Annotated in this window: 418 protein-coding genes, 7 tRNA genes, 2 rRNA genes and 3 pseudogenes (1 of these 430 cut by a window edge); 213 read left to right on the plus strand and 217 right to left on the minus strand. The window is 54.2% G+C overall.

The annotated features are described in order from the left end of the window. Positions 1–254 precede the first annotated feature (254 nt). The 5 genes from JMJ04_RS06090 (at position 255) to JMJ04_RS06110 (ending at position 4,954) form a co-directional block, all read left to right on the plus strand. Positions 255–1,412 (plus strand): hypothetical protein, encoded by a 1,158-nt coding sequence (locus tag JMJ04_RS06090; protein ID WP_201369645.1) that lies wholly within the window; start codon positions 255–257, stop codon positions 1,410–1,412. A gap of 134 nt (positions 1,413–1,546) precedes the next feature. Continuing rightward, a complete protein-coding gene (locus JMJ04_RS06095) occupies positions 1,547–1,771 on the plus strand; it encodes a hypothetical protein (protein WP_201369646.1) in 225 nt (74 codons plus the stop codon). Between the two features lie 275 nt (positions 1,772–2,046). Further along, positions 2,047–3,681 (plus strand): zinc ribbon domain-containing protein, encoded by a 1,635-nt coding sequence (locus tag JMJ04_RS06100; RefSeq protein ID WP_201369647.1) that lies wholly within the window; start codon positions 2,047–2,049, stop codon positions 3,679–3,681. Between the two features lie 199 nt (positions 3,682–3,880). Next, positions 3,881–4,363, plus strand: a complete 483-nt coding sequence (locus JMJ04_RS06105; protein WP_201369648.1) for a hypothetical protein — start codon at positions 3,881–3,883, stop codon at positions 4,361–4,363. Between the two features lie 186 nt (positions 4,364–4,549). Then, positions 4,550–4,954 carry a hypothetical protein gene (locus tag JMJ04_RS06110; RefSeq protein WP_201369649.1) on the plus strand — a complete coding sequence of 135 codons (405 nt, stop codon included), beginning with the start codon at positions 4,550–4,552 and terminating at the stop codon, positions 4,952–4,954. Between the two features lie 18 nt (positions 4,955–4,972). Here the strand turns inward: JMJ04_RS06110 and JMJ04_RS06115 are convergent, their stop codons facing one another. From JMJ04_RS06115 to secG, 4 genes are all read right to left on the minus strand, one after another. Further along, on the minus strand, positions 4,973–5,332 hold the full coding sequence (locus tag JMJ04_RS06115; protein WP_201369650.1) for a hypothetical protein: 360 nt from the start codon (positions 5,330–5,332) through the stop codon (positions 4,973–4,975). A gap of 498 nt (positions 5,333–5,830) precedes the next feature. Further along, positions 5,831–9,100: an ABC transporter permease gene (locus JMJ04_RS06120; RefSeq protein ID WP_201369651.1), complete on the minus strand. Its 3,270-nt coding sequence runs from the start codon at positions 9,098–9,100 to the stop codon at positions 5,831–5,833. Continuing rightward, positions 9,097–9,852: an SGNH/GDSL hydrolase family protein gene (locus JMJ04_RS06125; protein WP_201369652.1), complete on the minus strand. Its 756-nt coding sequence runs from the start codon at positions 9,850–9,852 to the stop codon at positions 9,097–9,099. The genes JMJ04_RS06120 and JMJ04_RS06125 overlap by 4 nt, the downstream gene beginning before the upstream one ends. A gap of 88 nt (positions 9,853–9,940) precedes the next feature. Continuing rightward, the gene (gene secG, locus JMJ04_RS06130) at positions 9,941–10,180 is read right to left on the minus strand and encodes a preprotein translocase subunit SecG (protein ID WP_007911954.1); all 240 of its coding nucleotides are present in this window, start codon (positions 10,178–10,180) and stop codon (positions 9,941–9,943) included. Positions 10,181–10,550: 370 nt separating this feature from the next. On the opposite strand from secG, the gene JMJ04_RS06135 reads away from it, so the two are divergent. The 7 genes from JMJ04_RS06135 (at position 10,551) to JMJ04_RS06165 (ending at position 19,237) form a co-directional block, all read left to right on the plus strand. Further along, positions 10,551–11,537 (plus strand): glycosyltransferase family 2 protein, encoded by a 987-nt coding sequence (locus JMJ04_RS06135; protein WP_201369653.1) that lies wholly within the window; start codon positions 10,551–10,553, stop codon positions 11,535–11,537. 262 nt (positions 11,538–11,799) lie between these two features. Continuing rightward, complete coding sequence (locus JMJ04_RS06140) at positions 11,800–12,435, plus strand: MBL fold metallo-hydrolase (protein WP_201369654.1); 636 nt, start codon at positions 11,800–11,802, stop codon at positions 12,433–12,435. Positions 12,436–12,562: 127 nt separating this feature from the next. Beyond that, on the plus strand, positions 12,563–14,227 hold the full coding sequence (locus JMJ04_RS06145) for a CTP synthase (RefSeq protein WP_201369655.1): 1,665 nt from the start codon (positions 12,563–12,565) through the stop codon (positions 14,225–14,227). Between the two features lie 66 nt (positions 14,228–14,293). Continuing rightward, on the plus strand, positions 14,294–15,601 hold the full coding sequence (locus JMJ04_RS06150) for a magnesium transporter (RefSeq protein WP_201369656.1): 1,308 nt from the start codon (positions 14,294–14,296) through the stop codon (positions 15,599–15,601). Positions 15,602–15,758: 157 nt separating this feature from the next. Then, the gene (locus JMJ04_RS06155; protein ID WP_201369657.1) at positions 15,759–16,592 is read left to right on the plus strand and encodes a helix-turn-helix domain-containing protein; all 834 of its coding nucleotides are present in this window, start codon (positions 15,759–15,761) and stop codon (positions 16,590–16,592) included. Between the two features lie 51 nt (positions 16,593–16,643). Further along, positions 16,644–17,990 (plus strand): MFS transporter, encoded by a 1,347-nt coding sequence (locus JMJ04_RS06160; RefSeq protein ID WP_201369658.1) that lies wholly within the window; start codon positions 16,644–16,646, stop codon positions 17,988–17,990. 44 nt (positions 17,991–18,034) lie between these two features. Beyond that, positions 18,035–19,237, plus strand: a complete 1,203-nt coding sequence (locus JMJ04_RS06165) for an aminopeptidase (protein ID WP_476630013.1) — start codon at positions 18,035–18,037, stop codon at positions 19,235–19,237. Here JMJ04_RS06165 and greA read toward each other — a convergent pair. Together greA and JMJ04_RS06175 are read right to left on the minus strand one after the other, a co-directional pair. Continuing rightward, positions 19,218–19,736 (minus strand): transcription elongation factor GreA, encoded by a 519-nt coding sequence (gene greA, locus JMJ04_RS06170; RefSeq protein ID WP_201369659.1) that lies wholly within the window; start codon positions 19,734–19,736, stop codon positions 19,218–19,220. The two genes, JMJ04_RS06165 and greA, sit on opposite strands and share 20 nt — an antisense overlap. Positions 19,737–20,306: 570 nt before the next feature. After that, positions 20,307–21,080 (minus strand): DUF5679 domain-containing protein, encoded by a 774-nt coding sequence (locus JMJ04_RS06175; RefSeq protein ID WP_201372396.1) that lies wholly within the window; start codon positions 21,078–21,080, stop codon positions 20,307–20,309. A gap of 231 nt (positions 21,081–21,311) precedes the next feature. On the opposite strand from JMJ04_RS06175, the gene JMJ04_RS06180 reads away from it, so the two are divergent. Together JMJ04_RS06180 and plsY are read left to right on the plus strand one after the other, a co-directional pair. Continuing rightward, complete coding sequence (locus JMJ04_RS06180) at positions 21,312–22,184, plus strand: pantoate--beta-alanine ligase (RefSeq protein ID WP_201369660.1); 873 nt, start codon at positions 21,312–21,314, stop codon at positions 22,182–22,184. Between the two features lie 149 nt (positions 22,185–22,333). Next, positions 22,334–23,011 carry a glycerol-3-phosphate 1-O-acyltransferase PlsY gene (gene plsY, locus JMJ04_RS06185; RefSeq protein WP_201369661.1) on the plus strand — a complete coding sequence of 226 codons (678 nt, stop codon included), beginning with the start codon at positions 22,334–22,336 and terminating at the stop codon, positions 23,009–23,011. A 175-nt stretch (positions 23,012–23,186) separates the two neighbouring features. Here the strand turns inward: plsY and pgsA are convergent, their stop codons facing one another. The 3 genes from pgsA to JMJ04_RS06200 all read right to left on the minus strand — a co-directional run bounded on the left by pgsA (position 23,187) and on the right by JMJ04_RS06200 (position 25,958). Continuing rightward, positions 23,187–23,819: a CDP-diacylglycerol--glycerol-3-phosphate 3-phosphatidyltransferase gene (gene pgsA, locus JMJ04_RS06190; protein WP_201369662.1), complete on the minus strand. Its 633-nt coding sequence runs from the start codon at positions 23,817–23,819 to the stop codon at positions 23,187–23,189. A gap of 474 nt (positions 23,820–24,293) precedes the next feature. Continuing rightward, positions 24,294–25,286, minus strand: coding sequence for a TRM11 family methyltransferase (locus tag JMJ04_RS06195; RefSeq protein ID WP_201369663.1), 993 nt, complete (start codon positions 25,284–25,286; stop codon positions 24,294–24,296). A 327-nt stretch (positions 25,287–25,613) separates the two neighbouring features. Then, on the minus strand, positions 25,614–25,958 hold the full coding sequence (locus JMJ04_RS06200) for a hypothetical protein (protein ID WP_201369664.1): 345 nt from the start codon (positions 25,956–25,958) through the stop codon (positions 25,614–25,616). 886 nt (positions 25,959–26,844) lie between these two features. On the opposite strand from JMJ04_RS06200, the gene JMJ04_RS06205 reads away from it, so the two are divergent. Further along, complete coding sequence (locus tag JMJ04_RS06205; protein ID WP_201369665.1) at positions 26,845–28,452, plus strand: NAD(P)H-hydrate dehydratase; 1,608 nt, start codon at positions 26,845–26,847, stop codon at positions 28,450–28,452. A gap of 92 nt (positions 28,453–28,544) precedes the next feature. On the opposite strand, the gene rplI is transcribed toward JMJ04_RS06205, so the two are convergent. Beyond that, positions 28,545–29,000 (minus strand): 50S ribosomal protein L9, encoded by a 456-nt coding sequence (gene rplI, locus JMJ04_RS06210; protein ID WP_201369666.1) that lies wholly within the window; start codon positions 28,998–29,000, stop codon positions 28,545–28,547. Positions 29,001–29,480: 480 nt separating this feature from the next. Between rplI and JMJ04_RS06215 the strand changes: the two genes are divergently transcribed. After that, on the plus strand, positions 29,481–30,206 hold the full coding sequence (locus JMJ04_RS06215) for an SRPBCC family protein (RefSeq protein ID WP_201369667.1): 726 nt from the start codon (positions 29,481–29,483) through the stop codon (positions 30,204–30,206). A 75-nt stretch (positions 30,207–30,281) separates the two neighbouring features. Here JMJ04_RS06215 and JMJ04_RS06220 read toward each other — a convergent pair whose 3' ends face one another. Together JMJ04_RS06220 and JMJ04_RS06225 are read right to left on the minus strand one after the other, a co-directional pair. Continuing rightward, a complete protein-coding gene (locus JMJ04_RS06220; RefSeq protein ID WP_201369668.1) occupies positions 30,282–31,472 on the minus strand; it encodes a HEAT repeat domain-containing protein in 1,191 nt (396 codons plus the stop codon). 142 nt (positions 31,473–31,614) lie between these two features. Beyond that, positions 31,615–32,043 (minus strand): response regulator, encoded by a 429-nt coding sequence (locus JMJ04_RS06225; RefSeq protein WP_201369669.1) that lies wholly within the window; start codon positions 32,041–32,043, stop codon positions 31,615–31,617. A gap of 374 nt (positions 32,044–32,417) precedes the next feature. On the opposite strand from JMJ04_RS06225, the gene JMJ04_RS06230 reads away from it, so the two are divergent. Together JMJ04_RS06230 and JMJ04_RS06235 are read left to right on the plus strand one after the other, a co-directional pair. Beyond that, a complete protein-coding gene (locus JMJ04_RS06230; RefSeq protein ID WP_201369670.1) occupies positions 32,418–32,987 on the plus strand; it encodes a beta-class carbonic anhydrase in 570 nt (189 codons plus the stop codon). A gap of 170 nt (positions 32,988–33,157) precedes the next feature. Next, on the plus strand, positions 33,158–33,895 hold the full coding sequence (locus tag JMJ04_RS06235; protein ID WP_201369671.1) for an SGNH/GDSL hydrolase family protein: 738 nt from the start codon (positions 33,158–33,160) through the stop codon (positions 33,893–33,895). Between the two features lie 78 nt (positions 33,896–33,973). On the opposite strand, the gene JMJ04_RS06240 is transcribed toward JMJ04_RS06235, so the two are convergent. After that, positions 33,974–34,765, minus strand: coding sequence for a phosphate signaling complex PhoU family protein (locus JMJ04_RS06240; RefSeq protein ID WP_201369672.1), 792 nt, complete (start codon positions 34,763–34,765; stop codon positions 33,974–33,976). 367 nt (positions 34,766–35,132) lie between these two features. On the opposite strand from JMJ04_RS06240, the gene JMJ04_RS06245 reads away from it, so the two are divergent. Continuing rightward, positions 35,133–35,981 carry a PIG-L family deacetylase gene (locus tag JMJ04_RS06245; protein WP_201369673.1) on the plus strand — a complete coding sequence of 283 codons (849 nt, stop codon included), beginning with the start codon at positions 35,133–35,135 and terminating at the stop codon, positions 35,979–35,981. 86 nt (positions 35,982–36,067) lie between these two features. Here the strand turns inward: JMJ04_RS06245 and JMJ04_RS06250 are convergent, their stop codons facing one another. From JMJ04_RS06250 to JMJ04_RS06265, 4 genes are read right to left on the minus strand one after another with little or no spacing between them, the layout of a single operon-like run. Then, positions 36,068–36,583 carry an adenylyltransferase/cytidyltransferase family protein gene (locus JMJ04_RS06250; RefSeq protein ID WP_201369674.1) on the minus strand — a complete coding sequence of 172 codons (516 nt, stop codon included), beginning with the start codon at positions 36,581–36,583 and terminating at the stop codon, positions 36,068–36,070. Further along, entirely contained in the window at positions 36,580–37,593 is a 1,014-nt protein-coding gene (locus JMJ04_RS06255) for a bifunctional heptose 7-phosphate kinase/heptose 1-phosphate adenyltransferase (RefSeq protein ID WP_201369675.1), read from the minus strand. The genes JMJ04_RS06250 and JMJ04_RS06255 overlap by 4 nt, the downstream gene beginning before the upstream one ends. After that, on the minus strand, positions 37,590–38,381 hold the full coding sequence (locus tag JMJ04_RS06260; protein WP_201369676.1) for a WecB/TagA/CpsF family glycosyltransferase: 792 nt from the start codon (positions 38,379–38,381) through the stop codon (positions 37,590–37,592). The genes JMJ04_RS06255 and JMJ04_RS06260 overlap by 4 nt, the downstream gene beginning before the upstream one ends. A gap of 7 nt (positions 38,382–38,388) precedes the next feature. Further along, the gene (locus tag JMJ04_RS06265; RefSeq protein ID WP_307811645.1) at positions 38,389–38,697 is read right to left on the minus strand and encodes a DUF503 domain-containing protein; all 309 of its coding nucleotides are present in this window, start codon (positions 38,695–38,697) and stop codon (positions 38,389–38,391) included. Positions 38,698–39,045: 348 nt separating this feature from the next. Between JMJ04_RS06265 and upp the strand changes: the two genes are divergently transcribed. The 3 genes from upp to JMJ04_RS06280 all read left to right on the plus strand — a co-directional run bounded on the left by upp (position 39,046) and on the right by JMJ04_RS06280 (position 41,162). Further along, entirely contained in the window at positions 39,046–39,714 is a 669-nt protein-coding gene (gene upp, locus JMJ04_RS06270) for a uracil phosphoribosyltransferase (protein WP_201372332.1), read from the plus strand. A gap of 110 nt (positions 39,715–39,824) precedes the next feature. Beyond that, complete coding sequence (locus JMJ04_RS06275; protein WP_201369677.1) at positions 39,825–40,238, plus strand: hypothetical protein; 414 nt, start codon at positions 39,825–39,827, stop codon at positions 40,236–40,238. A gap of 108 nt (positions 40,239–40,346) precedes the next feature. Next, entirely contained in the window at positions 40,347–41,162 is an 816-nt protein-coding gene (locus JMJ04_RS06280) for a M55 family metallopeptidase (RefSeq protein ID WP_201369678.1), read from the plus strand. A gap of 74 nt (positions 41,163–41,236) precedes the next feature. Here JMJ04_RS06280 and JMJ04_RS06285 read toward each other — a convergent pair whose 3' ends face one another. The 5 genes from JMJ04_RS06285 to JMJ04_RS06305 form a co-directional block, all read right to left on the minus strand. Continuing rightward, positions 41,237–44,386: an FHA domain-containing protein gene (locus tag JMJ04_RS06285; protein WP_201369679.1), complete on the minus strand. Its 3,150-nt coding sequence runs from the start codon at positions 44,384–44,386 to the stop codon at positions 41,237–41,239. A gap of 456 nt (positions 44,387–44,842) precedes the next feature. Further along, positions 44,843–46,615, minus strand: coding sequence for a methyl-accepting chemotaxis protein (locus tag JMJ04_RS06290; protein WP_201369680.1), 1,773 nt, complete (start codon positions 46,613–46,615; stop codon positions 44,843–44,845). Positions 46,616–46,953: 338 nt separating this feature from the next. Next, the gene (hflX, locus tag JMJ04_RS06295; RefSeq protein ID WP_236037934.1) at positions 46,954–48,279 is read right to left on the minus strand and encodes a GTPase HflX; all 1,326 of its coding nucleotides are present in this window, start codon (positions 48,277–48,279) and stop codon (positions 46,954–46,956) included. A gap of 189 nt (positions 48,280–48,468) precedes the next feature. After that, positions 48,469–49,023, minus strand: a complete 555-nt coding sequence (locus JMJ04_RS06300; protein WP_201369681.1) for a CvpA family protein — start codon at positions 49,021–49,023, stop codon at positions 48,469–48,471. Between the two features lie 188 nt (positions 49,024–49,211). Further along, positions 49,212–50,768, minus strand: coding sequence for an MFS transporter (locus JMJ04_RS06305; protein ID WP_201369682.1), 1,557 nt, complete (start codon positions 50,766–50,768; stop codon positions 49,212–49,214). Between the two features lie 304 nt (positions 50,769–51,072). Here JMJ04_RS06305 and JMJ04_RS06310 point away from each other — a divergent pair, with 304 nt between their 5' ends. The 3 genes from JMJ04_RS06310 (at position 51,073) to rlmN (ending at position 53,059) form a co-directional block, all read left to right on the plus strand. Beyond that, complete coding sequence (locus JMJ04_RS06310; RefSeq protein ID WP_201369683.1) at positions 51,073–51,402, plus strand: hypothetical protein; 330 nt, start codon at positions 51,073–51,075, stop codon at positions 51,400–51,402. Positions 51,403–51,618: 216 nt separating this feature from the next. Continuing rightward, positions 51,619–51,828, plus strand: coding sequence for a type II toxin-antitoxin system HicB family antitoxin (locus JMJ04_RS06315; protein WP_201369684.1), 210 nt, complete (start codon positions 51,619–51,621; stop codon positions 51,826–51,828). A 64-nt stretch (positions 51,829–51,892) separates the two neighbouring features. Then, entirely contained in the window at positions 51,893–53,059 is a 1,167-nt protein-coding gene (gene rlmN, locus JMJ04_RS06320) for a dual-specificity RNA methyltransferase RlmN (protein WP_201369685.1), read from the plus strand. Positions 53,060–53,211: 152 nt separating this feature from the next. Here the strand turns inward: rlmN and rpmB are convergent, their stop codons facing one another. Continuing rightward, entirely contained in the window at positions 53,212–53,409 is a 198-nt protein-coding gene (gene rpmB / locus JMJ04_RS06325) for a 50S ribosomal protein L28 (RefSeq protein ID WP_201369686.1), read from the minus strand. Positions 53,410–53,762: 353 nt separating this feature from the next. On the opposite strand from rpmB, the gene JMJ04_RS06330 reads away from it, so the two are divergent. The 4 genes from JMJ04_RS06330 (at position 53,763) to JMJ04_RS06345 (ending at position 57,693) form a co-directional block, all read left to right on the plus strand. Next, a complete protein-coding gene (locus JMJ04_RS06330; RefSeq protein ID WP_201369687.1) occupies positions 53,763–54,158 on the plus strand; it encodes an Asp23/Gls24 family envelope stress response protein in 396 nt (131 codons plus the stop codon). Positions 54,159–54,177: 19 nt separating this feature from the next. Next, positions 54,178–55,881, plus strand: a complete 1,704-nt coding sequence (locus JMJ04_RS06335; protein ID WP_201369688.1) for a DAK2 domain-containing protein — start codon at positions 54,178–54,180, stop codon at positions 55,879–55,881. Between the two features lie 195 nt (positions 55,882–56,076). Continuing rightward, on the plus strand, positions 56,077–56,922 hold the full coding sequence (locus JMJ04_RS06340) for a DegV family protein (protein WP_201369689.1): 846 nt from the start codon (positions 56,077–56,079) through the stop codon (positions 56,920–56,922). 15 nt (positions 56,923–56,937) lie between these two features. Then, the gene (locus JMJ04_RS06345) at positions 56,938–57,693 is read left to right on the plus strand and encodes a zinc ribbon domain-containing protein (RefSeq protein WP_201369690.1); all 756 of its coding nucleotides are present in this window, start codon (positions 56,938–56,940) and stop codon (positions 57,691–57,693) included. Positions 57,694–57,702: 9 nt separating this feature from the next. Here JMJ04_RS06345 and JMJ04_RS06350 read toward each other — a convergent pair whose 3' ends face one another. The 3 genes and pseudogenes from JMJ04_RS06350 to JMJ04_RS06355 form a co-directional block, all read right to left on the minus strand. Then, positions 57,703–57,912 (minus strand): transposase, encoded by a 210-nt coding sequence (locus tag JMJ04_RS06350; RefSeq protein WP_201369691.1) that lies wholly within the window; start codon positions 57,910–57,912, stop codon positions 57,703–57,705. A gap of 143 nt (positions 57,913–58,055) precedes the next feature. Continuing rightward, positions 58,056–58,139, minus strand: a pseudogene (locus JMJ04_RS48610) (hypothetical protein); the annotation flags it as partial. Beyond that, positions 58,105–58,581 carry an IS5 family transposase gene (locus JMJ04_RS06355; RefSeq protein ID WP_201369692.1) on the minus strand — a complete coding sequence of 159 codons (477 nt, stop codon included), beginning with the start codon at positions 58,579–58,581 and terminating at the stop codon, positions 58,105–58,107. The pseudogene JMJ04_RS48610 and the gene JMJ04_RS06355, both read right to left, overlap by 35 nt. A 724-nt stretch (positions 58,582–59,305) precedes the next feature. Here JMJ04_RS06355 and JMJ04_RS06360 point away from each other — a divergent pair. Both JMJ04_RS06360 and JMJ04_RS06365 read left to right on the plus strand, forming a co-directional pair. After that, the gene (locus JMJ04_RS06360) at positions 59,306–59,545 is read left to right on the plus strand and encodes a hypothetical protein (protein WP_236038132.1); all 240 of its coding nucleotides are present in this window, start codon (positions 59,306–59,308) and stop codon (positions 59,543–59,545) included. 2 nt (positions 59,546–59,547) lie between these two features. Next, positions 59,548–59,952, plus strand: a complete 405-nt coding sequence (locus tag JMJ04_RS06365; RefSeq protein WP_201369694.1) for a hypothetical protein — start codon at positions 59,548–59,550, stop codon at positions 59,950–59,952. 56 nt (positions 59,953–60,008) lie between these two features. Here the strand turns inward: JMJ04_RS06365 and JMJ04_RS06370 are convergent, their stop codons facing one another. Both JMJ04_RS06370 and JMJ04_RS06375 read right to left on the minus strand, forming a co-directional pair. After that, positions 60,009–60,602, minus strand: coding sequence for a DUF3090 family protein (locus JMJ04_RS06370; protein WP_201369695.1), 594 nt, complete (start codon positions 60,600–60,602; stop codon positions 60,009–60,011). Between the two features lie 107 nt (positions 60,603–60,709). Continuing rightward, positions 60,710–61,690 carry a D-2-hydroxyacid dehydrogenase gene (locus tag JMJ04_RS06375; RefSeq protein WP_201369696.1) on the minus strand — a complete coding sequence of 327 codons (981 nt, stop codon included), beginning with the start codon at positions 61,688–61,690 and terminating at the stop codon, positions 60,710–60,712. 273 nt (positions 61,691–61,963) lie between these two features. On the opposite strand from JMJ04_RS06375, the gene JMJ04_RS06380 reads away from it, so the two are divergent. The 13 genes from JMJ04_RS06380 to JMJ04_RS06440 all read left to right on the plus strand — a co-directional run bounded on the left by JMJ04_RS06380 (position 61,964) and on the right by JMJ04_RS06440 (position 75,352). Continuing rightward, positions 61,964–63,226, plus strand: a complete 1,263-nt coding sequence (locus JMJ04_RS06380) for a glycosyltransferase (RefSeq protein ID WP_201369697.1) — start codon at positions 61,964–61,966, stop codon at positions 63,224–63,226. A gap of 36 nt (positions 63,227–63,262) precedes the next feature. Continuing rightward, on the plus strand, positions 63,263–65,125 hold the full coding sequence (locus JMJ04_RS06385; RefSeq protein WP_201369698.1) for an ArnT family glycosyltransferase: 1,863 nt from the start codon (positions 63,263–63,265) through the stop codon (positions 65,123–65,125). Between the two features lie 292 nt (positions 65,126–65,417). Next, positions 65,418–66,584 (plus strand): DUF362 domain-containing protein, encoded by a 1,167-nt coding sequence (locus tag JMJ04_RS06390; protein WP_201369699.1) that lies wholly within the window; start codon positions 65,418–65,420, stop codon positions 66,582–66,584. After that, entirely contained in the window at positions 66,581–67,564 is a 984-nt protein-coding gene (locus JMJ04_RS06395) for an NAD-dependent epimerase/dehydratase family protein (RefSeq protein WP_201369700.1), read from the plus strand. Before JMJ04_RS06390 ends, JMJ04_RS06395 begins: the two co-directional genes overlap by 4 nt. A 100-nt stretch (positions 67,565–67,664) precedes the next feature. Further along, on the plus strand, positions 67,665–67,886 hold the full coding sequence (locus JMJ04_RS48615) for an AtpZ/AtpI family protein (RefSeq protein ID WP_201369701.1): 222 nt from the start codon (positions 67,665–67,667) through the stop codon (positions 67,884–67,886). Positions 67,887–68,037: 151 nt separating this feature from the next. Then, complete coding sequence (gene atpB / locus JMJ04_RS06405; protein ID WP_201369702.1) at positions 68,038–68,901, plus strand: F0F1 ATP synthase subunit A; 864 nt, start codon at positions 68,038–68,040, stop codon at positions 68,899–68,901. Between the two features lie 245 nt (positions 68,902–69,146). After that, positions 69,147–69,359, plus strand: a complete 213-nt coding sequence (gene atpE, locus JMJ04_RS06410; protein ID WP_201369703.1) for an ATP synthase F0 subunit C — start codon at positions 69,147–69,149, stop codon at positions 69,357–69,359. 148 nt (positions 69,360–69,507) lie between these two features. Continuing rightward, positions 69,508–70,044, plus strand: coding sequence for a F0F1 ATP synthase subunit B (gene atpF, locus JMJ04_RS06415; protein WP_201369704.1), 537 nt, complete (start codon positions 69,508–69,510; stop codon positions 70,042–70,044). After that, entirely contained in the window at positions 70,044–70,631 is a 588-nt protein-coding gene (atpH, locus tag JMJ04_RS06420; RefSeq protein ID WP_007912092.1) for an ATP synthase F1 subunit delta, read from the plus strand. The genes atpF and atpH overlap by 1 nt, the downstream gene beginning before the upstream one ends. Positions 70,632–70,945: 314 nt before the next feature. Beyond that, positions 70,946–72,478, plus strand: a complete 1,533-nt coding sequence (gene atpA / locus JMJ04_RS06425) for a F0F1 ATP synthase subunit alpha (RefSeq protein WP_201369705.1) — start codon at positions 70,946–70,948, stop codon at positions 72,476–72,478. A gap of 11 nt (positions 72,479–72,489) precedes the next feature. Continuing rightward, positions 72,490–73,383, plus strand: a complete 894-nt coding sequence (gene atpG, locus JMJ04_RS06430) for an ATP synthase F1 subunit gamma (protein WP_201369706.1) — start codon at positions 72,490–72,492, stop codon at positions 73,381–73,383. 79 nt (positions 73,384–73,462) lie between these two features. Further along, complete coding sequence (atpD, locus tag JMJ04_RS06435) at positions 73,463–74,884, plus strand: F0F1 ATP synthase subunit beta (protein WP_201369707.1); 1,422 nt, start codon at positions 73,463–73,465, stop codon at positions 74,882–74,884. 3 nt (positions 74,885–74,887) lie between these two features. Then, positions 74,888–75,352, plus strand: a complete 465-nt coding sequence (locus tag JMJ04_RS06440; protein WP_201369708.1) for a F0F1 ATP synthase subunit epsilon — start codon at positions 74,888–74,890, stop codon at positions 75,350–75,352. 77 nt (positions 75,353–75,429) lie between these two features. On the opposite strand, the gene JMJ04_RS06445 is transcribed toward JMJ04_RS06440, so the two are convergent. Together JMJ04_RS06445 and JMJ04_RS06450 are read right to left on the minus strand one after the other, a co-directional pair. Then, positions 75,430–76,410: a hypothetical protein gene (locus JMJ04_RS06445; RefSeq protein WP_201369709.1), complete on the minus strand. Its 981-nt coding sequence runs from the start codon at positions 76,408–76,410 to the stop codon at positions 75,430–75,432. Between the two features lie 362 nt (positions 76,411–76,772). Beyond that, a complete protein-coding gene (locus tag JMJ04_RS06450; RefSeq protein WP_201369710.1) occupies positions 76,773–77,051 on the minus strand; it encodes a hypothetical protein in 279 nt (92 codons plus the stop codon). Positions 77,052–77,260: 209 nt separating this feature from the next. On the opposite strand from JMJ04_RS06450, the gene gpmI reads away from it, so the two are divergent. Next, positions 77,261–78,844, plus strand: a complete 1,584-nt coding sequence (gene gpmI, locus JMJ04_RS06455; RefSeq protein WP_201369711.1) for a 2,3-bisphosphoglycerate-independent phosphoglycerate mutase — start codon at positions 77,261–77,263, stop codon at positions 78,842–78,844. Between the two features lie 257 nt (positions 78,845–79,101). After that, positions 79,102–79,803 carry a TPR end-of-group domain-containing protein gene (locus tag JMJ04_RS06460; protein WP_201369712.1) on the plus strand — a complete coding sequence of 234 codons (702 nt, stop codon included), beginning with the start codon at positions 79,102–79,104 and terminating at the stop codon, positions 79,801–79,803. Between the two features lie 174 nt (positions 79,804–79,977). On the opposite strand, the gene JMJ04_RS06465 is transcribed toward JMJ04_RS06460, so the two are convergent. From JMJ04_RS06465 to JMJ04_RS06475, 3 genes are all read right to left on the minus strand, one after another. Further along, positions 79,978–80,940: a hypothetical protein gene (locus JMJ04_RS06465; protein WP_201369713.1), complete on the minus strand. Its 963-nt coding sequence runs from the start codon at positions 80,938–80,940 to the stop codon at positions 79,978–79,980. A 72-nt stretch (positions 80,941–81,012) separates the two neighbouring features. Continuing rightward, positions 81,013–82,890 (minus strand): glutamate mutase L, encoded by a 1,878-nt coding sequence (locus JMJ04_RS06470; RefSeq protein WP_201369714.1) that lies wholly within the window; start codon positions 82,888–82,890, stop codon positions 81,013–81,015. 25 nt (positions 82,891–82,915) lie between these two features. Beyond that, a complete protein-coding gene (locus tag JMJ04_RS06475; protein ID WP_201369715.1) occupies positions 82,916–84,451 on the minus strand; it encodes a hypothetical protein in 1,536 nt (511 codons plus the stop codon). Positions 84,452–84,968: 517 nt separating this feature from the next. Between JMJ04_RS06475 and JMJ04_RS06480 the strand changes: the two genes are divergently transcribed. The 3 genes from JMJ04_RS06480 (at position 84,969) to JMJ04_RS06490 (ending at position 86,999) form a co-directional block, all read left to right on the plus strand. Continuing rightward, a complete protein-coding gene (locus tag JMJ04_RS06480) occupies positions 84,969–85,421 on the plus strand; it encodes a RusA family crossover junction endodeoxyribonuclease (RefSeq protein ID WP_201369716.1) in 453 nt (150 codons plus the stop codon). Positions 85,422–85,643: 222 nt separating this feature from the next. Beyond that, positions 85,644–86,483, plus strand: a complete 840-nt coding sequence (locus JMJ04_RS06485) for a DUF92 domain-containing protein (RefSeq protein ID WP_201369717.1) — start codon at positions 85,644–85,646, stop codon at positions 86,481–86,483. A 15-nt stretch (positions 86,484–86,498) separates the two neighbouring features. Next, on the plus strand, positions 86,499–86,999 hold the full coding sequence (locus JMJ04_RS06490) for a DUF6789 family protein (RefSeq protein WP_201369718.1): 501 nt from the start codon (positions 86,499–86,501) through the stop codon (positions 86,997–86,999). 68 nt (positions 87,000–87,067) lie between these two features. Here JMJ04_RS06490 and JMJ04_RS06495 read toward each other — a convergent pair whose 3' ends face one another. Next, positions 87,068–87,436, minus strand: coding sequence for a DUF4870 domain-containing protein (locus tag JMJ04_RS06495; RefSeq protein WP_201369719.1), 369 nt, complete (start codon positions 87,434–87,436; stop codon positions 87,068–87,070). Between the two features lie 491 nt (positions 87,437–87,927). Here JMJ04_RS06495 and JMJ04_RS06500 point away from each other — a divergent pair, with 491 nt between their 5' ends. The 4 genes from JMJ04_RS06500 (at position 87,928) to JMJ04_RS06515 (ending at position 92,406) form a co-directional block, all read left to right on the plus strand. After that, positions 87,928–89,697 carry a bifunctional lysylphosphatidylglycerol flippase/synthetase MprF gene (locus JMJ04_RS06500; protein WP_201369720.1) on the plus strand — a complete coding sequence of 590 codons (1,770 nt, stop codon included), beginning with the start codon at positions 87,928–87,930 and terminating at the stop codon, positions 89,695–89,697. Positions 89,698–89,874: 177 nt separating this feature from the next. After that, positions 89,875–90,222 carry a PTS sucrose transporter subunit IIBC gene (locus JMJ04_RS06505; protein WP_201369721.1) on the plus strand — a complete coding sequence of 116 codons (348 nt, stop codon included), beginning with the start codon at positions 89,875–89,877 and terminating at the stop codon, positions 90,220–90,222. Beyond that, positions 90,167–91,285: a DNA polymerase III subunit delta gene (gene holA, locus JMJ04_RS06510; protein ID WP_201369722.1), complete on the plus strand. Its 1,119-nt coding sequence runs from the start codon at positions 90,167–90,169 to the stop codon at positions 91,283–91,285. The genes JMJ04_RS06505 and holA overlap by 56 nt, the downstream gene beginning before the upstream one ends. Positions 91,286–91,290: 5 nt before the next feature. Further along, positions 91,291–92,406 carry a class I SAM-dependent methyltransferase gene (locus JMJ04_RS06515; RefSeq protein ID WP_201369723.1) on the plus strand — a complete coding sequence of 372 codons (1,116 nt, stop codon included), beginning with the start codon at positions 91,291–91,293 and terminating at the stop codon, positions 92,404–92,406. Positions 92,407–92,475: 69 nt separating this feature from the next. On the opposite strand, the gene JMJ04_RS06520 is transcribed toward JMJ04_RS06515, so the two are convergent. Continuing rightward, complete coding sequence (locus JMJ04_RS06520) at positions 92,476–93,096, minus strand: hypothetical protein (protein ID WP_201369724.1); 621 nt, start codon at positions 93,094–93,096, stop codon at positions 92,476–92,478. Between the two features lie 294 nt (positions 93,097–93,390). Between JMJ04_RS06520 and JMJ04_RS06525 the strand changes: the two genes are divergently transcribed. Further along, a complete protein-coding gene (locus JMJ04_RS06525; protein WP_201369725.1) occupies positions 93,391–93,846 on the plus strand; it encodes a nuclear transport factor 2 family protein in 456 nt (151 codons plus the stop codon). 86 nt (positions 93,847–93,932) lie between these two features. Here the strand turns inward: JMJ04_RS06525 and JMJ04_RS06530 are convergent, their stop codons facing one another. Continuing rightward, positions 93,933–94,670 (minus strand): ThuA domain-containing protein, encoded by a 738-nt coding sequence (locus JMJ04_RS06530; RefSeq protein ID WP_201369726.1) that lies wholly within the window; start codon positions 94,668–94,670, stop codon positions 93,933–93,935. A gap of 269 nt (positions 94,671–94,939) precedes the next feature. Here JMJ04_RS06530 and JMJ04_RS06535 point away from each other — a divergent pair, with 269 nt between their 5' ends. From JMJ04_RS06535 to JMJ04_RS06555, 5 genes are all read left to right on the plus strand, one after another. Continuing rightward, positions 94,940–95,827, plus strand: coding sequence for a proline iminopeptidase-family hydrolase (locus JMJ04_RS06535; protein ID WP_201369727.1), 888 nt, complete (start codon positions 94,940–94,942; stop codon positions 95,825–95,827). Positions 95,828–96,147: 320 nt separating this feature from the next. Then, entirely contained in the window at positions 96,148–98,319 is a 2,172-nt protein-coding gene (locus tag JMJ04_RS06540) for a copper resistance CopC/CopD family protein (protein WP_201369728.1), read from the plus strand. A 47-nt stretch (positions 98,320–98,366) separates the two neighbouring features. Further along, positions 98,367–98,510 carry a hypothetical protein gene (locus JMJ04_RS06545; RefSeq protein ID WP_201369729.1) on the plus strand — a complete coding sequence of 48 codons (144 nt, stop codon included), beginning with the start codon at positions 98,367–98,369 and terminating at the stop codon, positions 98,508–98,510. Between the two features lie 3 nt (positions 98,511–98,513). Continuing rightward, positions 98,514–99,722 carry a DUF2851 family protein gene (locus JMJ04_RS06550; protein WP_201369730.1) on the plus strand — a complete coding sequence of 403 codons (1,209 nt, stop codon included), beginning with the start codon at positions 98,514–98,516 and terminating at the stop codon, positions 99,720–99,722. Further along, positions 99,719–100,528, plus strand: coding sequence for a pseudouridine synthase (locus tag JMJ04_RS06555; RefSeq protein ID WP_307811646.1), 810 nt, complete (start codon positions 99,719–99,721; stop codon positions 100,526–100,528). The genes JMJ04_RS06550 and JMJ04_RS06555 overlap by 4 nt, the downstream gene beginning before the upstream one ends. Positions 100,529–100,609: 81 nt before the next feature. On the opposite strand, the gene JMJ04_RS06560 is transcribed toward JMJ04_RS06555, so the two are convergent. Next, positions 100,610–100,882: a hypothetical protein gene (locus tag JMJ04_RS06560; RefSeq protein ID WP_201369731.1), complete on the minus strand. Its 273-nt coding sequence runs from the start codon at positions 100,880–100,882 to the stop codon at positions 100,610–100,612. Positions 100,883–101,127: 245 nt separating this feature from the next. Between JMJ04_RS06560 and cmk the strand changes: the two genes are divergently transcribed. Beyond that, a complete protein-coding gene (gene cmk / locus JMJ04_RS06565) occupies positions 101,128–101,814 on the plus strand; it encodes a (d)CMP kinase (RefSeq protein ID WP_201369732.1) in 687 nt (228 codons plus the stop codon). Continuing rightward, complete coding sequence (locus JMJ04_RS06570; RefSeq protein WP_201369733.1) at positions 101,795–102,634, plus strand: lysophospholipid acyltransferase family protein; 840 nt, start codon at positions 101,795–101,797, stop codon at positions 102,632–102,634. The genes cmk and JMJ04_RS06570 overlap by 20 nt, the downstream gene beginning before the upstream one ends. Positions 102,635–102,688: 54 nt before the next feature. On the opposite strand, the gene JMJ04_RS06575 is transcribed toward JMJ04_RS06570, so the two are convergent. Beyond that, positions 102,689–102,931, minus strand: a complete 243-nt coding sequence (locus JMJ04_RS06575; RefSeq protein WP_201369734.1) for a DUF2630 family protein — start codon at positions 102,929–102,931, stop codon at positions 102,689–102,691. Positions 102,932–103,095: 164 nt separating this feature from the next. After that, positions 103,096–106,794 carry a UvrD-helicase domain-containing protein gene (locus JMJ04_RS06580; protein WP_201369735.1) on the minus strand — a complete coding sequence of 1,233 codons (3,699 nt, stop codon included), beginning with the start codon at positions 106,792–106,794 and terminating at the stop codon, positions 103,096–103,098. Positions 106,795–107,024: 230 nt separating this feature from the next. On the opposite strand from JMJ04_RS06580, the gene JMJ04_RS06585 reads away from it, so the two are divergent. Next, positions 107,025–107,738 carry a hypothetical protein gene (locus JMJ04_RS06585; protein ID WP_201369736.1) on the plus strand — a complete coding sequence of 238 codons (714 nt, stop codon included), beginning with the start codon at positions 107,025–107,027 and terminating at the stop codon, positions 107,736–107,738. A gap of 93 nt (positions 107,739–107,831) precedes the next feature. After that, on the plus strand, positions 107,832–108,617 hold the full coding sequence (locus tag JMJ04_RS06590; protein WP_007912172.1) for a type III pantothenate kinase: 786 nt from the start codon (positions 107,832–107,834) through the stop codon (positions 108,615–108,617). A 115-nt stretch (positions 108,618–108,732) separates the two neighbouring features. Here JMJ04_RS06590 and JMJ04_RS06595 read toward each other — a convergent pair. The 6 genes from JMJ04_RS06595 to JMJ04_RS06620 all read right to left on the minus strand — a co-directional run bounded on the left by JMJ04_RS06595 (position 108,733) and on the right by JMJ04_RS06620 (position 111,527). After that, positions 108,733–108,806: transfer RNA gene (locus JMJ04_RS06595), tRNA-Ile, on the minus strand. A 38-nt stretch (positions 108,807–108,844) separates the two neighbouring features. Further along, positions 108,845–108,961, minus strand: a 5S ribosomal RNA gene (gene rrf, locus JMJ04_RS06600). Positions 108,962–108,984: 23 nt separating this feature from the next. Continuing rightward, positions 108,985–109,060, minus strand: a tRNA-Ala gene (locus JMJ04_RS06605). 18 nt (positions 109,061–109,078) lie between these two features. After that, positions 109,079–109,152: transfer RNA gene (locus JMJ04_RS06610), tRNA-Ile, on the minus strand. Positions 109,153–109,313: 161 nt separating this feature from the next. Further along, a 16S ribosomal RNA gene (locus JMJ04_RS06615) occupies positions 109,314–110,792 on the minus strand. A gap of 288 nt (positions 110,793–111,080) precedes the next feature. Further along, on the minus strand, positions 111,081–111,527 hold the full coding sequence (locus tag JMJ04_RS06620; RefSeq protein WP_201369737.1) for a DUF6249 domain-containing protein: 447 nt from the start codon (positions 111,525–111,527) through the stop codon (positions 111,081–111,083). A gap of 150 nt (positions 111,528–111,677) precedes the next feature. Between JMJ04_RS06620 and JMJ04_RS06625 the strand changes: the two genes are divergently transcribed. From JMJ04_RS06625 to JMJ04_RS06640, 4 genes are all read left to right on the plus strand, one after another. Then, entirely contained in the window at positions 111,678–112,316 is a 639-nt protein-coding gene (locus JMJ04_RS06625) for an RNA polymerase sigma factor (protein ID WP_201369738.1), read from the plus strand. A 2-nt stretch (positions 112,317–112,318) separates the two neighbouring features. Continuing rightward, complete coding sequence (locus tag JMJ04_RS06630) at positions 112,319–112,903, plus strand: anti-sigma factor family protein (RefSeq protein ID WP_201369739.1); 585 nt, start codon at positions 112,319–112,321, stop codon at positions 112,901–112,903. 202 nt (positions 112,904–113,105) lie between these two features. Further along, positions 113,106–113,984, plus strand: coding sequence for a UbiA family prenyltransferase (locus JMJ04_RS06635; protein WP_201369740.1), 879 nt, complete (start codon positions 113,106–113,108; stop codon positions 113,982–113,984). 81 nt (positions 113,985–114,065) lie between these two features. After that, positions 114,066–115,130 carry a class I SAM-dependent methyltransferase gene (locus JMJ04_RS06640; RefSeq protein ID WP_201369741.1) on the plus strand — a complete coding sequence of 355 codons (1,065 nt, stop codon included), beginning with the start codon at positions 114,066–114,068 and terminating at the stop codon, positions 115,128–115,130. 146 nt (positions 115,131–115,276) lie between these two features. Here the strand turns inward: JMJ04_RS06640 and JMJ04_RS47960 are convergent, their stop codons facing one another. From JMJ04_RS47960 to JMJ04_RS06650, 3 genes are all read right to left on the minus strand, one after another. Beyond that, entirely contained in the window at positions 115,277–115,405 is a 129-nt protein-coding gene (locus tag JMJ04_RS47960) for a hypothetical protein (RefSeq protein ID WP_255552896.1), read from the minus strand. A gap of 13 nt (positions 115,406–115,418) precedes the next feature. After that, the gene (locus JMJ04_RS06645) at positions 115,419–115,817 is read right to left on the minus strand and encodes a type II toxin-antitoxin system death-on-curing family toxin (protein ID WP_201369742.1); all 399 of its coding nucleotides are present in this window, start codon (positions 115,815–115,817) and stop codon (positions 115,419–115,421) included. A gap of 370 nt (positions 115,818–116,187) precedes the next feature. Further along, complete coding sequence (locus JMJ04_RS06650; RefSeq protein WP_201369743.1) at positions 116,188–116,850, minus strand: HNH endonuclease; 663 nt, start codon at positions 116,848–116,850, stop codon at positions 116,188–116,190. Between the two features lie 328 nt (positions 116,851–117,178). Here JMJ04_RS06650 and JMJ04_RS06655 point away from each other — a divergent pair, with 328 nt between their 5' ends. Continuing rightward, positions 117,179–117,646, plus strand: a complete 468-nt coding sequence (locus tag JMJ04_RS06655) for a hypothetical protein (RefSeq protein WP_201369744.1) — start codon at positions 117,179–117,181, stop codon at positions 117,644–117,646. Positions 117,647–118,043: 397 nt separating this feature from the next. Here the strand turns inward: JMJ04_RS06655 and JMJ04_RS06660 are convergent, their stop codons facing one another. After that, positions 118,044–118,874 (minus strand): HNH endonuclease, encoded by an 831-nt coding sequence (locus tag JMJ04_RS06660; protein ID WP_201369745.1) that lies wholly within the window; start codon positions 118,872–118,874, stop codon positions 118,044–118,046. 390 nt (positions 118,875–119,264) lie between these two features. Then, positions 119,265–120,686, minus strand: coding sequence for a hypothetical protein (locus JMJ04_RS06665; RefSeq protein WP_201369746.1), 1,422 nt, complete (start codon positions 120,684–120,686; stop codon positions 119,265–119,267). 252 nt (positions 120,687–120,938) lie between these two features. On the opposite strand from JMJ04_RS06665, the gene JMJ04_RS06670 reads away from it, so the two are divergent. After that, a complete protein-coding gene (locus tag JMJ04_RS06670; protein ID WP_201369747.1) occupies positions 120,939–121,673 on the plus strand; it encodes a GntR family transcriptional regulator in 735 nt (244 codons plus the stop codon). A gap of 49 nt (positions 121,674–121,722) precedes the next feature. Here JMJ04_RS06670 and JMJ04_RS06675 read toward each other — a convergent pair whose 3' ends face one another. Continuing rightward, positions 121,723–122,502, minus strand: a complete 780-nt coding sequence (locus JMJ04_RS06675) for a MerR family transcriptional regulator (protein WP_201369748.1) — start codon at positions 122,500–122,502, stop codon at positions 121,723–121,725. A gap of 349 nt (positions 122,503–122,851) precedes the next feature. Here JMJ04_RS06675 and JMJ04_RS06680 point away from each other — a divergent pair, with 349 nt between their 5' ends. The 16 genes from JMJ04_RS06680 (at position 122,852) to JMJ04_RS06750 (ending at position 129,810) form a co-directional block, all read left to right on the plus strand. After that, positions 122,852–123,091: a hypothetical protein gene (locus JMJ04_RS06680; RefSeq protein ID WP_201369749.1), complete on the plus strand. Its 240-nt coding sequence runs from the start codon at positions 122,852–122,854 to the stop codon at positions 123,089–123,091. A 57-nt stretch (positions 123,092–123,148) separates the two neighbouring features. Next, on the plus strand, positions 123,149–123,307 hold the full coding sequence (locus JMJ04_RS06685) for a hypothetical protein (protein WP_201369750.1): 159 nt from the start codon (positions 123,149–123,151) through the stop codon (positions 123,305–123,307). A gap of 35 nt (positions 123,308–123,342) precedes the next feature. Next, positions 123,343–123,507 (plus strand): hypothetical protein, encoded by a 165-nt coding sequence (locus JMJ04_RS06690; RefSeq protein WP_201369751.1) that lies wholly within the window; start codon positions 123,343–123,345, stop codon positions 123,505–123,507. 249 nt (positions 123,508–123,756) lie between these two features. After that, positions 123,757–124,107 (plus strand): hypothetical protein, encoded by a 351-nt coding sequence (locus JMJ04_RS06695; RefSeq protein ID WP_201369752.1) that lies wholly within the window; start codon positions 123,757–123,759, stop codon positions 124,105–124,107. A gap of 185 nt (positions 124,108–124,292) precedes the next feature. Further along, a complete protein-coding gene (locus JMJ04_RS06700; RefSeq protein WP_201369753.1) occupies positions 124,293–124,940 on the plus strand; it encodes a hypothetical protein in 648 nt (215 codons plus the stop codon). Between the two features lie 44 nt (positions 124,941–124,984). Further along, complete coding sequence (locus JMJ04_RS47965; RefSeq protein WP_268887327.1) at positions 124,985–125,113, plus strand: hypothetical protein; 129 nt, start codon at positions 124,985–124,987, stop codon at positions 125,111–125,113. Between the two features lie 101 nt (positions 125,114–125,214). Continuing rightward, positions 125,215–126,537, plus strand: a complete 1,323-nt coding sequence (locus tag JMJ04_RS06705; RefSeq protein WP_201369754.1) for a hypothetical protein — start codon at positions 125,215–125,217, stop codon at positions 126,535–126,537. 124 nt (positions 126,538–126,661) lie between these two features. Next, positions 126,662–126,829, plus strand: a complete 168-nt coding sequence (locus tag JMJ04_RS06710; RefSeq protein WP_201369755.1) for a hypothetical protein — start codon at positions 126,662–126,664, stop codon at positions 126,827–126,829. A gap of 70 nt (positions 126,830–126,899) precedes the next feature. After that, a complete protein-coding gene (locus JMJ04_RS06715; protein ID WP_201369756.1) occupies positions 126,900–127,490 on the plus strand; it encodes a glucosaminidase domain-containing protein in 591 nt (196 codons plus the stop codon). After that, positions 127,483–127,836 carry a hypothetical protein gene (locus JMJ04_RS06720; RefSeq protein WP_201369757.1) on the plus strand — a complete coding sequence of 118 codons (354 nt, stop codon included), beginning with the start codon at positions 127,483–127,485 and terminating at the stop codon, positions 127,834–127,836. The genes JMJ04_RS06715 and JMJ04_RS06720 overlap by 8 nt, the downstream gene beginning before the upstream one ends. Before the next feature lie 23 nt (positions 127,837–127,859). Beyond that, complete coding sequence (locus JMJ04_RS06725) at positions 127,860–128,096, plus strand: hypothetical protein (protein WP_201369758.1); 237 nt, start codon at positions 127,860–127,862, stop codon at positions 128,094–128,096. A 12-nt stretch (positions 128,097–128,108) separates the two neighbouring features. Then, positions 128,109–128,429, plus strand: a complete 321-nt coding sequence (locus JMJ04_RS06730) for a hypothetical protein (protein ID WP_201369759.1) — start codon at positions 128,109–128,111, stop codon at positions 128,427–128,429. Further along, positions 128,426–128,746 (plus strand): hypothetical protein, encoded by a 321-nt coding sequence (locus tag JMJ04_RS06735; protein WP_201369760.1) that lies wholly within the window; start codon positions 128,426–128,428, stop codon positions 128,744–128,746. The genes JMJ04_RS06730 and JMJ04_RS06735 overlap by 4 nt, the downstream gene beginning before the upstream one ends. A gap of 168 nt (positions 128,747–128,914) precedes the next feature. Next, entirely contained in the window at positions 128,915–129,085 is a 171-nt protein-coding gene (locus JMJ04_RS06740) for a hypothetical protein (RefSeq protein ID WP_201369761.1), read from the plus strand. Positions 129,086–129,102: 17 nt separating this feature from the next. Continuing rightward, positions 129,103–129,330 carry a hypothetical protein gene (locus JMJ04_RS06745; protein ID WP_201369762.1) on the plus strand — a complete coding sequence of 76 codons (228 nt, stop codon included), beginning with the start codon at positions 129,103–129,105 and terminating at the stop codon, positions 129,328–129,330. 219 nt (positions 129,331–129,549) lie between these two features. Continuing rightward, entirely contained in the window at positions 129,550–129,810 is a 261-nt protein-coding gene (locus tag JMJ04_RS06750; RefSeq protein ID WP_201369763.1) for a hypothetical protein, read from the plus strand. Between the two features lie 15 nt (positions 129,811–129,825). Here JMJ04_RS06750 and JMJ04_RS06755 read toward each other — a convergent pair whose 3' ends face one another. Next, positions 129,826–130,257: a hypothetical protein gene (locus JMJ04_RS06755; RefSeq protein ID WP_201369764.1), complete on the minus strand. Its 432-nt coding sequence runs from the start codon at positions 130,255–130,257 to the stop codon at positions 129,826–129,828. Positions 130,258–130,376: 119 nt separating this feature from the next. Here JMJ04_RS06755 and JMJ04_RS06760 point away from each other — a divergent pair, with 119 nt between their 5' ends. The 5 genes from JMJ04_RS06760 to JMJ04_RS06780 all read left to right on the plus strand — a co-directional run bounded on the left by JMJ04_RS06760 (position 130,377) and on the right by JMJ04_RS06780 (position 135,262). Continuing rightward, positions 130,377–131,636, plus strand: a complete 1,260-nt coding sequence (locus JMJ04_RS06760; RefSeq protein WP_201369765.1) for a hypothetical protein — start codon at positions 130,377–130,379, stop codon at positions 131,634–131,636. Positions 131,637–131,653: 17 nt separating this feature from the next. Beyond that, positions 131,654–131,860, plus strand: a complete 207-nt coding sequence (locus JMJ04_RS48620) for a helix-turn-helix domain-containing protein (protein ID WP_201369766.1) — start codon at positions 131,654–131,656, stop codon at positions 131,858–131,860. A gap of 12 nt (positions 131,861–131,872) precedes the next feature. Then, a complete protein-coding gene (locus tag JMJ04_RS06770; protein ID WP_201369767.1) occupies positions 131,873–133,027 on the plus strand; it encodes a tyrosine-type recombinase/integrase in 1,155 nt (384 codons plus the stop codon). Between the two features lie 350 nt (positions 133,028–133,377). Beyond that, positions 133,378–134,205, plus strand: coding sequence for a hypothetical protein (locus JMJ04_RS06775; protein ID WP_201369768.1), 828 nt, complete (start codon positions 133,378–133,380; stop codon positions 134,203–134,205). Beyond that, entirely contained in the window at positions 134,189–135,262 is a 1,074-nt protein-coding gene (locus JMJ04_RS06780) for a helix-turn-helix domain-containing protein (protein WP_201369769.1), read from the plus strand. Before JMJ04_RS06775 ends, JMJ04_RS06780 begins: the two co-directional genes overlap by 17 nt. Positions 135,263–135,523: 261 nt before the next feature. Here JMJ04_RS06780 and JMJ04_RS06785 read toward each other — a convergent pair. From JMJ04_RS06785 to JMJ04_RS06795, 3 genes are all read right to left on the minus strand, one after another. After that, a tRNA-Pro gene (locus JMJ04_RS06785) sits at positions 135,524–135,597 on the minus strand. Between the two features lie 222 nt (positions 135,598–135,819). After that, positions 135,820–136,950 carry an ABC transporter permease gene (locus JMJ04_RS06790; RefSeq protein WP_201369770.1) on the minus strand — a complete coding sequence of 377 codons (1,131 nt, stop codon included), beginning with the start codon at positions 136,948–136,950 and terminating at the stop codon, positions 135,820–135,822. A gap of 18 nt (positions 136,951–136,968) precedes the next feature. Then, the gene (locus tag JMJ04_RS06795; RefSeq protein ID WP_201369771.1) at positions 136,969–137,847 is read right to left on the minus strand and encodes an ABC transporter ATP-binding protein; all 879 of its coding nucleotides are present in this window, start codon (positions 137,845–137,847) and stop codon (positions 136,969–136,971) included. A 287-nt stretch (positions 137,848–138,134) separates the two neighbouring features. Here JMJ04_RS06795 and JMJ04_RS06800 point away from each other — a divergent pair, with 287 nt between their 5' ends. The 7 genes from JMJ04_RS06800 (at position 138,135) to JMJ04_RS06830 (ending at position 150,168) form a co-directional block, all read left to right on the plus strand. Then, a complete protein-coding gene (locus tag JMJ04_RS06800; protein ID WP_201369772.1) occupies positions 138,135–139,172 on the plus strand; it encodes an ATP-binding cassette domain-containing protein in 1,038 nt (345 codons plus the stop codon). Positions 139,173–139,607: 435 nt separating this feature from the next. After that, a complete protein-coding gene (gene pheS / locus JMJ04_RS06805) occupies positions 139,608–140,654 on the plus strand; it encodes a phenylalanine--tRNA ligase subunit alpha (protein ID WP_201369773.1) in 1,047 nt (348 codons plus the stop codon). A gap of 126 nt (positions 140,655–140,780) precedes the next feature. Further along, positions 140,781–143,327, plus strand: coding sequence for a phenylalanine--tRNA ligase subunit beta (pheT, locus tag JMJ04_RS06810; protein ID WP_201369774.1), 2,547 nt, complete (start codon positions 140,781–140,783; stop codon positions 143,325–143,327). A 370-nt stretch (positions 143,328–143,697) separates the two neighbouring features. Then, complete coding sequence (locus JMJ04_RS06815; protein WP_201369775.1) at positions 143,698–147,183, plus strand: BACON domain-containing protein; 3,486 nt, start codon at positions 143,698–143,700, stop codon at positions 147,181–147,183. Positions 147,184–147,463: 280 nt separating this feature from the next. Continuing rightward, positions 147,464–148,276 (plus strand): zinc ribbon domain-containing protein, encoded by an 813-nt coding sequence (locus JMJ04_RS06820; protein ID WP_201369776.1) that lies wholly within the window; start codon positions 147,464–147,466, stop codon positions 148,274–148,276. A gap of 8 nt (positions 148,277–148,284) precedes the next feature. Next, positions 148,285–149,667, plus strand: coding sequence for a BACON domain-containing protein (locus tag JMJ04_RS06825; protein WP_201369777.1), 1,383 nt, complete (start codon positions 148,285–148,287; stop codon positions 149,665–149,667). A gap of 195 nt (positions 149,668–149,862) precedes the next feature. Beyond that, positions 149,863–150,168, plus strand: a complete 306-nt coding sequence (locus JMJ04_RS06830) for a 2Fe-2S iron-sulfur cluster-binding protein (RefSeq protein WP_007912232.1) — start codon at positions 149,863–149,865, stop codon at positions 150,166–150,168. Positions 150,169–150,252: 84 nt separating this feature from the next. Here JMJ04_RS06830 and JMJ04_RS06835 read toward each other — a convergent pair whose 3' ends face one another. Beyond that, complete coding sequence (locus tag JMJ04_RS06835; protein WP_201369778.1) at positions 150,253–151,362, minus strand: hypothetical protein; 1,110 nt, start codon at positions 151,360–151,362, stop codon at positions 150,253–150,255. Positions 151,363–151,773: 411 nt separating this feature from the next. Between JMJ04_RS06835 and JMJ04_RS06840 the strand changes: the two genes are divergently transcribed. From JMJ04_RS06840 to JMJ04_RS06865, 6 genes are all read left to right on the plus strand, one after another. Continuing rightward, on the plus strand, positions 151,774–152,019 hold the full coding sequence (locus JMJ04_RS06840) for a hypothetical protein (RefSeq protein WP_201369779.1): 246 nt from the start codon (positions 151,774–151,776) through the stop codon (positions 152,017–152,019). Between the two features lie 4 nt (positions 152,020–152,023). Then, entirely contained in the window at positions 152,024–152,944 is a 921-nt protein-coding gene (locus JMJ04_RS06845; protein ID WP_201369780.1) for an SDR family NAD(P)-dependent oxidoreductase, read from the plus strand. Positions 152,945–153,209: 265 nt separating this feature from the next. Beyond that, positions 153,210–154,121 carry a proline dehydrogenase family protein gene (locus tag JMJ04_RS06850; protein WP_201369781.1) on the plus strand — a complete coding sequence of 304 codons (912 nt, stop codon included), beginning with the start codon at positions 153,210–153,212 and terminating at the stop codon, positions 154,119–154,121. Between the two features lie 107 nt (positions 154,122–154,228). Further along, positions 154,229–155,092, plus strand: a complete 864-nt coding sequence (locus JMJ04_RS06855; protein WP_201369782.1) for a C40 family peptidase — start codon at positions 154,229–154,231, stop codon at positions 155,090–155,092. Continuing rightward, complete coding sequence (locus JMJ04_RS06860) at positions 155,085–155,891, plus strand: serine hydrolase (protein ID WP_201369783.1); 807 nt, start codon at positions 155,085–155,087, stop codon at positions 155,889–155,891. The genes JMJ04_RS06855 and JMJ04_RS06860 overlap by 8 nt, the downstream gene beginning before the upstream one ends. A gap of 107 nt (positions 155,892–155,998) precedes the next feature. Further along, positions 155,999–156,526 carry a gamma carbonic anhydrase family protein gene (locus JMJ04_RS06865; RefSeq protein WP_236037935.1) on the plus strand — a complete coding sequence of 176 codons (528 nt, stop codon included), beginning with the start codon at positions 155,999–156,001 and terminating at the stop codon, positions 156,524–156,526. 4 nt (positions 156,527–156,530) lie between these two features. Here the strand turns inward: JMJ04_RS06865 and thiO are convergent, their stop codons facing one another. The 25 genes from thiO to JMJ04_RS06990 all read right to left on the minus strand — a co-directional run bounded on the left by thiO (position 156,531) and on the right by JMJ04_RS06990 (position 178,779). After that, positions 156,531–157,688 carry a glycine oxidase ThiO gene (thiO, locus tag JMJ04_RS06870; RefSeq protein WP_201369784.1) on the minus strand — a complete coding sequence of 386 codons (1,158 nt, stop codon included), beginning with the start codon at positions 157,686–157,688 and terminating at the stop codon, positions 156,531–156,533. A gap of 3 nt (positions 157,689–157,691) precedes the next feature. Further along, positions 157,692–158,597, minus strand: a complete 906-nt coding sequence (locus JMJ04_RS06875) for a DUF4097 family beta strand repeat-containing protein (RefSeq protein WP_201369785.1) — start codon at positions 158,595–158,597, stop codon at positions 157,692–157,694. Between the two features lie 199 nt (positions 158,598–158,796). After that, entirely contained in the window at positions 158,797–159,273 is a 477-nt protein-coding gene (locus tag JMJ04_RS06880) for a DUF3054 domain-containing protein (protein ID WP_201369786.1), read from the minus strand. 2 nt (positions 159,274–159,275) lie between these two features. Continuing rightward, on the minus strand, positions 159,276–159,446 hold the full coding sequence (locus JMJ04_RS06885; protein ID WP_007912279.1) for a hypothetical protein: 171 nt from the start codon (positions 159,444–159,446) through the stop codon (positions 159,276–159,278). 16 nt (positions 159,447–159,462) lie between these two features. Next, on the minus strand, positions 159,463–160,209 hold the full coding sequence (ccsA, locus tag JMJ04_RS06890) for a cytochrome c biogenesis protein CcsA (protein WP_201369787.1): 747 nt from the start codon (positions 160,207–160,209) through the stop codon (positions 159,463–159,465). A 4-nt stretch (positions 160,210–160,213) separates the two neighbouring features. Next, positions 160,214–160,903, minus strand: coding sequence for a heme exporter protein CcmB (locus JMJ04_RS06895; RefSeq protein ID WP_201369788.1), 690 nt, complete (start codon positions 160,901–160,903; stop codon positions 160,214–160,216). A gap of 2 nt (positions 160,904–160,905) precedes the next feature. Then, positions 160,906–161,619, minus strand: coding sequence for a heme ABC exporter ATP-binding protein CcmA (gene ccmA, locus JMJ04_RS06900; protein ID WP_201369789.1), 714 nt, complete (start codon positions 161,617–161,619; stop codon positions 160,906–160,908). Further along, positions 161,616–163,025, minus strand: coding sequence for a carboxypeptidase-like regulatory domain-containing protein (locus JMJ04_RS06905; RefSeq protein WP_201369790.1), 1,410 nt, complete (start codon positions 163,023–163,025; stop codon positions 161,616–161,618). Before JMJ04_RS06905 ends, ccmA begins: the two co-directional genes overlap by 4 nt. Further along, positions 163,009–163,398 (minus strand): hypothetical protein, encoded by a 390-nt coding sequence (locus JMJ04_RS06910; RefSeq protein WP_201369791.1) that lies wholly within the window; start codon positions 163,396–163,398, stop codon positions 163,009–163,011. The genes JMJ04_RS06905 and JMJ04_RS06910 overlap by 17 nt, the downstream gene beginning before the upstream one ends. After that, positions 163,398–164,015, minus strand: a complete 618-nt coding sequence (locus JMJ04_RS06915) for a cytochrome c-type biogenesis protein (RefSeq protein WP_201369792.1) — start codon at positions 164,013–164,015, stop codon at positions 163,398–163,400. Before JMJ04_RS06915 ends, JMJ04_RS06910 begins: the two co-directional genes overlap by 1 nt. Next, positions 164,012–166,054, minus strand: coding sequence for a heme lyase CcmF/NrfE family subunit (locus tag JMJ04_RS06920; RefSeq protein ID WP_201369793.1), 2,043 nt, complete (start codon positions 166,052–166,054; stop codon positions 164,012–164,014). The genes JMJ04_RS06915 and JMJ04_RS06920 overlap by 4 nt, the downstream gene beginning before the upstream one ends. Positions 166,055–166,078: 24 nt before the next feature. Then, entirely contained in the window at positions 166,079–166,543 is a 465-nt protein-coding gene (locus tag JMJ04_RS06925; protein WP_007912294.1) for a cytochrome c maturation protein CcmE, read from the minus strand. A gap of 161 nt (positions 166,544–166,704) precedes the next feature. Continuing rightward, positions 166,705–167,160 carry a CopD family protein gene (locus JMJ04_RS06930; protein ID WP_201369794.1) on the minus strand — a complete coding sequence of 152 codons (456 nt, stop codon included), beginning with the start codon at positions 167,158–167,160 and terminating at the stop codon, positions 166,705–166,707. Between the two features lie 31 nt (positions 167,161–167,191). After that, positions 167,192–167,839 carry a TlpA family protein disulfide reductase gene (locus JMJ04_RS06935; protein WP_201369795.1) on the minus strand — a complete coding sequence of 216 codons (648 nt, stop codon included), beginning with the start codon at positions 167,837–167,839 and terminating at the stop codon, positions 167,192–167,194. Between the two features lie 273 nt (positions 167,840–168,112). Further along, positions 168,113–168,688 (minus strand): type 1 glutamine amidotransferase domain-containing protein, encoded by a 576-nt coding sequence (locus tag JMJ04_RS06940; protein WP_201369796.1) that lies wholly within the window; start codon positions 168,686–168,688, stop codon positions 168,113–168,115. A gap of 267 nt (positions 168,689–168,955) precedes the next feature. After that, a complete protein-coding gene (locus JMJ04_RS06945) occupies positions 168,956–169,603 on the minus strand; it encodes a response regulator (protein ID WP_201369797.1) in 648 nt (215 codons plus the stop codon). Positions 169,604–169,828: 225 nt separating this feature from the next. Next, the gene (locus JMJ04_RS06950) at positions 169,829–171,778 is read right to left on the minus strand and encodes an ATP-binding response regulator (RefSeq protein ID WP_201369798.1); all 1,950 of its coding nucleotides are present in this window, start codon (positions 171,776–171,778) and stop codon (positions 169,829–169,831) included. A gap of 322 nt (positions 171,779–172,100) precedes the next feature. Next, complete coding sequence (locus JMJ04_RS06955; RefSeq protein WP_201369799.1) at positions 172,101–172,514, minus strand: hypothetical protein; 414 nt, start codon at positions 172,512–172,514, stop codon at positions 172,101–172,103. Positions 172,515–172,910: 396 nt separating this feature from the next. Beyond that, positions 172,911–173,552, minus strand: coding sequence for a cytochrome c oxidase subunit 3 (locus tag JMJ04_RS06960; protein WP_201369800.1), 642 nt, complete (start codon positions 173,550–173,552; stop codon positions 172,911–172,913). Positions 173,553–173,579: 27 nt separating this feature from the next. Continuing rightward, positions 173,580–173,915, minus strand: a complete 336-nt coding sequence (locus JMJ04_RS06965; RefSeq protein WP_201369801.1) for an aa3-type cytochrome oxidase subunit IV — start codon at positions 173,913–173,915, stop codon at positions 173,580–173,582. 15 nt (positions 173,916–173,930) lie between these two features. After that, the gene (gene ctaD, locus JMJ04_RS06970; protein WP_201369802.1) at positions 173,931–175,622 is read right to left on the minus strand and encodes a cytochrome c oxidase subunit I; all 1,692 of its coding nucleotides are present in this window, start codon (positions 175,620–175,622) and stop codon (positions 173,931–173,933) included. A gap of 56 nt (positions 175,623–175,678) precedes the next feature. Next, complete coding sequence (gene coxB, locus JMJ04_RS06975; RefSeq protein ID WP_201369803.1) at positions 175,679–176,800, minus strand: cytochrome c oxidase subunit II; 1,122 nt, start codon at positions 176,798–176,800, stop codon at positions 175,679–175,681. 679 nt (positions 176,801–177,479) lie between these two features. Next, a complete protein-coding gene (locus tag JMJ04_RS06980; RefSeq protein ID WP_201369804.1) occupies positions 177,480–177,887 on the minus strand; it encodes a hypothetical protein in 408 nt (135 codons plus the stop codon). A 252-nt stretch (positions 177,888–178,139) separates the two neighbouring features. Next, complete coding sequence (locus JMJ04_RS06985) at positions 178,140–178,406, minus strand: hypothetical protein (RefSeq protein WP_201369805.1); 267 nt, start codon at positions 178,404–178,406, stop codon at positions 178,140–178,142. A 121-nt stretch (positions 178,407–178,527) separates the two neighbouring features. Beyond that, positions 178,528–178,779, minus strand: a complete 252-nt coding sequence (locus tag JMJ04_RS06990; RefSeq protein ID WP_201369806.1) for a hypothetical protein — start codon at positions 178,777–178,779, stop codon at positions 178,528–178,530. A gap of 640 nt (positions 178,780–179,419) precedes the next feature. On the opposite strand from JMJ04_RS06990, the gene JMJ04_RS06995 reads away from it, so the two are divergent. From JMJ04_RS06995 to JMJ04_RS07005, 3 genes are read left to right on the plus strand one after another with little or no spacing between them, the layout of a single operon-like run. After that, entirely contained in the window at positions 179,420–179,656 is a 237-nt protein-coding gene (locus JMJ04_RS06995; RefSeq protein ID WP_201369807.1) for a hypothetical protein, read from the plus strand. A 60-nt stretch (positions 179,657–179,716) separates the two neighbouring features. Beyond that, complete coding sequence (locus JMJ04_RS07000) at positions 179,717–180,082, plus strand: hypothetical protein (RefSeq protein ID WP_201369808.1); 366 nt, start codon at positions 179,717–179,719, stop codon at positions 180,080–180,082. A 23-nt stretch (positions 180,083–180,105) separates the two neighbouring features. Then, entirely contained in the window at positions 180,106–180,729 is a 624-nt protein-coding gene (locus JMJ04_RS07005) for a hypothetical protein (RefSeq protein WP_201369809.1), read from the plus strand. 295 nt (positions 180,730–181,024) lie between these two features. Here JMJ04_RS07005 and JMJ04_RS07010 read toward each other — a convergent pair whose 3' ends face one another. Both JMJ04_RS07010 and JMJ04_RS07015 read right to left on the minus strand, forming a co-directional pair. Continuing rightward, positions 181,025–181,153 carry an SDR family NAD(P)-dependent oxidoreductase gene (locus tag JMJ04_RS07010; RefSeq protein WP_201369810.1) on the minus strand — a complete coding sequence of 43 codons (129 nt, stop codon included), beginning with the start codon at positions 181,151–181,153 and terminating at the stop codon, positions 181,025–181,027. 32 nt (positions 181,154–181,185) lie between these two features. After that, complete coding sequence (locus JMJ04_RS07015) at positions 181,186–181,914, minus strand: SDR family oxidoreductase (protein WP_201369811.1); 729 nt, start codon at positions 181,912–181,914, stop codon at positions 181,186–181,188. Between the two features lie 142 nt (positions 181,915–182,056). Between JMJ04_RS07015 and JMJ04_RS07020 the strand changes: the two genes are divergently transcribed. The 5 genes from JMJ04_RS07020 to JMJ04_RS07040 all read left to right on the plus strand — a co-directional run bounded on the left by JMJ04_RS07020 (position 182,057) and on the right by JMJ04_RS07040 (position 186,859). Continuing rightward, on the plus strand, positions 182,057–182,659 hold the full coding sequence (locus tag JMJ04_RS07020; RefSeq protein WP_201369812.1) for a TetR/AcrR family transcriptional regulator: 603 nt from the start codon (positions 182,057–182,059) through the stop codon (positions 182,657–182,659). 337 nt (positions 182,660–182,996) lie between these two features. After that, positions 182,997–183,905, plus strand: a complete 909-nt coding sequence (locus JMJ04_RS07025; RefSeq protein ID WP_201369813.1) for a heme o synthase — start codon at positions 182,997–182,999, stop codon at positions 183,903–183,905. A gap of 162 nt (positions 183,906–184,067) precedes the next feature. Next, positions 184,068–184,712 carry an SCO family protein gene (locus JMJ04_RS07030; protein ID WP_201369814.1) on the plus strand — a complete coding sequence of 215 codons (645 nt, stop codon included), beginning with the start codon at positions 184,068–184,070 and terminating at the stop codon, positions 184,710–184,712. A gap of 171 nt (positions 184,713–184,883) precedes the next feature. Then, positions 184,884–185,897 carry a GAF domain-containing protein gene (locus JMJ04_RS07035; RefSeq protein WP_201369815.1) on the plus strand — a complete coding sequence of 338 codons (1,014 nt, stop codon included), beginning with the start codon at positions 184,884–184,886 and terminating at the stop codon, positions 185,895–185,897. Between the two features lie 164 nt (positions 185,898–186,061). Continuing rightward, complete coding sequence (locus tag JMJ04_RS07040) at positions 186,062–186,859, plus strand: BON domain-containing protein (RefSeq protein WP_201369816.1); 798 nt, start codon at positions 186,062–186,064, stop codon at positions 186,857–186,859. 86 nt (positions 186,860–186,945) lie between these two features. Here the strand turns inward: JMJ04_RS07040 and ftsZ are convergent, their stop codons facing one another. The 12 genes from ftsZ to mraZ all read right to left on the minus strand — a co-directional run bounded on the left by ftsZ (position 186,946) and on the right by mraZ (position 201,203). Then, positions 186,946–188,418 (minus strand): cell division protein FtsZ, encoded by a 1,473-nt coding sequence (gene ftsZ, locus JMJ04_RS07045; RefSeq protein WP_201369817.1) that lies wholly within the window; start codon positions 188,416–188,418, stop codon positions 186,946–186,948. A gap of 161 nt (positions 188,419–188,579) precedes the next feature. Next, positions 188,580–189,824 carry a cell division protein FtsA gene (gene ftsA / locus JMJ04_RS07050; protein ID WP_201369818.1) on the minus strand — a complete coding sequence of 415 codons (1,245 nt, stop codon included), beginning with the start codon at positions 189,822–189,824 and terminating at the stop codon, positions 188,580–188,582. 167 nt (positions 189,825–189,991) lie between these two features. Beyond that, positions 189,992–191,212 carry a cell division protein FtsQ/DivIB gene (locus JMJ04_RS07055; RefSeq protein ID WP_201369819.1) on the minus strand — a complete coding sequence of 407 codons (1,221 nt, stop codon included), beginning with the start codon at positions 191,210–191,212 and terminating at the stop codon, positions 189,992–189,994. Continuing rightward, entirely contained in the window at positions 191,209–192,231 is a 1,023-nt protein-coding gene (murB, locus tag JMJ04_RS07060) for a UDP-N-acetylmuramate dehydrogenase (RefSeq protein ID WP_201369820.1), read from the minus strand. The genes JMJ04_RS07055 and murB overlap by 4 nt, the downstream gene beginning before the upstream one ends. A 27-nt stretch (positions 192,232–192,258) precedes the next feature. After that, the gene (murC, locus tag JMJ04_RS07065) at positions 192,259–193,761 is read right to left on the minus strand and encodes a UDP-N-acetylmuramate--L-alanine ligase (RefSeq protein WP_201369821.1); all 1,503 of its coding nucleotides are present in this window, start codon (positions 193,759–193,761) and stop codon (positions 192,259–192,261) included. Beyond that, positions 193,758–194,918: an undecaprenyldiphospho-muramoylpentapeptide beta-N-acetylglucosaminyltransferase gene (gene murG, locus JMJ04_RS07070; RefSeq protein ID WP_201369822.1), complete on the minus strand. Its 1,161-nt coding sequence runs from the start codon at positions 194,916–194,918 to the stop codon at positions 193,758–193,760. The genes murC and murG overlap by 4 nt, the downstream gene beginning before the upstream one ends. A 58-nt stretch (positions 194,919–194,976) precedes the next feature. Continuing rightward, positions 194,977–196,638 (minus strand): putative lipid II flippase FtsW, encoded by a 1,662-nt coding sequence (gene ftsW / locus JMJ04_RS07075; RefSeq protein WP_201369823.1) that lies wholly within the window; start codon positions 196,636–196,638, stop codon positions 194,977–194,979. A gap of 193 nt (positions 196,639–196,831) precedes the next feature. Continuing rightward, positions 196,832–197,185, minus strand: coding sequence for a hypothetical protein (locus JMJ04_RS07080; protein ID WP_201369824.1), 354 nt, complete (start codon positions 197,183–197,185; stop codon positions 196,832–196,834). Positions 197,186–197,237: 52 nt separating this feature from the next. Further along, positions 197,238–198,983 carry a peptidoglycan D,D-transpeptidase FtsI family protein gene (locus tag JMJ04_RS07085; RefSeq protein ID WP_201369825.1) on the minus strand — a complete coding sequence of 582 codons (1,746 nt, stop codon included), beginning with the start codon at positions 198,981–198,983 and terminating at the stop codon, positions 197,238–197,240. A 206-nt stretch (positions 198,984–199,189) separates the two neighbouring features. Next, positions 199,190–199,582, minus strand: a complete 393-nt coding sequence (locus tag JMJ04_RS07090; RefSeq protein WP_201369826.1) for a hypothetical protein — start codon at positions 199,580–199,582, stop codon at positions 199,190–199,192. Positions 199,583–199,664: 82 nt separating this feature from the next. After that, positions 199,665–200,627 (minus strand): 16S rRNA (cytosine(1402)-N(4))-methyltransferase RsmH, encoded by a 963-nt coding sequence (gene rsmH, locus JMJ04_RS07095; protein WP_201369827.1) that lies wholly within the window; start codon positions 200,625–200,627, stop codon positions 199,665–199,667. A gap of 168 nt (positions 200,628–200,795) precedes the next feature. Continuing rightward, complete coding sequence (mraZ, locus tag JMJ04_RS07100; RefSeq protein ID WP_201369828.1) at positions 200,796–201,203, minus strand: division/cell wall cluster transcriptional repressor MraZ; 408 nt, start codon at positions 201,201–201,203, stop codon at positions 200,796–200,798. 315 nt (positions 201,204–201,518) lie between these two features. On the opposite strand from mraZ, the gene JMJ04_RS07105 reads away from it, so the two are divergent. From JMJ04_RS07105 to JMJ04_RS07125, 5 genes are all read left to right on the plus strand, one after another. Further along, positions 201,519–202,553 carry an MBL fold metallo-hydrolase gene (locus tag JMJ04_RS07105; protein ID WP_201369829.1) on the plus strand — a complete coding sequence of 345 codons (1,035 nt, stop codon included), beginning with the start codon at positions 201,519–201,521 and terminating at the stop codon, positions 202,551–202,553. Between the two features lie 110 nt (positions 202,554–202,663). Next, entirely contained in the window at positions 202,664–203,173 is a 510-nt protein-coding gene (locus tag JMJ04_RS48515; RefSeq protein WP_338001060.1) for an HU family DNA-binding protein, read from the plus strand. A 341-nt stretch (positions 203,174–203,514) separates the two neighbouring features. Next, entirely contained in the window at positions 203,515–204,057 is a 543-nt protein-coding gene (locus JMJ04_RS07115; protein WP_201369830.1) for an O-acetyl-ADP-ribose deacetylase, read from the plus strand. Between the two features lie 327 nt (positions 204,058–204,384). Continuing rightward, entirely contained in the window at positions 204,385–205,182 is a 798-nt protein-coding gene (gene map, locus JMJ04_RS07120; RefSeq protein WP_201369831.1) for a type I methionyl aminopeptidase, read from the plus strand. A gap of 87 nt (positions 205,183–205,269) precedes the next feature. Then, on the plus strand, positions 205,270–206,571 hold the full coding sequence (locus JMJ04_RS07125; protein ID WP_201369832.1) for an aminopeptidase P N-terminal domain-containing protein: 1,302 nt from the start codon (positions 205,270–205,272) through the stop codon (positions 206,569–206,571). 79 nt (positions 206,572–206,650) lie between these two features. Here the strand turns inward: JMJ04_RS07125 and JMJ04_RS07130 are convergent, their stop codons facing one another. After that, complete coding sequence (locus tag JMJ04_RS07130) at positions 206,651–206,989, minus strand: J domain-containing protein (RefSeq protein ID WP_201369833.1); 339 nt, start codon at positions 206,987–206,989, stop codon at positions 206,651–206,653. Positions 206,990–207,086: 97 nt separating this feature from the next. Next, the gene (dut, locus tag JMJ04_RS07135; protein WP_236037937.1) at positions 207,087–207,539 is read right to left on the minus strand and encodes a dUTP diphosphatase; all 453 of its coding nucleotides are present in this window, start codon (positions 207,537–207,539) and stop codon (positions 207,087–207,089) included. A 436-nt stretch (positions 207,540–207,975) separates the two neighbouring features. Between dut and JMJ04_RS07140 the strand changes: the two genes are divergently transcribed. Together JMJ04_RS07140 and JMJ04_RS49445 are read left to right on the plus strand one after the other, a co-directional pair. Next, positions 207,976–208,782 (plus strand): DedA family protein, encoded by an 807-nt coding sequence (locus JMJ04_RS07140; RefSeq protein WP_201369834.1) that lies wholly within the window; start codon positions 207,976–207,978, stop codon positions 208,780–208,782. Between the two features lie 209 nt (positions 208,783–208,991). Continuing rightward, on the plus strand, positions 208,992–210,257 hold the full coding sequence (locus tag JMJ04_RS49445) for a sigma-70 family RNA polymerase sigma factor (protein WP_201369835.1): 1,266 nt from the start codon (positions 208,992–208,994) through the stop codon (positions 210,255–210,257). A gap of 521 nt (positions 210,258–210,778) precedes the next feature. On the opposite strand, the gene JMJ04_RS07150 is transcribed toward JMJ04_RS49445, so the two are convergent. The 3 genes from JMJ04_RS07150 to JMJ04_RS07160 form a co-directional block, all read right to left on the minus strand. After that, positions 210,779–213,223, minus strand: a complete 2,445-nt coding sequence (locus JMJ04_RS07150) for a RelA/SpoT family protein (protein WP_201369836.1) — start codon at positions 213,221–213,223, stop codon at positions 210,779–210,781. Between the two features lie 576 nt (positions 213,224–213,799). Beyond that, the gene (locus JMJ04_RS07155; RefSeq protein WP_201369837.1) at positions 213,800–216,202 is read right to left on the minus strand and encodes a RelA/SpoT family protein; all 2,403 of its coding nucleotides are present in this window, start codon (positions 216,200–216,202) and stop codon (positions 213,800–213,802) included. Positions 216,203–217,023: 821 nt separating this feature from the next. After that, complete coding sequence (locus JMJ04_RS07160; protein WP_201369838.1) at positions 217,024–217,332, minus strand: zinc-ribbon domain containing protein; 309 nt, start codon at positions 217,330–217,332, stop codon at positions 217,024–217,026. 635 nt (positions 217,333–217,967) lie between these two features. Between JMJ04_RS07160 and tgt the strand changes: the two genes are divergently transcribed. The 8 genes from tgt (at position 217,968) to JMJ04_RS07200 (ending at position 227,292) form a co-directional block, all read left to right on the plus strand. After that, the gene (gene tgt / locus JMJ04_RS07165) at positions 217,968–219,149 is read left to right on the plus strand and encodes a tRNA guanosine(34) transglycosylase Tgt (protein ID WP_201369839.1); all 1,182 of its coding nucleotides are present in this window, start codon (positions 217,968–217,970) and stop codon (positions 219,147–219,149) included. A gap of 32 nt (positions 219,150–219,181) precedes the next feature. Next, positions 219,182–220,012 (plus strand): lipoate--protein ligase family protein, encoded by an 831-nt coding sequence (locus JMJ04_RS07170; protein WP_201369840.1) that lies wholly within the window; start codon positions 219,182–219,184, stop codon positions 220,010–220,012. Between the two features lie 543 nt (positions 220,013–220,555). After that, positions 220,556–221,356 (plus strand): heme-binding protein, encoded by an 801-nt coding sequence (locus JMJ04_RS07175; RefSeq protein WP_201369841.1) that lies wholly within the window; start codon positions 220,556–220,558, stop codon positions 221,354–221,356. After that, positions 221,353–222,129 (plus strand): hypothetical protein, encoded by a 777-nt coding sequence (locus JMJ04_RS07180; RefSeq protein ID WP_201369842.1) that lies wholly within the window; start codon positions 221,353–221,355, stop codon positions 222,127–222,129. Before JMJ04_RS07175 ends, JMJ04_RS07180 begins: the two co-directional genes overlap by 4 nt. Before the next feature lie 476 nt (positions 222,130–222,605). After that, positions 222,606–223,676, plus strand: coding sequence for a 3-deoxy-7-phosphoheptulonate synthase (gene aroF / locus JMJ04_RS07185; protein WP_201369843.1), 1,071 nt, complete (start codon positions 222,606–222,608; stop codon positions 223,674–223,676). A 131-nt stretch (positions 223,677–223,807) separates the two neighbouring features. Beyond that, positions 223,808–224,380 carry an ANTAR domain-containing response regulator gene (locus JMJ04_RS07190; protein WP_201369844.1) on the plus strand — a complete coding sequence of 191 codons (573 nt, stop codon included), beginning with the start codon at positions 223,808–223,810 and terminating at the stop codon, positions 224,378–224,380. A gap of 218 nt (positions 224,381–224,598) precedes the next feature. Further along, the gene (locus JMJ04_RS07195) at positions 224,599–225,633 is read left to right on the plus strand and encodes a PSP1 domain-containing protein (protein WP_201369845.1); all 1,035 of its coding nucleotides are present in this window, start codon (positions 224,599–224,601) and stop codon (positions 225,631–225,633) included. Between the two features lie 81 nt (positions 225,634–225,714). Beyond that, positions 225,715–227,292, plus strand: a complete 1,578-nt coding sequence (locus JMJ04_RS07200; protein WP_201369846.1) for an SPFH domain-containing protein — start codon at positions 225,715–225,717, stop codon at positions 227,290–227,292. 134 nt (positions 227,293–227,426) lie between these two features. On the opposite strand, the gene JMJ04_RS07205 is transcribed toward JMJ04_RS07200, so the two are convergent. Next, positions 227,427–227,945, minus strand: a complete 519-nt coding sequence (locus JMJ04_RS07205; RefSeq protein WP_201369847.1) for a DUF2975 domain-containing protein — start codon at positions 227,943–227,945, stop codon at positions 227,427–227,429. 403 nt (positions 227,946–228,348) lie between these two features. Between JMJ04_RS07205 and yabN the strand changes: the two genes are divergently transcribed. Further along, the gene (gene yabN / locus JMJ04_RS07210; protein ID WP_201369848.1) at positions 228,349–229,878 is read left to right on the plus strand and encodes a bifunctional methyltransferase/pyrophosphohydrolase YabN; all 1,530 of its coding nucleotides are present in this window, start codon (positions 228,349–228,351) and stop codon (positions 229,876–229,878) included. 129 nt (positions 229,879–230,007) lie between these two features. Here yabN and JMJ04_RS07215 read toward each other — a convergent pair whose 3' ends face one another. Beyond that, positions 230,008–230,184, minus strand: coding sequence for a hypothetical protein (locus JMJ04_RS07215; protein ID WP_201369849.1), 177 nt, complete (start codon positions 230,182–230,184; stop codon positions 230,008–230,010). Positions 230,185–230,410: 226 nt separating this feature from the next. On the opposite strand from JMJ04_RS07215, the gene JMJ04_RS07220 reads away from it, so the two are divergent. Continuing rightward, entirely contained in the window at positions 230,411–231,571 is a 1,161-nt protein-coding gene (locus JMJ04_RS07220; protein ID WP_201369850.1) for an acyl-CoA dehydrogenase family protein, read from the plus strand. A 443-nt stretch (positions 231,572–232,014) separates the two neighbouring features. After that, a complete protein-coding gene (gene lysS, locus JMJ04_RS07225) occupies positions 232,015–233,676 on the plus strand; it encodes a lysine--tRNA ligase (RefSeq protein ID WP_201369851.1) in 1,662 nt (553 codons plus the stop codon). A gap of 51 nt (positions 233,677–233,727) precedes the next feature. On the opposite strand, the gene JMJ04_RS07230 is transcribed toward lysS, so the two are convergent. The 4 genes from JMJ04_RS07230 to JMJ04_RS07245 all read right to left on the minus strand — a co-directional run bounded on the left by JMJ04_RS07230 (position 233,728) and on the right by JMJ04_RS07245 (position 239,248). Next, positions 233,728–235,008 (minus strand): WD40 repeat domain-containing protein, encoded by a 1,281-nt coding sequence (locus tag JMJ04_RS07230; RefSeq protein ID WP_201369852.1) that lies wholly within the window; start codon positions 235,006–235,008, stop codon positions 233,728–233,730. A gap of 136 nt (positions 235,009–235,144) precedes the next feature. Then, a complete protein-coding gene (locus JMJ04_RS07235) occupies positions 235,145–235,576 on the minus strand; it encodes a hypothetical protein (protein WP_201369853.1) in 432 nt (143 codons plus the stop codon). 124 nt (positions 235,577–235,700) lie between these two features. Then, complete coding sequence (lysA, locus tag JMJ04_RS07240; RefSeq protein ID WP_201369854.1) at positions 235,701–236,951, minus strand: diaminopimelate decarboxylase; 1,251 nt, start codon at positions 236,949–236,951, stop codon at positions 235,701–235,703. A gap of 134 nt (positions 236,952–237,085) precedes the next feature. Next, positions 237,086–239,248, minus strand: a complete 2,163-nt coding sequence (locus JMJ04_RS07245; RefSeq protein WP_201369855.1) for a WD40 repeat domain-containing serine/threonine protein kinase — start codon at positions 239,246–239,248, stop codon at positions 237,086–237,088. A gap of 341 nt (positions 239,249–239,589) precedes the next feature. Here JMJ04_RS07245 and JMJ04_RS07250 point away from each other — a divergent pair, with 341 nt between their 5' ends. Beyond that, positions 239,590–239,976, plus strand: a complete 387-nt coding sequence (locus JMJ04_RS07250; RefSeq protein WP_201369856.1) for a response regulator transcription factor — start codon at positions 239,590–239,592, stop codon at positions 239,974–239,976. 23 nt (positions 239,977–239,999) lie between these two features. After that, the gene (gene plsX, locus JMJ04_RS07255) at positions 240,000–241,025 is read left to right on the plus strand and encodes a phosphate acyltransferase PlsX (RefSeq protein ID WP_420799476.1); all 1,026 of its coding nucleotides are present in this window, start codon (positions 240,000–240,002) and stop codon (positions 241,023–241,025) included. A gap of 60 nt (positions 241,026–241,085) precedes the next feature. Here plsX and JMJ04_RS07260 read toward each other — a convergent pair whose 3' ends face one another. From JMJ04_RS07260 to JMJ04_RS07270, 3 genes are all read right to left on the minus strand, one after another. Continuing rightward, positions 241,086–241,448: a hypothetical protein gene (locus JMJ04_RS07260; protein ID WP_201369858.1), complete on the minus strand. Its 363-nt coding sequence runs from the start codon at positions 241,446–241,448 to the stop codon at positions 241,086–241,088. 363 nt (positions 241,449–241,811) lie between these two features. Next, positions 241,812–242,351: a flavodoxin family protein gene (locus JMJ04_RS07265; protein WP_201369859.1), complete on the minus strand. Its 540-nt coding sequence runs from the start codon at positions 242,349–242,351 to the stop codon at positions 241,812–241,814. 146 nt (positions 242,352–242,497) lie between these two features. Continuing rightward, the gene (locus JMJ04_RS07270) at positions 242,498–243,385 is read right to left on the minus strand and encodes a LysR family transcriptional regulator (protein ID WP_201369860.1); all 888 of its coding nucleotides are present in this window, start codon (positions 243,383–243,385) and stop codon (positions 242,498–242,500) included. 269 nt (positions 243,386–243,654) lie between these two features. Here JMJ04_RS07270 and JMJ04_RS07275 point away from each other — a divergent pair, with 269 nt between their 5' ends. Continuing rightward, positions 243,655–243,906: a hypothetical protein gene (locus tag JMJ04_RS07275; protein WP_201369861.1), complete on the plus strand. Its 252-nt coding sequence runs from the start codon at positions 243,655–243,657 to the stop codon at positions 243,904–243,906. 35 nt (positions 243,907–243,941) lie between these two features. Here JMJ04_RS07275 and JMJ04_RS07280 read toward each other — a convergent pair whose 3' ends face one another. The 4 genes from JMJ04_RS07280 to JMJ04_RS07295 all read right to left on the minus strand — a co-directional run bounded on the left by JMJ04_RS07280 (position 243,942) and on the right by JMJ04_RS07295 (position 248,775). Further along, positions 243,942–245,264, minus strand: coding sequence for a glycosyltransferase (locus tag JMJ04_RS07280; protein WP_201369862.1), 1,323 nt, complete (start codon positions 245,262–245,264; stop codon positions 243,942–243,944). A 199-nt stretch (positions 245,265–245,463) separates the two neighbouring features. Further along, positions 245,464–246,102: a 50S ribosomal protein L25 gene (locus JMJ04_RS07285; RefSeq protein WP_201369863.1), complete on the minus strand. Its 639-nt coding sequence runs from the start codon at positions 246,100–246,102 to the stop codon at positions 245,464–245,466. Between the two features lie 296 nt (positions 246,103–246,398). Then, entirely contained in the window at positions 246,399–248,168 is a 1,770-nt protein-coding gene (gene polX, locus JMJ04_RS07290; protein ID WP_201369864.1) for a DNA polymerase/3'-5' exonuclease PolX, read from the minus strand. Positions 248,169–248,304: 136 nt separating this feature from the next. Continuing rightward, positions 248,305–248,775, minus strand: a complete 471-nt coding sequence (locus JMJ04_RS07295) for a hypothetical protein (protein WP_201369865.1) — start codon at positions 248,773–248,775, stop codon at positions 248,305–248,307. 275 nt (positions 248,776–249,050) lie between these two features. Here JMJ04_RS07295 and JMJ04_RS07300 point away from each other — a divergent pair, with 275 nt between their 5' ends. Further along, positions 249,051–250,904 (plus strand): serine/threonine protein kinase, encoded by a 1,854-nt coding sequence (locus tag JMJ04_RS07300; RefSeq protein WP_201369866.1) that lies wholly within the window; start codon positions 249,051–249,053, stop codon positions 250,902–250,904. A 71-nt stretch (positions 250,905–250,975) separates the two neighbouring features. Here JMJ04_RS07300 and JMJ04_RS07305 read toward each other — a convergent pair whose 3' ends face one another. Next, positions 250,976–251,962 (minus strand): alpha/beta fold hydrolase, encoded by a 987-nt coding sequence (locus JMJ04_RS07305; RefSeq protein ID WP_201369867.1) that lies wholly within the window; start codon positions 251,960–251,962, stop codon positions 250,976–250,978. 451 nt (positions 251,963–252,413) lie between these two features. Between JMJ04_RS07305 and JMJ04_RS07310 the strand changes: the two genes are divergently transcribed. Further along, the gene (locus JMJ04_RS07310; protein WP_201369868.1) at positions 252,414–253,328 is read left to right on the plus strand and encodes a pseudouridine-5'-phosphate glycosidase; all 915 of its coding nucleotides are present in this window, start codon (positions 252,414–252,416) and stop codon (positions 253,326–253,328) included. Between the two features lie 93 nt (positions 253,329–253,421). On the opposite strand, the gene JMJ04_RS07315 is transcribed toward JMJ04_RS07310, so the two are convergent. The 3 genes from JMJ04_RS07315 to purH form a co-directional block, all read right to left on the minus strand. Beyond that, positions 253,422–253,811 carry a hypothetical protein gene (locus JMJ04_RS07315; protein WP_201369869.1) on the minus strand — a complete coding sequence of 130 codons (390 nt, stop codon included), beginning with the start codon at positions 253,809–253,811 and terminating at the stop codon, positions 253,422–253,424. 297 nt (positions 253,812–254,108) lie between these two features. After that, positions 254,109–255,217, minus strand: a protein-coding gene (locus tag JMJ04_RS07320; RefSeq protein ID WP_201369870.1) for an IS630 family transposase whose coding sequence is annotated in 2 segments (ribosomal slippage) — positions 254,109–254,803 and positions 254,803–255,217 — 1,110 coding nt in all. Because the reading frame shifts where the segments join, the coding sequence is not laid out codon by codon here. Positions 255,218–255,276: 59 nt separating this feature from the next. Next, the gene (purH, locus tag JMJ04_RS07325; protein WP_201369871.1) at positions 255,277–256,860 is read right to left on the minus strand and encodes a bifunctional phosphoribosylaminoimidazolecarboxamide formyltransferase/IMP cyclohydrolase; all 1,584 of its coding nucleotides are present in this window, start codon (positions 256,858–256,860) and stop codon (positions 255,277–255,279) included. A gap of 558 nt (positions 256,861–257,418) precedes the next feature. Here purH and JMJ04_RS07330 point away from each other — a divergent pair. Then, entirely contained in the window at positions 257,419–258,927 is a 1,509-nt protein-coding gene (locus JMJ04_RS07330; RefSeq protein WP_201369872.1) for a hypothetical protein, read from the plus strand. Positions 258,928–258,940: 13 nt separating this feature from the next. Next, positions 258,941–260,497, plus strand: coding sequence for a hypothetical protein (locus JMJ04_RS07335; protein ID WP_201369873.1), 1,557 nt, complete (start codon positions 258,941–258,943; stop codon positions 260,495–260,497). 70 nt (positions 260,498–260,567) lie between these two features. On the opposite strand, the gene rpmA is transcribed toward JMJ04_RS07335, so the two are convergent. Beyond that, positions 260,568–260,888, minus strand: a complete 321-nt coding sequence (gene rpmA / locus JMJ04_RS07340) for a 50S ribosomal protein L27 (RefSeq protein WP_201369874.1) — start codon at positions 260,886–260,888, stop codon at positions 260,568–260,570. A gap of 6 nt (positions 260,889–260,894) precedes the next feature. Beyond that, positions 260,895–261,413 (minus strand): 50S ribosomal protein L21, encoded by a 519-nt coding sequence (gene rplU / locus JMJ04_RS07345; protein WP_201369875.1) that lies wholly within the window; start codon positions 261,411–261,413, stop codon positions 260,895–260,897. A 934-nt stretch (positions 261,414–262,347) separates the two neighbouring features. Here rplU and JMJ04_RS07350 point away from each other — a divergent pair. The 4 genes from JMJ04_RS07350 (at position 262,348) to recF (ending at position 266,994) form a co-directional block, all read left to right on the plus strand. Next, a complete protein-coding gene (locus tag JMJ04_RS07350; RefSeq protein WP_201369876.1) occupies positions 262,348–263,481 on the plus strand; it encodes a MerR family transcriptional regulator in 1,134 nt (377 codons plus the stop codon). Between the two features lie 18 nt (positions 263,482–263,499). Then, the gene (locus JMJ04_RS07355) at positions 263,500–264,339 is read left to right on the plus strand and encodes a hypothetical protein (protein ID WP_201369877.1); all 840 of its coding nucleotides are present in this window, start codon (positions 263,500–263,502) and stop codon (positions 264,337–264,339) included. A gap of 179 nt (positions 264,340–264,518) precedes the next feature. Then, positions 264,519–265,658 (plus strand): DNA polymerase III subunit beta, encoded by a 1,140-nt coding sequence (dnaN, locus tag JMJ04_RS07360; protein WP_201369878.1) that lies wholly within the window; start codon positions 264,519–264,521, stop codon positions 265,656–265,658. A 130-nt stretch (positions 265,659–265,788) separates the two neighbouring features. Continuing rightward, positions 265,789–266,994, plus strand: coding sequence for a DNA replication/repair protein RecF (gene recF, locus JMJ04_RS07365; protein ID WP_201369879.1), 1,206 nt, complete (start codon positions 265,789–265,791; stop codon positions 266,992–266,994). Positions 266,995–267,076: 82 nt separating this feature from the next. Here the strand turns inward: recF and JMJ04_RS07370 are convergent, their stop codons facing one another. From JMJ04_RS07370 to JMJ04_RS07390, 5 genes are all read right to left on the minus strand, one after another. Continuing rightward, positions 267,077–268,441, minus strand: a complete 1,365-nt coding sequence (locus JMJ04_RS07370; RefSeq protein ID WP_201369880.1) for a DUF4129 domain-containing protein — start codon at positions 268,439–268,441, stop codon at positions 267,077–267,079. Next, positions 268,426–268,677, minus strand: coding sequence for a hypothetical protein (locus tag JMJ04_RS07375; RefSeq protein ID WP_201369881.1), 252 nt, complete (start codon positions 268,675–268,677; stop codon positions 268,426–268,428). Before JMJ04_RS07375 ends, JMJ04_RS07370 begins: the two co-directional genes overlap by 16 nt. 263 nt (positions 268,678–268,940) lie before the next feature. Next, entirely contained in the window at positions 268,941–270,158 is a 1,218-nt protein-coding gene (locus JMJ04_RS07380) for a glycosyltransferase family 9 protein (protein WP_201369882.1), read from the minus strand. A 131-nt stretch (positions 270,159–270,289) separates the two neighbouring features. Beyond that, complete coding sequence (locus JMJ04_RS07385; RefSeq protein ID WP_201369883.1) at positions 270,290–270,907, minus strand: superoxide dismutase; 618 nt, start codon at positions 270,905–270,907, stop codon at positions 270,290–270,292. 173 nt (positions 270,908–271,080) lie between these two features. Further along, the gene (locus tag JMJ04_RS07390) at positions 271,081–271,596 is read right to left on the minus strand and encodes a GNAT family N-acetyltransferase (protein WP_201369884.1); all 516 of its coding nucleotides are present in this window, start codon (positions 271,594–271,596) and stop codon (positions 271,081–271,083) included. A 190-nt stretch (positions 271,597–271,786) separates the two neighbouring features. Here JMJ04_RS07390 and JMJ04_RS07395 point away from each other — a divergent pair, with 190 nt between their 5' ends. After that, positions 271,787–272,191 (plus strand): response regulator, encoded by a 405-nt coding sequence (locus tag JMJ04_RS07395; RefSeq protein ID WP_201369885.1) that lies wholly within the window; start codon positions 271,787–271,789, stop codon positions 272,189–272,191. A 51-nt stretch (positions 272,192–272,242) separates the two neighbouring features. On the opposite strand, the gene JMJ04_RS07400 is transcribed toward JMJ04_RS07395, so the two are convergent. Beyond that, on the minus strand, positions 272,243–272,629 hold the full coding sequence (locus JMJ04_RS07400) for an ArsR/SmtB family transcription factor (RefSeq protein ID WP_201369886.1): 387 nt from the start codon (positions 272,627–272,629) through the stop codon (positions 272,243–272,245). A 486-nt stretch (positions 272,630–273,115) separates the two neighbouring features. On the opposite strand from JMJ04_RS07400, the gene JMJ04_RS07405 reads away from it, so the two are divergent. From JMJ04_RS07405 to JMJ04_RS07435, 7 genes are all read left to right on the plus strand, one after another. Next, entirely contained in the window at positions 273,116–273,820 is a 705-nt protein-coding gene (locus tag JMJ04_RS07405) for a DUF8166 family protein (protein WP_201369887.1), read from the plus strand. Between the two features lie 18 nt (positions 273,821–273,838). Continuing rightward, complete coding sequence (locus JMJ04_RS07410; protein WP_201369888.1) at positions 273,839–275,575, plus strand: ATP-binding protein; 1,737 nt, start codon at positions 273,839–273,841, stop codon at positions 275,573–275,575. A gap of 4 nt (positions 275,576–275,579) precedes the next feature. Continuing rightward, complete coding sequence (locus JMJ04_RS07415; RefSeq protein ID WP_201369889.1) at positions 275,580–275,951, plus strand: hypothetical protein; 372 nt, start codon at positions 275,580–275,582, stop codon at positions 275,949–275,951. Positions 275,952–275,966: 15 nt separating this feature from the next. Then, the gene (locus JMJ04_RS07420; RefSeq protein ID WP_201369890.1) at positions 275,967–276,872 is read left to right on the plus strand and encodes a glycosyltransferase family 9 protein; all 906 of its coding nucleotides are present in this window, start codon (positions 275,967–275,969) and stop codon (positions 276,870–276,872) included. 190 nt (positions 276,873–277,062) lie between these two features. Continuing rightward, complete coding sequence (locus tag JMJ04_RS07425) at positions 277,063–277,899, plus strand: hypothetical protein (RefSeq protein ID WP_201369891.1); 837 nt, start codon at positions 277,063–277,065, stop codon at positions 277,897–277,899. Between the two features lie 250 nt (positions 277,900–278,149). Then, positions 278,150–279,109, plus strand: a complete 960-nt coding sequence (locus JMJ04_RS07430; RefSeq protein ID WP_201369892.1) for an AAA family ATPase — start codon at positions 278,150–278,152, stop codon at positions 279,107–279,109. Beyond that, on the plus strand, positions 279,109–280,545 hold the full coding sequence (locus tag JMJ04_RS07435) for a DUF58 domain-containing protein (protein WP_201369893.1): 1,437 nt from the start codon (positions 279,109–279,111) through the stop codon (positions 280,543–280,545). The genes JMJ04_RS07430 and JMJ04_RS07435 overlap by 1 nt, the downstream gene beginning before the upstream one ends. Positions 280,546–280,608: 63 nt before the next feature. Here JMJ04_RS07435 and JMJ04_RS07440 read toward each other — a convergent pair whose 3' ends face one another. After that, on the minus strand, positions 280,609–280,893 hold the full coding sequence (locus JMJ04_RS07440) for a helix-turn-helix domain-containing protein (RefSeq protein ID WP_201369894.1): 285 nt from the start codon (positions 280,891–280,893) through the stop codon (positions 280,609–280,611). A 403-nt stretch (positions 280,894–281,296) separates the two neighbouring features. Between JMJ04_RS07440 and JMJ04_RS07445 the strand changes: the two genes are divergently transcribed. The 5 genes from JMJ04_RS07445 to JMJ04_RS07465 all read left to right on the plus strand — a co-directional run bounded on the left by JMJ04_RS07445 (position 281,297) and on the right by JMJ04_RS07465 (position 286,056). Further along, complete coding sequence (locus JMJ04_RS07445) at positions 281,297–282,463, plus strand: citrate synthase (protein ID WP_201369895.1); 1,167 nt, start codon at positions 281,297–281,299, stop codon at positions 282,461–282,463. 125 nt (positions 282,464–282,588) lie between these two features. Further along, entirely contained in the window at positions 282,589–283,263 is a 675-nt protein-coding gene (locus tag JMJ04_RS07450) for a chromate transporter (RefSeq protein ID WP_201369896.1), read from the plus strand. A 3-nt stretch (positions 283,264–283,266) separates the two neighbouring features. Then, positions 283,267–283,779, plus strand: a complete 513-nt coding sequence (locus JMJ04_RS07455) for a chromate transporter (RefSeq protein WP_201369897.1) — start codon at positions 283,267–283,269, stop codon at positions 283,777–283,779. 295 nt (positions 283,780–284,074) lie between these two features. Continuing rightward, entirely contained in the window at positions 284,075–285,367 is a 1,293-nt protein-coding gene (locus JMJ04_RS07460) for a hypothetical protein (RefSeq protein ID WP_201369898.1), read from the plus strand. After that, entirely contained in the window at positions 285,343–286,056 is a 714-nt protein-coding gene (locus tag JMJ04_RS07465) for a hypothetical protein (protein ID WP_201369899.1), read from the plus strand. The genes JMJ04_RS07460 and JMJ04_RS07465 overlap by 25 nt, the downstream gene beginning before the upstream one ends. Before the next feature lie 91 nt (positions 286,057–286,147). Here the strand turns inward: JMJ04_RS07465 and JMJ04_RS07470 are convergent, their stop codons facing one another. The 6 genes from JMJ04_RS07470 to mutL form a co-directional block, all read right to left on the minus strand. Next, the gene (locus JMJ04_RS07470; protein ID WP_201369900.1) at positions 286,148–286,627 is read right to left on the minus strand and encodes a DinB family protein; all 480 of its coding nucleotides are present in this window, start codon (positions 286,625–286,627) and stop codon (positions 286,148–286,150) included. Positions 286,628–286,632: 5 nt separating this feature from the next. Continuing rightward, complete coding sequence (locus JMJ04_RS07475) at positions 286,633–288,078, minus strand: replication-associated recombination protein A (RefSeq protein ID WP_201369901.1); 1,446 nt, start codon at positions 288,076–288,078, stop codon at positions 286,633–286,635. Between the two features lie 30 nt (positions 288,079–288,108). Further along, positions 288,109–288,687 (minus strand): O-methyltransferase, encoded by a 579-nt coding sequence (locus JMJ04_RS07480; protein ID WP_236037949.1) that lies wholly within the window; start codon positions 288,685–288,687, stop codon positions 288,109–288,111. 125 nt (positions 288,688–288,812) lie between these two features. After that, a complete protein-coding gene (locus JMJ04_RS07485; RefSeq protein WP_201369902.1) occupies positions 288,813–289,700 on the minus strand; it encodes a DMT family transporter in 888 nt (295 codons plus the stop codon). 159 nt (positions 289,701–289,859) lie between these two features. Next, positions 289,860–292,508 carry a primosomal protein N' gene (priA, locus tag JMJ04_RS07490; RefSeq protein WP_201369903.1) on the minus strand — a complete coding sequence of 883 codons (2,649 nt, stop codon included), beginning with the start codon at positions 292,506–292,508 and terminating at the stop codon, positions 289,860–289,862. Positions 292,509–292,685: 177 nt separating this feature from the next. After that, entirely contained in the window at positions 292,686–294,953 is a 2,268-nt protein-coding gene (gene mutL, locus JMJ04_RS07495) for a DNA mismatch repair endonuclease MutL (protein WP_201369904.1), read from the minus strand. Positions 294,954–295,461: 508 nt separating this feature from the next. Between mutL and sdhC the strand changes: the two genes are divergently transcribed. The 4 genes from sdhC to JMJ04_RS07515 are packed head-to-tail and all read left to right on the plus strand — an operon-like array spanning position 295,462 to position 298,850. Next, positions 295,462–295,872, plus strand: a complete 411-nt coding sequence (sdhC, locus tag JMJ04_RS07500) for a succinate dehydrogenase, cytochrome b556 subunit (RefSeq protein WP_201369905.1) — start codon at positions 295,462–295,464, stop codon at positions 295,870–295,872. A 49-nt stretch (positions 295,873–295,921) separates the two neighbouring features. Further along, positions 295,922–296,332 (plus strand): succinate dehydrogenase, hydrophobic membrane anchor protein, encoded by a 411-nt coding sequence (gene sdhD / locus JMJ04_RS07505; protein WP_201369906.1) that lies wholly within the window; start codon positions 295,922–295,924, stop codon positions 296,330–296,332. A 53-nt stretch (positions 296,333–296,385) separates the two neighbouring features. Beyond that, positions 296,386–298,131, plus strand: coding sequence for a succinate dehydrogenase flavoprotein subunit (gene sdhA, locus JMJ04_RS07510; protein WP_201369907.1), 1,746 nt, complete (start codon positions 296,386–296,388; stop codon positions 298,129–298,131). Positions 298,132–298,142: 11 nt separating this feature from the next. Continuing rightward, complete coding sequence (locus JMJ04_RS07515; protein ID WP_201369908.1) at positions 298,143–298,850, plus strand: succinate dehydrogenase iron-sulfur subunit; 708 nt, start codon at positions 298,143–298,145, stop codon at positions 298,848–298,850. 49 nt (positions 298,851–298,899) lie between these two features. On the opposite strand, the gene JMJ04_RS07520 is transcribed toward JMJ04_RS07515, so the two are convergent. Both JMJ04_RS07520 and JMJ04_RS07525 read right to left on the minus strand, forming a co-directional pair. Then, positions 298,900–299,784, minus strand: coding sequence for an alpha/beta fold hydrolase (locus tag JMJ04_RS07520; RefSeq protein ID WP_201369909.1), 885 nt, complete (start codon positions 299,782–299,784; stop codon positions 298,900–298,902). 153 nt (positions 299,785–299,937) lie between these two features. Next, positions 299,938–301,482, minus strand: coding sequence for a cobalamin B12-binding domain-containing protein (locus JMJ04_RS07525; RefSeq protein WP_201369910.1), 1,545 nt, complete (start codon positions 301,480–301,482; stop codon positions 299,938–299,940). A 595-nt stretch (positions 301,483–302,077) separates the two neighbouring features. Here JMJ04_RS07525 and JMJ04_RS07530 point away from each other — a divergent pair. After that, positions 302,078–303,652, plus strand: coding sequence for a pyridoxal phosphate-dependent decarboxylase family protein (locus tag JMJ04_RS07530; protein WP_201369911.1), 1,575 nt, complete (start codon positions 302,078–302,080; stop codon positions 303,650–303,652). Between the two features lie 6 nt (positions 303,653–303,658). Here the strand turns inward: JMJ04_RS07530 and JMJ04_RS07535 are convergent, their stop codons facing one another. Next, positions 303,659–304,819 carry a hypothetical protein gene (locus JMJ04_RS07535; protein WP_201369912.1) on the minus strand — a complete coding sequence of 387 codons (1,161 nt, stop codon included), beginning with the start codon at positions 304,817–304,819 and terminating at the stop codon, positions 303,659–303,661. A 40-nt stretch (positions 304,820–304,859) separates the two neighbouring features. Further along, complete coding sequence (locus JMJ04_RS07540; protein ID WP_201369913.1) at positions 304,860–307,373, minus strand: MFS transporter; 2,514 nt, start codon at positions 307,371–307,373, stop codon at positions 304,860–304,862. A gap of 305 nt (positions 307,374–307,678) precedes the next feature. Here JMJ04_RS07540 and JMJ04_RS07545 point away from each other — a divergent pair, with 305 nt between their 5' ends. Next, positions 307,679–308,854, plus strand: a complete 1,176-nt coding sequence (locus JMJ04_RS07545; RefSeq protein ID WP_201369914.1) for a phosphoribosylaminoimidazolecarboxamide formyltransferase — start codon at positions 307,679–307,681, stop codon at positions 308,852–308,854. Positions 308,855–308,926: 72 nt separating this feature from the next. On the opposite strand, the gene JMJ04_RS07550 is transcribed toward JMJ04_RS07545, so the two are convergent. From JMJ04_RS07550 to JMJ04_RS07570, 5 genes are all read right to left on the minus strand, one after another. Further along, a complete protein-coding gene (locus tag JMJ04_RS07550) occupies positions 308,927–309,343 on the minus strand; it encodes a hypothetical protein (RefSeq protein WP_201369915.1) in 417 nt (138 codons plus the stop codon). A 154-nt stretch (positions 309,344–309,497) separates the two neighbouring features. Beyond that, entirely contained in the window at positions 309,498–310,649 is a 1,152-nt protein-coding gene (locus tag JMJ04_RS07555; RefSeq protein ID WP_201369916.1) for a DUF6585 family protein, read from the minus strand. Between the two features lie 127 nt (positions 310,650–310,776). Further along, positions 310,777–311,964, minus strand: coding sequence for a cysteine--tRNA ligase (cysS, locus tag JMJ04_RS07560; protein WP_201369917.1), 1,188 nt, complete (start codon positions 311,962–311,964; stop codon positions 310,777–310,779). Next, the gene (locus JMJ04_RS07565; RefSeq protein WP_201369918.1) at positions 311,951–312,739 is read right to left on the minus strand and encodes a TatD family hydrolase; all 789 of its coding nucleotides are present in this window, start codon (positions 312,737–312,739) and stop codon (positions 311,951–311,953) included. Before JMJ04_RS07565 ends, cysS begins: the two co-directional genes overlap by 14 nt. Before the next feature lie 471 nt (positions 312,740–313,210). Then, complete coding sequence (locus JMJ04_RS07570; protein WP_201369919.1) at positions 313,211–313,501, minus strand: hypothetical protein; 291 nt, start codon at positions 313,499–313,501, stop codon at positions 313,211–313,213. A gap of 366 nt (positions 313,502–313,867) precedes the next feature. Between JMJ04_RS07570 and JMJ04_RS07575 the strand changes: the two genes are divergently transcribed. Both JMJ04_RS07575 and JMJ04_RS07580 read left to right on the plus strand, forming a co-directional pair. Then, entirely contained in the window at positions 313,868–314,806 is a 939-nt protein-coding gene (locus JMJ04_RS07575) for an SMI1/KNR4 family protein (protein ID WP_201369920.1), read from the plus strand. A 3-nt stretch (positions 314,807–314,809) separates the two neighbouring features. Further along, positions 314,810–315,814, plus strand: a complete 1,005-nt coding sequence (locus JMJ04_RS07580) for a hypothetical protein (RefSeq protein ID WP_201369921.1) — start codon at positions 314,810–314,812, stop codon at positions 315,812–315,814. 31 nt (positions 315,815–315,845) lie between these two features. Here JMJ04_RS07580 and JMJ04_RS07585 read toward each other — a convergent pair whose 3' ends face one another. From JMJ04_RS07585 to JMJ04_RS07615, 7 genes are all read right to left on the minus strand, one after another. Continuing rightward, positions 315,846–317,135 (minus strand): hypothetical protein, encoded by a 1,290-nt coding sequence (locus JMJ04_RS07585; RefSeq protein WP_201369922.1) that lies wholly within the window; start codon positions 317,133–317,135, stop codon positions 315,846–315,848. Positions 317,136–317,406: 271 nt separating this feature from the next. Beyond that, entirely contained in the window at positions 317,407–318,720 is a 1,314-nt protein-coding gene (locus JMJ04_RS07590; RefSeq protein ID WP_201369923.1) for an RNA-guided endonuclease InsQ/TnpB family protein, read from the minus strand. Positions 318,721–318,912: 192 nt separating this feature from the next. Next, positions 318,913–319,359 carry a D-aminoacyl-tRNA deacylase gene (dtd, locus tag JMJ04_RS07595; protein WP_201369924.1) on the minus strand — a complete coding sequence of 149 codons (447 nt, stop codon included), beginning with the start codon at positions 319,357–319,359 and terminating at the stop codon, positions 318,913–318,915. A 191-nt stretch (positions 319,360–319,550) separates the two neighbouring features. Continuing rightward, on the minus strand, positions 319,551–320,465 hold the full coding sequence (locus JMJ04_RS07600; RefSeq protein ID WP_201369925.1) for a phosphotransferase family protein: 915 nt from the start codon (positions 320,463–320,465) through the stop codon (positions 319,551–319,553). 145 nt (positions 320,466–320,610) lie between these two features. Continuing rightward, positions 320,611–321,156, minus strand: coding sequence for a holo-ACP synthase (gene acpS / locus JMJ04_RS07605; RefSeq protein WP_201369926.1), 546 nt, complete (start codon positions 321,154–321,156; stop codon positions 320,611–320,613). Between the two features lie 94 nt (positions 321,157–321,250). Then, positions 321,251–322,660 carry a UDP-glucose dehydrogenase family protein gene (locus JMJ04_RS07610; RefSeq protein WP_201369927.1) on the minus strand — a complete coding sequence of 470 codons (1,410 nt, stop codon included), beginning with the start codon at positions 322,658–322,660 and terminating at the stop codon, positions 321,251–321,253. Positions 322,661–322,664: 4 nt separating this feature from the next. After that, positions 322,665–323,327, minus strand: coding sequence for an MBL fold metallo-hydrolase (locus tag JMJ04_RS07615; protein WP_201369928.1), 663 nt, complete (start codon positions 323,325–323,327; stop codon positions 322,665–322,667). A 665-nt stretch (positions 323,328–323,992) separates the two neighbouring features. Between JMJ04_RS07615 and JMJ04_RS07620 the strand changes: the two genes are divergently transcribed. Next, positions 323,993–325,342 carry a hypothetical protein gene (locus JMJ04_RS07620; protein ID WP_201369929.1) on the plus strand — a complete coding sequence of 450 codons (1,350 nt, stop codon included), beginning with the start codon at positions 323,993–323,995 and terminating at the stop codon, positions 325,340–325,342. A 206-nt stretch (positions 325,343–325,548) separates the two neighbouring features. Further along, positions 325,549–326,250: a MerR family transcriptional regulator gene (locus tag JMJ04_RS07625; RefSeq protein WP_420799459.1), complete on the plus strand. Its 702-nt coding sequence runs from the start codon at positions 325,549–325,551 to the stop codon at positions 326,248–326,250. A gap of 142 nt (positions 326,251–326,392) precedes the next feature. Here JMJ04_RS07625 and lgt read toward each other — a convergent pair whose 3' ends face one another. Beyond that, positions 326,393–327,436 (minus strand): prolipoprotein diacylglyceryl transferase, encoded by a 1,044-nt coding sequence (lgt, locus tag JMJ04_RS07630; RefSeq protein WP_201369930.1) that lies wholly within the window; start codon positions 327,434–327,436, stop codon positions 326,393–326,395. A gap of 447 nt (positions 327,437–327,883) precedes the next feature. On the opposite strand from lgt, the gene JMJ04_RS07635 reads away from it, so the two are divergent. From JMJ04_RS07635 to JMJ04_RS07650, 4 genes are all read left to right on the plus strand, one after another. Continuing rightward, on the plus strand, positions 327,884–328,831 hold the full coding sequence (locus tag JMJ04_RS07635) for a DMT family transporter (protein ID WP_201369931.1): 948 nt from the start codon (positions 327,884–327,886) through the stop codon (positions 328,829–328,831). 180 nt (positions 328,832–329,011) lie between these two features. Then, entirely contained in the window at positions 329,012–329,893 is an 882-nt protein-coding gene (locus JMJ04_RS07640) for a DUF3592 domain-containing protein (protein ID WP_201369932.1), read from the plus strand. A 30-nt stretch (positions 329,894–329,923) separates the two neighbouring features. Continuing rightward, positions 329,924–330,337, plus strand: coding sequence for a cytidine deaminase (locus JMJ04_RS07645; protein WP_201369933.1), 414 nt, complete (start codon positions 329,924–329,926; stop codon positions 330,335–330,337). A 908-nt stretch (positions 330,338–331,245) separates the two neighbouring features. Further along, entirely contained in the window at positions 331,246–332,376 is a 1,131-nt protein-coding gene (locus tag JMJ04_RS07650; RefSeq protein WP_236037950.1) for a carboxylate-amine ligase, read from the plus strand. Here JMJ04_RS07650 and JMJ04_RS07655 read toward each other — a convergent pair. Further along, positions 332,361–332,498, minus strand: a complete 138-nt coding sequence (locus JMJ04_RS07655) for a hypothetical protein (protein WP_201369935.1) — start codon at positions 332,496–332,498, stop codon at positions 332,361–332,363. The two genes, JMJ04_RS07650 and JMJ04_RS07655, sit on opposite strands and share 16 nt — an antisense overlap. Positions 332,499–333,075: 577 nt before the next feature. On the opposite strand from JMJ04_RS07655, the gene JMJ04_RS07660 reads away from it, so the two are divergent. Further along, complete coding sequence (locus tag JMJ04_RS07660; protein WP_268887349.1) at positions 333,076–333,678, plus strand: tryptophan 2,3-dioxygenase family protein; 603 nt, start codon at positions 333,076–333,078, stop codon at positions 333,676–333,678. A 66-nt stretch (positions 333,679–333,744) separates the two neighbouring features. On the opposite strand, the gene JMJ04_RS07665 is transcribed toward JMJ04_RS07660, so the two are convergent. The 3 genes from JMJ04_RS07665 to JMJ04_RS07675 form a co-directional block, all read right to left on the minus strand. Further along, positions 333,745–335,121, minus strand: coding sequence for a M20/M25/M40 family metallo-hydrolase (locus JMJ04_RS07665; RefSeq protein ID WP_201369937.1), 1,377 nt, complete (start codon positions 335,119–335,121; stop codon positions 333,745–333,747). A 217-nt stretch (positions 335,122–335,338) separates the two neighbouring features. Further along, complete coding sequence (locus tag JMJ04_RS07670; RefSeq protein WP_201369938.1) at positions 335,339–336,703, minus strand: dipeptidase; 1,365 nt, start codon at positions 336,701–336,703, stop codon at positions 335,339–335,341. A 370-nt stretch (positions 336,704–337,073) separates the two neighbouring features. Beyond that, a complete protein-coding gene (locus JMJ04_RS07675) occupies positions 337,074–337,418 on the minus strand; it encodes an AAA family ATPase (protein ID WP_236037951.1) in 345 nt (114 codons plus the stop codon). A gap of 264 nt (positions 337,419–337,682) precedes the next feature. Between JMJ04_RS07675 and JMJ04_RS07680 the strand changes: the two genes are divergently transcribed. After that, a complete protein-coding gene (locus tag JMJ04_RS07680) occupies positions 337,683–337,850 on the plus strand; it encodes a hypothetical protein (protein ID WP_201369939.1) in 168 nt (55 codons plus the stop codon). A 24-nt stretch (positions 337,851–337,874) separates the two neighbouring features. Here JMJ04_RS07680 and JMJ04_RS07685 read toward each other — a convergent pair whose 3' ends face one another. Further along, positions 337,875–338,555, minus strand: a complete 681-nt coding sequence (locus tag JMJ04_RS07685) for a dienelactone hydrolase family protein (RefSeq protein ID WP_201369940.1) — start codon at positions 338,553–338,555, stop codon at positions 337,875–337,877. A 167-nt stretch (positions 338,556–338,722) separates the two neighbouring features. On the opposite strand from JMJ04_RS07685, the gene JMJ04_RS47970 reads away from it, so the two are divergent. Then, positions 338,723–338,848 carry a hypothetical protein gene (locus tag JMJ04_RS47970; RefSeq protein ID WP_268887328.1) on the plus strand — a complete coding sequence of 42 codons (126 nt, stop codon included), beginning with the start codon at positions 338,723–338,725 and terminating at the stop codon, positions 338,846–338,848. Positions 338,849–339,019: 171 nt separating this feature from the next. Continuing rightward, positions 339,020–340,039 carry a phosphotransferase enzyme family protein gene (locus tag JMJ04_RS07690; protein WP_201369941.1) on the plus strand — a complete coding sequence of 340 codons (1,020 nt, stop codon included), beginning with the start codon at positions 339,020–339,022 and terminating at the stop codon, positions 340,037–340,039. Positions 340,040–340,591: 552 nt separating this feature from the next. On the opposite strand, the gene JMJ04_RS07695 is transcribed toward JMJ04_RS07690, so the two are convergent. From JMJ04_RS07695 to JMJ04_RS07710, 4 genes are all read right to left on the minus strand, one after another. Beyond that, positions 340,592–341,932, minus strand: coding sequence for a metallophosphoesterase family protein (locus JMJ04_RS07695; RefSeq protein WP_201369942.1), 1,341 nt, complete (start codon positions 341,930–341,932; stop codon positions 340,592–340,594). Between the two features lie 113 nt (positions 341,933–342,045). Then, on the minus strand, positions 342,046–342,444 hold the full coding sequence (locus JMJ04_RS07700) for a COX15/CtaA family protein (protein ID WP_201369943.1): 399 nt from the start codon (positions 342,442–342,444) through the stop codon (positions 342,046–342,048). Between the two features lie 305 nt (positions 342,445–342,749). Then, entirely contained in the window at positions 342,750–343,640 is an 891-nt protein-coding gene (gene galU / locus JMJ04_RS07705) for a UTP--glucose-1-phosphate uridylyltransferase GalU (RefSeq protein WP_201369944.1), read from the minus strand. Between the two features lie 119 nt (positions 343,641–343,759). After that, a complete protein-coding gene (locus tag JMJ04_RS07710) occupies positions 343,760–344,950 on the minus strand; it encodes an AZOBR_p60025 family cell surface glycopolymer formation protein (RefSeq protein WP_201369945.1) in 1,191 nt (396 codons plus the stop codon). 288 nt (positions 344,951–345,238) lie between these two features. On the opposite strand from JMJ04_RS07710, the gene JMJ04_RS07715 reads away from it, so the two are divergent. Beyond that, positions 345,239–345,532 carry a hypothetical protein gene (locus JMJ04_RS07715; RefSeq protein ID WP_201369946.1) on the plus strand — a complete coding sequence of 98 codons (294 nt, stop codon included), beginning with the start codon at positions 345,239–345,241 and terminating at the stop codon, positions 345,530–345,532. Between the two features lie 233 nt (positions 345,533–345,765). Next, positions 345,766–346,530, plus strand: coding sequence for a hypothetical protein (locus JMJ04_RS07720; protein WP_201369947.1), 765 nt, complete (start codon positions 345,766–345,768; stop codon positions 346,528–346,530). Positions 346,531–346,601: 71 nt separating this feature from the next. On the opposite strand, the gene JMJ04_RS07725 is transcribed toward JMJ04_RS07720, so the two are convergent. Further along, the gene (locus JMJ04_RS07725; protein ID WP_201369948.1) at positions 346,602–348,329 is read right to left on the minus strand and encodes an Nramp family divalent metal transporter; all 1,728 of its coding nucleotides are present in this window, start codon (positions 348,327–348,329) and stop codon (positions 346,602–346,604) included. A 282-nt stretch (positions 348,330–348,611) separates the two neighbouring features. Here JMJ04_RS07725 and JMJ04_RS07730 point away from each other — a divergent pair, with 282 nt between their 5' ends. Continuing rightward, entirely contained in the window at positions 348,612–349,178 is a 567-nt protein-coding gene (locus JMJ04_RS07730) for a hypothetical protein (protein ID WP_201369949.1), read from the plus strand. Between the two features lie 134 nt (positions 349,179–349,312). Here JMJ04_RS07730 and JMJ04_RS07735 read toward each other — a convergent pair whose 3' ends face one another. From JMJ04_RS07735 to JMJ04_RS07775, 9 genes are all read right to left on the minus strand, one after another. After that, positions 349,313–350,833 (minus strand): sensor histidine kinase, encoded by a 1,521-nt coding sequence (locus tag JMJ04_RS07735; RefSeq protein WP_201369950.1) that lies wholly within the window; start codon positions 350,831–350,833, stop codon positions 349,313–349,315. A 9-nt stretch (positions 350,834–350,842) separates the two neighbouring features. Further along, the gene (locus JMJ04_RS07740) at positions 350,843–351,547 is read right to left on the minus strand and encodes a response regulator transcription factor (RefSeq protein WP_201369951.1); all 705 of its coding nucleotides are present in this window, start codon (positions 351,545–351,547) and stop codon (positions 350,843–350,845) included. 120 nt (positions 351,548–351,667) lie between these two features. Further along, positions 351,668–352,498, minus strand: a complete 831-nt coding sequence (locus tag JMJ04_RS07745; RefSeq protein ID WP_201369952.1) for a DUF5666 domain-containing protein — start codon at positions 352,496–352,498, stop codon at positions 351,668–351,670. Between the two features lie 136 nt (positions 352,499–352,634). Continuing rightward, complete coding sequence (locus JMJ04_RS07750) at positions 352,635–353,261, minus strand: hypothetical protein (RefSeq protein WP_201369953.1); 627 nt, start codon at positions 353,259–353,261, stop codon at positions 352,635–352,637. Between the two features lie 156 nt (positions 353,262–353,417). Next, positions 353,418–353,792, minus strand: a complete 375-nt coding sequence (locus JMJ04_RS07755) for a hypothetical protein (protein WP_201369954.1) — start codon at positions 353,790–353,792, stop codon at positions 353,418–353,420. Between the two features lie 114 nt (positions 353,793–353,906). Further along, positions 353,907–353,979 (minus strand) — tRNA-Arg (locus JMJ04_RS07760). Between the two features lie 221 nt (positions 353,980–354,200). Beyond that, positions 354,201–355,007 (minus strand): CHAP domain-containing protein, encoded by an 807-nt coding sequence (locus tag JMJ04_RS07765; RefSeq protein ID WP_201369955.1) that lies wholly within the window; start codon positions 355,005–355,007, stop codon positions 354,201–354,203. 185 nt (positions 355,008–355,192) lie between these two features. Then, a complete protein-coding gene (locus tag JMJ04_RS07770) occupies positions 355,193–355,375 on the minus strand; it encodes a hypothetical protein (protein WP_201369956.1) in 183 nt (60 codons plus the stop codon). Positions 355,376–355,406: 31 nt separating this feature from the next. Beyond that, positions 355,407–355,694 (minus strand): hypothetical protein, encoded by a 288-nt coding sequence (locus tag JMJ04_RS07775; protein WP_201369957.1) that lies wholly within the window; start codon positions 355,692–355,694, stop codon positions 355,407–355,409. Positions 355,695–355,966: 272 nt separating this feature from the next. Here JMJ04_RS07775 and JMJ04_RS07780 point away from each other — a divergent pair, with 272 nt between their 5' ends. After that, on the plus strand, positions 355,967–356,944 hold the full coding sequence (locus JMJ04_RS07780; RefSeq protein ID WP_201369958.1) for an NAD-dependent epimerase/dehydratase family protein: 978 nt from the start codon (positions 355,967–355,969) through the stop codon (positions 356,942–356,944). Between the two features lie 38 nt (positions 356,945–356,982). Here the strand turns inward: JMJ04_RS07780 and JMJ04_RS07785 are convergent, their stop codons facing one another. After that, positions 356,983–357,267 (minus strand): hypothetical protein, encoded by a 285-nt coding sequence (locus JMJ04_RS07785; protein ID WP_201369959.1) that lies wholly within the window; start codon positions 357,265–357,267, stop codon positions 356,983–356,985. A 17-nt stretch (positions 357,268–357,284) separates the two neighbouring features. Beyond that, the gene (locus JMJ04_RS07790) at positions 357,285–358,433 is read right to left on the minus strand and encodes a radical SAM protein (RefSeq protein ID WP_201369960.1); all 1,149 of its coding nucleotides are present in this window, start codon (positions 358,431–358,433) and stop codon (positions 357,285–357,287) included. 407 nt (positions 358,434–358,840) lie between these two features. Here JMJ04_RS07790 and JMJ04_RS46435 point away from each other — a divergent pair, with 407 nt between their 5' ends. The 5 genes from JMJ04_RS46435 (at position 358,841) to gcvPB (ending at position 364,606) form a co-directional block, all read left to right on the plus strand. Beyond that, the gene (locus JMJ04_RS46435) at positions 358,841–359,734 is read left to right on the plus strand and encodes a DUF6585 family protein (RefSeq protein ID WP_236037952.1); all 894 of its coding nucleotides are present in this window, start codon (positions 358,841–358,843) and stop codon (positions 359,732–359,734) included. A gap of 122 nt (positions 359,735–359,856) precedes the next feature. After that, complete coding sequence (gene gcvT, locus JMJ04_RS07805; RefSeq protein WP_201369963.1) at positions 359,857–360,981, plus strand: glycine cleavage system aminomethyltransferase GcvT; 1,125 nt, start codon at positions 359,857–359,859, stop codon at positions 360,979–360,981. A 100-nt stretch (positions 360,982–361,081) separates the two neighbouring features. Then, entirely contained in the window at positions 361,082–361,477 is a 396-nt protein-coding gene (gene gcvH / locus JMJ04_RS07810) for a glycine cleavage system protein GcvH (protein WP_157507285.1), read from the plus strand. Positions 361,478–361,766: 289 nt separating this feature from the next. Beyond that, entirely contained in the window at positions 361,767–363,119 is a 1,353-nt protein-coding gene (gcvPA, locus tag JMJ04_RS07815; protein WP_201369964.1) for an aminomethyl-transferring glycine dehydrogenase subunit GcvPA, read from the plus strand. Beyond that, positions 363,116–364,606: an aminomethyl-transferring glycine dehydrogenase subunit GcvPB gene (gene gcvPB, locus JMJ04_RS07820; RefSeq protein ID WP_201369965.1), complete on the plus strand. Its 1,491-nt coding sequence runs from the start codon at positions 363,116–363,118 to the stop codon at positions 364,604–364,606. Before gcvPA ends, gcvPB begins: the two co-directional genes overlap by 4 nt. 42 nt (positions 364,607–364,648) lie before the next feature. Here the strand turns inward: gcvPB and JMJ04_RS07825 are convergent, their stop codons facing one another. Beyond that, positions 364,649–365,521, minus strand: a complete 873-nt coding sequence (locus JMJ04_RS07825; RefSeq protein ID WP_201369966.1) for a putative RNA methyltransferase — start codon at positions 365,519–365,521, stop codon at positions 364,649–364,651. Positions 365,522–365,720: 199 nt separating this feature from the next. On the opposite strand from JMJ04_RS07825, the gene JMJ04_RS07830 reads away from it, so the two are divergent. From JMJ04_RS07830 to JMJ04_RS07845, 4 genes are all read left to right on the plus strand, one after another. Further along, positions 365,721–367,007 carry an NAD(P)/FAD-dependent oxidoreductase gene (locus tag JMJ04_RS07830; RefSeq protein ID WP_201369967.1) on the plus strand — a complete coding sequence of 429 codons (1,287 nt, stop codon included), beginning with the start codon at positions 365,721–365,723 and terminating at the stop codon, positions 367,005–367,007. A 405-nt stretch (positions 367,008–367,412) separates the two neighbouring features. After that, positions 367,413–367,489: transfer RNA gene (locus JMJ04_RS07835), tRNA-Pro, on the plus strand. A gap of 554 nt (positions 367,490–368,043) precedes the next feature. Next, a complete protein-coding gene (locus tag JMJ04_RS07840; protein ID WP_201369968.1) occupies positions 368,044–368,589 on the plus strand; it encodes an HNH endonuclease in 546 nt (181 codons plus the stop codon). A 353-nt stretch (positions 368,590–368,942) separates the two neighbouring features. Further along, a complete protein-coding gene (locus tag JMJ04_RS07845) occupies positions 368,943–370,424 on the plus strand; it encodes a DUF3536 domain-containing protein (protein WP_201369969.1) in 1,482 nt (493 codons plus the stop codon). Between the two features lie 122 nt (positions 370,425–370,546). Here JMJ04_RS07845 and JMJ04_RS07850 read toward each other — a convergent pair whose 3' ends face one another. From JMJ04_RS07850 to ffh, 4 genes are all read right to left on the minus strand, one after another. After that, the gene (locus JMJ04_RS07850) at positions 370,547–371,341 is read right to left on the minus strand and encodes a DUF6585 family protein (protein ID WP_201369970.1); all 795 of its coding nucleotides are present in this window, start codon (positions 371,339–371,341) and stop codon (positions 370,547–370,549) included. A gap of 482 nt (positions 371,342–371,823) precedes the next feature. Next, positions 371,824–372,891: a DUF6585 family protein gene (locus JMJ04_RS07855; RefSeq protein WP_201369971.1), complete on the minus strand. Its 1,068-nt coding sequence runs from the start codon at positions 372,889–372,891 to the stop codon at positions 371,824–371,826. A 251-nt stretch (positions 372,892–373,142) separates the two neighbouring features. Then, positions 373,143–374,870: a L,D-transpeptidase family protein gene (locus JMJ04_RS07860; RefSeq protein ID WP_236037954.1), complete on the minus strand. Its 1,728-nt coding sequence runs from the start codon at positions 374,868–374,870 to the stop codon at positions 373,143–373,145. A gap of 364 nt (positions 374,871–375,234) precedes the next feature. Further along, positions 375,235–376,752 (minus strand): signal recognition particle protein, encoded by a 1,518-nt coding sequence (ffh, locus tag JMJ04_RS07865; RefSeq protein ID WP_420799477.1) that lies wholly within the window; start codon positions 376,750–376,752, stop codon positions 375,235–375,237. A 363-nt stretch (positions 376,753–377,115) separates the two neighbouring features. Here ffh and ubiG point away from each other — a divergent pair, with 363 nt between their 5' ends. Beyond that, a complete protein-coding gene (gene ubiG, locus JMJ04_RS07870) occupies positions 377,116–377,856 on the plus strand; it encodes a bifunctional 2-polyprenyl-6-hydroxyphenol methylase/3-demethylubiquinol 3-O-methyltransferase UbiG (protein ID WP_201369974.1) in 741 nt (246 codons plus the stop codon). A 47-nt stretch (positions 377,857–377,903) separates the two neighbouring features. Here ubiG and JMJ04_RS07875 read toward each other — a convergent pair whose 3' ends face one another. The 15 genes from JMJ04_RS07875 to JMJ04_RS07945 all read right to left on the minus strand — a co-directional run bounded on the left by JMJ04_RS07875 (position 377,904) and on the right by JMJ04_RS07945 (position 394,653). Next, positions 377,904–378,485, minus strand: a complete 582-nt coding sequence (locus JMJ04_RS07875) for a helix-turn-helix domain-containing protein (protein WP_236037956.1) — start codon at positions 378,483–378,485, stop codon at positions 377,904–377,906. Between the two features lie 149 nt (positions 378,486–378,634). Beyond that, a complete protein-coding gene (locus JMJ04_RS07880) occupies positions 378,635–379,381 on the minus strand; it encodes an RNA polymerase sigma factor (protein ID WP_201369976.1) in 747 nt (248 codons plus the stop codon). A 257-nt stretch (positions 379,382–379,638) separates the two neighbouring features. Then, positions 379,639–380,532 carry a PfkB family carbohydrate kinase gene (locus JMJ04_RS07885; protein WP_201369977.1) on the minus strand — a complete coding sequence of 298 codons (894 nt, stop codon included), beginning with the start codon at positions 380,530–380,532 and terminating at the stop codon, positions 379,639–379,641. A gap of 83 nt (positions 380,533–380,615) precedes the next feature. After that, the gene (jag, locus tag JMJ04_RS07890; RefSeq protein ID WP_201369978.1) at positions 380,616–381,569 is read right to left on the minus strand and encodes an RNA-binding cell elongation regulator Jag/EloR; all 954 of its coding nucleotides are present in this window, start codon (positions 381,567–381,569) and stop codon (positions 380,616–380,618) included. A 287-nt stretch (positions 381,570–381,856) separates the two neighbouring features. Continuing rightward, entirely contained in the window at positions 381,857–382,924 is a 1,068-nt protein-coding gene (locus tag JMJ04_RS07895; RefSeq protein WP_201369979.1) for a YidC/Oxa1 family membrane protein insertase, read from the minus strand. Positions 382,925–382,951: 27 nt separating this feature from the next. After that, a complete protein-coding gene (yidD, locus tag JMJ04_RS07900; RefSeq protein ID WP_007912653.1) occupies positions 382,952–383,182 on the minus strand; it encodes a membrane protein insertion efficiency factor YidD in 231 nt (76 codons plus the stop codon). 77 nt (positions 383,183–383,259) lie between these two features. After that, a complete protein-coding gene (gene rnpA, locus JMJ04_RS07905; protein WP_201369980.1) occupies positions 383,260–383,718 on the minus strand; it encodes a ribonuclease P protein component in 459 nt (152 codons plus the stop codon). A 28-nt stretch (positions 383,719–383,746) separates the two neighbouring features. After that, positions 383,747–383,881, minus strand: a complete 135-nt coding sequence (gene rpmH / locus JMJ04_RS07910) for a 50S ribosomal protein L34 (RefSeq protein ID WP_007912655.1) — start codon at positions 383,879–383,881, stop codon at positions 383,747–383,749. 179 nt (positions 383,882–384,060) lie between these two features. Continuing rightward, complete coding sequence (locus JMJ04_RS47975; protein ID WP_201369981.1) at positions 384,061–384,723, minus strand: FHA domain-containing protein; 663 nt, start codon at positions 384,721–384,723, stop codon at positions 384,061–384,063. 67 nt (positions 384,724–384,790) lie between these two features. Continuing rightward, entirely contained in the window at positions 384,791–386,029 is a 1,239-nt protein-coding gene (locus JMJ04_RS07920; protein WP_007912659.1) for a vWA domain-containing protein, read from the minus strand. Between the two features lie 203 nt (positions 386,030–386,232). Then, positions 386,233–388,215, minus strand: coding sequence for a protein phosphatase 2C domain-containing protein (locus tag JMJ04_RS07925; protein ID WP_201369982.1), 1,983 nt, complete (start codon positions 388,213–388,215; stop codon positions 386,233–386,235). A gap of 97 nt (positions 388,216–388,312) precedes the next feature. Next, positions 388,313–390,349 carry a protein kinase domain-containing protein gene (locus JMJ04_RS07930; protein WP_201369983.1) on the minus strand — a complete coding sequence of 679 codons (2,037 nt, stop codon included), beginning with the start codon at positions 390,347–390,349 and terminating at the stop codon, positions 388,313–388,315. Between the two features lie 267 nt (positions 390,350–390,616). Beyond that, positions 390,617–391,480 carry a PP2C family protein-serine/threonine phosphatase gene (locus tag JMJ04_RS07935; RefSeq protein WP_201369984.1) on the minus strand — a complete coding sequence of 288 codons (864 nt, stop codon included), beginning with the start codon at positions 391,478–391,480 and terminating at the stop codon, positions 390,617–390,619. A 365-nt stretch (positions 391,481–391,845) separates the two neighbouring features. Then, the gene (gene der / locus JMJ04_RS07940) at positions 391,846–393,270 is read right to left on the minus strand and encodes a ribosome biogenesis GTPase Der (RefSeq protein ID WP_201369985.1); all 1,425 of its coding nucleotides are present in this window, start codon (positions 393,268–393,270) and stop codon (positions 391,846–391,848) included. A 432-nt stretch (positions 393,271–393,702) separates the two neighbouring features. Continuing rightward, positions 393,703–394,653 carry a ribose-phosphate diphosphokinase gene (locus tag JMJ04_RS07945; RefSeq protein ID WP_201369986.1) on the minus strand — a complete coding sequence of 317 codons (951 nt, stop codon included), beginning with the start codon at positions 394,651–394,653 and terminating at the stop codon, positions 393,703–393,705. Positions 394,654–394,854: 201 nt separating this feature from the next. On the opposite strand from JMJ04_RS07945, the gene JMJ04_RS07950 reads away from it, so the two are divergent. Continuing rightward, positions 394,855–395,400, plus strand: coding sequence for an RNA polymerase sigma factor (locus tag JMJ04_RS07950; protein ID WP_201369987.1), 546 nt, complete (start codon positions 394,855–394,857; stop codon positions 395,398–395,400). Then, a complete protein-coding gene (locus tag JMJ04_RS07955) occupies positions 395,400–396,815 on the plus strand; it encodes a WD40 repeat domain-containing protein (protein WP_201369988.1) in 1,416 nt (471 codons plus the stop codon). Before JMJ04_RS07950 ends, JMJ04_RS07955 begins: the two co-directional genes overlap by 1 nt. 71 nt (positions 396,816–396,886) lie before the next feature. On the opposite strand, the gene JMJ04_RS07960 is transcribed toward JMJ04_RS07955, so the two are convergent. From JMJ04_RS07960 to JMJ04_RS07970, 3 genes are all read right to left on the minus strand, one after another. Next, entirely contained in the window at positions 396,887–397,372 is a 486-nt protein-coding gene (locus tag JMJ04_RS07960; protein WP_201369989.1) for a YggT family protein, read from the minus strand. A 248-nt stretch (positions 397,373–397,620) separates the two neighbouring features. Then, positions 397,621–399,396 (minus strand): DUF2079 domain-containing protein, encoded by a 1,776-nt coding sequence (locus JMJ04_RS07965; RefSeq protein WP_201369990.1) that lies wholly within the window; start codon positions 399,394–399,396, stop codon positions 397,621–397,623. Positions 399,397–399,497: 101 nt separating this feature from the next. Next, positions 399,498–400,097, minus strand: coding sequence for a metal-dependent hydrolase (locus JMJ04_RS07970; RefSeq protein ID WP_201369991.1), 600 nt, complete (start codon positions 400,095–400,097; stop codon positions 399,498–399,500). A 325-nt stretch (positions 400,098–400,422) separates the two neighbouring features. On the opposite strand from JMJ04_RS07970, the gene JMJ04_RS07975 reads away from it, so the two are divergent. Then, entirely contained in the window at positions 400,423–402,318 is a 1,896-nt protein-coding gene (locus JMJ04_RS07975; RefSeq protein ID WP_201369992.1) for a chloride channel protein, read from the plus strand. A gap of 167 nt (positions 402,319–402,485) precedes the next feature. On the opposite strand, the gene JMJ04_RS07980 is transcribed toward JMJ04_RS07975, so the two are convergent. The 8 genes from JMJ04_RS07980 to JMJ04_RS08015 all read right to left on the minus strand — a co-directional run bounded on the left by JMJ04_RS07980 (position 402,486) and on the right by JMJ04_RS08015 (position 409,563). After that, the gene (locus JMJ04_RS07980) at positions 402,486–402,806 is read right to left on the minus strand and encodes a Rieske (2Fe-2S) protein (protein WP_201369993.1); all 321 of its coding nucleotides are present in this window, start codon (positions 402,804–402,806) and stop codon (positions 402,486–402,488) included. A 6-nt stretch (positions 402,807–402,812) separates the two neighbouring features. Then, a complete protein-coding gene (gene sufU / locus JMJ04_RS07985) occupies positions 402,813–403,223 on the minus strand; it encodes a Fe-S cluster assembly sulfur transfer protein SufU (RefSeq protein ID WP_007912676.1) in 411 nt (136 codons plus the stop codon). A gap of 16 nt (positions 403,224–403,239) precedes the next feature. Further along, on the minus strand, positions 403,240–404,508 hold the full coding sequence (locus tag JMJ04_RS07990) for a cysteine desulfurase (RefSeq protein ID WP_201369994.1): 1,269 nt from the start codon (positions 404,506–404,508) through the stop codon (positions 403,240–403,242). A 91-nt stretch (positions 404,509–404,599) separates the two neighbouring features. Continuing rightward, the gene (sufD, locus tag JMJ04_RS07995; protein WP_201369995.1) at positions 404,600–405,979 is read right to left on the minus strand and encodes a Fe-S cluster assembly protein SufD; all 1,380 of its coding nucleotides are present in this window, start codon (positions 405,977–405,979) and stop codon (positions 404,600–404,602) included. Positions 405,980–406,049: 70 nt separating this feature from the next. Next, positions 406,050–406,868 (minus strand): Fe-S cluster assembly ATPase SufC, encoded by an 819-nt coding sequence (gene sufC / locus JMJ04_RS08000; RefSeq protein ID WP_201369996.1) that lies wholly within the window; start codon positions 406,866–406,868, stop codon positions 406,050–406,052. 250 nt (positions 406,869–407,118) lie between these two features. After that, positions 407,119–407,643 carry an RrF2 family transcriptional regulator gene (locus JMJ04_RS08005; RefSeq protein ID WP_201369997.1) on the minus strand — a complete coding sequence of 175 codons (525 nt, stop codon included), beginning with the start codon at positions 407,641–407,643 and terminating at the stop codon, positions 407,119–407,121. Between the two features lie 311 nt (positions 407,644–407,954). Beyond that, complete coding sequence (locus tag JMJ04_RS08010) at positions 407,955–408,671, minus strand: alanyl-tRNA editing protein (protein ID WP_201369998.1); 717 nt, start codon at positions 408,669–408,671, stop codon at positions 407,955–407,957. 85 nt (positions 408,672–408,756) lie between these two features. After that, positions 408,757–409,563: a class I SAM-dependent methyltransferase gene (locus tag JMJ04_RS08015; protein ID WP_201369999.1), complete on the minus strand. Its 807-nt coding sequence runs from the start codon at positions 409,561–409,563 to the stop codon at positions 408,757–408,759. Between the two features lie 502 nt (positions 409,564–410,065). Here JMJ04_RS08015 and JMJ04_RS08020 point away from each other — a divergent pair. The 3 genes from JMJ04_RS08020 to JMJ04_RS08030 all read left to right on the plus strand — a co-directional run bounded on the left by JMJ04_RS08020 (position 410,066) and on the right by JMJ04_RS08030 (position 414,233). Further along, the gene (locus JMJ04_RS08020; protein ID WP_236037957.1) at positions 410,066–411,613 is read left to right on the plus strand and encodes a cellulose-binding protein; all 1,548 of its coding nucleotides are present in this window, start codon (positions 410,066–410,068) and stop codon (positions 411,611–411,613) included. 191 nt (positions 411,614–411,804) lie between these two features. Further along, positions 411,805–413,232 carry an amidase gene (locus JMJ04_RS08025; protein ID WP_201370000.1) on the plus strand — a complete coding sequence of 476 codons (1,428 nt, stop codon included), beginning with the start codon at positions 411,805–411,807 and terminating at the stop codon, positions 413,230–413,232. Positions 413,233–413,375: 143 nt separating this feature from the next. Then, a complete protein-coding gene (locus tag JMJ04_RS08030; RefSeq protein WP_201370001.1) occupies positions 413,376–414,233 on the plus strand; it encodes a DUF2785 domain-containing protein in 858 nt (285 codons plus the stop codon). 94 nt (positions 414,234–414,327) lie between these two features. Here the strand turns inward: JMJ04_RS08030 and JMJ04_RS08035 are convergent, their stop codons facing one another. Next, a complete protein-coding gene (locus JMJ04_RS08035) occupies positions 414,328–414,792 on the minus strand; it encodes a response regulator (RefSeq protein ID WP_201370002.1) in 465 nt (154 codons plus the stop codon). Between the two features lie 199 nt (positions 414,793–414,991). Between JMJ04_RS08035 and JMJ04_RS08040 the strand changes: the two genes are divergently transcribed. Beyond that, positions 414,992–415,066 (plus strand) — tRNA-Thr (locus JMJ04_RS08040). A 429-nt stretch (positions 415,067–415,495) separates the two neighbouring features. Further along, a complete protein-coding gene (locus tag JMJ04_RS08045) occupies positions 415,496–416,026 on the plus strand; it encodes a uridine kinase family protein (protein ID WP_201370003.1) in 531 nt (176 codons plus the stop codon). Between the two features lie 611 nt (positions 416,027–416,637). Here JMJ04_RS08045 and JMJ04_RS49450 read toward each other — a convergent pair. From JMJ04_RS49450 to JMJ04_RS08065, 5 genes and pseudogenes are all read right to left on the minus strand, one after another. After that, positions 416,638–416,993 (minus strand): annotated as a pseudogene (locus JMJ04_RS49450) (mannosyltransferase YkcB-related protein). 31 nt (positions 416,994–417,024) lie between these two features. After that, positions 417,025–418,323 carry an RNA-guided endonuclease InsQ/TnpB family protein gene (locus JMJ04_RS08050; RefSeq protein ID WP_201369097.1) on the minus strand — a complete coding sequence of 433 codons (1,299 nt, stop codon included), beginning with the start codon at positions 418,321–418,323 and terminating at the stop codon, positions 417,025–417,027. Next, positions 418,310–418,897, minus strand: a complete 588-nt coding sequence (locus JMJ04_RS08055) for an IS607 family transposase (RefSeq protein WP_201370004.1) — start codon at positions 418,895–418,897, stop codon at positions 418,310–418,312. Before JMJ04_RS08055 ends, JMJ04_RS08050 begins: the two co-directional genes overlap by 14 nt. 50 nt (positions 418,898–418,947) lie before the next feature. Further along, positions 418,948–419,505, minus strand: a complete 558-nt coding sequence (locus JMJ04_RS08060; RefSeq protein WP_201370005.1) for a hypothetical protein — start codon at positions 419,503–419,505, stop codon at positions 418,948–418,950. Beyond that, positions 419,493–420,410, minus strand: coding sequence for a glycosyltransferase family 39 protein (locus JMJ04_RS08065; RefSeq protein WP_201370006.1), 918 nt, complete (start codon positions 420,408–420,410; stop codon positions 419,493–419,495). Before JMJ04_RS08065 ends, JMJ04_RS08060 begins: the two co-directional genes overlap by 13 nt. 487 nt (positions 420,411–420,897) lie before the next feature. Here JMJ04_RS08065 and JMJ04_RS08070 point away from each other — a divergent pair. The 4 genes and pseudogenes from JMJ04_RS08070 to JMJ04_RS08085 all read left to right on the plus strand — a co-directional run bounded on the left by JMJ04_RS08070 (position 420,898) and on the right by JMJ04_RS08085 (position 427,430). Beyond that, a pseudogene (locus tag JMJ04_RS08070) lies at positions 420,898–421,550 on the plus strand (response regulator transcription factor). Positions 421,551–421,910: 360 nt separating this feature from the next. Continuing rightward, the gene (locus tag JMJ04_RS08075; RefSeq protein WP_201370007.1) at positions 421,911–422,978 is read left to right on the plus strand and encodes a sensor histidine kinase; all 1,068 of its coding nucleotides are present in this window, start codon (positions 421,911–421,913) and stop codon (positions 422,976–422,978) included. A 519-nt stretch (positions 422,979–423,497) separates the two neighbouring features. Beyond that, positions 423,498–424,763: a lactate racemase domain-containing protein gene (locus tag JMJ04_RS08080; RefSeq protein ID WP_201370008.1), complete on the plus strand. Its 1,266-nt coding sequence runs from the start codon at positions 423,498–423,500 to the stop codon at positions 424,761–424,763. A gap of 63 nt (positions 424,764–424,826) precedes the next feature. After that, positions 424,827–427,430 carry a metallophosphoesterase family protein gene (locus JMJ04_RS08085; RefSeq protein ID WP_201370009.1) on the plus strand — a complete coding sequence of 868 codons (2,604 nt, stop codon included), beginning with the start codon at positions 424,827–424,829 and terminating at the stop codon, positions 427,428–427,430. Positions 427,431–427,502: 72 nt separating this feature from the next. On the opposite strand, the gene gyrB is transcribed toward JMJ04_RS08085, so the two are convergent. Together gyrB and JMJ04_RS08095 are read right to left on the minus strand one after the other, a co-directional pair. Next, positions 427,503–429,509, minus strand: coding sequence for a DNA topoisomerase (ATP-hydrolyzing) subunit B (gene gyrB / locus JMJ04_RS08090; protein WP_236037960.1), 2,007 nt, complete (start codon positions 429,507–429,509; stop codon positions 427,503–427,505). A 614-nt stretch (positions 429,510–430,123) separates the two neighbouring features. Then, a complete protein-coding gene (locus JMJ04_RS08095) occupies positions 430,124–430,702 on the minus strand; it encodes a zinc ribbon domain-containing protein (protein ID WP_201370010.1) in 579 nt (192 codons plus the stop codon). 814 nt (positions 430,703–431,516) lie between these two features. Here JMJ04_RS08095 and JMJ04_RS08100 point away from each other — a divergent pair. Continuing rightward, entirely contained in the window at positions 431,517–432,551 is a 1,035-nt protein-coding gene (locus JMJ04_RS08100) for a glucosaminidase domain-containing protein (RefSeq protein WP_201370011.1), read from the plus strand. A gap of 10 nt (positions 432,552–432,561) precedes the next feature. Here the strand turns inward: JMJ04_RS08100 and JMJ04_RS08105 are convergent, their stop codons facing one another. Together JMJ04_RS08105 and clpB are read right to left on the minus strand one after the other, a co-directional pair. Continuing rightward, positions 432,562–433,959 carry a helix-turn-helix transcriptional regulator gene (locus JMJ04_RS08105; RefSeq protein WP_201370012.1) on the minus strand — a complete coding sequence of 466 codons (1,398 nt, stop codon included), beginning with the start codon at positions 433,957–433,959 and terminating at the stop codon, positions 432,562–432,564. 141 nt (positions 433,960–434,100) lie between these two features. Further along, positions 434,101–436,695, minus strand: a complete 2,595-nt coding sequence (gene clpB / locus JMJ04_RS08110; protein WP_201370013.1) for an ATP-dependent chaperone ClpB — start codon at positions 436,693–436,695, stop codon at positions 434,101–434,103. A gap of 492 nt (positions 436,696–437,187) precedes the next feature. On the opposite strand from clpB, the gene JMJ04_RS08115 reads away from it, so the two are divergent. Both JMJ04_RS08115 and JMJ04_RS08120 read left to right on the plus strand, forming a co-directional pair. Then, positions 437,188–439,614, plus strand: a complete 2,427-nt coding sequence (locus tag JMJ04_RS08115; protein WP_201370014.1) for an FtsK/SpoIIIE domain-containing protein — start codon at positions 437,188–437,190, stop codon at positions 439,612–439,614. A 75-nt stretch (positions 439,615–439,689) separates the two neighbouring features. Further along, entirely contained in the window at positions 439,690–440,811 is a 1,122-nt protein-coding gene (locus JMJ04_RS08120; protein ID WP_201370015.1) for an FtsK/SpoIIIE domain-containing protein, read from the plus strand. Between the two features lie 731 nt (positions 440,812–441,542). On the opposite strand, the gene JMJ04_RS08125 is transcribed toward JMJ04_RS08120, so the two are convergent. Next, positions 441,543–441,827, minus strand: a complete 285-nt coding sequence (locus JMJ04_RS08125) for a hypothetical protein (protein WP_201370016.1) — start codon at positions 441,825–441,827, stop codon at positions 441,543–441,545. Positions 441,828–442,169: 342 nt separating this feature from the next. On the opposite strand from JMJ04_RS08125, the gene scpB reads away from it, so the two are divergent. Both scpB and JMJ04_RS08135 read left to right on the plus strand, forming a co-directional pair. Further along, a complete protein-coding gene (gene scpB, locus JMJ04_RS08130) occupies positions 442,170–442,904 on the plus strand; it encodes an SMC-Scp complex subunit ScpB (protein ID WP_201370017.1) in 735 nt (244 codons plus the stop codon). Between the two features lie 51 nt (positions 442,905–442,955). After that, the gene (locus tag JMJ04_RS08135; protein ID WP_201370018.1) at positions 442,956–443,834 is read left to right on the plus strand and encodes a deoxyribonuclease IV; all 879 of its coding nucleotides are present in this window, start codon (positions 442,956–442,958) and stop codon (positions 443,832–443,834) included. Positions 443,835–443,913: 79 nt separating this feature from the next. Here the strand turns inward: JMJ04_RS08135 and JMJ04_RS08140 are convergent, their stop codons facing one another. Next, positions 443,914–446,736, minus strand: coding sequence for a BACON domain-containing protein (locus JMJ04_RS08140; RefSeq protein ID WP_201372343.1), 2,823 nt, complete (start codon positions 446,734–446,736; stop codon positions 443,914–443,916). A gap of 609 nt (positions 446,737–447,345) precedes the next feature. Here JMJ04_RS08140 and JMJ04_RS08145 point away from each other — a divergent pair. The 4 genes from JMJ04_RS08145 (at position 447,346) to JMJ04_RS08160 (ending at position 451,616) form a co-directional block, all read left to right on the plus strand. Continuing rightward, entirely contained in the window at positions 447,346–448,362 is a 1,017-nt protein-coding gene (locus tag JMJ04_RS08145; protein WP_201370019.1) for a Gfo/Idh/MocA family protein, read from the plus strand. A 97-nt stretch (positions 448,363–448,459) separates the two neighbouring features. After that, a complete protein-coding gene (locus JMJ04_RS08150; RefSeq protein ID WP_236037961.1) occupies positions 448,460–449,473 on the plus strand; it encodes an AraC family transcriptional regulator in 1,014 nt (337 codons plus the stop codon). A gap of 143 nt (positions 449,474–449,616) precedes the next feature. Next, positions 449,617–450,612 carry a Gfo/Idh/MocA family protein gene (locus tag JMJ04_RS08155; RefSeq protein ID WP_201370020.1) on the plus strand — a complete coding sequence of 332 codons (996 nt, stop codon included), beginning with the start codon at positions 449,617–449,619 and terminating at the stop codon, positions 450,610–450,612. Between the two features lie 191 nt (positions 450,613–450,803). Continuing rightward, positions 450,804–451,616 carry a site-2 protease family protein gene (locus tag JMJ04_RS08160; protein ID WP_201370021.1) on the plus strand — a complete coding sequence of 271 codons (813 nt, stop codon included), beginning with the start codon at positions 450,804–450,806 and terminating at the stop codon, positions 451,614–451,616. Between the two features lie 39 nt (positions 451,617–451,655). On the opposite strand, the gene JMJ04_RS08165 is transcribed toward JMJ04_RS08160, so the two are convergent. Continuing rightward, complete coding sequence (locus tag JMJ04_RS08165; RefSeq protein WP_201370022.1) at positions 451,656–452,219, minus strand: GNAT family N-acetyltransferase; 564 nt, start codon at positions 452,217–452,219, stop codon at positions 451,656–451,658. 17 nt (positions 452,220–452,236) lie between these two features. Then, positions 452,237–452,515 carry an Lrp/AsnC family transcriptional regulator gene (locus tag JMJ04_RS08170; RefSeq protein WP_201370023.1) on the minus strand — a complete coding sequence of 93 codons (279 nt, stop codon included), beginning with the start codon at positions 452,513–452,515 and terminating at the stop codon, positions 452,237–452,239. 189 nt (positions 452,516–452,704) lie between these two features. On the opposite strand from JMJ04_RS08170, the gene JMJ04_RS08175 reads away from it, so the two are divergent. After that, the gene (locus JMJ04_RS08175) at positions 452,705–453,892 is read left to right on the plus strand and encodes a carboxylate-amine ligase (protein ID WP_201370024.1); all 1,188 of its coding nucleotides are present in this window, start codon (positions 452,705–452,707) and stop codon (positions 453,890–453,892) included. Positions 453,893–454,013: 121 nt separating this feature from the next. Here JMJ04_RS08175 and JMJ04_RS08180 read toward each other — a convergent pair whose 3' ends face one another. Continuing rightward, positions 454,014–454,505: a hypothetical protein gene (locus JMJ04_RS08180; RefSeq protein ID WP_201370025.1), complete on the minus strand. Its 492-nt coding sequence runs from the start codon at positions 454,503–454,505 to the stop codon at positions 454,014–454,016. A 366-nt stretch (positions 454,506–454,871) separates the two neighbouring features. Between JMJ04_RS08180 and JMJ04_RS08185 the strand changes: the two genes are divergently transcribed. The 4 genes from JMJ04_RS08185 to JMJ04_RS08200 all read left to right on the plus strand — a co-directional run bounded on the left by JMJ04_RS08185 (position 454,872) and on the right by JMJ04_RS08200 (position 459,365). Next, on the plus strand, positions 454,872–455,495 hold the full coding sequence (locus JMJ04_RS08185; protein WP_201370026.1) for a hypothetical protein: 624 nt from the start codon (positions 454,872–454,874) through the stop codon (positions 455,493–455,495). A 204-nt stretch (positions 455,496–455,699) separates the two neighbouring features. Next, positions 455,700–456,884, plus strand: a complete 1,185-nt coding sequence (locus JMJ04_RS08190) for a CaiB/BaiF CoA transferase family protein (protein WP_201370027.1) — start codon at positions 455,700–455,702, stop codon at positions 456,882–456,884. Beyond that, positions 456,881–458,050, plus strand: coding sequence for a M20 family metallopeptidase (locus JMJ04_RS08195; protein ID WP_201370028.1), 1,170 nt, complete (start codon positions 456,881–456,883; stop codon positions 458,048–458,050). Before JMJ04_RS08190 ends, JMJ04_RS08195 begins: the two co-directional genes overlap by 4 nt. 109 nt (positions 458,051–458,159) lie before the next feature. Beyond that, entirely contained in the window at positions 458,160–459,365 is a 1,206-nt protein-coding gene (locus JMJ04_RS08200) for a pyridoxal phosphate-dependent aminotransferase (RefSeq protein ID WP_201370029.1), read from the plus strand. Positions 459,366–459,423: 58 nt separating this feature from the next. On the opposite strand, the gene JMJ04_RS08205 is transcribed toward JMJ04_RS08200, so the two are convergent. Continuing rightward, positions 459,424–460,275 (minus strand): class I SAM-dependent methyltransferase, encoded by an 852-nt coding sequence (locus JMJ04_RS08205; protein WP_201370030.1) that lies wholly within the window; start codon positions 460,273–460,275, stop codon positions 459,424–459,426. A 212-nt stretch (positions 460,276–460,487) separates the two neighbouring features. Between JMJ04_RS08205 and JMJ04_RS08210 the strand changes: the two genes are divergently transcribed. Then, positions 460,488–461,051 (plus strand): PadR family transcriptional regulator, encoded by a 564-nt coding sequence (locus JMJ04_RS08210; protein WP_201370031.1) that lies wholly within the window; start codon positions 460,488–460,490, stop codon positions 461,049–461,051. A gap of 62 nt (positions 461,052–461,113) precedes the next feature. Further along, positions 461,114–461,373, plus strand: the 5' end (the start) of a protein-coding gene (locus JMJ04_RS08215) for an isoaspartyl peptidase/L-asparaginase family protein (protein WP_201370032.1). 613 nt of this gene lie beyond the right edge of the window; only the first 260 of its 873 coding nucleotides appear in the window; it begins with the start codon at positions 461,114–461,116; the stop codon falls past the right edge of the window.

Genomic DNA, 461,373 nt, shown 5'->3' on the forward strand with positions numbered 1-461,373 from the left:
TTCTATGCTATACTTCAATATATCTCATCTTTATGAGTGTAAATATTTTTTCTCTTTTGATTCTATATTATTATTTTTTTTCTTCACTCACAGCACCTTGCATCTCCCAGATGGGCGCAGAGAATATGTAATATCTTCTCTCCTTAAATGAGAGAAAGCTTCCTAATATCTCTCCCTGACACCGCTAATGCACCAGTTATGAGTGAAGCAAAACATCCAGTCGTTCTCATCGGCTGGATTGAGGGAAAAACAGTATGCGCTACTGCTATGCCTGCGGCTCTGCCCTCTCCTCAGAGCACGCTCAGTACTGCGACAATTGTGGCAAATCCCAGACACCGCCCGCTTCTATCAGCAGTACTACGACTCCCATAGACACAGATTCGGCTCCGGCCTTTTCCTTTCAGGAGTTCACGCCAGCCAAAGAAGCCGCAACAGCCCTTTCAGGGGAGCATTATCAGGGCAAAGAAGTCTCACATTATGCCATGCCAGCGGTTCATGTGCTTGAAGCCCCAAATGCGCAGTCCGCATCTGAGCAATTTGCATCGGATATGCACAACAGTGCTGTAGAGGCAAACGCCATAACAGCCAATGAGCCAACCGTGGCGGTGCCCTCTTCAGCCGAACACGCGCCGCTAGCACCCGTTTACCAACCACAAAGCGGTGTTTTTCCACCACAGGCACCCGTGCCACAGCCGGGAGCGCCTTACGATCCTGCCGCGACACCTTCTGTCTCGTCGCCACAGAATATATACCCTCCCATACCAGGACAGGCACCTTATTACGGTCCCCAGGGCGTGCCCTCAGCCTTCCCCATACAGGGAAGCACGCCTTATGGCCCTTACTATCCACCAGTTCCCGCGCCAGCTCCGCGCAAACGCTCCTGGTTCAGTAGTACGCCCGCCAAAATTTTAATTGCCGTCATTCTCCTGGTTCTCCTGATCGGTGGCAGCGCAACGAGCTACTATATCTATTTGATTACGCGCCCCAAGCCGGTCATTAGCATCGACAGTGTCTATAATGTCAATGCCTTGCCAACTGGATCAACCAATGTTGGTCTCACCTTCAAAGGCTCCGATTTCACCAAAAGCTCCCCGATCACTATCCTGATGGATGGATACCCTCTTCCAGGGCAACCACAAATCATCAGCGACAAGGATGGCAAAGCTGAGGCTGTACTCACAGTCAAAGAAGAATGGGTCACCGGCAAGCACACATTGACCGCCAAGGATGGTGACGGCTATACGACCGCCAAAGGGGTTGCGATTAACATTGTCAAACAGGGCGAGGCAGGTACGCCAGGACCCGGTGGAGCACCAGCCGACAATGAATCATTCACTATCAGCGGGCAAACAAATAAGGATACTGATCTCAACATTACAGTTACGGGTCAACCCGATCCTCAGGGGGATTAGCTTGCTTTGAAGGTGCAGATGGGCATGTCTTCACTGATACAGGCAAACTCGACGATGGTACACCATACACGACTAAGTACGCGACCACCTGTAGTGGTACCTACAAAAGCGGCAAACTCGAAGTCACTGAAACCATGAAGCAGGAAGAGACGACCTTCGTCACGCAGGGTGTCACCTTTACCTGCAAGACAAAGACACCTTATGAGAGCCTGAAAGTAGAAGGCACCTACGGACCCAATCAACGCTTCAGTGGCACCTATACTTTTCCAGCAACGACCGCGAACTGCACACCATATGACATTAGTCTCACAACGCAAGCAGAGAGCGGCACATGGGACGGTGGCCCCAGTTTTAGTTAGACGAACAGTTGAGTAGGCTATGATAGGTGAGCAACGGCTTTGCCGTTGCCCACCTACACCCCTTCCCCAGGGCGAGAACTGGAATACCCTGTTTGCAGAGAAAAGCAAGGTGCGCAAAGCCGATAAATATGCTATACTCCTACCATATTTGCACATTATCCTTTAGCAATACGAGCGTCCAGGGCCCCAACACCTTCTACTGGACCAACGCGCACTTATTCACCACCTACTGAAAACACACAAAGCACATCCCAGGTATATTGGAGGATGCATTCATGCTACATTGCCAAGCTTGTGGAGCGGAAATCCCCTCAGATGGCGCACGTTTCTGTGGCAACTGCGGGCAACCTATTCCCCCTCCCCAGCCAGTAGAGGCTCCGGCTCCGGCTCATAAAACTCCGTCTTTCAACGAAAACCGCTCCCTTGCTGATGAGAAGACGGTCCGGGGCATGCCCCCAGAGGCCGCGAGCACTTCCGCAGCATCTCAGCCGGGCGATAATGCCAATGATTTCTCGTTTCAGGAGTTTCAGTCTGCCAAGGAACAAGAGGCCCAAAGCCAGTCATCAGCCAGACAAGAGGAGGCAAAAACGGCCTATGGTGGCGGTGAGCATTTTGGGGCGCCCGTGGAAGCAGAAAGGCCTCAAGCGGCGGCTCCATCTACGCCGCCTGCAGGCTATGCGGCTCCCCCTCAAATGCCTCCACGTGCACCAATGGCCCCAGGTGGTTCCTACGCGCCACCCGCTTCTATACCAGATGCAGCATACCCTCCCGCCGCACCCGCGTCTGTGCGACCGGGCATGCCCACGCCACAGGCTACACCCTATCAACCGGGTGGGTATCCTCCTCCCGCCACTCCCTATCAGTCTGGTGCCTTTCAACAGCAGCAGAGTGTGCCTTCACAACCAGGATACCCACCACTCCCACCTGCCGGAACACCTCCAGCCTTCCCAGGCACCTACCCCACGGGCGCCTATCCTCCTCCTCAGCAGAAGAAATCCTGGCTGAGCACAACCGCGGGCAAGGTAACTATCGGGCTCCTGATCGTCGTGCTCCTGCTGGGAGGCATAGGAGTTTATGCGGTCTATCAACTCACTCGTCCCAAGCCAATCATTAACGTGACGAGCAGCTATAAAGTCGGGAGTGTCCCCGCAGGTTCAACAAGTACCAGCTTACATGTGACGGGGCAACAATTCTCCAATAGCTCAGACATTACCTTCCTCCTGGATGGCAATCCTATCGCAGGCCAGTCGCCGGTACTAAGCGATAAAGATGGCAAGATCTCTAGCGATCTCAAAATTGATACCGGTTGGAGCATTGGTCAACACACTCTGACCGCCAAAGACGCCGGCGGATATACCACCAAAGATGGTATTCCTATTGATGTCGTCCCTGAAGGGCAGGCCCATACTCCAGGCCCCAAAGGTTCTCCCTCAGATGATCAGAGCTTCAGGCTGGAGGTCCTGCTCATGGGCCAGGATAGCGAGAGCGGCAAACCCTTTACAAGCAAGGCCACCCTTATCGTGACAGGCCACGCCGATCCCGCAGGCGGCAGCATCTGTACCCAGTACGCCGATGGGCAGCCTCATACCGCAACTGATACCTCTGCTAGTGGGGCCAATACCCGCGAGACGATGACCTCACAGTGCGACGGCAACTATAAAAGCGGTAAGGTCGACTATACAGAGAAACTCTTGCAAGATAGCCTCGAAATTACGGAACAGGGCCAGACATTTAAATGCACCCTTGATAATTCTGGCACAGCTATCCACCTGACTGGGAACTTCGATAGCCCCAGTTCGGCAAAGGGAACCTTCGACAATGGCACCCAGTCATATACCTGCAACATTCCCGGTGCTAGTAAACTAGCAGTGCATGATACAGGCTCCTGGACTGGCCTTAAAGTCGCATAGAGAGAAGGCTCTCATAAAGGAGATCGCGCCCTGGCAGCCTTCAGGCTGCCAGGGCGCGATCTCCTTTATGAGCACTTTAATTCCCTTTGGCTCCTTCATAAGAAATATATCCATACAGTTCACTCTATCAACGCAAACGCTTGCTATGATGAGGGTAAGGTCACACTGTATAGATAGGCATAATGAGAAGGAGCAGGTCATGAGACCAGGATCGAGCGAACAGAGACCACCACAGATAATACGTCAGAAGATCCCTTCCTCCTCCTCTTTACCCCAGGCGCCGCTTGCTCACAAGCCTTCCAGGCGCGAGCGCTGGCTCTGTTATACCAGTATTTTTCTCTGCGGTTGGAGTTTCACGGCCCTGCTAGAGCACCTGCTCTGGTTTTCGCTCACCATTCCTTTCTCCTGGGTTCAGCTTGCAGTCCCCCTCTTGCTCACCTCCACGGCCCACCTGACCCTCTTTCCAGAACTGGCTCCTCCGGTCGGCAGCCTCCTCTGGAGAGAACAGACACGTTGGTTGAGCATCCTCCTACTCCTGGCTTTAATCATTCTCCCCTCCTGCCTGGCCTTCCTTCCATACGAGGGTCTAGGCATGGCCTGGCCCTGGCCCTGGCCCCTGACCATCCTGTTACTACTCGGCACAGGCTACATTCTATGGAAGACGCTGCGCACCGCCACCTGATCATGCTCTTGGGTGATAATGTGTAGGATCCGTGCTGGCATAGATTGCGAGCGTAGTGATCTCCCCGGCGGCGTTTTCCCGGCAATGATGTATGGTACAATAGAGAAGAAAGAATACATGTGTAAGGAGTTTGTAGCAGAGCACCACAGGGTATATAACCCGCCATACTCAGGAAGGCCTGGCAACATGCGATCTACGGCGAAGTACAAACAGCGTAGTTGTCAAACACATTCTTCTAGGCAGACGAACTGGTGGACATGGTGGATCTGGTTCTGGGGGGCCTACTGGATCTTCCACCAGTGGCTTATCGCTCTCGCTATCGCGGGCTTTCTCTTCCTTCTCTACACGGCCTGGAAAAATGATTGGCTTCATCTACGCAAACCAACTACGGTTATCTATGTCAGCAAACCCATGTCAGCCTCACCGCAGGTACATGAACAAGTATTGCGCTACGAACGAGGCTACCAGGGACTGGACACGCCTCCGGTGGATTCAGCAACGCTCTATTCACAGAACAGGCCCTCGCCCTGGGAATACGAGCAGCCATCAACGCAGTATCCAGAGCAAGAGCCACCGGCGGCTATGCAATAGCCTGGCGAGCTATACGCTTTAATTATCGCTTGCCAGGGTCGTGTTATCTAACTCAGCCAGAGCCAGCGATACTTCACGATAGCATGGCTCCCAAATATCTAGAAGCGCTTGAAACTTGGCTTTTACTTCAGGATCGCAGGTCTCCCTGAGCCAGCGCCTCGTCTTCTCAATCTGGCATGCCTGCTCCATTAGCCAGATATGGGTGCGCTCCTTGACCGATGCCAGCGAACCAAAACGCGTCGGCAAGTAGGCAATGACAATATCATTCCCAGAATCCTGAGATACCGTAATTTGCAATAAAGCGGTATGGCGCAGACGCTCTCCCTTGCTCACCAACACCTCATGTAACAGGAAACGCCCATATCTTTGTACAACCATACCGACCTCTTGAGTAAGGTGCATAAGGCTTCCGCTTTCGTAGGAACCCGCCGGGCATAATCACCCTTCGGATACGCAGTATTTCAACGTTTACTGCATCCTGGGTATACCGGTAGCCAAGCGCTTCGCCCGCTACCAGGCACGCTTCCCCCACAAACAATGTACAAAAACACACTCCCATTTTCTGAGAGCTTTCGCTATAGGGTGAAATTTCTTGCCTATCAATCTATAAGACGCATACCGCCGCGAAACGTTGCACGCCTGGCTTATTATGCCCTAGATGTCCCATGCCAAGAGCTTCCAAACATCAGTATGTACCCTTGAACCCGTGAGCAAGCACAAAAAGATGCTGATCGTGACAATTTTGCGCATGAACAATTGCAAACTATCCATTGGTCACTACTATATTATTAATAACAAAAAAGCGCAAATAGATACAGCAGAAAGCTAGAACACTAGTACTTCTGCTAGCCTACTAAGGAGCCTGAAGACAGCGCCTTACTGATAGCGCAGCGCCTCCGCTGGCGCAATTCGGCCAGCCTGCCAGGCCGGGAGCAAGGCCCCCAGGAAGGAGGCCAACAGAGCGATCCCGGCAATGGCGGCCAGGTAGTACCAGGGAATGGTAAAGGTCAACCCGGTCTGATACTGCTCAAAGAAGTTAGCGGCAAAGATATTACGCGATAAGATAATCCCTAAACCAATGCCCAGAACGCTGCCAAAGGCACCCACTAAGAATGACTCCAGCAGAAAGGCCCAGCGCACCATGCTCCTGCTACACCCAAGCGCGCGCAACATACCAATCTGTTGACGACGCTCAATAACGGCACGCGTTCCCGTAATGGCCAGCGCGGCCACCCCCAGTAAGAGCGTCACTCCTACAACACCAATCAAGACATTACTCAACAATATTCGTGGCCCACGTAGCTGCCAGATTACATCTTCGAGTACGGTTGTTTCCAGCCCATAATCGAGGTAGGCTGAACCCAGCGCCAGTGCCAGCTCACGCTTATCCTGGCCGGGCGCGACCTTAAAATAATAGGTCTGCAACTGGGGTTGGGCAGTGGTAAATGAGGCACCCGTCAAGGCCCGAACGCTGGCAGCGGAACGGGGAACATAGAGGCCAAAATGAGAGGCATCGCTGTTATCTACAACCCCGATGACTGTTACCTTCATCGCCTCTTTGGTGCTTGGACCGACCAGCCAGAGTGGAACAGCGGAAAAGCTCCTGTCTCCTTGCACAACACCACTGAGTGAGAAAGCGGTCTGTGGATCAATATTGGGTGGTGTGGCGGGAACAGTGTACTCGCTGGGAGCTGGCACCGATGGATCATAGACTGGAAAAGGTGAACGATATGGCAAGGCGCTACTATCAATCAAGGCATAGTCAGGATGCTGTTGTAGCGCGGTCCAGATGGCTGCGTCATTCTCAAATCCCTTCGCACGCGCGGAGAGATGCAAACCATAGCCCTGCAAGAAGCCGCCATCAACAAGCTGTGCTGGATAGACGCTCCAGCGGGGAGCATTCGCGCTCAACTGCATCACGCCAACCTCCGTCGCACTCCGCATACCGATAGCAGAGAATTGAGAGGTGGCAAAACCATGCGCGGCAAGCGATGTCGAGAGGTCCGGCAACGACTTAAAATAGGCGGTCGCTTGAATATCATACCCGCCCGTCTGCTGATCGATATCGGCGTAACTGTTCTGCACAGAGTTTGTAATCACGGCCATCACGGTCATGGCGAATACAACCAGGCTAAACATGACCACGCTCAGGCCCATACGGAAGCGACGGTGCAGCGGGTAGGCCGCAGCCAGGCGCATCGTGGCATAGAGATGTGGAACAATCGTCCACATGCGCAACAACGGCGCGATAAGCAAACCTGCATTGGCGATCAGTGCCCAGGTCGCCCCCAGCACCATCATAATACCCGCGACAAAGAAGATCTCAATACCTCCCTGAAAGCGGTGAAAGCCTAGGATGGCCAGGATATCAAAGGGCAACGCCCAATATCCCAGGAGCAGCAAGCCCGCCAGCGCGGCAAAGAGACCGCCAGCAATTCGGCGCGACGCCGCGTAGTTCTCGCGCCTCCACGCTCGCCAGTTAAAGATATCTAACAACCATGTCACCAGCCTGCGCATCCCCAGTCCAACACCCACCACAAGCAGCGATATGCCGCAAGAGAAGGACAACACCTGCTGTTGCTGTAGCCCTAAGCGAAATAGCCACCACCCAATCACCAGCGGCACCAGGCCAATCTCCACCAGGAATATCACCAGCCCACTGACGGCCTCGGGTAGAACTTCCATCGCCATGCGCCGCGCCTGCCGCCTCCGTGACGTGGGTTTGCTGCCAACGGGTGCTCCTCCAGAGCGCACCAGCAGGCGCAGCATCTGCCAGGCGCGCTGCAATGACTCACGCAATGACACCTGTTTTCCAGCCTCAGGTAAATCTCGCAAGGCCTCGATAACATTCATGCGGCTCACCAGCCAGGAGGAAAAAACAACCGAGCAGAAGGTAAATATGACTCCCAGGCAATAGGCAATAATAAAGCTACGCGGCTGGATACTAAATTTGAGCGGGAAGTTAAAGCGCGCCATCAATGGGCGTAAGAACCAGATCAGCGCCGCGCCACCACCAACGCCAAAGAGCAGGCCAACAAAGGAGGCCAGCAGATCATAGACCGAGCCCTCGAAAAGAAACATCAAGATCAAGTGACGTCTCTGCACGCCAATGGCGCGCGCCATGCCCATCTCCCTACGCCGTTCTGCCGCGAGCAGCACAAAGATAAGCAGGATCAGCAGCAGGCCAATCGCCAGGGCAAAAAGGGTGAAGAGGGCAAAGATCCGCGAAAAGATATCCTCTGCTTTCTGTGTATTTTCCACCCCCTGCTGTTTGACCTGAATCACATGCACTGAACGCGGCGTCATCTGCTCAAGCTTAACCGAAACCACGTCGGAGAGAGAGGTGCCATCAGACTCCGTCCCACTACGGTTGCGCACGAAAATTTGATTGATCACGGGTTCGTCAAGGTCCTGGAAGCCGCGTATGGTCTGTACATTCGCCAGGAGAAAGGGATTATCCCCTACCAGGCCATCGTTGCTAACGATCCCCGCAACACGCACCTGAAAACGCCTACCAGACCAGTCCTGGGAGTAGAGATAGAGCGTATCGCCGCGACTGGCATTGAGGAACTGGGCTGTAGTGACATTGAGGTAGACCTCGTTCTCCCCCAGTTCGCGGATTGTGCGATGCTGCCTGGTCGCCTGGTCGGTCATGCCGCCAAAACCCAGTTCGCTATCGGGAACGATTCCCAAAGCCGTGACCTTGGAGCGAACCTGGCGCGAGGTTTCATCAGCGATAAGAATATTCTGCATGCGTAATGCCGCGCCCAGGGCCGTAATATCGGGCTCCTGCTGCGCTCTCGTCTGCAAGCGCTGGTAGATACGCTCCGAGTACACGCCCAGAGTACCGGAGCCGCCTTCGACGAGTTCGTCTACGTTGCCCCAATTGAAGACCGCCACCGTCTGCACAGTTGAGGTTAAGACATCACCAGTCGTTAACACGCTGGAGAGGAGGGTAGTTGAAAGCATCAACGCGCCAATGATCAGGAACATCTGTGAACGCCGTCGTGGAATATTGCGCACGCCAATCTTAAAGAAGAGCATGTTGGTCAGCGCCAGAAGCAGCACAACGACAACGATCACCCCTGTGATGATCATCAGAGCCAGCGCAAAGCGATCCATTGGAATACCAAACAGAGCTGTCATATGATCCTGTGTTGTTTCATGCCCTGGTAGAACAGCTGAGCGAGACGCGCGTACCCCGCAGTACTTGGATGAAAACCGTCATCGCTAATAAACTCTGGATGCGAGGCTAGTTCCTGCCAGGCCTGGAAAAGGTCAATCAGCACTACATGGTGACGATCTACAACAGACTGTATAACAGCATTATAGCTAGCAACGGAATGCGCGAGTTGTGTGGTATCGGTCGAACTGAAACGAGGAAGAAGAGTTAAATCGGGGACGTTGGCGATGACAATCCGCACATGCGGGAGCTTAGTCTGTAAATCTTGCAGCAGGCGCTCAAGATCCTGGGCATAGCTAGAGGGAGGCACATTATCGACCAGGTCATTGACTGCCAACCAGACAGTAATCAAGTTGGGATGGGCATCGATGGCGACTGGTAGCTCAACGCCAAGCGCATCATGAGCGTGCATACCTGGAATGCCAAGGTTGATCAGCCGGACAGTATTCTGTCCCAAGCTCTGTTCCTGCATCTTGCCATCTCCATTATGAGCAAGCATGCGTGAGAGAACGGCTGGCCAACTTTCGGTGCGGGGATTTTTGCTGCCAGTGCCATAGGTATCGGAGGCCCCAATCGCGACATAGGTCATACGTGCCTGCGGCGCTGTCTGGATTGTCAGCTTGCCATTATGTTCCTGTCCTGTTAAGGGAGAAGAACAACCGGCCAGGAATAGCATCGCCAGCAGGAATAGCATCGCCAGGCAGAGGATACACAAAGCCCTGACCCATACTGGAGGCAGTATACGTCGAGAGCCAGGGTTCCCAATCCTCTGCTGGCGCATCCTATACATGTGGGTAAAGGCGTTACCGAATAAGGGCAGCACTGAGAATGGAAATTAGCGCGAACAACACCACGAAAATAATCGTGAGATTGAAGATCAGGCGCTCTACTCCACGGCGCGTCTTAAAGACTGAGCCAGCGCTGCTGCCACCAAAGGCGCTGCCCAGGCCAGCACCACGTGCCTGTAAAAGGATGAAGACGATCACGGCAAAGCAGAGGATGATCTGAACAATGCGAATCGCAGGAAGCCACTGCTGTAACAAGAGTATTCCTCTCTTTCGTATGGGCTGGCTCAAAACAGGCGCTTTTTACCAACACAGGTACGATTGAAGATTAAAGCAACCGAGAAGGCAGAAACGTCCCCGGTGGAGGTGATTATACCATACTTCCAACCTTCAGTCGAGATGTAAGAAAGGGCTATGGGCACGGCTGACGGGCAGATGGCCCGTCAGCCGTGCCCATAGCCCTTTGCACATAGAACTATACAATTACATGTTGTTCATAAATAGCGCCAGGGGTACTATAAAAGACTTTGTTAGCATGCAATGTGCAGTATACTGGTCTCAGTAACAGAGGGGGGAAGTCGGAGAGCTATGCTCGCTCTTCCGATAAGTGGAAGGAGGACTATGGGTTATGGTGATACCTATCGCGGAAGCACACCTACACAGATCTGAACACTATCAGACAAGCAGCGTCCGGCAGCCTCAGCGCCTGCGCTGTAGCGTCGGCATCATGGCCTACAATGAAGAGGCGAATATCGCTCGCACACTCCAGGCCGTGCTCGTACAACAGAGCATCACGCTCGATATCTACGAAATCATCATCGTCGCGAGCGGCTGCACAGATCGTACGATTCCCATCGTGCGCAACTTTGCCGCGCACGAGCCACGAGTGAAGCTCTATATCCAGGAACAGCGCGAGGGGAAGGCCTCAGCTATCAACTTATTCCTCGCGCACGTCGAAAGCGAGGTCGTCGTCTTACTGGGAGGCGATACCATTCCTGCTCCCGGAGCACTGGAGCATCTCTGCGCACCGTTGCTAGATACACATATAGGCATGGTTGGGGGCAGACCGATACCGGTCAATAATCCACACACATTTATGGGGCACGTCGTCCATTTGCTCTGGCACCTGCACGACCGCCTGGCGGAGCAGGCACCCAAGTTAGGAGAGGTCGTAGCCTTTCGGAATGTAGTCGCAGGCATCCCCATCAGGAGCGCCGTGGATGAGATCTCGCTCCAGGCCCTGATCTCGCAGCTTGGCTATCAACTCTACTACGAGCCATACTGTGTAGTCTATAACAAAGGTCCACTCACGATTAAAGACTTTCTCCGCCAGCGACGCCGGATCTATGCCGGCCATTTGCAGGTCAAAGAGCAGCAACACTACGAAGCCTCGACTATGCGCGCGCTCCCTATCATACGCCAGTTGTTTGCCACACACAGGTATGCACTTAGCACGCCACGCAAGGCTCTCTGGACATTAGGCGCGGTCGTGCTTGAGAGCTATGCGCGCTTACAAGGCTACCTGGATTATCTCTACCACCGGGAACATCATATCTGGCAGGCCGTACACTCCACCAAAGACCTGGACATAGACCTACCTCCCCCCATATGGTAGGGGAAGCCACTTCGCGTGGTTGCTGAATCGCTTCGCTCGGAGTCCAAGCCAGCTTGGACCCTACAATTTGGTAATTGCTCCATTAAAGAGCGTAGAGCTGTTGTCGATGATGAAAACTAATACATCACGCACATCACTCAGGCCTGTTGGCAAAACAGGCTATGCCCTTGTAGGTGACCTATCCATATGGTACAATACAATCCGGGCGAGGACATTTGGTCCCCGCCCGATCTTATGTAGAAAAGCGAAAAAGCAAAAGCTTATGGAAATAACCTGGCTCGGTCACGCTTGCTTCCAACTTCGTGGCAAGCAAGTTACACTCGTAACAGACCCGTTCACTCCTCAGCAAGGCTCCTCGCTGGGTAAGATCAGTGCCCCCATCGTCACCATCAGTCATGATCATCCCGGACATAACAATAGCGCCGCCATCGGTGGTAATCCTCGTGTTGTGCGCAGTCCTGGTGAATATGAGGTGAGCGATGTGCTGATTACGGGCATCGCCTCCTATCATGATAATAAACGGGGACAGGAGCGCGGGCGCAACACCATCTACGTGATCCACATGGATGACCTGGTAATCTGCCACCTGGGCGACCTGGGACATACCCTGCAAGAGGAGCAACTCGAGGAAGTCGCCGATGCTGATATCTTATTGATTCCCATTGGTGGACAAAGCACTATTCATGCAACGCAGGCCGCGGAAGTCATCAGTCAAGTAGAACCCCGCATCGTCATTCCGATGCACTACAACGCTGCCTTAGAAGAAAGCGCCGGCGCCCTCAATAAATTCTGCCGAGAGATGGGCGTTGAGCCACCGGCACCACAAGCAAAGTTTGTTGTTACACCAGGCACCCTTCCCGTAGAAACGCAGATCGTGCTGCTCACGCCACGATCATAATTTTAACAGAATCTTAGCTTCGCACAATCTTAGTTTGTCTATTATCTTGCGTCAGCAAGTTGCAGGTTGCAACGTAATCGTTTCATTTGCATAAACGGAAAGGCTCCGGCTTAAGGAGGTTTTTTGCATGTCAAAATTTATCTTTGTTACAGGTGGGGTGGCTTCATCGGTAGGTAAGGGCATCAGCGTTGCCTCTCTGGGCCGTCTTCTTAAGAATCGCGGAGTCTCTGTCTCGCTCATGAAGCTGGACCCCTATATCAACGTTGATCCTGGCACGATGTCACCATATCAACATGGCGAGGTCTTCGTCACCGATGATGGTGCCGAGGCAGACCTGGACCTGGGACACTACGAGCGCTTTACCGACGAGCCCGTATACCAGGCCAATAACATCACGACCGGGCAGGTCTATGCCTCTGTTATCGCCAAAGAGCGACGCGGAGAATATCTCGGCGGCACGATTCAGGTTATCCCCCATATCACAAATGAGATCAAAGCCAGGATGCACGCAGTTGCGCGCCATTCTGATGCCGATGTTGTCATTGTTGAGGTCGGCGGTACAGTTGGCGATATCGAGGGCGAGCCCTTCCTGGAGGCCATTCGCCAGATGCGTAAGGATGTCGGTCGTCGCGATGTGCTCTATCTGCACGTGACGCTGCTCCCTTACCTGGGTGCCTCGAAAGAGCTGAAAACCAAGCCCACACAGCATAGCGTAAAAGAGCTGCTGCGTGTTGGCATTCAGCCCGATGTCATCCTCTGCCGCTCCGACCACGAGGTCAGCGACGAGCTACGCGAGAAGATCGCGCTCTTCTGTAACATTGAGGCGCGCGCGGTCATTCCTCTGCTTACCGCGGATACCATCTATGAAGTTCCACTGGTCCTCGAAGAGGCTGGTCTGGGTGAGTACCTGGTGCAGGAACTGGGCCTACCCCAACAAGCCCCAGATACCAAATGGGACGAGTGGAAGAAGCTCGTGGCAAAGATCAAGAGTCCACGCCCGGAGGTCACCATCGGCCTTGTCGGCAAATATGTCGAGTTGCATGACGCCTATATGTCGGTGGCGGAATCGCTGCACCATGCTGGCTGGTTCCATGATGTCGACGTGCGCATCAAGTGGATTAACTCCGAGGCGCTTGAGAAGATGAATGAGGCCGAGGTCCTGGAGGGCCTCTCTGGTATCGTTGTTCCTGGTGGCTTCGGCCATCGCGGCATCGAAGGCAAGATCAAGGCCGCCAGCTTCGCGCGACGCAACAATATCCCCTACCTGGGTCTCTGCCTGGGTATGCAGGTCGCAGTCGTCGAGTTCGCACGCAATGTGCTTGGACTTAAAGAGGCCAATAGCTCCGAGTTCGATCCCCAGACGCCCAACCCTGTCATCGACCTGATGCTTACCCAGCGCCAGGTGGCGGATAAGGGTGGCACGATGCGCCTGGGCAACTGGGTCTGCTGTCTCACCAGGGATACGAAGGCCTACGCCGCCTATAATGAACCTATCGTCTTCGAGCGCCATCGTCATCGCTATGAGTTCAATAGCGAGTATCGCAAACGAATGGAGGCACACGGACTTGTCGTCAGTGGTCGCTCAGCCGATAATAGCCTGGTTGAAATTATTGAGGTTAAGGACCATCCCTGGTTCGTCGCCTCCCAGTTCCATCCAGAGTTTAAGAGCCGACCCACACGGCCACATCCTCTCTTCCGCGATTTCGTAGGTGCCAGTGTTACAATAGCGCAGCAACAACAATCGCAAGAGGGCACACAGGAAGAAAAAGATACGCTGGCAACCAACCGCTAACGGTTGGGCTTGCCCGGCGTGCCAGATGCCCCCTTTGCACCAAAAGGGAGACAAAATACACAGACTATGTTGTACTTAAGCCAGTTACTTGGCACACCGGTCGAGAACGCGCAAGATACGCGGATAGGCCGTATTGTTGATGTGTTACTGCCAGCAAAGCTGGTGGGCAGCGACGAGCCTGCCTATCCCAGCACGCTGCTTATCGATAGCGAAGAGGAACAGCGCTGGCGCGTTCCTCTTCGTGACGTTAGCTGGTTCGAGGGGGCACTGCGCCTGAACACTCCTCTCCAGCAGTTAACGCGTGCCTCGCGTGAGCTCGTTGAAGAGTCAGATGAGATATCCCTTGCCCAGGAAGTGCTCGATAAGCAGGTTATCGACATTAAACGCAAGAAGGCAATTCGTGTCAACGACGTCTGCTTAGATAATAGCTGGCGCATCCTCGGAATCGACAATAGCGCCTTCGGGCTTGTTCGCCGCTTAGCCCCTTCCTGGCTCCTTGGCTCGAAAGGCCGCGACTACCCCTCCGTTCCCCTTCCCTGGCAACAGATCGAACTCATCAGACAACCACGTCCAGGCGCCCAGGACGAGAAGGAAGGCCTGGAAGAAGAAGCGCCGCACGTTCAGCGCATCCTCTCAGGTCACCTGGCCGAAATGCACCCGGCGGATATCGCCGAAATAGTCCACCAGCTTACCCCCGGCCAGGGAGCACGCATCATCGAAGGGCTCGACGATGAAACGGCTGCGGCCACCATGGAGGAGATAGATACCGAGCGGCAAAGCCATATCCTGGAAAATATTGAGCCAGAGCGAGCCGCCGATATCCTGCAAACCATGGGACCAGACGAGGCCGCTGACCTCATCGCACGCCTGCCCGAGGAGCAGGCCCAGGAACTCCTCCACCGTATGACACCCGAAGAATCCGAAGAGGTGCAGGAGCTGCTTGAATATGCCGATGATAGCGCAGGCGGCCTGATGACCACTGATTTTCTCGCGCTCACCCAGACACGTACGGTACAAGAGGCCCTGGAGGCGGTGCGTACCAACGCACGCGAGCATGACTTGCGCACGGCTTACGTCTACTGCGTCGAGAACGAAGAAGACGAGGAGAGCCCCCTGGTAGGCGTCGTTTCACTCTGGGAGCTACTCATTGCCGGACCGGCCCAGCAGTTACACCAGCTCATGGAGGTCGATCTGATCTCCGTGGTCCCGGAGACCGGCGCACACGAGGTAGCCGAGAAGATCGCCAAGTATAACCTGCTTGCCGTCCCGGTTGTCAATGCCCAACGCGCCTTACAAGGCATCGTTACCGTCGATGACGCCCTGGATGTCCTGCTCCCACCCGAGCGCAGGCGCAAGCCCAAACGCATGTATTAGATTGTATCGCCGAAAAAGGGACCGCAGCGTTTCGCTGCGGTCCCTTTTTCGGCGATACACCCCTGCTTAATGGGCTTGACAAAGTCCGAGCGTATAGTTTATTATCCTTACACGATCAAAAATTTTTGATCGATAAAAAGAAGTGGCATGATAAAGAATGCTTGATGTTTACGAGATCACAAGCCTGGAACAGTTGCGTGCCATCAGCGACCTGCTACGCGTGCGCATTCTGGACAATTTAAAAGAGAAGCCTCTAACCGTCACGCAACTGGCTGAGTTGCTGGGTATGGCTCCAGCCAAGGTTCATTACCATGTGCGGGAGCTAGAGAAAGTGCAGTTGCTCAAGCTGGTTGAGACCCGCGAAAAAGGCGGCATCCTGGAAAAGTACTACCAGGCCGTTGCGCGCAATATCAATGTCTCCAAGGGGCTCTTTTCATCTTTGCACCAGGACGAGGCAGTTGAGGGCATCAGACAGCTCTTAAACCAGGCTCGTGATGGCTACCTTACTGCCTTTGAGCTTGAATTACAAGACACGCAAGCACCAGGAGCGGGGCTAGCTTTTTTCCTTAGTCGCTTGTATGTGACAAGAGATGAGATGCAAGAACTCTTGAAGCGCATCGCTCAGCTCTACGAAGCGTATGAAAAACCACGCAGAATCGAAGGCGAGCAGGAGGTTATGCAGATTCTCTTCAGCTATCCCGAACACCAGAAGGAACTAGCAATGCCAGCAGCGCTTATCACAGATACACAGCCTGAGCAACCTGAACAGGAGGCCTCGGTTGGAGTTCGCCATATCAACAGACATGAGCTAGAGCAAGCGTTGCAACAGAATAAACACCTGCATCTGAGCATCGTAGGGCTTTGTATCATCGCCAGTGATGTCCCGTTTGAACTCGTTCAGGCAACCATCGAAAAATTCAGTCTCGTTGGACGCCTACAGGCCGCGCCAGACATTTATGACTACCTGATGAGTATGCGCCACCAACCATGATAAAAAATTATGGCTTCTTCCCCTAGCAGGGAATGCGCAGGAGAAATTCATATGCAAATCGAGAGTTCAGGCCCGGTTGCAACGGACACACTGGCTAAAAGCGCCAGGACTGGTGCGCCAAATCCCAGGCGAAGGCTTGTCCACAATCGCAATTTTGTCTTACTGGCATGCGCTCAGGGCATCTCTAATGTTGGGGATTTCTTTTTTACGACAACCCTCCTGGTCTGGATCTACGAGCTCACCCACCAGGCAGGTGCTGTAGGTAGCATCTGGGTAGCGGAATATGCTCCTATCTTTCTGCTGGGGCCATTTGCGGGCGTCTTTGTAGATCGCTGGAACCGGCGCACGACAATGCTTACAGCAGATATCGCACGCGCCGCGCTGACCCTGATTCCACTCCTGGTTGCGGGCGCCCTGAGGCTCCCCGCCATCTATGTGAGTGTCTTTGTACTGGGAGCCTTCTCACGCTTCTTTATGCCCGCCAAGGCAGCCCTACTCCAGGTCATTGTGCCAGAAGAGCAACGGGGGCAGGCCGCCTCCGTAAGCCAGACCTTGATGGCGATCTCTTTCATTCTAGGTCCCGCCATCGCCACCCCGCTCTATTCCCTATTCGGCCCAACAATAGCTCTAACAATCAACGCCCTTTCCTTTGGTGTCTCAGCCCTCTGCGTCAGCTTGATGCGCGTCCCGCGCGAACAGCTCCACCCCTATGCTTATCAGGCCCAGGAGGCCAATTCGCAGCAGGGGTTACAACTGGTCTTACGCGAGTTTCAGGAGGGTCTCACCTTCGTGCGTAAGACCCGCACACTGCTCATCCTGATTCTTGTATCACTGCTAGCGATGCTCGGGGCGGGCGCACTCAACTCATTGGATATCGTCTTTGTCGCCCAACGTCTACATTCACCAACCTCGCTCTATGGCACCTTAATGGCCGCTGGTGGTGTGGGCGTCCTGGTGGGTGCCGTCGTTTGCGGTCTCTTAGGCAAGAGGATTACGCCGAAGGCGATGGTATCCTGGGGCGTTATGTTCCTTGGTATTGGGCTAATTGTCTATTCGTTCCAGACCATTTTTCTGGGCGCTGTGATCTTGAATTTCCTGATCTGTATTCCCCAAGCCGGACTCAACATTGGCTTTGGGCCTTTGATTATGGGCGTCACACCAGGAAAAATGATGGGCCGCGTTCAATCAGTTCTTGATACTTCCATGTTTGGCTTTAGCCTGCTCTCTGCGACCCTGGCAAGCTTTCTGGGGCAATTAGTACGCGTAGACATACTCTTCGGCCTGTGCGGTGGCCTGATCGTCCTGGCAGGCATACTGAGCCTCTTTCTGCTACCTGCTCATGAAGGTCAGCCAGAGACGGCTATGGTCGCCGAAAACGCAGGTGATTTACATTCATAAATTGGCATATACTATATAAAGGATTTGTTAAAAGGAGAGAACTTATGAGTGATATTCGTTTACAGCGCATGGCAAAGGTGCTCGTTCACCATTCGACAGCCATCAAAGAGGGAGATCGCCTGGCGATCCAATCTTCGCCGCTCGCAGCCCCCCTGGTACGCGAGATTGCACGCGAGGCTGTTCGCTCCGGCGCTTTCGTTGAGACTTTTGTCAGCCTGCCAGGCATCAGAGAAATTCTACTAAAAGAAGGTTCCGACAAACAGCTCGACTATATCGCGCCCAGCATGCGCCATATCATCGAAGAATACGAGACCTGGATCAATATCCTGAGTGATGAGAATACCAGGGGCATGAGTGGAGTTGATCCAGCACGGCTGGCCTACTCTCAGAAGGCCAGCCGTGAGCTGCTTGGGACCTATGCGCAGCGCTCAGCCGAAGGTTCTCTGCGCTGGAACATCTGCATGTTCCCAACCAGCGCCTATGCTCAGGACGCCAATATGTCGCTGAGCGACTTTGAAGAGTTTGTCTACAAGGCCTGCAAGCTCAACGATGAAGATCCAGTCGCAAGCTGGCAAGAGCTCTCGCGCCAGCAGGAGCGCTACGTAGAGTGGCTCAAAGGCAAGCGCACCATTCACATCCAGGGGCAGGATACCGACCTCACGCTCTCTATTGAGGGTCGCAGCTTCATCAACGACGATGGCAAGAAGAACTTCCCCGGTGGCGAGTTCTTCACCAGTCCCGTCGAAACCTCGGCCAATGGCTATATCCGCTATAGCTTCCCAGCGGCGTTCGGTGGTCGCTCGGTCGAGGATGTCCGCCTGCGCTTCGAGAACGGCGTTGTAGTTGAGGCTACTGCCGCTCAGGGCAGGATTACCTGGACCAGATGCTCGGCCTGGACGAGGGGGCGCGCCGCCTGGGCGAGTTCGCCTTCGGCAATAATCGCGACGTGGATCGCTGCATCAAGAATATCCTCTTCGACGAGAAGATGGGTGGTACCGTTCACCTGGCGCTGGGCAACGGCTTCCCCGAAGCCGGAGGCCAGAACACCTCAGCCCTGCACTGGGATATGGTCTGTGACCTGCGCAGCGGCAGCGAGATTCGTGTTGACGGCGAGCTCTTCTCCAAAGACGGTCAGTTCGTCTTCTAAAAATAGACTAGGGTGTGTTGTGCCGGGCTGGCTTCGCCAGCCCGGCACAACACACCCCTGCTCAGTAAGCGCCGCAGGCGCTATTCGTACATCGTGGTAATTGAGAGGATTGTGTAGGCGGTAACACCTCCAGGGGTCGTCACGGTGACCTCGTCACCCTCTTTATGTCCCATCAAGGCCTTGCCAACAGGAGATTGATCTGAGATAAGGCCAGACTTTGGATCCGCTTCGTAGGTCTCTACGATCTTGAACACACGCTTGGCGCCGCTCTCACTCTCAAGCTCAACCTTCATGCCGATGCGTACCGTTCCATCGTGTCGGTCAAGTGACTCAGGCGTAATTACTTCGGCGACTGCAAGCAGGTGCTCAAGCTCGATGATCTCGCCCTCAACCTTGGCTTGCTCATTCTTGGCATCTTCATACGCGCTGCTCTCACTAATATCACCGGCCTCTTTAGCCTCATGAACGTAGTCGGCAGCCTCCCTGCGTTTTACGTTGCGCAAGTAGTCCAGACGTTCTTTATTCTTGGCATAGCCCTGCGGGGTCAGACGAACTACCTTACGCTCTGAATTCGTTTCACTCTGTCCACCAATACTCATTGTAAAATTCCTCCTGGTATCGCGAATTCAACCAACTAGCCGGTTTATTCCAGATACCCGCCTCAAAGATCTGCTGTGAAAAATGTTATTCATATCTCTTTTGCATCATGACCCTCGCACAACCATCACGCGCCATCCATGACCTCTCTACATTATTATCGAGAGGTAGTACCCTTTTCTCCACCCCCGGCTCCCATTTTGTCTTCGCTAGTAAAAGAGGATGAACGTGGAGACAGCCAGGCAGCGTTGCGCTTTTTAGCTTTGCAACGTCCTGTTGCCACTGCCATTTTTCCTTTATTTTTCGAGGCGATGCTTCACTGTGTTTCATGATCGGCAGAAACACAGGTGTCCAAACACATGAGGGAGATTATACGTTGTCATTTTCACTACGTCAAGTAATTTCTGGACAAATTTTCACTATTCTGGCGCGATCTTGTATATTTCACCTTGTGTATACATGGGCCACGTCTAAACGCTTGTACTCATTCCTCATCTAGAGCGTCATGCCTCCCTTATTCTCCGCCTGCTGGGAGAGTAGGCCTCACTTTTATGAATCGTACAAGGTCAAATTTAGCCCGTAATAAAACGGAATAATCTGGTACCACAAACAGGGCAATGTCCCACCAGGGCGCTCCGCCCATTTTTCGTGACTGAACGCTCGGGCGCCTGCATCTCACGCTTGGTCCGACACTTCACACAGTAAGCCACAGCCGTCTCAGCGCTTGCCTGTGGCTCTGATGACGATGCAGGCTCAGAGGAGACCCCAACCTCTTCTTTGCTCCCGATAACCGCTGCTGGTGACTCTTGCTCGCTTTCTGTCACACGCTCTGGCTCCTGTAGGCCCGATATCACCTCATCCTGGCGCTCAGGCGCGGGCACAGGTTGGACGCACTCCTCCGAAGTCGTTTGAGCAATTATATCAGAGGTGTCAGCAGGCAGTGAATCATTTGGAGTTGAGGCCGCAATGGTCTCGGTTTGCCCGGAGACTGCCGGGTCAAGCGTAGCTAGTTCTACATCTTCATCCGTTACCACCTCTGGCGTCTGGATAGAACGCGCCACCGGCGGGACAGGCTCCTCGCTTAAAGTCAGGGGAGAGTCAACAGCAGAATTAGATTGCACAGCGACCTTCTCCAAAGCGGCTTCGCTGCTTGCGGCAGGTACAAACGCGGACGGCGTGGCGAGTGAGATGGGGGGCAGGGTAATCGTTTCATTCTCTTCGCTCGCTGGCGCTGACTTGAACACATTCTTTCGCAAAATATAGACCAGGATAAAAGCAGCACTACTTGCGAGCACCAGGAGCAGCAGGCGCATACTTTTGCGTAACACAACACCTATCTGACTCATAGCAAAACCTCCTTAGGACAACGCGGTACATTGTAGTGGCAACGTTACCTGCCACCCCACGATACGTTTAGCACACTACGGAATATACTTTGATCTTATGCGGAAACCAACGTCACTCTCGTGACTAGCGCTTCCCCCATTGGGGGACTACCTAACCCCCATTCGGGGGCACAGCGGCCGCGCGCTCAGGTTTCCTAATAGGCAGTATCTACTCTTTCGCAGGAAACGGTTATGCGTATTATAGAAGAAATCGACGAGATGATCGAAACCGCTCGCGGCTGGCTCACACGAGGAAGTGTTGGCTTCATCCCCATCACAAATGAACTGAGCATGCATGCTGGGCATCAAGCGCTCCTGGTGACCGCGCGTGAGCACTGCGAAATCACTGTCGTGTGTCTTTTAAGAACTCCACTCTCCTTTGATGCCAGCAGTGACACGACCATGAGCACCCACAGTCTGGAAGAGAGCCTGCGTTTGCTCACAGCAAGCGATGTCGACGTGGTGTTCACCCCCCGCTGGGAAATTCTCTTTCCAGCAGCATATGCGACCTATATTCGCCTTGGCGGCTCTATCCAGGAGGCACTCGTGCCAGCGCATTGTACGGACAATGCTCTCAATGAGTTCGCCACGGCCCTGGGTCAACTCCTGCTTATTGTACGTCCCGATATTGCCTTTCTAGGACAAAAAGATGCAATCCAGGCCGCAATTATACATAAAATTATACATGATCTGCACATTGATGTAAGTTTACGTCTCATTCCAACGGTACGTGAACATAATGGGCTAGCCATGAGCAGTCACACGCTGCTCCTCAGTCCCCAGGAGCGTGAGGCAGCCACGCTCCTCCACAACTGCCTCCTTCTCTGTAAAAATAGCATTGAGCAGGGAGTGGACGATGCCCCTACCCTCACACAGCTCGTGCACACATACATTGCTGGTAATGAGCATATCACGCTCCTCCACCTGCTTATAGGTGATCCAGAGACCTTACAGGCACGCGACAAAGTTATTCCTGGTACACTCCTAGCGCTCAAGGCACGTGTCGGAAAAAATCTTGTAAACGACAATATTCAGTGGATGCGCGATGGTAGCTGGCGTCTGTAGTCGCTCTTCATGGGTGATCTGGTAATTTCGGCGCATTCCAACTATAATGAGTCGGGGGTTCGGGCGGAGGAGGTGATCCACCAGACAGCACTGCGAAAGCACGCGTATTACATATCATAATACCTGCTATTTATTTTGAGGAGGCTCTCATGCCTGGTATTATTATTTCAGTGATCCTGAGCGCACTTATTGCCTACTTATGGGGTTCAATTCCTACCGGTTACTGGATGGGAAAAATCTTACGCGGGAAAGATTTTGACATTCGCGATCATGGCAGCAAGAAAATCGGCGCAACCAACGTTCAACGCACGCTTGGCAACGGGCCAGCGGCCATCGTTTTCCTAGTAGACCTGTCTAAAGGAGTTGGCCCCACCCTGCTTGCTCTCCTGGTTCCGGCCCTCAACGCTGGTGGCTGGGGACCACCCATCGCTGGCATCCTGGCCCTGCTCGGCCATTGTTATCCCGTATTCATTGGTTTTAAGGGCGGACGCGGTGTGCTGACTGGTGGCGGCGCGCTTCTAGTCATCTCTCCCACCATCTTTCTCATATGCCTGATTGTCACCGCGGGGACGATCATTCTCTCACGCTATGTCTCACTTGGTTCAGTTCTCGGTTCAGCCTGCACCATTATTTGCGGCATCACTTTTCTCCTGATCAGTCAGGGCAACCCTCACTTTTTCGCCCACGTGACGATCCAGCAATTGCTCTTCCTGATTTTTTCTCCCGCCCTGGTCATCATCTTCCATGCCGACAATATCAAGCGCCTGCTCTCCGGCACTGAGCGCAAGCTGGGCCAGAAAGTCGATACGACGCCAAACGCAAACTAGGGGACTGCGCTGCAAAAGCACGCGTCTACATATCATGGGACGGGAGCCGCGTTTGTATATCATGGTGGGTAAGAAGTGGTGGCGTGATGTGCGGGCGAATGCCTGCACATCACGCCACCACTTCTTACCTAAAGGTGAGCTTGCGAACTGAGAAGAACTGCCAGGGGGATAAGGGCTAGATGGTGCTGTTCTGCTTCTCTTCTTTAATCTCCTCGCGGAAGATGGGTATCGCGCCAACAGTATATTCAATCCCAGAGAAGATGGTCCAGATGGTGGCAACAATCAGGAGGATATCTCCAATAAAGAGCAGGAGTTCATTGAAGACCAGGGTCTGATTGTTGAAGGCCACCTGCCAGGGAAAGAGCGACAACAGATGCGCCCCCAGTCCCTTCGCGAGCAGGACGACCCCGATAGAGATCAGGGTAATAAAGGTCTTTTGCTTGCCCCATTTGCCTGCGGGAATCACCTTGCCCCGCGCGGCCGCTACCGAACGTAAACCAGATACCATAAACTCGCGCGTCACGATGATAAATACGATCCAGGAAGAGACCAGGTGCACCTCTATCATCGCGATAAGAATGGACACGACAAAGACTTTATCGGCAGTCAAATCCAGAAACACGCCCAGCGGCGAGACCAGATTATAGCGCCGGGCCAGGTAACCATCCAAATAATCAGTCACCGCCGAAAGCGCAAACAGCACGGTCGCGACCAGGTACGCCCACGGCTGATTGACCAGAACCAATATAAACACAATAACCGTTGAGATCAGGCGACTGATACTCAGGATATTCGGGACATTACGCATTAAGCACCTCAATAACTAACTTCTTCAATTTATGCTCGTTTCCCTGGAACAGCTCTGCTATAGGAAACATGAAGCTTCGAAACATGAAGCTTTTATAATGGGAAGATTAAAAAATGTGAGATTCTCCCCTCATTATAAGCTACAATGTCCATGCTGCGCATCTTTGCCAGAACTTCTGGCAGGACTTTCCAGTTCTTGCCTCGGGGTAAGGGGATGTGGGTGGAAAACGGCTTTGCCGTTTTCCACCCACATCCCCTTACCCTTGAGCCATGCTGGTGCGAAGGGAATGACGACTACGCGATTGTTGCTTGAGAACAAGCCCACATCCCCTTACCCTTGAGCCATGCTGGTGCCTTCTCGCCAGCTAGCCACTACACATCTTACCCGTGAACGACGCTGGCGCGAAGGCACTTTCCAGATAGGAAGTAATGGTTAGATCCGGAGAGCGTAGGCGCGTACGTCAGTAGCGCACACCTAGTCTGCGATGGCAACCAGGATATCGCGTCGCTTAATCACACGATCGACGGCATGCACCAGTTGTGTATAGGGCGGTTCGTCCAGGATATGCAGACCCGTCGCACGGCTTACAAGCTCAACCATTTCAGTACGTTCAATACGCGTTGCGTTCCAGGCCAGGGCAAGTGTTCCACCCGGAAGCAGCATCTGCTCCCAGGTGGGGAGCGCCCTCTGCAAGAGATCGGAAAGTTCACCAAAGTGCTGGATGCCATATGGCAGATCGCCTACAATGGCATGCATACGGGGTCCGCCTGGAATCTCACGCATGTGCGCGAGTGCGTCTCCCGCGTCCCCATGCGCGAGCACAAATGCCCGCGTACTATCTGCATTGGCTCTGGTAACCTTCTGCCCCTTGCGACCAATCTCGAACTGATAGCGCCGTCCCGCCTTACGCCCCCGCTCATCCGTCTCCTTAAAGGGAATCCCCTCACCGGTCAGGTACTGGCGTACATATCCCGCAGTGGTCTCGACATCCTGCCGCTGTAGCTCGATGCCAAAGGCGTCATAGCCCGCGGCCAGGGCGAGAAAGAGGGTGGTGGCACCACCCGCCAGGGGATCAAGTATGCGCAGACGCTCAGTGCTCTGCATCGCATACGCGCTAGAGAAGACGGCTACATTGAGCAAAACCTGGGTAAAGAGTTCGTTGGTCTTGCCTTTGTAACGCCGCGCCTCCGCGATTTCATGAGGAACAAAAGGTGTGTAAGGTGAGGCAAGTGGGCGCAGCAATGGCCCCTCCACATCCCCAATACGCTCAAAATATTCATAGATCTCGCTTGTAGCCCCCAGGCGCCCTAATATATCCAGGTGCCAGGGTGTCAGCGTCGTCCCGGCGTTCAGCTCGACCAGAACATACCCCTGTCCGGCTAGCTCTATGCGCTGCGCCGCGACCATCTCAGCCCGTAGGGGGCTGACCAGCAATTCTGGCAGGGCCAGGGTGTCCGCCAGGTGCATGTATTGTGTGCTCCGTTGTGGAGTAATCTTTAAAGCAAGTTTCATATGCGCCAGTATAGCAGCTATCAAATAGGTAATCCAACATACTCTACCCAACAGACCCCACAAGCCTATCGCCTTTGTCATACCAAGCCAATTCTATCCATATATATCCAGCTAAAATCAAAATAATATATCCAACAAGGTGTCAAATTTATCCTGATATAGAAAACCCATCAACCCTCCTGGCAGGCCATTTCAAGAGTCTTTACCCCCCCATGAAAAGGCACAAAAATAACCGACATCGGGCATTACCAGATATCGGTTATGGAAAGCATTTTATCCTGGCTAGCTGGTGGTCACGCTAAATGGGCGCGCCCACGCGAGTCCGCCATGCGTGCAGCCAGCATCCTGGCACCAGAAAACTTCTACAGTTCCTTGAAAAGTGATGTCATAGGTAGAAAAACTATCCGAGAAATATCCATAACCTTCAGCATATTGATTGATATACTTGGACATGGCTTTATCTTTCATTTCGCCATTGACATACCAGCGGGTTTGGACATAGCCAGTGCTTCCTTGTGCCCATTTGTAGGATAGATAGATCGTCTGGCTGCTCTGGAACTTCGATTGCAGCGTGACTGGTCGATACTGACTATCAACCTCATTTGCCAGTTGCGCGGTAGGAATCACCTGCTGCGCAGCCTCGGAGAAGGTAGCCCCGAAGGCGATTCGCTTTCGGTATAGGGTGGATATGGCGTAGGTGTGAGTTGCACTGAGTATGCTGTTGCTGTGGCATCGTCTGCTGTTGCCGTGGCGTCCTGATTCATAGTTGCAGTTTTGTTATTCTGGACAGCAATATAGATTCCACTAATGCCACATGTGAGAACGAGCAGCACAACGAGCACGATAATTGCCGCGATGGCGCATCCTGATTGTTTCCGCGGCTGCGCCATGACTGGTGCCATGATTGGCTGTCCGTATGGAACCTGCGGAGGCGGAGCGTACGGCGGCTGTCCATATGAGTTTGACGGTGATGGTGGTGTGTAGGCATTCTGAGGAGAAGAGCCAGCGTTATAAGGTGTTGGATTGGCACAATAAGGACAGGTTGGCACGCCTGGGGACAATGTAGCCCCACAACGATTACATTGCACTACAAGGAACCTCCCAAAGCAATTAATACTTTCCCTGGTCCTTCAGGCCAGGAGCCAAATTTGTGTAACACCTATTATATCAACATTTGTCGCTGAAGGAAACGAGTAAAAGTGCCAGACCCAGGGCTTGTGAATGATATGTAAGGGAGTGTGAGTGGAAAACAGCTTTGCCGTTTTCCACTCACACTCCCTTACCCCTGAGCGCCGCAAGCGCGAGGCATTACGCAAAAACATGCACATTTAGCGTGCCAAATATGCTTAAATATACAGAGGCGCCACTGCTTAGCGCTAGTGCGCGGCAAAGAAAGCGGGGGCAACAAGACAGGGATGCTCCAGGATTGAAGCAGACCCCTTACAATAAATATTGTATATAGCGGACAGAGCAATCTACACATTCACACATTTCGAAGGCTTGGAGGGCCGTCATGCATATCGTTACCATCGAGGAGATGAGAGAACTGGAAGCTCAGGCAGAACGCCAGCACGGTCTGACATCCCCTATCCTTATGCAGCATGCAGGCAATAGCGCCGCAGACATCTTCATGGCGCAACTCCTTCCGCACCATTCAATCAACGACCTCGAAGTTCTCTTCCTGATCGGACCCGGCAATAATGGTGGTGATGGTATGGTCATGGCTGAACACCTGGTCAAAGCAGGTGCGTTGGTCAGCCATTACGCCTGGAAGCAACACAAATTAACCGTGCGGGGGCAGGATATCGATGAACGTCATACCAGCCAAGAGCTAGAATCTGTGCTCCAGAGCGCGGATTATGTGGTTGATGCGTTGCTGGGCACAGGCACCTCTCGTCCCTTGAGCGATGATATGCGCGCCTTGCTTGAGCGCGTAAAACGTGAAGGCGAGCAACGCCCAGAACTGCGAATTGTCGCCATCGACCTGCCCACTGGAGTCAATGCCGATACCGGCGAGGTCGATCCTGGAACGCTCAAGGCCGATATGACCATCACGCTCGCCTGCCCTAAACAGGGCTTCTTCTTCTTCCCGGCCCGCGAGTATATCGGTGAGCTGCATGTGGGCTCTATTGGGCTCCCTACTGACTTAGAGAGCCATCTCCAGACGGAGATGCTTAATCAGGGTTTCTGCCACTCCTACCTTCCTCACAGGCCCCTTAACAGCAATAAGGGCACCTTTGGCAAGGTCATGCTCTTCTGTGGCTCAGCAGCCTATCCAGGCTCCGCCTACCTGGCTGGTAGTGCCTCCGGGCGTGTGGGCGCTGGTTTGATTACGCTGGCCGTGACTGAGAAAACCCTTCCCATCTATGCCAGTTCTCTCCATGAAGCCACCTTTGCCATCCTGCCCGAGGGTCCCACCAGCGAACTGAATCGCGGCAAGACGCACGAGCGCGCCCAGGCTCTAAGCGACCACCTGCCGGGTTATCGCGCATTGCTTATGGGTCCAGGCCTGGGACAATCGCCTGAGACCCGCGAGACAATTCTGCAAGTCCTGGAATACTTGCGCTCAGAACCGACGGAGAAGCGTCCCCACCTCGTGATCGACGCTGATGGACTCAACAACCTTTCCGCCCTGGAGCACTGGTGGACCTTCCTCCCTGAGGGCACAGTCATCACGCCCCATCCAGGTGAAATGAGCCGCCTCTGCAAAGGGCAAAAGGTCTCAGGTGGCTCGATTGATCGCCTGGCGCTGGCGAGGGAGAAGGCTCAGGAGTGGCAGGTAACGCTTGTGCTGAAAGGGGCCTGCACGATCATCGCCCATCCCGATGGCAGGGTACGCCTGAACTGGAAGGCGAACGCCGCCCTGGCGACCGCTGGCACCGGTGATATCCTGGCGGGAATCGTCACAGGCTTCCTGGCCCAAGAACTCGACCCCTTTGATGCTGCCAGCCTGGCGGTCTACATCCACAGCTACGCGGGTGAGCGTGTCAGCGTGGAACTGGGTAATGCGGGTTTATTAGCCTCTGACCTGCTCCCCCATCTGCCCCGGGTCATGCGCGATATCAAGCATAACGCATATCGTCCAGGAAGTGATATCACAGAGCGCTACGAGGAGAAATAATCGCTCCACGAGTAAGGAGAGAGCCCTGCTAGCTGGTGGCTGGCAGGGCTCTCTCCTTACTCGTGGAGCATGGACTTTGCAGTTCTTGGTAGTTACTTGGCGGCCTCGTCCACGACACTCACCGTCAATTTAGGCTCCAACTGAGGAGCAATTTTGACGGGGACCTGGAAAGTGCCCAGGGCACGAATAGGCTCGGCAAGCTCGATAGTGCGGCGATCTACGGTCAGCTTCTCAGCATCGCGCAACGCGGCGGCAATATCCTGGCTTGTAATCGAGCCATAGAGGCGACCCTGCGTACCAACTCGCGCCTTAAAGGTGAGCGAGACCTGGCCCAGGCGCTCGGCAAGCTGGCGATTCGTCTCTTCCAACTTTTCCTGCTTGCGCTTCTCAGCGGCGATACGCTGTGTACGGTTTGAGAGCAGGCTGGGAGTCGCCGCAGCCGCTACCTGCTGGGGCAAGAGATAGTTGCGAGCATATCCGTTCGCGACCTCTTTCAGGTCGCCGGCCTTTCCCAGACCCTGTACATCTTTTAAAAGAATTACTTTCATTGCTGTTCAAGCTCCTTACAGAGGTGGGGCAAAGACCCGACTACCTCCTCACGCATTTATACCGCAGTAGTATACACCCTGTGCTAGACGAACGCAAGCATTACGAGTAGAGCCTTGGCGCCTACGGCGCTCAGGGGAAGGGGTATGTGTGCGTAAAACAACGGCTTTGCCGTTTTTTACGCACACATACCCCTTATTCCACAAGCTCGCGCAGAGAACTAAGGCAAGCACCATAGGAGAGCGAAAAGCCCTAGTCTCTCCGGCTGTGCGGTTGCGACATCTTCGCATCTCCCCTATAATAGTTAATAATCACAGTCATTATTAACTTTAGTAGTATCTACATGCTAGCTAGCGCACTCATCAAGCGCGAGAAAAGGGCATTATCACACACTCACCCCTTGTAGGACAAGGCATCGGTCATTGCTACTGTTCCTCATTGAACGGAGTGATGGCTAGAACTACGAACAAGGAAAGGAGCGGGTGGCTCCTCCCGTCGCCAGCAGGCAGACGGATTTTTGCCACCCAGGGCTTATGAATATTGAGGGCACGTACACACTGCAAGCATCACCAGAAGAGGTGTGGCAGTGCTTAACAGACAAAGCCGTCCTGCGACACGCCCTTCCCGGATTGACTCAGATTGAGGAGCGAGGGAAGGAGACCTATGCTGTCTCGCTCAGCATCCAGCAGGCGCCACTCGTGGGAATGTATACAGGACAGCTCACAATTACTGACCGGCACGCTCCCTACTACTGCCACTTTACCCTGGAGGGGGCCGAAACGACCAACGCCATCAGCGGTGAAGGGACGCTTCATCTGAATGAGCGCCATGGGAACACCGTTTTGGCCTACAAAGGCAATATTACCTTCGGCCAACTCGTTCCCCCGCTCGTCACACGTGGAGCGGCCAAGTTGCTTACACAACAGTTTTTTATCGCACTCGCCGAACAACTTCGCCAGCACCAGGAGCAGCAGCCAGCCTCAACTCACCCACAGACGGACGATCTCATCATTCTTTCTTCTCATGCATCTTCTTCCAATGGGGAGGTTGCTTATCCCGTCTCGCTAAAAGTTGTGCGCCTGCTACGCCTGGGCGAGGGCAATCCGGAGCAAGAGGTGCTCTGGGCCACGCGCCTTCGACAGGCCAGTATTCTCTCCGGGCTCCTATTTCTTGTCTGGCTTGGCACGCGTCTTCCACGCCGCGCCTAAGTAGGGTAATAGAAAAAGGGGTGTGGTGATGGGCTGGCGCAGCCAATCCACCACCACACCCCTTCTTTATGTGAACTAGGCATCCATCATGGAGCGCAGGCGCGACTTCCAGTCGTTCTCGTCGCCAGCATTCGCGCTCGCCTGCTCGCTTTCACTCGACTCAATAACCCAACTGCGTGCGCCATCCGCTGTGCGCGTCGGCATGTTTCGCTGCTGGTGCGGATCGCGCTCATCCAGATTGCGAATGGCGTTGGCTGCGGCTTTGCGTACATCTTGCACTGGATCTTGCAGCAGAAGGCGTAGTGGCTCTAGTGCGCTCTTGATCCCCAGGCGTCCCAGTGTACGCGCGCTTCCAGCCCGCTCATCAGAGGTCGAGGCCTGCAACAGCGGCAGAATATCAGGCGCCATGCGTGTCAGCATGAGATCAGTGACCAGGCGCAACAGGCGATTGCGCCGAATAGGATGGGTCACATTTGCCAGGGCATAGCGACAATCGGCATAGATCTGAGCCTTGTTGCGAATGATTCCCTCGGCCCTGGCCTCCATTACCGCCATCTCGGGCGAGGTATGCGCGGTCCCACGCAGGAAAGGCTCGATCCAGGATGCCACCCGCTCCGTCTGGCCAGGATATTCATGCAACTGGAGAACGGCATGGAAATGCTGACCCAGCCAGGAATACAGGGCTAATGTCACCTCGGCATCACGCGCCGCGTAGGCCACCATAGCCGGTGGTAAGGGACGCCGCGTCCAATCTGTTCGTTGCAAGCTCTTATCCAGCCGCATATGAAAGGCCCGCCAGAGCATAGCTGCCAGCGAAGACTCATGCTGCCCAAAGACCGAGCGACTGGTTGCTTCCAGGTCATAGTAGTGCGCCACGAACACGCCTCGCTCGGCCATGACCCGCAGATCAGCCCCCGCTCCATGCAGCAAAACTATAACATTAGGATCGCTCACCACTGTATTCAACGGTGAGAGATCTTTCAGGCGGAGAGTATCTACGACAAAGCACTGTTTCTCAATAGCCAGTTGCAATAGCGCCAGGCGCGGAACAGTACTGCTATTACTCTCCGCAGAGAGAGAGCGTACCTGTGTAAACTCCGCGTCTATCGCCACTACAGGTGATTGCTTAAGTAGTTCTACCGCGTGCAAAAGCTGTTCAGAATTTTCAATCCAGAGCCGTTCTCCCTTGGGAGGCAACTGTCCCACTGGGGGTGTAGGACCAAGATAGCCAAGCTTGTCATGCTCCAGTTTGTCTGATTCTACCAATGGTACGTTATCTTTCAATGACGTAATATTCCACCTTCTATGTCAGCGTATAAGTGGCATATATTTGACACTATAGCATACCTGGAGGGTTTCGTACAGATAGACACGAACGTTCGCGCACAGCCTGGAGTCCACAGGGCTATCAGGCCCGCTTCTGTTGTTCTCCCTCCCATTGCCCTGTAAGCTCAAGGAACCTTTCGACCGAAACTAACAGGTCCCTCGAGTCCAGGGGCGTATACAGGGGTGTATAGATATTCAATGAGTCTTGTGGATCTTGTAATTGGTGATCGACAAAACTCGGCTCCTCTTGAGAGGGCGTACCCACCACAAAGAGCAAGGGGATATTTGACGTCGCCCGGTGGGTAGCCAGCGCCCGTGTGAGCAGGATGCCGTTGATCCGCCGCAAGGTCCCACTGGTAATGACGAGTTCAGGCCGCTCATAGAGGCTAAGCCAGAAGGCGTCTTCACCCGTCCGCGCCTCCAGGACGTTATATCCATTTCCGCGCAAAATATGCTTACACACTACACGCAATGAACGAATATCTTCCGCAATCAATACTTTTTTCTTCACCCAACGTTTCCCTTCCAAAATAAACGAAAAATATTTGTATATGAGCATAAGTATACAACAAAAACATGCAAACATTTATTACTTTATCTAATTCTATACAAATATGAAATAGCTGTAATTGCTTTCTGTAAGAGTTAACGTTCTTATTCCAGAGTCTGATCAACGTCTCTCTTCTTGGAGCCTTGCTTTATGTGTTTTTTTGCATCACCTCTCGCGCCTGCGGCGCTCGCCCAGGTTAGGGTGTGGTTGGTGCGTAGTGGCAGCCTGCGGCTGCCACTACGCACCAACCACACCCTAATCCAGAAATAAGTGTGGTCTGTTCACCATACAAACTAATAAGTTGTGCATGAGAAATTATGAAAGGATTGCCATTTATGTTAGAGGAAATTCTGGCTAATAACGAGCGCTTTCTACAGGCCCAGCGGCCTGCGTTGATTGGGCATACACCGCGTAAGCGCACAGCCGTCGTCACCTGCATGGATTGTCGCCTGGTGACAATGTTTGAGCAGGCCCTTGGGCTTCAGCGGGGAGATGCCCTGGAGCTACGTACGGCGGGAGCCACTATCTCGCAGCCAGAGCGGACCGGGGGTGCTAATGATCTTATTCGCTCTCTCGCGGGTGGAGTCTACCTCCTTGGGGTACGCGAAGTGCTCGTCGTCGGCCATACGGAATGCGGCCTCGCACACGTGAATCCCGCTGTGCTCACTGCCTCCATGCAAGCCCTGGGAGTCGATCCGCAACAGTTGATCCAGCGCGAAAATCTGAGCGACCTTAATGGGCTTCTAAGCTGGCTTGGTGCCTTTCATGATGTTCATATGAATGTCCACGAGGTCGTTGAGATCATTCGTCAGAGTCCCTACCTGCCCCGCATCCCCATCCATGGCCTGGTTATCGACATCCAGAGTGGCCAGCTCACTGTAGTAGACCGCGATACCCGTGCATAATTGTAAGGAGGAATGGGATGGGTGTGCGAACGATTCGCCCGCACATCCATCCCACTCCTCCTTTTCTCTGTGGAGGGCATATCGCTGGTAGATGGATGTCTAAATACGCTACAATATGAGAAGTGAGCTATTTAATACTCAAGAATACCTATTGCAATTGGCAAGGACATATGAGACAACGCATTCGATCAGGCAGGGCGTTAGTGGGCGTCTGTCTGCTGGCTCTGCTCCTCTTCTGTAGCGCCTGTAACGGAGACAGCAATCAAAGCGCACAGCCTACCCCAACGCGGCCCGCGAATGGGAAACAGTTGCTAAACGGTAAGGCCCTCACCTATGTGGCCCTTGGGGCCTCGGATGCCGTAGGGGTCGGCAGCACCGATCCAGAGACGCAGGGATATGCACCACGCATCGCACAGCACCTGCCACGGGGTTCACATTTCATCAACCTCGGCGTCAGCGGCAGCACTCTGCATAAAGCGCTCGCGAACGAGCTGCCCCTGGCCCTCTCGACTTCGCCAGAGCTGATTACCATCTGGCTGGTTGCTAATGATTTTGTAGACGGTGTGACCTATGAGAGCTACATGAGTGACTTGCATACGCTTTTGGATCAGCTCCAGACAGGTACCCATGCTCGCATCGTACTGGCCAATTTACCAGACCTGACGCTCCTCCCCAGCTTTGGGGGGCGTACACCCGCGCAGAAGGCTAGCATCCTGCAGGAGATTAAGCGCTGGAACGCTGGCATCACGCATGAGGCTGCGCGCTACCATGATCCCGTCGTGGATCTCTTTGCCGAACAGAGCGAGCTAACGGCTCATCCTGAATTTGTGAGCGGCGATGGCTTTCATCCAAGCTCAGCAGGCTATGCTGTCCTGGCCAACAAGTTCTGGACCGCCATTCAAAAATAACCAAGCGGATGGTGTTAATGGAAGTGTGGCTGGGCAATGCCCAGCCACACTTCCATTAACACCATCCGCTTGGAAGCCCTATACCTGCGGCTTCGTCTCTTTCCCCTGCTGAGGTAGATTCTGTACATAAGAATCACCCTCGACAATAAAGAGCAAACGCTCACAAACGTTGGCGCAGTGATCGCCAACGCGCTCAAGTTTATGGGCCATCCAGAGGAGATACGTGGCGCGCTGGAGAATCAAGGAATCGTTGAGGAGGGCTGGGACTGCGTGCGCGCCTCCCATCATAGCCATCAAGTCATGACGGACCATGTGGTAACGCACATCTACGACATCATCTTCTTCCCAGATGTAGCGTGCAGCCTTCACATCGCGATCCTTGAAGGCTTTAATGGTGCCCTGTAAGACACGCCTCGCCTCTTTCCCCAGGTCGAGAATGCCTTTCATAATTGAGGCTTCCGTGATCGTATTTCCGCTGCCCGCATCCTTGATTCCAGTCGTCTCCATCTTGACATGAGGCATCGTATCCCCACGCAGAGGTGTCATACGCAGGATATTCTGCGCAATACCAGCCGCGCCATCACCAGTGCGCTCAAGATCGCCCGCAATCGAAAGCACCGAGGCCAGGTAGCGCAGGTCACGCCCACCCAGTGGCTGCTGTAGGGTCAACAGGCGAATGGCACGCTCCTCAACCGCGGCTCTCAGACTATCGATCAATGCATCATTTTCGATGACCATACCAGCTTTCGCCAGGTCACCAGCCGCTAAGGCTTCCAAAGCTCTCTCCAGGGCCTCATCCACCATCGTCCCCAGGCGGATAATTTGCGCATCCAGCTCTTGCAATTCTTTATCTAGAATCGAACGTGACATCTTTGCCGCTCACTCCTTAATCAAAGTTGTCTGGCTTCCGCCAAGAAGGGCTTACATAGCTTGCCATCTTAGCACGCTTGGCTTGTTCCTCAGGTGCCTTATTCGCCTCACCACATATAGTGTAGCATATTTAGCATAGGAAACATAGAGTATTACAGCGGTTATTCGCTCTAATCTAAAGGGATGAGTAATAGAGTATAGTAAAGGTTGGTTACGTTGCAGTGTGCGTCGCGGGTGAAGACCGCGACGCACACTGCAACATAACCAACTCTCTTAAGCTGTTTCCTTGCTGTTGACAGGGCTTCCTAGAATACGATACAGTTAAAAGGAGTTTCATCCAGGCAGAAAAACGCAAAGGAAAGAAACCATGTCAACGAAACGACTGCTCGGCGTTTTTGCCCATCCCGACGACGAAGGATTCATTAGTGGTGCCCTGCTTCACTATCGCGCCTCTGGCATTGAGACCGGCCTGGTCTTTGCTACTCGTGGTGAGGTGGGCGAAATCTCTGATCCCCTGCTCAAAACACGAGACGATCTAGATGAGATTCGCGAAGAAGAGATGCGCATGGCCGCCAGCCTTCTTGGTGTGAATAACCTGTGGTTTTTGGGCTACCGCGACTCTGGAGTGCAAGGCGCACCAGATAATCAGCATGCACGCGCCTTTATCCATGCTCGCCCGGCAGAAGTGGTTGGCAAACTGGTACAAATTATCCGCCAATTCCGCCCCCAGGTCATTGTCACCTTCGACGAAACGGGCGCAGACGGGCACCCCGATCACCTGGCTATCTACCGCTACACTACCAGCGCGTTTCATGCCGCCGCTGATAGTGCGCTCTATCCAGACCTGGGACCCGCGCACTCAGCCGCCAAACTCTACTATACAGGTATGACGCGCCAGCAAATTCTCACAATGACAGAGTGGTTACAAGAGCAAGAACCAGGTGGTCCCTTTAAGAATGCTGATCCACAAACACTGGGGCTTACCGATGAACAAATCAATGTCGTCCTGGATGTTGAGCGCTGGCAAGATGACAAAATCCTGGCAGCCTCCCAGCATCGCACCCAGGTCAATCCCAGCAACCCCGTCGCACAAATGCTTCCCGAGTTTCAGCGCAAACTGCGCGCCACGGAATATTATCAACTGGCCACATCACGCGTGGGTGATGACACCATGGGCGAGAACGACCTCTTCACGCATGTAGAGGGTTTAAAATAGTCAGTAAAGATGAAGGGGTGGGCCTAGAGCAACCTGCGGTTGCTCTAGGCCCACCCCTTCATCTTTACTGACGGGATGACTTATGATTACAGCCGCTGAATTTTCTGGATCAATTCCGTGGTTGAGTGACCAGGAAGGTAGGAGATCAGGCTTACCTCGCCACCATAGCCAAAGACGATCCGGGCCTCGGGCAGTTTCTCAGGATCCACGCCATGCACGCTCCCCGCGTAGTCTCCACCCTTGACATAAATCGCCGGTTCCAGGGTCACGATCAACTCGCTGGCCGTAGGCTCACCAAAGATCGTGACATAATCGATGCAGGCCAGGGCGGCGAGCAGTTCGGCACGCTCTAATTCGGACACCAGGGGGCGCGTTGGCCCCTTCAGATGCCGCACGCTCTCGTCGCTATTCAGCCCCAGGATCAAGAAATCACCCAGGCTGCGGGCCTCTTGCAGGTAGCGAATATGCCCCAGGTGTAGCAGGTCAAAACAGCCATTGGTAAAGACGGCCCGCTCGCCCGCTTCCTGGCGGCGCGCGACCTCTAGTGCCAGTTGCGCACGCGATAGTACCTTGCTCCGCGTCTCGATCATCTCTTTGCTCATGCCAAAATTCCCCTCAACTCTTCAGGCGTATTGCTGGCGCAGCCCAGGCGGCGCACAACCAGCGCCGCGGCGGCATTCGCCAGGTAGGCAGCCTCCGCCTTGGATGCCCCCGTGGCCAGTCCCAGGGTAAAGGTTGCCGCAACCGTATCACCTGCTCCATTGGTGTCGACGATCTCGCTGGCATGCGGCAACGGATAGATGGGAATATGCAACGGCTCTTTACCGAACTCGAAGAGGCTCATGCCCTCGCTTCCACGTGTGATCAGGACGCTCTGAGCGTTACATTCTTCAAGAAGACGGGCACCAGCCTGGTTCAAATCCTCCAGCGTCTCAATCATCATCCCCAGGGTGCTCTCCGCCTCTGGCTGGTTCGGTGTCAGCGCTGTTACTCCCTGGAAGCGACTCAACGAGCCATGAGAATCAACGACAATCACTTTGTTCAACTCACGCGCCAGGGGCACGCAGGTCTCGATGATCTCTGGACTGATCATACCCAGGTCATAGTCAGAGAGCACGACGGCGTCCATGCTCGGTAGCGCTTCGCGAATATAGTCACATAACTGGCTCTTGCTGGGTTCACAGATATCAGCCTTGTTCACCCGGTCCACGCGCACAATATGCTGGCGTACCACCTGGGAGCTACCGGCCATGACACGCGTCTTCGTCGAGGTGGGACGTGTGTTATCGGTCACAACCCCCTCCTGGTGCATACCCAACTCCTCAATCGCCTGGCGCAGACGCTTACCCACGATATCATCACCCACGACTCCCGCCAGGAAGACCTCCGCGCCAAGCGCGTTGGCGTTGACCGCGACATTAGCCGCCCCGCCCAGGATAGTTCGCTCCTCATACAGATCAAGGATCAAGACAGGGGCTTCGCGCGCGATACGAGTTGGACGCCCAATAAGATACTCATCAGCAACCATATCGCCTATAATAAGCACCCGTTTCCCCTGAAAAGCCGCAATAACTGCTTTGAGGCGCGCAGAATCGGTGATTTGTATCGTCATGCCTTTTTTCGTCCTTTAAGTAAGACCAGTATCATGAAGCGAGGAATAGCCAGCATACGCCAGATACGCCAGGGCTCGCGGTAGAGCCGATAGAGCCATTCCAGGCCCATCCGCTGCATCGTTTTAGGCGCTCGTAGCTTGCGTCCCGCCAGGAAATCATACGCCCCGCCTACGCCCATGGCGACCGCCACCGGGAGGCGTGAGAGGTTGCGATAGATCCAGAGTTCCTGGGCCGGAGCGCCATAAGCCACACAGACAACGTCAGCCTGCGCCTGGCGAATACGCTCCAGGATAGGCTCCTCTTCGGCGGGATCTGGCGAACCAGCGTAAGTGCCAGCGATCTGTAGACCGGGCGCCAGGGCACACAAGCGCTCAGCGGCGCTCTCCGCAACCCCTGGCGCGGCCCCCAACAGATAGAGACGGTAGCCTCTGGCGGCACATAGTTTTGCGAGCTCAGGTAAGGTGTCAGTGCCGGTCACACGCTCAGGTGCAGGCTTGCCCAGGTAGCGCGTCGCCCAGACGATGCCCATACCATCTGGTACCACCAGTTCAGCCTCATTGATACATGCACGAAAGGCAGTGTTACGCTGCGCCTCAATCACGAATTCCGTATTGACGGTAATCACCTGCTGGCAGCGAACCTCTTCGCTATGCTCACGGCGCAGGGAGATAAGCTGATCAATATAATCGAGGGCCTGGCGCTGTGTGAGGCGATCCACACGAATACCGAGCACAGAGACTGAAATGTCTGAATCTCTCTGCTCGGTTTGTAGCATTGGTGATGACATAATTTATTTACCAATGAAAAACTTCAGTTTCAGCGTGAGTAAGCAAAATATCGGGACGTGTCTCTTCAATATAGCGGCGGGCATGATCCAGTACCTCACGTGCGTGCTGGGCATCATTGCTTACATAGCTGATCCCGATTTTGGTGATCTGCCAGCGGTCAAGCTCTTCCACCTCGGCAATAGCCACAGAGAACTGGTTACGTACCCGCGTCACGACAGATTTGACGATCTGACGCTTCTCTTTTAACGAGTGGCATCCTGGTAGATGCAACGTGATTTGACATGCTCCTATAACCATATGGGCGTAGTATAGCATAGTTCCCCATGCATATAACAGCAAACAGCCATCTATAGCTACTTCCCGCTACTTGCGTACGCGATTACTTCTCGCTACTTGCGTACGCGGCTACTACACCCATTCAGTCCTCCTTTTATTGGGTAAGGGTGTGTGGGGCCGGGCTGGCGGAGTCAGCCCGGCCCCACACACCCTTACCCCACGAGCCACGCAGTGGCGAGAAGTCCTGAGAGCTACTGCACAAAAATAATAGAGGCTCGACGCATCTCACTATCTTTGCTACAATTCCAGAGAATTCACTGCTGCCATGTCGAAGGAGAGATTTTTATGTCAAACATTTCCAGCCAGGAGGAGCGACCTCAACTGCCAATGCAGGGCATTCCTCAGCCTGGTCGCACCGAAGTCTTACAGCTACCACGCGTGCACATTTCCCGGCACCCGGTCATGGCGCACAAAATGACCTTGCTCCGCAATAAGGAGACGCCCGCCGCGCAGTTCTACCGCCTGGTCAAGGAGATTGGGAGTCTGCTTGCCTATGAGGCAACAGCGGGACTGGCCTTACGGGAGAAGACCATTGAGACGCCCCTGGAGCAGATGCAAGGCTACAAACTCGCTGGTGGCATTGGTATTACCCCTATTCTGCGCGCGGGACTAGGCCTGGCCGAAGGCTTCCGCGAGGTCTTACATGATGTGCAGATCTGGCACCTGGGTCTACGACGCGACGAGCGCACACTCCAGGCACTGGAATACTACAATCAGCTGCCGCATAAAGTCGACCTGCAAATCTGCTACGCCGTCGACCCCATGCTGGCCACAGGCGGCTCCGCCATTGACGCAGTTAATATCCTCAAGGCTAAGGGTATTCAGCGCATCTCGTTCGTTTGTATTATCGCGGCCCCTTACGGATTACTCAAGCTGAGCGAGGCCCATCCAGACATAGACATTTATATCGCCGCCCTCGACGAGCGCCTTAATGATCAGGGCTATATCGTACCTGGATTGGGCGACGCAGGTGATCGCCAGTTCGGCACTTTTTAGGTTCATTTGGCATAATAGACACCGTATGCCTTGATGTATCAATCAGCCTGCCAGCGCGGGCCGGATATCTTTTTTTATATTCACGTCCAGAAGCAGGAGGAAGTCGCTTCGTGTCCACAGCACCAGATAACGAGCAACCCCAGACAGAGCCACAGGTAGAAGAAGATTCTGCCTCCCTTGAGGGCGAGAAGAAAGACGCCTCAGAAAGCGAAAAGGCTCCCTCTAACGCACCACGCCCTTTTTTCCCTGAAGATTTCGAACCCAGTGGAGGCCCGCTGGGTTGTTGTCTCGGTTCAGTTATTGGCCTGATGACATTTCTCATGCTGACCGTCGGCCTCTCACTCCTGATCACTAATCAACCTATACAGCATTATTCCTGGCTCGTTCCCCTCTCCGTACTGGGAGCCATTGTCTGTGGCTTTATAGGCTGGCGGATAGGCAAACGCGTCTACCGCGAATACGATCCTCCCGTGATTAAGCAGCGCCCTCAGCGACGCGCCCGCCCTCGCAGCAAACGTGCGTAAATGGGTATAATGAGTAGGTGATGTGGGGAGTCATGACAGGCTTTGTCTGTCATAACTCCCCACATCACCTACTCATTATTTATTTATAGGCATGAAAGCGAGAAGAGTATGCGTGTAGTTATTTTCTGCGATATGGAAGGCGTCTCTTGCATCGAAACGTGGGAGCAGGTCTCCAGCGGCACAGCTATTTATGAAGAATGTCGCAAGCTCTACACCGATGAAATGAACGCGGCGGTCCGTGGAGCGCGTGCGGCTGGGGCACGTGACGTGGTCGTGGTCGACTGTCACGGTGCGGGCGGCGCGCATAATTTTAAGAGCTTTGTTCCTGAACGCCTGGAGTCGGGCGCAGAGTACGTCTTCGGGCACCCCTGGGCCAGGTATATTGAGGCTTTTGAGCAGAGGTGTGACGCTATCCTCTTTGTCGGCGCTCACGCCATGGCGGGTGTTCCCGATGGCGTACTCTGCCACACCGTCTCGTCCGAATCCTGGCATAACGCCTCGATCAATGGAACCCTGGTGGGAGAAAGCGGCATCCTGGCCGCGATTGCAGGCTGCTGGGATGTGCCCGTCGCCTTCGCCTCTGGCGATGCCGCGACCTGCCGCGAGGTCCAGCAATTGCTGGGGACAGAGGTGGTCACAGCACAGGTAAAAAAGGGCCTGGGACGCTTCTCATCCGTCAATATGGCCCCCAAAGATGCCTGCTCGCTCATCGAGATGCGCGTGGCCCAGGCTCTCAGCTTAAAGAACTGGCCCAAACCCCTAAAATTTGAGGGGCCAGTCACCTTTAAAGTCGAGCTTGCCACGCCCGACAACACTCGCGATTTTATCAACCGGCCAGGTGTCAAGATCGAGGATGCGCGCACAGTGACCTCGACCGCCGGCACCTTCTGGCACGCCTGGGACCAGTTTTGGTACCGCCATTAAGTAGTAAACCTGGCAGGTAACGCACACGGGGGAGGCCGGTCGGCCTCCCCCGTGTGCGTTACCTGCCAGGTTTACTACACTTTTACATCCTTGCGTTTGAGGCAGACCCCAACCACAATCGTCAGGATGATTACAAAGGCGCCCAGAGCGGCCCAGGACATCAGAATACGCTGTACCGCATCTGTATGGCTAAAGGTAGAGAAGATGGTTCCATGGAAGGTAAAGTCATCGCCAAACAGTTTGTCGCCATTGATCTTATCGCTGTGCAGGCCCGCCGAGGAACCAAGCGCCGTCATGGCCCAGCGCGTGGGGAACAGGAAGGCGAGCGCCTGCATGGCTTTATCCTTAAAGGGGATAATCGCGCCTGAGAAGATGACCTGCGGGATCAGAATAATTGGGACAAAGCTTACAGCACGGTCATTGTTCGGCGAGAGCGCTGAGATAGCCAGGCCAATCATCAGGCCCGCCAGAGAGGTCAGCACCAGCGTGATATATACCTCTAAGATGGGCGGCATAAAGACACTTGTCACCAGGGGCTCGCCCAGTTCGACAATAAACAGCAGCACCGCGCTCTGGAAGAGACACAGAATCCCTAGCACCACGATTTTTGAGAACATGTAGGGAATGATACCCAGATTGACCGCGCGCTCGCGCCGGTAGATATGGGCCTCCTTGACGATCTCACGCGAGCCATTGATACAGCCGAAGAGAACGGTGGCAAAGGCCATGACGAAGAGCAAGGTCTCCCCATTAAAGCCCAGTCCAGGCACGATAAAATCTTGCAGGGCCGTGTCGACATCATTGCTTTTCTGCTTCACAAATTGCTGGCCCGCCTGATTATCCTGCAAGAAGTTTTTCACTATACCGCAATCCACGCTCTCCTTGGTTTTCGCCTCGGGCAGGGCCAGAGGTCCTTGATTTGTCAGAATCTGCGTGCGACACTGGACGGTATTCTTCTGCTCAAATAGGCCGGTCCCAATTTCAAAGCGCATAATACCGACCAGTAACAGGGCAATGATCGGAGCCTGGAGCAAGAGCAGCGCCAGGTTGCCGGGATCGTTCTTGAGCAGTTCGATGTAACGCATCGACATGATTATAAACTGCTTTAAGGGATTCCCCCCCCTGGCACGCTTGATCTGATTCTGGGACTGCGGAATGCTGGCACGCTTGGCCTGACCCTCGTTCAAAGGAGCCACCACATATTTATAATACAGGGGCGAAGCCTTAAAGCGCTCTTCGGCCTCAGCCGGAATAGTTGGGTGATCCTTCGATGGCTCCAGCGAGCTATAGATTTCCGCGAAGTCGGTCTTATTGAAGAATGTCTTGGCCTCGTTGGGTGGACCAAAGTAGGCCAGGCGTCCCCCTTGACAGAGGAAGCAGACATAATCACAGGCGTTAATATTATTTGTCGCATGCGTCACCAGGATAATCGTACGCCCACGGTCGGCCAGGCGCCGTAAGAGGAACATCATCTTACGATCCAGGCCTGGATCAAGGCCCGAGGTTGGTTCATCCAGAAAGAAGATGCTTGGATTCGCCAGGAGTTCCAGGGCGATAGAGACACGTTTACGCTGCCCGCCCGAAAGCTTGTTGACCAGGAGCTTCCGCCGCTCAGTCATCTCTACATCTTCCAGCACCTCGTTGATACGCTGGTTAATCTGATCTTTTGTAAAGTCACTTGGTAGGCGCATCTTCGCTGCGTAGTAGAGCGCGCGCTCAACTGTTAGCTCACGGTGGACGATATCGTCCTGTGGGACATAGCCAAGTTGCGTACTAAAGGCCGACAAGTTGTGATAGTAGTCCTGTCCATTGTAGAGCACGGTCCCCTGCTGTGCCGGGCGCAAGCCATTCAAGGCATCCATGAGCGTTGATTTGCCCGCGCCTGAACCACCTACCAGGGCCACAAACTTGCGTGGCGGGATGACGAGCGAGATATCGTTGATGAGCACCACATTATTATTGCCGCGCTTGTTCAGATTGAGCGCATCGATACGAATACTACTGCTCTCATCGTACTGCGTCAGTTGCGTGCCTGTATAGGTCAGGCGATAGGGGCCAATACGGATCTCATCGCCCGTCTTAAGCGCCTGCTGCGAGACGCGCTGCCCATTCACATAGGTATGGTTTGTGCTATTGTGATCAATAATGCGGTGCGTATTATTTGGTCCCTGCTCCAGGTGTGCATGATGCGCAGAGATCAGGGGATGATTCAGCACTACCATATTATCTGGCGCGCGCCCCATGGTAATGACCGGAGTATTCAGCGGGATAGGATGAATATCTGGCGGCATCTCCTGGGAGACACCACTGCCATCATCATAGGTTAGCGTGACCAGGGTACCATGTTCGTCGCCAATACGAAAAATGTCGCCATGCACAAGCGGCTTACGAAACTGCTCATCGCCCTGGATAATTCGACCTTGATAGAGCAGGCCATTCAGCGTTCGGCCACGCGAAGGATGAGGATGCACCAGCACCCAATCGCTACCTTCGCGAATAATCTGCGCATGATAGGCTGAAACAACTGGCTCATTGATGACGATATCGCTTGACGGGTTTCGCCCAATATTGATGACGGGCTTCAACAAGGCCTGTTTCTGCGTCCCGTACTGCACATTACTGCTAATCTCAAGCGTAGGCATCCCCTCGATCGCGGTACGATCAGCGGCAGAAGGTTGAGCAGGAACCGGCGAAGGCGGCGGTGTAGTACCAACCGGGCCAAATTGGACCCCATTAGCCGGGGGTGTGGGAGGAGGAGCTCCCATAGAAGCGGGTATTGCGGGTGGAGTTCCACCGGCTATATGTGCTGGGCCTGGAGGCACTGGCGTAGGAGGAACCTGGACTGCCGCGGATTGGGCCGAAAGGACAAGTGGAGGGGCATTCGAGACCAGATGAGGCGGGGGAGCTTGTAACGCTAGCACGACAAAAGAACTATCTCCACCAAGAGTGACAACACTATTAAGCGCCAAAGTCCCCTGCTGAACCTTTCCTTGATTCAACAGAACATTGCTCGTTCTGGAAAGATTTTCGACAAACCAGTTGCCATTATTCCAGAACAAGCGTGCATGACGACGTGATACCTTGGGATCTGGCACGACGATATCGTTGCCTCCATCACGCCCAAAATCTAGAGAGGTCTTCGTTAGCTGAAAGACCTGGCCATTTAAAGGCCCTGCTATAAACCGAATAGAGCCGAAGCTTGGAGGACTACTCGCAGCGTTCATCAAAAAGCTCCCCTAACAAATAACATAGAACAGTTCTACACTTCAGGTCCACACGCCATCTACGCTGAAGGGATGCGTAACCCGCAGGCTGGAAAAACACGCTTGCTCCGCCACAAATTGATAAAGACGCTGGCCCAAACGAGTTCGTACATTGGCTATTACAAACTCTATCGTCGAAACTGGGCTTTCTCTGTAAACGCCGAATCGCATCATTACTTGTTGAGCAGTTTTTCCTACTTAACCTGATGTACAAGTTGTTTCTGCCGCCTACGGCGGCAAGAGGGGGAGGGGGAACTTGGGGACACCCCAAGCCCCGCCAGGGGCGCTGCCCCTGGACCCCGTCCTCCCTCTTGCCCCACTGCATCTCTAAGGGTAAGTCTATGATGGTGGGCTGGCTCTGCCAGCCCACCATCATAGACTTACCCTGCGAGCCACGTAGTAGCTAGAAATCGCTTGCTACATCTGGAGATCATATGAAATACGGAAGACAGACATCCGCGAACGTAGGGCATCAGAGAGGTTTAATAAGTGGTTCAAAGAGCTCTGCATCTCGCGTGTATGCTGCGTGATATCACCTGTCATACGCAAGATCTCTTGTACAGAGCCCGTCACCATTTGCGCACCCTGCATCTGCTGCTCAGACGTATCACAGATACTCTTTACCAGACTCGAAAACTCCTCGGTCACGGCGCCAATTGCTTCCAGAGCTACCCCGGTCTGCATCACTAGCTCGGTCTGCATCACGACACGTTGCGTATTCTGCTCCACGCTCTGCGACATTGCCGTGGTCTCATGTTGAATGCCGCGAATAGAGAAACCAACCTTACGAGCAGACAGGCTACCGTAGCTTGCCAGCGTGCGCATCTCCTGAGCGACCAGGCCAAATCCCTGCCCACGTTCACCCACACGTGTGGCCTCGATTGCGGCATTGAGTGCCACATGATGCATACGCACTGAGAGATCGGAGATGTCCGATACCACTTCGTTCACCTGCTGACAGCTCTCGCTCAAGGCCTTCATAGTGCGCGCTGACTCCAGGGTCGCTTCACGCACCATGCCCATTCCATCCACGGCACGATCAACGGCTCCCTGCGCCTCCTTAGTCACCTCAACTGACTCCATGAGTGTTTGCGAAAGCGTTGCTGCCTTCTGCGAGACCGACTGCATCTGCTCGGCAATCTGCTCAATAACGGTGGAAATTTGATTGACCTGCCGCTCTTGCTGCGCGATGTTACGTGCCAGCGACTCCGAGCTATGACGCACACTACGTGTATGTTCGTCCACCGCCTGCGTCACCATCTGTACTCGGCTCAGCAGAGAACCAATCTCGCCCACTACGGTGTTAATTGACTCCGCAATCGGCTGGAGTTTCTCGTGCTGGGAATGCAGGCGCACGCGTAAATCACCGCTTCGCAGTTGCTCCATCTCCTCACGCAAGTGTGCCACCCCCTCTTCCAGAGCGCGATGCTCCTCCTCGCGCTCCTGAAAGAGGCGTGCGTTATCAATGGCAATTGTTGCTTGCTGAGCGAAAAGTTCAGCCAGTTCAACATTCTCCCGCGATGGTATCAAACCATCTTCCGGGTCTCCAAGAGAGAGAATACCGAGCAACCGTTCTTCGCGTAAACTGTACAGAGGGATGAGCAGTGTATCTTCAGGATGCCATTGCCCTTCTTCATAGCTATCCAGCACGCCAGCCGGGACACTGACAATGTCCGCAAACTTCTCCTGGAGCTGAGTATGTGAAACAAAATAGCTCTGGCTGATCTGGTATTCAGGGCGCATAAGAGCCAGCATCCCCTCAAGCGGCTCTGGATTCTCCCTCAAGCGTTGGATATCTTCCGTTGAGACACCAATGCAGGCCACCACACGTGTCACCTGCTCCTGTTCATAGACCAGGTTAATGGCCAGCGCGCGAAATCCGGTACAGTTTGCGATCGCGGCCACAATCTGCTGGAGCACCTCGTCCAGGCGCAGATCGGCACGCAAGAGATTCCCCAGGCGTAACAGTTCCTTGATATGCAGGCCCCGTCGCTGCGAGACGTCATCAAGGGCATAGGAAAATAATCCCTTGGTCTCGCCATTGGGCACGGACTGGGTGGAGAGTACTTCCGCTATAGCCTGCTCTTCAGCCACCTGAGCACGCTCATGCTGCTCAGCACTGGGCGCAGCACGCAAGCGGACACGCAGAGGTATCGGTCGACTCTTCAACTTAGGATGTAGTTCAGCCATAGCGCTTCCCTGGCACTTTCAGCAAAAGAATAGCAAAAACAGCTAGCAATTAATACTCATACTCTAAAGGCATACATTTGAGAGTACTCACCTCTACCATATCACATTTCGTATTTTTCTGTACAGTTCATAGCCTTTGTAACTATCTGTCTGCTATTTTCTTGTTATGTCTCGTTCTTGAGTGATCCACCATGAGGCAGTATTCAATGATGTGACTTCTCGCCCCTACGTGGCTCGCCCGGTAAATAGGGATGGAGGCGGGCTGGCATTGCCAGCCCGCCTCCATCCCTATTTACCCTATACGAAGCCCCTGGGTGCTGAGGAGAAAATGGCTATGCTTAAGCGGGGGGTTGAATGTAAGGGGAATAATAGCCTGCGAGCGAACGGGGGAGGCGCCCCATCAGTCTCGTCCCCTCGTCTTCATGTTCTTCATAGGCAATCAGGCCGCGACGATGAAACAATTCTACCAGGTCGCCCCGGCTAAAGGGGAGTAAGACCGTTAGCTGCTCCATCGTATCCGCGAGTACGGAAGCCACTTCAGCACACAGTTCTTCCAGGCCTTTGCCCTCAGCCGCTGAGATAGGCACAGCGTGGCTGTAGAGGCTGGGATCAAGGACATCGGGGTCGGTGAGCAGGTCAATTTTATTGAGCGCGGTCACGCGGGGTTTCGCGGCTGCTCCCAGTTCTTCGAGGATATCGTGTACCGTCTCGCTCTGCTCAAAGGCATTCTCATGGCTGATATCGACGACTTCAAGCAACAGATCAGCCTCAATCACCTCTTCAAGCGTAGCGCGAAAGGCGGCGATCAACTGCGTTGGCAGCTTTTGGATAAAGCCAACCGTGTCGGAGAGTAGGGCCTCTTGATTGTTGGGCAGCAAGAGCCGACGCGTCACCGGGTCCAGCGTGGCAAAGAGCTTATCTTCAGCCAGTACGCCAGCCTCCGTCAGGGCATTAAACAGTGTCGACTTGCCCGCGTTTGTATAGCCTACGACCGCAACCATGGGAAGCCCCTGGGCCACACGCTGCTTGCGCTGGAGAGCGCGCTGACTCCGGGCCTCTTCAATCTCCTTGCGTAACGCGGAAATACGGCTGCGAATCCGGCGTCGATCCAGTTCCAACCGAGTTTCGCCTGGGCCGCGCACACCAATCGCGCCACCTACACCACCACCACCAAGGGAACCACCAGCCTGCCGGGTATAAGTCCCACTGCCCGCTAGGCGTGGCAAGCGATATTCGGCCTGGGCCAGTTCTACCTGAAGACGGCCTTCGTGGGAATAAGCACGTTGCGCAAAGACATCGAGAATAAGAGCGGTACGATCTATGACGCGCGCGTTCAGCATCTTATCGAGTGAACGCTGTTGAGTGGGGGTAAGTTCATCATCAAAAATGACAACATCGAGCTGGAGCTGTTGATCGAGTGCCACCAGTTCCTGGGCCTTGCCTTTGCCCAGATAGGTCTGTGCATCGGGCTGGGGCAGGTGTTGAATCATGCGTCCTAGCACCGCCGCGCCCGCAGTTGTTGCCAGGGCCTCTAATTCCTGAAGCGAGTCCTCAGCGCCCCACATCCCCTCTTGCTCATCAGCTTCAACTGCCACCAGATAGGCCCGTTCTGGACCCCGACGTATTCCGGTATCGATCAAACGGTGTGTCGTAACGTCCTCCAATCTTCTACATGCACGCTACATGCTTTGGCCTCTCTGCTCATTGTACGCTAGCTTCAGGGGAAACGCAAAGGGTAAATCCCTTGCTTCTGGACGCTGACGTTGCTAAAGCACGCGTCTACATATCAAGGCGCGATAGCCTCGTCCCATGATATGTAGACGCGTGCTTTAGCAACGTCAGCCCCAACCGCTCTAACGCTGTGGAGGCTGCGGTAGTGGCGGCAACGCGTGAACAAAGAATGCATTCACACGGGCAAAAAGGCTATTATTGACCGCGTCATTGTAAAAGTCATGCCAAGCCCGCAACTGAGCGGCATCAACGTGCATGCCCAGAGGTGCCCCACTTTGTGCACTCGCCAGGAAATTTCCCAGCACAATGAGCAGCAACAGCCAGAGGAGCCAGGACTCCACAAAACCTACCAGGCCACCCAGCAACGCATCCCCCAGGCCAACGCCTGGAATACGTTGCGTCGTGCCACGAATAAGCGTTGCCGCGATATGAAAGATCAGTACAACGCCGAGAAACAGCGCCAGAAAGGCAATCAGGGGGGTAGCCGCGAACCCGTCAGAGGCCATGATCGAGATGAACTCTGGCCCATAGGCGTACGCGACAAACCAGCCTATGGGTATGCTAATAATGTTGATCAGGCTAAATATCGCACCATTGCGAATACCATTGAACACCATCAGGAGAACGGTCAGCACAAACAGAATATCAATCACACTTAGATGGAATAGATCAGGCATATTCTTCCTCCGCCTGGCAAGCACCCAACTATAAGGCAGGCATAACAGCAAAAATGAGTTTCTTCGAAAATGAGTTTCTTATTATCGAAAACGCGACAGCCAGAACAAGCGTCACAAATAGGTTTCCCAGCACCAGGAGGTAGTCTATGAATACGAGTTCTCGCCACTATGTGGCCCTGCAAACACCTTCATGAAGGACGTTGCTGCTCATTGGGAGTAGAATCTGCGTATGTGTGAGGCTCCTGGGGAATCGGTGGAAACATATCCTCTATTGAGTGGAGTGACTCTTGTTGTCTTTCCTTGCTCTCCGTAGGCTTCTGCGCGGCATGAGCATCCTGTTGCGACCTGCGTCCAGGCTGACGTTTGCCAAAGCGCGAGGCCCAGAAGCAGAAGAAGAACATACAAGCCGCCAACACCACTATCAAAAGATTGAAGCCCAGCAACTGCGCAATCGCGCCCGCGAAAAGCAAGACGGGGATGGAACCAGCATTGTACAGCATAAACTGAAAAGCCAGGACACGCGCACGCCCATTTTCAGGCGCCCGTTCCTGCATAATCGTGTTTGTAGGAATATTCACGCACGCCATAGCCACGCCCAGCAATGTCACCAGTAGGATGACCGACCAGAGCAGCCAGGCAGATGATGCACCATGCACCGGGTCAAGGCGCAGCGAGAGCCACTGCATGGCTGGCAAGAGTAAGAAGCCCACCGCAAGCGAGATAAACCCGATCAACGTCAAACGTATACGCCCAATCCGCTCCGTCAACGGGGTCATCAAGACTGAAGCTCCAACCAGGCCAACGCCCGCCGGTGCCAGGATCAAGGCCATATCTTCAGGTGGATGGTGCAGCACTTGCTGGACAAAGGTACCCGCCAACTCACCAATCAGAAGCTGTAGGATACCCACAACCGAAAGTTGCACCACCGAGAAGAAGAGCAGGTTATCGACCTGCACAATGCGCCAGCCCTGACCCAGGTCTGCCCAGAGGCGTGCCAGCGTCTCCTTCACCGTCCTATCTCCACGCCGCTCCCTCTCTTGCTTGAGGTGCGACTCGGCAAAACAACGCGATGGGATAAGCAGGATTAAGCCAGCGCAAACCGCGTAGAGCACGCCGACCAGCAGGAAAAGCATATCGATGGATTGCACATTAAAGGCCAGCTTGCCTATATGGACTGTAAAGGGTGAGAAGAGCGAGGTTACCAGGCGCCCAAGAATAAGAAAGCCCAGGGCCTGCGAAATAGTGATGGAGATATTAAAGAGCGAGAGGGCGGGCATCAGATCGCGTTCGCCGACCAGCAAGGGAATGGATGACCCCTCAGCGGGAATAAAGAACTGTCCAATCAGCGAGGTACAGTAGGTCAGCAGGAAGAGGGGCCAGAGGTTGCTCCGGTTGAAGACAATGCAGATGAACATCAACAATACCGTCACCATGCGTAAGATATTACTCACCCAGAGCACCTGGCGCTTATTCAAGCGATCCACAATCGCGCCCGCGATGGCGCTAAAAGGGATGGCAGGTAGGGTAAACGAAATAATAGCCAGGCCAGCCATAAAGACCGATTGCGTCACATTGTTGACGAGCACGATCACGCCATAGTTTGTGGCATTGAGAATCGTCAAGGAGATAAGTTGTGCCAACCAGAGTAATAAGAAGTTGCGGTTGCGCAACACACGTCGCACGCGACCGGAACTATTCTTATTGGACACTTGAGCGTTTTGCGCTTGATCTGTACTCTGCACCATGGTCTACCAGACTTTCTACCAGTATTTCCCCAATATGTCCAGCTAACCTTACTACGTTTGCACTTGTACCTCTGTTACCACGCCTCATAGCAAAAAGGTTCTCTTGATAATACGTCCCAAAACAGAAAAAGTCAGACGCTACCCCGTAGCAACTGCGTTCTCCCCGCTGCTAAGTAGGAGATTCTTCCAGTCGCAAAAGGGTAGCGCATCCCCTCTTGACAGACTTTCCGCTTTTCCAGCTGGGAGCGGTATAAGAGAAATAAAGCATGTATATTTCCCAGGGTGAAGAGAGGAGACAATTTCGATGGCAAGCAAATATTATGATTTGCAGAACACCTGGATCTACCAGGAGATAAAAGCCCAGGTCCAGGCAGATCTACAGGCCCAACAATGCCAGGATTTGCATCATATCCTGCTCAAAATCATCGAAGCGCGCTTCCCCCGGCTCATTATCCAGGCCCATTCCCTGGGGCAACTTCAACCCGAGCAGCTCCAGCAACTCATCATCCTCATAGGCAGCGCCCAGCGCGAGCGCGAGGCTAAAGTCGCCCTGGAGGAATATCAGAACATAATCAAACACGCACAATCACTACAAAAGGACAGCTCAGATGGAAAGTCGCCTATGGTATTATAGAAAAGGAAGAAACCATGCCACGCAAAGTCAGGCAACTGAAAGCTGATCTTCAAAAAGCAGGCTTTCTTATGCGACCTGGCAAAGGAAGCCATACCAAGTGGATACATTCATAGTACCCTCCTATCTTTGTCAACCTATCAGGCAGCGATGGAGATGACGCGAGACGATACCAAATTAATGAGGTACAAGCTGCCTTAAGGAAGGTGAGAGAACGCGATGAACACTAGCCACTATTCCATCACAATCCAATGGGACCCAAGAGACAGCATTTACATTGCCAGCGTTCCAGGGCTTCCAGGTGTAAAGACGCATGGAGATACTTATCAAGAAGCCATGACAAATATACTTGAAGTGCTCGATATGTGGATTGAAGACGCCCAAAAGCACGGGGAAACACTCTCACCTCCAAAAATTTACGTGGCATAGAACTTAGCATTAAAGCCAACTACCATTGGACGAGAGCGGATCGAGGCAGTATAATGTGTGAACTATGATTCCAACACCGACAACAGATATGAATACGACACAACAGACACAACCTAAAACCGATCTGCTCACGCTGACGCTGCCGCAGTTGCAGGAGTGGCTGGCCGCGCGAGGCGAGGCCGCATTTCGCGCTAAGCAGATCTATAGCTGGATCTACCAGCAGCTTGTCGATAACTTCGCAGCCATGTCGAATCTGCCGCTGAAGCTCCGTCAGCGCTTGGAAGAGGAGGCCTGTATCGGCCCACTCGTCGTGCGCAGCGAGATGAGTTCGAAAGACGACCGCACACGTAAGATTCTGCTAGAACTCGCCGATGGCAAATTGATCGAGTCGGTGTTGATGCTCTATCCTCCCCTGGGCGAGAGTAGCGCACGCGCCACCGTCTGCGTCTCCAGCCAGGCGGGATGCGCCTTTGGCTGCACCTTCTGCGCCACTGGCCAGATGGGCTTTGATCGCCACTTACAATCAGGCGAGATTATCGCCCAGGTACTCCACTTCGCGCGCGAGCTACGCGCCACTCCCTGGAGCGCGGCTGGCCTTCCCGGTAGTACACCTATCGATCACATCACCAATATCGTCTTGATGGGCATGGGCGAGCCACTACACAACTACGACAATGTGCTCCAGGCCCTGCGCATCCTCAATAGTGCCGCAGGCTTCAACCTGGGGGCGCGGCATATGACCGTCTCGACCGTTGGCCTGGTGCCAGCCATCCGCAAATTGAGCCAGGAGCAGCTCCAGGTCAACCTGGCCATCTCCCTCCACGCGCCCACCAATGAGGCGCGCAGCCAGACCATGCCTGTTAACCGCAAGTACCCGCTGGAAGAACTGCTGGCCGCCTGCCAGGACTATATCACGGCGACACGAAGGCAGGTCACATTTGAATATGTCTTGCTGGCAGGCGTCAATGATACGCCGGAGCGCGCTCAGCAGTTAGCAGAACTGCTGGCCCCGCTCAAGCAGTTCGCGCACGTCAACTGTATTCCCGTAAACGCGACCTCGGCTGGCTATCGTCCCCCAGGTCCAGACGCCATTCGCGCCTTCCGCAATATTCTCTTTGAACGTGGCATCAGCAATAGCGTGCGTGCGGAGCGCGGCGATGATATCGCTGCCGCCTGTGGACAGCTACGTACCCGCTTCGAGAACCGACGCAAAGCTATTCCGGTTGTCTAAATCTAAAAAAGGGAACGTGGGGAGTGCAGAGGGGCGTCAGCCCCTCTGCACTCCCCACGTTCCCTTACGCAAAAAGGTACCCGCAAAGACCACCTCCCTGCTGGGAGAGAAGTAACCTTTGTGGGTACCTTCTTGTTTTTCTGTCTGCCTGCTTAGCGCACCTTCGGCATTTTGCTCATGGTGCGCATGCAGCGTGTGCAGATATTGACGTTCTGCACGGTACCATTCACCTCAAGGCGACGGCGCTGTACGTTGAGCACGAAGCGACGGCGCGTACGATGCTGAGAGTGTGGCACATTGTTACCATACATGGGCTTGCGCTCACAGACATCACAACGACCTGCTGCCATGTTACTCTTCCTTCCTACCAGACTGCGACGGAAACATACTTTGTGATAGATACCTGCTTGTAGTATAAGAGGTTCCGACAGCCATAAAGTCCATGCCTGCCGACACACGTTCCGCTGCTGCTTGATTTATGATCGAGGTCTCTGGTATACTGCTTCAGTGGCTATTCCCTTGTGCTACTGCCAGGGAAATTCGGGATAACACCCGTTTGCCATAGCCGCAAAACCAGAATGATGATAAGCTGAAACACCGGCGTTGTCAAGAGTGACAACTCGTGCTTCGCCTGGGAATCCCTGGCACGTTATGCGAGTATAACCCATATAGGCTAATTTGGCAAGAGAGAAGACAATTGCGTATGCCAAAAGCACATGCTCTAAAACCACAATCCAGCTCTCACCCCCGAGGTAAAATTGAAGTCCTTCCTAACGCCATTCATACGATTGTAGTACAGGCTACAACTGGGTGTTATGGGGTGCTAGGACTGGCTTCCCCACGCCTCCACTATGGAGAGCCTATCCTGCTTTCAACACAACATGTGAATCAGGGAGTGCGGGTCAATGTGGTCAATGATCAGCTCATTGTAGATATCTATGTCGTGTTAGAGTACGGATTGCGCATCTCCGAAATAGCACACAATATCATGAGCAGCGTCAAATTCTCACTTGAGAAGATGTTGGGTCTGCCCGTTGCTCAAGTTAACGTGAATGTCCAGGGCCTCCTCCATGGACCTGGCACACAAGAAAAACAGTAAAAAAGGTAGCACAGACGCTATGCAGGAACACTCACCGCGCTCAATTCGACAGCGGGCCAGACGTATCAGCGTTTTTGACGGTCAGGATCTCAAGAAAGCGATCCTGGCAGGCGCGGCGTGGTTGGAAGAAAATCGCGAAACCATCAATGCCCTGAATGTCTTTCCCGTTCCCGACGGGGATACTGGTTCCAACATGTCAGCCACCATGCGCTCAGCCATCCGCAATATCGCAGAAACGACAGAAAGCTCTGCGGGGGCTGTGGCCGCACGCCTCGCCCACGATGCCCTGCTGGGCGCGCGTGGCAACTCAGGAGTTATCCTTTCGCAGACGTTGCGTGGGCTGGCCCAGGGTCTAGAGGGGAAACCAACCTTCGCCGCCACTGATCTGGCTGAAGCCTTTCAACAAGCCCAGCGTCTGGCTTACCGCGCTGTTATCAAACCCGTTGAGGGCACTATCTTAACGGTTGTACGCGAGACTGCTGAGGCAACCAAACAGAGCGCGGAACGCGGTGATGACCTGGTCGGTTTAATGCAGGAAGCGGTTTCGGCCGCACGCCTGGCTGTTGCCAATACCCCCAATCAGTTGCCCACCCTGAAACAGGCAGGCGTCGTTGACGCGGGCGGGCAGGGCTTCTGCACAATTCTGGAGGGTATTCTGCGCTACATTCGTGGTGAGGCCGCTAGCCCGGCTGCAACCGTCACCCAATTGCAACCACTGCTCCAGCAAAAAGAGCGCGCCGCCAAAAAAGGGCGTGTCACGGTTGAGGAAGAGTTCGGCTACGAGGTCGTCTTCCTGCTCAGCGGCAAGAATCTGGACGTCGAAGGCATTCGCCAGGCCATTATTGATATGGGGGGCGTCTCAACAGTGGTGGCGGGCGACGAGACCCTCCTCAAGGTTCATACTCATACACTCACGCCCGGCAAAATCCTTGATTATGGCGTCAGCCTCGGTAGCCTGAACGATATCAATATCGAGAACTTGCAGGAACAGAGCCTGACCTACGCCGCTGAGAGCGCGGCCGAGCACGCCGAAGATGAAGAGCCTGAACCGGATGTAGAAAAAGAGGTACCTATCGCCCTGGTAGCCGTCGCCTCGGGTGAGGGATTTGAAGAGGTCTTCAGAGGCATGGGCGTCCAATCAATCGTCTCGGGTGGCCAGACCATGAACCCCAGCATTGAAGAACTACTCGCCGCCGTAGAAAACGCTCCCTCGCAGCAGGTGATCATCCTCCCCAATAACAGCAACGTGATCTTAAGCGCGCAACAGGTCAATGGCCTGACGCAGAAAAAAGTCTTTGTCATTCCCTGCAAAACAATGCCCCAGGGCATCGCGGCGCTGATGGCCTATAACTACGAGGATGACTTCGAGGACGTCTGCCAGGCAATGAAAGAAGCCTCTCAATCCATCCAGACCGCCGAGATCACTACCGCGGTACGCACCGTCAATATTCATAACATCAGCGTGCGCGAAGGCGATTTCATCGGTGTCATCAATGGAAACCTGGCCGTTGCCGGTCAGCAGATGCAGCCCGTGCTCGAAGATACGCTCCAACGCATGCATATCGATAACTATGAAATAGTTACAATGTATTATGGAGCAGAAGTCACCGCCGAAGAGGCACACGCAACCTGCAAACGGCTCAAGCAGCTCCACTCACATCTTGAGATTGAGGTTGTCAGCGGAGGCCAGCCCTACTACGCCTACATTCTCTCGGCAGAATAAGGGAACCCCAGGCACCTGCCTGCGATGCACCTGGCATGCCAGGACTGCTACAGGCAGGTGCCTGTGCAAGATACCTACCCGTTCAAGCTACACCCACTACACTACAAAGGCAGCAGCAGGCGTTCTAGTGCTATCACCACTCATCAGAGTTGATGCTCGTGAGAGAACGCCGCTTCTTCCTGCCAGGAGGCCAGTATGACCGTTCGTATCGTTACTGACAGCACCTCAGACCTGCCTATCGAGCAGGCGAAGGCACTCGGCATTGAGATCGTGCCACTTACTGTCGCCTTTGGCGATGACGCCTACCTCGACAATATCGAGATGGATAATGCGGCATTCTACCAGAAACTGCAAGGAAGCAAAGAGCTACCTCGCACATCTCAGCCTGCGCCCGCACGCTTTCAAGAGACCTTTACGCGTTTGATTCAAGAAGGCGCAACCGGCATCCTCTCGGTCCATCTCACCTCTCAGTTAAGCGGCACCTATCAGTCAGCCTGTACCGCGCGCGACGCCCTGCCAGAAGATCTGCGAAAAATCCCCATTGAGATCGTTGACTCTAAGACTACTAGTGTGGGTATGGGCTATCCCGTAATTAAGGCCGCAGAAGAGGCACAGGCAGGCCTGGGACTTGAAGAGATAAAAGCGCACCTCGTCGATCGCTTGGAGCGGACACGCATCTTCGCAGTTCTCGACACCTTAGAGTATGTCAGGCGCGGTGGGCGTATTGGTGGCGCAACAGCGATGCTGGGCAATGTGCTCAACATTAAACCCATCATCTCCCTGAAGGAGGGAGTCGTCATTCCTGTTGAGCGCGCCCGCACGCGCGGCAAGGCTTATGCTCGCGTCGCGCAGATTCTTCAGGAGCTAGGCCCAATCGAATATCTGGCCATTGCTGAGTCCAGTGAAGAGGTTGGGCAACAGCTATCGGAGGCCCTTAAGCCCGTCTATTCTGGCGATATTGCCATCTGGAAGCTAGGCGCAGTGCTAGGCACACATACCGGTCCTGGTACGGCCGCGATCTCGGTAGTAACAGCCAAATAATTTTGAGGTGACAGCATGTCGCAGCATTATGTGGTTCCCAACATTTACCAGGACATGAGCAATCAATCTCAGGGCTACTTCGCCTTTCGTTTTACCTGCCAGAGCTGTTACTGGCAGATAGACACCCAGCCTATCCGCTCTTCAGTGAGCACAGCCAGCAACATTATGGATATTGGTGTTGGCCTGCTCAATGGTTTCTGGGGGCGTGCCGCTGAAGCTGGCCAGAAAATCTATGGTAGCCAGTGGCATACGGAACAGGCTGGCGCTCTCCAACGCTCATGGGGTGAGATCCAACATAATTTCCATACCTGCCCACGCTGTCACCAGACAGTTTGTATGCGTTGCTTTAATATTCAGCTTAACCTCTGCACGCACTGTGCCCCCGATTTGAAAGCGGATGGCTCCCAGTTTCAACATGAACTCAATGTCGAGGCTCAGCGTAAGCAGATTGAAGAGCAGTATCACGCACCCCGCTTCAATGTCGCGGCTATTCCCTCAGCCGCGACGCCCGACCTCCTTGCTTCCCCTCAGCAGCAAGCACTCCCTCCTGGAAGTCCGCCCTACCAACTGCCAGCCGCCCTGGCTTTCCAGGGGGCACAGGCTGTAGCCTGCCCCAATTGTCGCCGCCCGGGCGCCGCAGGCAAATTTTGCCAGGACTGCGGCACACGGATTCCCGCCCAGGAGGTAACCTGCCCACAGTGTGCGCAATCCCTGGCACCAGGAACCCGCTTCTGTCCTGAATGCGGCACAAAGCTCCAAAACGCCGTCTAAGATAGTGTTTTAAAACGGTCGCGATGGGAAAGCTGGCACGAGCGTGGTGAGCATACGGTAGCTGGCAGAGAGCTTGATAAAGGCCTCACTGCTCTGTGGGAGCCCCTCGTGATCGCGGCAAAGCCTCCTCCAGCGCACGATCCAGGAGAAACTGCGCTCAATGATCCATCGCTTGGGCTGAGGCCGCAAGCCTGTGGGAAACAATGCGTCCCAGTCCACACCTCCTCCCCTTCGGGCACGAGCAGGCCTCGTTTGGGGAGCGTGACTGCATGGATGGTCTCAATCGTCCAGCCCAGCGTTTCTTTCACCCAGGTCAGAAAGGTTCCGCCGTAATGACTATCGCCCCAAATGAGCTGCAGACGGGGAAGCGCATTCTTGAGTGGCTCGAGCAGGGCAGTGCCGCCCTGGTGATCAGAGGCCTGGGCTCCTGTCACCTTCACAGCCAACAGATTGCCCTGCGTATCGACGAATGCATGACGCTTGCGGCCCCACGTTTTTTTTCCCGACGTCGTAGCCCTTTTCAGGACCCCGAACCGCACTCGTTTTGATGGATTGACTGTCGATGATCGCAGCACTTGGCTCTTCCTCTCGGCCTTGCCTGGTGCGCATCCGCATGCGTAGGGTTTGCAAAATACGATCCCAAACGCCTTCGCGCTCCCAGCGGTGAAAATTGTAATAGACGCTTTGCCACGCGGGAAATTCATGGGGCAGCATGCGCCAGGGACATCCACTGCGCAAAACGTACAAAATTGCATTGACGACCTCGCGTCGCGAGACAAACGGCTTGCGGCCCTGCAGGGATGGTTGAGGGATCAGGGGTTCCAACAGTTCCCACTGCTCATCCGTCAGATCGGAGGGATAGGCTTTCCTCCCCAGTGTCACCTTCATACGCCTTCTGCACTTTCTTTCTGCTTCTTCGACTCGTTACATCAACCCCTTTCTTCTTCCTCTCGGCGAGATGACCACTTTCAAACACTATCTAAAGAGGGTATGGATGTGTGGTATGGGCGATCGCCCATACCACACATCCATACCCTCTTTCCCTGAACATTGCAGGGGAGAAAACAGGTGCAGCAAGCAAGCTTCTAAGATAACAGGCAGGCACAAACGATTGACGAATGAAGGGTATTCGCGTACAATAGTATTACAGTATGTTTCATGCATTGCACTTCATCGCGTACCGTATACTAATGTTGTATGGCGTAGCGCGTCGGTTAATCTCAAGTCTGGGGATCAAACCGAGAGTCGGAACTATGCGTGCCTCTTATACAGCACGCAGGGAAGTGTCTCCACCAACGCCTGCCTGAAGCTTGTCCCGGTCGTCTGTAGGGTGCTCTGGTATACTTGTTATACATGGACAACTAGCAAGGCACGCACACAAGGAGTATAGGCGCTTCCTCCCCATGTAAGATTTCCATGGGCTCCTGCGCCAGGAGGAACAACCAGCAATGCGAGGACGAGCGACGAGCGACGAGCTATATATGTTCATCTGCTCATTGAGATATACCACGCCCTCACCGTTTGCTAACGGACGCCAAGGTTGTTCCACGACATTCGTTGGAAGCTGCCATCCAAAAATGGCGTAGACTACGAAGGAGGAACGACTGTGGGTATGTTACGGGTGATGTCACGGCGTGGTGACGACCGTCTCACCTGGGACGAGCAGAAAGTTCTCGCGGGTGATGCTGAAGCCGTGGCTGCAATTCAAGAAGCCGAGCGCATTTTTGCCCAAGAGCGTGCACGAGGCGCGACCGCTTTCCGCCTCGATCCTGGCAAACCAGCCGAACGCATCGAAGACTTTGATGCCACCGCGGAACAAATCGTTCTAGTGCCAAGAGTGGTTGGTGGATAAACTTGGTACCCCATATCCTGACGGCCCTATATTGGCTCGCAATTGCCCTGGCCATCTCTCCCATACTCTGGCTGATTTTTCAGCCCTATGTGAAGGGATGGTCACGAGCGGAGCGTAGAGCTAGTCACTTGCTGCGCGATCTCCTCACCCACGAGCAATTTCGGCAGCTCTTCTGGTATGGGTACCTGGAAATCCCAAGCCCTACAGCTCCGCATCGCGTGTATCGTGTACCACGCCATAGTGGCTATGTGCAGGTGTTCGAACATGGTCGCGCGATCATGCGTCTCTGCCTACAACCCGTGGAATCGCTGCCCGATAGCGATTTAGTGGTACTGCACAAGCTTATGATCGAGGCAAACGAAGAGACGTATCTCCAAAAAGCGAATAAATACCTTTGTATTGAGTAATGCTCGCTATTCAGGTAGTCGATAAAAGAAGAGTAAGAGCGCACAGTAACGCGCTCTTACTCTTCTTCATCCTCATCGATATCCTGAATCTCCATCTGTACAATCTTATGGTGCCCGTTCTGCTTAACACAGGCATGGGGACCACCATCCAGGGGCATATGGCAGAAGGGGCAGACCGGGCGACCAGCGGCCACTACCAGGCCAATCTCATTTGAGAGTTCCAAGGCCTCCTGGGGTGAGAAACGCAACACAACCGCTTCATCCTCCAGAATGAGCGCCTGCGGCTCCCCGCGCTCCTCAATAATCTCCATTGGGGCCAGGCTCAGCAGAAACATTTCATTATGCTCATCAAAGTTGAGCTTCATCTGCCCCACCTGAAAATCGTATGTTGGCGTAAGCGGAAAATCTCCTGGCATTCCCGTGGGAGATGGCAAGCCCCCCGGACGCGCCTCTAGGCGCAAGACCTCGCCGTCCGCAATCGCACCGAGAATACGTTCCAGGGTCTCGGCAAGGGTGCGCAAATGTTCCTTCTCCATCCACACAACCGCTGATCCACGCCCACTCCTGGCATAGAGTCGGAAACGTCGCTGCCCCGGCATACCCACTGCATCCGCACCGAGTGTCTCGATGCGGCCAAGATCATTGCTCATACAAGCCCTCTTCCTTCTAAATGAACTATCGCGCCCTCTACAGACCTTCTCCCTCGACGCTATAAGCGCCAGAACCAGGAGCAAGCTGATGTCAAGCTGATGTCAAGCTAATATCCACGTGCGGGATCATATCTATTCTGTAGTGGCTGGCCCGCTCGGTAGCGCCGCAAGTTTTCCGCGAAGAGCGTTGCGAGACGCTGGTCATAATGCACGCTCTCGCCCGAGATGTGAGGGGTCAGGATGACATTCGCTAACGTATACAAGGGACTCTCGGCAGGCAAAGGCTCTTCTTCGGTTACATCCAGGCCCGCGCCTCCAATCCATCCCTCGCGCAATGCCCTGACAAGCGCCCGCTCATCCACCACGCGGCCACGCGCCACATTGACTAGGTAGGCATGCTGGCGCATCGCTTGAAACTCGGCCTCACCCAACAGGTGCTCAGTCTCGGCCGTCAATGGAACAGCGACCACGACATAATCACACTCGCTTAGCATAGCATGCAACTGCGTCATAGGATAAAGCTGATCTACATGCTCCTGGTGCGCTCCCGCCTGTACCGTACGTCTGGTTGCCAGGACCCGCATGCCAAAAGCCTGGCCCAGGAAGGCCACGCGCTGACCAATACTCCCCAGACCAATAATCCCTAGCGTCTGTCCCGCCAGTTCGCGTCCCCCCAGTTTATACCAGTTCGCGCTTCGTGGCCATATGCGCTGATCCTGTAAACGCACCATCGTGGGCCAGGAGCGATTATACATAAGCATACTCGCGAACACGTACTCGCCAATGGTGGTGGCATGGATACCCACCGCCGTTGTGACCTGTACGCCACTATCGGCCGTCAGGATACCACTTATGCGCAGACCATCCACACCAGCTCCCGACGCCTGCAACCAGCGTAAGCGCGGCGCCAGTTGGCGCCAATTCGTGGGTACCTTGTAGGCACAAAGCACATCGGCCTCGCCCAGGCTCGCTTCAAACTCGTCGCTATCACTAAGGCATAAGATCTCCTTACCCGCAGCCTCGCTTAACACAGCCTGTGAGGCGGGGGAAAAAGGAAATGTACTGACTACTTGCAGACCTTGCGCCATACTCAACTCCTTAACTACTCTGTAAGGCCCTTTGTGGACACCTTTGCTCCATTATTTCAGTCTATCCGAAATCATCACGGGAACGCAAGACTCTCAACCTACTATATATCAATGGCACATAAAACACACGCGCTAGCAATCTTTCAAGCATTTTAGGTATGACGTTTCTCCCATGCTGTTCCTTTATTTAGAGTAATGCGTTTAAATATTCAGGTGTCGCTATACGCGACGCTCTATTGCGCATATCTCTATACCTAAGCGGAGAAAGAACGTTTGAGTATTCTTATTACTATTCTCGAAGGGGTCTATCTACTTATTGCGTTTATTATGGCCATACAAGCCATTTTCAATATTCGGTTGCGTCTCTTCATCTGGGAAACGCCAGAACATGCCTGGCTCAATAGCGCCCCGACCGTCTACCTCGATCCCTGCCTGACCTTTACTATTCTGCTGCCTGCGCGCCACGAGGAAGAGGTCCTACGCGAAACAATGCAGAAAATCTATGATCTCAACTATCCCAAAGATTTATTACAAATTATCGTCATCTGTCGCGAGGACGATCCCAACACCATTGCCGAAGCCCAGGCCAAGATCGATGAATTAGGTGATCCCAATGTACAACTCCTGGTCTTTAATGACAAACCCATCAATAAACCGCATGGGCTCAACCTCGCACTCCAGGTCGCACGCGGCGATGTCGTGACGATTTTTGATGCCGAGGATGAGCCTCACCCGGATATCCTCAACATTATCAATACCACGATGCTTACTGATGACGTCGACGTGGTCCAGAGTGGGGTTCAATTAATGAACCATAACACGAAGTGGTTCTGCTTTCTTAATGTTCTCGAATACTTCTTCTGGTTTAAATCCTCCCTGCATTTCTTCGCCAACGTAGGCATGACGCCCCTTGGTGGCAATACCGTCTTCGTCCGACGCGAACTGATGGAGACTCTGGGTGGCTGGGACGAGACCTGCCTGACCGAAGATGCCGACCTGGGCATTCGCCTGGCGCTCTCCCACGCACGCATGCGCGTCATTTACGACGATGAGTTTGTGACACGCGAGGAGACCCCCCACACTATTGAGCAGTTTATCAAGCAACGGACTCGCTGGAATCAGGGCTTTATCCAGATTCTCTTCAAAGGCGAGTGGCTAAAACTAGAGCGCCCCTACCAACGCCTGCTCGCTTTCTATGTCCTGGTGCTCCCAGAGGTACAGGCATTCTTTACCCTGCTCATCCCAGTTTCGTTGCTCACCTTTTTCTTTATTAAATTACCTCTCTGGATATCTTTATTGACGTTCTTGCCGCTCTACATCTTTATCATGGGCATCTTTATCGACCAGGCAGGGCTGTATGAGTTTCTTAAAGCGCATGGGCGTTCATGGAGTATACGCGAGGCTGCTATCATGCTTTTCGCCTCGGTTCCCTACCAGTTTCTGCTAGGCCTGGGCGCCCTGCGCGCGGTCTCCCGCTTTCTTCAGGGCGCAACTAATTGGGAGAAAACGGCCCATATTGGTCAGCATAGACAATGAAAGAATAAACACTTCTATCAGATAGGTGGTTGATTTGTGGTAAGAGATGAAACACAACAGCAAGCGAACAGACATATAAATACCCCGACGCAGTCCCTGCCAATAACTCCATGGCCGGGTATAGGTGCAGAGCAGCAAGCTCCTGAGAGGCCACAGATCCATTCCTTGCCTCAGGGGCGACTCATCTTACATAAGCAGGAAAACTTTTATGTCAGTACAGTCAATCGCAGACAACAACGTGTCCACCCCTTGCGCAAGCCAAGCGGGGTAACCAGCGCGCTCCCCAAGGTTCTACCGCAACAACAGACACGCATCGCCGACAGCGAGACACGCCGCATGCCGCGCCTGGACACCCTCAACATGGCGAGGCACTCACGTTTTCCGATTCCCATCTGGCTGGAGACGCTCGGACTCCTGCTGGTTCTTGTTGGAGTTGGTCTCGCCCACGCCTATAATATGTTCAACTTTCCACGCTACGAACTGGACGAGGGCACCTATATGGCCAGCGCCTGGTCCATTCTCCAGGGGCAGCTCATGCCTTATGCTTATGGCTACGCGCATCCACCCGCGGGCTGGATCCAGCTTGCCACCTGGATTCCACTCTTCAATGGCTTCTTTGCCTTTGGCAATGCGCTCAATACGGGGCGCGTCATTGTCTTACTCTATAAATTGGGAAGCGCACTCCTGGTTTACCTGATAACACGCCGCCTCTCGGCACGTCGCAGCCTGGGGCTGCTTGCTATGGGTATCTTCGCGCTGACACCTCTTGGAATCACCTATCAGCGTGAGATCTACCTCGATAACATCGCCATCTTCTGGTTCTTGCTCTCACTCTTCCTGCTCGTCACCGGTAATAGCCGCCTGCGAGCGATCATCTTCTCTGCCCTCACGCTGGGGATAGCCATTCTCTCTAAAGAGGTACTCATCCTCCTTATGCCAGCAATGCTATATGCAGTCTGGCTGTATACGACACATTTCCAGCGCAAGTTCGCGCTGGTGGCATTTGGCTATACCACGCTAGCACTCTGCTCGGCCTGGATTCTCATGGCCCTGATGCGTAACGAGTTCTTCCCCTATGCATGGCATCTCCCCTGGGATAACCACGCGCACCTGAGCCTGTTACAGACCATCCTTGAGCAGACAAAACGGACCCAGAGCGAAGGCAGCCTGGGCACCAGCTTCAGCCAGTGGATGGGGCTGGATAGTCTCCTGGTCGTCATGAGTATTGTAGCGCCCGTGTTTAACCTGGTGTTTGGCTTCCGCCAGCGCAATCAGTTGCTCCTCTCTCTGCTGGCACTCAGCTTCTGGCTGCTCTTCATTCGTGGAGGGGTCGTCTTTCCCTACTATATTATCCCGCTCATTCCTCTCGTAGCCATGAACTGCGCCTTCGCCTGCGCTACGCTGGCGCGCTGGATAAGCCAGGCCATGCACTTACCCCTTTTGCAGGGTATCCTGATCCTGCTCGCTATCGCGGCCATAGTCCCCTATGATATCCTGCACGCCCAGCCCATCTATACTCACGACTATGCACAGGAGCAGCGCCAGGCCATGGATTGGATGCGTGAGCATCTGCCTCGCAATACAGTTGTCATCATTCCACCCCAGTACTTTGTGGATATGAGCGTAAGCGGGGGTGAGGCCGTGGGAGCGCATTCCCCCTTTCCGAAAGCGCAACTCTTCTTTAACGTTGCCACTGATCCATCCATCTATCACGACCAACTCAAGGACAACTGGCAGAATATTGACTACATTCTTGTCGATCCCGATGTCATTCTCCATCTCAATATGATCCGGGAAGTTAGAGGCGGCAGCTCCATCCTTCAGCAGGCCCTCAAGCACTCCATTGAGCGTGCACACTTCTATGACATCAGCATCTACCAGGTTCAACATAAGACTTGATGGATGAGAGGGTATGGGAGCCGCAGGTTGCCATGCCCTCTCATCCATCAAACCAGGCCTTAAATAGACAATTTTACATATAAAACCTCAAATATCCATAAGTACTACATATCTGGATGGATACATCTTTAAGTAGTAAGATAAACTCACGTGCAGGGTATGTATCACATCCTGGTCAGATGTGTAGGTGGAATCATGGTTGCCGCAGGCAACCATGATTCCACCTACACATCTACTCAAGCGAGTGCCGCAGGCGCGAGAAATGGGATTTGTTGGAAGGGAAGAGTGAGATATGGATGCGAACGAGAATGCTGGCAGCCAGCATGTCAGCATTGTACGCACCTTTGAGGGGATTGAAGAGGCAACGCACCGCGCCATCGCGGGCATAGGCGGCATGGAAACGGTGATGCGGGGTGCGAAAGTAGCGGTACTCAAACCAAACTTTGTGGCGGGAAGGCGTGCTGAGACGGGAGCTACCACCAGTTTGGCCGTACTCAAGGCCGTGGCTGAGGAGGTGCGCGCCTGCGGGGCTGAGTCTGTGCTCTGCGAAATGCCAGGGACAGAGTTTGATCGCGAGGCGACCTATACCCTGCTGGGGGTAGAGGAGTTCTGCGCACGCCACAAGATTCGCATCGCCCGCCTGGACCTCGAAGGCGGCACGAACGAGTGGCGCGAGGTACACCCTGCGGGGGCGAAACGCCTGCGCTCCTTCGAGTTCCCACGCCTGCTGGATGATGCTCGTCTAATCAACCTGCCCGTTTTAAAAACCCACGTTGTCTCCGGCATGACACTGAGCATGAAGAACCTTATGGGGCTACTTCCCAGGCCCGCCCGTCGCGCGATGCATACCCTGGGGATAGACCAATGTATTGTGGATATGAACCTGGGTCTACAGGCAGATCTCAACATCGTCGATGGGAGTGTGGGACAGGATGGCGAGGGCCCCCTGTATGGCGAGAAGGCAGACCTCCAGGTCCTGGTGGCTGGTCGCAGTAGTCTTGCAGTTGACCTGGCCTGCTGTAGCCTGGTGAATGTGCCACCACGCGCGATTCCGCACCTGCGCCTGGCACTGAAACACTTTGGTCAGCCCGAGATACACTTTACCCACGAACTGCCCCAACCGCTCAAGACCTTTCGCCTCCCCCGGCAAAATAGCCTCTACCGCCTTCTCTTCTGGCTGATGTACCCCCTCGACTTCCCCTATACCTGGCTCGCCCAGCGCGGCAAACATCTCTGTACCACCCTCTATAGTACAGGTCTAGTAGGTACACGCCCCGTCATCGAGCGTGAACAATGCACTCGGTGCGGCGAGTGTGTACGCGCCTGTCCCCTCCCCGAGGTCATCAATCTCCAGACACTCAAGGTCAATTACGCTACCTGCCAGCGCTGCCTGCTCTGTTACGAGGCCTGCCCTGAGCAAGCGATCGGCGTCAAGGGTTATTCAGGAGCGCGCTCATGAAGGTCCTGGTCACTGGCGCGACTGGCTTTCTGGGCGCGGCCCTGGTCAGACGGCTCCTGGCGGAGGGAGAGAGCGTGCGTGTCCTGGCACGCGATGCTTATAAAGCTCATCGCCTCTTCGGCACACGCGTAGAGATTCTCCAGGGTGACCTGCTGGAAGCCCCCAAAGTAGCAGCCGCGCTCAAGGATATCGAGGTCATCTATCACCTCGCGGGGCGCCTCTACCACCCCAACATTCCAGCGGAGCGCTATCACGAGACGCATGTCGAGGGCACACAGGTGCTCCTGCAGTGCTGTCGCGACCTCCCAAGGCTGAGTCGCCTGGTTCACTGTAGTACCACTGGCGTCTATGGCGTCACTGGCCTGAACGCGGCTGATGAAGCCAGCCTATATGCGCCGACCAATCCCTATGAGCAAAGCAAGCTGGCAGGAGAAGAGCTGGCGCTGCGCGCTCATGCCGAAGCGCAGCTTCCCGTCACGGTGGTACGGCCCGCCCTGGTCTATGGGCCAGGAGACCTCCACCTCCTCGGCTTCTTCCGCCAGGTCGCTCGCGGTCTGCCCGCCACCATCGCTGGTGGCCGTGCCTATATTCACCCTATCTACATTGACGATATGAGCCGATCATTTCTTCTAGCAGCGCGCCTCCCGCAGGCCATTGGACGCTGCTATAACATCGCGGGAGATCTTGCGGTCAGCTTTACGGATCTAGCAGGTACAATTGCTAACGTCCTTAAACGCCACCCCTGTCCGCTGAGTCTCCCTACCTGGATGGCTTATGGTGCGGCAATGATCTTTCGCTGGCTGCCATGCATGGGCGAGGCCAGCGCTCCCCTGACCGCCAGCCGGATCGACTTTCTCACACATAGCCGCATCTATAGCTGCGAACGCGCTCGGCGTGAGCTGCAATTTACGCCTCAGGTTGGACTCAATGACGGCATCCGCTATACCATTGCCTGGTATCGCGAACATGGTTATCTTTAATGTCTGGGGGAGAAAAAAGAACTAACATTGCACAAATTTTGTCGCCTGTGCTATAATCCCATAGGTACAATAAGAAGAGAAGATAGATGGGATTTTTAAGATGAAGCGACAGCCGCCGAACCCAGTCTGGGCGAACTTGGCGTTAGTTGGACAACTTGGCTTCACTATCGCAGTTCCCATTATTCTACTTGCCGTTGTAGGAACGTTTCTCGATGGTTGGTTACATACCAGACCATTATTTATACTGCTCGGGCTGCTGCTTGGCCTGATCTCTGGCATCTACGGTGCCTACCGTTTGTTAAAAAACTCACAGGTTTTATAGGTTTCTTCGCGCCCTGGTGGGCATCATCCAGGGAGAAGCAAGCTTTATTGCTGAGAGCAAAACGGGGTCGCTATCTAATGACAAAGAGATCCATCTGGCAGGGTCCGCCGCAACTGGAGGATGCCGCGTGAATCTCTGGAGACTTCCCCATGTGCAACTCGCACCGGAAATTATCTTCACGATTCCAGGTCTTAACTTTCAGGTCACTAATACCTTGTTTTGCACCTGGATTTCCATTATCGTACTTGTCGCTCTTTTCTTTTTCGCGACGCGCAGAGGTGATATGATTCCCCGTGGCCTGCAAAATGCCATGGAGGTTATCGTTGAATTTCTGCTGAATCTGGCCGAAAATATAACTGGTAAGAAAAACGCGCGTAGGTTCTTTCCCCTGGCTGCTACGTTCTTCTGCTTTATCCTGGTTTCCAACCTGCTTGACGTCATCCCTGGTGTCGACTCGATTGGTTCTATTAATCCAGAAGAACTGCCCAAGGGAGCCCATCCAGGCATTCTCCTGTGGGGTGACGCTTCAAACGCGCTCATTCCCTGGATTCGCCCTGCCACGACCGATCTCAATCTCACGATTGCGATGGCTCTGATCGCAGTAATCACCGCGCAGTGCGTTGGCTTCGCGACGCTTGGCTTTAAAGAACATACCATGAAGTATGTCAATCTGCGGAGCCTGCTCAAGTTCTCAGGGACTGGCTTCATTGAATTCTTCGTGGGTTTGCTTGAGGTTGTCAGTGAGATTAGCCGCATTCTTTCGCTGGCCTTCCGTCTCTTTGGTAACATCTTCGCAGGCAGCATCGTGCTGGCAGTCTTCGCCTTCCTGCTACCTGCTTTCGCAAATGTCATCTTCATTCCGTTTGAGCTGTTTGTTGCCGCAGTCCAGGCCTTTGTTTTCGCCCTGTTGACGCTCATCTATCTGCAACTTGCCGTTACTGGCCATGGCCATGACGAGGAGCATGGTGAGGAGGTTGACCTTGGTCAGACCTCAGCAGCGGGCAGCCACGCCTAGACGAACGCAAGAGTATCGAGCCGTGTGAGACGGCGCTGCAAAAGCACGCGTCTACATATGGCGCACATATGTAGACGCGTGCTTTTGCAGCGCCGATCAACAGCAAGGATCGACCTCTCTGCATCGTCCCATCAACGTATTGTACCTTTTCAACGTGATTGCTACTCGCGGAATCTTTCTGCGATTGCATAAATTAATTATACATTAAAAATACTGGACACACCGTCCAGGGAGGATTATTCAAGATGAAAGAACTCGCTATCGCCCTCGCCATCGGTCTCGGAGCCATCGGTCCTGGTATTGGTATTGGTATTGCCGCCGGTCAGGCCTTCAACGCCATCGGTCGCAATCCTGAAGCCGCTCCTGTTATCCAGACCAACCTGATCCTGGGCCTGGCGTTCGCCGAAGCTATCGCTATCTACGCACTGCTGGTCTCTTTGCTCATCAAATTTGTCTAGCCCTGAATTATTTATTCTGAGGCTTCCCTATATGCGCACGACACAGAGACACAGCCAGTCGTAGACGGTGAGACAGACACGATGAGCTGCGTCTCCGTGTCGCGTATAGGGGACAAGTGATGGCATAGCGCCATCAAGGAGGCAAAAAATGCAAGCACTTATTCTCGCTCAAGCGAGTGAGAGCAGTGGCGGACTTGGTATTAACATGGCCTTCTTTATCTCGCAGTTGATTAGCTTTGGTATCGTCTTCCTGATCCTGTGGCGCTGGGGCTTCCCGGCCCTGCTAAAGATCATGGATAAGCGCCAGGCGATCATCCGTGAAGGTATCGAAAACGCTGAGAAGGCCAAAAGAGATCTCGCCGAGGCCAATAACCGCGCTGAGCAGCTCCTTCTGGAAGCACGCCGCCAGTCAGCTGAGACCATCGAGCGTGCCAGCAAGAACGCACAGCAAGAAGCTAACCGCATCATCGAAGAGGCCCAGGCCCGCGCTGAGCAGGTGGGGCAGCAGCAGATCGCTCGCATCCAGCAAGAGGCCAACCGCGCTCGCAATGAGCTGAGCCGCCAGGTAATCAACCTCTCTATCGAAGCCGCCGGCAAAGTCATCAACAAATCCGTTGATAGCAAAGACAATCGCCGCCTGGTGGAAGACTTTATCGTTGCCACTGACCAGACGAGGAACAACTAATGTTAAAAGGAGCGGTAGCACGCCGCTACGCCGGAGCCATCTTCGAGCTTGCGCGCAAGCAGAATACGCTTGATCGCACGCTTGAGGACGTGAAGGAGATTGCACGCCTCTTTTCGATTCGCAAACTGGCGTACCTCCTGCGCGAGCCAAAGGTTCCGACTAAGCGCAAAGAGACCGCGCTGCGCCAGGCTCTCGAGCCTCGGGTGTTGCCGACATCGCTCAACCTCGCTCTGTTGATCGTTCAGCGTGAACTGGTCGACGCTATGCCAAAAATTGCTGTCGAACTGGAACAACTGGTTCTGGACTATCGCAATCAGGCAATCGCCGAGGTGACAACGGCACAGCCCCTCGATGAAGGGCAGCGCACGGTCTTGCAACAAGCATTAGAAAAGCGAACCGGGAAGAGTGTTATCATGCAGACCCGGGTCGATCCGAGCATTCTGGGTGGTGTCGTGGCTCGTGTGGGAGATCAGGTCATTGATGGAAGCGTGCGTTTCCGTTTGCATGCCTTACAGCAACGCTTGCTCAATGAAGCGGCTTCCAGCAGTCGAGATTTTTTCTCTGAGGAAGAGCCTGCACTACGCTAAGGCGCGCGAGGTCTCTTCCTCACCACTGTGATACTACCCTTTCGCTATCCGCCCATTGGCTCCTTATGCGAAAACCAACGTCGCTCACGCGACTAGCGCTTCGCGCTCAGGTTTCCGTAGAGGAAGGGGCTGGATACGTCTCGTAGAGAAGACCCCCTGTCATGCTTTCGTCCCGCTCTCGTCCTGCCATCCCTTACGGGATGCGGCCTGAAACGGGCTTGAAAGAGGCTTGAAAGACTAAATGCACCGGCAACGCAGACAACAAGAAACCGTAAGCAGACAGACCACTAGGATACGAAACTAGGAGGAATACGATGGCATCTTGGGCTGACGAAATCAGTGCCATCATAGAGAAAAACATCGCAGGCTTCGGCACCGAAACAACGGCGACCGCGAGCGTCGGCACCGTTATCGCGGTGCAGGACGGCATCGCCCGTGTGTATGGCCTGCAAGATGTAAAATATCTTGAGCTGGTAGAATTTCCCCGCACAGGTCTCTATGGCCTGGCGTTTAACCTTGAAGAAGAAACCGTAAGCTGCCCAATCCTGGGCGACTACACCCAGGTCCGCGAGGACGACGAGGTGCGCACGACCGGTCGTATCATTGAGGTACCCGTTGGCGACGCCCTGCTGGGTCGCGTGGTCAATTCCCTGGGCCAGGCTATCGACGACCGTGGTCCTATCACAACCGATAAGACCCGCCCTGTCGAGCGTGTCGCCCCTGGCGTTATTACCCGCCACTCGGTGAACACTCCAGTACAGACTGGTATCAAGGCCATTGACAGCATGATTCCTATCGGCCGTGGCCAGCGCGAGCTGATCATTGGCGACCGCCAGACTGGTAAGACCGCTATCGCCATCGATACGATCATCAACCAGAAGGGCAAGGACCTGTTCTGTATCTACGTCGCAATTGGTCAGAAAAACTCCTCAATCGCCCGCACACGCGCCATCCTGGAGCAGCACGGCGCGATGGAGTACACCGTTATCGTGGCCGCTGGCGCATCCGATCCCGCCCCCTTGAAGTACCTGGCCCCCTACGCGGGTTGTGCCATTGGTGAAGAATTCATGGAGAGCGGACGCGATGCACTGATCATCTATGATGACCTGACCAAGCACGCTGAAGCCTATCGTAACATGTCCCTGATCATTCGCCGCCCTCCAGGCCGCGAAGCCTTCCCTGGCGATGTCTTCTATCTGCACTCTCGCCTGCTGGAGCGCGCCGCCCGCCTGAACGACGATTACGGTGGTGGTTCGCTGACCGCGCTACCCATCATCGAGACCAAGGCGAACGACATCTCGGCCTACATCCCAACCAACGTCATTTCGATTACCGATGGCCAGATCTTCCTGGAGACAGACCTCTTCAACGCTGGTCAGCGCCCGGCCCTTAACGTCGGCCTCTCGGTCTCCCGCGTGGGTAGTAGCGCGCAGACGAAGGGTATGAGCCAGGTAGCCGGTACACTTCGCCTTGATCTGGCGCAGTTCCGCAGCCTCGCCGCCTTCGCTCAGTTCGCCTCCGACCTGGATAAGGCCACCAAGGCACGTATTGATCGCGGCCGCCGCCTGACAGAAATTCTCAAGCAGCCGCAGTACAGCCCGGTTCCTGTAGAGAAACAGGTCATCATCATTTACGCCGCCACCAATGGCTATCTCGATGATATCGAGCTGGACAAGGTCGCTGACTTCGAGAATGGTCTCTACCGCTACCTGGATACCACCTATCCAGCACTCGGCCAGGAGATCGTCGAGAAATCGGTCAAACAGAAAAATAAGATGTCTCCCGAATTGCAGAAGAAGCTGGGTGCCGCTATCGAAGAGTACAAGCAGACCGCCCTGGCGCGCTAGGAGGTAGGCTGATGGCATCGATTCGAGAAATTGGCCAGCGTATTCGGTCGATTAAAAACATTGCTCAGATTACCAAGGCCATGCAGATGGTGGCGAGCAGCAAGATGCGTCGCGCGCAGGACCGGGTCACACAGGCCCGCCCCTATGCCGACCAGCTGCGCGAGCTTGTCTCGCGCCTCGCGGCCGTCGGCACCGAGGAACTGGGTGATGATGTAGCTCTGCTGAAGCAACGACCCGTACGCAAGATTGGCTACATTGTCATTTCACCTGATCGCGGCCTGAGCGGCGCGCTTCCCAGCAACGTCAACCGTAAGCTTGCGGCCAGCGTGCTTGAGGAGCAGCAACGCCTCGCTGAGAACGGCCAGCATCCCGCCGTAGACTATGTCGCGGTTGGTCGCAAAGGTCGTGACTTTGTTGTGCGGACGAAACAGAACATGGTTGCCGAATTCGTCAACCTGGGTGACCGTCCCAGCATGGCTGATGCCAGGGCTATCGCTCAAGTCGCGGTTGAGAGTTTTCTCAATGGCGATGTGGATGTGGTCTACATGGTCTATCCGAAATTCATCAACACGGTGACGCAGCAGCCAACAACGGTCCAGTTGTTGCCTGTGCAGCCACCGGCGTCTGAGGAAGGCACGAAGGCTGAGAAGCAAGACTACATCTATGAGCCGAACCCACAGGAGATCTTCAAGGCTCTCCTGCCACGTTATGTGGATACCCTGGTCTACCAGGCTCTGCTGGAAATGATCGCCAGCCAGTATTCCGCACAGATGATCGCAATGAAAAACGCGACCGATAGTGCGAACGATCTTATTCAAGATCTCTCTCTGACCTATAATAAAGCGCGTCAGACCGCTATTACCACGCAGATTCTTGAGGTCGTGGCCGGTTCTGAAGCCGTCTAGAGATAGACCTAGACAGAAGCAAGCATACTGGTAGAGGCATATGGGGGATACCGCAATGCCTCTATCTCTGGAGAAATATATGACTACAACACCTACTCGCACAAAGGGTAAAGTTGTACAGGTACTGGGAGTTGTCGTCGACATCGAGTTTCCCGCCGACCAGCTGCCAGAAATCTACAACGAGGTGCGCATCCGCATCGCCGGTGCCGAGAAAGACCTCTCGCTTGAGGTTGAGCAGCACCTTGGCAATAACTGGGTTCGCTGCGTAGCCATGGGTCCAACTGATGGCTTACAGCGCGGTCTCGATGCCGTCGACATGGGCGAGCCTATCGCGGTTCCTGTCGGCCCTAAAACCCTGGGACGTATCTTCAACGTACTTGGCCAGCCTGTGGATAACAAGGAAGAGGTCGAGGATGCCCCTCGCTATCCTATCCACCGCCATGCCCCTACCCTTGAAGACCAGGTCTCAAACATTGAGATCTTCGAAACCGGCCTCAAAGTCATTGACCTGATCTGCCCCTTCATGAAGGGTGGTAAGATTGGTACCTTCGGTGGCGCTGGCGTCGGCAAGACCGTCACCATCCAGGAGCTGATCAACAACATCGCCAAGGGTCACGGCGGGTATAGCGTCTTCGCTGGCGTGGGTGAGCGCACCCGCGAGGGCAACGACCTCTACCACGAAATGATCGATGCCGGTGTTATCGACCGCCTGGCCATGGTCTTTGGCCAGATGAATGAGCCTCCCGGCTCCCGCCTCCGCGTCGCGCTGACCGGCCTGACCATGGCCGAGTACTTCCGCGATGATGAGGGTAAGGACGTTCTGCTCTTCATCGACAACATCTTCCGCTTCACCCAGGCCGGTGCTGAGGTATCCGCTCTGCTCGGTCGTATGCCTTCCGCCGTGGGTTATCAGCCCACCCTGGCTGAGGAGATGGGTGAGCTACAGGAGCGCATTACGTCGACGAAGAAGGGTTCGATCACCTCGATGCAGGCCGTCTATGTGCCTGCTGACGACTACACCGATCCCGCACCTGCGACGACCTTCGCTCACCTGGACTCGACCATCGTGCTTGAGCGCTCGATTGCTGAGAAAGCGATCTTCCCTGCCGTCGATCCGCTGTCTTCGACCAGCCGCATCCTCGACCCCCAGGTTGTGGGTGCTGAGCATTACGACGTTGCTCGCGGCGTCCAGAAGGTTCTCCAGCGCTACAAAGAGCTTCAGGATATCATCGCCATCCTGGGTGTCGATGAGCTCTCTGAAGATGACAAGCTGACCGTTACGCGTGCGCGTAAGCTTGAGCAGTATCTCTCGCAGCCCATGACGGTCGCGCAGGCTTTCACTGGCCGCGAGGGTCGCTATGTGAAGCTGAAGGATACTGTGCGCAGCTTCAAGGAGATCCTTGAGGGCAAACATGACCACATTCCTGAGAACTACTTCTACATGAAGGGTGCTATCGATGAGGTCGTGGCCGAGTACGAGGCTGATCAGAAGAAGGGGTAAGACATGGCAACAACGACAATACGCAATACCCTGCATGTCGAGGTTGTCACCGCCGAGCGTGAGCTGTATAACGGGGAAGCTACCCTGGTAAGCGCTCCTGGCGTCGAGGGCCGTCTGGGCATTCTTCCGCATCATGCGGCCCTCCTGACCTTTCTCAAGCCCGGCGAACTGCGTATCGAACTGGGCGATGCCGAAGAGCCTTTCTTTGTCTCCGGTGGCTTCCTGGAGGTCTCGCATGATCGCGTGACCATCCTGGCAGATGCCGCAGAAGAGGGCGAAACGATTGACGAAGCTCGCGCACAGGAGGCCCGCCGCCTAGCGGAGGAGCGCCTCACCGAGTCGCGCAGCCAGAACGATCGTGCTGAGGCTCAGGCAGCCCTGGAGCGTGCACTTAGCCGCATCAGGGTCGCGGAATATGCGCGCCGTCGCAGCCGCCGCCGCATTGACACGGCAGGCATGCAACAGTAAGAAACAAAACAAAAATACTGTCCGGGTTCGTTCCGAACCCGGACAGTATTTTTGTTTCAGCAAGAGTCATATATGGCCTAGAAGCTCCCGCCGCCACCGCTATCGCCACCACCTCCTCCGAAGTCTCCGCCGCCACCTCCAAAGTCTCCACCACCTCCACCGCCCCAGTCTCCGCCGCCTCCGCCAAAATCTCCTCCGCCCTGATTACCACCAAAGTCTCCGCCGCCGAAATCTCCACCACCTTGATTGCCGCCAAAGTCGCCACCCTGACCGTAATCATCTTCGCGCCTCTCGCGCTCACCCTGTTCACGGCCCAGTTCATAGCCTACCAGGCCACCAGCCGCGGCACCCAGGCCACCAGCCGCCCAGGGATTCATCCCGCCACCCTGGTTATAATTGGGTGGATAGGGCTGTCCATACTGATTATAGGGTGGATAGCCTCCCGAAGGTGGTACATTGCGCCGACCAAAGAGGCCACCAAAGCCACTACCGCCACCGAAACCACCACCGCCGCCAAAGCCACCGCCTCCTCGACGCCTGCGCGAGAAGACAAAGACACCCAGACCCAGCAATACCAGCAAGCCCAGGCAGCAACAGAGCGTCGAGCCGCCAAAGGAACTTCCACTTTGTGCGCCCAGGCCCATAAAGCCACCATTAGCATTGTGGAGCGATTGCAGGGCCGCAACCGTTGCGCCAGTGTAATCTCCACCGTGGAAATTATTACTAAAAGCGCTAGCAGCATCATTATACTGGTTAGTTGTAAAGGGCTTTCCCGCAAACCAGACCCAATGATGGGTGGTATCTATCGCCATGACGACGTGATTGGAGCCACTCACCTTATTGGCTGTCGTCTGTTGAAAAGACGACTTGGAGCCGTTGAAGCCCGAAGTCGTATAGATGCTCACATTGGAAGACAGGGAATTCGCCGCGCTCTGTACGCGACTTCGATTCAACACACTGGCGTTGTCATAGATATTGACAGAGTTCGCCAGTACGCTCAAGGTGGACATAAGCACAAGGCACAGCGCGGCAAGCAGCGCCATTGAACTCAGTCCCAAACGCCTCCTCATAGAAGGCCACTTCCGGTCTCTACGCATATGTACAAGTCCTTCCACTTCGCGCTATCGCATCTCATAGAGAATTGCTACCATGTCACAGATTACTAACGCATCACCGCTCGCTCTATCAAATCAACGTATGAGTAACATATTTCTGGATGCCCAACTCTATTTACTATACGCCTCTTTGCCTGTTTTCGACTCTCTGCAAGCAGACTCAGCCTCTTTAAAGCAATCTCCGTATCAAATACGTGCTGCCACGAAAAATGTTGGAAGAGATATGTAGAAAGGTAGGGGACGGCGCTGCTAAAGCACGCGCCTACATATCATGGTAACATCTCTTTATCTATAGCAGGAAGAGATTACTTCCTGGTCTGTTCATCTTTTTTGGGGACCTCCCAGAAGTTGCCCCCAACGTCCTCGCCACGAGGATCAACGCCGGTCTCGCTGGCGGAAGGCACACCCAGGCGCTCAGCCACGTTTTTGTCTTTCAGATCTATATGCGCCTCAGGATGGGGGTTATCAACCTGTTGTGTGCTCTTACTCTTCTTCGTTCTGCGGGCGCCCACAAGCTGCACAGCCAGCACAATGGCAAACACCAGTACGATCAGTCCCAGCCACAAAGGCAAAAAATTTGACATAAACCACACCCTCAACTCTCTATATCAAGGAGAAGATACTCATCTCTACTCGGGACACGAAACAGAGGTAGCACTAGATACAACCAACTTCGCCCATGCGCAAGTGAGCACCGCAGGCGCGAGGGATCACAGCATACTCCACTCTTCCTCAGCATGCTACAATAGAGGGGCAAATGAGCACTACAATACTTCGATGGAGTTCTGTTGAGATGAGTATTACACCAGCTGGACGCAAAAGCCCTTTTGTCCTTATCATTATGGACGGCTGGGGCATTAATCCGCGCACCGAGGGAAATGCCATTGCGCTGGCACGCACCCCCAACCTTGATAAACTTGGGCGCGTGTGGTCCCACACAGCGGTCAAGACCTCCGGTGAGGCTGTGGGTCTTCCCGATGGGCAGATGGGCAACTCCGAGGTTGGACACCAGAACATCGGCGCAGGCAAACGTGTCCTGCAAGATTATACGCGTGTCAGTGAGTCGATTCGCGATGGCAGTTTCTTTCAGAATCCCGCCTTCTTAAAGGCCATTGAGCATGTGAAGAAAAACAACTCCCAGCTACATATCTGTGGTCTGCTCGGCAATGGCGGTGTGCACGCACATGAGAGCCACCTGGAGGCCCTTCTCACCCTGGCTCATATGCATGACCTGGAGCGTGTGTATATCCACTCATTTACCGATGGGCGCGACGCCTCACCCACTGGCGGGGTCGAGTTTATGAAACGCTTACAGGCCCGCGCACAGGAGATAGGTGGCGAACACGCCGCCAGAGTCGCGACAGTCTCCGGGCGTTACTATGCCATGGATCGCGATAACCGCTGGGATCGCACTGGCAAGACCTACCTGGCGATGGCCAGGGGCGAGGGCTTGCAGGTCAGCTCAGCCCTGGAAGCCATCCAACAATCATACGATCAGAAAGTGACCGATGAGTTTATCCTCCCAACCGTCATTATGGAGCATGGCAAGCCTGTAGCTACCGTTCAAGCGGGGGATGCCGTCATCCACTATAACTTCCGCCCGGATCGCGCGCGCCAGCTTACCAAGGCCTTTGTCATGCCTGAGCTGCCTCCACAGGCCGAGGGAAAATTCGCACGCGGCCCCAGACTCGCCGACCTGGCCTTTGTCATGATGACTGAGTACGAAGCAGGCCTGGATGCCGGGGTAGCCTATCGCGCAGACGAGGTTGAGATGCCCCTGGCACGCGTCATTGCTGAGCGTGGCCTGCGCCAGTTCCATACTGCCGAGACCGAGAAGTATGCCCATGTCACTTACTTTATCAATGGGCGCCGCGAAACTCCCTTCAGCGGTGAAGATCGCGACCTCGTGCCCTCGCCTAAAGTTCCCACCTATGATCTACAACCTGAGATGAGCGCGGCTGGCATTACCAGGACCGCCATTGAGCATATTCGCAGTGGCGACTATGATTTCGTGGTCATGAACTACGCCAACGCGGATATGGTGGGGCATACCGGCGTGATCGATGCCGCTGTGAAAGCGGTTGAGGCCGTCGATATGGGGGTTGGGCAGGTTGTTGAGTCCACGCTCGCCACTGGTGGTAGCGTCTTGATTACCGCCGATCACGGCAACGCGGAACAGTTGATCGAGTACGATACCGGCAAACCCTTTACCGCTCACACCACCAACCCGGTCCCCTTCTACCTGATCTCCCCTCAACTGGCTCAGGCGAAACTACGTACCGACGGTATTCTGGCCGATGTCGCCCCCACCCTCCTACAACTGATGAATATTCCCCAACCCAAAGAGATGTCGGGACACTCCCTGCTCCAATTCTAGCCACAAAGAGAAGTAGAGGGGGTGAGGGCAAGCGCTCGACTGACACTGCATAAGCACGCGTCTACATATGAGCTCTATATGTAGACGCGTGCTTATGCTTTTTTAATAAAAACCCTGAGAACAATGCCGCTCAACGTTCTTGGATTAATTATTAAAAGAGCATCAGCAGCAGCGCAAAGCGGGCCAAAATTGTCCGGTTACTGTGAGATACTTCTGGTAAGAGAAATGTATTGTTACGAGACAGGAAGGGTATTTCAATGACCACACAGAATTTTAAAGCTATTGTCCTCGACCTTTTGCGGCAGGGGCGGCTCGATGAAGAAGCGTTTTGGCAGGAGATGAGCGAGACTGAGCGCGATGCGGATGGGACGTGGGAACGCTGGTCCGCTAAAGATCACATCGCTCATAGGACGTTCTGGCGTCAGGACCTCATCCGGAAGTTGACGGCCCTTCTACAGCATCAGGACATACCATCGAGCGATGAGGATGAAGAACACCTTAACGTGACGACGTATGAGAAGCAACAGAAGCGCTCCGCGTCAGAGATTCAGGCGGACTCTGAGCGGACCTACGCCGAACTCTTTGCCTTGACTGAGCAACTGAGCGAAGATGATCTGACCTCCATGCGCTTCCCCGAAATTTCCGGGAAACATCCGCTGTATACAACCTTCCTTGGTGCTCTCTACGAGCACGAACAAGAGCATCTCGCGCAGTACTATTTCGACCATAATGACCTCCCGAAGGCGATTGAGGTCCGTGAGAGGTGTGCTAGCAAAATCCTTCAGGCTGAGGTGCCGCAATGGGTGAAAGGGTGGTTCCTCTATAATCTGGCCAGCTTCTACACCCAGCAGAACCAGTTGGAGAAAGCTAACGCTCTCCTTCAGGAAGCGTTTACATCCGCTCCCGAACTCGAAGAGCGCTCGAAGAGCGATCCCGACCTAGCTGCGTTACGCGGTTAATAGGCCCCCAGGCAAATTGGGGAATGCACATGGTGGCGGGCGCTGGAAGCGTCGGCCTCCCCACGCGCCTCCCATATAGCTCAATATTACTACTTACGCTGTAAACGCTTGACAAGTTATCCACAAAACGCTAGTGAATTTGTGGATAACTGCCTTCATTTGTGGATAACCTCGTCATCCGATACGTTCCAGGTGTACTATAGGAACAATGATATATGCACCACTCTCCAATAGCACACGCGCGGCACGGGCGCGAATGCCGGAGGGAAACTGCTGCTCATGAGAAAAGAGATGGTCCAGGATACCACTTACACCCGCGTACTCCCCCCCCATGACACGCACTGGGATGCCTATCTTTAAGGCGTGTCTGGGCACAACTGGCTGCCAATCAGACCTAGTCTCCTCCACTGGCAACGAGATCACCAGTTCGGGCAACAGGTGATGCGCCAGGGAGGTTAGACCTGATAGGAGCGCGAAGGAGCCTTCATAGCTTTGCAATATGCCCTTCAAACTCTCTGGCATAGGAAACTCGCCTACGCCTTCGGTAAAAAGCAGAGTTAATGGTGGTAAATAAGAGGAGGCCAGTTCAATATCCCGGCTGACGAAGAGTTGCAGCAGGTCGGTATGCAGAAAGCCTTCCAGGTCAGGCAGCGCAATACTGCTGGCAACCAGGCCTATGGCTTTCGCTTGTAGCGCCTGGTGCAGTAACGCGAGATTCGCCGGGCCGGGCACAATGAGCAGTGAACCAGGGAGCTCCTCGCTAATTGCCTTGCCATCCCACATGACCAGTTTCCCTACGACCTGATAGCCCACGCCCATGCAGCCCTGAACAACTGCCGCGCGACTCTCAATAACTACGCCCTTGCGCGGCGTCACAGCCAGAACACACCCACGGAGGCCAGCGAGCACCAGTTCATGTAAGCCAGGTGAAGATGAAATAAGCCGTGGCGCGAGCGATGCTCGCGCCGACGGCTCAAAAAGCGCTTTCGTTGCTTCGATTTGCAGAACAGGTTGGTCAGGCAGGACCTCCTGACCGGGCTGAACCAGGGGTATTGCTTTAATTGTGTGAGCACCAGGCCAACGCTCGCGCTGCACCTGCATGCGTGGAACCACCAACCAACCAAGAGGATTGGCCATGGCTTGACCTCCCGGATGCCTCTGCTTATCGCCAGGGTGCTACTGCACGCCCGCATCCATTTTGAAAGGCATTTAGACGTTCAACGCCTGCATCCATTGTGTGAGACGGGCATGCCGCTCCACATCATTTGCAGGAAGCGCCAGGGGACGCCCACGTGCGTCGATAATCAGGCCAACCAGGCCACCATCGATCTCTTCGGCAGCACGCGCACGCTCGCCAGGACCAAGACCCACATCAACTCCCGGTGCGGGGAAGAGGGTCAACAGGGCTTGCTCGTTTACCTTCAGAGGAATGACCTCGATAGAGCCAGCCATTACATCGACATTAATCTGGCGTCCATTACTATATTCTACACCAACACGCACGGCTAATTGCCCTGGTTTCAAATCGCCATAGGGGATTACACAGGTTCCCAGGCGGTGCGAAACGGCGTCATTCTCATTCACTTGCACCGCAACGATGGGCGCGATACTGGCAACAGCCCCCAGTTGCGAGATCAGCATGGTGCGATCCAGTACGAGTGACGTAATACCACGTGGCTGGAGCGCATCAAGCAGCATCATCGCCACCTGGCTATATTTGGGTGTATGGGCCAGAATACCGCCTGTAGCAAGAATGAGATCAGGGTTGAGTTCATCGCCGCTGGCCTTCTGAGCCTCCTCCATAGTGATCATCATTGCTTCACGCGCAAAAGCCTGGCTAAAGGCTAACTCGCGCGAACTCGTGGGGAGAGAGGCGGGATGCGCCATCTGATTTAGCGCGTACTGGCGCAGTTCCTCTTCCGTCACCACGAAAGGTAACCAGCGACCGACACGTTGCCAACCAACGCGCTGCAACAACGCGCTCAGGCCTGGCCCGACACCAATACCAGCATTTACAGTGGGCACAAATTCGCCCTGTTCACCAGCCAGCATCACTGTTGTTGTCAGCCCACCCACATCAACCGCGGTCACATTCATAGCATAGTGTTGCGCCAGGAAACGCACCAGACTGCTTAGTGAGGTAGCGGTCGCGACAGGCGTGGCCCCACCCGACCACCCCTGTAAGCGCGCATACCCTGGCAAGCTCTGGATTACATTGCGCTCATGCAGGCCGCCAACAGCCAGACTCACCTGGCCCAACTGCTCGGAAGCGGTTAGCGCATCCAGGCGTGTCACAGTGGAGACCCCCTTGAGCATACGTCGCACTGCCTCTACATATTGTGGCGCCCCGGCATACAGGGTTGGCACTTCGCCAGCCTTGCTCCCGAGCTCCTTGCGCTGGCGATCCGCGTTGACTAGCAACTGGCACGCCTCTTGCAGAGGACTGGGGCCTGCGGGACTATCAGTCATGCCTACAATTAAGGCTCCCTGTGGCTGTAGCTCGCGCATCCGCGCCAGCTGGCGCTCCCACTCTTTGGTGACGCGCTCCTGTGTCCAGGAGGAGGTCTCGGTGGGCGCTCTCTCCTCCGCCCCCGCTGCCCCCACTGAAAGAGGGGTCCGCGAGGTTGCCGCCTGAAACGAGGGGGCCGGGATAACGTGCATCTCCGCGTATAGCCCTGAAATCGCCTGAGAAGCGAGACTCTCTAATTTGGCATCGACGGCACCTAAAACGACCAGGCGCAGTGGACCACCCGCGCTGATAGTAGCAATAAAGGCATCCACCCCATCGCCATTTGACTGCTCTGGCGTCAGAACCAAGCCATCTTTCACCAGCTTACGGCCTGTCACGAACTCAATGGTATTGAGCGCTTGCATCACGCCCCGGGTTATATCTTCATGCGGAGGTACGATAGTAGTTGGCGCTTCTCCACGCGCCATCAAGCGATACTGGCCCTCAACAAGCCCAAAAAGTGAGACCTTCGTAAAGACGGTCCCACAGTCAGCGACGAGCAATGAATTGGCCATCGCGGGAGGTTGATTTTGTTGTGCTGGCCCCTGTCCGCCCTCTGGATAGGGTTGTGTGTACATCTCTGGATAACCACTCCTCTAATAATTAGCGGAAGAATAGCTCGCGGATCGCATTGAACAACCCACGTTTCGCGGGTTTCTGCGACTCCAATCGGGACTGCTCCGCCATTGGACCAATACCACTCTGTGAAGGCATCGCGCCGGGCATATTATTAGTGTTATTTGGCATCTGCCCCATACCCCCCATCGGCATCGGACTGTTTCCACCCATGCTGTAGGGATTAGGATTCGCAGCAGGCGCGTTGCCATAGGCGTAGGGATTATTATAAATGCCAGACATGCTCTGACCTGGCTGAGGCTGTGGCGGCTGCCCCATCATACCAGGCATTGCGCCTTGCATACCACCCGGTAATGAACCGCTCCCTGCATATCCACCTGGCTGAGGCATTGGCGAGGAAGTAGGTCCCTGCGGCATACCCACAGAAGCGGGACCCTGTACTCCTGGCGCTCCACCCATAAAAGGTGAACCGTTGCTCATTGGAGCCGAACCTGGCTGTAATTGTTGTGGCTGCTGTGGCTGCATTGGAGGCTGCCCAGGGAATTGTGGCGCAGCCGAGGCCACACCTAGCATTGAAGCGAAGACATTGGCTGCAACTTCACTGCCCTCGGTGGAACTCACCTCACTACGTGGACGACTGGGTACACGCATGCTCGCCTGATTGGCGCTTTGCGGACCTGTGGACACGCCCCCCTGAGTATAACCTTCACCTTCGCGCATCCAACTGGGCAGGGCATTTACATCAACAAAAGACGATGCAGAGATAGCACTCCCAGCGTTCGCTGCCGGGTTCGACTGCGATGGGGCACCTTGCTCATTCTCGCGCATCCAACCTGGAAGCACATTCGCGTCAATCAGCGAGGAAGCGGCAAAGCCTGGCTGAAACGACTGTGCGCTAGCAGGGCTCTGAGCGCCACCCGCCTCATTCTCCTTCATCCAGGAAGGGAGAGCCTGTGGATCAATAAGCGAATTGGCCGAGAAAGCACCAGAATTCACCTCTGCCGCCGCATTCTGTGTGGAATTGAAGGGAGAAGGCGCCTGTGTGAGTGGCTCTGGCACGACTGGCATTGGAGGCATCGACGCTGGCTGCGGCGTCTGCGCGATATTTGGCATGGCTGGCGCAGGCTGCTGAGTAGGCGTCATGGGCGAGGAAGCCTGAGCCTGCGGATGGATCTGACGCATCCACTCGGGCAGCGCCTCGGAATCTACCAGGCTAGAGGCATTAAAGCCCTGAGGCAGAGGAGCACTTTCATTCTTCTTTCCCTCGTGCATCCAGGACGGTAGCGAATTCTCATCAATCAAGGAATTAGCGTCGAAGCCCTGCTTGGGCATGCCCCCCTCGCCAGTGGTCGCGGCCGAAAAGCCCGAGGGGCGTAGCGGCACCTCTCCGGTCTCACCCCGCTCTGAACGCATCCATGTCGGTAGCGATCCCTCTTCAACCAGGTCCCCAGCCGTAAAGCTCGCTGGACTCTTGGGAGGCGCAGCCGACATCTCTCCTGCGCGGAGCGACTCTAGCCACGCGGGAAGTTCCTGCTGACCCTGCCCACTCCGGCCAGGGGCCATATTTCCCCCTGCCAGTTTTCAAGTGGCTGCCCATTTTCGACACTGCTAGCAAGCGGCGCACCACACATCTGGCACTGCCCCGCACTAGCAGGGGAGACATTCCCACAACGGTTACATCTAATCACAATAACTCCTCACTTTCGCCAGTCTCGCTTGTTATACAACGTAGCCATGTATTTTCCTACTAGGGTACTCGCCCAACCACAAGAACAAGACGCTTCTAGCAGTACTATGCTGTGCGCAAGCGAAGCCCTGGCGCATCGACGAGACGCGCTTACAGCGTTCCAAAATTGCTTTTATCCTTCAGAGCTTCCATACACGCGCGTGTCTCCAAGCGGGTGAACGCACACGCTTCTTCATCTTTAAGCAGTGAAATAGCAGCCAACCATTTCCAGGTACCAGGTCACAGACGTATTGTCGGTCAGATACGTGTGATAACTTGCATAATAAGGCATGCTGATATGATACAATACACGCGTTGTCGATTCCAAAAGTACTACCTACCAGGAGACCATCCATGTCAGAACAGCCACCGGGTATATCCAGGCCTGCGCCGGATCTGCTCCGTCTGACCCTCCCGCTCCCACCCAGCATCAACGAGCAATATGCGACGGTCAATGGACACCGCGTCAGCACGGCTGTTGCACGCCAATTTAAGCGCCAGGTGCGCGACGCCATACGCACGCTCGAACGCCAGGGTACACTCCATGATGCACTACGACAGCGATTTCAACAAGGCTATCTGGCACTCTTTCTGGACTTCTTCTTCTCCACCCCGCTCAAACGGGACCTGGATGGAGGACTCAAGATCACTCAAGATGCGCTTTGCCAGGAGCTTAACATCAATGATAACCGGGTTGTCGACATCCATCTTACAAAGCACATTGATCCACTCCAGCCACATCTCTACGTTGAGCTTGAGGTCATTGACGACTGGCAGTTTGATAAAGAGTACATTCTTCTCAGCTAAACAGATTCCCCCTTGCCAGTCAACAAAGCCTGTCTCTATGATAAAACTGATAAGGATTATAATCTGTAACAGAATGCGCAAACAATTCTTTAAGAGGTACTTTTGATGTTTCTCCAAGCATGTAGACGCACCTATAACAGAGTTACTGGTCAGCCTCGCTGGCGAGCGTGCGCCATAAAAGATACGATTCAAGCTCCCAGGCACCAGGCCTCCCTGTCCAGTATGTTAACACACAGGCTCCCTCGTGTCGCTCTTGGCCTGCTCTTAAGCGCGGGTATTAGTACCCTCGCCTATCGCAGGCGCTCCCTTGATCGCAGTGGAGTCGCTGGCGCGGTCATCACCGGCACCTCCACTTTTGGGCTAGGAGGAAACTCCTGGGGACTCTCGCTGATCTTCTTTTTTGTCTCGTCCAGCCTCTTTTCACACTTTCGCGCACAAGAGAAGGCCGCTACCGCCGCTGACAAGTTTAGCAAGGGCACACAACGCGATTTCGCCCAGGTCATGGCCAACGGTGGAGTCGCTTCGCTCCTGGCAGGCGCACACGCCTTTAGCAGCAATACCCAGGCAAGCCAGGCCTTGCACGCCGGCTATATAGGCGCGCTCGCCACGGCCAACGCCGATACCTGGGCCACGGAGCTAGGCGTTCTCAGCCCTCACGCTCCACGCCTGATTACGAATGGCCGTGTCACAACGCCAGGTACCTCAGGTGGGATTACGCCCCTGGGAACCACGGCCTCGGCGGCGGGAGCACTCTCTCTGGGACTTTTTAGCTGGCTCATGCAGTCGAGAGATCGCTTTGCGCGCCGCCTACCTCTTATCGCCCTGCTCAGCGGCCTGACTGGTAGCCTCTTTGATAGCCTGCTGGGCGCAACTGTCCAGGCCATGTACTATTGCCCACAATGTGCCAAAGAGACCGAGCGCCGGGTCCATAATTGTGGGACACCGACCCTCTTTCTGCGCGGATCTCGTCATATCAATAACGATACAGTCAACTTCCTGGCTACATTGTGTGGGTCTATTGTAGCAATCTTTTTAGCAAGAGGCACGTCCCGCACACATTGAAGAGATGGAGATAACGTGAAAAAAGTAGGGAAGATGCTTCCAGGCTTGCTCGCTCGCGATTGGAAACCCGGGCGGGCCGCCTTCGCAGGCCTTATAGCAACCCTCATTTATAGTATCGCCATGGAGAGCGATAAATTTCTTATCGGGAACCGTTTCAGCGATGTACGCTTTCTAGAAGGGATGCTCGCTGGCGAGAAGCGAAGCAAACGCATCACCGCTCTGGCCTGGCTGCTACACCTCCTGAATGGTGTGGCTCTGGCAGAACTTTATGCCGCGGTCGTCAAACGCTTCTTGCCAGGACCAGCCTGGCTACGGGGCACAATTTTTGGCGAGGCCTTCGTCTTCGCCATCTGGTGGATTACCCCCCTGGCTGATAAGTACCATCCCTTAATTCGCAATGGCGAGATGCCCCACCTCTTCCGCTGGCGCTCATTCTGGCAAAATATGCTTCGCCACGCCTCCTATGGCCTGGCTCTAGGGTTTCTCTATCCCAACAGTGATAAAAGAGGTAAATAAGAGTGTGATGGTAGGCTGGCTCTGCCAGCCTACCATCACACTCTTCACGCTGTATAAAAGAGGCTGATCTAGACGATGTGCCGCACCCACTCACCTACAAAGGGCAAGCGATAATCGGGCTTGACCCACGCCATGATCATTAGCCAGATCCAGAGTAGTGCCCAGGCCCACCACAACATATCAATAAACAGGCCCAGGCCAAAATTCGTGATCAAGCGCAGCAGAGGAATCAGGTTCAACATGGCTCGTAACATTCCGACCCCGTAAATCACCAGGGAGAGTGCCCCAAAAGTAATGAGTGATTGTAGGGCGTGCCAACGAACCCGGCGGTTCTTCTCAAGAAAGAAAAAGAATAGGCCTGAAACCCAGAAGAGTGCGTACGCCAGTACACGCTCAACTCGCTCATTCAAGCCTAAAGAGGTTGCTCGATGCATCATTACCCTGCTCCTCATTTTCCTAGCTGTATAGCCTTATGCATACATGCTTCATCAAGTCTTTTGCTTGTCTTATATACGCATTGCTCAATAGATGTGTTGCAAGTACCTGTACCAAACCGGTAATAGAGACGAGACTTTTGGGGTAAGTATACGTCTATTATCAATAGGAGGCGCTGCACCCAGACAATCACCCAAACATATATTTTTGTGGCGCAAAAAATACATTGTTTTGAACATAATTATACTTTGTGTAGTAACTGCTTACATGGGGAGTTTCCAGGACATTCCCCCAAGATCTTATTCCGAAACCCAACGTCACTTTCGTGCCTAGCGCTTCCCCCATTCGGGGACAAGGGCGCTCAGGGTTTTCGGAGAAGCTATTCAAAATGTCCTCTCCGCAGGGAAGGGTGAATTTCAGTCAAAGAAAGGAGCGCGGCCTTCCTTCCTCAACAGGTGACACGGAGTATGGTGCCGCTTTCTGTAATAGCTCTATGCAAAAAGAGAGTGTTTCGCTTCGCATCCCAGCCAACCGACCATTAAAACATATTGTGTGCTATGCCCTGGCAGTAATTACCTGCCTGATTGGGCTTTCAGATATGCTCTCAGCGTTTCTGCCCAGGTTTGATTGGGTCTTACAGTTTGGTCAGTGGCCAGCGATGCTGCCCCATACGCAACTACGCGCGCAGGTACTCACCGTTGTAGTGGGCTTTTTCCTCATTATGCTCTCGTATGGCCTGGCTCGGGGGAAACGTCACGCCTGGCTGATCAGCATTTTTCTGCTCCTCCTCTCTGCATTCTTTCTGCATGTGCTTCGCGGTGGCTCGATCCTGGCTACCGTTAGTGCAATGGTTCTGGCCATCTTGATAGCCTGTTCAGTTCACTTCTTCCAGGCACGCAGCGATCCACCTTCGGTTCTACGTGGTTACGCCGCTCTGGTCCTAAGCCTGGGCATCGTCTTCTTCTACGCCATCGGTGGCTTTCTGGCCCTCTTTGACGATCTAGAACCAATCTCGCGGCGCATCGGCTTTACAGGCCTGATTTTCCGCATTTTTACCCGCGCACACCTGCATGTTCCGATGTCATCGCCAGCCTTTCTCTTCGCGCCCATTCTGCGCACGCTTTGCATCTGTGCCGTGCTCTATGGTATGATCCAGATCTTCCGCCCCGTGGCCGCCGCCTTCCTGCCTGAACATACTGAGCGCCGCAAGGCCCGGGAGCTAGCCCATCTCTATGGCAAAAACTCCATCGCCTACTTCACACTCACCGAAGAGAAGCTCTACTTCTTCTCCTCCTCAGGGAGAGCAGTCATTAGCTATGTCCTGGAGGGCAGTACAGCAGTGGTAGCAGGCGACCCCATTGGACCAGAGACGGAACTCCCCATTATCATGCGTGAGTTTGTAGAGTTCTGCAATAAGCAGGACTGGACCGTGGTCTTCTGGCAGATCCGTGATGAGTTAAAACAACTCTATCAGACCCTAGGCCTGCACCTGATTAAAATTGGTGAAGATGCAGTCATCAACCCCCAGACCTTTACCTTGAAAGGTGGGGCGATGGCCAATGTACGCTCAAGCGCCAAACGCGCTGAGAAAGACAACGTTCATATCGACTTCTACAAAGGTCATGTGACCGACCTGGAACAGCTTGCACAGATGGAGGGCATCTCACAGCGCTGGCTCGATGAAAAAGGTGGCACAGAGATGGGCTTTAGCATGGGACACTTCGATCCCGCGGGTGATGAAGAGCTAATCTATGCCGTTGCCGTCGATGACCATAACAAGGTCCACGCCTTCGTCTCTTTCGTGCCCATCTATGGTCGCAATGGTTGGGGGCTTGACCTGATGCGCCGCGCCGAACAGCCCGCCCCTGGTACCATGGAACTATTGCTTGCACGCTCAATTGAATTCATCAAAAATACGGGTGCGACCATGATGAGCCTGGGCCTGGCGCCGCTCAGTGACGTTAACGCAGATGATGATACCTTCCTGGGGAGCAGCATCGATTTTCTGAGTAATCGCTTTGGCGATCCCACCAAGAACCAGTCACTCTTCAACTTCAAAAAGAAGTTTCATCCCGCCTGGGAGAGCCGCTTCCTGGTCTACTCAGATGCCTTGAGCCTGCCTAAGATTGGCTGGGCACTCTATCGCGCCCACCAGGATGTCTCTATGCTCAGCGTTATACGCCATAGCCTCAAGCAGCGGCGTATGCAACGCCGCCTCAAGCGCCTGGAAATGCTCAAGGCGACCCAAACAAGCGCAGTCTAGGTACTTACAATGATAAGCCTCTCAGAGATAGAGGGGGTGGTAGCAGACTGCGCAGCCAGTCTGCTACCACCCCCTCTATCTCTGAGACAACTTCTGCCTCAGTTGTCGCACTGGCGAAATTGCCGTATAATGAAACATAGTTTATCGACTCTAACCATCCTTCAGGAGGCTGCTATAATGGCTTTGCATATCAACCCACTTGATGGTATTTTCATTGGTGATTTCTTTGGTTTTCTCATCTCGCTGCCAATTGCGCTCTTTCTCGCGTTCTGGTTTAGCGCGATTAAGCATCGTGTCTTCGCGATTCTCGGGGCACTCCTGGGATCTTTCATTGGCTTCGTAGCGATTTATGCCTGGATTGGTACCCTAGTTTCTGATCCCCCTGTGCTCTCCTCGAATCCCGGTGCGGCCTTCTTCGCCTCGGCGCTCTTCTGCTCCATCCTCGGCCTGGCTGGCGGTGTTTTGGTCGATGTTCTGGTGGCAAGCAGAAGCAACCGCGATTATCGTCGTCCCGCTCACGAATAGCCTTTCGACTTTAGGCTGCACAAGTATGTTCTACCTCCTGCATGGCGATGATGAGTTCACCAGTCGCGAACTTCTCAAAAAGCTGCGTCAACAAAGCGATTTCGGCTTCAACCAGGATACCTATGACGGTACGACGGCGGATCTGAAAACGATTATGATGGCCAGTGGAACACAGCCTTTTCTCTCTGAGCAGCGCCTGGTGGTTATTGATGGACTCCCCAAGAAGAAACGCGGAGAGTCCTCAACCACCTCTGCTGCTCCGCAGGAGGAGGCCGCTAAAGGTGCCAGGGGAAAGCGTGGCAAGAAAGGCGCGAAGGGTGGCGCCCTCACACGTGCCGCCTATGAGAAGGCCCTGGCAGAACACGTTGGTCAGATGCCAGAGAGCACTGTGCTCATTCTCATCGTTGAAGAGGCCCTGGACAAGGCAAATCCCCTGGTCAAGGCCGCCGAGCAGCATGGGAAAGCCACGCTGAGCACACAGCCCCAGGGCGCACAGCTCGAACGCTGGATCGTCGCGCGTGCGCGCACCCTGGATGTCAAGATCGCACCCGAGGCTACGGCTTTACTCGCCAACTTTATCGGCAATCAGTTGCGCTTACTGGCCAATGAGCTGCAAAAGCTGGCCACATATGTGGGTCCAGGTGGCACGATTACCGTACAGGAGGTACGTACTCTCTCGGCCCAGGTGCAGGAAGCACGCATCTTCGATCTCACCGATGCCCTGGCCCAGAAGAATCGCAAACAGGCCCTCAATATTCTCCATGACCTTCTGGCCGATGGGGAAGCCCCTCTCAAGCTGATAGGTCTTATCACCTCCCAGGTACGTACCCTGCTCCTGGTCAAGGAACTGGCCCAGAAGGGGATGCGCGGCGGGCAGGTCGCCTCTACCCTGGGTATCGCACCCTTTGTGGCGGAGAAAGCCTTGCGCCAGGTGCATAATTTTAGTACGGCCCAGCTCGAACATACCTATCGCCAGCTCCTGGATACTGACGCGGCACTCAAGCGTAGCCGCCTGGAACCAGAGATGGCGCTCGACCTGCTGGTCGTTAACTTCGGCACTTAGAGCACATGCACACAACCACACCACTTCAAGCACATATTCTCGACACCATACGCCAGCATGGCCCCATTCCCTTCGCTGAGTATATGCGAATGGCCCTCTATGAACCAGGACAGGGCTACTATGTCAGCGGCAAGACACGCGTGGGCTGGGAGGGCGATTTCTTCACCAGTAGTGATGTCTCCGAAATCTTTGCCCACTGTACAGGACGGCAACTGCTCCAGATGTGGGAGATGCTCAAGCAACCTGCGCACTTTCTCGTGTTAGAACAAGGGGCCAATCGGGGCCTCTTAGGAGAGGGCATCCGCGCCTGGGCGAGCCAGGAGCACCCCGCCTTTCACCAGGCTTTGCACTACGTGAGCAGCGACATCGGCGCGGGCGAAGATGCCCTCTCAGCCGCTTCTGAACAGGCGCCTACTGTCCTGCTCTCCAATGAGTTGGTGGATGCCTTTCCCGTCCATCTCGTTGAGAAGCGTGGCAGTGAGCTGTATGAGGTCTATGTAGGCGAACAGAACGGAAGATTGAGCGAGTTGCTCCAGGCACCCAGTAGTGAGGAGGTCGCGAGCTACCTGGATGACTATAAGATTCCCTGGCGCACCTATCCCGATGGCTGGCGCGCCGAAATCAACCTGGATGCTCGCCATTGGATGAGGCGCTCGGCCCAGCTCCTGCTCGGCTCAAATCCCAAACGCAAGCGACGTGGCTTTCTCCTCGCTATTGATTATGGTGACCTGGCACGCCAGCTCTATATCCCTGAGCGCTTTACTGGGACGCTGGCTTGCTACTACCAGCACCAGCTCACTGAACGCCCCTTACTGCGCCCCGGAGAGCAGGATATTACCGCGCACGTCAACTTTAGCACGCTCATTGAAGAGGGAAGGCGCCAGGGACTGCGCCTCCACAAATTCACGACGCAGCGCGCCTGGCTTACAGACATGGGCATCTATGAGGAACTGGAACGTATCCGCCAGCGCGATTTTGCCGCGCTTGATGATATGCAGAATCGGGCCAGCGACCAGGGCCAGGTACAACTGCTCCAATGGTACAATGTGCGCCAACGCGTCTCCGCGCTGACCAGTCCGAGCGGCCTGGGAGGCTTCAAAGTCTTAATCCTCAAACGCTAAATAGTTTGTTTACGAAAGAGCAGGCTGGGGTGTATGTACCCCAGCCTGCTCTTTCGTAAACAAAGGTTACTAGCGCTTACGGGGATAGGTATAGTTGTCGTAGCTATGGCTATTGCCAGGGCCCGCGCCTGTTTGCGGAAAACCCACGAGCAGATTATCCCAGATGGTACCACTACTGGTACTGGTAGTCGGAGTCGCGTTGCTCGTACTCGCGCTCAGAAGGCTCACCTGGCTGCTCTGACTGGTATTGAACTGCGCGAGTTGCTGGCTATTCAACTGTAATTGCCCACAGGCCACGCTCGGTCCAGAGGCGTCTCCCTGGCGCACATCAATCCACAAGCCCTGTTGTAAGTTGGCATTGAGATCATTGTGCCCAACCGTTACCAGGGCGTTTCCTCCCTGGTCTGAAGCCACCGTGCCAATTGTTGCGACTGAGCTGCCTCCACAACGCTCCTTATCCAGAGTGACCGCGTACTTGAAGTTGTTTTTCAAGCCCTGCAATGCCACCTGCAAGTCACTTCCACCTCCGCTCTGTTTGGGGATAAGTTGAGCAGTTCCCGAAGCATTGGAGCCATCCACAGACTTCAACGGCGCATTACCGGCATTTGCTATATACTCTGGATGAAAGAGAAACACGAGGAACACAATCAAAGCCACGACGAGAAATAGCTGTATCCCCCGACTAAGCATGCACGCCTCCTTAACACTACACAACAACACTACACATAATCTACAGCTCTGCTATTTCTACATGTAGTATAGATCATCAAAGCACAAATCAGCAAGTTACGTGTTTTTAGTCCTGCTACAGCACTCGCTTGCTCGCATGGTTTCTAACCCAGTGATACTATTCAGCCTAACTTTGAGGAGCGTCTTTTTAAGTAGGGATGGTAGGCACAAGCAGGGATCTACTTCTCGCCTCCACAAAGCGTGTCTCTCTTAGAAGCGTTATAACATCCCTGGCATAGAGAGGAGCATATCAGGATGAGCGAGAGAGAGATCGAGATTGTGCGTGATTTTATGTCGGCGCTTGACAATAATGAGCAGGACATCTATGAGGGCTACCTATCCGATAACTTTGTTTTCTCGGGCTGGACCCCCAGGCCACTAGACCGACATGGATTTTTAGAGGTTGTACACGCGCTTGAGGAGGGTTTTCCCGGTCTCACCTATAATTTGCACAATGTGTTGGAGGAGGGTGAAAACAGAGTCAGCGCGACCTGGCAGGTTACTGGTTATCAAAGTAATTCATTTATTATTCCAGTGTTGGGGACGCCACCCATCCCACAAACCGCCCAGAGCATCTCCATGCCCTCGGAGAATGTCAACTACATTCTGGGTGATGAGAAGATACAGCGTATCGAGGTCGAGCAGATTTATGGTGGCGGCATCAAAGGCTTGATCGCGCAATTGGGGATCGATATTCCCATCATACAGTGAAAAATGGCAAGAGATAAAAAAGTGATGCGTCCTGGTCGCCTATTGCGACCAGGACGCATCACTTTTTTATCTCTTGTCAAATTGGCTTATTTGGAACCTTCCAGGGCGGGAGTATTGCCAAAGACGCGGGGCAGCCCAGGTGTGGGAGCAGCCCAGTGCACGCCATTCACAATTACGCGCTGCACATCTTTATTATGGTAGGTTGGCAACGTTTCGTGGCCAGGGCGGAAATAGAAGATCTTGCCGCGACCTCGTGTATAGCAGGCGCCACTACGGAAGACCTCTCCACCAGTAAACCAGCTAATAAAGACTAGCGTCTCGGGGGCGGGAATGTCGAAGTGCTCGCCGTACATCTCCTCCTCTTCGATCTCAAAGTAGTCGCCCAGGCCCTCAGTAATGGGGTGTCCTGGCGCGACCACCCAGAGGCGCTCACGATCACCGCTCTCGCGCCACTTGAGGTCGCAGGTTGTGCCCATCAACTTACGGAAGATCTTGGAGAAGTGTCCCGAATGCAGCACGATCAGACCCATACCGTCCAGTACGCGCTTGTACACGCGCTCGACGATATCATCACTGACATCGCCATGTGCCATGTGCCCCCACCAGGTCAGCACATCCGTTGAATCCAGCACTTCCTGAGTCAGGCCATGCTCTGGCTCATCAAGAGTCGCAGTGCGCACCTCCAGGCCTGCCTCGCTGAGGAAACCAGCGATAGTTTTATGAATACCTTCCGGATAGTGCTTCTGAACCTCTTCGCTGTGGCGTTCGTGGCGAAACTCGTTCCACACTGTTACACGTAGTTTCGTGGATGAACTTGCAGTCATCGCACCCTCTTTCTAGCTTCTCTACATGAACTTATTTTCACTACAGCCCTCTCCAACTCCTGTAGGCAAGGGCCAGTTCACCTTCATTGTAACACTTGCGCTCAGCAATCAACCAGATATCTCTCAGTACTTCCAGGGTTTTACTGTTTTCCTCTGTCACCTGCCTCGGCTCGCAAGCTCGCCAGGGGTGAAGGGATGTGATGGCTGACTTGCAATGGTATGACAATAATATAGAAACATACAAATATATTTTGCATGAGGAGATTTGCATGGACATGATAGATCAGCTTATTCATGAAGGCTATGCGCCCTGCCATGAGTATCGGACATGGTACCGGATCTTTGGCGACCCAGCGGCGAAACCTCCTCTGCTAGCCATCCATGGTGGTCCGGGTATCACTAGCGAGAGCCTCTGCCCGCTTGAGCAGTTGTCGCAAGATGGGCGGGCCGTGATCGTGTATGACCAGCTTGGAGCTGGCTACTCAGGCATTCCTGCTACGGAGAGCACCAGCCTGGCCCTCTTCCTTGAGCAGTTAAGGCAGCTTATCGTCCACCTGCGCGAGAGCATTGGTCTCACGCGTTTCCACCTCTTTGGCCACTCCTGGGGCGGAGTTCTGGCGATGGAATACGCTTTGGCACAGCCCGCGGAACTTCTGGGACTTATCCTTGCCAGCACTCCAGCCAGCGCGCCGCTGATGTGGAGCGAGCGCCAACGGCTATATGAGGAGCAGGCGCCCGATATCAAACAAAAACTCTATGATCCAGAGCATGGCTATCAGTACTTTCGCAGCCGCTTTGTGTGCCGCCTTGATCCACTTCCAGAGAGCTATGTGCGCGCCACTCAGCAGACGAATACTGAACTTAATGCCCATATCTGGCAGCAACTGGCCGAATGGGATATCTGCGACCGCCTGGCACAGATTACAGCACATACCCTGATCACGGCCGGATGCCACGATGGTATGACTAATCAGCAATACACCATCTTGCAGCAGGGCATTCCTGATAGCCAGCTCAAGCTTTTTTCAGCAAGCGCCCACTATGCACACCTGGAGGAACCAGAGGCGTATCGCGCTACGCTCAGCGCCTTTCTAGAACGGATTGAGCACGAGCAGCACGAGCAGAGCCGTGGCATTATCCAGGTGAAACTTGTCTAACAGTACCCACGTACATATAGAACCTAATATGTTGCGACATACGGCTGCCTGAGGTACAATCCACATACATACATCTATCCAAACTTCCTGTCCGTGTAAAACTAAGATATATTTGTTCCACAAAATAGGCATGCGTATAGCTGGTAGCTGCATGTACTGGCTGTTTTTTTAAGATCTTATTCCGAAACCCAACGTCACTGGCGTACCTAGCGTTTCCCCCATTCGGGGACCACCTAATCCCCATTCGGGGGCACAGCGGCCACGCGCTCAGGGTTTTCGGATCAGAAGTAGATAGAGAAAAGTAAGGCTTCAAGGTCATCATGCAAAAGCGCAGACTGCTTGTTATTTTACTCTCATGTATCCTGGCTCTGGTGATGCATATGGGCTGGCTACTCTGCACGCCCCCACCAGTGGCGCAGGCGCATGCCTTCGTCATTGGTTCTGACCCGGTCGATGGCTCAACAATCGCCAAAGTCCCCAGCGTCGCACACATCACTTTTAATGCTCCAATCAGTACACTCAGTAGCGCGCATATTTACTCGCTACAGAAGGGAACGCTTGTCGATGTTACCGATGGACAGCCCAGCGTCTCTCATGCCAATCCACGCCAGCTCAACATTCCCCTCCAGTCCCCCGATTCTCTGCCCGAAGGTAGCTATGAAATCAAGTGGGTCGCGGTCGCGGCGAATGATGGACAAACAACCAACGGTATTATTGGCTTTGATGTGGCGGTCTCCAGCCTGGGTATCTCGGGACAGAAGGTGCTTGGCCCGGCAACAAGCAATAATCTCTATGGCACAGGAGGCTCTCGCCAATTCACGACTCTGAGCATCCTGAGCGTAGGCTGGGACTGGCTCGTTCTCATCGCACTCACCTTCTGGATAGGCCTGCTTATCACAGAGAACTGGATTCTTGCCAGGCAATCACGTATTCAATCGTTGCTTGAACGCGCCCGCAAGCGCACCACCTCGCTACAATGGCTCTGCTTATGTGCGCTGCTGATTGGTGAGTGTGTGACCTTTATCCTGCATGTGGCTCAGATGTCGCAGACGCTTGATAGCAGCTTCTCTTTCAACTCTATGCTCGCCATGCTCCTGCAAACCACATACGGTATGCTGCTCATCATCCGTCTGGCGCTGATCCTCGTCGCGATGGGCCTCCTCTATTGGACGCGGCGCATAAACCTGAAGAACTATCCAGCCACTCCCACCCCACGCCTAGTCACACGCACCGGAGCGTTGGGTTCAATCACAGGCTCCCTCAGTCCAGTCACAGGGCAGCTTAGTATTGTCACTAGCGCGACGCGTGCGCTGAACACAACGGGTGCAAGCATTACCAGTTCGCTGAAGCAACCTACCGGCTCAAATCCAGGCAAGAAGGCCTCGAACCCTGGGAAGCGCTCATCCAATCCAGGGACGACGCGTAGCCTGACGCACGATACGCGCGAAGTAGCACGCGATCAGGAGAGCAGGCTGGGCAGGCTCGCCCCTTCACAACATGGCTACGCGCCAATATGGCTCGTCCTGGGCGGCTTGATCCTGCTCACGCGTTCGTTCTCAAGCGAGGCCGCGCAGGTCTTGCAACCACATGCTAGCGCAGTCCTCTTCGATTGGATCAGCCTGGTCAGCCTTGGCATATGGTTGGGTGGGCTCACCTACCTGGGCTTTATCCTGTTTCCGCTCCTCTCAGCAGTCGAGCGAGATCACTACGCCGATGCCCTAGTAGTCATCCAGCGACGCTTCACGCCCTTCCAACTGGGTAGCATCGCGGCGCTCCTGGCAAGCGGTTTCTACCTCTGCGAAGCCAGCATTCCGAATCGAGAGGCGTTCTTGCAAGATCCCTATGGGCGCACGCTACTGATCCTGTTTGTGCTCCTCGTGCTGATGTTGATCTTAAGCTGGGTCGGCATGGCGGTATTACGGCCTAAGTTGATGCGCCAGGCGCTCTTCCTACCGGTCGTCACCTCCGACCTGCCCACGCGCCGCGCTCGCCAGTCCGTCTTGCTTAACACAGGGCGCACGCTAAAACAGGTGGTCAGCGCGCAGTCGATCATAGGTGCTGGGGTGCTGCTCTGCCTGGCGCTCCTGACCTTTTACGCACCCCCTATTGTCTATCCCGAGGTAAACTACAGCGCCAGCACGTCTCAAGCAGCCAGCGCCCCAGCTACGCAGACGCGCCAGGTAGGCGATCTCTCGCTCTCGCTACTGGTGACGCCAGCCAAGCTCAACGAGAGTAATACAGTGGTCCTGACCATCAAAGATGCAGCGGGGCAGCCCGTCACCGATGCCCAGGTAACACTCACCCTCAACATGGTGGCCATGGATATGGGAACGACACAGACAGTCGTCAAAGGCAACGACAGCGCAACCTATGTTGCCGTCTTTGATAAGCAACAGACCTTTAGCATGAGTGGCGTCTGGACGATTGATGTCAAGGTCGCACGGACCGGACATGATCCAGTCCAAACACAGTTTCAGGTAAATATCAATTGATCAGGAATGTAGACGAAATTAGTTTGAAGGTGGGAGGCGGTTCTTCGATGACAACACCTGAGCGTCAATCTACGGGGAAAGCGCGAGCGCTCGCCGCTCGCGCCATCGCTGAAGCAACAGAACAGGCCATTCGCGGCACTATCAAGCAGGTCAAAGCGGTAAGCACCATGAAAAAGCGCAGAGAGCGGTAAGCGATGCTTCTCCTTGCCGAGCAGTCATACAGGCATCTGCCGGATGAGATAGAGGTTGCGCGCCGCTGGTGGCACCTGCCCCTGGATACGCTTCTACCTCTAGATACAGGCGAGACTTATCAACTCCTCTTCTCCGGGCGCCCGGGCGGCTCTAAAGGTCCAGATATACGCGACGCGGTCCTACGCCCCCTAGCATCTTCCTCGCCGCTAGCCCCGGCTGGCCTGCGCCAGGTTCTCCAGGCTCCGCGCCTCTGTGGCAATGTTGAGTTTCATGTGCGCGCCAGCGATTGGTATAATCATCACCATGAGAGCGATAGGCGCTACAACCAGGTTATACTACACATCGTCCTGCGCTACGATATCACTCAGCCTATTCTGCGCCAGGATGGGCTAAGCATTCCCACCTGCACCCTGGCAGACCTGCCCGCCGAGGAGCAGGCCCTACAGCTTCTAGGAGCAGGCCTGCCCCCCTGGCCCTGCCAGGAAATCATACCAGCCCTGACAGAGAGTGAGCGCCAGCAACTCCTCCATCGAGCAGGCTTACTACGCTTTGAGCAAAAGAGCGAGCTATTCAGTACCCAGCTACGTGCGCTCTCTACGCACAAACATGACGACGAGACCCTCTATGATCACTACCTCTTGCCAGCCCTCGGCGAGGGCCTGGCCTATGGGCGCGACCGGGCCTTCTTCCGCGCTACATCCCTACGGCTCATGGGCATTCCTGGCATCCTTCCCGAACCGGAGGGGCGCGCCACACGGCCAGCCCCCCTGGATGCCCAGCGCCTACGTGCGCTCCGTCACCTGATCGAGCAGGCACAGATAACGCCACTCTGGCAGCGTTTACGAACTATACTCACACCAGGAGAGGCGCATGGTAGCCTACCCAGTATCTGGCCGCTCCGGCGTATCTTCACCCGGCTCAATCTCAGTCTTGCACGCACTGATATACTAATTTGCAATGTGGTCTTGCCCTTCGCGGCAGCCGTCGCTCTACGCGAACAAGATATTGTACTATATGAATGCGCACGCCAGCTCTACACCAGCTATCCAGACCTGCCATCCAACCAGGTGACACGTATGATGAGCGCGCAGCTTCAGCTATCTGGTGAGCCAGGAGGAGCCTGCCAGCAACAGGGACTACATTACATTTATCAACAAACCTGCCGCACCAAAGAGTGTACGCAGTGGAGCGCGGGTCGAAAGGCACTATGAAGCAGAGAGAACAAGCGGGTTCCGACATGCCCGAGGAATTATCAGTACAGGAGCAATCTAGCAATCAGGAAGCCCAGGGCGAGCGCCTGGCCCGCTTTCTGGCTCACGCGGGCGTGGCCTCACGTCGTCATGCCGAGGAGTTGATCGCCCAGGGGCGCGTGCGCGTCAATGGCACCATTATTACCGCGCAAGGCACACGCGTACAGCCGGGCCAGGACCGCATCGTGGTTGACGGAAAAGAGATCCAGGCGAAGGCGCCGCATGCCTACCTGCTGCTCCATAAACCCGCGGGCTACGTCAGCACTGTTAGCGACCCAGAGGGGCGTGCCACGGTTCTGGACCTGCTTCCACCTGAGCTACGCAGCCTACGCCTCTACCCGGTGGGGCGCCTGGACCGCGACACCAGCGGACTCTTGCTGCTTACCAATGACGGAGCCTTCGCCCAGCACCTGACCCACCCGCGCTATGAGAAGGAGAAGCACTATGAGGTCCAGGTCAAAGGCATCCCCACGGAACGAACACTCCAGGCCCTACGTGATGGGGTAACCTTCACCGAGGACGATGGCAAGCACTACACCAGCTCGCCCGCGCGCGTGCGCAAACTCTCCAACACAGAGCAGAGTAGCTGGCTGACGCTGACCATTCACGAGGGACGCAAGCGCCAGGTACGCCGCATGCTCCAGGCCGTTGATCACCCCGTTCTGCAACTCAGGCGCGTAGGACTTGGCCCACTGACCCTTCGGGGTGTTGCACCCGGCAAGTGGCGTCATCTGACCCCTGCGGAGATCCAGTCCTTACTCAAGTAACCATTTGTTTACATAACCCATTCAGCCGGGTTGCCCTTCTCGTAATGGGCAATTCTTAGTCCAAATAAACTTTCTTACCCTTTATTTCCCATCATATTTTTGGCGCTGGCGCCCATCTATCTCTAGCTTAGTAAGGCTTTGGCGGATAGTGTATGACTCTAGCTTTTTAGAGCCTTCACCTTCAGACAGAGATGCAGAACGTCTTCTAGAAATATCGAGAAGAATGCAGGTAAGAAGCGCCCAACATAAAAGAATGGCCACTCGATAAAGGAAAAATGAGAAGAAAAACACGCATAAAACGAAAGCGATGAGAAGGGAAATCAAGCTAACAATCATGACCAAGTTTCTACTCATAATAGATCCTCCCTTTATCACTTTACAAGAGACAACAGGCTAAGGAAGATGCGTTCACTATACTTCATAGTAAACGTAAGTAATTCTTGTGAATAAAATCTCTCATTGCGCCTTTAGTCATTAAATACATTATCATTGATATCGCCAACTTCCTTTTGTAAGGAACCAGCCCAGCTAGCCAGAGGCGTCCATCAATAACGTGTGATATAATCCCCTTCAGATATACAACACAAAGTGGAGGACTCATGCGAGAGCCGGGATGTATCGCCATTGATGGACCAGCTGGCGCAGGAAAAAGTACCATAGGAGAACACTTGGCCAGGCGGCTGGGCTATCTATACTGCGATACAGGAGCGATGTATCGCGCCATTGCCTGGCTTGCCTTACAAAAGGGAATAGATCTAAACGATGGCCCTACGCTTGGCAAGTTAGCTGAGCAAAATACCATTCTTATTAGCAAGCCCCAGATCGCCGATGGGCGTCAATATACCGTCATCATTCAGGGTCATGACATTACCTGGGATATTCGCAGCACGCAGGTTGGGCGCGCAGTCTCACCCGTCTCGTCGCATCCACAGGTACGCTCTATTTTGATCGCCCAGCAGCGAGCCATTGGCTTGCAAGGGCATATCGTCATGGTTGGACGCGACATTGGTTCGGTGGTCATGCCCGACGCGGATCTTAAGATCTACCTGACCGCCAGCTTGCGCGAACGCGCCCGTCGCCGCCATACAGAGATGGTCGAGCGCATGGGTGAGCATAATCCCGCGCTCCCCAGCCTGGAAGAAGTCATGAGCGACGTTGAGCGCCGCGATAACACTGATCGCAAAAACATGCAACCAGCGAAGGACGCTATTATCATCGAGACAGATAATCTCGGCATCGAGCAGGTGCTAGATAAAATTTGTCACTATGTGGAGGGAAACAAATGAACCAGGAGCAGCAAGCTCAGCCGGCCCCCAGACGCCTCCGCCCACTGGCACAAATGGCAGTGACGGCCTGGAGGCACCCCAGAAGACCGTCGCCCAGGCCCCCGTGCCCAAGGCGAAACCTGAGAAGAATCTCTATGATCCGTATGTGACCCCAACGGTGCTCTATAACGCCATCCGCACAGTGGCGATCATCCTGCTCTCGCTTGTCTCGCGTATCAAGCTACGCAGTCGCTACAACATTCCTAAAGAGGGTCCCTTTATCATTGCCAGCAATCATCTCTCCTGGACCGATGTTCCCCTGGTCCCCCTCTTCATTCCAGGGAAAGTCGTCTATATGGCGAAAGAAGAGCTTTTCCATAGCAAGGTTGGCTGGCTGGTGCGCTTCCTGGGAGCCTTCCCCGTCAAGCGAGGTGAGGCCGACCGTCGAGCGCTCCGCGCGGCAGATGAACAGCTTAAGAAGGGCAAAATCTTTGTTATCTTCTCTGAAGGCACACGTAGCCGCTCCCATACCCTCGCCAAGGGCAATAATGGTATGAGCTATATCGCGCTGCGCTCTGGCGTCCCCGTGCTTCCTGTCGCCATTCATGGCAGCGAAAACGTCCTGAAGAAGTTTGGCGCGAAGGTGACGATTACCTACGGTAAGCCAATCGTCTTTACGCCGAAGAATGGGAAAAAGGTTACCAACGAGGACATTGAGGAGACCACGAAAACGATCATGTACACCATCGCGTCGATGCTGCCCGCGCAGTATCGCGGCGTCTATAGCGATCTACCTCCTGAGTTCGCGGAGAAAGCCCCCGCGACTAAGCAAGCAGCATAAAACAGTAAGAGAATGTGAATGGGCGCCGCGATTGCGGCGCCCATTCACATTCTCTTACTGTTTGTAATGCTCAACGATGTTGGGGTCGCGCACCTGGGCTGCTTCGGGATCTTGCCCCGCGTTGCGGCGCGCGCGGCGCTGACGCAAGAGGTCCCAGCACTGGTCTAGCTGGACTTCTAGCTGGTGAATACGCTCATGCTGGTTGTCTTGTAACTCCCCATTCTCCTTCTTCTGCATCAGCTCATGCTCTTCGTTGACCAGTTCTTCTATATGTTTGAGAATACCTTGATCATTCATGCAATTCCGCCTTTCTCCTGTGACACACTCTAAAATAGCCTGCACACAAGGTGTGTTTCTCTACATTCTACCCCATTATTCGTGACTGGCGCATCGCTATAAGTAACACCATACGTAGTGTATTTGCGTGACACCTCGCGCCCATCACACACTCCTTACCCTTTTTAAGCTGGGCAGATGAAGAAGAATGGGCAGGTGGGGCAGCGGGAGGGTTCGGCGGGGCGCGCGGGATACTCGTCGTGTTCAATACCCTCGATACATTGCTCCAGTTCGCCGTAGAGGCTCTGCTCCTTCTTCTCGGTCAACTTCATAGGTATGGTCTCGCCAGTGCTCATATTATGGCTGTGGAGTTCGACCGGACGCCCAGGATGGTGCTGGCGCGATGCCAGTGTATAGAAGAGTTCACGAGTGTCTGCCTTCGGTTTCTCCTTGCTCTTGCCATAGCGCGTGCGCACAAAGCGCAATGGCCCCTCCTCCTGTGGCTGTGAAGAGCTCTCAATACGATCCACAGTCACGCGTACGGAGCGACCAGCGAGGTCCACATGCAGGCTCTCGCGCATGGACCATTGGGTCTCGCTCTGCGTTACCAGCTTCTGGCGCATTCCCTCTACGACCTCAATACCATGCGCTTCATACATAGGCGCGAAGGGCATATCTTCCCCTCCCAGTTCGCGCCAGTGTCGCTTGTAAAGCGCTTCCAATTCCTCAAATGTGGGCAAGGCCCCCTGACTATCAGTCATACTCGCTAGTTGTTTATGCAGCACTTCAACCGTTTGCTGGGTTGCCTGAAGGAAGAGGCGGTAGGCATCGGCATCACCATCGAAATGATAGATTGTACTGTAGGCATATTGACGAGGACAGCGGCGATACATCTCTACCAAAGATGAGCTGAGGTCAGTGGGACGCATCCGGTCCAGAAAGCGCTCGCCAGGCTGTATCGAGATCGGCTTGAGGGATTCCTCTACACGCTCCTCAATCTCGCCATGGGCCTCCCAGGCAAGTTGCGTCAAACGTTCCTGGGGCATCGCGGCCTCCAGGGGATCAAGGAAAAGGGAGCGCTTATACGACTTCTTGCCATAACGCTCGCTATAGCTCAGCACCAGGTGATCGCGCGCGCGTGTTGCACCAACATAAAAGAGGCAGGCTTCACCACTATCATGAGCGGCGCGCCCAGTGTTTTCCGCTAGCAGCATTCCATCAGGCGCGTTGACAGCGCTTGAGCGATAGGTCAGGGGAAATCTATTCTGCACCAGGCCCGGCATATACACCACAGGAAACTCCAGTCCCTTGCTAGCGTGGACCGTCATGACCTGAATGATATTCGCTTCTTCTTCATCCTCGCCCTCACCACTCTCACGCGTGGCCCCATCCTGACGCAGCACCACTAGCATACTAAGGTACTCCAAAAAGCCTTTCAGGCGCGCCTCCATAGAGAGCTCTTCCAGAGATACAACTTCCTGGCCCTGAACCCTGCGCTGCGCCTCCAACTGCTGGTCATAGTGCCTAGCTAGTTGGAGCAAGCGATCATAATCCAGCAGCAGGCCTTTCGCGACCTCGTCCTCCGGGTGGCACAGGAGATCACGCACCAGGCTGGTCTCCTGGAGGAGATACTGGCTCATACAGGTCCAGGTATCATTACACTGCTGCAAGGTACGCATACTGCTGACTAGGCGCTGCAACGTGTTTCTTCCCTCTGCGCTGATGTCAAGGGAAAACTCTTCGCTGAGCAGCAGGCCGTGCGGACTGACCTGGCGCTCGTGGGCGGATAGCAAGAGGGCCTCTATATCCGCCTGGGTGAGGCGATAATCGGGCAGGCGCGCCACGCGCAATAACCCCATGCCACTCTCATTACTCAACAACAGCAGCATTCCCAGCGCGTCCTTTACGTGCTCCTGTTCCAACGTGCCAGCGCGTTCATGAGTGGGCAAGTCCGCCTCCAATAGGGCACGCGTGATCTTCTGAGCCTGGCTTCGCGTCCGGCAGAGCACCATCATATCTTTATAGTTATACCCCTGGCGGCGCTTATGCTGAATATCCGCGATGATGCCCGCGACCTCACTGGCCTCATTGCTCGCCTGGGCGAGTGTAACATATGGTCCGGTCTCTGCCACACGTGCCGGCTGATTTTTGCCTGGTTCCTGGCCCTTATCCAGGTAGGTACAACGAAAAGCCTCCGCCAGAGAGACGAGATCCGGGCGCGAGCGATAGTTACGACTGAGCGGTAGGATCACCGCACCGGGGAAGTCCTGGGCAAACTGGCTGATATTCGCGGGTGAGGCGCCCCGAAAGCCATAGATGGCCTGATTCGCATCTCCCACAACCCAGACGCGACCGGCCTCGCCTGCCAGCACACGTAAGAGGACGCCACTGGCTCTATTCATATCCTGAAACTCATCAACCAGGACATACTGATACACCTGCTGCTGTTCCGCCAGCACCTCTGGATGCTCACGAAGCAGGCGTACCGTCAGCAGCAAGAGGCCACCAAAATCGCAGTCGCCACGCCGCCCCAGGGCCTGCTCGTAAAGCGTATAGACCTGGGCAATCTCCAGGGCCTTCTCTGCGCGCTCAAGGGCCTCAGTATCATCCTGTCCCTGCGCCAACTCAAACATAGTTTGCGCCAGGCGCATATACTCCTCGGGTGTTATCAGTTCATCTTTCGCCCTGGAAATGGCTTTGAGCATATCGGGGAAATAAAAGGTAGGTGCACTCAATTTGACATAGTGTTTTAAGCGCATGGAGTGCGACAACTGGCGCAGGAGGAAGTAGCCCTCGGCCTCATCCAACAGAGTAAAGCCCGGGCGCAGACCAACTAACTCGCCATAGCGGCGCAAGAGGTCGGCACAGAAGGCGTGAAAGGTGCTGACTTTCGGTAACTGCCGGGTCAAGACCTGAGCTAAACGTTCCTCCATCTCCTGGGCGGCCTTGCGCGAGAAGGTCAGGGCCAGAATCTGCGCTGGCGGTACCTGGAGCGTGTGCACCATATATTCGATGCGCCCAATTAACGTACTGGTCTTTCCGCTTCCAGGCCCCGCGACAATCAAGGCTGGTGTTGGCGCCTCAATAGCCGCTTGCTGGTAGGTGTCATAGCGCTTTTTGGCGGGACTGGAGGGCTGTGCCGCTGGCTTTGGGGCCTGTCGTGGGAGCGGCTTACTGAGTAGGGCATCTTGCAGAAAGCCAGCCAGGCGATTGAGCATCGCGGACTGTGAGACGCCGAAGCGGGCCGCCAGAGAGGCTGGTGCGACCTGTTCCTCCAGGTAGAGTCTGCGTACGCGCTCGCGTGGCATCAGCAATTCGGCGGCAAAGAGATTCGCGGCCAACTCCCGCTGGCTACGGGGATCATAGGTGAGTCCGAGACCCAGCGTCTCCTGGAGATGATCCTGGTCCAGCAAGTGCAAGTTCATGTCCTGCTCCTGACAGGGATCGGCACGTGTTGGCAGTGATAAAGCGGGTGTAGGAATAGACAGCAGGGTCTGTTGATAGCGCTCGGTCTCTGGCACCTGGCTCTCTTGTAGTGCTTGCTCGACCTCCTGGACCAGTTGCTGAATACGCGTAGTCCCCTGGCAATGCAGGATGGCATGCCCCAGTTCATGAGCCAATGTAAAGCGACGCAGCGTCTCATGCATATCCCGGCACAACCAGATCAGGTTTTCCTCCTCGTCGGGGTCCATAAAACCAAAGGTGCCATCCGGGTAATCTACGGGGTGAAATGTCTCTACATTCAGCTCAAGCCAGCGTACAAGCTCGTCTAGAGGGGTCTCGTCCTCTGTCCAGGAGGGATATTCTCTCCGAAAGGAGTGAAGCGCCAGTTGCGCCGCCCTTTCGGCAAAGGAAAACCAGTAGCTCTCTATCTCGCGATCCATTGCTCTCCATCTCGCCTTCAACCGCAAACATCCACGGGTAGCTTATTCGCACTCCTCATTTTACCATATTTACTATTATTAGTGTCCGGGGTGGGCAGAGAGGCACGGGCATTCCCCCGTGCCTCTCTGCCCACCCCAGGTGCGAATCTTCTTGTGCATGACATCTCACGTTCTGATATAATGTGTCGAATATAAGAACTAGCCTTACAGCGAAACTAAAGGAGTACGCCATGCAAGCAGAAGAAATCCTTGCGCAGGCCAGGTCTGGTGCCTATCCAAGCAACTGGACAGTTTTTCCAATTCTTCGTAAAAAGCTCCAGTGGGGTATTGCGGGTTGGGCCTTTGGCACTATTATAGGGCTGGGGCTATTCGCGCTCGTGCTACCCATCGTCATTCCCGATAACTTACAGCGCGGTCCAATCCTGATTATCTTTACTCTGCTTATGCTCGGAATGTTTCTCTTTATCGGGCTGGGCAGCCTCTGGACACTGGTGGTCGACATCAAGCGTCTTCTTACATCTGACAAACATATCTTTGTCTTCACCCCAGAAAATTTTATCAAGCAAGAGGGTGACAAAGTCGTCCAGGTCCCGATGGAAAACGTTGAGCATATCACAGCGCGTGGCGTGCGCAGTGCCAGTCGTACGATTAGTGAGGATGAGCAGGTAACGGTGCGCACACTACCCACAATGGGTGAAAATATCGCTGGCTTCTTCGTAGGACGCGGCGCCACCAGGAGCGGTCGCCAGTGGCAGAACAAGCGCACGCGCACGCCGGTATCGCTTGCCTTCCTCAACACAGAGAATAACAAGCAGGTCATCGTCGTACGCGATGAGGCGTATGGTAACCCGGAGGAGATTGGTGAGATACTGAAAGAGTACGCCGGGCGCAGACATACCAACGTAGCTCAGCACCAGGCATCCTCGATTTCCCAAAGCGAATAACACGGGTCCTCTCCGAAAACCTGAGCGCGCTAGCGCTAGCCGCGTGAGCGGCGTTGGTTTTCGCATAAGGAGGTATAAGAAAGCGGATTCTCCATGTTACTAGCAATTGATATCAGCAATACCAATATCAAATTTGGCCTGTATCTTAATGATACGATGAAGCATCACTGGGTTGTTTCAACATCACGCCAGCGTACTACTGACGAATATGCCATGGTGTTGAACGACCTGCTGCAACATGCCGGGCACCGCTTCAGTGATATTCACGATCTTATTTTCTCAAGCGTAGTCCCTCCCTTGACACCTGTCTTTCAAGAGCTGGCACTGCGCTACTGCCATAAGGAAGCCTTCGTCATCTCGCACCAGTTAGACCTGGGCATTGCCTTCCATATCGACAATCCCTGGGAGATTGGTTCGGATCGTATCATGACAACCCTCGCCGCACATCAGTTGTATGGCGGTCCCGCCCTGGTCATTGCCTTTAGCACCGCAACCACCTTTGATGTTATCTCACAGGAGGGCAACTTCCTGGGAGGATCTATTGCCCCTGGTTTGATGATCTCAGCAGAAGCGCTCAGTAGTGCGGCCTCGCGCCTCTTCCGCGTTGACCTGACGCCACCTCAACGTGCCCTGGGTAAGAACACCATTGAGAACATGCAATCGGGCATTATTTACGGACATGTAGGATTGGTTCAGGGACTGATCAAGCGCCTCTGCGCGGAGATTCCTGGCGTCACCGACCAGGGCGAGGTCAGGGTAATCGCACATGGCGGGCTGGCTCAACTCATGGCCCCTCTTATTCCTGAGATTCAATACATCAATCAATATTTGCCCCTGGAGGGTCTGCGCCTGGCCTATAATCGCCTGCGACGCAGTTAGTGTATGAAGAGAACATGATGAGCGGGCTGGCTCTGCCAGCCCGCTCATCATGTTCTCTTCATATCATGAAATAACAAAAAAGCCCTGGTATGAAACCAGGACCTTAAAAGGGAAATGGGCCTTCCTGGACTCGAACCAGGGACCTCAGTCTTATCAGGACTGCGCTCTAACCACCTGAGCTAAAAGCCCGTAATCGCAACCATGAAACCCACCCATACAGGCGGGTGGAGAGGCGATGTCCTATTTTCCCACGGGGCTGCCCCCGTAGTATCGTCAGGGCTGAAAGGCTTAACTACCGTGTTCGGGATGGGAACGGGTGTTTCCCTTTCGCTATGACCACCACTCCACCTGCATGTACAAATGGGTTTGGTGGAGATGAGGGGACTCGAACCCCTGACCTCTGCCGTGCAAAGGCAGCGCTCTACCAGCTAAGCTACATCCCCATACATCTTGGTGCGAAATGGGCCTTCCTGGACTCGAACCAGGGACCTCAGTCTTATCAGGACTGCGCTCTAACCACCTGAGCTAAAAGCCCGTGGACAAAAGCATCAAGTTGTTCAAACAACTCAAGAGTGGTAAGGCTTGCCAAGCAAGTCAGTAGCCTGGTGAAGATAAGTAGTCGTCAGGTTCCTCCTGATAAATCAGGGGGATCGACCTGGGAATGGATTGCCACAGTGGGCAATCACAGCTCCCTAGAAAGGAGGTGATCCAGCCGCACCTTCCGGTACAGCTACCTTGTTACGACTTCACCCCAATCACCGACCCCACCCTCGACGCCTGCCTCTCACAAGGAGTTAGCCTGGCGGCTTCAGGTGTTGCCGACTTTCGTGGTGTGACGGGCGGTGTGTACAAGACCCGGGAACGTATTCACCGTAGTGTGCTGACCTACGGTTACTAGCAACTCCACCTTCATGCAGGCGAGTTTCAGCCTGCAATCTGAACTGAGACCAGGTTTTTGAGCTTGGCTCCCCCTCGCGGGTTGGCATCCCTTTGTTACTGGCCATTGTAGCGTGTGTGTCGCCCAAGTCGTAAGGGCCGTGCTGACTTGACGTCATCCCCGCCTTCCTCCCGTGAGGGCAGTTCCGCCTAGAAGTTGTAATAGGCAGTAGGGGTTGCGCTCGTTGCGGGACTTAACCCAACATCTCACGACACGAGCTGACGACAGCCATGCAGCACCTGTGCAAATGTCCCGAAGGAACAGCGCATTACCGCTGGTGCATCTGCATGTCAAGACTTGGTAAGGTTCTTCGCGTTGCATCGAATTAAACCACACGCTCCGCTGCTTGTGCGGGTCCCCGTCAATTCCTTTGAGTTTTAATCTTGCGACCGTACTCCCCAGGCGGACCACTTATTGCGTTTGCGACGGCACGGAAGGGGTCGATACCTCCCACACCTAGTGGTCATCGTTTACGGCTAGGACTACCAGGGTATCTAATCCTGTTCGCTCCCCTAGCTTTCGCACCTGAGCGTCAGATGCTTCCCAGGACACTGCCTTCGCCATTGGTGTTCCTCCGGATCTCTACGCATTTCACCACTCCACCCGGAATTCCGTGTCCCTCTGAAGCCCTCAAGTCTCGCCGTTTCCAAAGACCTTTCCCAGTTGAGCCGGGAACTGTCACTCCAGACGTACGAAACCGCCTGCGTGCGCTTTACGCCCAGTAACTCCGGACAACGCTCGCCCCCTACGTATTACCGCGGCTGCTGGCACGTAGTTAGCCGGGGCTTGTTCCTTGGGTACCGTCCTTACTCGTCCCCAAGAAAAGCAGTTTACACTCCGAAAAGCGTCCTCCTGCACGCGGCGTTGCTCGTTCAGGGTTGCCCCCATTGACGAAAATTCCTCACTGCTGCCCCCCGTAGGAGTCTGGGCCGTTCTCAATCCCAGTGTGGCTGACCATCCTCTCAGACCAGCTACCGATCGTGGCCTTGGTGAGCTCTTACCTCACCAACAAGCTAATCGGCCACAGGCCCATCCCAAGGCGCCCTTGCGAGCTTTGCTTCCGAAGAAGCATATGCGGTATTGTCGGCGATTTCTCGCCGGTATTCCTCACCTCGGGGCAGGTACCCATGTGTTACTCACCCGTCCGCCACTCCCTCTCTTGCGAGAGGGCGTTCGACTTGCATGTGTTAGGCACGCCGCCAGCGTTTATCCTGAGCCAGGATCAAACTCGCCATTCAAATTTTTATAAAAATCTCACGCTGGAGATTTTCTATTCTTATTTGGATGACTTGCTTATCCTCATTGACAGGTTACTTGTACTTGTTTGTTTTCCTTACCACTCTTCAGTTGTTCAAAGTACGCTCGATGCTTTCGCATCCGGTGCGCTTTTCGGTATCCCGTCCGGCGCAAGTGGAATAATATCACTGCTCCGCACTCTTGTCAAGAGTTTTTTCTCGGATTTTTATAGATTTGGAAAATTGTTGAAAAATTGCTTCTTCCTGAGCTTCGCCCGGTTCAGAAAACGGCTAGCGTTTCTCCCCTGATTCGCGTTCAAGCTTGGCATTAAGCTGGATGACCTTGTTCTTCTCTTGCGCAGAACGCTCCTCACCTGTACTCACGCTTGCAGGCTCAAGATAGTAACTACCTACCAGTGCCAGACCCACACCGAAGGGAATCAACCCCGGGAGAAGCCAGGGCCCCAGATGCAGAGGCGCGCTATAAAACTGGGGCAGAAAGAAGCCGATTGGGTAGAGGCCCGCGGTTAAGGTTACCCCGATCATAGCGGTGATAAGTCCCGCCCGCAAGATACCTCGGCTACGACGCCTATTCGACATATTATCAGGGGTCAAGCCGTGCGAGATCATGGCCATCCGCTCCTTGTGCTGCAAATAGCGGATGAGCACAATGAAGGCGAAGAAAATGGCCAGGGCTATCAACCAGCCACCTAGTACTAAAATCACGTTTGCCGACATGCCTTTCTCCTTAGTTGAGCCTACGTTAGCTGCTCGTTATGATATGATACCGTAAGAAGGCTAGATGTTTCGCTTGCTATTTTCGTCTATTTTGCTGAAACTTTCTAGGTGCCTTCGTTCTCTAATAATTTTGTTATGGGTGAAATTTTCTTGCAATCGCCACAAAGCATAGGGATACCCCTGCCAAAGCTGGCCTCTTCCTATCCAGAACAGGTTGAGCAGGATGATGCTGCCCTGGTCACAGCCAGCCAGGCAGGGGATCAGGATGCCTTCGCCATCCTAGTACAACGCCACCAACGCCGGGTCTTTAATCTCGTCTATCGTATGCTGCAACAATACGAAGAGGCAAATGAGATTACGCAGGAAACCTTTCTCGCCGCCTGGCAGGGTCTCCCTTCCTTTCGTGGCGAGGCGCGTTTTTCAACATGGCTCTACCGCATCGCGTACAATTGTTGCTTAAAGCAGCTTGAGCAGCGCAAGCGCGATAAGGCGCTCCAGGTGGCCATGGAGGAGGAGCATCTGCTCGACCATGCTGGCGAGGAAGATGCCACCGGTTCCCAACTGGAAGCCGCCGCGCGCCAGAGTCTCGTGCAAGAGCATCTCGCAACCCTACCCGCCAAGTACCGGGTCGTACTTGTACTACGTCACCTGCAGGATATGACCTACGAAGAGATGGCTGACATTTTGCGTATGCCTATCGGCACAATCAAAACACATCTCTTTCGCGCCCGCAACCTGTTGAAAGAACGTATACAGGCCTTTGAACAAGATTGGAGAACGAGAGGTTGAATATGCACTGTGCCAAAGCTGTATTTTATATCCAGCTGTACGTTGATAAACGCCTGCCATTGGCAAAGTTGCGCCCGCTCGAAACACACCTCTCATCTTGTTCCGCGTGTCGTGAACACTTACGCTATCTCGAGATGGTCGAGCAGTCATTCTACTCAATGCAACAGGTCATTGAACCCGCCAATCTGACGCAGAATATTATGTTCCGGGTCGCGCGTTCAGTTCAACAGGTTGAACAGGCGCGCCAGGAAGAGCTTCGGCGCTCTGAATCAAACTTTTTTCCCTTGCGCATATCGCTCTCCGAGCTTCTCACCGTTCTATTTCTGGCTACTGTCGCCACGCTTGGCTTTTTCCTGGGGCAACCATCGCTACGCGCCATGCTTCCCCTTGCTAATGGGCATGACGCACTTTCCTACGCCTTCGTCAACGCCTGGAACCAGTTATTAAGCATTAACAGTAGTACATTGATGCTGATCTTTTGGATTGCCGGTACCGCTCTTGGGGTCTGGATTACACTTATGGCCGCCGGGAATGAGGTACGCACTATCTGGTTTAAGGCTGTTCAGGATCGCTTGCCCGTCTGGTAATGCCTCTGGGAGCCTGGCGCTCTGCTCCCAGAGATCTCGCCTTCTACACACCATGAAGTGATCTTGCTTATCCACATACCATCCTATCAACCAATATCGGTTTTCCCTGGCGTTCTTCCTAATAACACATAGCTAACATGTGCTGCCTACGCTTCGATGCCCGCGATGCACCCTACTTGCATGAAAGGATGTCGATATTTTCATGGAGATCGTAAAAAAGCGCCGCCCCCTGGCCATCGCCTGGGGCCTTGTACAGCTCTGTCATCCTCTGCCGGTTCTCTTTCATGCCATTGCCGTGACCATTTTTCTCCTGCTGGCCGCGTGGCCTCACTTTAACTGGCTGCTCATTCTCTTAGCGATCGCGGCCCATACAGCTATGCAGTGCTCAATTGCTGTCCTCAATGACTATTGTGATCGCCACCTGGATGCCGCGGGCAAGAAAAACAAGCCCCTGGTGCAAGGCCTTGTACGTCCTGGAGAGGCCCTGACCTTTGGCCTAGGACTCATGCTGCTGATGCTCCTGCTCCTGCTACCAATCAACATGCCAGCGCTCCTGATCTCGATTCTCTACCTGGCGTTTGGGCAAGCTTATAACCTGGGCTTAAAGTCTACACCTTTCAGTGGCATCGTCTTCGCGCTAGCCATCCCTCTCATTCCCATCTACGCCTTTGTAGCGATGGGTCACTTTCTACCACTACTCTACTGGCTAGTTCCCATCGCAGCCCTGCTGGGAGTCATCCTCAACCTCGCAAACTCGCTGCCAGACCTGGAAGAGGATGCCGCCAGTCACGCGCGTACTCTGGCGGTCTTCCTGGGGCTACGCGGGACGTTCTGGACCTGCCCGCTGCTACTGGTGCTGGGAGGATGTTTAATGGCCCTCCTCTGGTATACAGGCCTGGTACCCGCCCTTCCCAGTTTACTATTCTCAATCCTGCTGGTGGGAGGCCTACTCGTTCTCGCACTCAGCCTGTATTCAGGACCAGGCAAACCACGTGTAACGCGTAAGGGCTATTTCTACCTGGTCGTACTTACCTGCCTGCTTCTTGGCGGGGGGTGGATCGTAGCCGCTTTGCTGGCTTGAAATAGACCCAAAATAATTTCACATGACTCAAGGCCGAATGTCCGACCTATAAACTTCTATCAGGTGAGGAGATATTGTCTTATGCCGTTGCGTCTGACCCCACTGGAAGCGCTGCTCTCGCGCTTTAACATCCTGCCCACGCCGCTTTTTGATACACCGCTCGCGCCTGGAATCGCCAAGATGCTGGTAACGGCCTGCGAGCTGGGTCTCTTTGATAGCCTGAGCCAGAGACGGCAGAGTGCCGAAGAGTTGGCCGAGAGTCTGCACTGCCACCCCCAGGGAATCAAGCTGCTCCTCAACCTCCTGGTCTCGGCGGGCTACCTGCGTGAGCGCCGAGGTCTCTATGCTAATAGCCGGATGAGCCAGCGCTGGCTCACCAGTGACTCGCCCGTCAGTATCGCCCCCTACGTGGTACATAGCCCCGATATCGTCAATATCTGGGAACATATCGATGAAGTAATCCACACCAATAGCCAGGCCATGCGTATGCCCTACGAGGAAGACGCCAGTTCGCCCGAGATGAAAGCCATGCTAGCGCGCCACTACGCCGGCCTGGCCTCGCTTGCCACGGCCCTTGGCAGCGAGATCATCCGCCATATACGACTTCCCCAGGGCTCGACACGACTCCTGGATGTGGGAGGCTCCCACGCCGCTTATAGTGCGCTCTTCTGCCGAAAATATCCTGACCTTCAAGCTACCATCCTCGATATCAAGCCAGGACTGGAGGCGGGTGAGCGTACCGCCAAGCACATGCATCTGGAGGAGTGCATGCACTTTGTCTGTGGGGATATCGTCAAGGATGACTTCTCAACGCTCTTTGCTGAGCCCTTTGATGTCGCGCTCTACTTCCATATCGCGCACCTGCTCCAGCCCGACCTCAACCAGGCCATTTTGCGCAAGGTAGTTCAGACCCTGCGTCCCGGTGGTATGCTCGTCTTCGTCGACCAGGTCACCGACCAGACCCACGGTTCCCGCCTGGCCTCGCTCATGGTGCAATTTATGGCCCTGACCATGACCACCTGCGGCGGCACCTGCTACCCCTTCGCGACTGTCAAAGCCTGGCTGGAGGAGGCTGGCATGCACCAGGTACGCAGCTACCGCCTGCTCACCCCGGGCGCCTCCCTGATTGTAGCAGTGAAGCAGTAAATATTGAAAAGAAAGACAAAATAGCGCGTTGCTACACTGTTGCTACATTTACAAGATATTTCAGATTTAAGAGACAAGGAGGTGTATCAAATAACACAAAGACGAGGAGCTAGCTTATTAGCTGGCTCCTCGTCTTTACCTTAGTATTAACGATCTTTGAGGTACTCAAGTTCTTTAGCAAACTGCTTCATAGAAATCTCAATGGCTTTTTTGACTGGCATTGCAGGTTTCGGTTTCCTGCTGTTTTTTTTGCTTTTTACGTCCTTCTCCGTCATGACACCCGCCTCCTTAGTCATGATGTGGTTGAATATGTGCCCTCAACCATTGTAAAAAACGCTCTCTATCCTTACTTACCACAAGCCATTCAATTTCCTTTGCGTAGATCAACTCATCTTCTTCATTAGCATAGACGATTTTTAGATTGTTCACAAGGAGGAAAGTTGACCCAGATATAAGAGCTGTGCGTTTGTTACCATCAACAAATGGGTGATTAAGTACGATCCGCTCTATGAGAATGGCAGCTTGCGTTACAATATCGACTCCCTCATAATAAGCAGATTGTTGAGGTGCGTTGATCGCACTCTCAAGTAAATTAATATCTCTAATGAGAGCATTGTATCCTAAAAGCCTGTTTATCTCAAGAAGCAAGTCGCGTTCTAAATAGTATATTTCTCTCTCTTCTGCCATGGACCATCCCTCCCTAGATGGTGGGCCAAACAACTGTTACCATCAATACAACGTGTGAGATCAAGTGATTTAAGGGCGATGAGAAAGAGAGCGAGAAAACCGGCTCATTCGCGTTTTGCTCTCAAGTAGAGCCTGCCGTAACTGGAGCTTTTTAAAGGCGAGCATAACAAAAGACGAGGAGTCCTTTATGAAAAGGCTCCTCGTCTTTACCTTAGTCGGGGTGAGAGGATTTGAACCTCCCATTGCGGCTTTTTGGCCTAGCTTTGAAGCTCTGTTCGTGGTCTTTTTGAGCTTGAGAGTGGGTTATTTTTGTACATTCTTGTCTAACTTTTAAGATATGTGTTGAACGGTTTTGCTCTCAGTTTTGCTCTCAATTATTGCGTTTACGATGAGTTGATACAAGTCCTCTTAGCTCTTCAAGAGATAAGATTGAATCTGGATAGCGGTGGACCATTCTGTGGCAATTAGAACAGAGAACAGTCATGTCTGTTTTGGGATTGATTGTTACTGACCCTCCTAAAGAACTTATGGGCCGTAAATGATGGACTTCAATGTAGCCAGCTCCTCGCGGGCCATAATAAAACTCGAAGTCAAAATCGCATCCTTTGCAAATTGTTCCGTGTATTTTTACTGCTTGCTTTCTTAGAGTTGCATCTCTCTCGTAAATGTTTACATACCTTTGTTTCTTTCCCCCTTCATATCCTTCAATAATGTTACCTTCTTCTACCTTTATGGCGATAAGATCAGTTAAGGTATCTAAATAGCGTTTTCTTATTGCCCAGTGTCCGGCACTTAAACCTTTGGGGGCATAGAAAATGTCATCTTCATCTGAATTCTTGATTGTGTGAAATGATTTTGTGTCGCTGGAATGTTGTTCGATAGTTCTTCTTACTGTAGCTTGCCAATGAGCGTGTTCGAGATTCATGATGCCTCGTTTGGATATTTGTTCATAAATAGCTTTTAGAGTACCTTCACCTCCAAGATCAATGAGCGCATCGATGATCTCGTTTATCCATAATCTAGGCTGAGGCATTGTATTTCTCCTGTATTTGGAATAATTGATGCGTTTATTTTAGCATAATACTTATCTAATGGGTAAGAGCAATTTTGGACATAATAGGGAAGATAAACTCCGCTACTGCTTATTTTTCGTTGGCTTTATATGTGCCTTGAGTGGCTTGTAAAGTGGCTCTGAGAAATTTGTTTGTTGAAGTTTGTCTAATGATTTCTTCTGTTGTTGATCGTCTTTAGTTCCTGAATTGTTGGCAGCGGATTGACAATGGGTTTTCTACGAATTATAATACTGTCAGTGGGTGGTTTGCCCGCCGTTAGAAATAATGTGGCGCTCTAAGGAGGAAGTCATGGATGAATTAACTTCAGACAATGAATTTGTAAGCGTAACGTTGTTGGTCCCTAAACATCTGGTTGGGGCTGTTTATCGTGCTGCGGCTGATATTGTAGATGGAGATTCAACGCCTGGTGTTGTAATAGATGCTCTATTACATGGCGATGTTAGATGGTGGTCTAAAGATAAACTTGCCCAATTACATAGAGAGGTGACTAATCCAACAGTGCTTGCCCTTCTCGGCCTTACTGCAGAAAAAGCTGGAAATTGGGTGACATATGATGAGGTTTGTGAAAGATCAGGTCGTTCAGGTCGCCAAGTGCAGGGAGACCTGGCTGGTCTAACACAGTTGATAAAAAGGCGTTTTGAGCATAACACAGGCTTCTGGCCTGTGGAAATCAGGCCTTCTACTCAATCAGCACCTTATGCCTATCGTATGCCAGTTGATATTGCTAGAAGGTGGAAGGATGTGCTGCAGGGCTAAATTTTTAGCCTCTTGATGTCCTCAACCTCTGTTCTCAAAATGTTAACGAACCTCAAGCTTCTTCTTTGCTGCTTTGAGGTTCGTTACATTTTATCTTAAAAATAAGATAAGGCAAAAGGTTGGGTATTGCATCTTATAAGTTAGGCCATAAGTCGAACACTGAATTCTACTTATGACCTGCCTAATGGCGATATAGAGGCGGAGAGTTGAACTCCTTTTGATGGGTTTTTGACCCGGCTTCCATAGGTCTCTGATGGGCTTCTTGAGCCATTTTATGGAACCATTGTTGTCTAACTTTTTCGATGTCTGTTGAGCGGTTTTGCTCTCACTTGTTGATACTCTGAGCTTTGTAGAAGGAAGATGGTTTATGGCTTGCCATTGTACCTTGCTGGCATGACTATATGGTCGCAAAAGCAAGTTTTGCTTCTTTGTCTTTCACTAACCTTCCTAAATACTGATTATAAGCAAGAGAATCTTTTGCATAATGTGCTCTACGATGACAATTTGGGCAAATGGCAATAACCCATTGTGGATCGTCTGGACCTCCATCGGAAAGGCGACGAATGTGATGAACTTCCAAGTATGGCTGATCTTCTTTGGTGATAAATGGGGCTGTTTGGTTACATCCCTCACAAATGCCCTCTGCGCGTTTGAGTGCGTAATCTTTGATAGCTTGACTACGGTAGTAGTACGCGATCTTACGTTCTGTTGGAGTTCTGCTTGTTACTGAGTTGGATAATGCTTTCGAGCGAAGGTCAGCTAGCGTTAAAGAAGCTGTTGTAGCTTCTCTTTCTAAGTTTTCGTTAAGTGACCCTGCTTCTGAAAAAAAGTCAAGGGGAACAAGCTCAAATAGAATTCTTTCTCGGATTTGCTCAGAGGCGTCTGGTCCTTTGTCATAACGGAAACCAGTACATACCATTTGACCGATGTAGCAAACAAATCCCTTTCGTACGTAGGTAAATAAATGAAGATCTTTCCCTTGCATGACATGATCGCGCAAAGCTGCATTTCCACGAGTAAATTTCATATCCCCCTGTTGCCCTTCGCCAGCGTATAAGAAAATGCCCTCATTCGTCCATCCATCTGAGTAGCCATATTGCCTTCCTGAATTGCTCGTGAATAACAAGATTATATTCTGATGAGCTGGTGTACTTATTCCTCCTTGCCCTTGCCCTCCAAATTGTTCGTGTATGTCAGTCCGTTTGTATTCCTGATTTTTTACAAACATTGATTTCCCCCTTACTTGCTATCTGTATTTAGTGATGATTAATCAATTGAAACTTGGGCATTGTTCCTGATTGGGCATAGAATCCTTCAAGAAGATCGTTTTCAATCTCATCAAAATTGATTCTTACAAGCTGGCGAGAAACCGGAAGCCATCGCTATTTTACCTACTATTGTGGGAGCCGATGAAGGGATTCGATGGTACTAGTTTGTGGGTGCTTGTAGAAATTTTCCTGGTGCTCCAAATCTAGATTTAGCGTTTACTGGCATTGTTTGTTACTTGTGTAAGTTTGTAGGTGTTGTTGTACTAAATATGTAAGCTTGGTTCTTTAGGTATGTATAGTTAGATGTGTTAGTTAAGTGAGTGAACATCATAGGAAAAGGTGGTGCCATCTTAGCGAAGGTTAAGTTGTTGTCCAGAATTGATAATAACTTTCCTTGCAACGAATCTAAGTAGTTCTATATCATAGCCAAGCATGTTAGCTTCTTTTGAAAACGGAAGAAGTAACTCTTCTTGACTATCAGTGTCTTGTAGCTTCGTGTGAACTATTTTGCAACGTATCTCATATATTCTTAGTGCTGTGTTAAGGACTACATTATTTTCTGGTTTGTTACCTTCATTGAAAATATTTTGTAATGCAATGGCTTTCCATTGGGCCTTAGTCTTGAAGAATTGGTTTCTTGACTCTTCTTCTTGAATAAAGCTACTAATTTCTTCTGATGACATACAATGTTCTATAGTAGCTTTAAGTGAATCTCGCTCATTAGCAAACCCCCCTTTCCCTATATAAGGCTTTATCAATGCAACCAGCCGACTAACATTTCTATCTAGGTCATTCATAAATGACGGATCTTTTAGCAATCGTTTGATGATATCATTCGTTTGGATAGCTGCGAACGAAGGAAAGAAATATTCTATTACTTGGTAGTATGCTAAGTATTGTAAAAGAGGCATACCAATTGATGCGCTTGCATACCAATATAATGACATTGGCTTTGTTTCAAATTGGTACTCTGGAAAACTAAGAGATATTGGAGGCTTTGATTGTCGAAATAACATGTTAGCACTGTGATTTTTTTGTTCTTCGTTCTCGAGATAGGCTGATACACCATTAATGTCTAATTGAAGACAAATGTTATTAGCAATTCGTTCTAAAATTCGTCGCGCATGATTATGGTCGTTTATCTGAATATTTTCTATTTTGATTGCTATACTTGTTGGGTAAGGGCTTTTATATGGAGAATATGGTAAATGAGGCCTGAAATATTCTTGTATTACTGAACGTGCTCTATCTAGTCTCCTACGTAATATTTGTCTTTTTTCATGGAGAAGGTCCTCTTGAAAAATATCAATGAGACTTAGTGTCTGCGATGTTAGCCCAATAGATAATTGAATGTTTTGATGCCACTCACTGCTTGAGGTTAAGACTAACCTGAGGTCATCATTTGTCTCTGAATCATCATTTGTCTCTGAAGAGCCATAGAGAGATACAAGCAACCTTTTTAAAATTGCGGATGGTGGACGTGGAAGAGGACTGACAAATTGTAATTTTGCTTCGATTAAGCCTAATTCCTTTGACCAAATAGCTTTGTAATCATTGATGCAAAAAAATTTATCAAAGTTAGTTTCCACTAAGAGCAATGCTTCTGTTTCTCTATCAAGACTTAACTTTAACTGCTTGAATTGGTTATTATCTATAGGGATATTAATTAGCAATCTTCTTGAGACGTATTCTGTTGTGATTTTTGCAATTTTGCACCTCTCTTCGATTTTTTTAAAAACCATTGGAATTTCTTCATTATTTAAATCTGACATAGCATCTCCCATAAAAATAATACTTGCCTTGGCATGTCAATTAATTCAACTATTATACCCTATTTCGTTGGGTTTTGTCTGTTATTGTGGTTTATTCTGTTCTTTATGGCAAGCCATTGCTTAGCCACTTGCTATCCTACTCGTTTTTTCTCAGCTAGATCTTTCCTTTTTCCTTTATTTACATTATAATTAATCTAGATTAAATGTTTTAGTTTAAGTGGTCTAGCATGAATAAGAAAGGGAGTGCTTATTATGACGGAAGCCAAAGTGGATGTTATAGCTGATGTTTTTAGGCAGCGCTTGTTAGAGGGTGAGTATGGGACGAGGGGTAGGCTTCCCTCATTGCGCCTTCTCTCAAAAGAGTTCGATACGACGAACGAGACAATGAATAAAGTTATCCAACTGCTTCAAGCCGAGGGTCTATTAGTGTCTCGTGGTCGCGCAGGTGTATTCGTTAATAGTGTGCGTACTCGTATTCCTGGCATCACATCTCGCTTTGATCTCTACTTACAAGAGCAAGGGCTTACACCAATGGAGGAGAATATAGAAGCTCCTGGTATCGTACCTGCACCTGAATATGTTGCTAAAGCACTAGGTATTGAGCCTGGCTCGGAAGTAGTGAGGCGTATTCGTTTGCAAGGTGGAGATGATATTCCTTTTCGCATTGCTGAAAACTATTATCCTGTTACCCTAGCTGGGGGCACTGTTCTTCAATGGTTGCAAAGTAACAAGTACTTAGATGTGCTTGATGCAATCAAAGGAGCTCACGGCAAATACGTAAAGAGCATTTCTGAGGATGTGATTGGTCGTTTGCCAACTACGGGAGAAGCAGATTTATTGAAGATTGTTCGCGGTGCTCCAGTTTTGGAAGTTCAACGTAAGAGTTATGCACAAGATGATAAGACTGTGATTATGTTCAATAAGATCGTCTTTGTTGCGAGCTACTTTGTCTTGACTTACGACTATACAGCCCAGCATTGGGGATAAGACCGAGGCATGTTTCGAGGGGTGGTAAAAATCGCCACCCCTTATATTTTTAGTCTTTAATGCTGCTTAGGTACTTTTTGATGAGCTTGGCAGGCGTTTTAAGGTTCTGCAAAAGGTACCCTTTCCGCTCTCCTCCATACAGGTTCACAATCTCTGTGAAACCCAGGTTCTCGAAGATTTCTTGCCCCTTGGCAGTAGCCCCTATTCCATACCAATTTTTGATGTCAAACTGACTGTTCTGTTTTGTTGCCCACTTGAGAGTTTGGGTTATAATAAATCGTCCAACATCTGCATCTCTTTTTGCATTCCCTGTGGGTTTTACAGTAAGGCTGCACACGTAAACGGATATACTTGGATCGGTCCATTGTCTAATAGCTTCTAATGGAATATCTCTTTCTCGTATCTTGTCATTTAGCAGTGCTAGCATAATGTCCTCATCGAGAGGCATCAGGCTAGAGTAGGCGATGAGCTGGCCCTGCTCCTTTACACTCATCTGCATTTCATCATTAATGTCACGCCATTCTAAAAGTGTGTCAAATGGTACTATATCATCTTCCCCATACAGATGCGCCCCAATTTGGACCTCTGACCATGTGTCAGCTACATTTGAGGGCGAAAAGACAAGATGAGTGGGACCCTGGCGCTTATTCTTTGTGTACTGTCTTTTTGCAAGAGTGTCAATTGCTTCCTTTGGATAGCGTCTTCCTCGTTGTCTGCCTGGCTCGATTTCAAAAGGAATGAGGCCATTTTCAACTTCCTTAAAGAATGTCGATCTTGGCTTACCAAGCTTTTTCATTGCTTCCTCTGCTGAATAGAACTCGTTGCTCATATCTCCCCCTTAAAGCAGCTTATTTTGCTATTATACGACCTTACTGTGGATTTGTGTACTCTTAGTCTTGGACTTAAAAGCACAGGAAAACTTATAGACTTATAGACTTGACTTCGTAGACTTGTATGTCTTATAATTGATCTAGATCAAATAAACCAGACGAAAACATCTAGTGTGTAGAACGAGCGTCTGGGATCGAAGTAACTTCAGAGCAATTAAATGGCAAGCTGTGAAAGTGGAAGTGAATAGACAAAGCATATAGCTGTGCTGTGGAGAGGCTTGGGAGGCGGTTATGTGGAAGGGTATCTTTCTCTGTTGGTTGTGGTGTTGTTACAGAAAGGAGTCGCCTATGAGCTGGGGTAGAAAACAGTTTCGGTCTGAGGTGAAACAACCTCGTCACGCTCGCGTGAGCCTGAGCGGCATTTCTTGTGCTGATTGTAATGTTGAGCTTCCTGCGACGTTTCCTATTGCTGAGCATGATGGCCGGTGTCGCCACTGCTTCTCCTCTCTATATGGTAGTGCTCCCTTTGTAGGCGGTGAACAACTTGTGCACTTCGAGGTGGTGAATGGCTTGCTGGTCGCCCTCTAGGGGTTGTGCCAGGAGAGCAAGGGATGCACGTTCTCGCGTTTAGAGAGGAGAAGGCCTATGAACATAATAAGCGCTGTATTGGTTATTGGCTTGCTGTTGTGTGGACTGGTGATCTGGCGGGTACGCCAGCGTGTCTGGGCCATTGGCATTGTCTTCCTCTGGGGCGTCGTTCCCCTGGTGATGCTCTCCTTTGTGTGCTGGGTTGGACAGAAGTAGACCGGCTATTCGGTTGTTGGGAGGTGCTTATGAGCATGATAAACATTGTTGCGTTGCTGGTGACTACTGGTGTGCTTCTGGCTTCGGTCCTGTTCGTGAAGCGCACATTGAATGCGCCTATGGACGCAACTGATTGGGGATTGGTGGCCTTTGGGAGCCTGGCGGCGTTCGTGGTGCTTCACCTGTTCCCTTTGCGCTAGACGGGGTGATTGGCTAGCCGATCAGTTAATAGCTTGCGGTGGAGAGATAGAAGGGTGGGAGACGTGGCAGCATCGCCCGGTGGTGGTGGAAAATTGGCGGGTGTTGTGTGGTGAGCGGTGTGTGAGTTGCGGGCGATGCTTGTGTGGTGGTGGGTGTGAACAAGGTGAGCAAGCTGGTGTGGTGGTGCTGGTGGTGGAATAACGGATGTTGTTTGTTGTGCATGATGAGTTGTTGCAAGGAGGTGGCCTATGATTATGAACGCGCTGTTTTTAGGTGGGCAGGTGATTGAGAGTACCTTTTATGACCAGATGACTGGCGCGCCGAAGAAGGGACACTCACTGGTCTTGGATGTGTTAGATGCTGATACCCACGAGAAGTATCAGTGCCAGCTTTCGGAGGGCATTCCCGCGCTTGACAACCTCAAACTGATGGTCCGCCAGGGGGCGCCTGATGACGTGGTTGAGACGGCAGTGGAGGAGGTGAAAGCCTCGCTTCCTCCGCAGATGTCGCCCCTGACACTCGAAATCCGAGCAATTAAAGGCAAGCCGCCGTTTCTCAAGCTGGTCTGTCGGCTCGCACAAGTGGCGGTGGCTCCCTAAGGGGTAGGAGGAGGTGCCTATGAAGCTAGATTTTGAGCGGGCGCTTGGGTTCTTCGGTATATGGTTCGGGGTGTTGGGTCTCGTGTGGCTGTTCCTGCATTATGGGCTGCATGTGATGTAGTTGCGTATGGCTAGTCGTGGGTCGAGCAATCGGCGCATGTCTAGCCAGAGAAAGGGAGGTGGTTATGGCATTAGTTCAACAAAGTCTCAGAGGAATACGGCAACAGAGTGGGTCATGGGTTCGCAATGCTGAGCATCTGGTGATGCGTCTGGTCTCGTTGGCGTTTTCGCTGGCCTCGGCACATGCGATACGCTGGTTCTTCGCGCCAATGGATCATGCAGATGTATTACAGCCCTATATCACCTGGGGTATTGCGATTGGCTTTGGTGTCCTGGGCTTCTTCGTGAGCCGTGGCATCGCTCACCGCATGATGAACAATGAGCCAGTATGGCTCTACATCCCGATCTGCCTGGTTGTGGAAGTGGTCGAAATCTTCTGCAACTTCTCCCTGGCGGCCTCGGTGGTGCAAAATGCAACGTGGTTGGGTACGGTTCCACCTGGAATGCATGACCCGCTCATCTATGCGACGTACCTGGTGCTCTCTATTGTGCCTCTGGTGTCGATCTTGCTGGCGGTTGTGGATATGGATATGGAGCGGCGGCGCGTGAGTGGGTGGAATGGGCATGGGGCTGCACCCAAGGTTGCACCGAAACAGGCCCCGGCATGGGGTGGGACTGCTGCCCAGCCGCAAGCTGGCTATCCGACAATGAGGGCACCCGCGCAAGGAGGTGCGGGGGCAAAAGTCCCTTTGCAGGTCCAAACGGTTCCGTAGTCTTGTCGTGTCTCTCTGTCGATCCGTCAACAGGGGTGGTGCTCGTGCAGTCCAATGGCAAGCGATTAAGCAAGGATGATGCGGCGGTGGTGCGGCAATTGCTCGCTGAGGGCAAACAGGTGGTGTTTACAGATCGGCATCAGTGGAGACACTTTCAGGTCCGTGGTTCTTAGAGTGTGTTGGTGTGAGTGGTTGGAAGCGCGTGTGGGGCTGGTGCTCGTGTGGGTATAGCTCTGGACGCGCTTTTGTTGTCGCATGTGCAAGGAGGTAGCCTATGAGTTATGCATATGATGAGCATGTGGATTATCAGTGGATTAAGCAGACAGCAAAAGCGCAAGGGATATCGGTCAATGACTTGATCGTGCTTGCTCCTCAAAATGACCCTTTCTATACAGGAACGCCCAGCGACCAGGCGTTAGGGCAATGGTTCGCGCAACTGTGGCATCACTTTGGCTATGATCGCGCCCATATTCGCCGTATTCACTATCAAATTATCAGCCAGGACCCGCCCATTGTGCTGCCCAATGGCAAGCCATATGAAAACACGATGGAGTGCTGGGACGTGCTGAACTTGGCTTCTAAGGCTGCGCGCTACCTGCAACTGGTCGACCCTGCGGCCTTCAATGATCGTCGTACGCCTGAAGTGATGCTCTATGCCTCCTCGGAAACAGGCGACCCGCGCGTTGGGGTCTATGGCTCGCTCTATCAATCTGATACTAAGCTTCCCGACTTCCCCGATCTCCCTCGCTATAGCGTGTCTGGTTTCAAAGGTGAGCAAAATTATCACCTGGAGGTCTGGTGTGAGAAGTCGACTATGAATGATGTGCTCGCGCCGCTCTGCCAGAACTACCAGGCGAACCTGCAAACGGGCATGGGTGAGATGAGCATCACAGCGACGCTCGCGCTTGTCCATCGGTTACAGCAAGCCAATAAACCCGCCCGTATCCTCTACGTCTCCGACTTTGACCCCGCTGGTCAATCCATGCCGGTCGCCGTGTCGCGCAAAATTGAATACTTTGTGCGCACACTCGGTCTGGACCTGGATATTCGCCTTTTCCCTGTGGTCCTCACCCTTGAACAAGTCCAGTACTACCAGCTCCCGCGCACTCCGATCAAGGAGACAGAGCGGCGGCGTGTGGGCTTTGAGGCTCGGCATGGAGAAGGGGCGGTAGAGCTTGACGCCCTGGAAGCGCTCTATCCTGGGACCTTGCAGCAGGTGCTCGCCGGGTATATGGAGAGCTACTACGACACCACGCTTGGGGATCGGGTGTGGCAGCAGTATGAGGCGCTGACTGAGCGGTTGCGTGAGCACCAGGACCAAGTGATACAGCCCTATGCCTACTACGTTGCCGACCTGCGAGCTGAATATGAGCAGATACGTGCTGAGTTTGAGCAGCGTATGGAGAGCTATAGCGCTCGTCTGCGCTCCCTCTGGCAGTCTATCCAGGGCGAGATGAGGCAGCTTCCCGCCTGGTTGGGGGAGTATCCCATTCCTCAAGCCTACCAGGGCCAGGAAATTGGGGAGGGCCTTTACAATAGCGAGCGAGCCTACATCGAGCAGGTGGAAGCCTACAAGCTGTTCCAGGGGCGTTTGTAGCATGGGTGCTCGTGGTGAGATGGAATGGTTTGACGTGGCGGTATGGCGGTGGTGGCCTTCGTTGCTTCCGACGTGTACCGCTCAGGTATGGGCCTGGAATGCTTTCTCAGCAATAGAGTGGACCATGCGTCAAAACAATGTCTCTTATGCAGCCTATGTGGCGGCATATGCTGCGGACCATTCCTTGATCTATCGTGCGCGTGAAGTATGGGTGGATTTGTACGAGGAAGCGTGTCTGCCTGCAAGCGATGAGATGGTCTTTGTAGCGTTGTTTAGTACGAAGCATATGTAGGACGGATGGTGAATGGCAAGCTGTAGATCGATGGATTGATCTATGGCTTGCCATGAGAGGAGGTGGGCCTATGCGTAAGGTGTTGATCTGGGTGTCCCTTCTGCTGCTGGCAATCATGGTAGGCTGTTTGTATATTGTGCTCTCGCCCTCTCGTAAGCAAGCTCGTATGGCAGAAACGGTACCGGCAAAAGGGTGTGCGCTTGGGGTGGTGGTGTGTCAACCTTCTCTCTCTGCTGTCGTTCTCAACCGCGTGCTTGCCTTCTATGGTTCGCCTGCTTCTGGCAAAGGACAAGCGCTCTATGATCTGGGTGTCTCCTATGGCATTGACCCAGCGTACGCGTTGGCCTTCTTCATGCATGAAAGTTCCTTCGGGCGGGCTGGGTATGCAACTATAACCAGGTCGCTAGGCAATATCATTTGTACACCTGGCTATTCCCTCTGTGTGGGTCGGTTTAGGGCATATGTCCAGTGGGAGGACGGTTTTCGTGATTGGTATCGCTTGATTCGAGATGAGTATGCAGCGCGTGGCCTGGATACCGTTGCGCGGATCATTCCGGTGTACGCTCCCTCGGCGGATCATAACAATGTATCTGGCTATGTGTATGCAGTCGATCATGCGGTGGAAGTCTGGCGAAGTGGTCACGTAGCGGTCAATGGCTAGCCGTGGGCGGGTGGAAGGGATGAAGTACCGGCGGCTCTATCCAGAAAATTGGGAAGCATTAGCATGGGAGTGTAAAGAGCGGGCGGGGTGGGTGTGTGAGTTCTGCGGGGTTCTTCATGGGACCCAGGTGGTGTCTGAGCGGACGGGGGTGGTCTACACGGTGTACCTGGCAGCGGCACATCTGGATCACGACCCCTGGAATCCTGAACCACGGTTAGCGGCGTTGTGCCCCTCATGCCATATGCGTTATGACTATTCCTGGCGTGAGAGGCAGCGTTGGCTAGAGCTAGAGCAGTTACGGCATCGGTTATGGATCGATGCTTACCTAGCAAATGAGTGTGAGTAGCTGGGCTGGAGGAGGTGAGACGTATGGTGACATATCAGCAGCTCAAGAAACAAGCTGAAGATTGCTATCAACAGGCTGAAGTGTTTTCGGCTGAGGAGAAGGTAGCTGAACGTATCCTGATGTTGCTAGAAGCAGGTCACAATGTTGAGAGTACCTACTCATGTTTGCAGCATGATCTTCAGTACCTCTTGTTAGAAGGGGATGAGGTGCGTGCTGGCGTGACGAGGGCATTTATCGAATTCATTCATGGCGAGCTGTGAGAGGAGGTGGCTATGGCAGAAGCATATGGATTGTGGCCCGGTGTGGTTGCTATTGCTGCGGATGCAAACTTGTTTTGTGTCCCGTGTGCGGAACGCTTGTATGGGGATGAGGCCATACAGGCGGTGGTAGATGCTGAGCCTGGGTGGGGGAAGTACCAGGATCACGAGGGAAACCCGTTTGGGGTCGTGCTGCGATGGTCTGCGGATGCACATACACAGTATTGTGCTGCTCCTGGGTGTGGTGAGCGATTGTGTGAGGACTATTGTGGCTGTTACCAGCATCCTGAGCTCTGGCAGCAGCATGGGATCGTGTGGGTCGAGGGTGGGCCATGAGGAGAAAGCAGCAACGTACTCTTGCACTGCAAACGGTCTGCGAACTGCTGCGGATCATGGATATTGCGCCGGAAACTGTCCACGCAGACCAGGCCTTTACGGCACTGGATGAATTGTATTATACCCAGCCTCAAAGTGTGGCGTATCGGTGGTGGGAGTCGGCAACAGAGCGTGAGATTGATTGCTTCATTGATGAGTGGGAGGAGTGGAGAGAGCAGGAATTAGCGAAGTGTCCTTTCTGTCAGTACCAGGTGGAAAATAGAGATTTTGTGTTTTGCCAGGCGTGTAGTGCTTTACTCGAAGGGGTTAATGGCTAGCCAGTGAGGAGGTGGCCTATGGGATTTCTTGATCAGTTGCGAGAACGCCAGAAAGATATCATGCAGCATCGCCAGGAATTGGCTGCATGTGCTCGTGAGCAGTGGCTTGGGTGCCGTGTGGTGGTATATGCTCCCTAGCTCGCTATGAGGGCAGTAGCCGAGGGAGCTATGGTGTACCTGGGTGACGAGAGCGGCAATTGGGTACATGGTGAGGTGGTTGAAGTCAATGACTATGGGGAGGTGCGTATTGCCTATGCTGTTGGGAGTCGAGGGGAAGCCTACTACACCCAGACGGTTCTTGAGGCTTTGGACAAGACATGTGTTCGTGCTGACGCTTAGTGACAGGAGAAAAGTGTATGTATAGGCATTCTCTTTTCTATTCTGTTGAGGAAGAGGCACAGCAAGCGGAAGAGATACTGCATCTTATTCTTGATACGGATGCCGAGATTGACGGGGTGATTGTAGACCCTGAGTACATCGAATGTAGATTTTACACGTCTGATCGTCTCCGAGATTCCGCCCAAACAGTCGTTATTCATCAAACACAGCCGGATGCGTACGCTCTGAACTGTGAGGATTATTGAGAGCCGTAAAAGTGCGAGAGGGCTATACAGCTCACCGTAACGCTCGGTGGGGTGGCTGCGGTGGGCTGCCGAAGGCACTCAAGCATCCTTGGGAGCCTTGAGGCATACCTCGCCAGCGACCAGGCTGAGGCGTGCCGAGTGGGGAGAGCAAGCGATGCCGCCAGGCCCGACCCTTGACCGGGGTGGGTAGACTCGCAGAGCGAGAGCGGCCGGCCTGCGGTGACGCACTCAATGCAGTACCCGGTCGCTCTCGGCACGAAGTGCTCACCCACCTCGGTCAAGGGCGGCATCGCCTCCCCACTCGGCGGCTGGAACGCTGGCCTGCGAGGGTGGAGTGGTGGTGTGGCGTCCCTGGGGTGGGGCGGTTGTACGCGCCCGAGCGTCAGCGAGGGACGGCGTACAACCGCCTTCGGCGCGAGCCAAGTAAATCGCGCCAGTATAAATACAAAAGAAAAAGAGAGCGTGGCACTGTTCTATTGACACGCGTGAAGAGTTTTAGTCGCTCACCTGTATTGAAGAGGTACTTGATTCCCTTGGCTGGTCTGCAAGTCTGTCTTTTCTTCCATAAGCTACGAGATAGAGGTTGCAACCAACGCAAGCCATAAAAAGCGTGATCGGAAAATGCAATGCTTGCATGAAATTGAGCGCCAAATGAATAGCGAGAAGAATAAAGCCAAGTATCAAAAGCGACATGCCAATAAAAGCGATTTGGATGTTTCGGCGGCGGCTTATGGGGCGAAGCCTCCAAAGCCCGATAGTAAGAACAGGACTACTAATCAGCAGTGAAAATCCCATAGATGCTAAGGGCAGTCGCATGATTGGATCTGACCAGGAAAATATCAGGAAAACGAAGCTCACCAAGATCTCAAAGAGTGTAGAAACAATGCCCATTACTCTAGGAAACTTTGAAAGTTTTTCGGAAGACATACAACCTCAGTGAATCTATGCAAAGGAGGAAATATAGATGTTTCGATCATACAAGCTTGCAATCATAAATGCAAGGATTTTAGCGCATACCTGAATTGGAGAAAGTGGAGGTGATGTCTATGCAACAAGCACACGTGGTCAATTATGGGGTAGATACGCTCGTACTCAACGCGTATCACACCGATATTGCTGGCAAGCCAATAAAGCGCGAATTGGACGCGACCTTACAAGCGCGACTCAATGAGTGGAAGAAGGAAGCTCAGGAAGCACACGAGGGAATACCGACATCTCTGGTCTTCAATGAGGCAACCTTGCATATGCAACCTAATGGAGCTGGTCAAGGTCAGTGGCCCTGGATGCTCAAATCAAAGGATATCACTCTCTACATCTCTGGTGGTCAGTGGAATGGCATTGCATCAGTGCGTCTCAGCTCGGAATACCTCTGGGCGCATCGAATGCTGCTCACTGCGATTGTGAGCGTTCAGGAGTTGCTTGATCGACTGTTCCAAGGAGAGATGTACTTGCAAGTCTCGCTCGTCGATCTGTGTGTTGATGTCGCTGGTTGGGATGATATCGACCAGCTTGATCGCTATGAGAATTTCATCACACGAGCCAGGAAGCGAACGAGCTATACAGAGATTGAAGAGGGCAATTCGACCGTCTTGCAAGATTTCTCCTATGGAAAGCACCATACAGGCTTTGCCTTTGGCAAGGATAAGAAGGGGCGCAGCTCCTTATCCTGTCGTATCTACGACAAAACACGAGAAATACTCCTCTCTGGAAAAGATTGGGTGCGTGATCTCTGGCGTGCTCATGGATGGTTGGAAGCTGATGGCGGGAAGGTCTGGCGTGTAGAAATCTCCTTCAAGCGTGAAGCGCTCCATGAACTATTGCAAGAAGAGATGGAGTTGTGGGGCATCGAAGATGCTTACACGCTCCCTGAATTGCTGCCTCTCATGTGGGCATATGCTGTTGGACAAGTCAATGGCGGCCCTGATGGTCTGCCTGATGGCTGGTTGCGCTGTGCGGTCTCCAATGGAGACAAGAACCGCTCGCGTTGGCCGACACATCCAGTCTGGAAAGTCATCCAGGGAGCTTTTGCGCAATCCTGTGAGGTTCCTGAACAATTTGGCAAGATTATTAGAAAGCGGCATGAGGAGAGGAGCATTGAAAAGGGCATAGAGGCTGTCATGGGGTACTTAACCTCCCTGGCTGCCTGGGCAGGTGGCGACCTGGCGGAAGACGGTGTAGATCTCTCGGTCGTGCTCCACTGGCTAGCCGTTAGCGGTAGTGACTACTTAGAACGGGTAGATAGGGATTTTAGTGCTGAAGTTCAACGGAAGCGGGTGAAGTTGGGGCTACAAGTGGCTAGCCGTTAGGGGATTGGAGGTGGCTTATGGCAGGACGTAAAAAAGTTTCGACGGTACAGCCTTTGCTTTTAAGTGTTGCTGATGTCGCTATACAACTAGGAGTATGTAGGCAGACGGTGTACACCCTCATTTACAAGCATGGTTTGCCGTCCATCTTGGTTGGGAGGAATCGAAAAGTACATCCAGACTCGCTAAGTGGTTGGTTAAAGGAGCGTGAGCGGCAATTAGCATAAGGAGGTGGGCCTATGGCAGGGAATAAGCGACGTGGACATCATGAAGGATCGGTGTACTATGTAGAGAGCCGTGAGCGCTGGGTAGCTGAAGTAACGATAGCGACTGGCAAGCGCAAGAAGTTCTACTTTAAGACAAAGCAAGAGGCTCTGAAGAAGAAAAATGAGGCTCTAAGAGAGCTAGAAATGGGGGTCTTGGCGACAGGAACAAGAAGAAGGCTAGGCGATTACCTTGAGGACTGGTTAGAGAATGTCCACAAAGGTAGACTTCGCGTTGGGACCTATGTTAACTATAAGAAATTGATTAAGTATGTGATTGCTGACCTGGGCGATATATGGCTACAAAAGCTCACACCTCAACACGTCCAAACCTTCTACTCCAAGAAACTCGATGAAGGACTTTCCTCAAAGCTCATAAATAACATACACGGGGTCTTACATGTAGCTTTGGAGAATGCAGTACGCTGGGGTCTAGCTCCAAAAAATGTCTGTGATCTGGTAACACCTCCCCGTATAGTAAGCCGTGAAGTCGTGCCGCTCTCAGTTGAACAGGCACGCTGGTTTGTGGATCGTGTAAAGAAGAATCGTTTAGAAGTGCTACTGGTAACAGCAGTTGTAACGGGTATGCGTCGTGGTGAATTGCTGGCTCTACGTTGGGCCGACATCGATTTTGCACGTAGACGTCTACTAGTGCTTCATTCGGTTGACTTCATCGCTGGCCACGGATACGTTGAGGGCCAACCGAAAACCGTCGCTGGTCGCCGGGTGATAAGTCTTCCGTCCTTCCTGGTCGATATGTTGAAACAGCATCGCGCTCTACAACAGGATGCGCGTAAATCTATCAAGGGTTGGCAGGATCGTGATCTGGTCTTCCCAAATCTGAAAGGCGGCTACCTGCACCCTGCGCACATGGGAGAAAAGTTCAGGAAAATATTAGTAGAGGCTGGATTACCTCCCATTCATTTTCACGATTTGCGGCATAGTGCAGCGTCCATCTTGCTATGTATGGGTGTGAATATCAAGGTCATACAGGAGTTGCTAGGACACAGTGACATCTCTATCACGCTGAGAACATACTCTCACCTGCTTCCGTCGATGCAACAGGAGATTGTGGAAACATGGAATGAAGTGTTTAAGGAGGATAAAAAAGAGAAAGAAGAGCCTAGATAATCTTTGCCATAAAGTTTGTTTCTTTTCTATGAAAGCTTTATGACCGAGAACATAAGAGAGCGAGAAGTTGTTGCGTGGAACGCTTCTCGCTTTTATCTTCGTCAGCCCAGAGTTTAGCACTCTCTCTATTTAAACTCCCAGTACTTTAAGGTCTAAAAATAAAAAATCGAATAAAATACTTGATTTTTGCCGGCCAAGACTGTACAATACAAATATCGAACAGCCATTCTAGAGCAGGTGTGTTGTCGATCATGTGGGTGATTTTTCTGGCGGTGGTATTACGAATTTTCAGTCACATGCAGTCTCTATACTAATGTCACAATTAGCTGACTCATGCTTTAGGAGGAAGTATGCAACCTAGTATTGCTTGGGATGACAATGGAGAGGCTCTTGTGTGGAATTTGCTTAAGCCACATGTTCCAGTTATCAATGATGCTATAAAAGCTTCATGGATAAAGTATCTTGATATAAACATTGAAAAGCGCTTTCCTTTTGACGCGAGAACAAGAGCAAATATAGTAAATAACTATATTTGTCACGAGATAAGGCATAGATTTGCTGATATTCCTGGAGTAACGATAACAGAACACCTGGGCTTTCTCGTTTTAAATTTTTCAGATCTCGTTCTTTCGCGGTTTAAGATACTTGATAGAAATTTAAGAGCTGGCAATGTTTGGACAAAACGACAAAGGGATTATGACGATTTGCTAGAATTGCCTGATCTTCCTCCCAAGGCGATAAGAGTAACAATAGGTTATCAACTGGATAGGTCTGAGACAGAAATAAAGAACATACTAGTAACCCGTCCTGCACATAGGAAAATTGCCTGGCATTTTTCTATTCTCAATGAGAACATATCCACCATACAACCAACTCTTACTCTTCCAAACGAAGTCATGCAACCAGATCAATCTGATAAGAAGAGGAGGGTTAAGCCGAAAGATCCAAAACAGCCAAAGCGTGATGTTAGTACTCCTGCTGAGCAACCACCAGAGTCTAAGGCCAAGCCAACAGACGTACTAAAGAAAGAAGGTGATGAGCCTCCTTCAGAATCTGAGGATAAAACAATTCCCTTTAAGAAGTCAGATAGTGACAATACTACCTCTTCCAAGAAGCCACCAAGAATTAAGCCAAATGGCCTAGAGAATTCGGGTGAAGATAATGGAGCAACCAGTTAACTCTGAGATGTTAATACTTGCTAGAGAGTCACGTGGTTTTACTCAAAGTGAGTTAGCCAAACTTACGCATATCTCTCAAGCTAACATATCAAAATATGAAAGTGGCCTTTTGAATGTCTCAAAAGACCATCTAGTAAGAATTGCCTCGGCTCTTCACTATCCCGAGGCATTCTTTCATTTATCTGAGCAGCGTTTTAGCTTTGGTAGCAGTTGTACTTATCATCGCAAGCGTCAAACGATGCCTGTGCAAGAATTAAAAGTCTTACTTGCTAAATCTAATATTTTTAGGATACATGTGACCCGGCTCCTAAACAATGTTGAGATTGAGGCAGACAATTTGTTTCAAAGATTAGATGTTGATGATTTTGATGGTGATGTAGAAGAGATAGCAAGGCGAGTTCGTAGAGCATGGCAATTGCCCTTTGGTCCGGTTAATAACCTTGTAAAAGTAATTGAAGATGCAGGAGGGATAGTTTATCTTTGTTCTTTTGGTACGAGAAAATTAGATGCAATAAGCCAGTGGATTCCTAGCCAAGATCCAAGTTCACCTCCAATATTTCTTATTAATTCAGATATGCCTGGTGAACGTATTAGGCATACCTTAGCTCATGAGCTAGGGCATGTAATTATGCATCGGATACCGACCGATAACATGGAGGCCGAGGCAGATCGATTTGCTTCAGAATTTCTAATGCCCGCGCACGATGTCGCGCCTGATTTGAGAACACTTACGTTGCCAAATTTAGCTAGGCTAAAATCATATTGGAAAGTTTCAATGGCAGCAATCATAAGGAGAGCAAGAGATTTAGGAAAAATAACAGAAAGGCAATATAGAACACTTTATGAGCAAATGAGCAAGCAAGGATACAAAATAAATGAACCAAACCCCCTGCCCATTGAGCGACCTACTATTTTTAATGAGATTTTGGAGGTATATCAACAAGATTACGGCTATAGTATGGCTGAAATTAGTAATCTGATATTCCTTTTAGAAGACGAGACAAGGGAAAAATATTTCCCAAAAAGCCGTCGTTTACATGTAGTAGGATTGAATTAAGTTTAATATTTTACGTACTTGGAATAATGGCTTGCTATCATTGCAGTCTTATTAATGGAATAGCACAAAAAGCGTTGGGATATATATCTCAGACGCTTTTTTGTATGTTAGGGGCATTATTCAAGAACAAGATCTAATAATTCGCGTTTTGCTCTCAGTTTTGCTCTCAATTAGAGCTTGCCGTAACTAGAGCTTTTTAGCGGTTAGCATAACAAAAGAAGAGAAGCCAACTCGTAAGCTGGCTTCTCTTCTTTACCTTAGTCGGGGTGAGAGGATTTGAACCTCCGACCACTTCAACCCCATTGAAGTGCGCTACCGGGCTGCGCTACACCCCGTTTTCTTGGAACGTCATAATTATAGCAGAAGGATTTGTAGTTCGTCAACCCCTTTTCGCGATTTTTTCCTGGTAGCGTCAAAGTTGATTCCTGGATGGTCTTTTCGCGCCTGCGGCGCTCAAAAGGGATAATGTATCTGATGACAGGCTGCCGGCAACGTTGGCAGCCTGTCATCAGATACATTACCTGAGATGGGTTTGTAGGCCCTCTAGAAGCTCTTGCTTAGATTAAGGCGACGACGCTGGCCTGCCTGCGGAGGAGCCAGGCTGCGAGGGCGAAGAGGACGGCAATACTCCCCAGGAGAATGCCAGCATCCAGGAGGATGGAGGCGTTCCAGCCTTGATTGTTCAGAGCTTTAAAGATGCCATCGCTCAGGTAGTATGTGGGGATAAATTTCATGACCTGGGTTGCGGGCGTATTCTGTAACAGGTTGCCCATAATCCCTCCCGCGAAGATTCCGGGAACAAAAAAGAACATTGAACCGACGCCGTTAAAGACGCCCACGGCATTATTGGTCTGGAAGATACAGCCCGCGAGGAGCCCGAAAGCGAGCGCCAGGCATGAGCCCAGGAGAATAAAGACCAGCAGGAGAGGTACATTGCCAGTCAGCGTTTGCAGCGTCAAGGCGACGACGATGGAGAGCAGGAGTTGGTACCCCAGGCCCACCAGGAGCTTCGCCATAATGACATCCGTAAAGGTGGCTGGCGAGACCATAAGCATACGCAGCGTCTTCTTCTCCTTTTCTTCCACCAGCAGGGAAGAGACAACAGAGATGCCTGTGATAAACGACATGAGCAGGCCAAGCGCGCCGAACATGGATTGTAATATATCCTCCACTGCGACCTCTGATTTAGGTGGGTTGATCATGGCCATTTTCAGATCGAGTGGATGGGGATCTTTGAGCGTGGTCACATAGGCGGTAATGATACTGGCGAGCGCGCCTCGCTGCTGGGTCCCCGCTCCCTGGTCGTTGTTCATGTAGAGCGTCACTTCCGGCTTCTGACCTTGCGCAATCTGCTGCTCAAAGTTGTCAGGAATGATGAGGCCGACAGCATATGGAGAGTCTTTGTGGCTTCCATCTGGACCAAAGGCCGCTGTCACCTCCTGCGAGGAGTTGACATGCGTGACTTTGGCTTTATCGAAGTAGCTGCTAACGGCTCGCTCCACCTGCGAGTTGCCGGGGTTATAAACCAGGATCTCTGTATTATGCTGGCCAAACACCACTAAAAACAGGGCATAGAGCAACGCGATAAAGAGCGGCGTGAGCAAGGCAAAAAGTGTTGTTTTATTGAGGATTATGTCAAGCGCGTCTTTGCGCGCGATAGCCAGTGTTGAACGCAGATTCATATTCATCACGACCTTGCTTGAGTCTTAGGCCGGGCGTACGCCAGCGATCTGAATAAAAACGTCTTCCAGCGAGGCTTCATTGGAGTGGATAGCACGCACGAGTCCCTCGCGCATCCAGGTCTCCAGTTGCGCCTGATCGATTGGATTAGTAAGCGATAGCTCCTGCTCCTGAAGCGATTGCTCTCCCTGGCCTGTTTGAGACAGGGTGACCGTTAGCGTGGGTTCACCGTGCGCCAGTTTCAGGTTACGAGGCGTATCATTGGCCACGATATGTCCATTATTGATAAAAGCCACGCGGTGACAGAGATGGTCAGCCTCCTCCATCAGGTGCGTCGTCAGGAGGATTGTCATCCCCTCCTGGCAGAGTTCGCGTACCGCCTGGCGTACCTCGCGCGCCGCGATGGGGTCCAGCCCACGACTTGGCTCGTCCAGAAAGAGGACGCGTGGGCGATGCAGTAAGGCCCGCGCGATCATCACCCGCTGCTTCATACCGTTAGAAAAGGTGCGTACGGGATCTTTGGCCCGGTCGCGTAGCCGGACCAGGTCCAGCACCTCGTCGACACGCGTTTTGGGCAGGCCATACAGCCAGCAGGAGACCTCCAGGTTGAGGCGCGCCGAAAGGCGTTCGTAGAGATTCTGCTCCTCAAAGACAACGCCGACAACCTGCTTCAGTTCGCGACGCTGGCGCACAACATCATAGCCTGCCACGCGAGCCGAGCCACCGCTCGGCTCGATCTGCCCCGTTAGCATCCGTATCGTCGTGGTTTTGCCCGCGCCATTAGGACCTAGCAGGCCAAAGATCTCGCCCCGGCACGCACTTAAGCTCACACCATCCACCGCCTGCTTCTTGCCAAAGGTACGGCGCAACTCATGTGCCTCTATCATGATATCTCTTGTATCCATAATCTTCTATCTCTCGCTCTTCAAAGCTTGCATGTTCTCGTGTTCGCCTCGCGAACTTGATCTGTCAAAACTGTAACATGTCAAAAATACTTGCGCTATAAATTCTGGTCCAGTGGAGTATATTTGCCGCTAACAGGAGCAATTTCGCCCCTGAATGAGCGACAAAACCGCTGAGTGGAGCAAAGAAATGGTTGGGTGAAGCAAACGGCTGTGCTACAATAGCTGCGGCGACATTCCGCTCCAACCGTTAGAGACCTCATAGCAAGCACCTGGCGAGGAAAGAGACGATGCTCATACGTGTACACCGTCTACACAAGATGGCAGATAACCATCATGCGCTCGATATCGAAGATCTTCAAATTGAGGCAGGAGATATCTATGCCGTTGCAGGTCCCGTTGGCAGTGGGAAAACACTGCTCTTACGCACACTGGCTGGCGTACTTCCCCCCAGCGGTGGCAGCGTGGAACTGGAGGGAGTAGATATCTACCGCAACGCACAGGTGCGCCTACGGATCGCCGCCCTCTTCGAGGAGGATCTGCTCTATGAGCGTCTCTCGGTCTACGATAATTTGAACCTGTACCGCAATCTGCACCATCTCCCCAAAGAGAGTATCGAGCACATATTAACTCAGGTTGAACTGAGCGACCAGGCGCGCAAAAGGGTCGCCAAACTCACGCCCTCAGCCCAGCGTCGCGTGGCTTTAGCGCGTTTGCTTATGGGAAATCCGAGCTTCCTGCTCCTCGACCATCCAACGCGGCGTACCGACCTGGAGGCGCAGAATCTTTTCGCGCGCCTGCTGAAGCAGAAAGCCCAGGAAGGTGCAGCCATCCTGCTAACGTGCGAGGATCTCTCCTGGGCGGGTAAGTTCTGCACGCATATTGTGGAGTTAGGAGGCGGACGCGTTATTGACTGTCGCCGCAACGAGATTCCTTCATCCAGCGCGTCCCCAGAGGTTACCGGGGAAGGCTCAGCTGTTCCAGAGCGTCTTGTCCCCTACAAGGTCCCGGCACGCAAGGAGGACCGTGTTATCTTCTTTGATCCCGGTGAGATTCTCTATGCCACCAGCCGCGATGGCAAGATTTATCTGCGCACAGCTAGCGAGGAGGCCACAACCAATCTGACGCTACAAGAGCTAGAGCAACGCCTCCTGGGGCGCGGCTTCTTCAAGGCTCATCGCGCCTACCTTGTCAACCTGCAACATATCAAGGCTGTCATCCAATTTACGCGCAATAGCTATACCCTCCTATTGAATGACGCACAAGAGACGATGATTCCTCTTAGTAAACAGAGTGAGAAGGAGTTGCAGGCACTGCTGGGCTATTAGGTTATTAGGCTATGCAAAAGTCTAGACTTTCCAGCCTGAATCTGGTACACTTTTATCTGAGTTGAAAAGTGTAAAAAAGGCGATGATGGGGAGAGTACGTGTAGCGAGTATGCACAGGGAGAAGGGGTCACCGACTGGAAGCCCTTTCGCAGAAGACCTGCACCGAAGTTCACCCCAGAGCTGGCTGTTGAAACCCTGCCTTCATAATCCGGCAGGTGTAAGTAGATAGCCCCGGCGGTCCCCGTTACAGGACAAACCGAGTGGATTTATGGTGGCGCACAGTTATCTTCCAGGTGCTGTGCCTGGCGATCATAATTCAAAACGGGTGGTACCGCGGAGCTTGCTATTCTAGCGCGAACGTGCAGAATTTTGCCGACAACTTCGTCCCTGTTGACGAATGTCGGTTTTTTGTTTTTTTGGAGGAACTTTACCGCTATGATTGGACAACTTGAGGACTTACTCACACAACTGGAACAGTTACGTGAGCAGGCCATCGCAGAACTGGCGAGCATTACCACCTCTGCCCAGCTTGATGAGTGGGATACTCGCTACCTGGGTCGCAACCGCGGCGAACTTAAGAATCTCTCTGCCGTGATGCCCAAGCTCTCGAAAGAGGAGCGCCCCGTGGTTGGGCAGAAGATCAATGCCGTCAAGTCGACCCTTGAGCAGGAATTAAAGGCCAAGCGCGAAGAGCTCAAACAGCGCGAGATGCTGCAAACGCTGGAGCAGGAGCGCATCGATGTGACACTCCCTGGGCGCGCACTGCCCGCTGGACATATGCATCCCCTCTCGCGTACCATCCAGGACGTGAGCGCTATCTTCATGAAGATGGGCTTCCAGATCGTACAGGGTCCGGAGATCGAGACCGATTATTATAATTTCCAGGCACTTAACGTCCCTGAGGATCACCCGGCCCGCGATATGCAGGATACCTTCTGGGTCTCGCCCGGCGAGATTCTGCTGCGTACCCAGACCTCGCCGATGCAGATTCGCACGATGAAGCAGCAACAGCCACCCGTGCGCGTCCTCGTACCCGGTAAGGTCTACCGCAACGAGAATATTGATGTCTCGCACGAGGCCATGTTCCATCAGATCGAGGGTCTGCTGATAGATGAGCACTGCACCATGGCCGATCTGAAGGGTGTCCTTGAGCGCTTCGCGCATGAGATGTTCGGCCCTGAGCGGCGTCTGCGCTTCCGTGGCAGCTACTTCCCCTTCACCGAGCCCAGCGCCGAGGTCGACATTAGCTGCGCCTCCTGCAATGGCACGGGCTGTCGCGTCTGTAAATATACCGGCTGGCTGGAGATCCTTGGTTCCGGCATGGTGCATCCAAAGGTGCTGCGTGAGGTTGGCTATGATCCTGCGAAATATCGCGGCTTTGCCTTCGGCATGGGCGTGGAGCGTATCGCTATGCTCCAATACAACGTCAATGATATTCGCCTCTTCTCCGGCAATGACCTGCGCTTCTTGCGCCAGTTCTAGCACTTCTGATCCGAAAACCCTGAGCGCGCTTGTCTCCGAATGGGGGAAGCGCTAGTCACGCAAGTGACGTTGGGTTTCGGAATAAGATCCAGCAGCATTCGAAACCAGACAAGGAGTTCCATCTACATGCGAGTACCTTTAAGTTGGCTCAAGGACTACGTTGACATCACCATGTCTCCCGAGGAACTGGCGCATACACTGACCATGGCCGGACTCGAGGTCGAGACAATTGATTATATTGGCAAGGAGTGGGGCGATAAAATCATTACCGCCCAGATTATCCACCTGGAGAAAGTGGAGACCTCCGACCACCTGAACTATACACGCGTAAACACCGGCACGCAGGAGCTAAACGTCATCTGTGGCGCACCCAATATCAAACTGGGCGATAAAGTTCCCCTGGCGCTGGCGGGCGCACAGGTTGGTGACCTGGAGATCCGCGAGACGAAGAAAATGGGCTATGTCTCTCAGGGCATGCTCTGTTCTCCGCGCGAATTGGGAATGGGCAACGATCACAGCGGCATCTATATCCTCGACGAGGACACTCCACTGGGCCTGAAGCTCTCCGACTTGCTGGGCGAGGTCGTGCTGGAGTTCTCCATTAAGGCCCATCGCGGCGACCTCTCGTCGATTATCGGTATCGCCCGCGAGGTTGCGGCCCTGACCAATCAGCCGTTGCGTATGCCTCAGCCACATTTCGCGGAGCAGGGCACACCTGCTTCGGACCTGGTTCGCATCACGGTGGAAGACGAAAAGCTCTGCCCTCGCTATAGCGCGCGCATCATCAGCAACGTCAAGCTGGGTCCTTCTCCCAGCTGGATGGGACGCCGCCTGCTCGCCGCTGGCATGCGCCCGATCAGTAACGTGGTTGATATTACAAACTATGTCATGCTAGAGTTGGGGCAGCCACTTCATGCCTTCGACTATGACCTGGTTCCAGAGCATCACATCATCGTACGCCGCGCCCAGGAAGGTGAAAAGCTTAAGACCCTCGATGATGTTGAGCGCAAGCTAACATCAGAGATGCTGCTCATCACCGATCCCCAGGGTCCCACAGCCATAGCTGGCGTTATGGGCGGAGCGAAGAGTGAGGTCAATGACGCAACGCAGACGATACTGCTAGAGTCGGCAAATTTCCTGGGATCTAGCGTGCGCCGTACCTCAACTAAACTTGGCCTGCGCACCGATGCCTCTAGCCGCTTTGAGAAGGGCATCGATCCAAGCCTGACCACTCTGGGCGTAAACCGGGCCTGCCAACTGCTCGTGGAGCTGGCGAGCGCGACCATCAATCCCGGCATCGCGGATCAGTATCCAGCCCCGGTCGAGCCGCGCACCCTGCGCTTCTCACTCGCCGATATCGAGTGGCTGACCTCAATGAAGGTCACGCATTCCGAGGTTGAGACGACCTTAAGCGCGCTGGGCTTCGGCGTGCAATTCGACGAACAGGGCGATGGCATGCGCGTGAGCGTTCCCACGCACCGCAATGATATTGAGGAGAGCGCTGACCTGGTTGAAGAGGTTATTCGTCTCATTGGCTACAACAATATTCCCAGCACCATTCCAATTGGCCCCCTGCCCGAGCGCCTGGAGGATACCTGGTTCGCACGCGAGCAGGAGTTGCGCACTCTCCTGGTCAATGCCAATCTCAATGAGACGATCACCTACTCACTTACCAGCCGCGTACGCATGGCCAAACTGCTCTCCAACGCCGACGAGGAGTCAGTACGCTACCTGCTCCAGGCACCACGCGCGACGAATGGCGCAGGTGAGCAGGCGCCCGAAGCACTTTTAAAAGGCAATGGTACGCAGGCCGTGGCGACCTTCGATCCACACTCAATTCCCGCGGTCGTGCTGGCCAACTCGCTCAGCAGCGATATGGAGTGCATGCGCCTGACGCTGATGAGCAGCCTGCTGGAGACGGTTCAGGAGAATAGCAAACGTAATAAAGCCGGCCTGCGCTTCTTCGAGATCGGGCGGCGCTACCTGCCTGGTACCTCAGCCTCGCAGCAACCAGACGAGCGCCGTGCCGTGGGTATCGCGCTCAGTGGACCCGCGGAGATTACCTGGATTCCAGAGCTGGCGCGCCCGGCAGACTTCTATGATCTCAAGGGGACCATTGAAACGCTGCTCGCGGGCTTGAAGATTGGGCGCTATCGCTTCACGCCAACACAGCATCCGACCTTCCATCCTGGACGCTGTGCGCTGCTCGAACTGCCACGCCAGACAGTGAATGGAACAGAGGTCTTCAGCCCAGTAGGTGTCCTTGGCGAGGTGCACCCGCTGGTGCAGCAGCACTATGATCTACCACAGCGTGCCTACCTGTGCGAGATCGACCTGGAGCAACTCTACAACGCGGTTCCAGCGCGTATTACCTACGCGCCCATCTCGCGTCACCAGGAGCTGACGCGCGACCTGGCCCTCATCGTTGATGAGCAGGTACCTGCGCAGCATATGCAAGACGCCATTCAGCGCCTCGGTGGTGAACTCTTGCGCGCCGTGACGCTCTTCGACCTGTACACGGGTGACCCCATCCCAGCAGGCAAGAAGAACCTCACCTATACCCTAGTCTATCAATCTCAGGAGAGAACGCTCAAAGATACCGAGGCAAATGAGGCCCAGGAACGCATCATTCGCGGTCTCCACGAGGAGTTTGGAGCAGACCTGCGCCAGTAAAGCAAAATTCCCAAAATTCCAAGCTACGAGTGTGATATGCCCTGGCTGCCGAAGACAGCCAGGGCATATCACACTCGTAACCCGGAATAATAACACATAGAAGCAGTTTTTATTTTTACTCACGCCTTTTAATTATATATCTGTGCCCAAATGCTCCTATACGCGTTAAGTGGATGTGAAAAATCTGCGCCTGGAACGTTTATTTCAGTGCAGCGTACTATAGCTTGCGTACTTTGTGCCATATTTTCAAAGCTTTTTTAAGGAGCGAAGCACTACTGGGGGCCAGCTCACGCCTCACTCCTCTCTTTTTTTGCTGTTTTTTGCTGTGTTGATATGTGGCAGTGGAGTATTTATAGGTAAAGAGTACATAATGAGTAAATGCAGACATTGCGGCAGGGCTTGCCCAGATCATGCCGTCTACTGTGAAGAATGCCTCTCCGCCTGGTCATCTCCAGAAGAACCTGGCGCGAGTTCTGCCTCGACCCAGGCAGAGAGCGCCTTTATAACCATGCCCGATATCACGGGAGAAATAACTCTTCCCGAGATAGATCCATTTGCTCCTGATCCAGAGTATGCGACTCACTTCAGCGCAGAGGAGACGGTTCCACCAGTTTCTCCAGCGACCGATACCTCCAGCCATATGGTCGATAACTTAAGCGATGCCGCGCGCCTATTACAAGCCACTGAACATAAAGAGCCACGTTTACGTCGCTCCTCGCGCCTCTCTCCGTTCAAAGAGATCTCCGTAGACGTTGAGCGCGAGAGCACACCCCATCCAAGCGTGGGCCAGGCTGCACAAAACGAGGCAACCCGGCCTGCAGGCGTCGGGGCGCTCACCAATACAGCAAGCCCGGAGAAGACTGCCGCGCGGCGGGATATACTGGAGAACAGCCTGCCACTGCCTGACTTCTGGCCCTGGCTGCCCGAACATGAAAACGAGGAGAATGAGGACGATAAATGGGCAGACGCAGGAGATCCACTGCTGGCACGTCAACTTGATCCAGAGGCGGCACAGCGGATTGAGCAGGAAGATGTGCGTAGAGCTATCGCTGAGGGTCATATTCCTTCGTTTCCAATGCCCAAACTGGTCACACCGCTTCTTCAGAATAAACAGCGCTTGCGTCTCTTCTTCATTTGTGCGGCAGCTCTGATCTTGCTCTCACTCGCGTTTGATAGCCTGCTGGTCTCTTTCTCATTTCTGGGTTCTCGCAATAATAACCAGGGATCTGGTGGCATTCCAACCCTGACGCTTTCGACGCCGACCGCCTCGTATGGAGAGAGTATCACGCTCTCCATACGCCACTTCCGGCCTCATGCCATGCTCTACCTGACGCATGACATCGGAGAACCCATCCGTATTAATATCGACCGCACGCTCGTCGCCGTTGGTGATGATGGCAGTGTGGATGTCAAAGTCAATATTGATACAAGCTGGGAACCGGGCTTTCACCTGGTACAGGCCGAGGATATCAATACACGTTATATTGCCAGCACAACGCTCCATGTTACCGAAGGTCCAACACGTCCCTCTCATTTCCTGCTAGATACAAAGCAGTTGGATATGGGAGGAGCCTACCAGGGAGCTAACACGCTCCAACCACTTACCTTGCATAACTCGGGGAGTGGCAATATTAGTTGGACCGTCAGTAGCGATCAATCCTGGCTCCAGGTCACGCCTACGCAAGGTGCATTTAGTAGCCAGCAGACCTTGCTGGTTGGCATCCAGCGCGCCGACCTCAAACCCGGATCCTATACTGGCACTCTGACCTTTGCCTCAAATGTGGGGGCGTCCCAGACAGCCAGAGTGACTATGGAAGTACGCGCACTCCCTCCCTATCCTGGTGCCGTCTTGCAGGTGACACCCGTGGTGCTTACCTATAATACTGTTGATGGCAATGGTGGCTCCTCACCCCAGGCGCTAATGATCACCAATCCTGGAACCAAGCCCCTCTACTGGACCATCTCAGGCAATCAGCCAGTCGACAATGAGCAAAACGCCTACGTACATGAGCTTGACCCCCATTTCAACTGGTTAAAAACAAGCCAGGATACAGGTATTGTTGCCCCACACGACAGCAGCACAGTGCCACTGGATATTGATAGCAGCAAATTGCTTGCCGGAACCTATCTCAATACACTATCGTTCAGCGCCAGCGATGGACATACCGCCATCAATAGTCCGCAAAGCGTGGCGGTTGCCCTGACCATTAAGCCGCAATGTACAGTGACTGCCAGCACACCCGCTATGAGCTTTGTGACCGTCGCAGGACTCAACCATCCAAGCGACCAGACACTATTCTTGAAGTCTGGCACCAATTGTCCAGGCACGATTGGCTGGCACGCCAGCAGCCCGAACAATTGGATCAGCATTACGCCCAATAGTGGCACCGTCAATAATATGACAGGGGCAACCGTAGCCATCGGCGTTAATCCCCATAACTTGAATGCGGGACATTATACGGGCCTCGTCTCGGTTATGGCGGGAAATAGTAGCCTTTCAATGTCGGTTGATCTGAGTGTACAGGCACCTCCAACACCAACGGCGCCAATATTGAGTGCCTCACCACTCAGTCTCAATTTTTCAACCACCCAGGGCAAAGGCATACCCGCGGGACAGGCTGTGACCCTGACAAATACGGGCCATAGTCCATTGAGCTGGCGCACAAATATTAATAATCTGGCCTACTCCTGGCTTGGCACCTCACCGACAGGCAGCGCCATCGCGCCCGGCCAGACAGGGCAGGTCATTATCAATATCGATCCCAGCAATCTCTCGCCCGGAACCTATGTGGGACAGGTGGTGATTAATGGCAGCGATAACGCCAATCATGCCGCGCCCGGTAGCCCACAAACAATCACGGTAACGTTGACTGTTGCACCACCCTGTACGCTGGCACAGCCATCTCAGAGCGCACTCGCGTTTAATGCCATCCAGGGAGGAAGCACCCCAACAGCCCAAACGATTACCCTTTCCGCCAGCGGGAATTGTAACTGGCCCCTGACCTGGAATGCCTCCATCAGCGGAAACGCTTCCTGGTTGGCGCTTTCTGCAAATAAAGGCACCTTCACCGCTAGTAACGCGACCGCGATGCTCAATGTATCTCCCTCTATCGCGGGACTGGATCCTGGCGTGTATAGAGCACAGGTCAATATCGATGCCACGGAGAGCACAAATACTAGTGCCCAGGGCAGCCCGCAGTCCTTTACCGTCACACTGACGGTGCAACCTCCCTGTAGCCTACAGGTGGCATCTGATAATCTCTCCTTCACGGGTTCACAAAATCAGGCCATCGCCAGCCAGAACGTTAGCCTGCAAACAACTGGTACCTGCGTTCGCCCCGTCAACTGGACGGCTAGCATTGACAGCGGGAGTAGTGGCTGGCTCTCGACAGGTGGCAATGGCAGCGACACCGGCAGTGGCAGCACACTGACTGTTACTACCAGCCCCGGCTCCCTACCACCGGGAACCTACAAGGGAACTATCACGCTTTCCGCCAGCGGGAGCGGCGGCGCTAACGTTGTCGGCAGCCCTGTTCAGATCCCTGTAACACTGACAATCACGGGCTATAAGCTAAGTGGAAGTGCTGTTGCCTGCGCGGATAGTCAATGTGCGACGCCTGACCCCCTGCCCAATGCCACAGTCACCTTGTCGACGAGCAGCGGGGTCATTGCGACCACAACCGCCGATAGCTCAGGGAATTTCAGCTTTAGCAATATTCCCATTGGCAGCTATACCCTGGCGGTAAGCGGTACCGACGCGCAAAACGTCCAGCACACCAGCAGCATGGCAGTCACTATCAATGGCGATACTTCGGGCGTCACCGTCCAGGCATCACCACCAGCGATCACACCCTAGCGATTTTATGTGGATGCAAGAGGCGGGCAAATTGCCCGCCTCTTGCATCCACATAGCCTCACTTACGACACATTGTGATACAATACAACACAAAACACCACACAAAGCCCCATCTACTTTTCAAACTCACAAAAGAGTATCTCAATCCTTGAGAATTCCCTGAGCTATACGTTTATTGAATAGCAACAACATTTTATAGAAACTCATCTATCTTTTTAAAACATGATTGGAGGCGGGAGAAGTAGGAATTGCGCTCACTTCTCCTGAAATATATACAGGGATGGATACCATACGCTGCCCACAATGCAAAAAACTACAGCGCGCCGATGCCCAGGTTTGTAGCCGTTGCGGCTACGCTTTTGATCGCCCCTCACGTCGTTCGGGGGCCAGGCAACCACATACCCAGAAGCCATCACTACCACCAGCCTCTCCGCATCGCGCTGGGCACCACGCCGGGCTACATCCAGAAGACCATCCCTACCACTCCAGCATGATGGAGGCGTTACAGCAAACTGTACGCTCGCGCACAGTTGAGGTAGACGAGAGTACATCTGAACTTGAAGTAGAGAATACGCAAAGCGATCAGCAAAGTGGTCCTGGGCTAAACATACCCGTTCCCACGCGACGTGCCAGCCGTTTTGCCTCCAAGCCACAAGTCGCCGTACCAATACCCCCTAAGGTAGAAAGCAATCCCCAGCCACAAGCACCCCTACATGAGGAGGCGCCAACAAGCTATGTAGCCGAGAAGCAGGGCGCGATAGATCCCATCTCAGAGCCACCTTTTCCTCTCTCAAATGTGCGCTCCTCCCGTCCTCGCGCCACCAGCCTTATCCTGCTATGCACCTGTCTCTTCTTCTTGATCATGAGTAGCGTGCTGGCCTTCTTCCTTATTGGCAACAAGCCATCAATTGCCCGGGCTTCAGTGATCGCTACTCCCAATCAGCTACGCATCAACGATACCTTTCTCCTTAAAGGGAGCGGCTTTGGCCCGCGCGATAATTTGCTTCTCACCTATGATGTCGCTCAGCCCATCCCTGGCGACAACGGGAAGCCTCTGCTTGCCAGTACGAATAAGCAGGGGCCTTCTCACTAGAGATCCATGTGACACAAGCGTGGAGCATTGGCAACCACGCCATTCATGTCACTGATGAGCATATGCGGCTCAGCGTCTCGACAACTGTCATGGTACAGGAAACGCCCAGCGGGCCACCTCAACTGCAACTGGCGACGCAACGCATCGACTTTGATGCCGCCCCCAGCGGGACCATCGCGACCCGCGACCTGACTTTGATCAATAATGGTGGCAATTCGCTCACCTGGCAGGCCAGTAGTGATCAGCCCTGGCTCTCGGTCACTCCCGCAAGCGGCTCCTTCGCGGGACGCGCCACCATCCAGGTCAAGGCCAACCGGGGCACGCTTCTACCCCATACCTACGCTGGGCACCTGCTCTTCCGCACAACGAACGCCAGCGAAAGCGCTCCACTTATGTTAACTGTGACGCTAGGCGTAGCCAAAGAGCCAGCCAGCGCAACACTCGTCGTCTCGACAGCATCGCTAGCCTTCTCGACAGGCGCAGGCTACAGCCCAGCGGCCCAATCCGTGGTCATTCAGAATACAGGTGACCAGGCCATCAACTGGACGGGGACGACCCTGACCGGCGATGGTTCGCCCTGGTTAAGCATGTCGCCTGCCGAGGGCAGACTGCCAGGACATAGCAGCGCTATCATTACCATTGCCATTCAGTCTACACAACTGGCGGTAGGCAACTATCAAGGCACCCTCAACTTTAGCAGTGCCAACAGTACTTCCCAGGTTGGTGTCTCACTCAGTGTCATTGCCACAGGCAACCTTGTGGTCTCGCCACCGACCCTGGCCTTCTCGACGATTGTCAATCAGCAGCCAGCCGATAAAACCATTACCCTGCAAAACACGGGAACGCTCGCGTTAAGCTGGCAGGCCAGTGCCAGTACCGCTGACCAGGGCAACTGGCTCAGCGCAACCCCGACCAGTGGGAGCCTGGATGGCAGCCAGCAAACGACGCTAACCGTTCACGTTGATGATAGTCGCCTGGTACCCGGCTCCTATCAAGGCACCCTTACCTTCAACTCAGGTGGGCGGGTAAAGCAGGTCGCGGTCTCGCTCACCGTCTCACCACCGCCTGCGCCCATCATTAGCGTGGTGCCATCAACCCTTACATTTGACACGACCAGGGGCAATAGCTTCGCCTCTCAACTAATTTCAGTGACCAATGTCGGCCAGGCGATACTCAACTGGCGCACCAGCCAGAGCAATGGCTCGGCCAGCCTCTCGCTCACACAGGGCACGCTCAATCCCGGCGAGAGCGATATTCTTATGGTCACCCCCACGGTCGCAACGACCAGTACGGGCACTTTTACGACCACCATTACCTTTAGCCACAACGATCCAGCGCTCAAAGTCCAACCAGCGCAACTCACCATCACTATGGTAGTAACAAACTCTTAAGGGAAAGTAGGCGTGGAGGGGGTACTGGCTGGACGCCCGGTCCCCCCTCCACACCTACTTTCCCTTATAAATTCCACTTTGGTTGACGCTCCCTAGTGTCTGTGCTATATTCTGACAAAGAATTTGTGGGTTTTGATACCTCTTTTTATCTTTCCTTATCTGCCAATCAAACATCTATCACGGAGGATATAAGTCGTGCCAACGATTACATATGTACGCGAAAACGTGCAGGTGCAGGTTGCTGAAGGCGATACAGTGCGTTATCCCGCTCTTGAGCATGATGTGCCCGTATACTGCGGTATCTACAAAGTCGGTAACTGCCATGGCAACGGCCTGTGCGGTACCGATCGCGTCGCGGTTTCTCCTAGCGAGAACACCAACCCCCTGACCTTCATGGAGAAATTCTGGCTCCGCAAGGACTTGAAGAAAAACCCCAATACACGCCTCGCCTGTCAGGTCCAGGTCTTTGGTGATGTCACCGTTGAGACCCGCTGTAAATAATGACTCCCTGATAGGTAGTAGAAAGCCCCTGATAGTCTATGGCTATCAGGGGCTTTCTACTACCTATCAGGGAGTCTACACATACTATTGCTTCACGGCAAAGTAGAGGCGATAGGCCAGTTGATCATTCCAGTAGAGTTCTATTTTGCCAGAGAGCGAGACGGGATATGTCAGGCTGATATAACCATGCTTATTCTGGTTAGCCTCAATAGCGGTCTCTTGCGCCTTATCCTGAATACCATTTGTAAATACCCTGACGGCTATCTTTCCTGCATCCTTCTTCGTTGAGATATTGTAGGTAACATAGAAGAGAGTTCCAGGGGCAAAGACTTTATGCTCATCCAGGGCAATATGGCTATTAGGATCGATGCGCGACGTGGTGGTGGCGGAGGTAATAATGCCCGCGCCTGGACCCGTCTCACGTGCGGCCGGATCGGGAATATTGGTTGTGACCGTTGGCTGGATCGGAGCGGGCGTCTTAATACCTAAGATGTTTGCGACGGTTCCCAGCTTACCAGAAGCTTTGGCATAGTAGCCTGCACCCGTGCAGAGCAGAAGTACCACGACAATCACACTCAAAAAGCCGCTAATGATGCGATATCTGGGGATGACCGCGCGCGGCTTGGTGTACATGGGCGGCACGTAGACGGAACCCTCTTGCTCGGGCAGGTCTGGTAGCAGTTGCTCGATATTCTGCACTGGCATAAGCATCGACGATGTCCCCTGCCCATGCTGCACCTGTAGCTGCACGGTATTTGGCGCCTGGTAAGGTACTGGCAAGAGCGATTGCTCTGGCTGCGCCCCTTGAAACTGATTATTCGCCTCGCCATCTTGATTCCAGGAAAGCTGAGTCCCCGAGCCACCGGCCCCACCATATTGTCCGCTTCCCCACTGACCGCTGCCCAGGGGACCTGAACCTGGCATCGGCATTGAATTCTGCCCGCTTTGCCAATCATTCTGCGGCTGGCCTTGCTGCCAGTTCACCTGGGATGCCCCCGGCCCCTGAGCGGAGCCTTCTGGCTGAGACCACCACTGTGGTTGCGGCACAACCTGGGGGCCACTAAAGGAGAGCTGGGGCACATCATCCCATGCGCCATTTGCGGCTCCGCCTGCTGCCGGGCTTCCCATCCCCCAGGCACTTCCCCCTGGCATACTTCCAGCCTGGAAACCGCCAGCGTTCGTCTGTCCCAGCAACGGCGAAGGCGCACCACATCTGGGACATGGAGCAGTGTTTGCTTCTCTCGCAGCATTACAGTATGCACAAATCATGATCTTCGCCTACCTTAAAAGAAAAACTCAACTCTAATATTCTTGTGTTCACTCCTCGTGTTCACTATCCACACTAACACTGCGACACCTCTGTAATCAAGTATTAGCGCTGAAGATAGTGAAAAATGGCTATCTTATCACCGTGCCATCCTGTATAAACGTGTCTCAAGAAGAAGATTGGGGTCAGGTATATGATGATTGTTGGGCCTGGCTTCGCCAGGCCCAACAATCATCATATACCTGACCCCTTGAAGGCTTCCCTTTCCAGGTGTTACCATGAATATGCACCAGGAGCGAGATAATACGCCCTGATGAAACTTCTCTGCATGGTGATATATGTCTGAAACGCAGGATCAATGGTATACAAGGCAAGCAATCGAGCGATTAGCGCAACACATCCCCTTTGAGCAGGATAAGGCGTCCAAAGCGGAACAGATAGAGATGTTGCGCGGGCTCGTCTTGCGTCATGGTACACACATCAATCCGGAATATTTTGGGTTTGAGGCCCGCAGTGAACTTATGCGTCTTGGCTTGTGGCATCGCATAGGTCAGGGCTTTACACATACGCAAGAGGATGAATAAAAGCATGAGCAGCGATAGAGTCAGTCATCCAGAGGCAGCTACCGACACCAGTGGTACGGCGTTGCAGAAAAATATTGCCAAAAATATTGTGATCACAGGCTGTTCAAGCGGGTTTGGGCGTCTGAGCGCGCTTGAGATGGCACGCCGGGGCTGGCATGTCTTCGCCACTGTACGCAAACCCGCCGACCAGGAAGATCTGCTCGCTGAAGCGACGCGCCAGGGATGCGCCAGCCAATTTACGATTTTGCTCTGTGATATTACTGACGAGCAACAGGTGTCCACCCTGGCCCAGCAGGTCCAGGAGCACCTTGGCACCTATCCTCACCTTCACGCCTTGCTCAACAACGCTGGCACCGCCTATGGCGCACCTCTCGAAATACTTCCCATCCAGGACCTGCGCTCCCAGATCGAGGTCAACGCCATCGCCCACCTCGCAGTCACTCAGGCCTTTTTGCCACTTCTCAAGCCCGCTCATGGCACCATCATTAACATCAGCAGTATCGCTGGCCGCTTCTCCAGTCCCATAACTGGCGCCTATTCGGCGAGCAAATATGCCCTGGAGGCCCTCAGCGATGCTTTACGCTTCGAACTTCGCCCCTTCGGGGTACGCGTGGTGCTGATCGAACCAGCCTCCAGCCCGACAGACATCTGGGAGACGAGTATGGAGCGCTCACGCTGGCTTGATAGCCATAAGGGGGGCTCCTATGGAAAGCTGATCAATACCTTTGAGAAGCTGGCCGTCCGCTCCAGTCACAAAGGTTTCCCGCCTCAGCTTGTCGCAGACACGGTCGCACGCATTCTGGAGGGCGAGAAACCACGCGCGCGTTACGTTATTCCTCGTAGTGCCTCAGCACTGACCCTGGCACGCCGTCTCTTACCTGATAGCGCCTGGGATTTCGTGCTTCATTGTGTGCTGAGATGGTAGAGCTGAGAGCGAGGAGGCTCTCGCTGCTGGCGTAGCAGGGTATCTTGATATCCTTATAGTAGTGCTTCTCAGCCACCTATGTGCTATCATAGGAGCGAAGAGCCGCAGTATGTATGCGGCCCCGAGTAGAAGTTTATGGCTTAAAAGTCTATATCGCTACATCATTACTACGCCTGCAATCATCATCCATATATAGATGCAAATTAAGAAATTACTTCATAGTACCCTTAATCTGCATATCATGTCTGAAAGGGGTTACACACCTATGCTCAAAGATACGCTGTTGTATCTTGCACAAAATCAGCGCATGCGCGATTTCGTTGTCCAGAATCCCGCAACTCGGGGAGTCTCGCGGCGCTTCGTGGCTGGAGAGACGCTTGAAGATGCCGTACAGGCCGTACGCATACTCAATCAGAAGGGCAACCCTGTAGCTCTCGACTTCCTGGGCGAGAACGTCTTCCAGGAGAGCGAGGCACGTGAGGCGACACAGAACTATACTGCCGCGCTCAATCTGATCAAGCAGACCGGCATTGATGCGAATATCTCCATCAAATTGACGGCGCTAGGCCTGGACATCTCGCAGGATCTCTGCGAGGAGAACCTGCGCTCCATCCTTGATCTCGCGCGCGAATATGGTATCTTTGTCTGTATCGACATGGAGGCATCCAACTATACCGAGCAAACAGTAGCAATGGCGCTCAAGGCTCGTGAACAGTATGAGCAAGTGGGAACCGTTATTCAGTCCTATCTCTACCGCAGCAAGGCCGACATTGAGAAGCTGATCGAGCACAACGTCCGTGTTCGTATCGTGAAGGGTGCCTATAAAGAGCCACCTAGCATCGCCTACCAGAACAAGAAAGATGTCGATGAGAGCTATATAGAAATCATGAAGATGCTGCTCTCACGTGGGAACTTTCCCGCCATCGCCAGCCATGACGAGAATATTATCAATGGTGCGCGCACTTATGTGCGCGATCACGGCATCTCTCCTGCCTCCTTCGAGTTCCAGATGCTCTATGGCATCCGACGCGACCTGCAAGAGCGCCTGGTCAGGGAGGGCTATAACGTTCGTGTATACGTCCCATACGGCTCACAGTGGTATCCCTACCTGATGCGCCGTATGGCCGAGCGTCCCGCGAATCTGATATTTGTAGTCAGCAATTCGATGCGCGGCTAAAAAATAATGTTGCCTGGGTGATGGATGTGGTGCTGGTTGACAACCTTCGGTTGTCAACCAGCACCACATCCATCACCCAGGCAAGCTACAGAAGATAGGAGCAAGGCATGTTGACACAGAAATCCCAGACGACATACGCCATCGCGGTTGGCGTCGCCGATGTGCGCCGCGATCCCAATCCCGAATCCGAACTGGTGACGCAGGCGCTCTTAAATATGCCTGCCAGTGCTCAGCAGACCTCAGGCGACTGGACCCATGTCCAGCTATCAGACTATGAGGGCTGGGTACTTACGGAGCATCTCGCCGAGCCGGTTGAGAAGGGCTTTACCCGCGTGGGACCAGACTGCGCCACGCCACTCGACCTGGCCACAGTAATCACGGCAACACGCACACCTCTCTATAGCCAGGCCGAGGGCGACGCCCAAAGCGACCATGCCTATCTCTCTACGCTCCTGCCCCTCCTCGACGACACACATCCCCAGCGCGTACAGGTCGCGCTTCCAGGTGGGGAATCCGCCTGGCTAGATCGTGAGGCAGTGGCAATAAGGCGTGCGTCCGACCCCTATCCCAAGGACGATGTACGCAAAGTGATTGAATATGCCATGCAGTTTCGCAATGTGCCCTATCTGTGGGGTGGCACCTCCTGGGAGGGTATCGATTGCAGCGGCTTTGTCCAGGTAAACTACCGCATGGGTGGCTACATTATTCCCCGCGACGCCGACCAGCAGCATGACTTCTTGCCGCAGAGCGTCTCACGTGAGGAGATGCAAGCCGGGGACCTGATCTTCTTTGGCACCAAGGCCATCACGCATGTGGGCATGGCCATCAGCGCCACCGACTACATCCATGCCGAGGGGCGGCGCTATAACTATGTGGTCGTCAACAGCTTTGAGCGCGAGAGTCCTATTTTTAATGATCGCCTCGCTGACATTGTCTGGGGTATCAAGCGAGTAGTAAGCGACCATGATTAAAGATTTTGCAGAAGAGCTGCTTGCGCTTGGTGGAGAGGTGGCCTGCGTCGTCTGGCCCCTCTCCACTCCTGAGCCACTCTATACACTCCACGCGAGCCAGCGTTTCCCTGCCGCCAGCCTGGCCAAGCTGCCTATTCTGCTGACCGTCGCACGCCAGGTCGCGCAGGGAAAATTGGCCTGGGAGACACGCTACGAGGTTCCAGCAGCCATGCGCGTCACCAGCGATGGTGTCCTGACGGATCTCTCGCCAGAGCTACGTCCTACGCTGAGTGACCTGGCCTATCTGATGATCACGATTAGCGATAACACGGCCTCCAATATTTTACTTGACCTGGCTGGCATGGAGCACATCAATGCCTTTATGCAAGAGCTGGGTTTACATGTCACGCGCCTCGAACGCCGCTTTATGGACTTTACCGCGCGTCAGCAGGGACGCGATAACTGGACGAACGCGGAGGAGATGGCACGCATCCTGGCTTATCTCTGTAGCGAGACCGCGCCAGAGCGGGAGCGCCTGCTCAGTATCCTGCTACGCCAGAACGACTATACGATCTTGCCCTCCTCCTGGAGCGAAGAGGTCCCCTTCGCGCATAAGACTGGCGGCCTGGTGGGGGTAATGCACGACGCAGGCATCCTCTACCCTCCGCTCGCGCCTGAACTCCAGCAGGCCGCAGGCAAGGAGCCAGTACCAGGCAAAGCACCACTCATTCTCGTCGCCCTCACCGCCAACCAGGCAGACACCCCACGCACGCGCTATACCCTGTCTCGCCTGGGCAAGCTCATCTACGAAAACTATTAGAAGAGCTAGAAAGTATGGTGGCGAGCATGCTCGCCACCATACTTTCTAGCTCTTCTAATTCACCTACATGATACAATGAGGGCGAACTTATCTCAGGGAGGGGAAAGATGCCCATCATACCTTTTAATGGCAATAGGCCGCATATCGCGAAGAACGTCTTCATCGCCCCAGGGGCTGTTATCGTTGGGGATGTGACGATCCAGGAGGGGGCCAGCATCTGGTACAACACCGTCATTCGTGGGGATACCGCCCCCATCGTGATTGGGCCACGCACGAATATTCAGGATAATTGTACGCTTCATGTTGACACTGATGCCCCTCTCATCATTGGGGCGGACTGCACCATTGGGCATAACGCGGTCGTGCATGGCGCGACGCTTGAGGACCATGTGCTGGTAGGTATGCACGCCACAGTCCTCTCGCATGCCAGTATTGGCGCGGAGACCATCATTGGCGCCAATGCCCTTGTCAGTGAACATAAAAGCATTCCTGGCGGCTGCCTGGCCCTGGGCGTCCCCGCCAGGGTCATACGTCCCCTCAAGGCTGAGGAACGCGTACAGATTCGTAATAGTGCCGCTGGCTATAGCCAGCGGGCAAGGCAGCATAAACAGGCCGTCGAGGCGGCTAAGCTCTAGCTTATCAAGAGAGAAAACGTTGCGGGAGACATGGCTGGAGCAGGCGGAGCACCTCCTGCTCACGCACACTGTGCACAGGCTCCAGCATAGCTCTAAGTCCCTCCGCCGTGAGCGCACTTAAGAGAAAGCCAACGCTATTATGTCCCGTCGCGAGCAGTAGATTTGTCCAACCAGGCACGGGTCCGATCAAGGGACGCGTATCAGGCGTCATGGGGCGCAGGCCCGACCAGGCACGTATCGCGCTCTGACCCGCCTGGTTGGGCAGAAGCCTGGAGGCCCGGGCTTTCAGCCAGGCTTGCCCCTCATCGGTCACCCCTGGCGTAAAGCCAACCTCTTCGCGTGTGGCTCCAACCAGTACACCTTCCGCGTGCGGTATGGCGTAGGCTGCATAGCCAAAGATAAGGTGACGCAGGGGTCGTATGGCATTTTCCAGGATCAACATCTGTCCACGCACAGGGGTGATCGGGAGAGCAGCAAGGGGCGCCAGAAGAGCCTGAGACCAGGCACCTGTCGCGATAATCAAATGGTCGCAAGCAAGCTTGCGACCATCCGCGAGCCGAACCCCATGCACGCGCTCCATATTACGCTCAGGCTCATGCCTGTCCATAATGATCTCACACACTTCTTGACCATCTTCAATCCTGGCCTCACGCTGTCGCGCCGCCTGGGCAAAGGCCTGGACCGTCGCACGCGCATCGAGCTGAGCCTCATCTGGAATGAAGATACCCGCACATACATCCGGGTGCAGGCATGGCTCTTGCTGGCGCGCCTCCTCACCCGTCAACCAGTACATCTCCCACCCCAGAGGCTGCCAGTTCTCCCAGCGTTTACGCAGCTTGGCGATGCGCTTCTCCTGAAAGACGACACGTAGCGCTCCAGTTCGCGCATAGTGGGTCTGGATGCCGCTTTCGTCCTCGACTTCAGGCAAGAGAGATTCAAGACGCGCCAATCCCTGAAGCAAGAGATCGGCCTGCGCACCTACCCCATTGATCGGCCCAAAGGGAGCTAGCAGACCAGCCGCGGCACCAGAGGCGCCACTCCCCAGCCTGTCTCGCTCCAATAGCAACACCTCGTGGCCTGCCCGGCGCAACATATATGCCACCACGCAGCCCACAATCCCGCCACCAATGATAATGATCTCACTTCCACCAGGAATTATCATCCCTTACACACCCACCTTGCGCAGAAGCAAAGGGCCGTTCTGGGACACGAGCACAATATGCGCATATGGGCCGTGGCCGACACGTGTGGTCCGAAATTCGTTTGAGATACTGGTACTGGTAGTACTCAACTTATCCACAATAAAAGAGGCATCGTCGGGCAAGGCTACGCTCACAGCACCGTTATTTGAGTGGAAGGCATAGATGCCATTAGCGTCCAATTTGCCACTAAAGGCAACGGTACCCACGCTGCTACTCAAGCTTACGTGTCCATGCAGGGCGACATCGCGCACGATAACGGTCCCGGTGCTGGAATGGATAGATGAGCCATCTTCCAGGTTTGAGTCATCGAGCGTGACCGCCCCTACAGAAGCAAACACGTTTACCTGGCTACTCATTCCGGCAATCGCCACTATGCCAGAAGCGACTGAGAGCCTGAGGTTGGTCGTGGGGGGCACACTTACATTGAGGTCCAGGCCCGTCCACCCGAGATGAAGAGGCCCTTCTTGAGCAGTCTGCTTTATGTACAGAGTGTTACCCACCTGAGAGACTTGCACCTGGACATCTTCGACTCTCCCTAGAAAGCCATAGTACCTGGTACCAGAGAGATGGATGGAGGCATCATTGCTGCGTTGGATGTGAATAGAGCCCGCATCCAGGCGTATATCGAGGGATGCAGGTTGCCCTGGCGGAGCGGCATAACTGCGCTCCGCTAGCGGTGCTGTGTGTGTAAAACTACCAGTCGCACCAATACCAATTAACATCCCACCCAGTAGAACACAACATACCAGCACTACCACGACGAGCCAGGCTCGCCTCCCTTTTCTACCGGGTGCGAGAACTGTTGGCGCTTCAGCAAATTCAGGCTCAGACTGCACCTGCGCCTGCTCGCTCTCTTGCTGTTTATTCACCAAACGCATTTGCCTTTCATCATCTAAACTACACTTTTGTAAGTGCCAGATCATTATAGCAAAAACTGCGCCAAAAGGCTTTATCATACCAGAGGTACTCAAAGAAGAGGGGTGCGGCTGTAGATCTCTGTGCAAACGCACAGAGATCTACAGCCGCACCCCTCTTCTTTGAGAGCGAACTTACAAGCCCTACAAAATTCTAGGCTTGCTGCTCCTGCACACGTACCAGTTTGTTCTGGTTATGTTTGGCCATTGGCAAGCGCCAGATGTAGAGAGCTATCAGGTTTGTCAGGAAGGTGACAAGCGCGAAGCTAACCGGAGGTGGCTTCTGGGTCTCGAAGATACTGCGGAGCGCCAGCGCGCCCACACACGCTACCAGCCAGGCCAGGGCGGTACGTGCCGCCATGCGTTTGGGCTGCGTCGCCAGGTCGCGGCGATACGTCCCGAAGAAGGGTGAGATCACATACCATGACAGCGCCACAGGCCAGATCACGCGCAAGAGGTTGGCCGGAGCCAGGGTCTCGCCATGACTATTCAGACCAACTATGCCTATCAGGAAGAAGGCGATCAGGTCTCCCAGGCCCATGTTAATGATATGGCCCAATTTGGAGCGCTCAGGGGGCGTGGGCGGCGTGGCTTCAACGATGTTGCGCTTTGGCTGATCTTTTGTCTTCATCTTTAGTTTCCTGCCTCTTTTTCTTCGCGCTCTTGCTGCTCGCGAACCAGTTCTTCAACAACGGCCAGCTCGGCCTGCACCCCGCGCATACGCAGGGCAATGACCGTCAGATAGATAAACAGAATCACGATGGCGGCAATATAGGCAATCGCGAGATAGGTAAATCCCGACATATCCGCTCCTCTCCCTTTATGAGACGATGGCTCGCAAGCGTTGCGCAATACTCTGCGCTCGCTGTAGGTGATAGACCTGGCGTACCAGGAAGATAAACAAGAGGGTAAACGCGATCAGGGTAACAAACATCGTCGCCAGCGCCTCAGGGGGCAGGCCCGCATCGGTATTCCCAATCTGCTGCGTTGGATGCTGACCACGCCACCAATTGACTGAGAGATAGATGATTGGCACATCCACGGCACCTACGAGCGCCATGACCGCGCCTACACGCATGCTATCGAGCGTGCGCCCCATATAGTTACGCAACATCAAGTAACCCACATACATAAACCAGAGGATGAGCGTCGCTGTCAGCCTGGCATCCCAGACCCACCAGGTCCCCCAGATGGGGCGCCCCCAGACCGAGCCAGTAATCAACGCGATGCTGATAAAAATGGTGCCGACCTCGGCGTTGGCGCGCGCGATCCAGTCCCAGCGCTCGTCCTTCCGCACCAGGCAGACGACACTGGCAATGGCGAGCAGGATAAAGGCCAGCATCCCCAGCCAGGCACAGGCCACATGCAGGTAGAAGATACGCTGCGGGTCCAGTTGGAGCGCGTCTTCAGGCGCATAGAAGAAGATCATCCAGGAGGAGAGAGCTAACCCGATAAGCGATAGGGCGCCTATGATATAGTCGACGCCCGCTAGCCCGCGCTTTCGGCCACGCAACTCCTCAGCCTTCTTCGCACGCGCCGCATCCGCCTCACGCTTTGCAATAGCCATAGATTTATTCCTCGATTACAAACTGGAACGCGAGCATTGACACGCCCAGAAAGATCACATCAAACACAATAATCAAGCCCAGCCAGGGCGGCTCGTTTACCTGTGGCATCAGTAGATTCTCGGTTAAACGAATGGCCCCTATTACCACTGGCACAATCAAGGGAAACACCAGGATCGGTAACAGCATCTCGCGCCCTCGTCCCGAGGAGGCAATGGCGGAGAAGAGCGTCCCCACACTGGCAATGCCAATTGTACCAAGCAAAACTATCTCTATTAGTACTATCGGCCCTCCACCGGGTAAGTATAAGTTAAACAGAGCCAGGTAGATGGGGAGAGCCACAATTTCTACTACACCGATAAATAGCAAATTTCCCAGGAATTTGGCAAGGTAGATCGCCTTCCGATCAACTGGACAGAGTAGCAGTCGATCCAGGGAACCCTGCTCACGCTCCGAACTCATCGTGCGCTCCAGTCCTAGAAGACTGGCGAAAATAAAGGAGACCCAGAGCACACCTGGGGCTACCGCCGCTTTGTTCTCGACCCGCAGGTCAAAAGTAAAGTTAAAGATGACCAGGACCAACAGGGCAAAGAGTCCCATACTGAGCCACGTCTGTTTGCTGCGCAGCTCGCTGCGAATATCTTTCCAGAGAATAGCACTGACTTGTAGCCAGAAGGCTTTGATTTCGCTCAGCATAACTAGCGCACCACTTCCCGATACACCTGCTGCAAGGCTTCTACGCTCAACTCACTGCTGGCACAATTGCGTACAATACGCCCATTGACCAGGAAGGCAAGCTGATCGCTGAGCGCCAGCGCACGTTCAAGCTGGTGCGTGATAAACACGGTGCTGCCACCACGCGCGCTATGCTCAGCCATGAGTTCGTCGATCAAGGCATGCCCCTGCTGATCCAGTCCGGTATCAGGCTCGTCCAGCAGGAGAATATCTGGTTGATGTAGCAGGGCGCGTGCCCAGGCCAGGCGCTGCAACTGGCCGCGTGAGAAGGTTCGTACCCGCTCGCTCGCTCGTTTCGCCAGACCCACCCGTTCCAACAACACCTGCGCCCGTGCCCTCCCCTGGGAGACACTGTACATACGCGCGAAGAACTCCAGGTTCTCCTGAGCGGTCAGGTCTTCATAGAGGTAGGGCTGGTGCGCAACCAGGCCCACCAGGTGCCGTACCTCCTGGGCATCGCTCTCAGCATTCCAGCCACAGAGCCGTACCGTACCCGCACCTGGCTTCGCCAGGCAGGCCAGAACACGCATAAGTGTGGTCTTGCCCGCACCATTGGCGCCCAGCAGCGCCAGGCGTTCCCCTGCCTGGACGCGCAGGTTGATGCCACGCAAAATCGGCTTGAGCCCATAGCTCTTCTTCAACCCCTCAACCTCGACCGCGACTGTGGCGGAGTTCATCGGCGCGTCGCCTCCTGCTCTCGCATGATCGTACGCAGCAGCGCCTTGGTCTTATTGCGCTTCTCCTGGTAGGCGCTCTTACTGATCTTACCAGCCTCGTACTCTTTGTCCAGTTCTAATAGCTCTTTCATTAAGGCTTTGCGTCGCTTTTCCTGGGAACTACTATGCGCCTCGTCGTCTTCATGCTGCACCTTACTGGTAGCTTTCTTTTCAGCCGTAGCATGTTTGCTTCCTCGGCCTCTAGCCTTGTCTCGCTTCCCTTCCTCTGGTTCCAGGCCCATTTTTACGCGCACAATACGCACTATATTCCAAAGCAGAATCACCAGGCCCACCAGGACGATAATCAAAACGATTACCCAGATTGAATTTAAGCCTGAAGATGTCCCCGTGCCGATACCAGTCACGCTCTCTGGTGCCTGGGGAAGCCCCTCGATCTTCATGACGACCTGGCGCTCTGGTGGCAGGTTGGCCGCGGTGTAGAGGTTATAAGGGCGGTCGGCATTATTGACCACGCCCTTGGGTGTTATATCCGGGCTGGAGACATGGTATTGCGTCGGCACCAGCAGGGACACACCGAGCGTGGGATAAATGGCCTTATAGTCGTAGTTAAAGCTCGTACCAGTGTAGGGGACCTCGAAGCCATAGGAGAACTCGCTGTCGCCTGGAGGCACCATGGCGTCCGTCGCGAAGCCATTTCCAGCCTGAATGGCGCGATAGCCAATCAGCCCCTTCTGGAGCGAGATGGCACGTGCACCGGCTGGTAGCGGGAAGAAGAGCGCCTTGGGTCGACCCTGGGTGGCGTCCAGTGAGCCCACAAAGGCTCGCCCATCCAGGTTCTTAAAGGCAAAGATTGCTGAGACGTTCAAGACATGTCTCTGACTATCTACCTGCTTCACCAGCAAGGTCGATTCGATGACGGCCATTTTTGAACTATCCGTGGTCGCGTCATAGACCGTCAGATCTACCCTCTGCTCCGGCTGGTTGACCAGGGAGAGCGAGTCCGACGAGTAGTTCGCATTCTGATAACGGATATACACTGCGTAGGTCAGAGTCTTGTCATTCGAGAGGCTAGAGAAACTATAATTCCCGCCCGCATCGGTAATGGTTGTCTGTGCATCCTTCGAGTTATTACCCTGCGCCACCTGCAAGGTGACAGTCTGCCCTGCCAGGGGGCTATTATTCTTCGAACCATCCAGCAGTCGTCCATAGATATGACCCGTGCCGCCATGCACTATCCCGGCTGTTCGTGTATGCGCCCGAGCAGGAGACCAGGCCAGAATTCCCAGCATGAGCAGCGCCAGCAGGCAGGCCCCGCCCAGCACCTGGCTTATAAACACCAGGCGTTTGCCCAGTCCAGGGTTCTTGCGTGTCTCCTTCTTGCTCAAACATTTATAGCTGCTTCGCATCGTCTTTGTCTTCCTCGTTTTGCTCTCGCATACTGCGCAACTGTTCCTCAATCATCTCATCCAGGGCCTGCTCCTGGTCATAGCGCGCCTTCAAGGCCACAAGGGCGCGCCGCATGTAACGCTCGCGCATGCTGCGATAATCTGGCTCGTCGATATTCCCAAGCTGATAATCGAGTTCAACTTCCTGAAGGGCCGCCTTGGCCGCAGTTTCCTGGCCCTCGGTGGTAGTAGCGCGCTCCTGCACACTCTGTTCCACTTGCTCAGAGACGACGATCTGTGCGGCACTTCTCCTGGTCTCTGAGCGGCGCAAGAGGGGGTAGAGCACAAAAGCCAGGGCCAGTAACCCCAGGATCAATGCGATTACAATAGCCATTAGTGCTCCTCCTTCTTCTGGTGTTTTTCCTGCGCCGCTTGTGCCTCATCTGTTTGCTCTTTCTGCGAGGGGCGAAAGAGGATGTCTTCCTCGGCTAGCTCTTGTTCGAGTAAAGCCTGGTACGTCTCCAGCTCTTGTACATCTACGATCTCTAACGAGTGGGCCTCGCGTTGCGCGAGCGCCACTCCTCGTGTTTGCGCCTGCCTGCGCCAATCGCGTAGGGTCAGGAAGACCAGGACACATCCCCCAAGCAGCAATAACACAGGCACTAGCCAGGCGAGCAGGGAGAAACCCTGGGACTGGGGCGTCAGGAGGATATCATCCCCATAGTGCTCGCGAAAGTAATCAAACACCTCTTGCTCAGATTTGCCCTCTTGCAACTGCTGGCGAATCTTTGCGCGCATCTGACGCGCCATATCCGCAGGGGCATCCGACACCGGCTCGCCCTGGCAGACAGGACACTTGATCTGGCTGGCGACCTCCCGCACACGCTGGTCCAGCGTCTTATTGCGCTCCGCATTAATATACAGGAACGACCAGGCGGCGAGCATAAAGGCGACCAGACCCAGGCAGAGATAGAGCATACTGCGCTTTCTTACAGGTCTCCCAGGTCTCATACGCTGGCTCCCTTGTCTACAGCCACCTTGCTTGCCTCTTCAGGCGTCGTGATCGCGACACGTCCATTTTTTACGCCCTGGCGACCATATACAGCTCGCTTGCGCCCATCCGGCCACCAGCAGAGCAGGCCCCCTAGCAGCATAATGACGCCCCCATACCAGACCAGGGGCACCAAGGGATTGATAAAGATACGAATGGTGGCCTGCGAGGGACCACTCCAATCACCCAGGAAGACATAGAGGTCGGTCACCCCCAGAGTCGTAATCGCAATCTGGCTGGCTGGCTGATTATCGAAGTTCTTATACATTGTACGCCCGGGCTGAATAGAGTCCACCAGCGTCCCATTACGCCAGACCTGCATCAGTGCCGCGACGCTCTGCTGATCATCGCCATAGCTCTGCAAGTTACCCTTGTAGACGAACAGGTAGCCACCAATTGTGGTCTCCTGCCCGCTCTTGAGCGTGACATCTTTCTGCACCTGGAAGAAGTGAGAGCCAATGACACCCGCCGCCAGCAAGACCAGACCCAGGTGGACCACATAGCCACCATAGCGCTGGCGATAGCGCTTAAAGAGCATGTAGACGGCCTGCCAGTAGGGCTCACCATGGGCGTGCCGCACACGAGCGCCACGCCAGAGTTCATACAAGATCGCCATAGCGGTAAAGGCACAGACCGAGAAGCCAATGTTGGCCAGGACATCCGTGATACCCAGGAGCGGCAGTACCAGTGCGCAGGCCGCCGCCAGTATCGTAGGCACACTCAGGTTACGCCAGAGAGCATTAGGAGAGGTACGGCGCCACGCCAGCAGCGGCCCAATTCCCATCGCCAGAATGAGCACGGCGAAGAGCGGACCATTCACGGAATTATAGAAAGGCGCGCCTACTGTCATCGTCTGCTTGCGAATAGTCGCCGAGATCAGGGGGAAGAGGGTCCCCCATAGAGTAGCGAAGGTGATACCCAGCAGCATCAGATTATTCAGCAGGAAGACGCCCTCGCGCGAGACCACCGAGTCGAACTCCTGGTCCGGCTTGAGTTTTGGTAAGCGGAAGAAGAAGAGCGCGGTCGAAAAGATGATAATGACGGCCAGAAAGGCAAAGAAATACACACCGATGTCAGAATAGGCAAACGAGTGCACCGAGCTAATAATGCCGCTTCGTACCTCAAAGGTGCCAAAGATCGAGAGCGCGAACGAGGCGATCACCAGGAACATATTCCAGACTTTGAGCATGCCACGGCGCTCCTGCACCATTGTCGAATGCAAAAAGGCTGTTGAGGTCAACCAGGGCAGAAGCGCGGCATTCTCCACCGGGTCCCAGCCCCAGTAGCCACCCCAGCCCAGCACATGATAGGCCCACCAGCTCCCCAGGAGCAGACCCGCCGTCTGAATGCTCCAGGAGGCCAGCATCCAGCGACGCATGGAGCGCAGCCAATCACTATTTACCTCACCAGAAAGCAGTGCTGCGACCGCGAAGGCGAAGGGCACCGAGAAGCTCATATACCCCATCAGCAACATCGGTGGATGCACCAGCATCCCAGGGTCCATCAGCAGCGGATTCAGACCCGTGCCATCCTGTGGGGGATAAGGCAGGCGCACAAAAGGATTAGAAACGGTGACGAGCACCAGTACAAAGAAGCCCTCAACCACCATCAAGGTCGCCAGCACATAGGGTACCAGCTTAGCGGGGGCGCGACGCGAGGTAAAGGCAAAGATCGCGGAGAAGATGCCCAGCATCAGTGCCCAGTAGAGCAGTGAACCTTCCTGCCCGCCATAGAAGGCGGCTGAGGTAAAATACCAGGGCATGCTGCGGCTTGACTGTTCGGCGACATATTTTACCCCAAAGTCATGCGTCAAAAACGATACTACCAGCATCGCCGAGGCCAGCACGAGAAAGGCGGATACCGCCAGGACAGCCCTCTTGGCACTTATGATTGCCTGTGGCTGCTCTCGCACTGCTCCCACCACCGCTATGACAATAGCGAAAACGGCGAAGCCGAGCGCCAGCATTAGCGCGATAATACCAATATCAGAAAAGTACACTCTGCTCTATTCCTACTTTCTGGCCTACTTTCTGGCTGGAGGGGTCGCGTTCTGGAACTTGGAGGGGCACTTCGCCAGCAGGGTCTGCGCCTCGAAGGGTCCCTGGCCCGTGTAGCGTCCCTCGACCACTACCTGTACACCTGGCTTAAAGATATCAGGCACCACTCCGCTGTAGTTGACGCGCAAGGTTTGCTTGCCGTCTACAATTGAGAACTGGATATGGTTCTGCACATCATCCTTGACGATTGTGCCAGCCTGGACATTGCCCGCGATACGTATGGTCTGTGAGGCACAATTCGTACAGGATTTCAATTCCGAGACTGTCATATAATAGGCGGCGCTGGTCTGTGTATTGGCATAGACCAGGTATACAACCGCTCCCAGAATAGCCAGTCCCACCAGTAAAAAGCTCAGTGGGAAACGCTTTTTGCGGCGCTGCTCTGGAGTAATCTTTGCTTCTTGCTGCTCTATCGTCATTGCAGGCGGCACGTCTCGTTTCTCCTTTGGTGGTAGGATTCACTAACTCTGTAGGGTCCATGCTTGCATGGACTTTCTCGCCTCCAGATCGATAATCTGGGACGAGAAAGTCGCTGCGCTTGCAGTCCATGCAAGCATGGACCCTACATCTAAGAACTAAGTGAATCTACCATTTAGTGAGGGGTGATGGCCGCTTCAAACAGGATGTTGAGCAGCGCCCCCAGAATAAATACCAGTATGCCAAGGGCTAGCATGACTTGAGGCGCGACCTTTGAGAGGCGCGAAGTCCTTTTTGCCAGCCGGCGAATATTGCTTTGTCCCAGGTAAATAGCCACAAACAGCATTGCAAGCACGAGCACGATCTTGGTGATCAGGGTCGCGAGATACGGCCAGCCCAGGGTGGTCTGCGTCAGGCGATCCACTGTCAGGTAGACGCCGCTCAGCACCATGATCCCCATGCAGATATTGACCATCCGCTTGAAGAGGGCCGCGACCTGGCTCGAAATCACTGGAGAGGGTCCACCGGCGCGCAAAGCGGGAATGACCACGAGCAGATACATAATACTGCCACCAACCCAGGCCGCACCCGCGATTGTATGCGCGGCGCGCATGATTAGATGTAAGATCATTTCCGCGTTACCCCAGCTCTCACTAAAGAAATTAGGCGACACCTAATTTCTTCAATTCGAGCTGCAAACCCTTCTGGTCCAGGGGCCCATAGCGCCCTACGATCTTGCCACTCGCGTCGATAAAGAAGGTCTCGGGATAGCCACGAATGCCATAACTGACCCCTGTATCGCCATTCAGCGTATCCTGCACATTGGTATAACCCAGGGTATACTTCTGCAAGAAGTTATGCGCGTCGCTAGATGGCTCATTAGAATCCACGCCAAGCATGACCACATTTTTACTCTGCAACTGCTGCCAGGTCTTGCTCAACTGGGGTGCCTCAGCCTGGCACGGCTCGCACCACGAGGCCCAGAAATTGAGAATCACAGGCTTGCCCTTAAAGTCGGAGAGCTGCACTTCTTTCCCATCGCTAAGCGAGGGAAGCTTGAAGTTAGGGGCATCCTTTCCAATTAAAGGGCTGGGCATCTCGCCAGTCGTTGAGTTGCTGGAGGGCGCGTTCTGTGCCCCAGAGGCAGGCGTCAATAATTGCGTGAGCAGCAGGGCCAATAGGGCCACGCTAATCGTGGTCACCACACTAAAGGTAATAATATGGCGGCGCTTACTGCGCTGCTCGAAGGCCTTCTCGTCGCCCACTTCTGCCATTGTTCTATGTTGTAGATCCAATTCTTCAGCTGCCATGTGCTTTCACTTTTTTAGTGCTCCTATCGAAAACCTGAGTGCGGAGCACTAGCCGCGAGAGCGGCGTTGGTTTTCGTATAAGAAGGTACTTGCCTGGTATCGAAGATATAATAACAGACAGATTATGGTGCTTAAGCCTGATAGCCAACTTGCAAGCCTTTAAGGCTACCTTACAAAGACCTGAACATCTTTTATATAGCAGAAAGAGAGCATCTGGCTGATGCCCTCTTTCTTATGTTCGGCAAAAAAAGCTATTTCTGTAGCGGCTACTTCCTACGCCGTGATCACATTTGCCTTCTGTTGCTTATACTCGCTAAAAAGCGAGACCATGGCGGAGTCAAAGGCAGGAAGATCTTGCGGGCTGCGGCTAGTTACCAGGTTGCGGTCACGCACCATCTCTTTATCTTCCCAGGTGCTGCCCGCGTTACGCAAGTCATCCTGAATGGTAAAGTAGCTGGTCAAGGTGCGGCCCTTCGCGACACCAGCGGATACGAGCAGCCAGGGAGCGTGGCAGATGGCCGCGATAGGTCGTTTGCTCTGATCAAACTTCTGCACAAACTCGCGTGCCTTGGGCTGCATACGAATAAAGTCAGCGTTCAGCGCTCCACCCGGCAGGACCAGACCCTCAAACTCATCGGGATTGGCCTGGTCAAGCGTCATATCGACCGGGAACATATCCGCCTTCGTATCGTGATTCATGCCCTGCACCTGGCCGCCTTTAGGCGCAATCACAGTAACCTTCGCTCCCGCCTGCTCAAGAGCCTTCTTCGGCTCTGTAAACTCTGCTTGCTCAAAACCATCTGAGACCAGAATCGCGACACGCATGCCGCTAATTGTATTGCCTTGCATGCTATGTACCCCTCTTTCTCTTTATAGTAACTAACGCCATATGCACATGATTAGCTTGACTCCTCGCACCTGTGGCATTCGTCCTGGTAGTGTGTGATGAAGCCCTGGCAGCCTATGGCTGCCAGGGCTTCATCACACACTACCTCCCATACTCAGGCGAGCCACGTAGTGGCGAGAAGTCCTGATGTGAGACGTAATATACACGTTCTAACGTCTACGTTCGTTACGCTCTCACTTGTGAGAGTAGAAAGAGGGAAGTAGCACCTGCTAAGCACTAGCAATCTGTGGGCTGGCCTTCTGACCACCCAGCGTCCAGTAGAGCAAGGCAACTATTACTATAAGAAATCCAGCCGCACTCAGGGCAACCTGGAGCAAGAGCAGGCCAATGACAACCAGGAGTAGGCCAGCGGCGGTAAGCATAGGCATCAGACTGGGGGCAGAGTGACGAGTGTAGGCAGCCAGTAAAATTTCTTCCGCCTGAGCCTCCTGGGCCGCTTTCCGCGCCTCTTGCTCATGCAGAATACGCCCTACAGCCTGGTGGAGCACGCGAGCGTCAAAGGGCTTGGTCATATAGATGGGTTGGGGAGTTTCCTGCCCGGCAAAGGGAGCCGCGAGCAGAGCAGAGGGAGTGCTTTCTGCCTGTTCCCAGGATAGCACAATCGTGGGAGTTTGCCACAGATCAGGCAGTTCCTGGACAGTACGCAGCAAGTTCCAGTTACGGTGTACTCCACCATCGACATCGACCACAATCAGATCGGGCTGGCGTTTCTCTGGCAGAGGAAGCGCCCTAGATATCTGCGTCATCTCGCTCACCTGTATGCCCTGGCTCTGTAAACCAATAGCAATCAGGCGGCGTAAGCAAAGATCGCTCTCAATGAGGAGAACGTGGGGTTGCTCTCCCGACGATGCGTACATGTATGCTCCTCCAAATTGCAAGACCTTGCGCGAAGACCCATTGCAAAATAACATTGCTTCTTATAGAGAGCATACCCAATCCACATTACAATACCTTAACTACCTAGGGTATTCACCTTACAGTAACCTGAATACATTAAAACAGGTACAGAGCTGTAATACAAAAGAGAAGAAAGAGGCCAGTCCTGAGCATGCTCAGGACTGGCCTCTTTCTTCTCTTTTGTATTACAGCTTCATGAGTTTGTAGCCAACATCGGGGACCGTCACTATATACTTCGGGCGACGTGAATCGCTCTCGACCTTGCGGCGCAGGCGGCTGATATAGACCCAGATAAAATCGATGTCACGATTATACTCTGGCCCCCACACCTTCTCCAGGAGCAATTCGTGGGTAACAACCATGCCTGCATTCTGGGCCAGCACACTCAGCAACTTGTACTCGGTGCGGCTCAATTGTATAGTCTTACCCTCAACGGTTACCAGGTGTTGCGCGTGATCAATGACCAGCTCGCCTGTGCGGAAGACAGCCTGCTGGGTTGGCTCTTCGCGTACAGCGGAGCGTCGTCGTAGCACAGCCCGCACGCGCGCCATAAGCTCCTTCATACCGAAGGGCTTGAGAACCAGGTCATCTCCCCCCAGGTCAAGCAGTTGGACGCGCTCGTCCTCGTCGCACTCATCGCTCAGCATAATGACGGGTACCTGGGAGAACTCGCGCAGGCGCTGGAGCAGCTCGATACCACTCATATCCGCTAGGCGCGTCGCCAGCAGGACCATATCTGGCTCCTCCAGATCGATCTGGCGCAGGAATTGCACGCCATGGTTAACTGTATGCACGCGATACTGCTGCTCCTCCAGATTCGCGCGCAGGTAACGTGCCATACGCGCATCGCCCTCAGCCAGCAACACAGAAACGCGACGATCCTGGCGCAGGAGCGCTGGGCGCACGGCCCCAAGTGGACCTGTGACTGGCTCCGCAACCTCGCTTATGCGTGTACGTTGGGGTACCGCTGCGGTCTCGATACGTGGCGCCAGGGGCAGAGTAAAGTAGAAACTGGTTCCCTGGCCCTCGCCCATCGAATCAGCCCAGATACGACCGCCATGCGCTTCAACGGTTGAACGTGCCGCGGCCAGGCCCAGCCCACTACCGCTAGCCTGCTCATCGCCTTGCGATCCGCGATAGAAGCGATCAAAAATGCGCTCCAGGTGCTCGGGAGCAATTCCTATGCCTTCATCGATCACGCCAATCCGCATCTCAACCTCATTAGTCTCCAGGCGCACACTCACGACCGAGTTGGGAGCGGAGTAATTCAGCGCGTTATCGAGGAGATGGTTGAGCGTTTGCTCTATGCGCACAGCGTCACACATCACCGGGGGCAGATCGGGAGGAAGACTCAACACAAAGCGATGATAGGGAGCCTGCTTCTGCCAACGTGTCACCAGTTGCGAGAGTAATTCTGGCATCTGCACCTGGGTAAGTCGTAACGGTTGCATACCAGCGTCCAGGCGCCAGACATCAAGCAGGGTGTTAAGTACATCGTAGAGACGATCCGACTGGGTATCGATCATTTGCAGCATCTCGCGCTGCATCGCCGGATCCCAGCGCGCCGAGCTACCCAACAGGGTAGTCGCACAGCCTTTGATTACGGCCAGGGGGGTCTTGAGTTCATGCGCGGCGCGGGCCAGGGTCTCCCCCTGCGCCTCAAGCGCCGAACGCTCCAGGGTCACATCATCGAAGAGCAGACCACGGCCCAGGAGAGAGCCACGCCGATCATGGACAGGGAAGGTACGAATACGCAGCCAGCGCACAGCCGCGTCCGCCAGGGCGACGTCGGCAGCATATTCCTGCTCTGGATGACGCCAGACGCGATCCAGTTCGGTATGTGCCAGCCTGCGATCAGCCGAAATCGACAACAGATGCTCGCGCACATTGAAGTCATCGGGTGAGATCAAATCATGCTTCCTGATTTGTAGCAGGCGGAGTGCGCTCTGATTTGTATAGATGACACGCTGCTGATTAAGCAGCATAAAGCCGCTGCTCATGCTTGAGCACACCTCGGAGAGGATATGATACTCCTTGGTAAAGGCGGCGGGCACAATATCAAGATTTTGCATCGACATTGGGCTATGTGTCACCGTGGCTTTCTCGTCTTCTGTCCACCAACCATCGTGGGTCATAAATGCGCTTCTCCCATCGGGGGATCAGGTCAAAGCTTCCTTTTCCCGTCTGTCTCTACTAGCCATCTCTGAACTTTAGTAATTGCTCATATTGTAGCAAAAAAATTCAATCTTGCCAGGGAAGTAGGACTTTGAAGCATGAGGCATTGTATCTGGTTGAGGCGTAGGAGTTGTTTTTTGCCACTCAACCAGATACGACCTTTCGGAAACCTGAGCGCGCTTGCCGTGCCACCGCTTGCCCCCGAATGGGGGTTGGTTTCCGTCTAAGAAGGCAAGGATGGGGAAACACGCACTTGGGTTAGCATCTATGGGGAGAGGTGCTCTATTTAATGATGCCCGCGATCAAGACCAAAAAGACCAGGTGGACAATCATAAAAATGAAGAAGCCAAAGCCTAGAATGGCAATCCAGCGCCGGTCATTGACATACATATGCAGGCGCGTGGGATAGGCCAGTGGCCAGCGCTCAGCGGCAACCAGGCCAACAGCGACACGCACACGTAGTGGTGAGTGCACCTTGGAGCGCTTTAACTCAGTCACCAGAGCGTTATAACAATGTTTACACAGGGTCCAGGAGCGACGAGGCTCAGGCGCATCCTCCGGTTCAAGCACCGTCAAGGGGTCAAACCAGATACGCTGGGTACAGATTGAACAATGCTTCACCCGCATACTCCGCGTGCGCGAACCCTCTTTCTCCAGCGGCTGTGAAGTATTGGCTCGACGCATAGCCTCTTTCATTCGCCTATTCGTCCTTCCAACTACCAATCATTCTCGCTCTACAATTGCTCGCTCGCTTAATAGCCTCTGCGGGAGGAGGCAGAAGAGGAACCCCTCCTCTTATCCCGTAGAGTAATTTCTCTCTCCACTCTTACAAGCATAACGCGGGCTGTAAGCGACGCAATAACCTACAAAGGTTGTTTCTCTCAGACTCTTTTTTTTACTCTCCACCAATTGTAGCACATTCCACCTGCAACATCAGTGTAGTGATTACTGGTAAATGTACAACTCACCAGGTGCTCTCTGCCCCTGCGGCGCTTCCGCAGGGGCGAGAAGTCCTGTGAAGATACAAACAAGCCTGGCATCCATTGAAGGATGCCAGGCTTGTTTTGCTTCTCTTGGCTTGCTCGATTGAGATTAGCCTTTGATCATCAACAGGGGCAGCAGATAAACTGTGCTAAAGACGATGATCCAGACGATGTCGACGAAGTGCCAGTACATCTCGGCGGCCTCGACCGCGAAGTGCTTCTTGGCGGTAAAGTCGCCGCGAATGGCACGAATCAGACAGATCGTCAGGAAGATGATACCGATGGTGACGTGCAGGCCGTGAAAGCCGGTCAACGTGAAGAAGGCCGAGCCAAAGGCCTTGGTCTGCATCGTAAAGTGATCGGCAGTGTAGAGATTAAAGTACTCATACACCTGACCACCCAGGAAGACAAGCCCGAGGATAATCGCGCCCGCCAGACCTGCAATCAACTGATTCTTATTACCTTTGACAATACCCTTGCGTGCAATAATTGCTGGGAAGCTACTTGCCAACAAGAAGGCAGTGTTAATCAAAGGGAACTTCCAGTCCAGGTGCTCGCCCGAGGGCAAGAGCCAGAGACCGTTTTTGATCTGTAAACCACGCACTTCCAGGTAGAGGTACGCGGCGATCAGGTTCGCGAAGATCAGCGCCTCAGAGGAAATGAAGAGGATCATACCCCACCAGTTCATGCTGCGTCCTACTTCAACATGCTCCTCTAGCGACCTGACCTGCTCGCCGTGAACAACGCTCATATTATGAACTCCCTAACCATGTTCTCGTTATCTACGCTCGTAGATCCATCCTATGATACAACCGATGAGCAGCACCACGCCGAGACCACAGACAATCGGCTGAAAGACGAAACCAACCAGAATGAGAGAGATAGCGACCGTGGTCACAAGCGGCCAGATGCTAGAACGAGGCATCAAATCCTCTTCCTTTGGCACGACCTTCTTGCGCTTCTTGACTGCGCCCTTCGCTGGCTGTTCAGCAGCCTGAGGAGGCGTAACCTCCTCCTGCTCCTGTTCCGCTGGTGCTGCCACAACCTGTGCAGATTGTGTCTCTGGCTGCGCGGACTTCTCGCGCTTCTTGTCCAATTGTTTGGCTTTGGTCATGGTGCTACTGTACCTCTAGTGAATAGCCGACTTCCAGTCAGCAATCTCAGGATTCTTCTTGTCATAGAATGGACGGCGGCTGCGGACCACGGGGATGGTGAGGAAGTTGTACTTCTTCGGAGGAGAGGTTGTATCCCACTCCAGGGTGAAGGCATCCCATGGATCGCTACCAGACTCTTTGCCATCCTTCAAGCTCTTGAAGAAATTGAAGACGAAGACCATGACACCCAGGCCAACCATGAAGGCGCCAATCGTCGCCATAAGGTTCAGCTCATTCCAACCCAGGTTGCCTGGGTAGGTGTAGACGCGGCGGGGCATACCCAGCAGGCCTAACAGGTGCATGGGGAAAAACGCCAGGTTCATGCCTATCAGCAGCAGCCAGAAATGAACCTGCGCCAATTTCTCGCTCATCAGCTTGCCGGTCATCTTGGGGAACCAGTAGTAGATACCCGCGAAGATAGCCATGGCGCTACCGCCGAAGAGCACGTAGTGGATGTGCGAGACAACGAAGTAGGTGTCGGTGATCTGGTAGTCGAAAGGCACGACGGCCAGGGCGGCACCGTTCAAGCCACCAATCAGGAACATACCAATGAAGCCAAGCGAGAAGATCATTGGCGCCTTCAGGCTCAACTTACCTTTGTAGATTGTACCCAGCCAGTTGAAAATCTTTACCGCGGTTGGCAGAGCGATCAGGGCTGTGCTAGAGGCGAAGAATGCCTGCGCGACAGGTGGCAGACCAACGGCAAACATGTGGTGTGCCCACACGGTAAAGCTCAGGAAGCCGATAGCCACACCCGACCAGGCGATGAAGGTATAACCAAAGATCGGCTTGCGCGAGAAGACGGGCAAGATTTCAGAGGTGATACCAAAGGCCGGCAGGATCAGGATGTATACCTCGGGATGGCCAAACGACCAGAACAAGTGCTGCCAGAGTAGCGGGTCACCGCCATATGCATACTGATAGAAATGCGTGCCCAGGTGGCGATCCAGCAGTAAGAAGACGCTGGCGGTCGTCAGGCTAGGCAGAGCAAACAGCAGCAGGAAGGACATAACCAGGATCATCCACGAAAAGAGCGGGATGCGGTTGATGCTCATACCAGGCGCGCGCATCTTCAGGATGGTTACCACGAAGTTCAATGAACCGCTGATCGAGGATACGCCCAGCAGCGTGGTACCCAGAATCCAGAAATCGGCATTCATGCCAGGTGTACAGTTGTACGCGTGAATACCGCAAGCATCCTTGGTCAAGCTCAGGGGAGCGTACATGAACCAACCGCCATTAGGCGCGGCGTTGAACAGGTAGCTCGACTGTAGGAAAATGCCACCAAAGAGCAGAATCCAGAAGCCAAAGGCGTTCATACGCGGGAAGGCCATGTCACGTGCGCCCATCATCAGCGGCACAACATAGTTACCAAAGCCCGCCATCATCGGCATCACGAACAAGAAGATCATCGTGGTACCGTGCATGGTAAAGATCTGGTTATAGGTCTCAGGACTGATGACTTTGCCATTGGGTACTGCCAGCTGTGTACGGATCAAGAGAGCCTCTAGACCGCCCACCAGGAAGAAGAAGAAGGCAGTAACCATGTACATGATGCCGATCTTTTTATGATCGGTCGTCGTGAGCCATTCACCCAGGTAAGATTCACTGAATGATCGCTCACGAACTACTGTTGTAGCCCTATCATTGATAGTGCTAGTAGCCATGAATAATTCCCTCCAACGAGTCTAGCCCCACAAGTGAGGTAGACGGGCAAGTTATGCTACTTGAGGCTTTCCAGATAAGCCACCAGCGCTGGCAGATCCGACTTATCGACGTTAACCGACATATCGTTGCCAGGTTTGACTTTCTGGGGATCAGAGATCCACTTCGCCAGGTTACAGTTGCTGAGATCGCCACCAGGATTACAATCCTGCTGGTTGTAGTCCAGCACACCGCCAGCGATCAGGTGACGGCTACCGAAGTGCGTCAAGTTTGGACCAATCAGACAACCATTATCCTTTGTGGGATCGTCACAGCGCCCAGCAGGGTTGGGGTCCTGCAGGTAAGGTGTGCTCTGACTGACACCAACGATACCATGGCAGGTGGTGCACTGGTTCTTAAAGACCTCCTGGCCTTTCGCCTCCAGGCTACCAGGAGCAGGAACGGCGGCCGCCTGCTGCTGCAACTGTGCCCATGAGAGGAAGTCGTTGTTGTCATGCGTGACTTTAACATCAAAGCGCATGTTCGCGTGCTGCGTTCCGCAGTACTCAGCACAGATACCCACATAGGTCTTATCCGCCGTATCCGCGCTAAACCACTTCTCGTTATCGTGGCCGGGGATGACGTCGGTCTTACCAGTCAGCGCTGGCACCCAGAAGCTGTGGATAACGTTGTTTGAGTACAACTTCACATGCACATTGGTATGGGGCGGAATCACCAATGTATCCGCGGTGGTCATCTTATACTCTGGATAGTAGAATTCCCACCACCACTGGTGTCCATACGCCGTCACCTCAATTGTTTTGTTACTATTGGCTGGTGGCGTGGCGACGTCGAAAATACCCTTGATGGTAACACTCAACACCGCCAGCAAGACAACCGCTGGAATAATAGTCCAGATCAATTCGACGGTAGTATTACCGTGGATCTGTGGCGGGGTGGGTGAATCAGGGCGCTCGCGGAAGCGAATTGTAGAGTAGATCAAGACACCCTCTACACCTACAAATACAACCGCGGCAATTATGAGAATAATCCAGAAAACATTGCTCTCGCTTCTGGCAATCGGACCCGCCGGATCAAGGATCGAGGGCGAGTTTTCACCACAAGCGGTCAACAGTATCGAGGTCAAAGCGAGACCAGCAACAAGGCTCGCCCAACGCTTTGGCCTACGAAATAAAGGCATCCTCACGTCTAAATCTCCTAACACGTAGTTTGACGATGAACGATAATGTCTCTTTTCGTCGACACTCTCTCCATTTTATTGTCCAAGTGTAGCGAGCCACCCTAACAGGTAGCTTGCAGTCCCTAAAAGCCACCTTACAGGAACCTGAATAAAACCACGTGTAACAGAGGCCGCGCTCGCTTGAGAGGCTGTGTAACAATGTGTAGCACCAGGTGGCAGCATAGGTTGGGACATGTCAGAGGACACCATGGATTGATCATTCCAGTGGGACTAGCACAAAGCACATAATCCCAATGGCTTTTTCTTAATATCTGTCATCTATTTTAGATAGAGTAGAGAGATAGTAAAAGCTCGTTTCGCTTCAGTCAATACCCCTCAAGGTGCTCTTCTCCGCTACATACTATAGCACAATTTGTACAGTCTAACAAAAACTTTCAATCCGCTTCCTAAGCCGTTTCAAGCCCTTTTCCACGTTCTTTAAGGTCCATTACTGACAGCTAAATGGATTGCCAATCCTCAAAAAACTCTGAAAATTCACACAGTTGACCTGTCTAGCGGTTGTCCTACTTTTCTATTTGATGAAACCAAAAATTCCCTGTGAGAAAGTACAAGAAGACACGTCGCCATGTGATGAATGACGACGTTCGTCCATTTGCTTAGGAGGTGCAAGTCAAGAAAATTACGAGCACTTCATCTTATGAAGGTTAGAGGTGAGTTGCCTTGCATATTGCTCGCACAGTTCTTGTTTGCGCGCAACATAAATGGCCTTACTGTAAATTCCATTTAAGGTAATAATCCTCACTTCTAGCTGCTCATCTTCAAAGAGCTCAACATAGGTCGTGGCTCCGCGTTCGTGATATGTAACCGGAACCTCTTTGATGTTACTTCGCCGATAGGAATTCGCGCCTGTAATTCGTAGCGAAAGGTGTCCCGTCGTCGCGGGATACACAATACTACAGGCAATTTCGTAGATGTAGGAGTCGAACTCCCTCGCCCGTTCTTGTAGGATGCATTCATACGAGATATGTACGAGAAAATCGCTTGGCTGGCTCTCTTCCAGAGAGGTATATGGAATAGATTTTGACAAGAAGCAACTCGCTTTCTACTACCAGGCACCATGAAAGGCAACCGCATTATCCATGTGAGGAGATCTCGCTAGACTCTGTCACGAAACATAGTGCGCCTCTTCTCGCTTGCTCGTCTCCTTAAGTAACTCTGGACATTTCTGTAACAAAAGAGGCCAAGAGCTAGCAAGCAGAAGAGTAACAAAATTATGGGTAATGACATCAGTATTTCCTCCTCACTATTTTGTCAGCAATAGTGTGCAAGAGTTACCTGCTCAAACAGGCTGCATGTTTTCGCCAATTCTCATGAATAAGCCATCTCGATACATCTGCTTATAGATGCTCCAATCATCTTCTTGCACATTGAGCAGATCCTTCAGTAAAGACACATCTGACACATGCAAGTCTTTTTCTGCTTGGTAACACAGTCGGCCTATTTTTTGCTGAATCATCGTATGCTGCATGCGTGTGGTGTGATGGGTATTAGCGAGCCACTTCAGTTGCAAACAGATTTCGAGAAACAGGGTCCTAAAGGTTTTCATACATACCCCTTTCTAGTGCTCGCAGGTGTTTTTGGAGAGATTACGCATTGGAACAGGTAGTACAACTATTTAAGACAGAGGAAAGAGGATCACGCTCTTCCTTCTTCAAATTTGTGCTCTATTAGGAGTTGTCTTTTGCTTGTTGCGTAATTTTCTCTGCAATATCTTTAACCTGTGCTTCTATGGCAATGAGCGTGGCTTCATCTAGTCGCGGCTCATTGTGCTCTTCACGTTGATCCTGAACCATCTCCATTACACCCGCGATGTGACTCATCAGGTATTCACCACTCGCTTGAAGCGCAAGTGTACGAAGTTGTTGTTTATCCAAAGGTGTCCTCGTTTTTTCGATGTTGTACTCCTTTTCAGGAGCCATACAAGAGGTGATTCTAAAGAGGTGCTCTTAAGTGAGGAAACCACAACACATCTCTTCCGGCTTCGTTTATAGCTGAAGGAGAGAGCAGGTATCACGATGTGTATATCATCTATTTATTATACATCTTTTTATCCCAAAATACAATACCAATAATTGAAGAGGTATAAGTCAAAATAAATAGAACGAAGTAGACTTTATATAGAATACAAAGCAGTGAGGATCGAAAATCTGGACAAAAATAGAAGTTGATTTTCTGCATAAGCAAGGGTAAGAGAAAAGAGCGTCTCCTGAGAAGAGCGCATTGTAAGCGCTCTTATGTATACAGCAGACAGGCCATTAGTACATCTTTTTACGTCTAGTTTGAAAAATTATTTTTCAAATTGTCTAAATTATACAGGCTTTTCATTTGTAATTTTTTTAAAAATACTGTATACTAGTAGGGTCATACATTGATGAGAACTGTTCCGCGTAGAAAACTTTTCCCGCGTGTTATCGTCTGCCTTCCACCTATTCTGGCAATTTTTCATCACCCATTCCGAGAGAATGTAAAACATCGAAGGAGCAGGAATGTTCCATTTGTTTTATCTTTGCTCGTCTTCATGACAACAAACGCGCCTTTACAAAGAAATGAGAGTAGCCAATGGCCATACCCACCCTCGACCAGACCGAAGGTATCTGGATCACTCGGACCAATAATTCGGGATATCACTATGTGCAGGATGTCTTTGCAGGAGAAAACCCGCGAGATCAATTTCACCGGGCAAATTGTCGTCTGTTGATCACCAAAGGGCGCCTGATCCCGGAAAGAGGTGATGCCCTTAATCCATCCGAACGCCACTGGGAGAAGGCCCAACGCTACAGCCAGGTCCTGATATGATGCAGAAACAGACATGACACCACACCACCGCCTGGCTTCCTTCAGAGGAAAGAGAAGCTGATGAGACGAATGCCAACAGGAACGCTTGTTTGGAGCCTCAAGCGCTATACCAGAGATGCCAACTTGTGGGACCGCGTCTGCTTCAGGTGCAAGCAAAAGGTTCCCGTCTTTGAGTATGAGCTTCGTAATGAACAGGAGCAACCACTCTTTCACTTTCTCTGTGAGGAATGCGCGCAGAAGAAACTTGCGGAATGGCTTCAATGTACAGAGAGTCCCGACTATATAGCTCTTGGCTACCAGACAGATTTTGATATCGCGACCGTATTCTTTGAACAAAAAAATGAAGGCGAAACTCTGCTCCTGACACGTTGGAGCAAGGAACAACGGCGGCGCAGACTCCAAATAGAGACTGATGCAGACGCTTAATAATAAATAAAGGAGCCACAGGCATGACTTACACACGCCAAAACAGTGTTGAAGAGCAGCGAGAAGCCTCTCACCAAGCCAGGCGCATTACTACTCTTTGTGAAGAATTCTACATCACACTCGATGCTATTGACTGGCAAGATCTGGGCATGCAGGCTCCGGTAAACGTGGACGGTATTAACATCGCGACCCTTCAAGTCCTTAGCCAACGTGCGAGTGATGACATCCTGCGCCAGATACAAATGAAGCTCTTCGAACATGCTGCTCTAGAAGCTATTCACGCTCCATCAAGTCTGAAGGCGCTCATATGGTCTCCGATCGAGGTCCTACAACCCCAGGCATTTTTACAACTTTGGGTTGTAACGATGGAAACGGGTGAGCGTGTTCCGGTCATTGAATCGCTCAAAGATGGACATCGTGTCTACGAACACTATAAATTTGATGGAAGTCATGAACAGTTTCTCCAACTCTTTGGTCCGCTTGGCAATGGGAAACTTCCTCTTGGAGAGAGGGTTACCATCCAGGTGCGAGAAAATCAATATACAGGAGAAATCATACACATCCTTCCCCCGGCAAAAATCCTACCTATCGCAAAAACGCCTCAAAACACGCTACAGCGTCAGAGCAGATATTCTTCAAGGACCTGATCGAAAGATATATGGTTGACTGTCACAACGGTTTTCCCTACATTGTGAATCAGACACAAATTGTTGCTAATGTACCTGTGAGCTGACTGTTGGAATAAACAAGCTACCCTCCTTGACACCTGAACTTATTCCACTTGGATGGAAAGTCTAAAGTCAATGCATCTAGAGTTACGCTGGGGCGGTTGATCCCAACCAGGGGCTGAAAAGTCAGCCCCTGGTTGGGATCAATTTCTTCTTCCACTTACACTACGTATGGGTTGGACAACCCGGTCAGTTGTTCGCTAAGTTGTTGGAGTCATCGTTGCTGGTCGCGCCCGTGAAGCAGTACGGTCGCTCCCTGCTTTGCCAGGGCCAATGCCGTCTGTTTTCCGAGCCCGTCGCTTGATCCGGTGATCAAAATGGTTTGTTGTGCAATGGGTTTCATGGTCTGCCCTCTTTGAGAGATGCGCTCCTCAATTACCAGGATGACCTGATCCGCGCTCCTCCATCACAATCAATGATCGTACTGGTCATAAACGTGTTACTAATCAGCATAGCAATGACCTGGGCCACATCCTCTGGGCGTCCAATGCGCTTAGCCGGAGTGATAGCTGCGGATTGCGCGAAGAATGCCTCGCGCATTTCCTCCGGGAAATCACCCCAGAAAGGAGTTGCGACCCCTCCGGGTGCAACGGCGTTGACACGCAAGGGCTGCAATTCCAGTGCAAGTGTGGGAATTATGGCTTCCAACGCCCCATTGACGGCCGCGAATCCGGATGCACCAGCGAAAGCGGTGTGAGCCGTGATAGCACTGACGATAGTCAGAGAGCCATCCTTGCGTAAGAAATCGAGACTGGCCTGCGCCGCGATCAATTGCGGCCAGAACTTGGTCTCAAACCCTTGACGAAGCATATCAAAATCAAGCGTGCGGAACTCTCCTGCTCCTACATTGCTCGCTAGAGTCAGGACAAGATGGTCAAAGGTACCAATGCGGTCGAAGAAGTTGCGCGTCTCTTCACGCGAAGTTGCGTTTACGACCTCACCGGTGACAGAGCCTTTAAGAGTGGCGAGCGCCCTTGTCACTTTTTCCAGTGAGCGCCCGGCGATAATGATATTCGCCCCGGCCTCAGCTAGAAGGTGAGCCGTTGCCAGTCCAATCCCGGACGTTCCGCCGAGAATCACAATGCGCTGATTCCTCAAGTCCATTTGATTTCCTCTTTTTCATGCTGGTTTCTCTCTCCAGCATCTGCTACAATAAACGATACGTGACGTGTCATATTGACAATAGCAATTGTATACGATACGTATCGTATAAGTCAAGGGGATAATTTTAGAGGAGGAAAGAGTAATGCTTGAGCAGGGGAGGCCGTTAGAAACAGGCGGGCCTGGCCGCCGCCGCAGTGATCAGGCCCATCAGGCTATTTTGCAAGCGACGATTGAGGTGCTCTCCCAGGAGGGCTATCGTGCTATGACGATTGAAGCGATTGCCGCGAGGGCAGGCGTGGGGAAAAAGACCATTTATCGCTGGTGGTCGTCCAAAGCGTTCGTAACGCTTGAAGCACTGACTGTGTATACCGAGGAGCATACGCCTTTTTCAGATACTGGCTCCCTGGAGGGAGATTTACTGACCTACTTTGAGCTTTCTTTCGCAGGCTTGCAGGGGAAAGCGGGAACCGCATTGAGCGGGATGACGGCTGAGGCACAACTGGACCCAGAATTTGCACGTGAATTTCAGCGCATATTCATCGTGCCACGAAAGCAAGAGCTGGTTGAGCTCTTGCAACGAGGAATACAAAGAGGTGAGCTGGCTGCTGATACCAACCTGGATGTGCTCGCGGACTTGATTTATGGAGCCAAATGGTATCGCTTTCTCTTGTATCCTAAGCCACTGGATGATACGTTCGCCAAAGAAATTGTCACGTTGATTCTCCGCTTGAGACCAGAAGCGTAGCACATAAGGGGAGAAAGATGGGAATTGTATAAGATGGGAATTGTATAAGAGTGATAGATGAACCGATAGAGAGAGGCAAAGAGTTTTTTCAACCAGAGGCGAACTTTGCCCATCATTCTTCAACCTTTCAGGTGTTTGTAAGGTGGCATTCATTGCTTGCAAGGAGCCTATCAGGAGCAAGACCGACAATGAGATATGCAGCACTGGCTCTAAACAATTTTAAAAACCATACTTTACGACAGCAATATACAGCCATTACCGCCTCGCGTGAGCAGCGGTCTTGTTCCATATTTGATTGCGGTTCCTGAAGTGACCGCGCGCTAATGAGGAGAATATTGTGTCACAATCCAATACCACTCTCGCCGCACAGCCAGCCTGGCGCGCGACACTTTCCGCTTATATCAACCTGGTAAAGCCACATGTCACCGTCCTGCTATTGGGCGTGACAGCCGCGACCATGGCTATCGCGGTACGCGGACTCCCTCCCCTGGGCATTACGCTTGCAACCCTGCTAGGCGGCTTTATGTCAGCTGGGAGCGCAAACTGCATCAACTGCTATATTGATCGCGACATCGACCAGGTCATGGGACGGACGCAGCGCCGTTCTCTGCCCGCTGGCCGCGTCCAGCCACAGCAGGCTTTGATCTTCGGCATTATCCTCGGAGTGGGTTCCTTCTTCCTGCTCTGGGGCCTCGTTAACCTGCTTAGCGCTGTTCTGGCGACCTCGGCGATTCTGTTCTATGTCTTCATCTATACGCTGGGCCTCAAGCGTACCACCGCGCAAAATATCGTGATTGGTGGGGCCGCGGGCGCAGTTCCGGTCCTGGTCGGATGGGCAGCTGTCACCAATTCAGTTTCCCTGTCAGCCATCTGGCTCTTTGCGATCATCTTCTATTGGACGCCTCCCCACTTCTGGGCGCTCTCGCTGCTGATTCAGAAAGACTATGAGAAGGCGAAAGTCCCCATGCTCCCGGTTTTGATGGGCGAGACTGAGACACGCAAGCAGATTCTGCTCTACTCGCTGCTCCTGGTCGCGGTGACCACGATTCTCTTCCTTATGGGCGCCATGGGTTACATCTTTCTGTTCAGCTCACTGACCCTGGGTGGCATCCTGGTCTATATGGCAGTCCGCCTGCTCAATGATGACGCATCGAGGAAGTGGGCGCGTACGATCTTCTGGTACTCCAACTGCTACCTCGCGCTTATCTTCGCTGTCGCAGTCATTGACCGGGTCATTCACTTCTAGAGTCGTTAACGCGCGATGTGCAAGTTCGTTTCGGCCGCCTGCGGCGGCGAAGAGGAAAAAGAATGTGGGGACACCCCAAACCCCGCCAGGGGCAGTGCCCCTGGACCCCGTTTGTGCTATCTTGCATATCATGTTAGTCAGTAAGGACAGTCGAGAGAAGCTATGAGTATCCGATGGAACTGGCGTCTAGCCTCACGCCTTTCAGTTTTAAGCCTGGCCGTACTGGTCGTTATCTTTGTCCTGGTCTATCAGCGAGTCTCAGCCGATAAAATGAGTTCGATAGACACCCCCTCTGTCACCACTTCGGGACTTCAGGGGACAGACCTGGGCGGCGCTGCCGCTCCCGGTTTTACCTTGATTGACCAGCATGGAAAGACCGTCTCGCTCGCCGATTTTAAAGGCCAGCCAGTCGTGGTCACCTTCATGTTTACGCGCTGCCCCGATCAGTGTCCTCTGGAAGCTCAGAAGCTGCATTCGACCTTCCAACTCCTGGGAAACGATGCCAGCCATGTGACCATGCTTGCGATCAGCACAGATCCCCAGAACGACACGCCTCAGGCGGCCTCTAACTTTACCCAGGCCCATAGCCTGGATCAGAGCAACTGGCATTTTCTCACTGGCTCAAGCCAGCAGCTCTCTCCTGTCTGGAGCAACTACCACGTCTATGCGAACAGCAATGGGAACACAGCCGATCACAGCCTTGGCATCTATGTCCTCGACAAGCAGGGCCACGAGCGCGTCTTCCAAGACACCAGCTTTACCCCCGATCAGCTAGCCAGCAACCTGAAAAAACTCCTCAGCGAATAAAGTAGAGAATAGAGAAAGCGGCGGCTCCTCGACTGAGGGGCCGCCGCTTTCTCTATTCTCTATCTGCTTATTGACGTGCATCAATCAATACAGTATGCTTTTACATGGTAAATCCTTGGAGAAGAAAGAAGAAGGCGTAAGATACGCAGACGCGTAAGGGATAAGAAAGTTATGGCGCAAGAGACATCTACCTGGCGAGGCCTGCTAGGACAAATCATTAGTGATGCGCAGGAACGCCAGCGCATCGCTGACCTGTTGCGAGTAAATCCGATTACTCTCACGCGCTGGGCTAACGCCAGGTCGAAACCACGCGCAGAAAGCTTGCGCCAACTGATTGATGTGCTCCCCACGCAACGCCAGCGACTCATTGAGCTGATTACCAACGAATACCCTCGCCTCTTCGCCGAGGAGGAGGCATGGCAAGAAGATATTGCGCCCCTCATTCCTTCGAACTTCTATACACGTGTGCTTAACATACATACCACTAGCTCCTTATTCTTACGTTCATCGGCCATCTGTATCGCTGTCCTGCAACAAATTCTGGCCCATCTCGATCCCACACAAAATGGAATGGAGGTCTGTATCGCGCAATGTGTTCCCTCGCAATCACAAGTTACCCCATCTAATGTTCAGCAGCCTCGGATACACAGCCTGCGTACTACCTTTGGACGTGGCACACCTCCCTGGAATAATCATGAGAACCAGATCGTCTTTTTCGGTGCGGAATCGCTTATCGGACAGGCGGCGCTTCGTGGCCATTATATCGCGATCCAGACGCGCGACGAGAGGCAGCGCCTCTTTCCAGCCCACGCTACCGCGCTGGAGGAGAGTATTATTGGCCTGCCTATCGTCCGGGCTGATCGCGTGGTGGGTGTGCTCTCAATCGCCAGTACCCAGCCTCATTTTTTCGTCTCGACCTGCCTGGACCTGGCCATTCACTACGCCGAACTCCTGACCCTGGCCTTTGAATCTCATGAGTTTTACCGGATTCAGGATCTCGACCTGGGCCTACTGCCTCCTATCCAGAGACAGCAAAGCTCTATCGCGAACTTCCAGCTCCAGGTAACACAGACTATGATTCAGGCTCAGCAGCAGGGCGAGCCACTTACACGCCCGGTGGCGGAGCTGCGCACCTGGCAGGAGATAGAGCGTCGCCTACTCCACCAGGCCTGGGAAGAGGCCTGATAGCTCACACCTTACACTCTCCTTACAAAGCGAGCTCCCAGGCCGTGCAATCCCCCATCTGCTTGCGCGAAATCGGCAGATTTGGTATGCTTACTTCTAGGACAATGATGGAAAATTATGTCCTCATGGTTCTTATTACTCTTGGAGGAAAGCGAGAAAAGCCTATGGATACTTCTCTTCAAGGCACCAAGCTTATCATCGATAATGAACAAGACCTTGGGGTGTCGCAAGAGGCAGAAGTGACCGAGGCCGAAAAGCATATCCATCTGCCAAGTCCCAGCCTGTGGCCGCTTGTCCTGAGCGCCGCTATCCTGGTGACCGTCGCGGGATTGCTCGGCCTACCGGATAGCCCCTTGCTTGCAATTATTGGCGCACCGTTCATCATCGTTGGCATTATGGGCTGGGCATTAGAAGACCCCATGGCGGGACATTCCCACCATGAAGCGTCCACAACTCCCATGCAAATCACCAGCGAGGGCGCGCGTGACATTCTGACACGTGCACGTGAAATCGCAGAGCGCTCGGTAACGGTCAGCAGCACCGCCTATAGCACTCACCTGGCGAAGGTGGAGCTAGAGGGCGAGAATAGCGAGGGCGTAACTCTGGCACTCTATGGTAAGGTGGAAATGGAGTCTCAGCGCGATGAGCTCGTCAATGAGCTACGCCAAATTCCTGGTGTGCTGGAAGTGAAAAACTTCATGATCGCTGAAGACTCGATCCTGCGTACAGCCTATCAGCGCCTCGACGCCATGCGCGCCAAGGGCAAGCTTGAGGGTGCGCAAAACATCTCGATTCTGGTTGAGAACTACATCCTGCACCTTTACGGTGATGTACCTCAGAAAGAGATGAAATACGCTCTGGAGCGCGAGATGGTCGGCATTACCGGCGTCAAGGTTGTGGTCAATCACATTGGCCTGAACAAAGAGATTCCCGGTAACCTCGGAAAGACACGCAACGCTTAGTTCTATAGAAGAAATAAAAATGAGATGTCCCTGGCAGCCTGTGGCTGCCAGGGACATCTCATTTTTATTTCTTCTATGTGACTGTCTTATGTGCGGCGCTGACGGAGGAAGGCGGGAATATCGATTACATCCCCGGAAGGGGCATTGCGACTTCCCCGATTTAGCTCCGGGTTGAGTCCGCGCACCTTGCGCTGAATCACCCTGGGCTGCACCGGCTGATCCTCCGGCTGAGGCACAGGCAATCGCCCCTGAGTGGGATTGACTGGCTCTTCATCGTAAGGATAGTCCTCTTCGTCCTCCTCATCCTCGGGCAGCAAGTCTGCTGGCTCACGCGTGGCAGGAACCACAGGTGGCAACGAGTTATACACTGGACTCTCATTGCGCCTCACACTACGCTCGCCAGCCATAGGCCCGGACACCTGATTGGGCAAGTTTACCGAAATGGGCGGCGTTACAGGCGGCATATCGACCTCGGCGAAGCGCGAGGATTTCTCCTCCTTGTTCGCGGCCGGCACACCCGAGTTCGTGTAGTGTGGACGCGACTCGTTGCGCACAGGCGGCTGCGCGACGGGATAGCTAGTTGAAGCCCCCCGCACCACTGTATTGCTATCAAAACCAGTAGCGATGACGGTGATCTTCATTTTGCCATCGAAGTGCTGGTCCTGCACCGCGCCAAAGATAATATTCGCGTCAGGATGCGCGGCCTGGCTAATAATCTCAGCCGCCTCGTGGACCTCGAAGAGCGTCATATCCAGGCCGCCTGTGATGTTAAAGAGCACACCACGCGCACCGCTGATATCGATATCCAGTAAGGGACTGGCAATCGCCATCTGCGCCGCCTCGACCGCGCGCGCGTCTCCCCCAGCCTCACCAATGGCCATGAGTGCCGAGCCAGCGGAAGACATAATCGTCTTGACGTCGGCGAAGTCCAGGTTGATCAAACCTGGAACGGTAATCAGGTCGCTGATACCTTGAATACCTTGACGCAGAACGTCGTCCGCAAGCTTAAATGCCTCGGAGAGCGGGGTGCGCTTATCCGCGATATGTAACAGGCGATCATTGGGCACGGTAATCAGGGTATCGACATGCTGCTTCAGGCTAGCGATGCCCTCCTCAGCCGAGAGTTGACGCTTCTTCCCCTCAAAGGAGAAGGGGCGCGTCACCACACCGACTGTGAGCGCGCCAAGTTCGCGCGCGATCTGTGCCACAACCGGACTGGCGCCCGTTCCGGTTCCACCACCCATTCCAGCCGTGATAAACACCATGTCGGAGCCTTTGAGTACCTCGTAGATCTCTTCCGCATTCTCTTCTGCGGCCTTGCACCCGACACCAGGGTTTCCACCAGCTCCGAGGCCACGCGTCAGTTTTTGACCAATGTGGATCTGCATGGGCGCATCCGTGCGTAGTAGCGCCTGGGCATCAGTATTAATAGCAATAAATTCGATGCCAGTCATATTGGCTTGTATCATGCGATTGACCGCGTTACTGCCGCCTCCACCCACTCCAATAACGCGAATCTGAGCAAAGCCTTCGAGTTGTTCATTGTCCATAGGTAACATACGTTTCGTGGCCCCCTTTCGAGTCTCTACTAGGTAGAACGGACGAGAAACACTTTTCTCTTACACCATTCTCAAAGATCTTATTCCGAAACCCAACATCACTGGCGTGCCTAGCGCTTCGCGCTCAGGGTTTTCGGATAAGAAGTATGTAAAAACTCAGTCTAAGGAAAAAATGCACGCACCAGGCGCCCAAGAAAACTAAAGCGCGACTTAATATCGGCTGATCCATCTCCATACCCATCGTCCTCATCAATCATGAGCGAGGTATGACGCAACCCCCACAATAACAGGCCAACCGCCGTTGAATATGCCGGTCGGCTAATGGAATCAGCCAGTCCGTGCATCCCCAAAGGAGTCCCTATACGCGCTGGAATATCCAGTGTACGTGCCGCAACATCTAGAATACCGGGTAGTTCCGCGCATCCACCCGTAATGACAATGCCAGCCGTCAGCAAGCCATCATAACCCGATTTCTTGATCTCTTCATGCACCATGCCAAATAGCTCTTCAACACGAGCCTGAATGATCTGCGCCAGCAACTTCCGCGGGACCAGGTCGTTGCAATCGGGCATAAACTGTGACAGGTCGATCATGTCGTCTTCATCGATGCTATCAGGATCACAATGCCCATATGTAATCTTCAACTCTTCAGCAACCGCGGGCGGCAAACGCAGCCCAATCGCGATATCACTGGTAATGTGATTCCCGCCAACCCCCAGGACAACCGTCTGCCAGATAGCCCCATCCGCAAAGATAGCAATATCCGTGGTGCCGCCGCCAATATCGACCAGGGCCACACCCAAATCGGTCTCGCCTTCAGCAAGCACAGCCTCACTTGAGGCCAGCGGCTCCAGAACCAGGTCTTCAATATCTACATGCGCGCGATGCACACATTTAATCAAATTATGGATCGAAGAGACGGCGCCCGTGATAATATGAGTCTCGACTTCCAGGCGGAAACCTGACATACCAATCGGGTTCTTAATTCCCTCCTGGCCATCCACGACATAGCCCCTGGGGATCACATGGATTACTTCACGGTTGGCGGGGATCGCTATCGCTTGCGCAATCTCAATAGCCCGGCTGATGTCATCCTGCACAATATCACGATGATTTGGCGAGATGGCGACAAACCCCTTGCTGTTCTGTGAATCAATGTGGCTACCCGCTATACCAACATAGGCGGCGGAGATCTTCTTCCCCGACAGGCGCTCCGCACGGTCTAACGATGCCGCGATAGAGGTAACAGTCTCTTCTATGTTTACCACCACTCCGCGGCGCAAGCCCTGCGAAGGGCAGGTGCCAACGCCAACAATGTTCAGCTTCCCGTCACGATCAAGCTCGCCAACCAGGACACAGACTTTTGTTGTTCCAACGTCAATTCCGACGATCACCCGCTCTTGCACGATTTTACGCTCCTATTGGGCGGTACAACTGTGAGACGCACTACAACGATGATTTTCGCTCTGGCAGTAAACCACCACTTTCACTGCCACATGCCCCACGCTCCGTTGCTTCCTCATAGCCTCGCTCTCAATCCATTTCAATTTACTGCCACGCGACTGGCTGGCATTTACTTAAGAGTATACACTGGACGCAGCCCATAACGAAGGTCAATACTGGCCAGTGACAGTTGTTGCTCCCTGGCCATATCCAAAATGGCCTTCAATGTCAAAAGCCGATTCTCCAACGAGTTGGTGTCATCCGCATCTCCTAGATAAGCCTTCCAACCATCCTGGCTCTCTACTACATACGAGCCTTTACTACGTCCCTGCGTTCCCCGCCCATCAATAGTATTAGCATACATTGTACCATCGTAACGTAATTGAAAAGCATTGATACCAGTTATCTTTGGTAAACGCTCAAACACGTCTTTTGCAAAATGAATCTCATTCGCATCCACTCGCATGCCCACCTGTATTCCCTCACCACCTGTTACCTTGCCAGACTTCGCGTTCCCCTGAGCAATGACTGTCAGTGGCGCCGTGACAGTTGGGAGCGCATCGCTGCCGGGTATATCACTGGCCCGAGCCATCAAGACACCGTCACTGTCGATGCTATAGGTCTCCCGACCCGTCCGCCACAGCAAGAGCGGAGTACGCTCTTGCACTGTGACGGTCAACTGGTTCGGCCATTGCTTATTGACCTGCGCTGAACGTACCAGAGGCAAGTTCTCGACCTGTGCCTCAAAGGCCGGGGTATTCAACAGAAAGATATTCTGCCCCTGTACTCCTTGCCTCTGAATGGCCTGAACCAGTGCGGCATTATGCGTTCCTACGACCTGCACCTGTTCAACACGAAACGCGCTACTCGTGAATGTGAAGCTCAAAGCTATAATAAGGACAAGAAGACCCGCAATAATACTGACTAATCTCCAGAGAAAACCGCGCCGGACACTACGGCGCCCGCTTCGTACGGGCACCGACCTGGATAGAGGGTCCGGGACGCGTCTTTGCATACTCTTCATGCGTCCACCTGTAGCCCAGGACCCTGTCTTAGCAAAGGTTCGGGGTGCAACCCGCTGTTGTACGCTCGACGACTGAGGCTGCTTTGCTCTCGTCCTTCTCAGCCGCTCCTGCCTCCTTGCAAAGGCATTCCATGCCGCCGAAGGATCGGCCTCCGGTATTGTGACAACGCGCTGCAACACGACCGGCCTCTCTACAGGCTGTTCCGCGTTGCGTGCGCTTCTACCATCGCGTTCATTCCTACCATAACTCCCTTCCATCCGTTTGACGGCTGCTCGCTTATAGATGTGTGTAGCCATCTGCTCTGGTAGTTGTCGTTTGTGTGTCATGATGTTGAAACCTTCCACTCACCACGCAGTTCGACCTCCATTTCCAGGTCGATGCCGAACTGCTCTAGCACGCGCTTATGAGCTTCTCGTATGAGCGCCGCTACATCCTCTGCCTTCGCTCCACCAAGATTGACAATAAAGTTGGCGTGGCGCTCTGATAGTTGCGCCTTGCCTATCGTGAAGCCTTTCAAGCCAGCCGCCTCAATCAGACGACCTGAGTGGTCTCCTTCTGGGTTCTTGAAGACCGAGCCCGCGCTCTGCTGAGGGGGCTGCGTCTGCTTGCGGTGCTGCTTGTAGCTGTTGATCGTTTCACGCAGGGCCGCAGGGTCCGCACGGTGCAGACGCACACCCAACTGCATGATGATCTCAGCAGGCTCAATAAAGCGCCGGTCGGCCGCCAGGGGCTGACCCTGCTCGTCGAACTGCACCCGGCGCTGAGCGCGGAAACGACTATGACGATAGCGCAGGTCTAACTCTGCGTGTTGGTAGCGCTCGATAGTGGCAGTAACAGACTGCTCCTCGCAGGGACGTGCGTCCAACACCTCAACCCATTCCAAAACCTCGCCAATATTGCCATGATGCGCACCCGCGTTACTAATGACGCCACCTCCCAGCGTTCCCGGGATACCCGGCCCAAACTCCAGTCCACCCCAGCCCAGGGTCGCCAGTTCATTGAGCAATTTCGGCCAGCTCACGCCAGCCCCCGCGGTCAATAGCGCCGTTCCGTCACCACGCTCTTCAATGCGATAATTATTTAAAGCGATACGCGCTACAATTCCACGCACTCCAGCATCGGCATACAAAACATTGGTGCCATTTCCCTGACAGAGAAGCGGCCAGCGCCTCTGCGCGCACTCGTTTACCAGGTCGACCAGATCTTCTTTTGTCTCCAGTGTGATCCAGATGTCCGCCGGTCCACCCACGCCAAAGGTGCAGTGACGCGATAGTAGTTCGTCGCGTCGCACACTCGCAAATCGCTCTTGCAACACACTGTAAGCTGTCTCTTTATCGAACGCCATAGGTTTGGATTCCCTTTGTGATTACTTTTATTTGTGACCTGGTTGGTTGGTCTGTTTTAACATTTCGCTGACGGTGTAGATGTCGCCTGCGCCCATGATGAGCACAATATCGCCGGGGCGCAGGTTGTCCTGGATGCGCTGCGTCGTCTCTCGTACGCTTCCTCCATAGAGGATTTGTGCCCCTTCCTGGCTAAAACGTGGACGTTTGGCGATCTCTGCGACCAGTTGCCGTGTATGCACCAGGCCAGTATCCACCTCGCGCGCGGGGAATATGTCGCTGATGATAGCGATATCCGCGGCGTCAAAAGCCTGGAGAAACTGCTCAAAGAAGGTCTTTGTGCGGCTATACATATGCGGCTGATAGACAGCGATCAGGCGACGGCCTGGATAGCGCTTGCGTGCAGCCTCAAGCGTCAGGGCGATGGCCGTTGGATGGTGCGCGTAGTCATCCACCAGAATAACGTCGTCGCGTGTGCGCTCGCCCACAACCAGCGCGCCCTGGTGGCGAATTTCAAAACGCCTTCTCGCTCCCGTAAAGCCCTCTAGCGTATGTGCAATTGACTCCAGCGGTGCACCAACTGTGTAGGCTGCCGCCAGGGACGCCAGAGCATTCTGCACATAGTGAATACCGGGCAATTGGAGTCTGTAGAGGACATCTGGCAACTTCACTCCCGCAGGGGCATTGCGCAACCTGACACGGAAACTGGTCTCTCCCTCCAGCTTGACGTCATACGCCTCGAAGGTCAGGCGGTCACCAAGATGCTCAGGAGTATCTCTGCTCAGATCTTGTATACTATAGTTCACGATTGAACCAGCCCAGCCGTTGAGATGGGCGCAGAGATCTCGGCATCCCGGGCTATCGATGTTGACGATAATGGTTGGTGGAAGCGGCCAGTTACTCTCCATATCCATGCCACGCACGAAATGCTCGAATGCGTATAGGAATTCCTCGTAGTTGTGGAAGAACTCGGGATGCTCGAACTCAATCGCGTTCACCACCGCCAGGCGGGGATGATAGTGCCAGAAATTGTGATTGAACTCATCGGCCTCGTTGACAAAATACTCGCTCTGTCCCAGGCGATAATTTGCGCCAAAGCGCGGCACAACCGCACCAATCTCGCAGGTGGGGTCCATACCGGCATCAACCAGCATCAGCGAGAGCATGGAGGTCGTAGAGCTCTTACCATGCACGCCACACACCGAGAGCAGGCACTTTCCCTCAGTGAGTGTCCCCAGCAACTCCTGCCAGGTCTTCACCGGGATGCCCCTGCGCTGTGCATCTAGCAGTTCAGGATTCTGTGGATCGAGTGCGGGCACCGCCGGGCTGATGATCAAGGCATCTGCGTCCTGGAGATGTTCCGCGCTATGGCCAATCTGAATGGGTATCCCTACCTGCGTCAGTGCGCGTGTGTTTGCCGATTCCTGCCGATCACAACCGGTCACGATCTCACCCTGGTTATGCGCGATCTGCGCCACCGATGAGATACCATGACCGCCTATGCCCATGAAATGTAAGTGCGATTTCTTCAAATGTTTACCACCTCGCGCTTTGCTATTTTTCCACCCTTGGCGGTCGCCATCTCTACGATGGTCTCCGCAATGGCTTGCGTAGCCTCTGGGCGACCCAGAGCACTGATATTTTTCGTCATTGTCTCTACATAGGTCGGCGTCGTTAGCGCATGCACCACGCGCTCGCTTAACTGCTCTGGCGTGAGGGCATCGTTGGCGATTACCTCCGCCGCCTGCAAGCGACCAAACATGGCCGCGTTAGCCTCCTGAGGTGAAGCCCCGATAGCCGGTGGCAACGGCACCAGGATGCCTGGCTTCCCTAGCAAGGCCAACTCGCTCAAGGTCGATGCGCCGGAGCGGCAAAGGACCATTTGCGCGGCCTGCATAGCCAGCGGCATCTCTTCCGACATATAGGCGACGAGCTTGTAACGCCGTTTTGTCTCCTCTTCAGCCTGGGCCAGGATACTCTCAGAGAGGTCGCGCGTTTCATCATAGAGTTTCTTGCCGCTAATTTGCAAGATCTGGCAATGCTGGAGCAGCGTCGGTAGGGCCTTGCAGACGACCTGATTGAGATGCCTGGCGCCCTGACTTCCGCCAGTTACCAACAGCAGGGGAAGGTTCGGCTGCATACCAAGTTGCTCGCGTGCCTGCTCTGGGGTCACGGCGCGAATGTCGAGCATCTCCTGGCGCGGCGGATTCCCCAGTTGCAACGTCTTCTCAGCCGGAAAATACTGCACAGAATCGGCGAAGGCCACCGAGATGCGCGAGGCCAGGGGCGCAATCAGCTTATTCGAGAGATTGGGCGGCACATCTTGCTGATGCATCAAGAGCGGAACGCCATTGATTTTCGCCGCCAGGCCCGTGGGCACAGCCACATAGCCACCGCTGGTAAAGGCCGCCTGAGGATGAAACTCACGCACAATAGAGATGGCCTGAACCATCCCCAGAGGGACGCGCGCCACCCCTTTGACCGTCTTCCAGGAAACAAAACGCTGAAGTTTGCCAGCCTTCACCGTAGCAAGCTTGAGGCCAGCCGCCGGAACGACCTCCGTCTCCAAACCGTCATCGCTCCCTAGAAAGAGAATTTCCGCGTCATATCTATCTCGTAAATGCGTCGCCACCGCCAGGGCAGGATAAATATGCCCCCCAGTGCCTCCGCCTGATACTAAAATTCGCATGATGCCCTTTCCTGGAGATGTCTACCTTCCCGGCACGGCCAGGCGTGCAGAACAACTCCTAGACTTTTCGTTTAAAGGTCCTTGTGATTGTTTGCCGCGAGAGCGCGGGATCTTCTGGCTGACGAATGTAGCGTGAAATGTTGAGCAAGATACCCACCGCCGCCAGCGAGATCACCAGCGAGGTACCGCCAAAGCTGATAAACGGCAATGGGACGCCGGTATATGGGATAAAGGCCGAGGTAGCGCCAATATTGACCGCAGCCTGCAAGATCAGCCAGGTTGTAATCCCCGTTGCCAGCAAGGCGCCATACATATCCTGTGTACGACGCGCCAGGCGAAAACCTCTAAAGGCCAGGCAGAGAAACAGGATAATGATCAAGGCCGCTCCCACAAATCCCAGTTCCTCACCGACAATGGCAAAGATAGAGTCGATATGCGGGAAGGGTAGGTACCCCGTCTTCTGGCGACTCTCGCCCAACCCCAGGCCCAGGAAGCCTCCTGACCCAAGAGCCAGCAGCGATTGGTAGAGTTGCAGGTTAATACTGGTCACATTCTGAAACGGGTTGAGAAAGCCCAGCAAGCGATATAAGCGATATCCCTTAAAAGCCTGGGTCATAAAGATCAGAATGCCACCCACCATCGCCAGCAAGAACTGGATAATATTTGCGCCAGCTGTAAAGAACATAACCGTTGCCAGTCCAGCAATGACGATAGCGGTTCCCATATCGTTTTCCAGTAAGACCAGGCCTAGAATTAAGCCTACCAGAATCACAAAGGGGGTCAGGCCATAGAGAAATGAACTGACCTGGTTGCCTTTACGTGCCAACCAATCTGCAATATACAGCGCCAGGGCTAGTTTTGTCAGCTCGCTTGGCTGAAAAGAGAAAGAATTACCAATGCGAAACCAGCGTGAGGCTCCATAGGCATTGGTGCCAAAGAATAATACCAGCACCAGTAGCGGTAGCGCGACCGCCAGGGCAATTAAGGAGAAACGACGCCAGTAGCGATAATCGATGCGCGCCGTGACCAGCATCGCAATGATGCCAAAGAAGCCTGAGATCGCCTGGCGCTGAAAGTAAGCTGAAGGGTCATTATAATCGTGCGTTGAGATAAACGAGCTTGCGCTATAGACCATGATCAGGCCAATACATACCAGTCCGAGTACAACCACCAGCAGCACCGAATCGACCTTACCAGGCGTACGTGAGAGGCTCATCTCAAGCTCGCGCAGCTTTTGCTGTTCTTCCTTGCTCATGACCTGCACTGGCTCAAAGTCAGGCTCTTGCACCCGCCGTCGTCCACGCTGGCGCTCTACCTGTAAGCGCTCGGCAATATTCTCGGCAAAGGACGGCCCATTCTTACGCCAACTCCTGGCACCACCATCGCGGGATACAGGCTCACGAGCAGGCGCCGCCTCGGCTCCTCGCTTGAGCGGAGGCAACTTACGGCGCACAGGGATCTGAGGCGCAACTTTCCCTTCGACGGCATAGCTGATCCTTTCATTACGCTCCCGGCGCTTCTTTGGCTCTGCGAGAAGCTCTTGCCAGAAGCTCCTTTTTACAGGCGGCCCAGGCCGCTTTTTCTGTTGCCGCTCGGCGGATTGCAGCGCAGGCGAGCGTACAGTGAGCGGAGAGTGCTTCCCTTTATGCTCCTGGCCTCTGCCGCTCTTCGCCGACCGTGCCGCTGCATAACGTCCCTGCTTATATGTATCCCGTTCCATAAAGCTGCTCGTCTTTCTCTAGCGAGATCCTAGATAAATGGCTACACTTATCAGATTGCTTTCTTCAGTTCCTCCGCCGCCAGTTTCCTCTTCTCCGTATTTCTACATACCCTTTGAGATCTCATTTGCTATACCTCCACACCAACTCGCCACCAAAACCCTTGACATAGAACGTATTTTCTAGTATCCTATTTCAGGAGGAAGATTCTTCTCCCTCTTCCAAATCGGATACTTGCGCATCCGCAGAAGGGAATGCGCCTTTCTGCGCTTTCTTGCCATCCTCCTGCATCAATTGCAGGGCGCGCTCGAGATCCTGCGCGCTCATATCCAGGTGTATTTGCTGTAAGTCAAGCTCTTCGTTCCCTCTGGTTTGTAACAGTTCACTCCAGGGATCGCTTGAAAGCACAGGAACCTCAAAGGGTTCTTTGCCCAGCTCTCCATCTGTACCATCGCCCCTCTTCCCCAATAATTCCTGCCATGTTGCACTCAGCTCGCCACCTGGCTCCTGTTGCCCCTCATACAGTGGTTCATCCTTGTGCTCCTGCATAGTTCTCCTCTCTCGCTATCACACAATACTGCTGATCGTTTTCCAATGCTTCCTACTTTACTGGTCGGTCAGAGGGCACATGATAGTGCCACATGACTTGTTCCGCAATTTTGTTCCATAATGGGGCCGCGGCGGTTCCACCGTAGATGGTGCTACGGGGATGATCCAACGTTACCAGGATGGCGTAACGTGGATTTGATGCTGGTAAGAAGCCCGCGATAGAGGCTTCCGTCAGGTCATCTGAGACCCCCTGAGTTGTTGCCGTACCACTCTTGGCTGCGACGCTATAGCCCGGCACCACAACCTGCTTATTATAGTCAGCCGCCGAAGTAAGCATCTGGATCAATTGCTGTGCGGCCTTCTGACTAATGACCTGGCGTAGCACCTGGGGCGACGTTTTGGTCACCTTGCCGTTATTATCGACCTGCTGTACCAGGTAGGGGCGCATCATCGTTCCCTGATTGGCAATAGAGGCATAGGCCAGCACGACTTGTAGGGGAGTCGCGGTAATGCTCTGACCAAAGGCCTGGCGCGTCAGGTCGCTAGGCGTCCAGCCCTGCGAGGTAGGAGTACGATACCCACCAGAGGCCTCGATTCCACCTACATTTGTGCGTTGCCCAAAGCCAAAGCGCTCAAGGTAGGGATAATACCGCTTGGCCGTCAGAAAATCGTGCGCGACTTTGGCGGCACCTACATTGGCCGAGTAATCCAGGATTTGCGTCATACTCTCGGTACCATGGGCCTGGTACTCCCAATTGGCGACAGCAACAGCATCCGGAAACGAGATGACCCCCGGATCATCAATGGTCGTATTCGGCGTCACTACCCCCTGGTCAAGAGCTGCCGCCAGGGTGATGCCCTTCATGGTCGAGCCAGGCTCATATGTGCACATAAGCACCGGGTTAAAGTACACACTCAAGGAATTCAGGCAGCCCCGCTTATCATAGTATTTGCTATAGACGTTGGGATCAAAGGATGGAGCACCTGCCATGGCAACGATGGCACCCGTGCGCACATCTATGACTGTCGCGGTACCTCCCAGGGCCTCCGTCTGCTGTACCCGCTCCTCAAGCGCCTGCTGTGCAAGATACTGAATAGTACTGTCAATAGAGAGGGTAACATTCGCGCCATCGATTACTGGTTGTGTAGAGCTGGCACCCACTGTGAGCGGATTACCATTGAGATCGGTCTCCGCGGTAAAGCTTCCGGCTGTCCCTGCCAGCAACTTATCGTAGGAACCCTCGATACCATAGAGTCCACCTTTATCTGGTTGAACATATCCCAGGATCTGGGCAGCCAGGGTACCACTGGGGTACACGCGTATCGTTCGAGGCTCCAGGAAAGTATATGGGATGCGCGATGCACGCAACTGCTGGCTCTGCTCAGGCGAGATCAACGATGCGATACGCACAGTGGCACGGCCTGACGAGAAGAATTTTGTTAACTGCTCCGCTGTCAGGTCAGGCAGGGCTTTATGTAATTTCGTGACGATACTTTGTAGCTCCACCTGCGCCTTTTCGGCATCGGTGTAATCACTGGTGAACTGGATTGGCTCTACATAGACATCGTCGCGCACAACGTTGGTGGCGAGCACAACTCCCAGGCTATCATAGATCACGCCTCGCGGCGCATCGACCACCTGATTCTGGATGTGCTCATCATTGGCCCATTTTGCCAGTTGCGGGCCACGTATAACCTGCCAGTAATAGAGCCGACCTAACAGCGCAAACATCAGGACACAGATCAGCAGGAAGATGATCATCTGCCGGCTGCGCGCACGCTGTAGCTCTGGACTCATGATTTTTATTCCTCCTGGCAGGCTTTGTCCTGCTTCTCTTCTCCTCAAAGATTGAGAAAGGTAAGGGGACACCCCTTATACCCTGGGGCTCGCGCCCAACTGGCAAGATTTTTCTGCTGCTCTACTTTTCTTCATACGCATCTCAGCGGAAAAGGCGGAAACGAGTTCAGGCATTGTGCTATCAGTCATTGGTACAAACCCGTTTCTCAGGGTTGGGCAGGGACCGTTTCCAGGCCACGCACGGTAACAACCTGGATGGTGCCTGGATCAGCAGGTTGCAGACCACGCTTGCGCGCCTCGCTATCAATATAGGCCGGGGAACGCTCGTGAGCTAATTGCTCTAAGAGGTCCTGGTTCTGGCGCGTGAGCTGGCTTTGCGTTGTGCGAATCTCCTGCAACTGGTTGTTTGTCTCTACGGCCTGGCCTAACTGGCTCAGGTAGAGCACCGACATCAAGCTAATCAATAGAACACTGGTAATACACAGCGCGACCGGTCCCATACGAAAGAGAAAGGGGCGCAATTGTCTGCGAAGCCTCACCACGTCCACTTGCGACGCAGCCTCTTCCGCCTTCGCGGTTCTCACTCTCTGGTTCGACATACGCCTTCTCCCTTTCCTGCATCGAGCACAGGCACGGTCTCGCGCCATGAGGGGGCGGCTCGCCACCTCGTGAACTTACGCATCACGCTTTTGGCAGGACTTCAGCGGCCCGCACACGCGCACTTCGCGCGCGTGGGTTGGCTGCTACTTCTTGCTCGCCTGGTACAATTGGCTTATTCGTCAAGATACGCAGGCTTGCCTTGTGGCCACAGATACACATTGGTATGCGCGGAGGACAGAGGCAATCCCTCGCCTCGCGCCGTAAAAATTCTTTGACGATGCGATCTTCCAACGAATGGAAAGCGATAATGACCATTCTTCCCTGTTTGCCACCAGCCTGTAGCAAGGAGAGCATCTGGGGCAATGCCGTCTCCAGGCTCTCTAGCTCCTGGTTGACCGCGATCCGCAAAGCCTGGAACACACGTGTCGCCGGGTGAATCGCCCCGTATTTGTAAGGCACGCCCGCCGCGGCAATCTCGGCCAGCTGGCTCGTACGGGTTATGGCTCGCTTCTGGCGCTCGCGTCCTATGCGACGCGCGATCTGGCGCGAGCGTCGCTCCTCGCCATACCGCCAGAAGATATCGGCCAGTTCTTCCTCGCCTGTGTTATTGACAAGATCCGCCGCCGTCAGCGAGAGATCCTGGCTCAGGCGCATATCCAGCGGTCCATCCGCGCTGAAGGAGAAGCCTCGCTGCGGATCATCCATCTGATCCGAGGAGAATCCCAGGTCCAGCAAGATGCCATCAACGCTGGTAAACTGTGCCTCTTGCGCCAGGCGCTCCATGTCAGAAAAGTTGCCGTGGCTTAAAATCAAACGGCCCTCGGCAACCTCCTTGCTCAACCTTGCTTGCACCCGTGCCTGGGCCTTACTATCTGTATCGATACCAAGCACCTTGCCGTCTGGCGCCGAACGCTCCAGCAGCACGCTTGTATGTCCACCACCTCCCAATGTCCCATCAATATAGTGTCCTCCCGGTTGGGGTCGCAGATACTCCATTACCTCTTCCAACATCACGGACACATGTCGTGTTTGCTCGTTCTCCATGCCATACACATCTAACTTTTGCGTAACTTCTTAAGACTTCTCGCCACTGCGTGGCTCGTCGAGTTAGTGTATGATGTTGAACTGGCAAAGCCAGTTCAACATCATACACTAACTCTTGCGAAGTGTCGCAGACACTGAGAATATCTCCTCAAGAAAAGGATTTTTGCATTAAAAGGGAATACCACTGCCTTCGGCGTCGAGGCGCTCTTGGTAGGCTTGCCAGGTACCACGGTCCCAGATCTCTATATGGTCGCGTACTCCAACGACAGTGACCTCGGCCTCCAGCCTGGCATAGGCGCGCAATTTCGCGGGAAGCACGATACGCCCCTGCCCATCCAGTTCTACTTCGCTCGCACTGGGATAGATACGGCGCTCAAAATCGCGCAATTCCTCGCTTGATTTCCCCGCCGTCAGTTCATTTGACTTCTCTTCCCAGCGAGCCATAGTGTAGATAGAGAGACAGGCACCCATCCCTTTGCCAATAACGGCCCCACGGTCCAACTGCACGCGAAAACGCGCCGGAACCGCCATACGGCCTTTATTGTCAATAGTGTGCTCATACTCGCCCAAAAACATGCTCGCACCGCTTGATAACTTGCCTTGACGACTATTTTGTCAGGCGCTTACCCGGAAATCCATTCCCCACTTGAACACCGCGCTATTCTATTACACGAATCACTTCCCCACTTTGACCCACTTTTCCCCACTACATTGTAGCACTTCGGGGCCTTGTCGGAAAAGAGTCTTCTCGATCAAATTTCGGCGTTAGTAGGAAGAACTTGTGGAAAAACAGATTTGACACATACACAACACGCGGCCTACAATCAAGGATGACTATCTGTACTTTCACACACTGTAATCAGCTTTTCGCTCTTGAGGTTTAGAAAACGTATGCAACAGCAATCGCCAGAGCATTCACGCCAGACCAACCAGCCCGCGCCTGTTAGCCAGGTGGCGCCCGGCATCTGGAAGTTTGTTCTCCCCATCCCTTTTCCACTGCGCACAGTGAATGTCTATGCCCTGGTTGGTCCCGATGGCTGGGTTCTGGTCGATACGGCTCTGGGAACCCCGGACGCACGCTCAGCCTTTCATGCGGCACTCACAGAGGCGAGACTGCATCTCGATCAACTCCAGGCTATTGTCCTTACGCACCACCATCCCGATCATGTAGGTCTCTCGGGCGAGCTTCAAGCTCGTACTGGCGTGCCTGTTTATATGCATTCCATCGATGAAGCCGCCGTGCAAATTATCTGGACCAATACCATGAGGAAGCGCTTTGAGCGCGTCTCAAGCTTCTTTGCCCAGCATGGCTTGCCAGAGACAGACCTCTGGTATAATCAGATGGAGACACCAGATAGACAACGTATTATTGATGTTCCCCCTCACGAAGCCTTTACGCTCGTTGAAGATGGCACCTCTCTGACCCTGGCTGGAGAGAGCTATCGCGTGATCTGGGTGCCTGGCCATTCGGATGGCCAGATCTGCCTCTGGCGTGAACGTGATGGTATTTTCCTCTCCGCCGATCATGTACTTCCTCGCATTACACCCAATATCGGCCTCTATTCCACGCGCGATCGTCCCAATCCCCTGGGAGATTTTCTGGCCTCGCTACAAAAAGTAACATCTCTGCCTGCCAGCCTGGTCCTACCAGGACACGGCGAACCTTTCACAAACCTTGCACAACGCATTGCAGAAATTGTTGAGCATCATGATATGCGCCTGCAAACCATTCTCGCCCTGCTTGCTACGCGCCCGCAGCACGCGGCCGCGCTTACGGCTCAATTGTTTCAGGATCGCTTAAAAAGTGATGAGGCCCGGCGTATGGCGGTGGCTGAGGTTCTCGCCCACCTGGAGTATCTGCGGTACAAAAATCAAGTCATACAACAACTGGCAAACGACGGGACTATTCGATACTCAGTGGTATAGCATACTGTAAAAAATCGTCTCTAAAATGAAGTGCAGGCAATCGGCTTTTCAAGCCAGTTTTTGGGACTTCGCATTGGCCTCATACGGCCTGCGAAGCCCTTTTACTATATATGTTTAATTCTTTATCCATAGTGACACGCTTGTATTTCTTAATTTCGCATGTTATACTGCCTATCGGCAGTGAGGTTGTGATGCCGCTTCAGAAGCTTCACAATCTTGTGCGCGCGATTGCGCCAGAATATAAAGATTGTTTGAAACTCAATTGGCAAGCGGCACGTGTTGATAGTTGCAAGGAGGATTTAGTACCTATGGCCAAAGAAAAAACTGCTACAGCGCAAACAATCGGTCGTCAAGAGCTTTCGCGGCGGATCGCCAAGCAAGCTAAACTTTCTCAGAAACAGGCTTCTGAAGTACTCGAGGCAACACTCGATGCTATCCGCGAGGCGCTTCAGAATGGTGACGAAGTACGCCTGGTTGGCTTCGGCTCTTTCAAGGTACGTACCAGTGCCGAGCGCAAGGGCGTCAACCCACGCGATGGTAAGGAAATTGTTGTTCCTGCCAAAGAGCGTGTACGCTTCTCCCCCGGTAAAGAACTCTCTGAGGCTGTCGAAAAGAAATAGTCAATCGGTCTTGATGTACTCTCACTGCCAATTTCGTAGCTCCTGATCAAGGATTGAGGGCTTCCGAGTAGCTAACAGCCGTGCTCTCCCCTCATTCAAATACTTGTCAGAAGCTACGAAACGCCTACTTTCGCAATCCCAAAAGCACTATGCAAGTCATCAGGCGTCTCGATCCTCTAAAGATCAAAGTTTTTATAGAGATTACTCTATACTATGATCGCAGGTCGGACGCCTTTCTGCATGCTCCAGTTTTGTAGACGCAGTCATACTATTGATTGAGAAGTGATAGGTAACTCAACCAGAGCTATAAACGGTTCAGTGCTACCAAGTGGAAGCAGACGATGATTACTCAGGCCATTCAGAACGTGACCCTTACGCTGATACGGGGCAATATTGTTGATATCTCGGCTGACGTGATAGTCAACGCCGCCAATTCCGCGCTGGCTGGTGGCGGGGGAGTAGATGGTGCCATTCATCGCGCAGCTGGTCCCAGTGTCATGCAGGAGTGCCACAAGTTCGAGCGCTGCCCAACGGGAAGCGCAGTCGTTACGAGTGCAGGCCAGCTCAAAGCACAATATATTTTTCATGCTGTTGGTCCCATCTATGGACACCATGCCGACGCCGCGCAGCTGCTCGCCAGCGCCTATGACACCTGCCTTGACCTCGCTGAGAAGTATCGTGTGCAAAGTATCGCCTTCCCCTCCCTCAGTACTGGCGCCTACGGCTACCCCCTGAACGAGGCTGCTCCCATCGCTCTGCAAACCGTTATCGAGCATCTCACTCAGGAAGCTACCACTCTGCGCCAGGTGGTCTTTGTGCTCTTCGATGAGCGCACATTTCAAGCCTATGCACGCGCCCTTGAGCGCCTCCTGCCCTCCTCATAGAATATACCAATTACTACCAATTACGGCTTCTCTCAAACGCTCTTTTTGTGCGCCTGCGGCGCTTCAGAGGTAAGGTATGCCTGATGGTGGGCTGGCGGAGCCAGCCCACCATCAGGCATACCTTACCCAAGAGCAAACTTACGAGTTGAGGAGAAAATTTGCAACTTCGCTAGTGTTGGTTTATGATACGAGCTATGCGCCCTTGCGACGCGATCCAAGCCACGTTGGGCCAGAAACAAGCCAGTTTCTCCATACTCACCATTCGAAAAGAGCGATCCCTTGTCGAGAGACACCAGATATTGTTGTAATGATTGTAGGGAGCATTTGATGCAATATTCTCTGAAGAGCGATAAAGAGATCGCCGCTATGCGCCAGGCAGGTCTGGTGGTCTGGCAGGCGCATCAAGTCGCCGCGCCACTGATGAAGCCTGGTATTTCTACCGCTGAAATTGATGCCGCTATCGAGCAATGTATCCTTGAGCACCAGGCCACTGCCCTCTTTAAGGGCGTGCCGGGCAAGGTTCCCTTTCCCGCCTCTAGCTGCATCTCTGTCAATGAACAGATTGTGCATGGCATTCCAGGTGCGCGCCGCCTGCAAGAGGGAGATGTCGTCAGCGTCGATATTGGTGCCAAGCTCAATGGCTGGTGCGGAGATGCCGCAACGACTTATGCCATAGGCGCGGTCGATCCACGTGCCCAGCGTCTACTAGAAGTTACCGAGGGCGCCCTGCACCTGGCAATTGAGCAGTTGACGAAGTGCCGTACCTGGAGCCAGGTAGCGCGCAAGATGCAGGAGTATGTAGAGCACGCAGGCTTCACCGTCATCGAGGGCCTGGTCGGCCATGGCATCGGCCAGGAGATGTGGGAACCACCTCAGGTACCAAACTACTATACGCGCCAGTTCCAGATCAAGCACGACTTCGTGCTCCAGCCCGGCCTGGTCATCGCGATTGAACCTATGGTCTCCTATGTCAGCAATACCTTTCGCCAGCTTCCCGATCACTGGACGCTGGTCACCAATGACGGCTCACCTAGCGCCCACTTCGAACATACGATCGCGCTCACAAAAAAGGGGCCTCAGGTCCTCACTGCTGGCCCCAATGGCAAGGCCTGGGGCGTCTCCTAATGACTATTCGCCTCGATACATATATACTTATCGTAGATACAACCCCTTTGAGGGTTGCGCTTATTTCACCAGGATGGAGGTTCTCTCATGTCATACGCTAGCAGGCGCCAGGCATTTATGGACAAAATGCAGGGTGGAGTCGCTATCTTTCATAGCGCGCCCGAATTTCTCCGCAGCGGCGGACACAATATCGAGATCAGCTACCGCCAGGATAGTGATTTCTACTACCTCACGGGCTTTACCGAGCCTGAAACGATCTGTGTGCTCGCGCCAGAGCATCCCGAGCACCATTTCATTCTCTTTGTCCGCCCGCGCGATCCACAGATGGAGGTCTGGACGGGGAAGCGCGCAGGAGTAGAAGGCGCACAGGCAACCTATGGCGCAGATGCGGCCTACACCCTCGATCAGCTCGCCGAGAAATTGCCTGAGTATCTGAAGGGCTGCCAGACGCTCTACTACAACAGCGGCACAGAGCATGCCTTCGATGAGCAGATGATCGCGTTTATCAATCGCTTCCGTCGGGCGATGAGTGGTGGTCCACGCCAGGTCGTCGATCCAGGTTCCATTCTCAATGAGATGCGTGTCGTCAAAGACGCCGAGGAACTAGAAGTTATGCGCAAAGCCGCCCAGATCAGCGGCGCCGCCTATCGCGATGTCCTCAAGACCCTCAAACCCGGTATGTATGAGTATGAGATCCAGGCCGTCCTCGACCATGGCTATCTCAAGCAGGGCGCGGCCCGTCATGGGTACTCCCCTATCGTTGGCTCTGGTCCTAACGCGACCATTCTGCATTACGACCAGAACAACCGTCACATGCAGGATGGGGAGCTGCTCCTGATCGATTCGGCAGCTGAATACCAGTATTACAGTGCCGATATTACGCGTACCTATCCCATCAATGGACGCTTCACGCCTGAGCAGCGCGCCATTTATGAGATCGTGCTGGAGGCCGAGGAGGCCTGTATCGCCGCTACCAAACCGGGAGCGGACCTGGCCGACATTCATAATACGGCGATAGAGATCCTGACCTCCGGGCTGGTCGCGCTTGGCATCCTCAAGGGAGATGTACAGCAGAATATTGAGGAGAAAACCTACCGCCAGTTCTACATGCATGGAACCTGCCACTGGCTGGGCCTGGATGTGCATGATCGCGGTCCCTATCGTGTGACCGAGAAGGGGCGCGGCGCCAAGCTGGCTCCCGGCATGGTCTTTACGATTGAGCCAGGCATTTACATCGCCGAAGACGCGGAAAACGTTGACCCACGCTACCGCGGCATTGGCGTACGCATTGAGGATAATGTCGTCGTCACCCAGGAGGGCTGCGAGGTCACCACGGGGAGCGCGCCCAAGAGCATTGAGGAAATCGAAGCCCTCATGAACGGGCGCTAATCCGATATACACAAAGAGGACCGGATGGTCGAGGGCAAATCCTCGACCATCCGGTCCTCTTTGTGTATATCGGCCTATACTACGAGCGACGCATCTCTTTCTTCAGCTCGCGCATAAAGCCTACGACGCCCTGCGACCAGGTCATCTTTTGCGTGCGCTTCATATAATGCTCATGCACAGCTTCCAGTATGCGCAGGTTCCGTATCTCTTCCAGCAATTGGATGTCATAGAGTGCACGCTGCTGGGGATCACTCAAAATACTATACGCTTCATTGAGCACCTTGATACGTGCATCGGAGATGCCCTTATTGATATCGGGATGATGCTGTCGCACCAATCTGCGATAGACTTTTTTAATCTGTTCCGGTGTGGCATCACGCGGAAGGCCCAGAATGGCGTAATAGTTTTGCAGTGGCATAGCTTACTGTGCCTCGATCCAAACTCAAACTAGAGAGCGCCTGTCAACATATGTGGATATCGTAGCATAGTTGAGTCATAATTACCAGGCATACAGCCTAATGCCCGGTACTCCCGAAGCCGCCGCGCGTCTCTCCCATCTCAGCGACTTCGTTCCAGGCAACCTGGGCCACTGGTACAAAGATGCCCTGGGCAATCCGTTCGCCACGCTCTACTGTGACTGCCTCATCCCGAAAATTATAGACCGAGATCAGCAGTTCATCGCCCTCGCCAGAGTAATCCTGATCGATAATGCCCACACCGTTGGGCATGAGCAATCCCTTACGCTTGGCGGTGCTGCTACGCATCGTGAGCATCAGCATATACCCGGGAGGGGTCTGCACGATAACATTTCCTGGCACGCGTCCCAGTTCACGCGGACCAATGGTCACCGTCTCGCGACAAACCAGGTCAAATCCGACTGACCCCGCCGTGGCATATCCAGGCAGGGGCAACGTAGTATCTACACGCTTGATAGCGACTGCCATCAATTGATTAGTGGTTATATTCATAGGCAATATTCTAGAGAATAGCTCTTTGCTCGTCAAGAGAGTATTCGCGCCTGCGGCGCTCAGGGAAAAGATGTGTCTGGTGGTGGGCTGGCTCTGCCAGCCCACCACCAGACACATCTTACTCGAAAGTGGGTTGGCGAGCCAGGACAAATAACATCTTTTCTATTTACGGGCAATGCTTTACAATTGGCAAGAGGTAGAGATGTGAGACACATGTTGAAAGTGGCGTATTGTTAGATATACACAAACGCACATTGATGTCTATGGAAGAGATTGCCCCGGGCGCCTGCGGTGTCTCGATGTTAGCAATCTCTCCGTTATATATTACATCATCGTCTATACGCTGACTCGCATGTGCCATAGCGGCAAGCACAGCCCAGAGTTGGATACATTATGAGCTGGCTCATCCAGTTTCAAAGCAGAAGGGATACTCACTTTGCAAACGCTCCTTCCCCCGCTTCTACTCTTGCTGCAACAGTTCGGGTATCTCGCTCTGTGGTTTTTTATCTTTCTGGCAGCGGCAGGTCTTCCACTCCCCGTTGGCTTAGTCGTCACGTCGGCTGGCGCCTTCGCGGCCCTGGGACGCTTCAACGTTTTCGCTCTCATCTTCATTGTTATCAGCGCCGCTACCTGTGGTGATGCTGTGAGCTACTGGCTGGGTCGGCGAGGTGGAGTCTACCTCTCAGGCTGGATCAAACGCCATCCACACAATCGCATTCTTCCACAACAGACCTTTGAGCGTTCGCATCGCTATTTCCAGCGCCACGGTGGGTGGGCAATCTTTATTACCCGCTTCCTACTCTCTGGACTGGGTGGCTCGGTCAACCTGCTTGCCGGGCTAGAGCTTTATCCCTACGCACGCTTCTTCTGGCCCGACCTGCTCGGCAATATCATCAGTGCGCTGATAGCCATCCCTCTGGGCTTTTTCTTCGGCTCTAACTGGCAACACGTGGCGGATCTACTCAGCGCCTTCTCCCTGCTCGTTACCGTGCTTCTCTGCGTCACGCTGGGCATCTATATCGCCTTTAAATTACTACGTCGCTATGATCTCCTGCCAGCTTTCTCCCTTGTCCGTCGCGAACAACCGCAAGCCCTTCTCACGCTAGAAGCAGGTGGGCCAGATGGCGGCGGATTGGCACCTTCTGTATGTGTCAAACGTATACATAAAAAAGACAAATTTTATACGAGTTTGTACATTTTTGCCAGCCTTTGGCGAAAAAATGAGTCAGAAGGACTAGAATGAAAGGGGGCCATAGGTTATAATTGGATTAGGAATAATTTCCGACCTGGCTTTGTTGCTATCTAGTAGATAGGGTACACATCATTGAATTCCTCCCACTCGGCGCACGGACTCCTTGGTCCGATGAAGGCTCGCTTTCCTGAGTGTAGGACCAGACCGATGAAATATATCTTGCTGCTTAGGATATACCATTTTTTCATGGAGGGCGCACAATGATAGACGTAAAGCGTGCCATGACGGGAAATACGCTTGGTAATACAACTCGTAAGAAACCTGATTCGGATAAGCAGCCGTACGGCACGATGGTCGAGCAGTTGCTTGCAAAGAATCTCCCATATACAACAGTGGAAGTTGGCAGAGAGGATGCACACGACGAGACAGAGTTAGATGATGATCAGCTTGATCTGGATCACGACCTCTCCGACGCCGCTTCTCTCGAATTAGAAGATGAACCGACCCTCACAGAGGATCTTCACGACACTGAAAGTGACGAAGAAGACCATCATGAGGACGTCGACGATTCGCTTCTCACGCTTCCTCCTATGGCACCAGCAGCTTCTCAGCCCGCTGTACGCCGTGGTGCAACTCCACGCCGTCGGCGCTCTGAGGATCAGGAAGAGAATGCGGCCAATGGAGCAGACGCAGGCGAGTCCGATGCTGTCATGACATATCTGCGTGAAATTGGCCGCGTTCCTATGATTACGCACGAGCGTGAGATTGAGCTGGCTCAGCGTATCGAGAGCGGCGACCGCGATGCCATGAAGCAGTTTATCCTGGCCAACCTGCGCCTCGTGGTGAGTATCGCTAAACGCTATGTTGGTCGTGGCCTCACCCTGCTAGACCTGATTCAGGAAGGCAACATTGGTCTGATTCGTGCAGTACAGCGCTATGATTGGCGCCGTGGGCACCGCTTCTCTACCCATGCGACATGGTGGATTCGCCAGGCCATCAGCCGCGCCGTTGCCGATAAAGGGCGCACGATTCGTCTCCCGGTTTATGTCAATACCGCGCTTAACCGCATTCGCCGCGAACGCCAGCGCCTGCTTCAGGAACTGGGTCGTGAGCCAAGTGAGCAAGAGCTGGCCGAGGCTACTGGGCTGGATCCGGTACGCATGATTGAGCTGCAAGCTGCTCCCGGTGCACCAGTCTCTCTTGAGCTTCCCGTAGGCGAAGATGACGACCAGGAACTAGGTGATGTCCTTCCAGATACAGAATCAGCCTCTCCCGAGGATTTAGCCACCACCCAGACCCTGAAGGACGAGGTGCAGCGCGTGCTCGAATCCGTGCTAACCCCCGCGAACAGCTGGTACTTCAGCTCCGCTTTGGCCTGGGCAATGGGCAGGCACATCCTCTTGAGCAGGTCGGCCGCGAGTTGGGTATTACCCGCGAGCGCGTACGCCAGATTGAGGCGGGAGCACTTGCTAAACTTCGCCAGCCACCTGTCCTGGAGCGCTTACGCGGTTAGTACCGCCGCTTGAGCAAAGTGATACAGATGCAAGAAAATCCCCACAAGAGGGGAGTGTGAGTCTTACCTGACCTCTCCTCCTGTGGGGACTTCCTATGTTTTCTACACATCCATACGCATTTTTACCGCTCTTGTCGAGAACACATGCATTTTCTGCCTCTAATTGCTGAGTTCACACCAAAGGGCAAAAGATAGCCATATCTAACAATGTCTCTAATTTACTGAGTTCGCGCACAAGGCCAAAAGATAGCTATATCTAACAATATACAGATTCGGGTCTTTTGCATATAATACATACAGGTTCCTGGTGTACCCTCCATACATTCCTTCTACCAAAACCAAGCTTCATTGTTCAATCCAGAGGTAACTAACACCAGGGACCTGCTTTTTCTCTTCTCTTAGCTCATCAACACATTGCTTCTGCCGCCGTAGGCAGCAAGGGGGAAAAAGAATTTGGGGACACCCCAAAACCCGCAAGGGCTCTGCCCCTTGACCCCGTTCCCCCATTCTTAGACATAAGGTTAGTTATCATGCCTAGGCCTGGGCGTCCGTGACTCTTCTACGCCCCATATCACGCTCTACCTGGAGAATATCCTTGACCTTTTCCAGACGCTTAAAGAGACGTGGCATGATTTCCAGGTCATTAATCTCCAGGGTTGCTGTAATCACGATACGCTCACGATTGTTGGCGTTTGTGCCAATTGAGAGCAAGTTCAGACCATACTCGGAGATAATCGTCGCTATATCCCGAATAAGTCCGGCACGGTCGCGCGCAAAAATGATAATGGGAACGTGATAGCGCGGCTGGCTCATCCCCTGCCAGGTCACCGTAATAAAGCGCTCACCGCTCCGCTCATGCAAACGCATAGCGTTTGGGCAATCCGAGCGATGCACAATGACGCCCTTGCCCCGACTGATAAATCCAACGATCTCGTCCCCAGGCAGAGGGCAACAGCAGTTAGCAAGTCGCGTCAGCAGGCCATCCACGCCCGCGACTTGTAGGTTCACCGCTGGCTGACGACTGGTGGCCGGCAGCGCCAGTTCGCCTGTTTCACCACGCTCGTCCCGGCTCTCTTTCCCCTCGCGTTGCTGGAAGTACTCATGCGCCTTGACCGCAACCCCATGTGGCCGCATATCGTCAGCACCAATCGCCGAGAGGATATCCTCAAACGTGTCCATATGGAGCTCTTGACAGAGCCAGTTCTCCACTTCTTCAGTAATGGCCTCCATGCCTCTCAGGCCAGCAATGGACTTGAGAACCCGGTCCAGGCGTTCACTGCCAATCTGAATGTTGATGTCGCGTTCGTGAATCTTGAGGTAGCGGCGAATCTTGTTGCGTGCAGCCGCTGTTCGTGCGATGTTCAGCCAGTCGCGTGTGGGGTGCGCGGACCGGTTGGTCACGATATCGACGATCTCGCCACTTTTGAGTTCATAATCAAGCGGAACCATGCGTGTGACCAGGCGATCTCCGTCATGTCCTTCAACGTGAGAGATAACCCTTGCACCCGCGCAGCTATCGCCAATTTTGGTGTGAATTCGGTAGGCAAAGTCCAGCGGGGTCGAGCCAACCGGCAGATCCTTGACCTCACCCCTGGGCGTGAATATAAAAATCTGTTCCTCGAACAGGTCATCTTTGACCGCCTCGACAAATTCGGAATCGGTGGCGTTGGCGGCTTTGATCTCGTGCTGCCACTCCGCCAGCTGGTGAATCCAGGTCAAGAGCTCCTTAGCAGTTGAGGAGGCATTATCGCCAATGTCTTTATAGTGCCAGTGCATGGCAACACCATACTCGGCCATCTCATGCATGGCATGGGTACGGATCTGGATCTCCACCAGTTGATCATCCAGGCAGAAGACGGTGGTATGCAGGGCGCGATAGCCGTTGGGCTTGGGATTGGCGATAAAGTCTTTAATACGCCCCTCTTTGGGCTTCCACAGGCTGTGTACATGGCCCAGAGCGATATAACACTCATTGTCGGTGTCGACCAGGATACGAAAGGCGATCAGGTCATGAATCTGCGTGACATCGGCGGCTGCCTTTAACATTTCAAAGTCGCCCCCGGCCTCGCCTGTGCTACGCTCAAGTTTGCGATAGAAACTGTAGTAGCGCTTCACCCGCCCTGAGACCACCGCGTTGACGCCAATGGACGCCATTTCCTGACGCAGCATCTCGCAGACGCTCTCTACATAGGAGCGCCACTGCTTACGTTCGGACTCAACGATTCCCTTCACCCACTGAAACTTATCAGGCTCCAGAATCTGGAAGGCCAGGTCTTCTAGCTCGCCCTCCACGCGCGACATCCCCAGGCGACCTGCCAGCGGCGCATAAATCTCGCGCGTCTCCTCGGCTGTCGCCAGCATCTCCTGCCGATCCCCTTGATACTCTGGGTGGCACATATGGCGCATCACAAAGAGCCTGTATGCTAGCTTTAGCGAGACGACGCGGGGATCTTCCGCCATGGCAACAAACATTTTACGGACCGTTTCAGCCTGCTGGCGGCGCATGGCTTCGCGGACGCGCGGCTTCTTCCCATCACCTGAGGCACTGCTGCTACCTTCTTCGCGCTCGTCATGACTTTTTTTTGCGGCTGAGGTCTGGAGGTTCTGCGCGCTAAGAGCTGCGCTCACTGCCGTCACGCTCTGTTTCTTACGCTCGAGGATGTTGAAGCGCTCCATGCTGCCAACCACGCGGGCCGTTGTGCTGCCCACCCTGTCCTCAACCTCTTCCAGAGTCACAAGATCTGCATCAATAGCCTCAAAGACCAGGCCAGCGGCTACGCCAGCGGCATCCATATGCATGTTAGCAAGAATGGAGGCCACGCCCAACGCATATTCTAGCGGAGGCACCAGGCGCTCGCCAGCCACTACATCGCTACAAACCTCTAGCACCAGTTGGAGCGCTTTCTCCACCATATCTACCTCATCGGTAGACATGTAGGAGCGTATCTGCTGGCGCAGATCTGCTACTGGTGAGGTCAAGTTCTCTTGAGGTGATACGTGTTTCTCTATGTGAATCATTGCCTTCTATCGTTTTACCAGACTACTACCATTCACCCCTTAGAACACTCGACATGGGCGTTATATTTCGCTACACATATCTTTTTTACAAAGGGGACATCAGAGAGCAGTCTGATGAAAACCATCCCTGGTAATATGTACTCTGCTTACTATACGTTTTGTATACCGGGTTGTTGGACGCTGCCACCTACAATATAGGCCATCCACCCCACAAACATCCTACTTCTGTCAACGCATCAACACTTCCATCTGTTCCTACCATAACACAAAACGAGCTAATCTTGGCTAACATGAGACATAACTATGACTTGTGGGCTGGTACCAGACCCATCTTTATACAGCAGAGGGAGAAAGTGCCAGCAATAAGGAACAGCGTCGTTTGTTCGCAAGGAGCAGCAAGTACGCATCTCTTCCTGGCCCAGGAGAGAGAATTACTTCTTCTCCGAAACCCTGAGCGTTTATCCCCGAATGGGGGCGAAGCGCTAGTCACGCGAGTGGCACGTGCCCCGAATGGGGGTTGGGTTTCGGAATAAGATCTTAGTGGGCGTTAAGCGCACGCTCCACACTGACGACATTCTTTACCTGGCGCAGGCGACGCAAGATGCGCTCAATCTGATCCAACACGCCTTCAGTGGCCATGACTTCTAATGTCGCTGTAATCACTGCTTTGTGGACAGAGGGGTTCGTAGTGGATGTGACCGTGGTCATATTGACGCCCGCGTCGGCGACAACAGCCGCAACGTCACGTAAGAGGCCTGAGCGATCATGCGCTACGATGGTAATAGGCGAGAGATAGGTCTCTGGTTCAATCTGCAACCAGTTGAGCTCAATGACGGCCTTCGCACTTTCTCGATGGCGTCTGACGCGCGTACAATCACTGCGATGGACATACATTCCCTTACTGGGGTTGAGCATCCCAACAATTTCGTCGCCGGGCAGAGGACAACAACATTGGGCGAGTTTGACGACCGCGCTCCCTTCGCTCTCCTTGCTCGTATGCTGGTTCGCGCCCTCGCCATGCGTTAGCTCATTTACCTGGCGCACCAGGGGGAGCAGATGTAACATGACATCTTCCACCTGCAGATCCTCACGCCCAATTGCAATATAGATATCATCGCGATTAGCGTACTTGCGCAGATCGCCCGTTTTATCCTCGTTGCGGGCCTGGTTGAGCAATTCCTCAACGGGGGCATTCAGCCCAACGGCACCGGCGGTCTTTAAGGCCAGGTCGAGCCGCTCTTTGCCGAGTTGGAGATTGATCTCGCGCTCATAGGTCTTCAGGTAGCGGCGAATCTTGTTGCGCGCCGCGGCTGTCCGCGCAAAACTGAGCCAGTCGCGTGTGGGGTGGACAGTGCGGTTGACCATGATGTCCACGATCTCGCCGCCCTTAAGCTCATAGTCCAGGGGTACCAGGCGCGTCACCAGGCGTCCGCTGTCATCTGTATTGGTAATGATGCGCGCGCCCGCACAGTGGTCACCAATATCGGTATGGATACGATACGCCATATCCAAAGGAGTCGAACCACGAGGCAAATCTTTGACCTCACCTTTAGGCGTAAAGACAAAGATCTGCTCCTGAAAGATGTCGCCCTTGACGGCCTCCACGAATTCGTCCGCACTCTGGGGAAGTTCGCGTTGCCATTGCCGCAACTGCTCAATCCAGGCCACCATCTCTTTGTAGGAGAGCTTCCAGCTATGAGGCGAGGGATCCTCCTTCACCATCCGGTCTTTGAGGTACCAGTAATTGGCGATGCCATACTCGGCGGTACGTTGCATATCGTGTGTGCGAATCTGAATCTCCGCCAGGCGGTTATCAAAGCAGAAAACAGTGGTATGCAGCGATTGATAGCCATTAAGCTTGGGCGTGGCGATAAAGTCTTTAATGCGTCCATCCTTGGGTCGCCAGAGGGCATGAATATGCCCGAGCGCCAGGTAACACTCGTTATCGGTATGCACCAGGATGCGGAAGGAGACCAGGTCGTGTAGCTGACTGAGATCCGCGCCAGAGGGCTGTCCAGAGACATATCCGAGCTTGCGGTTGATGCTCGCCAGGTGCTTCTGCCAGGCCTGTATCTCAGCCTGAATGCCCGCGCGCTGCATTTCCTCGCGCAAGATGCGGCCGACCTCGTCGATAAAGGGCATTCGCCGCTGTACCTCTTCCTCCACCTCGTGTTTGAGCCAGGCATAGCGCTCCGGGTCCTGGTAACTTAGAACCAGGTCCTCTAGCTCAGCCTGCACCTGCATCATGCCCAACCGGCGCGCTAGAGGCGCGTAGATCTCGCTGGTCTCGCGCGTCTTACTCTGCTGTTGCACGGTCGACATCGCAGCCAGGGTCCGCATATTATGGATACGGTCGGCAAGTTTGAGCACAACGACACGAGGATCTTCCGCCATGGCTAAGAGCATCTTCCGCACCGTCTCGGTCTTCTCACGACGCTTATCTACAACCGAGAGCGTCTGCTGCACAGGCTCTGCTGGCTCCTGGTCTGGCGCGTTATCGAGCGATTGAGCAGCCTTATTCGGCTTGCCCGCCAGGGCATCAAACTTTGTCACTCCATCAACGATATTCGCCACTTGCTGGCCAAACTGCTCAGTCAGGTCATCCAGTGAGTAGTCGGTATCCTCCACAACATCGTGTAGCAGGGCCGCCATAATGCCTTCAGCATCGATACGCATACCTGCCAGCAGGAGCGCCACCTCAAGAGGGTGCTGAATATAGGGTTCGCCCGACTTCCTTACTACACCCTTGTGTGCATGTTTCGCCAGTTCATAGGCATGACGTATTCGCTCTAGATCCGCATCCGCCAGGTACTGGTGAGCTTCATCTAGCAGATCTTCGATTGTCATCTGTGACGGTGCAAGATTCGTCTGCGGCTCCCCTGTTTTCAGGATGGTCGTCTGTTGCGAATCTTCGATGCTTCTCTCAAAGTTGGTAGCCATGTAATCTTACGTCATACCTTTCAATTGAGCACAGTTGTCAGTCCCTCTACCGCGGACTGTTTCAGGCTAGCTTCGGCATAGATCCCGACTGCCTTTGACTCAATCCGTTGCCGTCCCCATGTCACACTATTCGGGATAGCGTCACCTTTCTCTCCCCTTGCATCCTGGTATTGGAATGTCCTACGCAACGGCATAAAATACTAGTAAAAAGAGGGAGAGAAGGCATCTCCCGAGGTGCTTCGTGGTTTATTGTTCTATTTCACCAGCAAAGCCACATAGCCTGGCTTTGCCTCCACATAAGACACCCCTAAGCGATGCCTCCTCTTCCAGGTAGGACATTTCTGCCTATGAGTTAAACAGGTTATTACTTTATTATAAGGTGCTATATTCCCCTGTCAAGCGAGGACTCCGTTTTCACTTCATAATTAAAAACGCACACATCGATTTTGCCAGGGCACAGGAGAGGAGAGGAAAAGCCTCATTGTATTACATTGTATTACGTTTAAACACGCCTGGACGTCACCATATTCCGCCAATTATACGACTACTTATTTCCATTGTACCAACCTGGTAGTTAGTTTCTTTCATAGAAAAAGCCAGAGGCTAAGCAAAGAACACATCTTTGCTTAGCCTCTGATTACTTGTGAGCGAAAAACGAGAGTTCCGGTCAGATAAGATTTCTATGTCTGGCCTTAGTTCCAGGGCTTGAGCAACCTGGCGGGCGTCGTCGAAACAACGTATACCAGGCCGACAAGCTTCTTTCCTAAGAGCGATAGTGGCTCTTCTCTTGCAAACGCTCGCTTCTTCATTGTGCGCTGCTTTTAGCTGTGGGCTGCACCACGAACTTTGTCAAAGCAGGAGCTACAATAGACGGGGCGATCCTTGGTAGGAAGGAAGGGCACCTGGGTCTCCGCACCACACTCGGCACAAATAACAGGATGCATTTCTCGCGGGGCGCGCTCAGAACGACCGGTTGAACCCACAGAGTTGCGACGCGCCTCACGGCAGGGACGACAGCGACTCGGCTGATTCATCAGGCCTTTTTGCTGGTAAAACTCTTGCTCTCCGGCGGTGAACAGGAAATCATTTCCGCAATCACGGCACTTCAGGGTTTTGTCATCGAAGCTCAACTAGGACCTCCTTAGTGAATAGAAGAATGGTAAACCTCCAGGTCCTTCTCCTAGCGGATGTCACCAGCCATTCTTTCCCCTTACCAGCGAGGGAAGTATGTAACTCTGGACGAGCACCGTACGCGAGACCGAGATGGATACCGGAAAACAGCATACACTATCTTTTGTTGATTTTCAAGAGTTTTACGCCGATTCTGTACATATCTCTTCATATTTTTATGTATATTTTATATCTTGCCATTTTTCATACATTTTTATCTCTCTTTTTTGCTTGCTATGTGGCTTTTTATCAGCTCCTTCACTTCTCGCCACTACGTGGCTCGCGGGGTAATAAGTTGTGTGATCCTGCCGGGGTTGCCTTCGGCAACCCCGGCAGGATCACACAACTTATTTGGCTATAAGTCGTAAACCAGCAGTTCCACAACTTTTTTGGATATAGGTCGTAAGTCAGCAGTTCCATAACTTTTTTGGATGTAATCAGGCAGTACGTGGGGGTTGCTCTTGACCTTTATGAGACAATAGACAGCGAACTTTTAAGCGCTGTGTGCATAGATTCAGGTTTTTCTTTGTGCATTGCATATCATGGTATTCCGCCTTTAATTATATATTAGTATTTCTCTTTGGGTTTAAAGCTGATGTCACAATTTACGTTTACTATTGATACCGAGTGCTCTGAGAGCTGGGCGCGTGCCGGTACGATTCAGACTCCTCATGGCACGATCCAGACGCCGATCTTTATGCCTGTTGGCACACAGGCGACCGTCAAGAGCGTCTCTCCAGAAGAATTACGCGAGGTCGGCGCTCAGATTATTCTCTCCAATACCTATCACCTGATGCTGCGGCCCGGCTCTGAACTCATCGATTCTTTTGGCGGACTGCATGCATTTATGCGCTGGGATGGCCCAATTCTGACGGATAGCGGTGGCTTTCAGGTTTGGAGCCTGGGACACCTGCGTAAGCTGAGCGAGGAGGGAGTCCTTTTCAAGTCGCACCTGGATGGCTCACCGCAGTTTCTCACGCCTGAGAGTGTAATGCGCATCGAGGCGGAGTTGGGGTCCGATATCATTCTCCCTCTGGATATCTGTGCGCCCTTTCCCTGCACACCCAAAGAGGCCCGAGAGGCCATGGAACGTACGCATCGCTGGGAGGAGCGTGCCCTGGTCGCGAAAGAACGCTATCGCCCAGAACAGACGCTCTTTGGTATCGTTCAGGGGGCCTTTGAGCCCGAGCTACGCCAAGAGAGCGCACGTGTAATTGGCTCAATGCCCTTCCCCGGTCTCTCGATTGGCGGCCTCTCAGTTGGCGAACCCAAAACCAAGATGTGGGAGATGTTGCGCGCAACTACGCCCGCGCTTCCACGCGAGAAACCACGTCACCTGCTGGGCGTCGGCTCGCCTGAAGACCTGGTTGAGTGCGTCGGGCTGGGCATGGATATGTTCGACTGCGTTCTGCCCACTCGCGTCGCTCGCCACGGCGGTCTCTTTACCCGCGATGGGCGCGTGAATATCAAGTCCGCCCGCTTTAAGCGAGCAACTGGCCCGATTGAGGAGGGCTGTGACTGCTACACCTGTCGCAACTATAGCGCAGCCTATGTGCATCATCTTATCCGTGCTGAGGAGCAGCTCTACTACCGTCTGGGAACCATCCATAACCTGCGCTTCATGCTGCGCCTGGCCGCTGACCTGCGCGCATCCATTCTCGATGGCAGCTATCCCGTCTTCCGCGAGACCTTCCTGGCACGTTATCAGCCAGCCTCAGAGACGGTACGCGAGCAGCAGCGCGAAAAATGGAAGGCGGCCCGCGAGCGCCAGTCCTGAGCCTGAAAACCCTGGAGGAGATGTCGAGTCTTATGTCAGCAACCACTTATCGCTTTATTCATACAGGTGTGCAGGATGCAGCCTTGAACATGGCCATTGATGAGGCCATCCTCCTACATCACATTGAGGAGAAGGTCCCGCCCACGCTGCGCGTCTTCCAATGGAAGCAGCCAGCCATTAGCCTGGGACGCTTCCAGAATGTTGAGCGCGAAATTGAGCAGGAGGTCTGCGCGCGCGAGAATGTGGCCCTGGTTCGCCGTCCTACAGGCGGGAGAGCCGTCTATCATCGTGATGAGTTTACTTATAGTATCACCATAGGGAAGCGCGAGGGCGTGCCATCTGGAGTCGTGGCGGCCTATGCCTACCTCCTGCAAGGGCTTATTCAAGCGCTACAACATCTCGGCCTCAACGCAATCATCAGCGATGAGCGGGTCAGTAAAACGCCCTCGGCGGCCTGCTTTGCCTCTTCTACGCAGGCCGATTTGACAGTCGATGGCTTTAAACTGATTGGCAGCGCTCAGGTGTGGAAAGAGGCTTCGCTCCTCCAACAGGGCTCACTCCCGCTGGGTGACCGCGCAGCCGAGTTTTTCTCGCTCCTGCGCTTCCCTTCTGAAGAGGCTCGATCCCAGGCCCTGGCCCAGTACAATACGAAAACAGCTCCCCTCCATGCCTTCGCCCCACAGGCAACCTGGGGCGAGGTCGCGCAGGCTTTTCGCCTGGGCTTCAGCTCCTTCCTGGAGCATGAGTTTGTACCTGGCGAGCTCTTATCCTCTGAGTGGGACATGGCCCGGCAGCTCGTGGCCGAGAAATATAATCACCTCACCTGGCGCAAAGAGAAAGTCACGCTCATCGAGCATCTATAAGACCTCTCGTGCCTGCGGCGCTCGCCGCGGTTAGTGATATGTGCATGTGAATTGGCAGCCGCAGGCTGCCAATTCACATGCACATATCACTAACCAGAAATAACTCGCACACGGGTTAAACCAACTCTTTATGACTTCTGACCTATTGCTTCTCAACTTCTCAAGGTAAAGAGCCGAAAAAGAAAGTCAGAGGGTGTCACTGCCTGCCGCCTTGCCTGTTGTACACATTGCATGGATACACGTGGTGCGGTACAATAGTCCAGATACGGACTGACTGGAACTTTTCCGGGTCAAAGCATACACCGGGCCAGAAAAAAAGCGCCAGCCTACATGCTTGCATTGCTTGCATCAACGCCAGCCAGATACAGAGCTACAAGAGTAGCGACATGGTACGAGAGCGCCAACACGAAACCTGGCAAGCCTGGACTTGTATCAGCATATGAAACATTATCAACATTAGATGCCATCCACGCCTGGGGCGCGGCACACCAGCACCAGTCCTGCACATATTTGTTTCATCTAATAGTAAGGAGTTTCTTGGCTGTGAGCATCTCTATCGACATCGCACGGAAAATTTTGGAAGCGAGCAAGCAACGCGCACGCGAGTTACGCAGTCCTGTCAGCATTGCCATTGTGGATGCTGGTGGTCACCTGGTACTCTTTGAGCGTATGATGTCGCCTTATGGCTGGGCTACTGGGAATATCAGTATCGCCAAGGCGAGTACCGCCGTGATGTTCAACCAATCAACCGACTCTGTCGCGCAGTGGGGGTCTTCTATTCCAGGTTTTGCCTCTAGCCTGGCCGAGATGACTCACGGAAATTTCATCATGGCCGCGGGTGGCTGGCCAATCCGCGTAAACGGCGCGACCGTTGGCGGCATCGGTGTAAGCGGTGGCAACGCTCCTGGTCGCGATGATGAGATCGCTCGCGCTGGTCTCGTGGTTGTCGAAGCCCCACGCCAGGCTCCGCCGCAGCCATATGTGCCACCACAGCCACAACAGCAACCTTCGTTCTCAGGCCTGGCTCCACAGTCCCCGGCTTCATCATTCTACGCTCGCGGTGCAGCGCCTCAACAGCCACAGCAGACGCCTTCCTATACGGCGCCTTCCGCAAGCTATCCAGTCCAGCCAGCTCCTGAGTCCGCTCCCCGAGAGCCAAACTACAGCGAAAACGTCAATTATGCTGAACGACCTGCTGTAAGCGAGCAAAAGTCCTTCCCACAGGAACAAGTAGGACAGGAACAATACCGAAACGAAGAGACAGCTAAGGCTGACCCCTTCCCATTTCAAGACACCACGCGTGAGGAACAACCTCAGGCAGAACAACCAGGAGACCAATCATGAGTCAGGATTACCAGGATTACAAAGTGAGCACCAGCCGGCGCAGGAGGAACCGCGTACCACGCAACCGTCCCGTCCTCGTCACCAATGATGAGCAGCTAAACTCTGTGGGAGAAGAAACTCTCGCCGAGGAAGGTAACACGCCAGTTGAGAGTTCCGTGGCCCTTGCGGAGAACGAGGCGTCAGGCAGCGAGGTCAAGCCTCGACGCAGCTTCTTCTCACGCGTTGGCAAACGCGAAGAGGAGGCCACGTCGAAAGAGGATGTGTCTCGTGCACGCCTGGCGCGTGCGACACGTGGCAAGGCTGGCGAGGAGGCTACAGGCGATGAGAAGCCAAAGGCCGTCAAGCCCACGGCGCGTCCACGCTCGACACCACCTGCTGGCGGCTTTAAGACTCGCTGGATTATTGGTATGGCCATCTACCTGCTGGCAGCGAACTTTGTAGGCTTGTTTGAGCAACAGGCCGTACATAGCCTGGGCATTGAGCGCCAGTGGGCGCAGTTTAATCTCTTTGGTCTGCCAATGAATATCACGACGTCAACGGCGCTCTACCTGGCTACCCTGGTCATCCTCCTGGTCGTACTGGCGCGCTACGACTTCATTCCACGTAGCCTGGGCGGTTCCTCGGCTGCGAATAACAAATCTGCCGCCAAAAAGCCTGCCCGGTCCGCGGAACCCAGGGCGCCCCAGCCAACCATTCGCCAGGGCGTCAGTGGCGAGGCTGATGATCTCTACCACGCCTACCGCTCCGGTCAGCGCCGAGCTAAAAAGCGCTAACAGCATTACACCTTCACGTCAAACAAAAAGAAGTGTTCTCCTGCTCACGAGGAGGAGAACACTTCTTTTTGCCACTAAGATCACAGGACCCTTGACTTTTTGTATGCATCCCCCTTATAATGCTTAATAAGCCACTTTGAGAATACTCAGCGGCCCAGAGAAGACAACACAACCACATCTAAACGGTGAGAAGAAAAATGCTCAGTGCAACGTGTAAATGCGCACAACTGAATAACAGCTATTTTTATTACTGGTTTAGCCCTCCAGCATGATGGTGGGCCACTTTGGCTGAGCAAAAAAACCACCAGCATGCTGGACGAGCAGAGGAAAAATCCTCTGCTTTTTTGTTTCCTAAAAAAGCTCATCAAGTCAAGCACAAATAGTTACTTCTTATCCGAAAACCCTGAGCGCGAAGCGCTAGGCACGCCAGTGACGTTGGGTTTCGGAATAAGATCTTACAGAAAGGTTTACGAATCATGATCATCACCATTAGTAACCAGGCTTCAAGTGAAGAACGCGCCCAGCTGATGTCACTTTTATGTCGCATCACAGCAAGTCGCATGCCCCTGGCGACCACCCACATCTCCGGACGTGAAGTGATCGCCCTTGATAACACTGTTCTCGATGCTCAGTCCCAGCAACTCCTCCTCCAACAACCCGCAGTTACCGAACTTCTCCCCATGAAAACCTCCTACCAACTCGTTAGCCGCTCCTTTCAACCAGCCGACACCCGCATCCTCATTGGCACAGGTCATGCCTGCACCCCGATTACAGTTGGTGGCCCATCCGCATCTCCGGTCATCATAGCGGGACCCTGCGCAGTAGAGAGCCGCGAGCAGCTTCTCACCACCGCGCATGCCGTGAAGGCCGCTGGTGCTAATATCCTCCGTGGCGGGGCCTTCAAACCACGCACCTCCCCCTACCAGTTCCAGGGACTGGGTATTGAGGGTTTGCAGCTGCTGGCTGAGGCTCGCGAGCAGACTGGCCTCCCCATCGTCACAGAGGTCATGGAGACCGAGATGGTGGATACCGTGGCTGAATACTCAGATATCCTTCAGATTGGCGCCCGCAACGTGCAAAACTACGCTCTCCTGCGGGCGGCTGGTAAGCATTCGGCTAAGCGTCCAGTTTTGCTCAAACGTGGTCTGGCCTCCACGGTGGAAGAATGGTTGCTGGCCGCCGAGTACATTGTCGCCGCGGGCAATCCTAACGTGATTCTTTGCGAGCGAGGCATTCGTAGCTATGATCCACAGACGCGTAATGTGCTGGACCTGACCTGCGTACCGCTAATACAGGAGTTGACACACCTGCCTATCCTGGTTGATCCCAGTCATGCCACCGGGCGACGCGAGCTGGTACCCGCCATGTCGCGCGCAAGCATTGCCGCGGGCGCCCAGGGATTAATCATCGAGACCCATTGCGATCCCAGCACGGCACTCTGCGATGGTCGCCAGTCGATCACGCCCGAACAACTGGCACGCATCGTCGCTGAGACCCGAGCGCTTTCGCATCTCATGCAGGGGAGCGAACTCGTGCAGGTCGCCTAAAAAGCACTCGTCAACGCCTGCTGATTTGCCTATCGACTCACCAAAACAGGTATGCTATACTTTCCAATGTACGTAGAAAGTGGTTTTTGTACTTCTATGGTGGAAGAGACCAAGGCTTTGAGGTGACACGTATGCCAACACGCATTATTATTGCAGATGATGAAGCTATCCAGCGTATGGACCTGAAAGATGTCCTTACGAAACAGGGTTATCTCGTAATTGGCGAAGCGGGAGACGGATTGAGTGCCGTCAATCTCGCGCGCGAACTACGCCCTGACCTGGTAATTATGGACATTCGCATGCCCGACATGGACGGCATTGCCGCCGCCGAAACACTTACCCAGGAGAAACTCGCACCAGTGTTGCTGCTCACTGCCTTCGGTGACCAACCGCTCGTTGAACGCGCGAAGGAAGCCGGGGTGGTTAATTATATTGTGAAGCCACTCCGCGAAAGCGAAGTTACTCCTGCGATTGAGGTCGCCCTGGCTCGCTATAACGAGTTTCGCGCGATGGAAGAGAAGGCTCGCTCCCTGAGCGAGACGCTCGAAACGCGCAAGATCGTTGAACGCGCCAAAGGCCTCTTGATGGAGAAGCAGGGTCTAAGCGAGCAGGAAGCCTTCCGTAAAATTCAGAAGGCGAGCATGAATAATCGCAAATCCATGCGCGAGGTTGCAGAGGCGATTCTCCTTACCAATGAAATGTAATTTTTCTTTCAAAATCCTCTCACTAGAAACGATCTAGTAACACTCGGTGAATGGTAAGCCGGATGCATCAACGGGGCTGCATCCCTCACACTAGTGTTTCTCCCGTCCGGCATGTTATGGAGGCAGGGCATTCTCGACCACGCATACTCTCTACTCCCTCACCCCTAATAACATACGTTCGATTGGCGTCCACACTAGTCTAGCAAAGATGAGAGCAGATGGATCTAGCAGGCAATACGGCGACAGATATAGCTAAAATCATTGTTGTCGTTGGCGTTCGCTTTCGACCAGCTGGGCGTATTTACTATTTCGACCCCCAGGGTCAAACCTTCTCCAATGGGCAGTATGTGATTGTCGAGACCACCCGAGGCGTAGAGGCCGGGCGTGTCGTCCTGGCATCGAAGAAGCTTGCCGAGGAGGACCTCTCCGAACCTCTGAAACCCGTCTTGCGCCTGGCGACCGAAGACGAGCTGCGCATGCTCCTCTCTTTTAAACAAAAAGAGAAGGATGCCATGGTGCGCTGTGCCGAACGGATCACCCAGCACAGGCTTCCCATGAAGCTGGTTGAGAGCGAGTATACCTTCGACGGCAGTCGACTGACTTTCTATTTTACCGCTGATGAGCGCGTCGATTTTCGCGGCCTTGTGCGCGACCTGGCGGCAACCTTCCGCACACGCATCGAACTGCGCCAGATTGGGGCGCGCGACCAGGCCAAGCTTCAGGGCGGCATCGGTCCCTGCGGTAAAACCCTCTGTTGTAGCTCCTGGATTACCGACTTCGGGATTGTCTCCATCAAAATGGCCAAAGAACAAGGCCTCCCTTTAAATCCCTCAAAAATCTCTGGCGTTTGTGGGCGCCTGATGTGCTGCCTGGCCTATGAGAATGAAAATTATATCCAGGCCAAGCAACAGATGCCTCAGATTGGGGCATTCCTGAACACACCCAGTGGTTCAGGCAAGGTAGTCTCCATCAACGTTCCCAAAAATTCGGTCGAGGTTATGCTCGAAAGCGGGGTGACAATTCAGGTCCCCGTCGATGAAGAACCCGCGCCCAAAGGTGGAAGCTGCTGCTCCAGCGGTTCATGCGGCGTGAAAACAGCCAGTGCCAGTACAAAAGAATCAGGCAGAACAAGCGGCTCATGCAGTTGTGGCAAGGGCGGTCCTTGTACCTGCGGCAGTGGAGGAGGTGGAGGATGTAGTACCGGAGGAGGCGGAGGATGTGGCTCATGTGGTATAAAAAAGAAAAAGTTTTAAAGGAAATTTTAAAGTCACTTATTGCAATAAAAACTTTTCCTGCTAAACCACTGATGATGTCACGAGAGAAAGGTGCAATGTATGTCTTCTGACTGGAAAGACTCTGGGGCGACCTGGCAGAGTCCCCAGCATGATCCCCAGGCGGCCTATACCCACCAGCAGGCACACGACGATGATGACGACGTGACCCAGGACGCGCCTGAGCAGGACCAATATGATGTCGATGCTCATGCCTATAGGGCACACGATGATCAACGCTACCAGGCAGGCTACCAAGGGCACCAGGACTATCAGAACGCTCCAGCAGCCGATTTTGAGGAGCCTCCACCCACCCCTATAACACAGCGCGGCGATCTCCTACATACTGTAATCCACTATGCAACCCTCGTTGGAGCACCGATTCTCTTTGGGGGCCTGACAGCTCTCTGGGTACTCCCCCTGGTCGCCAATGGGCGTGCCGCGACCCCGGCCGCGGCATTCTGGCCGCTCGCAGTCCTCATTATCCTTATCGTTATCGCGCAGGGAACCACTGTTTACTATCTCGGTTCCATCAACGACCTCTGGTTTGTCTTTACCCTGCTTGGCTTCCTGCTCTTCCTCCTGGTTGGCTGCTTTTCGACCTTTGGTGCCATTCCCGGCTTCCTGCTGCTGGCTCTTATTGTCGTGCTCGGCGTGTTCCTGGTGCGCCGCTACCTCCATGCAGTGCCAGAGGGATATGTCGCGCTGGCCTTTGCCTTCGGCAAATACCGGCGGACGCTCCTACCCGGACCCCATCTCCTCCTCCCCTGGGAGCGGATAGCGTACGAACTCAACACGGGTGAGATCCAGTGGATCTGCCCCACACAGCGCGTGCAGCTCGCTCCCGATACCGACGTTATCCTGCGCGCGTCAATCTCTTATCAGGTTCTGCCCGACTATGCCTATCTCGCCATGTCGCGGGTAAATGGCTGGGAGGAAACCTTGCGCGAACTCTTTTTGGCTGCGCTTCAGACTATTGCGACCACGTTCTCGCCTGGAGATTTTCTTGCCTGGCCCGATGGCCCCCAGGGTCAGCCCGTCATAAATCCCTCGCTTGACGATTTCTCCAACGGGGCACGCTGGGAACAGGTCAATAACTATCTTTTTCAGTATATGCGCAATCGCGTCGCCGCCTGGGGAGTCCAGGTCAATGGGATACAGATCCGCGATGTCTCTCTGAGCTCTCATGGGGCACATCTCGTCGATTCGCCCCCCCTGGACCACGCGGCTTATGCATATGAGCAACCCACGCCCGCATCTTATGCTCAGCAGCAAGTACCTCAATTCGAGAACACTTACACGCAACAGGAGTTGGCGTCGCCACCCGCGGGTAATCGGCCACCGGTCTTCAAAGAAGAGGTGCTGGTCAACGCCTATAAACAGGTACAAGAGGGCAAGATCACCGATCCAGAGACAATTCGCAACCTGGCACGGACCTTTGAAGCTATCGCGCACGATCCAGAGGCAAATGGTTCCGTCAGCTTCGATCCCATGCGCGCAGCAGAGAATTTGTATGCCGAGGCTGACCACAATGAACAGTTGGCCAGCGCCTCACCTGCATCCAATTCGGCCCACTCCTCGCGCGTCTCCTTTGAGGACGACACCAATCCCGATTGGTACAACCCACGCCATCCCACCTAAATATTTCCCTAATAAAATGGCCCACAAAAGCCCTGGTTTGAGCCAGGGCTTTTGTGGGCCATTTTATTAATATATTAAAATACGTCTGCGACCGCCTTTTTCTGCGCATATGCTTTGATACGCACCTGCATATATTAATGCTGGGCGACGGCCTCTAGCTTCGCCTGGCGCTTATCATCAAAGTTGCGCAGGCTGGCCAGTTTCTCGGCACTCACAGTTTTCTCTGTGCGAGGATCAAACACTACATTATCGCGTGAGCAGAAATAGTAGTGCTTCCACTCCTCCATGGCATGTTCCCAGGCAGGAAGAAGCAAATTCGCTTCATTGTCGCCTTTCACAATGCGCTGGAAGGCCTGGAACGACAGGACCAGGGCTAGCACGATCACACAGAAAGTGACTGCCACCAGACCTATCATAAATGTAGAATCCAGTTGCGCTTCCATTCCGCCAATCAAGACGATAACAAGGAAGATACAAACTCCCACCAGCACAATACAGGAGATAATGGTCCTGATCATGGAAATGTTTTTGGTTGGTACGGCTGGTGGAGCGCACTGCTCTACCCCGGCATCATACGCCGCTTGCATTGTTTTAACTTTATCTGTCTGGTTGCACACCGGACAAGCTGGTTTCTGGCTCTGCACGGACGCCATAAGATTAGTCCCTCCTTACGTTGCCCCACATGGCTATTCCGGGCAACCGTATGATAGTGTAGTAAAGCATAACATGGTAGGCAATAATCTGGTACATTCGGTGTAAGAAAAAATCTTGCCTCAAGGCTAACACGTTCAATCGATGGAGACTGGTTCGATTTTATGTTAGCCGGTTGATATAGCCTCTCTATGATTTTATCAGCATAGGGCATATATTTACAACATCTTAACCAACACACTCTGCCATATCCTTCCTCAAGAGGGACAAAAGTCAGATTTGACACTCCCTAATACACCCGCTACACTTGTTCTGTCAGGTTGAAGATCGGGGCTGGCAATGGCATTCTCGCTTATCCTTTTTGCCCCTACCTGCTTTTCTCAATAGGAGCATGCATCTCAAAACATGATGAATATAACACCTTCCATTACCATTCTTGGGTTGGGTCCCGGCGACGCGCAGGATCTTACCGTGCAGGCCCATGATCTGCTGGCCCAGGCCGCCCAACGCGGGGAGACGGTCTACTTCCGCACCATCATCCACCCCACGGTGGAGCAGTTGCGCGAGGAACTACCCGCGCTCAATATCATCTCATTTGATAGCTTTTATGAAGAATCAACCGCCTGGCATTCACTCTACCAGCGGATCGCTGAAGAAGTCTGCACGCTAGCTACGCAAAGCCCCATCATCTACGCCGTCCCCGGCCATCCACTCATAGGCGAGACATCGGTCCAGATTCTGCTTCAGTTCGCGCGCGAACGAGGCCTCTCCACCTCGATTGTGGCTGGTCTCTCCTTCCTGGAGCCGGTATGCAGTCTGCTGGGACTCGATCCCTTTGATACCGGCTTGCACATCGTGGATGCAACCATTCTGGCAGGATTGGACCAGGACGAAATCGCCAGCAAGATTCTGCCCACGACACCTCTACTGATTACCCAAGTCTATAATCGCCGTCTCGCCAGCCAGGTCAAGCTGGCCCTGGGCGAGTGCTATCCCGACGAGTGGCCTGTCAAACTGGTACGGGCGGCAGGCGTCTCCGCAGATGAGGCCGCGCTAGAGATGCCTCTCTACGAGCTGGACCACAATAATCAGGCCAATCACCTTAGCACCCTGTATGTGCCGCCCCTGGACGCGCTCACACCCCTACGCCTGCCCGATACCTTGCGCTATATCACCAAACGCCTACGCCGCGACCCTGATGGCTGTCCCTGGGACCGCCAGCAGACGCACCAGACGCTGACGCGCTACGTCATTGAAGAGACCTATGAAGTGGTTGAGGCCATCGAAGAGAACGATATGGAAAAACTCGCCGACGAGCTGGGCGACCTCCTGCTCCAGGTCTACCTGCATGCCGAGATCGCGCGCCAGGAGGGACACTTCGCCCTTGGCGAAGTCTACGAGAATATCAACGCCAAGATGCTACGCCGCCATCCACACGTCTTCGGTAATGCCGAGGCCAGCACCGCTGGCCAGGTGGCGCTAAACTGGGAGGAGATCAAGCGTCAGGAGCGGCTCAACGCGGGCATTGCTGCGCCCGAGATAGAGACCGTCTTCAAAAATATTCCCCAGGCCACACCCGCGCTCATGGTCGCCCAGGAGTACCAGAAACGCATCGCCAAAACTGGCTTTGAGTTTGATAATCTCGATGAGGTCCTGGCCAAGCTAGAGGAAGAGCTTCAAGAGCTACGCCAGGCCACCTCCAAAGAAGAGCAGCAAGAGGAGATGGGTGACCTTCTCTTCCTCGTTGCCAAGCTGGCACGCTGGTATAAAGTCGATGCCGAAGAGGCCCTGCGCGCAGCAAACCGTAAGTTCCGCCAACGCTTCCAGGCCATGGAGAGCTTCGCCCGCCAGGAGCAACGCGAGCTTACCACCTACACCACGCCAGAGTGGATCGCCCTCTGGAACCGCGCAAAAGAGTATGTTGCCAACAGTTAAGTGCTTTATGAAGAGCGCTACTTACGTACGCGCCCACGCGGCTCATGCTGGGTCAACGTGACCTCTGCGAAACGCCGACCTATGCTTTACAATGTCCACCAGCGTAGGCGCGTACGTAAGTAGCGTACATTATGATGCTAACAGAATTGTTGAGTGCCTGGATATTTCTTCCTCCTCCCAGGTCCAGCCGGACTTTGCTTCAACTGATTCTGGCTGCTTTGCCTCTTGATAGGCCTCTTCTTCAACCACAGATTCTATGTAGGCATAAAAAGCTTCGTATAAAGTATCTATTCCGTCGAATATCATAGCCGTTCCCCTCTCACCTCTGTCCGTCGCAGAGATTTGTCTCAAATGCATTTCGCTTCTCTGGTATAGATACTACCTCTGCTATGTCGCAGCACCATCATAAAGTTGTCGCGTAATTGTCGCAATTTCATGTCCCTTAACCCGAAGGCATGATATGATAAGAAGAGGCACACAGAAGACGGCAGCACTGGCAAATTGCTGCCACACAAGCCAAAGGAGAAGTCCTGTGATCTTTGACCTCAATGAAGAGCAATCAGATATCCGCGACATGGTACGTCGCTTTACGCAGAACGAGATAACTCCTCATGCTGAGTCATGGGATGAGCATAATCACTTTCCCCGCGAGATCTTTACCAAAATGGCGGAACTGGGATTGATGGGCATGACCACGCCGGAAGAGCTGGGCGGGAGCATGCTTTCACGCCTGGCAGCGGCCCTTGTGTATGAAGAACTGGCCCAGGGCGATATGGCGACGGCGGTTGGCCTCTCCGTCCATAACATGGTCACCGGGTCTATCGCGCGCTTCGGCAATGAGGAGCAGCGCGAGCGCTGGGTGGGCAAGCTAGCGTCCGGAGAGATCCTAGGCGCCTTCTCGCTGAGCGAGGCTGCCTCTGGCTCCGATGCCGCCAGCCTGCAATGTCGGGCCGAGCGCTCGGGCGATAGCTACATTTTGAATGGGAATAAGCTCTGGGTGACCAACGCGGGCGAGGCCGATATCTATCTGCTTATGGCGCGTACCGTTTCCGGCAATGACGCCTCGGGCATCTCCTGCTTCGTTATCGAGAAGGATACGCCCTGCTTTGCCTTTGGCAAGACTGAGCGCAAGATGGGCCTGCATTCCTCGCCCACGCGTGAGTTGATCTTTGAGAGCTGCCAGATTCCCGTTTCGCAACGCCTGGGAGAAGAGGGGCAGGGCTTTAAGATTGCGCTCTCCTCACTCGATGGTGGGCGCATCAATATTGGCGCGGTCGCAGTCGGTGTCGCCCAGGCGGCCTTTGAGACCGCTCGCCAGTACGCCCAGGAGCGCCAGCAGTTTGGCAAACCCATCGGTACCTTTCAGGCCATTGAGTTTATGCTCGCCGATATGGCTATGAAGATTGAGGCCTCGCGCCTGCTGGTCTATGAGGCCGCTTATAAGCTCGACCAGTCCAAACAACCATCCAAGCAGGTCTCGATGTATGCCTCGATGGCTAAATGCTTCGCGACGGACTCGGCGATGGAGGTTACCACCAATGCGGTCCAGGTCCTGGGCGGCGCGGGCTATGTCCGCGATTACCCAGTCGAGCGCTATATGCGCGATGTAAAGGTGGCACAGATCTTTGAGGGAACCAATCAAATTCAACGTATCGTCATTGGCCGCGCCCTCCTCGACCAGATCCGCGCATGAATTTCTATGCGGCTGGAAAAATGCGCATAGCCCCTGAGCATACCAACCGCTTATTGTAGACTTGCCAGAATCGTCTTTTTTCGATATGCTAAAAATGCAAATTTTCTGAACGACCGGGACGTGTATTGCCATCTTGACAGGAATGGGGGTATGCGTCCTAGTTTTTTACCCCCTCCTTGCCATTACCCTTATAATATCCTAAAGTTCTTATCTTTCTTTTTCGATATATCTACCAAGATGTTTTCCAGGCATTTGCTTCTGACTTACTTTTCGCGCCTACGGCGCTCACAGGGGTAAGGATGTGCTGGTGTGGGGCTGAAGGCCCCGCACCAGCACATCCTTACCCCTGTGACAAGGGAACCAGGGAACATGATCCTGTCTTACCTCGATATAAATACAAGGGGTGAAATCCTGGTCTAACTTATCCTCTAGGAGTTTTGACGATGAAAGCTGATTGGGTCGCGAAGATTAGCGACCGAGTAGAGCAGCATGTGCGCCAGGTCAAGGGCGAGCATGCGACTATCATTTGTGCCTCTGGACTCAGTCCATCGGGGACGGTTCACCTGGGCAATATGCGTGAGATTATGACGGTTCACCTGGTCGCCGAAGAGCTACGTGCTCGCGGCTGGCAGGTAGAGCATATACAGTTTTGGGATGACTATGACCGCCTGCGCAAGGTGCCTGCGGGTATTCCAGAGTCGTTCGCGAGCTATATTGGGCAGCCTCTCTGTGAGGTACCTGATCCCTTTGGAGTCTATGCCTCGTATGCCGACCGCTATATTACTGAATTTAGCGAGAGCATCGCACCCCTCAATCTTCCTATGACCCAGGTGCGCCAGTCAATCGCCTATCGCGAGGGGCGCTATACCCACAAGGTCAAACAGGCCCTGGCCCAGCGGGGAGAGATCTTTGATATCCTGGCTGAGTATCAAACGCGCCAGGAACAGCAAGAAACGGTCTCCGAGAGGCGGGCCGCCTATTACCCTTATAAGGTCTATTGCGAGGCCTGTGGCAAGGATACGACGCAAATACAGCACTATGAAGAGGCGACTGCCAGTATCGATTATAGCTGCCAGCACTGTCAGCATAGTGGAGCCTTTAGTCTGAACGAGAAAAATTCCGGCAAGCTGGTCTGGAAGGTAGACTGGCCCATGCGCTGGAGCGAGGCGCAGGTAGACTTTGAGCCTGCGGGCGCCGACCACTCGACGCCAGGAAGCAGCTTCACCGTTGGTCAGCGCATCGTGCAGGAGATCTTCCATTCTCCTGCTCCCCAATACGCGGCCTATGCCTTTGTGGGCATGGAGGGCCGTGTGAAGATCTCCAGTTCCGTGGGAACTGATGCTTCGCCAGCCAATGCGCTCTCCATCCTGGAGCCTGCGATTCTACGCTGGCTCTATATCCGCCGCGCCAACAACCAGCCATTTAATATCGACTTTGGGCAGGGTCTTTTGCGGCTCTACGATGAATGGGATTCCCTCGTGCGCCAGGTCGCAGCTGGCAAGGTTAACGAGGCCAACCTGGTCGCCTACCAACGCGCCATCCAGACCTCGCTGGGTGCTGTGAAGCGAGCCGAGCGCACGGTGCCATTCTCGCTACTCGCCTCGACCCTGGATGTCACACAGGGCAATCTTGAGCAGGTCTTGCGCATCGCCACGCAGAGCCTGAAGGAAGAGGAACCCCTCACCCCGGCACAACTAGAGCCGCGCCTGACCTGCGCCGCTAACTGGATCAACAACTACTTGCCCGAAGACGAGCGCACCTTTATCCGCGCCAGCTTTGATACTGAGACCTATGCCCAACTTGGGGAAAGCGAGCAAGAGGCGCTCCGCCTCCTAGTCGTGGAGCTTGAGGGTGCCTGGAACCTGGATGTCCTGACCGACCTGATGTACCGCATTCCCAAGCAGGTGCGTGAACTACCCGCAGACGCGCCCGCCACACCCGAGTTGAAGCAGGCCCAGCGTGCCTTCTTCGCCGCAATCTACACGTTGATCTGTGGCTCGGACACCGGACCGCGTATCCCAACCCTCATGCTCTCCCTGGGCAAAGAGAAGGTCAAGAGCCTGCTCGACCCCAATGGGGCTTCTGTAGTCACAGAGTCGGCATAACATAGAGCGAGAGGTCACTGCTCAATCTCGTGGTTGAGCAGTGACCTCTCGTTAGTCTATTGCAACAGAACAGACCGCGAGCGTGCGCTTATCCCTCGCAAAAGCCAGGTAGAGTTCATCAGTCCCCGTGCCCCACGCATTCAAACTTGCATTTACCACCGCAGTTTGCGCAACATCAGGTTTATCTATTGTGGCCGTACTCCCAAGAGCAGCAATAGACCAGATGTGCAGGTTACCCAAATGATCTAGAGAGGCAACGCTTGTATCATTGAGCCAGGCAACATGACGCACCTTGCCGCCTACGTTCGCGTGTCCTCGATAAGTTATATGCAGGGTTGGATCTTGCAGGCCGCTAACAATGACCGTGCCATCATCGCTTGCCGACGCAATATTATATAGGGCAGGACTACAACTTACCTCATTTACCATCGCTTTATGCATATACAAATGTGTGTTGCGTCCGTTGGTATAAGCAGCAACAAGACCATCAGCATAGCCTACAACAAAATAGACTGAATTATATTGATCTACAACCATTGCCAGGTCACGAACAGAGCTGCCAATCTGCACACTTGAGGTTACAGCCGCCCAGTTGCTCTCTGCCAGGCGCCGATATTCAGTAATATACACATTATGATCTTCGCACACGACAGCAACATGATCCCACGAGCCAGCTAATACCACAATAGAAGAAGGGACACTGAAACGTATATCATAAGGATCTTTATTATTTTGGGACCAGAGAATCACCTCTCGACCCTGGTGCTGCCAAGAGGCAACCATACCAGAGAAAGGCACGCACACCAAGTGGTCGGTAGGATAGGTATGACCCATATCTACAACGCGACTACCGTCTAAGAGTACAGAGAGACTATTATCTATACAAGCCACAACACTTCCTGATGCATCGCTCCCGCGAGCAACACACTTAATCGCTGAACTGAAAGTGTGCTGCCATGCAGGCGTAAGTTTACGCACCTTGCTGGGAATAGGTGTATCCCCATCTGCTCCGTCGGCAATGGGTGTCTCATCCGCACCAGTACTATAGCTTGCTACCACACTCGTTTGATGATGACCCAACACACTGGCAAAGAGGTACATCCCCCCTATGGCAACCAGTCCGCCGCCTAGCGCAAGCACACGCCGCCTACTTACCCCACTAGAAGCGCCTCCACGGCTTTTCTGAGATGGCGTATAAATCTCGACACGGTCGAAGGGATACATATGTAGTGCAAGTTTTATAGTTTCCCGAACTTCAATGACGCTAGTAGGGCGTTTCTGTAAATCTAATTCTAGCATGCGCGAGACCAGGTTTGGCAGTTCGTGCGACATGCCAAAGCCGATCTCTGGAATAGGAGGGAAGCGGAAGGGATGAGAAGCGGGATCCTGGCCCGTCAGGACCTGATGTAGGAGCGCACCCAGGCTATAGATATCTGATTGCGTCGTTGTCTGAGCTTTGCCATACTGTTCAGGCGCGGCATATCCTGGAGAGCCAAAAATGCAGATGTGGAATGCCTGGATGGCTTAACAAGCGGAGCATGAAGGCTTCGCGCTCAAATGTTGCTATCGCATCATGCGTCTGTGATGGAGAAAGTCCAGCGAGATCAATCATCTTGATAGCGACGGCCATACCTTTGAGCTTAGCATCTTCGGCTTTATAGGTCGAGCCATAGCCTCCCTCGCCGAGAACTTCGACAATCTGGTAACGCCCTTTGAAGAGGACACCAGGCTCTAGAGGCACGACAGGAACAATAGTGATCATCCGCTGCCCCGCTCCCTGGCTAGAAGCGGAGATGGACTCCTCGTCATCAAGCTGCAAACGCGAGAGAGGCTGTTGACAAAACTGGCAAGCCGATGCAGTGGTTTCGTTGCCTCCACCACAATGATCGCAAAATAACATCTGTTGTATCGCTCCTTACAGCAGCGATGATCGATATTTTTCAAACATCCTTGTCATACCCATCCATCACCCACTTATGCATACAAAGATGAACGCATAGACCTGCTCGTCGTCAAATGACACGCTACAAACCTGGGAAATCGAGGGTGCCGAAGTAGTCGTCGAGCGTCTCGGCACGCCGGATGAGTTGGATCTCGCCGTTCTCACGCAAGAGCAGTTCCGCCGAGCGCAGCTTGCCGTTATAGTTAAAGCCCATGGCATGACCATGCGCCCCCGTATCGTGGATGATGAGGACATCCCCTGGAGAGATAGCAGGCAAGCTTCGATCAATGGCGAATTTATCGAAATTTTCGCAGAGCGATCCCACGACATCATACGTCTCGTTCGCGGGCTGATCCTCTTTCCCCAAAACAGTAATGTGGTGATAGGCGCCATACAGCGCGGGCCGCATCAGGTTTGTCATGCAGGCGTCCAGGCCTATATAGCGCTTATACGTCTCTTTCTGGTGGAGCGCTGTGGTCATCAGGTAGCCATGTGGTCCTGTGATCACCCGGCCGCATTCCATGACTATACGCAGGGGATGCAGGTTGTTGGCAACGATTTTCTGCGTGTACAGGGTCTGCAACTCCTGGCCAAACGTCTCCATATCAAAGGCATTCTGCTCTGGACGATAGGGGATGCCAATGCCGCCACCCATATTGATAAAGGAGAAGGTGATGCCAACCTCGCGCGAAAGGGCCGCGACCAGGTCAAAGAGCATGAGTGCAGTCTCAAGAAAATACGCTACGTTGAGTTCGTTAGAGGCCAGCATGGCGTGTAGCCCAAAGCGCCTGACGCCCTTCTCCTTCGCGCTGGCATACGCTTGAAAGAGTTGATCATAGGTCAGGCCATACTTTGCCTCCTTGGGATCACCAATAATGGCGTTTCCGGCGCGCAATGGCCCTGGATTGTAGCGAAAACTGATCAGGTCGGGAAGGCCTGCCTGCTCTTCGAGATAGGCGATATGACTGATGTCGTCCAGGTTGATGACCGCTCCCAGTTCCCTGGCCTTGCGATACTCGCTCGCAGGCGTCTGGTTGGAGGTAAACATAATCTCTTCGCCAGTAAAGCCTACACGCTCCGCGAGCACAAGCTCGGGCAGAGAGCTACAATCTACACCCAGGCCCTCCTCCTTGAGGATACGTAAAATATGGGGATTGGGCAGGGCCTTGACCGCGAAATAATTGGTAAAGCTCTCCGACCAGGCAAAGGCCCGCTTCATGCGACGCACAGCGGCGCGGATCCCCTGCTCATCATAGAGGTGAAATGGCGTGGGATGGGTTGCAATAAGCGCTTCAAGGCGCTCAGGAGAGAGAGGAAAACGCTTCTCGGACATATTTTGACTGTATCCTTCCTTAATCCTACGCCGCCTTGTAGGGTCCATGCTGGCATGGACTTCGAGGCCCGCAGGCCGATACCCTGACGTGGGGGAGCAATCGCTTCGCTCGTTAGTCCATGCCAGCATGGACCCTACACGACCTGCCAGATCTGCACGGAGCGATCGACCCCGGCAGAGGCCAGGCGTTCGCCATTTGGCGACCAGGCTACGGCGGCGACATAGCCCTGGTGCCCCTGGTAAGTATAGGTACAGCGCTCTTTGGCTACATTCCAGACTTGCACTGACTTATCATTGCTGGCAATAGCCAGGTGCTTGCCATCGGGCGCCCAGGTCACGGCGTTCTTGGCGCTGTTGCCACCCGCGGTCCGCAGTAGTTTCGTATGCTGCGTATAGGCGATGCTGACATCCCAGATGCAGGCGTAGGAGTCGCTAGAGGCCGAGGCTAGCAGATACTCTTTTGGATGCCAGGCCAGGGCATTCACCCGCTCATTATGCACCTTCAGAACGCTAGGTTCCAGGTCCGCGGAGAAAATGGATGAGACGCGCTGCCAGAAGGTGCGCGGCTTTTTCTGCTCGGCAAAGGGGTTCCAGAAGCGTATGCTCTTCTCTTTCCCCGCTGAGGCCAGGTACTTTCCATCGGGCGACCACGCTACAGCATATACCTGGTCCTTGTGCTCTTCATAGCGGTATAGCTCACTATGCTCCTGAGCATGCCAGGCCAGCACCAGCTTATCGTTACCAGCCGAGGCAATATACTCGCCACCTGGCGACCAGGCCACAGCATTCACGGGCTGGCTGTGCGCAGTATAGGTATAGACCAGGTGCCCGTTCGCGGGCTCCCAGATCTGCACTGTGGTGTCATCGCCCGCCGAGGCAATATATTTGCTATCGGAAGACCAGGCCAGGGCATTCACCCGCGCGGAGTGTCCCTTATACGTCCAGACACGATCACCAGAAGCCGCATCCCATATGATCACGGTGCGGTCATAGCTGGCCGAGGCCAGCCATTTGCCATTGGGCGACCAGGCCACAGCAGCCACGCGTCCCGTATGTCCAGTACAAATAAAGAGCGTATTAGGCTGCTTGACGATCTGGTATTGGGTTGGGCCTTTCGCCTTGCCAGTCTTCCCTGTAGTCGTGGATTGAGCAGGGATGGGCGGCATCGTCGCAGGTGTCTGGTACATGGGAGGGACACGCGTCGAGATGGTGGGCGGCGAGGTCAGCGCGGCTCCAGTCGTATATAGCGTCTGGATACGCTGAAGCGAGGCGCGCACAACAGCCACTGATTCCGGGCGCTCATTCACGGGTACGCTTACCATATGCATGACCAAGTCGGCCAATCCGGCGAGGGCTGGATGCGCCGGGAGGTGAATAGGCGCGAAGTGGAAGGGCGTTTCGGAAGGATCATGTCCGGTCAGGAGTTGATGAAGGGTCGCGCCCAGACTATAGATATCGGCGCGCACCGTGGTTTGCGAGCGACCATACTGTTCCGGCGCGGCATATCCGGAGGAGCCAAGCGCAGTTGTATCCTTGGCCTTGCCGGGCTTGAAGTGGCGCGCGATGCCAAAGTCGATCAGGAAGATATGCCCACCAGGTGTAAGCATCACATTGGCAGGCTTGAGATCGCGGAAAATAATCGGGGGCGTGCGCGAGTGCAGATACTCCAATACATCACAGAGCTGGATCGCAATATCAAGCGTCTGCTCAATAGGGAGCGTATTCCCCTTCAGGCGACTCAGGCGGTCCTCGAGGGTCTCGCCCTCGATATAGTCCATCACCAGGTAGGAACGCCCCTGGTCGGCAAACTGCTCATAAATACGCGGTAGATTTGGATGCGTCAAACCAGCCAGGAGCATCGCCTCATGCTGGAAGGCATCAGCGGCAGCCTGGCGATCCTTCTCATCCAGGCTATTCTGGCTCATCTCCTTAACCGCCACCAGGCGATTACCAAACTGCGAATCGAGGGCCTTATAGACAGCTCCGAAGCCACCCTTTCCTACATTTGCCAGGATGATATACCGCTGCTTGAGCATATGTTGAGGCTGCAACAGTCCTGTAATCGTCGAACTGCCTATGGGCAATTGGAAGGTGGTATTCACGTTTGTGTTCAGCGTATTGGCTGAGATTCCATGGACGGCGTGCGCGCTCGATATACCACGTGCCCCAAGACCTACAATGGTATCGGTCGTCGTGTCCAACCCACCAAGCGCCTGACCACAGGCACGACAAAAACGCGCCTCTGGTCGATTGGCAGCACCACATCGATCACAGAAAAATGTTGAATTGGATGACATGAAATCCTTTTTCTCAATAGATGTTTTACTTCAGCAGCGATGAGAAAGGATAGAATGGGCATGCCAGGTTGGCATACATCGACTGTACAGTAGTACATGAGTACAAAAATGTCAAGTAACCAGTTCATACCACGTATACAAAGTACGGTGTGATGTTATAATACTCTTATCTGTACGGAGTAAAATGCAGCGACACTATGAAAGGCTGCGCGACCAGGAGCGACGAATACCGACAACCAGAGCTGTAAAGAAACAGATCAAGAGTGACCTCTGTTAAAAAATGTTGTGAGATTGAGATCCGTACGGCCTGGCCGTTTTGGAATGAGGGGAATGCTGGTACTATGGCAAAGAAAATTCTGGTCATGGATGACGATCCGACAATTGCTGACCTGCTCACAGAAGCGCTAGCAGACGAGGGTTATGAGACGTTCATGACCACGCAGAGCCTGCGTTTCTATGACTCTATTCAGGAGCACAAGCCCGACCTGGTGCTACTGGACCTGATGATGCCTTATCTTGATGGCCGTGATGAGTTAAAACTCATGACCATGGGCATCGATAAGCAGATTCCAGTCATCGTGGTCACGGCCTTCCTGGGCGCGGCCAACGAAGAGCAGGAGTTCCGCGAAGCCGGAGTCGTCCACATCGTCTACAAACCGTTTGACCTCGACAAACTGGTTGCGCTGGTCAAACAGACCATCGGGGAGCCTGAGGAGAAAAGTGCATGAGCGTCTCCACAACGAATACGCCCGTGCGTCTAGCTCTGGACGCGATGGGCGGCGATAATGCTCCCGGCGAGATTGTGCTGGGAGCAATTCAGGCTGCCCGCGCCTATGGCATCGGCGTGTACCTCGTGGGACACGAGGAGGTTATCCAGGCCGAACTGGCCAAACACGACACCAGCGGACTGGATCTCCCCATCGTCCATACCGATGAAGTGATTGAGATGGACGACCATCCAGCTACAGCCGTCAGAAGCAAGAAGAATGCCTCAATGACCGTCGCGCTGCAACTGGTTCGCGATGGCAAAGCCATTGGCGCGGTTTCAGCGGGCAATAGTGGCGCGATGATGGCGGCGGCCCTCTTTACCCTCAAACGTATCCCCGGTGTAGAGCGTCCGGCCCTGGGTGGCGTCTTCCCAACCAAAAATAAGCCATGCCTGATCATTGATATGGGTGCCAATACCGATTGCAAACCCGAGTATTTGCAGCAGTTTGCCTTGATGGGTTCGGTCTATATGGAGCGCATCTTCCACGTCAATCGGCCTCGCGTGAGCCTGCTGGCCAACGGAGAAGAGGAGACCAAAGGCAACCAGCAGGTTGTGCAGACACACCAGTTGCTCAAGCAGAACGCGGAGCGCCTGGAGCTGAACTTTATCGGCAATATTGAGGGGCGCGACATCATGGCCAATGTGGCGGATGTGGTGGTCTGTGACGGCTTTGTTGGCAACGTCGTTCTCAAGCTCAGCGAGGGCGTGGGTGAAGCCCTCTTCTCCCTGATTAAAGACGAACTGACCTCGTCGTTTGTAAGCAAACTGGCGGCAGCAGTCCTCAAGCCAGGGTTGAAGAGAATCTATAAACGCCTTGACTATGCCGAATATGGCGGGGTTCCCCTACTAGGCGTCAATGGTGCGGCCATTATCTCTCATGGCCGCTCTAACGCCCGCGCCATCCAGAACGCGCTTCGCGTGGCCAAAGAGACAGCTGAGACCGGCGTTACGCAAGCGATTACCGAAGGCGTGGCACGCCTAGCCACAGCCAAAGCCAAAGCCGAATAACTGCGCTAACAAAAAATGGAGTACAGGCTATTGGCCTGTACTCCATTTTTTGTTACTTTTTTACTCTGTAGGGGACTTTTTCTGGCGCTTGGCTGCTCCACCGAGGCGGCCAATGCGGCTGTAAAAATCAGGCCCCTGGCTCTCCTTCGTGGCGTTGCCGCCCTTCTTGCCCATGGCCGAGAAATGCTCTGGGCCATACTTGACAACATTTGCGCGCCCGCCCTTCTGGGCAATGGTACGATAATATTCTGTGCCACGCTTCTCCTTCAGTACGGTGCCGCCCTTTTTCCCAATGCGCTGATAGTAATCCTCACCATACTTGGCGCGTACGGTACTGCCGCCCTTGCGACCAGACTTCTCAGCGGGGGATGACGCGGCACCTGTTGATGATATAGACTGCGTGGACTGCTCTTCCTCAACCATAATCTCTAGCTTCCTCTACGTCTTCTCGCAACATAATTTTTCATGGAACACTTAGAAAGAAATCGTACTTGCCTGGCTCAGCAACATCCTTTACTGACGTTTTACCAGGATGCCAGTGGCCTCCAGCCTGGCTGTTTCTCCTTAAGGCCGAACATAAGCCCTGACATTACTCGCACGTCTGGTGAAAACTCATAATAACTCTCACCAATCATTATTCTAACAAGATATGTGATAAACGTCAATAAACTATATTGATGCACAAGAACAAAATAGTTATTTATTGCTATACAAGTGTATTTTAATATAACACAAGAATAGATAAATATAAAAGTGTCCAGGGCGGCGCCCTGGACACTTTTATACCTATTCCAGAAGCTTTCCCCGCCAGGTAGCCGCGTTTTCGAGCGTGTTGAGATCGTTTTGAATATCCCCAGGTTTTCTTCCGTTCCCAATCAGGTAGCCCACCAGTGGCATATTCATAAAGTCAAAGATATATTGAAATTGCTGGGCTAAAGGCAAAGCTTTCTTCTGTGGCTCGTCATCCCCAACAATAACGACAAATGCCCGCTTCGTCGCCATCTCCATTTTAAAATTTATGGATGTATCTCGGAAGCTCTGGGACCAGCGATCAACGAAATTCTTCATAAGGCCGGACATCCCATACCAGTACAGAGGCGTGGTAAACACAAGAAGTTCATGCGCGCGAACCTGCTCAAGAACCAGGCTATAATCATCATCCACTGCATCGAAACCATTGGAGTCATGTCGTTGATCCACAATAGGCTTAATATGATAGTCACTCAAATGAATTGAGGAGTATGAGGTTCCTTTTAAAAGTTCTTTGGTGAGCTGTTCAGAGTTTCCATTTTTTCTCGATCCACCATAGATCGCTAAGGTTTTCATCGTTCTTTCCTTAAAAAGTAGTCGCGACACAAGATTTCCCACCCGGTGAATCAGGTACGGGTCGCGTTGTTCTCTGCCCCAAGTATAGTAAGAGCTATCTATCACGTCAAGCAATTGATTTTAATCAGATTGACCACTAAAAATGATCAAACTTCCTTGAGGACCTCGCGTGCGGTTGAGATAAATGCCTGGAAGGCCGGAGAGAGCCATTTGTCTTTATGCCAGGCCATCTGGGTAATAATGCGGAAATCCCTCCCCCAAGGCAGAATGACCAGCTTACTTTGTGCAAGTTCAGCACTTACAGAGACAGCAGGCAACACAGCTATTCCCATTCCCAGCATGGCAAATTGCTTGATGGCTTCAATACTCCAAAATTCAAGGAGCATTTTAGGGACACATCCTTCGGCAGCCAACTGTTGCTCAAAGACGGTACGATAGCTGCATCCCATTTCTGTTAGCAAAAGAGTTTCTGTCTCCAGATCTTCTGGCTGGATATGAGCCGCTTGCGCAAGGGGGTGTGAGGGTGCGGCAAGCAAGAGGATTGATTCGGGGAGAAGAGTTTCCGCTATTAGCCCACGCGACTGCACTGGCTGCGCCATCAAAAACGCCACGTCAATCACACCTTCGCTGACAGCCTTCTGAAGGGCATTCCATGAGAGGGGTCGGAAGAGTAGACGCACCTGGGGGAAGCGTTGTTGAAAATTACTGAAGAGCGCGGGAAGGCGATAAATACAGAGTGTATCCGGGGCGCTCACTGTGAGTGTCCCTTTAATCACTTCACGCTGGGCAAGCGCGGATTGAGCCTCAGCAGCGATAGTAAGCAGCTTTTCAGCGTACGCAAGTAGTTGTTCGCCTGCACTTGTCAGTGTGATATGCCTGCCGAGGCGATCAAAGAGTTGCACATCCAATTCCTGCTCAAGAGCCTGGATATGTGCAGTAACGTTTCCCTGGACATAACCAAGCGCCTCGGCAGCCCGGCGAAAGCTCTGAAGTTGAGCGACTGTACGAAAGGTGGTGAGGTGACGCAATTCCATGGCACACCTGCCTCTATTTTTTAGTAATAGATAAACATATATGGGTAGACAAATAGCATTTCTCAGCCTATACTACAAAAAGTAAGTACTACCCTATCGAAAACCTGAGCGCGCTTGCCGTGCCACCGCTTGCCCCCGAATGGGGGGAGCGCTAGCTACCACCTGAAGGTGACACGGCGAGAGTGGCGCCGCGCTCCCGAATGGGGGTTGGTTTTCATATAAGATGCAATGGAAATTCCCAAGCGTGAGCGTGCTCCAGGAGTTTTTGTATGTACAAGCAAGGCTCAGATTCGGAGAGAGATGTACAACCCATATGGTGCCCCATTAGAAGCCTTTTCCTTCCGCAGCGTACCCCTATCCCCATATATACCTCTAAACAGGAGCGCAGACGCGCCACCATATCAGCAGATCCCTGGCAGTATCGCATCCAGGCCTGGCTCACCTATCACATGATTCAGATCCGCTGGGACATTGAACGAGGCATTGCCAGGTTGCTGCATAAACGCTGGGGAACACGCTAACTCCCAGTCTCATAGGTCCATTCCCCCAGGCGTAGCTAAAGCTGCACGTCGGTATCCTCCGCTGTATCGCTCCAGTCAAATGAGAGGTCTCCAGTCGTACCTGTGCGGCGCAGGCGGGAACGCGCCTTTTGCTGCCCGGTCAGCTCTCCCTTGTATTTTCGTTGTATACGCATTTGCTGCTTGCGCTCTTTGTCTTCTTTAAACTCAATGGAGAGACGGCGATAGAGGTCCTCCCACTCGTCGAGGATATTGAGCCGATCATGCTTCTCGATGATATGCAGGCTCTCCTGCCCCATGCGTGTACGCAGGTCTCTATCTTCAAGGATCGTATCAATAGCGCGAGCCAGTTCTTCGCTATTTCCTGGCTGGAAGAGAAAGCCATTCTCATTCTGATGGACAAGCTCGGGCAAGGCATACGAATTGGCAGCCACCACGGGCAGGCCACAGGCCATTGCCTCCATCGTCGCCAGGCTCTGTAGATCAGCCTCGGATGGAATGGCAAAGAGCGCAGCTGAGCGACGTAGCGATAGGAGATCGGCGTCGCGTACAAAGCCCAGGAAGCTCACCCGGTCCTCTACATGCAAACTGGCCGCCAGCGCGCGTAGCTCCGCCTCCATAGGGCCAGAACCCACAAGCACGATGTGCGCAGGCTGACGTAGATGCTGCGCAGCGCGAATCAGCACATCAATACGCTTCTCCTCGCTCAAGCGATTGACATGAATGATCAGCGGGCGATCTGTGGGCAGACCAAAGCGCGTAAGCGCCTCGGGATCGGGCGCCCCTGGACGAAAACGGTTCAGGTCGATGCCATTGGAGATGGCGCGTGCGGGCGCGCGCAGCCCATGCTCATACAATAGGTTCAGAGCCGTCTGTGTGGGGGCCGTGACATACTCACAGCGGTTACAGAAATTAACCAGGTACGTATAAGTCACGCTGCTAAAGGGTTTGCCAAAGATTGGATCGGACGAGAGTGAGCGACTCATATTAATAGGCAGGTAGTGATTGGTCGCGATAACGGGCTTGCGCAGGCCACCCGCGAGAATTTGCGCGATATTCCCCAGCACTACAGGCGAGTGGATATGGATAATATCGGGATCGCTACGCTTGATGAGATTGCGCATTGGCATAAAAGGGAGGAAGGGAATGCGTAAGCCCTCGTAGGTAGGCCATTCAAACGAGGAGAAGCGATAGACCCGCACTCCCTGTTCGAGACGCTTCACATCACGCGCGCCATAGCTAGGCGCCACCACCCAGACCTGGTGACCGCGATTGACAAAGTCTACCGCGAGTCCACGTGTCACTGTGGGAACACCACCCACCATGGGGGGATATTGATCGGTTACTAGCATGATGCGCATAGTTCGCTTGTAGCTCCTAGTCTTAATGCTTCTTACACTACCTGCCCGCCCCATGGGCGAAGTATTTCTACACACAAGGGCGCTAACATAGACTATAAGCAATGACGACGTGGGTGAAAGCCTGGTAACAAAAAGGGGGACGCGGTAAGACATATAGGGTAGTTTACCGCGTCCCTGTCGTTACAGTAAAAGGCCTGCTTTACTCGCTAGCAGTGGACTCGCTCTCAGCCGCTGGTGCAGCCTCAGCAGCAGCCTCGGCAGCCTCAGGCGCGGGCAGCTCCACCTTCGGCGGCGCAACCTTCGCAACCGACTCCTCAGGATCACCTACAAGCTTAAATCCTTGTGGCAACTTGACATCCCTGGCATAGATCGTGTCGTCAAGCGTCTTCAACGGCGAGAGATCCACCTCGATGGCGGGCAGGATATCAGAGGCACGACACTGGACCTCAAGCGCGTCCATATGCAGGAGCGTCCCCTTGGTATCCTTGAGCGCGGGAGATTCGCCCACAAAGTGCAGGGGTACCTTAATGCTCACCTGCTCATCCATGCTTACGCGAGAGAAATCCACGTGCTGGATCTCTCCCGAAACCGGATTATGCTCCACATGATGTACCAGGACGGTCTCCGCACTCTTGCCAGGCAGGTTGAGCGCATAGATACTTCCCGCCCTGTTCTCATGCTGCAAGCGCTTGAAGACTTTGGCATCAAACTGAATCGCCACCGAATCGGCCTTGTGGCCACCAATATTTCCAGGGATAAGACCCTGGCGACGCAGGCTCTTCGTCTTTTTCCCAAAAACCTCGCGTGGTGCGACATCCATTTCGATCTGTTTCGCCATACAAATTCTCCTTCGGTCTTATTCCGAAACCCAACGTCACTTGCGTGACTAGCGCTTCCCCCATTCGGGGACAGGCGCGCTCAGGGTTTTCGGGTCAGAAGTTCTTGCAAAGTAACGATAAGAGAAATACAAGCGCCCGCAAGCGCTCGCGTCCCTCTCGACCTCACATTTCCACGTTGGAAGACCCTGTATAAGTAGCGCAGAGCGCTGGCTCTTATCCCTATTACGAATAAGCAGTACACTTTAGATGCGGCGACCTACGACGACAAGGCTCTGAGATAGATGCGAGCAAGCGCTTACTGGCTCAAGCGTCGCTCGCGTTGAGCACGGAAAAACTCAATGAGCCGCTCGCTCGTGTATGTGTTGGGAACGTCGTCGGCGGAGAGCCACCCCTTACGCGCGATACCCACTCCATAAAACACATCATCCAGCCCCTCAATGGCATGGGCGTCTGGTCCAAGCGGAACCTTAAGCCCCTTCTCGCGCGCCTTACGTACCAGGCGCCAGTCCATGTCAAGGCGAGAGGGGTGCGCGTTGATCTCTATGCACACGCCCTGCTCAGCGGCTGCATCGATCACAGCCTCCATATCTAATGTATACCCTGCCCTACCAAGTAAAATACGACCCGTCGGGTGACCAATAATTGAGGTATATGGATTGGCAATGGCCTTCAACATGCGCTTCGTCTGCTCTTCCGGCGAGAGATTAAAGTTGCTATGAATGGAGGCGATCACAAAGTCAAAGCCCGCCAGCACCTCGTCTGGAAAGTCGAGCGCGCCATCCTTGAGGATATCGCACTCGATGCCCTTCAAGATGTGGAAGCGCCCCTGCAACTCGGCGTTGATCTGGTCGATCTCTGCCCACTGGCGGCGCACATCTTCCTCAGAGAGTCCACCCGCGTAGGCCGCGGCCTTGCTATGGTCCGTAATGCCCAGGTAGGAGTAGCCGCGCTCGATACATCCCTCTACCATCTCGCGCAGCGTCTTCTGGCCATCACTATAGGTCGTGTGCGCGTGCAGAATACCACGCATATCGCTCTGCTCCACCAGTTTAGGCAACTTATGTTGCGCGGCCGCATCGATCTCCCCGGTATCCTCGCGCAGCTCGGGCGCGATATAATCCAGCTTGAGCGCGGCATAGATATCGCGCTCCTCGTGGCACGGAACCAGCTCTTCCTTACCCTCGCTGATCTTAAAGAGGCCATAGTCGTTAATGGTCATACCCATGTTCTGCGCACGCCTTCGCAGAGGAATATGATGCTCACGTGAACCGGTAAAGTGATGCAAGGTAGAGGGAAACTGGCTATCGCTCACGACGCGTAGATCCATGGCGATCCCGCTGGCAACCACGACGCTTGACTTGGTCGTTCCCTTGCCGGTGATCGAGATAACCGTTGGCTGGGTCGTAAAGAAGCTCATGATCTTCTCACGGGCCTCTTCGGGCGCGTTGTCATCTACGCTGGCGACCATGTCAATATCTTTGACGGTCTCGCGACGGCGGCGCAAGCTACCAGCAACCTCCAGGCGTACGATCTCGGGTAGGGTCGCCAGGGCGGTGCGAATGCGCTCGGCCTCGGCAAAGGCCACATCGAAGCGAAAGCGGTCGGCGTGCTGCTTCAGGAAGGCCAGCCCCTGGAGAATCTTCTCCTGTGTCTTCTTACCAAAGCCGGGTATCTTCGCGACTTTGTCATCCTTGCAGACCTGCTCTAGCTCAGCCAGAGTAGTGACATGCAACTGGTCATAGATGGCATTAATCTTCTTTGGTCCCACGCCGGGGATACGCATCATCTCCAGCTTGACGGCTGGCGTCTCGGCACGTAGTTCGTCGAGAAAGGCGATCTTTCCGTTCTGTACGGCCTCCTCAACTCGCTTGATCATGGTAGGACCAAGGCCGGGCGTTCCCTTTAGCTTCTTCTCTGCCACGAGCTGGTTCAGGTCGCCATCCACGCTGACCAGGGCGCGCGCGGCGTTTTCGTAGGCCCGCAACTCAAAGACACTGGCCTCAGGTTTAAGCGCCAGAAGGGTGGCAATCTCTTCCAGCATCGAGGCAACTTGCGCTTTATCCATATTCTTTCTCTCTATCCACTATTTTCCTATCTAACACATGACCTCTCGCGCCTGGGCAAGTGGTGTGGTACATGGGGTTGGCAGCTATAGGCTGCCAACCCCATGTACCACACCACTTACCAAAAATCATTTTTATTCAGGCGTCGAAATAGGAGCCGAGATATTCGGGTGGTGCGGTCTGCACTTCAAACGGGTTGCGCCCCCGCAGATCCCGATTAAGATAGCGTTTACAGTCAAAATGCGCCACTAACCAGCAGTAAAAGGGATCGCTGACAAACACAGCGTCCCAGGGGCGCTCTTCTCCCATGTCTAGTACGCGATTGCACACAAAACAGCGCGCCATTCCCGCACGAACAGCCTGCTCCAGCCAGGACATGACAAAGTGATGCATGTCCTCTAGGAGCATGTATTCCAGGCAATCAGCAGGATAGCCATATTCAACTGGATCGGGGCACTCACGAAAATCTCTATCCGCCCGACTCAGCGCGATTGGAGGAGCCTTGACGACAACTTTCACCTCGTCGTCCTCTTCCTCAGAGGCACTCGTCGCAACGCTGGTCAGCAGAAGACCCTCGCGGGCAAACCAGGATAATAACTCATTACGCATATAGTGCCTATTGTACTACAAAAACGCCCTCATGGCATGACCGGATGTTCTACAAATCACAAGGCCATGCTCATCTATACCTTGCGGCTGTTTTCTTGTCTTGCCCAACAGTATCCTGTATATTAGCTAATACGTTATATTTAGTGGTCTGGGGGAATTTGGATGGCATTGTTATTGGATGGAGTATGGCAGTGCCTGCGGCACTGCCATACTCCATCCAATAACAATGCCATCCAATAACATACTTCTATCTTTTTTGTGACGAAAGGCAGGCAATGAATAATTACGGCGAAGTTCCCGTAGAGCGGGCTTTAGTAGGACAACAATTAGGAAATTATCGCCTGGTAAAGTTGCTTGGACAGGGAGGCTTCGCGGACGTTTACCTTGGCGAACATATTCATCTTCAGACCCAGGCCGCGATAAAAGTCCTACGCCTCACACTGACACCAGAAAATATGGAGGGCTTTCGCAAGGAGGCCCAGGTCATCGCGCAACTTGAGCATCCACATATTATTCGCATTCTCGATTATGGTGTTGAGCGGGGCATCCCCTACCTGGTAATGAGCTACGCGACTAATGGCGCGATCAATCGGCGCTACCCACGTGGGACGCGTGTACCACTCAACATACTTCTTTCCCTGCTCAGCCAGGTCGCGAGCGCGCTCCAGTATGCGCACAATCAGCGCCTGATTCACCGCGATATTAAACCCGAGAATATGCTGCTCAACCGCAACGACGAGGTCCTGCTCAGCGACTTTGGCATTGCCCTGGTGGCGCAAACCTCGCGCCAGACCTCGCTGGATGTTGTCGGCACGGCGACCTATATGGCACCTGAACAACTGATGGGCAAACCAGTGCCAGCAAGCGACCAGTATGCCCTGGCAATTGTCGCCTACGAGTGGTTGGTGGGGCGCCCCCCCTTTCAGGGGTCCTTCTCCGAGGTCTGCGCGCAGCAACTTAACGCCCCGGCTATCGATATGACACAGCTTGATCCCCAGGTCATGCCGCTCCCTCTTGCACGCGTGTTAGAGATAGCCCTGACCAAAGATCCCCAGCAACGCTACCCAGATGTGCTGACCTTTGTGCACGCCTTCGAGCAGGCCGCTCAATCCTTTCTCCATAGTGCTCCCCTGCCCGCCATGGATTCCGCGCGCTTACGCTTACCAACACCATATCCTGGAACGCCAGCAGGCCAATCCTTCCCAGGCACCTACGTGCGAGGCAACGCCCTGCATAACAATGATATGACAGAGCAAATGCCAGCCCCGGTCTCCCGGCCTGGTATACCCTTTCAGGCTCCACCTCACACGCAGACGGCCTTTCAGCAGACCCAACAGAGGGGACCACAACAAAACGCAGGCCAGCCCTGGACGACGGGCAAGCCAACGCCAGTTCGTCAGCGCTCCCGTGTACCCGGTTTCCTGCTCGTCAGCGTGGCCGTGATCCTGGTCATACTCCTAGTCGTCATTGGCGCCTTCGCGCTATACAAACCAGTCGCCACCCACACCCAGCAAACACCGGTGGCAAGCAACACCCCAACTCCTGGAACGACTAACGTTCCCTCCGGGGGAGCACTCTACCAGGCGACCTGGGGACCTGAAGATACCTGGCAACTCACTGATGGCTGGGAAGCTCAGAATGGCCAGCTCACAAGCGACGGCTCCCTGGTCAACGCTAATGCGCTCTCTCTCTTCCACGCGAAGTCTGCCAACTACGCCGTAGAAACTGAAATCGCGTTCCGAGGATTTGGCCAATCTAGCGAGAATGGTGGTCAAAATAAGCCTGGCAAACAAGGCAATAGCCTCTCGCAATCAGGTGGTTATGGTATCATCGTACGGCTGCATAGCGGGCGCAGCTATATCTGTGGGCTCGATGCGCATACTGGCGCGTATATCGCCCTCGTAGAGGGTGGACGGATCATTAAGCGGCTCAAAAACGTCGGCTATCACTTCTCTACGGGTACCCATATGTATCGGGTCGAGATCCATGGCAGCGAGATTGCCCTACTTATCGATGGCAAAGCCATTGTACAAGCCAGTAATAGTACGCTGACCGCCCCAGGAGAGATAGGCCTGCACAGCGACAACACGCGCCTGGCTATCACCAGCTTCAAAGTCTCCCAACTCTAATAATGTCATAGAAAAAAGAGCTCGGCACTACTGGCGTATGCCAGTAGTGCCGGGCTCTTTTTTCTATGACATTAGATACTTTTGCCTGTGCTGGTCGCTGCGCTGGTTGCGTATTCGCGTACAAGCTTGTTAAAGGAGACCGCTTGCTCATCTTGCAGGTGATAGCGACTCTTATCCAGAATACGCACCTCGATTGCGGGATTAACACGCTTAAAGGCTCCGCTGGCCTCACTTGGTCGCAGCTCGCCCTCACGTCCCCAGACAGCCAGGACAGGCATTTGCAGGCGCGCAAATGGCTCATGAACATCCATAGCCAGCCCCTGGCTCAGGACTGCTGAGGCCGCAACATATGACCCGGGCTGGTGCGCGCTTGTGTAGACATACTCCACCAGTTCATCAGAAATGAGGCCGGGATTGTGATAGCCCTGGCGGTCATAGTAGCCACGAATAGCCTGGCGCGAGGCCAGAACATTGTAGAGTGCCTGGCCGACAATAGGTAGGCGCAAGAGGGCCCGCCAGCCACTGGCAAGCGGGCTGGGATAATGCTCTTGCAGAATAGTGAGAGAAGGTTCGACGAGAATCAGTTGCTCAAAGAGCTGTGGGCGGCGATAGGCGTCAGCGATCACAAAGGCGCAGCTCTGACCATGCGCGACAACAGTCACAGGCTTATTAATTACCTCGCGCATAAAGTCATGGATCAGGTCGGCATACATTTCGGCATCATATGCCACATCCGGGCGATCCGAGAGGCCATAGCCTAATAAATCGATTGCATATACACGGAAGTTTGTGGCCAGGGCATCAATATTCTTGCGCCACTCATACGAGGAGGCTCCAGGGCCAAAGCCGTGGATGAAGAGCAGGGGTTTGGCGTCGCGATTCCCTTTCACACTATAGTACATATCGCCATACTTCCAGGGATAGCGCCGCTCCTCGCCCGTGAGGACTGTATCAAGCTCTCCCGCCATAGAGTCGACCAGCCTGTTATAAATAGCCAGGGCACCCAGCGTGCCACCTACAACCATCGTTGTTGTAGCTAATTTCTTCGCGAAACCCATATCCTTTAACTCCCTATTTTTAGCATCGAGACCGCGTACCTAGGAATAGAAGAGTTGCCAGTCTCGTATCTTAGCGCTATACAGATACAATAACCTACCAACAGAATAAGCATTCCTCAACACTTGATTATCTAGCAAACCCATCTCACTAACAGGCTTAGATACTCCTCACGCCGCACGTTATTTGTGTACCATTTTCTATCAGCTACTATAGCATGTGCCCGCAGTCAGCGCAAAATAAACGGTACATATTGAAGCTCCGCATTAAGACGGCGCAAAACTGAACTCGCCAGGTAGCTAGTAATAGCACGAGTCAGCATAAGGTGGTGGCTACAACTGGAAGAAAGGGATGGGCTAAGATCTCCTGGGCCAGGATGCCTGGTTTGCGCTTTCCCCAAACGGCCTGTATACTTTTCCAATAGAGACACAGAAGCTAAAGGATAAGAAATATATGACCGCTATTTCCACGAAGATCGTTCTCGCGCCCGAGGTTGCCCAGGCGCTCCAGGCGGAGCAGGCCGTGGTGACCCTGGAATCGACCGTTATCTCGCATGGACTTCCTTATCCCGAGAATGTGCGTACAGCCAGGGCTATGGAGCAGGCCATTCGCGAGGAGGGCGCGGTCCCGGCTACGATTGGCCTTCTGGATGGCAAGATCAAAATTGGCTTGAGCACTGACGAGTTAGAATTTTTTGCGAGCGCCAAAGGCGTGCGCAAGGTCAGTCGACGTGACTTGGCCTTTACCCTGGCTAGCGGACAACCTGGCGCGACAACAGTCGCGGGAACGATGCTCTGCGCCAGTATGGCAGGTATTCGCTTCTTTGCCACAGGTGGCATTGGTGGCGTTCATCGTGGCGCGGCAGATAGTATGGATATCTCCGCCGACCTGACCGAGTTAAGCAAGACGCCGGTCATGGTTGTCTGCGCGGGAGCCAAGTCGATTCTGGATCTCAACCTGACCATGGAATATCTGGAGACACAGGGCGTACCTGTCATTGGCTGGCAGACCGATGAGCTTCCCGCCTTTTATGTCCGCGAAAGTGGCATACATCTCCCACTTCGCGTTGACGAGGTTGAGACAATGGCACATATCGCGCGTGAGCAGTGGGAATGTGGTCTGGCGGGTATCGTCGTGGTCTGTCCCATCCCTCCAGAGTACGCTATGGACTCCGAACCCCTGGAAGCCGCCATTGATGAGGCTCTACGCCTGGCACAAGAACAAGAGGTCAAAGGCGCCGCCACTACTCCCTTTATCCTTGGGCATGTCGCCCAAACCACCGAGGGAGCCAGCGTCGAAGCCAATACCGCCCTCCTGATCAATAACGCCCGCTGGGCAGCCCGCTTCGCACGCGCCTACTATCACTAGTGTGTAAAAAGTATTTGGGGAGAGATAGAGTGGCGCCTCCCGGCAACTGCCGGGAGGCGCCACTCTATCTCTCCCCAAATACTTCACAATATCTTATGAACGCGAAGTAAAAATCTCGTCTGAGAAGAAGCGGACCCAGAGTACCACTACAGCCAATCCTCCAATCAGGGCAAAGAAGCCCATCGCGCCACCCGCCTTGTCGGTGCGGAATGGGAAGAAGAGGATCATCGACATCCAGACCATGGTCAGCGTCACTGTCCAGTTCAGCTTGGTTGTCTCAGCGCTTGAGCGGTAGAAGAGATTAAAGAAGAAGATAGCGAGCAGGCCAACAAAAATGACCAGCGGCTTCAAAGGTGTGAGGTTATTACCGGTCCCGGTCCAGTCAATGACCAGGTTGCCATTGATGAAGAGAAAGGTAAAAACCCACAAAAGGGATAAAACCGCGCCCCAGATGACCTTGCGCAGTTCAATAGGACTATTCACCGTATGCGGCTCCTTTCGAGGAGGTATTGCTAGATAACTGTACTCGTATTGTAGTCGTTGTGCCAAAATAAATCAACATTTTTGAGTTTCTACCAAAGAGTCCCCCTCTTACGCGCCTGCGGCGCTCAAAAGGTGTAAGGGTGATGTGGCTGGAAAACTGGCTTAGTCAGTTTTCCAGCCACATCACCCTTACACCGAAGGATTGGCATAGCTAGTGCCACAGTTACCCAGAAGGGTTGACAAAGCTAATGCCACAGGAAAAGACCTATACATTTTAGCTGCTAGTGTCTAGTTCGGTTAGCTTGTAGGGTAAAGCCGTTGTAATTTCTGGCGAGCGTCACTGGCAGTAAAGCGCCACGAGATGGTGCAGTGCTTGGCATTGCGTTCCTCTTGCAGAGCTGTGACCTGCTGGCGAAGCTGTTGCTCATCGGCGATGCGGCGCTGCAAGCAGGAGCGCTGGAACACCCCGATTTCAATCGCGGCCATATTGAGCCAACTGGCATGCTTGGGCGTGGAGTGGAACTCCAGGCGACGCAGGATGCGACGGGCTTCCGGAGCCGGAAAGGTCTCATACAGCGCTCCGGGTGTGTGCGTATTCAAGTTGTCTTGGACCACGCGCACATACTCGGCAGACGGATAGGCCACGTCCACCAGCCAGCGCATTTGCTCAGCATAGTCCTGCTTGGTCCGCTGGGCGGTCACATGGACCTGCCGCCAGCCTCGTAGTGGCTCAACCAAGAAGAACAGATTGGCCGTGCCTCGCCGTTGGTACTCGCAGTCAATGCGCTCCGGCTGCCCTGGAGCGGCTGGCACAGGAGGACGCATCTCGGCGTGCAAGACCACCGGTTTCTCATCAAAACACACGGTCGGATACAACGGATCATAGGGTTCTGCGTAGAGGTCGAGCACGTCTTCCATAGCGGCTACAAATTCCCCTCCGACAGCGGGCAGCCACCAGTGTTCGTGCCGCCAGGGCTTGAGTTCATTTTTTTGAGCAGGCGGTGAATGGTATCGAGCGAAATCGTCTCCACAAAGCCGAGTTCCACCGCCTTGTCGGCCAGCAAGCGCACCGTCCAGTGATCATGCCCATCGGGGGCCGGGCTACAAGCCACGGCGATCAGATGGGCCGTCTGCAACCCCGAGAGGGCGCTGCGCCGGTGCTGCTGCACCTTATCATGCAAGACGGCCTCCACACCTCCTCGTGCGAAGCGTCCCCGGACGTTGGTCACCGTGGCTTCACACACATCGAACGCCTCGGCCAGTTGGGCAGTGCTCCAGCCTTCGGCAGATTTGAGCAGAAGACGGGCGCGCGTGATGGTACGGGCGTTGGCACTTCCTCGATGCACAAATGCTTCTAACGTGGTGCGTTCCTCTTGGGTCAAGCTGACGGCTGGCTGTCGTGGCATGGGGTTCCCTCCGTTTTTGCTCAGTATACCACCTTCCTAGAACCTAACCGAACTAAACACTAGTGGCGATAGTGTCTCTTTCCTGTAAAGACCATGGTGATGGCATAGCTGTTGGCTGCCTGGATGACATCGTCGTCGCGCGCCGCTCCTCCTGGCTGAATGATGGCGGTAATACCCGCGCGGGCCGCAGCCTCCACCGCATCGGCGAAGGGGAAGTAGGCATCGGCGGCAAGTACCGAACCCCGAGCACGACTTCCAGCCTTTTCCAGCGCTAACTGTACGCTTGCCAGACGATTCATCTGGCCCGCGCCAACGCCAATTAAGGCCAGCTTATGGGCCAGCACAATGGCGTTTGATTTCACCAGGCGTACCGCCTTCCAGGCAAACATCAAATCGGTGACCTCCTCCAGGTTAGGATCGCGCTCGGTCACAACGGTGTATTCTACCTCTTGTTCGCCAAGCAAATCCGGCGTCTGCAAGAGAAGTCCCCCACTAATTGAGCGTACATCTAAGGGGTGCGCAGGCCGGTGATCGACTTTCAGGCTATGAGTCGCGCGCTTGCGGGGCTCCAGGGGGGCGTGCGTAGCGAGTAGGCGCATCTCCGGCTTCGCGCGCAGGATAGATCGTGCCTCACGGCTAAAAGCCGGCGCGATCACGGCTTCAAAAAAGAGCTGGCTCAGTTCGTGCGCGGTATCCCCATCGACCTCGCGATTACAACCTACAATCCCTCCGCTGGCCGAAATAGGATCGCCAGCGTGTGCCTGCTGGTAGGCATCAAGCAGAGTATCTCCACAGGCCAAGCCACAGGGATTGGTATGTTTGATGATCGCGACGGCTGGCACGGTAAAGGCTCGTGCCGCCTCCAAAGCAGTATCCAGGTCCAGCATATTGTTATATGATAGCTCGCCTCCCTGGAGAATTCCCGCCCCGGCAAGCGTAGCTTCTCCCCGGATATGGCCTGGCTTGTGGAACGAGGGCCAGCGATAGAGAGCCGCCTGTTGATGTGGGTTCTCCCCATAGCGTAGATTGCGCACCCGCTGCGCAGACAGAGTGACGATGCTGGGGAAGAGTTCATCTGAGCTGGTGTGCAAGTAGCTTGCAAGTGCGCTGTCGTAGCTTGCCAGATAGTAAAGAGCAATCGCGGCCAGCCTGCGTCTCGTCTCCAGGCTCACCTCTCCCTGTTCACGCCATTCCTGAAGCACAGGCACATAATCCTCAGGACGTATCAATACCAGAACATCCTCAAAATTACTGGCGGCAGCACGCAGTAGTGTCTCTCCACCTATATCTAGCTGCTCCATGGCATCAGCCAGCGGAGTCTCCTCCTCAGTTACAAATGGAGGAAAGTTTACCACCACGACATCTATCGGCTCGATGTGGTGGACACGCAAATCTTCTTCGTGCCGGGGGCGGTCCCGCCGGGCCAGCACCCCCCCTAACAAAGCGGGGTGAAGCAGCTTGACACGCCCCTCAAGAATGTCAGGGAACCCGGTTAGCTCCTCTACTGGTGTCACCGTGACGCCAGCCGCTTGCAGAGCCTTTAATGTCTCCCTGGTAGAGAAGAGAGAGACATGCAGACTCTCTAGCTCTTGAGCCAACCTGGGAAGTCCCTCACGATTTGTTACGCTTATCAATGCCCTCATCCAGCTATCCTTTCAGGCTTTATGATGCGCATTCAAACGTCTCGGCCCGCACAAAAAAACGATACCTACAAACGTCTAGATCTCACTCTCTCAGTATAGTCTACTCGCAGGGATCAGCAGAGAAGAACTACAACATTTCAAAACATTCATTAAAAGTGGCAAAATATGAAATTTATCTTAACCAGCTTTTAGTACTTTACAACTAAATTATCTTGTACCCATAACGAATACCAAAAGAAGCATGGTAATATCCCTAACAGAACAATAAAGTTCTACAACATACCAGAACACATCGCACTATTTCAAACTGTTCCAGAGCACGCAGACACTGATGCATAAATTGATATATAGAGACGTATCATTCAAAAAAAGCCAAGGAGGGTGCCATCCACGCAAAAGGGTCATACCCATGCCACTCTGAAAGCCGTACAAACGCTTATACATTTGACCGTTTGTAGGCACAAGTGGCGCGAGACTTTGCCTGGCATAGTGCGAAACGCAGCCAAATTGCTGCATGTATTGTGATAGCTACCAGAGAGAAAGGGCCACACCAAACGTATGCAAATACTTGACCGATCTCATAAGACGAAGTCGAGAGAGGGCAAGCCCGCAGCTAGCGGACCACTACCTCGCCCAACACCACCTAAGCGTATAGTGCCATGGCTACTTATTACACTTGTCCTCTGTCTCGTGCTGGCACTCGGGGCAGGAACCTATCTCGTGTTACAACCGCGCCTCGGCTCCCATGCCGCCGAGGACAATCCTAATTGCACGCTTGTCGTGCCACAAAATCCTCTAAGTGCCAAAGGACTTGCCACACCATATCAACTTGTCGCTACTGATCCTAAGCAGGGTCCCTGCCATGAAGCCAATGCAGGACAGTCGGCCTTTGTGCAGGGCGCAGTCTTTGATCCTGCGACGGGTCAGATCTCGATCTATAATCCCCTGGTTGTGGATAAAGGTAATAAGCCAGCGCTTGCTCCGGTCGTGCCGCAACTCCCCGCAAACGCGATCGTTGGCCTCTGGTTCGGCTTTAACGCCGGCACCTTAACCCTAAAAGGGAATGGTGATGCCCTCCAGCAAGGCAAGTGTGTCAATGGCCTACCCGATGATGCCTTTGGTCAATTTGCCTATTGTAACGCCCCAGCCTTCTTCCAGGCAGCAAATCAGGCCATTCAGCAAGGGAAGCTCAAAGTTCCAGCGCTGGGGCGGGCTCATGACGGTCTGCCCTGCCCGACGGTACGCGATTTCTCGGTCGTCGACCAGGACCAGAGCGACAATGTCACATCAACCTATCTAACAACAAATGATGGCGCAGTCGCGCAGATGAATCAGGCTAATGCCCTTAAACTCCAGGGGGCGCAACTCATCGCCAATGCCAGCGATAACCGACTCGTCTCCATTGCCCTGGACAATGCCCTGGGCTGCAAACCGTGGACGGCGCCTGACCTGGCAGATCCTGGTCAAGTGACAACAGCACTACCGCTCAACGAGTTGATGGCCGCGGCAGACCAGGCGGCGCCAGCAGCCATTATTCCCAATGGGGATCCCATGGTACTACACAACGATAAGCCCAATATGCAGAAACTCAACCTGTATCGCGTTGGTGTCGACCAGCCAATGGTCAAGCGAGCCGACGAAGCAAGTACACGCCTCTATTGTACAAGTCTACTTGCGGCTGCCCCTCAGCGCATGCTGACCGATGCTCGCGTTACGACTCACCAGGCCTCTCCTGATACAGGCGCGGCCAATAACCTCTTTACCTTCCTGGCCCAGCGCTTTAATACGACCTGGGGGACCGATGGCGGCCTCAATTGCAAGGGACTACTCAATACTGACACGCCAATCACACTCAAACAAGATTCCAATGGCGTTACCATCAACGCCACGATCCAGGGCATCAAAATGACAATGCCCATGGACTGCTCCGTCAACGGTGTCCTTATCTCTGGCTGCCAGGGAACCACCACCATCAACGGTGTCACCTGTAACTTCGCTATGGATAACAAAACCCGTCGCGTCCTCATCAACTGTCCACAACCCGGACAGGGGAAGGATGAAAAGTAAGAGAGGAGCTAATATGCAAACACTGCCAAAACCCGATATAAAGCAACCAGGTACCGGTTCAAGTGGCCCTCTGGAGCCGCTTCAGAGACAAAAAAAGTCAGGACTCAGACCAGTGATCTTTGTGAGTATCGCGCTCTTGCTGCTCACGCTCCTGGCTGGAGCCTTCCTGTTCTTTGGTCAGAAGCGCATAGGCACCCACGCGGCCGCGGCCAATGCTAACTGTACCCTGATCGTGCCCGCCAATCCCCTCAGCGCGCAGGGCCTGGCTACTCCCTACCAGTTGCAAGCCACCGATCCCAATGCGGGCCCTTGTAACGAGACCAACGCGGATCAGGCCGCCTTCGTGCAAGGGGCCGTTTTTGACCCGGCGACAGGCCAGATCTCAATTTACAATCCTCTGGTCGTCGATGCGGGTACACAACCCGCTGTCGCGCCAGTCGTACCAACACTGCCCCAGAACGCTATTGTGGGCCTCTGGTTTGGCTTTAATGGCACGACCCTGACGCTCCGTGGCCAGGGTCGTGCGCTACTCCAGGGACGCTGCGTCAATGGCCTGCTCAATAATCCCTTTGGCCAGTTTGCCTACTGCAACGCACCCACCTTCTTCAGCGCGGCCAACCAGGCGATCAGACAGGGCAAACTTGTGGTTCCACCCATCGGCCAGGGCAGCGATGGAAAACCCTGCCCTACAGTTCGCGACTTTGCGGTTGTCGACCAGGACCAGAGCGATAACGTGACCAGCGTGTACCTGGCCAATGCCAATGGGCAGACCGCGCAAATGAACCCGGCCAATGCGGGCCAGTTGCAGGGCGCGCAGACTCTTGTCAACGCCAGTGATAACCGCCTGGTTGCAGTGGCCCTGGACGGTGCTCTAGGTTGTAAACCCTGGATGGCCCCCGACCTAGCAGCTCCAGGCCAGATGGCTCCCGCCCTGCCACTCAACGAGTTACAGGCAGCCCGGCAACAGGCTCAACCCGCGGCGGTCATTCCAGCAGGCGACCCCATGGTGCTCAATAACGGGAAAAGCAGCACAGCCAAACTCAATCTCTACCGCCTGGGTGTGGATCAGCCGTTTGTGCTCAACACCGATCGGGGCGCAAGCACCAAACAGTATTGCACCAATCTGCTCAATATCCAGCCGCCACGCCTGCAAAACCTGATGAACCTGCTTCAGCAGAAAGCATCACCAATGCCAGACGTGGCTAACAATCTCTTTACCTTTATGGCCCAGCGCTTCAACACCACCTGGGGGGCCGATGATGGCCTCAACTGCCAGGGTCTACTCAATATGAATAGCCCCATCCAGGCCCAGACTGATGGCAATGGGGTCACTATCAGCGCCACTATCAACCTTAACAACAATGGTGGGCAGAATGGCGCAGCGCCTACTCAGCCCGCGGCACCTACCAGCACAGCAGGTGCCACCCCCACGCCTGCCAACGGTAACGCGCAACCTACACCTCCTGTCGATAACGCAGGAGCCACGCCTACCCCTGACGCCGGGAATGGCACCCCCCAGCTCACGCCTCCTGCCGATAACGCAGGGGCCACACCTACTCCTGGTCAGTAGACGCTAGACTACAAAAAGAGAGAGGCGAATCATGTGATCCGCCTCTCTCTTTTTGTGCGTTTATTTTTGCTTAGGCCTCAGCAGCGACTGGCTCCTCAACCTCTCCAAGCAGTTCCGCAATGGAGGGGCGATCGGGGAACTCGGTCACAATGCTGACATTGCGACGATCGCGTGAGTAGTGGCCAAATTTGACATAACCATCGATCAGAGCGTAGATGGTATGATCGCGACCCAGACCGACATTGTCGCCGGGGCGAATCTTGGTACCACGCTGGCGCACGATAATGCTACCAGCGCTCACCAGCTGACCATCAAAGCGCTTGACACCAAGCATCTTAGGTTTGCTATCGCGACCGTTGCGCGAGCTACCCATACCTTTCTTATGTGCCATGAGATTTTACTCCTCTGTGCTGCTTTCTTGAGTCTTCTTGCTTGAACGGCGACGAGGTTTTTTCTCCTCAACGGGCTGCTCCGCAACAGCGGTCTGAGTCTCACTCTTGACCTCTTCAGCGGGAGCGGTCTCTTTTTTCGCCTTAGTCTTAGCCTTAGCAGGTGCGGCCTTTGTTTCTGCCTTTGGCTCTTCGCCAGAGACCAGGCTCTTGCCCTTCGAGATAATGTCATCAATGCTCAGAACAGTCAATTCCTGGCGATGACCACGGCGATGGCGATAGCGTTTCTTGGACTTGTACTTGAAGACGATTAGCTTCTCACCGCGCTTCTGACCAACGACGGTGGCCAGGACCTTCGCGCCCTCAACAAAAGGCGCACCCACGAGAGCAGTGTCGGCATCGGAGACCAGCAATACCTCGCCGATCTCAATCTGCTTCCCATCCTCATGGGGGAGGCGGTTCACTTCGAGCTTATCGCCGACAGTGACTTTGTACTGTCGTCCACCACTTTTGATTACGGCAAACATCTCTTCAATTTTCTCCTTGCAAAACTTTCGTCGCGCCCAAACAGCCTCAGCTAAGAATGACGCGACTACAAAACCCGCGCGTGATGAGAGGGATACGTGGGAGGCGTGGATGGAGGCCATCCTCACAGTTCCGCTTCTAACAACTCATCCGTCTATCTTGCTGCACCCCAGCGGCACACGGCGAGGAAACAATGCCAGATACGCAGGCTTACTCGACAACATACTACCTATCGGAAACCTGAGCGCGCTTGTCCCCGAATGGGGGAGGCCCTAGCCGCGAGAGCGGCGTTGGTTTCCGTATAAGAAGGTACCGACATGCGCGGGCAATGACCATTCCTGGTCTCAACAACTACAGGCAAACACACGAAAAAATCCACGGTCTTGTAATCTGACCCGTAGACGATTTGAGTATACGGTCCCATAGTGTGGGCGCAGCTATGCAAGCATATGATAGCAGTGCCGCTACCCACGTGTCAAGCACTATGCTCTCAAAAAGTTCTTTTTTCGCGCCTGCGGCGCTCAGGGGTAAGGTGGATCAGGCGGTGGGCTGGCGGAGCCAGCCCACCGCCTGATCCACCTTACCTGAGGCGAGCTTGCGAGTCGAAACAGGCACCTGAAGTGAGTTTGCAAAACAAAATATAGCCCTTTTTGCCAGGAAAAGACCGTGTTATACTATGCCAAATAGCTTCTATGCCAAATAGCTTCACATACCAGCAAAAAATCTAAACACTACCTGAAATAGGTCTCTCAGTATGTCCCTAATAGAGGAGAAATGTGGGGAGAAAATTATCCGTTCTTTGCTATACATCTATCTTTGATTATGATCTTATTCCGAAACCCAACGTCACTGGTGTGACTAGCGCTTCCCCCATTCGGGGACAAGCGCGCTCAGGTTTTCGGAGAAGAAGTATGTGGAGGAGAACACAAAGTAACTATGTATGAGGGCTTTAACGCTTGTCCAGACCTGGAAAAATATTCAGGCGAGCCAGTCTATCACACCAAAGTGGTCGAACAGATCACTGGCATTCGCGCTAATACGTTGCGCATCTGGGAGCGGCGCTATCACTTCCTGACTCCTAAACGTGCCGAAAACGACTATCGCCTCTATTCAGAACGCGATGTGGTGTTGTTACGCTGGCTAAAAGAGCGCATCGACAATGGCATGAGTATTAGCGAGGCTATTAACTTTTTTGAGCGCCTGGACAAGGTTCGCAAACAACATCCGCCCAAACAGGTCGATGCCGCGTCACCCCTCCACAGCCCTCATATCTTCACAGTCGCCAGTCGCCAGGCATTTACCCTCCCCCGTGGACTGGAGCAGCAACTACGTGCGCAACAGGATGAATTTCCTGAACAGGAAGTAAGCGCCCCAGAGCCACTTCCTTTTCCTCGTGAGACCCTACCTCAGCTGCCAGAAGAAATTCTGCTCCTTGCCCAGGAGCGCCTGCTGACCGCTTTCCGTAACCTGGACGATACAGAAGCGCATATGGTACTCACGCCTCTCTTAATTACCTATCCTGTCGAACAGGTGTGCGCCGATTTAATTACACCTACACTCTGGAAAATTGGTGAACTCTGGGAGAATCATAAGATTACGGTCACAGTTGAACACTTCGCCAGCAATTTCTTCCGTGGCCTGCTTACCAATTTGTTCTATATGGCACCTCGTCCAATGCACGTGCCCCTCGTCATGATTAGCTGCGCTCCGGGAGAAGCCCATGAGCTTGCCGCGCTGATGCTGGCACTAGTCTTGCGCCTGCAAAATGTGCGCGTGGCATACCTGGGCCAGAGCATCGAGAGTGAGGGGTTAATCGGTTCCATACAACAGCTATGCCCGGCGCTGGTCTGCGTCTCCCTGACCATCCCTTCGCATCTCCCAAATCTGCTCTCCCTGGCACAACAGATTCAGAAGCTGCCCTCACCTCGACCGCGCTTTATCTTCGGCGGGCAGGCCTTCCTGGAATATCCCAATATTGCTCAGGATATTCCAGGTGTCTATATTCATGGTAATATGAAAGAAGTCGTAAAACAAATTCAGACACTCTATACGCAACAGGGGATCGCATAGACAGAAAAAGGCCTGCATATGAGACGCTTCCCATTTTATGGTAAGATCGCCCTGGCTCTCTGTTTCATGGCCTGGGCTTGCTCCTGGCTTCGCGTGGAGCCATTCTATCGCTATAGCTTCTTTCCGCTCTGGTTGGGCTATATTTTGACGCTTGACGCGCTGAACCGTGCGCGCAAAGGAAGCTCGCTGCTCCATAGGATGGGGGGACGCTTTCCCCTCCTCTTCCTGGTCTCCAGCCTCTTCTGGTGGATTTTCGAGTGGTTTAACAATTTCGTGCAGAACTGGCATTATCGCCTGGATCAGCCCTATACCCCGCTGGCATATTTCTTGATCGCTAGCTTAAATTTTAGCACCGTCCTCCCCGCTGTAATGGAAACAACCGAGCTTCTAAGCAGCTTTAAGCCGTTTCATCCACGCCTGCTCGCTGAGCAAACGGGTCCGCGCTTGCCGCTACCACTGCTGCTAGGCGTTGAAGCCCTGGGACTGCTCTGCCTCGTGCTGCCCATCCTCTGGCCGCAATACTATTTCGGTCTCATCTGGCTCTGCCTGGCATTACTGCTCGATCCGGTTAATAACTGGTTTGGGCGCAAGTCAACGCTGGCTCACCTGGCGGTGGGTGACTGGCATTTCATCGTCCTGCCCCTGGGCACGCTGATATGTGGCTTCTTCTGGGAGACGTGGAACTACTTCTCGTTCCCCAAGTGGTACTACACCGTTCCCTATATCGAGTTCTGGAAGATTTTCGAGATGCCCCTGCTCGGTTATATCGGCTATCTCCCCTTTGGCCTGGAACTTTTCGCGCTCTACCAGTTTGTGCTTCTCCTCCTCCGCCAGAAAGAGGACCACCTCCCCTTCTAAGTAGCCTCATAACCGTTTCTTCCCCCCACGATAAGAATAGGGGAAAGAGCATATACGCACATTACAGCAGCCTGGAGGAGGGGAGCCACAAGCTATGACGCCTTGTCCTCACCGGTGGAATAGGCTATACTAAGCTGGAAATTCTATGCGTTCTGGTTGTGTCTGGAGGAAATTTGTCTGTGAAGATTACATGTAAGCAGCAAGACTTGAGTCGTGGCCTCTCTACGGTCAGCCACGCCGTCTCAAGCCGTAGCACGCTCCCCATCCTTGCTAATATTTTACTTACGACCGATCATGGTCGCCTGAAGCTCTCGGCCACCAACCTGGAGATCGGTATCAATTGCTGGATCGATGCCGAGGTGCAGGAAGAAGGCTCCACGACCGTTCCCGCCAAGACCATCTCCGATCTCGTCAGCAGCCTGCGTCCAAGCCAGGTCGAGCTCTCAGTCGCGGATGAGTCCCATACGATGAGTATCAAGGGTCAGGGCAGTAACGCGACCATCAAGGGTATGGATCCCTCTGAGTTTCCGCTCATTCCAAGCGCCGAGGGAAGCGAGACCCCTATCGCGCTTGATGCTCGCCAACTCAAAGAAATGATCGAGTACGTGGCCTTTGCCGCCGCCGACGACGATGCCCGTCCCGTGCTCACTGGTGTCCATGTGGAGACGACCAATGAGAAGCTGACCTTCGCCGCCGCCGATGCCTTCCGCCTCGCGGTTATGTCCGCCCCCATGCCCGGTGGCGACCTGCTCGCGGATACTATTCTGATTCCCGCGCGCACTCTGACCGAGCTGGCACGCATCCTGCCCAATGAGGGAAGCGTGCAGATGATCGTAACCCCCAACCGCAGCCAGGTGCTCTTCCATACCGATAACGTCGACCTGGTCTCGCGCTTGATCGAGGGTACCTTCCCCAATTTCCGGGGCATCATCCCGAAAGAACATACGACCCGCGCCGTCGTCGAGACCAAGGAGTTCTCCGCCGCCGTCAAGACTGTCACTCCCTTTGCACGCGATAGCTCGAATATCGCACGCATTAAAGTGAATAGCGGCTCAGAGGACGGTAATGAGACGGGCACGCTCACTATTGAAGCGACCGCCGAAGATATTGGTAGCAACGTCAGCACCATCAATGCCGCCGTCGATGGCCCCGAACAAGAGATTATTTTCAACGTTAAATATCTCTCGGATGTTCTGGGCGTCGTTGGTACCCCCGAGGTCGCGCTCGAAATTACGTCAGCGGCTCGCCCAGGCGTCGTCAAACCGGTTGGTCCCGCCGACTACACCTATATCATCATGCCAATGAGCACCAATCACTAAACCTGCTCGTAGCAGCTCTCCCAATGAGCGCGATACGAATGTGTGAGGGGCCTGGATGATCTTCCATGCCCCTCAGCTATGCAGGCAAACTTGCTGTTCATCGGCTAAGCATAACTTCATGGACAGGTGCATGTATCTCACTCACCTCACGCTTGAATACTTTCGCAACTATAAGCATCTAGACTTAACTCTAGGGCCAGGGCTTTTCTTCTTCTGTGGAGAGAACGCCCAGGGGAAGACGAATCTACTCGAAGCGGTTAGTATGCTCGCTACCGCGACATCCTTTCACGCCTCCAGTGATCGTGAGGTAGTCAATTGGCAGGCCCCTGATCATGTCGCACATCTGCAAGGGCGCGTCTCTCGTCATGAGGATGACGCCCAGATTGAGATCAGCGTCTTTGATCCTACTCCTCCAACCTTTTCCCAGGATGACACATCTCAGCAAACCTCACGCGGCCTTGACCTCCCCGCCAATACGCCGCGCAAACGCTATAAGCTCAATGGCGTTCCCCGGCGCACGATAGATATTATTGGGCAGATGAAGGTAGTGCTCTTCGCACCCGTTGATCTACACCTGGTTGATGGCTCGCCTGAGGAGCGCCGCCGCTTCTTTGATCGCGCCCTCTGCCAGGTCAGCCCCCACTACTGCCAGGCTCTTGTCCGCTACCGCAAGGTGGTCACCCAACGCTCGGCCCTGCTCAAACGCATTCGCGATCATCAAGAGGATCCACGCCTCATTGACTACCTGGATGACCAGCTCACTCAGCTCGCCAACCAGATTATGTATGAGCGCCACCACATGCTCGCCAGCATTAACCAGCTGGCCAATCCCTTACAGCAAGCCATCAGCGGAGGACGCGAACGGCTGGAAATTATCTATCGCCCCTCTTTTAGCGTTGATGAGTCGTTATCTCTGCCTGAGGCCCAAAAACACTACCAGCAACAGCTCCAAGCCATACGCCGCAAGGAGACAATGCAAGGCGTCTGCCTCCTCGGACCCCACCGCGATGACCTCGAGTTCCTGGTTAATGGCATCAATATGCTCTCCTATGGCTCGCGTGGGCAACAGCGTACCGCGGCCCTCTCCACCAAGCTGGCGGAGCTAGCTTTTATGCGCAGTAATACAGGCGATGAGCCTGTGCTGCTGCTCGATGATGTCTTTAGTGAGCTGGATGCGGTACGCCGCCAGTATCTCCTCCAGGAGGTGCTAAGCCACCAGCAGGTGCTACTTACCGCGACCGACCTTGAGAGTTTCCCGCCCGAGATCGCGCAGAAGGCCCACATCTACCACGTCCAACATGGCAATATCACCCTCCCCACCGGCCCTCTGACATAACTTAAGAACATAGCGACCAAAAGCAGTGTAGCGTGGCGCGGAACCTGGCCAGGTTCCGCGCCACGCTACACTGCTTTTATTTTTACCCCTCTGACACGGTGTTGGCTTTCTGACGGAAGACCTGCCACTCTTGCTGCACCTGGCCAAGCGTCTGCTCATCGGGGACATAGCCGCCGTAGCGTGTGAGCAGGTAGGCATCGGTCACTACCTGTAGCTCCTGCTCGCCGTCTGCCAGCCGGGTCGAGAGCCGCCGCCCAAACTCAACCGGGGTCTCCTCCTGCTGACGCCGCACACCACGCTGGTCCGCCCATTGCAGAAGCGCGCGATAAATCTCGCGAATGGTACGCACAGCGGGTTCGCCCTGGATCTCTTCCCTGGCCTGAACCACCCCGGTCGTAGGCTCCTCCTTGCGTGGAAAGAAGCGCCGCCAGAGCTGGCGCAAGAATAAGAGCGCCTGGCGCACAAAGAGCTCCCAGGACCAGATACTCTCGCGCTCATCACGCAAAGCCTTACGCCTTCTTGTGACCATTCCCCGGCGCTGGCTGATCCTGCGCCAGATAAACCACACCAGTACCACTAGCAGGACGACAATCGCCAGGATGAGGAATGCATCCAGAGTAAAAACATAGGGCGAAATACTGGGAGAGGGTTGTGCATGACGCGCCGCTGGAGGCTGCTGGGGAGTTTTGTGCTGGTTCAATGTCGGCGCCCCGGTCTGGAGATGCAGCGCGTTCAATAACCAGAACAACGGCGAGACCAGAACAACAGCGATGGTTGCTAAGATGTTTGCGATCACATCAAAGATCGCACTCAGGGGACCCTGGACCTCAGCCAGAAATGCCGTGCTGACAAATCCAACCAGGATCAGGCCAAGAAACATCATCACCAGGCAGATCAGACCCACCACGCTAAAAATTGAGCGCTCCTGACCCGCAATACTTCCTTGTAGTCCACGTGTATGGCTCAAGCGTAAGAATGAGGCCTGCGCCAGTGAATGCGCGATGAGCGCAAATGAGAGGAAGAGCACAATCATCAGGAACAGGAGAGGAACACCCGCCGCGCCACCTGAAGAGCTAGAAAGCAGGAGTGCCAGCACAATCACGCCCAGGCCGATCTGCAATGATTTCATCACATCACCCGGCTCAACACGCCGGCTGGTAATCACCACGCCGCGCCAGATGAGAAATGCGCTTATGACCAGCACAAAAATTGTATGGAGCCCTCCGGGTTTGAGTAACAAAATATCATTGAGGGCCACCAGAACCCAATTCACAGCGTAGAGGGGGAAAGTCCCCGCGTATCCACTTCCCCAGATCACCAGCAGAGCCAGAACTACCATGCTGCCCACGCGCACAGGCATATTCTCAAATAATGAGGCTTCAGATTTCTCCTCGCCAGCCTGAACGCTCTGCGCCTGGGCAAACCAGACACCTACCGCCAGAGGCACATACAGCCCCAGAGCGGCAACAACGGTATATGTCCGCCTATACCTACCACCGCAACTACCAGAACTATAGCATATATCCAGCAAGCCTCCATCGCGGCAAAGACGAACGGCACAAACCGCTCGCCCAGGCTCAGCTCTTCAACGCTTTCATTCTCCTCTTCCGGGCGCTCAAGTGCTCGTTCGCGTGTCCTCCGCGTCTGACTGGCGCTGTGAGAGGGTTCAGGAACAGATTTCATGGGCTGCTACCCTTCCTCATAATTTGACTGATGCACCTATTACGCTCTCAGGGTGCGAGATCTCACAGATATCACTGCTAACAAAGCCTGGTAGCCACTCCTTCAGCTACACCTTTATAATATATATCTTTGCGTTACATGACTAAACGGCTACAAGTCTTGCATTTTATGCAGCAGTTATCCACATTTTTTGTGGAAAAGCTGAGCTGAAATGTGGATATCTTGCCTTTTCTCGCTTGCCAGAGCCTCATATCCAGGCGCAACTATTGTAGCGCCGCCTGGACCAGCTTCTCGGGCGGAATGCTATCAATAATCGTTGTTCTATCCCAGAGGATAGCTGCTTCTACCTGTTGATAACTAAAGGGATTAGGCTCCAGCGTGACGCCTCGGTGCCAGGGACTGGAGGCCCAGATAGCCATGGAATAGATCGTACCTGGCAGATAAGGCGTGATTGTAGGAATCTGGAGCGCGCCCGCGATATGTCCCGGCCCCGTGTCGTTAGAGAAGACTATGTACGCATGCTGGGTAAGCAGCGCCAGGTCGCGTAGCGTCTCCGTGGCATAGACCAGCACATTCGCGTTGTTGTTTGTACCACGAAATGTGCCAAAGTCTTTCTGCATATCCGCCACACGCAGCCCTTCGGGATGGAGTTCATCGGGGCCACAGAGAATGAGAAACTCTATCTTCTGCCCAGGAGAGCGCCGAGCCTCTTCCCGAGAGAAGTGCTCCAGAACCTCATCCCAGCGACAGTAACACTTGGCAATCACCACAGACTGAAAGAAACACACAATGCGTAGTGCCTCATCTTGAAGGTGAAGCTTACGCGCCAGGCGAGTATAACGTGCCTCATCAGCAGCACCCAAGCGGATACGAGGCTGCACCTGCTCTCCCGGCAACGCTCCACGCGGTAGCTGCAAGAGGTTCTCGATAAAATCGGCGTAGCGCCGCTCAACCCCATGCCCTGCATAGCTACGTACACCCACGCGAAAAAGCCTGGCAAGGGTGGCAATTCTGCGCGTAGCCCCATGTTCTTCAACCGCCTGCTCCATTAACTCAGGCATACCATCGTGACCGCCATGCAGGTCAATGCCCAGGGCAACGGCGCCTCTGGCACGCTCCAACCTGCGCGTAAATATATCCTCGCCCGACATGGCCTCAGAGAAGGTAATCGTGGGCCAGTATGCCTGCTGGTAGAGCTGCTCTTTAAAGAGGGTCGATACACCTTCATCTATGATAACCTCGACCGCGATGCCAGCCTTCCCCAGGTACTGCAACGCCAGTAAGATCCCCTCAAGCAGCGAGGTCGCCACGATACTCTCACCCAGACGACCCGCCTTCCCCCCCAGGCGCACCACGACGACATCGGCCTCGCGCACAAGCTCGTTCACATGCCGGAGCAGCGCCCGCTCCTCGGCCCTCACCCCACGTTCTTGTTGTACCCCCCACTCATGCAAAAAAGCCAGATCGTACGCCTGCTCCATCGTCTACCCCCTGAAAAAAATGCTTTATTCTACTTTTGTAATGGTATCTATAATAACATCTTTACCCAGGGTCACACAAAAAAGAAGCTTATGCATGCATGAGCTTCTTTTTTGTGTGACCCTGGGTAAACTTATTTCGCCCCACGGGCCTGCGCATAGCGCTTATTAACCTCGTTCCAGTTCACCACATTCCACCAGGCATTGAGGTACTCGGGGCGGCGATTCTGGTACTTCAGATAATAGGCGTGTTCCCAGACGTCGTTGCCCATCACTGGGAAGAGGCCCTCCATAAGCGGGCTATCCTGGTTGGCGGTCGAGATGACCTCCAGGTTCCCATTACGGTCGATCACCAGCCACGCCCAGCCAGAGCCAAAACGCTTGGCACCCGCGTCATTAAAAGCGTTCTTAAAGTTATCAAAGGAACCAAACTTGGCGTTGATCGCGTTCGCGATCTCACCTGTCGGCTGCCCACCAGCATTGGGTCCCATGATCTGCCAGAACATCGTATGGTTACTATGACCACCGCCATTGTTGCGCACGGCTGTACGAGCACTTTCCGGCACCTCGTTAATGCGGCGCAGCACCTCATCAACGGGGAGATTGGCGAACTCGTGACCTTGCAAGGCGTTGTTCAAATTAGTGACATAGGTCGCGTGATGCTTGTCATGGTGCAGTTGCATGGTCTGTGTATCAATATAGGGTTCAAGCGCTTTATAGTCGTAAGGAAGTGGTGGAAGCTCAAATGCCATAAGACTCTCCTTCACACAGGGAAATATTTTCGGGACGAGTAAGCACAGACATAAGTATCTGATCACTTCCAGTATACTGAGTCGGGCATAACGCTATAGCGGCCATATCCATCAATCATCCCTGTTTCTTCCCCTGCTCTTCTAGCACGTTCACCATCCTCCCATCGTCTCACTCACAAAGGTTGCTCATCCCGGCGCATCTCCACAAAATCGCGCCTACCATAGCGATTCTCTTGCGTGAAGGTGCGCACACGTTGAAAACCAACACGCTCATAAACACGCAGAGCACGCTCGTTCCAGGCTAGCACATACAGCCATACCTGCCGTGGCGCATATTGCTCGCGTATAAACGCCAGCGCCGCTTCAACAAAGGACTGCCCCAATCCTCTCCCCGTCAGGTCGGGTCGCAATCCCAGGCCAAGGGCACTCGCCTGGCGTGTGGCATCGAGAAAGATCCCTGGCTCGCCTGCATTCCAGACCAGGGCCGAGGTGCCGATATTGAAAAAGCCGACCAGTTCTCCCACGTCATTGCGTACCCCGAAGTATGGGCTACGTAGATCTAACATCTCTGCCTGGAGTTCTTCTAGTGACCCATCGCCCAGGCTGTAAATCGTGTACGGCTCTTCATAGCGCCAGGTTCGCAATTCTTGCACATCCTCGCGCGTCAATGGATGTATATCAAAATTCATTCATGATTCTCCTTACCCGTGAGCGCCGCAGGCGCAAAAGCGAGTGCCTGTCGAACCTCGATATCATATGCCTATCTCTGTTCTTGAAGGATAAAACGTGGTATAGTCAAGGGCGAATTCATATTTCGTCTGTGACCGAAATTGCAGAGCCAAAAACGTATACGATAAGAAAGATTAATTGGAGCAATATATGGCTCAACAAAAGGATTTAGAGCAGTACTCATCAGGAGACCATAATAGCCTTCAAACCATTCTTATTGTTGAGGACGATGTAAACATCGGCGAGGTCCTCGTCCAGGCCATTTCTCAGGAGACATCATACTTTGCCGTCTTTGTGCAGAATGGCTTTGAGGCACTCAAAACGGTAGAAGGTATCAAGCCCAGTCTCTTCATCCTGGACTATCACTTACCACGTATGAATGGCATTGAACTCTATGATCGCCTGCATGCGATGCCAGCACTCGTTACCATTCCCGCCATTATGATGAGCGCGCGTCTGCCACAAAAGGAGCTTGCCAATCGCCAAATCCTGGGTATGAATAAACCCATCGATCTGGATGAATTTCTCCAGGCGATTGAACAACTCCTGGAATAACTGCCTATGAGCATGCCATACTTAAGTGGCGGCAGGGCCAAAGGCTGTCTATCAGGATTCTGAACCTGCGTTCCGATAATCGGTGTCGAGGGCTTCTAACAAATCACGAAAGGCCTGCACAAGTTTATGGTTACATAAACTATAGTAGACTGTGTTTCCCTGGCGGCGCGAGGTCAGCAGGCCCGTTTGTGCTAACTGGCGCAGGTGCTCCGAGGTGGTCGCGGCCGATAAGCCTATGGCCCTGGCGATATCTCCCGAGCGCATTTCTAGAATAGGTGTTTCCTCCTCTATAGAAGAAATGGCCAACAGTTCCACAATGGCACGCCGCCTGGTATCACAGACTGTATCTAAAAATCGATCGATGTACTGCTCTATCTCCGCCTCTCGTACAGGTAATTTATTGTGATTGGCACTTACAGAGGTTTGCTCGCTTGCCATAACGTGTCCTCTCCAGCTTATGATTTCGCCCAGTCAAATGGAGAAACTTACCTGAGCAGTTGTCACATTATATGATGTTTCTCCTCATCAACGCAAAACGCCCTTTTTTGAATATACCCTTCTAGAGTTCTTATAAGATATTGCAGAGAAAAACGTCGTTATCACAAACTTTACGCCACCGGTTCCACGCCTAGAACATAGCAAATATCGATAACGCAAATTTTAAATAATGTTGCCATGCAAGCTAAAAATTTGCGAAAAACTTCTTCTTCCAGCACTGTTTTTACTGATTATCCTATCAACTCCCAATGGCTTAAAAAGCCACTCCGGGCGACAAATAGCACAAGTCTTAAATGCCTGTATCGCACGAGGCGACTTTGTGTTATAATGCCGCCAAACCATTTGTTCTAAAAGCTTCATCCTGAAACACAGAGAGACATTCACAAGCGTTTCTATTGCAACCGGGAAGTATTTCGAGGTTCTAAGATGATTATCGGGAAGATCGTGAAATCTGACTCCCATATTAACTATGTCTGCCAGGTATATGGCCCACGCGAAGTCGAAGTCGAGCCCGGACCGGCTGACTACGCCTTTGGCCGCTTTGTGCGTGTCGCTGTCCGCTCCGGACAGGGCGATGAGCCAGACCCGCTTGATGTAGCGTTGGGGCGCAACCTGGAGCCAACCACATACGCGGTCGGCGTGATCTACGACACGATTCTCCTCAATCCCGCCTTTGGCTCGCTCGGCCCCCGCCTTTCCAACGAGACTCAGGTTGAGCTCTTCTCACCTGACTATATCTCTGAAAAAGCGGTACTTATCTATATTATGATTCTGGGTATGCTGGAGCAGCAGCGCGATGAGCTGGGCGAGAATCATGTGCTCTCCACGATGCACGGTGTCCCCCTGCTCTCGCTGGAACTGGGAAGCGAGATCGAGACCATGAACGATGAGGAGGTGCGCGCCTTCCACTTCTTCAGTGATCCCAACGATCCCGGCAATCCCAACGGGTCCCAGGCCTATCTCCACATGGGCTACCTTCCGCATATTATTTCGCAGCGCAATAGCCTCCTGCCTATGGTCACACTGCGCATCATTGACCAGTTAGAGCGCCTCTTCCCGCAAAACCTGGCGCTGCTCTCTATCGTTAAGCGTAACTTTGCCTGGCGACTCAAGGTTGAAACCACAGGATAACGGAGGTTCCTTTCTACCATGCTCGATGCCTTTTCAAGCGCGACCGCTCTCTCACCCATCCGTAAACCTGTCGGTATCACCAAGGGGCCTGGTGAGAGCAATCACGAATATACCTTTGTCTCGCGTGACGATGAGCAGGTGCTCAAAAACGGCGAATACGTCTATTACGAGCTGTTTGAGCCAGAGATGCTGGGAGCTGATGGCAGTTCCCGCCTGCGTACACAGCGCGTCCTGGGCCGCATCATCAAACGCGTCCCGCTCCAGCTCTATCCCGACACCTTCCTGGGCGAGCCAGAGATTCCGCCCGCCCAGGTGGCGGCCATGGTGGGCTACAATACGCGTACCAACGAGCTGTTTGAGCTACATGTGGCCATCATGGGTTACTATGATCCCCTAACCGGCTCGTTTATCAATCCCTGGATTCCCCCACAGTCAGGGAAACAGATCTACCTGGCCGACGACGAGATGCTCGCCGATATCCTGAGCCGCAAGAAAGATAAACAGTTTGGCTCGGCAACAATTGGCTCGCTATTGACCCGTGCGCCTGGCACAGTTCCCATCGTGCTCTCGGTCAAAGATGTGGTCAGTACTCACCTGGCAATCATTGCCAGCACGGGCGCGGGCAAGAGCTATCTCGCCAGTGTGGTCATCGAAGAGCTGATGCAACCCCATAATAAGGCCTGCGTGCTGATTATCGATCCTCACGGCGAATATAGCACCCTTGATGAGATCGCCAACGTCGCCCATTTTAGCGAGCCAGGCGATGGACGCCATCAGGGCTATCGCCCCGGCGTGCGCGTCTACAAGCCTGAGCAGGTCAAGGTCCGTATCTCGACGCTGACCATGGGTGATATGCGCGCCCTACTCCCCGAGATGACGGAGAAGCAGCAGTATCTCCTGAGCCGCGCGATGCGCAAAGTACGCGAGCGCAAGGGCGATACCCCCTGGGGTGTGGCCGATTTAAAGCAAGCCATCAAGAGTGTCTCCAAGCAGAAGACCGATGATGATAGCGAGGGAGCCGACGATTCAAGCACGGTCCACGCACTTAATTGGCGTATTGAGCAGCAATTTGAGCATAGTTTTACCTTCGATGATACTCAGCACCTGGATCTGCGTGAGATCTTCAAGCCTGGACAGTGTACCGTCCTTCAGCTCAATGAAATCGATGAGCGCGACCAGCAGGTCATCGTCGCGACGTTGCTGCGCCGCCTGAATAAGGCGCGTATGGATACCGAGCGTGGCAAGGTCCATTCAGGCGAGTTCCACCTCCCTTACCCGGTCTTCGTTCTGCTGGAAGAGGCCCATCACTTCGCGCCAGGCGGCGCGGAGGTCGTCTCGACCTCGATTCTCAAGCAGGTGCTGGCCGAAGGGCGTAAATTTGGTATCGGCGTGGGCCTGATCAGCCAGCGTCCGGGCAAGCTCGATGCCGACGTGTTGAGCCAGTGTCAGACTCAGTGCATCATGCGTATTGTCAACGAGATCGACCAGAAAAGCGTTGGCGCCGCCATCGAGGGCGTTGGGCGCGACCTGCTGGACAATCTGCCTGCGCTCTCTAAGGGCCAGGTTATCGTCGCAGGCGCGGCGGTCAACACCCCCGTCATCTGTCGCGTGCGCACACGCCATACTCCTCACGGTGGAGAGAGTAAAGATGCACCCGATCTCTGGCAGAAGTACTTCAGCCCGGAAAACCAGGAGCAGCGTCGCCGCGATGAGGCGCCCCTCAATGGAAACCGTGGCTTCAATATGATGAGGTAGGGACATGGCTGTGACCAGACGCTCGATATTGCTGATACTACTCTTGATCGCGCCCCTGGCATGGGGACTACTCCTGCTCTATGCCCGCTTTGTGCCACCACATACCTTCCTGGCCTTTACCTGCTTTTTCGCGCTCCTGGCCCTGGCTCTGACAAGCACCTTGACACCAGTGGTATATGCGCTCGGATCGCGCCTCTTCCCGCGGCACATCTACCAGGCAACACTGCGGCACGCGGCCCGACAGGCCATCCTGCTGACGCTAATCGTACTCTTTAATCTGATTATGAGCGCCCTGCATAGCTGGAATATCTACACCTCGCTGGCAATCCTGGCTGCGGCAGTCGTCTTTGAAATCCTGGCGTTGGCGCGCAAATAATTTAAGCTGAAATGTATGCACATCTGTATCATTCGTCCAGGCGCCCTGGGGGATACGCTCCTGGCCCTCCCGGCCATCCAGGCCCTACGCGAGCACGAGACCATTGAGCGGGTCACCTTTGTGGGACAAGCTGCCTTCGCGCCTCTCCTGCTCGCGACCAGCCTGGTGACAAGCTATCTAGATTATGAAGATACCTGCTGGAGCCAGCTCTTCTTGCCCCAGGGCATCCGACATCCAGAGCTGAGGGCGCTACTAGCGGATTGCCAGCTCGTCGTCTGCTGGCTGCGCGATCCTGATGGTTTAATCGCACAGAATCTACGCGCCACAACCCCAGGGCGCGTCGTTGTGACTTCAGGTCGGCCGGGTGAGCACGCAGGCATGCATACCAGCACCTATCTTGCCAGTACGCTTGGTCTCACACTCCCTGACGAGCCTCGCCTCACACTCGTCCCTTCAACAACTCCCCAAGTGGAGGCCACTTCGCGCTTCTTCGCCATCCATCCCGGCAGCGGAGGTGCGCACAAGTGCTGGTCTATACAGGGGTATGCCGAGGTTATACAGGCGCTCTGGCGACGCGATATTCCCGTGTTGCTGCTCGCCGGACCCGCCGATACTGACCGCCTCGCTGAGCTACGTCAACTCTTATCCACACCTCCCCCTGGCCTGCTTACGCTGCTGGAGAACGCGCCGCTCCTCCAGATTGCACACGCGCTACAACACTGCCGAGCCTACCTGGGAAACGACTCGGGGGTCACGCACCTGGCGGCCCTGCTTGGTATTCCTACCACTGCCCTTTTTATCGCCAGTGACCCACATACCTGGCATCCGCTAGGGCGCTCGGTACAGATCATTGCTGCCCAGGAACTAGGAGTTTTGTCCGTCTCTGAAGTCCTTACCGCCCTTGAATCGTTCCTAATATGACATCATATGCAACTTATTTTGTATGGATAGCACATCTCTGGGTAAGGTATGGTTCGGTGACGGGCAGGCTCCGCCTGCCCGTCACCGAACCATACCTTACCCAGGTGAGCGCCGCAGGCGCGAGGAATCACGCACACAAGACGCATAGGATTAGTATGGTAGTGCCTGGAAGAGAGGAGGGACTTACAAGATGAATGATTTTCCACAAATGCCACCTTCACCAACCCCATCACAAGATAAGCTTATTCTTCCCGCTCAGCCCGCAGAGCCAGAGCTCGCGACCATAGCTGAGGGTCAGCAAACCTCGCCTCAGGGAGCCGCTGCCTCCTACGCCAACTATGCGCCACTCCCCCAGAACCTCGCAGGACCTGCCCCGTTGGTGCACTACACACCCATACCCCCTGTCCCCAGGGGTCCAATAGCTAGTTTAGGCTACTACTGGCAGAAAGATCCCGCCTATCGCTTTCTTCTGCTTTCAATCGCCTTTGTCTTGCTCGCAAGCACAGCCTTTGCTATCGTCCTGGGTAATTATCTGACACAGGGTACAGGGAATTCTCCATCCCCAAATCAGGCCCAGGGGCCAGGCCTCCACGGAAATCCGACCGCCACTGCACACCCCCAGGTGACTGCGACTCCCGCGCCGCAGCCATCGCCATCACCAACGCCAACGCAGCAGCCAACCCAGGAACCGACAGACACGCCAGATCCAACCCAGCCCACTACCGGCCAGTTGAGCGTTCAGATCATCAACGCCCCAGCCGTGGTCAATAATGGTAGCAGCGTCCAGATAACGGTCGCCAGCCAGCCAGGAGCCACGGTTCGCCTCTCGGTACGCTATCAAGCCGCGCCCTTTGTCGGCGGCGGCGCCACAACCCTGGTAGGGGATAGTGGCACAACCCAGTTACGCTGGAACGTCCGCGTCATCAGCTCCCAGGATACAAGCGCCCAGCTCACAATCATCGCCACCGACCAGAATGGCCAGTCCACTCAGTCCGCGCCCGTGACCGTCCAGATCAATGTGAAATAAGTTGGATAAACAGCGTATGGTGGCGGCTTGGCGCAGCCAAGCCGCCACCATACGCTGTTTATCCTATGCTAAGCGCCACAGGTACCCGGAAAAGTTGATTATCCGTGCTCGTCTGTGAAATTTCGCCTACTTTGGGCGTATAATGTCAAGAACAGTCAAGAACGCAGCTTAAAACAAGCGAGAGGCCATATACTTCTATCTCAAGTATTTTCCACCATCAACATATTCAGAAACATGTATAAGGGGACCTATGACGCAAATTGATGAGATTAGACAACTTCAAGAGGCCGTGCGTGTTGTTCGCCAGAGCGTAGGCAAAGTTATTGTCGGCAAGGAAGAAGTCGTTGAGCTTCTGATGGTCGCCTTGCTCTGCGAAGGTCATGTCCTCTTTGAGGATGTTCCAGGCATCGGCAAAACAACGCTGGCGAAATCCCTCGCCCGCTCCCTCGGTTGCAGCTTCCAGCGTATTCAGTTTACGCCAGACCTGCTGCCCTCTGATGTCACTGGCATTACCTACTATAATCAAAAAAAGGGCGAGTTCGAGTTTCGACCCGGCCCCCTGCTCTCTCAAATCGTGCTTGCGGATGAGATTAACCGCGCGACACCGCGTACGCAGTCCGCGCTGTTGGAGGCAATGGAAGAACGCCAGGTAAGCGTTGAGCGCGAGACCATACGCCTGCCGCGCCCCTTTATGGTTGTCGCGACCCAGAATCCGGTTGAGCTTGAGGGAACGTTCCCCCTACCCGAGGCCCAACTCGACCGCTTCCTGCTACGCCTGCGCCTGCATTATCCAAGCAAAGAGGAGGAGCGCCAGATTCTCCAGCGCTTCAAGGAAGCCCAGCCCCTGGAGGAACTCAAGCCAGTACTGAGCACAGAATGGCTGCTCAAGCTCCAGCAGATAATTCGCCGCATCCATGTCGAACCAAGTGTGGAGAGCTACATCGTCGAAATTGTATCGGCGACGCGCACTCACAATAATATTGAACTGGGCGTAAGTCCCCGTGGCACGCTGGCGCTCTACCGAGCGAGCCAGGCCTATGCCGCCATTCAGGGGCGCCATTATGTCATTCCCGATGACGTCAAACAGGTAGCGGTTCCGGTCCTGTCTCACCGCATGATTGCGACCAGCCAGTCGCGCCTGCATGGACAGCTCATGGAACAGATTGTAGAAGAGATCTTACACAATGTCGCGGTTCCGGTAGAGTCATAATGCACAATTCACCACAAGGCCGCGCCTTTATTCGCGGCAAAGGCATTACCGATGGCATCTGGTACACCCTCTGTGGCGTGTTGGTTTTGCTCGGCATCATCGCCCGGCAGCCATTGCTGGTGGTTGTGGGAATATTGCTGCTGCTGATCATTATCACAACGGATATCTGGTCGCACTACTGCCTGGTTGATCTCCGTTACCAGCGGAAGTTTAGCCACCAACGCGCGCTCTTTGGCGAGGATGTCACGATGTCGGTGACGGTGGAGAACGCCAAGATCCTCCCCCTACCCTGGCTGGAGGTAGAGGATACCCTGCCACGCTCTCTACCACTGCGCGAGCAAGAGCTGCGTAGCGCAATCCTGAGTAATAACGCCCTGCTAGAATGTCTCTTCAGCCCACGCTGGTATGAGCGTGTAACGAGGAACTACACTCTGCGTTGCGTCCAGCGTGGCGTGCATACCTTTGGCCCCACGAGACTCCATAGTGGTGATGCCTTTGGCTTCATTGCCCAGGACCAGGAGCTTGATAATCTGCAACATGTCATGGTCTATCCGCTCGTCGCGCCCCTGGAGAGCTTTAATCTTCCCGCGCGCCATCCCTTTGGCGATCAGCGTGCGCCTCGTCGCCTGCTTGAAGATCCCTCACGCATCATTGGCGTACGCGAATACCGTTATGGGGATAGTATGCGCCGCGTGCATTGGAAGGCCACAGCCCGTAGTATGCAGATGCAGAGCAAAATCTACGACGCCACGACGACCTATACACTTGAGATCTTCCTCAACATCGATACACGGCCAGACGTGTACTACTCTATCCATCCCGAACTCCAGGAACTTTCTATCAGCCTGGCAGCGTCAATCGCCTCCTGGGGCCTGGACAATGGCTATGGAGTTGGGCTATACGCGAACACTATGATGTATATCCCTGATGAGAAGCGAGCCGACACAAGTTCAGCTTCCACGGGTCAACAGGAGCAGCCGGCGCTCAATCTGGAGGCTGAAGTAGCTCAGCAGCTCAATCGCAGGCGTATTCGTCTCCCAGCCTCAAGTAACGAAGAGCAGCGCAAGCACATTATGGAGACCCTGGCACGTATCCAGGGCTACTTTGGGGCCAGCATCGACGAGGTCCTGCAAGCCGAGAGCAATCGTCTCCCCAATGGTTCGACGATCATTCTCATTACCAGCAACCTGGGTGACCGTATAATAGATCGCCTGGCGCAAATGAGGCGGCGTGGACACGCCATCAGCGTGCTTTTCGTCAATGACAGTCCACCACCAGCACGCGTGGGCGGCATCAATGTCTACCACATAGGCGGAGAAGAGCGCTGGCAGGAATTGATCGCACCCTTTACCCCATCTAACACAGCCGGAGAACAAGAGCCAGCGGAGCCAGGCGCTCCACGCCCCCTGCCAGCCGTTCCCAGCCTGCACCTCTAACATTCATGCAGTCGGGCGTAAAAAAAGAGAGTCCTGTGACTCTCTTTTTTTACGCCTATCGATCTATACGTTAGGAACCCAATCTTCAGCATGTGGCAGATCATCGCCACTCCCGGGCCGCTCATTGAAGGGTGTCAGTGCGTCTTCGGCCACATCCTCGTTGCTCGGACGAAGCTGCAACAGTGCCTCCAATTCTGCTTGCCTATAGAGCCGCTGTCGCTTGATCCCCTGCCGGTAACTGCGCAAAAGCCCGCGGCTAACGTAAGTATACAAGGTCGATAATTTCACGCCGAGAAAATGGGAAGCCTCTTTGCCATCCAGGTAATTCTCCCCATTCAGTTCTATCAAGTTACACCCTCCTTCCATACAGAAAATCTGGCCGTTCTACGCCTTTTTTCCCAATGATAAAGATCGTTCCACATTTTGTCAATCTACTTACACTACACTACTATAGCTTCCTAAAAATTTGCTTTTGCACCTGCCTCAGTTCGCTACGCTCGCATTGGAGTAAGGTATGGTTCGGTGGCGGGCTCGGCTCTGCCGAGCCCGCCACCGAACCATACCTTACCCCGAGCGCCGTAGGCGCGAGGGGTCATACCGACCAATGCAATCAATATAAATCGACTATTATCGAGTTACATCAAAGCATAACATAAGAAATCCAATTTCATTGACATTCATCATAGTAAATGATACAACATACAAAAGAGATAAACCATTTACACATACTCAGCAAAGGAGCATATGCAGTATGTCAATGCCGATTTCTGGTCCTAACCAGGCTACAAATGCTACCACAGCCTCCGCGCCCAAGAATAAGGGTGGCCTGGAGGGTATTGTTGCCGCAACGACGGCCATAAGCAAGGTTGAAGGCAATACTGGCCGCTTGATCTATCGCGGCTATAATATACATGACCTGGCACGTACAACTATTTTTGAGGAGGTCGTGCACCTGCTCTGGTTTGGACATCTACCAAGCCAGCAAGAACTGACCAACCTTCAGCAACGTTTCGCCGCTGAGCGTACCATCCCCGAGAATGTGATGGTGGCGCTGCGTGCTTTACCCACAAGCACTGAGCCTATGGACGCTCTGCGTACCGCCGTCTCCGCCTGGGGCGCGGTTGCCATCAAAGGCCAGCCCACGGTGGATCAGGCCATCGCCCTGACGGCACGCTTCCCGCTCTTCCTGGCAGCGTTCAACCGCCTGCGCCATGGTCAGGAGCCTCTGGAGTCAAAACCCGAACTGGGACATGCCGCGAACTATCTCTATCTGTTGACGGGCGAGGTCCCCTCTGAAGAGCACGTCCAGGGCCTGAACGCCTATCTCGTGCTCCTGGCCGACCACGGTATGAACGCCTCAACCTTTACGGCGCGTATCGTTGCCAGCACCGAGTCCGATATCGCCTCCTCTATCGTGGCCGCCATTGGCGCTCTCAAGGGTCCCCTGCATGGTGGCGCACCCTCTAAGGTACAGGATATGCTGCATGAGATCGGCACTCCTGAGAATGCCGATAGCTGGATTCGCGACGCAATCACGACTGGCAAGAAGCTGATGGGCTTTGGGCACCGTGTGTACAAAACCACCGATCCACGCGCAGAAGAATTACGTGAGATGGCTCGCGTCGCCGATCCTCAGGGTTTCGTCTTCACGCGTCGCGTTGAGGAACTGGCGATCTCCATTCTGGAAGAACTCAAGCCGGGACGCCGCCTCTATACCAATGTTGAGTACTATTCGGCGGCCCTGATGGCCTCTGTTGGCCTCAGCGGCGACCTCTTCACGCCTACCTTCGCGGTGAGCCGCGTGGGTGGCTGGACCGCTCACGTCCTTGAGCAGGCTGGCAATAACCGCCTGATCCGACCCGAGGCCGAGTATACCGGATCAACCGACCTGGCCTTCAAGCCACTCAACGAGCGCTAGTGGCACGACGCTACTGAAGTGCGCATCTACATATAAGACAAGCATATGTAGACGTGTACTTCAGTAGCGTCGTCCCCTCTTCGTCTCCCTCGTCGGTTTTCATCTCACGGTAAGGAAGTCCTAACATGCAAACCCAGGCACCACCTTTCGCCACAAACCTTCCACCCTCTCTGCGCCCCTCTACCTGGAAACTCCTGCGCATATGGACCCTGATCGGCCTGCAATCCTTCGGCGGTGGTTCCTCTACCAGTTATCTCATTCAAAATACCTTCATTGATAAACACCGCTACCTTACTATTGAAGAATACATGCATTTCTGGAACTTATGTATTTTTACGCCAGGGATTAATCTGGTCGCGCTCACTATTCTCATCGGGCGCAAGCTTGGTGGGATACGCGGTATTCTGATCTCGCTGGTGGGCATGCTCGTGCCAAGCGCGGTCGTCACCTGCCTGCTGACGGCGATCTTCACGCTTATCCAGGGAAATGCCATCGTCCAGGCAGTGATGCGGGGCGTGGTTCCCGCGACGGCGGGACTGATGCTGTTGGTCGGGCTACGCTTCGCCCAGCCGCTCTTCAAGCAGGCACAAGCCGAGGGATCAAAAACCTTAATCATAAGCACGATCCTGGTCCTGGCCTGTGCCGCTACAATTATTCTGCTGGAGGTCTCGGTCATTCCAGTACTACTGTGTACGGCATTGCTCTCTATGCTTTTCTTTACGCCATGGCGCGCCAAGGGCAACCCGGCGACAGCACAACAGGCCATTGAGGCCAGCCACGAGGAAGGAGCGGAGAAATAAGCCATGGTCGATCCCATCATCTACTTCCTGCTCTTTCTGAAGGCTTCGCTCTTCTCGACTGGTGGCCTGAGCAATCTACCAAGCTTACGCCAGGATCTGCTGGCTCACGGCTGGGCAAAGGAGGGCTTCTTTGGCGAGTCGGTCACTATCGGCCAGCTAAGTCCAGGCCCCAATGGCCTCTGGGTCATCAGCCTGGGCTACTTGACCTACGGCATCGCAGGCGCACTTATGGCCCTGATCGCGATCACCCTGGCGGCACTGCCCGTCCTGCTGGTCTCTGCAGGCTATGCGCGCATCCAACGCCAGCGCTGGGTTCCCGGCTTTATGCATGGGATCTCGCTCGCCGTGGTTGGTATCCTGCTCACCGTCGTCTGGTCCATCATCAAACAGCCAGGCATCGACTGGCGGGGTTGGTGTATCGCGGGCGTAGCCGCTCTGCTTGGGGCAACCAAGCGTGTCAACCTGTTTATCATCCTGCTCCTGGCAGGTATCGCGGGCTACTTCATCTATCGCTAGAAGTCACATCACTTCAACACATAAATAAGGGAAGCATATTTTGGGCACGGCGAATGCCCAAAATGTGCTTCCCTTATAGCTGTTAGAAACTTTGGCTGATCTCCATAACTTCTTCCCAGAAGCCTCTCTGTCTTTCTTGCACAAGTAATAAATTCAGCAACAAAAGTATAATATTCATGTAGTGGAAAGGAAGCATAGTGTGATGTTTCCCTTTTCATAGTTATAGTAAGAGTACTATACCTAATAAATAGCTATCCTGATTTGAGGGAATTTTTACAGAGAAAGAATATTATGCATGAAAAACCGGATAGAGAGGCGAAAAAAGTGGGCATTATTTCTAAGGACCAGGGATTCCTGGTTGTTAAAGCGGCTATTATCTCTACTTCAAACGCTCTGTACGATGATACAAAGAGATTGGCAGGCTGATAAGTATTTCCTCCTGGCGATAATCTTGCTTGTATGGACCTCTGTAGTGGTTATCGCTTATTATCTAAACCATCCTCAACCTGAACCACTGGCAGATAGTTGGAGTTACCTTTATGTCGTCAACCAGATACAGCATCACGGGCAAATAGTTAATTTCTGGCGCTTACCGGGTTATCCTTTTCTGATTTACTTGATCTATACACTAGCTGGGCAAGGTAATCTGGGAGCAGTAAGCATAGCACAAGGAATGCTTTTTATTTTTAGTACGCTGGAACTATATATCCTGGGCTCATTGATTCTACGTCGCTCCTGGATCGCCTTTTTGCTTAGCCTGTTTGTTGGGGCAGACATAGTGATTTTATCCAACGTCAAGCCCATCATGTCGGAAGGAATGGCTCTCTGGCTGCTCATTACACTGGCCCTGGCTGTAACGCTCTTCTTACACACATTACGTCTACGTTTTTTTTGGCTGGTGATACTCTGCGCTCTTCTCCTCTTTTTCACACGGCCCGAGTGGATATATTTGCCCCCGTTTTTATTTGCGTACCTATTGTTGGTAATATATTGGCGAGGCTTGCAGAGGCGCTTCATTGTACCTATCTTGATTGCAACGCTTCTTCTCTATGGTTTTCTCAGTGGCTACACACTATTGAATACAATGCAGAATAATTTTAACGGCGTTACCTGGATTCAGAACATCAATCTGCTGGGCAAAGTCTTGCAATATCGGATGGAAGATGAGGCTTGCCCGCAAGATGCAAAAATTAGTCACATCCTGGACACCTATACGAAGAGAGGCATAACTGATCCATATATCATTCTATCTCAGCAACCAGTATTGGCCCGCGATTATGCAGCCCGATCAGGTAAATTCGCAAAAGGAATTATCCTTCACCACCCTGGTGAGTTCGCACTGAAGTCTATACCAATCTTTTTCTCATCGCTAACCGATTTCCATCTACAGTCAGCTGTGCAGACTGACGGCCCCTTTGGCGCGCCTCTGAAGTGGTTACAGGATGAATTCCACGCCTTTTATTACTACAACATCCTTTTCCCTTTATGTGCTCTCATCTGGGTTCTTCTCATGTGTATCAGAAAAATGCGCCAGCATGAGATGGTACAGAAGCTGGGGCAATTGTGTTGCTGGTGCTCTATGGCATAATAGTTACGACGCTGGCAGCTTATAGAAGCATAGATTATGCACGCATCTATACGTTGCTTAACCCTCTGTTGTTCCTGATAATAGGGGGAACATTCCTTGCTCCTTTTCTGCTTTTGTGGGCAGGAAAGCTACGCTTCATCTCTGGAGTTGGGAATAATGAAGGCAAGCCTGTGCGAATGGCTCATAATGGGATACTGATACACCAGCCTAAGAGTCTCTTAAAAGTCGCTTTCAAGCAGAAAATGCCCTTACTATTGGTACTACTCTCTGTTTTACTCGCTATTGTTTTGCTCGTTATAAGAAGCTCCAACATTCTAGTAGCCCAAGTTTCCTCCCACGTAGTTCCCCTGGCGTGTCACAAAGAGACTGATAGCGGAATGCTACATGGCAATGGGGTGGGTATTTTGTTTATCACGGTCGAGAATACCGGCCAATATATTGGACCTACAACTATGCAGGTAGAATTCAAGACCAGTTCGACCATTGTTCCTCAAGTTAAGCTTAATGTCGTGATTCCAGCTCTTCTGTCTGGAGCCCAAAGGCTGATCATGGTAGATATACCGAAGCCTCCGCAGGATGGTAGCTTCCTGAACCCTGTAGGTCCGATCAAGATTTCGCTTAATCTTACTCAAGGCAAAGAGTTAGCAAATATAAAGCAGGCGGACAATATCCTTATTACACATTGTTAGCAAAGAGTTGAACGCAGGGATCTTGAGCTTACAAATAATAGATGAGAAGAGGTTGCGGGTGGACACCCGCAACCTCTTCTCATCTATGCCTCTAAATCAGCTTCTCGTGCTTACCCGCCATGTGGCGGAGCAGCTCCAGTTGCCCAGCGTGATAGGTCTCGTGCCATTGCAACATCCGCAGGCCCTCGCCTACGGTACGCTTATCAGTGGGATCGGGCTTATGGGCGAGGGCTTCAGGCGTGCTCTGCTCTAGTGCTGTCTGTAAGCGCTGGTGTGAGCTTTCCAGGCGCTCGACCAATGTCGCCAGGGGCAAGGCCTGCTCTGGATTGGTCAGAGGCTCGGACTCCCGCTTATAAATTTCAGTCTCGTGCTCGTCCAGGACCGGTGTCTCTCCCAATGCTCTGAGTGCAATATCGCGGTGGACGACGATATGTCCGATAACCCAGTTCATGCAATTACCACCTGCGGAGGGCAGCAACAGGCTCTCCTCGGTCGTTACATCCTTAGCCTGCATGGTAATGAGATACTGGTTCCGTTTGAAGAAGGACGCCAGGGCTTTAGCTTCTGTCATGTAAATCACTCCTTTGTATCCTGTTCGGCTTGACGCTTCGCCAACCACCGCTGGATGCTGGCCTCTTTTCCTTGAGTACCCGGTTCATAGAAGCGCTGGCCCGCGAGGCGCTCGGGGAGGTATTCCTGGAGTTTAGTCACGGGCGGGCGCTCGGGATCGTCGCTCTGCATATCCTTGTAGAAGTCATGTGCGTATTTATAATCCTTGCCGTAGTCCAGATTCTTCATCAACTGAGTGGGAGCGTTGCGAATCCACAGCGGCACAGGATCATTGGGGCCATTCATGATCTCTGCGCGGATCTGGCTATACGCGTTGTAGACGGCATTGCTCTTGGGTGCCGCCGCCAGGTAAGCCACAGCCTCTGCCAGGATCACGCCTGCCTCCGGCATGCCAACAAAATGCGTGGCCTGCTGGGCCGCGACACAGATCGAGAGCGCCTGCGGGTCCGCCAGGCCAATATCCTCAGCCGCCATACGCACGACACGCCGCGCAATGTAGAGCGGGTCCTCGCCCGCTTCAAGCATGCGCACCAACCAGTAGAGGCTTCCATCGGGATCGGAGCCGCGTACAGACTTATGTAGGGCCGAGATCATATCATAGTGCTGATCGCCGCTCTTATCATAGAGCAGGGCGCGATGCTGCATGACCTCCTCAACCAGCGCGAGGGTAATGTGGCGCTCATCTGTCCCTCCACCGCTCATGATGCCTTGCGCCGCCAGTTCCAGGACATTCAACGCTGTGCGCGCGTCCCCACTGGCAAAGATAGAGATGGCCTGCAAGGCCTCCTCGTCGCTGGTAATATGATACTGTCCCAGGCCATGCTCGTTATCCTCCAGTGCCCGCTGGAGGATGCGCACGATCTGTGCTTCGTCCAGGGCCTTGAGCACAAAGACACGGCAACGTGAGAGAAGCGCACTATTCACCTCGAAGCTGGGGTTCTCGGTTGTGGCACCGATCAGGGTCACTGTGCCACGCTCGACGTGTGGCAGCACAGCATCCTGCTGGGCCTTGTTAAAACGGTGAATTTCGTCAATGAAGAGGATCGTGCGCCGCTGGGAGAACTGGCGCAGTTTGGCGGCCTCGTCGACCACGCGCCGCAGATCCGCCACACCCGCCGAGGTGGCGCTCAAAGTCACAAAGCGCGCGTCGGCATGGCGCGCAATGGCCTCGGAGAGCGTGGTCTTGCCGCTGCCCGGAGGTCCCCAGAATAGCATTGAGGTGACGCGTCCGGACTCAATCGTTCGCCGCAGGAGCTTTCCGGGTCCCAGCAGGTGCTCCTGGCCGACGATCTCGTCCAGGGTACGAGGACGCATCCGCGAGGCCAGGGGTTCCCCAATTACTTGCGCCCCCTCCTCGCTCTGCGCTGGCACGGCCTTTGGCCCACTCGCCTTCGGGCTCGTATCCTTCTCGGAGAGGTCACTCCCCCCAAAGAGGGAAAATTGCTCTGGCATAGCTACGTCCTCCATGTTCTTTAAATGCTTCTAAGCGATCCTGGTCGCGATGAGCAGCCCGGTTGACCAGTTCAGCTTACATATTCGCAAATCCGAGCGCTGCTCCAGAGTCGCTATCAGGGTCGTGACTCTTGGCTCATGGGCTGGCTCCCAACTCTCCAGAGGCCTCAGATCATCAATGATATAGAGCCCACCTGGCCTGAGCAGGGCCAACGTCTCATCCAGAAGCTCAAATTTTCCTGGCGGCATATCCGCGAAAATAAGATCAAAGGTACCTGCTTGCTGGGAGCGAATAAACGCCACACCATCGCCTGTGTGAAAAGTGACGCGTGCATCCCCGCTCAAGAAGTGCCGCGCAATCGCATTGTAGCGCTCATTCTTGTCCACAGTCACCAGGCGCGATGCAGTATCCATGCCATCTAGCAACCATGCGGTTCCCATGCCTGTACCGGTTCCCAGTTCAAGAAAGTTTCCTTCTGGTTTACTCGCCACAAGCGTCCTTAACAGCGATCCCGTTAGAGTATCAGACTGCATGGTAAAGTCAGTTGCGCGTGTCGCCTCCTCAATCTGCGTCAGCAACGCCGGCAGTATAGCCTGAGTGTCTATCATCGCGTCCTCTCTTCCATGAGTATATTCGATAATCGTACCCCTCAGTATAAAACCTCGTTCCTCCAGGTGCAACCAACACACTTTTATCACGCCCATGGCTTCGTGCAAGTTGTATGTGTCCGCCTCTACAAGTTTACCAGGGCGATACCCGCTAAGATGGCTCCAATGCCCAGCCACTGGCTCCATTGCAGCCGCTCACGAATAAAGATCCAGGCTAGCAGGACCGTGACTGCGCTATAGAGCGAGGAAAGCACGCTCACCAGCGAGACCTGACTTAGCGTTACGCCATAGGTATAGGCAAAGTAGGCAATGGTATCGAGTATCCCTATCGCGGCTAAAAGCCACCAGACCGAGCCGCGTGGCCAGGTCAATCGCTGTCGACTAATTGGTACGCACAACGTCAATACCACGGGTGTGAACAGGCGAAAAATCCAGATTGGCACCACAGGCCCCAGCGCCGGCGTCACCTTAAAGCCAAGCATCCAGAAGGCGATGCCATAGCCTATCGATGCCAGGATCGCCAGGAGCACACCTGGAGGCAGCTTTCCTCGTGGCTTGAGCGCCAGCGCCGCCCGCGCCTCCGGTTCCTGCGCGCTCAGGGGAGTCGCCACGACCGTCACCCCCAACAGGACCACGCCCATTCCTAGCAGTGGCACCAGCCCTATACGCTCGCCAGAGGCAAAGGCCAGCAAGGCCGTGACCGCGCTATAACAGGCCGAGATAGGCGAGGCAATCATGACGACCCCAATTTCAAAAGCCCGGTAGAGCGCCAGCGAGCTTAAAGTGTTCAAGCTAGCCGCTAGCAATGCCCAGAGCCAGATCTCCCACGCACTCCGCGCCAGTACGACCTGTAATTGCCCACTTGCCAGCAGAAAGATGCCCAGACCCAGCAGGCCAAAGAACTGCATAAATAATAGCGTCCGATACGATCCTATGCGCTTCGAGGCGAAGCGCACAAAAAAATCAGCGCCACCCCAGAAGAGTGCCGCCAACAACCCCAATACAATCCCCATGTCCCCTCCAAAACAAATTTAAATTTACCATTATAAATGTATCGGCAACCTTGCTCTTCTCAAAAGAGGTATGGTGTGTGTGGGCCTGGCTGACCGCGGCAGCCAGGCCCACACACAATAACCCAAATACAAGGATAGGTGTATTGCTTATAAGCGCTTCTAAAGTGTGCTGATGGGATCAATATCGATCTCCCAGTCGGGGGCGTCGACAACGCGGAGCAGGCGCGAGAGGTCGGGGCCACGCACAATCATCTGCCAGCGGTATTTATTACGAATGCGCTCCATAAGCGCGGGAACGGGTCCCACTATATCAGTTTCGGACAGGTTAAGACGCTGTATCCAACCCTTTAATTTCTCGCAGAGCTTCATGGCTTCTAACTGGCTGCGATGGCGGTTACTATGACTATAGGTAAATTTGACGAACTGGCGGAAGGGAGGATACCCATAGCGCTGGCGCGTCTCGATCTCGATACGATAGAACTCGTTATAGTCGTGACGTGAGGCTGCATCAATGCTGAAGTGCTCCGGGTTAAAGGTCTGGACAATGACATGGCCCGCTTCGCTGCCGCGACCGGCGCGGCCCGCGACCTGGGTGAGTAGCATAAAGGCACGCTCAGGCGAAGCGTAGTCTGGCAGGTTAAGGGCGATATCCGCCGAGACGACGCCGACAAGGGTTACGCCGGGCAGGTCCAGGCCCTTGGCGATCATCTGCGTGCCAATCAGGATATCGGCCTCGCGGTTGGCGAAGCGGTCGAGCAGTTCTTCATGGGCATGGCGGTTGCGCGCGGTATCGCGATCCCAGCGCAGCAGACGCGCCTCGGGAAAATATTTCTGGATGGTGCGCTGCACCTTCTCGGTTCCCAGGCCAAAGTAACGAATCTCGGCGCTGCGACAGGAGGGGCAGAAATGCAGGATCTTGCTCTGCGCACCACAGTAGTGGCACATCAAGACATGCTCAGTTGCGTGATAGGTGAGGGGGATATCGCACTGCTCACAGAGAGCCGTGAAGCCACAATCGCGACAAAGCACGCAGCTCGCCGCGCCACGCCGGTTAAGAAATAAGATTGCTTGCTGTCCCCGCTCCAGCACCTTGCCCAGTTCATCGAGTAGACGCCGGCTGATGATACTGGTATGTCCCGCGCGCAACTCGGAGCGCAGATCGACGATCTCCACAGGCGGCAGGTTGGCGCCGATACGCCCCTTCAGCTCCACCAGCTGGTAACGCCCCTGCTCCGCGCGATAATACGACTCCACGGCGGGCGTGGCACTACCCAGGACCACGGGCACTTTGAGTATCTCTCCCAGCTTGATAGCGGCCTCGCGCGCGTGATAGGTTGGCTTGAACTCACTCTGTTTATAGGCAGCCTCGTGCTCCTCATCGATGATAATCAAGCCCAGGTCGGGAACGGGCGCGAAGAGCGCCGAGCGTGAGCCGATGACGACATCGATCTCTCCGGCGCGAATACGCCTCCATTCATCATAGCGCTCTCCCACGCTCAGCTCACTATGGATGATGGCAACCCGCTCGGGGAAACGGCCCGCCACGCGCTGCACCGCCTGGGTCGTCAGGGCGATCTCTGGCACAAGAATAATACAACGCTTCCCCTCGGCAATAACCGAGGCCATGGCCTGCAAATACACCTCGGTTTTACCACTGCCAGTGACGCCATGCAGCAAGATAGGCCTGGGGACGCTGTTTGCCTTACCCTCCTCGACGGCTTCGAGAATGGCGCGCAGGGCCGCTTCTTGCTCGCCCGTCAACTGCAACGGCTGGCTGGAGGGGATGGCCCGCCCCTGGAGAGGGTCGCGTCGCTGCTCTTTGTTCTCTACCACTACAAGTTGCTGATCTTCAAGCTGCTGAAGCTGCCTGGGTGTCAGACCTGTGGCGCGACAGAGCGCCGAGGGGGTCCAGGGCGAGCCACGGTTAATACTCTGCTGCAAGAGGTCCAGGGCCGCCAGCTGGCGTTGAATGACAACGCCCTCCTTGCTCATCACCGGCGGGGCCAGGGTGGCGCTTGCGGAGGCGGACATTGACCAGGGGTTAAAGGGAGCTTCGGTCTTACTCATACTCTTGCGAGATGTGCTGACAGGAGTAGCCTGGGAAGCGCTCTGAGCTTGCGCCTCGCTCTCAGCCTTGCGCAGACGCTCTTCCAGCAGCTCGCGCCATGTCAGTAGCTCCTCGCCCTGTACCAGCAGGCGCACGTTTCGGCGCAGCTTGATACGCGCCTTTCCCTCGACCAGCTCTGGTTCGCGCACCACCAGCTTACTCTGCTTGATCTCTTTTAGGAGTTGCTGGGCCTTCGTCTTGCCAAGCATCTTCTTGAGCTGCTCAACATCGAGGGAGCCGTCATTATGCAGGAGTCCGAGCAGGGCACGCAGATTCAATGAGGTCTCCTGCGAGGAGGCCTGGACCGCGTCCTTAAGTGCCTCTTCAGAGAGCTTCAAGACGAAGCGTGAGCGCTGCAACATACCCGGCGTCAGCATGCCAAAGACGGCATGTGCCAGCGGCGTCGCGTAGTACTCTGCAAGCCAGCGCGCCAGCTCAAGCTGGTGAAGCAACAGAGCAGGCTTGGGATCCAGGATGCTGTACAGGTCGCGTAGCTCGATTCCCTCTTCCTGCAAAGGCTCTGGTAGCTCGTCTCCCTCTAGCAGATTCCAGACAATACCTTCGTCCAGGCGCTCTCCATAGGGAACGGCGACCAGTTGCCCAGGGCGAAGCTGGTTCGCCAGGGCTTCGGGTACGCGATAGGTCAACAGCGGTTGTTCGACGTTCCAACGTCCAGCCGCCGTGAGTACTTCTACCAGCATCCTACTCAATCTCCTGGGCCGCCCGCTACTGGCGTACGCGGCTACTCTTCTATGAAAGGTGATCTACTCGCCACTGTGTAGCTCGCCATGGTAAGGGGATGTGGTGCGCGATGTCTCCGGCATCGCGCACCACATCCCCTTACCCGCTAGAGGCAGAGTAAGCTCTACCCCTACCATTTATCGGCGCTCGAATTCGTGGGCTAATTCTGCGAGACTGAAGTGTACCATGGTTGGTCGACCGTGGCAACAGCTGAAGGGAGCCTTGACCTGCTCGAGCTGCTCCAGCATTTCGCGCATCTCGCTCATAGCCAGGAAGTAATTCTGTTTGATGGCGGCCTTGCAGGCGACGTTGGCCAGCGCACGCTCCTCCCAGGTCTCGGTATGCCCCAGCTGGTCCTCGGCGGTAAGCTCGACCAGTAAGGCATGCAGCGAGACACTGTCCAGGCGCTTGACCAGAACCGTGGGGACGGCACGCACCTCGACGGTCTTACCATCAACTACCTCCAGCTCGAAGCCGATGCGCCGTAGCTGCTCCCCATGCTCTTCGAGCGCCTCAATCTCGACAGGGGCCAGCGTGAGGTGCATAGGGGTGAGTAGGAGCTGCGAGATGGTCTCGCGCGATTTAAGGGCCGCGACCATGCGCTCAAGCACTATCCGTTCATGCGCCGCGTGCTGGTCAATAAGATACATGCCATCCGGTCCCTCGGTCACAATATAGCTCTGTGAGAGCTGTCCCACCACGCGCAGGCGCGGAAACTTGCGCGGCAGGTTCGGGTCTATACTATGGCCCGGTAGTGCCCCCTGCTCAGGGCGCCGCTCTACCCTTTGAGCGTCTCCTGCAATCGCCTGTGGCGCGACTGGACTCACAACCAGCCTTGAACGCTCCTCGGTCTGTGCAGAAGGCAACTGAATACCCATCGTGGGAATGCCACGCGGCACGGCGTCAAAGGAGGCCAGTGGCTCTTGTTCTGCGATGTCTCCGCCCGCTTCTGGACGTTTCTCAACGGGCGTGGCTGGCGGTAGCATGGAGAGCGGATCATCCTCTTCGAGAGAAGTATCAAGCGTGACGCTTACCTGCTCGGCCTGCGCGTGTAGCGTTCCCGTGGGAGAACGCTCGACCTCCACGGTTGTGTCAACAGCTTTGAGACGTGACCCCTTCGCCTTATCGGTCACGCCCAGGTGGCTCTGCCAGAGGCGTGCATGTCCAGGCGGCCTCGTCCCATGTTCTTCTTCCGTAAAGGTAATCCAGGGGCTATCTCCAGGGATCGTGCTCTGCCGCTGCTGTGGCTTACCTGCCTCTTCTGCTTCTTGCTCACCTGTCTGTACTGCTTCTTCATCCAGATCCAGCCTGCCCTCGAATGAGGGTTCCTGATCATAGGCGCCTGGCTGACTACTCGCGCGTGGCTCGCTAGACTTCGACTTCCACTGCGGCATCTCCTGCTCCTGCAAAAGAGCTTTGCGGGCCGCGCGCAGGATAGCGGCGAAGACACGACGCTCCTTTAAGAAACGAATCTCGGTCTTGGCTGGATGCACATTCACATCCAGGAAGGAGGGGTCGATCTGGATATTGATGACCGCCAGGGGATGGCGCCCGCTCAGGAGTAGCGAATGATAGGCCCCCTCCACTGCCGTAGTAAGCATGCGGCTCATGACCCAGCGCCGATTGACGAAGAAGGAGATATGCTGGCGCGTGCTCTTATAGCAGGCGGGACGGCTCACAAAGCCCTTAACAATGGGATATTCGCCATCGCTGGCGTCATGCTCATCATCGCCATCCACCTCCACCATCTGCTCCGCGATCTGTAGACCATAGACCTGCACCAGGACGCTAAAGAGCTTGCCATCACCGGGAGTCGAGAAGATCTGCTTCCCCTCACTGGCAACCGTAAAGCGGATCTCGGGATAGGCCAGTGCGTACTGCTCCAGCAGGTGATGACAATGGCTGATCTCAGTATTACGACTCTTCAGGAACTTGAGGCGCGCTGGAACGGCACTAAAGAGGTTACGAACCGTAATCGTCGTACCCTCGGGCGAGGCGGCGGGAGTGACATCAGAGATATGCCCATTCTGCGCGCTCACCTGTGATCCCTGCTCGGAGCCTCGCGCTCGACTCACCAGCGTCACCTCGGCCACGGCGGCGATACTCGCCAGCGCCTCACCGCGAAAACCCAGCGAGCGAATCTGCTCCAGGTCGTCGATGGATGTCACCTTGCTGGTAGCATGCCGCTCCAGGGCCAGGGGCAGTTCTTCGGGTGAGATGCCACTGCCATTATCGGTCACGCGAATGAGTTGCAGGCCACCATTCATCAGATCGACGCGAATCTGGGTCGCGCCCGCGTCAATACTATTCTCAATAAGTTCCTTTACCACCGAGGCGGGCCGCTCCACCACCTCACCAGCCGCGATCTTCGCCGCCACATCGGGCGCAAGTTGACGTATAGGCATAGCACTTTTCCCTGGTATATTAAGAAGGAGTAAGAACGATTGTTCCTGCATTATAACATAGCTATCGCGATTGAAAAAGCGCGATACTAATACAGACAATAATAGAGTAGTATTGTTCTGGAGAGTGTTGTGAGGGGCGGGCAGTCGCCCGCCCCTCACAACACTCTCCAGAACAATGAAAACTGTTTGCGCGCGCCTCAAGAGTGAAGTATAATACACATACAACGTTTGCCTGGCTCGCCAAGGGCCTGGTAAAGCACAGCGGGGTGCCTGGTTGTAGATAGAGGACTGTGATGTGTAAGAAACGGTCTATTTTTTATGCCCATCTTCTCGGTCCTCGTCGATGATGCCTGCGCAGGCTCATTGGCTAGCTCTTCTTGCCGTTCCAATGCGTCGGTCCCCGCTTGGATGTTCGGAAAGGGCGAGAGCAAGCGCCAGAGGCTGAGCGAAGCACTATCTAACCTCGTGCCTCCTGCCCTCCTCTCCCGCCCCCAGAAGTGAGGGAAAAATGTACAAAGGTCAATCTGGCATGTGGTCCTGGCTGTTGCACCGCGTGACAGGACTCGGACTACTGCTCTTCCTGTTTATCCACGTCGTGGATATTTCTCTACTCAGCTTTGGCCCAACAGTTTATAACGATGGCATTCTGCTCTTTGACCACGTCATTGTGCGTTTCCTATCACTGGCTGTCGTGGGCGCTGTCTTCTATCACGCTTTTAATGGCGTACGTATTATCATGATCGACTTCTGGCGCAAGGGTGCACGCCTTCAAAAGCCGCTATTCTACGCGGCCCTGGGCATAACGATAGTAGTCTCCGCCGTGTTTGCCTACTTCGTGCTGAAACCCGCGCTACTCCCCTCAGTGGCCTTCGTTAAATGGTTCTTTAATCCCGAAGCCATCCTGAGTGTCAAAAATTAGTAGCGCGTAGAAGTAACACGTCAAAGAACCCTTGTAAGGAGAAGAATGTATGCTGTCGCGTTTATATGGTGGGCCTCGTCCGGCTGGCGGTGGCTTTGAGACCTTTTCCTGGTATTACTTCCGTATCTCGGGCGTGGTACTGATCTTCCTGGTCATTATCCATCTTACTATTATGCATGTGACCAATGACGTCTCGTGTACGACCTACGCGTTTGTGGCGGCTCGCTACGCGAACCCCTTCTGGCGCCTCTTCGACTGGTTGCTGCTGACGCTTGGCCTGACACACGGTGTGAACGGCCTGCGCGTGGTCATCGATGATTATGTGCGTTCGCCGGGGACGCGCCTGGTGCTACAAGGCATCGCCGCGGTACTCCTGCTCGCCTTCTTTATGCTGGGCACTATCACACTCATCACCTTCCAGCCCGTTGCGGGCAGTCTCGGTCCCGCCTGCCTGCACTAAGAGCACAGGCAGCAGAGAAGTTGTGAGCAAGTTGAAGCGAGGATATATATACCATGTATCAGAAATTTGATGTCATCATCATCGGCGCTGGTGGCGCGGGTCTGATGGCTGCGATGCAATTGCCAAATGCCAGCGTAGCGGTACTCACCAAGGTCTACCCCACGCGTTCACATACCGGTGCTGCCCAGGGTGGCGTCGCCGCGGCCCTCGGTAACCAGGAAGAGGATCACTGGAAGTGGCACATGTACGATACCGTCAAGGGTGGCGACTACCTGGTAGACCAGCCTGCGGCCGAGATTCTGGCCCGCGACGCTATCGATGCCGTCTACGAGCTTGAGCATCGCGGCCTGCCCTTCAACCGCACGCCAGATGGCCGTATCGACCAGCGCCGCTTTGGTGGTCACACGCGCAACTTTGGCGAGGGTCCCGTGCGTCGCTCATGCTACGCCGCCGACCGCACCGGCCACATGATCCTGCAAACCATGTATCAGAGCTCAATCAAGAACCAGGTGCGCTTCTTCAACGAGTTCCTGGTGCTGGACCTGATCTTCAACGAGGGCCGCGCCTGCGGCGTCGTGGCGATGGAGATCCGCTCAGGCGAGATCCATACCTTCCATGCCAAGGCGGTAATGTTCGCGACCGGCGGCTATGGCCGCGCCTGGCGCGTGACCAGCAATGCCTTCGCCTGCATGGGCGACGGTATGTCCATCGCCTATCGCCGTGGCATCCCTCTGCAAGACATGGAGATGTACCAGTTCCATCCCACCGGCATCTACAAGGTCGGAGTGCTCCTCTCCGAGGCGGCTCGCGGCGAGGGCGGTAAGCTCCTCAACGATAAGGGCGAGTACTTCATGGAACGCTACATGCCCACATTGAAGGACCTGGCCCCACGCGATATCGTCTCGCGCTGTATTGTACAGGAGGTCAACGAGGGACGCGGCATTGACGGCAAGGACTACGTCTACCTCGATGTACGCCACCTGGGCGCCAAGGCCATTGCCGAGAAGTTGCCCGATATCACAGATTTCGCGCGTAACTACCTGGGTGTCGAACCGATTACCGAGCCTGTGCCGATCCAGCCGACCGCGCACTACGCCATGGGCGGTATTCCTACCGACCTGGATGGCCGCGTTGTCATCGATCCACAGTGGACACCCATGCCCGGCTTCTATGCCGCGGGCGAGGTCGCCTGCGTCTCCGTTCACGGTGCCAACCGCCTGGGCACCAACTCGCTGGTCGACCTGATCGTCTTCGGTCGCCGCGCGGGTAAAGACATGGCACGCTTCATCGCCGAGAACGATCACGCCCCCCTGCCAGAGAATCCCGAGGCCTATTCACGTGATATGCTTGATCGCCTGCTGGATAAAGGCAAGTCCTCTGGCGGCGAGTCGGCGGCCCGCATCCGCTCGACCCTGCAGAACGAGATGAACGACAAGGTCTTCGTCGAGCGCGAGGAGAAGGGCATGCTCTCAGCTCTGGATACGCTGGACGGCCTGCAAGATGCCTACAAGAAAATTCAGCTCCAGGATAAAGGCAAGCGCTTCAATACCGAGCTGGTCGAGGCCATCGAGCTTGGCTTCTTGCTCGACTGCGCCGAGGCAACCATTCACGGAGCTATCGCGCGTAAAGAGAGCCGTGGCGCCCACTATCGCCTCGACTATACCAAGCGCGATGATACCAATTGGCTCAAACATACCCTGGCCTACAAGGGCGAGAAGGCGCACGACGTTCGCCTGGACTACAAGGATGTCGTGCTTGTGGATGATCCCGTCTTCAAGCCTAAGGAGCGCAAATACTAGAGGAGAACGCGATGCAAGTCTTAATGCGTATAAAGCGCTTCGACCCGGAGCGCGACAATAAGCCGTACTGGGACGAGTTTACCGTCGAGGTTGAACCCATCGACCGCTTGCTGGACGCCCTGAACAACATCAAATGGACGATGGATGGCACGCTGACCTATCGCCGTTCCTGCGCCCACGGCGTCTGTGGCTCCGATGCCATGCGCATCAATGGTCGCAACCGCCTGGCCTGTAAGGTCCTCATGCGCGACGTAGGCAAGAAGGTCACCATCGAGCCAATGCTGGGCTACCCGGTCATTAAGGACCTCGTGGTCGATATGGACCAGTTCTTCGACAAGTACAAGCAGGTCAAACCCTACCTGATCACGTACGACAACGAGCCAGGCACCGAGCGCCTGCAATCCGCCGAGGAACGCGCGCGCTTCGACGAGGGCACCAAGTGCATCCTCTGTGGCGCCTGCACTGGTTCCTGCCCCTCGATCTGGGGCAACCAGGACTGGGTCGGTCCCGCCGCCATCGTCAACGCGCACCGCTTCATCTTCGATAGCCGTGACGAGGGTGCCGCCGAGCGCCTCAATATCCTGGGCAAGAAGGATGGCGTCTGGCGTTGCCGCACCATCTTCAACTGCTCCGATGCCTGCCCACGCGGCATTCCGGTTACCGACCTGATCGAAGAGGTCAAGCGCGCCATCATCTATGGTGACACAAAGAGTGTTTAGTGATAAAAAAACAGTAGTTGCACTTCGTGCAACTACTGTTTTTTTATCACTAAACACTCTTTGAAGCCTTTTGGAGAAATTCGGTGATCCATTCATTGACGAGTTCGGGTTTCTCTTGCTGGACCCAGTGGCCGCTATCGGGGATGCGCCGCACTTCTATGTTGGGAACCCACTCCTCCAGGCCATAGGTCATGGCGATATCCAGGGCCACGTCCTGCTCACCCCAGATAAGCAGCGTGGGCTTATCGATTCTCCCTTTGTTTCCGCTGACGGCCCCGATACTTGAGCGCCGCCAGATCGAGCGATAGTAGTTAATCGCCGCCGTCAGTGCGCCCGGCTTGCTCATGGCCTCTTTATAGCGCTCCAACACATCCTCTGGAAAGGCTGACTTCTGCACGGCGCTGGCGTAGAGCATCTTTGCAATAGGCTCAGCCCCTTCACGACTAAGGGCCAGCTCTGGCAGGACGGGCAGTTGAAAGGCATAAACATACCAGCTCTTGCGCAGCTGCTTCCAGGTCCGTAGCTCACGCGCGAAGGTCCAGGGCGGCGGCGCATTCAGACCAATCAGGCGCTCAACCATGTGCGGATACCTCAGGCCAAACTGCCACATCAGCACACCACCCCAGTCATGGCCCACGACGATAGCCCGCTCATAGCCCAGGCCCTTGATCAGGCCCTCAATATCGCGCAAGAGGATCGCGATCTCGTAGCCTCGGCGCGGCTTATCTGTATCGTTATAGCCCCGCAGGTCAGGCGCCACCACCTTATATCCCAGTTGCGCCAAAAAAGGGATCTGGTGCCGCCAGGAGTACCAGAACTCAGGGAAACCATGCAGGAGCACAATCAATGAACCCTCACCTTGCGTAACATAATGCATCCGAATGCCATTGGTGAGGATATCTCGATGCTGCCACTCAGTTATTGTTGTTGTCATACTACCTACCCTCTTTATCAAAAAGACAAGCCTTCAGCGTCGTGTTACCTACCTAAGATTGTAACACTTTTCTTCTGGACGCCTGGTAGGTGTAAATCATGTAAGGGATTATGTGTGGCGACATAGCACAGCTATGTCGCCACACATAATCCCTTACATGATATGGTGCGCCTCGTCGCGCGCTGGCTGCGACTGTTGAAGGGGGACAAGCTCGTGCAGGCGGCGGGTGGCTTCGTTTGCGTCGGACCCCAGGAAGACACCCTTGATACTTTTTACCAGGCCGAGATCCTGCATAAAGGCACCTCCACCAAAGCAGACAGTGGGGCGAGGTCCCTCTAGTTTACTGATCTCACGCGCGATCTCTGCCAAGTCCCGCGCGCGTGGTCGCGTGGTTGCTGAGAGACATACCACTCCAGGTCGCAGGCGCCGGATCTCTTGCAGCAAGCTCTGAGGCTCCAGCATCTGCCCCAGGTAGTAGACATTAAAGCCCTGGCGGCGCCAGAAGAGCGCCAGCATCAGTATACCAATCTCATGCGTCTCCCTCGGCGCGCAGCCAACCAGGATGGCTGGCCCCTGGCGCTGGTAGGGCGTGGTCTGAAAGAGATAGGCCAGGCGCGTACGAATCATATTGCTGGCAAAGTGCTCGACCGTTACCGTGATCTGGCGCGAAGCCCATAATTCACCAATCCGATAGAGCACTGGCTGAAACAGGTTACTACATACCTCCTCAACCGGGTAGTAGAAGAAGGCCTCATCCATAATTCTCTGCACATGTCCCTCGTCAAGCTGCCTGATTGCCTCCAGCATGATGTCTGCGATACGCGCCAGCGTGGGCACCGCCTCCATACGCTCCCTGGCACGCTGCTGACTGGCGTAGATCTGCGGAGCGCGGAGAGCCAGGAGAGAGAGACGTTGAAGAGCTTCGCGCGGGGTCAGGCCCGCCTCGATCAAATGTACAATCTGATCGCGTGTGAGCTTGGAGGCAAAGTGTTCGATGGTGCGGGGAAGTGAGACCGTATGGCGCAATTCAACAAGCTTCGTCAGCACCGGTTGCAGTACCTGCTGGCAGACGGTGGCCGCTGGATAGGTATCAAAGGCCTCGCTCAGAATACGCCCCGCGCCCCCCTCATCCATCATGGTAATCGCACGCAGCAAAGATTCATGCAATTCGGGAAACTTGCGCTGTCTGGGCGGAGTTGTAGACATATTCGCGCTATAGTGCCTGTTATACACCGGCTCCAGGCGCACCAGTTCCTGCATTGATAGGTAGACACTCGTGTTGTTCTGCTTGATACGTCGATTGAGCCAGTGGATAGCCGCCAGGTCTCGCATTGAATAGAGGCGCGCGTTATTGCTCCCATGCCAGGGCGCCGGAATACCAAAACGCCGCTCCCAGGAGCGCAGCGTCATCGCCGGGATATGCGTCTGAGAGATAACTGTCTCAAGGTCAAAGCATGGGGTCGCAGAGTAGCGCTCCAGGTGTGGCAACCCATCTCCAGGCGGCACATGGAGAAGTGAGAACATCTCTTCCGTTACCGGGGTGCGCCGCTCAGAAAAGGGAGAGCCTGGAGCAGTTTCATTCTGCTCCCCAGGCACGATGATCTCCTGCGTATCATAGATGCCGTTAGCCTGAGGCTGGCTCTCAAACGGCACAATCGCACGCTCAAATGGATTAAACGGTTTTCCTGAGGCTTCCATATCCTAACCTACTCCTCTACATCCTACACACATCGACTCAGCTTTATAAGGTTCTTTCCATGACAAGCAGAAGATCTGCCAATACATCTTCAATTTTCAAAGAGAAACATACAATATAAACGATATACTATATACTAACATTATATACAAAAATAAGATATTAATAACGCATAAAAATTTCTTACAGGCAGCAAAGCTATACAATATGGCTTGCTTATATTTAACCATCAAGACGCATCACAGGCGTGCTTACAATTGCCTAGAATAAATGCTAATTACTCAATACGTATCGACTATTTATTATGTCTAGATTGTAATATTGAAGCACGCCCTTCCCTTACCCGAAAGGCTCGCTACACGAGCCGAAGCAGGTTCCAGATGATTTTTTATTCATATTCAACGTGTCACAGAAACTCAAAGTGAAAATATATTTAGCAATGCATCAATGTTTTTGCATGAGCTATATTGACGATTACCATCTATTTTCTTACAATTAACTGCAACAAATGATTACTCCGTGGTAAGAAGGCATACAATACCAGGATATTCCCATCTAAACGTTGTTCTCTGGTTGTTATGTGGAGGTGGTTGAACAATGCATATACCTCTAGAAGCAGGACCCACGCCCCAACCCCGCGAGGGTGATATGGACGCTGAAGCTTTGCGTCACTATGGACACCAGGTCGTCGATTGGATCGCTAATTATATCCAGAGCGTCCATACACGCCCCGTTCTGGCCCAGGTCAAACCGGGCGACATCCAGGACATGCTCCCTTCCCATCCACCCTCTCAAGGTGAAGAGATGGATCAGATCCTGGCAGATGTTGAACGCATCATTGTTCCCGGCCTGACCCAGTGGAACTCCGGCAGGTTTATGGGCTATTTCGGCGTGACCAGCGCTGGACCAGGCATACTGGCTAATATGCTTGAAGGAGCCTTCAATGTCTCACGTATGCTCTGGAAGACAGCTCCTGCCGCGACCGAACTGGAGCAAGTCACGCTGGATTGGCTCCGCCAGATGCTTGGCCTGCCCGCACCCCTCTTTGGCATGATCCATCACAACTCCGCTATCACCAATGTTCTCGCGGCGGCGCGCGAGTTTGTTCCCGGCCTGCACATACGCCAGCAGGGACTCGCGGGTCGCAAAGAGATGCCGCGCCTCCGCTTCTATGCCTCCGAGGAGGCTCACTCATCACTGGAGAAGGCGGCTATTCTGCTCGGTCTTGGACTGGAGAGTCTGCGGAAGATCGAGACCGATGATGCCTACCGAATAAATGTGGAGGCGCTCGACCAGGCCATCCGCGAGGATCTACGCGAGGGCTGGTGGCCCTTCGCGGTTGTGGCCACTGTAGGCACAACCTCTACGACCAGCGTTGACCCCGTGGAGTCCATCGCAGATCTCTGTGAGCGCTATGGTCTCTGGCTCCATGTCGATGCCGCCTACGCCGGGGTCGCGGCCCTCATGCCCGAGAAACGCTGGGTCCTACGCGGTTGCGAGCGGGCCGATTCACTCTCGATCAATCCCCATAAGTGGCTCTTCACTCCCTTCCACTGTAGCGTCCTCTATACACGCCGCCCGCAGGCGTTGCGCGCTACCTTTAGCCTGACCCCCGACTACCTGCAAAACACCGAGAGCCGTTCAGGACAGGCGATCAACCTGATGGACTATGACACCTCCCTGCCACATGGCTTTCCCGCGCTCAAGCTATGGATGACGTTGCGCTACTTTGGTTATGATGGTCTCGTCGCCAATATCGCTGAACATTGTCGCCTGGCGCGCCTCTTTGCCGATTGGGTTGAGGCTTCAAGTGATTGGGAGTTGCTCTTCCCCACTCACCTCAGCGTGGTCTGCTTTCGCGCACACCCCTGGACCATCCAGAACGAGGAACGGCTGGATCATTTGAATGAGCGCGTGCTCAATCGCGTTAACGCCAGCGGGCGCTGCTTTCTCTCGGCCACCCGCTTGAAGGGTCGCTATACACTCCGCCTCGCTATTGGCAATCTGCGCACACACGAAGAGGAGGTACACCTGGCCTGGAATGAGCTACACACGGCCTTACGCCAGGAGTTGGGCGCGACCCCAACCCTCTGGCACACGCTGCGCCAGGGCAGGCTACGTCTGCTCTCGTTCTCAGATGTGCCCGCCAAACCCAATAATCTCTTGCCATAAGCCAGGCTAGAAGAGGCCACCCGGCGCCGTTACGGAGAGGATCATGCTATCGCCCGCCGCGCAGGGCACATTACTATTGGGACCAATGCTGGCCGTGTTCAGCGTAAACTTGTCGCCGAGCGCACTACCCAGCTTGCTATTTAGCTCCTGCTGAATCTGGCTATTGTAGGTATCATAAGGAAAGGTAAAGATGGAGAAGATTGTAACCGTGGTCTTCTGCACCTGGATAGCCAGCTTCCCCTGCTGTGCCAATGGCATAATCGTCGTGGTCGCCTGGGCCAATTTCAAAGATTTTCCCAGCGTGATATCGCTGGTCGCAACCAGATGGTTTCCACTCACGGAGAGCTGGATATTCCGCGCGAAGAGGTCATTGCCCAGAGAGAGTACGCCCAGGCCAGGTCCCAGGGTACTCAGTGAGCTAGCAGGAATCTCGACATAAGCATGCGTTCCCGCTGTAGCGCTCGCTGGCTTCTGCCAGTTCGTCAGAGTGGTGCGCGAAGATTGCCCCCGCGTAAAGGTTGCGTTCTGCGTGATCGCTGGCGCGTCCAGGTTGATCGGGAGCTGCATGCCAACATCTAACGCGTTCGCGCCACAGCCCGGAGTCGTATGAATGCTTTGCAGCTGCCCTAGGGGCGTGGGCAAGGTGGTCAGGGGACCACTGACCAGGGTTGGGCTTCCCTGGAGCGGGAAGGCGCTGACCTGAATCGTCGTGGCGTTGAGCACCGTAAAACGCACAAGCAGGTTGGCGTCGATAGGTTTAGGATCGCCGGGATAGAGACTGATACGCATCGAGGTCACCATCCCCCCTGCCTGCGGCGAGAGACCTGTAAGCGTGGCCGAGGGCTGAATCAAGACCTTTGCCATCTTCGCTGCCCAGTCACGCGTGTCACCTGGCATCCCATCCGTGATGCCTTTCAGCGTGCTAGCGACCGTTGAGGGCACCTGCGCGTCGATGCGCTCCTGAAAGATAGGCCGTAGCGCGTCGGTCGCCAGGTAGATATGTGCGCTCAGGGGCAGCTCCTGCTGCACACGCATTTGTATCACGGTGCGTGTCGCGGCATAGACCGGAGTAATCAACACCAGCACCGCGCTCACAACTATAAGCATAAGCACTATACTCCCCAGCCTGTAGGGAGTACGCATCCACAATTGTTGTACCTTACACATGCAACCTTCTCTCCTGGCCCGCTACTGGCGTACGCGGCTACTATGGGATGGTCAGGGTAGGTGAAAGCTTGTTGATATCGATTGGCCCGGTGAAGCAGTAGGGAGCGGGCGTGGCTATATGCGGCAGGTCGGCCACAGCGGGCGTCTCCAACTGGATCACGAGCATCATTGTACCTTTGCTACAGTTCAGGGTGGTTGTGGTATGTACCGCGCGTATCTGTACGCTCTTGAGTTGGGCGTGTAGCGCGGGCATGATCGAGTTGGTAAACATCTCGTTCACCGGGTCCTGCATAGCAGCTGTAGCCTGGGGGCCGGCATCCAGTCCGTCACGGCTGAGATGGGTAACCTTCAAATGGATATTCTGCTTCTGGTCAAGGCCAAGCTGGCCATCCATCGCAACCGTCATGCTGCGCTTGATCCCATCGGTATTGATATTCAACCGCAGGCTTAGACGCAGGCCATCGTTGGGCAGCGGCGCGACGCTGATATTGCTGATAGTGTCGCTCTTGATCTTCAATTGCGAGGTTAGCAGCGAGGTCACCGCCTGCTGATCCAGCCCAACCTGCAAGGTCAATGAACGCAACAACGGTTTGGCGCTCTGCTGCCGCAGCATTGGTCCATCCACAAGAAGGGTCGCCAGAATGCCACTCCCAATCAGCAGCAACACCAGGAGGATGCTTCCCACCGCGAGCACCTGGCGCGGCTGCGCGAAGATGCTCTTGCCCGGAATGGGGGGCGTGCTCAAGTCCAGCTCGCGCTCCGCCACCGGCGCCTGGTTTCCCCAGAGGAAAACGGCGGGAATGATCGCCAGCAGACAGAGCCACATCGTAGCAAAGAAGACCGAGGTATAGACTGTGTGTGCCGAGCGCACCACGTGGACCGCATAGTTTTGCACCCAGATGATATAATCGCCCGCCGTCGCCTTCATCGAGATTGAGGCATAGCCTTTGATACGACTATTGAAGTCGGCTAGCGCCCACGAGGTCAGGATCGCCAATCCCAGGATCATGCCAACCATACGCAGCGCCGTGATGACCGCCGAACTCATGCCTGCCTGCCTACTTTTTACAGCATTCAAGGCACTGGTGCCAATGGGTGAGATGACCAGGCCAAAGCCCAGGCCTGCCACGACCGTGCTTGTGGTAATCTGCGTCCAGCTAACATTGATGGGCCAGCGGCTCATCAGGTAGAAGCCACCCGCGGTAAACAGCAGGCCCAGCACTGCCGTCCAGCGACAGGTAATATAGTTACACAGCCACCCACCCAGCAACGCCCCCACGGGAATCAACGCGGTCATACGTAACAGAGCCAGGCCGCTATCCATGACCGTTAATTGCATAACCGTATCTACATAGATGGGGATATCAGCCATGGCTATGATCAACGCTGCTCCGACCAGCAGGCTGACCAGGGTAGAGGCACTGAAGGTGATACGTTTGAAGAGCGAGAGTTCGACCACCGGCCAGCGCACCTTGCGCTCAACCAGCACAAAAGCGATGAAGAAGAGTACCGCCAGGGCCAGGATGACGGGATTGTTCTGCGGGGCCGCACTGGTGCTGACATGTGCCGTTCCCATCTCCGCGCCCTGCTGAGCCAGTCCCAGGCTCAAGCAGGTCAGAGCCAGTCCGAGCAGGATGCTTCCCAACCAGTCAACACCCTCGCGCTGATGTTCTCCTTTGGGAATACAGAACCAGGTCCCAGCCATCAGGACTCCCACAATGGGGATATTCAGATAAAAGATGGCCTGCCAGCCGAGATGCTCGACCACTAGCGCGCCATAAAGTGGACCCAGCGCGCCACCTATCTCGGTGACTGCGCCGATGATACCCAGGGCAATGCCCAGGCGCTTCTGCGTATAGAAATCGCCCGCGATAGCCATAGCCACCGGGACCAGCGCGCCACCACCAATGGCCTGAAAGAAACGAGCCGAGATTAGCCAGATGAGTCCAGGTGACGAAGTATCGATGCCCAAAGGTTGCAAGAAGCTCAGGGGAAAACGCTGCCCCAACATTGGCGCGATGGCGCAGAGAAACGAGCCGATACCGAAAATGGCTAAACAGATCTGGAAGATGCGCCTGCGTCCATAGATGTCTGAGACACGCCCCATCAGGGGCATAGCCACAACAAAACCAAGTAGGTAAGCACTCACGATCCAGGAGGCATGATCCAGTTGTGTCAGGGATAACTTGAGGTCCGTAATCACCTGTGGAAGCGCCGTCACCACGACCGTTTCATCCAGGGCCGTAACAAAGACGGCAAAGCAGGCGATTGAGAGCGCCATAATCGCCAGGCGGCGATTGCCCTCTGGCACTAGCTGGCGCAAAGAATCACTTAGCTGTTCGCGTACTGAGGTGGATGTGGAGGTTCCCGCCAGGGGTCCCGTGGGAGCATTCACCAGGGTTGGGGTATCATGTCCCTCACGCACATCGCGCTCCTCGTGCTGAGGATCATCCCCAGTCGTCGCGGCCGCATCCTTCGCGGCCTTCAGTTCTCGCTGAATCGCTTGCTGCTGCAAACGCGACGACGTATCATGATCGTCTTCTAAGGTATACATTCTCCCCCCAATGCTAGGCACTACCAGGCGAAAGCACAATGAAATACGCACAAAAAACAACGTCACACCACCCCCTTTTCGCGGATAAATTCTTACTCAGGTTTGCCCTCCTGCTATCCCGTAGCGTAAGATAAATAGAGACTCACCCCACTACCCAGTAGTGATTCCCTCTCTGGGGGATACTATTCTTCTTCCGAAATCCAACGTCACTCTCGTGACTAGCGCTTCCCCCATTCGGGGACAGGCGCGCTCAGGTTTTCGGAGAAGTAGACTACCTATTTTTTTGTGAAGAGGAACCTTTTCTCATGGAGAATACAGAACTTACGCTGCGCTATGGCTGTAATCCACACCAGAAGCCAGCTCGCGTTTATAGCAAGCAGGGAGCGCTGCCCTTTCAGGTGCTCAGCGGCGCACCTGGATATATCAACCTGCTCGACGCACTCAACTCCTGGCAGTTAGTGCGCGAGCTTCGCAGTAGCCTTAACCTACCTGCCGCGACCTCCTTTAAGCATGTCAGCCCCGCTGGTGCCGCCGTTGGTGTCCCCCTGGACGACCGCCTGAAACAGGCCTACGCCGTCGAGGACCTGGAGCTCTCGCCGCTCGCAACAGCCTATGCCCGCGCTCGTGGAGCTGACCGCCAGGCCTCCTATGGTGACTTCGCAGCGCTCAGCGATATCGTCGATGTTTCAACAGCGAAGCTCATCAGTCGCGAGGTCTCCGATGGCGTGATCGCGCCCGGCTTCGAGCCAGAAGCCCTGGAGATCCTGCGTAAGAAGCGTAAAGGCTCATATATCGTTTTGCAGATTGATCCCAACTATGAGCCAGGGGAGATGGAGACACGCGAGGTCTTTGGCGTAACCTTTGAACAGAAGCGCAACAACGTCGTTCCCACCTTCGAGATGCTCAAGGATGTGCCTACGCGCAATAAGAACCTCTCCGAGGCCGCGCAGCGCGACATGGTCCTCTCCCTGATCACCCTCAAGTACACCCAGTCTAACTCCATCTGCTTCGCCTACGATGGCCAGGCCATTGGTATTGGCGCGGGCGGGCAGTCGCGCATTATGTGTACACGTGCCGCGGCTGCCAAGGCCGAGAACTGGTACCTGCGCCTGCATCCCGCAGCCCTCTCGCTGCCCTTCAAGGCCGGCGTCAAGCGCCAGGAAAAAGTCAACGCCGTTGACACCTACCTGCGCGACGACCTGACCGCCATCGAGGAGAAGGAGTGGGAGCAGCTCTTCGATGCGGTCCCGCCCCGCCTGACCACTCAGGAGAAGGAGGAGTGGCTTTCAGGTCTAAAAGGCGTCACCCTGGGTTCCGATGGCTATATCCCCTTCCGCGACAGCATCGATTGCGCGGCCCGCTACGGCGTCTCCTACGTCATCCAGCCCGGCGCGTCCATGCGCGACGAGGATGTCATCCAGGCCTGCGACGCATACGATATCGCCATGGCTATGGCAGGCATCCGCCTCTTCCACCACTAATATAGATCGGTGACGTGATGGACCCTGGCAGCCTGCGGTTGTCAAGGCCTATCACATCACCTCTCTCCTTAGTTAGTGCTGATTCTTCAGGCTACGTACCACGCCTGTCCCCTGCACAAGGAAGCCATCATACGGCTTGGTCAACACAAGGTAATACTTACCAGGTGTACTATGGGTCTCGAAGGTACCTCCACACTCGGGGACCGCCAATCTCTGCACCTCGGGATCAAGCCCCAGCAGGGCCATCCGTCTTACAGCAACTGTCATGGTATATCCCTGGCGACATGAGCGGGAGGTAAGCGTCCACTTCGCGTCACCAGTATCCATCGCATAGCTGTTCGCGATCTTTGCGTGATTGGTAAAACTATACGAATAGTTATTTGAGTAAGCTGAAGCACTCAACGGCGAGCCAATCACCGCAACGGCAAGTGCAGCCACCAGCGCCACGCTCGCCAGCACAAAAGACAAAGAAACAAACAACTTTTTCATCAACAAATTGTCCTTTCCACCCTACAACATATGTTGTTTCTTTAACTCAGTATACGTACACATGAAAATATAATGAGCACGAAATATATTATATCTATGACTTTAAGGCCATAATTCCATTGATAGGCATATAGAAGCTATCTATGTCTTCTCGTTACCCTACCTGTACCCTGTCTTCTACATGCTTATCAAGAATAGCTTTTATCTCCACTTGTTGATGCATATATCCACTTATCATCACGATATCTCCCTTTGTCAGATACATCTGACAAAGATGTGGAGAGAGCATGAGCAGGGTCTTATGAGAGACAATTCTCTCGATTTGCTCCCAAGACACAACTTCAAATACACTTGCTTCAATATATATCAAGCCTTGACTGTACAGATGAAGCCGAGTGAAGCGCGCAAAGTAGCGCGGCATATAAATACCACTGATAAATAGCACAAACATATAGATCAGATGCCAATAGGAGCGCAGAAAACTTACATCCGGGAGAAAATCAAGGTTAAAGATACTCCGACCAAGAAATAGAATGATACCAATGATAGGACCTACAATGAGCACAGTCCAGATGAGCAGCAGCATATAATAGATTGGCACCGCCAGTATCTTTCTGCGTAAAATGCCTTTAAAGCCCGCATGGTATGTTGCTATATGCTCCCCCAGTCGATACTCAGCACCTAATTGTTCGACTTCTTCAGGTCGCTCATATAAGATAAACGCTTCCTTCTCTGTAGCGATTTGTACTTTCTCCTGCTGAAGAAAGCTTTTCCTGATGAGCAGATCTTCAAACCGCCGCTCAATATCCCTTTCCTCTCCATCTCGTGCAAGCTGTGCTTTTAACTCGATCTCTTGAATGAGCACAACTAATCGCGGTATACGGGATCCAATCTCGATCGTTTCCTGGTTTGCAAGGTATATAACACCCTTTTCATGATTCCCTGTCACCCATTCAATCTCTTCCCAGCGCGCTACCTGATAAGTCTTTCCGCTGTGTACAAGCAAACCAGAGGCATAGATATAGATGGTCATAGGCTGCGCCAGCAAAATTATAGCCATAAGAATAAGCCCAACAACAGGAGGTATAGCCACAAAAAGGCCATCTAGGAATAGGTTAAAAGAAGTAAATTGAAAACGGCTAAAGCTGAGAGCCATGACTAACATGACGAGGGAGAGTATGCCTATGATCCATCCCAGTATTTTCAGATCGGAACGCTTATCTGTACAATAAATCTTGAGTGGCGCCCCTAAGTGATGTTTCTCCGCCAGTTGAGAAGCTTCATCAGATACTTGCGCAACCATCATTTGTCTCTTCTCCAGAGCAATTTTCTCGCAATTGTAGCATACAAGTAAACGCTCCCAGCCACGAAATACAAAAAGAGAATGGAGAGGCTCGTGCCTGCAAGCCTCCCCATTCTCTTGCTCTACTAGATTAGATGCACAGGCCCAGGACGCGGGACTGGCGGATGACCTCCGCGCCAGCGTTTAGGTCGCGGTTGGCAATGACGGTCTGGGCAGCCTCGCGCAGTCCCGAGACGGCTGTAGGCGTATCCAGGTCGTTCTCCATGGCCTGCTGGAAGAGGGCGCGAACCTGTGCGTCCTCGCCATGGCTCTCCTCACCCACAAGGCAACGCACCTGCTTAAAGAGTTCAATCGTCTCTTGCGCCTTGCCCAGATCCTCGGGTGTGCATTCCCAGGGCTGACGATAGTGATGGCTCTGAAGCGTCACGCGGATCACATCTGGTGAATAAGTCTTGAGCAGGTTGCTGACCAGCGTCAGGTTACCCAGCGACTTGCTCATCTTCTCGCCATCCTGGTACACCATGCCGGTGTGCATCCAGAACTGGCTGAAAGGCTTCTTGCTGGTATAGTGCTCGGATTGCGCAATCTCACAGGCGTGATGGGGGAAGGCCAGGTCGGCACCGCCACCATGGATGTCGATCTGCTGACCCAGGTGGCGAATCGACATGGCGCTACACTCTATGTGCCAGCCGGGACGTCCCGGACCCCAGGGGCTGGGCCACGCGGGCTCACCAGGTGCCTGGGCCTGCCAGAGCACGAAGTCCAGGGGATCATGCTTGCGCTTATCCTCGGGAAAATTACCACGCTCATTGGCGACATTGAGCATCGACTGGTAGTCATTGAGGCCAATCGCGCGCCCAAGGGTACCAAAGTCGGGGTCCTGCTTCACGCTATAGAAGACGCAACCCTCGCTCACATAGGCCAGGCCCTTCTCAACGAGGTCCTGCACGATCTCGACAACATCAGGAATCGCGTCGGTGGCGCGTGCGTAGACATCGGGGCGACGAACGTTTAGAGCGTCCATGTCGCCCAGGAAGCGGGCCGTCTCACGGCGTCCCAGTTCGTCCCAGGCCATATTCAGCTCACGGGCCTTGCGCAATACATCGTCATCAATATCGGTCACATTCTGTACGTAGCGCACGGTGATCCCCTGCGCCTCCAGATACCGAATGAGCGTATCAAAGGATACATAGGTAAAGGCATGCCCCAGGTGAGTTGTATCGTATGGAGTGACACCACATACATAGATAGTGGCCAGGCCTTGTTTAAGCGGGGTAAAAGGGTCAATGGATTGGGTCAGCGTATTAAATAGCTTCATCTATAGCTCCTAGAGAGAACAGGCGAATAGCGTTCTGTGTAGTGATTTGAGCAATTTCCTCAAGCGTCATATCTCGAATATCAGCAAGTTTCTGCGCCGTGTGCCTGACAAAGAGGGGCTCGTTACGCCTCCCTTTCTCTGGCTTGGGAATGAGATAAGGGCTGTCCGTCTCCACCATCACCCGGTCCAGGGGAACTATACGCGCCACTTCGGGCAATTCATTTCCCTGTTTGGTGAGGGGACCCGCGAAAGAGAGGACAAAACCGGGGAAGCTGGTCAGGCACTCCTCAGCTTGCTTAACGGTTCCAGAGAAACAGTGGAAGACACCGCGCAGCCCCTTACCATGGGTCTGCAACAGCTCTACCACATCCTCATGTGAATCGCGCACATGAATGATACAGGGCAGGTCATACTGACGGGCCAGCTCCAGGTGCGCGCAGAAAACCTCGCGCTGAATATCACGCGGGGTGAGCATGCGAAAATAGTCCAGTCCAAACTCGCCGATGGCAACGACTTCTGGCTCGCTGGTCATCTCACGTAGCTCAGCCTCTACCTCAGGCGTATAGCTCTGGGCATCGTGCGGATGCACGCCCACGCCCGCGAAGACCACTCCTGGATGCTCCTTCGCGAGTTGGAGCGCCGCCCGGCTAGATGCCAGGTCGCAGCCTGGATCGATCATGCGTGTCACACCGCCCTTGATGGCGCGCTGAATAACCGCCTCACGATCCTCCTGAAAGCGGGACATATCAATATGCGTATGGCTGTCCGTAAGCACTCTCTGATCCTTCTCTCTTTCCCAAAATCCCTGTGAGGGACTTTCTGATACACCGGAAACGTTGTAGGATCCATGCTTGCATGGACTTCCTCTGGTGCATCACGTACACAGACCCCCAGATATCTCGGGGAGAAGAGCACATAAAAATACGGGGCGCATCCTTACTATGATGACCGCCCCTCCATGCCCATCTCCTCGAAACACGTTCCCAGAAACTTGCTCTTCTATATAGAACACGCGAGGGTTCGATTCTATGCCCTCAACATGCTAGCATATCCCATCTGGTATTTTGATCGGCCAAAACTTCAGCATTTGTAGTATACGTGGCCCCTTCTTGCACTGTCAAATAGCAGGTAGGCTGCTAGTAGTACTAGCCAGAGACACCTGAGAAAACCTCTTCCGCTTTTTAAGCATACAAAAAGATACTCCTACTAAACAAACTTGTGTTGCAGGAGTAAAAGTATGCCATACTTACAAATCACCATACCCTCCGGCAAAAGCGAGGCCGAGGCAAAAGCCATACTCACCGAACTGCGCGATACCTTTCCCCTGCGTCAATCCCAGGGCCGTTCCCTCCGCATGACATCCTACTACATCGTCTTTGAGCAACCCGAGCATACAGCTTTGACGATGGAGCAAGTGCTCTGGCTTGAGCAACATGGATACGAGGATCAACAACGCTCTTCGATATACGATAATGAGCGCACTTTGTACATTCGCTTTCTCGAAGACCAGGACCAGGGTTGCCGCAACTGCAATCACCCATTCGACGATGCCCCCTTCGGTTACTGCTCACAATGTCACACACGCGACCCTTATAAGACCATCTCTTTCTCCCTTCAATTCTCGCCTGAAGAACACGCATATATCTCACATGTTGCTCGTCAGGTCTGGCATAATTCAGAAAACGCCTATTTGGCCCGTATATTACGCAGTCTTATCTCAATTCTCTCCAATCAAACCAGTGAGCAGAGCACACACCTCCTGGCTACAGACAGGTTTAACACCTCTGTACAAACCTTTACCAGAGATCATCCCAAACAAAGTGCAGACCTCCAAAACCAAAGCAAGATGGAGGGCAGATTAACACAGATCCAAATCATACTCTCACACCGTGAATATCGAGCCATGCAAGAACTGGCTGAGCAGCTAGGCGTAGATATTCACGGTATAGTGCATCTATCTCTTGGCATTCCCGAAATACAACTCGCAGAAGCTAGCCTCTCAGCTGCAACAGGAAATATCTTTTCCTGCGAAAATGGCTTTTATCTGAAGTATTTTGAAGAGCAAGCCACACAAATTTCTCCACCTACTCAAACAAAAGAGCCTAAGGTTGTCTCTGTCTATGCCGCTGATGGACGAGCTGTGCCTATGGATATTTTCCAGCTTATCTTTCAATGCATACTTATTTCTCGTCACCTGCCTCTCCTTGAGGGCACTATCATTCCTATTCTGGTAGGCTTATCACGCACACAATCCGGTCAAACCCATCTCGCTTGGGAAAAGGAACAATTGAGCAAACTGAACACAGAGACGATTATTCGAAATGTACCATGTTTGCCAGAAGAAATCATCCAATTGGAGCAAGTTATCGGCGCCTCCCTACCAGCGGCCTATGTAGAATTCCTCGCCTGGATGGGTCATAGCTCAAGCGAATTTATGCGCCACCTGGACTGCTTCTACCCCTCGCTCATTCACTTCCAACAAGCTGCTCATGATCTACTGGCGAAAGATAACAGCCTTGCCACCTTGCCTGATGATGCCTTTGTTTTCTTTTTCCAGCCTGAGCAAAGCTTCGCCTTCTTCCGCACCTCCGAGGGCGATAATCCCCCTGTCTACGCCCACCGACAAGATTGGCGACATTATCCTTTCAGACAGATCTACTATCACTTCAGCGACTTCCTGGCCATTCAAATAGCACTTCACGTCGAACATAGATGCGTGGGCCCATTTACTCCTGTGACAATCACTCAAGAATCAATGGATGAGCTTTTCATTCTAGGCGCAAAAATCCGAAACGCGATCAACCAGAAATTAGCCCTGAAAGCGGAGCAAGGAGAACAATAAACTATGTCTGTTGATTGGCTTGACTACATTCCCTTTAATTACAAGCGCTATGTGCAGGAGATCCTGCCAGCCTTCGAACAGGCCTGTATAGGTAATCCTAAACCAATAGAGGCACTACTACAAACGGCCACCACCTTTGCTTTTAGTCCTGGATCTACATGTCCTATACCGCTTACAGGTGAACATGTTGAGAAGCTCCTCAACACGCGCTACAATTTTCAGGGGTTATTCGACGCCGAGACCTCACATGCCTTGAAAGAAGGAGCGCCCTGCGATATCTGGCGGCATATGGCCCAGATTATTCCCACCCTTGAGGGCAAAACCATGCGCACCCTTGGCAAGTATGGCAATCTGCTACATAGTCACGTCTTTAGCACCTTCTGCTGTGAGCTACCGCCGCCTCTCAAAAAAATTACAGGAATGTTGCAAGACTATCCTTTTATCTTGAATGAAGACGTTTATGATTGGCTTGAGTATTGTGATCGCGATTCTGAGATAGAGGCAATTTGGTCAGTTTTCAGACAGCTTCCCCCCTCTGAGCTGGCTCATAAGCTGCCCTTGCTCAATTCTGATAACGAACTAATACTTCTATCCTATGGTCACCGTGCGTTTACCGGAGCCGTCAATGAGCATATCTCAAGTTTTATTACCTGCGAAGAAGCTCAGAACCTACTCCAACTCCGGACCCGTGACACACCGCTCCTGGAATCCATTGTTTCTTGCTGCGTACGCGATGGGAGGTCAAAAGATTGGAGTATCGACATTACTCGTATTGATCCCCAAATGGTAAAGCACATAGAAACTGTTTTCCCCTGGCAACCCAATGGAGAAAAATTCGACATTGAGGAACGAGCGCTTTTCGATTATTGGATGCAAGAACACAATGAGGAGATGCAAGGCTTCATTCAAAGATATCATGAAAATCTGTGGCGCATAGAGGACGAACTACTTCATCGCGTACGTTTCGCTGTTGAGCGAGGTTGGGGGCTATTGAAGTTACAGCGCTGATAGTCAGCACTGTAACTTCGCACTTTACATCTTATTGATACTCGTTGATACGGCTGTGGGTGTCGTTTAGCTCGGCCAGGGTGGCCTGCAATTCTTGCTCTAATTCTGCCAGTTGCTGTTTGACACTCTGCAATTGTTGCTCGTGGTCTTTGGCGCGTTGCAGGCGTGACTTAGCCTCCTGGAGCTGCTGCTGGGTCGCCTGAAGTTGCTGCTGATAACGCTGGAGTTGCGCAGCATGCGTCGCCGTAACATCATCATTCTGGCTGACCTGATAAGCTCCGTTCTGGTTCGCCAAAGCAGCTCCTACCGAAGCATCCTCGTAGCCTGCACCCTGCGCGGAGGTCGTGCCCTCAGTCGCGGCCTCTTGCGCAGGCGTCTCCCCGCCCCAGGTCGCTGGGGCCGTCGCACCCTGCGCCTCTGGATTCTCGTCAGCAGGCGCCTCTACCTGCGAGAGGTCAGGCTCGGTGTTATAGCGCGAGGTGTACGCCTCGGTACTATCATATTGACCATCTTCGATTTTATACTCAGCAGAGGCGGCATCCTGCTCGGGCACGTCTGGCGCCTGAGGCTGCTGCTCAGCGGTGCTCGCCTCAGGTTGCTGATAAGAATCTTCCTCTGCTTCGCGCTCGACTATGCCTTCATCCACATTCTGCTCGCTAGCTTGCTCCTCTGGCTCAGCATCATAGTTGTCGACCTTCGGCACATAATCACCTATGGGCGTCTCATCCGCCGCGCTCTCAACAGGCCGTGAATAGTTGCTATCTTCAGCGTTTGCATTCACGTCCTGCGATTCCTCTGGCTGCTGATAGAAACCTTCTTCCTTTCCAGGCTCGGCATAACTTGTAGCGGGCTGCTGATATGCGATTGTCCCCATATCCTGCTCGCCGACGGGGTAGTCGCTCGCCTGCGTATCATCAGCCGCAGGCTGACCGTCATTACCTGTATTATCATCTGCGAAAGATGTGCTCGGGCGCACATTGTACGCGCCGTAGCGATGCAAGATCCCTAGAACCTCTTCTTCTCGCCCCGGCGACTGGACCGTCAGCAGAGTATTTCCATTACTATACTCACTTGCGTAATACAGGGCATCATCGTCCGAGAAACCCAGACCATTGAGATCCCTGGCAATCGTGCTGCTTGTCGTGTCATTCCCTGTGAATAGACTCTTGAGATCCTGAAAGAAGCTTCCCGTTGTTCCCGGCGCGGAGAAGCGAATCTGCTCATGCGCGAAGCCCGCGCCATACAGCCCTTCAATGGCCTGCTCGGCCTGGGAACGGTTCCGAAAAACTCCCACAACTGTAGAGGATGGCGTCACTGACATGCTTGTGCTCCTTCACTCATGCCCATTAAGTTCTTATTCCAAAGCCCTACTCCCATTCTGGGGGCGCGTCACTCTCGCCTGCCCCAAATGGGAATGACTAACGCTTCCCCCATTCGGGGATAAGCGCGCTCAAGGTTTCGGATAAGAAGTAAGCATAGTTTTTGCGAGAAAACCAGAACTATAATATGAAGATCTCTCCCGCACACGCACCCATGTTTTCCACGTCTTTTCTCAGCAAAAAGATGCAAGTTCACAAGTCAGTACCCTACGGCTAAAGCCGAGGGCTTGGAGTTGTGTCTGAACTCCACCGCAACTCAGCATACCTTTTCAGGCGTGCTGCTTTGGCTTCATCGTCCGACACATCAGGGCGTACTGACAAGAGGCCCGTTCCTATCCAGTCTTGCCGGATAAGAAGCGTTCGCATCGCAATATTCCTCGCGCCAACCAGATCGGCATGGAGCGTGTATTGACAATTCTGACAGACAAAGAGCAAGCCCTTGTAAGGGCGATTCTCTTTGCAGGTGTGCCCACATTTGGGGCAAGACTGCGAGGTATAGTTGGCATCCACCTTGATTGCCATACTTTGATGCAAGAGCGCTTTATAGGCGATCATCGCGTGCAACTCACCAAAAGCCCATTTGGAGAAGGTACGATTGGCTTTTCGCTGTTTGGCACTGGCTTGTTTGCCTTTCCGTCGTTTGGTGTGCTCACGAATGTCTGTCAGATGCTCCAGTCCAATCAAGCTTTGTGAATATCGGGCAACAATCCGTTTACTCACGACATGATTGGCGTTGGCTTTCAACCGTCTCTCTCGTCCACTGATGGCGACGAGCCTTCTCGCCGCGGAACGAGTGCCTTTCTTTTGCAGACGCTTTCTCAATCGTGCGTAGTGGTGAGACCTGGTAATAGGAGAGATGTCAGCATGGAAGGTGCAATCGCCTTGCATGGTCGCCGTGACGGCAAGGTATCGCATCCCCACATCCACGCCAACGACCTGCTTGTGCGTTTCTGGGGTAGGATCAGCCGTCTCCACTTCCAGGGAGACGAGCAGGTAAAACTGCTTCTTGGGCTTGTCATACCAGAGTTTCGATGCACCTATCTCCGTACCACGCTGGATCAATGCCACGTGCTTGTCATAGCCAGTATAGGGAACCTTGACCCGTCCCTCAAGAGTGAGAAGACTCACGTGCTGCTCTTTCTTGAACGTGTAGTCCTTCTTATACTGGTAGGTCAACGTGGGGGAGAGAAACGTAGGAGCCTTATCAAGCCCTTTGTACCGCTTTTTGGTGAGACCTGCCTTACGATGAGCAGCATTGTTCTTCACCTTTGTCCATAAGCCTTTATAAGTGGCTCCAACTTGGCGAGGAACAGAACAGGCCATTTGTGAGGGAAGGTGAAAACGGAGGCGAATCTCATCATACGTGCCATCTTGCAGACGAACAGCATTACTCATCTTGCCATTCTCAAAGGCATATGTACTGACATAGTTGAGAGCATCACGATATGCCAGTTGTGTCTCACGTAATTCCTTGAATTGCTCGGGTGTTGTATTCAATTTGAGTTTCGCTGTTAACACCGTTTTCATACTTTAGAGTAAATCATAGTTTTCATCTACCTGTCAATAGAAAAGGAGCAGATGAAAAAGCTGTCTACGGGGTCTCTCACCCAAGCCACCGACAAAGGAACGCCGCATTCCTCCCCATGCCTGAAAGGGCAGGGGCATCCTGCGGCGATTTCGGTGAATTCCCTACAGCAGTCAGAATTTGTGCAGCCCTCCCTACAGCTCCGCACTATCCAGCCAGATGGTTACCGGTCCATCATTGCAGAGCTGCACCTGCATATGCGCACCAAAGACGCCACCTGCTACCTTCACGCCGTAGCCCGCTATCCCTCCTTTGAAGCGCTCTACCAGAGGCTCAGCAAGCACGGGCGGCGCGGCATTTGTATAGCTCGGGCGCCGTCCCTTGCGCGCGTCTGCGTAGAGCGTAAACTGCGAAACCACCAGGGCCTCGCCCTCCACGTCTAACAAGGAGCGATTCATCTTCCCCTCGGCATCTTCAAATATCCTTAGATTCACGATCTTCTCGACCAGCGTCTTGACCTGGGCCTCGCCATCTCCCTGGCCCACGCCCAGCAAGATCAGCAAGCCCCCGCCGATCTCACCCACTACCTCTCCCTCAACCGTCACGCTCGCCTGGCTAACACGCTGTAGTAATGCTCGCATAGCTACCTCACTTCGTTATTTATAACTGCTTTACTTCTCTCTAGAAGGTATTCTCAGCGTCTGCGACGCTTCGCGGGGTTATGGGATGTGGTGGAAAAATGCCTTTGGCATTTTTCCACCACATCCCATAACCCCGCGAGCCACGTAGTGGCAAGGAATCCTGCCTGCATGGGCGATGTCATTGCTTCTGACTACTGCATATACTCGCGCAGGCGCTTGATGCTCCAGCTATACGCGGCGGGATCGAATAGCTTGCAGTCAGAGAGGAGCAGGCTATAATACACCCCATATACACGTATCGCGGTAAGGATTTCCGGGCCATATAGCGCCAGGGCCTGCCGGGTCAGAGAGGTAATCTCTTGAGGCGTTACATACTCATAGAGGTCAAGAAACATTACTGCGCCAGCGATATCCATAAGGTGATCGCCCACCACGCTCCACCAGCTGACATCGAGTACTGCGGAGATCTTCAGCTTATCATCGACCAGCACATTGCCAAAGAAATAGTCGCCATGCACAAAGTTTTTCTCGGGAGTATCAGGCACATTCTCGATATCCTGGAGAAACGTCTCTAGCAAGCGTGCAACATCAATCCCTTCCTGGCGCAGATCATCCTGTGTTTGTGGCAATTTAAGTGGGGCCGTTTCCCGCAAAAACTGTCTCCAGCTCTGATATGGTACTGGCGACTGTCCTGGGGCATGAAAGATGCTTCCATATGGTTGTGTAGGGAGAGTCACCCCTTGCAAGTGTCTTACAGCCTTAAGATAATTAGACAGCAGGCGCTGCCTCTCATTTGTCTGTAGTCGAGCATAAACCGTACTGATTGGCCTGCCTACTAGCTTTTTCTCTATAAGATAGACTGTATCCTCATGTTGCTCAATAGCATAAATTTCTGGCACGGCGAAAGGGAGATGATGAGTGGACAGCCATGCATAGATAGAGCACAGATGGTCCAGGTTATCCCGCTCGACCGGTCCTTTATAGATCTTGACCACCTTGTCCGCAGTATATTCATAGGCCTGGCTCTCAGAACCTTCTCCAAGCAAAACTGGCTCTTTAATACCAAGGATGGAGAATATTTCTTGTTGTATAGTCAATCTACTCATTTCACCTCTTCTTCCAGCGATAGACAAAAAGGCCGATCCTTACGACTAAAGCACGAGTTTTCATAGAATGGTATGATATTGCCCGTACTATTCTATGAAAACTCGTGCTTTAGCAGCGTCTTCCCACACTACCCACGCACGCTGGTCAGGACTCTTCTTCAGTCTGCTGATTAGTTTGTCTGGCCGAAGGAGCGATATCGGCCTGTACGCCTACGGCGATGGCAATGGAGAGTTGGGCCAGGTCGGCGATGCTGACATCAAAAGCGCTCAAGCCTAGCTGCTGGGCGCGCAGCATAGCTGTCCCGTGCAGGCGCACGGTTGGACGCCCGCTACGCAACTGGACGACCTCCATTTCGCGCCACTTAACCCCACGCAATCCCGTTCCCAAAGCCTTACTGATGGCCTCCTTGGCCGCGAAGCGCCCCGCCAACCGGGCCGGCTTATTGCGACACTGGAGCACCTCTTGCTCGGTAAAGACGCGTTTGAGAAAGCGCTCGCCGTGTTTCTCAAAGACCTTGCGCACCCGGTCAACTTCGATAATATCGATGCCAACCGCGATATTGACGCCCTGCGTGGGGAGGAGTCCTCCTGGTAGGCCGGCCTTGCCCGCAGGACCAAAGAGCCAATCGGGAATCTCGACACCAGGCTGGCGCACCAGGGGTGTAAATAAGAGTGGTTGCTCGCCGTCCATTACAGGCCTCCCTTGAACAAAATATACCAATGCCAGGCTCCAGTAGTCGCGTATGCCAGTAGTGGGTCCGCTACTGGCATACGCGACTACTATTTTACTTGCTCTCTTCGAGGCTGAGCAATTGCGCCTCGCCTAGAATGCTCGTGGTATCGCCTGGAGGCAGGATTGTTGGCGCGGGGCCAGTTCCACGCCCAATGCCACGGTAGATGAAGCCATAGCGATTCATCTCTGTCGCCTCGTAGATGTTGCGACCGTCGATCAGGACGGGGCGGCGCATAGCGGCACGCACCTGTAGCATATTGAGCGACTTAAATTCGTTCCATTCGGTGGAGATCACCAGGGCATCAGCGCCCGTTGCGACATCGTAGGAGGTCTGGCAGAACTCGACCATATCCAGGTTAATGCCCTCGCGCTCAAGTGCCGCACGCCCAGTCTCTGTAGCCACGGGATCATAGACGCGTACGGTCGCGCCCTGCGCGGTAACCCAACGGATAATGTCAATGGAGGCTGATTCGCGCATATCATCGGTATTAGGTTTGAAGGCCAGGCCCAGGACACCAATCACGCAACCACGCAGCGAGCCAAGAATATTGGTCAGTTTGTTAATAACCAGGCGGCGCTGATCATGGTTGATATCCATGACGGCATGAAGCATCTGAGGGTGAAGACCCGCTTCGTCCGCCATGTGGGCCAGGGCACGCACATCTTTGGGAAAGCAGCTACCGCCATAACCCAGGCCAGCATCCAGGAAGGCACGCCCAATGCGCTTGTCGTGGCCCATACCCTCGGCAACCTCTTTCACATCCGCACCCAGGCGCTCACAGATCTGCGCGATTTCGTTAATGAAGGAGATCTTGGTCGCCAGGAAGGCGTTCGAGGCGTACTTGATCATCTCAGCAGTATAGATGTCCGTTACAAGGATGGGGGCACGCAGCGGGAGATAGAGTCGTGCCACGCTCTGAGCTGCTTCGGGATCAGAAGAGCCAAGCACAACACGATCGGGGCGCTGGAAGTCGCCCAGGGCATTGCCTTCGCGCAGGAACTCAGGGTTCGAGACCACTGCAAAGTTGACCTCAGGGCGCTTCAGGTTGTTGCGAATGACACGCGAAACCACATCACCACTACCTACTGGTACCGTGCTCTTATTGATAACGATAGCATAATGATCCAGTTCCTGGGCGATCATGCGTGCAGCCATCTCGACATAGCGCATATCGGCCGCGCCCTGGTTGGCACCCGTAGGTGTGGGAACGGCAATGAAGATAAACTCAGCATTGTCCAGGCCCTCCTCGTAGCTGGTCGTGAAGTGGAGGCGCCCCGCGTGTACATTACGCTCCACCATCTCTTCCAGGCCAGGCTCATAAATGGGTAGAATTCCCTGCTTGAGCTTTGCGATTTTCTCTTCAATTATATCTACACAGGTGACGTTGTTGCCCATGTCGGCAAAGCAAGTGCCGGTAACGAGTCCAACGTATCCTGTTCCCAGAACACAGATATTCGACACGATTTCACTCCTCTATAGTAACAAATGGATTTTCGTGCTTTTCTTCTTCAATAGTGGAAGGCTCACCATGACCAGGAAATACAAAGAGGTCTTCGGTCAAGGTATAGAGCTTATTGCGAATCGATTGTATGAGCTGCTCGTAGTCGCCGCCCTCCAGGTCAGTGCGCCCGATGCCACGATAAAAAAGGGTATCGCCGCTAAAGACGCAATATGGCTGACTGATCAGGCAGACGCCACCCCGAGAGTGACCGGGAGTCTCGACAACCTCCAGTGTGAGGACACCAATGGTAAAGCGGTCGCCCTCTTTGAGCAAGATATCTGGCTCACGCTCGACAAGCGGATGTTTGAGGTTGTATCTTTTTGAGATTCGCTCATCAGTATACATGTAGACATCAGCGGGATGAATCGCCAGTGGGACTGGGTAAACCGCGCTAACCTCGTCAATAGCTCCCGTATGGTCAAAATGACCATGCGTGTTGATAATGTACTTAGGAATGATTTGCAGTTCTTTAATGGCTTCGAGAATCCGTGGAGCCTCGTCGCCGGGATCTATAATGACAGCCTCGCGCGTTTGTGGGCAGGCATACAGATAGCAATTTTCTTCCAGCATGCCTACAGTGATACAGGCGACAATAGGCTGCTCTTGATTGGTGCTGGTCCCAGACATGGTATGCAGCTCTTTCTTTACAAACATTCGCTAACGTCAAGCGTTCGACCCCCATTATAACATAACGCTCTTCAACCGCCCTTCGTACCTGGGAGCTAAATAACCTATGTTAAAGTACTGGCTTGACTCCTCGCGCCTGCGGCGCTTGCCCTGGTAGGTGGTGTGATGCGTGTTGGCAGCTGCAGGCTGCCAACACGCATCACACCACCTACTAAATATACATGATGTTAAATAGAAACCCGGCAGAAGTCAGCAGCAACGGCAGAAATTGCAGCTTCACCTCCTATGTGATAAAGTGGTCGACAACGAGGCTTTTTTGCCGATAGGTATGCATCATAACGTCTTTTATAGACATTGCACACGGCGTAACCATGCAATGTCGCCTCGTAATTAAAAACTGTTTGAGGGTCTAGAACGTAAACTATTATAGCTGTATATTCCTATATCAATCCTTCTTACATATCGGAGAAAAAATCTTTTACCATTTTTAACTGGACGAGAAAGAAAAAGATGTGTAGAATGGATGTAGGAAATGCAATCAGCAATAGCGGGAGATAAGGATCTCTCCTCGCCCTATGCAAGCCAGATTGCTGGCGTTTATTCGCATCGCAGTGCCCGCAAAAAATGTAGACGGTCGATAGCACTCGGAGGAAGAGAAGCAAAACATGTCGAAGGATCAATCGGAACGCAGAACCTATCGCCGGAGTCCTGGACGCCAGTATGACTCCGAGTTTGATCCCCTGCGCAGCCGTACTGGCGCTAGCAGGAGTGGTCAGCTCAATAGCAACGGGGCTCGACAGAGCGGTCGCTTGTCTTCGCCATCCGATAGCCGCTCTGGATCTCTTCATACCCAGCGACCCGACCCACGCAGAACACGCCAGTTGTTGCGCCAGCAGATCATTTCCAGTAAAGCTTCCGGGACAGAAGAGGAAGGCGATGAACTTCGCGAGCTAGAGACCGATGAGTTGGAGCAACGTATGCGCCGCACCTCGGGTGTTATAGCTAACAACGTCTCTGCATCACGTAGCCCTAACCGGACCCGTAACCTCTCCTCCCAGGCACCTTACCTTCCAGCGGCGCACGATCTCTACCTGGATGAAGACAACGAATGGGAACAGGCAGAACTTGATGAAGTCATAGACGACGAATATGAAGATGATCCTTTAGACGAGCGCCTGGGCTACGCCAGTCCAGGCCCGGGCATTGCACGCTCAGCCCAGCTTCAGCCCCGACGTAGCGTTATGTATAATGACGTCTATGAACGTCGTGCGCCCAGCGGTCGCCTGGCACCTCCTCTTCCACCAGAAGAAGAATACGATGAGCCCTATGAGGAATATGACGATGAGGGCTATGAGGAGATCGACGAACGCGAGGCCCGCCGTCAGAAGAAACGCAACAAGAAGGTCTCTCGGCGTGGAATTCTCATCGGCCTGGGGGCCGCTGCGGTAGCGACCGCAGGCGTCACCGCCTATGAGCTAGGTCCCAAAATTCCTCAAGCCATTAGCGACACCGGGAGCAATATAGAGCACCAGATCCAGGATGCCTTCAATAAAGGTATGGCCCAGGGAGCTGAAAACGCACGCAAGGAGTTTATCACGGCCCTGGATAACCTGGAGGGCTTTACCCTTCAAGGAGCAATTGAGGCCGCCAAGTTGACGCGGGTGGCCTATGACGTCTTTGTCGCGCCCATCGTCCAGTTTGGCTCGACGGTCGCAACTGATTTCTTGAAGGCCATGCTCAGCGCGCTTAAGACCGCGCGTGGCCTGCTTGCGGGCGTCTACCAGGACAACGCGACCCTTCAAGCCATCCAAAAAGTCCTTGAAAGTTGGGTCAGCCAGGTACAGAACATGCCTAAGCAGCTTACCGCCGTAACCCAGACTGACCTGGATGGTGCCCAGGCCTACCTGCGTGCTCTCCAGCGCAAAATTGATGATGAGAAGGCCAAGCTGAATAACCCTCAGCCCTCGCCGACTGTTCCCGCTTCACCACAGGCCACACCCAAGGCCAAGCAATAGAAATGGTATGTGTTGGAAGAGACGGCTTCGCCGTCTCTTCCAACACATACCAGGTCACTCATGCTTCTGAAGCAGTTTTCCAGGGTCAGGGTATATGAGGAGGAGGCCGGCTTCACTGGCCTCCTCCTCACATACCCTGACCCTGCGAGCCACGAAGTGGCGAGAAGTCCTGAATATATCGAAGAAAATAAACGAGGAAGAGTGCCTTGGTCCAGAGTGATGTAGAGCAACCTTCCATGCTGCGTATTGATGAGCTGGCGCAACAGGTGGGCATGCCAAGCCGGACGATTCGTTTTTACAATACCCAGGGGCTGTTGCCGCCTCCTGTCATGAAAGGGCGCACGGCCTACTACACGCAAGAGCATTTCGTGGTTCTGGGTATTATTCGCGAGCTTAAAGAACATCAGAATCTCTCATTAGAGGCAATCAAGCGCCTGCTCGAAGTTCGCGACCAGCAGGGAGATGTGCAGATGCACATGGCGCTCAAGCAGCGCCATCTCAAATCCCTGACCGTAGGTGGTACACAGGTTCATTTAGCCCAGGAAGAGCTGGCGCGCCAGGGAGAAGTAACTGTCGCGCGCATCAATGAACTGGTAGAATTGGGGCTGCTCTTCCCCTTCGAGGGCGAGCAAGACGAGCAGCTCTTCACTGGAGATGATGTGCTCTTGCTTCAGCTTTACCGCCACCTGGAAGAATTGGGCCTCCCCCTCGCGCTCCCCTCCCTTATCCGTTTCCAGCTCAAACAGCTTACGCGTAGCGAGGTCGCGGCCTATGAGCAACATCTGCTCCCCCGCTGGCGTGAAGAGGGTCTCGCGCTGGAGCAACAGACTGAGCGCTTCGAGGAGGTTATGGCTTTGTCTGATACACTCATTTCTCTCCTGCACCGCAAGCTTCTCTACCAGGGCTAATGACTTCTCGCACCTGCGGCGCTCGCTTGGAAAAGAGAAGTGGGGCGTACTGCCAGCCTACGGCTGGCAGTACGCCCCACTTCTCTTACTCAGGAGTTGATGGCTTGTTTGAGCCTCAGGCTGGCAGTACGCCCCACTTCTCTTACTCAGGAGTTGATGGCTTGTTTGAGACTACTTCTGTTTCGGCCTCATCCTCATCGACGTTTGTCTCTTTGGCCTGCTCCTCTGCTTCGGCTGGCTCCTCTGGCTTCTTATCTCTCTCTGCCTCCTTGCTTGCCAGTTGGGGAATGCCATAGGTGGCGGCTACCTCTCCCTCGGGAACTGGTTTGGATCGGGAGAAGACCAGGTAGGTGATGGGCAGCAGGAGGACGAACAGGATTACCGAGGTCCACTGCGCCTGCTTGAGAATATGTGTTCCCAGGAAGTCGACGATGATGTTGTCGCGCGTAAAGAAGATGAAGAACTGCGTAATCACATACGCGTACAGGTAGACCAGCATCAGCATGCCTGGGCGCCTGAACTTGCGCGCACAGTAGAGCATGACGCCGAGCAGTACGATATTGGTGATCATCTCGTATAGGGCTGCGGGCTGCACGGGAACGTTACAGAGGTTGTAGACGCCGCAGGCCCAGCTCTCGGGATGTACATAGACCGTCGACCAGGGTAGCGTGCTCTGATAACCAATGATGTCGCCATTGATGATGTTGCCAATACGCCCAAAGATCTGGCCCGCCGCGCCAAAGAGGACAGCCGCGTCTACCAGGACCAGCGGATTCACGCGCTCGACACGCGCACGCCAGAAGAGGGCCGCGATAACCAGGAAGATCGCGCCAAAGAAGGCCATGCCGCCCTCCCAGGTCGCGATAATATGAATAGGGTTCTTCAAATAGTATTCAACCAGGTTTGGCTGCTGTAAGACGAAATACAGACGCCCACCAATCACACCAGCCGCGATACACCACCACAGGAGACGGTAGACCAGGTCTTCCGTAACACCCTTACGCTGGCAGTATCCCTTGATGACCCATAACCCTATCAGGATACCAACGACATACATCAAGCCATACCAGCGTACGGCTAGTGGGCCAAGCCTGAAGATGACCGGATCAATATTCAAGTAGATATAGGGTGGGCCAATACGTAACCATCCCCAATTGATAAGATCGGCGAACGGGAGAGTTCCCATGCTATCACTCCATATACTGATAATTTCTCTAGCAAACAGGCAAGTAGAGTTGCAACCTCTTTCGCGCCTGGTATTGCCAACATTGTTATTTTACGCTTTCCTGTATCATAATATGCATTACGTAACCACGCAACCCGTCTATCGGGTAGGTGGGGAGGTTCTAGTTCTTGCCTCGGCTCGCTACGCTCGCCGGGTAAGGGGATGTGGATGGAAAACGGCATTGCCGTTTTCCATCCACATCCCCTTACCCGTGGACGCCGCAGGCGCACAAGCGTTACCTGGTGAGCGCGCAGGCGGGAAAGAGCTTCTGAGCAAGGGAAGCTTCCCATATTCCCACAGACACGTACCTCTGAGCGCTGCGTATACCATTATCATAATCGAGTTATTCTTTCTTTTCTTTATCGCCATAGAAAGGCATATCTAACTACTATGCAGGAATGTCAAGAATTGCCGTCATCAACTACGCAGTCGGTGCCTACGGCAGCAGATCCGCACAAGGCACGCATGCTTACGCTCCTGGGCTTTGGCGCCATGGTGCTCGTCTGGGGATCTTTTCCCGTGGCAGCCAAAATTGGAACGGAGCACGTACCTCCTCTGCTCTTCTCTGCGGTACGCTTCCTTCTGGCGTTTTTGCTCTTGCTCCTGGTCGCACGCTGGCGCCGGGAGAGCCTCTGGATCACGCGCACACAGCACTTGCGCATCTTTCTGACCTCGCTCTTTATGGTGGGTATACCAGCCGCTATTTTCTTTGCCTCGATTCCATACGCGCCAGCAGGCGCGCTTACATTAATGTGGGCCACCGCGCCCCTCTTCGTCTCGCTCTTTAACTTCAGGGGGGCAGGAGAAGCGCGCGGCTGGCGTTTGCCTGTAAGCTTGCTTATTGGTATCGCGGGTATTTTGCTTGTGCTCCTGGGGCGGGTTCCCTTTCTGCCCAACCAGGGGGCGAGCATACCTGGTTTTGCCATGAGTGGGCCCGCGCTTATCGCGGAGCTAGTGGTCCTGGTCTCGGCGGCGGTCTATGGCTTTGGAATGCTGCTTGCTAAGCGCTATAGTGCCGATGTGCCTGTGCTAGTTATGACGGCCTGGCAGGTCTTCTATAGTGGCGTTGTTATCTTACTGGCCTCTCTCATCTTTGAGCATGGGGGTCCCTTTGCGCCCACCTGGAGCACCCTGGAGGCTTTACTCTATCTCGTGGTATTTTGTAGCTGCATTAGTTTCTTTCTGACCTTCTGGCTTATTCGACGGATCGGCGCGATCCGAACAGCTTACTCTGACTTTATCATTCCGGGTGTTACACTCCTCCTGTCATACTGGCTATTGGGAGAAGAGCTCTCGCCAGCTAAGCTTGGCGGCTTTCTCCTGGTTATGCTGGGGTGTGCTCTGGTTGAGAAGTAGCAAGGATTGGAGGCACGTGCTACAATCATTTTGCGATCTCCTAGCAAAAACCTGAGTGCGGAGCACTAGCCAACCCCATTAGGGAGCAGGCGATAGTGGCGCCGTGCCCCTGAATGGGGGGTGGTTTTCGTATACAAAACACTTGCTGTATTGAACAAGCTTTATCCAGCAAGAATCTGCATGCAAGCGAATGCGAGTTACAATTTTGTGAAAAAGAGAGCATTCTTCCTGCGGCGCGCCCTCCTGGTGGTATGTGTCGTTGTACTTTTAGCATTACTGGCCCCTGTGCGCCGCGTACTCTACTATAATTCCTTTGTACAGGCACCTTGTGTCATTACCGCTAAATCCCTACTCACCATTCGGGAGAGTAAGAGCAACGAAAGTGACAATGTATATGGAAGTTATCGGCCTCAACTCTCCTACACTTTGACCCTTCCTGGAGGACAGCAAGTCAGCACGAAGGGCTTTGAGGGGCCAGATATCCTGGTCTACAGTACGAAAGAGGCTGTCCAGCACATTCTGGATCGCTATCGCGTTGGCGAGAAGAAGAGTTGCTGGTACGATCCAGCCGATCCCCAGCGTGCGCTGCTGGTCTTTCAGGGCTTTACTTTTGGGCAGATTTTGTCCAGTTTTGCCTTCTTTTTCCTGGCCTTCCTGATCTTTGTTCCCGCGCTGGCCTACTGCCTGGAGTGGCAATTCTGGCGTTATATCGCGCTGCGTACGCGTGGGGTGCTGACGCGCGGCATTGTTGTCAATCGTGTTGAGCAACGCCGGCGCGACTTTACTAGTAATGTGTATACGGTGCTTTATCGCACGGGTGAAAATCAGCAAGAGGGGGTTGCGCGTCATATCCAGCTTATAGCACCTCCTATTGAGCGGCATAGTCTCCCCGATCTGTATAATATTTTTGTCTGCTACGATCCGCACCAGCCTATGTATGATCGTTGTGGGAAATTTCCGCGTCTCTATCGCATTATTCCAGGTGTGGTTGGTTCGCTCTTTTTTCTGGGGTTGACGCTTGTGTTTATGTATGAGGCACTCTTTAATCTCTATTGGGTATGATTTTAAAGCTAGAGAGGGGATGGATGGAGAATGGTTAGTCCGGAACAGTTGGTTGCGAGGGCGCGTGAGGCGGCTCGCAATGCGCATGTGCCTTATTCGCATTTTCATGTGGGGGCAGCGGTGGTGGCTGATGGGCGTGTGTATACAGGTGTGAATATTGAGAGTGCCAGTTATGGACTGACGCTCTGTGCCGAGCGGTCGGCGCTGGCTTCGGCAATTTCGGCGGGGGATAAGCAGGTAAGCGAGATCGCTGTGGCATGCGTTGATGCGCCTGATGGCGCGCCTCTGAATACACGTACACCCTGTGGAGCCTGTCGCCAGTGGATGATTGACCTGGCTCCAGATGCTGTTATTCATATCGATGGCGGGGTGGATGAGCAGGGTAAGCCAGTTATTCATAGTATGCATGTGCGTGATCTCCTTCCTAATGCCTTCCAGCTTTAATGGCGCTTACTTGTCGTATACTACTGGAGTTTAAAATTTAATGTGGGAGAAGAAGGCATCTCCCTAGTTATAGACGCCACACCGCTTCCTCAAATGGATGTTTACGGCGCGCAAGGCAATGTATCGCCCGAATACAGGGTTGTGACTAAGTCAATGGCTTGGTATCACTTGTCCTGGTACAATATCTCGTTAGAAATGAATACTCGTTATCCAGTAATATTGCGATAAATCGCCTTGTACGCGATAAATCGGGCACCTATAAAGGGGATTTTCGCTCACTATACCCTTTTGCTCCTTGTGTGAATTTTGTGTGAACTTCCCTTGACAGGCATTCTATTCTTGTGTACGCTATAGTTTACCAGTAGCATCTTGGTAGACACAAGCGCTCCTTATGCATGACTTTGTAGAGTGAACCCCTAGTGCGAAAACTCTAGTTCTCGCTCTGAGGTGCATCTATGTGGTTTGGCGCACAGGCGCACAAGTACCACAACGGTCTCCTGACAACTTATCCCGGGTTCTGGCTCGGGTTCTCTTCCTGTTTTCTACGAGCACCAGGTCCGCGCAGGGACATACGGTGCACAGATGGCAGTTCTCTTTCCTCATTCCTAATTTTCCTGAGTCTGAAGCTTTATCACCACCTGTTCGCGCATTGTTCCGATTACGTTATTTCCGGCGCACAACTTGCCCGCACAAGCAAGCATACATGCAATCTTTCTCACTAAACGGGCCTTCTGCGTGGGAAAAAGCTATTGTTCGCGCACAACTGTACCGTGAGCCTTGAATTGGGGCAGCAGGGTAGGTGCTCCCAATTGCCGGTTTACAGAACGAGTAGTGCTTCCATGCATCTAATGGTGTTTCGCTACCAGGTCGTAGGCCTGGATACTAGCAAGCTCAGGAAGGAGCCTACCATGGCGCATCAGTTTACACTTGGCGTCGAAGAAGAGTTCCAGATGGTCGATAAACATACGGGCCAGCTTGCCTCGCATATTCATGCCATCATGGACAAAAGCGCCCCCTCGCTCGGCGAACACATTAAGGCAGAGATGTTGCAGTCAGCCGTGGAGCTGATTACGAATGTCTGCTCCGACATTACGACGCTGCGTCTCGATCTCCAAAACCTGCGCGCCCAGCTTATTAACCTGGTTGAGGCCGAGGGACTGGCCTTGATTAGCTCGGGGACGCATCCAACGGCGCACTGGAAGGACCAGGAGCGCACGCATAATCCGCGCTACGAGGAACTTGAAGAGGAATACCAGGATGTGGGGCGCTCGATTCTGATCTTTGGTCTGCATGCGCATGTGGGGGTCGAGAACCAGGAGATTGCGATCTCGCTTTTGAACCAGTTGCGCACCTGGATACCTCACCTTCTGGCCATCTCTTCGAACTCGCCCTTCTGGGCCGGGCGTCATACGGGCCTTAAATCGTATCGCTCTATCGTCTGGAAGCGCTTCCCGCGCTCTGGTGTTCCTATGCTCTTCAACTCTTATCGCGATTTTGATGGCTATGTACAGGGGCTTATCAATACTGGCTGTATCGATAACGGTAAGCGCATCTGGTGGGATGTGCGCCCGCATCCCTTCTTCAATACGGTCGAGTTTCGGATCGCGGATATGCCTGCGACTCTTGAGGATACGCTGGCTATGACGGCCTTTGTTCAGGCCCTGGTGGCCAAGCTCTCCTGGATGCATAAACGCAATCTGACTACGTATGCTCTGCCCGCGCACTTCATTGAAGAAAACAAGTGGAAGGCCAGCCGTTACGGACTCGATGCTGAGTACGTCGATTTTGTGCAACAGCGCCGCATGACTATGCGCGAGTCGATTGGCGAGACGCTTGATTTTGTAGACGATGTGCTGGATGATCTGGGAAGCCGCCGCGAGATTAATTATCTGCGTACGCTCCTGGAGGATCCGCGCGGTACCGGGGCCGATAGGCAGCTCGCGGTCTATAAGGAGACTGGGAGTCTGTATGCGGTGACTCACTACCTTATGCGTCAGGTACATGAGAGTTCGTCGCTTAATAATCATCGCTCCTGGTGAGTGATGGGTAGAGAAATTGTTTTTGCCTTGCGGTTGTCTAAAGCGCGGTAGGCGCGACGTGGGACCTGGCGACCGTAGGTGGTTCGCCAGGTCCCACGTCGCCCCCCAATCTTCCTCTTCATTAGTTTTTCTCCTTTATTTGTGTGGTGTGGTTTTGTTTTTTGCCGCCTGCGGCGACAAAAAACAAATTAAAAAGAATTTTTCTGGGGACACCCCAGACCCCGGCAGGGGGACGAAGTCCTCCCTGCCCCCCCTTTTTCTGGGTTACTCCAGGCTCCGGCGGGGCATCCTGCACCCCCTTTTCGAGGAACTACCAGACCCTGGCAGGGAGATTTCGTCCCTCTGCGCACTCCTTTTTCTGGGTATCCCAGACCTGGCAGGGGGGTTGCTCTCCTGCACCGCTTTTTCAGGGGAACCTTAGATCCTGGCAGGGGAATTTCGTCCTTCTGCACCGCCTTATGTGAAGGGGATATAATAGGGGGGAGCCCTGGGGCTTGGGAGAAGATGGTGATGTGATTTTTTGACATGGTCTTCTCTACTTTCGAGGGAAACGGTGTTGTTTCCAGATGACCGATGAGGGAGTGAATAAGAAATGGTTAAAGAGATGGTTCACCAGACGGGTAGGGGACGCGAGTTGAGTACGTATGAGCGTTATCTGCGTACGGATGAGTTGCTTGCGCTGCAGAAGGCGGAGGGGAGCTGGCTCATCATGATGAGTTGCAGTTCCAGGTTGTGCACCAGGTTTTTGAGCTGTGGTGGAAGGAGAGCGCTTTTGAGTTGCGGACAATTCGTACGCTTCTGGGCAAGGGCGATCTGCCCTATGCCATTCGCTTGATGCAGCGGGTGATTCGTACGCAGCATTTGATGCTGGAGAATTTGCGGATGCTTGAAAGTATGACGCCCTGGGAGTTCCATGCTTTTCGCAAGGTACTTGAGGATGGGGCGGGTACGGATTCGCCTGGCTTTCACGCGCTGATGCGTCTCTCGCCTCTGCTGTGGGATGACTATAAGGCTCTGCTTGAGCGCGAGGGTGTGACGCTGATCGAGGTTTATACACAGCCGCAACATTATCCCCTCCTCCTGGCTATGGCCGAGGCACTCATCGATTATGATGAGATTTTTCAGCTTTTCCGCACTCAGCATTTTAAGCTGGCGATACGGATGATTGGTCCGGGTTCGATGGGTACGGGTGGGACCTCTATGCAGGTCCTTGAGCGCACCTTGCGTGATGCCTTCTATCCTGAGCTCTGGCAGGTGCGCAATGAGCTGACTGAGCTGGCGAATCAACAGGGTGAGCGATAAGGAATTTTTTGTAGAACGTCTTGTTTGTCTGCGCCTTGCGCAGACAAACAAGACGTTCTACAAAAATTATTCTTCTCCCAGGGCGGTGAACATGTAGCAGTTGTAGGAGACGGCGCGTTCGAGGTCTGAGAGACGAATGTGCTCGTTGGGTGAGTGGGCGGCGCTGCCCCAGTAGGCGGCGTTGCCGGGGGCCATCAGTCCGAGCAGGTTGACGTGCTTGCGCATGGAGCCGAGCAGAGGTAGGGTTCCCCCACCGAGGGGGGTGATGGAGACGGGCTTCTCCGCGTACTCCTCGGCGATATGGGCCACGCGTTGCGCGAAGGAATGGGCCAGGGGTGTCATGACGGGTTCGGCGTTGCCGAAGGTCGTGATGCGAATGTCCTGGTAGCCGTGGGTGTCGAGGTGGGCGCGCAGTTTGGCGACGATGTCGTCCGGGTCCTGCTCGGGGACGAGACGGAAATCGATCTTGGCCATGGCTTTCGCTGGCAGGACGGTTTTGGTGCCCTCGCCGGTGTAGCCACTCAGCAGACCCGCGATATTGCAGGTTGGCGAGAATGCCTGGCGCTTGCGCAGTTCGATGCCGGTCAGGTTGTCATTGAAGGTCTCGACGGCGAAGGCTTTTTTGAGGAATTCTTCGTGATTACCCTGGCTGGCTAAAGCCTCGATCTCGGCCTCGCTGGGGATCATGACGGCGTCATAGAAGCCGGGGATGAGTACTTTTCCTTCGGGGGTGCGTAGCGATGCCAGGGCCTGTACCAGGCGCCAGGCGGCGCTGGGCAGGATGGGGGCATTGCCTGAGTGCGCGTCCACGCCTACGCCCTGGACGTCGAGCTGGACATAGACCAGGCCTTTACAGCCAAGCACCAGGCTGGGGCGACCGTCCTCATCGAAGCCGGAACCTTCCCAGAGCGCGCCATCGCCCTGCAAGAGATGGGCGTATTTCTGCGCGATTTCGTCGAAGTGGATGCTGCCGATCTCTTCTTCGCCTTCGATCATCCAGCGAATCGTGATGGGGAGTTCGCCGTGGGCGGCACGTAGGGCGCGGATAGCAGTCAGGCGGGCAGCGATCTCAGCTTTGTTGTCGGAGGAGCCGCGGGCGTAGAGCTTGCCATCGTGTATGGTTGGCTCAAAGGGTGGAGTATCCCAGAGCTCCAGGGGTTCGGCGGGCTGGACGTCATAGTGGTTGTAGAGCAAAAGGGTGAAGGGGCTGCGGCCGCGAATTTCGCCGAAGATGACGGGTGGGGCGTCGTCTACGGTCAAGCGTTGGATGCTGAAGCCGTTCTCAGCGAGCAGCGACTCTACGAGGTTCGCCATTTCTTCGACGCCATCATTCTGGGCGGCGACGCTGCGCTGGCGGCAGAGGCGTTCCAGGAGGTGTTGGGCTTCGTCTTTGTGTTCGTCGAGGTATGCCTGGACGGCGTTTGATTGGAGCTTCCTGGTCATAAGAGTTGTTCCTTTCTTTTTGTTTTTGCCGCCTGCGGCGGAAAAAAACAAAATAAAAAAGTTTTTTCTGGGGACACCCCAGACCCCGGCAGGGGGACGAAGTCCCCCTGCACCCCCTTTATCACATCACCTTACAGAAAAAGAAGTTTCTGGGGACATCCCAAGCCCCGGCAGGGAGGGCTTCGTCCCCCTTTATCACGCTACCTACTTAAAAGGGTTAGGCGAGGTTTTGGAGGAAGCGGGCGACCGTGCGGATGCCGCGGTAGAATTGGGCGAGCGAGTATTTTTCGTTGGGGGCGTGGAGGTTGTCGTCGGGGAGGCCGAAGCCCATGAGGACGACGGGGACGTGGAGGATCTCGTTGAAGAGGGCTGCGACGGGGATCGAGCCGCCTTCGCGGAGGTAGATGGGTTCTTTGCCGTAGGTCTCTTTGAGGGCCTGGGTGGCGGCGACCATGGCGGGGTTGTCCAGGTCGACGACGAGGCCTTCGCCGCCGTGCAGGTTTTGGACGGTGACCTTGACGCCTTCGGGGGCTGCGTCGTGGACGGCCTTCTCAAAGAGGGGGAAGATCTCTTTAGAGATGAGGTCGGGCGGGAGGCGCAGGCTGATTTTGGCTTTGGCGACGGCTGGGATGACCGTTTTGGCGCCATCGCCGATGAAGCCGCCGGCGATGCCGTGGACCTCTAGCGTGGGGCGCGCACTGATGCGCTCCAGGGGCGGGTGTTCTGCCTCACCAACGAGTTGCGAGACGCCCATTTCCTCGCGCAGGGCCTCGGCGAAGTTCAGGGGGTCATTCTCCCAGAAGTCGCGCTCAACCTGGGCGGCGAGGCGTAGTTTGTCGTAGAGGCCAGGGATATGGATGTGTCCCTGCTCGTCCTTCAGTTTGCTGATGATGATGGCAAGGGCGTGCAGGGGATTGGGGGCGATGCCGCCGTAGGTGCCTGAGTGCAGGTCGCGCCTGGCGCCTTGAACTTCGACCTCGGTGTAGATGATACCACGCAGGCCGGTGATCAAGGCCGGGGTCTCGGGTCCGGGCATGTGGGTGTCACAGATGAAGGCGGCGTCGCAGCCCAGGGGTTCGGGAGTGGTACGCACGTAGTGCTCGATGGACTCACCTCCAGCCTCTTCCTCGCCCTCGATGAGGACCTTGACGTTTACGGGCAGTTTGCCATCGACGGCCATGAGGGACTCTAGAGCTTTAAAGACGAGCATGGTCTGCCCTTTATCGTCGCATGCGCCACGGCAATAGATGTTGCCATTGCGGATGGTTGGCTCGAAGGGGGGTGTGTCCCAGAGTTCCACGGGATCGACGGGTTGGACGTCGTAGTGCCCGTAAATAAGCACGGTAGGCTTGCCAGGGGCATTGAGCCACTCTCCATACACGAGGGGATGGCCCTGGGTCGCGATAACCTCGACTTTGTCGAAGCCGATGCTCTGCAGGTCGCGGGCGGCGTATTCAGCAGCGGCACGGACGTCGCCTGCGTGCTCTGGCAGGGTGCTGATGCTGGGGATGCGCAGCCAGCCTTTCAGTTCGTCGAGGAAGCGTTCCTCGTGTTCGGTAATATATGTTTCTAGCTGTGTCATGAAGTAAGAAACCCTTTCTATTTTTCCAAGTTTTATTCGCCCAAGCCATATTCAGAAAAGGAGTTTTTTTCATCCTATCAGCTAGGAAGGGGGGTTGTCCAGTGGTGCACCGCCCATGCAAGGGAGGAGCAAGGCCACAAGGCAGTTAAAGGTAGATTACCTGGGTGCGTTGGTGAGACGGTGGGATGGTAAGAAACAGATGATCTATAGTGCGAGATGCCGAAAGTGAACGTTTTAGGCTGCGCCTACAGGCCATTAATGGCATTTGGACGCGCTAAAGCAAGTCCCTACCGGAGAGGAGAGCGTTTCCCAATTCCCCAACAAATCATGAATCGGGCGCCTATATTGAGTATGGGACGGGATTTGGTTGTTAAGGTGCGCGATTGGTGGGTGGAATGGTTGTGAGCGATTGTGTTTCGAGCGCGAGGTAGAAGATGGTGCCGTAGGAGGGGCGGAGGTACTGGGAGGCGACGTCGAGCGCGGGATCCTGGGTAGCGAAGGGGGGCGTGGCGGTCGCGATGTCGAGCATGAGCTGGAGGGCGAGGGAGGATTTACCGGAGCGGGGGTCACCGCTGAGGAAGGTCAGGCCGACGGGGAGGAGGTTTTGGATGATCCAGGATTCGTGCGTGGGAAGGAAGACGGGGAGATCGGAGAAGGCGGTGAAGGGCATGTCGGGGCGGGCAAAGAGTTCTGAGAGGTTAGGTGTAGTGGTCATAGAAGCTCCTTATCTGTTTGTAGGGGTGACGATGTAGGAGTCTGGCGTTACGAGGGTGTTTTTATGTGTGCATAGAAGATGCTATATGATATATAGTTATATTAATTGTATATAAAGTGTAATTGAGAATGGATGTGTTTGTCAAGGGTAACGGGGATAGATTGAAGAAATTGGAGGAAGTGGGGAGCGTGGGGGGACGACGCCCAATATGTAGACGCGCTGCTAAAGCACGCGCCTACATATCGGGGGCGGTGCCAGGCGGAGTTGGGTCGTGAGGGGCGCCGCAAGGCGGGGGCACAAGGTCGGGTGCTTGTCAACCCCCATTCGGGGGCACGGACCCGCCTGCATGGGACAGGCGAGCAGGGCGTTTTCGAGCATGTCGATAGTCGCGCCGAATTGCTGCTAGAGGGCGATCCTCCACAATGGGTCTAGCTTACGCTTCTCCTTCCTAAGCATTTAATCAAGCCGTTGATGCAAGAACTCGATGGTACGCTCCCAGGAAAGTTGCGTGGCCTGGGCGTTATACTCGGGGCGATTCTCCTCAAAGAACCAGTGTTTGGTCCCTGGATATGTAAAGACGGCTACTGGCCTCCCCGCGGCCTGGAGTTCCTGCTCCATCTCTGCGGCAGACTCCACTGGTCTAAAAGGGTCATCCTCCGCGAAGTGGCAGAGGTATGCCGCCTTCGCACTGCGATAATCCAGTCCGGGGTAGGAGTCATAAAAGGTCACGACTGCGGCGATCTCCTCGGCCAGGGTAACGGACATGTCGAGCGCGTAGGCGCCTCCCAGTGAAAAGCCAACGAGGGCGAGTTTGCTACTACTGTCGGCCTGATGGGTCGCACTATGTTGACGCAGGACCTGCATCGCTCCCGCAATGTCGCCGCGCCACCGCTCCACATCTTGATCCAGCGCCTCGCTCAACGCGTGCGCCTCCTCGACCGACGTGGTTGTCTTGCCGTGGTAGAGGTCGGGGGCGAGCGCCACGAAGCCAGCCTCTGCGAGCCGATCGCAGACCTGCTGAAACGGCTCCGTCAGCCCCCACCAGGCATGTAGGATCAGCACACCTGGTCCGCTGTCCTGCTCGGGAACGGCCAGATAGGCGCTAATCGTTCTGCCATCAACTTGAAATTCTCTCATACTGTCCTCCTTAAAGTGCTCAAGAAACGCACTGCTTCTGGTTAGAAGTCATGAACAGTGTTCGATTCCTGCATCTTTCGACAACTGCCCGGCGCGGCTGGCCGTACAGCAACCCATTCTCTGAGGCAAAGGCGAAAACGGTAGCGGGAAGAGAAGGGAGCTCGCTCATGCAGGAGGGAACCTGGTTGCGTTACCCAGAAAGCACGCCACCCATGCAGGAGGAGCAGGGAAGCGTTGCCGGGATATCCACGCACAGACAGGATGGGCATGGACGTGCTTCTGATGGCTTCTGATATATATAGGTGATGCATGCTTTTTGGACGAAGACCCTTGCATAGCTCACTAAGGCTCGCGTAATATAGAAAGACATCAGAGAGACATCCCCTTTCACCAATGGGTGACACATATTCCTTTGAATGGATGGAGAACACTGAAAGAAAAGATAGGATGGGATGAGCAGAGCTATGCGTGAACCACCGAGGATTAGCGAGGAAGACCTTCGTGCCTGTTTGCAGGACCAGTATGATCTGAGCCCCGTCACGCTGACGTTTCTTCCCCTGGGTCATGATTACGACGCCGGGATATATCGTGTGGAAAGCGAGCAGGGAACAGCCTATGCGCTCAAAGCCACGACGAGATCGCTCTACGAACCACGATGCCTGGTTCCTCGCTATCTCAACAATCAGGGGATTGCATCGGTTGTGGCTCCCATCCCCAACCGCAGAGGTGCATTGTGGGCCCAACTCTCGGATTGGACCGTGATCGTCTACCCCTGGATCTCCGGAGAGAGTAACTTAACGGGGATGACGGACGAGCAGTGGAAGCAGGTGGGAAACATCTTCCAACAGATTCACCAGGTCATGCTGCCGCCTGGTGGTTTTGCGTCCTTGCGCAAGGAGACCTTTGATCCAACAGAATATGTTCGATGGGTACGTGCCTTTAAAACCCAACAGGCCCATGCTCAAGACGGAGGTGCCTCACAGCGTGCGCTTCGCTCCTCCTGGGTGGCGCATCAGTCCACGATTCATACGGTGGTGACCTCCCTGGAAAAGCTGGCAGTGGTGCTCCAGTCGCGACCATTGCCCTACGTCATCTGTCACGCCGACCTGCATGCAAGAAATCTGATCCGGAATCGAGCGGGCCAGGTGTTTGTGGTCGATTGGGATGAGGTGATGCTGGCCCCCAAAGAGCGTGATTTCATCTTTGTCAGGCCACCACACGCTGAGGCGTTTTTTCAGGGTTATGGGCAGGAGGAGATCGATTGGGTGACTCTCACCTACTTCCTCTGGGAACGGGTCGTACAAGATCTGATCGAGTGTACCCACAACGTGTGTTTCAGGGATGATTGGGGAGAAGAAAGCAGGGCCGAGGCCGTCCAATTGCTTGATGTAATCCTGGCAGAGGACAGCGGCCACATCGACGCTGCCTATAAAGCCGCGGCCCATCTCCCAAGAGATCTCACCTTTCACAGAAAGAACTCTTGATGAAACTTCTCCGATCCAGAGGTGATTTTCGTCCTTCGCTGTAAAACGCCAGTTGATGGTCACTTGCTCCTGATTGCGATCGTGCTGCCAGGCTTCCACTTGTAAACGAACGTCTTCAATGGTGGTCAGCCGTCGATAGGCGCTCGATTTATCGCGTGCAAGGCGATTTATCGCCCGAAAACTGGCTCGCCTGTATCTCACCATAACGCCACGTGTCGCCCCCAAACCTCAACGTCGAGCCACATGATTTGTCACAACCCGGTGCCACTGCGATAATGTAGTTTCACAAATAAATGTGGATTATCATGAGAGCCAGCAGAGCGTGGCAGGCATTTCCATAACCCGTTTTAATTTGTGAAACTACATTATCGCGGGGGATGCGGCGGGTTTGGGAAGGATGTGCGATTTATCGCGGGGATACGGGGTGGTGAGGATGGTGTGCGTGTTTTTCCTTTGGGGCGAGGGGCGAGGGGGACAAGCGAGCGTTTTTTTCAATTGGGGACAAGGGTGGCGCCCGCATTTTCAATGGGGCGCCGGGGGTAAGGTGGATGGTTAGTTTTTTTCGGGGGTGAGGAGGGTGGTGCGTTTGTCGCGGAGGTATTGGGCGATCTGGGCGGGTTCCTCTTTGCGGAGGGCCTGGGCTTTGATGTCGGCGAGGACGTTGCTCCATTGCTCTTTGGCGGTGAGGAAGCGGTTGTCGCGGGCGAGGAGTTCCTCGAAGATGTGGCGTTCGAGTTCGTGCCAGAGGGAGCGGTCGCGGCCATCGAGGTCGCCTTCGCCGGGTTCGTAGTCCTGGTCGCTGGTGTGGTTGTCGATGCGGGCATGGAGGGGGGTGAAGTGCTGGCGGAGCATTTCTTCCATGCGTGATATGTCGAGGGAGCCGGCGTCGAAGGCGAGGGTGCCCGTGAGGGTGACCTGGACGACGGGGGGCTTCTCGGTCTGGGCGTAGGCGGGGCCTTTGTCCTGGCAGTAGGATTCGAGGCGCAGATAGATGTCTTCGGGCTCGTTGAGGCCGTCAACGCGGATCTCGTGGCGCACGAAGGGGCGACGGGTGCTCTTGAGGCGCTCGGCGTGATGGATGCGCTCTTTCTTCTCCAGGTTGATGATGCGTCCGGGCTCGTCGGTATCGATCTCGACGTAGTAGTAGCCACGGTCCTCCCACTGGACCTCTTCGGCGCTACAGGTCTCGGTGGAGCCGGGATTGTAGATCCAGCCGTCGAATTCATAGGGTTTGTGGACGTGGCCGAGGGCGAGATAGTCGACCTGGCCGCTGAGGGCCTGGAACTGGGCCATGGTGGGAAGACCCTGGATGCGGGCGACCATGCCATCGATGCCAGTGTGCATCATGAGCAGGCGGTAGGCGACGCCGGAGGCGTCTTCGTCGGCGCGGGCGTCCTGGAGGGCGTGCGACATGCCTTCGAGGGCACGGGAGGTTGAGGAGCCAAGCCAGTGGATGCCGTAGACGCGCAGATTGCCATCGAGGAGGTCAACATAAGCGCCGAGCATGTTTTGCTGGTCCCAGGGTTCGAGCTGGGGCATGCCGTCGACCATGCGCGGCTGGAGCAGGACGAGATAGCCCTGGTAGCAGAGGAATTGCAGCCAGGAGGTACCCTCACGGTAGTAGCTGCGGTCGTGGTTGCCTTCGATGGCGATGACGGGGATGTTGGCGTCCTTGAGCTTCTTGAGGCCTTCGATGGCGTGGATGAGGGTCAGGGCATCGATGGCGCGCTTGTTGAAGAGGTCGCCGGCGATGACCATGAAGTCGACACGGCGCTCGATGGCTTCGTCGACGAGTTCCCAGAAGGCCCATGTGAAGTCGTTGAAACGTTCGCGGACGCCGTATTGTTCATAGCCCAGGTGGGTGTCCGCGCAGTGTATGAAGGATGCGCGCATAAGGGTTATGCCTTTCTTTTTTTGGTATATTCCAATAAATTGGGGGGGAATTTTTGTGGGGACACCCCACGCCCCGGCAGGAGGGAGACCCTCCTGCACCTCCCCTTTTTGTGTTACATGGTGGCTGGGCCGGTCATGAAGGCGCGAACGGCGGCGGCGACGAGGATCAGGGCGGCGATGCCGTAGATCAGGGCGTCGGTGCGCGGTTTTTTGCCGCTGGATGCGTAGGTGGTGGCGACGGGTATGGCGAAGATGACGATGGCTCCATAGACGTAGTGGAGGTAGTAGAGGTTGGAGCCGCCGCCGGGTTTGAGGCCCGAGGCTACCATGATGAGGCCGAGAAGGCCTTGTAGGGCGGCGAGGCCGACGGCGATGTACATGCCAATCGCCAGGGGCCGGGTGACACCTGATTTACGGAAATATTGCACGAAGCTCCAGATCATGACGATGGCGCCTGAGAGAAAGATCAGGTATGGGTTGTATTGATGAAGGGTTAGTACGAGTCCAGTCAAGGTGATAACTCCTCAAGGAATCTATTCTTTGCCTACCTGGCATAACCGGTAAGGGTTGTGGATGCTGTGTTGTAATATAGCGCGAGTGGGGAGGAAAAACAAGTTGGGTAAGGTATGGTGGTATGGGGATTTGCAGGTAATTCAGTTTTTGGGCGATAAATCGCCTTGCGCGCGATAAATCGGGCGCCTATGTTAGGCATGGAGCACGAGTGGGAAGGAAAAACAAGTTAGTCACTGGAAAAGGGGATGTGGTGGGCTGGCAGAGCCAGCCCACCACATCCCCTTTTCCAGTGAGCAAAAAAGGATTAGCACTCATTGAGTTTCTGGTCTTGGAGGACGGAGTGCATGTATTCGCGGAGGGCGGGGGCTAGCTCGGGGCGTTTGAGAGCGTAGGCGATGGAGGTCTTGAGCAGGCCGAGGGGGGTGCCGGTGTCGAAGCGCTCGCCGTCGAAGCGGAGGCCGTAGCAGCGGCCGGATTCGGCCTGGCGCTGGAGGGCGTCGGTGAGCTGAATCTCGCCGCCTTTGCCGGGCTGGGTGTGCTCTAGAAGTTCGAAGATGTCGGATGAGAGGACATAGCGACCGGCAACGGCCAGGTTGGAGGGGGCCTCTTCGGGGTCGGGCTTCTCGACCATGTGGGAGATTTTGATGAAGTCGTTTTCGCCTTTGACGGCCTCGCCGGCGACGATGCCAAAGGATGAGATCTCTTCTTTGGGGACCTCGAAGAGGGAGATGACGCTGCTCTGGGTGCGCTCGAAGAGTTCAATCATGCGGGGCAGGCAGGGTGTTTCGGGAGCAACTAGGTCATCGCCGAGCATGACGACGAAGGGCTCGTTGCCCACGAGGTGTTTGGCGCAAAGAACGGCATGGCCCAGGCCATGAGCCTCTGGCTGGCGGACGGCGGCGAATGAGGCCAGGGTCTGTACGCGGCGCAGCTCCTCTAGCTCTTTGAGCTTGCCTTTGCGCTCAAGGGTGCGCTCCAGGTCAGGGAAGGAGTCAAAATGGTCTTCAATGCTGCGCTTGCTGGAGCTGGTGACAAAAATAATCTCTTCGATTCCAGCGGCCACGGCCTCTTCTACGATGTATTGTAACGTCGGTCGATCGACGAGGGGTAACATCTCTTTGGGGATTACTTTACTTGCTGGCAGAACACGAGTGCCTAGACCAGCTACCGGCAGTACGGCTTTACGAATGCTCATCGGTCCTCCTGATAATAAGAGCACAGAAGTGACGCCTTACTATCTGGCGCTCGACTTCTCTTTTACTATTGTAGTGTATGTACTTATGGTTGGTCAATCTGTGCCAGGGAGATACAACCTTAGCTGGGGAAGAGGAGTAGGAAGGGGCCGGCGCGGAGTAGGAAGAGGCCGGCGATGTAGAGGATGAAGGTGATGGTGTAGATTTGGGAGGCCCAGAGGGTGAAGCGGTCACGGGCCTGCCAGCCGTAGAGGAGCATGGCCAGGACGAGGCCGGTTGAGAGACGGCCGGCGGAGACGAGTTCCTCGTATGAGGCGATAGACATGAAGATGGTCAGGGCCAGGTTCAGGCCCCAGATGAGCCAGGTGTGCCAGGTACAGTTGCCCCAGCGGCGCGGGAGGGCGGCGCGGGCGAAGGCGATGATGCTGAGCACGGTGGGGATAAACATCAGGATGATGAGTGGGGGAAAGCGGTTAGGGTCCTGGTAGAAGACAAATAGTCCGCGAAAGGGGATGCGCTCGAAGGGGGGAGCATAGCCCAGGCCGGTGCGCCCAAAGATGATGACGATCAGGCCGTACCAGAGTGCGGTGGGGAGGAGTGAAATGAGGGCGAAGCGTATGCTTTCCCACCAGCGGCGGCGCCAGAAGAGGAGCGCGATATAGCCCAGAGGAAAGAGGACGGCGGTTTCGCGTGCGAGGACGGCCAAGCTCATACAGATGGCGGCTGTGCGAGTGCGTTTCCATTCCAGCGAGAGCAGGCCGAGGCAGATCAAGAAATAGGTCAGGGGTTCGGTTGTGTCGAAGATAAAGGCGGTGGTCTGGCCGAAGTAGAGGCCCAGGGCCAGGCTATACCAGGGCGAGAGCTGGCGCCGCTTGAGCAGATAGGCCGCGATCTCTACGCTGCCCACAATTGAGACAAAGTTGATGAGTAGCATGGCATATGGGACCAGGGCTTTCTGTCCCAGACTAAGCAGCACCGTCAAGAGGGGATAGATAATGCGTTGATAGCGGTATGAGGGATCATCAATATGCGCGGGCGCGTGCTGGGGGTCGGTCACCATGTAATAGAAAAACTGGCCATCGTAGCCGGCGCTTCCATGAGCTACATGCTGCGAAAAGACTGTACCGATGTGCACATAATGCAAGGCGTCATACTGCTTATACATGCTAAACGCCACGATGAAGACCAGGTAGAGCAACGCTGTAACTACTGAAGGTCTGATAAGAAATGCCAGGAGGCGCCTGGGCCCTGTTTGTCCATTCCCCTGCTGAATCAGTTCGCCTGAAGACGCCGTCTGTGTACCTGTACTCATGAAATAACCTGCTTCCTCTTGCAATATTAGGAAAAAGTCTAGCAGAACCATTTGGAAATGGCAAGAACGATGCTTTGGTGGGGTGGTGAGTTATTCGTGAGTATTTGCAGAGTAAAGATTAACTGCATCTTGATGTTTTCTTGAAATCTCAGCTTTATAATCGAGAGTGTCGGTGGGAAACAAACAGGCAGAGAAATGAGTTCCCGGACGACAGGCTTATTCCACGCATATGTTTATGCTCTGCGAAAAGAGATTAGATAGAATTTTTGGAAATGAAGGAGCTAGCTGATGAATTGGAAAAAGCAGGCGCGGCGCTTGAGTCTTCTTCTCGTCTTGAGCGCGTTGCTGATTCTCTCGTGTGTCCTGGTGGCATGTGGAGGTAATGCAGGGGGTACGAGCACAGGTACGACGACGACGAGCAGCACGCAGACGACGTCCAGCCAGTCGACGTCTGATCAGTCTACGACGAGCGATAATGGCAGCGATGATCAGCAGATTCAGAACCTGATGCAATCGGCGAATGATACGTCTCCAGATAACAATGGTAGTTCGCATGGCAGCGATAATGATGTTATTCCCTAAGCGGGCCCGCTACTTGCGTACGCGGCTACTGTTGAAGCCAGTGCGTCCATTCGAAAAGTTTTGAGGCTGCGCCTACAGGCGATTAATCGCCTTTGGACACGCTAAAGCGGGTCCCTACCGGAATGTTGGTCTTTGGATGTGCTAAGGTGGGTCCCTACCGGAATGTTGGCCAAGTTCATAACCTATATTCACTCTGAAGAAGAGTTTTTTGAGAAAGGATTCGGTTTAAAGATATGATCAGCCCAATGCAGTTTGTACGCCGGTTTTCGGGTCGTGTTGGTTTCGCGGTTGGTTTGGGGGTGCTCTCGTTGAGCATGGCATTGCCGGCACAGGCTTTCGCGGCCACGATGAATGTTGATGCCCAAAAGTGTGGGGCCAAGGATGTAAAGTGTGTGATTGCCTTTGGAGATCAGCGTATTACTGAGCGCCTAACCGATCTCAGCGCCCTGGATACCAAGGTGCAGACCTTGCAGCAGAAGAAGCATATCGGCGAAGACGAGGCCGAGGCCCTGAAAAATGATGTGAGCACCAATAAGAATGGTCTCAATACGCTGAAGAGCAAGCTGGACGCCGAGAGCGAGGCCCAGGCCGCACGCCAGGATGTGAAGAACATTTATGAGCAGTTCCGCATCTATGCCGTTGTGCTGCCACGCGATGAGCATAGGCTGCACCTTGACGTAGAGAAGACCCTCGATGATAAGCTCACGGATATGAAAACGAAGATCGAGGCCCGCATCGATAAAGCGCCCACTGATAAGAAGGACCAGTTGAACAGCCTGTACAATGACTACAAGGCGCAGTTGGCGGCCGTCACGCCTCTGATTGAAGGGGCGAAGGCCATCCTCCCTAACATGACCCCGACGAGCTTCAATACTAATCGCGGCGCCTATGAGGGGCAGCTCAACACACTGAAAAGCGATGAGAAGACCATCCAGAGCGACCTGCAAAAGGCTGCAAGTGATCTGAAGCAGATCAACCAGCTTCTTAAGAAGAAGTAAAAGTGGATAATAAAAAACACAGTGGTGGCCTCGCATGCGAGGCCACCACTGTGTTTTTTATTATCCACTTTTTAGTGGCTCTGGCCGGTCAGGAGGCCGTAGAAGAGGAGGAGGGCGGCTGTGGTGAGGACCAGGGCGGTAATAATGAGGCCGGTATTGGTCAGCCAGCCCAGGCGCTGCTGCTTCATTACCTTGCGGCTATTGCCGATGATGAGCAGGTAGATGACCAGGATGGGGGTTAAGACGCCATTGAGGATGTTGGCCCAGAAGAGTAGGGTGATGGGATCGAAGTGGCAGAGGGCCAGGGCCAGGCTTACCACTAGCGCGCAGGTAAGGATGAGGTAGAAACCTTCGCGCTGCCAGGGCTTCTTGGAGAGACCCACGGGCCATCCGAAGGTGCCTGCCACAGCATAGGATGTACTGGCGAGCAGGACGGGAATCGCGACCAGGCCCGCGCCAATGAAGCCAATCGCGAAGAGGTAGGTAGCGTAGGGTCCAAGGATGGGAGTGAGGGCGACTGCCGCATCTGAAGCGGTTTGAATCGTCTTGTGGTGAGTAAAGAGGGTAGTCGCGGCAGTTAGAATAATACAGTAGGCGACCAGGTTACCACTCACGGCTCCCAGGGCGATATCGAGGGCAGCGTAGCGTGATTGCTGACGCTTCGTCTTGCCCAGGCGTTTCTCCTCTTTCTCGCCCTGCATCTGCCAGTAGATCGTATAGGGCGAGATGGTGGCACCTAGCAGGGCCACGGCGCTACTGATGCTATCGAAGGAGAGTCCAATGTGGGGCGCAAAGGTATTAAAAAGGACCGCGCCCCAGGCGGGTTTTGAGAGGACGGAGGTCACGAGATAGACTACAAAGGCCAGGCTCATCACAAGAAAGACCTTCTTGATGGACTCAAAGTTGCGGTAGACGGACAGGTACCAGAGGATCAGGGCCACGGGAATGACAAACCAGATCCAATTGATGCGTGAACCCGTGAGGAGTTCAAAGCCGCTACTGACCGCGACCAGGTCAGCAGTAATCAGCGCCACATTAGCGATAATCAGCACCAACGAGGCCACGCTAGCCACGCGACGACCATAGTGAGTGCGTAACACCTCGGCCAGGCCCTGGCCGGTGGCGCGGCCGATCTGAGAACAGCTATACTGGACCGCCTGGTAGAGGGGAGTCGCCAGCAGCATTAGCCAGAGGTGCGCGAGTCCAACCTGGGCGCCATCAAGCGAATAGGCGCCAACGGCTGAGGCATCATTACCAGCCATACCGCTCAGGAAGCCAGGGCCAAGCATGCGTAAGAGGCTGGCTTTATCACTCTTCTGAGAAGCTTGCTCCTCCACATCTCGGGCCACTTCAGCGTCGATACCGGGATGTGCCTCCATCTGGCGCAGGCCTTCAGCGGTAGGGATATGCTCTTGAAGCTCGTCGAACAAGTCGTTCTCTCGCTGGTGCTCGGCCTCGGTCTCGATCTGCTCGCGGCCCTGGGCAGTTAGACGTTTAGATTCGCTCTTATCAATGTCGATTGTCACCGTGCCAGGATTATGGCTATCGTGAGGGGAGTCTGGTGCATCGACCTTTTGAACGCGGTTGGCGGGAATCTCTAATTGCTTATGGAAAACGGTACCTTTACGCACGAGGAGTTTTTGGACGCGGCCCTGGCTATCACGTACGACTTGCTCAACCTTCGGTTTGCTGACATCCTCTTCGCCCAGGTCGCCTTCAGTGGCCGCGACTGACATACCGGGCTGGATGTCATCGATTTGAGATGGGGGAGTTTGTTCCTCTGGATTTTTCGTGGCCATATGTGCTTTTCCTTTGCTCTTTGGACGAAGGCGGGAAGATGATAGTGTACCCCTCGCCATGCGTGGGATACTGTTCTGCTATATCTTAATTACTATCGGAAAAACAGAAAAGTTTCAGGGTGGAGGGGCGGCGGGGGGACAACGCTACTAAAGTACGCGTCTACATATTATGGGACGGGGTAGTTTTAAACATGTTATCGGAAGGTTTTAGCTTGGCAGATAGTTTTTCATGCGTTATACTGTTATCGATGTATGTATTTCTTTTATAGCAAGGATGGCATAATGAGTACTTATGTTGAGCAGTCTGAGGCTGTTGCGGGTAAGATGAGGCGGATAGTGGGGCGGGTGGCATATATTTCGGCGGGACTCTGGATCGTGCGTTTGCTGGCTTTTTTTGTTCCGGCATTGCGGGATGCGAGTCCGAGTGGGGCGCCGTTGTTAAGCGAGCTATTTTGTGTGTTAGGGATCGCGACGCATATGACGTTGCTGCCGGTTGTGGATGCGTTGCCGGGTCCGAGATGGGGGAAGGCGGCGGGCTATGGCTGGATTGCGATTGACATGGCGACCGAGATCATGCAGTTGAATGGTGTGCCACATGCGACGTATATCGCTTTGAAGTATGGTGGGCATATTTCGGCGGCGGTCTGGTTCGCCACGACCTCCTGGGGACAGAAGGGGGCGATGCGCGTTGTGGGGCTACTCCTAGCCGTGTTCCTGGGTGGCTACTCTTTCGTCGCACCGTTTGATACGACGCATTTTATCGGGTTGTTGCCTTCGTTGGTTTTGATTCCGACGTGGATTATCCTGGCGGGGCGTGAAATCGCCAGAGAGAGGAGCCTATCCTCATGATGCGAGAGGCCCGCTTTTCGGTATTCGTGCGATAAATCGCCTTATGCGCGATAAATCGGGCACCTATGAAAGGGAAGATATCCTTCATGAGGATATCCGGACAAAATTTGCCAGCAAAGCCTGAAATGTGGCGCCTATGTAAGAGCATGACAGCAACCTATTATGGGAAATTGGAGGGTTACGGTGGTGCCCTGGTTGGGGGTGCTAGTGAGGGTAATGGTACCGCCGTGGGCCTGGACCAGGCCCTGGGCGATGGAGAGGCCCAGACCGCTGCCACTCTGGGCGGTGGTGCGTATGCGGGCTTGATCGACGCGGTAGAAGCGATCAAAGATGTGGGGGAGAGCTGAGGCGGGAATACCAAGGCCGGTATCGGTGATTTCTACGCAGGCCAGGGAGCGACCCTCGCATTGTTTACCCAGAGCGCGCAGAGTGATATCTCCACCAGGAGGGGTAAACTTGATGGCATTCTCAATGAGGTTGAGGAAGACGCGACGCAACTGGTCGCTATCGCCTTCAATGGAGAGGGATTGTTTGGGCAAATCAAGGGTAATATGCTGACCTTGAGCTAGAATATCGGCCTGTTCTTTTACATTGGTCAGGAGTTGGCAGAGATCGATGTGGGTCTTTCTGAGTTTCACCTGGCCTTCGTCCAGGCGAGAGAGTACGAGCAGGTCAGAGACCAGGCGTTGCATACGCTCGACCTCGTTGTACATGCCAAGAACCAGGCGACGCTTAGCCGCCGCGTCACCATTGTCGGCTTCCAGCAGCAGCATCTCCAGGCTTCCTCCCAGGCCCGTTAGGGGGGTACGTAGCTCATGGGAGACATCGGCCACAAATTGTTTCTGGCGCGCAAACATGTGCTCCAGGCGGATGACCATACCGTTGAAGGCCGTGGCCAGGCGGCCAAGCTCGTCCTGGGTTGGGGGTTCGGAGAGGCGCTGAGTGAGATCACCACTGGCGATACGCATACTGGCGCGCTCGATTTCGGTCAGGGGGCGCAGGGCCTGGCGAATCAGGGGTAGCGTCAGGAGAGCGGCCACAAGGAGGCCGATAGCGATGGCGATAAAGAGGAGCAGGCGTGTGGAGGAGACGGCGCTATCGATAACGGTGGTCGAGCTTTGAAGTTGCAGGATACCCCCGGCATAAGTCATGCTTTGCTTATCCATCGCCAAAATGCTATAACGCACCACCAGTTCGCGCTGTCCGTTGGGAGTGGTCGCAACCATGTCGGCATGGCCCTGTTTGTGCAACTGCTGTAGTAATTGTTGCTCCTGCTCGAAGCTAAAGAGATATGTGGAATTCGTTCTCCCGTCGCTCTGAGCCAGCAGATGACCATCGGGCGAGAGAATCGTCACGAGGGTGCTTTTATCAACAAAGTTTTGCGCGCTCCCAGCGATTTTGCCCGCCATCTCCTTCGAGAGAGGCTGAGAATTAGCACGGATATTAGACTGGCCACCTGAAGTTTGGATCAGAATGCCCGCCTGAGTGTTAAGCGCGCTGAGCTGGTTGGAGAGGAGCACCTGTTCCTCGACGCTTGAAACCACAATACCCATCGTAATCAAGATCAGCGCCAGCAGACCAAAGGAGACGAGAGCCACACGCCAGCGCAGGGGAAGGCGATTGAGCCAGAGAGAGAGCCAGGAAAAGCGGCGCATAGGATCACCTCAGCTTTTCACTTCGCGCAGGACATAGCCAACGCCACGCACGGTTTGCAGTAGTTGGGGAGGGAGATCCTGAAGTTTCTCCCGCAGGTGTTTGACATAGACCTCGATGACATTATCATCACCGACATAGTTGTAGCCCCAGATACGCGCCAGGATGGCGTTGCGCGTCAGCACCTGGCGGGGATGAGAGAGAAATAGCTCAAGAAGCTCAAACTCGCGCGGAGTCAGCTCTATTTCGCGTGTACCACGGCGTACGACACGGGTGGTACGGTTAAGCGTGATATCCTGAAAGACCAGCACATTGCCAAGCTGCAAACCGCGTCGTCGAAGGACTGCGCGTACACGAGCCAGGAGTTCTTTGAAGGCAAAGGGCTTGGTCACATAATCGTCGGCCCCTAGCTCAAGGCCAGCCACGCGATCCTCCACCTCCTCGCGGGCCGTCAGCATGATAATGGCGGTATCGTAGATGCCGTGAAGTTGTTGCGCAACGGCCATACCATCCAGGCCGGGGAGCATAAGGTCGAGGATCACAATATCGGGTTTGTGCTTTTCCACAGCTTGCAGGGCCCCGTGGCCGGTCATGGCTACATGGACGGTAAAGCCCTCATACTCAAAGCCCATGCGCAGAAACTCAATAATCTGCCGCTCATCATCGACGAGCAAGATGGTAGGCATGTGCTCTTGTGCTTCGGGAGAAGATACCATATGACCTCGTTCTGTTTGATATGTAAACGCTGCTAAAGCACGCGTCTACATATCAAACAGAACGAGGTCATATGTAGGAAACGTGCCTTAGTAGCGTCATTGTCCTAGAAAACGGCGTTATTACTTGCTGGGCTGGTTGCAGGCTGGAATGTCCGAGGGGAGTGGTCCGACAACCACCTGGCGAGCATCCAGTGAACCATTGCTAGCTAGCGTACCATCTGCCATGATAAAATCGCCTACCTTCAATTCGCTCAGGGAGATCGAGTGTCCAGCGATTTTGCTCGCGATCTCGGTGCTGGTACTAGTATTGACGGTATAGGTCTTGCTATTCTTAAAACCGCTTACCGTAAGCGTTGCCCCATGGATCGCGGTAATGCGTCCCACGATGCCGGTCTGGTTGGTTTTGGCCGAATCTTCGAGCTTCTGCTTATCGCTCTCGGAAGAGGGCTTTTTCTCGCTGGAGGAGGGTGGCAGCACAACCGTGATAGATTGGGCGGTCAGAGCCTTATCAGCACTATATACGGCATCGACCTGGATAAAGTCATCAACCTTCAAATCTTGAGATGAGATGGCCTTGCCCGCCAGCTTGCTCCCATACCCTGTGGAAGAGGTTGTGGTGACCGAGACAGTCGCCCCATTGTCATAGCGGCGCAGGGTAAGCGAGGAGCCGTTGATGGCGGTAATCGTGCCGATCATATGGACGGTATTGGGATCGGGCTGCTTCCCCGGATTGCACTTGGAGAGATCAACCAGGTTTGTGTTAGCTAGAAGAGACGTGTTGGTAGAGGCCTGGGCTGTGTGCATAAAGATGCCGCCTGCGACGAAGGCCGCGAGCATCAGGCATGTGCTCACCAGGGCATAGAGATGAACTGGCTTAAAGCGAGGTGAGGGCGGATTAATCTTGTCGAGAGACGTACTGTTCTCGACTTCAGGGTTTTGCTCGTGTGACATAGGATAGTATTTCCTCCTTGATAGGTTTACAGACAAGAGAGCAGGTATGGTCTTGCCTTCGAGAGCTAGCATAGCAAGCTGGATTGAAATATCAGGAGGTTTTTGCTGAAAAAACGCTGAAGGAGATCAAAGTGGCTTAGCGCTTTGTAGCCAGCCAAGTATGCAAGTTGCGTATAGTATCGTCGCGGTAGGCCTTGAAGAGTTGCTCCATCTCGGCTTCGGAGACGGTATGCATTCGAGGGTTGCAGTGCAAGAACGAGAGATGGCGCGCGGCATCCGGGTTGGCCAGATGCTTCACTTCGGGATCGTTATCGCTTATATCCAGCCATAGCTCAGTAATGGCATCCATGGTCAGAAGGCGTATCGACAGCCACTCATGTTCAAGAAAAGTCCCTAACACAGGGAAATGGGCCTGTTGATGCGAGGAACCTAAGATCATGATGGCAAAGTCCAGCCCGTGTAATGAAGGAAATGAAGTAATCTTGCTTGCCAGGGCCTCATAGTCAAGGTATTCGCGGGTAGGGTTATAGCGTTCAGCGGTCTCTACTAGGCAGAACAGATCCTCTCGTGCTTCATTATCAGCCTCCTCGAGGGCCATTTTCAGCAGCATTGAGGCAATGGAGCCGACCTCCTCAAGTTGAAAGGCATCACCATTTTCCAGGATCCAATCCAGGTCGCTGCTGGCATGTAAGCGCGTTTGAGGGTCATGTAAACACTGAAGAAACTTTTCCGTTTCCTGGCGTAGTCGCGAGGGATCGCTCATTTGTTTCTCTCACTTAATAGGGCAGTCATCAAGCCAGGTAGCAAACCAGGCATAGAGGGATGATGCCTCAATTGTAAATTCTTTCGCATCGGCAGTCTGGTCGCTATTCGCTGCCATGTTGATTGACGCATGTATTGTCAAAGATTGAGAAACGTTCTAATCCGATGTATCAGGCGAGAGGCACTCGATCATGAGGACCTGGGGGTCTTTGACGCGGTGGCTCATCTTGACGATATTCTGGATGTTGGCGGGATGGGTCATAAAGCTTGTGGCCATGTCTACGGCATCCTCGGCGCTGGCAAAGATGCCATCGAAGAAGGCGAGAGGGTCTTTTTCGAGGAGGAGGCCGACATGCCAGCCCTCGTTGAAGGAGAAGACCAGCAGGAGGCCGATGTGGTGACCGGCGATCTTCGCCAGGCTGGTGGTGTGGTAGATAACGTCGGTAGCGGTGCGATCTTCGAGGAGGAACTCCTGATCCTCGATACGAAGGGAGGAAGGAAAGACCATATCCTGGGCGGACCCATCACTCATGAAAATATCCTTTGCGCTGTAAGGGCTTTTGTTAGATATGGATATTATACTATGTAGACGCGATTTCTTCAGAAGGGGTGCATGTGGAAAAAATGTGGATGAATTGTGGAGAAGTGGGCCTGAGAGGACTCGAACCTCCGACGCACGGTTTAGGAAACCGACGCTCTATCCACTGAGCTACAGGCCCAACGCTTCAATAATACCATACTCGTCAATCATCGTTCAATAGGTTTTGTGGGGTATTTCAGGGAAGAGGGAGAGGCAGATTGTGCCTGGCGAAGCCGGGTACAGTCTGCCTCTTTCCTGCAAAAAGAAGGTGCATGGGGTCTCGATACGACAGCCATTTATAGGGGCTACCTCTCTCGCGCTGGCAAGCATAAGAAAGGTAGTTTGGCTATATATAGTTTTTTATTGGGGGCTGACAAAAGATACACCCTTGCCGGGGTAGTAATGCTGGTAGGAGACGGCGCGTGGATTAGGTTGCCAGTTCATGGAGCTGGCGATCACTGATCCGTCGTCTAGAACATGCTCTACGACTCCGACATGGCCTGCTCCGCCTGAACCTTGCACGCCACCCTGGAGCACGATAATGGCTCCCTCGGTGGGGGCAGAGGAGACGTTCCAGCCTGATTCGGCCGCGCGGTCGGCCCATTGCCAGGCCATGGCACCACCATGGCTCCATGGGACATAGTATCCGTAGAGGTCATGGAAACGTTTATTGGCATACCAGGTACAGGTTCCAAAGGGGAAGCTGTTGTAGTCTATCTCATCATCTGAATCAAGCCAGGGAAACTGGCTGATATATGGGGGCTGTTGTGGCCCTCCCCCATTGTGTTGCAACGATAGGGGTTGTAGATAAGGCTGCGCATTCTCTCCCTTCGCGGCGTTGTTCACGCCCTCCTCCGCATCGGCAGCCTTGAGAGACTCGTTCTGGTATGGCGATGTTTTTCCATTGTTATGGCATACAAGTTGATTGCGGGAGGAGTGTTGAGAAGATTGGGCATGTTGATCTGACAGGTGCTGCTGCTGGCTTGCGCTCTCCACGCTTGCACACTGAGACGCCTCGGCGGCTGCGACCTGGACATTCTGCATAGAGAGTCCCAGGGCAACACCAATCGAGAGTATGCCTAGTAGCGCCAGGGCACCGGTCTTGAATACACGCTGTAGTATATGTGGTGGCTGGAGTTCGCTCCAGCTTTTTCGCTGCGTTCGCACTATATCCTCTTCCATTTCGGCAACTTGCAGACCCCTGCAATGGCTTGTACTCCTTTCCTAACACCGTATGGGTTCGCACTGCCCAATTTTGGCCCGTTAAGGGCGGAATACTCTGCCTAAAAATACTATACACCGCCCTTTGTAAAAATAGATACCGATATGTAGGTATTTTACATATAAAATACCTACATATCGGTATATGACACTTCTCGCCACTGCGTGGCTCGCAGGGTAATAGGGGTGTTGCGGCGGTGCGACACCGCCGCAACACCCCTATTACCCCGGTATAAAAAGAGCGTAGGGCGGATCACGAGCGTCCTGGTCAGGTGGAAAAAGAGTGGGGAGTAGATGCCGACGCATGTCGGCATCTACTCCCCACTCTTTTTCCACCTAATATTTTTAGAGGCGTTGTTTGGGCTTTTTGTGGATGAAGGGCGAGGTTTTCTCCTCGGCGCCACGGATTTCGGAGACGCCGGTCTCCTGGTTGTACTCAACCTCGGTCACCTGCTCGCGACGAATGGCATTGATGGGCTTCATGCCGGTGGGAGAAGGAGTAGTGCGTGGGCCGGGCCGGGAGGAGGGCCATTCCGGAAAAACAACCTTCACTTCGCCGGAGAGAGCGGTATTGTCTGCGGGCGCCTGGCCTTGCAGGGCTTTCTTGGTATCAGTAACTTTTGGTTTCTGCATGTGTCTTCCCTCTGAAAACATTTCTAGATTGATAGGTCAATGTGATAAGGTCAGTAAAATTTTACTGTACACCGAGTGAACATACAAGTAAGAAGAACTATAGATTACACGCAGAAGTCTTCTTGACCTGTGACACATCGAAATACTAGTACTTTTAGAAATTTTGGCACTAGCCTCTGACATTTACTCGTTGCGTAATGGAACAAGCAAATCTTCTTTTCTATTGTACAATGCTCAATCTAGATATGCGATGGGAGTGAGGAGGAAAGTTTATGCGAATATTGCTGACGGGGGCGACGGGGTTGCTGGGGGGACACCTGGTGAAGGCGTTGCGGGAGAGGGATGAGCGGGTACGAGCACTGGTACTTCCGGCTGAGGATGCGCGTTCATTGGAGGGACTGGGGGTTGAGGTGGTGCGTGGGGATATTACGGAGGCTGGTGCGCTGGTGGAGGCTGTGCGAGGGAGCGAGTTGGTCTTTCACCTGGCGGGGATGATGGGGGTCTGGCGTCCCCTGGCGGAGTACTGCCGCGTGAATGTTGAGGGGACGCGGAATCTCTACAAGGTAGCTATGGAGGCAGGAGTGAGGCGGTTTGTGCATACCAGTTCGCATACGGTGTATGGGCTGGGATATGGGCGATTTCTGACGGAGGATGAGCCACTGCGGCCCGATAACGATCCCTATAGCTTGAGCAAGGCGGAGGGGGATAGGCTAGTGCGCCGCCTGATGCTCACAAGCCAGATGGAGACAGTGATTATTCGGCCGGGAACATTCTTTGGGCCGGGCGATAAGCTGCATTTCGCGCGCATGGCAGAGAAGTTGAGGCATGGGCGCGGCGTCATTCTGGGGCGCGGCGATAATCATCTCCCCTTTTGTTACGTTGACGATATCGTGCAGGGCTATCTTCTGGCGGGATATCATCCCCAGGCGCCAGGGAACGTCTACAACATTACGAATGATCAGCCGCTGACACAGCTTGAGATGTTTAATGAGATCGCGGACGCCGTGGGGGGAGAGCGCCCCAGGCTGCACCTGCCTTACCAGCCGATCCGCCTGGGGGCGATCTGCGCGGAGAAGTTGGTGGCGCGTATGACGCGGACCCGACCCCTGGTTACGGAGTTGGGGGCTTTGATGTTTGGTAGTGATAATAAGCATAGTATTGAGAAGGCACGCCGCGAGCTAGGCTACGCACCCCACGTGGGGCTGCGCGAGGGGATTCAGCTCGCGGCGCAGTGGTTCAATGCAGTGTAGCCAGGAGTCCATGCAAGCATGGACCCTACAGCAGTGGTTTAGTCGGGAGGGGATTTAGGAGGGACGGCGTTTTGGAGGCCGAAGCGTTGGATGGTGCGCGCCAGCCAGGTGGCGACGGGGCCTTGGTCGGCACGCTGGCTGGATTGGAGGAGGAAGCTGGCGGTTGGGGGGTGTGAGGGTTGTTGCTGGCTTTGTTTGATGTGCGCCAGTTCGGCGTAGTGTTGCGCGGCCCAGTAGAGGTTGATACGGCAAGCGCGGCAGTTTTTGGCGCTCTCTTCATTGCTTTCGCCACATTGGGGGCAGATGAACATGGGATTGGACATGGTAAGGTAGCTCCTTTTTATGATGGTTGGCTGGCTGTTTTAGCCTGGGTAGCGCGGGGGCGCAGGGTAATCAGCGATTGGGCGCTCTCGCGGGCGACTGAGAGCGCCACGCGGCTGACAGTGGGTATATGACAGAGCATGTTGGTGTAGGCCGCATTGGCGAGGGGGCAGTAGCACTCGCCGGCCTTGATGCTGCGTCGCAGTTCGGCGGCGCGGGGAGTGCTCCAGACGCTTTGGAAGTTATAGTCGTGTTCGCGCAGGTTGCCCATGGGTTCGGCGCGGATACAGCAGGTCCAGACGTCGCCATTGGGGGCTATCTGGGCGGAGGCGACGCCCGCGAGGCAGGGGATCACCTGGCGCTGCTCGGCGAGGGTGCGTTTAACGAGATCATAATAGCGATCCCGGAAGGCCTGGGTGATACGTGAGACGCCGCTGGCCTCGGATTGGCGTATCCCCTGCTGCAAGCGTTCAATAACGGCCTGGTACTTGGGTAGGGGAGGGGTGATGCCCATACCGACGGTGTCCAGCTCCACGCGCTCCTCGGCGATCTCACTGATGAAGGAATCGGGGCGCAGTTCCTCGCGCACGTAGGCATAGATCTGCTCAAATTCGTCGACATTAAAGTTTGAGATGACGGTATGTACTCCCACGGTCAGGTTTTTGTAGCGCGCTTTGAGGGCCTTGAGGCCAGCATAGGTCTTGAGGGCGCGGGCGAAGTTGCCTTTGACACCACGCACGCGATCATGCTTCTCGCCAATGCCATCCAGGGAGAGGTTGATAATGATTTCTGAGCCGGGCGCGGCTTGCAGGACCTGCTCGATGCGCGCAGGGATGATGGCGTCCTGGATGCCGTTGGTGGGGATATTGATGATGCCAGGTCGACAGTGCCGGTAAGCGGAAGCGATGATCTGGGGGAGGTCTCGACGCAGGGTAGGTTCGCCCCCGCTGAAGGTGAACCAGTAGGCGGCGCGGTCAATTGAGGCGAAGGTGCGTTCGTATTCTTCTAGCGTGAAGTCGTCGTTGGGACGCTGCCAGACGTTACAGGTTTTGCAGCGCGAGTTGCAGCGATAGCTGACGCTGATGGTGAGGTTGAGTGGGAGGACCAGTGGTTGGCCTGTGGCGTATGAGGCTTGTATTTTGGCGATTTTTGGTAATATTTCGAGCATGTGTTTCCCTTTCCCTTCTTTCCACGTTGCCGCCTGCGGCGGCAGAAAAAAATTACTCGGGGGCTTTGCCCCCGCACCCCCATAGTTTCCGACCGAGGCCGCATACGGTGGCAGGAGAATTTATTCGGGGGCGATGCCCCGCACCTCCATAGTCGAGACCGGGCCGTGCTGCGGCAGCAGGAGAATTTATTCGGGGGCGATGCCCCGCACCTCCATGGGCGTCCTCTTATTAAGACGGATAACTGTATGCAATTACGTTTGGTATGGTACCAGAGGATATTTTTGGTATTTTTGTAGCTGGAGGTAAATTTGCGCGATTTTTGCTGCCGGATTCCATTCTAAATGATGTAAATAGATGTTACGATATAAGGGATAATAGCAAGCGAGATAGCAAAGGGTGTGTATTTATGGTTCAACAATCCCGATATAGCGATGCTGGCCAGAATGGGGGTCCATATCTTGGGGCGCTGCGTGCGACGTATCGCCACGTTATGCTGTTGAAGACAATGTTGACGCTGATTATTTGTGTGGTTGCGCTGGGGCTAATACTAGAGGCTGTACGTCTGTTAAAAATTCATATGTTGACGGTAGGGATAGCGGGATTCTTCGGGGTGATTTTGCTGATCGTTTTTGGCTTCTGCCTGGCGTTGTTTCTGCGTTATCGGCATGAGACGGTGCAGGTCTATGAGCAGGGGCTGGTGGCGACGAATCGCGAGGGGTGGGTGGCGCTGCGTTGGGATGAGATTGAGTATATCTGGCATAAGGTGGATCTGCAGACGCCTGATCCGGATTTTGAGATTGATACGAACCGCCTGGCATATATCGCTTATGATAATCCGCATGCGACATCGTGGAGTAACCTGGATTATGTGACCCATACCGAGGCGACCAAGGGATCAAGCATTCTGAAACATTCGTATGTTGTGCGTTCATATCGAGGAGTTTCGCTGAACATTCCACAGCATTATCTGCGCTGGTCGAAGCTGTGTGACACGATTGATCACGAGGCCACGCGCTACCAGTATTCACTAGCGCAGACGCTACTACAACAGGGGAGGCCGGTCTCCTTTGGTCCACTCCTGCTAAGTCGAGATGGTATTTATTATGGGCAGGATCTCTTGCCCTGGCAGTTCTTCGGCGCCCTCTCTGTGGATGAGCGCTGGGGGCTGATTACGATTACGGTGAAGGGGTATGCGCGGCCATGGGCCTGGCTGCTGGTGGCGCGCGTTCCCAATATCGCGCTCTTGCAAGGCTTGCTGGTCATAGCACAGCAGAAGTTTGCACGCGGGCCGCAGAGATAGCGTGTTATTGTCGCCATAGCGAAATTTTGCTATAGTGGACAGCGGAAGCTTTGCGCGTCTGGTATTTTTATTAGATAGCGAGAGTAATCGATCCTCTAGAGCGCACGCATGGGAGTTTTTGTATGACCACACAAGACAGCGCCGTCCCTAGTTTAAAAAGGACCCCGCTTTATGAACAGCACCGGGCTCTGGGTGCCCGCCTGGTGGAGTTCGGTGGCTGGGATATGCCTGTACAGTATAGCGGCATTATCGAGGAGCACCAGGCCGTTCGCACGAAGGCGGGTCTCTTTGATGTGAGCCACATGGGCGAGTTTAAGGCCGAGGGAAGCGATGCCCTGGCCTTTCTGCAATATCTTGTGCCCAATGATGTCTCACGCCTGGCAGTTGGGCAGGCATTATATACGCAACTCTGCCGACCAGATGGCACGACGATTGATGATTTGCTGATCTATCACCTGGCGGAAGAGCAGTATATGCTTGTCGTCAACGCCGCTAATATCGATAAAGATTATGCCTGGATCGAGAGTCACGCGCAGAAGTTTGCCAACGTCACCCTCTCTAATCAGTCAGATACGACTGCCTTGATCGCCTTGCAAGGCCCACTGGCGATGAGTATTCTGCAACCGCTGGCGGACGTCAAGCTGGACGAGATCAAGTATTATCACTTCGCGCCAGGCCAGGTTGCGGACATTCGTTGCCTGATCTCACGCACCGGCTACACGGGCGAGGATGGCTTTGAGCTGTACTGCCCCTCCGTTGACGCGGCCAAGCTCTGGCAGACCCTGCTTGAAGCGGGCAAGCCACAGGGGGTGCTGCCGGCAGGCCTGGGAGCGCGCGACACGCTGCGCCTGGAGGCGGCCTACTGCCTCTATGGGCATGAGCTGGACGATGAGACCAATCCGCTTGAGGCCGGCCTGGGCTGGACTGTCAAGCTAAAAAAGAGCGTGGAGTTTATTGGTCGCAGCGCCCTCCAGCAGGCGAAGGAGCAGGGGCTGAAGAAGCGCCTGGTGGGAATTGAACTGCTGGAACGTGGCGTGCCACGCAGCGGCTACGCCATTTACGATGGCGAGCAGCGCATTGGCGTTCTTACCAGCGGCTCGCATGGGCCCACAGTGCAGAAGAGCATTGGCCTGGGCTTTGTGGACCCGGAACATGCGAAAGTGGGGACACGCGTGCAGATCGAGATTCGCGGGAAACGCGTCGCCGCGCAGGTGGTCGCTCTTCCCTTTTACAAGCGCGGGGAATAGAATTAGTTGTGGGCTTTTAGTCCATGCAAGCATGGACCCTACAATTTCCGTGAAGTGGGGAATAGAACAAACAGAGATACATTGAAGGAGAAGATAGACGATGGCTAGCCTTAACCATCCTGCTAACCTGAAATATACGAAGACCGATGAGTGGGTCCTTGTAGAGGGGGACCAGGCGACAATTGGTATTACGGACTATGCTCAGGATCAGCTGGGTGACATTGTGTATATCGAGCTGCCCTGGGATGGCGGCCAGACGCTTGGTAACGAAGAGAAGTTCGGCGATATCGAGTCGGTCAAGGCGACCTCCGAGCTTGTGGCACCGCTCAGCGGCGAGGTGGTTTCCGCCAACCAAGAGTTGAAGGAGCGCCCAGAGCTGATCAACGATAACCCTTATGATGAGGGGTGGATGCTGAAGATCAAGCTTGCCAATACCGCGGAGCTGGACCAGCTGATGACTGCCGAGCAGTATTTGCAATACCTCGAAGGTAGATAGATAGCGAGCAAGAAAAAAGCCGCTGGGATGGGCAACGCCCATCCCAGCGGCTTTTTTCTTGCTCGCTAATGAAGAAGGGCTATGTCCACTTATCCTTTTTGGCTATTCCGTTCATCAATGCGATATAATAGGTTGTCTGCATTGACCACTTCATCCCATTATAATAGATCAATTTTTAGTACTTTATGCGGGTCTCTGTGTACTCCCCAGGGGAGATGGCAGGAGGCCTGCCGATTATGATTTGCAGAAGACCAAAGCCTTTATAATCTCCAGGGAGATGTTTAAATCCATGAGTTATGTGCCTAATACACCGGAAGAGCAGCAGGCCATGCTGGAAAGCATAGGCCTCTCTTCGATTGAAGACCTGCTGACTCCCGTTCCTGAAAATGTGCGCCTGGATCGCCCGCTCGATCTGCCGGAAGCGCTTGCAGAGCCAGATCTGCGGCGCGTGGTGACGCGGATGGCGGCGCGCAATAAGAGCCTCGACACTACCATTTCATTCCTGGGGGCCGGGACCTATGACCGGGCCATCCCCAGCGTGGTGCCGCACCTGCAACGCCGCTCGGAGTTCGTCACGTCCTACACGCCCTACCAACCGGAAGTGAGCCAGGGCATCCTGCAGGCGACGTACGAGTTCCAGACCATGGTTTGCCAGATCACCGGCATGGACATAGCCAATGCCTCGCTCTATGATGGCGCGACAGCCATGATTGAGGCGGTCTTCGTGGCCCTTGGCCCCGGTGGGCGTGGTGAGGTCGTCATATCGACCGGCGTTGATCCCCAGTATCGCCGGGTGTTGCAGACCTATGCCTTCGCGCGCGGCTTTACGGTACGTGAGGTTCCAACTCAGGATGGTGTCACCTCCCTTGACGAGCTGGACGCGGCAGTGACGTCCTCGACCTCGGCGGTCATCATTCAGCAGCCGAACTTCTTTGGCTGTGTTGAGGACGCGCACGCAATCGAGGCCATCGCGCACAAGGGCAAGGGTCTCTTTATTACGACCATTACCGAGCCGGCCTCGCTGGGTATCCTGGCAACTCCTGGAGAATACAATGCCGATATCGCCGTGGGCGAGCTGATGAGCTTTGGTAATCCCATGAGCTATGGCGCGCCGGCCCTGGGCTTTATGGCCGCCAAGCAGAAGTTTATGCGCCTGCTTCCTGGTCGCCTGGTTGGCCAGACGGTGGAAGAGGGTGGTCATAAGCAGACCGGCTATGTGCTTACCCTGCAGACGCGTGAGCAGCATATTCGCCGCGAGCGCGCCACCTCCAATATCTGCACCAATCAGTCGCTGCTGGCGATTGGCGCGACAATCTATATGGCCGCGATTGGCAAGCAGGGTTTCCGCGAACTGGGCGAGCTATGCCTGCGCAAGGCGCATTACGCCTTCCGCCAGATCACCTCGGTACCGGGTTTTGAGCCTGTCTTCCATAATCCATTTTATGATGAATTCGTCATCAAGTCCCCCATTCCGGTTGCGAAACTGCAGCAGAAGCTGGCCCAGGCCGACATCATTGGCGGCTATGCCCTGGAAGAACACTATCCCGAGTTGAAGGATTGTCTGCTCTTCTGCGTCACGGAGACCCGTACCCGGCAGGAGATCGACACCCTGGTATCTGTGTTGAAGGAGGTGCAGGCATGAGCGTTGAGACATTAATCTTTGAGAAGGGCGCGCCAGGACGCCGTGCCGCGAATATGCCTGCGTTCGACATCCCCATGGAGTCGCTGGATGAGCTTCTGCCCGCGGACATGCGGCGCAAGGAAGAGGCCCCCCTGCCCGAGGTAAGCGAGATCGAAGTCGTCCGCCATTATACACATCTCTCGCAGCGCAACTTTGGCGTCGATAGCGGCTTCTACCCGCTCGGCTCCTGCACCATGAAGTATAATCCCAAGATCAACGAGGACATGGCGGGTCTGCCAGGCTTCGCGCATATTCACCCCTTGCAGCCCGATGAGACGGTGCAGGGCGCGATCCAGCTTGTGTATGAATTGGAACGCTACCTGGCGGAGATCTCGGGCATGATCCGCGTCACCTTGCAGCCCTCGGCGGGCGCACATGGCGAGCTGACCGGCCTGATGCTCATCAAGGCCTATCACCAGAGCCGGGGCGAGGGAGAGCGCAACCTGGTCCTGATCCCCGATAACGCGCACGGTACCAATCCCGCCAGCGCGACCCTGGCTGATTACAAGGTCGTCGAGGTCAAGACCAATCCCGAGACGGGCGGCGTGGACTTGGAGCACCTGCATAAACTCTTACAGCAGCATGGCAAGAGCGTCGCCGCCATCATGCTAACCAACCCCAACACGCTGGGCCTCTTCGACTCCAATATTCTGGAGGTCGCGCGCCAGATTCACGAGGTTGGCGGTCAGCTCTACTATGATGGCGCTAACGCCAACGCTGTCATGGGCATCACACGTCCAGGCGATATGGGCTTTGACGTCGTGCACTTCAACCTGCACAAGACATGCAGCACTCCGCATGGCGGTGGAGGTCCAGGTGCCGGTCCCATCGGCGTCAAGGGGCATCTCGTGCCCTTCCTGCCGGGTCCCCTGCCCATGAAGAACGAAGACGGCAGCTACTCCTGGGAGGATGCGGGCCCCAAGTCCATTGGCAAGGTACGCGCCAATCTGGGTAACTTCGGTGTCCTGGTGCGCGCATACACCTACATTCGCTACAATGGTCCCGATGGCCTGCGCCATGTCTCGGAGAGCGCCATCCTCAACGCCAACTATGTCAAGCATGGCCTCTCAGAGGATTATGAGATCTCCTACCCGCTCATCTGCCAGCACGAGTTTGTGGCCACGGCCCGCAAGCAGAAGCAAGAGGCCGGTGTGACCGCGACAGATGTCGCCAAGCGCCTGCTCGACTTCGGCATGTACGCGCCCACGACCTACTTCCCGCTGATCGTCCCCGAGGCCTTGATGATCGAGCCGACCGAGACCGAGACGCGTGAGACGCTGGACAGCTTTATCGCTGTCATGAAGCAGATCGCGGAAGAGACGCGCACAGAGCCAGAAATTGTGAAGACCGCGCCGCACACCACGGTGATTGGGCGCCTCGACCAGGCCCTGGCAGCGCGCAAACCCAACCTGCGCTGGATGCCCGGGCAAGAGGTTACGCACGCGTAAGTTGTGGGAGAAACAATTGTAGGGTCCAAGCAAGCATGGACCCTACAGGTCTTTTTGGAGGAGGAGGCAGTGGAATTGGATGTCACAGGGGCGGGAGTCGATGGTGGAGAGGTGTTGCTCGATGGTCTTGGTCATATGCCAGTAGTTGGGGGTCATGCGGACGAGCTGGCGCAGGGAGTCTTGATCGAGCGTGAGCTGATAGGCAAGCTCGCGCTGTTCCAGTAGAATGAAATCGGCGGCGAATTGTTCCAGGATATGTTGTTGCTTCTGTTCCTCGATATTGAGCAGGCCGAGCTCGGCGCGAAGCTGGGAGAGGTGATTGGGGCCAGGGATGACTATAAGCAGGAGGCCACCGGGAGCGAGGACGCGGGCATACTCGGGGGCATTACGTGGAGCGAAGATATTGAGCATGACCTGGATGCTGGCGTCGGCGAGAACGAGGCGCTCCCACAGGCTGGCGACGATAAATTGGACCTCGGGATAGGACTTGACGGCCATGCGGATGGCCTCTTTAGAGAGATCAAGTCCGAGCGCGCAGAGGGGCTGACTGGAAATGGGGGGTGGTAACTGGTGAAGGATGGAGTTTAGATAGTAACCGTTTCCGCAGCCGGCATCGATAATGGTTAGAGGAGAGGTCTGCTCTACCGACCTCTTGTGGAGGTGGGCCGCCAGCAGGTCTGTTAGTGTCTGTGCCAGTGGAGCATAGTAGTCCCGCTCCAGGAAGGCCCGCCTCGCCTTTAGCATCTCCTTTGTATCTCCCCCACTCGCTGGTTTGCGTAACAGAGAGACATAACCCTCGCGCGCGATATCGAAGGAGTGGCCCTGCTCGCAGTGCAGGGTTTTCTCCTCGGTGTGGAGTGAGTCGCCACAGATTGGGCAGGTGAGTAGAGCCAGGGCGCAAGTGTGAATGGGCAAGTGGGTTCCTCCTGATGAATAGAGTGTTGTTGGTATAAGTGCTGGTCGGGCATGCGCTCGACCAGCACTTATACCAACAACATATTACCAGTAAGGTGAGGACTATGAAAGAGGTCAGAAAAGGTTGGGTATGTTAGAATAGGGCTGGGTAGGCTGGGTGCATGTTTTGGGATTATTTTGTATTGGGAGAGAAGAAGGTATGGAATACGCGGTCCTTGGCGGCGGGGCGCTGGGTTTGATGGCGGCGTACCGCCTGGTGGAGGCGGGACATACGGTAATGCTCTTTGAGAAGGAGCCAATGGCGGGTGGCCTGGCGGCGGGCTTTCGCGTTGGCGAGGCGTGGCTGGATAAGTTCTATCACCATATCTTTCGTTCGGACACCACGGCCATTCGTGCCATAGAAGAGCTGGGGCTGGGTGAGCGGCTGGAGTGGCAGCGCCCGCGCACGGTGAGCCTGGTTGACGGGAAGCTTGAGCAGTTGGATTCGCCGTTGACGCTGCTGAGGTTCAAGCCCTGGCGCCTGGATGAGCGCCTGCGCGTCGGCGCGGTACTGGCCTTTTTGAAGGCCGCGCCACCGGCATGGTTTGAGGGGAAGACGGCCACGACCTGGTTGCGTAAATGGATGGGGAAGCGTCCCTACGAGGTTCTGTTTGAGCCACTGTTTAGCGGGAAGTTTGGCGAGCTACGCGACGAGATCGCCCTGCCCTGGATCTGGGCGCGGCTGCATGATCGCACGACACAGCTGGGGTATTTACGCGGTGGTTTCCAGTTGCTCTATGATCGCCTGGTCGAGCGCATTCAAGAGCGCGGGGGAAAGTTGCTCTTTGGCACCACCGTGGAAGAGGTACGGCGCGAGGGGGAGCGCTGGCATGTACAGACCGACCAGGGGAACTGGGAGTTTGACGAAGTCATCTCGACGCTGCCGACGCGCCTAACCTGTCGCCTGGTTCCAGAGTTACCTGAGGATTACCGGCGTCAGTATGACTGGGGACAGGCCTATGGCGCGCACTGCCTCATCCTGGGGCTGGACCGGCCTCTGACTGATAGCTACTGGATCAACATTTGTGATCCGGGCTATCCCTTCATGGCCCTGGTCGAGCATACCAATTATCGCGCGCCCGAGGAGTATGGCGGGCAACACCTGATCTACCTGGGGAATTATCGCCCCATGAATGATGCCCTCTTTACGCAAAGCAAAGAAGAGGTGTTACAGGAATTTCTGCCGCATGTAAAGCGGATTCAGCCTGATTTTGATCCCAGCTGGGTCACGGAGAGCTGGATGTTCCATGCGCCTTTCGCGCAGCCAATTGTCACCGTCGATTATCGTGAGCATATTCCGCCGCTGCAAACGCCGCTGGCGGGGCTGTGGATAGCGAACATGTTCCAGGTCTATCCCCATGACCGGGGGCAGAACTACTCGCTTGAGCTAGCCGAGCGCCTGGTAAAACAGGTTTTACCACCCGGCGCGGGAAGTCCCGTCCCATGAATGGAGGCGAGACTTCCCGCGCCGGGTAAAACTCAGCCGTTACTTTGCCCCTGATGATGGCAAACTTGTGCTCTCCCCCTTTATGGGCGCCGCAGGCGCTCAAGGGAGCGAGGGGAGCCATTGGCTATGACACGGCCTCTCAAGCCAGGATCAATTTGATCGATATATACTAAACACGGGCATTTCCTCTTGTCAAATAGCAAGAGGTATGCTATACTAGCCCATGAGCAGTATTAAAACCTCACCCATCCGAGTGATTGGGAAGAAAAGGGGAACTGCCGGTTTCGTAGGGTAGAACTTCGTAGTCGGATAGAGGTATTCGTCTAGTGGTCGAGCCTGGAAATTGAGTAGAATTGCTCAGTACGGATAAGTGCGGTGCGATAAAGCATTTGCATGGAAGACTTTCGGGGTGTGGCGCAGTCGGCTAGCGCGCAGCGTTCGGGACGCTGAGGTCGGAGGTTCAAGTCCTCTCACCCCGACCAGGTAAGGCACATACTCTTCCCCCTGTTTTCAAGGGGGAGTGAAGGAACTATCGATGAATTGGATCGATGTTACAAAAGACATTCCTTCAGCCGTAAGAGTATGTGCCTCTTTTTTTGCAGGCATGCCTTCTTATGCGGAAACCAACATCGCTCTCGCGACTAGCGCTTCCCCCATTCGGGGACAAGCGCGCTCAGGTTTCCGGGTAGGCACTAAGGAGTTTTCTTAGCATGCGGGTTTACAGGTTGCGTACAACGCTCACTCCATCTCAGGATGGCCCGGTGAGCTTTATAAGCCCTCCCCCCTCTTCACTGGATATGTTGCGCGGGCAACATAGACCTGGGGGAACGCACGCAACTGCTCCTGCATGGCCTGGCCTTCCTGGACATGCAAGATTTCTCCACCCTTATCCGCTTAGTCGTCACAGGCGGCAATAGAAGCGTAGGGCCTGGAAGCCAAATTTATTATTCCAATATATTGCTTCCAATAATCCTTGCGCCTCTTCCTCGCTGTCTGTGTTTGTGTCGGCTCTGACAGAGAGGAAAGGATGTCATTCATGCCTGTTCTTGTTTTGAACTCCTCACTACAACCTCTCTCAGTTATTCCCGAGCGCCGTCTCATCGTCTTGCTATCCAAGCAGAAAGTCACCTTTGTCGATGAGAACGTCCGGGCTTTGATTGAGGAGAGCATTAGCGCTCGTCGCCTGGATCTTGAACGGCCCGTTATCGTCCAATTGCTGGCGAATGTGCGCGTGCCTCGCATGGCACTCCAACCGACGCGCTCGAACATCCTCCTGCGTGATGACGATACCTGCCAATACTGCGGCAAGCGCACCCGCGAACTGACGCTTGACCACATTCTTCCGCGTTCACGTGGTGGGCAGAGCACCTGGGAGAACCTGGTAGCCTGCTGCCGCGCCTGCAACGGGAAAAAAGGCAGTCGCCTGTTGAAGGATGCCAATATGCACTTGCTGCGCCAGCCACGCCCGCTCACTACGGAGTACGCCGGCGTCTTCCTGCTGCGCTATCCCAAGCTACGCGCTGCCTATGAAGAGTTCATCACCGGCTTTCATGGTGGTCAGGCCAAATTTATGAGCGCGTAGCCTGGTAGTCTCAATCCGTATAGGCTTATAGATAGCAAATTTTCTTGTTCTTATCGTTTTCTTGGTAGATAGAGTGGCCCGACGCTGTTGAAGTACACATCTACATATTATGGACCATATGTAGACGCGTGCTTCAGCAGCGTCGTTGGGCCTTCACATGCAACCGCTGGGGCTCGTCAATACGTATTTAAAGTGAGCAGTGTGACAATTGCTGGCGATGGGCCATATATATTGGTACATTGATTGCCTCATTGCTGACAACTCTGTTACCATTATTGATGAGTAGCCTAGTTGTGTAGTAAGTCCAGGCGTGAGAGTGCTGCTTCTGCTTTGGACAAAATTAAGGTGGTTGCATGATCGAAAAGATACTTTCCAATGAATCTCTATCACGTTCGAAGCTTGGTGAGTCTTACCTCTGTTTGCATGGTCACTTTTATCAGCCTCCACGTGAAAATCCTTTTACGCATGAAATACCATTAGAAGCCAGTGCCTCTCCCTTTGTCAATTTCAATGAAAAAATCACGGCTGAATGCTATCGCCCCAACGCGGAAGAGGGCAATTTTGCCGCGATCAGCTATGACATGGGTCCTACCCTGGCAGCCTGGCTGGAGATCCATCATCCCGAAGTTTACCAGCAGATCATCGATGCGGATCGCCAGCATATCGCACGCTACGGTGTAGGCAACGCTATGGCGCAGGCCTATAATCATACTATTCTGCCACTAGCGACGACACGCGACAAGCATACCCAGATCCTCTGGGGGTTGCGCGACTTCCAGCAGCGCTATGGACACGAGGCCCATGGCATGTGGCTGGCGGAGACGGCGATTGACCTGGAATGCCTGGACATCCTCGCCCAGTATGGCGTCACCTATACGGTGCTGGCTCCCTGGCAGGCGGCCACGCCTGTTGATCCGACGGAGCCATATATTGTGCGCCTGAAAAATGGGCGCTCGATGACGGTCTTTTTCTATAATGGTCCGCTCTCGGGTGGTGTCTCCTTTGACTCATCCATGACGAGCAACGCCGATGTCTTCGCGGGCTCATACCTGACCGGAAACCTGGTACGGGAGAAGCTCGATAACGGTGAGCCGCAACTGATTCTGATCGCGACGGATGGAGAGCTGTATGGGCATCACAAACCATGGCGTGATAAGTTCCTCTCCTACCTGATCCAGCATGGCGCGCCAGCAGAGGGCTTTGAGGTATGTACGCTTGAGCGCTACATGCAGATTCAGCCGGCAACCAAAGAGGTTCAGTTACGTACCCCTAGCGCCTGGAGTTGTGAGCATGGGGTCGCGCGCTGGAGTGGGGGTTGTACCTGCACAGAGGGCGAAAGTAGCTGGAAATCGGTTCTGCGACGCGCGCTCTCGCGCCTAGCCGAGCGTGGCGACCTGCTCTTTGAGCAGTATACCGCAGAGGTCTTCCAGGATCCCTGGGCAGCGCGCAATGATTACCTGGCTCTGCGCAATGGCTGGGAGAGCGAAGAGAGCTTCTGGAGCCGTCATGGCAAAAGTGGTCAGCGTCCCGAGCAACAGCTGGAGTATCGTGCGCGCTTGCTGCTAGAGGCGCAGTACTACCAGCAGTATAGCTTCACCAGTTGCACCTTCTTCTTTGAGGACCTGGATAGGATTGAGCCACGCAACGCTATCGCCTTCGCGCGTCGCGCCATTAGTCTGATGTGGCAGGCCGTGGATGTCGATCTCCAGTACGACTTCCTGCAAGATCTACTGCCAGCACGCAGCTGGCGTACGCAGCAGAGTGGTGTTGACCTCTACAAGGGGCTCCCCGAGGTGGATGCTGGCTTGCTGCCGCCTTTTCCCCTGGGAATGTAAAGGATGTGGTTTGCAAGCTGATAAGGGTACTGAGGCGCGAAAAGGGGCTATCTTCGTGGGAAGATAGCCCCTTTTGTCTGTTGAAGACTTCTATTGGTCTTATAAAGCTTTTTTGAGGGGGTCTAGCTGTACTGAGGCTGGGCACTGAGGCCATCGGTTACTAGCTGGAGCAGGATTGGCAGATTGGAGACCTTGGCAACATCTACTGTGGCCCAGGAGAGCATGCTGCCCTGCTTCTTCACCTGTACAGAGCCATTGACCAGTTTAACGTCCTTGACCTCGGGCCAGGGGAGGAGTTTATCCCTGAAGCCGATGCCCTGCAAGCTCACGCTCAGGTCGCCAAAGCTGACGGGGACGCCGCTCGCATAGGCCTGGCGGGCCAGGGGCAGGTGGCGGCGAGTCACCTCGTTCATGATGACATCGCCCAGCTCTTTGACCTTTTTCAAGTGGCTGCTAATCACCACCTGGGCACCATCGGGGCTCTTAATGGTGTAGGTGTGACGGGTAGAGCCATAGCGTGAAGTGCGCACAATCTTCATCCATACCGCCTCAACACGGTCCCAACGGATGACGTTGAGCTGAGAACCACTGGTATAGATGAAGCCCTCCTGGTAAAGGAAAGCCTTGTGGTTATTGGTTCTGATGGCATTAACGGCATAGATAATGATCAGAATGGGCACGATCCATAAGTAGTAGACAATATAGCCCGCCAGGTAGATGAGATAGTTCAGGATAATATCGAGAACCAGCACCCCGGCGGTAATACCCATGGCCACCCAGATGTTGGTTGGTCTGAAGGCACGTACAAAGGGACCCAGAGCATTGATATTCGCCTGCTGGGCAATCTCAACTGGAATCTGCCCCGTAGCGGCCTGAGGGGGCAGGGCATTTGCTTGCTGATAGATAGGTTCAGACATATAAGTGCTTCTCCTCAAGAGTGCAAATAATGATGGGAACGACATACAGGCCCTGCATAAGAGAAGATACAGGAGTCAATATGCTACCTGTTACGTCCGTAATGTACCAGTTACTGTACGTAGTTACTATGAGCTATCTCACAAAAATAGCGAGATTTTCCCATGCGCATGCGGGCATGGGAAACATAGGCACCACGTTGACGACTTTGCTAGTAAGTTTCGTCCAAACATCCTCATGAAGGTCGCCTCTCTTTCATAGGTGTTCGATTTATCGCGCACAAGTCATTTATCGAGCGAATACAGAAAAACGGGCGTCTTTTTATCCTGTCGGATGCTCCGGTGAGAAGGGCCTCCAAGCCTGAAAGCCACTCCGAAGAAAAGATGCATCTTCAATTCAAGAAAACCTATCACACCATATCACTGCGATAAATCGCCTCACGCGCGATAAATCGGGCGCCTATGGGGGTGGAGGGCGCGGTCGCTCAGGAGTTTGCGTTGAGCAGGATATAGCGAATGACCTCGCGCAACTGCTCCAGGTTGTGTATCTCGCGCAGGGGGAGGGTATACCATTCGCGCGTGTGCTGCTCGCCGTAGCGCGCGATGAGCAGCTCCTGGGGGCCAATGCCGATAGCGCCGATCTCTTCCCAGGCGAGGCAGATGGGGTATGGTAGCTCAAGTTGAATGCCTTGCTGGTCTATTCTTAATCTGCCAAAGGAGAGCGGTTGTCCTGCCTTATAGGCCATAACGTGGGGAGCATGATGCAGGGTATGTTCTTGCCAGGCATGATCGACGAGGCGGCGCAGAATGTCGATATTTGGTAGATTGGCTGTTTTGAGACGAACAAGGGGTTCCTGGGATGTGCGTGTATGTACCAGCACGACTTGCTCATCGATGGTTAAAGCTTGAAATTCCGTCCAGGGCAAGAGGCGCTTGAGTGAGCGAATGGCCAGGCCCTGGCGGCTGACAGCAATCTCATCGAAGGAGACACTTCCACCAGCCCGATAGGCGGTTATGGCACGCGGCAGTAAGCGACGCGTGATCTCGCTTTCCATAAGCGCGCCCAGGAGATCAATATGCTGTAGCTCATTGGTAAAGGTTAGCAGGGATTCATCGCTGCGGCGGATAGTGTAGCGTCGCTTGCCATGCGCGCGCCCATCGCTCTCCTTCCAGAGACGCTCCAGTTGGTCCCAACGCACGGTCTCGATGGTGTCGGCGCTAAAAATAAGCCCCTCGGGACAGAGGTAGACCTGAGGTTGCGCATAAAAATGGGGTGCCAGCAAGACCCAGCCGCCGAAGATAAGCCAGATCAGACCAATCAGCGGAATCAGCAGGGCCTGCCAGAAGGGCCACCAGCTAAAGAGCTGCGGGTAAGCCACGCCGAAGACCAGGAGGATAAGGCAACCGACGAAGAGGGCGGCGAAGCCGGTAAAACGGAAGAAACGAAGCTCCTGGCTCGCCTCAAAGACTTTCTCGGGCGTGCCAAGGCGATAGGCGGTTGCCGCGCCCAGGATATCGAGCGGCACCTGTTTCTGCGAAAGAATCTGGCGCATGTGGGCAGCCTCCATAGGACAGGCAGGGCCAACGCTGGCACAAAGCAGAGCTGCGTGGGGCAACGCTGCTAACCCCCATTCGGGGGCAAGCGCACGCGCTTATATATTATGGTACCTATATTAAGCCAACAAAACGCCAGAAAATGCAAGAGAAAAAAAGATGTGGATGTTGGTTTACCTGGCAGATGCCAGGTAAACCAACATCCACATCCGACTCAGAAGAGGAAGGTAATTCTCTCAGAGTGGAGAGGTTAGTACAGGATGATGCTGGTATTCCAGTCGCTATTATCCATTACCCAGGCGGCCTGGGCGGTTGGCATATTGATGCAGCCGTGAGTACCGTTTCCAGCGCTGCTGTTGCCGGTGGCATCAACATGGGGGAATTGAGTGCCTGGACCGTAGTCGGCGCGCCACCAGGAGTCATGCAGGAAGTAGCCGCCCGCATGATAGCCAATGGCATAGTTGATATGAGTATCATCGTACCAGTACGGTGATCCCTTGGGGAAGGGAGACTTAAATGTAATATTGGTGTCGCGGCTGAGCACCGTCCAGAGACCAGGCAGCGCGGGCAGTTCCTGGCGACCAGCCGTGATGTAGAAAGAGTTGATCAACTGGCCATTGCGGTAGAAGCGGAGGGTCTCTTCAACCATTGAGACCACTACGGCTGTACCTTTTTGTAGTTTGTAGTGATCAAGCAGTTGCAGGTCTGTCTGATGAACCTGGTTGTAGGGAGTCTTGTCTTTGTAGTCGGCCTCCAGCATCTGGTGGTGGAAGATCGCGTTCTGGATATCGTTCAGGGCAGTCTGATAATCGGCTATCGTCGATGCATTGGCGAGTTCCGCATCCAGGTCGCTACCGATACCCTGATCCATATAGCCAACATTGAGGTAGTAGGCGCCAGAGACCATGTGCGCGTTGCCCCAATTCTTGACCTCATTATGGAACTGCTGGAGCAACTGGCGGGCCTGCGCCATAATCAGATCCTTCTGCATCGCATTCAGATCGTTATCAATCTGCTTGCTAAAGGCCTTGTAGTCGTCGAGCGTTTTGGTCTTCTGCTGGAGATCGCGAGCGGAGGCCAGAAGTTTCTCATAGTTGCTGACGTTGATGCCACTGCTTTTGAGCTGATTGATCTTCGTCTCCAGGTCATCTACCTTGGCCTTAGCGATAATGGGAATATCCTGTTTGAAGTCCGTCGCGGCCTGCTGGTACTGGATATCAATCTTCTTATCGATTTGTTTGAGATCGTCGGGTTTGGTGGCTTTGGCCATCTCTTTCTGATCGCTGTCATACTGGTTTTTGAGCGTGGTCACGTCTACCTTGCCCGCAGTCATCAGGTCAATTGTGCTCTTGAGCGTGGCGAGTTTGTCGCTGGTCGCAGGCATCATATTCAAGGTCTGGATGGCATTGCCGGTCGCGTCACTCACCACGAGGTAATCTTTGGGATATTGCGCGCTCTTCATCTTCTCCAGGTTTTGGGTATACACCTGTTGAAGCGTATCAGTGGGATAGCCCTTAGCGCGTTGTTGGGCCAGCGTAATCTGAAGCTTTTGCAGATTATCCTGGGCCTGGTTATCGGTACGCTCGGTCGTCGTATCGATCACGCCCTGGAGTTGGAGATACAGTTGATCATAGCTATGGGCAGCATTTGTGTAATATGCATCGACCAGTTGCGCATTGAAGGGATTCCAGGGGGCGGAAGAGTTATCCAGGTTCTGTTTCTGGGTAAGAATGGGATGTAGAGTAGTTGAGGGGACACCAATATCCTGAGCATGTTTGAGAAGTTGCGTCAGTTTAGTGAGGCTCTGATCTTTTTCTTGCTGTACGCGTGGGTCCGCGCCACATGCGCTGATCAGTGGGAGCAGCGCACTGAGGAGCAGGGTCAGCAGAATCATTTGTGCCAGGCGTTTAGTACGCGCCTGCCTGCGGGCAAATGTGGCCTGGCGAGCCACATGAGAGGGCGGGACGGGTGCTGGCATGTGAGTCATTCCTTTGTGTCGCACTATTGGTTGCATCGGGCATATCCTTGCTTTGAATCAATGCATTGGTATAGACAGAAAAGGGCAGGGTATATTGAGCTTCATTTAAGTATTTTTATTTACTGATATAGGGTATGGAAGGAGCAAGCTTACATGCTCTGACATAAGAGACGTTGGACATGTAAACTTTTCGCGCGCCTGGTACCTTTGGATATTTCTATCCTTCTATATATTACATCGCAGGATATATAAAAATGCAACGCCGAACAAGGGAATTTTGTCTCATGCAAAAAAAGAGAGCATGTACAATCCAGGCATATGCCTGGATTGTACATGCTCTCTTTTTTTGCATGAGTTTATGAGTTTAGCGGCCGCGACCACCGCGAGATTTCTGCTTCTTGCGCTTCTCTTTACGGGCGGCTTTGCCAGTTTTCTTGCCACGTGGCAGACCGGGCATGCCTTGCATATTGGAGAGGCCATCCATACCAGGGAAGCCACCCAGGCCATCGGGGAGGCCGGGCATACCCTGGCCACCGGCACCAGCATACTGACGCATCATCTGGCCCCAGGGTCCCTTACCGGAGGAGACCTGGCGGATCATGGTACGCATCTCAGTAAACTGCTTGAGCAACTGGTTCAGTTCCTCGACCTTGGTGCCGCTACCCATGGCGATACGCTTGCGGCGGCTGCCATTGATGATGTCGGGATTGCGGCGCTCCTCTTTGGTCATGGAGAGGATCATGGCCTCGACGTACTTCAACTGATCGCCTTCAAGCGCCTCCTCCATCTCAGGCGTGGAGGCCAGCTTATTGAAGCCGGGCAGCATCTCCATGATCTGGCGCAGGGGCCCCATCTTCTTTAAGCGATGCATGGCAGTCAGGAAGTCTTCGAGATCAAACTTGCCCTGTTGCAGCTTCTGCTGGGATTGCAGAGCCTCTTCTTCGTCGATGGCATCGCGGGCCTGGTCAATCAGGGTGAGCACGTCACCCATACCCAGGATACGCTGGGCCAGGCGGTCGGGATAGAAGGGCTGAATGGCATCCATCTTCTCGCCCAGAGCCATGAATTTGACCGGCACACTGGTGACGGTGCGAATGGAGAGCGCGGCACCACCACGGGCGTCGCCATCCATCTTAGTCAGGACCATGCCGGTTAGCGAGACGGCATCGTTAAAGTCCTTCGCGACGCGTACGGCCTCCTGACCGGTCATAGCATCGGCGACCAGCAGGACCTCGCGTGGGTGCACGCGCTCGCGGATATTGACTACCTCTTGCATCATGCGTTCATCGATGTTCAAGCGGCCGGCCGTGTCGAGAATGACCACGTTGCAGGCTTGCTCGCGAGCATAGTCTAACGAATGCACGCAGATATCAACGGGATCAGAGCCCATCGGTTCCGAATAGACCGGGACCTGAATCTGCTTACCGAGCGTCTTGAGCTGATTGACCGCAGCGGGGCGGTACATGTCGGCCGCCACCAGCAGGGGGCGTGAGCCGTTCTGTTTGCGCAGGTAGTTAGCCAGTTTGGCCGCCGAGGTGGTTTTACCCGAACCCTGCAAGCCTACGAGCATGATGATGGCGGGATTCCCGTTGGTATCGAGTTTATTGCTTTCGCCAGTGCCGCCAAGCACCTCGACCAGTTCATCATGAACAATCGAGAGTACCTGCTGTGCGGGCGAGAGACTTCCCATCACATCTGCGCCGATGGCTTTCTCCTTGACCCGGTCGACGAACTGCCGTGCGACTTTTAAGTTGACATCCGCCTCGATGAGGGCGATGCGAACCTCGCGGAGGGCGGAGTTGACGTCTTCTTCCGTCAGTTTGCCCCGCCCTTCAAGGTTTTGAAAGATGCCCTCGAGGCGTTTGGTTAAGCTTTCAAACATTGCCATATTGTATTACGCGTTCCTCTCTCCGCCGAGCAGATAATGCCTATCTTTAATTGGTGACTATTATATCATGTTTCATCACAGAGGTAAGTACGAAGTTTTTTCGCGCCTGCGGCGCTCAGGGTCAGGTGGTATGGGCATATGGCGCGGTATTCGTCGCGCCATATGCCCATACCACCTGACCACTAGTAAACTTGCGAGCAAGGTGTCCACTATCTTCAGTGTATATTATCGTCACTTTGATGGTTGTCTACAAGGCTTTTGTATGCATTTCATCTAATCACAAGAGAACACAAAACAGTTACGTTTATTTCTATGCTAGAATGAGAAGAGATTATTTTTTGCGAGCAGAGGGGGCCTATGCGATTTCTGACTGCTAAAGGGGCGCCCAGGTTGGCGCAGGATGAGATATTTTCAACGTATAACTGGTGGGACAAGAGTTGTCTGCTCTTTCAGATTACGGAGGAGCGCTGTGACTATATTGAGGAGCGGGTGGAGCGTGTTTTTGGGCGGGAGGCGTTGCCACAGCAGGAGGTGCTGGAGGTAGGGTGTGGAGGGGGCTTGATCTGCGCGAGCCTAGCGCGGCGAGGCGCGGTCACCTTTGGGATTGATCCATCAATTCAGGCATTGGAGGTCGCACGCGCAAAGGTACAGCAAGCGGGATTGGGGCAGCAGGCCTTTTTTGCGCAGGGCTACGCCGAGCGGCTCCCCTATGCCAGTGGGAGCTTTTCCGTGATTGTGTGCCTGGATGTTCTGGAGCATGTCCAGGATCTGGACGCGACAATCCACGAGATCGCACGAGTTCTGGCGCCCGGAGGCATCTTTATCTTTGATACCATCAATCGCACACTCCTGGCCCGCCTGGCCTTGATCTGGATTGGCGAGCGCTTCTTCCATGAGCATGGCCTGGTTCCAGGGTTACATGACTACCAGCATTTTATCAAACCACGAGAGCTTCACGCGACACTGACCAGGCACCAGCTAGTGGTGCGCGAGATGGTTGGCTTCACACCCCGTCTCGTCAAAGGGCGCCTGACGCTGGGTGTGGGTGGGCCAAGGCTCGTTTCTTATGTTGGCTACGCGACAAAGGGACGAAACTAAAGGGCAAGGATCATACGGCACGAAAGACGAACAGTGCACAGGCTAGCCTACTGCTCCAGCCAGAAGGCCTGGTCTTCGCTTGACATGTTACTGCGCGCGATGGCCTCGGCGAAGCTCTGTTTCTGTGGTCCCTGTTCCTGCTTGCGTGCGGCTTGAGAGGTCTGGCGGCGATTATAGGTTAGCGCGGGCTGGCTATTGTCCAGCAGCGTGGCGAACTGATCGAGTGAGAGCTGGAAGTAGCCCGCGAGACGCTCTAGCTGGCGCTGGCTCAGGCTTGCGGCCTCGATGGCGCCCGCCTCAAACTTATTCCAGACATCGACCGAGAGGCGCAAGGCCCTGGCCACATCGACCTTTTTGAGATTGCGGCTCTTGCGTAGCTCAACGAGGGTCACAGTCTCAACCTGCGGGGCGAGGACGCGCTGGAGCGCGCTTTGCAGGGCGCGCTGCGTTAATGGCAGAATAGTCGCGTTCTCCTCTAGCTCCTCGGCGGTGGTGACATAATAGCCAGCGATAAAGTCAGCCAGTTCGGCCTGTGCTGTGGGATGATCGCGCAGGATTTGTAGCTGTGTCTGCGCATCACCTGCCTCCCTGGCGGCCAGCCAGGCCATTTTGAGTTCTTGTATTGACATGCTCATCGTGAGTGCTCCTTTCGTGCCTCAACCCATTTTATCTTCTCCAGTGCATTCTTAAGAAAAGAGTTTGGAAAAAGCGGGGACACCCCGCGCCCCGGCAGGGGAGACCCCTGCACCCCCTTTTTCTGCACTGGAAACCTGGATAGTTATTGCTGTGAAATCATGGGTGGATATGAATGCTGGCCCTCGTGCGCGATACATTCGCGCAGATAGCTGCGAGCGCGCTCATAGCGTAGACGGACGGTGCGCTCGGTACGCTTACAGACAACGGCGATATCGTCCCATTTCATGCCCTCCAGGACGCGCAGGACCATAATCATGCGGTCCAGAGGGTCATTCAGGTAGGTTAAAATACGCTTACTCTCATCGTTGGCGTGTAGCACCTCGTACTGGTCCTGTGGATCAGCCACGTCGGAGCTGGGCATGTTCTCGTCATCCGGCGAGGCTGAGCGCAGGGATTCTACCAGGGCGCGTGGCACATGCTGGGGTCGGCCGGCAGGTCGCCCCTCGTCATCGCGGCGATAGTAGAGGCCCTCCTGGCGTAGCACGCGGTTAAACTCGTCGACGCAGAGACAGCGTAGATAATGGACAAAGTTCTGGGTAATAAATACCTCTTTTGGATTGAGAGCCTCGCGTAGCAGGTGCTCGCTCATATTCGAGATGACCTCCTCGCGTAGCTCTGGGCGATGGCGCAAGCCCTGAGAGTGGCGCTGAAAGAAGGGGGCGCAGCGTTGAAGCAACACCTCTGCCAGCATGCTCACTCCCGGTGTATCGCCAGCGCGTTGGCGCGCGCGTATATTTTGGACCAGCTCGATCTCGCTGATTTCGTAGCGTCCCTCCGGAGTGCGACGCCGCAAACGCTCTTGAAGCGTGGGATCATTTAGATCGATCATATTCTCCCTCTACTTCGTAATCCTGGTCAGGCTAGCACGTAACCAGGTGTATCTATCCCTCTATTCCTCTCGCCCTACAAAAAACGGAAATGTTTCTGGCTGTTTGGTTATAAGTGGTCTGGTATGCCCTGGCGGCCTTCGGTCGCCAGGGCATACCAGACCACCTTACCCGGTTCTTACCCGGATAAATGCTTTGTGCTTCATGCTGTATTGTACTTGTATTGCTAGCATGAGCACAAGCGTATATAGGAGCAAATTTACGAGAGGGGGCGCAGGCGCTGGGCAACCTGGGCGGGGGTGGGGATGCCGCTGATACCGGGCTGCTCAACGGAGAAGGAGGCAGCGCAGTTGGCGAAGTTGGTGGCCTGGGCGGGATCGCCATGCTGGTAGAGGTGGGCGAGGAAGGAGGCGGCGAAGACGTCACCCGCGCCGGTGGGATCGACCTCGTGGGCGGGATAGGCCGGAAAACTGGCGGGAACGCCCTGCTGATAGAGAGTGGCGCCGTGGCGACCATCGGTGGCGACGAGCAGGGGAACACGCTTGCTCCAGGCGTTAAGAATGGCGTCGGCCTCGGTGCGGCTACCATTGGCAAAGGGGAGCAGATCATCGTGGCTGAGGATCAGCACATCGAGCTGGGGGAGCACCTGCTCGGCATCGAGCCAGGGCGTGGGCCAGACGCGCCCATCGGCATCCCAGCGGCGCAGCCAGCCCTGGGGCGTGGCGGCCAGGATGCGACCGGGTCGGCGTGGAAAGACTGAGAGGATCTGGGGTGTCAGTTCTTGCGCCAGAGGTCCCAGGAGCACGACCGGGAGGTCGCGCCAGGCGGTGGGAATATGATCGGGCTGGATAGTGCTGGCGCGGGCGCGTAAATACTGGGTGCGGAAGCCCTGGGCATACACATTGACGAACGCAGATGTCTCGGTGGAGAGGATGGCTTGAACGGGGATGGCGGGCGAGAGGAGCGAGGGGAGGCAAGAGAGGAGATCGGCATCGGCCGAAGTCACGATAGTGGGAACTAGTCCCAGGCGATAGGCGGCCAGGGCGGCAAAAGTAACGGTGCCACCGAGTGAGAAGGTACCATCGGGATGCAGATCTTTAGTGACGTGGCCGATGGTGAGAAAGTTGGGTGAGGCAGAGTAGGCGTCCAGCATGAGAGAATGTTGTGGGGCAATTCCATCCAGAGAATCGCCCCGCTCCTTTTTTCAAATAGGTTATGGGAGAGATGGTATATGTATTAGCGACCAGGACGCTTCAGTGAGATGACCACGCGGCGCGCGTCGCCCTCACCGATGCTCTCGGTACTGATATCACCACTCTCAGAGAGAGCCAGATGAACGATACGGCGTTCATGAGGTGGCATCGCTTCAAGCGCGATTGAGCGGCGATAGTTGCGCACCTGCTGAGCCACGCGCTGGGCCAGGGAGCGCAGATTCTCTTCGCGGCGCATACGATAGTTCTCAGCATCAATGATGATGCGCATCCGATGATGTGTGCGATGGCTCACGATCAGGTTCACCAGCAGTTGGAGCGCAGCCAGGGTCTCGCCACGGCGGCCGATGAGCAATCCAAGATTCTCATGCATGCCATGAATGTTAAGGGTCAGCGGGCTGGTTGAGCGGACCTGGACCGTGGCGCGAATATTCAAGTGGCGCAAGATGTTCTGGAGCACATCCACCGTGATCTCGATATCTTCGCGCGAAGGTTTCTCAACGAGTGGGAGGGCGCCAGCCGGCTGCTCGGTGGCTTCCGTCTCGGATTCAGAGGCGATTGCCGCAGCAGCGGTCAGGGCAGGGAAGGTATCGGCGGAAATGAAGGGCGTCACATCCTCGTCCTCGCCGCCTTCCTCCTCCTCCTCTTCTTCCTCATAGGCCTCGTCGACATACTCCTCCTCGTCCTCTTCTTCTTCCTCCTCCTCATCCTCGTAGAAATCGACATCGCCCAGTTCGTCGTCGGAACCAAGAATGGCATCGGCCATCTCGGGAGTAATGACCGCGCCTCCAAGCGCGCCAGAAGTGGAAGGGCGGACCGTCACGCGGACGAGGGCCTCCTTGCTTCCCAGGCCAAAGGTACCACGAGCAGGTTCTTGAAGCACAGCAATATCAACCTCGTCGCGACGGCGATTGAGATGCGTCAGGGCCTTCTGAACGGCTTCATCTATGCTTTTACCACTAGCCTCTATACTTTCCACAGTTTCCTTGCCTCCCTAAATGCGTCGGTAAGAACTTCACAAGTAATAGATTACAACCTACCTCATAACAAGAGTTTGTGCTAAAGGGCACAACTCTTGACGAGTCAGCCCCTCCCTGTCTCTTCACGCTTGCGGCGTTCAGGGGCAAGGGGTATGGGTGTACCAGGCAGGTCACGACCCGCCTGGCACACCCATACCCCTTACCCAGATGGCTCGCGAAGGAGCCACCGGGTGTGAAGAGCAGCCTTAGCCAAACCCTCAAGGAGGTAGGCTGCAATCGATCAAGCTTAGCCTCGCGAACGTTGAGCGCTACCGCGGCGACGAGCAGAGGCACTGCTATTGCGCGAGCGACGGCGCTGCTGTTGCGTTGTTGATGATCCAGAACGATTATTTCCAGTGCGCATCTGGCTCGCGACAGGACCACTAGCGGATTCCTCGTCCTCATCAGAGGCGCTATCGGCCTCAATGATATTGGAGCGGCGCAGGAGATCTTTCTCACGCTGCTTCTTGCCTTCGCTTGCGAGTGTGCTTTCAACCACGGCGGGCGCCACCTTGGGATCATTCGCGAACTTGGGCGTGGTCAGCAGGGAACCCCAGCCGGTGACAAAGTACTGCTGTACCGCCTGGAAGATCGAGGAGATCGTCCAGTACAGGGCCAGGCCAGCGGGGAAGGTCCAACCAATGAAGATGGTCACAAAGGGCATCACATACTGCATGGTCTGCATGGACTGGACCATAGGATCAGGCGTATTTTTATCTTTGTTTTTGTTCGCCTGAGCGTTGCGCGGCTGAGCCATGCGCAGGGAGACGAAGGTGGCCAGACCAGCCAGGATCGGCAGGATATGCGTAGGATCGGGCTGCCCCAGCGAGATGTACCAGTGCGGATTGAGGAACTCGAACCAGCGCAGGTTGATGTCGGGTATATGTGTGAAGGGCGCGATAAAAGAGTACAGATGATCGTTGAGCGTTTTAGTAGTCAGATGCTGATCACGCAAGATGTTGCCCACAGCAAAGTAGAGGCCGTAGAGCACAGGGAGCTGGATCACGAGTGGCAGGCAGCCTGCCAGCGGTTTCACACCATACTCTTTGTACAGCTGATTCATGGCCAGGGACTGTGACTGAACATCGCCGGGGTGTTTCTTCTTAATCTCGGCGATCTTAGGCTGAAGTACCTGCATGGCCTTAGAGGAGCGCAGCTGCTGAAGAGTGAGTGGGAAGAGTAAAAGCTTGATAAGGACGGTAAGAACGATGATGGCAAGGCCAAAATCACCGAAGAGGCGGTAGAGCACCACCAGGCCGTTGAAGATGGGGTATGAAAAGATTATGTTAAAGAGATTACCGATAGCTCCAAACACGAGAATTTCTCCTGCGTTCCTCTCCTTCTACTTTCCCGGCCAGGTCTCTGGCACGGGATCGTAGGAATCACCGTGATAAAAGGGTTGGCAGCGCCCGATGCGCTTCGCTGTAAGCCAGCCGCCACGGAAGAAGCCGAAACGATCAATTGCCTCGTATCCATATTGGGAACACGAGGGTGTAAAACGGCACGAAGGCGGCATCACTACCGACAGAGTGCGCTGATACAAGCGAATTAAGCCAAGTGCGATATATTTCACAATGACTGGATACCTTTACCAACGGTCAGGCTTCTTATGCGAAAACCAACGCCACTGTTGTGGCTAGCGCTTCGCGCTCAGGTTTCCTGGGAGGCACTAAGCCTTGTATCGTCTACCACGGGAGCAGGGACCAGGAGCTGAGCCCTACGAAGCAGGAGACGAATGTCCTGTTTCAACGTAGAAAGATCGGCAACGATAACGCGTTTGCCTGTACGAGCGTCAGTGCCCACCAACTGGTGGCGCGCAGTGAGAACGAGATCATATCCCGGAGGAATTTCGTGCCAGAGCGATCTGACCGCCTCGGAGAGCAAGCGTTTAATAGTGTTACGGGTGGTCGCGTTCTTGGATATGCGTTTGCTTACCACGAACCCCACCCTGGTAATTGCGACATTAGATTCTAAATCGGATTCCAAACGTGATTCTGGATGTGGTGACCAGGCGAGAATAAGCAGCCGAGACGAAACGCTCTGCCTCTGCTGCCTAACCCGCTGAAAGTCACCGTTTTTGCGTAAGCGTTGAGCACGTCGAAGTGCCACTCTGCTAAACCGTCCGTTCTGCGAAAAGCTAGACCGTCAGGCTCCAGCGTCCCTTGGCTCGACGAGCCTTGAGAACGCGGCGCCCATTGCGGGTATGCATGCGCTTCATAAAGCCGTGTTCGCGCTTACGCGGAATGCGCTTGGGTTGCCATGTGCGTTTCATGAACAATCCACCTCCACTTTCAATATCCCGTAGATTATAACGAGTATTATGTATGCTGTCAATTAGCCAGGGCCAAGTGGACCGACGCGACTAAAGTACGCGTCTACATATGCGCGTTCTATATGTAGACGCGTACTTTAGTCGCGTCGTCCACACCGCACATACTATTGCAAGACAGGCTAGGAGGTCTTAAAGCGCAACAGGACACGGCCGAAACGTACCTCGTCATTGTCCTGAAGAGGTGTTGGCGTCTTGCTGGCCAGGCGCTGACGATTCAAGAAGGTGAAATTGGTACTATTCTCGTCCTCAACCATATACTGGCCATTCTCGACAAAGATGCGAGCATGCAAGCGCGAGACACCGCCCTCTTCGCCACCATGTGGGGTGAGATCGACATCGGGATAGATGTTGCTGACTGCGTCTTCGCGACCAACCGTCACATTCTCTTTACCACTCAGATCAAACTCCTGGTTATCGGCCTCAACAATCAGGCGGGCGTGTAGCGCCGCAGGAGCGGAGGCCGGGGAGGCGGGAGCCTGCTGAGGTGGCTCAGAGGGCGCGGAAGGCGCTGGAGGTGGGGTCTGAACAGCAGCGGGCGCACCCTGAAGGCTCGCGCCACAGCTCGAACAGAAGGCCTCACCAGCGGGATTGCTCGCGCCACAGGATGGGCAGGTCTGAGTACCGGTCGCCGTATCGGCGGGAGCAGCAGCGGGTTCCGCCGGAGCGGTCGCGGCCGCAACCGGGGCCACTGTGGGTTCCGCGCTGTTCAGCGGCTCTCCGCATTCATCGCAGAAAGCCGACCCATCTGGATTTTCATGTCCAAGCGAACATCGTACTGACATTGTTATATCCTTCCTCTTCTCTATGTAGTTATCGGCAAGAGTGTGCGCAGGTTAAGTAGTTGCACCTCTATGGCAGCAGGTCATCGAGACGCTGCGTGAGTTTACGTGTCTTATTGCCAATCGACTTCACCTGCTCCTGGGAGATCTGCTGGCCCTGGTTCAATTGCTCAAGGGCCGCCTGTGTCTCCTGATCGAGAACACGGGTCACATTGGGAGCGAGTTTCGTCGTCGCCTTACCGGTCCGCTTGTACTCGTCGAGGACGCGTGTCACCAGGCGATTGGCGTTGGCCTTCTCCGCGTAGTTCATGACCAGCGCGTTGACCTGAGCGGCCTGATTGGCATCGTTGGTGAAGCTGACGGTGATGTTCTGCCGCACGCGCTCGCCAATGACATTGGTGACCGGGACATCATAGGAGAGTTCGGCCTGCGCGATACGGAAGAGGCCAGCCGGGCGAGGATCAATCATCAGCTCGACCAGGACGGACTGGGCCGTATCTTTCTCTAGATCGCCCAGGGGCACCACCACGCGGCGGTCGGAGAGGGCCGAGGGATCGATATCGCGGATAAGCGGCAGGACCCTGACGGCCTTGCGGGGCGAGACGCCCGCGGGCAGGTTCAGCGTGATGACGGCATTACGTACGGCAACAGCCACGGCGCTCTGCACCTGCTGCTCAAAAATGGTCATGGCATCATTTGGTGAGCGGATAAACTCAGCAGGCGTACCACCGCTGAGCTGACCTACATCATCGAGAAGGTTCTCGTCCCAGTCGGCACCGATACCTAGCGGATAGATGGAGATGCCAGCGGCCGCGGCATCACGCGCGAGCTGGCGGCAGCGATCAGTATCACCATAGGTCACGCCATCGGTGAGCAAGATCATGCGGCTCACCGCGTTAGGGATGTTCCAGCGGCGTAGCTCGCCCAGGCTCTGGATCATACCCAGCGACATGGTGGTGCCGCCCGCGTCCTGAATGCGATCAATGGCGGCCTTCATACCAACGGGATCGTTGGCTGGCATCGAGGGAATAATGACCTGAGCAGAATCGTCAAAGATGACGACCGAAATGTAGTCACTTGGCTCCAGACGGTCAATGACCATCTTGACAGCTTCCTTCACATTGCGCAGCTTCGCGCCCTTCATCGAGCCAGAATGGTCGATGACCAGGGAGAAGTTCAAGGGCATACGCACCTGAGCCATAATATCGCTTGGCTTGGCTTCTAGCAGCACATATGCGAGCTGGCTTCCGCCAGTTACTGGCATATATTCTTTCCCTACCTGGGATGTCAGAGTTACCTCTCCGGGCATAGTCTGTCAGCTCCTTTCGCCATCGGCTGGCCCTAGTATATCATATAGAGCCGTGAGTTCAGCTTATTGGTGTTTTTAATTTGTGGGGACTGGTTTCGTATTTCGCCCACCAACCCCCATTCGGGGGCGCTGCGGCACTTTCGCACCTAGCCTACCGGCTCAGGTGGGCAGAAAGGAAACCCCACACCCCGGTTTGAATTGCTTTAGCGCACAAAAACCACGACCGCACTCACGTTATCCTCACCCCCGTTAATGTTGGCGGTCTCAATCAAATGCGAGCAGGCAGTTTGTGGATCGGGTGCATTATTTAGAATCTCTTCCATCTGTGGGTCACGTACCATCTCCCAGAGGCCATCTGAGCAACTGAGCAGGACATCACCGGGATGCACCTGTTGCTTGATAATATCGATCTGGACATTGAGCTTATCACCCAGGCTACGGAAGATCTGATTGCGCTGTGGGTGTGTATAGACTTCGTCCGGCTCGATCATGCCGCCCGCAACCAGCTGGCCAACCAGGGAGTGGTCCGTCGTCAATTTATAGAGTTTGCTATCACGCAGGAGGTAGGTGCGACTATCCCCTACATTGAGGATATACGCAAAATCCCCCACCAACATAAAACCGGTGATGGTGCAACCCATGTCGGTCTTGTTCTGCTGATTGGCCTGGCAGATGGTGGCATTGGCATCTTCGACCGCGTCATGCAGCAGTGTCACCAGAGAATCCTCGTCGTGCGCGGCCTCCTGGCCCGCCTGCTCGGCAGAGAGAGACGCGAGCAGTAGTTCGTGGAGCATACGCTCGCTGATACTGCGAATGGCGGTACGACTGGCGAGTTGTCCGTTGTCATGTCCGCCCATGCCGTCGGCGACGATATAGAGGCCCAACGGTGTTGAGAAAGATTCGTGGTTACGCTGCAACTGGAGCACCAGGGTGCTGTCTTCGTTAGGTTCGCTGCGGCGCATATTGCCAGCGTCGGAGTCGCCGGCGGCAAGCACATGCACACCATTGGGGAAGGACGATTGCAGGGTCTGCTGCTGTTCAATCACATAGGTATGGCCATTGGCGACAAAAGTATCGAGAATGGCGTCATGTACGAGATTCGCGTCGGCCTGACCGGAGGACGAGGCGAGGAACTCACGCATCGTATATGTGGCATCCTGTAAGTTCGCGCCACACTCCGAGCAGAAGTCATCTTCCTCGGTATTCTCGGTCGAGCCGCAGTTCCAGCAGCGCTTGTAGCCCTGGTGGTCGACCACCCGGTAGAGGCGACTTCCCTCCTCATCAGCCAGTTGTTCCGCGACCTCGTAGCGATTATTGAGCAATGTGCCCTCCGCCAGAGGTCCCTCCTGCTCGTTGGTCGCCTCGCCTGTCGTTGACGCGGCCTGGCCTTCGGTATAGGCGCCCTGGGGAGGTTCCTGTTCAGGTACGGCTGGCGTGGGTAGCTCTTGCTGATTCTGCTCCGTCGTATGTGTATCGTGCGGTGGTGTCACCTGCTCCATTACAACCTCTGCATTTCCAGTGGGAGAGGCGGCGCTTGCAGCGTGCTCCTCCCCATAACGATCATCTTCTTCATGGGTCACGCTCTCCGAGAAGGCGCCCGGCTGAGCATATGCGGGAACGGTGCGATACTCTTCCCCAGTTGAAGAGAAGAGCGCGGCACTCTCCTGCGGCGTCATCAGTACAGTTGGCGTCTCGGAAATATCCTGCTGCTCGGGGGTAAAGGCAAAGGCGCCAGCCTCGTCAGGCGAAATTTCTTTCGGCACCGGCGGCATCATCATGGTTGGCGCATCGGCGATATCTCCCTCATGGGAAGGTTGGGCCTGTCCCTGATGATCGCGCTCTAGCTCTTGCTGCCAGCGGCGCGACTGATACTCCACCATTTTCTCAGGCGAGAGAATTTGGGTCGGAGCCTGGCTTGGATCGTCCTCAGAGGCCGGTCCAGACGCGACCACTTCGATAAACTGATCCTCGTCCTCCTCAGGCGCTGGAGAGGAGGATGCCTCCTGAGAAGGGGGGGCAGAGCCGTTCGCGGTCGCCTGCTTCTCATCGAGCGGAGAGTCTGAAGGGGTAGGTGTGGCTTCGGGAGCCGCGGCCTCCTGAGTAGGCTCGGCAGGAAGAACCTGCCCGCACCCCTTACAGAACTTGGCGTTTGCACGATTTGATGTATGACATGACGGACAGAGCATTCTGCCCTCCTTCTTTGCTTTTTTAAGATCTTATTCCGAACCCCAACGCCACTGGCGTGTCTAGCGCTTCGCGCTCAGGGTTTTCGGAGAAGAAGTATTAGATCTGTTTCAGTAGACGTAAGGCCTCGGCATTAGTGCGATCGCGCTTGAGTGCTTCGTCAAGCATCTGGCGCGCCTCAGCCTTGCGATTTAACTTCAGGTAACAGTTCGCCAGAGCACTATAGATGTTCGGATTTTGGGCACCGGTTTTGCGTGCGCGCTCAAACGCGCTCACGGCATACTTCCACTCCTTAGCACGCATATGGGCGCGTCCCAGTTGATACCAGGCCTCCCAGGAGCTAGCATCAATCTGGACGGCGTGGCGCAGGGCCTCAATAGACTCGCGAGTGCGCTTGGTTTCTCCATAGAGGCGTCCCAGGGCCACGAGCATCAGAGCGTGTTCTGGGCTCAGGCGCAGGCCTTCGCGTAAGTACGATTCCGCATCGCGAAAGGACCCCTGCTCCAATGAGGTCAGGCCGAGTTGATAATAGACCGCCGGGTCATCGGGGTTGAGCGAGAGCGCCTTCTTGAAGGACTGCCCAGCCTGTGGCAAGAGACTGAGATCACGATAGCACATCCCGAGCTGGAAGTAGGCATTAAAGGATGTATTCGAGTGCTGTAGTGCTGCTTCAAACTGCTCGGCGGCATACTTCATATTCTCCTGCGAGAGTTTCTGATCGATATCGCGCACAGAGAGGCCGTACTGGCGGTAGGCGCGCCCCAGATTATAGAGAATGTCATAGGGCGTTCCACCCTGGGACAGAGCAAGCTTCAGCTGGTTAACGGCCTCGGCGTAATTCTTATTATTCAAGGCCTGCAAGCCAGCACGATAAGCCACCGTGGGATCGCTGGCCGGGGCCACGCCATTAGAGGGAGCCACCGGGCGCGCCTGAATGCTGCCACCTGAGCCAACCGGGCGGGCGAGAATAGACGAAGAGCGTGCCTGGAGTGGCTGGCGCACGGGTCGCGCGAGAATAGGCTGACTCATCCGCGCCTGTGGCGGAGGAACAGCCCCCTGCACGAGCTGGTAGCCATCGCGCTTGCAGAACTTGGCGCCGGGTCGGTTGTGAAAGCCGCAGCGTGGGCAGATAGGGCCAGCCGCCGTCACAGTTGACGCGGGCTGGGCCTTGACCGTAATCGTCGTTGCCGGTGACATGGCGGGAATCTGCACTGTTGGCACGGCGGCATGCGCCTGAACCGAGGCGGGCAGGCAGGAGAGCAGGGCATTGCGCATGGCCTCGGCGCTCTGGAAGCGCTGTTCTCGATCCTGCTGCATGGCCTTAATAATTACCTGCTCGACAGGACAGATGCGCTTCCCGCCCACCTCACGCGCCAGCAGGCGCGGATTTTTGGCTAGAATACTGCCAGGAGCAGGCGTTTGAATCGGATCTGGCTCATAGTTGGTCAACAAGTGAAACATCGTCGCGCCAAGAGAGTAGATATCGGCGCGAGCATCGGTCTGGACCGGGCGACCGGGATTCTGTACTGAGCGACGCTGTCCTGGAGTGGTAATCGAACCCAGATGCTCTGGCGAGGCATAGGAGATGGTGCCCAGGTTCTCTGTATTCGTACGCTTATTGGGATCAAAGCGGCGCGCAATGCCAAAGTCGATCAGTTGCACCTCATTATCGGGGGTAATCATGATATTCCCTGGCTTGAGGTCGCGCAGGATGATGGGCGGCGTACGCGAATGAATATAGGTCAAGGCCTCGCAGACCTGCATCATCCACTTAACGACCTGTTCCTCTGGCAGTGGGCCATGGCTATCTTCGAGAATCTTCTCCAGGCTGCGCCCGGGCACAAACTCCATGGCGAAGTAGTAGTTCCCGCGATCCTGAAAAGGAAGCATCAAGGCCGCGATCCGTGGATGCTTTAGGCTCCGTAAGAGCGCGATCTCTTTATTGAAGCGCTCGACGGCTGAGTTGCGCTCTTCCTCGCTAGTATTGGGGCTGATGAGCAACTCTTTAACGGCGTAGTAGTAGGGAGGATTCGTACCAAGCTGCTCAACCTTGTAGACGGTCCCCATACCACCTTCGCCAAGGATCTGAACAATCTTAAATTTACCGTCGAGTATCGTACCTATAGGGAGAGCCATACTCTACGCACTAAACCTTTCTTCGCAACGCTCCGCACGATGGCATAGTATGCTATAAAAACTATTCATTTTTTCCTGCCGCCTGTGGCGGCAAGAGGAAAAGAATTTGGGGACTGGTTCCTTATTCCGCTCACTAACCCCCATTCGGGGGCGCCGCGGCACTTTCGCGCCTAGCCTATCGGCTCAAGTGAGCAGAGAGGAGGCCCCAAACCCCGCCAGGAGCTCCGCCCCTGGACCCCGTTTGTGCAAACTTGCACACCGAGTTAGCTAGTGAGCACTGACCTGAATTACAACGGCGGTGATATTGTCCTCGCCACCGCCAGCATTCGCCAGCTCGATGAGCTTATCACAGATGGCCTGTGGACTGGCCTGCATCTTCATTGTACGCTCAAGCTCCTCGGGATGAACCATCTCCCAGAGGCCATCAGAACAGAGCAAGAAGAGATCCCCTGCTTGAACCGTCTCATGGAAGATATCCACTTCCAGCGTTGAGCGACCAGCACCCAGCGAGCGATAAATCAGATTACGATGAGGATGCGAATAGACCTCTTCCGGCTTGATCTGCTTGGTCTCGACCAGCTTGGCGACCAGAGAGTGATCTTTGGTAAGAGGGGTTAGCGCTCCATTACGTAATAGATACGTACGACTGTCGCCAACGTTGCCAATATAAGCAAGCTCATTCTGTATCAGCAGCGTAGTCACGGTGCTGCCCAGGCCACGCGCCTCGGATTGCTGCTCGCCGTAGCGCACGATCGCCTGGTTTGCCTGCTTGATTGCGGCCCGCAATTGATCCTCTACGGCACTCGCCATTGTCGCTTCAGAGAGTTTATGAGTCTCGGCTTTAGAGGGCTTCCCAGTGGGAGACGAGGGACGCAACATGGAGCGGTCGATCTTGATCGTGGGCTGATCATGAATTGGCTTAAAAAACGTATCCATGGCCTTATTAATGGTTTCCACCGCCATGCGACTGGCAACTTCCCCCGCTTTATAGCCACCCATGCCGTCAGCGACTATAAATAGACCGCGATCACCATCCTCGGCAGATTCAACCCTGCGATATGGTCGATCTTCGTTTTGATCGCGTTGCTTGCCGACATCCGTCTTATCGGCAGCGAAGAGTTTTATGTGCATAGGTACGTACCTCATAGAAGCAGGAATGCGTAATGTAGTTTTCCATGCTCACTATAGCATATAGTAGTATTGATGACAATTGAAACATCGCAGATAGATTGATAAGTAAAAATTCTTTTATTTCTAGCCAGAGCAAGAACGTCGCTGAGAGTTCTTTTCTACAGGCCCATCAATTCATTTATATACTATGATTAGCTGTAGAGCCGATGATGGTTCGCCCGCGTGCATTCCTCTCCTTCTCATCCGCGCTCTGTTGCATATACGTGTTAACTACCTGCAAGGTTGGAAAAAGAAAGAAAGAAAAGAAGGGATGCGCTGGCGGCCCGCGGGCCGTCAGCGCATCCCTTCTTTTCTTTCTCTATTGATTATTTCTCGCGGTCGTCTCTGGTAGAGCGGGCGCGGAAGTAGATGCGTATGCCTGTGCCTTTGAAGCTAAAGGCTTCGCGCAGGCGGTTCTCCATAAAGCGCTCATAGGAGAAGTGAACTGAGCGTGGATCGTTCACGAAGAAGACGAAGGTTGGCGGATTGACGCGTATCTGCGTCGCGTAGTAGACGCGCAGCGGCTTCATGCCAGTCACATACGCGGGCGTCTGGCGGCGTTTGGCCTCCTGCACGACCTCATTCAAGCGCGCGGTTGGTACACGCAGGTAGCGCATATCGGAGATCTTCAACGCGGTCTCTAGAATCGATTTGACGTGGTAACCAGTCTTGGCCGAGGCGAAGATGATGGGCGCATAGGGAATAAACTTCAGCTCGTTCATCAATACCTTGCGATAGTGCTCGGCGTCATCGATCTCCTCATCTGGCTTAGGATACTCACCCTCGCGCTCGGCTTTGCGCTGCTCCTGCGCCAGGTCCCATTTATTGACCACCACAATCACGCCTTTGCCCATCTCGTGGATCGTGCCCGCGATATGGGTATCCTGCGCCGTCAGTCCCTCGCTGGCGTCGATGAGCATCAGAGCCACGTCACAGCGCTCGATGGCGCGGGTTGAACGCAGGACACTATATTTCTCCACTCCCACGCCCACGCGACCACGGCGGCGGATGCCAGCGGTATCGACCAGTTTAATCTTCTGGCCCTCAAACTCAAGCTCGGTATCGATGGCATCACGGGTAGTGCCGGGGATATTGCTCACAATTGAGCGATTGACACCCAGGATGGCGTTGAGCAGCGAGGATTTGCCGACGTTTGGACGGCCTAGAATCGCGATACGTGGGGTCTGCTCGTCTTCCTCTTCGTCCTCCTCAGAGACAGGAGGCAGCGCTTCGACGATCCTGTCCAGCAGGTCGCCGGTGCCGGTCCCCTGAATGGATGAGATATCGGTGGGTTCGCCCAGGCCCAGGCTATAGAACTCGACAACATCCAGGCGACGCGAGGCATTATCAGCCTTATTGGCTGCCAGGATGACTGGCTTAGTCGCACGGCGGCGCAGCAGGTCGGCGACCTCATCATCAGCGGCGGTAATGCCGGCGCGCGCGTCGACCATGAATACGATCACATCCGCCTCTTCGATGGCGAGTTGAGCCTGGCTCATGACATGATCCATGATATCGCCTGGCTGTCCGGTCAGGCCAACCTGGCCGACAGGAATGCCCGTCCCCAGTTCCAGGCCACCAGTATCGATGAGCGTAAACTCACGACCGTTCCAATCGGTATCTCCATACAGACGATCACGGGTCGTACCGGGCATATCCTCAACAATGGCGACACGCTCGCCAATCATGCGATTAAAAAAAGTAGATTTACCGACATTAGGTCGGCCAACGATGGCAACAAGTGGCTTCATGTGTCGCCCTCCCACCCTTTCAGTGCAAACAAAAGATGATGTTAATTGTTAACATCATGTGCAAGTCGTTTCTGCCGCCTGCGGCGGCAGGAGGAGGAGGGAAGAAATTGGAGACTGGCTTCTTATTCCGCTCACCAACGCTGCTTCGCAGCTAGCCTTTCGGCTCAGGTGAGCGGAGAGGAAGCCCCAAACCCCGCCAGGGGTGACTGCCCCTGGGCCCCGTTCTTGAAAACTTACACATGGGGTTAATTAATTAGATAATAACGGCGTTCAATGTTATCTGGCGAATTCTCGAATCTTGACGCAGGCATTATAGCATAAAGTTTTACCGCTGGGTAATAAAGGGGACCAGCGTGTGTGGATTATATCCATGCCAGCATGGACCCTACAGGGCCGTTGTAGGGTCCATGCTGGCATGGACTATCGCACTTATTAGTGGAAGAGTTCGGAAACGGAGCGACCATCGTGGATGCGGGTGATCGCGCCAGCTAAGAGGCCCGCAACCGAGAGCACTGTCAGGTTGGGCAGGCGGTTGATGTCGGGAGGGGGAATGGAGTTTGTGATGACCAGTTCTTTTAGAGAGGCAGCGCGCAAGCGCTCGATGGCTGGGCCAGAGAAGATGCCATGGGTCGCGGAACAATAGATATCGCGCGCGCCCTGCTCGCGAACCACGCGGACGGCCTGCGTAATAGAGCCGGCGGTATCGATCTCATCGTCCACAATCAAGGCATTGCGGCCCGCGACATTGCCGATGATGCCCATGGCCTCAGTGATCCCCTCGTTGCCCAGGCGGCGCTTCTCAACGATTGCCAGAGAAACGTTCAGGCGGTCCGCCAGTTTGCGTGCCTTCTTGGCGAAGCCCTCGTCGGCGGAGACGATCGTCAGGTCCTCGATCTGTTTCTGCGCGAAATACTCGGCCTGGATGGTCTGAGCGGTCAACTCATCAACTGGGATGTTAAAGAAGCCCTGAATTTGCCCGGCGTGCATGTCCAGCGTCACCACGCGGTGGGCGCCCGCGACCGTAATACAATCAGCGACTAGGCGCGCCGTAATCGGCACACGTGGCTGATCCTTCTTGTCAGTACGGCCATAGGCGTAATAAGGAATGACGGCGGTGACACAAGCCGCTGAAGCCCGCTTAAGGGCATCAATCATAATGAGAAGCTCCATGATAGAGCGATTGACAGGCGAGCTAAAGGACTGAATAACAAAGACATCGTTCCCGCGGACATTCTCGTTTATTTTGACAAAAATATTTTCATTACTAAATTGAAAGACATCAGCCTCCCCTAGCGATATGCCTAGATGATCGCATATCTCTATGGCAAGCTGGCGATTAGCGTTTCCAGTGAAAATGCTCAGTTCGCTTGTCAATGTGTTCACGTGGCACCTCCTGAGTACCCCAGATTATACCATACAGACAAGCGCGACCGCAGGCACATCCCTTTACCCCAGGATGACACAGGCGTAAAGGTACCTCTGAGAATGTGGCTTTTCATATGTATTGTTACACTTGACCTTTCTATACGATTGGTTCACTGAATATTCGCTAGCGAAATAAATTCTTAAGAATAGGACAATGACATGCAGCCTTTACGTTCCCTGGATGACGAGGATGAGGTAGGAATTTCAGAACTCTATCGACAACATGCCTCCGCGCTTCTGCCCCATCTACGGGCCAACCTGAAGTCGAGAGAGGATGCTGAAGATCTGCTCCTGGAGGTCTTTATCGCAGCCCTTGAACGCGATTCTCTGCGCACACTCTCTCAAGAAGAGCAACGCTCCTGGCTCTGGCGGGTCGCCCGGAACAAACTGGTTGACCATTATCGCAGGAGAGCACGGCAGCAGAACCTGCCTTTAGAGGTAGCGAGCGACATGGTCTCCCCCGATGGGGAGTTCATACCCGAGTGGACGATGCTGCGCAATGAGGAGCAACACGACCTGATAACGGCCATTGAAGGTCTGCCTTCACTGCAAAAAGAGGTACTGCTCTTACGCTACGTCGAAGGGCTGCGCTCACCGGAGATCGCGCGCATGCTGGGGAAACGAGATACAGCTGTACGGATGATCCTCTCACGTACTTTAAACCTGTTGCGCCAAACCTTCGAGAAACGACTGGGAGGAAAATAATGGAACATCATGAGCAACCTTTTACGCCTGAGCAGGTCGATGAGCAGGTAGAGCAGCGTTTCAGCGACTTGCACACGCCCGAGGCCCAGTTTCACTCAGAGATGCAGCAGGTCACCCGGCAGATCCGCGAGGAGCATGATCGCTCATTACAGCGGGTCGAACAACGCCTGATGAAATATGCTCATACGCACGCTGAGTACGCGGCAGCCAAACCGGAAAAGCAGCCATCTTCGCCGCGCACATTAAAACAAGGAAGATTACGCTTTATGGAAAAGAAGCAAGCCTCAACGTTTGCCCGACGTGTGACCACGCTGGTCGCGGTCTTTGTTATGGTTCTTCTTGTTGGCAGTTTGCTTGTCGTCCTGAACCTTTCACGGCAAGCGACGGGCACAGGCTCAAAAGTCACACCAACCGCAACCGCGACACCCGTGAAGACCTATTCCAGCGCCCAGCGGCTCTGTCAATTTGCGGATGACAACAAAGATGTAGGCTCTGCCTACCAATCCTGGCTCGACTGGGCCACAGACGACCAGCTCGCAGCCAGTTATGGGAATCTAGCCAATTATGGGAATCTAGAGGTCGTCGATGGAGCGACGTGCACGCAGAAACTGCATCTCGATGATCAGGGCACACAGGACACAAATGCCCGCTGGTCGCCCGATCATACCCGCCTACTTACCAAGCTGGCTGACTCATTGCCGAAGATAGTAGATGCCAGCACAGGCAAGGTCATGGTGGCCTATGTTCCCACATTTTCCGTCAAGGGCAGCGGTGGCTATGGAAACACTATGGTGACTCCTTGGGATTCGGTCTGGTCTCCTGATGGGACTCAGATCATCTCCCTGGTCGATTATCCTGTAGGCCACTGGATCATTCAGGTCTGGAGTGCCAGCACAGGGAAGGTAGTCAGCAGCACCCCGCTAACACAGAGCCGCCAACCGCTGGGGTATGTGAGCCTATCGCCACACGGTACCTACTTCGCTATTGACACGGGAAGGGATATCGCAATCTGGAATATCCAGGCAAAGAAAGTGGTAAGCCACCTTCCAATCAGCGTCGATAACCAGCATTTTCTCTCTGATGCCTGGTCAGCCGATGAGAGCATGCTCGCACTTGGGATATTCAATGGCAATAATTTCAGCGCCTGGTCTGTGAGCGATGGGAAGCAGATCGCCTCATTCGCGGACAAAAACATTGGTTCCCTGGCCTGGTCGCCGGATGGAAAATACCTGGCCGAGAGCAACACCATGATTCACCTCTGGGATGTACGCACCCAGAAAGTGGTGGCGACCTTTGGTGATAATCAGTGGATTGCCAACCTGGCCTGGTCGCAGGAAGGTAGCAAGATTGCTTCCTCAGCGGTCAAACAGGGCGATCTTACTAAAAACACGGTAAGCATCTGGAAGCTCTCATAATGGGCAAAAGGCGCACTGCAGCAGAAGCAGGGAGGTGGCATAGCACGCTATGCCACCTCCCTGCTTCTCTCTTATGACTCGACGGAGTCTTCGGGGCCGGTAATCAAGATGTGCAGGAAGCGGCGGATGGCCCAGAAGACCAGGAAGTAGATGAGCATCGCGATCAGCGTCGACCATTCAAAAGCCTGGTTGGGGTGGACAGAGAAGGGATGGACCAGCGTGCTAAAGGGAAAGAGGATAATATCGGTTAGCGAGTAGAGAAAGCCCGCAAAGAGATTGATGGGATCGGCTCCGATAAGCTTGAGCAGGAAGCGCATTGCCAGCGTGACCTCCAGGACGGTCAAGAACCAGCGCAGGAAGTCATTGAGCTTGCCAATGGCATATTTTACGGTTCGGGCCTCTTCCTGACGCGTCTCCGCTATCTCTACCTCGGGGCCGGGCTCATCGGCCGCAGGCGAAGGGGGCGACGCTGGCTTCATAGGAAGATCATCCATGCGCCCCGCACGCGAGGGCTGTACACTCGTTGGCTCATTGGGATAGGGATTATTATTGCGCATCCTGCCATTCCTCCAACAACTTATACAAAAACCAATCCCCATTCGGGGACCACCTAACCCCCATTCAGGGGCACAGCGGCCGCACACTCAGGTTTTTCGAAAGGCAACAAACCTCAACAACAATTGCCTGAAAGCGCAGAGACAAACAGTTCAGCAATTGTTTGCCTGCATGGATTATAACATCTTGTGCCCGTCAAAAGCTATGGGTTTACGCGGGCAATTTCAGGACTTCTCTGGGGCATCACGCGTCAGGAAGCAGGCGAATTGATCGCGCCGCTGCCACAATGCCCATTGCTCTGCACCAGCAGGATCACGCCTTCGATCTGCTTGAGGGTGCAGAACTGTTGCGAACTACGAACCTGGTTGAGCATACGGACCGTGCTATCCTTGTCCTCCTCAGGAACGATGTTGTTGAGATCTACCACGATATACTGCACAGTGCGCAGGTTCTTCTGCTCGTCGGTATAGGTAATGAGCGGGAAGACCGTCACATAGGGGCGCTCGGTGAGGTGAGGATTAAGCGTCCCGCTTGCCGAGACGGAGGCCGTTGGCGGAATAGATGCAAGCAACTGGTTGATGGCCTGGTCACGATCACCCGGCAGGTGATCGGGCAGCAGCACATTGAACCAGGGAATCATGATCACAAAATGCAGCAGGACCATACACACAATCCAGAGCGAGACCACCCATTGCAACCGTGCCAGCGTCACCGTCTGCGCCAGGTCAACGATGCGATCATTAAAGCGCTTCCGGCGATGCGCGCTTGCGATTGAGACAGCCAGCAGGCCCGGGCGAGCAAAGGTGAAGGGGCGAGACAATACAGATAGGCCCGAAAGGAATGTCAGGCGTACATTCTCCAGGCCACGCACAAAAGAGTCCACCTGCGCCTTCTCGCGTAGCGCCTGCTCATCGGTCACCAGTACGGAGTCAACCGGCTCGCCACGCCACTGCTGCCATAACGCCACCAGGCGCGCCAGGCCAATAATCGACGCCATCACCACAAAGGGAATGATGGGGGCATTGTAGTGATAGATGCCGCTATAAAGAAGGGAATTGTTATTAGGCAAGAGATTGAGGGCCAGATTGGGCAGAGCGGGAAGCAGCCACTCAGGCGCGAAGACACTGAAGAAACCAGAGCAGCGCGCAAGTCCTGCCAGGTAGTAGAAGCGCTCAAGCGTGAGATAGGTCATGGGAAGAACCCAGGGATGCATAACGATGTTCACAAGCGCATCGCTGGGGGTTGCCCCCAGGTAGGCGTAGCGATACCAGAAGTTATTGCCCTGGTTACCGGGATAGAAATGCTTGATCATCGACCAGGCAAAGATGCCATAGAGGATCCCACCCAGAATGAGAATCAGGCCCAGGCGAGGCGCCCGGTATTTCCAGATTATCAGCACGCCAAAGACCGCCACCACAAAAGGAATCTCTTCTTTACAGATCGCCGCCAAGGCGCAACAGAGGAGGCACCAGCCAAAGCGGCGGTAGGTGAGGGCGAGAAAGGCATAAAGGAAACAGGGGGTGACCAGCGCCACCGGGTGAAAATCGAAGAGATTGATCCCGATCAACGAGGCTGAGAGCAAGTAACCTAGCACCATGACCGCCGCCACCAGAGGCCACTGTGGGAGGTAGCGCCGCGTCATAAGAAAGATCGGTAACGCCCCACTCACCAGGACCAGCGTCTGAAAGATCAGCAGGATGCGTGGATCGGCGCCAAAGACATAGAGTAGCGAGAGGGGCAGGAGCACTGGCTCGAAGTGTTGCGCGAGACGAATGGGGGGGCCATACCAGTCAACGCCCTGGTTCGTCCACTGAAACGGGTGCCCATGCAGGGTATTCCAGAGCACCTGGTCCATATTCCCCAGGTCGAAAGCCGTAGCCTTGAAGGAGGTGTAGCGTAGCACAGCCAGAAAGCCCACAATCAAGGCGTAAGCCAGCATAGCCAGCACCAGTAACGACCAGGAGAGACGCACCTGGGCGCGCGGCGATACTTGAACCTGTATAGAGAATTGTGGCAAACGTATCATAAATGTTTAACTCGCCTTTGGGTAGGGATGCCTGGTGGGCAGACTGGCGCCGCCAGCCTGCCGCCGAGCACTCCTACCCCTGAGCGCCGCAGGCACGAAGGCTAGAGGATGACATACCCCTGCCAGATACAAACCGCGACCACGAACATAAAGCCCCAAACTATTAAAAATTCCGGCCAGGTACCTGTACGGAAACGAAACTTATTATCCATTGGAATGCCAAAGCGTTTGTGCATAGGCCAGAACAGAGGTATGCCGCCATAGGTCAGCGAGTCACATAAGAGGTGCATTACACATCCAAACAAGACACCAAAGAAAACGACATGTGAAATGCCTACCACATGCGCGGGAGCGGAATAGCCTCGTAAGCCCAGTAGATATATTACCACTCGTTCTAGCCCTATGGCTAGCAATGAGCCGACAGCCAGGCCAAGAAGGCTATGAAACACTGTGCGATGACCTGCAATACCCTGAATCGTCTTGCTAATGATGCCAAAGCGATGGCCCAGGGTGCTACGTGCATTATCTATATCTGGCAGTAGCGCGCCAAAGCCAACCGCGCCATAATAGACCGCCTTACTCACCAGCAGTGGGAGCGTCACACTCGTGCCCGCCGTAAGAGCATTGCCAGAGATATGCGTGACACTATCGAAGACGACCCCGGCTACCAGACCAATCAATAAATGTGAGCGACCTTCCATGCGCTTATTGTCTCCCCTGAAACTCAATTTTCTTTCTGCCTTCCAGCAATTGTAGAGAGAATATAGAGTGGTGTCAATAGATGACCTCTTTTCATTTGTATCGTAATACGATATAATATTTATGAGAACAAGATATGGATATCTGTTTAAGGACTTCTCGCCACTGCGTGGCTCGTCTGTGGTAAGGGATGTGGTGGAGAAGCATTTTCTCCACCACATCCCTTACCACAGACGAGCCGGAGCGTCGCAGACGCTGAGAATACCTCATGTAGGATGGGCTACATTTACGAAAGACCACAGATCTAGATTCATAAGGAGAAATAGCTTGGCAGCGAATGCGTGGCAGGAGGAACATCGACAGGCGGGGGGGGATGGGGCGAAGAAAGCGGCTAGTCAGAAGAAGGTCAATCATGAGTTGGGGGATTTTACGACTACCCCACGTATGCTTTTCATCTCGCTCATCGCGCTTGTCATTGGTATTGTGAGCACCTTTATAGCTCTACTCTTATTAAAATTAATCGGATTATGTACAAATCTCTTCTTTTATCTACGCTGGGATACGGCCCTTGTCAGTCCCGCACAGAGTCCCCTGGGGATTTTCATTGTGCTGGTGCCTGTAATAGGTGGACTGATTATCGGTTTTATGGCGCGCTTTGGCTCGCCTAAGATCAGGGGGCATGGAATTCCCGAGGCGTTGGAAGCTATCTTAATGAATGGCAGCAAGATCGAGGCCAAGGTAGCACTACTCAAGCCGCTCTCGGCGGCGATCTCGATTGGGAGCGGTGGCCCCTTCGGTGCCGAGGGACCAATCATCATGACGGGCGGCGCCATTGGTTCTCTGATCGCGCAATTCTTTCATTTCTCCAGTAGCGAGCGCAAGACGCTGCTGGTGGCGGGGGCAGCGGCAGGTATGTCGGCAACGTTTGCCACGCCTGTGGCGGCGCTGCTGCTGGCAGTCGAACTCTTGCTCTTTGAGTGGAAGCCGCGCAGCCTGATCCCTGTGGCCCTGGCCAGCGCCACGGCTGGGATTGTTCGTTACTACATTCTGGGGGCGGGTCCGATCTTCCCGGTGCCGCCGCATGTGGCGTTTATTGGCCCGGTAGGCTTCCTGGGCTGCCTGCTGGTCGGTATCCTGGCGGGACTGGTCTCAGCGCTTATGACCTACCTGGTTTATCGCTTCGAGGATACATTCTCACTCCTGCCCATTCACTGGATGTGGTGGCCAGCTATTGGTGGCCTGGGCATTGGCATTGGCGGACTGATCTATCCACGCGCGCTGGGCGTTGGTTATGATGTTATTGCACAGTTGCTGCGGGGAGATGTCTCGCTCCAGTTGATCCTGGGCGTCCTACTGGTCAAGCTCTTGATCTGGTCATTCTCGCTTGGCTCAGGCACCTCGGGTGGCGTACTGGCCCCATTGTTGATGATGGGTTGCGCGTTAGGAGCGGCTGTGAGCCTGTTTCTCCCCAACGAGGGACCGGGCTTCTGGGCACTGATCGGTATGGCTGCGATGCTTGCGGGAACCATGCGCGTCCCCTTTACCAGCCTGGTCTTCGCATTAGAACTCACGCATGACTTTAATGCCCTGGTTCCGCTGCTGCTGGCAACCCTGGTGGCCTATACATTTAGCGTACTGGTCTTGAAACGTTCGATCCTTACCGAGAAGGTGAGCCGTCGAGGATATCATCTTAGTCGTGAATATGCTACCGATCCCCTGGAGATCCTCTTTGTACGCGAGGTCATGCGTACCAGCGTGGTCGCCATTCCCGCCAGCATTACACGCGACGAATTGAGCAGCCTGCTCACCGAGGGCCAGTCGCAGCAGCGTGGCATTCAGCACCTCTATCCTATTGTTGATGACCAGGTGCAGATTGAGGGAGTCGCGACACGCCACGATTTGATGAACCTGGTACGCAACGAACCGGGCAAGCGCCAGTTGGCCGACTGCATCCAGGCCAGCCCGGTTGTGGCGTATGAAGATGAGAATCTGCGCAGCGTAGTCTATCGCATGGCCGAGACCAGCTACACGCGTTTCCCGGTAGTTGAACGCGAGCATCCAGAGCAACTGGTGGGCATGGTCTCACTCCAGGACCTGCTCAAGGCCCGCTCACGCAACCTGGCGGAGGAGCGCGAGCGCGAACGCTTGCTGCACCTGCGCTTGCTCTTTCCCTCGCGCGCCAGAAAGGAAACACTCGCAGGCAGTCAAACAACAGGAGACTAACGCAGGCATATCGCTACCTCTGGATGTATTTCTACACAAACGGCATATACTAATCCTACGATAGCGAGTTTGGGCGGCCCTGGACACATGTGTCCAGGGCCGCCTTCTTTTTGGTGATGTGCAGCGCCCTGGCAGCCGCAGGTTGCCAGCGCGCTGCACATCACATATTATTCTTCTTCGGGGAGGCCGACGAAGATGGTTTCATCTTCGATTTTGATGGAGTAGGTATGGAGGTCCTGGCGTGCGGGACCGCGCAGCACCTTGCCGGTGCGCACGTCGAATTGCGCGCCATGCCAGGGGCAGGTCAGCGTGCAGCCCTCCAGCTCGCCCTCGTTGAGGGGTCCGCTGATGTGGGTGCAATTATCGGTAAAGGCGCAGATCTGGGCCTCCACCTTTGTCAGGCAGACTGGTTCGCCATCAACTTCTACCGCGTAAAGCTCACCTTCTTTGATCTCTTCCAGGCGAGCTGCCTTATAGAACTCAGTCATACGGCCTTATTCGTCCTCATCTTCATCATCAAGATTGGGGTGCTCAAAGCCTCCCATAGCCAGGCCCCGATGGAGTACACGCAGGGAGAGGAAGGCGCACTTGGTGCGAGCAGGGCTGATGGGAATGCCTAGTACCTCCAACACTTCCTCTTTCCCCAACTTTACAACCTCGTCTATCGGCTGGCCCTCAATCATCTCTGAGAGCATGGAGGCTGACGCCTGGCTGATCGCGCACCCACGCCCTTTGAAGCGGACCTCAGCGACGCGCCCATCCTGCACGACCAGGTCCATGGCAAGCTGGTCGCCACAGAGCGGATTGGAGTCCTCTGAATGCACATCGGGCTGCTCCAATGTACCAAAATTACGTGGATTGCGGTAGTGATCCAGGATATATTCGCGGTAAAAATCCATTGCCATATATGTATGCCTCTTTTTAGAAAGTAAAGATTTGGAGGGCTTTGTGCAGGCCCTGGACGAGGGCATCGATATCTGCTTTTGTTGTATACACGTAGAAGCTGGCGCGGGCGGTTGCGGGCACATCGTAGCGCTCCATGAGTGGTTGCGCGCAGTGATGTCCGGCGCGAATGGCCACACCGGCCTCCTGGTCGAGAATCGAGGCCAGGTCGTGGGGGTGGACATCGCCAAGTGTGAAGGAGATGACGCCTCCGCGCTGACCGATCTCGCGGGGACCATAGATCGTCAGGCCGGGAACCTGCTGGAGCTGCTCCAGGGCATAGGCCGTCATTTCTTGCTCATGGGCCTGAACCCAGTCCATGCCCAGCTCATTCAGGTAGTCGACCGCCGCGCCCAGGCCGATGGCCTCGGCAATCGCGGGGGTGCCCGCCTCAAACTTCCAGGGCAGATCGTTCCAGGTGGACTCGTGGAGCTTGACAGTGCGGATCATATCGCCACCACCCATGAAGGGGGGCATAGCCTCCAGCAGGGCACGCTTGCCATAGAGCACACCAATACCCGTTGGACCCAGCATTTTGTGCGCGCTAAAGCAGTAGAAATCGGCGTCGAGGGCCTGGACATCCACTGGCAGGTGGGGAACACTCTGCGCGCCATCCACCAGGACGATGGCCTCGACGGCATGAGCCTGAGCGATCATCTCCTGTAAGGGATTGATGGTTCCCAGCACGTTCGACATATGCGTAAAGGCGACCAGCCTGGGGCGCTGCTCCAACAACTGCTGATAGATATCCAGGCGCAGCAGGCCATCATCGGTGACCGGAACGAACTCCAAACGCGCGCCAGTGCGCTGGGCGAGCAGTTGCCAGGGGACCAGATTGCTGTGGTGCTCCATCTCGGTCAGCACAATCAGGTCTCCGGTGTGGATATTCGCGCTGCCCCAGCTATAGGCGACCAAATTGATGCTCTCGGTCGTGTTACGTGTGAAGATCACCTGCTTGCTATGGCGAGCATTGATAAAGCGTGCAACTTTGACGCGAGCACGTTCCTGGGCCGCCGTAGCCTCTTCACTGATCGTATAGACCCCGCGATGCACATTCGCGTTATAGGTCTGGTAGTAGGTATTCATGGCCTCGATGACAGCCTGGGGCTTCTGCGAGCTGGCCGTGCTGTCAAGATATATTAGAGGCTTATTGTGTACCTGGCGTGCGAGGATAGGGAAATCCGCGCGCACCTCGGCGGCGGTGCGTCCACTGCGTGTCTGTTGTGTCTGCTTCTCAAATGTCACCATAATACTTCCTCTGCCTGGCGGCTTACTGTTTATAAGATAGAGGGCACCCACCGGCCTGGAGGGTGCCCATTGTGCGTTTAGCGCTGTGTGACTAGTACTCGCTGAGTTCAATATCGTCTGATTGAGGACGAGTTGAGTCATCGAGGTAGATGGCGCCTTCGTCGACACCCTCGATCTCCCAGCGCTCCTGGGCGTCAACCCAGGTATCGGCCTCGGTCGCGGACTCACCACTCATACGAGAGATGATGCTGCGACGCAGGCGGATGCGCAGGTTCTCCAGGGGAATGCGCTGCAAAACTGGCTCGAAGAAGCCCTGAACGATGATGCGCTCGGCCTCTGGGCGCGCGATACCGCGTACCATCAGGTAGAAGAGCTGCTCCTCATCGATCTGGCCCGTGGTGGCACCATGGCTAGCGCTGACATCGTTCGCGGCGATCTCCAGGCCGGGAATAAACTCGCCACGAGCCTTCTTGCTCAGCAATAGACCATGCGCGGCCAGGAAGGAGGCCGTCTGCTGCGCATCCTTGTGGATGCGAATCATACCATCGAACTCGACGCGTGACTCATCGGTCAGGACACCCTTGATCATGGTCTCCGCGTTGGTCGAGACACCAACGTGGTCTGAGAGGGTATTGATGGCGTAGCGCTGGTTGTGGTCGGTGAAGAAGACACCCACCAGTTCAGCGGCACAGCCATTGCCCTGTAGGCCCGCGCCAATGCTATTGAGGTTGAGCTGGGCACCCAGATCGGCCATCACGAAGGTTACGCTGGCATCGTTCTCATGCGTCGCGTTCTTGTTGGTGATGAGCCAGGTATGTTGATCGAGATCCTGCAGGTTGCTGAACTCGACCATTGCCTCGCGTTTGGCAATGACTTCAACCACATCGCTGACCAGGCTGGGATGCTCGGCCTCGACGCTGGAAGTGAACTCCTGCACAAAGCGGGTGCTGCTCTGAGATTCCGCGATCACCAGTGAGTGGGAGAAGATAGCCGATGCAGAGCTATCGACCCAAACCTGGGCCAGGATCGGCGCCTCGATCTCCACGCCACTTGGGACATAGAGAAAGAAGCCACCTGTCCAGAAGGCCGCGTGCAGGGCAGTATACTTGCTCGCAGTCGCGGGGACACACTTCGTCATAAAGTGCTCCTGCACCAGCTCTGGATACTCGCGAACGGCAGTCTCCAGGTCGGTCAGGATGACTCCCTGCGCCTTCAGCTCATCGTTCAGGTGTATATACACAACCGACGAGTTATGCTGCACGATCAGGCCGGAGCGCTCATTGACCAGCGACTCTTGCAGCGACTGCTGAATGGCTGGAGGAAGCGCGGTATCCGGCGCGGGAACAAAGGGCTTCAGTTCCTGGAACTTGAAGCGAGAGAGATTCTGGAGGGTGCCCAGGTCGCCGCGGCGTCCCAGGGGGGCGGGAGTTTGCTCATAATGCTCCCAGGCCTGAAGGCGCTTCTGTAGCATCCACTCAGGTTCCCCCTTCTGGCGCGACAGCTCAAGCAGCGCGTCCTTTGTGAAACCTGTAGTTAGAGCATTAAGCATTCGTGGCCACCCCATTCTCGTTGGATGTCAGCCACTCGTAGCCCTTATCCTCAAGCTCGAGCGCCAGTTCCTTCGTACCGGACTTGATGATGCGGCCCTGGTACATGACATGCACAAAGTCGGGGGTAATGTAGTTAAGCATGCGCTGATAGTGGGTGATCAGCAGAATGCCCAGGTCGGGACCGCGGAGCGCGTTCACGCTCTCAGAGACGATTTTCAGCGCGTCGATGTCGAGGCCCGAATCGGTCTCGTCCATCAGGGCGATCTCCGGCTCCAGCAGGGCCATCTGGAGGATCTCAGCACGCTTCTTCTCACCACCGGAGAAGCCGTCATTGATCGAGCGGTTGATGAAACTATTATCAACCTTCAGCAGTTTCATCTTCTCTTGCAGGAGGCGGCGAAACTCACCTGGGGGAACGGTCCGGCGCTTACCCATCTTGCCGGTGGGGTTCTCACCCTCTTCGAGGGGCTTATTGCCCTCACGCACAGCCTCCAGAGAGCGGCGCAGGAAGTTAGCCACGCTCACACCGGGGATGGACATAGGATACTGGAACGCCAGGAAGAGGCGCATACGCGCGCGGCGGTCGGGAGAGTACTCAAGAATATTCTCGCCCTTGAACCAGATCTCACCATCGGTGACTTCATACTTGGGGTTACCCATGATCACATTCGCCAGGGTGCTTTTGCCGGACCCGTTGGGTCCCATCAGCGCATGAACCTCACCCTGGTTGACCACGAGGTCGACGCCACGCAGAATAGGCTTACCTTCAATATTGGCATGAAGGTTCTTTATAACGAGTTCAGATCCCATTATGGATAACACCTTCCTCAATTATAGTCAAAGTGCGAATCATGGTACTCAAGCCAGAAAACGATTCGCCTTGTCTATCAGAACATATGAATGTGCGCGCCGCGATTGACAATGTAGTAGTGAACACGGCGCAAAATGTGTAAGTTGATGATCTATACAGCCACAAAGTATGGAAAGCGTTCCCACGCTCTCCTACCTTTGATAACTATCGGCATACAAGGAAAAAAACGTGACCTGTGGTGGCAAGCGGCTATTCGGCGGTCAACAACTCGTGAGGCGATGCCATATTGGCACCGATACCGACGTGAATATCCGTCAGGGCAATAAACTGGCCTGTCTGACCCGTAGGCTCGGTCGTTTGAGCCACCAGTTCAGCCAGGGTAATCGAGTCAAGCGTCTGAGCGACCGCGTCACGAACGCGCGCCCAGAGGTACTTGGTCTTACAGGAATCCATAAAACCGCAGACCTGGCTCATCTCCCCCTCGGTCGCACAGATCATAGGTGAGATCGGGCCTTCCAGCACACGCACAATCTCGCCCATCGAGATCTCATTGGGATCTCGGCTCAGGCGATAGCCTCCATGCGCGCCACGCGTACTACTCACTAGTGGCGGGTCGGCATCGCGCAAGAGCTTGACAAGCTGCTCTAAGTACGCCAGTGGCAACGTCTCAGCTTGCGAAATATCTGTGAGCGAACGGGGACGGCCACCGTAATGACGAGCCAGGTCGACCATAATGCGTACACCATACTCGCCTTTAGTAGATACCCGTAACATTGTGGTCTCTCCCTTTTTCCTTGCTCTGACGTCCTTTTCGCTCTATGCTCACGACTCGATGCATCTGCCAGCAACTGGAATACACTTGAGCATAGCCCTGGCGCTGATGAACGCGCCCAGCCAGGAAATACCGCCAGAGGATACACACGTCAGATGAGCAATGAGCACTACACGAAATTAATCCGACCTAATCACTAGGAAATATTTTAGCACTCAGGCCACAAAGCGTCAACTGGTGAATCAGAGAGTGAGGGGTGCAGTTTGCGAGCGCAAGCGCTCGCAAACTGAACCCCTCACTCTCTGATTCGTTTCTAGCGTGCTTCGACGGCGATCTCCAGGCGTTTATTGATCTTGCCCTTGCTCTTATAATTCACCACGCGAATGCGCTCGACCTCGTGGGTATTGGCAACGTGGGTGCCGCCATCGGCCTGGATATCCAGGCCCTCAATCTCAAGGACGCGCACTGTGGTCATAGCAGCCGGGAGGAGGCTGACCTTGGTGCGAATGAGGTCGGGATTCTGGTCGGCCTCGGTGCGCGGCAGGAAATAGACTCTGGTCGAGCGGGCCTCGGCGATCTCGGCGTTGATACGCTGCTCAATCTCCTGCACCAGCTCGGCTTTCAGGTTCTCAAACTCAAAATCCATGCGCCCACGCAGAGGCTCCATATTGCCGCCCGTCACCTTCGCGCCATAATCGCGCCAGACCACCCCACAGAGGATGTGCATGGCGGTATGCGTGCGCATGAGTGCATAGCGACGCTCCCAGTCCAGCACGCCGTGGACCCGGCTCCCAACGGCGGGTGGCTCGCCCTCGACCTGGTGCCAGACATAGCGCTCATCCTTCGAGACCTTCGTCACCTGCCAGGTTTGCCCATCCTGGCTGAGTGTTCCCAGATCGTGCGGTTGCCCACCACCACCAGGGTAAAAGGCGGTAGTATCCAAAGCGACAGCGTTCCCCTCCACGACAAGCACCGTCGCATCAAACTCTTTTACATACGCATCGGTATGATATATAGCCTGCGTCTCCACGTTTGCATCTCCTTCTGCATGGCAAAATGATGGGGTTGCCAGTCAAAACTGACAACCCCATCATATCATTACCATTGACTTCTTATTAGCGGCGCTTGCGTCCAACCACAATCTGGCGTGTGCCCTTACCAAAGGGCTTCCAGTCATAGCCACCGTAGATGGACTCAATCGAGAAACCAGTTGCCAGGAAGAGGAGTTGGAGCTCGCGGGGGAAGAAGACATGCATATCCAGGCGCGTCAGATAGCGCTCGTTCTCACCCGTTTCAAAGAACTTCTCATGCGTCCAGGTGAGGTGCTGCACCTGCTCAAAGGCGTCATACTTACGCGTCGTATAGAGCATCATCGTGAAGTCGCCATCGGGCGATTCCAACTCGTCCTCTAGATAGACGGTCGAAGGGCGATTGAGGGCATCGCTCAGATAATCGATGTCGGGCAGGAAGACATCGACGACAAAGCGCCCGCCGGGGGCCAGGTGTTCCAGCGTTTTCGAGAAGGCCGCGAACTGCTGCTCGATTTCGTACAGGTGCGAGATCGAGTTGAAGGGGAGAAAGATAAGGTCATAGGTTCCCCTGGCTGGCAGGTCGTAGTCGCACATATCGCCCTGATGCAGGCTCACGCGCTGCTGCGTGGCTTCGGGTAGTTCGCCAAGCTTGCGCTGGTAGGCCTTGAGCATGCCAGGCTCGAGGTCCAGGCCGTCCAGGTGGAAGGCGCCGGGGACCTTTAATAACTCTAAGCCGATGCGCCCACTACCACAGGCCAGTTCAAGCACATGCTGAGGGGTATAACGCACCACCAATTCCTGCCAGAAGGGCACATCCTGCTCAGACTGGCTTTGATACTCCAGGTCATAATCGCTGACCCGCTCATAATATTCGCCCATTTCGTAAGGCATGGTCTAGAAGCTCCATTTGCTCGCTCGAAAACGTACCTATGAGATCGATTGGTCGAGCCGCGCCAATCGCCTCTATACAAGAAGAGTTTAGTGTGGAGGAAACCGGGTCATGTCCCGGTCTGAAACCTTGTAGAGATTACCATAAAGCCTACAGGGGAGACAATCATTCCACCAAGAATTCCCCCTGCTTCCTTGAAAACTGAATAAAAACTGAATGCTTATGGCATTGCATAGAGAAAAATCTATGTATATGCTTGGTACGTAGAGACTTTCCTTCAATTGCGGCCCCACGTTCACTGATTTTGCTGGAAATTTCGTCCGGACGAGTTACCGAGCTTGCAGAGCTGATCACTACACGGAACAGCTTCCCAAGTCGGTAGGGGCCAGCTTTAGCGGTAGCATATTCGAGTAACCTGATTAAATTTACCAGCAAAGTCATTCATTCAGAGAGATTAGGCGCCCACCGAGGGGTGCGAATAGTTTATGAGAGCAAGTAAGGAGCATGATGCGAAAAGTATTTAGCTTGCCACCGCGCCATGGCAGAGGCAGGTCCACGCTGCCAATGATGCTGGCCCTAATCGCAACGTTTGTCATGCTGTGTGCATATCCGCTCAGCGCAGCCGCTGCGGATACTCCCACAGTGCAAGTCACCGTTGATACACATCATACGCTAGCAACCATTCCCGAAACAGCGCTGGGAACCAATGCCGCCGTCTGGGATGGTCACCTACTCGACCAGGGCGTTCCGGATCTCCTCCACAACGCAGGCGTCAAAGTGATCCGTTATCCTGGTGGCTCGACCTCGGATGTGTATCATTGGCAGTCCAATACAACAGAGCCAAATCAGGGTTATGCGAATCCAAACAATACGTTTGACGCCTTCATGAAGGTGGCGCAAGCGACTGGCGCGCAGCCAATGATCACGGTTGACTATGGTGCTGGCACGCCGCAGGAGGCCGCCTCCTGGGTACAGTATGCCAATAAAGGAGGCGCGGGCTATACCGGGCCTGTCCCGACATATACCGGGAGGAGTAGCACCGGTCATACCTATGGTATCAAGTACTGGGAAATCGGCAACGAGCTCTATGGCAATGGCACCTTTGGCGCGAACTGGGAGTACGATCTCCACGAGAAGGGGCCGGTTGCCTATGCCAATAATGCCCTCCAATTCATCCAGGCCATGAAAGCGGTCGACCCCTCCATCAAGATCGGAATTGTACTGACTTCGCCCGGCGACTGGCCTGATAGCGTGACCGCACCTGGCTTGAGCACCGACTGGAATAACACCGTCCTCTCCATCCTGGGCAAGCATGTCGACTTCGCCGATGTCCACTGGTACGCACAGAATCCCGGCAACGAGTCAGATGCGGGTCTGCTCGCCAGCACCTCGGCCCTACCTGGCAAGGTCGCCACACTCAAGACAGAGCTGCAACAGTATAGCCCGGGCAAGCATGTACCCATCATGATTACCGAAACCAACTCGGTCTCATACAATCCAGGCAAACAGACGACCAATCTGGTTAATGCCCTCTTCCTGGCCTCGACCTATATGAACTGGCTGGAGAGCGGCGTGCAGAACGTTGACTGGTGGGATATCCATAACGGCATCGTGACCTGGGGGAATAACGATCCGACACTCTATGGCAGCAATCAGTATGGAGACTATGGACTGCTCTCCACTGGCGATAGCGAGCCGCCAGCGAATACCCCATTCCCCACCTACTATAGTCTGCAAATGCTCCATCACTTCATTGATGGGGACGGCAGCATGGTAGCATCTTCAACGGACCAGGGTCTCATAGAGGTCCATGCTGTGCGTCAATATAATGGCAAACTGGCCCTACTCCTGATCAATAAAGATCCGCAACAAAGCTATCAGCTCAAGCTGGCAGGTGGTTGCGGCGACCAACAGGCTAGCGCCACCGTCTACTTCTACGGCCAGAATAGTAGCGCCATAACGGTGCAGCATATCTCCGGCAAGGCCCTCTCCACACAGACCCTGCCTCCCTACTCACTCACGACTATTGTGCTGAATGGAGAGAGCAACTAACAGGCCCTAATTACAGTTTCATTCATAGGTATGTAGGGACAGTAAACGCGAACAGCTCGGTTCGCGTTTACTGTCCCTACATATTTTCCTCCTCAACCTGATACAATAAAGGGCAATGAAGCCAGAAGACGCATTCGGCAGTGTAGAAATTAGGAGATGCATCGCATTTTTTGCGGAAGAGGATATTTTGCATGAGCTATTTGTCCATACGTGAAGTGGCCGAGGAGTTACAGGCAGGCATTATTATGCCCACGGAGCTGGTGGAGGAGACCCTCAACCTGATCGAGGAGCGCGACACTGAGGTGAAGGCCTTTGTGACGGTGATGCGTGAGGAAGCCATGGCACAGGCCGAGCAGGCCGAGCGCGAGCTACGCACAGGTCTCAAGCGTGGTCCCTTACATGGCATTCCCATCGCCATTAAGGACCTCATCGCGGTCAAGGGAGTGCGCACAACAGGCAGCTCGCAGGTCCTGGCGGAGCATGTTTCTGAGGAAGATGCCACCGTAATCGAGCTTCTGCGTAAGAGTGGGGCTATTCTTATTGGTAAGACCAATACGTATGAATTCGCCTATGGCCCCTACTCGCCTCCCACGCGCAATCCCTGGGACCTGACGCGCACGACGGGTGGCTCCAGTGGCGGCTCGGCGGCGGCGGTCGCGGCAGGCATGGTACTAGGCGCCATTGGCACCGATACGGGCGGCTCCATTCGTATCCCCTCCGCGCTGTGTGGTGTTACCGGTCTGAAGCCAACCTATGGACGCGTTAGCTGTCATGGTGTGCTTCCTTTGAGCTGGTCGCTGGACCATGTCGGGCCTATCGCGCGGAGCGCCGAGGATTGCGCATTCATCTTTGATGCTATTGCCAAGTATGACCCACGCGATCCCAATAGCGTCTCGGGGCCTCCCAGTTCGCCCAGCCGCTCGACGGCGACCCTGATTGAGGGCGCGGAGGGGCGCGGGCCGCTCTCGCTACAAGGGTTAAGACTCGGTGTGCCCCAGGAAGACTTTGTCGCGCCGCTTGATCCCGAGATCCATATGGCCTGGCGCGGCGCGTTGCACGTACTGGAGGAAAACGGAGCCGAGCTTGTCAATGTCGAACTACCCCGTCCTACAATGACAACATATAGAATGGTGCAGAAACCAGAGGCGTCCCTGGCGCATATGCAGCAAGGCTGGTTTCCTCACCGGGGTGATCTGTATACCGAGTTGGTTCGCACACGGCTACGCGAGGGACAGGAGATTCCCGCCGTGGAGTATCTCAAGGCGCAACAGGAACGGCGCGCCTTCACAAGCCAGTTACGAAGCATCTTACGAACCGTCGATGCCTTTGTGCTACCCACCCAGGCCATGGGAGCGATTCCCGCTGAGCAGATGGGGCAGGAGGTTACTATTAATGGCGTGCAGGAGAACGCGACCGATGCCATGCTCCGCATGACTATGCCCTTCAACCTCGTCGGCTTTCCAGCGGTCTCGTTCCCCTGTGGCTTCACGTCTGAGCACCTCCCAATCGGCTTACAAATCGCGGGCAAACCCTTTGAAGAGGCCACGGTATTGCGTATCGCCCATGCCTATCAGCAACTAACCGACTGGCATCGCCGCGAAGCGTGGGAACGCCAGTAGTAGCCCGCTACTGGCGTACGCGGCTACTGCACCATCCTATCAATGAGAAAAATGAGGAGGCACGATACGACCGTGTACAATGAACTCAAGGATTGAGTAGTAGACATACCTGAACTTTTACTGGTACTAGAACGGGAAAAGCGATGGAAGCAACAGATAATCTGGCAGAGAACAAAGAGGCTTTACGCTCTATTGTTGAGCAAAATTATGCTATACCAGAGGCGCTTGATAGCCTTGAATTTGCGCAAAAGTTATTAGTAAATCTGGGGTCGAGCGATGAAGAGCTGCGTGATGACCTGAGCTATATGATCCTGGCGCGTGGCATCCTGGAGCCGGGGAAGCTAGAGTCAGAACAGCTTAAGCAGCTTCTCATAAGTGTTCTAAACGATGAGCATCTCTTCTACCATATTGGAGAGGTGAACAACGACAGCATCCTGATGCGCAGCTTCTCGAACCTCATCATCGCGGCTATCCTCTATACAGATGCCTCGCGGCCCAGTCTCTCACGTGAGAGCATTGGCCGTGTGAAGGATGCGCTAGTGCGTTATGTGCGTGAGGAGAAAGACTGGCGTGGCTATATTGAGGGCAAGGGTTGGGCACACAGCATGGCTCACCTGGCCGAGGCACTTGACACCTACGCGCAGCATCCTCATGCAACCAGCGATGACCGTAAAGATGTGCTCAAGCTGCTTAGCCAGCTTAGCAAAACCTCGGTTCCTCTCTTCTATGAAGAAGATGTACGCCTGGCAACAGTCGCGCACCATATCATTCTGGGGAAACAGGTGGACTCAGAGTTTCTGCATAGCTGGCTCAAAAGCTGCTACGTCCAGCGGGAAACGGATATACGCTCATGGCGTCGCGCCAACAACACCAAAAGCTTTCTGCGCAGTCTCTACTTCCTGCTGCTCTGGGATAACATTGGTGTTGGCCTGATGGACGATATCGCGCACATCCTCAGACGGCAGGACGAACCCTTTGCCGAGAACGAAGAGGGGATATAGTTGGTGATCAGGGTCCCTGCCTGGCACAAAGAGATGAGAGCAACACGCGAGTTCGGTTGCTCTCATCTTCGGGCATATCCACCAGGAATATTCACTAGCATTGTAGTAGTGAGTCGACCTTATCTAGTAATTCATCCAGCTCAAAAGGCTTGTTCAAGGCCACGAGATTGCGTTTCCGCACCTCTTCCTGGGGTGGCAGGTACGCACTCATCATAATTGTGGGCGTCCCGGCTAGCTCATTTAGGGCGTGGAGACGATCATAGAGTTCAATTCCATTCATCAGTGGAAGACGATAATCGGTAATGATCAGACAGGGCTTTACCTGTTTGACCAGGGTCAGCGCCTGCATACCGTCATTGACCAGTAACGGGCGATAGGGAGTCTCCTGGTGCAGGGCCTCAACCAGCATCGAACCGATATAGTCATCATCTTCAACTATCAGAATGGTTTTATCTTCCGCGCTCTGGGGGGCAACCTCCGCGAGCGCCTCAGTTGAAAGCTCGCTTTGCCACATCTGCCCCTGCGCGCTCTCAGTCATGCTCTCAGTTATATATTGCATGCATTCCCTCCTCACGTTTGCACACAGTATGCACACAATCAAGCTCATACATTCGTCTGTGATATTAAGAACACGCCAAAGGCTGGGATTTCGTTTCGCGCCAAGCTTTAGAACTCTCTTAAAAACCACCCTAAAAAGCCTTAACGCAACCCTTGACATTGGAAGCAGATATCGGTATAATCCTCTACAGGTCTAGTAAGCCGGCGTAGCTCAGGGGTAGAGCAGCTGTTTTGTAAACAGCTGGCCGGGGGTTCGAATCCCTTCGCCGGCTCCAGTTTCCTCCTCACACATTTCACACCGCACTAAAAGCCGCTTTAAGCAACTTTCCGCCAGAGACAGAAAACCACTCAAAACGGCCTTTTTTTCACATAACAGAATGTCTTCAGTACACCACTTTAGAATTTTAGAAAGTTTCTAAAGCCGCCTATATCCTCATACCAAGTTGCCTTCTAAGAATCGATCCTCACGTCGTCTCTTTTATACTTCAGTCAACTAGTTGATGAGCAGAGGAGATGCAGTATCGGGAATCGACTTCTTTCCGGAAGGAGTATCGAGGTCAGGGGAAGCGCGTTGTTACTAACGGTAGGGAAAACGGGGCATAAAAATATTGGGATTCCTAAACAATAACGAAGGTGATCTAAAAATCGCGATGGATAAAGTTGTTTTTGAGATTAACAGGCTGCTGCAGCATAAGCAACCGTTATTGGTAGCGCTCGATGGTCGTAGCGGTACGGGTAAATCGACGATCGCGCAGGCGATAGCGAGTCGTGTTGAGGGCATCATTGTCGTGGGGGACGACTTTTATGCTGGTGGCAATGACGATGTTTGGGATGGATGCAGTGTCAGGGAGAAAGTAGACAAGGTTATTGACTGGCAGCGTATGCGCGCCCAGGTCCTGGAGCCGTTGCTGGCTAATGAGACGGCTTTCTGGCATCCACTTGATTTCGAGCCCACAATTGGCTGGATCGGTTGGAAAGACGAGACCGTCAAGCTCGAACCTGCGCCGGTGGTGCTCCTGGACGGCGCGTACTCCGCGCGACCCGAGCTTGCTGATCTCGTTGACCTATCCGTACTTGTTGAGGCTGACGACAAGATACGCCGCCAGCGCCAACTTGTCCGCGAAGGCCAGGATTTCATGGATCGGTGGCATCAGCTATGGGATGCTGCTGAAGATTATTATTTTACCCAGATCCGCCCGCGCTCATCTTTTGATTTTGTCATCAAAAATGATTGATGCATCTACCCAAAAGAAGCAAGTGTTTTCAAATGCCCTCACAGGCATTGGCTATTGTCTGATTGTTTGATAATGAAGTCCAACCACCCCATTCTGGAATGCTTTGGTTTCGGCCAGTTTTAGTCTCGTCCAGGCAGCGATGTCCTGAAAGAGTGGGAGGCCGCCACCTAAGATAATTGGATTGGTACCAAGTTGCGATCTAAACCTCCATTCTGTTTCCTTTCTTAAGAACGCAACTTGGTACCAATCCTCCAAGTAGTCAGCTGCATTTTTACGATAGCCGCCTTTAGGCCTGCCCAGGTTCAAACCGGTTATAGGAGAGTGTTTCGATTGCACACGCCTAGCTGATCTACTTTCTGGAATCCCCTTAAAGTATCAGGAAGAAAAGAGGGTCTTCGTCCTTCCGGGGGAAGGACGGAGAATCGGAAGTATGTCATACTTGGGTGCATCGATGTAAAAAGCCTCCTGACGCTCTGTTTGTTGTGTTTTTCACAGTGTAGCGCAGGAGACCCTTTTTGCCTAATTTCTCTTCTTTTTGTGCTTTCCCTCTCTCTACGAAAATTCGGGATGACTCATAAATCGTGCAAAGAGAATCTATCTCTTACTCACGCTCAGGACACGGGTTGACAATCAGACAACTTCGAATCACGGTTGGAGTCATCAGTATTGTCTCCTGTCGCGTTGGCCTGCCACTCGCTGGAGGAAACAGGACGACAGTTTTGTGTCACCCAGTTACTTATCGATCTCTGGATTCCATCACCTCCGCCAAGCATAAAGTAACGAACAGTCCCATCTGCAACCAGTTGCGCAACCTGGCTGGTGGTCAGAATGGGATCACTGCCAGTACCCCCCCCAGAGCCATAACGGGTTTATTGGTTGTCAGGATGATTGAGTCCGCATCATTTGAGCCAACAACTGCAACCAGGTACTTGGCATTCCCCTGGTGTGCTTGCAGGTAGTTGATCAAAGCAGTATTAATATTAATAGTTCCGTCGTGACTAGCGAATCCTGACAGAGGCCAGGATTTTCTCGCGAGCGGGTTTGTGAGGGAATGACAGCCTCACGGGATGGACTACCGGCAGATGAACCCTGCGCTCCCCATCCTCTACTCCCTCCGACCCGAAGGCATCAGGAGCTGCTTTTCTGATGATGTTATAGGACCCGTTGCAATCGGCGTGAATGAGTTGGCCATTGGATGCCCGATAGAGCCTCCGTGTGATCCGTTTGCCGCTGAAAACAGGCGCATGCTCCTGGCTTTGCTGGTAGATCGGCAAAGGATCGCGATCCAGGAAACTGGCCTTGCTGGTGTAGCTTTCTTCGGTGAGGATCACCTGGATGCCTTTTTGCTCAGCTTTGTAGGTGAGCATCTGGATGAACTGGGCATGAGGCACCTGAACAAAGTTCTGATTTGTCCGTTTCCCCAGGTTGATCTCCTGTTTCCAGCCCACGTTGCGACCAATCACGAGCGTTCCGATCCCCTCAGCCACCAGCACATCAATCACAAAACGCGAGATGGTGTGCAGATCATGCTCAATCCGCCGATTGCGCCAGAGAGTCAAGCGCTCCATGCGCCGGGTGTTTCCAGGACGACCAAGAGCTTGTTGGAGTTCTGCTCGCCGCTTGTTGTAGAACTGATTCGTACTTTTCAGACCGCGCCCGTTAACGACGACCGGGACAAAACCCGGTTTATTTGAAGTTAGTGCGATCAGATTTTCCAGACCAGGATCGATGCCAGCGATGAGCGCGGGATCGACGGCGGAGCGGCTCGGCTCCTGTTCATAAATGATCTCAACGACGACAAAACCGTGTTTGGGAACCACACGGACCTGAGTGATCGCCTTGGGATCTTGTTGGGTTTTGATCTGGATGCCCAGTCCCGAAGGCTGAATGAGGTGTCGTCCAAGGGTCCGTTTGCTGCGGCTTACGGCCTGCATCGTGTAGATGAGTACGTTGCGGCCTGTCGTTTTGTGCTTGTATTTGGGGAATTGGGGGCGTCGGCGAAATTTTGAGGGATCGCGCTTGTAGGCATCGAGCGCTTCAAAGAAGGATTTCCAGTTGCGTTCGAGCAGCAGCAATACCTGTTGGGCCACTTTCGCAGGCAGTGCTTTGTACGCTTCATGCGACTGCATCCGCCGATCCATTTCATTGTAGTTGAGGTGTTTTCCCTCAAAGATGAAGGCCTGACGGATCTCATACAGCGCCGTATTGTAGAGATTTTTGGAAGCAAAACAGGCCGCGTCAAGCGTGGCATAGCGTGGATCACTCCGAAGAATGATGTGCTTTTCAACCAGGTGCACGGTCGGCCTCCAATTCCTGCACAAGACGCTCTGTTTTGCGTTTGGCACGCCGTTGCCCATAGAGCCGGGCGCAGAACGAGTACACGATGCTGGTGAGGTCTGAGAGCAGGTCTTCTGTGCCATTGTCGGCCTGATTGACGACCTCGATCTCACGCCCATAGGTTTGAAGCAGGGTCTCGATGTAACGGAACCCGAAGCGGGTACCCCGGTCCTTGTGTTCAATGACGATACGGCCCACACTTGGATCGGCCAAGAGAGCCAGAAACTTCGGCCGATTGTCATTGACGCCAGAGCCAATTTCCTTGACAACTTTGCCCACTTGATAGCCACGGGCAGCGCAGTAGGCAACCAACCGCTCAGCTTGACTGTCCAGGTTGGTCTTGTTTTCTGCGGAAGACACCCGCGTGTAGACCACGGTTTGAGGCTTCGATGAGGGGACTGACACCCTGGTTGGCTCGTCGATGAGAATCGTGTGAGCCCCTACGCGCCGCCCCTGGATTTTCCCGTCCCGGAACCAACGCCAGGCTGTCTCATAGCGGACCCCTTGTTGTTTCGCGTAATCACTGAGTTTCATGCTCAAATCATACTATGCTACTCAATGATTGTCAAGAATTCGCTATACTTTCAAAGATCGGTTTCAATACTTCCATCATTGCCCCTCTGATTGGGTCCAGCAACTGGTAATTCTAGTGAGGTACCAGCCAGAACGGGCGTCGCTGACCACACCGCCGAAACAAGCAGTAATGCTATCAATCCTCCGCTTATACAAGCAATCTGTATGCGACCATTGAAGCGCACACGCGAAAGGCCAGTAGGAGGTTTCCCTTCCTCCTTCCCCAGACGCCTTCGCTGAATATATGGAAGCAGGCGAGCAATGAATAATATCACGGCAGCCAGAGTACACACGCCTGCAATAATGGGGAGCATCCAGCTTCCCCAGCCGGGATTACTCAGGAGGATATGAATCTGCTCCAGAGCTGTCAGGAGAATTGCCACTGGCAACAGCCAGCCACGCCAACCAGACTGCCGATAGTCTCGCCACATCACCACGGCCCCGATACCAAAGAGAGCACAGATTGCGGGCGCCATGGTAGAGAGGTAATATTGATGGATAAAGTTCGCCATGCTAAAGAAAATGGCCATCGTCAACAGCCACATGCCCCAGACAATCAGCGAATGCAACTCGCGATTCTCACGGAAGCGTGGGCGGCCCTGCCACGCCAGAGCCAGGATAGCCAGCAGCGCAAAAGGCAATAACCAGACAATTTGCCCACCAAGCGGCTCGTTAAACAGTCGTAACGCCACAAAATCATTCGGGCTAGCCAGGCCACCACCACCCGGAGATCCCTTGACATGCACATCCTGGCCAGTAGGCACAATATCTCCGCCGCCTCCCTTGTTTGCCCCCCGCCACCAAGATTAGCCTTATTCAGACCCAGTAAGCGCTGAATGCCATTGTAGCCCAGAGCCAGACTGAATTCAGAGTTATCCTGTGTAGAACCCACATAGGGGCGCTGCGAGGTAGGGGTCTGATCCACCACTACCATCCAGGAAAGCGAGATAGTCAGCATCAGTAATGCCGCTAACCCCAGATGTAGCAGACGCACCCAGATGCGTTTTGGTGCCGCCAGAAGGTACAGCAAGCCATAGGCAGGTACGACCAGATAGGCTTGCATCATCTTGATATTAAAACCAAGGCCGATACACACAGAGCACAGCAGCAACCAGCGTAATTTGCCCGTCTCTGCCGCACGCATCACCGCCCAGGCCCCCAGCAATATCACCAGGATGAGCATGCCATCAACGGTGTTATTGCGATCCGTTACCACACTGATGGGACTGATGGCCAGAGCCAATGCCGCCAGCAAGGCCGCAACCTCACCAAAGTGACGCCGCACCAGCCAGTAGAGCACAACCACCGCCAGAACACCCGCCAATGCCTGAGGCAAAAGAATGCTAAAGGGCGAAAAGCCGAACAGCTTGGCACTGGCAGCTTGCAACCAGAAGCCCAATGGAGGTTTATCCAGCGTGACAAAGCCACCCGGATCAAAAGAAACAAAGAAAAAATTATGCCAGCTATCCAACATACTTTTAATAGCTGAGGCATAATAAAGATTAGGAAATCCGCTCGCCCCAATTGGTAAAAGTTGAGAAAATGGAGAGCAACAGAATAGCAGCCAGGGCTATATATTTCCATATCTTCCGTTGCCAGAACGCCAACGGCGGCCTTGCATCTGATATTTCTGGATTTTTTTCTGAAATTACGGACCCCGTAAGCATAAAGAACATTCCTTTCTGAAACAAGTTTGTTGGCCAACACCTCGTTTTATGTAGCCTTTCACAAACATGAGAAGCTCACAGGTGATTACATCACCACCCGCAGATCAAAGTAACAAAGGTTGATGGAAAATATATTGGAAAAAGATGTAAAAATTCTCATCAACAGACTCCGCCCTCAGCTTGAACCTCATCTAGCTTCTTCCCATCTATTTCCAATTTTTCTGATGTATCCTTCTGAAGGAGAAAACTGTACAGATAAATGGTTGAGATTACCCATTACAAGGAAACATAATCATGCATATACTCATTGTCGAAGATGAACAGCGCCTGGCATATCTCCTGCGGCGTGTCTTGTTGGAAGAGAGGCACATGGTAGATATGGCTCACGATGGGCCGTCTGGTCTGGATCTGGCATTAAGCGATGGTTATGATGTCATCATTCTGGATCGTATGCTGCCAGGTCTCAGTGGATTTGAGATTTGTCGGCAAATACGAGATGAGCGTGTTATGACACCAGTATTGATGCTCACTGCTCGTGGCACAGTGGAGGATAGAGTAACGGGTTTAAATGTGGGAGCCGATGATTACCTTACTAAACCTTTTGCCATGGAAGAACTGCTAGCGCGCATGAATGCGTTACTACGTCGCCGTGATCGTCGTTTCGACGATACATTTCAGCTTGTGGTGGGCGAGTTATTGATCTTACAGCCAAAGAATTTGCTTTATTAGAATATCTTATGCGTCATCCTGGTCAGGCATTGACCCGCACACAAATCGTCGATGCAGTCTGGCGCTATAATATGGAAGCGCTCTCCAATGTTGTTGATATTTACATTCATTACCTACGTGATAAGATCGATCAGCCTTTCTCATACCCCCTAATCAGAACGGTACGTGGTGTGGGCTACAAAATTGAAGCTCAGTCCTCAATGACGAGAAGCAGGTAAAAGATGAGAAAACTACTCTGGCAAATATGCAAAAGAAAACATAGCAATGGATACTATGAGCCTGGAACAGTGCTCTTTCAGACGCTACGCAATCATTTAACTCTCTGATACTGTGGCGTTCTAGGAGCGTCCTTCATCCTTTTCGGCGTTTCCCTCTACTTCGGCACTCAATATGCTCTCCTGAATCCAATTCAGTCCGATGTGCAGAAACGTACCCAGGCATACACATATCAATGGCTCAAGCAACTATCTATCCCTGACTTCTGCCAACCTCCAGTTTCAAACATCAATCCTTTAACTGGCCCCGGTCAAGTTTTTCCTCAGCCCAACCTCGCCGTCTGCTTCGACACAAATGGGTCTTTGCTTCTACCCCAAAATGCCAGTCAGTACCCTGCTGCGTTTCTCTCCAATAATCTAGTAGCATCAGCTTTGACCTATGGGTGTGCAGAGGGCACTGTCGATGCAGGCGGATCAATAGGGCCAATATACCGCTACGCCCTGGTAGTGCAAGATCCGCAAGGAAATGGATATATTGGGATAATAGTTACAGGCAGAAGCATCAAAGCTCAGGCAGACGCGCTCTCCCCACTGCTCAACTTGTTACTGGGCATCGGAGGGGGAGCACTTCTCTGCGCTGGACTGGGTGGATTGTTTCTTGCTAATCGTGCCTTAATACCTGCGCGTCTGGCATGGTCTAATCAACAACGCTTCCTGGCCGATGCATCGCACGAATTACGTACGCCACTAACACTTTTACGCGCTGACGCTGAAGTGTTGTTACGAGGACGAACGCATATGCAGCAAGAAGACATCTCCATACTGGAAGATATTCTTGCTGAAACACATCACATGACCACGATCACCACCAATATGCTCACCCTCGCTCGACTGGATAGCCACCAGTCTCACCGAGAGCACGAAGTTATAGATATCGCCGCTCTCACACGACGAGTCATGCAGCGCATACATGCCTTCGCTGAACAACGCGACATCACACTGGAAGAGCAGTTAACCAACAATATTCATATCATAGGCGACTCAAATTTGCTAGAGCAGGCAATATTGGCATTATTGGACAATGCAGTAAAATACAATAAGCCAAATGGAAAAATATGTGTAAGCACATCTATACAACATGAGGCAGTACACCTGAAAGTACACGATACAGGCATCGGAGTCTCAACAGAGCATTTGCCCCATCTGGGCGAGCGCTTCTATCGTGTAGATAAAGCTCGCTCGCGACAAGCTGGAGGCACGGGCCTGGGGCTATCCATCGCTCGCAGTATCACGGTAGAACATGGTGGACAACTGACACTGGTCAGCATACCCGGGCAAGGAACAACAGCCACACTTGTGCTTCCCATGGCACGAGAAACGCCATTGGCACACAAAGAAGCATTACCTACACGAACAGCCAGCAGAAATTAATGGGGAAAGTCCTAAACAGAATGGGTGTTCCCAACCGGGCGAAGGCGCCATATAGAGTACTCCCTTCACTACCTTGTACCGCTGTCCATCCTCTGGTATTGCCGCGTACTCAGTATATGTCCATTGGCCCTGTGGGGGACCTGGAACCCCATTGGCTGGAGCTACGACAGGCAAGCTTTCCCTCGTCGCCATCACAACCTGCCTTTCATGCGAAAACCAAACATACAATGATGCACATAGACTATTGTAAGCATACCATAGACATTTAGCGTGTAAACAAGCCGCCAATCGTTGAAGAGCCTTTACCCGGCACAACCATCTGGCAGCCCACAAAAAGTACTGGGTGGTTTTCCAGCACCCACCAGCGGGAGGAGTCCAAGCTAGCCTGGACTCTACAAACTGGTGCTTGCTCCGCGTTTAGAGGGAGCGACCAGGCAGCAAGCACATGATACAATGCAGGGGATTACAATACGTTGATTTAACCGGTATGGGAGAAAAGTGCAGAGAGGTGATATTACCATGAGTATGGGAACAGGCTATACACAACAGGCGCTCGGTGAGGAAGAGATACATCAGATCCTGGTGCAGGCCTTTGGCGAGCTTTCGCTGGACGGTAAGCGAGTCCTGGTGATTATTCCTGACAGTACACGCACGGCGCCCCTCCCCTTGCTGTTTCGTGAGCTATACGCCCTGCTGGGTCAGAGGGTACAGCGCCTGGATTATTTGATCGCCCTGGGGACGCACCCGCCGATGTCTGAGGAGGCGATAGCGCAACTGGTCGGAGTTGATGCGAAAGAGCGCCAGGAGCGCTATCCCAATGTCGAGATCTATAACCATCACTGGGATAAAGCAGGCGTGCTAAAGACGGTTGGTGTGATCTCACGTGAAGAGGCCCAGGTGCTCACCAACGGTATCCTCTCGGAGGAGGTTCCCGTACGCCTCAATGGCATGATCTTCGACTATGACCAGATCGTGATCTGCGGGCCGGTCTTCCCGCACGAGGTCGTCGGATTCTCTGGCGGGGCAAAATATCTCTTCCCCGGCATCGCGGGCGCAGATATCATCAACTTCACGCACTGGCTGGGCGCACGCCTGACCAGTATGCTTACCATTGGCACGAAGGATACGCTGGTGCGCCGGGTTATCCATCGCGCCGCAGCCTTTGTAGAGCGCCCCATCCTCTGCCTGGCCCTGGTGATGCAGGGCGAGACCCTGCATGGACTCTACGCAGGCAACTATATCGATGCCTACAATGATGCTGCCGACCTTTCGGCGCGCTTGAACGTAATAAAAGTTGAGCGACCCTTTAAACAGGTGCTCTCGCTACCATCGACGCGCTATGACGATTTGTGGACCGCGGCCAAGGCTATGTATAAGACGGAGCCAGCCATCGCAGACGGGGGCGAGGTCATTATCTACGCACCACATATCAGCGAGATCTCTTATACGCATGGCGCGCTTATCGACGAGGTTGGCTATCATGTGCAGGAGTACTTCCTCAAGCAATGGGAGCGCTTCAAGCAGGTGCCTGGCTCAATTCTGGCTCATAGCACCCACGTGAAGGGAACGGGAACCTACGATAGCGCCACAGGCATCGAGCGACCGCGCATCCAGGTCACGCTGGCGACCGCCATCCCCGAGGAGCGCTGCCGCAAGGTCAACCTGGGCTATCGCGATTATCGCGAGATCAATCCCGAGGACTGGGCCGGGCGAGAAGACGAGGGGCTACTGCTGGTCCGCCACGCGGGCGAGATGCTCTACCACGCCCCCAGCGTCAGAAAATAATAGCGCACTGTAACGTTTCTCTTTAAAGAACCGAAAATTAGATAGGAGAAGAGAAATTCGCTTATGTCCTGGACACCACTGACCGAGCGCATTGACGAGTTACCCTTGATTCTGGCGGGACCCATCTTACGACGGACGGAACCAGGCTCGGTCACTGTCTGGTTGGCGCTTAAAGCCGAACGCCTGGTCACGCTCCATATCTTAGAGGCTGAGGCCAGTGGAGCATTACGGGAGCGCTTCCAGGGCAAGCGCAAGACTGTTCGTCTGGGGGATAATCTACACCTGGTCGCGGTCACGGCGCAGATCTCGGCAAGTGTAGAACCGCTCGACTGGGGCGAACTCTACTACTATAACCTCTCTTTTCAGGCCCACCAGGAGGCGGAACGCGAGGAGCTCTACACACCAGGTATCTTACGGTCAGCAGAGCAGGCCGATGATCCGCTGGCATCGCTGATCTACCCTGGGCATCCCCTGCCAAGCTTCCTGCTTCCCGCGAGCAAGCTAGAGCAGGTGCGCTTTTTCCACGGCTCCTGTCGCAAGGCGCATGGCTCAGGGCGAGAGATGCTCTCGGCGCTTGATCTGCTCATCGAAAAGTCCACCCTAGCGGGAGATCATGAGCATGTTAATCGCCCCCAACAGCTCTATCTCACGGGCGACCAGGTCTACGCGGACGACGTCGCGCCGCCGCTACTCTTCGCACTGATGGATGCTGGTGAGGCGCTCTTTAGCGACCAGCGCCTGGAGATACTGCCAGGTGTACGCCAGCCCGCGTCTAATTTTGCTCCCGGCATGCGGCGCGACATTATCCATCAGCAGGCGCGCTTCACCTCCAAGACGCCAGATAGCCACCTGCTCTCCTTCGCCGAATACGCCTCAATGTACCTGATGTCCTGGTCCGATCAGCTCTGGCCCGAGACACTTCCGGGGACTGAGGAGCTCTGGCAACGTTATCCAGCCAGCCGGCCTGCCATCCTGACCCAGCAAGACCGTGATGCACAACACTTCATGGAATGGAATGCCCAGCTCGAACGCTTTCGCGCGCAACTGCCACATGTGCGGCGCGCCCTGGCCAATATCGCGACCTACATGATCTGTGACGATCACGATGTGACGGACGACTGGTTTCTTGATGGGGCATGGTGCCAGAATGTCCTGAATAGTCAGGCAGGCAGGCATATAGTGCGCAATGGTCTGCTGGCCTATACCCTCTTTCAGGCCTGGGGCAACACACCTGAACAGTTTGCAGACAGCTCTGGGCAGCTCCTGCTCTCAACGCTCGATAGCTGGCAGGGACAAGAGGGGACAGAGCAACGCTTGATTGATGAGCTCATCGGTATGCCCCTGTCCTACAATGGGCCGGGCGAGCTAGAACGCTCTAAACGGGCTTTGCACTGGCACTACACCTACGAAGCCCCCAGCCACCAGGTCATCGTCATGGATACGCGCACACAGCGTCACTACGATAGCCCCAAAGCTTTTCCGGGCCTGCTCTCACCCCAGGCCTTGCAGGAACAAATTGTCACAGCTGTACAGCCCGAGGCGCAGGTCAACATAATCATTTCAGCGGCCCCGGTACTGGGCATCGACTTCATCGAAAATGTTCAATTCTGGAACCAGTTGCGTGCCCACGACAATTATTCCATGGACTGCGAGGCCTGGGGGCTAGAATGGGGGGCATTTCAACAATTTTTGCGGGCCGTAAGCGGCCTTAAACGTGCCGTGATTCTGGCTGGAGATGTACATTATGCCTTTGGGTCCAGCATGGAATACTGGGATATGCACACAGGCGAGACGGCCAGGCTGATTAACTTTACCGCTAGCCCACTCTGCAACGAGGGCGCTGGCGAACATATGGCCGCCCTGGCGCTTGGCTATCCACGCCTCTTGCGCCTGCAAAGTCGTGGGCGAGATCCCTATGTCAGTTTCCTGGCCTGGGATCTCAAGCCGGACAGCAACCTCATTTTCCAGACTGTGGTGAGAAACATTAGCCAGCATATCTTCCGCTTCTGGTGGTCCCTGCCAAGGCTTATAGCAACCCACAGGTCCCAGCGGGAGATAGTGTTGCCCTCCAGGGGCTGGCTGCCAGGCACCTTTAAACAGATCCCGCCGGATCGCGTCTATCGCATTCGTTACCTGCAAAACACGCGGGCGCCTGAGACAAGGCAGCGGAAACGGGGCGTATTCCTGCACTTTAACCGCCTGCTACAGCGTCCACAGCGCCTGGCCCTGGGCATGACCTGGTTACTAGAAAGCGCGCTCAGGAGAATACGGCAGAGGACTGCGCGCCTGCATCAAAAGACAGAGCGCCAGCCCTTGAGTGGGCGCTGGCTGCTCGACCGGCCTACCCATGCCGTTACTCACGAAATTCTGGATAAAAGTGCAGACCTGGAGCAAGCGTTGAGCAAGCGCCGCAACGCCCTTGTCACGACGCTTCTCAAGGGCCGCAACTGGCTCAATAAGTGGAAGGCGGGCACGCTTATCGTTGGCTATAACAATATTGGCGAGATCTACTTCACGCCCGGAGACGACGGGCAACGCGAGGTCTGCCAGCGCCTCTGGTGGTGGCGGCAGGATGACGAGGGACAGAGCGGCGATATGATGCAAAGCACCGAGTACCGCGAGCGCCTGACGCTGCCCACAAGCGCCGAGCGCCCCCCGCTGCCGTAGTTGTAGGTAGAAAAGCGAGAGAGGCCTACAGCAATGCATTGCTGTAGGCCTCTCTCGCTTGTTATTTCTCTCTTAGATGTCCAGGTTGGCGTTGCGGGCGTGGCTCTCGATGAAGCGGCGGCGAGGTGCGACCTCGTCACCCATGAGCATGCTGAAGACCTTGTCGGCCTCGACGGCCTCATCGACGGAGACTTTGAGGATGGTACGGCGCTCAGGGTCCATGGTGGTCTCCCAGAGGGTCTCCGGGTTCATCTCACCCAGGCCTTTGTAGCGGCCGACCTCGGGTTCCTTGCCGTTGTGCGTGGCCTTATATTCGGTGATCAGAGCATCGCGCTCTTCTTCGGTGTAGACAAAGTGAATCTGCTTACCAAACTTGACGTGGTAGAGAGGTGGTTGCGCGATATAGAGGTGGCCTCCACCGATCAGTTCGGGCATGTAGCGGTAGAAGAAGGTCAGCAGGAGGGTGCGAATGTGCGCGCCGTCAACGTCAGCGTCGCACATAATAACGACGCGGCCATAGCGCAGGCGGGAGAGATTGAACTGCTCACCAATGCCCACGCCCACGGCGGTAATGATGTTTTTGACCTCTTCGTTGTGCAGGATCTTGTCCAGCGTGACACGCTCGACGTTAAGGATCTTACCGCGGAGGGGGAGGATGGCCTGGAAGTGGCGATCACGCCCTTGTTTTGCCGAGCCACCAGCGGAATCACCCTCGACTAGGTACAGCTCACAGCGGTCTGCGCGCCGCTCGCTACAGTCGGCCAGCTTGCCAGGGAGCGTGGTATCGAGCACGTTTTTGCGCTGGACGAGGTCACGTGCGGCTCGGGCGGCCTCACGTGCCTTGGCGGAGGTCAGACACTTGCTGATGATGGTCTTGGCCTCGCTGGGGGTCTCCTCCAGGTAGCGGTTGAGCATATCCGCGGTGATGTTTTCGACGATAGGGCGGACCTCGGCGTTGTTTAGCTTGCTCTTGGTCTGGGCCTCGAACTGTGGATTAGGGATCTTCACGCTGACTACTACGGCCAGGCCCTGGCGTACGTCGTCGCCAGTTAGATTGGGATCCTTCTCTTTGAGCAGACCAGCCTTGCGGGCATAGTCATTGAGAGAGCGCGTGAGGGCGCTACGAAAACCAGTGATATGCATGCCACCGTCTACGGTGTTGATGCCATTGGCAAACGAGAACTCGGTGGTTGACCAGCTATCATTATATTGCAGGGCAATATCGACTTTGACTTTATCAACCTCGCGGCTGGCGCTCGCGGGGCGTGCCTGAAGCGTGTTGCGATTCTTGTTAAGGTAGCGAACGAAGGAGACCAGGCCACCCTCGAAGTAGAAGGTTGCTTCACGGTCGCTGCGCTCATCGCGAATGCCAATGGTCATGCCGCGATTGAGGTAGGCCATCTCGCGGAAACGCTGGGCAAGGATATCAAAGTTATAGTCGCGTGTCTCCATCACGGAGAGATCGGGCAGAAAAGAGGTCCGGGTACCCGTGCCCTCGAAGCTACCTACGGCGGCTAGCTTGGTAACAGGCGTGCCCTTTTCATAGCGCTGGCGATAGATTTTTCCATCGCGCCTGACATCGACCTGGCACCACTCTGAGAGCGCGTTCACCACCGAGACACCGACGCCATGTAGACCACTACTGATCTGGTAGCCGCCACCGCCAAATTTACCACCGGCATGCAGGACCGTCATCACGACTTCAAGCGTCGACATGCCCGGCCGCTGGTGATGCTCTTCAACAGGGATACCGCGACCATTATCCTCAATCGTGACCGAGCCATCGGCATGAATGGTGACCTGGATGGTATCGGCATAGCCGGCCATAACCTCGTCAACACTGTTGTCGACCACCTCCTGGATGAGGTGATGGAGGCCACGCTGATCGGTCGCCCCGATATACATACCTGGACGCACACGTACAGCTTCTAAGCCTTCGAGAATCTGAATATTCTGGCCGCTATAGCCATTGTTGCCATGATTCTGAGTGGTGCTACCCAGGTCAACCTCATCACTGCTAGAGATTGTATTGGCAGGAGTCGCTAGGGCCTCCTGCTCATCTGAAATGTGCTCTGCCATTATTGATTCTCTTGTCTTTGCCATAGAACCTGTACATTCCTTTTGCTCAGTAAACACGGAACTGCGGCGGAGGCCGTTGCGCCTGGATAAACAACGGACAAGCCGCGGTCTGATACGAATTGCTGTTCTTTGAGTGATCGTCGTGGCTGGTCCCCCTACCACAATGGCACAACAGTAGTAGCGCTAGGAACAGGGGGCGAGTTATAGATGTAGAAGCTAGCCCCAATGCCTGCTGGTTGGACGTCTTCAGGTTTCGCCTGGCGTTCGCCTTATACATGACACGTGCTATGCACGTTCCAGGATGAGCGACAGACAACTGTGGAAGGCTAGTATTTCTCTGTGTTCTTATTCCGAAACCCAACGTCACTCTCGTGACTAGCGCTTCGCGCTCAGGGTTTCGGAGAAGTAGTATATGTAAGTATTCTGCTTGAGCATAGAAAAAGTGGCAATGAAAGCCACTGTGTGCCACATCATTATAGCACATTTTGCTTGATAAACAAAGCAGAGAAGTGGGTTGAACGGACAACCGCAGGGGGAAAGAAAAGGGAAGAGATGAAGTGTGTCCCCTGGTGACCTGGGCCATCAGGGGACACACTTCATCTCGCATAGTTTGGCTAGAAACGATTCCCGGGAATTGGTCCTCCCATAGGAATGTTTGAGTTGGGAACGCCCGGCATATTAGCCATACCTGGCATACTCGGCATAGGCGCGCCTGCCAGATTGGTTGTGCAGTACGGGCAGAAGGTCCAGCGCAGTTCCAGCAAGCGCTCGCACTTGGGGCAGGAGCGCTTGAGCTTCTGGCCACAGGAGGGGCAGGCCTGGAAATCCGACTCGATGCGTGCATGGCAATTGCTGCACGTCTGACGCTCGGTCATTTCAGCCAAGAGCGACTCTTCTTCCAATTGGCGCTCATAGATCTCGGCCAGGGTCTGGCGGGGACGCAGAATCATATACACAAAAACGCCCGCAATCGGAAAGATGGCGACAGCGACGGTAGAGATAATCTGCAGGAGGAAATCTTGCGTGCGCGCGCGAATGTCGCGAAACGTCCAAATAACGGTGCTCAGCCAGAATACTACCAGGAAGGCCACCATACAAGCGACCATAGGCCCGACCAGGTTTTGCAGTGTTGTGAGCCAGCCAGGCTGGGTAGTGGCCAGGGAGGTGCTCAGATTTGCATATACAAAATTCACAGGACAGACGCCCCTTTCAGAAAATAGAATAAAGTACTATTTACTACTCGCAACTTTTGCTTGCGTCGCTCCACTATTTTTTATCTGGATTAACGAGTTACATACACTCTCTTACAACGTTCGTTTCCCCTAGCATGATGACGGCATAGGACTATAAGCTGGCAGAGTTTTTGCTATCTTCTTTATATAATACTCTACAAACGCCATATAATCACCTATGAATACCTCCCTGACCCTTCGCGCCTGCATCCACATACCCTTACCCGCCAGGGGTGTGAAGGCTGCTGAGCTAGTCTCAGCGGTTGAGGCAGAATGGTTCCTGCTGGCTCTCAAGCCTGGTAAATAGCCTCTCTCTCTAATATATATCGAGAGGGATACGAAAAAGGAACATTTTCGTATCTTACCCCAACCTATAGGCTACGTGCCAACGCTACTTGTGTACGCGTCTACATATGATGGTTCGACATATCGCCTCTGATATCCTATCCCTAAGTACTGGGTATGCTAGAGCGGGCCAGGCGGATGCCTGGCCCGCTCTAGCATACCCAGTACTTTAATATTCTAAGCAAATTCTAATGTAGTTCGAAAAACAGGACTTAACTCTTACTAGTTTAGATGTTTTAAAGGTGATATGATAGTTTCTAACTAGAGGTTTATCATGAAGGCTGCGGTTATAGCGCCAGTGAGAAAATGGTAGACCTGTATCTAGGCCCGCTTTCGTCGCAAGTGGAACGTATAGGTAGTAGACTTGTGCGGATTTGAGCACTATGCTACAATAGAACACTAGTTCAAAGGCCTTATAAGGAGGTTATTCATGGCGAGTGGTAACTACGCCAGGAAGCGCTCACCACGCCAGCCAGTCGACACGACTTCACCCATACCCGCTCGAGCTACTCGACAATTGCCAGCCGTACAACAGCATCCCTTTGATGATGAAGATATTCTGACGGAATCGCTTCCGCCGCGTACACGCCCTACTCCTACGACTACTACGGCAATCAGGCGAACGACAGCGGAGGCACGGCGTCAGACGAGTGAGTTCAGGCGGGCAGCCACACCAGCGCTACGTTCGGCGCGCCCATTACAGCCAAATAGGAGTACTACGCATAGGCCCGCATCCAAACGTCGCTACCAGGTCATCGACGATTACGCGCCGCATCCATTACACCGGCATCGCCGCTGGCTCAATCCACTCGTCTATAGTTCACTCATTGGCGTTGTCTTCCTGGCTCTCCTGCTATGGGCCGCTATCGCGCAGCGACCGGGTGCGCCTGTGCTCCTGCCTAACTGGGGAGGACAGGTCTACAATATCCAGGTTGGCGCCGATAAGGCCGGGACCTGGGAGTCCCCCAAACCCGCGCCCCCTAAGGTGCCGGTCCCAACAGGGCCCTACTCGATCCTGGGCAAGCCCACGGTTACCGCCGACTTTATTAATAAGGTGCTGGCTAACGCTGGCTCTCCGGCGGCAGGCAAGGGGCAAGCCATGTATGACCTGGGTGTGCAATATGGCATTGATCCGGTCTTTGGCCTGGCCTTTTTCCAGCATGAGAGCACCTTTGGAAAAAATGGCGAGGCTCGCACTACGATGTCGCTGGGCAATCTGCGCTGTATCCCGGACCATGAGTGCATTGACCAGGATCGTGGCGGCTATGCCAAGTTTAATGGCTGGGAAGATGGCTTTCGCTCATGGTACGCACTTATGCGCAACCTCTACGTCGCCCAGTGGGGACGCAGTACCATCGATACTATTATTCCCAAGTATGCCCCCAGCGCGGATAACAACAACGAGGCGGCCTATATCGCTTCAGTGAAGCACGCCGTCGATAACTGGCGCGCTGGCAACATATAATATTGAGTAATTATCGCGCCTCTACGAGGCCTTGAGCCAGGGCTTTGCTCAAGGCCTCAGTCCGGCCTGAGACATTCATCTTCTGATAGATATTCGCCAGGTGAAAGTTGACGGTACGCTCGCTGACATAGAGGCGGGCCGCGATCTCTTTATTACGCAAACCACGTGCCAGGAGGCGCAACACCTCCAACTCACGCGTAGTAAGCGCCTCGCTACGCGCTCCCCGTTCACGCTCACGCCCCACACGCGAGAGGAGGCGGCCAGCAAGCTGTGGCTGCACCAGGACCTCTCCACGCGCCACTATGCGCAGCGCCTCAGCCAGCTCCTCAGATGAGACATCTTTTAAGAGATAACCATCGGCTCCGGCACGCAAGGTTTCATACAGGTAATCTTCCCGCTCTTGCGTTGAAAGCATCAGGACACGCGTGTTGAGGTTCAATTGCTTGATCTGGCGCAGGGCCTCCAGGCTCTGACCTTCAGGGAGTTGAGCGTCGAGCAAGACGACCTGGGGTCCCAATTCTAATGTCTCGCTCACGGCCTGCACCCCATCTCCAGCCTCACCCACCACCCACAGGTCCGCGTAGCTTTCCAGCAGGTGATGCAGGCCCGCACGTACGACTGGTTGCGCATCGACTATGAGCAAACTGAGGCGCGCTTCAGGCTGAGATGGTGCCGAGACAGAAATAGGGGGCGCGAGTTCCGCAGGCACTACTGCTTGCGCTCGTTCATGCTGATAGGGGAGGCGCGCCTGCACGCGCGTTCCTTGCGTAAGCGCCTCACTCGTCAAGGTACCTCCCATCGCCTCAAAGCGGGCACGCAGGTCACAATAAATATGTTCGGAAAAGTTTCCTACTCCCTCTTGTGCGTCAGACCAGAAGGGCGGAGGATCATCGGGGGTGGGAAGATCCGAGGGCACGGCTAGCGTTGGGAGTGTACCATCGTCCTCAATCGCCAGGAGGATATCCTCCTGGGTATAAGCTAGTGTCAGGCGCACGCGCCGCGCTCCTTGATGCTGGCGCAGTTGATACAGCGTCTCCTGCGCCAGGAGAAATAGCAGATATTCAGCATGAGTGACGTCTGCGTTCCGGGTGTGTTCCTCCACACCTGTCAGGGTGACCCGGCTGGAGAGTCCAAGCTGCTCGGCAGTAGCATCAACTAGCTGCTCAAGCGCCTCGCCAAGCGTATGCCCTTCTAGCTCGGGCAGGACCAGGTAGTCGCTCGAGGTGCGCGCCAGGTGCAGGGCCTGGCGGGTCATCTGCTCGAGTGAGCATAGATGGCTCGCCAGATCCGGCATGTGTTGCAGGTCTGCACTCGCAGATAGCACCTGGAACTCAATGAGCATAGCGCTCAGTGTCTGGAGAAGTTGCTCATGCTGCTGTTCTTGTGAGTGCACATTCTCGCTTGCCATATTTTTCTCTCTTAGTTTTAATGCCATGTGTACGTTCCTGGCTTGACCTCTCGCACCTGCGGCGCTCGCCTGGGTAAGTGGTGTGGTGCCGTAGCCGCGTACGCGGCTACGGCACCACACCACTTACCCTATTTTTTCCTATTAGATGGCCTGGACGGCAATGGAGCGTAGGGCTAGTTTGCCGTTCTGGACGTCGATCTGGACGGTGTCGCCGTCGCGCACGGAACCATCGAGGATAGCGCGCGCGATGCGGTTCTCGACCTCCTTCTGGATCGTTCGTTTGAGTGGGCGGGCGCCGAAGTGGGGATCGTAGCCTTCCTCGGCCAGGTAGTCCTTAGCGGCGTCGGTCAGTTGGAGCGTGATATGGCGCTCGGCCAGGCGCGGGCGCAAGCGGTTGATCTGAATATCGACGATGTTGCGCACCTGCTCCTTGCTGATGGGGTGAAAGATGATGACCTCGTCAATACGGTTGATAAACTCGGGCCGAAAGCCCTCCTCGCGCAGGCGCTGGCGCACCGAGCGCTGTACATCTTCCTCGTCCATGCCATCATACTCATGCAACCAGGCTGTGCCGACATTACTGGTCATGATAACGACAGTATTACGGAAGTCAACCGTACGCCCCTGGCCATCCGTCAAACGCCCATCATCCAATAGCTGCAACAGGACGTTAAAGACTTCGGGCGCGGCCTTCTCGATCTCGTCGAGCAAGATCACACTATAGGGGTGGCGGCGCACAGCCTCGGTGAGCTGGCCGCCTTCTTCGTAGCCCACATATCCAGGAGGCGCTCCGATCAGGCGCGAGACTGAGTGCTTCTCCATATACTCTGACATATCGATACGCACCATGGCCTGCTCATCATCAAAGAGGAACTCGGCCAGGGCACGCGCCAGCTCGGTTTTACCGACGCCGGTCGGACCAAGGAAGAGGAAGCTCGCCAGCGGACGATTGGGGTCTTGCAGGCCCGCACGCGAGCGACGTATGGCATCTGATACCGCCTCAAGTGCCTGCTCCTGGCCCACAACACGCTCACGCAAACGCTCCTCCATGTGCAGGAGCTTCTGTACCTCGCCCTCCATCATTTTGGAGACGGGGATATGCGTCCATTTCGAGACGATATTCGCGACATCCTCGGCATCCACCTCTTCTTTGAGCATACGCGAGGACCCTCCAGTCGAAAGCTTTGCCTCCATTGCCTGGATACGTTCCTCAAGCTCTTTGATGGTACCATAGCGCAGGCGCGCCATGCCCTCGTAGTCATAGGAGCGCTCGGCCTGCTCGTACTGGACCTGGGCCTCTTCAAGCTGCTTCTTGAGTGACCTCAGCTCATCCACGGGAGCGCGCTCGCTCTCCAGGGCCAGTTTCAAGGAGCGCAGTTGCTCATTCAAATTGGCGATCTCCGCCTCAACACGCTCGCGGCGCTCACGGCTGGCGGGATCGGTCTCTTTCTTCAGCGCCTCCTGCTCCACCTGTAACTGGCGTATGCGCCGGTCCAGGGCATCGATCTCGGTTGGTGTGCTATCCAGCTCCACACGACGATGACTGGCCGCCTCATCGATCAAGTCAATGGCTTTATCAGGCAGGAAACGGTCTGTGATATAGCGATTTGAGAGCATGGCCGCGGCCACAATGGCGCTATCCTGAATGCGTACGCCATGATGGACCTCGTAGCGCGGTTTCAGGCCACGCAGAATACTGATGGTATCCTCAACACTGGGTGGATCGACCAGCACTGGCTGGAAACGACGCTCAAGCGCGGCGTCCTTCTCAATATGTTTGCGATACTCGTCGAGCGTGGTCGCACCAATACAATGCAGCTCACCACGCGCCAGCATTGGCTTGAGCATGTTTGAGGCATCCATCGCGCCCTCAGCGGCTCCCGCTCCGACAAGAGTATGCAACTCGTCGATAAAGAGGATAATGCCACCCTGGGCACTGGTGACCTCCTTCAGGACCGCTTTGAGTCTTTCTTCAAACTCACCACGGAACTTGGCACCTGCGACCAGGGCGCTCAGGTCTAGGGTCACGACCTGTTTATTCTCCAGCGTCTTGGGAACATCACCACGCACAATGCGCTGGGCCAGGCCCTCTACAATGGCTGTTTTTCCAACGCCAGGCTCGCCGATCAAGACGGGATTATTCTTCGTGCGGCGGCTCAGCACCTGGATTACGCGCCGGATCTCTTCGTCGCGCCCAATGACGGGATCAAGCTTTCCCTCGCGCGCCGCCGAGGTCAGGTTACGCCCATACTTCTCCAACGCCTGGTATTTCCCCTCGGGATTCTGATCGGTCACACGCTGCGCACCTCTAATGGATGTCAAAGCCTGTAAGACAGAGTCGCGACTCAAGCCAGCAGATTGCAGGGCTTTGCGCGCCTCGGTATCGCTGTCGAAGAGCGCCAGGAGCAGGTGCTCGACGCTCATATATTCATCTTTAAATTTCCCCATCTCGCTCCACGCATCATCCAGGACTTTGTGCAAGCGAGGTGAGATGCCAGGATCACTGCCGCCATAGACGCGTGAGAGTCGATCCAGGTCGCCCTCGACACGGCGCAGAACGGCCTGCGTGCTTCCACCAGCTTTTTGAATAACCTGGGGTACAACCCCGCCCTCTTGCAACAGGAGTGCGTTCAGCAAATGTTCTGGCTCTACCTGCGCATGATTGCGGCTACGCGCAATCTCCGATGCCTCATATATAGCCTCGCGGGCTTTCTCTGTAAAGCGCTCTATTTTCATATGCAGCCTCCATCGCACCCTGAAATGATTTTTTTACGCTATCACTATACTACAATGAGTAGCGATCTAGCAATAAGTTTGAGTGCTTATCTATCAAACTTTAACATTTCTCTGTGGGCTATTTATTCCCACATCTGCTAGGAAATTGAGAAACGCCCCGCTCTGGTAGGGACCTGCTTTAGCGCGTCCAAAGGCGATTAATCGCCTGTAGGTGCAGCCTATACTTTTCCTCTTGATTGTATTGCCTACCCACGACAAAACCAGGCTTGCGCCGCACTGCCATGAATGGCATTCGGATACGCTAAAGCGGGTCCCCAGCGGTTTGGGAAGGCGCCTCGCGTGGCTGAAATGAATCGCTGAAACGCTGTAGACACAAAGGTTTATAAGAACGTCCTAGAAATTTGCAATAATATAGAAGCTTTGTTACCATAACATAAGAGTAGAAAGATATGCAAACAAGTAAATCCGGTTTACGTTGAGAGGGAGGGGTCAGTGTCTCACCAACAAGCTACGTCTAAGCCTGCCAGTCATGTGATCTCGCGCAAGGCCCGCATCTGGCCGGAGATTCCCCAGGATAAGGTTCTGTTACCTAGCGCGCCACAGCTCCCACAGGGGCCACAGGTGGGGACACTTTCTTTTGTGCTTTTTAATCTACTGGGCATGGGACTCTATGTGCTTATCTTTAGTACCTTCAAAATTGGGGGAGGCGCTCAGTTCTTTTTGCTGCCATTTATCGCCATTTCGGGCATGATGGCGCTGGGGACAGTGACAAATTTCCTGGTACAACACTTCAGCACGAGACGTAAGAGTAAGGCATTGATGGAGCGCTATGAGGCACAGCTACAGAAGATAGAGCAGAGACTCCAGAGCTTGCACTGGAAAGAACGGCAGGCACGTCTGGACCTTGATCCGCCACTTCTTCCCCCCAGGCCTGAGCAACAACTCTATCAGGGCCTGAGCATCGTGCCCTTGATAGAGCGCGGCTTCGATGAACAGGATACTCAGCTCTGGGCGCGCAAGCCAGATGATCCAGATTTCCTCACTGTGCGCATTGGCATGGGCAGCCAGCCAGCTACGTATGAAATTCAGGCTCCTCCCACTGCAAACACCTTCCCCGACCAGCCGAGCCTGGAGGCCTCTCTGGCGCGTGTCCAGGCCTCACAGGAGAGGCATAGCACGTTAAAGGTCCCCATCACAGTCAAACTCAACGAACCAGGGCCTATCGCGCTAGTGGGGACACGCGACAGGCTTGAGGCGGCGCGTGAGTTGCTACAGGCCATGGTCTGCCAGCTTGTCTATCACCATTCACCTGAAGAGGTGCGCATCATCATCCTGACCCCACGCTCACAGGAGCAGGCCTGGCGCTGGGCAACGGCACTGCCGCATACGGTACTATATGATCCACGCCAGGCAGAAGAGGTTGTGGACGAGAGTAGTCAGAGACATGCCGTCGCCATTGGCGCGGGGGCAATCCTTGAGTATTTGCCCTTAATCTCGCGGGAGTTGGGGCGGCGCGAACTCCTGCTTGGCGATACACGCCGGGAGGAAGGGCAACACCTCTTACCTCACCTGGTAATCGTCGTTGACCACTTCGATCTCTGGCAGGATCTAGATCAACCCTCGGCTCCGCAGCCCGTGGTCCCGCCCCATAACTCTATTCAGCGCACTGGCTCGCTTGAGCACCGACCTCAGCTCTCCGTCTCTCCCCTCAAGCGCCCCGAGATGACGCTGGCACTCAGCGGACCTACAACTCTGGGGGTCTCAGTGCTCTGTCTCTGCGCACACAAGGCGGATGTCCCTATGAACAGCAACCTGCTGGTGGATATCACACACATTCAGGATGATAAGCAGGCAGGAAAGGAGAGTTATACACTCCAGGCGCAGGTGCGCCAGCTCTGTCCCAATCCGCCGCCCGCTATTACGTGCGACGAGGTAGACGGTGTGCCCTTGCAGGCGTTGAGCTACTTCTCACAGCGTATGTTCCCGCTGCATGTCAACCGCACTAAACGCCTGGAGTTGCGCACGCAGGTCGATCTGCGTACGCTCTTCGAGCCACCACTTGACCTGCTCTACTATGACCCCTTCGCCTACTGGAGCGATCCTATGTTCCGTGGGCGCGACGCGAAGGGCAAAGAGATGCCCATGATGCGTATTCCCATTGGAACGAAGATAGGTGATGAGATTCAATACCTGGATCTGCTCAAGGATGGCCCTCATGGCCTGCTCATCGGACAGACTGGTTCAGGCAAGAGCGAACTGCTCCAGACCATTATCATGGCGCTCTCCATCATCTATCGCCCCAATGAGGTCAATTTTCTGCTGATCGACTACAAAGCGGGGCTGGCGCTGGAGCCTTTCCGCCATTTGCCGCATACCATCGGCTTTCTCTCCAACGTCTCCTCGCCCGCGCTCATCCAACGCTTTATTACGATGTTACGAGCCGAGGCCACGCGTCGTGAGATCCGCATGAAAGAAGGCAAGAAATCGCCGCGCATCATCATCATCATTGACGAGTTTGCCGAGATGGCCAAGCAGACCGATTCTGTTCTAGATGAGCTCTTCACGATCACACGCGTTGGGCGCGAGATTGGCATGCACCTGCTCCTGGCATCACAGCGACCCGAGGGCATTATCGCCACGCGCGTCCGAGACTATGTCCAGTACAGACTTTGCCTGCGCTGCGCCTCGCCGGAGGATAGTCGGGAGATCCTGCGTCGCGTCGATGCCGCCTACCTGCCCGCTAGCATTCCAGGGAGAGGCTATCTCCTGCATGGAGACAACCAGCTTGATCTCTTCCAGGCGGCCCGCGTCTCGATCCCTGTCACCCTCGACCAGCTCTATGTCAAACCCAATGGGATCGAGACCCCAGTCGATCCCACCAACGACGTCCTGATCGCCCAGCTAGCAGCAGAAAAGTAATTTTGTGTGTAGGGTGCACGCTGACAGCCGCTGGCTGTCAGCGTGCACCCTACACCACAATAGAAAGAGAGAAAGATGAGCACCCCCCATTTACAAACATTTCAGAATGCACAGACGGTTGCCGAGGTTCTGGTTGGGCGCATTACCGAAACCTACTCGCGCGAGGATGCGCGCAAGGCTGGCATTTACTACTGGCCGGAGCCGCTGCCAATGCCCAGCCAGCCCCTTGATCCCGATCCATTGATTCTTTTTCGTCCCGGGGGCGAGCATGAACAGCTAGCAGGCTCCCGTCCTGGGCGCGTATCGCTTGTGCGCGGAAGTATCGCCGAGTTTCTTGCCAAACATGAGCGAGAACGTCTCAAACCAACAATGCAGCTTCCCCTGGGCCTTGTAGACAAGCCTGAGCAGCAGAAGCAGGAGACGCTTATCGTCGATCTGCATGGTTCAGCGGGAGCTTTGAGCGGCGGCCCGCTTTTGATTGCAGGCGCGCAGCATAGTGGCAAGAGTACGGCACTGCAAAGCATCCTGCTCTGGCTCACCACGTACTATGGCCCCAACCAATTGCGCTGCGCCATCATCGACCCACACTATGAACTGGATGTCTTTCGCGAACTGCCCCATCTCCTTGATGACGAAGGGCATCAGCTCTGGACTGATGGTAGCAGCGACGAGAAGCTGGAGGAGTTCGCGCGAAACATGCATGGTCTGCTGGCCAAACGGCGCGAGGCATTCCCTGAGCAGCGTTGGACAGAGAACAGCCTGGGTCAGCTCTGGGCGCAGGGGCATGTTATTCCCCAGGTACTACTCATTATCTGCCACTATCATAGCTTTGCCGAGCGCTTCAACGCCACCATAACGCTGAAGAAGCTTGCTCTAGCGATGGCCGAGGCCCGCACCATGGGAATGTACCTGGTGGTCAGTAGCGCCGAGGTAGGGTACCGCTTCCTCTCGTCAGAGCTGATGGGAAAATTTGGCACCAGCATCGGACTGTACCTCAATGAGATCCAGCGCTTAGACCTTTTTGGGCGTCCCCCCATCCTGCCGGACCCCATTCCTGGCCGTGGCCTGATCCTGGCACCAGATCGCAGCATTCACCAGGTGCAACTGGCCCTGCCCATTGCAGGCCCCAGCGAGAGCGTGCGCTACGAAATACTCAAGCATGAGATCGCCAAACTTGCTACACGCTATAACGCTTGAGAGTTCGCTACTGGCGTACGCGACTACTATGGGGCTGTGCCTGACATACAGCCAAATATAAACGCTAAGTTTACGGGTCCGCTGGTAAATTTTGTCTGGGCAAGTTGCCGAGCTTGGAAGGCCATCCATTGTGCAAGCCAGTTCTCCAAGTTCAGTAGGAACCTCCACGATGAATCGGGAGGCTAGCGCGTCCGAACGCCATAAATGGCGTTCGGCGTAAGCCGTTTTTTTGGACAGGGGAGATGCAACCTGATACGCGATATGACGCAAGGGAGCGCTTCGGGTTACGCCCACAGGCGATCAATCGCCTTTGGACGCGGTAAACCGGGTCCCTACCGGCATAGAAGTTGCCTCGGTGGGGATTATCTGGACAACATTACAAAATTTGCCAGCGGAGTCATCAATGTGATGCTCGTGAAGAGGAGCCAACCTCTACAGGAGAAGGCTGTGGTGAGAAAACGGGGAGAGAAGGAAGGCGTGTGAGTTCGCAGGCACAAGACCACGAAGAGACAAGTAATAATGGGCAAAGAAGGCCATCGAACATACACGCCCAATACGTGGGATCGGCAGCCAGGCGCAAACGCCCTCGGTACCGGATGTGGGAGGTTTGTATATGACCCTGACAAGGGATTGGGCCTATACAAACCCATCACATTGTGTGACCCTTTATCTTTACATGGTCACCTCTCAAATACACAATAGTTGTGTATGTATCCTGCCGGTTCAGGAAATTAGTGCATGCCGTTGAGGCGGCTTATGTGGCTGCTGCTGTCATCCAGCATATTCTGCAAAGCACCGTTGTAGCGCCCCATCTGATCGGTGATGTTGGCGACGTTGGTAGTCCAGCTATTCAGTGAATCCTGAAAGTTCGCAATCTGGTTGCCATTGAAAGAGTTGTTCAAGAGGTTGTTCGCTACATGAAAGTCCTTCAAGACATTTGTCAGGTTAGCCTGAATGTTGCTCAGATTAGAAATCAGGACACTAAGGCTTTCGAGATCCAGATTTACACCTGCCATTTTGAATATTCTCCTTACTACGTATCTTCTATAGTATTCTGGCCTTGCGACTTTTATATTGGCCATTAACGGTTTTATCTTCCCGTTGTCAATACTTTATCAGAGTATATTTTTAAAGTCAATATATTTTTACACTAAAATATCGTAGATTAATATATTTTAATTGTAATTATATGCAAACATGTTACTTTATCTATATATTTTGCATAAAATGCAATCAGAACATGGACGATATGAAACGACCTTCAAACTCAGGTGTTCTTCATGTAATGATTGTTCAGAGGGACAGGCATGGTGGCTAGTTGGCTATTAGATAGAGAAAGAAGAAGAATTTTCTGGTGATTGTGTTATACTTTTCTCACTATGCAAGAGAACAAGCTCGAACCATCGCTTGAGAGGGCCATAAGCGCCCAGGGGCCAGTTTTGGCGCCCGAGGCACACCAGTTGGGGGCAGCTATCGAAAGCCTGCTCTTCGTCTCTGGACGCCCTTTAGAACGTGCGGAGCTGCGCAAGTTGCTGGGTGTCGGGAATGAGCAATTGGAGCCCGGCATCAGGGCGCTGGAGTCTACGCTTCAGAATGGACAGCGAGGGATTCGCCTCCAACAGCTGGGTGAACAGGTGCAGCTTGTCACCGCGCCAGAGAATGCGCATTATGTTGCGGCCCTGCTGGGGCTTCCCATGAGCGCTAAGCTGACGAATGCAGCCCTGGAAACGTTAGCGGTCATAGCTTACCGCCAGCCCATGACGCGCAGCCAGATTGAAGCCGTGCGCGGCGTGAACAGCGACCGTGCGCTGGCAAGCCTGCTGCAACACGGGCTGGTGGCTGAAGTCGGTCGCGCCCAAACAGTGGGACGTCCGGCGCTCTTCGCAACCACCGCCGAGTTTCTACAGCAATTCGGCCTGACCAGCCTGGAGGAGTTGCCACATATCGACCTGGCAACCCAGCAGATGCGTACCGTGCCAACTGAGACGACGGAACAAAGTATGCCCAACGGCGAGAGTAGCCAACCTGGCCAGAACTCCGCCGCCAGCCAGCCAAATCTCCCTACGTTTCAGGTGCCCCAGGGCACAGACTAAGCTGGCGCCTGATTTATTTATTTTGCGGCGGATCGCGAGGAAAAGGATAACATGCGTATTGGACGACATATGCCCACAGGCTCCAAGCCTCTGAAGGCTATTGAGACCGCCCGGCAGATTGGTTGCCAGGCCATCCAGGTCTTTGCCAGCAATCCCACTGGTTGGAAGCTGCCAGTTCTCGATGAGAAGAGTGGCCAGGCCTTTGCCATGGCGGCACGCGAGCAGGAACTGAACCCCATTGTGCTCCACGCACCCTATTTAATTAACCTGGGCACGCTCGACGCCACCATCTGGGAAAAGTCTATTCTCCTATTGGCTGGCACACTTCAGCGAGGCGCGCAGCTCGGAGCATCCTATGTCGTTTTCCATACCGGGAGTCACCGGGGTGCGGGCGTGCCCACAGGTCTGGCGCGCATCGCACAGGGCATTGAGCGTGTCATGGACCAGAGTCCCGCCGAGGTCATGCTACTCCTCGAAAACGATGTTGGAGCTGGCAACGCCCTGGGGCATAGCTTTGAACACCTGGCCACTGTTCTCGCGCATCTCCCACAGTATAGGCAGCGCCTCGGCGTCTGCCTGGATACGGCCCACCTCTGGGGCGCGGGGCACGACATAAGTACCCCCCAGGCCGCGCAGCAGGTGCTCCAGCATTTTGATGACACTGTTGGGCTAGCACGCCTCAAGGTGCTACACCTTAATGATACCGCGATGGCCCTGGGCAGCCATAGAGATGTGCATACACGCCTGGGTGAAGGCATTATTCATCCCACTGGCCTGCGCGCCCTGCTCACTGATCCTCGCCTCTCACATGTAGACGTACTTATGGAGACGCCCATTGAGACAGACGAGGATGGCAAAGAGGACTGGGTCCATGACGCGGGACAGATCGCCTACGCCAAAAGCCTGTGTCTCCCCGAAAAGTGCTGCTAAAGCACGCGTCTACATATAACGTTGCGGGGCATGTCGTCACGTTATATGTAGACGCGTGCTTTAGCAGCGTCGGGCCACTTCAGGGGGTAGGTGTACCTCCAGGCGTAGAGATGGCAGGCACCTCCACTGTCACGGTGACTGGCTGAGGGCCTCCTACGATAGCGGTCCCGCCTTGCGTGGCAGTCACTTGAATTGTCGCGTTATAGGTGCCCGTGCTCAGTGTGGGATCCACCAGGGTCACGGTAAAGGTTGCGCTCGCGCCTGGTGCTACAGTGACCGTTTGCGGCGTGACACTCAACCAGCCCGAACCATTACTATAAGAAATTCCTGGTATGAGGGTGATACTCTCCTGGCAGGTGTTCGCGACTGTGAGCGAAAATTGTGCAGTGGTTATGGATGGAGATAGATCCAGGCTTGCTGGCGCCGCGGACTGAATACTGCAAGGCGCTACGATGTTCAACCGCACAGTGATGCTATGGGGGGCGCCTGTCGTGGTTCCAGTATCCGCGTCAAAGCTGGAGAGGGAGACTGCACCCTGGTAGACTCCGGGTGAGAGGCTAATGCTGCTTGCGCTCACGGTAAGAATCGTTGAGGTACCGGGATCCAGCCCACCACTTTTTTTACTCACGCTTAACCAGTTCCCGCCGCTGGTCGCGCTGGCCTGCCAAGCGAGAGGCTGCGCGCAGGAGGCGGGTTCTTGTAGTGTGATGGAACGCTCAACCGGCGTAGACTGATTGGCGGGCAGGGAGAGAGAGAGCGTTCCAGGCGTCACACTGATATCGCACGTAGCTGGTGGTTGAATCACCAGGTTCACTGGAAGCACGCGCTCACTTCCAGCAACCGGATGGCCAACCGCGTCCAGGCTCTTGATGCTCAGAGAGCCATTATACGTCCCCGGCCCCAGAGTTCCAGCGGGCTGGGCAGAGATGTGCAAGGCCAGCGACTTGCCTGGATTGAGGGAACCCGCAGCGGGAGAGACACTCAACCAGGAGCCGCCAGAGGAGGTAGAGGTTGTGGCTTTCCACACCAGCCTGCCTGTGCCGTTATTCGCGAGAGCCACATCTTGTCCGACCGCTGTCGCCTGCCCCTGAATTGTGGTTAGTGAGACCCGAGTTCTGGAGAGCGTGATCGAAGGCACAGGCACGGCTGCTTGTAATGACAGGGTGACTGGTAGTGGCTGCACTCCCGAGGGAGATGAAAAGAAAAGGGTAGCATGATAGTCACCTGGCACAAGCGCGGAGGGGTCAACACTCACCTGGAATGTGCTGGGGAGTGTTCCCTGATCTGCATCGAGGTGCAACCAGTTGGCATCGCTCTTGACACTCCAATTCACGGGACCACTACAACCCTTTGTGCCTCCAAGCTTAAGAGATTGCGCCTGGGGCAGTGCTCCTTGATAGGTCCCTGTAAATGTAAGACTGGTGGGAGCGGCCTGCAAGAGACAGCCCTGAGTGACGGTCACACTCACAAAAAGCTTTTGCGGGCTACCAGGCACATCCTGCCCATCCCAGTCCTGCCCCCGTAGAGTCACCGCTGCTTGATAGATCCCCGGCAACAAAGCGTGTGTATCGACTGAGAGGCGCAGGTTCCCATGTTCACCTGGGACCAGGGTGTGGGTCGCTGGATCAGCTTTTAGCCAGGAGGCATCACTGGCCGCGCTCCAGTTCAGTGAGCGGATTCCAGCATTCAAGAGAGTAACATCCTGTGGGGAAGGTGAGCTATCCCCATCGGCTGCCAGGAAGGAAAGCACAGGAGGACTGACGCTCAGTGCACCAGACGAGAAAAACGGCGAGGAGACGACGCGCATCCGGGTCGTCAATCCATTGTTGCCCGCATCCGAGGTAAAGGCGACATGCCCGTTGTAGGCTCCAGGCTGCATATGTGAGCGATCAATTGCGATAAAGAGGCGTATACTCTGTCCACTGATGAACGTCCCGCGCGCCGGACTAATCTTGAGCCAGTCCTGGTCGGATTTTGCCTGCCAGTTAATCGCTCCACTGCCCGTGTTTGAGAGAGTCAGCGTTTTCACCCCGTTGGTAATGGTGTCGCCAGTACCAAAATCAAAGGCCTCACTGGAGAGGTGCAGGTGTGCCGGGCGTAGCACACCACCTTTCCCCTTTACCAAAAGAGAGAAGGTGGCAAATGTATGCGTCTGCGCATCCTCGGCACGTAACGTATGCCAGCCCTGAGACCACTCGCTCAAGGCAACCACCGTATCCGTAAAATTTCCCTGCTGATCAGCCCGAATGATAGCATTACCCACGGTATCCACAACAGGGAAGCCATGGTCACGAGAGAGGCCAACCTGGCTCCCGGGCGAGAAATGCGACCCATGTAGCGTCAGCGTCGCGCCAGCAGTAACCGTGCCAGGTGAGATCTGGAGCGTCATCCGCATGGGACCTGCGCCAAAGGCGGAGAAGACACCAAAACTGCCTCCCGCGACCAGTACAACCATGACCAGGCAGGAGAACCAGAAGAAGAGCGTCGGTGAGATAGACCGTCGTGTCGCGGTTCGTAGCTTAGGAGGCACGGAGGATTCAACGTGTGCAATCGCATTACGCACCTCTTTATACCAGGTGCTAGCATAGCTCTCAGGCACCAGGATAGAGGTCTCTGAAAGTCCTGGCTGCTCTTCATCTTCCGACTGAACCTGGATACGAGGCACATGGTGGTACGCATCCTGAAGTGAGCCCTGAAGAGTAACCGCCTCATCGCTTTCAAGAGACGCAAAAGGGCTGCTCACAGCCCTCAAAGCGGGATGGAGATGTTCGTACAGTGGGATGGTTTGCGCCTGGTCTTCCGGGCATATATGCTCACAAGGAACCACGGAGCCGCCACATGAGGGGCAAAAGATAGCATCCTCCTGCAATTGCGCGGCGCAATGAGGGCAAGATATCAACATGAGTCGTGGTCCCTCTTTTTTCTCTTATTACGCACACCCGGTGTGCACCTTTTTGGCGTAACGTCTCACTCCCTGGTGAGTGGTAAGATGCAGTAGCCCGCTACTTACGTACGTGGCTACTGGGGCTACGCCCTTGCGTACGCGGCTACTTGCACCCATTACACTCCCTACCCGAAAGGACTTGCATATGGCGCTATCAATGCATCTATATAGTAAGACGCGCTTTCATGGCATTTTGTGACGCCCACTTTGGGATTTTAGAATTTTTTCCTATTGATGTGCGTTACTCTCCTCACCTCGTCCCAAATTGTCGCAATTTCGCAGGGCATAGAGCGACTTTGTCGCGTGGGCGCATTGTCATTCTTCAGTACCAGAGATTACAATGAATAGAGACGCATTGTGCTCGGTCGCAATTTCGCAGATTGGTGGGGCTTGCGATCTAGTGTGTAGGGTCCATGCTGGCATGGACTTAAAACCTCGCCCAGTGAAAATGTAGCCGATAGAGGACACAGCCCACGTGGGTCGCGTAAGAGTCCATGCCAGCATGGACCCTACATATTACATATCACTAAGCGCGCCACTTCATACATTGAAAGGAAACGCAGATTTATGATTCGAGTTGCCATGGTCAGCTTCTGGCATGTGCATGCAAATGACTATAAGCGCCAAGCCCAGCAGCATCCATCAACACAAATAGTCGCGGTCTGGGACGAAGATGTCCAACGAGGGCGTCGTTGGGCAACAGAGTTAAGCGTCCCTTTCTATGAGAATCTCAATGAGCTACTGAGCCAGCCCGATATCGATGCCATCATCGTCGATACCCCGACCAGCATGCATCATGAGGTGTTCCTGGCCGCGGCACGCGCGGGCAAGCATATTTTTACCGAAAAGGTCATTGCGCCCACGCTTCACGAGTGTAACGCTATCATTAAGGCAGTTGAAGAGGCCTCTGTCAAGCTCACGGTCTCCCTCCCACGCCTTAGCGCAGGATATACCCAGGCCATCCAGAGCCTCATCCAGCGCAACGCTTTTGGGCAGTTGACCCTGGCACGTGTACGCCTCTCACACAACGGAGCACTCCCCAACGAGCGTTCACCTCTCGGCTGGTTGCCTGAACACTTCTTCAATAAAGAGCTATGTGGTGGCGGAGCCATGATCGACCTGGGATGCCACCCTATGTATCTGACGCGTCTCTTCCTGGGCATGCCCGAGAGCGTCAGCGCCAACTACGGCTATGTGACCGGGAAAGAGGTCGAGGATAACGCGCTGGTCTCGCTCCACTACGCGAACGGAGCGATTGGTGTTGTCGAGGCGGGCTTTGTCAATCCGCACTCGCCCTTCACCATCGAGTTGCATGGGACGGAGGGCAGCCTGCTCTTTGGCACGCCTGAGGAGCAGCTCCAGATTCGTAGCCGCCTCTTTGCAGAGGGTCAGCAGTGGAATACGATCACAGACCTGCCCGAGGACACCCCACTGCCCTTCCAGCAATGGGTCAAACATATCGAGGAAGACACGCTCGCCTCCGAGAACATTCAAGCAGCCATTGACCTGACAACGCTGATGGAGGCGGCCAATCGCTCCGCGCAAGAGGGGCACGCCATCAAAATTTCCGAGCTGACACACTAGACGCAAAGCGCGCTGGTGGTGAGTGGTCAGCAAAACCATGACCGATCCGGCGCGCCTTTTGAGGGCTGACAGATTCGCAGAGCAGGAGGAGGCTTTCGTGGCAAAAGCGGCTCGAGAACTGGACCGAGGTACCATCCAGGCCTTGCGCAAGCAGGGCGGTCCTTTTCTCTTTGCGCCCATGCAGGCGGAACCTGATGCGCTTGACCGGCTTGATATCAGCTTCCGCTGGGGTCATTATGGCATTCGTATACTCCGTTGTCACCTTATCGCCTTTCAGGCGGGGCATGTTATTCCCTATCACAAGCACCATAACTACGAGTTTCACTTCATTCCGCGCGGACAGGGGCGCTTAATCCTGGAGGATGGAAGCTATCCCCTGCACGCAGGGATGTTCTACCTTACCGGGCCACAGGTACTTCACCAGCAGGAGGCGGGACCTCGTGAGGCCATGTATGAACTCTGCCTGCACCTGGACATCGTGCCCCTGGAGGAGCCAGACACCAGCATGGAATGGGGTGAGCAATGGGAGATTGTGGAAGCCGATGCCTGTATCCAGCAGCTAAGCACTATGGAGGCCAGGCCAGTGCTTGACCAGTATAGTGCCATGAACTGGTTTCTTACGGCCTACCAGGCATGGCAGGAAGGCGAATTTGGTGCCTTTACCACGATTCGTCAATCCATCATTCAAATCTTGCTACGCACAGCACGCGTCCAGCATACGTCGCAACATCAACCGTCGCTCCCTTCACGCGATATGAACACGTATCGCTATCAGCTCGCGACACAGTATATACGCGACAACTATGCGCGCCCCCTGACGCTCAGCGAGGTCGCGGAGAGCCTGCATATCTGTGGACGCCAGCTGCAGCGCATTCTAGACCAGTATGCTAACGAGACCTTCAGCGGCTACCTGGAGCGCTATCGCCTGGCGCAATTGTGCCAGGCCCTGACACACTCTGAGCAGACGATTGAGCAGCTAGCATACAACCACGGCTTCTCAAGCGGTAGCTACCTGCACTACGTTTTTAAGAAGCGCCTGGGTATGACACCGGCCCAGTACCGCCAGCGCCAACAGCAAACGTTGGCTAATGGGTACCACGACCCCTGTTAATTTTGCGCGCTCATCCGTTGTAAGGAGTTTAGTGTATGTGATGTGAATTGGCGGCCTTGGGCCGCCAATTCACATCACATACATGACCCCAAAAAAATTGTGCATGGCATTCATAAGGTTCATTCTTCTAAGGAGAGGAAAAAATGACGATTAAAGTTGGACTAATCGGCTGTGGTGGTATCGCCGCCGTTCACGTCGGTGGCTATAATAAATTGACTGACGCGAAAATAACGGCAGTCTGTGATGTCGTAGAGGAAAGCGCACGTATTCGCGCTGAGGAGGCTGGCGGAGCCGATGTCTATACCGATATGGGCAAAATGCTCCAGGAGGCAGACATCGATGCTGTAGACATCTGCCTGCCCCACCACCTGCATAAAGGCGCGATCATTGCTGCCGCGCAGGCAGGCAAGCACATTCTCTGCGAGAAGCCGCTCTGTCTCTCGCTACAAGAGGCCGACGAGATCCGCCAGGCCGTAGAGGCCAATGGGGTCACGCTGATGTGCGCGCACAACCAGCTCTACATCCCTGCGGTCCAGTACGCCAAGCGCCTGATCGCTGGTGGTACGATTGGCGATATCTATGAAATCCGCACCACAGATTCGTTCTATCACACCTTTGATCCCAAGACCATTGGCTGGCGTGGTCAGCGCCAGTTCATTGGTGGTGGTGAATTGATCGATACGGGCTATCATCCCTCCTATCTCTTACTCTACCTGGCGGATAGCAAGCCCGTCGAGGTCACCGCTATGACGAGCAACCATCGCCTAAGTTTTATGGATGGTGAGGACTCGGCCCAAGTCCTGGTCCGCTTTGAGAATGGTGTGGTCGGCAACATCGTCACCAGCTGGGCCTATGAGCCAGGCGACAATACGGAGAAATTTGGCATCGTCGGTCAGCGCGGCTATGCCTATAGCAAGGGTAGCGACATCACCTACAAGATGCGTATGAGCGAACCACCTGTGGTGAACACGGTGAAACTCTCGGGCATCAATACCTTCGACGCGGAGATCGCCGACTTCGTCAAATGCCTGCAAGAGCAGCGCCGCCCCATCAACAACCACGAGGATGGCATCAACGTCCTCAAGATCATTCTCGGCGCCTACCAATCAGTCGAGCAGAAGCGCACCATCGAGCTATAGCCCGCTACTAGCGTACACGGCTACTGGCGGTGGCATACCCTTTATAGAATCAAGGTGTGTCGGTGTGGGTTTCGGGCGGATGCCCGAAACCCACACCGACACACCTTTACTTTTTGCCGGGTCAGCGGGTTATAATTAAATGAGAATAAACACAAAAAGCTGATTTAAACTAATTTGAGAAATGGAGAATAGTGCAGAAACGTCCTCTCTCGCCTCAAGCGCGCTTCTGGCTCCAACAAACGCTTGCGATCCTCTCACTGATCGTTAGCACCCTGGTGCTGGGCTTGATCTTTCGCTCATGGCCTCTGGCGATTGCCTTTATGCTGCTGCTCCTGGTCCATGAACTGGGGCATCTGCTGGCGCTACGCATCAAGAAATTACCTGCAAGGGGGCCATATTTCATTCCGCTTATTGGCGCGTTCGTGGCCATGCCCAGGCTACGCAAGCCCGCAGATATTACCTTTGTCGCACTGGCAGGCCCCTTTCTGGGAGGGCTGGGAGCTATTTTCTGCTATGGAATATCATGGTATGTGAGCGCGCGTAGTTGCTACGGTCCTGTCTTTACGAGTATCAATACGCTGATCCCCCGGCTCTGTTTTCTGCTCGATGGGGGACACTTCTGGCTGGTACTGGCAAATGTTGGCTTCTATCTGAATCTACTCAACCTCTTGCCTCTGCACCCGCTGGACGGAGGGCGGGTCGCGCCGCTGATCTCGAAGTGGCTCTTCTTGCTGGGCATTCCCCTGGGTATATTCTTACTCTTTGATTCATTTTCGACCAGGTCGCCCCTGGAGAGCGTCTTTAGCCTGATTACCCTGGTACTAGTTATTGTCAGCGTGACCTTAACCGTCGTTAATATGCGCAAGCCACCCTACCGGGTGCTCCCTGCTCGTGGCCGCACGAAAATCATAATAGCCGTAGCCTATGTGGCCATGGTGGCCATGCTAGGCTACGGCTGGTGGCTGACCTATCACTTATTGAACATTGTCAACGGGTTCTCGTAGTATGCGTAGTATATCCCGGCGTAGGATATCCGGTGCCGCTTATACGGAAAGAGAGTCATTTGCTTGCTGAGCACGCCATTCGCTGGCGAGAATGCCATAGACGAGGGTGTCCCACCAGCGTTCTTGCATCCAGCCATTTTCGCGCAAGTGCCCCTCCAGGCGCATGCCTATCTTTTCCAGGACATGCGCTGAAGCAGTGTTTTCGACGACGCATTGCGCGTAGATACGATGCAGGCGTAACTCGTTGAAACCGAAGTCGAGCAACGCGCGCGCAACCTCGGTAGCATAGCCATGGCCCCAGTGTGTGGAGGCCAATTCATAGCCGATATGGGCCTCCCAGGGTTGCGCATGCGTTGAGCGAATACCGCCATTACCGATCAGTGTACTGCTCTCTGGCAAGACCACAGCGAACTGGTAGCGGTAGCGAGGGCGCTCTTCACGCCAGTTAATAAACATCTGCACAAAATCGCGCGCATCCCCTTCTGTGCGGTACGTCCAGGGAGTATAGCGCAGATAGAGTAGATCGTTCTGATAGGCCTGTACGGCCTGCCAATCGTCCTCCTCGAATTCACGCAGTTGGAGACGAGCGGTAGAGAGAAGCATGCAACGATCCCTTATCCTTACTCGATACCAATATCCCAGGCCTGTTGCAGGTCTGCGCGCGAAAAGCACTTAAAGGCCATCAGCGTATGGGTCTTTTCGATAGAGGAGATCTTTTGCATATGCGTCGTCACCACCGTTGACAGATCATCGTACTGCGTCACACGCACCAACGCGACCAGGTCATATTCGCCAGTAACAGAGTACACATCAGAGACGCCGTTGATCTCTAACAGTCGTTGCGCGGTCTCATTGACCTGCCCACGCGCTACATTGATTAACACTATCGCGGATAGCATAGAGTCTCGACCTTGCCCTTTCTTCAAAGTTTGTATGTAGTATTTCTACTCTATCATGCAACACCAGAAACCGACAAGAGAAAGGTGGTGTTGTATTGAATGGGGACGGGCGAAGCGCAACCCCCACTCAATACAACACTATCCCCCAAAATGAAACGTACTTCATCCTTCACATAAGGAGACAAACCCATGTCCACTACCGAAGTATTCTCGCTGGGGGTTGAGGAGGAGTATCAAATTGTCGACCCGACCAGTCGAGAACTGGATTCGATAGCGGAAGAAGTTGTGCAGGAAGCGCAAAAAACACTGGGCAAGGATGTACAACTCGAAATTCAGCTGTCACAGGTCGAGGTCGCAACTCCCGTATGCGCGAGCCTGGCCGAAGTCAGAAATCAGCTTACGCGTTTGCGTAGCGCGGTCATAGACGCAGCCCACGTCTTTCATAAACGCATTGCCTCTTCGGGGACGCACCCGTTCTCCCTCTGGCAAGAGCAACCCTTCACGCCTCGTGCTCGCTACCTGGCTCTTGAACGCGATTACCAACAGCTGGCACGCGAACAGGCCATCTTTGGCTGCCATGTGCATGTCGGCATCAGTCAACGCGAGCTTGGACTCCAAATCATGAACCAGGCTCGGACCTGGCTTTCACCGCTGATCGCGCTTACCGCGAACTCGCCCTTCTGGTGCGGCCTGGATACAGGCTATGCCAGCTATCGCATCCCCCACTGGGGGCGCTGGCCACAGTCGGGCCTGCCACAGCATTTCTCCTCGCTGCGAGATTATGATAATCTGCTCCAACTCCTGGTCAAGACGCGCAGTATCGATGATCCAACCAAGATTTATTGGGATATTCGCCTCTCTGAACGCTATCCTACCATTGAGGTACGCATCGCGGACGTCTGCCTGACTATTGATGAAGCGGTCATGGCCACTGCCCTCATACGCGCCCTGATTCGCGCCTGTCACGAGCAGGTGATCCAGGGCCAGCAAGCAGAGCCAATCCGTATGGAACTCTTACGCATGGCCCACTGGCGCGCCGCGCGCTACGGCCTGGAGGGCGACCTGCTGGATGTGCACGCGCAAGAGACCGTGCCCGCGCCAGTCATGATTGAGCGCTTCCTGACCTTCCTGCGCCCATCGCTGGAGGCATCTAACGACTGGCAAGAGGTTTCGACGTTAGTCCAGAAGACTCTGTGTGAGGGCAATGGCGCGATGAGGCAGAGACGGATCTATCGTCAGCATCAGGAACTGTGTGATGTCGTGGATTATATCGTGCAGGAGACGGCAGAAGGCACCTTGAGGTCACACATAGACCCATCTATATATCAATATATCAATCCAGGACTGAGTGGCGGAGCCGAATCCAATCCAACGTAGCTGGTTTGCTTGCTCTATCTATGTAGGGTCCATGCTGGCATGGACTCCGAGCGAAGCGACTTATCCCAGCATTTGGGTATCGGCCTGCGGGCCGGGCGAGTCCATGCCAGCATGGACCCTACTATGAGAAGGCAGAAGGCATCATCGTACGCCAGGGAGTAGGTGGTGAGGCAATGACGGCTGGTTCCCAGCCTATTTCACCATAAAGGATCGAACCATCCCAGGTAGGATTTTTATGGAAATAGTGATAGCGCACCTGCCAATGCCGCCCCACTTGCTTCTTCTCATAGCAAGCGGTTACGACGTTGAGATGAAATGCCAGCAACTGCGCATAGTATGGTTGCAAGTTATACTCCATTTCATCTGTATCCAGTGTATGTTCGTTGAACGAGAACTGAATATTAAAGCAATAAGGATACTCTATAACTTCAGGATCCCGCTCCTCCTCTTCAGTACATTGCACAAGCACAAACATACCCAGCGTCTCAAACTGACAATAGGGTGAGCCCGCGAAAGATTTATCGGTAAAGGGGGGTAAATTAAGAAGCGCACGTATCTCCGTTGCAAGCTGCTGCAATGATTGGTGCGTTTTAATAGAGATCTGCAATGCCATAGAACGGCTCCTTAGCAATACGGAGATTTACGTATACGTTCCATGAAATATGTAATCAATATCTTACGACTGATAAGGAGCGGTGTCAAGCAGGGGAAAATAGAGAAAATAGTTGCGATGGCAGATTATGACTGGTATACTCAAAAGGACTGAACAGTACTTCCGCAAAAATAGGCGAAAAGAAGAATTCTTCTCTATCACTACTCTCATCTCTCCACCGACGAAAAACTCAACGCCTGGTATGGATGAGAGACTCTGGTGTAACCCGAAATGACCTTGAGCAGGCAGTAAGTAATGCGGCTCTAGACCACCTGAGGATACATGGCCACGACAAAGAAGAGCAAAAACACGAGGACGCGACGAGGCATGGCTCCCGTTCCCCCCACATTGATGGGTGCTCCCTGCATTTATGGAGATCGAACGACCTTACAGCACTGGCTCAAGCACTACTGGCAGAAGCTCCAACTTCCCGAACATGAGTTGACTCACCTGGCTATTACCCAGGATCGGCAGGAGTTTATGCGCTGGACCGGGAAACGCCTCAACCTCATGACACTGGGCTGCTATTGCTATGTCACTATGGCACAGGCTTTGCGCAAGGAGTATTGGCACCTGATCTTTATTGAGCCAGATCTGCAACCAAAATCAATCGAGGTCACGGTCGCCCATGAACTCATCCACCTGGCGGATCGCGTCAATGGCACGCCCCGCAAACACCGGCACCACGGCTATGATTCAATCGCCGCCGACGAGGCGGCTGTGACTGGTTATGGGTTGGAAGAGTTACGCGCGCTCCTCTTTGAAGAGAGCAAACGCCGCGAAGAGATGCGCCGCGCACGCCGCCCCATCCGCTACATCTATGAATGCCCCAGTTGTGGCAAGCAGTATCCGCGGACCCGCCGCTACAGCCGCCCAGTCTCCTGTAGCAGCTGTGATAAACACTATAACCCGCAGTTTCGCCTCCAGGAGAGCAACGCCGCCCCGGCATAAATGCCTGGGTAATGGGTGTGGTGCATGCTGGTGGCCTGCGGCCACCAGCATGCACCACACCCATTACCCATAAGGGATGGGGAGGTGCAGGAGGGCTCCCCTCCTGCCGGGGCGTGGGGTGTCCCCACAACGATTTACCATTCTTTAGGAAACACACCACTCAGGCTGAGGTATACTGAGAGCAGAGAAAAAGGAGAGAGAATCATGGGCTTGCCTCTACAATCGATACGCGTCCTAGACCTGTCTCGCCTCCTCCCGGGCGCCTATGCCTCCCAGATCCTAGCGGACTTTGGTGCCGATGTGATCAAGGTCGAAGATCCTGAGAGCGGCGACTACTCACGCAGCCTGCCGCCTTATGGACCTGGAAACATGGGCCTCTATTTCATGGCGGTCAATCGCAACAAGCGGAGCATCGCCCTTAACCTGAAAAGTGAGCAGGGAAAAAACCTCTTCCTGCACCTGATCAAAGAGGCGGATGTGCTGCTAGAAAGCTTTCGGCCTGGTGTCATGGAGCGCCTGGGTCTGGGCTATGAGCGGCTGAAACGGGAGCAACCGGGCCTGATCTACTGCGCGGTCAGTGGATATGGGCAGAATGGCCCCTATCAGCAGCGCGCGGGCCATGACCTCAACTATGTAGGCTATGCCGGGCTGCTCCATTACCAGCGCGATGAGTCGGGGCGCCCGCTTATGCCTCCCACGCAAATGGGTGATCTGGCAGGCGGGAGCTTTATGGCGGCCACGGGTATTCTTACCGCCCTGGTGGGGCGCGCCAGCAGCGGCGAGGGCCGCTTTGTCGACGTGGCTATGACCGAGGGCGTGATGTCACTCATGCCCCTGGCGATGACGGCGTATTTAAATACGGGCAAGATGCCGATACCTGGTCACTCCTCACTCGATGGTGGACTTCCCTGCTACAATATCTACGAGACGCAGGATGGCAAGCATATTACCCTGGCGGCCCTGGAACCCAAATTCTGGCATACCTTCTGCACCAGAATAGGGCACCTCGAACTCCTGCCGTTTCACTCGCCCGTTGGACGCGGGGAGCGCGACCAGGCCGTTGAAATACTCGCAAACATCTTTAAGACGAAGGCGCGTGACGAGTGGCTGGCGGAATTCGCCGACATCGATGCCTGTGTCGGGCCAGTCTACACGCCAGAGGAGGCCATACAGGATCCCCACATACAGGCCAGGGGCGTCGCCTTACAACACGGCGAGGGCGGGGCGCGCTTTCAATCCCTGCTCAGTTTTCCACGCCTCTCGGGCGTTCAGATTGAGCAGCGCTACGCGCCGCCCACACTGGGCGAACATACCGGCGTGATTTTGCGCGAGGCCGGATATAGTAACGAAGAGATAGAACGTTTACGCGAAGAAGGAGTCATCGCATGAGGGAGCACCACCCACGCATTGACCAGGCCCGGCAGCTACTTCCCGAGCTGCTCAAAGACCTGGAAGCCATCGTCAATATCGATTCAGGAACATATAACAAAGCAGGCGTAGATCTGGTTGGCGCATACCTACAAAAGCGCTTCACAGACCTGGGCTTCTCCACCTCATTTGATTCCCAGCAGGAGTATGGAGACCACCTGATCGCGACCCGCAAGGGAGGCAATCCCCAGGGGGCGCGCGTGCTCTTGATCGGGCATATGGATACGGTTTTTCCCGATGGCGAGGCCGAGAAGCGGCCCTATACCCAGACCATGCTAGATGGCCGAGAGATCGCCAAGGGGCCTGGTGTACTGGACATGAAAGTTGGCCTGCTTATGGGCATATATAGCGTGGACATGCTGCTCCAGGAGGGCTGGAATTCATATCAGAGCATCACCTTTGTCTTTAATAGCGACGAGGAGATTGGCTCGCCCGCCAGCAAGGAGCTGATTACAGAGTGGGCAAGAAAGTCGGACGCAGCCCTGGTGCTGGAACCTGGTCGTACCCTGGAGACAGTGGTTTCGGCACGCAAAAGCTCCGGACTGTATCGTGTCGAGGTCTGGGGACGTTCAGCCCACGCGGGTGTTGAGCCAGAAAAGGGCCGCAACGCCATCATCGAGCTCTCGCACCAGGTCCAGGCCATGCAGGCGCTCCATGAGAGTTTCCCTGGCGTCTCAGTCAACGTGACCAGCATCCAGGGTGGCGACCGCAAGAACGTCATTCCAGACTATGCCTATTGTGAAATGGACGTACGCGCCAGCAACATGCGGGGCGTTCACGAAATCGAAGAAGCCATGCAGCGCGCCGTACGGCAGCAGTATATTCCCGAGACGCAAACTCAGGTAAGCGGTTCGATGCGCAGCCTCCCCTTTGAGCATTCAGAGGTCAACGCACCCCTGATCCGTATGACCCAGGAGGCCGGGGCAGAACTGGGCATAGCGATCCATGACGTCGCCAGCGGCGGGGCTTCAGACGCCAACAACACCTCGCCTGTAGGCGTTCCCACGCTCGATGGCCTGGGAGCAGGTGGCGGCCTGGCACATAACCCGGACGAGTATGTCGAACTTGAGTATCTACCAGAGCGTATCGCCCTGCTCAGCGGGCTGATAGAGCGCATTTGTAGATAGGAAGCATTCAGGAACATATCCTTAGACAAAAACCAACCCCCATTCGGGGGCGCAGCGCCCGCTCTCGCGGCTAGCGCTTGCGCGCTCAGGTTTTCGAGAGGCACCATGCATGAAAATTGGTAAAGAGAGTATTTATAACCAGCCAGCAGGCGGCTTCGGCGCGGTAAGCGCCTATGCGCGCCAGCTACAACGCGAGGCCCATGAGCACGGAGAGGCCCTTCCTCCCCCGCGCCCTCTCCAGATGGGGGAGCCAAATTTCCTCACGCCCACGCACATCCGCAAGGCCGCCATTGAAGCTCTGGAACGCGAGGTCATTCCCTACGGTCCGCCTCCAGGTTGGCCCTGGTTCCGTGAGCTGCTGGCGGAGAAGATCAGGCGTGTCAATGGCTATCATGTCGGCATCGAGAACGTGGTCGCCACGATGGGCGGCACCAACGCTCTGCAATCTATCTTCCACGCCACCGTGGGACCTGGCGATGAGGTGCTCATTCCTGATCCCTGCTGGCCAGTCTACTACACACAGCTACTGGTCTGTGGCGCGACCGCCGTTCCCTACCGGCTTGATCCCGCCAACGAATGGCTGCCCTCAGTCGCCGAGCTGGAGCAACTGGTCACACCACGCACGCGCATGCTGCTCATCAATACGCCGGGCAACCCTACAGGCGCGGTCTTCCCCCGCGAACTGATCGCTGATCTGCTGGCCTTCGCCTTGCGCCATGACCTCTATCTCCTCTCGGACGAATGCTATGACCAGATCGTCTTTGAGGGCGAGCACGTCAGTCCCGCTACACTACTGAGTGCAGAAGAGCTAGAGCAGGGGCACTTTATCGGGGTCTATACCTTCTCCAAGACCTATGCCATGACGGGCTGGCGCGTGGGCTATGCTGTGGCCAGCAAGGCCTTAATCAAGTCCATCACAGAGGTCCTGGCCGGTAGCCACACCAACGTGAGCTTGATTGGGCAGCGGGCCGCCGCCGCCGCGCTCACGGGACCACAGGACTGCGTCACCACCATGCGCGAGGCTTATCGCCGCAGGCGCGACCTGGCGACGCGGCTACTCAAAGAATATGATCGCTATATCTACACGCCCCATGGCGCCTTCTACGCCCTGATCGACGTCCGCGACCGGGCGGGTCGTGTCTCGCGCCGGGACAACCATTTCGCCCTTGACCTCCTGCGCGAATATAACGTCATGATCGCGCCCGGCAACAGCTTTGGCGCCACCTCAGCCGAGTTTGTACGCATCTCGCTTGCCGCCTCCGACGAGGACGTGGAGTACGGCGTGCGCGCCATCTGCGAATTCGCCGACAAATAAATATAAGTAAGAAGAGACAATCCGGAGATGGCGTCCGCCATCTCCGGATTGTCTCTTCTTACTTATACGCCAGGATGCCGAAGGCTTCAGGGCGCTTGATGACGCGCTTAAAACCAGCCTCTTGCAGGCGCTTAAACGCGCCCTTGGCCACAGTCCCGCTCGACTTGCTCTCTAGATTCCCAATGTAATGGAAGAGCCGCCCGCCTTTTCTCAGCACGCGGTAAAGCTCGCGGTAGAAGACTGCTGAGTAGAGCTGGCCCGCGAGGCTAAAGACGGGGGGATCATGGACGATGCGGTCAAAGCTGTTATCGTCAAAGGTCGGAACGACCTCGTAGGCATCCCCCATCACCTGGCGAATCTTCGGATTATCAAAGAGTTCGTGGGACCAGGGATTCTGGCGCGCGATATGCTGCGCGCCGGGATCGAACTCAATTGTCGTCACCTGCTCGGCGCTTTTGGCGGCGGCAATCGCCGTATAACCCAGGCCGGTCGCCGTATCCAGCACGCGCCCCACCACAGGCGTCAACGTGGCCATCTTCTTGCGCGTATCCTCCATGGGATCAATATCCACAATGCGGTGCATGGTAAAGCCAGCAATTAGCATGGTAGGCGCGCCACGCGTGGGCATCAGGCTACACATGCGGTTGGTATCCTCGGAGAAATACTGGATGGAGCGGATCTCATTCTCTTCCACCACAAAGCAGTTCACCTCGGAGGCGGCAATCTTTTCAATCTGAGTCCAACGTAGATGGACTCCGCCAGGAAAGACTACTCCACTATCTGACAGTTCAACTGTCACATGCGAGAGGCCCAGGTCAGGCGAAATGCTTGTCTGCTCCTGGCCGCTTTTATAGGCCGCGCGCAGCTCCCTGGCCTGCATAAAGGCCAGCACAATCGGTGGCTGAGACATAATACAAAGATGCTCCCCAAAATATAATTAAATGGCATATTGCCGCTCATAGAGCACTGGAAATGTAGCATATTTGCTACCTTGGCGCAACAATCATCCCTAACGTCTCAGCTCACAAGCTCACCGCAGGCGCGAAGGAAGGATAATGTGCATGATAATGTTATAATGGGCAGCAAGCTTAGCTATTTCTTGTTGGAGGGAGGATGAGACGCATGCAGATCAGTGAGCCGGCGGAATACGCGCTGCTGGGGCTTTTGCAAGCGCGACCAATGCACGGCTATGAAATGTTCCAGGAGTTTGAGCGAGGCACGCTGGGCGAAATTATCCACCTTGAGATGAGCCAGTTATACGCCTTTCTCAAGAAACTGGAGCGCCTGGGATATATCGAGGCCACCGTAAAGGAGCAGGGAAGCCGTCCGCCGCGCAAGGTCTATCACTTGCGCGAGGAGGGGAAGGCGCTCTTTCATACCTGGCTGCTAGAGCCAGTGGAGAAGCCGCGCGATATTCGCATCCACTTTTTGATCAAACTCTATTTTCTGCGGCCATACGCATCCGAGCAGACCATCGCGCTCGTACAACGCCAGGCCGAGGCTTGTGAGCACTTCCTTCAGCACCTGGAGCTGCGCCAGCAGGCCAGCATCGATGATAGGCAGGCCCCAGAACACTTCTTAGCCCATGTAGTACTACGCAGCCGTATCTATCAGACGCGCTCGCTTCTGGCCTGGCTCACGGAATTGACCGCAGAGTTGCAGGATGAGGGCCACCCAAACTCTTGATGGCTTCGTGATAAAATGGATGAGCGTCTAATTATCTTATTTACATATTGGAGATAGCAAGCATGTCAGTAGCAATTGTTGTTCATGGTGGGGCGGGAACCATTAGCCCGGAGCGGATCGGTACCGGTATGGCGGGCTGCAACGAGGCGGCGCAGATCGGAATGCGCATTCTTGAGCAAGGGGGCACGGCCCTGGATGCCGTTGAGGCCGCTGTGCGCGCAATGGAAGATAACCCCAACTTCAACGCAGGCACAGGCTCCTGCCTGACCTCTGAGGGCAATATCGAGATGGATGCCGGCATCATGGAGGGACATACCCTTCA

The sequence above is a fragment of the Ktedonobacter robiniae genome (assembly GCF_016587375.1).
Classification (GTDB): domain Bacteria; phylum Chloroflexota; class Ktedonobacteria; order Ktedonobacterales; family Ktedonobacteraceae; genus Ktedonobacter; species Ktedonobacter robiniae.

Excerpts from the sequence above, each read along its gene's own strand:
- JMJ04_RS06090 (WP_201369645.1), top strand. The coding sequence starts at position 255 with ATGCGCTACTGCTATGCCTGCGGCTCTGCCCTCTCCTCAGAGCACGCT.
- JMJ04_RS06095 (WP_201369646.1), top strand. The coding sequence starts at position 1,547 with ATGAAGCAGGAAGAGACGACCTTCGTCACGCAGGGTGTCACCTTTACC.
- JMJ04_RS06100 (WP_201369647.1), top strand. The coding sequence starts at position 2,047 with ATGCTACATTGCCAAGCTTGTGGAGCGGAAATCCCCTCAGATGGCGCA.
- JMJ04_RS06105 (WP_201369648.1), top strand. The coding sequence starts at position 3,881 with ATGAGACCAGGATCGAGCGAACAGAGACCACCACAGATAATACGTCAG.
- JMJ04_RS06110 (WP_201369649.1), top strand. The coding sequence starts at position 4,550 with ATGCGATCTACGGCGAAGTACAAACAGCGTAGTTGTCAAACACATTCT.
- JMJ04_RS06115 (WP_201369650.1), bottom strand. The coding sequence starts at position 5,332 with ATGGTTGTACAAAGATATGGGCGTTTCCTGTTACATGAGGTGTTGGTG.
- JMJ04_RS06120 (WP_201369651.1), bottom strand. The coding sequence starts at position 9,100 with ATGACAGCTCTGTTTGGTATTCCAATGGATCGCTTTGCGCTGGCTCTG.
- JMJ04_RS06135 (WP_201369653.1), top strand. The coding sequence starts at position 10,551 with ATGGTGATACCTATCGCGGAAGCACACCTACACAGATCTGAACACTAT.
- JMJ04_RS06140 (WP_201369654.1), top strand. The coding sequence starts at position 11,800 with ATGGAAATAACCTGGCTCGGTCACGCTTGCTTCCAACTTCGTGGCAAG.
- JMJ04_RS06145 (WP_201369655.1), top strand. The coding sequence starts at position 12,563 with ATGTCAAAATTTATCTTTGTTACAGGTGGGGTGGCTTCATCGGTAGGT.
- JMJ04_RS06150 (WP_201369656.1), top strand. The coding sequence starts at position 14,294 with ATGTTGTACTTAAGCCAGTTACTTGGCACACCGGTCGAGAACGCGCAA.
- JMJ04_RS06155 (WP_201369657.1), top strand. The coding sequence starts at position 15,759 with ATGCTTGATGTTTACGAGATCACAAGCCTGGAACAGTTGCGTGCCATC.
- JMJ04_RS06160 (WP_201369658.1), top strand. The coding sequence starts at position 16,644 with ATGCAAATCGAGAGTTCAGGCCCGGTTGCAACGGACACACTGGCTAAA.
- JMJ04_RS06165 (WP_476630013.1), top strand. The coding sequence starts at position 18,035 with ATGAGTGATATTCGTTTACAGCGCATGGCAAAGGTGCTCGTTCACCAT.
- greA (WP_201369659.1), bottom strand. The coding sequence starts at position 19,736 with ATGAGTATTGGTGGACAGAGTGAAACGAATTCAGAGCGTAAGGTAGTT.
- JMJ04_RS06175 (WP_201372396.1), bottom strand. The coding sequence starts at position 21,080 with ATGAGTCAGATAGGTGTTGTGTTACGCAAAAGTATGCGCCTGCTGCTC.
- JMJ04_RS06180 (WP_201369660.1), top strand. The coding sequence starts at position 21,312 with ATGCGTATTATAGAAGAAATCGACGAGATGATCGAAACCGCTCGCGGC.
- plsY (WP_201369661.1), top strand. The coding sequence starts at position 22,334 with ATGCCTGGTATTATTATTTCAGTGATCCTGAGCGCACTTATTGCCTAC.
- pgsA (WP_201369662.1), bottom strand. The coding sequence starts at position 23,819 with ATGCGTAATGTCCCGAATATCCTGAGTATCAGTCGCCTGATCTCAACG.
- JMJ04_RS06195 (WP_201369663.1), bottom strand. The coding sequence starts at position 25,286 with ATGCACCTGGCGGACACCCTGGCCCTGCCAGAATTGCTGGTCAGCCCC.
- JMJ04_RS06205 (WP_201369665.1), top strand. The coding sequence starts at position 26,845 with ATGCATATCGTTACCATCGAGGAGATGAGAGAACTGGAAGCTCAGGCA.
- rplI (WP_201369666.1), bottom strand. The coding sequence starts at position 29,000 with ATGAAAGTAATTCTTTTAAAAGATGTACAGGGTCTGGGAAAGGCCGGC.
- JMJ04_RS06230 (WP_201369670.1), top strand. The coding sequence starts at position 32,418 with ATGTTAGAGGAAATTCTGGCTAATAACGAGCGCTTTCTACAGGCCCAG.
- JMJ04_RS06235 (WP_201369671.1), top strand. The coding sequence starts at position 33,158 with ATGAGACAACGCATTCGATCAGGCAGGGCGTTAGTGGGCGTCTGTCTG.
- JMJ04_RS06240 (WP_201369672.1), bottom strand. The coding sequence starts at position 34,765 with ATGTCACGTTCGATTCTAGATAAAGAATTGCAAGAGCTGGATGCGCAA.
- JMJ04_RS06245 (WP_201369673.1), top strand. The coding sequence starts at position 35,133 with ATGTCAACGAAACGACTGCTCGGCGTTTTTGCCCATCCCGACGACGAA.
- JMJ04_RS06250 (WP_201369674.1), bottom strand. The coding sequence starts at position 36,583 with ATGAGCAAAGAGATGATCGAGACGCGGAGCAAGGTACTATCGCGTGCG.
- JMJ04_RS06255 (WP_201369675.1), bottom strand. The coding sequence starts at position 37,593 with ATGACGATACAAATCACCGATTCTGCGCGCCTCAAAGCAGTTATTGCG.
- JMJ04_RS06260 (WP_201369676.1), bottom strand. The coding sequence starts at position 38,381 with ATGTCATCACCAATGCTACAAACCGAGCAGAGAGATTCAGACATTTCA.
- JMJ04_RS06265 (WP_307811645.1), bottom strand. The coding sequence starts at position 38,697 with ATGCTATACTACGCCCATATGGTTATAGGAGCATGTCAAATCACGTTG.
- upp (WP_201372332.1), top strand. The coding sequence starts at position 39,046 with ATGCAGGGCATTCCTCAGCCTGGTCGCACCGAAGTCTTACAGCTACCA.
- JMJ04_RS06280 (WP_201369678.1), top strand. The coding sequence starts at position 40,347 with ATGCGTGTAGTTATTTTCTGCGATATGGAAGGCGTCTCTTGCATCGAA.
- JMJ04_RS06285 (WP_201369679.1), bottom strand. The coding sequence starts at position 44,386 with ATGAACGCTGCGAGTAGTCCTCCAAGCTTCGGCTCTATTCGGTTTATA.
- JMJ04_RS06290 (WP_201369680.1), bottom strand. The coding sequence starts at position 46,615 with ATGGCTGAACTACATCCTAAGTTGAAGAGTCGACCGATACCTCTGCGT.
- JMJ04_RS06300 (WP_201369681.1), bottom strand. The coding sequence starts at position 49,023 with ATGCCTGATCTATTCCATCTAAGTGTGATTGATATTCTGTTTGTGCTG.
- JMJ04_RS06305 (WP_201369682.1), bottom strand. The coding sequence starts at position 50,768 with ATGGTGCAGAGTACAGATCAAGCGCAAAACGCTCAAGTGTCCAATAAG.
- JMJ04_RS06310 (WP_201369683.1), top strand. The coding sequence starts at position 51,073 with ATGGCAAGCAAATATTATGATTTGCAGAACACCTGGATCTACCAGGAG.
- JMJ04_RS06315 (WP_201369684.1), top strand. The coding sequence starts at position 51,619 with ATGAACACTAGCCACTATTCCATCACAATCCAATGGGACCCAAGAGAC.
- rlmN (WP_201369685.1), top strand. The coding sequence starts at position 51,893 with ATGATTCCAACACCGACAACAGATATGAATACGACACAACAGACACAA.
- rpmB (WP_201369686.1), bottom strand. The coding sequence starts at position 53,409 with ATGGCAGCAGGTCGTTGTGATGTCTGTGAGCGCAAGCCCATGTATGGT.
- JMJ04_RS06330 (WP_201369687.1), top strand. The coding sequence starts at position 53,763 with ATGCCAAAAGCACATGCTCTAAAACCACAATCCAGCTCTCACCCCCGA.
- JMJ04_RS06335 (WP_201369688.1), top strand. The coding sequence starts at position 54,178 with ATGCAGGAACACTCACCGCGCTCAATTCGACAGCGGGCCAGACGTATC.
- JMJ04_RS06340 (WP_201369689.1), top strand. The coding sequence starts at position 56,077 with ATGACCGTTCGTATCGTTACTGACAGCACCTCAGACCTGCCTATCGAG.
- JMJ04_RS06345 (WP_201369690.1), top strand. The coding sequence starts at position 56,938 with ATGTCGCAGCATTATGTGGTTCCCAACATTTACCAGGACATGAGCAAT.
- JMJ04_RS06355 (WP_201369692.1), bottom strand. The coding sequence starts at position 58,581 with ATGAAGGTGACACTGGGGAGGAAAGCCTATCCCTCCGATCTGACGGAT.
- JMJ04_RS06360 (WP_236038132.1), top strand. The coding sequence starts at position 59,306 with ATGTTACGGGTGATGTCACGGCGTGGTGACGACCGTCTCACCTGGGAC.
- JMJ04_RS06370 (WP_201369695.1), bottom strand. The coding sequence starts at position 60,602 with ATGAGCAATGATCTTGGCCGCATCGAGACACTCGGTGCGGATGCAGTG.
- JMJ04_RS06375 (WP_201369696.1), bottom strand. The coding sequence starts at position 61,690 with ATGGCGCAAGGTCTGCAAGTAGTCAGTACATTTCCTTTTTCCCCCGCC.
- JMJ04_RS06390 (WP_201369699.1), top strand. The coding sequence starts at position 65,418 with ATGGATGCGAACGAGAATGCTGGCAGCCAGCATGTCAGCATTGTACGC.
- JMJ04_RS06395 (WP_201369700.1), top strand. The coding sequence starts at position 66,581 with ATGAAGGTCCTGGTCACTGGCGCGACTGGCTTTCTGGGCGCGGCCCTG.
- JMJ04_RS48615 (WP_201369701.1), top strand. The coding sequence starts at position 67,665 with ATGAAGCGACAGCCGCCGAACCCAGTCTGGGCGAACTTGGCGTTAGTT.
- atpE (WP_201369703.1), top strand. The coding sequence starts at position 69,147 with ATGAAAGAACTCGCTATCGCCCTCGCCATCGGTCTCGGAGCCATCGGT.
- atpF (WP_201369704.1), top strand. The coding sequence starts at position 69,508 with ATGCAAGCACTTATTCTCGCTCAAGCGAGTGAGAGCAGTGGCGGACTT.
- atpH (WP_007912092.1), top strand. The coding sequence starts at position 70,044 with ATGTTAAAAGGAGCGGTAGCACGCCGCTACGCCGGAGCCATCTTCGAG.
- atpA (WP_201369705.1), top strand. The coding sequence starts at position 70,946 with ATGGCATCTTGGGCTGACGAAATCAGTGCCATCATAGAGAAAAACATC.
- atpG (WP_201369706.1), top strand. The coding sequence starts at position 72,490 with ATGGCATCGATTCGAGAAATTGGCCAGCGTATTCGGTCGATTAAAAAC.
- atpD (WP_201369707.1), top strand. The coding sequence starts at position 73,463 with ATGACTACAACACCTACTCGCACAAAGGGTAAAGTTGTACAGGTACTG.
- JMJ04_RS06440 (WP_201369708.1), top strand. The coding sequence starts at position 74,888 with ATGGCAACAACGACAATACGCAATACCCTGCATGTCGAGGTTGTCACC.
- JMJ04_RS06450 (WP_201369710.1), bottom strand. The coding sequence starts at position 77,051 with ATGTCAAATTTTTTGCCTTTGTGGCTGGGACTGATCGTACTGGTGTTT.
- gpmI (WP_201369711.1), top strand. The coding sequence starts at position 77,261 with ATGAGTATTACACCAGCTGGACGCAAAAGCCCTTTTGTCCTTATCATT.
- JMJ04_RS06460 (WP_201369712.1), top strand. The coding sequence starts at position 79,102 with ATGACCACACAGAATTTTAAAGCTATTGTCCTCGACCTTTTGCGGCAG.
- JMJ04_RS06465 (WP_201369713.1), bottom strand. The coding sequence starts at position 80,940 with ATGGCCAATCCTCTTGGTTGGTTGGTGGTTCCACGCATGCAGGTGCAG.
- JMJ04_RS06470 (WP_201369714.1), bottom strand. The coding sequence starts at position 82,890 with ATGTACACACAACCCTATCCAGAGGGCGGACAGGGGCCAGCACAACAA.
- JMJ04_RS06475 (WP_201369715.1), bottom strand. The coding sequence starts at position 84,451 with ATGGCCCCTGGCCGGAGTGGGCAGGGTCAGCAGGAACTTCCCGCGTGG.
- JMJ04_RS06480 (WP_201369716.1), top strand. The coding sequence starts at position 84,969 with ATGTCAGAACAGCCACCGGGTATATCCAGGCCTGCGCCGGATCTGCTC.
- JMJ04_RS06485 (WP_201369717.1), top strand. The coding sequence starts at position 85,644 with ATGTTAACACACAGGCTCCCTCGTGTCGCTCTTGGCCTGCTCTTAAGC.
- JMJ04_RS06495 (WP_201369719.1), bottom strand. The coding sequence starts at position 87,436 with ATGATGCATCGAGCAACCTCTTTAGGCTTGAATGAGCGAGTTGAGCGT.
- JMJ04_RS06500 (WP_201369720.1), top strand. The coding sequence starts at position 87,928 with ATGCAAAAAGAGAGTGTTTCGCTTCGCATCCCAGCCAACCGACCATTA.
- JMJ04_RS06505 (WP_201369721.1), top strand. The coding sequence starts at position 89,875 with ATGGCTTTGCATATCAACCCACTTGATGGTATTTTCATTGGTGATTTC.
- holA (WP_201369722.1), top strand. The coding sequence starts at position 90,167 with ATGTTCTGGTGGCAAGCAGAAGCAACCGCGATTATCGTCGTCCCGCTC.
- JMJ04_RS06515 (WP_201369723.1), top strand. The coding sequence starts at position 91,291 with ATGCACACAACCACACCACTTCAAGCACATATTCTCGACACCATACGC.
- JMJ04_RS06520 (WP_201369724.1), bottom strand. The coding sequence starts at position 93,096 with ATGCTTAGTCGGGGGATACAGCTATTTCTCGTCGTGGCTTTGATTGTG.
- JMJ04_RS06525 (WP_201369725.1), top strand. The coding sequence starts at position 93,391 with ATGAGCGAGAGAGAGATCGAGATTGTGCGTGATTTTATGTCGGCGCTT.
- JMJ04_RS06530 (WP_201369726.1), bottom strand. The coding sequence starts at position 94,670 with ATGACTGCAAGTTCATCCACGAAACTACGTGTAACAGTGTGGAACGAG.
- JMJ04_RS06535 (WP_201369727.1), top strand. The coding sequence starts at position 94,940 with ATGGACATGATAGATCAGCTTATTCATGAAGGCTATGCGCCCTGCCAT.
- JMJ04_RS06540 (WP_201369728.1), top strand. The coding sequence starts at position 96,148 with ATGCAAAAGCGCAGACTGCTTGTTATTTTACTCTCATGTATCCTGGCT.
- JMJ04_RS06545 (WP_201369729.1), top strand. The coding sequence starts at position 98,367 with ATGACAACACCTGAGCGTCAATCTACGGGGAAAGCGCGAGCGCTCGCC.
- JMJ04_RS06550 (WP_201369730.1), top strand. The coding sequence starts at position 98,514 with ATGCTTCTCCTTGCCGAGCAGTCATACAGGCATCTGCCGGATGAGATA.
- JMJ04_RS06555 (WP_307811646.1), top strand. The coding sequence starts at position 99,719 with ATGAAGCAGAGAGAACAAGCGGGTTCCGACATGCCCGAGGAATTATCA.
- JMJ04_RS06560 (WP_201369731.1), bottom strand. The coding sequence starts at position 100,882 with ATGAGTAGAAACTTGGTCATGATTGTTAGCTTGATTTCCCTTCTCATC.
- cmk (WP_201369732.1), top strand. The coding sequence starts at position 101,128 with ATGCGAGAGCCGGGATGTATCGCCATTGATGGACCAGCTGGCGCAGGA.
- JMJ04_RS06570 (WP_201369733.1), top strand. The coding sequence starts at position 101,795 with ATGTGGAGGGAAACAAATGAACCAGGAGCAGCAAGCTCAGCCGGCCCC.
- JMJ04_RS06575 (WP_201369734.1), bottom strand. The coding sequence starts at position 102,931 with ATGAATGATCAAGGTATTCTCAAACATATAGAAGAACTGGTCAACGAA.
- JMJ04_RS06580 (WP_201369735.1), bottom strand. The coding sequence starts at position 106,794 with ATGGATCGCGAGATAGAGAGCTACTGGTTTTCCTTTGCCGAAAGGGCG.
- JMJ04_RS06585 (WP_201369736.1), top strand. The coding sequence starts at position 107,025 with ATGCAAGCAGAAGAAATCCTTGCGCAGGCCAGGTCTGGTGCCTATCCA.
- JMJ04_RS06590 (WP_007912172.1), top strand. The coding sequence starts at position 107,832 with ATGTTACTAGCAATTGATATCAGCAATACCAATATCAAATTTGGCCTG.
- JMJ04_RS06620 (WP_201369737.1), bottom strand. The coding sequence starts at position 111,527 with ATGTCGGCAAACGTGATTTTAGTACTAGGTGGCTGGTTGATAGCCCTG.
- JMJ04_RS06630 (WP_201369739.1), top strand. The coding sequence starts at position 112,319 with ATGCACTGTGCCAAAGCTGTATTTTATATCCAGCTGTACGTTGATAAA.
- JMJ04_RS06635 (WP_201369740.1), top strand. The coding sequence starts at position 113,106 with ATGGAGATCGTAAAAAAGCGCCGCCCCCTGGCCATCGCCTGGGGCCTT.
- JMJ04_RS06640 (WP_201369741.1), top strand. The coding sequence starts at position 114,066 with ATGCCGTTGCGTCTGACCCCACTGGAAGCGCTGCTCTCGCGCTTTAAC.
- JMJ04_RS47960 (WP_255552896.1), bottom strand. The coding sequence starts at position 115,405 with ATGACGGAGAAGGACGTAAAAAGCAAAAAAAACAGCAGGAAACCGAAA.
- JMJ04_RS06645 (WP_201369742.1), bottom strand. The coding sequence starts at position 115,817 with ATGGCAGAAGAGAGAGAAATATACTATTTAGAACGCGACTTGCTTCTT.
- JMJ04_RS06650 (WP_201369743.1), bottom strand. The coding sequence starts at position 116,850 with ATGCCTCAGCCTAGATTATGGATAAACGAGATCATCGATGCGCTCATT.
- JMJ04_RS06655 (WP_201369744.1), top strand. The coding sequence starts at position 117,179 with ATGGATGAATTAACTTCAGACAATGAATTTGTAAGCGTAACGTTGTTG.
- JMJ04_RS06660 (WP_201369745.1), bottom strand. The coding sequence starts at position 118,874 with ATGTTTGTAAAAAATCAGGAATACAAACGGACTGACATACACGAACAA.
- JMJ04_RS06665 (WP_201369746.1), bottom strand. The coding sequence starts at position 120,686 with ATGTCAGATTTAAATAATGAAGAAATTCCAATGGTTTTTAAAAAAATC.
- JMJ04_RS06670 (WP_201369747.1), top strand. The coding sequence starts at position 120,939 with ATGACGGAAGCCAAAGTGGATGTTATAGCTGATGTTTTTAGGCAGCGC.
- JMJ04_RS06675 (WP_201369748.1), bottom strand. The coding sequence starts at position 122,502 with ATGAGCAACGAGTTCTATTCAGCAGAGGAAGCAATGAAAAAGCTTGGT.
- JMJ04_RS06680 (WP_201369749.1), top strand. The coding sequence starts at position 122,852 with ATGAGCTGGGGTAGAAAACAGTTTCGGTCTGAGGTGAAACAACCTCGT.
- JMJ04_RS06685 (WP_201369750.1), top strand. The coding sequence starts at position 123,149 with ATGAACATAATAAGCGCTGTATTGGTTATTGGCTTGCTGTTGTGTGGA.
- JMJ04_RS06690 (WP_201369751.1), top strand. The coding sequence starts at position 123,343 with ATGATAAACATTGTTGCGTTGCTGGTGACTACTGGTGTGCTTCTGGCT.
- JMJ04_RS06695 (WP_201369752.1), top strand. The coding sequence starts at position 123,757 with ATGATTATGAACGCGCTGTTTTTAGGTGGGCAGGTGATTGAGAGTACC.
- JMJ04_RS06700 (WP_201369753.1), top strand. The coding sequence starts at position 124,293 with ATGGCATTAGTTCAACAAAGTCTCAGAGGAATACGGCAACAGAGTGGG.
- JMJ04_RS06705 (WP_201369754.1), top strand. The coding sequence starts at position 125,215 with ATGAGTTATGCATATGATGAGCATGTGGATTATCAGTGGATTAAGCAG.
- JMJ04_RS06710 (WP_201369755.1), top strand. The coding sequence starts at position 126,662 with ATGCGTCAAAACAATGTCTCTTATGCAGCCTATGTGGCGGCATATGCT.
- JMJ04_RS06715 (WP_201369756.1), top strand. The coding sequence starts at position 126,900 with ATGCGTAAGGTGTTGATCTGGGTGTCCCTTCTGCTGCTGGCAATCATG.
- JMJ04_RS06720 (WP_201369757.1), top strand. The coding sequence starts at position 127,483 with ATGGCTAGCCGTGGGCGGGTGGAAGGGATGAAGTACCGGCGGCTCTAT.
- JMJ04_RS06725 (WP_201369758.1), top strand. The coding sequence starts at position 127,860 with ATGGTGACATATCAGCAGCTCAAGAAACAAGCTGAAGATTGCTATCAA.
- JMJ04_RS06730 (WP_201369759.1), top strand. The coding sequence starts at position 128,109 with ATGGCAGAAGCATATGGATTGTGGCCCGGTGTGGTTGCTATTGCTGCG.
- JMJ04_RS06735 (WP_201369760.1), top strand. The coding sequence starts at position 128,426 with ATGAGGAGAAAGCAGCAACGTACTCTTGCACTGCAAACGGTCTGCGAA.
- JMJ04_RS06740 (WP_201369761.1), top strand. The coding sequence starts at position 128,915 with ATGGTGTACCTGGGTGACGAGAGCGGCAATTGGGTACATGGTGAGGTG.
- JMJ04_RS06745 (WP_201369762.1), top strand. The coding sequence starts at position 129,103 with ATGTATAGGCATTCTCTTTTCTATTCTGTTGAGGAAGAGGCACAGCAA.
- JMJ04_RS06755 (WP_201369764.1), bottom strand. The coding sequence starts at position 130,257 with ATGTCTTCCGAAAAACTTTCAAAGTTTCCTAGAGTAATGGGCATTGTT.
- JMJ04_RS06760 (WP_201369765.1), top strand. The coding sequence starts at position 130,377 with ATGCAACAAGCACACGTGGTCAATTATGGGGTAGATACGCTCGTACTC.
- JMJ04_RS48620 (WP_201369766.1), top strand. The coding sequence starts at position 131,654 with ATGGCAGGACGTAAAAAAGTTTCGACGGTACAGCCTTTGCTTTTAAGT.
- JMJ04_RS06770 (WP_201369767.1), top strand. The coding sequence starts at position 131,873 with ATGGCAGGGAATAAGCGACGTGGACATCATGAAGGATCGGTGTACTAT.
- JMJ04_RS06775 (WP_201369768.1), top strand. The coding sequence starts at position 133,378 with ATGCAACCTAGTATTGCTTGGGATGACAATGGAGAGGCTCTTGTGTGG.
- JMJ04_RS06780 (WP_201369769.1), top strand. The coding sequence starts at position 134,189 with ATGGAGCAACCAGTTAACTCTGAGATGTTAATACTTGCTAGAGAGTCA.
- JMJ04_RS06790 (WP_201369770.1), bottom strand. The coding sequence starts at position 136,950 with ATGAATATGAATCTGCGTTCAACACTGGCTATCGCGCGCAAAGACGCG.
- JMJ04_RS06795 (WP_201369771.1), bottom strand. The coding sequence starts at position 137,847 with ATGGATACAAGAGATATCATGATAGAGGCACATGAGTTGCGCCGTACC.
- JMJ04_RS06800 (WP_201369772.1), top strand. The coding sequence starts at position 138,135 with ATGCTCATACGTGTACACCGTCTACACAAGATGGCAGATAACCATCAT.
- pheS (WP_201369773.1), top strand. The coding sequence starts at position 139,608 with ATGATTGGACAACTTGAGGACTTACTCACACAACTGGAACAGTTACGT.
- pheT (WP_201369774.1), top strand. The coding sequence starts at position 140,781 with ATGCGAGTACCTTTAAGTTGGCTCAAGGACTACGTTGACATCACCATG.
- JMJ04_RS06815 (WP_201369775.1), top strand. The coding sequence starts at position 143,698 with ATGAGTAAATGCAGACATTGCGGCAGGGCTTGCCCAGATCATGCCGTC.
- JMJ04_RS06820 (WP_201369776.1), top strand. The coding sequence starts at position 147,464 with ATGGATACCATACGCTGCCCACAATGCAAAAAACTACAGCGCGCCGAT.
- JMJ04_RS06840 (WP_201369779.1), top strand. The coding sequence starts at position 151,774 with ATGTCTGAAACGCAGGATCAATGGTATACAAGGCAAGCAATCGAGCGA.
- JMJ04_RS06845 (WP_201369780.1), top strand. The coding sequence starts at position 152,024 with ATGAGCAGCGATAGAGTCAGTCATCCAGAGGCAGCTACCGACACCAGT.
- JMJ04_RS06850 (WP_201369781.1), top strand. The coding sequence starts at position 153,210 with ATGCTCAAAGATACGCTGTTGTATCTTGCACAAAATCAGCGCATGCGC.
- JMJ04_RS06855 (WP_201369782.1), top strand. The coding sequence starts at position 154,229 with ATGTTGACACAGAAATCCCAGACGACATACGCCATCGCGGTTGGCGTC.
- JMJ04_RS06860 (WP_201369783.1), top strand. The coding sequence starts at position 155,085 with ATGATTAAAGATTTTGCAGAAGAGCTGCTTGCGCTTGGTGGAGAGGTG.
- JMJ04_RS06865 (WP_236037935.1), top strand. The coding sequence starts at position 155,999 with ATGCCCATCATACCTTTTAATGGCAATAGGCCGCATATCGCGAAGAAC.
- thiO (WP_201369784.1), bottom strand. The coding sequence starts at position 157,688 with ATGATAATTCCTGGTGGAAGTGAGATCATTATCATTGGTGGCGGGATT.
- JMJ04_RS06880 (WP_201369786.1), bottom strand. The coding sequence starts at position 159,273 with ATGAAGACAAAAGATCAGCCAAAGCGCAACATCGTTGAAGCCACGCCG.
- JMJ04_RS06885 (WP_007912279.1), bottom strand. The coding sequence starts at position 159,446 with ATGTCGGGATTTACCTATCTCGCGATTGCCTATATTGCCGCCATCGTG.
- ccsA (WP_201369787.1), bottom strand. The coding sequence starts at position 160,209 with ATGGCTATTGCAAAGCGTGAGGCGGATGCGGCGCGTGCGAAGAAGGCT.
- JMJ04_RS06895 (WP_201369788.1), bottom strand. The coding sequence starts at position 160,903 with ATGCTGAGCGAAATCAAAGCCTTCTGGCTACAAGTCAGTGCTATTCTC.
- ccmA (WP_201369789.1), bottom strand. The coding sequence starts at position 161,619 with ATGAACTCCGCCACAGTCGCGGTCGAGGTTGAGGGGTTGAAGAAGAGC.
- JMJ04_RS06905 (WP_201369790.1), bottom strand. The coding sequence starts at position 163,025 with ATGCGAAGCAGCTATAAATGTTTGAGCAAGAAGGAGACACGCAAGAAC.
- JMJ04_RS06910 (WP_201369791.1), bottom strand. The coding sequence starts at position 163,398 with ATGGCTATTGTAATCGCATTGATCCTGGGGTTACTGGCCCTGGCTTTT.
- JMJ04_RS06915 (WP_201369792.1), bottom strand. The coding sequence starts at position 164,015 with ATGAGACCTGGGAGACCTGTAAGAAAGCGCAGTATGCTCTATCTCTGC.
- JMJ04_RS06930 (WP_201369794.1), bottom strand. The coding sequence starts at position 167,160 with ATGATCTTACATCTAATCATGCGCGCCGCGCATACAATCGCGGGTGCG.
- JMJ04_RS06935 (WP_201369795.1), bottom strand. The coding sequence starts at position 167,839 with ATGGCAGCTGAAGAATTGGATCTACAACATAGAACAATGGCAGAAGTG.
- JMJ04_RS06940 (WP_201369796.1), bottom strand. The coding sequence starts at position 168,688 with ATGCAAGGCAATACAATTAGCGGCATGCGTGTCGCGATTCTGGTCTCA.
- JMJ04_RS06945 (WP_201369797.1), bottom strand. The coding sequence starts at position 169,603 with ATGTACGCATCGTCGGGAGAGCAACCCCACGTTCTCCTCATTGAGAGC.
- JMJ04_RS06950 (WP_201369798.1), bottom strand. The coding sequence starts at position 171,778 with ATGACCCACGATGGTTGGTGGACAGAAGACGAGAAAGCCACGGTGACA.
- JMJ04_RS06955 (WP_201369799.1), bottom strand. The coding sequence starts at position 172,514 with ATGAAAGAGGCTATGCGTCGAGCCAATACTTCACAGCCGCTGGAGAAA.
- JMJ04_RS06960 (WP_201369800.1), bottom strand. The coding sequence starts at position 173,552 with ATGAGCGTTGTTCACGGCGAGCAGGTCAGGTCGCTAGAGGAGCATGTT.
- JMJ04_RS06965 (WP_201369801.1), bottom strand. The coding sequence starts at position 173,915 with ATGACCAAAGCCAAACAATTGGACAAGAAGCGCGAGAAGTCCGCGCAG.
- ctaD (WP_201369802.1), bottom strand. The coding sequence starts at position 175,622 with ATGGCTACTAGCACTATCAATGATAGGGCTACAACAGTAGTTCGTGAG.
- coxB (WP_201369803.1), bottom strand. The coding sequence starts at position 176,800 with ATGCCTTTATTTCGTAGGCCAAAGCGTTGGGCGAGCCTTGTTGCTGGT.
- JMJ04_RS06985 (WP_201369805.1), bottom strand. The coding sequence starts at position 178,406 with ATGAAAACCTTTAGGACCCTGTTTCTCGAAATCTGTTTGCAACTGAAG.
- JMJ04_RS06990 (WP_201369806.1), bottom strand. The coding sequence starts at position 178,779 with ATGGCTCCTGAAAAGGAGTACAACATCGAAAAAACGAGGACACCTTTG.
- JMJ04_RS06995 (WP_201369807.1), top strand. The coding sequence starts at position 179,420 with ATGGCCATACCCACCCTCGACCAGACCGAAGGTATCTGGATCACTCGG.
- JMJ04_RS07000 (WP_201369808.1), top strand. The coding sequence starts at position 179,717 with ATGAGACGAATGCCAACAGGAACGCTTGTTTGGAGCCTCAAGCGCTAT.
- JMJ04_RS07005 (WP_201369809.1), top strand. The coding sequence starts at position 180,106 with ATGACTTACACACGCCAAAACAGTGTTGAAGAGCAGCGAGAAGCCTCT.
- JMJ04_RS07010 (WP_201369810.1), bottom strand. The coding sequence starts at position 181,153 with ATGAAACCCATTGCACAACAAACCATTTTGATCACCGGATCAAGCGAC.
- JMJ04_RS07015 (WP_201369811.1), bottom strand. The coding sequence starts at position 181,914 with ATGGACTTGAGGAATCAGCGCATTGTGATTCTCGGCGGAACGTCCGGG.
- JMJ04_RS07020 (WP_201369812.1), top strand. The coding sequence starts at position 182,057 with ATGCTTGAGCAGGGGAGGCCGTTAGAAACAGGCGGGCCTGGCCGCCGC.
- JMJ04_RS07030 (WP_201369814.1), top strand. The coding sequence starts at position 184,068 with ATGAGTATCCGATGGAACTGGCGTCTAGCCTCACGCCTTTCAGTTTTA.
- JMJ04_RS07035 (WP_201369815.1), top strand. The coding sequence starts at position 184,884 with ATGGCGCAAGAGACATCTACCTGGCGAGGCCTGCTAGGACAAATCATT.
- JMJ04_RS07040 (WP_201369816.1), top strand. The coding sequence starts at position 186,062 with ATGGATACTTCTCTTCAAGGCACCAAGCTTATCATCGATAATGAACAA.
- ftsZ (WP_201369817.1), bottom strand. The coding sequence starts at position 188,418 with ATGTTACCTATGGACAATGAACAACTCGAAGGCTTTGCTCAGATTCGC.
- JMJ04_RS07055 (WP_201369819.1), bottom strand. The coding sequence starts at position 191,212 with ATGACACACAAACGACAACTACCAGAGCAGATGGCTACACACATCTAT.
- murB (WP_201369820.1), bottom strand. The coding sequence starts at position 192,231 with ATGGCGTTCGATAAAGAGACAGCTTACAGTGTGTTGCAAGAGCGATTT.
- murG (WP_201369822.1), bottom strand. The coding sequence starts at position 194,918 with ATGCGAATTTTAGTATCAGGCGGAGGCACTGGGGGGCATATTTATCCT.
- ftsW (WP_201369823.1), bottom strand. The coding sequence starts at position 196,638 with ATGGAACGGGATACATATAAGCAGGGACGTTATGCAGCGGCACGGTCG.
- JMJ04_RS07080 (WP_201369824.1), bottom strand. The coding sequence starts at position 197,185 with ATGCAGGAGCACAAGGATGAACCACTGTATGAGGGGCAACAGGAGCCA.
- JMJ04_RS07085 (WP_201369825.1), bottom strand. The coding sequence starts at position 198,983 with ATGAGTCCAGAGCTACAGCGTGCGCGCAGCCGGCAGATGATCATCTTC.
- JMJ04_RS07090 (WP_201369826.1), bottom strand. The coding sequence starts at position 199,582 with ATGTCGAACCAGAGAGTGAGAACCGCGAAGGCGGAAGAGGCTGCGTCG.
- rsmH (WP_201369827.1), bottom strand. The coding sequence starts at position 200,627 with ATGGAGAACGAGCAAACACGACATGTGTCCGTGATGTTGGAAGAGGTA.
- mraZ (WP_201369828.1), bottom strand. The coding sequence starts at position 201,203 with ATGTTTTTGGGCGAGTATGAGCACACTATTGACAATAAAGGCCGTATG.
- JMJ04_RS07105 (WP_201369829.1), top strand. The coding sequence starts at position 201,519 with ATGCAACAGCAATCGCCAGAGCATTCACGCCAGACCAACCAGCCCGCG.
- JMJ04_RS48515 (WP_338001060.1), top strand. The coding sequence starts at position 202,664 with ATGTTTAATTCTTTATCCATAGTGACACGCTTGTATTTCTTAATTTCG.
- JMJ04_RS07115 (WP_201369830.1), top strand. The coding sequence starts at position 203,515 with ATGATTACTCAGGCCATTCAGAACGTGACCCTTACGCTGATACGGGGC.
- map (WP_201369831.1), top strand. The coding sequence starts at position 204,385 with ATGCAATATTCTCTGAAGAGCGATAAAGAGATCGCCGCTATGCGCCAG.
- JMJ04_RS07125 (WP_201369832.1), top strand. The coding sequence starts at position 205,270 with ATGTCATACGCTAGCAGGCGCCAGGCATTTATGGACAAAATGCAGGGT.
- JMJ04_RS07130 (WP_201369833.1), bottom strand. The coding sequence starts at position 206,989 with ATGCCACTGCAAAACTATTACGCCATTCTGGGCCTTCCGCGTGATGCC.
- dut (WP_236037937.1), bottom strand. The coding sequence starts at position 207,539 with ATGAATATAACCACTAATCAATTGATGGCAGTCGCTATCAAGCGTGTA.
- JMJ04_RS49445 (WP_201369835.1), top strand. The coding sequence starts at position 208,992 with ATGATAGACGTAAAGCGTGCCATGACGGGAAATACGCTTGGTAATACA.
- JMJ04_RS07155 (WP_201369837.1), bottom strand. The coding sequence starts at position 216,202 with ATGGCTACCAACTTTGAGAGAAGCATCGAAGATTCGCAACAGACGACC.
- tgt (WP_201369839.1), top strand. The coding sequence starts at position 217,968 with ATGTCACAATTTACGTTTACTATTGATACCGAGTGCTCTGAGAGCTGG.
- JMJ04_RS07170 (WP_201369840.1), top strand. The coding sequence starts at position 219,182 with ATGTCAGCAACCACTTATCGCTTTATTCATACAGGTGTGCAGGATGCA.
- JMJ04_RS07180 (WP_201369842.1), top strand. The coding sequence starts at position 221,353 with ATGAGTCAGGATTACCAGGATTACAAAGTGAGCACCAGCCGGCGCAGG.
- aroF (WP_201369843.1), top strand. The coding sequence starts at position 222,606 with ATGATCATCACCATTAGTAACCAGGCTTCAAGTGAAGAACGCGCCCAG.
- JMJ04_RS07190 (WP_201369844.1), top strand. The coding sequence starts at position 223,808 with ATGCCAACACGCATTATTATTGCAGATGATGAAGCTATCCAGCGTATG.
- JMJ04_RS07195 (WP_201369845.1), top strand. The coding sequence starts at position 224,599 with ATGGATCTAGCAGGCAATACGGCGACAGATATAGCTAAAATCATTGTT.
- JMJ04_RS07200 (WP_201369846.1), top strand. The coding sequence starts at position 225,715 with ATGTCTTCTGACTGGAAAGACTCTGGGGCGACCTGGCAGAGTCCCCAG.
- JMJ04_RS07205 (WP_201369847.1), bottom strand. The coding sequence starts at position 227,945 with ATGGCGTCCGTGCAGAGCCAGAAACCAGCTTGTCCGGTGTGCAACCAG.
- yabN (WP_201369848.1), top strand. The coding sequence starts at position 228,349 with ATGATGAATATAACACCTTCCATTACCATTCTTGGGTTGGGTCCCGGC.
- JMJ04_RS07215 (WP_201369849.1), bottom strand. The coding sequence starts at position 230,184 with ATGATATTCGACGGAATAGATACTTTATACGAAGCTTTTTATGCCTAC.
- lysS (WP_201369851.1), top strand. The coding sequence starts at position 232,015 with ATGAAAGCTGATTGGGTCGCGAAGATTAGCGACCGAGTAGAGCAGCAT.
- JMJ04_RS07230 (WP_201369852.1), bottom strand. The coding sequence starts at position 235,008 with ATGTCGCACGAACTGCCAAACCTGGTCTCGCGCATGCTAGAATTAGAT.
- JMJ04_RS07235 (WP_201369853.1), bottom strand. The coding sequence starts at position 235,576 with ATGTTATTTTGCGATCATTGTGGTGGAGGCAACGAAACCACTGCATCG.
- lysA (WP_201369854.1), bottom strand. The coding sequence starts at position 236,951 with ATGTCCGAGAAGCGTTTTCCTCTCTCTCCTGAGCGCCTTGAAGCGCTT.
- JMJ04_RS07245 (WP_201369855.1), bottom strand. The coding sequence starts at position 239,248 with ATGTCATCCAATTCAACATTTTTCTGTGATCGATGTGGTGCTGCCAAT.
- JMJ04_RS07250 (WP_201369856.1), top strand. The coding sequence starts at position 239,590 with ATGGCAAAGAAAATTCTGGTCATGGATGACGATCCGACAATTGCTGAC.
- JMJ04_RS07260 (WP_201369858.1), bottom strand. The coding sequence starts at position 241,448 with ATGGTTGAGGAAGAGCAGTCCACGCAGTCTATATCATCAACAGGTGCC.
- JMJ04_RS07265 (WP_201369859.1), bottom strand. The coding sequence starts at position 242,351 with ATGAAAACCTTAGCGATCTATGGTGGATCGAGAAAAAATGGAAACTCT.
- JMJ04_RS07270 (WP_201369860.1), bottom strand. The coding sequence starts at position 243,385 with ATGGAATTGCGTCACCTCACCACCTTTCGTACAGTCGCTCAACTTCAG.
- JMJ04_RS07275 (WP_201369861.1), top strand. The coding sequence starts at position 243,655 with ATGTACAAGCAAGGCTCAGATTCGGAGAGAGATGTACAACCCATATGG.
- JMJ04_RS07280 (WP_201369862.1), bottom strand. The coding sequence starts at position 245,264 with ATGCGCATCATGCTAGTAACCGATCAATATCCCCCCATGGTGGGTGGT.
- JMJ04_RS07285 (WP_201369863.1), bottom strand. The coding sequence starts at position 246,102 with ATGGCGAAACAGATCGAAATGGATGTCGCACCACGCGAGGTTTTTGGG.
- polX (WP_201369864.1), bottom strand. The coding sequence starts at position 248,168 with ATGGATAAAGCGCAAGTTGCCTCGATGCTGGAAGAGATTGCCACCCTT.
- JMJ04_RS07295 (WP_201369865.1), bottom strand. The coding sequence starts at position 248,775 with ATGCGTAATGAGTTATTATCCTGGTTTGCCCGCGAGGGTCTTCTGCTG.
- JMJ04_RS07300 (WP_201369866.1), top strand. The coding sequence starts at position 249,051 with ATGAATAATTACGGCGAAGTTCCCGTAGAGCGGGCTTTAGTAGGACAA.
- JMJ04_RS07305 (WP_201369867.1), bottom strand. The coding sequence starts at position 251,962 with ATGGGTTTCGCGAAGAAATTAGCTACAACAACGATGGTTGTAGGTGGC.
- JMJ04_RS07310 (WP_201369868.1), top strand. The coding sequence starts at position 252,414 with ATGACCGCTATTTCCACGAAGATCGTTCTCGCGCCCGAGGTTGCCCAG.
- purH (WP_201369871.1), bottom strand. The coding sequence starts at position 256,860 with ATGAGGGCATTGATAAGCGTAACAAATCGTGAGGGACTTCCCAGGTTG.
- JMJ04_RS07330 (WP_201369872.1), top strand. The coding sequence starts at position 257,419 with ATGCAAATACTTGACCGATCTCATAAGACGAAGTCGAGAGAGGGCAAG.
- JMJ04_RS07335 (WP_201369873.1), top strand. The coding sequence starts at position 258,941 with ATGCAAACACTGCCAAAACCCGATATAAAGCAACCAGGTACCGGTTCA.
- rpmA (WP_201369874.1), bottom strand. The coding sequence starts at position 260,888 with ATGGCACATAAGAAAGGTATGGGTAGCTCGCGCAACGGTCGCGATAGC.
- rplU (WP_201369875.1), bottom strand. The coding sequence starts at position 261,413 with ATGTTTGCCGTAATCAAAAGTGGTGGACGACAGTACAAAGTCACTGTC.
- JMJ04_RS07350 (WP_201369876.1), top strand. The coding sequence starts at position 262,348 with ATGTATGAGGGCTTTAACGCTTGTCCAGACCTGGAAAAATATTCAGGC.
- JMJ04_RS07355 (WP_201369877.1), top strand. The coding sequence starts at position 263,500 with ATGAGACGCTTCCCATTTTATGGTAAGATCGCCCTGGCTCTCTGTTTC.
- recF (WP_201369879.1), top strand. The coding sequence starts at position 265,789 with ATGTATCTCACTCACCTCACGCTTGAATACTTTCGCAACTATAAGCAT.
- JMJ04_RS07375 (WP_201369881.1), bottom strand. The coding sequence starts at position 268,677 with ATGAAATCTGTTCCTGAACCCTCTCACAGCGCCAGTCAGACGCGGAGG.
- JMJ04_RS07380 (WP_201369882.1), bottom strand. The coding sequence starts at position 270,158 with ATGGAGCAGGCGTACGATCTGGCTTTTTTGCATGAGTGGGGGGTACAA.
- JMJ04_RS07385 (WP_201369883.1), bottom strand. The coding sequence starts at position 270,907 with ATGGCATTTGAGCTTCCACCACTTCCTTACGACTATAAAGCGCTTGAA.
- JMJ04_RS07390 (WP_201369884.1), bottom strand. The coding sequence starts at position 271,596 with ATGAATTTTGATATACATCCATTGACGCGCGAGGATGTGCAAGAATTG.
- JMJ04_RS07395 (WP_201369885.1), top strand. The coding sequence starts at position 271,787 with ATGGCTCAACAAAAGGATTTAGAGCAGTACTCATCAGGAGACCATAAT.
- JMJ04_RS07400 (WP_201369886.1), bottom strand. The coding sequence starts at position 272,629 with ATGGCAAGCGAGCAAACCTCTGTAAGTGCCAATCACAATAAATTACCT.
- JMJ04_RS07405 (WP_201369887.1), top strand. The coding sequence starts at position 273,116 with ATGATTATCGGGAAGATCGTGAAATCTGACTCCCATATTAACTATGTC.
- JMJ04_RS07410 (WP_201369888.1), top strand. The coding sequence starts at position 273,839 with ATGCTCGATGCCTTTTCAAGCGCGACCGCTCTCTCACCCATCCGTAAA.
- JMJ04_RS07415 (WP_201369889.1), top strand. The coding sequence starts at position 275,580 with ATGGCTGTGACCAGACGCTCGATATTGCTGATACTACTCTTGATCGCG.
- JMJ04_RS07420 (WP_201369890.1), top strand. The coding sequence starts at position 275,967 with ATGCACATCTGTATCATTCGTCCAGGCGCCCTGGGGGATACGCTCCTG.
- JMJ04_RS07425 (WP_201369891.1), top strand. The coding sequence starts at position 277,063 with ATGAATGATTTTCCACAAATGCCACCTTCACCAACCCCATCACAAGAT.
- JMJ04_RS07430 (WP_201369892.1), top strand. The coding sequence starts at position 278,150 with ATGACGCAAATTGATGAGATTAGACAACTTCAAGAGGCCGTGCGTGTT.
- JMJ04_RS07435 (WP_201369893.1), top strand. The coding sequence starts at position 279,109 with ATGCACAATTCACCACAAGGCCGCGCCTTTATTCGCGGCAAAGGCATT.
- JMJ04_RS07445 (WP_201369895.1), top strand. The coding sequence starts at position 281,297 with ATGTCAATGCCGATTTCTGGTCCTAACCAGGCTACAAATGCTACCACA.
- JMJ04_RS07450 (WP_201369896.1), top strand. The coding sequence starts at position 282,589 with ATGCAAACCCAGGCACCACCTTTCGCCACAAACCTTCCACCCTCTCTG.
- JMJ04_RS07455 (WP_201369897.1), top strand. The coding sequence starts at position 283,267 with ATGGTCGATCCCATCATCTACTTCCTGCTCTTTCTGAAGGCTTCGCTC.
- JMJ04_RS07460 (WP_201369898.1), top strand. The coding sequence starts at position 284,075 with ATGAAAAACCGGATAGAGAGGCGAAAAAAGTGGGCATTATTTCTAAGG.
- JMJ04_RS07470 (WP_201369900.1), bottom strand. The coding sequence starts at position 286,627 with ATGACAGAAGCTAAAGCCCTGGCGTCCTTCTTCAAACGGAACCAGTAT.
- JMJ04_RS07475 (WP_201369901.1), bottom strand. The coding sequence starts at position 288,078 with ATGCCAGAGCAATTTTCCCTCTTTGGGGGGAGTGACCTCTCCGAGAAG.
- JMJ04_RS07480 (WP_236037949.1), bottom strand. The coding sequence starts at position 288,687 with ATGATAGACACTCAGGCTATACTGCCGGCGTTGCTGACGCAGATTGAG.
- JMJ04_RS07485 (WP_201369902.1), bottom strand. The coding sequence starts at position 289,700 with ATGGGGATTGTATTGGGGTTGTTGGCGGCACTCTTCTGGGGTGGCGCT.
- priA (WP_201369903.1), bottom strand. The coding sequence starts at position 292,508 with ATGCTGGTAGAAGTACTCACGGCGGCTGGACGTTGGAACGTCGAACAA.
- mutL (WP_201369904.1), bottom strand. The coding sequence starts at position 294,953 with ATGCCTATACGTCAACTTGCGCCCGATGTGGCGGCGAAGATCGCGGCT.
- sdhC (WP_201369905.1), top strand. The coding sequence starts at position 295,462 with ATGTACAAAGGTCAATCTGGCATGTGGTCCTGGCTGTTGCACCGCGTG.
- sdhD (WP_201369906.1), top strand. The coding sequence starts at position 295,922 with ATGCTGTCGCGTTTATATGGTGGGCCTCGTCCGGCTGGCGGTGGCTTT.
- sdhA (WP_201369907.1), top strand. The coding sequence starts at position 296,386 with ATGTATCAGAAATTTGATGTCATCATCATCGGCGCTGGTGGCGCGGGT.
- JMJ04_RS07515 (WP_201369908.1), top strand. The coding sequence starts at position 298,143 with ATGCAAGTCTTAATGCGTATAAAGCGCTTCGACCCGGAGCGCGACAAT.
- JMJ04_RS07520 (WP_201369909.1), bottom strand. The coding sequence starts at position 299,784 with ATGACAACAACAATAACTGAGTGGCAGCATCGAGATATCCTCACCAAT.
- JMJ04_RS07525 (WP_201369910.1), bottom strand. The coding sequence starts at position 301,482 with ATGGAAGCCTCAGGAAAACCGTTTAATCCATTTGAGCGTGCGATTGTG.
- JMJ04_RS07530 (WP_201369911.1), top strand. The coding sequence starts at position 302,078 with ATGCATATACCTCTAGAAGCAGGACCCACGCCCCAACCCCGCGAGGGT.
- JMJ04_RS07535 (WP_201369912.1), bottom strand. The coding sequence starts at position 304,819 with ATGTGTAAGGTACAACAATTGTGGATGCGTACTCCCTACAGGCTGGGG.
- JMJ04_RS07540 (WP_201369913.1), bottom strand. The coding sequence starts at position 307,373 with ATGTATACCTTAGAAGACGATCATGATACGTCGTCGCGTTTGCAGCAG.
- JMJ04_RS07545 (WP_201369914.1), top strand. The coding sequence starts at position 307,679 with ATGGAGAATACAGAACTTACGCTGCGCTATGGCTGTAATCCACACCAG.
- JMJ04_RS07550 (WP_201369915.1), bottom strand. The coding sequence starts at position 309,343 with ATGAAAAAGTTGTTTGTTTCTTTGTCTTTTGTGCTGGCGAGCGTGGCG.
- JMJ04_RS07555 (WP_201369916.1), bottom strand. The coding sequence starts at position 310,649 with ATGATGGTTGCGCAAGTATCTGATGAAGCTTCTCAACTGGCGGAGAAA.
- cysS (WP_201369917.1), bottom strand. The coding sequence starts at position 311,964 with ATGAAGCTATTTAATACGCTGACCCAATCCATTGACCCTTTTACCCCG.
- JMJ04_RS07575 (WP_201369920.1), top strand. The coding sequence starts at position 313,868 with ATGCAAGAACTGGCTGAGCAGCTAGGCGTAGATATTCACGGTATAGTG.
- JMJ04_RS07580 (WP_201369921.1), top strand. The coding sequence starts at position 314,810 with ATGTCTGTTGATTGGCTTGACTACATTCCCTTTAATTACAAGCGCTAT.
- JMJ04_RS07585 (WP_201369922.1), bottom strand. The coding sequence starts at position 317,135 with ATGTCAGTGACGCCATCCTCTACAGTTGTGGGAGTTTTTCGGAACCGT.
- JMJ04_RS07590 (WP_201369923.1), bottom strand. The coding sequence starts at position 318,720 with ATGAAAACGGTGTTAACAGCGAAACTCAAATTGAATACAACACCCGAG.
- dtd (WP_201369924.1), bottom strand. The coding sequence starts at position 319,359 with ATGCGAGCATTACTACAGCGTGTTAGCCAGGCGAGCGTGACGGTTGAG.
- JMJ04_RS07600 (WP_201369925.1), bottom strand. The coding sequence starts at position 320,465 with ATGAGTAGATTGACTATACAACAAGAAATATTCTCCATCCTTGGTATT.
- acpS (WP_201369926.1), bottom strand. The coding sequence starts at position 321,156 with ATGGACGGCGAGCAACCACTCTTATTTACACCCCTGGTGCGCCAGCCT.
- JMJ04_RS07615 (WP_201369928.1), bottom strand. The coding sequence starts at position 323,327 with ATGTCTGGGACCAGCACCAATCAAGAGCAGCCTATTGTCGCCTGTATC.
- JMJ04_RS07620 (WP_201369929.1), top strand. The coding sequence starts at position 323,993 with ATGTCGAAGGATCAATCGGAACGCAGAACCTATCGCCGGAGTCCTGGA.
- lgt (WP_201369930.1), bottom strand. The coding sequence starts at position 327,436 with ATGGGAACTCTCCCGTTCGCCGATCTTATCAATTGGGGATGGTTACGT.
- JMJ04_RS07640 (WP_201369932.1), top strand. The coding sequence starts at position 329,012 with ATGCAAGCGAATGCGAGTTACAATTTTGTGAAAAAGAGAGCATTCTTC.
- JMJ04_RS07645 (WP_201369933.1), top strand. The coding sequence starts at position 329,924 with ATGGTTAGTCCGGAACAGTTGGTTGCGAGGGCGCGTGAGGCGGCTCGC.
- JMJ04_RS07650 (WP_236037950.1), top strand. The coding sequence starts at position 331,246 with ATGGCGCATCAGTTTACACTTGGCGTCGAAGAAGAGTTCCAGATGGTC.
- JMJ04_RS07655 (WP_201369935.1), bottom strand. The coding sequence starts at position 332,498 with ATGAAGAGGAAGATTGGGGGGCGACGTGGGACCTGGCGAACCACCTAC.
- JMJ04_RS07665 (WP_201369937.1), bottom strand. The coding sequence starts at position 335,121 with ATGACCAGGAAGCTCCAATCAAACGCCGTCCAGGCATACCTCGACGAA.
- JMJ04_RS07670 (WP_201369938.1), bottom strand. The coding sequence starts at position 336,703 with ATGACACAGCTAGAAACATATATTACCGAACACGAGGAACGCTTCCTC.
- JMJ04_RS07675 (WP_236037951.1), bottom strand. The coding sequence starts at position 337,418 with ATGACCACTACACCTAACCTCTCAGAACTCTTTGCCCGCCCCGACATG.
- JMJ04_RS07685 (WP_201369940.1), bottom strand. The coding sequence starts at position 338,555 with ATGAGAGAATTTCAAGTTGATGGCAGAACGATTAGCGCCTATCTGGCC.
- JMJ04_RS47970 (WP_268887328.1), top strand. The coding sequence starts at position 338,723 with ATGCAGGAGGGAACCTGGTTGCGTTACCCAGAAAGCACGCCACCCATG.
- JMJ04_RS07690 (WP_201369941.1), top strand. The coding sequence starts at position 339,020 with ATGCGTGAACCACCGAGGATTAGCGAGGAAGACCTTCGTGCCTGTTTG.
- JMJ04_RS07695 (WP_201369942.1), bottom strand. The coding sequence starts at position 341,932 with ATGCGCGCATCCTTCATACACTGCGCGGACACCCACCTGGGCTATGAA.
- galU (WP_201369944.1), bottom strand. The coding sequence starts at position 343,640 with ATGAGCATTCGTAAAGCCGTACTGCCGGTAGCTGGTCTAGGCACTCGT.
- JMJ04_RS07710 (WP_201369945.1), bottom strand. The coding sequence starts at position 344,950 with ATGAGTACAGGTACACAGACGGCGTCTTCAGGCGAACTGATTCAGCAG.
- JMJ04_RS07715 (WP_201369946.1), top strand. The coding sequence starts at position 345,239 with ATGAATTGGAAAAAGCAGGCGCGGCGCTTGAGTCTTCTTCTCGTCTTG.
- JMJ04_RS07720 (WP_201369947.1), top strand. The coding sequence starts at position 345,766 with ATGATCAGCCCAATGCAGTTTGTACGCCGGTTTTCGGGTCGTGTTGGT.
- JMJ04_RS07725 (WP_201369948.1), bottom strand. The coding sequence starts at position 348,329 with ATGGCCACGAAAAATCCAGAGGAACAAACTCCCCCATCTCAAATCGAT.
- JMJ04_RS07730 (WP_201369949.1), top strand. The coding sequence starts at position 348,612 with ATGAGTACTTATGTTGAGCAGTCTGAGGCTGTTGCGGGTAAGATGAGG.
- JMJ04_RS07735 (WP_201369950.1), bottom strand. The coding sequence starts at position 350,833 with ATGCGCCGCTTTTCCTGGCTCTCTCTCTGGCTCAATCGCCTTCCCCTG.
- JMJ04_RS07740 (WP_201369951.1), bottom strand. The coding sequence starts at position 351,547 with ATGGTATCTTCTCCCGAAGCACAAGAGCACATGCCTACCATCTTGCTC.
- JMJ04_RS07745 (WP_201369952.1), bottom strand. The coding sequence starts at position 352,498 with ATGTCACACGAGCAAAACCCTGAAGTCGAGAACAGTACGTCTCTCGAC.
- JMJ04_RS07750 (WP_201369953.1), bottom strand. The coding sequence starts at position 353,261 with ATGAGCGATCCCTCGCGACTACGCCAGGAAACGGAAAAGTTTCTTCAG.
- JMJ04_RS07755 (WP_201369954.1), bottom strand. The coding sequence starts at position 353,792 with ATGAGTGATGGGTCCGCCCAGGATATGGTCTTTCCTTCCTCCCTTCGT.
- JMJ04_RS07770 (WP_201369956.1), bottom strand. The coding sequence starts at position 355,375 with ATGCCGACATGCGTCGGCATCTACTCCCCACTCTTTTTCCACCTGACC.
- JMJ04_RS07775 (WP_201369957.1), bottom strand. The coding sequence starts at position 355,694 with ATGCAGAAACCAAAAGTTACTGATACCAAGAAAGCCCTGCAAGGCCAG.
- JMJ04_RS07780 (WP_201369958.1), top strand. The coding sequence starts at position 355,967 with ATGCGAATATTGCTGACGGGGGCGACGGGGTTGCTGGGGGGACACCTG.
- JMJ04_RS07785 (WP_201369959.1), bottom strand. The coding sequence starts at position 357,267 with ATGTCCAATCCCATGTTCATCTGCCCCCAATGTGGCGAAAGCAATGAA.
- JMJ04_RS07790 (WP_201369960.1), bottom strand. The coding sequence starts at position 358,433 with ATGCTCGAAATATTACCAAAAATCGCCAAAATACAAGCCTCATACGCC.
- JMJ04_RS46435 (WP_236037952.1), top strand. The coding sequence starts at position 358,841 with ATGGTTCAACAATCCCGATATAGCGATGCTGGCCAGAATGGGGGTCCA.
- gcvT (WP_201369963.1), top strand. The coding sequence starts at position 359,857 with ATGACCACACAAGACAGCGCCGTCCCTAGTTTAAAAAGGACCCCGCTT.
- gcvH (WP_157507285.1), top strand. The coding sequence starts at position 361,082 with ATGGCTAGCCTTAACCATCCTGCTAACCTGAAATATACGAAGACCGAT.
- gcvPA (WP_201369964.1), top strand. The coding sequence starts at position 361,767 with ATGAGTTATGTGCCTAATACACCGGAAGAGCAGCAGGCCATGCTGGAA.
- gcvPB (WP_201369965.1), top strand. The coding sequence starts at position 363,116 with ATGAGCGTTGAGACATTAATCTTTGAGAAGGGCGCGCCAGGACGCCGT.
- JMJ04_RS07830 (WP_201369967.1), top strand. The coding sequence starts at position 365,721 with ATGGAATACGCGGTCCTTGGCGGCGGGGCGCTGGGTTTGATGGCGGCG.
- JMJ04_RS07840 (WP_201369968.1), top strand. The coding sequence starts at position 368,044 with ATGCCTGTTCTTGTTTTGAACTCCTCACTACAACCTCTCTCAGTTATT.
- JMJ04_RS07845 (WP_201369969.1), top strand. The coding sequence starts at position 368,943 with ATGATCGAAAAGATACTTTCCAATGAATCTCTATCACGTTCGAAGCTT.
- JMJ04_RS07850 (WP_201369970.1), bottom strand. The coding sequence starts at position 371,341 with ATGTCTGAACCTATCTATCAGCAAGCAAATGCCCTGCCCCCTCAGGCC.
- JMJ04_RS07855 (WP_201369971.1), bottom strand. The coding sequence starts at position 372,891 with ATGCGCCAGATTCTTTCGCAGAAACAGGTGCCGCTCGATATCCTGGGC.
- JMJ04_RS07860 (WP_236037954.1), bottom strand. The coding sequence starts at position 374,870 with ATGCCAGCACCCGTCCCGCCCTCTCATGTGGCTCGCCAGGCCACATTT.
- ffh (WP_420799477.1), bottom strand. The coding sequence starts at position 376,752 with ATGTTTGAAAGCTTAACCAAACGCCTCGAGGGCATCTTTCAAAACCTT.
- ubiG (WP_201369974.1), top strand. The coding sequence starts at position 377,116 with ATGCGATTTCTGACTGCTAAAGGGGCGCCCAGGTTGGCGCAGGATGAG.
- JMJ04_RS07875 (WP_236037956.1), bottom strand. The coding sequence starts at position 378,485 with ATGTCAATACAAGAACTCAAAATGGCCTGGCTGGCCGCCAGGGAGGCA.
- JMJ04_RS07880 (WP_201369976.1), bottom strand. The coding sequence starts at position 379,381 with ATGATCGATCTAAATGATCCCACGCTTCAAGAGCGTTTGCGGCGTCGC.
- JMJ04_RS07885 (WP_201369977.1), bottom strand. The coding sequence starts at position 380,532 with ATGCTGGACGCCTACTCTGCCTCACCCAACTTTCTCACCATCGGCCAC.
- rpmH (WP_007912655.1), bottom strand. The coding sequence starts at position 383,881 with ATGAAACGCACATGGCAACCCAAGCGCATTCCGCGTAAGCGCGAACAC.
- JMJ04_RS47975 (WP_201369981.1), bottom strand. The coding sequence starts at position 384,723 with ATGTCAGTACGATGTTCGCTTGGACATGAAAATCCAGATGGGTCGGCT.
- JMJ04_RS07920 (WP_007912659.1), bottom strand. The coding sequence starts at position 386,029 with ATGCCCGGAGAGGTAACTCTGACATCCCAGGTAGGGAAAGAATATATG.
- JMJ04_RS07925 (WP_201369982.1), bottom strand. The coding sequence starts at position 388,215 with ATGCTCTGTCCGTCATGTCATACATCAAATCGTGCAAACGCCAAGTTC.
- JMJ04_RS07930 (WP_201369983.1), bottom strand. The coding sequence starts at position 390,349 with ATGGCTCTCCCTATAGGTACGATACTCGACGGTAAATTTAAGATTGTT.
- JMJ04_RS07935 (WP_201369984.1), bottom strand. The coding sequence starts at position 391,480 with ATGCACATAAAACTCTTCGCTGCCGATAAGACGGATGTCGGCAAGCAA.
- der (WP_201369985.1), bottom strand. The coding sequence starts at position 393,270 with ATGAAGCCACTTGTTGCCATCGTTGGCCGACCTAATGTCGGTAAATCT.
- JMJ04_RS07950 (WP_201369987.1), top strand. The coding sequence starts at position 394,855 with ATGCAGCCTTTACGTTCCCTGGATGACGAGGATGAGGTAGGAATTTCA.
- JMJ04_RS07955 (WP_201369988.1), top strand. The coding sequence starts at position 395,400 with ATGGAACATCATGAGCAACCTTTTACGCCTGAGCAGGTCGATGAGCAG.
- JMJ04_RS07960 (WP_201369989.1), bottom strand. The coding sequence starts at position 397,372 with ATGCGCAATAATAATCCCTATCCCAATGAGCCAACGAGTGTACAGCCC.
- JMJ04_RS07965 (WP_201369990.1), bottom strand. The coding sequence starts at position 399,396 with ATGATACGTTTGCCACAATTCTCTATACAGGTTCAAGTATCGCCGCGC.
- JMJ04_RS07970 (WP_201369991.1), bottom strand. The coding sequence starts at position 400,097 with ATGGAAGGTCGCTCACATTTATTGATTGGTCTGGTAGCCGGGGTCGTC.
- JMJ04_RS07980 (WP_201369993.1), bottom strand. The coding sequence starts at position 402,806 with ATGACTGAGTTCTATAAGGCAGCTCGCCTGGAAGAGATCAAAGAAGGT.
- sufU (WP_007912676.1), bottom strand. The coding sequence starts at position 403,223 with ATGGCAATGGATTTTTACCGCGAATATATCCTGGATCACTACCGCAAT.
- JMJ04_RS07990 (WP_201369994.1), bottom strand. The coding sequence starts at position 404,508 with ATGGTGACATTTGAGAAGCAGACACAACAGACACGCAGTGGACGCACC.
- sufD (WP_201369995.1), bottom strand. The coding sequence starts at position 405,979 with ATGCTACAGAAGCGCCTTCAGGCCTGGGAGCATTATGAGCAAACTCCC.
- sufC (WP_201369996.1), bottom strand. The coding sequence starts at position 406,868 with ATGGGATCTGAACTCGTTATAAAGAACCTTCATGCCAATATTGAAGGT.
- JMJ04_RS08005 (WP_201369997.1), bottom strand. The coding sequence starts at position 407,643 with ATGTTACGGGTATCTACTAAAGGCGAGTATGGTGTACGCATTATGGTC.
- JMJ04_RS08015 (WP_201369999.1), bottom strand. The coding sequence starts at position 409,563 with ATGCCTTACGAAATGGGCGAATATTATGAGCGGGTCAGCGATTATGAC.
- JMJ04_RS08020 (WP_236037957.1), top strand. The coding sequence starts at position 410,066 with ATGATGCGAAAAGTATTTAGCTTGCCACCGCGCCATGGCAGAGGCAGG.
- JMJ04_RS08025 (WP_201370000.1), top strand. The coding sequence starts at position 411,805 with ATGAGCTATTTGTCCATACGTGAAGTGGCCGAGGAGTTACAGGCAGGC.
- JMJ04_RS08030 (WP_201370001.1), top strand. The coding sequence starts at position 413,376 with ATGGAAGCAACAGATAATCTGGCAGAGAACAAAGAGGCTTTACGCTCT.
- JMJ04_RS08035 (WP_201370002.1), bottom strand. The coding sequence starts at position 414,792 with ATGCAATATATAACTGAGAGCATGACTGAGAGCGCGCAGGGGCAGATG.
- JMJ04_RS08055 (WP_201370004.1), bottom strand. The coding sequence starts at position 418,897 with ATGAAACTCAGTGATTACGCGAAACAACAAGGGGTCCGCTATGAGACA.
- JMJ04_RS08065 (WP_201370006.1), bottom strand. The coding sequence starts at position 420,410 with ATGTTGGATAGCTGGCATAATTTTTTCTTTGTTTCTTTTGATCCGGGT.
- JMJ04_RS08080 (WP_201370008.1), top strand. The coding sequence starts at position 423,498 with ATGAGTATGGGAACAGGCTATACACAACAGGCGCTCGGTGAGGAAGAG.
- JMJ04_RS08085 (WP_201370009.1), top strand. The coding sequence starts at position 424,827 with ATGTCCTGGACACCACTGACCGAGCGCATTGACGAGTTACCCTTGATT.
- gyrB (WP_236037960.1), bottom strand. The coding sequence starts at position 429,509 with ATGGCAGAGCACATTTCAGATGAGCAGGAGGCCCTAGCGACTCCTGCC.
- JMJ04_RS08100 (WP_201370011.1), top strand. The coding sequence starts at position 431,517 with ATGGCGAGTGGTAACTACGCCAGGAAGCGCTCACCACGCCAGCCAGTC.
- JMJ04_RS08105 (WP_201370012.1), bottom strand. The coding sequence starts at position 433,959 with ATGGCAAGCGAGAATGTGCACTCACAAGAACAGCAGCATGAGCAACTT.
- clpB (WP_201370013.1), bottom strand. The coding sequence starts at position 436,695 with ATGAAAATAGAGCGCTTTACAGAGAAAGCCCGCGAGGCTATATATGAG.
- JMJ04_RS08120 (WP_201370015.1), top strand. The coding sequence starts at position 439,690 with ATGAGCACCCCCCATTTACAAACATTTCAGAATGCACAGACGGTTGCC.
- JMJ04_RS08125 (WP_201370016.1), bottom strand. The coding sequence starts at position 441,827 with ATGGCAGGTGTAAATCTGGATCTCGAAAGCCTTAGTGTCCTGATTTCT.
- JMJ04_RS08135 (WP_201370018.1), top strand. The coding sequence starts at position 442,956 with ATGCGTATTGGACGACATATGCCCACAGGCTCCAAGCCTCTGAAGGCT.
- JMJ04_RS08140 (WP_201372343.1), bottom strand. The coding sequence starts at position 446,736 with ATGTTGATATCTTGCCCTCATTGCGCCGCGCAATTGCAGGAGGATGCT.
- JMJ04_RS08145 (WP_201370019.1), top strand. The coding sequence starts at position 447,346 with ATGATTCGAGTTGCCATGGTCAGCTTCTGGCATGTGCATGCAAATGAC.
- JMJ04_RS08155 (WP_201370020.1), top strand. The coding sequence starts at position 449,617 with ATGACGATTAAAGTTGGACTAATCGGCTGTGGTGGTATCGCCGCCGTT.
- JMJ04_RS08165 (WP_201370022.1), bottom strand. The coding sequence starts at position 452,219 with ATGCTTCTCTCTACCGCTCGTCTCCAACTGCGTGAATTCGAGGAGGAC.
- JMJ04_RS08170 (WP_201370023.1), bottom strand. The coding sequence starts at position 452,515 with ATGCTATCCGCGATAGTGTTAATCAATGTAGCGCGTGGGCAGGTCAAT.
- JMJ04_RS08175 (WP_201370024.1), top strand. The coding sequence starts at position 452,705 with ATGTCCACTACCGAAGTATTCTCGCTGGGGGTTGAGGAGGAGTATCAA.
- JMJ04_RS08180 (WP_201370025.1), bottom strand. The coding sequence starts at position 454,505 with ATGGCATTGCAGATCTCTATTAAAACGCACCAATCATTGCAGCAGCTT.
- JMJ04_RS08185 (WP_201370026.1), top strand. The coding sequence starts at position 454,872 with ATGGCTCCCGTTCCCCCCACATTGATGGGTGCTCCCTGCATTTATGGA.
- JMJ04_RS08190 (WP_201370027.1), top strand. The coding sequence starts at position 455,700 with ATGGGCTTGCCTCTACAATCGATACGCGTCCTAGACCTGTCTCGCCTC.
- JMJ04_RS08195 (WP_201370028.1), top strand. The coding sequence starts at position 456,881 with ATGAGGGAGCACCACCCACGCATTGACCAGGCCCGGCAGCTACTTCCC.
- JMJ04_RS08200 (WP_201370029.1), top strand. The coding sequence starts at position 458,160 with ATGAAAATTGGTAAAGAGAGTATTTATAACCAGCCAGCAGGCGGCTTC.
- JMJ04_RS08205 (WP_201370030.1), bottom strand. The coding sequence starts at position 460,275 with ATGTCTCAGCCACCGATTGTGCTGGCCTTTATGCAGGCCAGGGAGCTG.
- JMJ04_RS08210 (WP_201370031.1), top strand. The coding sequence starts at position 460,488 with ATGCAGATCAGTGAGCCGGCGGAATACGCGCTGCTGGGGCTTTTGCAA.